At 73.0% G+C, this 454,907-nt stretch carries 382 protein-coding genes, 11 tRNA genes, 1 other RNA gene, 11 pseudogenes and 1 riboswitch (2 of these 406 cut by a window edge); of the genes and pseudogenes, 166 read left to right on the top strand and 239 right to left on the bottom strand.

What is annotated here, in order from left to right; all coding sequences use genetic code 11:
* Window positions 1–2,655, bottom strand: partial view of a pyruvate, phosphate dikinase gene (ppdK, locus tag SMD11_RS22940; protein WP_087928225.1) — the 5' portion only. The gene continues 60 nt to the left of window position 1, outside the view; only the first 2,655 of its 2,715 coding nucleotides appear in the window; it begins with the start codon at window positions 2,653–2,655; its stop codon lies off the left edge, out of view.
* A gap of 390 nt (window positions 2,656–3,045) precedes the next feature.
* Window positions 3,046–4,197 (bottom strand): tRNA dihydrouridine synthase DusB, encoded by a 1,152-nt coding sequence (gene dusB, locus SMD11_RS22935; RefSeq protein WP_087928224.1) that lies wholly within the window; start codon window positions 4,195–4,197, stop codon window positions 3,046–3,048.
* Window positions 4,198–4,283: 86 nt separating this feature from the next.
* Between dusB and SMD11_RS22930 the strand changes: the two are divergent.
* Window positions 4,284–5,728: pseudogene (locus tag SMD11_RS22930) on the top strand (MFS transporter).
* Entirely contained in the window at window positions 5,725–6,195 is a 471-nt protein-coding gene (locus SMD11_RS36855) for a MarR family winged helix-turn-helix transcriptional regulator (protein WP_087928223.1), read from the top strand. The pseudogene SMD11_RS22930 and the gene SMD11_RS36855 overlap by 4 nt, the downstream one beginning before the upstream one ends.
* 36 nt (window positions 6,196–6,231) lie before the next feature.
* On the opposite strand, the gene SMD11_RS22920 is transcribed toward SMD11_RS36855, so the two are convergent.
* A complete protein-coding gene (locus SMD11_RS22920) occupies window positions 6,232–7,143 on the bottom strand; it encodes a helix-turn-helix transcriptional regulator (protein ID WP_418952468.1) in 912 nt (303 codons plus the stop codon).
* 101 nt (window positions 7,144–7,244) lie between these two features.
* Between SMD11_RS22920 and SMD11_RS22915 the strand changes: the two genes are divergently transcribed.
* The 3 genes from SMD11_RS22915 (at window position 7,245) to SMD11_RS22905 (ending at window position 10,720) form a co-directional block, all read left to right on the top strand.
* Window positions 7,245–8,708 carry an MFS transporter gene (locus SMD11_RS22915; RefSeq protein ID WP_234366138.1) on the top strand — a complete coding sequence of 488 codons (1,464 nt, stop codon included), beginning with the start codon at window positions 7,245–7,247 and terminating at the stop codon, window positions 8,706–8,708.
* A 207-nt stretch (window positions 8,709–8,915) separates the two neighbouring features.
* Window positions 8,916–9,920 (top strand): aldo/keto reductase, encoded by a 1,005-nt coding sequence (locus SMD11_RS22910; protein ID WP_087930681.1) that lies wholly within the window; start codon window positions 8,916–8,918, stop codon window positions 9,918–9,920.
* Window positions 9,921–10,138: 218 nt separating this feature from the next.
* Window positions 10,139–10,720 carry a TetR family transcriptional regulator gene (locus tag SMD11_RS22905; RefSeq protein ID WP_087928221.1) on the top strand — a complete coding sequence of 194 codons (582 nt, stop codon included), beginning with the start codon at window positions 10,139–10,141 and terminating at the stop codon, window positions 10,718–10,720.
* 160 nt (window positions 10,721–10,880) lie between these two features.
* Here the strand turns inward: SMD11_RS22905 and SMD11_RS22900 are convergent, their stop codons facing one another.
* The 3 genes from SMD11_RS22900 to SMD11_RS22890 form a co-directional block, all read right to left on the bottom strand.
* On the bottom strand, window positions 10,881–11,525 hold the full coding sequence (locus SMD11_RS22900) for a response regulator transcription factor (RefSeq protein WP_087928220.1): 645 nt from the start codon (window positions 11,523–11,525) through the stop codon (window positions 10,881–10,883).
* Window positions 11,513–12,754 (bottom strand): sensor histidine kinase, encoded by a 1,242-nt coding sequence (locus SMD11_RS22895; protein WP_087928219.1) that lies wholly within the window; start codon window positions 12,752–12,754, stop codon window positions 11,513–11,515. The genes SMD11_RS22900 and SMD11_RS22895 overlap by 13 nt, the downstream gene beginning before the upstream one ends.
* A gap of 209 nt (window positions 12,755–12,963) precedes the next feature.
* Complete coding sequence (locus tag SMD11_RS22890) at window positions 12,964–14,346, bottom strand: glycine--tRNA ligase (RefSeq protein ID WP_087928218.1); 1,383 nt, start codon at window positions 14,344–14,346, stop codon at window positions 12,964–12,966.
* 187 nt (window positions 14,347–14,533) lie between these two features.
* Here SMD11_RS22890 and SMD11_RS22885 point away from each other — a divergent pair, with 187 nt between their 5' ends.
* The 4 genes from SMD11_RS22885 to SMD11_RS22870 all read left to right on the top strand — a co-directional run bounded on the left by SMD11_RS22885 (window position 14,534) and on the right by SMD11_RS22870 (window position 17,747).
* Window positions 14,534–15,517, top strand: a complete 984-nt coding sequence (locus SMD11_RS22885) for a metal ABC transporter substrate-binding protein (protein ID WP_087928217.1) — start codon at window positions 14,534–14,536, stop codon at window positions 15,515–15,517.
* 14 nt (window positions 15,518–15,531) lie between these two features.
* A complete protein-coding gene (locus tag SMD11_RS22880; protein ID WP_087930680.1) occupies window positions 15,532–16,350 on the top strand; it encodes a metal ABC transporter ATP-binding protein in 819 nt (272 codons plus the stop codon).
* Complete coding sequence (locus SMD11_RS22875) at window positions 16,350–17,240, top strand: metal ABC transporter permease (RefSeq protein WP_087928216.1); 891 nt, start codon at window positions 16,350–16,352, stop codon at window positions 17,238–17,240. The genes SMD11_RS22880 and SMD11_RS22875 overlap by 1 nt, the downstream gene beginning before the upstream one ends.
* Before the next feature lie 96 nt (window positions 17,241–17,336).
* Complete coding sequence (locus SMD11_RS22870; protein ID WP_087928215.1) at window positions 17,337–17,747, top strand: Fur family transcriptional regulator; 411 nt, start codon at window positions 17,337–17,339, stop codon at window positions 17,745–17,747.
* A gap of 73 nt (window positions 17,748–17,820) precedes the next feature.
* Here SMD11_RS22870 and SMD11_RS22865 read toward each other — a convergent pair whose 3' ends face one another.
* Complete coding sequence (locus SMD11_RS22865; protein ID WP_087928214.1) at window positions 17,821–18,654, bottom strand: isoprenyl transferase; 834 nt, start codon at window positions 18,652–18,654, stop codon at window positions 17,821–17,823.
* A 30-nt stretch (window positions 18,655–18,684) separates the two neighbouring features.
* Complete coding sequence (recO, locus tag SMD11_RS22860) at window positions 18,685–19,431, bottom strand: DNA repair protein RecO (RefSeq protein ID WP_087928213.1); 747 nt, start codon at window positions 19,429–19,431, stop codon at window positions 18,685–18,687.
* Between the two features lie 158 nt (window positions 19,432–19,589).
* On the opposite strand from recO, the gene SMD11_RS22855 reads away from it, so the two are divergent.
* A complete protein-coding gene (locus SMD11_RS22855) occupies window positions 19,590–20,339 on the top strand; it encodes a hypothetical protein (protein ID WP_087928212.1) in 750 nt (249 codons plus the stop codon).
* Between the two features lie 533 nt (window positions 20,340–20,872).
* On the top strand, window positions 20,873–21,457 hold the full coding sequence (locus SMD11_RS35525) for a hypothetical protein (RefSeq protein WP_159395347.1): 585 nt from the start codon (window positions 20,873–20,875) through the stop codon (window positions 21,455–21,457).
* A 339-nt stretch (window positions 21,458–21,796) separates the two neighbouring features.
* On the opposite strand, the gene SMD11_RS22845 is transcribed toward SMD11_RS35525, so the two are convergent.
* A complete protein-coding gene (locus SMD11_RS22845) occupies window positions 21,797–22,726 on the bottom strand; it encodes a zinc-binding dehydrogenase (protein WP_087928211.1) in 930 nt (309 codons plus the stop codon).
* A 96-nt stretch (window positions 22,727–22,822) separates the two neighbouring features.
* Here SMD11_RS22845 and SMD11_RS22840 point away from each other — a divergent pair, with 96 nt between their 5' ends.
* The gene (locus SMD11_RS22840; RefSeq protein WP_087928210.1) at window positions 22,823–23,482 is read left to right on the top strand and encodes a TetR family transcriptional regulator; all 660 of its coding nucleotides are present in this window, start codon (window positions 22,823–22,825) and stop codon (window positions 23,480–23,482) included.
* A gap of 61 nt (window positions 23,483–23,543) precedes the next feature.
* On the opposite strand, the gene SMD11_RS22835 is transcribed toward SMD11_RS22840, so the two are convergent.
* Window positions 23,544–23,996, bottom strand: coding sequence for an ATP-binding protein (locus SMD11_RS22835; protein WP_087928209.1), 453 nt, complete (start codon window positions 23,994–23,996; stop codon window positions 23,544–23,546).
* 248 nt (window positions 23,997–24,244) lie between these two features.
* Here SMD11_RS22835 and SMD11_RS22830 point away from each other — a divergent pair, with 248 nt between their 5' ends.
* Together SMD11_RS22830 and SMD11_RS22825 are read left to right on the top strand one after the other, a co-directional pair.
* Complete coding sequence (locus SMD11_RS22830) at window positions 24,245–25,096, top strand: helix-turn-helix domain-containing protein (protein ID WP_087928208.1); 852 nt, start codon at window positions 24,245–24,247, stop codon at window positions 25,094–25,096.
* 10 nt (window positions 25,097–25,106) lie between these two features.
* Window positions 25,107–25,286 (top strand): DUF397 domain-containing protein, encoded by a 180-nt coding sequence (locus tag SMD11_RS22825; protein ID WP_087928207.1) that lies wholly within the window; start codon window positions 25,107–25,109, stop codon window positions 25,284–25,286.
* Between the two features lie 9 nt (window positions 25,287–25,295).
* On the opposite strand, the gene SMD11_RS22820 is transcribed toward SMD11_RS22825, so the two are convergent.
* Together SMD11_RS22820 and leuA are read right to left on the bottom strand one after the other, a co-directional pair.
* A complete protein-coding gene (locus tag SMD11_RS22820; protein WP_087928206.1) occupies window positions 25,296–26,036 on the bottom strand; it encodes a TerB family tellurite resistance protein in 741 nt (246 codons plus the stop codon).
* A gap of 202 nt (window positions 26,037–26,238) precedes the next feature.
* The gene (gene leuA, locus SMD11_RS22815; RefSeq protein WP_087928205.1) at window positions 26,239–28,020 is read right to left on the bottom strand and encodes a 2-isopropylmalate synthase; all 1,782 of its coding nucleotides are present in this window, start codon (window positions 28,018–28,020) and stop codon (window positions 26,239–26,241) included.
* A gap of 377 nt (window positions 28,021–28,397) precedes the next feature.
* On the opposite strand from leuA, the gene SMD11_RS22810 reads away from it, so the two are divergent.
* Together SMD11_RS22810 and SMD11_RS22805 are read left to right on the top strand one after the other, a co-directional pair.
* The gene (locus tag SMD11_RS22810) at window positions 28,398–29,456 is read left to right on the top strand and encodes a M4 family metallopeptidase (protein ID WP_087928204.1); all 1,059 of its coding nucleotides are present in this window, start codon (window positions 28,398–28,400) and stop codon (window positions 29,454–29,456) included.
* A 29-nt stretch (window positions 29,457–29,485) separates the two neighbouring features.
* A complete protein-coding gene (locus SMD11_RS22805; RefSeq protein WP_087928203.1) occupies window positions 29,486–29,758 on the top strand; it encodes a protealysin inhibitor emfourin in 273 nt (90 codons plus the stop codon).
* 41 nt (window positions 29,759–29,799) lie between these two features.
* Here the strand turns inward: SMD11_RS22805 and era are convergent, their stop codons facing one another.
* From era to SMD11_RS22785, 4 genes are all read right to left on the bottom strand, one after another.
* Window positions 29,800–30,741 (bottom strand): GTPase Era, encoded by a 942-nt coding sequence (gene era, locus SMD11_RS22800; RefSeq protein ID WP_087928202.1) that lies wholly within the window; start codon window positions 30,739–30,741, stop codon window positions 29,800–29,802.
* A gap of 369 nt (window positions 30,742–31,110) precedes the next feature.
* The gene (locus SMD11_RS22795) at window positions 31,111–31,401 is read right to left on the bottom strand and encodes a hypothetical protein (protein ID WP_087928201.1); all 291 of its coding nucleotides are present in this window, start codon (window positions 31,399–31,401) and stop codon (window positions 31,111–31,113) included.
* A 145-nt stretch (window positions 31,402–31,546) separates the two neighbouring features.
* Window positions 31,547–31,897: a cytidine deaminase gene (locus tag SMD11_RS22790; RefSeq protein ID WP_087930679.1), complete on the bottom strand. Its 351-nt coding sequence runs from the start codon at window positions 31,895–31,897 to the stop codon at window positions 31,547–31,549.
* A 352-nt stretch (window positions 31,898–32,249) separates the two neighbouring features.
* Complete coding sequence (locus tag SMD11_RS22785) at window positions 32,250–33,071, bottom strand: helix-turn-helix transcriptional regulator (protein ID WP_234366137.1); 822 nt, start codon at window positions 33,069–33,071, stop codon at window positions 32,250–32,252.
* Between the two features lie 170 nt (window positions 33,072–33,241).
* On the opposite strand from SMD11_RS22785, the gene SMD11_RS22780 reads away from it, so the two are divergent.
* On the top strand, window positions 33,242–34,714 hold the full coding sequence (locus SMD11_RS22780; protein ID WP_087928199.1) for an MFS transporter: 1,473 nt from the start codon (window positions 33,242–33,244) through the stop codon (window positions 34,712–34,714).
* 286 nt (window positions 34,715–35,000) lie between these two features.
* Here SMD11_RS22780 and SMD11_RS22775 read toward each other — a convergent pair.
* From SMD11_RS22775 to SMD11_RS22760, 4 genes and pseudogenes are all read right to left on the bottom strand, one after another.
* Window positions 35,001–36,317: pseudogene (locus tag SMD11_RS22775) on the bottom strand (hemolysin family protein); the annotation flags it as partial.
* Window positions 36,314–36,811: an rRNA maturation RNase YbeY gene (gene ybeY / locus SMD11_RS22770; RefSeq protein ID WP_087928198.1), complete on the bottom strand. Its 498-nt coding sequence runs from the start codon at window positions 36,809–36,811 to the stop codon at window positions 36,314–36,316. The pseudogene SMD11_RS22775 and the gene ybeY, both read right to left, overlap by 4 nt.
* A gap of 30 nt (window positions 36,812–36,841) precedes the next feature.
* On the bottom strand, window positions 36,842–37,834 hold the full coding sequence (locus SMD11_RS22765; RefSeq protein ID WP_087928197.1) for a PhoH family protein: 993 nt from the start codon (window positions 37,832–37,834) through the stop codon (window positions 36,842–36,844).
* A 144-nt stretch (window positions 37,835–37,978) separates the two neighbouring features.
* Window positions 37,979–39,148: a carbohydrate kinase family protein gene (locus SMD11_RS22760; RefSeq protein ID WP_087928196.1), complete on the bottom strand. Its 1,170-nt coding sequence runs from the start codon at window positions 39,146–39,148 to the stop codon at window positions 37,979–37,981.
* 71 nt (window positions 39,149–39,219) lie between these two features.
* Between SMD11_RS22760 and SMD11_RS22755 the strand changes: the two genes are divergently transcribed.
* Both SMD11_RS22755 and SMD11_RS22750 read left to right on the top strand, forming a co-directional pair.
* Entirely contained in the window at window positions 39,220–40,557 is a 1,338-nt protein-coding gene (locus SMD11_RS22755) for a 6-phospho-beta-glucosidase (RefSeq protein WP_087928195.1), read from the top strand.
* A gap of 231 nt (window positions 40,558–40,788) precedes the next feature.
* Window positions 40,789–41,574 carry an HAD family acid phosphatase gene (locus tag SMD11_RS22750; RefSeq protein WP_087928194.1) on the top strand — a complete coding sequence of 262 codons (786 nt, stop codon included), beginning with the start codon at window positions 40,789–40,791 and terminating at the stop codon, window positions 41,572–41,574.
* 83 nt (window positions 41,575–41,657) lie between these two features.
* On the opposite strand, the gene SMD11_RS22745 is transcribed toward SMD11_RS22750, so the two are convergent.
* The 6 genes and pseudogenes from SMD11_RS22745 to SMD11_RS22725 all read right to left on the bottom strand — a co-directional run bounded on the left by SMD11_RS22745 (window position 41,658) and on the right by SMD11_RS22725 (window position 46,294).
* Complete coding sequence (locus SMD11_RS22745) at window positions 41,658–42,569, bottom strand: ribonuclease Z (RefSeq protein WP_087928193.1); 912 nt, start codon at window positions 42,567–42,569, stop codon at window positions 41,658–41,660.
* 4 nt (window positions 42,570–42,573) lie between these two features.
* Window positions 42,574–42,933: a histidine triad nucleotide-binding protein gene (locus tag SMD11_RS22740; RefSeq protein ID WP_087928192.1), complete on the bottom strand. Its 360-nt coding sequence runs from the start codon at window positions 42,931–42,933 to the stop codon at window positions 42,574–42,576.
* Between the two features lie 45 nt (window positions 42,934–42,978).
* Complete coding sequence (locus SMD11_RS22735) at window positions 42,979–44,070, bottom strand: tetratricopeptide repeat protein (RefSeq protein WP_087928191.1); 1,092 nt, start codon at window positions 44,068–44,070, stop codon at window positions 42,979–42,981.
* On the bottom strand, window positions 44,067–44,900 hold the full coding sequence (locus SMD11_RS37105) for an ATP-binding protein (protein WP_324614763.1): 834 nt from the start codon (window positions 44,898–44,900) through the stop codon (window positions 44,067–44,069). The genes SMD11_RS22735 and SMD11_RS37105 overlap by 4 nt, the downstream gene beginning before the upstream one ends.
* 410 nt (window positions 44,901–45,310) lie before the next feature.
* Window positions 45,311–45,442: pseudogene (locus tag SMD11_RS37100) on the bottom strand (tetratricopeptide repeat protein); the annotation flags it as partial.
* A gap of 306 nt (window positions 45,443–45,748) precedes the next feature.
* Window positions 45,749–46,294, bottom strand: coding sequence for a hypothetical protein (locus SMD11_RS22725; protein ID WP_159395346.1), 546 nt, complete (start codon window positions 46,292–46,294; stop codon window positions 45,749–45,751).
* A gap of 354 nt (window positions 46,295–46,648) precedes the next feature.
* Between SMD11_RS22725 and SMD11_RS22720 the strand changes: the two genes are divergently transcribed.
* The 7 genes from SMD11_RS22720 to SMD11_RS22690 all read left to right on the top strand — a co-directional run bounded on the left by SMD11_RS22720 (window position 46,649) and on the right by SMD11_RS22690 (window position 55,905).
* Window positions 46,649–47,905: a glycosyltransferase gene (locus tag SMD11_RS22720; RefSeq protein ID WP_087928189.1), complete on the top strand. Its 1,257-nt coding sequence runs from the start codon at window positions 46,649–46,651 to the stop codon at window positions 47,903–47,905.
* Window positions 47,902–49,542, top strand: a complete 1,641-nt coding sequence (locus SMD11_RS22715; protein WP_418952467.1) for an ArnT family glycosyltransferase — start codon at window positions 47,902–47,904, stop codon at window positions 49,540–49,542. Before SMD11_RS22720 ends, SMD11_RS22715 begins: the two co-directional genes overlap by 4 nt.
* Window positions 49,543–49,625: 83 nt before the next feature.
* Window positions 49,626–51,125 (top strand): glycosyltransferase, encoded by a 1,500-nt coding sequence (locus SMD11_RS22710; protein WP_087928188.1) that lies wholly within the window; start codon window positions 49,626–49,628, stop codon window positions 51,123–51,125.
* The gene (locus tag SMD11_RS22705; RefSeq protein ID WP_087928187.1) at window positions 51,113–53,602 is read left to right on the top strand and encodes a galactose oxidase early set domain-containing protein; all 2,490 of its coding nucleotides are present in this window, start codon (window positions 51,113–51,115) and stop codon (window positions 53,600–53,602) included. Before SMD11_RS22710 ends, SMD11_RS22705 begins: the two co-directional genes overlap by 13 nt.
* A 252-nt stretch (window positions 53,603–53,854) precedes the next feature.
* The gene (locus tag SMD11_RS22700; RefSeq protein ID WP_087928186.1) at window positions 53,855–55,060 is read left to right on the top strand and encodes a DUF1266 domain-containing protein; all 1,206 of its coding nucleotides are present in this window, start codon (window positions 53,855–53,857) and stop codon (window positions 55,058–55,060) included.
* Window positions 55,060–55,338: a hypothetical protein gene (locus tag SMD11_RS22695; RefSeq protein WP_234366135.1), complete on the top strand. Its 279-nt coding sequence runs from the start codon at window positions 55,060–55,062 to the stop codon at window positions 55,336–55,338. The genes SMD11_RS22700 and SMD11_RS22695 overlap by 1 nt, the downstream gene beginning before the upstream one ends.
* Before the next feature lie 132 nt (window positions 55,339–55,470).
* Window positions 55,471–55,905: a ribonuclease domain-containing protein gene (locus tag SMD11_RS22690; protein WP_234366134.1), complete on the top strand. Its 435-nt coding sequence runs from the start codon at window positions 55,471–55,473 to the stop codon at window positions 55,903–55,905.
* Window positions 55,906–55,945: 40 nt separating this feature from the next.
* On the opposite strand, the pseudogene SMD11_RS37350 reads toward SMD11_RS22690, so the two are convergent.
* Window positions 55,946–56,113: pseudogene (locus tag SMD11_RS37350) on the bottom strand (DUF6255 family natural product biosynthesis protein); the annotation flags it as partial.
* A gap of 20 nt (window positions 56,114–56,133) precedes the next feature.
* Window positions 56,134–56,748: an ATP-binding protein gene (locus SMD11_RS22685; protein WP_107421971.1), complete on the bottom strand. Its 615-nt coding sequence runs from the start codon at window positions 56,746–56,748 to the stop codon at window positions 56,134–56,136.
* 160 nt (window positions 56,749–56,908) lie between these two features.
* Between SMD11_RS22685 and SMD11_RS22680 the strand changes: the two genes are divergently transcribed.
* Both SMD11_RS22680 and SMD11_RS22675 read left to right on the top strand, forming a co-directional pair.
* Entirely contained in the window at window positions 56,909–57,760 is an 852-nt protein-coding gene (locus SMD11_RS22680) for a helix-turn-helix domain-containing protein (RefSeq protein ID WP_087928184.1), read from the top strand.
* Between the two features lie 11 nt (window positions 57,761–57,771).
* Window positions 57,772–57,969, top strand: coding sequence for a DUF397 domain-containing protein (locus SMD11_RS22675; protein WP_087928183.1), 198 nt, complete (start codon window positions 57,772–57,774; stop codon window positions 57,967–57,969).
* On the opposite strand, the gene SMD11_RS22670 is transcribed toward SMD11_RS22675, so the two are convergent.
* Window positions 57,960–58,304 (bottom strand): hypothetical protein, encoded by a 345-nt coding sequence (locus SMD11_RS22670; RefSeq protein ID WP_159395345.1) that lies wholly within the window; start codon window positions 58,302–58,304, stop codon window positions 57,960–57,962. The genes SMD11_RS22675 and SMD11_RS22670 overlap by 10 nt on opposite strands.
* A 230-nt stretch (window positions 58,305–58,534) precedes the next feature.
* Here SMD11_RS22670 and SMD11_RS22665 point away from each other — a divergent pair, with 230 nt between their 5' ends.
* Window positions 58,535–59,614, top strand: a complete 1,080-nt coding sequence (locus SMD11_RS22665; protein ID WP_087928181.1) for a hypothetical protein — start codon at window positions 58,535–58,537, stop codon at window positions 59,612–59,614.
* Between the two features lie 89 nt (window positions 59,615–59,703).
* Here the strand turns inward: SMD11_RS22665 and SMD11_RS22660 are convergent, their stop codons facing one another.
* From SMD11_RS22660 to hrcA, 9 genes are all read right to left on the bottom strand, one after another.
* The gene (locus SMD11_RS22660) at window positions 59,704–60,048 is read right to left on the bottom strand and encodes a hypothetical protein (protein ID WP_087928180.1); all 345 of its coding nucleotides are present in this window, start codon (window positions 60,046–60,048) and stop codon (window positions 59,704–59,706) included.
* Window positions 60,049–60,171: 123 nt separating this feature from the next.
* Window positions 60,172–60,651, bottom strand: coding sequence for a barstar family protein (locus SMD11_RS22655; protein ID WP_199843931.1), 480 nt, complete (start codon window positions 60,649–60,651; stop codon window positions 60,172–60,174).
* Window positions 60,648–64,937 (bottom strand): DUF6531 domain-containing protein, encoded by a 4,290-nt coding sequence (locus tag SMD11_RS22650; RefSeq protein ID WP_087928179.1) that lies wholly within the window; start codon window positions 64,935–64,937, stop codon window positions 60,648–60,650. Before SMD11_RS22650 ends, SMD11_RS22655 begins: the two co-directional genes overlap by 4 nt.
* Complete coding sequence (locus SMD11_RS22645; RefSeq protein ID WP_087928178.1) at window positions 64,934–65,287, bottom strand: hypothetical protein; 354 nt, start codon at window positions 65,285–65,287, stop codon at window positions 64,934–64,936. The genes SMD11_RS22650 and SMD11_RS22645 overlap by 4 nt, the downstream gene beginning before the upstream one ends.
* A gap of 297 nt (window positions 65,288–65,584) precedes the next feature.
* Window positions 65,585–66,409, bottom strand: a complete 825-nt coding sequence (locus tag SMD11_RS22640; protein ID WP_087928177.1) for a helix-turn-helix transcriptional regulator — start codon at window positions 66,407–66,409, stop codon at window positions 65,585–65,587.
* Window positions 66,410–66,519: 110 nt separating this feature from the next.
* Complete coding sequence (locus SMD11_RS22635) at window positions 66,520–67,272, bottom strand: 16S rRNA (uracil(1498)-N(3))-methyltransferase (protein WP_087928176.1); 753 nt, start codon at window positions 67,270–67,272, stop codon at window positions 66,520–66,522.
* On the bottom strand, window positions 67,269–68,468 hold the full coding sequence (locus SMD11_RS22630) for a nitronate monooxygenase (RefSeq protein ID WP_087928175.1): 1,200 nt from the start codon (window positions 68,466–68,468) through the stop codon (window positions 67,269–67,271). Before SMD11_RS22630 ends, SMD11_RS22635 begins: the two co-directional genes overlap by 4 nt.
* 206 nt (window positions 68,469–68,674) lie before the next feature.
* On the bottom strand, window positions 68,675–69,814 hold the full coding sequence (gene dnaJ / locus SMD11_RS22625; RefSeq protein ID WP_087928174.1) for a molecular chaperone DnaJ: 1,140 nt from the start codon (window positions 69,812–69,814) through the stop codon (window positions 68,675–68,677).
* A complete protein-coding gene (gene hrcA / locus SMD11_RS22620; RefSeq protein WP_087928173.1) occupies window positions 69,815–70,831 on the bottom strand; it encodes a heat-inducible transcriptional repressor HrcA in 1,017 nt (338 codons plus the stop codon).
* A 194-nt stretch (window positions 70,832–71,025) separates the two neighbouring features.
* On the opposite strand from hrcA, the gene SMD11_RS22615 reads away from it, so the two are divergent.
* Both SMD11_RS22615 and SMD11_RS22610 read left to right on the top strand, forming a co-directional pair.
* On the top strand, window positions 71,026–71,757 hold the full coding sequence (locus tag SMD11_RS22615; protein ID WP_087928172.1) for an MBL fold metallo-hydrolase: 732 nt from the start codon (window positions 71,026–71,028) through the stop codon (window positions 71,755–71,757).
* 118 nt (window positions 71,758–71,875) lie between these two features.
* Window positions 71,876–72,706: a DUF3097 domain-containing protein gene (locus SMD11_RS22610; RefSeq protein ID WP_087928171.1), complete on the top strand. Its 831-nt coding sequence runs from the start codon at window positions 71,876–71,878 to the stop codon at window positions 72,704–72,706.
* A gap of 260 nt (window positions 72,707–72,966) precedes the next feature.
* Here the strand turns inward: SMD11_RS22610 and hemW are convergent, their stop codons facing one another.
* The 3 genes from hemW to lepA form a co-directional block, all read right to left on the bottom strand.
* Window positions 72,967–74,199, bottom strand: a complete 1,233-nt coding sequence (gene hemW, locus SMD11_RS22605; protein WP_087928170.1) for a radical SAM family heme chaperone HemW — start codon at window positions 74,197–74,199, stop codon at window positions 72,967–72,969.
* Window positions 74,200–74,313: 114 nt separating this feature from the next.
* A complete protein-coding gene (locus tag SMD11_RS22600) occupies window positions 74,314–76,203 on the bottom strand; it encodes an AMP-dependent synthetase/ligase (RefSeq protein ID WP_087928169.1) in 1,890 nt (629 codons plus the stop codon).
* Window positions 76,204–76,487: 284 nt separating this feature from the next.
* Complete coding sequence (lepA, locus tag SMD11_RS22595) at window positions 76,488–78,350, bottom strand: translation elongation factor 4 (RefSeq protein WP_087928168.1); 1,863 nt, start codon at window positions 78,348–78,350, stop codon at window positions 76,488–76,490.
* Between the two features lie 207 nt (window positions 78,351–78,557).
* Here lepA and rpsT point away from each other — a divergent pair, with 207 nt between their 5' ends.
* Window positions 78,558–78,824, top strand: a complete 267-nt coding sequence (gene rpsT / locus SMD11_RS22590) for a 30S ribosomal protein S20 (protein WP_087928167.1) — start codon at window positions 78,558–78,560, stop codon at window positions 78,822–78,824.
* Window positions 78,825–79,131: 307 nt separating this feature from the next.
* Here the strand turns inward: rpsT and holA are convergent, their stop codons facing one another.
* Window positions 79,132–80,118, bottom strand: a complete 987-nt coding sequence (holA, locus tag SMD11_RS22585) for a DNA polymerase III subunit delta (protein WP_199843930.1) — start codon at window positions 80,116–80,118, stop codon at window positions 79,132–79,134.
* Between the two features lie 143 nt (window positions 80,119–80,261).
* On the opposite strand from holA, the gene SMD11_RS22580 reads away from it, so the two are divergent.
* Complete coding sequence (locus tag SMD11_RS22580; protein WP_087930675.1) at window positions 80,262–80,489, top strand: hypothetical protein; 228 nt, start codon at window positions 80,262–80,264, stop codon at window positions 80,487–80,489.
* 183 nt (window positions 80,490–80,672) lie between these two features.
* On the opposite strand, the gene SMD11_RS22575 is transcribed toward SMD11_RS22580, so the two are convergent.
* The 6 genes and pseudogenes from SMD11_RS22575 to SMD11_RS22550 form a co-directional block, all read right to left on the bottom strand.
* The gene (locus tag SMD11_RS22575) at window positions 80,673–81,464 is read right to left on the bottom strand and encodes an arylamine N-acetyltransferase family protein (RefSeq protein WP_087928165.1); all 792 of its coding nucleotides are present in this window, start codon (window positions 81,462–81,464) and stop codon (window positions 80,673–80,675) included.
* 52 nt (window positions 81,465–81,516) lie between these two features.
* Window positions 81,517–83,930: pseudogene (locus SMD11_RS22570) on the bottom strand (ComEC/Rec2 family competence protein).
* Window positions 83,931–84,571: 641 nt separating this feature from the next.
* Window positions 84,572–85,446, bottom strand: a pseudogene (locus tag SMD11_RS22565) (helix-hairpin-helix domain-containing protein).
* A gap of 98 nt (window positions 85,447–85,544) precedes the next feature.
* Complete coding sequence (locus tag SMD11_RS22560; protein ID WP_087928164.1) at window positions 85,545–86,390, bottom strand: DegV family protein; 846 nt, start codon at window positions 86,388–86,390, stop codon at window positions 85,545–85,547.
* 93 nt (window positions 86,391–86,483) lie between these two features.
* On the bottom strand, window positions 86,484–87,254 hold the full coding sequence (locus SMD11_RS22555) for a hypothetical protein (protein ID WP_087928163.1): 771 nt from the start codon (window positions 87,252–87,254) through the stop codon (window positions 86,484–86,486).
* A 223-nt stretch (window positions 87,255–87,477) separates the two neighbouring features.
* Window positions 87,478–90,366 carry a leucine--tRNA ligase gene (locus tag SMD11_RS22550; RefSeq protein WP_087928162.1) on the bottom strand — a complete coding sequence of 963 codons (2,889 nt, stop codon included), beginning with the start codon at window positions 90,364–90,366 and terminating at the stop codon, window positions 87,478–87,480.
* A 633-nt stretch (window positions 90,367–90,999) separates the two neighbouring features.
* Here SMD11_RS22550 and SMD11_RS22545 point away from each other — a divergent pair.
* Window positions 91,000–91,701, top strand: a complete 702-nt coding sequence (locus tag SMD11_RS22545; RefSeq protein WP_087928161.1) for a hypothetical protein — start codon at window positions 91,000–91,002, stop codon at window positions 91,699–91,701.
* Window positions 91,698–93,236: an NADH-quinone oxidoreductase subunit NuoF family protein gene (locus tag SMD11_RS22540; protein WP_087928160.1), complete on the top strand. Its 1,539-nt coding sequence runs from the start codon at window positions 91,698–91,700 to the stop codon at window positions 93,234–93,236. The genes SMD11_RS22545 and SMD11_RS22540 overlap by 4 nt, the downstream gene beginning before the upstream one ends.
* A gap of 64 nt (window positions 93,237–93,300) precedes the next feature.
* Here SMD11_RS22540 and SMD11_RS22535 read toward each other — a convergent pair.
* The 10 genes from SMD11_RS22535 to SMD11_RS35520 all read right to left on the bottom strand — a co-directional run bounded on the left by SMD11_RS22535 (window position 93,301) and on the right by SMD11_RS35520 (window position 100,120).
* A tRNA-Ala gene (locus SMD11_RS22535) sits at window positions 93,301–93,373 on the bottom strand.
* A gap of 170 nt (window positions 93,374–93,543) precedes the next feature.
* Entirely contained in the window at window positions 93,544–95,349 is a 1,806-nt protein-coding gene (gene phsA / locus SMD11_RS22530) for an O-aminophenol oxidase PhsA (protein ID WP_234366133.1), read from the bottom strand.
* A gap of 137 nt (window positions 95,350–95,486) precedes the next feature.
* Window positions 95,487–95,720: a hypothetical protein gene (locus SMD11_RS22525; protein WP_030366518.1), complete on the bottom strand. Its 234-nt coding sequence runs from the start codon at window positions 95,718–95,720 to the stop codon at window positions 95,487–95,489.
* Between the two features lie 124 nt (window positions 95,721–95,844).
* A tRNA-Ala gene (locus SMD11_RS22520) sits at window positions 95,845–95,917 on the bottom strand.
* Between the two features lie 136 nt (window positions 95,918–96,053).
* Window positions 96,054–96,695, bottom strand: a complete 642-nt coding sequence (locus tag SMD11_RS22515; RefSeq protein WP_087928158.1) for a histidine phosphatase family protein — start codon at window positions 96,693–96,695, stop codon at window positions 96,054–96,056.
* 32 nt (window positions 96,696–96,727) lie between these two features.
* Window positions 96,728–97,162: a ribosome silencing factor gene (rsfS, locus tag SMD11_RS22510; RefSeq protein WP_087928157.1), complete on the bottom strand. Its 435-nt coding sequence runs from the start codon at window positions 97,160–97,162 to the stop codon at window positions 96,728–96,730.
* 151 nt (window positions 97,163–97,313) lie between these two features.
* Window positions 97,314–98,957 carry an LCP family protein gene (locus tag SMD11_RS22505; protein WP_087928156.1) on the bottom strand — a complete coding sequence of 548 codons (1,644 nt, stop codon included), beginning with the start codon at window positions 98,955–98,957 and terminating at the stop codon, window positions 97,314–97,316.
* Between the two features lie 22 nt (window positions 98,958–98,979).
* A complete protein-coding gene (gene nadD, locus SMD11_RS22500) occupies window positions 98,980–99,585 on the bottom strand; it encodes a nicotinate-nucleotide adenylyltransferase (protein WP_087928155.1) in 606 nt (201 codons plus the stop codon).
* Between the two features lie 56 nt (window positions 99,586–99,641).
* Window positions 99,642–99,815, bottom strand: coding sequence for a hypothetical protein (locus tag SMD11_RS35950; protein WP_087928154.1), 174 nt, complete (start codon window positions 99,813–99,815; stop codon window positions 99,642–99,644).
* A gap of 134 nt (window positions 99,816–99,949) precedes the next feature.
* Window positions 99,950–100,120 (bottom strand): hypothetical protein, encoded by a 171-nt coding sequence (locus SMD11_RS35520; protein WP_159395344.1) that lies wholly within the window; start codon window positions 100,118–100,120, stop codon window positions 99,950–99,952.
* Between the two features lie 135 nt (window positions 100,121–100,255).
* Here SMD11_RS35520 and SMD11_RS22490 point away from each other — a divergent pair, with 135 nt between their 5' ends.
* Window positions 100,256–101,365 carry a M48 family metallopeptidase gene (locus SMD11_RS22490; RefSeq protein WP_087928153.1) on the top strand — a complete coding sequence of 370 codons (1,110 nt, stop codon included), beginning with the start codon at window positions 100,256–100,258 and terminating at the stop codon, window positions 101,363–101,365.
* A gap of 187 nt (window positions 101,366–101,552) precedes the next feature.
* Here the strand turns inward: SMD11_RS22490 and SMD11_RS22485 are convergent, their stop codons facing one another.
* The 5 genes from SMD11_RS22485 to proB form a co-directional block, all read right to left on the bottom strand.
* Complete coding sequence (locus SMD11_RS22485; protein ID WP_087928152.1) at window positions 101,553–102,644, bottom strand: hypothetical protein; 1,092 nt, start codon at window positions 102,642–102,644, stop codon at window positions 101,553–101,555.
* A gap of 109 nt (window positions 102,645–102,753) precedes the next feature.
* On the bottom strand, window positions 102,754–103,374 hold the full coding sequence (locus SMD11_RS22480; protein ID WP_087928151.1) for a hypothetical protein: 621 nt from the start codon (window positions 103,372–103,374) through the stop codon (window positions 102,754–102,756).
* A 50-nt stretch (window positions 103,375–103,424) separates the two neighbouring features.
* Window positions 103,425–104,744, bottom strand: coding sequence for a glutamate-5-semialdehyde dehydrogenase (locus SMD11_RS22475; protein ID WP_087928150.1), 1,320 nt, complete (start codon window positions 104,742–104,744; stop codon window positions 103,425–103,427).
* 213 nt (window positions 104,745–104,957) lie between these two features.
* On the bottom strand, window positions 104,958–105,479 hold the full coding sequence (locus tag SMD11_RS22470) for a hypothetical protein (RefSeq protein ID WP_199843929.1): 522 nt from the start codon (window positions 105,477–105,479) through the stop codon (window positions 104,958–104,960).
* A 155-nt stretch (window positions 105,480–105,634) separates the two neighbouring features.
* Window positions 105,635–106,744: a glutamate 5-kinase gene (gene proB / locus SMD11_RS22465; RefSeq protein WP_087928149.1), complete on the bottom strand. Its 1,110-nt coding sequence runs from the start codon at window positions 106,742–106,744 to the stop codon at window positions 105,635–105,637.
* Window positions 106,745–107,044: 300 nt separating this feature from the next.
* On the opposite strand from proB, the gene SMD11_RS22460 reads away from it, so the two are divergent.
* Entirely contained in the window at window positions 107,045–109,081 is a 2,037-nt protein-coding gene (locus SMD11_RS22460; protein WP_087928148.1) for a hypothetical protein, read from the top strand.
* Between the two features lie 168 nt (window positions 109,082–109,249).
* Here the strand turns inward: SMD11_RS22460 and obgE are convergent, their stop codons facing one another.
* From obgE to SMD11_RS22380, 16 genes are all read right to left on the bottom strand, one after another.
* Window positions 109,250–110,686 carry a GTPase ObgE gene (obgE, locus tag SMD11_RS22455; protein ID WP_087928147.1) on the bottom strand — a complete coding sequence of 479 codons (1,437 nt, stop codon included), beginning with the start codon at window positions 110,684–110,686 and terminating at the stop codon, window positions 109,250–109,252.
* A gap of 123 nt (window positions 110,687–110,809) precedes the next feature.
* Window positions 110,810–111,067: a 50S ribosomal protein L27 gene (gene rpmA / locus SMD11_RS22450; RefSeq protein ID WP_087928146.1), complete on the bottom strand. Its 258-nt coding sequence runs from the start codon at window positions 111,065–111,067 to the stop codon at window positions 110,810–110,812.
* An 11-nt stretch (window positions 111,068–111,078) separates the two neighbouring features.
* On the bottom strand, window positions 111,079–111,399 hold the full coding sequence (gene rplU / locus SMD11_RS22445; RefSeq protein WP_087928145.1) for a 50S ribosomal protein L21: 321 nt from the start codon (window positions 111,397–111,399) through the stop codon (window positions 111,079–111,081).
* A gap of 227 nt (window positions 111,400–111,626) precedes the next feature.
* A complete protein-coding gene (locus SMD11_RS22440; protein ID WP_087928144.1) occupies window positions 111,627–115,613 on the bottom strand; it encodes an Rne/Rng family ribonuclease in 3,987 nt (1,328 codons plus the stop codon).
* Between the two features lie 221 nt (window positions 115,614–115,834).
* Window positions 115,835–116,620 carry a TIGR03936 family radical SAM-associated protein gene (locus tag SMD11_RS22435; protein ID WP_087930673.1) on the bottom strand — a complete coding sequence of 262 codons (786 nt, stop codon included), beginning with the start codon at window positions 116,618–116,620 and terminating at the stop codon, window positions 115,835–115,837.
* A 247-nt stretch (window positions 116,621–116,867) separates the two neighbouring features.
* Entirely contained in the window at window positions 116,868–118,790 is a 1,923-nt protein-coding gene (locus tag SMD11_RS22430; protein WP_087930672.1) for a TIGR03960 family B12-binding radical SAM protein, read from the bottom strand.
* Between the two features lie 136 nt (window positions 118,791–118,926).
* Window positions 118,927–120,591: a CYTH and CHAD domain-containing protein gene (locus SMD11_RS22425; protein WP_087928143.1), complete on the bottom strand. Its 1,665-nt coding sequence runs from the start codon at window positions 120,589–120,591 to the stop codon at window positions 118,927–118,929.
* Between the two features lie 57 nt (window positions 120,592–120,648).
* Complete coding sequence (gene rodA, locus SMD11_RS22420) at window positions 120,649–121,848, bottom strand: rod shape-determining protein RodA (RefSeq protein ID WP_087928142.1); 1,200 nt, start codon at window positions 121,846–121,848, stop codon at window positions 120,649–120,651.
* Window positions 121,845–123,998: a penicillin-binding protein 2 gene (gene mrdA, locus SMD11_RS22415; RefSeq protein WP_087928141.1), complete on the bottom strand. Its 2,154-nt coding sequence runs from the start codon at window positions 123,996–123,998 to the stop codon at window positions 121,845–121,847. The genes rodA and mrdA overlap by 4 nt, the downstream gene beginning before the upstream one ends.
* A gap of 34 nt (window positions 123,999–124,032) precedes the next feature.
* On the bottom strand, window positions 124,033–124,701 hold the full coding sequence (gene mreD / locus SMD11_RS22410; RefSeq protein WP_087928140.1) for a rod shape-determining protein MreD: 669 nt from the start codon (window positions 124,699–124,701) through the stop codon (window positions 124,033–124,035).
* Window positions 124,702–124,704: 3 nt separating this feature from the next.
* Window positions 124,705–125,637 (bottom strand): rod shape-determining protein MreC, encoded by a 933-nt coding sequence (gene mreC / locus SMD11_RS22405; RefSeq protein ID WP_087928139.1) that lies wholly within the window; start codon window positions 125,635–125,637, stop codon window positions 124,705–124,707.
* Window positions 125,638–125,866: 229 nt separating this feature from the next.
* Window positions 125,867–126,886: a rod shape-determining protein gene (locus SMD11_RS22400; protein WP_004950903.1), complete on the bottom strand. Its 1,020-nt coding sequence runs from the start codon at window positions 126,884–126,886 to the stop codon at window positions 125,867–125,869.
* Between the two features lie 287 nt (window positions 126,887–127,173).
* Window positions 127,174–127,587 carry a nucleoside-diphosphate kinase gene (gene ndk, locus SMD11_RS22395; RefSeq protein ID WP_087928138.1) on the bottom strand — a complete coding sequence of 138 codons (414 nt, stop codon included), beginning with the start codon at window positions 127,585–127,587 and terminating at the stop codon, window positions 127,174–127,176.
* 78 nt (window positions 127,588–127,665) lie between these two features.
* A complete protein-coding gene (locus SMD11_RS22390) occupies window positions 127,666–128,031 on the bottom strand; it encodes a DUF4233 domain-containing protein (RefSeq protein WP_087928137.1) in 366 nt (121 codons plus the stop codon).
* Between the two features lies 1 nt (window position 128,032).
* Window positions 128,033–129,559: a bifunctional tetrahydrofolate synthase/dihydrofolate synthase gene (gene folC / locus SMD11_RS22385; protein ID WP_234366132.1), complete on the bottom strand. Its 1,527-nt coding sequence runs from the start codon at window positions 129,557–129,559 to the stop codon at window positions 128,033–128,035.
* Window positions 129,560–129,597: 38 nt separating this feature from the next.
* On the bottom strand, window positions 129,598–131,055 hold the full coding sequence (locus SMD11_RS22380; protein WP_087928135.1) for a peptidoglycan D,D-transpeptidase FtsI family protein: 1,458 nt from the start codon (window positions 131,053–131,055) through the stop codon (window positions 129,598–129,600).
* A gap of 109 nt (window positions 131,056–131,164) precedes the next feature.
* On the opposite strand from SMD11_RS22380, the gene SMD11_RS22375 reads away from it, so the two are divergent.
* The 5 genes from SMD11_RS22375 (at window position 131,165) to SMD11_RS22355 (ending at window position 137,404) form a co-directional block, all read left to right on the top strand.
* On the top strand, window positions 131,165–132,343 hold the full coding sequence (locus tag SMD11_RS22375) for a PAS domain-containing sensor histidine kinase (protein ID WP_087928134.1): 1,179 nt from the start codon (window positions 131,165–131,167) through the stop codon (window positions 132,341–132,343).
* Window positions 132,340–133,044 (top strand): response regulator transcription factor, encoded by a 705-nt coding sequence (locus SMD11_RS22370; RefSeq protein WP_087928133.1) that lies wholly within the window; start codon window positions 132,340–132,342, stop codon window positions 133,042–133,044. The genes SMD11_RS22375 and SMD11_RS22370 overlap by 4 nt, the downstream gene beginning before the upstream one ends.
* 431 nt (window positions 133,045–133,475) lie before the next feature.
* Window positions 133,476–134,624, top strand: a complete 1,149-nt coding sequence (gene wecB / locus SMD11_RS22365) for a non-hydrolyzing UDP-N-acetylglucosamine 2-epimerase (protein ID WP_234366131.1) — start codon at window positions 133,476–133,478, stop codon at window positions 134,622–134,624.
* Window positions 134,625–134,693: 69 nt separating this feature from the next.
* Entirely contained in the window at window positions 134,694–136,058 is a 1,365-nt protein-coding gene (locus tag SMD11_RS22360) for a glycosyltransferase family 2 protein (protein WP_087928132.1), read from the top strand.
* A gap of 173 nt (window positions 136,059–136,231) precedes the next feature.
* The gene (locus tag SMD11_RS22355; protein WP_087928131.1) at window positions 136,232–137,404 is read left to right on the top strand and encodes a hypothetical protein; all 1,173 of its coding nucleotides are present in this window, start codon (window positions 136,232–136,234) and stop codon (window positions 137,402–137,404) included.
* Window positions 137,405–137,565: 161 nt separating this feature from the next.
* Here the strand turns inward: SMD11_RS22355 and SMD11_RS22350 are convergent, their stop codons facing one another.
* Window positions 137,566–140,199 (bottom strand): valine--tRNA ligase, encoded by a 2,634-nt coding sequence (locus SMD11_RS22350; RefSeq protein ID WP_087928130.1) that lies wholly within the window; start codon window positions 140,197–140,199, stop codon window positions 137,566–137,568.
* Window positions 140,200–140,424: 225 nt separating this feature from the next.
* Between SMD11_RS22350 and SMD11_RS22345 the strand changes: the two genes are divergently transcribed.
* From SMD11_RS22345 to SMD11_RS22320, 6 genes are all read left to right on the top strand, one after another.
* On the top strand, window positions 140,425–141,375 hold the full coding sequence (locus SMD11_RS22345; RefSeq protein ID WP_087928129.1) for a hypothetical protein: 951 nt from the start codon (window positions 140,425–140,427) through the stop codon (window positions 141,373–141,375).
* Between the two features lie 65 nt (window positions 141,376–141,440).
* On the top strand, window positions 141,441–142,172 hold the full coding sequence (locus SMD11_RS22340) for a hypothetical protein (protein WP_087928128.1): 732 nt from the start codon (window positions 141,441–141,443) through the stop codon (window positions 142,170–142,172).
* A 24-nt stretch (window positions 142,173–142,196) separates the two neighbouring features.
* The gene (locus SMD11_RS22335) at window positions 142,197–143,219 is read left to right on the top strand and encodes a hypothetical protein (RefSeq protein ID WP_087928127.1); all 1,023 of its coding nucleotides are present in this window, start codon (window positions 142,197–142,199) and stop codon (window positions 143,217–143,219) included.
* 10 nt (window positions 143,220–143,229) lie between these two features.
* Window positions 143,230–144,093, top strand: a complete 864-nt coding sequence (locus SMD11_RS22330) for a hypothetical protein (RefSeq protein ID WP_087928126.1) — start codon at window positions 143,230–143,232, stop codon at window positions 144,091–144,093.
* Between the two features lie 31 nt (window positions 144,094–144,124).
* A complete protein-coding gene (locus tag SMD11_RS22325) occupies window positions 144,125–144,694 on the top strand; it encodes a hypothetical protein (RefSeq protein WP_087928125.1) in 570 nt (189 codons plus the stop codon).
* Window positions 144,695–144,761: 67 nt separating this feature from the next.
* A complete protein-coding gene (locus tag SMD11_RS22320; RefSeq protein WP_087928124.1) occupies window positions 144,762–145,298 on the top strand; it encodes a flavoprotein in 537 nt (178 codons plus the stop codon).
* A gap of 76 nt (window positions 145,299–145,374) precedes the next feature.
* Here the strand turns inward: SMD11_RS22320 and clpX are convergent, their stop codons facing one another.
* The 5 genes from clpX to SMD11_RS22295 all read right to left on the bottom strand — a co-directional run bounded on the left by clpX (window position 145,375) and on the right by SMD11_RS22295 (window position 150,089).
* On the bottom strand, window positions 145,375–146,652 hold the full coding sequence (gene clpX, locus SMD11_RS22315; RefSeq protein WP_087928123.1) for an ATP-dependent Clp protease ATP-binding subunit ClpX: 1,278 nt from the start codon (window positions 146,650–146,652) through the stop codon (window positions 145,375–145,377).
* 177 nt (window positions 146,653–146,829) lie between these two features.
* Window positions 146,830–147,504, bottom strand: a complete 675-nt coding sequence (locus SMD11_RS22310) for an ATP-dependent Clp protease proteolytic subunit (RefSeq protein WP_087930670.1) — start codon at window positions 147,502–147,504, stop codon at window positions 146,830–146,832.
* Between the two features lie 65 nt (window positions 147,505–147,569).
* The gene (locus SMD11_RS22305) at window positions 147,570–148,175 is read right to left on the bottom strand and encodes an ATP-dependent Clp protease proteolytic subunit (RefSeq protein ID WP_199844083.1); all 606 of its coding nucleotides are present in this window, start codon (window positions 148,173–148,175) and stop codon (window positions 147,570–147,572) included.
* Between the two features lie 314 nt (window positions 148,176–148,489).
* Window positions 148,490–149,881: a trigger factor gene (tig, locus tag SMD11_RS22300; protein WP_159395343.1), complete on the bottom strand. Its 1,392-nt coding sequence runs from the start codon at window positions 149,879–149,881 to the stop codon at window positions 148,490–148,492.
* 131 nt (window positions 149,882–150,012) lie between these two features.
* Window positions 150,013–150,089: transfer RNA gene (locus SMD11_RS22295), tRNA-Pro, on the bottom strand.
* A gap of 199 nt (window positions 150,090–150,288) precedes the next feature.
* Here SMD11_RS22295 and SMD11_RS22290 point away from each other — a divergent pair.
* Window positions 150,289–150,362: transfer RNA gene (locus SMD11_RS22290), tRNA-Gly, on the top strand.
* Window positions 150,363–150,467: 105 nt separating this feature from the next.
* Here the strand turns inward: SMD11_RS22290 and SMD11_RS22285 are convergent.
* Window positions 150,468–150,662 (bottom strand): hypothetical protein, encoded by a 195-nt coding sequence (locus tag SMD11_RS22285; RefSeq protein WP_087928121.1) that lies wholly within the window; start codon window positions 150,660–150,662, stop codon window positions 150,468–150,470.
* 300 nt (window positions 150,663–150,962) lie between these two features.
* Between SMD11_RS22285 and SMD11_RS22280 the strand changes: the two genes are divergently transcribed.
* Complete coding sequence (locus SMD11_RS22280; protein WP_234366130.1) at window positions 150,963–152,012, top strand: acyltransferase family protein; 1,050 nt, start codon at window positions 150,963–150,965, stop codon at window positions 152,010–152,012.
* 6 nt (window positions 152,013–152,018) lie between these two features.
* On the opposite strand, the gene SMD11_RS22275 is transcribed toward SMD11_RS22280, so the two are convergent.
* Entirely contained in the window at window positions 152,019–152,537 is a 519-nt protein-coding gene (locus SMD11_RS22275; protein WP_087928119.1) for an HD domain-containing protein, read from the bottom strand.
* A 29-nt stretch (window positions 152,538–152,566) separates the two neighbouring features.
* Window positions 152,567–153,706: a PP2C family protein-serine/threonine phosphatase gene (locus SMD11_RS22270; protein ID WP_087928118.1), complete on the bottom strand. Its 1,140-nt coding sequence runs from the start codon at window positions 153,704–153,706 to the stop codon at window positions 152,567–152,569.
* Window positions 153,707–153,854: 148 nt separating this feature from the next.
* Between SMD11_RS22270 and SMD11_RS22265 the strand changes: the two genes are divergently transcribed.
* Window positions 153,855–155,084, top strand: a complete 1,230-nt coding sequence (locus SMD11_RS22265; protein ID WP_087928117.1) for a GNAT family N-acetyltransferase — start codon at window positions 153,855–153,857, stop codon at window positions 155,082–155,084.
* 16 nt (window positions 155,085–155,100) lie between these two features.
* On the opposite strand, the gene SMD11_RS22260 is transcribed toward SMD11_RS22265, so the two are convergent.
* Window positions 155,101–155,910 carry an Fpg/Nei family DNA glycosylase gene (locus tag SMD11_RS22260; RefSeq protein ID WP_087928116.1) on the bottom strand — a complete coding sequence of 270 codons (810 nt, stop codon included), beginning with the start codon at window positions 155,908–155,910 and terminating at the stop codon, window positions 155,101–155,103.
* A gap of 151 nt (window positions 155,911–156,061) precedes the next feature.
* On the bottom strand, window positions 156,062–156,550 hold the full coding sequence (locus tag SMD11_RS22255) for a ribose-5-phosphate isomerase (protein WP_087928115.1): 489 nt from the start codon (window positions 156,548–156,550) through the stop codon (window positions 156,062–156,064).
* Window positions 156,551–156,746: 196 nt separating this feature from the next.
* Between SMD11_RS22255 and SMD11_RS22250 the strand changes: the two genes are divergently transcribed.
* Window positions 156,747–158,177, top strand: coding sequence for an amino acid permease (locus SMD11_RS22250; protein WP_234366129.1), 1,431 nt, complete (start codon window positions 156,747–156,749; stop codon window positions 158,175–158,177).
* A gap of 22 nt (window positions 158,178–158,199) precedes the next feature.
* On the opposite strand, the gene SMD11_RS22245 is transcribed toward SMD11_RS22250, so the two are convergent.
* Window positions 158,200–159,813 carry a serine/threonine-protein kinase gene (locus SMD11_RS22245; protein ID WP_087928113.1) on the bottom strand — a complete coding sequence of 538 codons (1,614 nt, stop codon included), beginning with the start codon at window positions 159,811–159,813 and terminating at the stop codon, window positions 158,200–158,202.
* Between the two features lie 125 nt (window positions 159,814–159,938).
* On the opposite strand from SMD11_RS22245, the gene SMD11_RS22240 reads away from it, so the two are divergent.
* Window positions 159,939–160,832 carry a hypothetical protein gene (locus SMD11_RS22240; RefSeq protein ID WP_087928112.1) on the top strand — a complete coding sequence of 298 codons (894 nt, stop codon included), beginning with the start codon at window positions 159,939–159,941 and terminating at the stop codon, window positions 160,830–160,832.
* A gap of 85 nt (window positions 160,833–160,917) precedes the next feature.
* Here SMD11_RS22240 and SMD11_RS22235 read toward each other — a convergent pair whose 3' ends face one another.
* Complete coding sequence (locus SMD11_RS22235; RefSeq protein WP_087928111.1) at window positions 160,918–161,520, bottom strand: biotin transporter BioY; 603 nt, start codon at window positions 161,518–161,520, stop codon at window positions 160,918–160,920.
* 244 nt (window positions 161,521–161,764) lie between these two features.
* On the opposite strand from SMD11_RS22235, the gene SMD11_RS22230 reads away from it, so the two are divergent.
* The 3 genes from SMD11_RS22230 (at window position 161,765) to SMD11_RS22220 (ending at window position 165,619) form a co-directional block, all read left to right on the top strand.
* Window positions 161,765–163,198, top strand: a complete 1,434-nt coding sequence (locus tag SMD11_RS22230) for an amino acid permease (RefSeq protein WP_418952466.1) — start codon at window positions 161,765–161,767, stop codon at window positions 163,196–163,198.
* A 178-nt stretch (window positions 163,199–163,376) separates the two neighbouring features.
* Entirely contained in the window at window positions 163,377–164,804 is a 1,428-nt protein-coding gene (locus SMD11_RS22225; RefSeq protein ID WP_087928109.1) for an amino acid permease, read from the top strand.
* A 176-nt stretch (window positions 164,805–164,980) separates the two neighbouring features.
* Entirely contained in the window at window positions 164,981–165,619 is a 639-nt protein-coding gene (locus tag SMD11_RS22220; RefSeq protein WP_087928108.1) for a superoxide dismutase, read from the top strand.
* Window positions 165,620–165,767: 148 nt separating this feature from the next.
* Here SMD11_RS22220 and SMD11_RS22215 read toward each other — a convergent pair whose 3' ends face one another.
* Window positions 165,768–166,403 (bottom strand): hypothetical protein, encoded by a 636-nt coding sequence (locus SMD11_RS22215; protein WP_087928107.1) that lies wholly within the window; start codon window positions 166,401–166,403, stop codon window positions 165,768–165,770.
* Window positions 166,404–166,463: 60 nt separating this feature from the next.
* A complete protein-coding gene (locus SMD11_RS22210; RefSeq protein ID WP_087928106.1) occupies window positions 166,464–167,102 on the bottom strand; it encodes a DsbA family protein in 639 nt (212 codons plus the stop codon).
* A gap of 107 nt (window positions 167,103–167,209) precedes the next feature.
* Between SMD11_RS22210 and pepN (SMD11_RS22205) the strand changes: the two genes are divergently transcribed.
* Window positions 167,210–169,807, top strand: a complete 2,598-nt coding sequence (gene pepN, locus SMD11_RS22205; protein ID WP_087928105.1) for an aminopeptidase N — start codon at window positions 167,210–167,212, stop codon at window positions 169,805–169,807.
* Window positions 169,808–170,032: 225 nt separating this feature from the next.
* The gene (locus SMD11_RS22200) at window positions 170,033–171,088 is read left to right on the top strand and encodes a hypothetical protein (RefSeq protein WP_087928104.1); all 1,056 of its coding nucleotides are present in this window, start codon (window positions 170,033–170,035) and stop codon (window positions 171,086–171,088) included.
* 28 nt (window positions 171,089–171,116) lie between these two features.
* Here SMD11_RS22200 and SMD11_RS22195 read toward each other — a convergent pair whose 3' ends face one another.
* Window positions 171,117–172,838 carry a TIGR03767 family metallophosphoesterase gene (locus tag SMD11_RS22195; RefSeq protein ID WP_087928103.1) on the bottom strand — a complete coding sequence of 574 codons (1,722 nt, stop codon included), beginning with the start codon at window positions 172,836–172,838 and terminating at the stop codon, window positions 171,117–171,119.
* 497 nt (window positions 172,839–173,335) lie between these two features.
* On the opposite strand from SMD11_RS22195, the pseudogene SMD11_RS22190 reads away from it, so the two are divergent.
* Window positions 173,336–176,023: pseudogene (locus tag SMD11_RS22190) on the top strand (S8 family serine peptidase); the annotation flags it as partial.
* Between the two features lie 219 nt (window positions 176,024–176,242).
* Window positions 176,243–177,271 (top strand): aspartate-semialdehyde dehydrogenase, encoded by a 1,029-nt coding sequence (locus tag SMD11_RS22185; protein ID WP_087928102.1) that lies wholly within the window; start codon window positions 176,243–176,245, stop codon window positions 177,269–177,271.
* 65 nt (window positions 177,272–177,336) lie between these two features.
* Here the strand turns inward: SMD11_RS22185 and SMD11_RS22180 are convergent, their stop codons facing one another.
* Window positions 177,337–177,924: a DUF1203 domain-containing protein gene (locus tag SMD11_RS22180; protein WP_087928101.1), complete on the bottom strand. Its 588-nt coding sequence runs from the start codon at window positions 177,922–177,924 to the stop codon at window positions 177,337–177,339.
* A gap of 81 nt (window positions 177,925–178,005) precedes the next feature.
* On the opposite strand from SMD11_RS22180, the gene SMD11_RS22175 reads away from it, so the two are divergent.
* Together SMD11_RS22175 and pepN (SMD11_RS22170) are read left to right on the top strand one after the other, a co-directional pair.
* Complete coding sequence (locus tag SMD11_RS22175) at window positions 178,006–179,178, top strand: TerD family protein (protein ID WP_087928100.1); 1,173 nt, start codon at window positions 178,006–178,008, stop codon at window positions 179,176–179,178.
* A gap of 81 nt (window positions 179,179–179,259) precedes the next feature.
* A complete protein-coding gene (gene pepN, locus SMD11_RS22170; RefSeq protein WP_087928099.1) occupies window positions 179,260–181,827 on the top strand; it encodes an aminopeptidase N in 2,568 nt (855 codons plus the stop codon).
* 77 nt (window positions 181,828–181,904) lie between these two features.
* Here pepN (SMD11_RS22170) and SMD11_RS22165 read toward each other — a convergent pair whose 3' ends face one another.
* The 5 genes from SMD11_RS22165 to SMD11_RS22145 all read right to left on the bottom strand — a co-directional run bounded on the left by SMD11_RS22165 (window position 181,905) and on the right by SMD11_RS22145 (window position 186,903).
* The gene (locus SMD11_RS22165; RefSeq protein ID WP_087928098.1) at window positions 181,905–182,879 is read right to left on the bottom strand and encodes an acyl-ACP desaturase; all 975 of its coding nucleotides are present in this window, start codon (window positions 182,877–182,879) and stop codon (window positions 181,905–181,907) included.
* A gap of 294 nt (window positions 182,880–183,173) precedes the next feature.
* Window positions 183,174–184,025 (bottom strand): DUF5753 domain-containing protein, encoded by an 852-nt coding sequence (locus SMD11_RS22160; RefSeq protein WP_087928097.1) that lies wholly within the window; start codon window positions 184,023–184,025, stop codon window positions 183,174–183,176.
* Between the two features lie 230 nt (window positions 184,026–184,255).
* Window positions 184,256–184,531, bottom strand: a complete 276-nt coding sequence (locus SMD11_RS22155) for a hypothetical protein (RefSeq protein ID WP_087928096.1) — start codon at window positions 184,529–184,531, stop codon at window positions 184,256–184,258.
* 47 nt (window positions 184,532–184,578) lie between these two features.
* Entirely contained in the window at window positions 184,579–186,699 is a 2,121-nt protein-coding gene (gene malQ, locus SMD11_RS22150) for a 4-alpha-glucanotransferase (RefSeq protein WP_087928095.1), read from the bottom strand.
* Window positions 186,700–186,903 (bottom strand): hypothetical protein, encoded by a 204-nt coding sequence (locus tag SMD11_RS22145; RefSeq protein ID WP_087928094.1) that lies wholly within the window; start codon window positions 186,901–186,903, stop codon window positions 186,700–186,702. It abuts the gene before it with no gap.
* 381 nt (window positions 186,904–187,284) lie between these two features.
* Here SMD11_RS22145 and SMD11_RS22140 point away from each other — a divergent pair, with 381 nt between their 5' ends.
* Window positions 187,285–190,398 carry a beta-N-acetylglucosaminidase domain-containing protein gene (locus tag SMD11_RS22140; protein ID WP_418952465.1) on the top strand — a complete coding sequence of 1,038 codons (3,114 nt, stop codon included), beginning with the start codon at window positions 187,285–187,287 and terminating at the stop codon, window positions 190,396–190,398.
* Window positions 190,399–190,533: 135 nt separating this feature from the next.
* Here the strand turns inward: SMD11_RS22140 and SMD11_RS22135 are convergent, their stop codons facing one another.
* Window positions 190,534–191,070 (bottom strand): HNH endonuclease, encoded by a 537-nt coding sequence (locus SMD11_RS22135; RefSeq protein WP_087928093.1) that lies wholly within the window; start codon window positions 191,068–191,070, stop codon window positions 190,534–190,536.
* 258 nt (window positions 191,071–191,328) lie between these two features.
* Here SMD11_RS22135 and SMD11_RS22130 point away from each other — a divergent pair, with 258 nt between their 5' ends.
* Window positions 191,329–192,411 carry a mechanosensitive ion channel family protein gene (locus SMD11_RS22130; protein ID WP_087928092.1) on the top strand — a complete coding sequence of 361 codons (1,083 nt, stop codon included), beginning with the start codon at window positions 191,329–191,331 and terminating at the stop codon, window positions 192,409–192,411.
* A gap of 33 nt (window positions 192,412–192,444) precedes the next feature.
* On the opposite strand, the gene SMD11_RS22125 is transcribed toward SMD11_RS22130, so the two are convergent.
* Window positions 192,445–192,963 (bottom strand): FBP domain-containing protein, encoded by a 519-nt coding sequence (locus SMD11_RS22125; RefSeq protein WP_087928091.1) that lies wholly within the window; start codon window positions 192,961–192,963, stop codon window positions 192,445–192,447.
* A 144-nt stretch (window positions 192,964–193,107) separates the two neighbouring features.
* Here SMD11_RS22125 and SMD11_RS22120 point away from each other — a divergent pair, with 144 nt between their 5' ends.
* The 15 genes from SMD11_RS22120 to SMD11_RS22050 all read left to right on the top strand — a co-directional run bounded on the left by SMD11_RS22120 (window position 193,108) and on the right by SMD11_RS22050 (window position 212,460).
* Window positions 193,108–194,343, top strand: coding sequence for an ROK family transcriptional regulator (locus SMD11_RS22120; RefSeq protein ID WP_234366128.1), 1,236 nt, complete (start codon window positions 193,108–193,110; stop codon window positions 194,341–194,343).
* A 79-nt stretch (window positions 194,344–194,422) separates the two neighbouring features.
* A complete protein-coding gene (locus SMD11_RS22115; RefSeq protein WP_087928090.1) occupies window positions 194,423–195,778 on the top strand; it encodes an ABC transporter substrate-binding protein in 1,356 nt (451 codons plus the stop codon).
* An 11-nt stretch (window positions 195,779–195,789) separates the two neighbouring features.
* Window positions 195,790–196,752: a carbohydrate ABC transporter permease gene (locus SMD11_RS22110; protein ID WP_087928089.1), complete on the top strand. Its 963-nt coding sequence runs from the start codon at window positions 195,790–195,792 to the stop codon at window positions 196,750–196,752.
* Window positions 196,753–196,756: 4 nt separating this feature from the next.
* Window positions 196,757–197,620, top strand: coding sequence for a carbohydrate ABC transporter permease (locus SMD11_RS22105; protein ID WP_087928088.1), 864 nt, complete (start codon window positions 196,757–196,759; stop codon window positions 197,618–197,620).
* 34 nt (window positions 197,621–197,654) lie between these two features.
* Window positions 197,655–198,938: a 6-phospho-beta-glucosidase gene (locus SMD11_RS22100; RefSeq protein ID WP_087928087.1), complete on the top strand. Its 1,284-nt coding sequence runs from the start codon at window positions 197,655–197,657 to the stop codon at window positions 198,936–198,938.
* Window positions 198,929–199,975: an N-acetylglucosamine kinase gene (locus SMD11_RS22095; RefSeq protein ID WP_234366127.1), complete on the top strand. Its 1,047-nt coding sequence runs from the start codon at window positions 198,929–198,931 to the stop codon at window positions 199,973–199,975. The genes SMD11_RS22100 and SMD11_RS22095 overlap by 10 nt, the downstream gene beginning before the upstream one ends.
* A 430-nt stretch (window positions 199,976–200,405) precedes the next feature.
* A complete protein-coding gene (gene melC1, locus SMD11_RS22090; RefSeq protein WP_087928086.1) occupies window positions 200,406–200,801 on the top strand; it encodes an apotyrosinase chaperone MelC1 in 396 nt (131 codons plus the stop codon).
* 49 nt (window positions 200,802–200,850) lie between these two features.
* Window positions 200,851–201,672: a tyrosinase MelC2 gene (gene melC2, locus SMD11_RS22085; protein ID WP_087928085.1), complete on the top strand. Its 822-nt coding sequence runs from the start codon at window positions 200,851–200,853 to the stop codon at window positions 201,670–201,672.
* 272 nt (window positions 201,673–201,944) lie between these two features.
* On the top strand, window positions 201,945–203,333 hold the full coding sequence (locus tag SMD11_RS22080; protein WP_418952464.1) for a hypothetical protein: 1,389 nt from the start codon (window positions 201,945–201,947) through the stop codon (window positions 203,331–203,333).
* 182 nt (window positions 203,334–203,515) lie between these two features.
* A complete protein-coding gene (locus SMD11_RS22075) occupies window positions 203,516–204,472 on the top strand; it encodes a glutamate ABC transporter substrate-binding protein (RefSeq protein ID WP_199844082.1) in 957 nt (318 codons plus the stop codon).
* A 119-nt stretch (window positions 204,473–204,591) separates the two neighbouring features.
* Window positions 204,592–205,926 carry a hypothetical protein gene (locus SMD11_RS22070; protein ID WP_087928083.1) on the top strand — a complete coding sequence of 445 codons (1,335 nt, stop codon included), beginning with the start codon at window positions 204,592–204,594 and terminating at the stop codon, window positions 205,924–205,926.
* Window positions 205,919–208,597 (top strand): serine/threonine-protein kinase, encoded by a 2,679-nt coding sequence (locus SMD11_RS22065; RefSeq protein WP_087928082.1) that lies wholly within the window; start codon window positions 205,919–205,921, stop codon window positions 208,595–208,597. Before SMD11_RS22070 ends, SMD11_RS22065 begins: the two co-directional genes overlap by 8 nt.
* A gap of 3 nt (window positions 208,598–208,600) precedes the next feature.
* Window positions 208,601–209,863 carry a protein phosphatase 2C domain-containing protein gene (locus tag SMD11_RS22060; protein ID WP_087928081.1) on the top strand — a complete coding sequence of 421 codons (1,263 nt, stop codon included), beginning with the start codon at window positions 208,601–208,603 and terminating at the stop codon, window positions 209,861–209,863.
* 138 nt (window positions 209,864–210,001) lie between these two features.
* Window positions 210,002–211,360: a vWA domain-containing protein gene (locus SMD11_RS22055; protein ID WP_087928080.1), complete on the top strand. Its 1,359-nt coding sequence runs from the start codon at window positions 210,002–210,004 to the stop codon at window positions 211,358–211,360.
* Between the two features lie 104 nt (window positions 211,361–211,464).
* Window positions 211,465–212,460 carry an FHA domain-containing protein gene (locus SMD11_RS22050; protein WP_087928079.1) on the top strand — a complete coding sequence of 332 codons (996 nt, stop codon included), beginning with the start codon at window positions 211,465–211,467 and terminating at the stop codon, window positions 212,458–212,460.
* A gap of 41 nt (window positions 212,461–212,501) precedes the next feature.
* Here the strand turns inward: SMD11_RS22050 and SMD11_RS22045 are convergent, their stop codons facing one another.
* On the bottom strand, window positions 212,502–213,467 hold the full coding sequence (locus SMD11_RS22045; RefSeq protein ID WP_087928078.1) for a methyltransferase domain-containing protein: 966 nt from the start codon (window positions 213,465–213,467) through the stop codon (window positions 212,502–212,504).
* 92 nt (window positions 213,468–213,559) lie between these two features.
* Here SMD11_RS22045 and SMD11_RS22040 point away from each other — a divergent pair, with 92 nt between their 5' ends.
* Window positions 213,560–213,964, top strand: a complete 405-nt coding sequence (locus SMD11_RS22040; protein ID WP_087928077.1) for a globin — start codon at window positions 213,560–213,562, stop codon at window positions 213,962–213,964.
* 129 nt (window positions 213,965–214,093) lie between these two features.
* Here the strand turns inward: SMD11_RS22040 and SMD11_RS22035 are convergent, their stop codons facing one another.
* From SMD11_RS22035 to SMD11_RS36500, 7 genes are all read right to left on the bottom strand, one after another.
* Entirely contained in the window at window positions 214,094–214,855 is a 762-nt protein-coding gene (locus SMD11_RS22035; protein ID WP_087928076.1) for a hypothetical protein, read from the bottom strand.
* Window positions 214,852–215,316, bottom strand: a complete 465-nt coding sequence (locus SMD11_RS22030) for an acyl-CoA thioesterase (protein ID WP_087928075.1) — start codon at window positions 215,314–215,316, stop codon at window positions 214,852–214,854. Before SMD11_RS22030 ends, SMD11_RS22035 begins: the two co-directional genes overlap by 4 nt.
* Window positions 215,317–215,318: 2 nt before the next feature.
* Window positions 215,319–216,983, bottom strand: coding sequence for an energy-dependent translational throttle protein EttA (gene ettA, locus SMD11_RS22025; protein WP_087928074.1), 1,665 nt, complete (start codon window positions 216,981–216,983; stop codon window positions 215,319–215,321).
* Between the two features lie 254 nt (window positions 216,984–217,237).
* Window positions 217,238–218,677, bottom strand: a complete 1,440-nt coding sequence (locus SMD11_RS22020; RefSeq protein WP_087928073.1) for a Cys-Gln thioester bond-forming surface protein — start codon at window positions 218,675–218,677, stop codon at window positions 217,238–217,240.
* Window positions 218,678–218,899: 222 nt separating this feature from the next.
* Window positions 218,900–219,451 carry a single-stranded DNA-binding protein gene (locus SMD11_RS22015; protein WP_087928072.1) on the bottom strand — a complete coding sequence of 184 codons (552 nt, stop codon included), beginning with the start codon at window positions 219,449–219,451 and terminating at the stop codon, window positions 218,900–218,902.
* A 156-nt stretch (window positions 219,452–219,607) separates the two neighbouring features.
* Complete coding sequence (locus SMD11_RS22010; RefSeq protein WP_324614762.1) at window positions 219,608–221,869, bottom strand: YfjP family GTPase; 2,262 nt, start codon at window positions 221,867–221,869, stop codon at window positions 219,608–219,610.
* Window positions 221,866–223,524 (bottom strand): dynamin family protein, encoded by a 1,659-nt coding sequence (locus tag SMD11_RS36500; protein ID WP_087930664.1) that lies wholly within the window; start codon window positions 223,522–223,524, stop codon window positions 221,866–221,868. Before SMD11_RS36500 ends, SMD11_RS22010 begins: the two co-directional genes overlap by 4 nt.
* A 305-nt stretch (window positions 223,525–223,829) precedes the next feature.
* Here SMD11_RS36500 and SMD11_RS22000 point away from each other — a divergent pair.
* From SMD11_RS22000 to SMD11_RS35945, 6 genes are all read left to right on the top strand, one after another.
* Window positions 223,830–223,902 (top strand) — tRNA-Arg (locus tag SMD11_RS22000).
* An 820-nt stretch (window positions 223,903–224,722) separates the two neighbouring features.
* Window positions 224,723–225,235, top strand: coding sequence for a hypothetical protein (locus tag SMD11_RS21995; protein WP_087928071.1), 513 nt, complete (start codon window positions 224,723–224,725; stop codon window positions 225,233–225,235).
* Window positions 225,236–225,315: 80 nt separating this feature from the next.
* Entirely contained in the window at window positions 225,316–226,158 is an 843-nt protein-coding gene (locus SMD11_RS21990; RefSeq protein WP_087928070.1) for a DUF4097 family beta strand repeat-containing protein, read from the top strand.
* A gap of 75 nt (window positions 226,159–226,233) precedes the next feature.
* Window positions 226,234–227,208: an ATP-binding cassette domain-containing protein gene (locus tag SMD11_RS21985; protein WP_087928069.1), complete on the top strand. Its 975-nt coding sequence runs from the start codon at window positions 226,234–226,236 to the stop codon at window positions 227,206–227,208.
* Window positions 227,205–227,993, top strand: a complete 789-nt coding sequence (locus tag SMD11_RS21980) for an ABC transporter permease (protein ID WP_087928068.1) — start codon at window positions 227,205–227,207, stop codon at window positions 227,991–227,993. Before SMD11_RS21985 ends, SMD11_RS21980 begins: the two co-directional genes overlap by 4 nt.
* Window positions 227,994–228,132: 139 nt before the next feature.
* A complete protein-coding gene (locus SMD11_RS35945) occupies window positions 228,133–230,037 on the top strand; it encodes a hypothetical protein (protein WP_087928067.1) in 1,905 nt (634 codons plus the stop codon).
* 818 nt (window positions 230,038–230,855) lie between these two features.
* Here the strand turns inward: SMD11_RS35945 and SMD11_RS21970 are convergent.
* From SMD11_RS21970 to SMD11_RS21960, 3 genes are all read right to left on the bottom strand, one after another.
* Complete coding sequence (locus SMD11_RS21970; RefSeq protein ID WP_234366125.1) at window positions 230,856–233,462, bottom strand: ATP-binding protein; 2,607 nt, start codon at window positions 233,460–233,462, stop codon at window positions 230,856–230,858.
* Window positions 233,463–233,753: 291 nt separating this feature from the next.
* Entirely contained in the window at window positions 233,754–233,993 is a 240-nt protein-coding gene (locus SMD11_RS21965; protein ID WP_087928066.1) for a chaplin, read from the bottom strand.
* A gap of 255 nt (window positions 233,994–234,248) precedes the next feature.
* A complete protein-coding gene (locus SMD11_RS21960; protein WP_234366124.1) occupies window positions 234,249–235,217 on the bottom strand; it encodes a polyprenyl synthetase family protein in 969 nt (322 codons plus the stop codon).
* Between the two features lie 1,100 nt (window positions 235,218–236,317).
* Here SMD11_RS21960 and SMD11_RS21955 point away from each other — a divergent pair.
* The 4 genes from SMD11_RS21955 to crcB (SMD11_RS21940) all read left to right on the top strand — a co-directional run bounded on the left by SMD11_RS21955 (window position 236,318) and on the right by crcB (SMD11_RS21940) (window position 239,146).
* The gene (locus SMD11_RS21955) at window positions 236,318–237,424 is read left to right on the top strand and encodes a styrene monooxygenase/indole monooxygenase family protein (protein WP_087928065.1); all 1,107 of its coding nucleotides are present in this window, start codon (window positions 236,318–236,320) and stop codon (window positions 237,422–237,424) included.
* A 254-nt stretch (window positions 237,425–237,678) separates the two neighbouring features.
* Complete coding sequence (gene crcB / locus SMD11_RS21950; protein WP_087928064.1) at window positions 237,679–238,149, top strand: fluoride efflux transporter CrcB; 471 nt, start codon at window positions 237,679–237,681, stop codon at window positions 238,147–238,149.
* A gap of 296 nt (window positions 238,150–238,445) precedes the next feature.
* Window positions 238,446–238,790, top strand: a complete 345-nt coding sequence (locus SMD11_RS21945) for a DUF190 domain-containing protein (protein ID WP_087930661.1) — start codon at window positions 238,446–238,448, stop codon at window positions 238,788–238,790.
* Entirely contained in the window at window positions 238,787–239,146 is a 360-nt protein-coding gene (gene crcB / locus SMD11_RS21940; protein WP_087928063.1) for a fluoride efflux transporter CrcB, read from the top strand. Before SMD11_RS21945 ends, crcB (SMD11_RS21940) begins: the two co-directional genes overlap by 4 nt.
* Before the next feature lie 7 nt (window positions 239,147–239,153).
* Here crcB (SMD11_RS21940) and SMD11_RS21935 read toward each other — a convergent pair whose 3' ends face one another.
* Window positions 239,154–240,077 carry a LysR family transcriptional regulator gene (locus tag SMD11_RS21935; protein WP_087928062.1) on the bottom strand — a complete coding sequence of 308 codons (924 nt, stop codon included), beginning with the start codon at window positions 240,075–240,077 and terminating at the stop codon, window positions 239,154–239,156.
* Between the two features lie 88 nt (window positions 240,078–240,165).
* Between SMD11_RS21935 and SMD11_RS21930 the strand changes: the two genes are divergently transcribed.
* From SMD11_RS21930 to SMD11_RS21920, 3 genes are read left to right on the top strand one after another with little or no spacing between them, the layout of a single operon-like run.
* Complete coding sequence (locus SMD11_RS21930) at window positions 240,166–240,870, top strand: succinate dehydrogenase cytochrome b subunit (protein WP_087928061.1); 705 nt, start codon at window positions 240,166–240,168, stop codon at window positions 240,868–240,870.
* 2 nt (window positions 240,871–240,872) lie between these two features.
* Window positions 240,873–242,819 carry a fumarate reductase/succinate dehydrogenase flavoprotein subunit gene (locus tag SMD11_RS21925; RefSeq protein WP_087928060.1) on the top strand — a complete coding sequence of 649 codons (1,947 nt, stop codon included), beginning with the start codon at window positions 240,873–240,875 and terminating at the stop codon, window positions 242,817–242,819.
* Entirely contained in the window at window positions 242,816–243,574 is a 759-nt protein-coding gene (locus tag SMD11_RS21920; protein ID WP_087928059.1) for a succinate dehydrogenase/fumarate reductase iron-sulfur subunit, read from the top strand. The genes SMD11_RS21925 and SMD11_RS21920 overlap by 4 nt, the downstream gene beginning before the upstream one ends.
* A gap of 294 nt (window positions 243,575–243,868) precedes the next feature.
* Here the strand turns inward: SMD11_RS21920 and SMD11_RS21915 are convergent, their stop codons facing one another.
* The 3 genes from SMD11_RS21915 to SMD11_RS21905 all read right to left on the bottom strand — a co-directional run bounded on the left by SMD11_RS21915 (window position 243,869) and on the right by SMD11_RS21905 (window position 247,672).
* On the bottom strand, window positions 243,869–245,554 hold the full coding sequence (locus tag SMD11_RS21915) for a sigma-70 family RNA polymerase sigma factor (RefSeq protein ID WP_087928058.1): 1,686 nt from the start codon (window positions 245,552–245,554) through the stop codon (window positions 243,869–243,871).
* Between the two features lie 67 nt (window positions 245,555–245,621).
* Window positions 245,622–247,148, bottom strand: coding sequence for a PH domain-containing protein (locus SMD11_RS21910; protein WP_087928057.1), 1,527 nt, complete (start codon window positions 247,146–247,148; stop codon window positions 245,622–245,624).
* Window positions 247,145–247,672 (bottom strand): PH domain-containing protein, encoded by a 528-nt coding sequence (locus tag SMD11_RS21905; RefSeq protein WP_087928056.1) that lies wholly within the window; start codon window positions 247,670–247,672, stop codon window positions 247,145–247,147. Before SMD11_RS21905 ends, SMD11_RS21910 begins: the two co-directional genes overlap by 4 nt.
* An 86-nt stretch (window positions 247,673–247,758) precedes the next feature.
* Here SMD11_RS21905 and SMD11_RS21900 point away from each other — a divergent pair, with 86 nt between their 5' ends.
* Window positions 247,759–248,361 (top strand): TetR/AcrR family transcriptional regulator, encoded by a 603-nt coding sequence (locus SMD11_RS21900; protein ID WP_087928055.1) that lies wholly within the window; start codon window positions 247,759–247,761, stop codon window positions 248,359–248,361.
* Between the two features lie 272 nt (window positions 248,362–248,633).
* Here the strand turns inward: SMD11_RS21900 and SMD11_RS21895 are convergent, their stop codons facing one another.
* Window positions 248,634–250,751, bottom strand: coding sequence for an FUSC family protein (locus SMD11_RS21895; protein ID WP_087928054.1), 2,118 nt, complete (start codon window positions 250,749–250,751; stop codon window positions 248,634–248,636).
* Window positions 250,752–250,922: 171 nt separating this feature from the next.
* On the opposite strand from SMD11_RS21895, the gene SMD11_RS21890 reads away from it, so the two are divergent.
* Complete coding sequence (locus SMD11_RS21890) at window positions 250,923–251,318, top strand: VOC family protein (RefSeq protein WP_087928053.1); 396 nt, start codon at window positions 250,923–250,925, stop codon at window positions 251,316–251,318.
* 29 nt (window positions 251,319–251,347) lie between these two features.
* On the opposite strand, the gene SMD11_RS21885 is transcribed toward SMD11_RS21890, so the two are convergent.
* From SMD11_RS21885 to SMD11_RS21870, 4 genes are all read right to left on the bottom strand, one after another.
* Window positions 251,348–251,554, bottom strand: coding sequence for a helix-turn-helix transcriptional regulator (locus tag SMD11_RS21885; protein ID WP_087928052.1), 207 nt, complete (start codon window positions 251,552–251,554; stop codon window positions 251,348–251,350).
* 250 nt (window positions 251,555–251,804) lie between these two features.
* Window positions 251,805–252,806 (bottom strand): Gfo/Idh/MocA family oxidoreductase, encoded by a 1,002-nt coding sequence (locus tag SMD11_RS21880; RefSeq protein ID WP_087930660.1) that lies wholly within the window; start codon window positions 252,804–252,806, stop codon window positions 251,805–251,807.
* Between the two features lie 17 nt (window positions 252,807–252,823).
* Window positions 252,824–253,846, bottom strand: a complete 1,023-nt coding sequence (locus tag SMD11_RS21875) for a Gfo/Idh/MocA family protein (protein ID WP_087928051.1) — start codon at window positions 253,844–253,846, stop codon at window positions 252,824–252,826.
* 46 nt (window positions 253,847–253,892) lie between these two features.
* Window positions 253,893–254,810, bottom strand: coding sequence for a sugar phosphate isomerase/epimerase family protein (locus tag SMD11_RS21870; RefSeq protein WP_087928050.1), 918 nt, complete (start codon window positions 254,808–254,810; stop codon window positions 253,893–253,895).
* Between the two features lie 182 nt (window positions 254,811–254,992).
* Between SMD11_RS21870 and iolC the strand changes: the two are divergent.
* From iolC to SMD11_RS21835, 7 genes and pseudogenes are all read left to right on the top strand, one after another.
* Window positions 254,993–255,982 (top strand): annotated as a pseudogene (iolC, locus tag SMD11_RS21865) (5-dehydro-2-deoxygluconokinase); the annotation flags it as partial.
* 431 nt (window positions 255,983–256,413) lie between these two features.
* Window positions 256,414–257,301 (top strand): Cgl0159 family (beta/alpha)8-fold protein, encoded by an 888-nt coding sequence (locus SMD11_RS21860; RefSeq protein WP_087928049.1) that lies wholly within the window; start codon window positions 256,414–256,416, stop codon window positions 257,299–257,301.
* 41 nt (window positions 257,302–257,342) lie between these two features.
* Window positions 257,343–258,224, top strand: a complete 882-nt coding sequence (gene iolB, locus SMD11_RS21855) for a 5-deoxy-glucuronate isomerase (protein ID WP_087928048.1) — start codon at window positions 257,343–257,345, stop codon at window positions 258,222–258,224.
* Complete coding sequence (gene iolD / locus SMD11_RS21850; protein WP_087928047.1) at window positions 258,221–260,116, top strand: 3D-(3,5/4)-trihydroxycyclohexane-1,2-dione acylhydrolase (decyclizing); 1,896 nt, start codon at window positions 258,221–258,223, stop codon at window positions 260,114–260,116. Before iolB ends, iolD begins: the two co-directional genes overlap by 4 nt.
* Window positions 260,117–260,134: 18 nt before the next feature.
* Window positions 260,135–261,628, top strand: coding sequence for a CoA-acylating methylmalonate-semialdehyde dehydrogenase (locus SMD11_RS21845; RefSeq protein ID WP_087928046.1), 1,494 nt, complete (start codon window positions 260,135–260,137; stop codon window positions 261,626–261,628).
* A 190-nt stretch (window positions 261,629–261,818) separates the two neighbouring features.
* Window positions 261,819–262,037, top strand: coding sequence for a heavy-metal-associated domain-containing protein (locus tag SMD11_RS21840; RefSeq protein ID WP_087928045.1), 219 nt, complete (start codon window positions 261,819–261,821; stop codon window positions 262,035–262,037).
* 44 nt (window positions 262,038–262,081) lie between these two features.
* Entirely contained in the window at window positions 262,082–264,346 is a 2,265-nt protein-coding gene (locus SMD11_RS21835) for a heavy metal translocating P-type ATPase (protein WP_087928044.1), read from the top strand.
* Between the two features lie 391 nt (window positions 264,347–264,737).
* On the opposite strand, the gene SMD11_RS21830 is transcribed toward SMD11_RS21835, so the two are convergent.
* From SMD11_RS21830 to SMD11_RS21810, 5 genes are all read right to left on the bottom strand, one after another.
* Window positions 264,738–266,024 (bottom strand): citrate synthase, encoded by a 1,287-nt coding sequence (locus SMD11_RS21830; protein WP_087928043.1) that lies wholly within the window; start codon window positions 266,022–266,024, stop codon window positions 264,738–264,740.
* A gap of 213 nt (window positions 266,025–266,237) precedes the next feature.
* Complete coding sequence (locus tag SMD11_RS21825) at window positions 266,238–268,445, bottom strand: ATP-dependent RecD-like DNA helicase (RefSeq protein WP_087928042.1); 2,208 nt, start codon at window positions 268,443–268,445, stop codon at window positions 266,238–266,240.
* 221 nt (window positions 268,446–268,666) lie between these two features.
* The gene (locus SMD11_RS21820; RefSeq protein WP_087928041.1) at window positions 268,667–269,569 is read right to left on the bottom strand and encodes a sugar phosphate isomerase/epimerase family protein; all 903 of its coding nucleotides are present in this window, start codon (window positions 269,567–269,569) and stop codon (window positions 268,667–268,669) included.
* A complete protein-coding gene (locus tag SMD11_RS21815; RefSeq protein WP_087928040.1) occupies window positions 269,566–270,723 on the bottom strand; it encodes a dihydrodipicolinate synthase family protein in 1,158 nt (385 codons plus the stop codon). Before SMD11_RS21815 ends, SMD11_RS21820 begins: the two co-directional genes overlap by 4 nt.
* Complete coding sequence (locus SMD11_RS21810) at window positions 270,720–271,877, bottom strand: Gfo/Idh/MocA family protein (RefSeq protein ID WP_087928039.1); 1,158 nt, start codon at window positions 271,875–271,877, stop codon at window positions 270,720–270,722. Before SMD11_RS21810 ends, SMD11_RS21815 begins: the two co-directional genes overlap by 4 nt.
* A gap of 63 nt (window positions 271,878–271,940) precedes the next feature.
* Here SMD11_RS21810 and SMD11_RS21805 point away from each other — a divergent pair, with 63 nt between their 5' ends.
* From SMD11_RS21805 to SMD11_RS21795, 3 genes are all read left to right on the top strand, one after another.
* Window positions 271,941–272,744 carry a sugar phosphate isomerase/epimerase family protein gene (locus tag SMD11_RS21805; protein ID WP_087928038.1) on the top strand — a complete coding sequence of 268 codons (804 nt, stop codon included), beginning with the start codon at window positions 271,941–271,943 and terminating at the stop codon, window positions 272,742–272,744.
* Between the two features lie 70 nt (window positions 272,745–272,814).
* On the top strand, window positions 272,815–273,438 hold the full coding sequence (locus SMD11_RS21800) for a TetR/AcrR family transcriptional regulator (RefSeq protein WP_087928037.1): 624 nt from the start codon (window positions 272,815–272,817) through the stop codon (window positions 273,436–273,438).
* 426 nt (window positions 273,439–273,864) lie between these two features.
* Window positions 273,865–274,509, top strand: coding sequence for a hypothetical protein (locus tag SMD11_RS21795; RefSeq protein ID WP_234366122.1), 645 nt, complete (start codon window positions 273,865–273,867; stop codon window positions 274,507–274,509).
* A gap of 72 nt (window positions 274,510–274,581) precedes the next feature.
* Here the strand turns inward: SMD11_RS21795 and SMD11_RS21790 are convergent, their stop codons facing one another.
* The 5 genes from SMD11_RS21790 to speB form a co-directional block, all read right to left on the bottom strand.
* Window positions 274,582–276,015, bottom strand: a complete 1,434-nt coding sequence (locus SMD11_RS21790) for a S28 family serine protease (protein ID WP_087928036.1) — start codon at window positions 276,013–276,015, stop codon at window positions 274,582–274,584.
* A gap of 178 nt (window positions 276,016–276,193) precedes the next feature.
* On the bottom strand, window positions 276,194–280,036 hold the full coding sequence (locus SMD11_RS21785; RefSeq protein WP_087928035.1) for an ABC transporter ATP-binding protein: 3,843 nt from the start codon (window positions 280,034–280,036) through the stop codon (window positions 276,194–276,196).
* A gap of 232 nt (window positions 280,037–280,268) precedes the next feature.
* A complete protein-coding gene (locus SMD11_RS21780) occupies window positions 280,269–281,312 on the bottom strand; it encodes an esterase-like activity of phytase family protein (RefSeq protein WP_087928034.1) in 1,044 nt (347 codons plus the stop codon).
* Between the two features lie 144 nt (window positions 281,313–281,456).
* Window positions 281,457–283,610 carry a potassium-transporting ATPase subunit KdpB gene (gene kdpB, locus SMD11_RS21775; protein ID WP_418952463.1) on the bottom strand — a complete coding sequence of 718 codons (2,154 nt, stop codon included), beginning with the start codon at window positions 283,608–283,610 and terminating at the stop codon, window positions 281,457–281,459.
* 183 nt (window positions 283,611–283,793) lie between these two features.
* Window positions 283,794–284,774: an agmatinase gene (speB, locus tag SMD11_RS21770; protein WP_087928033.1), complete on the bottom strand. Its 981-nt coding sequence runs from the start codon at window positions 284,772–284,774 to the stop codon at window positions 283,794–283,796.
* Window positions 284,775–284,953: 179 nt separating this feature from the next.
* Between speB and SMD11_RS21765 the strand changes: the two genes are divergently transcribed.
* Window positions 284,954–285,748: a phosphatase gene (locus SMD11_RS21765; protein WP_087928032.1), complete on the top strand. Its 795-nt coding sequence runs from the start codon at window positions 284,954–284,956 to the stop codon at window positions 285,746–285,748.
* Between the two features lie 37 nt (window positions 285,749–285,785).
* Here the strand turns inward: SMD11_RS21765 and SMD11_RS21760 are convergent, their stop codons facing one another.
* The 4 genes from SMD11_RS21760 to SMD11_RS21745 form a co-directional block, all read right to left on the bottom strand.
* Window positions 285,786–285,998, bottom strand: coding sequence for a hypothetical protein (locus SMD11_RS21760; protein WP_087928031.1), 213 nt, complete (start codon window positions 285,996–285,998; stop codon window positions 285,786–285,788).
* A gap of 141 nt (window positions 285,999–286,139) precedes the next feature.
* A complete protein-coding gene (tesB, locus tag SMD11_RS21755) occupies window positions 286,140–287,027 on the bottom strand; it encodes an acyl-CoA thioesterase II (protein ID WP_087928030.1) in 888 nt (295 codons plus the stop codon).
* A gap of 10 nt (window positions 287,028–287,037) precedes the next feature.
* Window positions 287,038–288,195 (bottom strand): acyl-CoA dehydrogenase family protein, encoded by a 1,158-nt coding sequence (locus SMD11_RS21750; protein ID WP_087928029.1) that lies wholly within the window; start codon window positions 288,193–288,195, stop codon window positions 287,038–287,040.
* A 109-nt stretch (window positions 288,196–288,304) separates the two neighbouring features.
* Complete coding sequence (locus tag SMD11_RS21745) at window positions 288,305–288,931, bottom strand: TetR/AcrR family transcriptional regulator (RefSeq protein ID WP_087928028.1); 627 nt, start codon at window positions 288,929–288,931, stop codon at window positions 288,305–288,307.
* An 88-nt stretch (window positions 288,932–289,019) separates the two neighbouring features.
* Here SMD11_RS21745 and SMD11_RS21740 point away from each other — a divergent pair, with 88 nt between their 5' ends.
* From SMD11_RS21740 to SMD11_RS21725, 4 genes are read left to right on the top strand one after another with little or no spacing between them, the layout of a single operon-like run.
* On the top strand, window positions 289,020–290,651 hold the full coding sequence (locus SMD11_RS21740) for a carboxyl transferase domain-containing protein (RefSeq protein ID WP_087928027.1): 1,632 nt from the start codon (window positions 289,020–289,022) through the stop codon (window positions 290,649–290,651).
* A gap of 13 nt (window positions 290,652–290,664) precedes the next feature.
* Complete coding sequence (locus SMD11_RS21735; RefSeq protein WP_087928026.1) at window positions 290,665–292,722, top strand: biotin carboxylase N-terminal domain-containing protein; 2,058 nt, start codon at window positions 290,665–290,667, stop codon at window positions 292,720–292,722.
* Window positions 292,719–293,657, top strand: a complete 939-nt coding sequence (locus SMD11_RS21730; RefSeq protein ID WP_087928025.1) for a hydroxymethylglutaryl-CoA lyase — start codon at window positions 292,719–292,721, stop codon at window positions 293,655–293,657. The genes SMD11_RS21735 and SMD11_RS21730 overlap by 4 nt, the downstream gene beginning before the upstream one ends.
* A 9-nt stretch (window positions 293,658–293,666) precedes the next feature.
* Complete coding sequence (locus SMD11_RS21725; RefSeq protein WP_087930657.1) at window positions 293,667–294,827, top strand: acyl-CoA dehydrogenase family protein; 1,161 nt, start codon at window positions 293,667–293,669, stop codon at window positions 294,825–294,827.
* Window positions 294,828–294,907: 80 nt separating this feature from the next.
* Here SMD11_RS21725 and SMD11_RS21720 read toward each other — a convergent pair whose 3' ends face one another.
* Complete coding sequence (locus SMD11_RS21720) at window positions 294,908–296,533, bottom strand: beta-N-acetylhexosaminidase (RefSeq protein ID WP_087928024.1); 1,626 nt, start codon at window positions 296,531–296,533, stop codon at window positions 294,908–294,910.
* Between the two features lie 197 nt (window positions 296,534–296,730).
* Between SMD11_RS21720 and SMD11_RS21715 the strand changes: the two genes are divergently transcribed.
* From SMD11_RS21715 to glmS, 3 genes are all read left to right on the top strand, one after another.
* Window positions 296,731–297,639, top strand: coding sequence for a DUF4429 domain-containing protein (locus SMD11_RS21715; RefSeq protein ID WP_087928023.1), 909 nt, complete (start codon window positions 296,731–296,733; stop codon window positions 297,637–297,639).
* Window positions 297,640–297,725: 86 nt separating this feature from the next.
* Window positions 297,726–298,001 (top strand): hypothetical protein, encoded by a 276-nt coding sequence (locus tag SMD11_RS21710; RefSeq protein WP_087928022.1) that lies wholly within the window; start codon window positions 297,726–297,728, stop codon window positions 297,999–298,001.
* A 60-nt stretch (window positions 298,002–298,061) separates the two neighbouring features.
* Window positions 298,062–299,882: a glutamine--fructose-6-phosphate transaminase (isomerizing) gene (glmS, locus tag SMD11_RS21705; protein ID WP_087928021.1), complete on the top strand. Its 1,821-nt coding sequence runs from the start codon at window positions 298,062–298,064 to the stop codon at window positions 299,880–299,882.
* Window positions 299,883–300,259: 377 nt separating this feature from the next.
* On the opposite strand, the gene SMD11_RS21700 is transcribed toward glmS, so the two are convergent.
* Complete coding sequence (locus tag SMD11_RS21700; RefSeq protein ID WP_087928020.1) at window positions 300,260–300,781, bottom strand: universal stress protein; 522 nt, start codon at window positions 300,779–300,781, stop codon at window positions 300,260–300,262.
* Between the two features lie 452 nt (window positions 300,782–301,233).
* Between SMD11_RS21700 and SMD11_RS21695 the strand changes: the two genes are divergently transcribed.
* The 8 genes from SMD11_RS21695 to SMD11_RS21660 all read left to right on the top strand — a co-directional run bounded on the left by SMD11_RS21695 (window position 301,234) and on the right by SMD11_RS21660 (window position 309,250).
* Window positions 301,234–301,590 carry a hypothetical protein gene (locus tag SMD11_RS21695; RefSeq protein ID WP_234366120.1) on the top strand — a complete coding sequence of 119 codons (357 nt, stop codon included), beginning with the start codon at window positions 301,234–301,236 and terminating at the stop codon, window positions 301,588–301,590.
* A gap of 368 nt (window positions 301,591–301,958) precedes the next feature.
* Window positions 301,959–303,338, top strand: coding sequence for a helix-turn-helix domain-containing protein (locus SMD11_RS21690; RefSeq protein WP_087928019.1), 1,380 nt, complete (start codon window positions 301,959–301,961; stop codon window positions 303,336–303,338).
* Between the two features lie 5 nt (window positions 303,339–303,343).
* Window positions 303,344–303,949 carry an oligoribonuclease gene (gene orn / locus SMD11_RS21685; RefSeq protein WP_087928018.1) on the top strand — a complete coding sequence of 202 codons (606 nt, stop codon included), beginning with the start codon at window positions 303,344–303,346 and terminating at the stop codon, window positions 303,947–303,949.
* Between the two features lie 101 nt (window positions 303,950–304,050).
* Window positions 304,051–304,123: transfer RNA gene (locus tag SMD11_RS21680), tRNA-His, on the top strand.
* Window positions 304,124–304,553: 430 nt separating this feature from the next.
* Window positions 304,554–305,882, top strand: a complete 1,329-nt coding sequence (locus tag SMD11_RS21675; protein WP_087928017.1) for an extracellular solute-binding protein — start codon at window positions 304,554–304,556, stop codon at window positions 305,880–305,882.
* On the top strand, window positions 305,879–306,871 hold the full coding sequence (locus SMD11_RS21670) for a carbohydrate ABC transporter permease (RefSeq protein WP_087928016.1): 993 nt from the start codon (window positions 305,879–305,881) through the stop codon (window positions 306,869–306,871). The genes SMD11_RS21675 and SMD11_RS21670 overlap by 4 nt, the downstream gene beginning before the upstream one ends.
* 129 nt (window positions 306,872–307,000) lie before the next feature.
* Complete coding sequence (locus SMD11_RS21665; protein WP_234366440.1) at window positions 307,001–307,813, top strand: carbohydrate ABC transporter permease; 813 nt, start codon at window positions 307,001–307,003, stop codon at window positions 307,811–307,813.
* Window positions 307,814–307,855: 42 nt separating this feature from the next.
* Window positions 307,856–309,250, top strand: coding sequence for a GH1 family beta-glucosidase (locus SMD11_RS21660; RefSeq protein ID WP_087928014.1), 1,395 nt, complete (start codon window positions 307,856–307,858; stop codon window positions 309,248–309,250).
* 22 nt (window positions 309,251–309,272) lie between these two features.
* On the opposite strand, the gene SMD11_RS21655 is transcribed toward SMD11_RS21660, so the two are convergent.
* On the bottom strand, window positions 309,273–310,142 hold the full coding sequence (locus tag SMD11_RS21655; RefSeq protein ID WP_087928013.1) for a spermidine synthase: 870 nt from the start codon (window positions 310,140–310,142) through the stop codon (window positions 309,273–309,275).
* A 65-nt stretch (window positions 310,143–310,207) separates the two neighbouring features.
* Entirely contained in the window at window positions 310,208–310,645 is a 438-nt protein-coding gene (locus SMD11_RS21650) for a hypothetical protein (RefSeq protein ID WP_234366119.1), read from the bottom strand.
* Window positions 310,646–310,950: 305 nt separating this feature from the next.
* Between SMD11_RS21650 and SMD11_RS21645 the strand changes: the two genes are divergently transcribed.
* Window positions 310,951–312,387 carry a transcriptional regulator gene (locus SMD11_RS21645; RefSeq protein WP_087928011.1) on the top strand — a complete coding sequence of 479 codons (1,437 nt, stop codon included), beginning with the start codon at window positions 310,951–310,953 and terminating at the stop codon, window positions 312,385–312,387.
* 24 nt (window positions 312,388–312,411) lie between these two features.
* On the opposite strand, the gene SMD11_RS21640 is transcribed toward SMD11_RS21645, so the two are convergent.
* The gene (locus tag SMD11_RS21640; protein WP_087928010.1) at window positions 312,412–313,014 is read right to left on the bottom strand and encodes a histidine phosphatase family protein; all 603 of its coding nucleotides are present in this window, start codon (window positions 313,012–313,014) and stop codon (window positions 312,412–312,414) included.
* 314 nt (window positions 313,015–313,328) lie between these two features.
* On the opposite strand from SMD11_RS21640, the gene SMD11_RS21635 reads away from it, so the two are divergent.
* From SMD11_RS21635 to SMD11_RS21605, 7 genes and pseudogenes are all read left to right on the top strand, one after another.
* Window positions 313,329–314,330 (top strand): phosphatase PAP2 family protein, encoded by a 1,002-nt coding sequence (locus SMD11_RS21635; RefSeq protein ID WP_087928009.1) that lies wholly within the window; start codon window positions 313,329–313,331, stop codon window positions 314,328–314,330.
* Window positions 314,236–315,471, top strand: coding sequence for a hypothetical protein (locus SMD11_RS36495; RefSeq protein WP_234366118.1), 1,236 nt, complete (start codon window positions 314,236–314,238; stop codon window positions 315,469–315,471). Before SMD11_RS21635 ends, SMD11_RS36495 begins: the two co-directional genes overlap by 95 nt.
* Window positions 315,354–315,884 (top strand): annotated as a pseudogene (locus SMD11_RS21625) (hypothetical protein); the annotation flags it as partial. The gene SMD11_RS36495 and the pseudogene SMD11_RS21625, both read left to right, overlap by 118 nt.
* Window positions 315,875–317,463: pseudogene (locus SMD11_RS21620) on the top strand (hypothetical protein). The pseudogenes SMD11_RS21625 and SMD11_RS21620, both read left to right, overlap by 10 nt.
* Window positions 317,464–317,566: 103 nt before the next feature.
* On the top strand, window positions 317,567–318,934 hold the full coding sequence (locus SMD11_RS21615; protein ID WP_087930655.1) for an AAA domain-containing protein: 1,368 nt from the start codon (window positions 317,567–317,569) through the stop codon (window positions 318,932–318,934).
* A gap of 116 nt (window positions 318,935–319,050) precedes the next feature.
* Window positions 319,051–319,713: a nucleoside/nucleotide kinase family protein gene (locus tag SMD11_RS21610; RefSeq protein WP_087928008.1), complete on the top strand. Its 663-nt coding sequence runs from the start codon at window positions 319,051–319,053 to the stop codon at window positions 319,711–319,713.
* 71 nt (window positions 319,714–319,784) lie between these two features.
* On the top strand, window positions 319,785–320,375 hold the full coding sequence (locus tag SMD11_RS21605; protein ID WP_087928007.1) for a lytic polysaccharide monooxygenase auxiliary activity family 9 protein: 591 nt from the start codon (window positions 319,785–319,787) through the stop codon (window positions 320,373–320,375).
* Window positions 320,376–320,464: 89 nt separating this feature from the next.
* On the opposite strand, the gene SMD11_RS21600 is transcribed toward SMD11_RS21605, so the two are convergent.
* From SMD11_RS21600 to SMD11_RS21575, 6 genes are all read right to left on the bottom strand, one after another.
* Window positions 320,465–321,331, bottom strand: a complete 867-nt coding sequence (locus tag SMD11_RS21600) for a cytochrome c biogenesis CcdA family protein (protein ID WP_087928006.1) — start codon at window positions 321,329–321,331, stop codon at window positions 320,465–320,467.
* A gap of 7 nt (window positions 321,332–321,338) precedes the next feature.
* Window positions 321,339–322,142, bottom strand: a complete 804-nt coding sequence (locus SMD11_RS21595) for a DsbA family protein (RefSeq protein WP_087928005.1) — start codon at window positions 322,140–322,142, stop codon at window positions 321,339–321,341.
* A 78-nt stretch (window positions 322,143–322,220) separates the two neighbouring features.
* On the bottom strand, window positions 322,221–322,637 hold the full coding sequence (locus SMD11_RS21590; protein ID WP_087928004.1) for a hypothetical protein: 417 nt from the start codon (window positions 322,635–322,637) through the stop codon (window positions 322,221–322,223).
* Between the two features lie 100 nt (window positions 322,638–322,737).
* A complete protein-coding gene (locus tag SMD11_RS21585) occupies window positions 322,738–323,241 on the bottom strand; it encodes a hypothetical protein (protein ID WP_234366117.1) in 504 nt (167 codons plus the stop codon).
* Between the two features lie 143 nt (window positions 323,242–323,384).
* Window positions 323,385–323,458, bottom strand: a tRNA-Lys gene (locus tag SMD11_RS21580).
* Window positions 323,459–323,525: 67 nt separating this feature from the next.
* Window positions 323,526–324,284, bottom strand: coding sequence for an IclR family transcriptional regulator (locus tag SMD11_RS21575; RefSeq protein WP_087928003.1), 759 nt, complete (start codon window positions 324,282–324,284; stop codon window positions 323,526–323,528).
* Window positions 324,285–324,656: 372 nt separating this feature from the next.
* Here SMD11_RS21575 and SMD11_RS21570 point away from each other — a divergent pair, with 372 nt between their 5' ends.
* On the top strand, window positions 324,657–325,754 hold the full coding sequence (locus tag SMD11_RS21570; protein WP_087928002.1) for an LLM class flavin-dependent oxidoreductase: 1,098 nt from the start codon (window positions 324,657–324,659) through the stop codon (window positions 325,752–325,754).
* 104 nt (window positions 325,755–325,858) lie between these two features.
* On the opposite strand, the gene SMD11_RS21565 is transcribed toward SMD11_RS21570, so the two are convergent.
* Window positions 325,859–327,589 (bottom strand): putative bifunctional diguanylate cyclase/phosphodiesterase, encoded by a 1,731-nt coding sequence (locus SMD11_RS21565; protein WP_087930653.1) that lies wholly within the window; start codon window positions 327,587–327,589, stop codon window positions 325,859–325,861.
* 436 nt (window positions 327,590–328,025) lie between these two features.
* On the opposite strand from SMD11_RS21565, the gene SMD11_RS21560 reads away from it, so the two are divergent.
* On the top strand, window positions 328,026–329,246 hold the full coding sequence (locus SMD11_RS21560) for a M6 family metalloprotease domain-containing protein (RefSeq protein WP_087928001.1): 1,221 nt from the start codon (window positions 328,026–328,028) through the stop codon (window positions 329,244–329,246).
* 54 nt (window positions 329,247–329,300) lie between these two features.
* On the opposite strand, the gene SMD11_RS21555 is transcribed toward SMD11_RS21560, so the two are convergent.
* From SMD11_RS21555 to SMD11_RS21540, 4 genes are all read right to left on the bottom strand, one after another.
* A tRNA-Lys gene (locus SMD11_RS21555) sits at window positions 329,301–329,374 on the bottom strand.
* A 56-nt stretch (window positions 329,375–329,430) separates the two neighbouring features.
* Window positions 329,431–330,090 carry a bifunctional DNA primase/polymerase gene (locus SMD11_RS21550; protein ID WP_199844080.1) on the bottom strand — a complete coding sequence of 220 codons (660 nt, stop codon included), beginning with the start codon at window positions 330,088–330,090 and terminating at the stop codon, window positions 329,431–329,433.
* Between the two features lie 422 nt (window positions 330,091–330,512).
* Window positions 330,513–330,878 carry a hypothetical protein gene (locus SMD11_RS21545; protein ID WP_087930651.1) on the bottom strand — a complete coding sequence of 122 codons (366 nt, stop codon included), beginning with the start codon at window positions 330,876–330,878 and terminating at the stop codon, window positions 330,513–330,515.
* A gap of 98 nt (window positions 330,879–330,976) precedes the next feature.
* The gene (locus tag SMD11_RS21540) at window positions 330,977–332,023 is read right to left on the bottom strand and encodes a C40 family peptidase (protein ID WP_159395340.1); all 1,047 of its coding nucleotides are present in this window, start codon (window positions 332,021–332,023) and stop codon (window positions 330,977–330,979) included.
* A 148-nt stretch (window positions 332,024–332,171) separates the two neighbouring features.
* Between SMD11_RS21540 and SMD11_RS21535 the strand changes: the two genes are divergently transcribed.
* The 3 genes from SMD11_RS21535 (at window position 332,172) to SMD11_RS21525 (ending at window position 336,470) form a co-directional block, all read left to right on the top strand.
* Window positions 332,172–332,245: transfer RNA gene (locus SMD11_RS21535), tRNA-Lys, on the top strand.
* Between the two features lie 323 nt (window positions 332,246–332,568).
* Complete coding sequence (locus tag SMD11_RS21530; protein WP_234366116.1) at window positions 332,569–334,449, top strand: glycosyltransferase; 1,881 nt, start codon at window positions 332,569–332,571, stop codon at window positions 334,447–334,449.
* Window positions 334,446–336,470, top strand: a complete 2,025-nt coding sequence (locus SMD11_RS21525) for a kelch motif-containing protein (RefSeq protein WP_087927999.1) — start codon at window positions 334,446–334,448, stop codon at window positions 336,468–336,470. The genes SMD11_RS21530 and SMD11_RS21525 overlap by 4 nt, the downstream gene beginning before the upstream one ends.
* A gap of 135 nt (window positions 336,471–336,605) precedes the next feature.
* On the opposite strand, the gene SMD11_RS21520 is transcribed toward SMD11_RS21525, so the two are convergent.
* The 13 genes from SMD11_RS21520 to SMD11_RS21460 all read right to left on the bottom strand — a co-directional run bounded on the left by SMD11_RS21520 (window position 336,606) and on the right by SMD11_RS21460 (window position 350,093).
* Window positions 336,606–337,655: a glycoside hydrolase family 6 protein gene (locus SMD11_RS21520; protein ID WP_087927998.1), complete on the bottom strand. Its 1,050-nt coding sequence runs from the start codon at window positions 337,653–337,655 to the stop codon at window positions 336,606–336,608.
* A gap of 194 nt (window positions 337,656–337,849) precedes the next feature.
* On the bottom strand, window positions 337,850–338,491 hold the full coding sequence (locus SMD11_RS21515; RefSeq protein ID WP_234366115.1) for a class F sortase: 642 nt from the start codon (window positions 338,489–338,491) through the stop codon (window positions 337,850–337,852).
* Window positions 338,492–338,674: 183 nt separating this feature from the next.
* Window positions 338,675–339,502, bottom strand: a complete 828-nt coding sequence (locus tag SMD11_RS21510; protein ID WP_087927996.1) for a hypothetical protein — start codon at window positions 339,500–339,502, stop codon at window positions 338,675–338,677.
* A gap of 136 nt (window positions 339,503–339,638) precedes the next feature.
* A complete protein-coding gene (locus SMD11_RS21505; protein WP_087927995.1) occupies window positions 339,639–340,418 on the bottom strand; it encodes an HAD-IIA family hydrolase in 780 nt (259 codons plus the stop codon).
* A 90-nt stretch (window positions 340,419–340,508) separates the two neighbouring features.
* Complete coding sequence (locus tag SMD11_RS21500; protein WP_087927994.1) at window positions 340,509–341,585, bottom strand: 2-aminoethylphosphonate ABC transporter substrate-binding protein; 1,077 nt, start codon at window positions 341,583–341,585, stop codon at window positions 340,509–340,511.
* 38 nt (window positions 341,586–341,623) lie between these two features.
* Window positions 341,624–342,421, bottom strand: coding sequence for an ABC transporter permease (locus tag SMD11_RS21495; protein WP_087927993.1), 798 nt, complete (start codon window positions 342,419–342,421; stop codon window positions 341,624–341,626).
* Window positions 342,408–343,343, bottom strand: a complete 936-nt coding sequence (locus tag SMD11_RS21490; protein ID WP_087927992.1) for a 2-aminoethylphosphonate ABC transporter permease subunit — start codon at window positions 343,341–343,343, stop codon at window positions 342,408–342,410. The genes SMD11_RS21495 and SMD11_RS21490 overlap by 14 nt, the downstream gene beginning before the upstream one ends.
* The gene (locus tag SMD11_RS21485) at window positions 343,321–344,460 is read right to left on the bottom strand and encodes an ABC transporter ATP-binding protein (protein ID WP_087930649.1); all 1,140 of its coding nucleotides are present in this window, start codon (window positions 344,458–344,460) and stop codon (window positions 343,321–343,323) included. Before SMD11_RS21485 ends, SMD11_RS21490 begins: the two co-directional genes overlap by 23 nt.
* Window positions 344,461–344,567: 107 nt before the next feature.
* Window positions 344,568–345,305 (bottom strand): phosphonatase-like hydrolase, encoded by a 738-nt coding sequence (locus tag SMD11_RS21480; RefSeq protein ID WP_087927991.1) that lies wholly within the window; start codon window positions 345,303–345,305, stop codon window positions 344,568–344,570.
* A 4-nt stretch (window positions 345,306–345,309) separates the two neighbouring features.
* A complete protein-coding gene (locus SMD11_RS21475) occupies window positions 345,310–346,431 on the bottom strand; it encodes a TIGR03364 family FAD-dependent oxidoreductase (protein ID WP_087927990.1) in 1,122 nt (373 codons plus the stop codon).
* Between the two features lie 177 nt (window positions 346,432–346,608).
* Window positions 346,609–347,418, bottom strand: a complete 810-nt coding sequence (locus tag SMD11_RS21470) for a GntR family transcriptional regulator (protein WP_087927989.1) — start codon at window positions 347,416–347,418, stop codon at window positions 346,609–346,611.
* A 142-nt stretch (window positions 347,419–347,560) separates the two neighbouring features.
* Window positions 347,561–348,352 carry a hypothetical protein gene (locus SMD11_RS21465; RefSeq protein WP_087927988.1) on the bottom strand — a complete coding sequence of 264 codons (792 nt, stop codon included), beginning with the start codon at window positions 348,350–348,352 and terminating at the stop codon, window positions 347,561–347,563.
* Window positions 348,353–348,647: 295 nt separating this feature from the next.
* The gene (locus SMD11_RS21460; RefSeq protein WP_087930648.1) at window positions 348,648–350,093 is read right to left on the bottom strand and encodes an ROK family protein; all 1,446 of its coding nucleotides are present in this window, start codon (window positions 350,091–350,093) and stop codon (window positions 348,648–348,650) included.
* Between the two features lie 104 nt (window positions 350,094–350,197).
* Here SMD11_RS21460 and SMD11_RS21455 point away from each other — a divergent pair, with 104 nt between their 5' ends.
* Entirely contained in the window at window positions 350,198–351,331 is a 1,134-nt protein-coding gene (locus SMD11_RS21455; RefSeq protein WP_087927987.1) for a Gfo/Idh/MocA family oxidoreductase, read from the top strand.
* Window positions 351,328–351,843, top strand: a complete 516-nt coding sequence (locus tag SMD11_RS21450) for a heme-degrading domain-containing protein (protein ID WP_087927986.1) — start codon at window positions 351,328–351,330, stop codon at window positions 351,841–351,843. The genes SMD11_RS21455 and SMD11_RS21450 overlap by 4 nt, the downstream gene beginning before the upstream one ends.
* 320 nt (window positions 351,844–352,163) lie before the next feature.
* On the opposite strand, the gene SMD11_RS21445 is transcribed toward SMD11_RS21450, so the two are convergent.
* On the bottom strand, window positions 352,164–353,159 hold the full coding sequence (locus tag SMD11_RS21445) for a MerR family DNA-binding transcriptional regulator (RefSeq protein ID WP_087927985.1): 996 nt from the start codon (window positions 353,157–353,159) through the stop codon (window positions 352,164–352,166).
* A 174-nt stretch (window positions 353,160–353,333) separates the two neighbouring features.
* Between SMD11_RS21445 and SMD11_RS21440 the strand changes: the two genes are divergently transcribed.
* Entirely contained in the window at window positions 353,334–353,636 is a 303-nt protein-coding gene (locus SMD11_RS21440; protein WP_087927984.1) for a hypothetical protein, read from the top strand.
* A gap of 60 nt (window positions 353,637–353,696) precedes the next feature.
* Here SMD11_RS21440 and SMD11_RS21435 read toward each other — a convergent pair whose 3' ends face one another.
* Window positions 353,697–355,241, bottom strand: coding sequence for an FAD-dependent monooxygenase (locus SMD11_RS21435; protein WP_199843924.1), 1,545 nt, complete (start codon window positions 355,239–355,241; stop codon window positions 353,697–353,699).
* A 115-nt stretch (window positions 355,242–355,356) separates the two neighbouring features.
* Window positions 355,357–355,989, bottom strand: coding sequence for an NAD(P)-dependent oxidoreductase (locus SMD11_RS21430; RefSeq protein WP_087927982.1), 633 nt, complete (start codon window positions 355,987–355,989; stop codon window positions 355,357–355,359).
* A 102-nt stretch (window positions 355,990–356,091) separates the two neighbouring features.
* On the opposite strand from SMD11_RS21430, the gene SMD11_RS21425 reads away from it, so the two are divergent.
* Complete coding sequence (locus tag SMD11_RS21425) at window positions 356,092–356,472, top strand: winged helix-turn-helix transcriptional regulator (RefSeq protein WP_087927981.1); 381 nt, start codon at window positions 356,092–356,094, stop codon at window positions 356,470–356,472.
* Between the two features lie 31 nt (window positions 356,473–356,503).
* On the opposite strand, the gene SMD11_RS37345 is transcribed toward SMD11_RS21425, so the two are convergent.
* Both SMD11_RS37345 and SMD11_RS21420 read right to left on the bottom strand, forming a co-directional pair.
* Window positions 356,504–356,758, bottom strand: coding sequence for a DUF6255 family natural product biosynthesis protein (locus SMD11_RS37345; RefSeq protein ID WP_418952462.1), 255 nt, complete (start codon window positions 356,756–356,758; stop codon window positions 356,504–356,506).
* Window positions 356,755–357,093, bottom strand: a complete 339-nt coding sequence (locus tag SMD11_RS21420; RefSeq protein ID WP_199843923.1) for a hypothetical protein — start codon at window positions 357,091–357,093, stop codon at window positions 356,755–356,757. Before SMD11_RS21420 ends, SMD11_RS37345 begins: the two co-directional genes overlap by 4 nt.
* 225 nt (window positions 357,094–357,318) lie before the next feature.
* On the opposite strand from SMD11_RS21420, the gene SMD11_RS21415 reads away from it, so the two are divergent.
* Window positions 357,319–358,185 (top strand): helix-turn-helix domain-containing protein, encoded by an 867-nt coding sequence (locus tag SMD11_RS21415; protein ID WP_159395339.1) that lies wholly within the window; start codon window positions 357,319–357,321, stop codon window positions 358,183–358,185.
* Window positions 358,186–358,195: 10 nt separating this feature from the next.
* Window positions 358,196–358,423 carry a DUF397 domain-containing protein gene (locus tag SMD11_RS21410; protein WP_087927978.1) on the top strand — a complete coding sequence of 76 codons (228 nt, stop codon included), beginning with the start codon at window positions 358,196–358,198 and terminating at the stop codon, window positions 358,421–358,423.
* On the opposite strand, the gene SMD11_RS21405 is transcribed toward SMD11_RS21410, so the two are convergent.
* From SMD11_RS21405 to SMD11_RS21390, 4 genes are all read right to left on the bottom strand, one after another.
* Window positions 358,402–358,731 (bottom strand): hypothetical protein, encoded by a 330-nt coding sequence (locus SMD11_RS21405; protein WP_159395338.1) that lies wholly within the window; start codon window positions 358,729–358,731, stop codon window positions 358,402–358,404. The genes SMD11_RS21410 and SMD11_RS21405 overlap by 22 nt on opposite strands.
* Before the next feature lie 64 nt (window positions 358,732–358,795).
* Window positions 358,796–359,665 carry a fumarylacetoacetate hydrolase family protein gene (locus tag SMD11_RS21400; protein WP_087927976.1) on the bottom strand — a complete coding sequence of 290 codons (870 nt, stop codon included), beginning with the start codon at window positions 359,663–359,665 and terminating at the stop codon, window positions 358,796–358,798.
* Window positions 359,666–359,802: 137 nt separating this feature from the next.
* A complete protein-coding gene (locus SMD11_RS21395; protein WP_087927975.1) occupies window positions 359,803–360,615 on the bottom strand; it encodes a YidC/Oxa1 family membrane protein insertase in 813 nt (270 codons plus the stop codon).
* Between the two features lie 126 nt (window positions 360,616–360,741).
* Window positions 360,742–361,077 carry a DUF6412 domain-containing protein gene (locus tag SMD11_RS21390; RefSeq protein ID WP_087927974.1) on the bottom strand — a complete coding sequence of 112 codons (336 nt, stop codon included), beginning with the start codon at window positions 361,075–361,077 and terminating at the stop codon, window positions 360,742–360,744.
* Between the two features lie 464 nt (window positions 361,078–361,541).
* Between SMD11_RS21390 and SMD11_RS21385 the strand changes: the two genes are divergently transcribed.
* Together SMD11_RS21385 and SMD11_RS21380 are read left to right on the top strand one after the other, a co-directional pair.
* Window positions 361,542–362,207 (top strand): hypothetical protein, encoded by a 666-nt coding sequence (locus SMD11_RS21385; RefSeq protein ID WP_159395337.1) that lies wholly within the window; start codon window positions 361,542–361,544, stop codon window positions 362,205–362,207.
* Window positions 362,207–362,623, top strand: a complete 417-nt coding sequence (locus SMD11_RS21380) for a hypothetical protein (protein WP_087927972.1) — start codon at window positions 362,207–362,209, stop codon at window positions 362,621–362,623. Before SMD11_RS21385 ends, SMD11_RS21380 begins: the two co-directional genes overlap by 1 nt.
* A gap of 25 nt (window positions 362,624–362,648) precedes the next feature.
* Here the strand turns inward: SMD11_RS21380 and SMD11_RS21375 are convergent, their stop codons facing one another.
* The 3 genes from SMD11_RS21375 to SMD11_RS21365 all read right to left on the bottom strand — a co-directional run bounded on the left by SMD11_RS21375 (window position 362,649) and on the right by SMD11_RS21365 (window position 365,805).
* Window positions 362,649–364,190, bottom strand: coding sequence for a sodium:solute symporter family protein (locus SMD11_RS21375; protein WP_087927971.1), 1,542 nt, complete (start codon window positions 364,188–364,190; stop codon window positions 362,649–362,651).
* Complete coding sequence (locus tag SMD11_RS21370) at window positions 364,187–364,384, bottom strand: DUF3311 domain-containing protein (RefSeq protein ID WP_234366114.1); 198 nt, start codon at window positions 364,382–364,384, stop codon at window positions 364,187–364,189. The genes SMD11_RS21375 and SMD11_RS21370 overlap by 4 nt, the downstream gene beginning before the upstream one ends.
* A gap of 95 nt (window positions 364,385–364,479) precedes the next feature.
* Window positions 364,480–365,805 carry a DUF445 domain-containing protein gene (locus SMD11_RS21365; RefSeq protein ID WP_087927970.1) on the bottom strand — a complete coding sequence of 442 codons (1,326 nt, stop codon included), beginning with the start codon at window positions 365,803–365,805 and terminating at the stop codon, window positions 364,480–364,482.
* Window positions 365,806–366,067: 262 nt separating this feature from the next.
* Between SMD11_RS21365 and SMD11_RS21360 the strand changes: the two genes are divergently transcribed.
* Window positions 366,068–367,393, top strand: coding sequence for an SGNH/GDSL hydrolase family protein (locus tag SMD11_RS21360; RefSeq protein WP_087927969.1), 1,326 nt, complete (start codon window positions 366,068–366,070; stop codon window positions 367,391–367,393).
* 196 nt (window positions 367,394–367,589) lie between these two features.
* On the opposite strand, the gene SMD11_RS21355 is transcribed toward SMD11_RS21360, so the two are convergent.
* The 3 genes from SMD11_RS21355 to SMD11_RS21345 all read right to left on the bottom strand — a co-directional run bounded on the left by SMD11_RS21355 (window position 367,590) and on the right by SMD11_RS21345 (window position 370,586).
* Window positions 367,590–368,303 (bottom strand): DUF1707 domain-containing protein, encoded by a 714-nt coding sequence (locus SMD11_RS21355; RefSeq protein WP_087927968.1) that lies wholly within the window; start codon window positions 368,301–368,303, stop codon window positions 367,590–367,592.
* 260 nt (window positions 368,304–368,563) lie between these two features.
* Window positions 368,564–369,283, bottom strand: coding sequence for a response regulator (locus SMD11_RS21350; protein ID WP_087930646.1), 720 nt, complete (start codon window positions 369,281–369,283; stop codon window positions 368,564–368,566).
* Between the two features lie 106 nt (window positions 369,284–369,389).
* On the bottom strand, window positions 369,390–370,586 hold the full coding sequence (locus SMD11_RS21345; protein ID WP_234366113.1) for a sensor histidine kinase: 1,197 nt from the start codon (window positions 370,584–370,586) through the stop codon (window positions 369,390–369,392).
* A gap of 272 nt (window positions 370,587–370,858) precedes the next feature.
* Here SMD11_RS21345 and SMD11_RS21340 point away from each other — a divergent pair, with 272 nt between their 5' ends.
* Window positions 370,859–373,066 (top strand): MMPL family transporter, encoded by a 2,208-nt coding sequence (locus SMD11_RS21340; RefSeq protein ID WP_087927967.1) that lies wholly within the window; start codon window positions 370,859–370,861, stop codon window positions 373,064–373,066.
* Window positions 373,067–373,138: 72 nt separating this feature from the next.
* Here the strand turns inward: SMD11_RS21340 and SMD11_RS21335 are convergent, their stop codons facing one another.
* The 3 genes from SMD11_RS21335 to SMD11_RS21325 all read right to left on the bottom strand — a co-directional run bounded on the left by SMD11_RS21335 (window position 373,139) and on the right by SMD11_RS21325 (window position 375,755).
* Window positions 373,139–374,110: an ABC transporter ATP-binding protein gene (locus tag SMD11_RS21335; RefSeq protein WP_087927966.1), complete on the bottom strand. Its 972-nt coding sequence runs from the start codon at window positions 374,108–374,110 to the stop codon at window positions 373,139–373,141.
* Window positions 374,111–374,128: 18 nt separating this feature from the next.
* Window positions 374,129–374,893 carry an ABC transporter permease gene (locus tag SMD11_RS21330; RefSeq protein WP_087930645.1) on the bottom strand — a complete coding sequence of 255 codons (765 nt, stop codon included), beginning with the start codon at window positions 374,891–374,893 and terminating at the stop codon, window positions 374,129–374,131.
* Between the two features lie 61 nt (window positions 374,894–374,954).
* Window positions 374,955–375,755 (bottom strand): ABC transporter permease, encoded by an 801-nt coding sequence (locus SMD11_RS21325; RefSeq protein WP_087927965.1) that lies wholly within the window; start codon window positions 375,753–375,755, stop codon window positions 374,955–374,957.
* 288 nt (window positions 375,756–376,043) lie between these two features.
* On the opposite strand from SMD11_RS21325, the gene SMD11_RS21320 reads away from it, so the two are divergent.
* On the top strand, window positions 376,044–378,347 hold the full coding sequence (locus tag SMD11_RS21320) for a transglycosylase domain-containing protein (RefSeq protein ID WP_087927964.1): 2,304 nt from the start codon (window positions 376,044–376,046) through the stop codon (window positions 378,345–378,347).
* A gap of 72 nt (window positions 378,348–378,419) precedes the next feature.
* Here SMD11_RS21320 and SMD11_RS21315 read toward each other — a convergent pair whose 3' ends face one another.
* From SMD11_RS21315 to SMD11_RS21305, 3 genes are all read right to left on the bottom strand, one after another.
* Window positions 378,420–378,740, bottom strand: coding sequence for a DMT family transporter (locus tag SMD11_RS21315; RefSeq protein WP_087927963.1), 321 nt, complete (start codon window positions 378,738–378,740; stop codon window positions 378,420–378,422).
* A 30-nt stretch (window positions 378,741–378,770) separates the two neighbouring features.
* Window positions 378,771–378,841: riboswitch (guanidine-III (ykkC-III) riboswitch) on the bottom strand.
* Window positions 378,842–378,915: 74 nt separating this feature from the next.
* Window positions 378,916–379,218: a GroES family chaperonin gene (locus SMD11_RS21310; RefSeq protein ID WP_087930644.1), complete on the bottom strand. Its 303-nt coding sequence runs from the start codon at window positions 379,216–379,218 to the stop codon at window positions 378,916–378,918.
* Window positions 379,219–379,374: 156 nt separating this feature from the next.
* Window positions 379,375–379,695: a DUF3618 domain-containing protein gene (locus SMD11_RS21305; protein ID WP_087927962.1), complete on the bottom strand. Its 321-nt coding sequence runs from the start codon at window positions 379,693–379,695 to the stop codon at window positions 379,375–379,377.
* Between the two features lie 165 nt (window positions 379,696–379,860).
* Here SMD11_RS21305 and bcp point away from each other — a divergent pair, with 165 nt between their 5' ends.
* Window positions 379,861–380,328, top strand: a complete 468-nt coding sequence (gene bcp / locus SMD11_RS21300) for a thioredoxin-dependent thiol peroxidase (protein ID WP_087927961.1) — start codon at window positions 379,861–379,863, stop codon at window positions 380,326–380,328.
* A gap of 51 nt (window positions 380,329–380,379) precedes the next feature.
* On the opposite strand, the gene SMD11_RS21295 is transcribed toward bcp, so the two are convergent.
* The gene (locus SMD11_RS21295) at window positions 380,380–381,621 is read right to left on the bottom strand and encodes a sensor histidine kinase (RefSeq protein WP_087927960.1); all 1,242 of its coding nucleotides are present in this window, start codon (window positions 381,619–381,621) and stop codon (window positions 380,380–380,382) included.
* Window positions 381,621–382,148, bottom strand: coding sequence for a hypothetical protein (locus SMD11_RS35505; RefSeq protein ID WP_087927959.1), 528 nt, complete (start codon window positions 382,146–382,148; stop codon window positions 381,621–381,623). Before SMD11_RS35505 ends, SMD11_RS21295 begins: the two co-directional genes overlap by 1 nt.
* 259 nt (window positions 382,149–382,407) lie before the next feature.
* On the opposite strand from SMD11_RS35505, the gene SMD11_RS21285 reads away from it, so the two are divergent.
* From SMD11_RS21285 to SMD11_RS21270, 4 genes are all read left to right on the top strand, one after another.
* Complete coding sequence (locus SMD11_RS21285) at window positions 382,408–383,910, top strand: MFS transporter (RefSeq protein WP_087927958.1); 1,503 nt, start codon at window positions 382,408–382,410, stop codon at window positions 383,908–383,910.
* Between the two features lie 172 nt (window positions 383,911–384,082).
* Window positions 384,083–384,706 (top strand): HNH endonuclease signature motif containing protein, encoded by a 624-nt coding sequence (locus tag SMD11_RS21280; protein ID WP_087927957.1) that lies wholly within the window; start codon window positions 384,083–384,085, stop codon window positions 384,704–384,706.
* 68 nt (window positions 384,707–384,774) lie between these two features.
* Window positions 384,775–385,626: an HNH endonuclease gene (locus tag SMD11_RS21275; protein WP_107422013.1), complete on the top strand. Its 852-nt coding sequence runs from the start codon at window positions 384,775–384,777 to the stop codon at window positions 385,624–385,626.
* Window positions 385,588–385,663 (top strand) — tRNA-Leu (locus SMD11_RS21270). Before SMD11_RS21275 ends, SMD11_RS21270 begins: the two co-directional genes overlap by 39 nt.
* A 46-nt stretch (window positions 385,664–385,709) precedes the next feature.
* Here the strand turns inward: SMD11_RS21270 and rdgB are convergent.
* The 4 genes from rdgB to SMD11_RS21250 all read right to left on the bottom strand — a co-directional run bounded on the left by rdgB (window position 385,710) and on the right by SMD11_RS21250 (window position 387,920).
* Window positions 385,710–386,312: an RdgB/HAM1 family non-canonical purine NTP pyrophosphatase gene (gene rdgB, locus SMD11_RS21265; protein WP_087927956.1), complete on the bottom strand. Its 603-nt coding sequence runs from the start codon at window positions 386,310–386,312 to the stop codon at window positions 385,710–385,712.
* Window positions 386,313–386,358: 46 nt separating this feature from the next.
* Window positions 386,359–386,748: a hypothetical protein gene (locus SMD11_RS21260; RefSeq protein ID WP_087927955.1), complete on the bottom strand. Its 390-nt coding sequence runs from the start codon at window positions 386,746–386,748 to the stop codon at window positions 386,359–386,361.
* A 110-nt stretch (window positions 386,749–386,858) separates the two neighbouring features.
* Window positions 386,859–387,590, bottom strand: a complete 732-nt coding sequence (gene rph, locus SMD11_RS21255; RefSeq protein WP_087927954.1) for a ribonuclease PH — start codon at window positions 387,588–387,590, stop codon at window positions 386,859–386,861.
* A 96-nt stretch (window positions 387,591–387,686) separates the two neighbouring features.
* On the bottom strand, window positions 387,687–387,920 hold the full coding sequence (locus SMD11_RS21250) for a glucose PTS transporter subunit EIIB (protein WP_087927953.1): 234 nt from the start codon (window positions 387,918–387,920) through the stop codon (window positions 387,687–387,689).
* Between the two features lie 238 nt (window positions 387,921–388,158).
* Here SMD11_RS21250 and SMD11_RS21245 point away from each other — a divergent pair, with 238 nt between their 5' ends.
* Window positions 388,159–389,472 (top strand): PTS transporter subunit EIIC, encoded by a 1,314-nt coding sequence (locus SMD11_RS21245; protein ID WP_087927952.1) that lies wholly within the window; start codon window positions 388,159–388,161, stop codon window positions 389,470–389,472.
* A 231-nt stretch (window positions 389,473–389,703) separates the two neighbouring features.
* Window positions 389,704–390,993 carry a PTS transporter subunit EIIC gene (locus SMD11_RS21240; RefSeq protein WP_087927951.1) on the top strand — a complete coding sequence of 430 codons (1,290 nt, stop codon included), beginning with the start codon at window positions 389,704–389,706 and terminating at the stop codon, window positions 390,991–390,993.
* A gap of 113 nt (window positions 390,994–391,106) precedes the next feature.
* On the opposite strand, the gene SMD11_RS21235 is transcribed toward SMD11_RS21240, so the two are convergent.
* The 7 genes from SMD11_RS21235 to clpS all read right to left on the bottom strand — a co-directional run bounded on the left by SMD11_RS21235 (window position 391,107) and on the right by clpS (window position 396,775).
* Window positions 391,107–391,859 carry an MBL fold metallo-hydrolase gene (locus SMD11_RS21235; protein WP_087927950.1) on the bottom strand — a complete coding sequence of 251 codons (753 nt, stop codon included), beginning with the start codon at window positions 391,857–391,859 and terminating at the stop codon, window positions 391,107–391,109.
* Between the two features lie 205 nt (window positions 391,860–392,064).
* Entirely contained in the window at window positions 392,065–393,015 is a 951-nt protein-coding gene (locus tag SMD11_RS21230; protein ID WP_087927949.1) for a PLP-dependent cysteine synthase family protein, read from the bottom strand.
* A gap of 5 nt (window positions 393,016–393,020) precedes the next feature.
* Entirely contained in the window at window positions 393,021–393,308 is a 288-nt protein-coding gene (locus tag SMD11_RS21225; RefSeq protein WP_087927948.1) for a MoaD/ThiS family protein, read from the bottom strand.
* A 161-nt stretch (window positions 393,309–393,469) separates the two neighbouring features.
* A complete protein-coding gene (locus tag SMD11_RS21220; protein WP_087927947.1) occupies window positions 393,470–393,892 on the bottom strand; it encodes a Mov34/MPN/PAD-1 family protein in 423 nt (140 codons plus the stop codon).
* Window positions 393,893–393,993: 101 nt separating this feature from the next.
* Window positions 393,994–395,499 (bottom strand): amino acid permease, encoded by a 1,506-nt coding sequence (locus tag SMD11_RS21215; RefSeq protein WP_087927946.1) that lies wholly within the window; start codon window positions 395,497–395,499, stop codon window positions 393,994–393,996.
* A 374-nt stretch (window positions 395,500–395,873) separates the two neighbouring features.
* On the bottom strand, window positions 395,874–396,464 hold the full coding sequence (locus SMD11_RS21210; protein ID WP_087927945.1) for a DUF2017 domain-containing protein: 591 nt from the start codon (window positions 396,462–396,464) through the stop codon (window positions 395,874–395,876).
* Complete coding sequence (clpS, locus tag SMD11_RS21205; protein WP_087930643.1) at window positions 396,464–396,775, bottom strand: ATP-dependent Clp protease adapter ClpS; 312 nt, start codon at window positions 396,773–396,775, stop codon at window positions 396,464–396,466. The genes SMD11_RS21210 and clpS overlap by 1 nt, the downstream gene beginning before the upstream one ends.
* Window positions 396,776–396,917: 142 nt before the next feature.
* On the opposite strand from clpS, the gene SMD11_RS21200 reads away from it, so the two are divergent.
* Together SMD11_RS21200 and SMD11_RS21195 are read left to right on the top strand one after the other, a co-directional pair.
* Window positions 396,918–398,246, top strand: a complete 1,329-nt coding sequence (locus SMD11_RS21200; protein WP_087927944.1) for a nicotinate phosphoribosyltransferase — start codon at window positions 396,918–396,920, stop codon at window positions 398,244–398,246.
* 177 nt (window positions 398,247–398,423) lie between these two features.
* Window positions 398,424–399,017 carry an isochorismatase family protein gene (locus tag SMD11_RS21195; RefSeq protein ID WP_087927943.1) on the top strand — a complete coding sequence of 198 codons (594 nt, stop codon included), beginning with the start codon at window positions 398,424–398,426 and terminating at the stop codon, window positions 399,015–399,017.
* 41 nt (window positions 399,018–399,058) lie between these two features.
* Here the strand turns inward: SMD11_RS21195 and SMD11_RS21190 are convergent, their stop codons facing one another.
* Window positions 399,059–399,400 carry a hypothetical protein gene (locus SMD11_RS21190; RefSeq protein WP_087927942.1) on the bottom strand — a complete coding sequence of 114 codons (342 nt, stop codon included), beginning with the start codon at window positions 399,398–399,400 and terminating at the stop codon, window positions 399,059–399,061.
* A 199-nt stretch (window positions 399,401–399,599) separates the two neighbouring features.
* Window positions 399,600–402,011 carry an immune inhibitor A domain-containing protein gene (locus tag SMD11_RS21185; protein WP_087927941.1) on the bottom strand — a complete coding sequence of 804 codons (2,412 nt, stop codon included), beginning with the start codon at window positions 402,009–402,011 and terminating at the stop codon, window positions 399,600–399,602.
* 318 nt (window positions 402,012–402,329) lie between these two features.
* Between SMD11_RS21185 and SMD11_RS21180 the strand changes: the two genes are divergently transcribed.
* Window positions 402,330–402,602, top strand: a complete 273-nt coding sequence (locus tag SMD11_RS21180) for a hypothetical protein (RefSeq protein WP_087927940.1) — start codon at window positions 402,330–402,332, stop codon at window positions 402,600–402,602.
* On the opposite strand, the gene SMD11_RS21175 is transcribed toward SMD11_RS21180, so the two are convergent.
* Both SMD11_RS21175 and SMD11_RS21170 read right to left on the bottom strand, forming a co-directional pair.
* Complete coding sequence (locus SMD11_RS21175; RefSeq protein WP_087927939.1) at window positions 402,588–403,331, bottom strand: RDD family protein; 744 nt, start codon at window positions 403,329–403,331, stop codon at window positions 402,588–402,590. The two genes, SMD11_RS21180 and SMD11_RS21175, sit on opposite strands and share 15 nt — an antisense overlap.
* A gap of 65 nt (window positions 403,332–403,396) precedes the next feature.
* On the bottom strand, window positions 403,397–404,524 hold the full coding sequence (locus tag SMD11_RS21170) for an RDD family protein (protein WP_324614807.1): 1,128 nt from the start codon (window positions 404,522–404,524) through the stop codon (window positions 403,397–403,399).
* Between SMD11_RS21170 and SMD11_RS37095 the strand changes: the two genes are divergently transcribed.
* Entirely contained in the window at window positions 404,523–404,810 is a 288-nt protein-coding gene (locus tag SMD11_RS37095; protein ID WP_324614809.1) for a hypothetical protein, read from the top strand. The two genes, SMD11_RS21170 and SMD11_RS37095, sit on opposite strands and share 2 nt — an antisense overlap.
* Here SMD11_RS37095 and SMD11_RS37090 read toward each other — a convergent pair.
* Window positions 404,789–404,884: pseudogene (locus SMD11_RS37090) on the bottom strand (DUF2510 domain-containing protein); the annotation flags it as partial. The gene SMD11_RS37095 and the pseudogene SMD11_RS37090 overlap by 22 nt on opposite strands.
* 378 nt (window positions 404,885–405,262) lie before the next feature.
* On the opposite strand from SMD11_RS37090, the gene SMD11_RS21165 reads away from it, so the two are divergent.
* Window positions 405,263–405,673, top strand: coding sequence for an SsgA family sporulation/cell division regulator (locus tag SMD11_RS21165; RefSeq protein WP_087927937.1), 411 nt, complete (start codon window positions 405,263–405,265; stop codon window positions 405,671–405,673).
* Window positions 405,674–405,731: 58 nt separating this feature from the next.
* Here the strand turns inward: SMD11_RS21165 and SMD11_RS21160 are convergent, their stop codons facing one another.
* A complete protein-coding gene (locus SMD11_RS21160) occupies window positions 405,732–407,099 on the bottom strand; it encodes an FAD-binding oxidoreductase (protein WP_087927936.1) in 1,368 nt (455 codons plus the stop codon).
* Window positions 407,100–407,304: 205 nt separating this feature from the next.
* Complete coding sequence (gene hppD, locus SMD11_RS21155) at window positions 407,305–408,447, bottom strand: 4-hydroxyphenylpyruvate dioxygenase (RefSeq protein WP_087927935.1); 1,143 nt, start codon at window positions 408,445–408,447, stop codon at window positions 407,305–407,307.
* 121 nt (window positions 408,448–408,568) lie between these two features.
* On the opposite strand from hppD, the gene SMD11_RS21150 reads away from it, so the two are divergent.
* From SMD11_RS21150 to SMD11_RS21130, 5 genes are all read left to right on the top strand, one after another.
* Complete coding sequence (locus tag SMD11_RS21150) at window positions 408,569–409,036, top strand: Lrp/AsnC family transcriptional regulator (RefSeq protein ID WP_087927934.1); 468 nt, start codon at window positions 408,569–408,571, stop codon at window positions 409,034–409,036.
* A gap of 65 nt (window positions 409,037–409,101) precedes the next feature.
* Window positions 409,102–409,749 carry an ABC transporter permease gene (locus SMD11_RS21145; protein WP_087927933.1) on the top strand — a complete coding sequence of 216 codons (648 nt, stop codon included), beginning with the start codon at window positions 409,102–409,104 and terminating at the stop codon, window positions 409,747–409,749.
* Entirely contained in the window at window positions 409,742–411,040 is a 1,299-nt protein-coding gene (locus tag SMD11_RS21140; RefSeq protein WP_418952461.1) for a betaine/proline/choline family ABC transporter ATP-binding protein, read from the top strand. The genes SMD11_RS21145 and SMD11_RS21140 overlap by 8 nt, the downstream gene beginning before the upstream one ends.
* Window positions 411,041–411,071: 31 nt before the next feature.
* On the top strand, window positions 411,072–411,992 hold the full coding sequence (locus SMD11_RS21135; protein WP_087927932.1) for an ABC transporter permease: 921 nt from the start codon (window positions 411,072–411,074) through the stop codon (window positions 411,990–411,992).
* On the top strand, window positions 411,989–412,972 hold the full coding sequence (locus SMD11_RS21130) for a glycine betaine ABC transporter substrate-binding protein (RefSeq protein ID WP_087927931.1): 984 nt from the start codon (window positions 411,989–411,991) through the stop codon (window positions 412,970–412,972). Before SMD11_RS21135 ends, SMD11_RS21130 begins: the two co-directional genes overlap by 4 nt.
* A gap of 164 nt (window positions 412,973–413,136) precedes the next feature.
* Here the strand turns inward: SMD11_RS21130 and SMD11_RS21125 are convergent, their stop codons facing one another.
* From SMD11_RS21125 to SMD11_RS21095, 7 genes are all read right to left on the bottom strand, one after another.
* Window positions 413,137–413,958: a PDZ domain-containing protein gene (locus SMD11_RS21125; protein ID WP_199843922.1), complete on the bottom strand. Its 822-nt coding sequence runs from the start codon at window positions 413,956–413,958 to the stop codon at window positions 413,137–413,139.
* A 90-nt stretch (window positions 413,959–414,048) separates the two neighbouring features.
* The gene (locus tag SMD11_RS21120; RefSeq protein ID WP_087927930.1) at window positions 414,049–414,690 is read right to left on the bottom strand and encodes an IclR family transcriptional regulator; all 642 of its coding nucleotides are present in this window, start codon (window positions 414,688–414,690) and stop codon (window positions 414,049–414,051) included.
* A 443-nt stretch (window positions 414,691–415,133) separates the two neighbouring features.
* On the bottom strand, window positions 415,134–416,924 hold the full coding sequence (locus SMD11_RS21115; RefSeq protein WP_087927929.1) for a DEAD/DEAH box helicase: 1,791 nt from the start codon (window positions 416,922–416,924) through the stop codon (window positions 415,134–415,136).
* A 127-nt stretch (window positions 416,925–417,051) separates the two neighbouring features.
* The gene (locus SMD11_RS21110; RefSeq protein ID WP_087927928.1) at window positions 417,052–418,497 is read right to left on the bottom strand and encodes an MFS transporter; all 1,446 of its coding nucleotides are present in this window, start codon (window positions 418,495–418,497) and stop codon (window positions 417,052–417,054) included.
* 239 nt (window positions 418,498–418,736) lie between these two features.
* Window positions 418,737–419,789: a YeiH family protein gene (locus tag SMD11_RS21105; RefSeq protein WP_087927927.1), complete on the bottom strand. Its 1,053-nt coding sequence runs from the start codon at window positions 419,787–419,789 to the stop codon at window positions 418,737–418,739.
* Window positions 419,789–420,343 carry a cysteine dioxygenase family protein gene (locus tag SMD11_RS21100; RefSeq protein ID WP_087927926.1) on the bottom strand — a complete coding sequence of 185 codons (555 nt, stop codon included), beginning with the start codon at window positions 420,341–420,343 and terminating at the stop codon, window positions 419,789–419,791. The genes SMD11_RS21105 and SMD11_RS21100 overlap by 1 nt, the downstream gene beginning before the upstream one ends.
* Window positions 420,344–420,618: 275 nt before the next feature.
* Complete coding sequence (locus SMD11_RS21095; RefSeq protein ID WP_087927925.1) at window positions 420,619–421,524, bottom strand: LysR family transcriptional regulator; 906 nt, start codon at window positions 421,522–421,524, stop codon at window positions 420,619–420,621.
* 104 nt (window positions 421,525–421,628) lie between these two features.
* Here SMD11_RS21095 and SMD11_RS21090 point away from each other — a divergent pair, with 104 nt between their 5' ends.
* Entirely contained in the window at window positions 421,629–422,504 is an 876-nt protein-coding gene (locus SMD11_RS21090) for an alpha/beta fold hydrolase (protein ID WP_234366112.1), read from the top strand.
* 111 nt (window positions 422,505–422,615) lie between these two features.
* Window positions 422,616–422,687, top strand: a tRNA-Cys gene (locus tag SMD11_RS21085).
* 140 nt (window positions 422,688–422,827) lie between these two features.
* Here the strand turns inward: SMD11_RS21085 and SMD11_RS21080 are convergent.
* The 13 genes from SMD11_RS21080 to SMD11_RS21020 form a co-directional block, all read right to left on the bottom strand.
* Window positions 422,828–423,259, bottom strand: a complete 432-nt coding sequence (locus tag SMD11_RS21080) for a hypothetical protein (RefSeq protein WP_087927923.1) — start codon at window positions 423,257–423,259, stop codon at window positions 422,828–422,830.
* A gap of 100 nt (window positions 423,260–423,359) precedes the next feature.
* The gene (gene mycP, locus SMD11_RS21075; protein ID WP_087927922.1) at window positions 423,360–424,583 is read right to left on the bottom strand and encodes a type VII secretion-associated serine protease mycosin; all 1,224 of its coding nucleotides are present in this window, start codon (window positions 424,581–424,583) and stop codon (window positions 423,360–423,362) included.
* 19 nt (window positions 424,584–424,602) lie between these two features.
* Entirely contained in the window at window positions 424,603–426,249 is a 1,647-nt protein-coding gene (locus SMD11_RS36850; RefSeq protein ID WP_087927921.1) for a WXG100 family type VII secretion target, read from the bottom strand.
* Between the two features lie 24 nt (window positions 426,250–426,273).
* On the bottom strand, window positions 426,274–426,777 hold the full coding sequence (locus tag SMD11_RS21065) for a hypothetical protein (RefSeq protein ID WP_087927920.1): 504 nt from the start codon (window positions 426,775–426,777) through the stop codon (window positions 426,274–426,276).
* Between the two features lie 107 nt (window positions 426,778–426,884).
* On the bottom strand, window positions 426,885–429,227 hold the full coding sequence (locus tag SMD11_RS21060) for a xanthine dehydrogenase family protein molybdopterin-binding subunit (RefSeq protein ID WP_234366437.1): 2,343 nt from the start codon (window positions 429,225–429,227) through the stop codon (window positions 426,885–426,887).
* A gap of 23 nt (window positions 429,228–429,250) precedes the next feature.
* Entirely contained in the window at window positions 429,251–431,434 is a 2,184-nt protein-coding gene (locus SMD11_RS21055) for a (2Fe-2S)-binding protein (RefSeq protein ID WP_234366109.1), read from the bottom strand.
* Window positions 431,431–432,330, bottom strand: a complete 900-nt coding sequence (locus SMD11_RS21050) for an FAD binding domain-containing protein (protein ID WP_087927919.1) — start codon at window positions 432,328–432,330, stop codon at window positions 431,431–431,433. The genes SMD11_RS21055 and SMD11_RS21050 overlap by 4 nt, the downstream gene beginning before the upstream one ends.
* Before the next feature lie 295 nt (window positions 432,331–432,625).
* Complete coding sequence (locus SMD11_RS21045; RefSeq protein ID WP_234366108.1) at window positions 432,626–434,317, bottom strand: beta-N-acetylhexosaminidase; 1,692 nt, start codon at window positions 434,315–434,317, stop codon at window positions 432,626–432,628.
* Between the two features lie 4 nt (window positions 434,318–434,321).
* Window positions 434,322–435,179, bottom strand: a complete 858-nt coding sequence (locus tag SMD11_RS21040) for a carbohydrate ABC transporter permease (protein WP_087927918.1) — start codon at window positions 435,177–435,179, stop codon at window positions 434,322–434,324.
* Complete coding sequence (locus SMD11_RS21035; RefSeq protein ID WP_087927917.1) at window positions 435,176–436,117, bottom strand: carbohydrate ABC transporter permease; 942 nt, start codon at window positions 436,115–436,117, stop codon at window positions 435,176–435,178. The genes SMD11_RS21040 and SMD11_RS21035 overlap by 4 nt, the downstream gene beginning before the upstream one ends.
* Window positions 436,114–437,508 carry an extracellular solute-binding protein gene (locus tag SMD11_RS21030; protein WP_234366107.1) on the bottom strand — a complete coding sequence of 465 codons (1,395 nt, stop codon included), beginning with the start codon at window positions 437,506–437,508 and terminating at the stop codon, window positions 436,114–436,116. The genes SMD11_RS21035 and SMD11_RS21030 overlap by 4 nt, the downstream gene beginning before the upstream one ends.
* Before the next feature lie 160 nt (window positions 437,509–437,668).
* Window positions 437,669–437,971: a DUF3039 domain-containing protein gene (locus tag SMD11_RS21025; protein WP_087927915.1), complete on the bottom strand. Its 303-nt coding sequence runs from the start codon at window positions 437,969–437,971 to the stop codon at window positions 437,669–437,671.
* Window positions 437,972–438,113: 142 nt separating this feature from the next.
* Entirely contained in the window at window positions 438,114–438,710 is a 597-nt protein-coding gene (locus SMD11_RS21020) for a YqgE/AlgH family protein (RefSeq protein WP_087927914.1), read from the bottom strand.
* 263 nt (window positions 438,711–438,973) lie between these two features.
* Here SMD11_RS21020 and murA point away from each other — a divergent pair, with 263 nt between their 5' ends.
* Window positions 438,974–440,314, top strand: coding sequence for a UDP-N-acetylglucosamine 1-carboxyvinyltransferase (gene murA / locus SMD11_RS21015; RefSeq protein WP_087927913.1), 1,341 nt, complete (start codon window positions 438,974–438,976; stop codon window positions 440,312–440,314).
* A 369-nt stretch (window positions 440,315–440,683) separates the two neighbouring features.
* Here the strand turns inward: murA and SMD11_RS21010 are convergent, their stop codons facing one another.
* The 7 genes from SMD11_RS21010 to SMD11_RS20975 form a co-directional block, all read right to left on the bottom strand.
* Window positions 440,684–440,965, bottom strand: a complete 282-nt coding sequence (locus SMD11_RS21010) for an HU family DNA-binding protein (RefSeq protein WP_004951951.1) — start codon at window positions 440,963–440,965, stop codon at window positions 440,684–440,686.
* A 273-nt stretch (window positions 440,966–441,238) separates the two neighbouring features.
* Window positions 441,239–442,672 (bottom strand): NAD-dependent malic enzyme, encoded by a 1,434-nt coding sequence (locus SMD11_RS21000; RefSeq protein ID WP_087927912.1) that lies wholly within the window; start codon window positions 442,670–442,672, stop codon window positions 441,239–441,241.
* A 499-nt stretch (window positions 442,673–443,171) separates the two neighbouring features.
* Window positions 443,172–445,589 (bottom strand): HelD family protein, encoded by a 2,418-nt coding sequence (locus tag SMD11_RS20995; RefSeq protein ID WP_199843921.1) that lies wholly within the window; start codon window positions 445,587–445,589, stop codon window positions 443,172–443,174.
* Between the two features lie 171 nt (window positions 445,590–445,760).
* Complete coding sequence (locus SMD11_RS20990) at window positions 445,761–446,507, bottom strand: anti-sigma factor family protein (RefSeq protein WP_087927911.1); 747 nt, start codon at window positions 446,505–446,507, stop codon at window positions 445,761–445,763.
* Window positions 446,504–447,043, bottom strand: coding sequence for a sigma-70 family RNA polymerase sigma factor (locus SMD11_RS20985; protein ID WP_087927910.1), 540 nt, complete (start codon window positions 447,041–447,043; stop codon window positions 446,504–446,506). The genes SMD11_RS20990 and SMD11_RS20985 overlap by 4 nt, the downstream gene beginning before the upstream one ends.
* Window positions 447,044–447,349: 306 nt before the next feature.
* Complete coding sequence (locus SMD11_RS20980) at window positions 447,350–447,946, bottom strand: CGNR zinc finger domain-containing protein (RefSeq protein ID WP_087927909.1); 597 nt, start codon at window positions 447,944–447,946, stop codon at window positions 447,350–447,352.
* Window positions 447,947–448,208: 262 nt separating this feature from the next.
* Window positions 448,209–449,168: a LysR family transcriptional regulator gene (locus SMD11_RS20975; RefSeq protein ID WP_087927908.1), complete on the bottom strand. Its 960-nt coding sequence runs from the start codon at window positions 449,166–449,168 to the stop codon at window positions 448,209–448,211.
* Between the two features lie 85 nt (window positions 449,169–449,253).
* On the opposite strand from SMD11_RS20975, the gene SMD11_RS20970 reads away from it, so the two are divergent.
* On the top strand, window positions 449,254–450,591 hold the full coding sequence (locus tag SMD11_RS20970) for an MFS transporter (protein WP_087927907.1): 1,338 nt from the start codon (window positions 449,254–449,256) through the stop codon (window positions 450,589–450,591).
* Here SMD11_RS20970 and SMD11_RS20965 read toward each other — a convergent pair.
* From SMD11_RS20965 to ftsX, 5 genes are all read right to left on the bottom strand, one after another.
* Window positions 450,530–451,720: a hypothetical protein gene (locus SMD11_RS20965; protein WP_087927906.1), complete on the bottom strand. Its 1,191-nt coding sequence runs from the start codon at window positions 451,718–451,720 to the stop codon at window positions 450,530–450,532. The two genes, SMD11_RS20970 and SMD11_RS20965, sit on opposite strands and share 62 nt — an antisense overlap.
* Window positions 451,721–451,848: 128 nt before the next feature.
* Window positions 451,849–452,218, bottom strand: a transfer-messenger RNA (tmRNA) gene (gene ssrA / locus SMD11_RS20960).
* A 112-nt stretch (window positions 452,219–452,330) separates the two neighbouring features.
* The gene (gene smpB, locus SMD11_RS20955; protein ID WP_087927905.1) at window positions 452,331–452,819 is read right to left on the bottom strand and encodes an SsrA-binding protein SmpB; all 489 of its coding nucleotides are present in this window, start codon (window positions 452,817–452,819) and stop codon (window positions 452,331–452,333) included.
* Window positions 452,820–452,837: 18 nt separating this feature from the next.
* Window positions 452,838–454,118 carry a S41 family peptidase gene (locus SMD11_RS20950; protein ID WP_087927904.1) on the bottom strand — a complete coding sequence of 427 codons (1,281 nt, stop codon included), beginning with the start codon at window positions 454,116–454,118 and terminating at the stop codon, window positions 452,838–452,840.
* Window positions 454,119–454,185: 67 nt separating this feature from the next.
* On the bottom strand, window positions 454,186–454,907 hold the 3' portion of the coding sequence (gene ftsX, locus SMD11_RS20945; RefSeq protein WP_087927903.1) for a permease-like cell division protein FtsX. The gene runs 193 nt beyond the window's last position; 722 of the gene's 915 nt are visible here — the last part of the coding sequence; its start codon lies off the right edge, out of view; the stop codon is at window positions 454,186–454,188.

Here is a 454,907-nt window from a genome sequence, read left to right as displayed (position 1 = left end):
CGGGATGCGGAACGGCGAGCAGGAGACGTAGTCCAGGCCCACCTCGTGGAAGAAGTGCACCGACTCCGGGTCGCCGCCGTGCTCGCCGCAGACGCCGAGCTTGAGGTCGGGGCGCGTGGCCCGGCCTGCCTGGACGGCCGAGCGGACGAGCGAGCCCACGCCGTCCCGGTCGATGGTCTCGAACGGGCTGACGCCGAAGATGCCCTTCTCCAGGTACGCCGTGAAGAAGCTCGCCTCGACGTCGTCGCGGGAGAAGCCCCACACGGTCTGGGTGAGGTCGTTCGTGCCGAAGGAGAAGAACTGCGCGGCCTCGGCGATCTGGCCCGCCGTCAGCGCGGCGCGCGGCAGCTCGATCATCGTGCCGATGGTCAGCTTGAGGCTGGTGCCGGTGGCGGCCTCGACCTCGGCGATGACCTGGTCGGCCTCCTCGCGGACGATCTCCAGCTCCTGGACCGTGCCCACCAGCGGGATCATGATCTCGGCGCGCGGGTCGCCCTTGGCGTTCTTGCGCTCGGCCGCGGCCTCGGCGATCGCCCGCACCTGCATGGCGAACAGACCGGGGATGACCAGGCCGAGGCGGACGCCGCGCAGGCCCAGCATCGGGTTCTGCTCGTGCAGCTTGTGCACGGCCTGGAGGAGACGCAGGTCGTTCTCGTTGGCGTCCTCGCGGGCCTCGGCGAGCGCGACCCGGACGGACAGCTCGGTGATGTCCGGGAGGAACTCGTGCAGCGGCGGGTCGAGCAGCCGCACGGTGACCGGCAGACCGTCCATGGCCTCGAAGAGCTCGACGAAGTCGGCCTTCTGGAGCGGCAGCAGGGCTCCGAGGGCCTCGTCGCGCTCGGCGTCGGTGTCGGCGAGGATGAGCCGCTCGACCATCTCGCGCCGCTCGCCGAGGAACATGTGCTCGGTGCGGCAGAGGCCGATGCCCTGGGCGCCGAAGCGGCGGGCCCGGGAGGCGTCCTCGGCGTTGTCGGCGTTGGCCCGCACCCGCAGCCGGCGCATCCGGTCGGCGTAGGCCATCACGCGGTGCACGGCCTGGACGAGCTCGTCGGCGTCGTCGGCGCCCGCGTGCATCCGGCCCTCGAAGTACTCGACGACCGGGGAGGGTACGACCGGTACCTCGCCGAGGTACACCTTGCCGGTGGAGCCGTCGATGGAGACGACGTCACCCTCCTCGATGACCACACCGCCGGGGGCGGTCATCCGGCGGCGCTTGGTGTCGACCTCCAGCTCCTCCGCGCCGCAGACACAGGTCTTGCCCATGCCGCGGGCGACGACGGCCGCGTGCGAGGTCTTGCCGCCGCGCGAGGTCAGGATGCCCTCGGCGGCGATCATTCCGTTGAGGTCGTCCGGGTTGGTCTCGCGGCGGATCAGGATGACCTTCTCGCCCGAGCGCGACCACTTCACGGCGGTGTAGGAGTCGAAGACGGCCTTGCCGACCGCGGCGCCCGGCGAGGCGGCGATGCCGCGCCCGAGCAGCTCGGTCTTGGCCTTCTCGTCGAAGCGCGGGAACATCAGCTGCGCGAGCTGGGCGCCCGTGACGCGCTGGAGCGCCTCGGCCTCGTCGATCAGGCCCTGGTCGACCAGCTGGGTGGCGATGCGGAAGGCCGCGCCGGCGGTGCGCTTGCCGATGCGGGTCTGGAGCATCCAGAGCTTGCCGCGCTCGATGGTGAACTCGATGTCGCACAGGTCGCGGTAGTGCGTCTCCAGCGTCTCCATGATCGAGATCAGCTGGTCGTACGAGGCCTTGTCGATCCGCTCCAGGTCGGCGAGCGGCACGGTGTTGCGGATGCCCGCGACGACGTCCTCGCCCTGGGCGTTCTGGAGGTAGTCGCCGTAGACGCCCTGGTGGCCGCTGGCGGGGTCGCGGGTGAAGGCGACGCCGGTGCCGGAGTCCGGGCCGAGGTTGCCGAAGACCATGGAACAGATGTTGACGGCGGTGCCGAGGTCGCCCGGGATGCGCTCCTGGCGGCGGTAGAGCTTGGCGCGCTCGCCGTTCCAGGAGTCGAAGACGGCCCTTATGGCGAGGTCCATCTGCTCGCGGGGCTCCTGCGGGAAGTCCCGGCCGGTCTCCTTGGCGACGATGCCCTTGAACTCCGCCACGAGACCGCGCAGGTCGGCGGCGTCGAGGTCGACGTCGGTGGTGACGCCCTTGGCCCGCTTGGCCTCCTCCAGCGCGTCCTCGAAGAGCTCGCCGTCGACGCCCAGCACGGTCTTGCCGAACATCTGGATGAGCCGCCGGTAGGAGTCCCACGCGAAGCGCTCGTCGCCGGCCTGGGCGGCGAGGCCGGTGACGGACTCGTCGGAGAGGCCGATGTTCAGGACCGTGTCCATCATGCCGGGCATGGAGAACTTGGCGCCGGAGCGGACGGAGACCAGCAGCGGGTCGTCGGCCTGGCCGAGCTTCTTGCCCATCCGCGCCTCAAGGGCGTCGAGGTGGGCCGTGACCTCGTCACGGAGTGCCGTGGGCTCGCTGCCGCTGGCGAGGTAGACCTTGCAGGCCTCGGTGGTGATCGTGAAGCCGGGGGGCACCGGGAGACCGAGGTTGGTCATCTCGGCGAGGTTGGCCCCCTTCCCACCGAGAAGGTCCTTGAGGTCCTTGTTGCCCTCGGTGAAGTCGTAGACGAACTTCTGGCGATCTGTGGTCTCCGGCACGGGACTCGACTCCTCACTGGGGTCCCCCCGTACTCAGGTGGGGGAGGGCGTGCTCAAACGGGCTGACGGCGGGGAGCGTACCCAGATCGAAGGATTCTGAGGAGGTCCACTCCACGGTCATAGGGCTGTAACCACCCGTCTGCCGTCAGATCGAAAGTCACGCTCCGGCAAAGGCGCCTTCAGCCCGTTCTTCGACATCTGAAGCCAGGATGACAAAGAGCACCCACGCAAGCACGCACCGTCGACAAAAACGACCATCTGTCATCAGGTGTCGCCAAGAAATGAAAGCAAGAAGGGTGGCACGCAGTGCCACCCTTCTGAAGATGCAGGCCGTCTTCAGCTGCTCATTTGAGCGCACCCCTGATCAGGGGTGGCGAGAATCACGCGCTCTCAGCCGCCCGAAGTGTCAAGTTCGGCGTCCGCGCTCACGGCCACACAGGCGTACGGATCGTCCAGCCAGCCCTCCGGGAGAACCACCCGGTCACGGCCGGACGTGCGGCCACGCGGGCCGTCCGCGCCGGCGGGCCACGGCTGGTCCAGATCGAGCTCGCTCAGAAGAGCGTCCAGTTCGTCCAGGGATGAGGCGATCGCGAGCTTCTTCCGCATGTCCGAGCCGACCGAGAAGCCCTTGGTGTACCAGGCGACGTGCTTGCGGAAGTCGATGACACCGCGCTCCTCGCTCTCCAGCCACTCCCCCAGCAGCCGTGCGTGGCGCACCATCACGGCGGCGACCTCGCGGAACGTGGGCGCCGTGGGCGCGCCGCCGTGCTCGAAGGCGGCCACCAGGTCGCCGAAGAGCCAGGGCCGGCCCAGGCAGCCGCGGCCGACGACCACGCCGTCGCAGCCGGTCTCGCGCACCATCCGCACGGCGTCCTCCGCCGACCAGATGTCGCCGTTCCCGAGCACCGGTATCTCCGGCACGGACTCCTTCAGCCGGGCGATGGAGTCCCAGTCGGCCGTGCCGCCGTAGTGCTGGGCGGCCGTCCGGCCGTGCAGCGCGATGGCCGTGACGCCCTCCTCGACGGCGATCCGGCCGGCCTCCAGGTAGGTCATGTGGTCGTCGTCGATGCCCTTGCGCATCTTCATGGTGACCGGCAGGGCGCCGGCGTTGCCGACCGCCTCGCGCAGGATCGCGCGCATGAGGTTGCGCTTGTAGGGCATCGCGGCGCCGCCGCCCTTGCGGGTGACCTTGGGCACGGGGCAGCCGAAGTTCAGGTCGATGTGGTCGGCCAGGTCCTCGTCCACGATCATGCGGACGGCCCGGCCGACGGTCTCCGGGTCCACGCCGTAGAGCTGGATCGAGCGCGGCTTCTCCGAGGCGTCGAAGTGGATCAGCCGCATCGTCTTGGCGTCCCGCTCGACGAGCGCCCGGGTGGTGATCATCTCGCTGACGAAGATGCCCTTGCCGCCCGAGAACTCCCTGCACAGGGTGCGGAACGGCGCGTTGGTGATGCCCGCCATGGGGGCCAGCACCACCGGCGGCCACAGGGTGTGCGGGCCGATGGAGAGCGGCGCGAACGGCGAGCCGGCGTCATTGGTCATGCCTCCCATTGTCCCGTACCGCTCCGGCTCCTTCGGCTGTAGGCTCAAATTAATTGGACTCGTACAACTAATTCTGGTGGTGCCGCATGACGGATCCCTCCGTACCGCTCGAACCGCCCGCCGGGCGGCTCTCCCGCCGCCGGCGCCTGCTGGTGCTGGGCATCTGCTGCACCAGCCTGCTGATCGTCAGCCTCGACAACACGATCCTCAACGTCGCCCTGCCGTCCATGCAGCGGGAGCTGCACACCTCGGTCTCCGGCCTCCAGTGGACCATCGACGCCTACACGCTCGTCCTCGCCTCGCTGCTGATGCTGGCCGGCTCGACCGCCGACCGGATAGGCCGCAGACGCGTGTTCCAGGCCGGGCTGGTGCTGTTCACGCTCGGCTCGCTGCTGTGCAGCCTGGCGCCGGGCCTGGGGTGGCTGGTCGTCTTCCGGATGGTCCAGGCCGTGGGCGGCTCGATGCTCAACCCCGTCGCCATGTCGATCATCACCAACACCTTCACGGACCCCCGGGAGCGGGCCCGCGCGATCGGGGTGTGGGGCGGTGTCGTCGGCATCAGCATGGCCGCCGGGCCGGTCGTGGGCGGCGTGCTCGTGGAGTCCGTCGGCTGGCGCTCCATCTTCTGGATCAACCTGCCGCTGGGCCTGGCGGCGCTGGTGATGACCGCCCGCTACGTCCCCGAGTCACGCGCCCCCAGGCCGCGCCGGGCGGACCCGGTCGGCCAGCTGCTGGTGATCGCGCTGCTCGGCTCGGTGACGTACGGGATCATCGAGGGCGCCGAGGCGGGGTGGACCTCGGCGCCGATCCTGGGCTGCTTCGCCGTCACCGCCGGCTCGCTCGCCGGGCTGCTGGTCTACGAGCGGCGGCGCGCGGAGCCCCTGATCGAGCTCGGCTTCTTCCGCAGCGCCCCGTTCAGCGGCGCCACGGTCATCGCGGTCAGCGCCTTCGCGGCGCTCGGCGGGTTCCTGTTCCTCAACACCCTCTATCTCCAGAACGAGCGCGGCCTCTCGGCGCTCGACGCCGGCCTGTACATGCTGCCGATGGCCGCCATGTGCATGGTCTGCGCGCCGGTCTCCGGCCGGCTGGTGGGCTCCCGCGGCCCCGGCTGTCGCTGCTGCTCGCCGGAGCGGCCATGACCGCCAGCGGGGTGATGTTCGCGGGCTTCGACGCGCGCTCCTCCGACCTCACGATGATCACCGCCTATGTGCTCTTCGGTATCGGCTTCGGCCTGGTCAACGCGCCGATAACGAACACGGCGGTCTCCGGCATGCCGCGCTCCCGGGCCGGGGTGGCCGCGGCGGTGGCGTCGACCAGCCGGCAGGTCGGCAGCTCGCTCGGGGTCGCCGTGATCGGCGCGGCGGTCGCCGCCGGCCTCCAGCTCACCGGCTGGTGGATCATCACGGGGTGCGGCGCGGCCGTCCTGCTGCTCGGTACCCTCACCACCGGCCGCTGGGCCGCCGGCACGGCCGAGCGGACGGCGGCCCGCCTCGACCCCGAACGGACCAGGATCCCGGTGACGACACCATGACCACGCACCCGCACCCGCACCCGCACTCGCCCCCGCCCCAGCGGTCCGCGGCCGCCGAGCGCGCCTGGGGCAACCTCCGGCAGATCGTCCTCGGCGGCAACGAACGCCGCAAGGAGGTCGTCGAGGCGCTCGGCATGAGCTTCTTCCGCGTCAAGGCGCTCCGCAGGATCGCCCGCGGCCCCGTCACCCTCCGCGAACTCGCGGACCAGCTGGTGACGGACCGCCCGTACACGACGCTCGTCGTGGCCGACCTCGCGGAGCGGGGCCTGGTCGAGCGCACGGCGAACCCGGCGGACCGGCGCTCGAAGATCGTCTCGGTGACGGCGGCGGGCAGGGCGGCGGCGGAGCGGGCGGAACGGATACTGGGGGCACCGCCGTCGGCGCTGCTGGCGCTGCCGGAGGAGGACCTGGCGGCGCTGGACCGCATCGCGGCGCGCCTGGTGGACCCGGGGCCGGAGCGGCCCTGACCTTCCGGCGGAGGGGCACCCCCGGCGGCGGCCCGCCTACCGCAGCTCCTCCAGCCGCACCCGCGTCTCCTCGTCCGCCGGCGTGAAGGTCACCAGCCGCGCCCCCAGCTGCGGTCCCAGCCACAGGCTCGTGTGGTTGAGCCGCAGCAGCCCGGCCCGGGGGTGCTGGAACACCCGGATGGGCCGCGCCGTCGGCGGCGCCACCTCATGGCGGGCCCAGAGCGCCCGGAACTCCGGCGAGGCGTCGAGGAGCCGCTTGAGCAGGCAGTTCCACGCCGGGTCCGCGATGTGCTCGGCCATGGACGCCCGGAACTTCGCGGCCATCGTCTGGATCACCTCCGCCCGGTCCACGAACGTGCCGCTGATCCGGGCGTTGGTGAAGGCGAGCCACATGCAGTTGTGCTCCTCGACCGGCAGGGAGTCGAGGTCGCACATCAGCCGGCCGTACGCGCGGTTGTAGGCGCGGATGTCGTAGCGGGCGTTCTGGACGCAGGCGGGGAAGGGCTCCAGGCGCTCCAGCATCATCCGGAGCTCCGCCGAGACGCCCAGGCAGGACGTGTCCGGCATCGGGTCGGCCGTCTCCGCGAGGGCGAAGAGGTGGCTGCGCTCGCTGCGGTCGAGCATCAGGGCACGGGCGATGGAGTCCAGGACCTGCGCCGAGACCTTGATGTCGCGCGCCTGCTCCAGCCACGTGTACCAGGTGACGCCGACGGCGGCGAGGTGGGCGACCTCCTCGCGGCGCAGCCCAGGGGTGCGGCGGCGGGGGCCGCGCGGCAGCCCGGCCTGCTCCGGGGTGACCCGCTCGCGGCGGCTGCGCAGGAAGGCGGCGAGCTCACCGCGGCGCGCGTCGTCGGCGCCGGGCGCGGTCCGCGGGGCGCGGTCGTCGGGCGGGCCGAGGGCGGGCCCGGGCGCGGGGAGGATCCGGGTCTCCTGCAACATCGTGGTCATGCCTCCAGCGTGCGGGGCGCGCGGTCCCGGTTCCAGGTAGTGCTTGTACCAGGATAAAGAGGCTCTGGTACCAGGCTGGGACCCCGGGCATCGTCCCTTTCGTGAGCGATACCCGGACAACCCCCCATGCCCCCGCGGCGGCCCGCGCCGCCGCCCCCGTACAGCGATCCGCCCCGAACCCGGCATCCGGCCTGAGCACGCTCGGCCTGATCACCGTGCTGACCGGCGCGGCGCTGCCGATGCTGGACTTCTTCATCGTCAACGTCGCGCTGCCCACCATCGACCACGACCTGAACGCGGGCCCGGCCATGCTGGAGATGGTCGTCGGCGGCTACGGCGTCGCGTACGCCGTGCTGCTCGTCCTCGGCGGGCGGCTGGGCGACATGGTGGGGCGCAAGCGGCTGTTCCTGTGGGGCACCGCGGCGTTCGGTGTGACGTCCGTGGCCTGTGGTCTGGCGCCGGACGCGTGGTCGCTGGTGGTGGCCCGGATCGCGCAGGGCGCCGCGTCGGCCCTGATGCTGCCTCAGGTGCTGGCGACGATCCAGGCGACGACCAGCGGCGCGCGCCGCACCAAGGCGCTGAGCCTGTACAGCTGCACGGCGGGGGTCGCGGCCTCGGTCGGCCAGGTGCTCGGCGGGGTGCTGGTCTCGGTGGACGTGCTGGGCACCGGCTGGCGCTCCATCTTCCTGGTGAACGCCCCGGTGGCCGTGGTGGCGCTGGTGCTGGCGGTACGGACGATCCCGGAGACGCGCTCGGAGCGGCCGACGGGCGTGGACGTGCGCGGGACCGTGCTGCTGTCGGTGGCGCTGGTCTCGCTGCTGGTGCCGCTGACGGAGGGCCGGGCGACGGGCTGGCCGGTGTGGTCGTGGGCGCTGCTGGCCGTGTTCCCGGTGTCGGCGGTCGCCTTCGCGGTGGTGGAGCGGCGCGAGGAGGCCGCCGGGCGGACGCCGCTGATACCGCCGTCGCTGCTGCGGATCCACTCGGTGCGCAGCGGCCTGACGCTGATCGTGCCGTTCTCCGTCGGCTGGGGCGGCTACATGTTCGTCGTCGCGGTGGCGCTCCAGGAGGGGCTGCGGCTGGGCCCGATGGCGGCGGGGCTGGCCCTGCTGCCGCTCTGCCTGACCTTCCTGGCCGGCTCGCTGGCCGGGCCGCGGCTCGCGGCGCGGTACGGGCGCGGCGTGGTGACCGCGGGGTCGCTGCTCCAGGGGGCCGGACTGGTGGGCCTGGCGGCGACCTTCTACTGGGGCTGGGACGGGCTGGGCGCCGTGGGCCCGGCACCGGCGCTGGCCGTGCAGGGGCTGGGCCAGGGGCTGCTGTTCCCGGTGGCAATCCGGGCGGTGCTGAGCGAGGTGCCGGTGGGGCAGGCGGGTGTGGGCGGCGGGGTGCTGACCACGACGCAGCAGGCGTTCATGGCGCTGGGCGTGGCCACGCTCGGTTCGCTCTTCCTGTCGCTCTCGGGGTCGATGGGGATGCGGGACGCGGTGGTGGTGACGCTCGGGGTGCAGCTGGTGGCGGTGGCGCTCACGGTGCTGCTGAGCCTGCGGCTGCCGCGAAAACTGGCCTGAAATCGCCGCCGGGCACCGGCCCGGTGCCCGGCGGCACCTCCTTCACGCACACACACGGAGACACGGGGAGACACGGGGAGACACACGGAGGCCCACACAGGGACATGGATGGAATGACAGATATTGAAATCTGTCATTCCATGTGTCACTCTTCCTGTGTACGCGTTCCGCCGTACGCACTTCCGCAGCCCCGTGAAGGAGTCCCCCGTGCTGCACCGCACCCTCGGCACCACCGGCCCCCAGGTTTCCGCTCTCGGTCTCGGCGCGATGGGCATGTCCGCCCTCTACGGCGAGGCCGACCGCGCCGAGTCGATCGCCACGATCCACGCCGCCCTCGACGCCGGCGTCACCCTGATCGACACCGGCGACTTCTACGGCATGGGCCACAACGAGCTGCTCATCAACGAAGCGCTGCGCACCGCGCCGGCGGGCGCCCGCGAGAAGGCCCTCACCAGCGTCAAGTTCGGCGCGCTGCGCACCGTCGAGGGCGGCTTCACCGGCGTCGACGGCAGCCCGAACGCCGTGAAGAACTTCGCCGCGTACTCCCTCCAGCGCCTCGGCACCGACCACATCGACGTCTACCGCCTCGCGCGGCTCGACCCGAACGTCCCGATCGAGGAGACCGTCGGCGCGATCGCCGAGCTGGTCGAGGCCGGTCACGTCCGGCACATCGGCCTCTCCGAGGTCAACGCCGAGACGATCCGGCGGGCCGCCGCCGTGGCCCCGATCGCCGACCTCCAGATCGAGTACTCCCTGATCTCGCGCGGCATCGAGAAGGAGATCCTGCCCACCGTCCGTGAGCTGGGCATCGGCGTCACCGCGTACGGCGTCCTCTCGCGCGGTCTGATCAGCGGCCACTTCACCCGGGACCGGCAGCTCGCCGCGAACGACTTCCGCGGCATGAGCCCGCGCTTCCAGGGCGAGAACCTCCAGCGCAACCTCGACCTGGTCGACGCGCTCCGCGAGGTCGCCGGGGCGAAGGGCGCGAGCGTCGCCCAGACCGCCATCGCCTGGGTCCTGGCCCAGGGCGAGGACATCGTCCCGCTGGTGGGCGCCCGCCGCCGCGACCGCCTCGCCGAGGCACTCGGCGCCCTGGACGTCCGGCTCGACGCCACGGACCTCGCCGCCATCGAACAGGCGATCCCCGCCGACGCGGCAGCAGGCGACCGCTACCCGACCGACCAGATGGCCCACCTCGACAGCGAGCGGTAAGAGATACGGGCAGGCGCTCCCAGGCGGTTGTGGGCAGGCGTTCCCAGGCGGTTGTGGGCAGGCGTTCCGCAAGGGCGGAACGGGTGGGCACAACCCGACCACCGGCCCGCACCCGGCAACGAGGCGGTCAGCCCACCCGGCCCCCGCCGCGCCCCAGCCGGGTACGGTCACTACCGGGCGCCCGCCACGCCCACCCGCCCGCCCCCGAAAGGCCCCCGATGCCCCCCGAGACGCTCACCCCCACCCGCATCCTGGAAGCCACCGAAGACGTCCTCCGCCGCTTCGGCCCCGCGAAGGCCACCGTCGTCGACGTGGCCCGGGCCCTGGGCGTCAGCCACGGCAGCGTCTACCGCCACTTCGGCAGCAAGGCCGCCCTCCGCGAGGCCGTGACGCAGCGCTGGCTGGACCAGTCGCACACCGCGCTCTCGGCCGTCGCCGACACGGAGGGCCCCGCGGGCCCGCGGCTGCGGGAGTGGCTGGCCGCGCTCTTCGCCGCGAAGCGGCGCAAGGCGGGCGACGACCCCGAGCTGTTCGCCACGTACATGGTCCTCGTCGGCGAGAACAGCGGCGTCGTCGAGCGGCACGTCGAGACGATGATCGAGCAGCTGGCCCGCATCGTGGGGAGCGGCGTCCGCGACGGCGAGTTCACGGCGGCGGACCCGGCGGCGACGGCACGCGCGCTGTGGGACGCGACGAACCGCTTCCACGACCCGGCGTACGCGGCGGAGTGGTCCCGCCCGGGGATCGACGAGGCGTTCGAGGCGGTGTGCGACCTGGTGCTACGGGGGCTGCGGGCATAAGCGCGGCACCCGGGACTCCGGGCCGGGCTGGAAGATCCAGCCCGGCCGGCGCTTGAGGACACCGCGCGGAGCGCGGAAAAGGGGGCCCGGGGGCGAAGCCCCCGGTTCCGGGAAGGGGCGGGTAGGGGAAAGGGCCCCGCGCAGCGGCACCCCGCACCCCCTACCCCACCCCCAAGAACCGCAGAACAGCCAGCACCCGCCGATGATCCGCGTCCGCCCGCGGCAGATCCAGCTTCGCCAGGATGCTGTTGATGTGCTTCGCCACGGCCGACTCGCTCACCACCAGCCGCTCCGCGATCCCCGCGTTCGACCGGCCGCTCGCCATGAGCTCCAGCACCTCGCGCTCGCGCCGGGTCAGCCGCTCCAGCGGATCCCGGTGGCGGCGCAGCAGCAGCTGGGAGACGACCTGCGGGTCGAGGGCCGTGCCGCCGGCCGCGACCCGGCGCAGGGCGTCGATGAACTCCTCGACGTCCGCGACGCGTTCCTTCAGCAGATAGCCGATGCCCCTCGTGTCGCCGGAGAGCAGATCCGCGGCGTAGCGCTCCTCCACGTACTGGGAGAGCAGCAGGACCGCCGTGTCCGGCCACTCGCGGCGGATGACGAGTGCGGCCCGTACGCCCTCGTCCGTGAAGCCGGGCGGCATGCGGACGTCGAGGACCACGAGGTCCGGCCGGTGTTCGGCCACGGCGGCCAGCGCCGCCTCCGCGTCGCCGGCTTCCGCGACCACCTCGAACCCGGCCGCCTCCAGGACCTTCACCAGGCCGATCCTGAGCAGGACGGAATCCTCGGCGATCACAGCGCGCACGGCAGCTCCACGGTCACAACGGTCGGGCCCCCGGGAGGGCTGCTGATCGAGAACGTGCCGTCGACCGACGCGACGCGCTTGGCGAGCCCCGCCAGGCCCGTACCGCCCGAGGAGGGGTCGGCGCCGCCCACGCCGTCGTCGGAGACGACGACGAGAAGTATCCCCCCGAACCTCTCGACCGTGACGTCGGCCCGGGAGGCCTGGGCGTGCTTGACGACGTTCGCGAGCGCCTCGGAGACGACGAAGTAGGCGACGGCCTCGATGGTCGGCGACGGCCGGGACGCCAGGTCCACCTTGAGCCGGACCGGGAGCGGCGCCCGGGCCGCGATGCCGGAGAGGGCCGCGTCCAGGCCCCGGTCCTCCAGGACGGCGGGGTGCAGGCCCCGTACGAGGCTGCTGAGTTCGGCGATCGCCTCCTTGGCCTCGCGGTGCGCCTCGTCGATGACCTTGCGGGCGTCGTCGGGCAGGTCCGTCAGCGTGACCTTCGCCAGGCCGAGGTTGACGGCCATCGACACCAGCCGCTGCTGCGCCCCGTCGTGCAGGTCCCGCTCGATGCGGCGCCGTTCGGCGTCCGCCGCGTCGACGACGTCCGCGCGCCGCTCGGTGAGGTCCTCGACGCGCCGGGCCAGCCGCTCCTCCCGGCTGGGGCCGAGCAGCCGCAGGGCGGTGCGCCCGTCGGCGCGGGCGAGCGCCCCGGTGAGCCAGGCCGTGGCGCCGAGCCCGGCGAGCCCGGCGGCGGTGACGTACGCGGCCTGGGTGGTGTACCCGGCCTGGGCGAGCCGCCACGACACCGGCAGCGCCCAGACCCAGACGTAGACGGTGGCCGCGCCGAGCGACACCAGCCCCAGCAGGAACGTCAGCGCGCCGCCGAGCGCGGCCAGCGGCCCGGCCAGCAGGTGGTAGACGGCCTGCCGCCGTCCGGCCCGGGTCCCGATCCCGCGCGGTCCGGCGCCCTCGGGGGTCCTGGGTATGTCCACCCGGGCCAGCGCCCGGAACCGCTCCCGCTGCACGGCGGTCAGCCAGGGCGTCGCGGCCGCGGCGACGGCGAACGGCGCGATCACGGCGGCGATGACGAGCAGCGGGTGCGACGGGTTCACGGTGAGCCACGGCGCGGCCAGCAGCACGCAGAAGGCGAGCTGGACGCCGATGCCGGCGGCCACGAGGGCGAAGGCGCGCCGGGCGTCGCGGAAGGGCCGGAGCGGGAGGCGCGGCGGGGTGGGGATTCGCATGTACCGAACGTTATGTGCGCAGGTCAGGAGGGGCGATGGTGCAGGTTTCCGAGTCGGGGGTGCACCTGGTGCCACCCTCCGCCCGGTACGGACCGGGCACGCACCCGGCACGGACCCCGGACAGACCGGAGGCCCCGGTTCCCACGTGGTGGGGAACCGGGGCCTCCGGTGGTCGGGCCGTACGGCCCGGAAAGGTCGGCCGAAAAAGATCAGCAGCCCAGCAGACGCGCGCCCAGGTAGGCCTGGATCTGGTCCAGCGACACGCGCTCCTGCTTCATCGTGTCGCGCTCGCGCACGGTCACGGCGTTGTCGTCGAGGGTGTCGAAGTCGACCGTGACGCAGAACGGCGTACCGATCTCGTCCTGGCGGCGGTAGCGGCGGCCGATGGCGCCCGCGTCGTCGAACTCGATGTTCCAGTTCTGCCGCAGGTCGGCCGCGAGGCCCTTGGCCTTCGGGGAGAGCTGCGGGTTGCGGGACAGCGGCAGCACGGCGACCTTGACCGGCGCGAGGCGCGGGTCGAGGCGCATGACGACGCGCTTCTCCATGACGCCCTTGGCGTTCGGGGCCTCGTCCTCGTTGTACGCGTCGAGCATGAAGGCGAGCATGGCGCGGTTGAGCCCGGCCGCCGGCTCGATGACGTACGGGAAGTAGCGCTCGCCGGCTTCCTGGTCGAAGTACGACAGGTCCTGGCCGGAGCCCTTGGAGTGCGCCTTCAGGTCGTAGTCGGTGCGGTTGGCCACACCCTCCAGCTCGGAGTACTCGGTGCCGCCGAAGTTGAAGCGGTACTCGATGTCGACGGTGCGCTTGGAGTAGTGGGAGAGCTTCTCAGCGGCGTGCTCGTACCACCGCATGTTCTCCTCGCGCATGCCGAGGCCGGTGTACCAGTTCCAGCGCTGCTGCATCCAGTACTCGTGCCACTGCTCGTCCTCGCCCGGCTTGACGAAGAACTCCATCTCCATCTGCTCGAACTCGCGGGTGCGGAAGATGAAGTTGCCCGGCGTGATCTCGTTGCGGAAGGACTTGCCCGTCTGGGCGATGCCGAACGGGGGCTTCTTGCGCGAGGTGGTCTGGACCTGGGCGAAGTTGGTGAAGATGCCCTGCGCGGTCTCGGGGCGCAGGTAGGTCACCGCGCCGGAGTCCTGGGTCGGGCCGAGGTGCGTGGACAGCAGGCCGGAGAACTGCTTGGGCTCGGTGAAGGCGCCCTTGTTGCCGCAGTGCGGGCAGTTGAGGTCGGCGAGGCCGTTCTCGGGGAGCTTGCCGTGCTTGGCCTCGTACGCCTCCTCCAGGTGGTCCGCGCGGAAGCGCTTGTGGCAGGAGGTGCACTCGGTCAGCGGGTCGGTGAAGGTGGCGACGTGACCGGACGCCTCCCACACCTCGCGGGCCAGGATGACCGACGAGTCGAGACCGACCACGTCGTCGCGCGAGGTGACCATGGAGCGCCACCACTGACGCTTGATGTTCTCCTTGAGCTCCACACCGAGCGGTCCGTAGTCCCAGGCGGCACGCTGGCCGCCATAGATCTCACTGCACGGATAGACAAAGCCACGGCGCTTGCTCAGGCTGACGATGGTGTCGATCTTGTCGGCGGCCACGGTGCTCTCTTCATTGCGACGACGAACAGCGAATGGTTCAGGTTACCGGCGCTGCCACCCCCCTAATCAAATCGGCTCTGGCCTTGGCTTGACCGGATCCCTCCGGAAGCGGCTCCGGAGGCTCCCGGGAGAGGTCCTGCGCACATGTTGTTGACAATCGTTTCCATTTTTGTTGAAAATGACTGTCATGAACGTAAGCCGCCCCCGCTCCCTCCGCGCCCCCCGAATAACCACGGCCGCCGTCGCCACGGCCGCAGCCCTCGGGCTGCTCACGCTGTCCGCGTGCTCCTCCGGCACCGCGGACGAGGCGGCGGACGGCAAGCTCAAGGTGGTGGCGTCGTTCTATCCGATGCAGTTCCTGGCCGAGCAGATCGGCGGCGACCACGTCAGCGTGACCAACCTGACCAAGCCGGGCCAGGAGCCGCACGACCTGGAGCTCAAGCCCCGGCAGACCGCCTCCCTCACCGACGCCGGCGCGATCGTCTACCTCAAGGGCCTCCAGCCCGCCGTGGACGAGGCCGTCAAGCAGTCCAAGAACAAGCACGTCGCCGACGCGGCCTCCCTGACCAGCATGGAGGAGCACGGCACCGAGGTCGACGGCCACGACCACACCTCCGGCGACAACCACTCGCACTCGCACTCCGAGGCCGGCGCCGACCCCCACATCTGGCTCGACCCCGTGAAGTACGCCGAGGTCGCCAAGGGCGTCGCCAAGACCCTCGGCGAGGCCGCGCCCGACCACAGGGCGGACTTCGAGAAGAACGCCGACGCGCTGGCCAAGCGGCTGGACGGGCTGAACAAGAAGTTCTCGGACGGCCTGAAGAACCGCGCCTCCGACACCTTCATCACCACCCACGCCGCCTTCGGCTACCTCGCCGACCGCTACAGCCTCACCGAGGAGGCCATCAGCGGCCTCGACCCGGAGTCCGAGCCCAGCGCCGCCCGGATCAAGGACCTCCAGAAGCTGGCGAAGGAGCACCACGTCTCCACGGTCTTCTTCGAGACCATCGCCAACCCGTCCACGGCCAAGACCCTCGCCAAGGATCTCGACCTGAAGACGGACGTCCTCGACCCGCTGGAAGGCATCAGCGACAAGTCCAAGGGCGACGACTACTTCGAGGTCATGGAAGCCAACCTCGCCGCCCTCCAGAAGGCGCTCGGCACCAAGTGACGGAGGTCAACACCATGGACGATCAGCCCGCCATAGAGCCCGTCACCGAGTCCGCCCCGGACACCGCCGGGGAGCCCGTCATAGCCCTGCGCGGCGCGACGGCGACTCTCGGCTCGCGCCCGGTGCTGCGCGGCGTCGACCTGACCGTGCGGCGCGGCGAGGTCGTGGCGCTGCTCGGCGCCAACGGCTCCGGCAAGTCCACGGCCGTCCGCGCCGTCGTCGGCCAGGTGCCGCTCACCGGCGGCGAGCTGGAGCTGTTCGGCCGCCCCCGGCGCCGCTTCCGCGACTGGGCACGCGTCGGCTACGTCCCGCAGCGCACCACCGCCGCCGGCGGCGTGCCCGCCACCGTGGGCGAGGTCGTCGCCTCCGGGCGGCTGGCCCGCACCCGCTTCGGCGTCCTGCGCAAGGCCGACCGCGAGGCCGTCGTACGGGCCCTGGAGCTCGTCGGCATGGCAGACCGGATCAAGGACTCCGTCGACGCCCTCTCCGGCGGCCAGCACCAGCGGGTGCTGATCGCCCGCGCGCTGGCCGGCGAACCCGAGCTGCTGATCATGGACGAGCCGATGGCCGGCGTGGACCTGGCCAGCCAGGAGGTCCTCGCGGACGCCCTGCGCGCCCAGGTCGCCCGGGGCGCCACCGTGCTCGTCGTGCTGCACGAGCTCGGCCCCCTGGAGCCCCTCATCGACCGCGCGGTCGTCCTCCGCGACGGCTGCGTCGTCCACGACGGGCCGCCGCCCGAGGCCGTGGGCCAGCACGCGCTGCCCGGCCACGACCATGTACACCCGCACGCCGGCCCGGTGGCGGAACCGATTCGAACGGGGCTGCTGACCTGATGGACATCCTCGAACCCGCATTCATGCAGCGGGCCCTGCTCGCCGCCCTGCTCGTCGGCATCACGGCCCCCGCCATCGGCACCTTCCTCGTCCAGCGCCGCCAGGCGCTGATGGGCGACGGCATCGGCCACGTCGCCCTCACCGGCGTCGGCCTGGGTTTCCTGCTCAACGCCAGCCCGGTCTGGATCGCCACCGCCGTCTGCGTCGCCGGCGCCGTGGTGATGGAGCTGATCCGCTCCTACGGCAAGGCCCGCGGCGACATCGCCCTCGCCATGCTCTTCTACGGCGGCATGGCCGGCGGCGTGATGCTGACGAGCCTCTCCGACGCCGGCTCCAACGCCAACCTCGTCTCGTACCTCTTCGGCTCGATCACGACCGTCTCCGAGGACGACATGGTCGCGATCTGCGTCCTGGCCGCCTTCGTGATCCTGGTCACCATCGGCCTGCGGCGGCAGCTCTTCGCGATCTGCCAGGACGAGGAGTTCGCCCGCGTCACCGGTCTGCCGGTGCGGCTGCTCAACCTGCTGGTCGCGATCACCGCCGCGGTGACCGTCACCGTCGCGATGCGCGTCGTCGGCCTGCTGCTCGTCAGCGCCCTGATGGTCATCCCGGTGGCCGCCTCCCAGCAGATCGCCCGCAGCTTCGCCATGACCTTCGGCCTGGCCATGGGCATCGGCGTGCTGGTCGCCGTCTCCGGCACCGCCACCTCGTACTACGTGGACGTGCCGTCCGGCGCGACCATCGTGCTCCTCGCGATCGGCGTCTTCGTCGCCCTGACCGCCCTCGCCGCACCCCTGGCGAGGCGGCGCGCACGGCGCACCGAGGCCGCCGAGGGCTGCACGCTCCAGGTGCCCGAGGCGCGCACCGCCACGGACGACGTGCGGGTCTGAGCCGGGCGCGGACTTGGCCACCCGGTCGCGGAGGCTGGCACAATTGGCGGCGCGACATGTGCGGATGGGTGTTCAGGCGAGCTTTTGGAGGCAACTGTGGCGACCGCGGGTCCCCCGGTACGCGGCCGGTCCACCAAGCAGCGGGCGGCGGTCGCGGCCGCGCTCGACGAGGTGGACGAGTTCCGGAGCGCACAGGAGCTCCATGACATGCTCAAGCACCAGGGCGCCTCGGTCGGCCTGACCACCGTGTACCGCACGCTCCAGTCCCTCGCCGACGCCGGCGAGGTCGACGTGCTCCGCACCAGCGAGGGCGAGGCGGTCTACCGCCGCTGCTCCAGCGGGCACCACCACCACCTGGTGTGCCGGGAGTGCGGCAAGGCCGTCGAGGTCGAGGGCCCGGCCGTGGAGAAGTGGGCCGACTCCATCGCCGCCGAGCACGGCTTCGTGGACGTCGCGCACACCATCGAGATCTTCGGTACGTGCGGGGAGTGCGCGGCGAAGCGCTGACGCCACCGGTACGTACGCCGAGGGGCCCCGGGCATCGCCCGGGGCCCCTCGGCGTACGCTCGTGAGGTTCACCTCACGCGGTGCCCTGCTCCTCCGCCTGCTGCTGCTCGTTGGGGATCGCCCCGCCGAACCGGCGGTCCCGGGAGGCGTATTCCAGGCAGGCACGCCACAGGTCGCGGCGGTCGAAGTCCGGCCACAGGACGTCCTGGAAGACCATCTCGGCGTAAGCGCTCTGCCAGATCAGGTAGTTGGACGTGCGCTGCTCGCCGGAGGGCCGCAGGAAGAGGTCCACGTCCGGCATGTCCGGGTAGTAGAGGTACTTCGCGAAGGTCTTCTCGGAGACCTTCGACGGGTCGAGGCGGCCCGCCTTCACGTCCTCCGCCAGCGCCTGCGCCGCGTCCGCGATCTCCGCGCGCCCGCCGTAGTTCATGCAGAAGTACAGCGTGAGCTTGTCGTTGCCCTTGGTCTGCTCCTGGGCGATCTGGAGCTCCTTGGCGACCGACCGCCACAGCTTGGGCATGCGGCCCACCCAGCGCACCCGGATGCCGAGCTCGTCGAGCTGGTCGCGGGTCTTGCGGATGAAGTCGCGGTTGAAGTTCATCAGGAAGCGCACCTCGTCGGGCGAGCGCCGCCAGTTCTCGGTGGAGAAGGCGTACAGGGAGATGCTCCCGACGCCCATCTCGATCGCGCCCTGGAGCACGTCCAGCACGCGCTCGGCGCCGACCTTGTGGCCCTCGGTGCGCGGCAGGCCGCGGTCCTTGGCCCAGCGGCCGTTGCCGTCCATGACGATCGCCACGTGCTCGGGGACCAGCTCGCCGGGGATCTTCGGCGGCCGCGCCCCGGACGGGTGCGGGTCGGGTGTGCGGTACTCGCGTCGGGAACGGCCCAGAATCCCGCGTCGTGCCATGCGTGCCACTACTCCTTGGTCCCTGTTTCCCTATTTCTCGACATACCGGAGCGAACGGAGGCCCCGCTCCAGGTGCCAGTGCAGATACGCCGCGACCAGGCCGCTGCCCTCTCTGACGTGGCGTGGCTCGCAGGCGTCCGCCGTCGCCCAGTCGCCCGTCAGCAGCGCACCGAGCAGCCTGATCGCCTCCGAGGAGGGTACGACGCTTCCGGCGACCCGGCACTCCCCGCAGACCACGCCACCGGCGGCCACCGAGAAGAACCGGTTGGGGCCGGGCATACCGCACTTCGCGCAGGCGTCGAAGCTGGGCGCGTAGCCGTTGACGGCCAGGGAGCGCAGCAGGAAGGCGTCCAGGATCAGGTGCGGGGCGTGCTCGCCCGCGGCGAGCGTCCGCAGGCCGCCGACGAGCAGCAAGTACTGCTGCACGGCGGGCTCGCCCTCGTGGTCGGTGAACCGCTCGGCGGTCTCCAGCATGGCGGTGCCGGCGGTGTAGCGCGCGTAGTCGGTGACGATGGCGCCACCGTACGCGGCGATGGTCTCGCTCTGCGTGCAGAGCGGCAGCCCGCGCCCGACCAGCTCGCCCCCGCGCGCGAAGAACTGCACGTCCACGTGGGAGAAGGGCTCCAGCCGGGCCCCGAACTTCGACTTCGTGCGCCGCACTCCACGAGCGACGGCCCGGACCCGGCCGTGGCCCCGGGTGAGCAGAGTGATGATCCGGTCCGCCTCGCCCAGCTTCTGAGTGCGCAGCACGATGCCGTCGTCGCGGAACAGACTCATGGAGCCATTGTCCCGTACGGGCGGGGTGGCCCGGACCGGGGCGGTCCGGGCCCGTCGCGAAAGGCGGGGGAAGAACGGACGGAGGCACTCCGAACCGCAGGCAGAATGTGCGCCATGTTGATCTCCCCCTCGATCTCCTCACCACCCGGGAGCACCCGTTGAGTACGGCCCGTCCGCGTCGCCGGAAGCGGCCGCCGGCGATACCCGCGGCTCTTCTCGGCGCGGCCCTCGCCCTGATCGCGGCGTTCGTCCTGTTCGTCACCGTGCCGGACAAGCGCGCCGACGGCCGCGCCTTCGCGACGGCCTCGGCCTGCCTCCAGGCCGACCCGTCCACGGAGTGCCGGCGGCCCGACGCGGCCACGGTCCGGGACACCGCGACCGTGGGCGAGGGCAGGTCGGCGCACCACTGGCTGACGGTCACCGAGAAGGACGGGCCCTCCCACCGCCTGGACATGATCGGCACGCCGAAGGTGTTCGGCGCGGTCCGGGCCGGCGACCCGGTGACGATCACTTCCTGGCGGAGCAAGGTCCGCTTCGTCGAGTTCAAGGGCGTCCGGCAGTACACGGCCGACCAGCCGAAGGACGGCTACCGCCTCCCGCTCTCCTGCGGCCTGGCCCTGCTCGCCCTGAGCGGCACCCTCCTCCGCCTCACCTTCCGCTGGACCCGCCGCCCGGCGACGGCCCCCGCGTTCGGCTACCGCGAACTGATCCTCCCCGCGGTAGCGGGCACCTGGCTCACGGCCGCCGCCTTCATGGCCCCCCTCGTCACGGACTCGGCCCAGACGGGCCTGCTCCTGGCGGCGGCGGGGGGTGGGGGGCCGGTGCTGGTGGTGATGCTGTGGCGTGCGCGAGTGCGGCGGCGGCCGTCGCGGCGGGCGCGGGCAGCGGCGGAGCCGCTGGCGCAGTGACGGGGTTCTCCCCTACCCGCCCCCTCAGCGCCTCCCCCGCCCTCCAGACCGCGGCCGCAGCAACAACGCCGCCAACACCGCCGGCGCCGTCACCAGCAACGTCATCGTCACCAACGTCAGCCCCCGCTGCATCTTCTTCCCCGAAGCCCCCTCCGACTGCCGGTAGTTCGGCCGCGAGGGAAACTTCGGCGGAACGGCCGCCGGCGGCGGAGCCGTACGGAACGGCGGCGGCCTCTCCGCCGACGGCGCGTCAGGAGCCGCGGGCACGTCCCCGATGGGCACGGGCCCGGGGGCGGGCGGCGCGGCAGGAGCGGCGGGAGCGGGCGGTACGGGCGCACCGGGACCGGGCGCGGGCTCGTCAGGGGAATCCGGGGGGACGGGGGCCGGTGGCACGGGCGGCGGCACGGGAGCCGGAGGCGCGGGCACCGGCGGGACCGGAGGCACGGGCGGGACAGGCGGGACAGGAGCAGGCGGTACGGGCGCGGGCGCCGGAGGCGGCGCCGGGGCGGGAGCCTCGGCGGCAGGCGGGGCGGGTGGGGCAGGCGCGGGGACCTCGGCTGCGGGCGGAACAGGAGCGGGCGCGGGCGGTGCCGGAGCGGGCGGCGCGGGCACGGGCGGAACGGGCGCCGGAGGAGCAGGCGCGGGCGGAACGGGCACAGGCGCCGGAGGAGCGGGAGCCGGCGGCTCCGCAGCGGGCGGGGCCGGAGCCGGCGGCGCAGGCGCAGGTGGTGCCGGCGCAGGTGGTGCCGGCGCGGGAGGAGCAGGAGCGGGAGGAGCAGGAGCCGGAGGCGCAGGCGCAGGAGGAGCAGGTTCCGCAGGCCCCGGAGCCGGCGGGGCAGGCGCGGGAGGCGCCGGCGCAGGAGGGGCAGGAGCAGGAGGGGCAGGAGCAGGAGGCGCCGGCGCAGGAGGGGCAGGAGCAGGAGGCGCCGGCGCAGGAGGGGCAGGAGCAGGAGGCGCAGGAGCAGGTGGCGCAGGAGCAGGTGGCGCAGGAGCAGGAGGGGCAGGAGCAGGTGGCGCAGGAGCAGGTGGCGCAGGAGCCGGAGGAGCCGGCTCCTCCGGCGCCGAACCCCGGCACTTCAGCCAAGCGTTCGCATCCACCCCCACCACCCGCGCCGTGACATCCAGACACCCCTGCCCGTTGTCCACCAGGTCGGCTCTGACCGCCCCGCCGAGCAGATCCGCGTTCACCCGCGACGGCGGATGCGGAGGCACCAGATCCGGCAGATCGGTGACCAACGCGTCCACCACCGGCGCGCCCCCCACCCCGACATTCGCCCCCGCGTCCACCGCCGCCGCCTCACCCGCGCACACGAGCACCGCGGTGATGGCCAGACCCGCCGCATACCTTGCCCTCAGGCGTCCCCTCACGCGGAACAGGCTGCGCGTCCGCGCGGGTTTCCAATCACCGTTCGCCCCGGAGTTCATCCGATGGACGGAACATCCACTCAACCGTGCGATCAGACGATGTCCAGGACCGCCTTCCCGTGCAGCCGCCGCTGAAGAAGCGCGTCCACGGCCTCACCGGCGACGTCCCAGCCACCCCGCCACGAGATCTGCGGCTCCAGCTCCCCCGCGGCGACCCGGTGGGCGAGCCAGGTCAGGTCGGACGAGAGGCCCGCGCACTCGGGCAGGGAGAAGGTGACGATCGAGCGGTCGTGCCGCCCGTTGTCGGCGAAGAGCGCGCCGAAGGGGAAGTTCTCGCCCTGGTGCGCGGAGTGCCCGACCGCGACCAGCGTGCCACCCTGGACCAGCAGCCCGTACGCGTCGACGAGTTGCTGCCCGCCCACCATGTCCACGACGCCGTGCACCGGCTCCCCCACCTCGTGCGGCCCGGCCACCACCTCGTGCGCCCCGGCGGCCCGCAAGCTGTCGCCGTGCTTGTCCGGGTCCCCGGTGGACGTGATGACGTGCGCTCCCCCGAGGCGGGCGAGCCGCACCGCGTACCGGCCGGTGCCGCCCGTCGCACCCGTGACCAGTATTCGCCTGCCCAGGATCGGGCCGACCCGGTGCAGGGCGCGCAGCGCGCTCGCCCCCGCGACGGGCACCGTACTGACCGCCCCCGGATCCGCCCCGGCCGGGACCGTACCGATCCAGTCGGTGTCCACGGCGCGGAGTTCGGCCCACGCCCCGGCCACGCCGAGCGTGACGACGGGCGTACCGGCCGCCGGCCCGGACTCGTCGGCGGCGGCCCGCTCCACCACCCCCGCCGCGTCCCAGCCGAGAACGGCCCCGTCCGGCACCTCTTGCAGCATGAACCGCACCTCGCCGTAGTTGAGGGACGTCGCCGTCACCCGGATCAGCGCCTGGTGCGGCGCCGGTTCGGGATCGGGCGCCTGTCCGAGGCGCAGTCCTGAGGGGGCGGAACGGTCGACGAGCAGAGCACGCATGGCGGTGCACCCTTCATTGAGGATCAAGAAACCCAGTTATGCCACTCGGTGGCATAAGCGTGCAAGTGGCGCTTGCCCCTCGGATACGATCACCCCATGACCGCTGAGCCCCCGCCGTCCGGCGACGCCCGCCTCCCCCTGCGCGAGCGCAAGAAGCTGCGCACCCGGCAGGCGCTGATCGACACCGCCCTGGAGCTGTTCACCGCCCGGGGCTTCGGCGGGGTGACCCTCGACGAGCTCTGCGACGCGGTGGAGATCTCCAAGCGCACGTTCTTCCGCAACTTCGCGGGCAAGGAAGACGTCGCCATGGCGCCCACGCAGGATCTGTGGCGCACGTTCCTCGACGACCTGGAGACCCGCGAGCCGGGCGACCGCCCGGTGGCGGAGATGCTCCAGGAGGCCCTGTACGCCTCGCTTGAACGCATGACCGAGGACGGCTGGGCCCACCGCGTCCTGCTCAGCCGGCGGCTGGCGGCGAAGACCCCGTCCATGGACGCGCACGGCCTGCACTTCTGCCACGGGACGAGCCGTGCGGCTCTCGACATCCTGCACCGCCGGTTCCACTTCGCCGGCCCGGACGACCTGCGGCCGCGCCTCGCCCTGGACCTCCTGATCGCCGCCTCCCACTGCGCGATCGAGCAGTGGACGAACCGGCCGGGCACCCCCACCCGCGACGACCTCGCGACGGACCTGCGCGCCGCGTTCGCCGCACTGCCGGGCAGCCTGACGCTGACGGCGGCCGTACGGGCGGAGTAGGCGAGCCGGGCGGCGGCCGGGCGGCAGAGCCGCCGCTTGACCACCGCCCCTCCCCCCCCACTCACCCCACGGCCGAATCCCGCAGCTCGAACCACACCCGCTTACCCACGAGCGTCAGCCCGTCCCACTCCCACGCCACCCCGAACGCCTCCGACAGCCGCTGCACGAGCATCAGCCCCCGCCCGCCCTCCGAGTCGGCCGCGACCTTCCGCCGCCACGGGATCCGACCGGGGTCGGTGTCGCTCACCCCCACGACCACGTGGTCGTGGTGCACGGCCACCTCGACGGCGAGGCTGGTCACGCGCGCGTGCCGCACGACGTTGGAGACGACGTCGGACACGCAGACGCAGGCGTTCTCGGCGAGGGCGTCGCGCCCGGTCGCGACGAGTGCTGCCGCGACGAACTCGCGTGCGACGCGGGCGGTTCCCGGCCAGGCCGGGGCCGTGAACCGGTAGACGGATTCGGGTTCGGCGTCTTCGGAGGGGCGGGGACGGTCGAGCGTTGCCATACGCATGGGATCTCCCTTGAGGCTGATGGCGATCTCCCGCGTCTCGCCGACACCCGTGGCCCGGCCACCCTGAATCCCCAACAGGCATGCAGGAAGCTGCACTTCGAGCGTTCGCCAGCGGCGTCGCGCGGTGTGAGCCAGACCATAGGGCACATGTATGTAACCTCTCAAGCGCAGGCCAACGCCTGTGCTCCGTCGGTGGACCCGCAAGACTGTGCGCTGCACACTTGGCACGCAGACCAGAGAGGGAGCCCATGCCACCCCGGAGCAGCCCAACCGCGAGGCAAGCACGGCTCGGTGCCGAGCTCCGCAAGCTGCGTGAGTCCACCGGACTGCTCACGCGAGCGGCCGGAGAGCTGCTGGGCGGAAACCAGGCACAGATCAGCCACATCGAGTCCGGGCGCTGGGGCGTCAGCTCCGAACGAGTTCGACGATTCGCCGCCATCTATTCGGTCACCGATGCCAAGCTGATCGCCGCTCTCTGCGCCATGGCGGATGAACGCGGCAAGGGTTGGTGGGAGAGCTACCGAACGGCCCTGCCGGTGGGGTTCCTCGACATCGCGGAGCTCGAACATCATGCGCAGTACTTGCGGGCCTTCCAGACGCTCACAGTCCCGGGCATCTTCCAGACCGAGGATTACGCACGCACGATCTTCAGTGGCCGCACTCCTGCGCTGCCCGCCGCCCAACTCGACATCAGGGTCGAACACCGCATGCGTCGACGCGCCATCTTCGAACGGCCCGCCCCGCCACCCTTCGAGGCGATCATCCACGAGGCCGCCCTGCACGCGCTCTACGGCGGCCGGAACGTAGCCCGCGAACAGCTGCGTTACTTGCTGGAGGTCTCCGAATGGCCCACCGTGGAGGTGCGGGTCATCCCGTTCACCACCGAAGAGTTCATCGGCTCCGCCCAGAGCATGCTGTACGCGGGCGGCGTCGTCCCGCAGCTGGACACGGTGCAGCTGGACTCCGCCTACGGTTCGGTCCTCCTGGACACCCCGTCGCAGCTTGCCGGCTACCGGGCCACGTACGACGCGCTCGAACGCGTATCCCTAGGAGTCGGCGAGTCCCAAGACGTCATTTCCCGTATCGCAAAGGAACTGTGAGCGGCACGCGATGAGTGGATCCATAACGTGGCAGAAGTCCTCGTTCTCCGAGGCCGAGGGCAGCTGCGTAGAGCTGAGACGCGACGACGGGCACGTCGGCATCCGGGAGAGCGACTATCCCGACGTCGTCATCTCCACCACCCCGGCCACCGCCCGCGCCTTCCTGACCCGCGTCAGGAGACTCCCGTAGGCGGACGGATCAAGACGCCGCCGGCCGCGCCCCCGCCAGCAACCGATCCGTATCCTCCGGACACAACAGCAACGCCCGCCCCACCGTCGCCAGAACCTCCCGCTCGGCCGGCCGGTACGGCCCGTCCGCCAGGGCGATCCGCGCCCCCTGGAGCAGGATCGTCTCGCGGCCGGCCGGGGCGAGGTGCGGAGCCAGCGGCTCCAGGGCCTCGTGGAGCTCGATGGCGAGCGCCGTGCCCCGGGGGTCGAAGCCGTCGCGGCACGGCGTGCCGTCGCCGAGGCCGCCGCCGCCCGCGTACATGCCGGGGAGCCGCCCCGTGTCCGCCGCGAGGGCCTCGATGAGGGTGATCAGCTGTTCCTCGCTGCAATCGACGAACCCCGCGGCCCGGACCGCGCCGACCGCCGCGCGGCGGACCGTACGGGCCTCCGTGCCGCCCGCGGCGAGGACGGCGAGGGCGACGGTGTGCACCGCGTCGCGGAGCATCGCGGAGAAGCGGGTGGTGGTGGGGTGGTCGAGGACGTCCATGCCGTAGCGGGTGCGGCAGGCGGTGCACTCGACGATCGGGCCGGCCGGGCCGCGCGGGAGCAGCGGGACGCCGAACGCGACGAGGCGGCGGCGGCCGGTGCGGCGGCGGTAGTTGCGGTCGCCTCCGCATCCGGGGCAGTAGAACTCGCCGTCACCGACGGTCCGCCATACGGTGCGCACGCCCACCACGCACCGGTCCGGACCGGATCGGCCTCGCGCGTACATCACGGCGCACCTCCATAACGCCACGACCCCATGGCCGCGTTGACGTGATGTTAGCCACATCGATGATGTGGCGTCAGTACCCCGTGCGCAGAGTCCGGGCGCCAGTTGGCCGGATACACCACCGGGCCACCGGATACGGTGGATTCGGTGACGGCCGCTTGACGCCCGGACGGAACTCGCGTGGGGAAGGGACCGCGGCGGGTCAGCCCCGGTGCGCGCGGTTGACCGCCGAGACGACGGCCTTGATCGAGGCGCGCGTGGTGTTGGGGTCGATGCCGATGCCCCAGAGGACCTTGCCGTCGATCACGCACTCGATGTACGAGGCGGCCTGGGCGCTGGCGCCCTCGCTCATGGTGTGCTCGGTGTAGTCGAGCAGGCGGGCGTCGACGCCGAGGCCGGCGAGGGCGTCGAAGAAGGCGGAGATCGGACCGTTGCCCGTGCCGGTCAGGACCGTGTCGGCGCCGTCCACGACGGCGTCGACGGTGAGGACGTCGGTGTTCTCGCCGGCGGTGGTGGTCTGGTGGGAGCGGAGGGCGATCCGGCCCCAGGGGTCGGCGGGCGTGGGCAGGTACTCGTCCTGGAAGACGGACCAGATCTCCTGCGGGGTGACCTCGCCGCCCTCGGCGTCGGTCTTGTTCTGGATGATCTTCGAGAACTCGATCTGCATCCGGCGGGGCAGTTCCAGCTTGTGGTCGTTCTTGAGGACGTACGCGATGCCGCCCTTGCCGGACTGCGAGTTGACGCGGATGACGGCCTCGTACGAACGGCCGACGTCCTTGGGGTCGATGGGCAGGTAGGGGACGGCCCACTCGATGTCGTCGACGGTCTTGCCGGCGGCGGCCGCCTCGGCCTCCATGGCCTCGAAGCCCTTCTTGATGGCGTCCTGGTGGGAGCCGGAGAAGGCGGTGTAGACCAGGTCGCCCGCGTAGGGGTGGCGCGGGTGGACCTCCATCTGGGTGCAGTACTCGGCGGTGCGGCGGACCTCGTCGATCTGGGAGAAGTCGATCTGCGGGTCGACGCCCTGGGAGAAGAGGTTCATGCCCAGGGTCACCAGGTCCACGTTGCCCGTGCGCTCGCCCTGGCCGAACAGGCAGCCCTCGATCCGGTCGGCGCCGGCCATGATCGCCAGCTCGGCGGCGGCGACGGCGGTGCCGCGGTCGTTGTGCGGGTGCACGGAGAGGCAGATGTGCTCGCGCCGGGAGAGGTTGCGGGACATCCACTCGAAGCGGTCGGCGTGCGTGCTGGGCGTGGATCGCTCCACCGTGGCGGGCAGGTTGAGGATGATCTCGCGGCCGGCCTCGGGCTGCCAGACGTCCATGACGCCTTCGCAGACCTCCAGGGCGAAGTCCAGCTCGGTGTCGGTGAAGATCTCCGGGGAGTACTGGTAGCCGAAGATCGTGTCGTCGCCCAGGATCTTGTCGGCGTACTCGGTGACCAGGCGGGTGCCGTCGACGGCGATCTGCTTGACCTGCTCGCGGGAGCCGCGGAAGACGACGCGGCGGAACACGGGGGCCGTGGCGTTGTAGAGGTGGACCGTGGCGCGGTGGGCGCCGCGCAGGGACTCGACGGTCCGCTCGATCAGCTCCTCGCGCGCCTGGGTGAGGACGGAGATCGTCACGTCCTCGGGGATCGCGCCCTCTTCGATGATCGACCGCACGAAGGCGAAGTCGGTGGCGCCGGAGGAGGGGAAGCCGACCTCGATCTCCTTGTAGCCCATCCGGACGAGGAGGTCGAACATCTCGCGCTTGCGGGCCGGGGACATCGGGTCGATCAGGGCCTGGTTGCCGTCGCGCAGGTCGGTGGAGAGCCAGCGGGGGGCGGCGGTGACGCGCCGGTCGGGCCAGGTGCGGTCGGGGATGTCGACGGCCTCGTACTGTCCGTACTTGTGGACCGGCATTCCGGAGGGCCGCTGGGTGACGGTGGCGGCGGTGACGGGCGTGGGGCGGCCGACGGCCACGATCTCGGAAGTGCGGGGCTCGGGCATCTGCGTGGGGCTCCTCGGGTGTCCGCGTGGACGGCCGACGGGGGCTGGTCACCGGGCGGGTGAACCGCAGCACCGAACTCCGCGGGGAGGGGGTCGGCCTACGACTACAGGCCCTCACCGCGGCAGCTAAGGAGAAGCAGCCCGTAACGCATGATGTCCAGCACGCTAACCGAGGCGGCCGCCATGCGGAAGGCCCGTATCAGCATGCGGGACGCGGCCCGGTCGCGGCGGTGGCGTCGATGGCACGCGCGCTCCCGGCGGCACCGCGGAGAGGAATTGCGGAATCGCTGTCCTGCAAATGATAGCCAACCACTCGATTTAATTAAGCTCGACGGCAAGCAGTGACAAGCCGGAGGCGCGGTGCCACATTGCACGCCATGAAACGCGCTATCCATCCGGTCTTCTGCACGATCGTGCCTCCGCACGTCCTCGACAAACTCGCCCGGTCGGAGGACCCGGCGGTCTCCGAGCCCGCGCGGCGCACCCTGGAGCACGACTCCCTCCAGCGCACCCGGCGCCGGATCACCACCCTCCGGGCCGCCGCCGCGCCCGCGGGCACCCCGTCCGACAAGCCGCTGCGCACCATCTACGACGCCGAGCACCGCGAGGTCGCACCCGGCCGCAAGGTGCACGCGGAGGGCGACGCCCCGTCCAAGGACGCCACCGTCAACCGCGCCCACGCCGGTCTCGGCGCCACGTTCGACCTGTACCTGAAGGTGTACGGGCGGCGCTCCATCGACGATTCCGGGCTGCCGCTGGATGCCACCGTCCACTACGGCGAGAATTACGACAACGCGTTCTGGGACGGCTCCCAGATGGTCTTCGGTGACGGGGACAACGACCTCTTCCTGGATTTCACCATTCCGGTGGACGTCATCGGCCATGAGCTCACCCACGGCGTCGTCCAGCACACGGCCAATCTGGAGTACTACGGCCAGTCGGGCGCGCTGAACGAATCCGTCGCGGACGTCTTCGGCTCGCTGATCAAGCAGTACGCGCTGGGGCAGTCCGCCGATCAGGCCGACTGGCTGATCGGGGCCGGGCTGCTGGGCCCGAACGTGGACCGCGGCGTGGCCCTGCGCTCGATGAAGGAGCCGGGCACGGCCTACGACGACGACGTGCTGGGCAAGGACCCGCAGCCGGCGACGATGGACGACTACGTGAGGACCTCGCGGGACAACGGCGGGGTGCACATCAATTCCGGCATCCCCAACCACGCCTTCTACCTGCTGGCCACCGACCTCGGGGGCAACGCCTGGGAGCGGGCCGGGAAGATCTGGTACGCCACGCTGACCGGCGGCGAGCTGGCGTCGGACGCCGACTTCGCGGACTTCGCGCGGCTCACGGCGGCGTCGGCCCGGGGGCTCTTCGGCGACGGCGACGAGATCCAGGCCGTGCTCAAGGCGTGGTCCTCGGTGGGGGTGCCCGTCTCGTAGAGCCGGGCGAACGGGGTAAGGATGGCGTCATGCGGATTGCCATCACCCGTACCGGCGGTTTCGCCGGTATCGAGCGGCGGGCCGAGCTGGACACCACCGGCCGGCCCGACGCGACCCACGTACAGGCCCTGGCGCACCGGGCGCTCGCCTCGGCCGCCGAGGAGGGCACGGCGGTGACCGGGGTGCCGGACGGCTTCCGGTACGAGATCAGCGTGGACGGCCGTACGATCCACTGCGCCGACCCGCACCTCACCCATGAGCAGCGGGAACTGATCCGGTTCGTGCTGAAGGAGGGCGCCTGACGCGGATCCGCGTCAGGCGCCTTCGGCAGCGGCGGCGGTGCTCAGAAGCCGAGCTTGCGCAGCTGCTTCGGGTCGCGCTGCCAGTCCTTGGCGACCTTCACGTGCAGGTCGAGGAAGACCGGGGTACCGAGGAGCGCCTCGATGTGCTTGCGGGACTTCATGCCGACCTCCTTCAGCCGGGAGCCCTTGGGGCCGATGATGATGCCCTTCTGGCTGGGGCGCTCGATGTAGACGTTGGCGTGGATGTCCAGCAGCGGCTTGTTGGCCGGGCGGTCCTCGCGCGGCAGCATCTCCTCGACCACGACGGCGATGGAGTGCGGCAGCTCGTCGCGCACGCCCTCCAGGGCGGCCTCGCGGATCAGCTCCGCGACCATGACCTGCTCGGGCTCGTCGGTGAGGTCGCCCTCGGGGTAGAGCGGCGGGCTCTCCGGCAGCAGCGGGGCGATCAGATCGGCCAGCAGCGAGACCTGCTTGTCGCCGACGGCCGAGACCGGGACGATCTGCGCCCACTGGATGCCCAGCTCGTCACCCAGCTGCTGGATGGCGATGAGCTGCTCGGCGAGCTGCTTGGAGTCGACCAGGTCCGTCTTGGTGACGATCGCGATCTTCGGGGTCTTCTTGATCCCCGCGAGTTCCTTGGCGATGAACTTGTCACCCGGACCGAGCTTCTGGTCGGCGGGCAGGCAGAAGCCGATCACGTCGACCTCGGCCCAGGTGGTCCGCACGACGTCGTTGAGCCGCTCGCCCAGCAGGGTGCGCGGCTTGTGCAGACCGGGGGTGTCCACCAGCACGAGCTGGGCGTCCGGGCGGTGCACGATGCCGCGCACGGTGTGCCGGGTGGTCTGCGGCCGGTTGGAGGTGATCGCGACCTTCGTCCCCACCAGTGCGTTGGTCAGGGTCGACTTGCCCGCGTTGGGGCGGCCGACGAAGCACGCGAAGCCCGCGCGGTGAGGGGCCTGGGAGGGGGAGGCAGCACTGTCCATACGGGGTATTCTCCCCGATCCGTCGGCGGGTGCCGACCAGTGGTGCGGGTGGGTGGGGTCGGGGTGTGGCGGGGGCGGTCCGGGGTGCGCCTGCGGCGGGCCTTTCCCCAGCCCCGCCCCTTCCCGAACCGGGGCTCCGCCCCGGACCCCGGTCCTCAAACGCCGGACGGGCTGAATCGTTGCCCGGAACCGGGCGGGAAAGCCGCCACTGGTACAGCGGAGAGCCGGCCGCGGGCAGGGGGCAAATCAAGCCCGGCCGGCGATTGAGGCCACCGCGCGTCAGCGCGGAACCAGGGGGCCTGGGGGCGAAGCCCCCAGTTCCGGGAAGGGGCGGGGCTGGGGAAAAAGCCGCCCGCAGGGCCGCACCCCTCAGCGCCGCCGCCTCGCCAGCACACTCCCCAGCAGGAACACCCCCGCCACCGGCAACACCAGCGCGGCGACGAACACGAGCCAGTCCGTACCTTCCCCCCGGCGCCAGCCGATGATCAAGGACGCCCACAGCAGGAGCGTCGCCGCCAGCGGCGTCCACATCCCCACCGCCTCCGCCCGAGCCGCCGCCCGAGCCCGCCCCCGTGTCAGCAGCAGCTGCCGGATCCCATGCGGCCACAGGACGAGCAGCCAGGCGGAAGTCGCCCAGTCGAAGCCCTCCCCCGCACCCACTCGACGAGGACACCCGCCGTGAGGATCGCCCCCGCGACCACCAGCACGGTGCTCATGACGTTCGACCGGCGCTCGGCGGAGGCCCGCGCCGCAGCCCGCGCCGGGGCCGGGGCCGTCTCCGGCCCCGTCGGCTCCTCCACGGCGCTCAGCCCGCCGGGAGCGTGGTGCGCACGGTGCCGTCGGGGCCCGCGAGCAGGACGGGCGTGGCGGGGCCGCCGAGGTCCCGTACGGCGGCGCGGTCCTCGTCCGGCAGGGTCTCCGCCTCGGAGACGACGGCGGCGGCCTCCAGGGACTTCGCGCCGCTGGCCACGGCCATGGCGACGGCCGTGCGGAGGGCGGAGAGGTGGAGGGAGTCGAGAGCGACGGTCCCGGCGACGTACGTCCGGCCCGTCTCGTCACGCACGGCGGCGCCCTCGGGGACGCCGTTGCGGGCCCGCGTGGAACGGGCCAGCGTGATGATCTTGCGGTCTTCGGGGTCCAGTGTCGTCTCCGTCATAGCGGCGAGCATATGCAGCGCCGCCGCGCGCGGGGAGGGAGGGTTATCGGGAGGTGGAGAGCGCCCGCCCGGCCCGCAGCGCCGCCGCGGGCGGGGAGGGAGGGGCGGTGGCGGCGGTGCTCCGGGCAGGCGCCCCGGGAGAAGCCGCCCGAGCGTTCTCCACGGGCCACGGCGGCCACGGACGGCCTCAGCCCGTGAAGGTGCTCCGGGCGGGCCCCCACGGGGCCTCCCAACCGTTCTCCACGGGCCCAGGTGGCCGCAGATGGCCTCAGCCCGTGGAGGTGCTCCAGGCGGCCACCCCCACGGAGGCCTCCCAACCCTTCTCCACGGGCCCAGACGCCCGCGAACGGCCTCAGCCCGCCACCGAGAGCATCCCGCCCCGCCGCCCCTCCGGCGAGTTCAGCCACGCCACCTTCGCCGCCGTGCCCGACTCCGGCACCGGGTTGTGCAGCACGATCACCAGGTCCGGCCGGGCCGGTACGCGCAGCTGGGTGCTCTCCAGGTAGAGCGTGCCGACGAGCGGGTGGTCGAACTCCTTCACGAGCTGGCCGGCGGGCTGGACGTCGCCGCGCGCCCACATCTCGACGAACTCGGGGCTCCCGGCCGACACCTCCGCCACGACCTCCTGGAAGCCCTCGTCGTCGGGGCGCTCCGAGCAGGCGGCGCGGTACTGCGCGACGAGGCGCCGGGCGTTCTCGTCCCAGTTGGTGGCGCGGGCGCGGTAGACGGGGTCGGTGAAGAAGTTGACCAGGCAGTTCTGCTTCACGTCCGGGCGGAAGCCGAGCACCAGACCGGCCGACTCGTTCTGGGCGACCAGGTTCCAGTACGGATCCATGATGTGCGCCGGGTTGGGCATCCAGCCGTCGATGAGCCGGTGCAGCCCCTCGCACAGGTACTCCGGGTCCTCCGCGGACTCCGGCTGCGGTGGGTTCAGCCCGGCCAGCACGTACAGGTGGCGGCGCTCCGGGCCGTCCATCCGCAGCACGCGCGCGACCGCGTCGAGGACCTGCGGGGAGACGGTGATGTCACGCCCCTGCTCCAGCCACTGGTACCAGGAGGCGCCCACACCGGCCAGGACCGCGACCTCCTCGCGGCGCAGGCCCGGGGTGCGGCGGCGGGCGCCGCCGTCCGGCAGCCCGGCCTCGCCGGGGCTCACCCGCGCCCGACGGCTCATCAGGAACTCCCTGAGCTCCTGACGACGGCGCGACTTCCCGCCGCGCGGCTCCGGCACCGCCCGCTCTTCGGTCCGGCTGACACTCAACGGCTCCCCCTCGCCTGGTGGTACGGGCACCACCATAAGCACTGTCTCCCCATGCGTATTCCGGGCGTCCGAGGGTGGTGACCATGGCGATCGACACCTCCCCTGCCTCAGCTCCCCTTGTTCCCCCTGTTTCCTCCTCCTCGTCTCCCGTTGCCGCCGAAGCGGCCGGGATGTCCGGCCGCGAGAAGCTGATCCTGCTGGTGCTGTGCGCCGCGCAGTTCATCGTCGCGCTCGACTTCTCGATCCTGAACGTCGCGCTGCCCGTCCTCGGTGACGACCTCGGCATGGGCCAGGCCGACCTCCAGTGGGCCGTGACCGCGTTCGCGCTGCCCTCCGGCGGCTTCCTGCTGCTCTTCGGCCGGATCGCCGACCTCCACGGGCGCCGCCGGCTCTTCCTCTCCGGGCTCGCCCTGTTCACCGTGGCCTCCGTGCTCGCCACGCTCGCCTGGAACCCGGCCGTCTTCCTCGCGGGCCGCGCCCTCCAGGGGCTGGGCGCCGCCGCCATCGTGCCGACGGGCATGTCCCTGCTGACCACGACCTTCACCGAAGGCCCCCGGCGCGAGCGGGCGCTCGGCATCAGCGGCACCCTGCTCTCCCTGGGCTTCACCATCGGCATGGTGCTCGGCGGCGTCATGACCGACTCCCTCGGCTGGCGCTCCACGATGGGCCTGCTGGCCGTGGCGGGCGTCGCCATCCTGGCCGTCGCGCCGGGCCTGCTGACCGAGTCCCGGCACCCCGGGCGGCCCCGGGTCGACGTCCCCGGCGCCGTGACCGTCACCGGTGGCCTGCTGGCCCTGATCTACGCCCTGTCGACGGCGGCCCAGCGCGGCTTCGGCGGCGTGGACGTCCTCTGCACGCTCGTCGCCGGCGTCGGGCTGCTCGTCGCCTTCGTGGTCGTGGAGTCCCGGACCGCCGAGCCCCTCGTCTCCCTGCCGATGCTGCGCCGGCGCCCGGTCGCCTGGGGGAACCTGGCCGGTCTGACCACGTTCGCGATGATGAGCACGGTCGTCTTCCTGCTCACCCTCTACCTCCAGGAGGTGCTGGAGCTCTCGGCCTTCCGCACCGGTCTGGTCTTCGGCGTCCAGGGCGTCTTCGCCGCCGTCGCCGGCCTCACCGCACCCAAGGTCATCGCCCGCGTCGGCGCCCGCAACACGCTCGTCGCCGGACTGGCCGTCCAGGCCGTCTTCACCGCCGCGCTCCTCGGCATCGGCCTCGGCTCCGGCGGCGCGTGGCTGGCCATGACCGCCGCCACGCTGGCCTGCGTGGGCCACCTGTGGGCGATCGTGTCCTACGGCGTCACCGCCACGTCGGGTCTGCCCGACGGGGAACAGGGGCTGGCGACGGGTCTGGTGACCAGCTCTCAGCAGATCGGGATCACGGTGGGGATTCCGCTGCTGAGCGCGGTGTCGTCGGCGCGGGTTTCCGCGCTGCGGGACGGGGGGTCCTCGTTCGCGTCGGCGACGCTGGGTGGGGTGCGGTTGGGGCTCGGGGTGGATGCGGTGGTGGTGGCGGTGGTTGCCGTGGCCGTCGCGGCGGGGTTGCGGCGGCGGGCCTGAGCGGCGGGGTTCTTTCCCCGGCCCCGCCCCTTCCCGCCGCATCCGATGTGCGGCTCCGCCGCGTGCGGGGCTCCGCCCCGGACCCCGGTCCTCGAACTCCCCCGGCTACCGCTGGGAGGTGCCCCCGGACGGGCTGAATCGTTGCCCGGAACCGGGCGAAATTCAGCCCGTCCGGCGTTTGAGGGCACCGCACGGAGCGCGGAAAAGGGGGCCCGGGGGCTTGCCCCCGGTCCGGGAAGGGGCGGGGCGGGGACAAAGCCGCCCGCAGGGCCCACCCCCTACGCCGGTCCGCCCCCGCGCCCGCCGACTCCGTCGGCAACGGCTCCACCAGCACCGTCACAATCCGGTTCCGACGCCCCGCCGCCGACTCCGCCGTGAGCCGCAATCCCGAAAGCACCGCGTCCGCCAGCCCGTACGCCGCCAGATCCACCGTCGCCGTGGCCCCCGCGATCGGGACCCGGCCGAGCGACTTGGCCAGCAGGCCGCCGACGGTCTCGACGTCCTCGTCGTCGAACTCCTCCAGGCCGTACAACTGGCCCAGGTCGCCGATGTCGAGGCGGGCCGTGACGCGGTAGCGGCCGTCGCCGAGCTCCTCGACGGGGGGCAGTTCGCGGTCGTACTCGTCCGTGATCTCGCCGACGATCTCCTCGAGGATGTCCTCGATCGTGACGATGCCGGCCGTGCCGCCGTACTCGTCGATGACGACCGCGCAGTGGGTGCGCTGCTGCTGCATCTCGCGCAGCAGGTCGCCCGCGTTCTTGGTGTCCGGCACGAAGACCGCGGGCCGCATCGCCGTCGAGACCAGCTCGGACTCGGCGCCACGGCTGATGTGGGTCTTCCGGACCAGGTCCTTCAGATAGACGATGCCGACGATGTCGTCCTCGCTCTCGCCGGTCACCGGGATGCGGGAGAAGCCGGAGCGCAGCGCCAGCGTCAGCGCCTGCCGGATCGTCTTGCCCCGCTCGATGACCACGAGGTCGGTGCGGGGCACCATCACCTCGCGTACGAGCGTGTCGCCGAGCTCGAAGACGGAGTGCACCATGCGGCGCTCGTCGTCCTCGATCAGCGACTCCTTCTCGGCCAGGTCGACCATGGCCCGCAGCTCCGCCTCGGAGGCGAAGGGGCCCTTGCGGAAGCCCTTGCCGGGGGTGAGGGCGTTGCCGATGAGGATCAGCAGCTGCGGCACCGGGCCCATGATCCGGGCCAGGGGCAGCAGGACGTACGCCGCGGCGGTCGCGGTGTTCAGCGGGTGCTGGCGGCCGATGGTGCGCGGGGAGACCCCGACGGCCACATAGCTGACGAGGACCATCACCGCGATGGCGACGGTCAGCGCCTGCCAGGTGGTGTCGAACTCGCGCAGGCAGACGTAGGTGACGACGACTCCGGCCGCCATCTCGCAGGCGACGCGCACGAGCAGCGCGACATTGAGATAGCGGGTCGGGTCGGCCGCGACGGCCATCAGCTTGGCGCTGCCGCGCCGCCCGGACCGCACGGCCTCCTCGGCCCGGAAGCGGGTGGTCCGGGCGAGGCCCGTCTCGGCGCAGGCGGCGAGCCAGGCGACGACGAGCAGCAGGACCGCTACGGCGATGAGCTGCCCGGTCACGTGATCGTGGGAGCCGGGGAGGGCCCCTCGATCCCGCGCTCGGCGCGCCAGCCGTCGACGATCGCGGCCTGGAGGCCGAACATCTCGGCCTTCTCGTCGGGCTCCTCGTGGTCGTAGCCGAGCAGGTGGAGGATGCCGTGGACGGTGAGGAGCTGGAGCTCCTCGTCCATGGAGTGGCCCGTGGGGGCCTCCTCGCCCTGCTTCTTCGCGACCTCCGGGCACAGGACGATGTCACCGAGCAGGCCCTGCGGCGGCTCGTCGTCGTCCTTGGCCGGCGGGCGCAGCTCGTCCATGGGGAAGGACATCACGTCGGTCGGACCGGGGAGGTCCATCCACTGGATGTGGAGCTGCTCCATGGCCTCCTCGTCGACCACGATGACCGAGAGTTCGGAGAGGGGGTGGATGCGCATCCGGGCCAGGGCGTAGCGGGCGACGTCGAGGACCGCCTGCTCGTCGATGTCCGTGCCGGATTCGTTGTTGACGTCGATGGCCATGGTTCGCGGGTCTTCTCGCTTCTGGGGGGACTACAGCCCTTCGCGGCTGTCGAACTGCTCGTACGCGTCGACAATACGGCCGACCAGCTTGTGCCGGACAACGTCGGTGCTGGTGAGCCGCGCGAAGTGGACGTCCTCCACGCCGTCCAGGATCTGCTGGACCTGGCGCAGTCCGCTCTTCGTACCGCCGGGGAGGTCGATCTGGGTGATGTCACCCGTGACGACGATCTTGGAGTCGAAGCCGAGCCGGGTGAGGAACATCTTCATCTGCTCGGCGCTGGTGTTCTGCGCCTCGTCGAGGATGATGAAGGCGTCGTTGAGCGTGCGGCCGCGCATGTAGGCCAGCGGGGCGACCTCGATCGTCCCCGCCGCCATCAGCCGGGGGATCGAGTCGGGGTCGAGCATGTCGTGCAGGGCGTCGTAGAGCGGCCGCAGATAGGGGTCGATCTTCTCGTAGAGCGTGCCGGGCAGGAAGCCGAGCCGCTCGCCCGCCTCGACGGCCGGCCGGGTCAGGATGATGCGGTTGACCTGCTTGGACTGGAGGGCCTGGACGGCCTTGGCCATGGCCAGGTAGGTCTTGCCGGTGCCGGCGGGGCCGATGCCGAAGACGACCGTGTGCTTGTCGATGGCGTCGACGTAGCGCTTCTGGTTGAGCGTCTTGGGGCGGATCGTGCGGCCCCGGTTGGAGAGGATGTTCTGGGTGAGGACCTCCGCGGGGGTCTCGCCGCCCTCGCTCTCGTCGCGCAACATCGCGATCGACCGTTCCACCGCGTCCTCCGTCATCGGCTGTCCGGTGCGGAGCACCAGCATCATCTCGTCGAACAGGCGCTGCACGAGGGCGACGTCCCCTGGGGCCCCGGTGGCGCTGACCTCATTGCCCCGGACGTGTATGTCCGTGCCGGGGAAGGCCTTCTCGATCACGCGCAGGAGGCTGTCGCCGGAGCCCAGGACCGTCACCATGGGGTGCTTGGCCGGGACCGTGAAGCGGGCCGTCGCCTGCGGTTGTGTGGGTGTCGAAGTCATGGGCCGGCTCTGGGGCCTGCTCATCCCTCTTTCCGTGTCTCACTGCGTCCGGTTCTCGGTCCGGCCCGTGTCGCCGGGCCGCAATCTCGTCCGCTGACCTTGCACGTCAAGGGTACGACGGTCCGCCGCCGGGCCCGAGGGGTTTTACGGCTGGCGGAAGCCCAGCGTGGGCACGGCGCGGCGCAGCGGCCAGGGCCGGGCGGCGGCGGGCAGCAGGCCGTCGAGGAAGCCGTAGCGGCGCAGCGTGGCCGGGGCCTGGTCGTCGTAGGACCGCACGTGCTTCCACCAGGCGGCGACCTCCACCCAGCCGGGTGCGGAGAGTGACCCCCCGAACTCCTGCACGGACAGGGCGGCGGTGAGTCCCGCGAAGGCGAGCCGGTCGGCGAGCGGCCACCCGGCGAGGGTGCCGGTGACGAAGCCCGCGACGAAGACGTCGCCGGCGCCGGTGGGATCGAGCGCCTCGACGCCGATGGCGGGCACCTCGGCGCTCTCGCCGGTGCGGCTGTCGACGGCGAAGGCGCCCTTCTCGCCCATGGTGACGACGGCGAGCGGCACCTTCTCGGCCAGGGCGCGGGCGGCGGCGCGCGGGCAGTCCGTGCGGGTGTAGCGCATGGCCTCCTCGGCGTTGGGCAGGAAGGCCTCGCAGTGCTCCAGGTCGGCGAGGTCGGCGGGGTCCCAGCGGCCGGTCTCGTCCCAGCCGACGTCGGCGAAGACCCGGCTGCCCCGGCGGGCGGCGGTGGCGATCCACTCCTCCTCGCGGCCGGGCACGAGCAGGGCCACGCAGGCGCGGGCCGGGGGCGGGCACTCGGGGGCCGGCTCCTCGGGGGGCGGGGCCTCGTGGCCGTGGGAGACCATCGTGCGCTCGCCCTCGTAGGCCATGGAGACGGTGACCGGGGAGTGCCAGCCGGGGACGGTGCGGGAGAGGCCGAGGTCGATGCCCTCGCCGCGCGAGAGGGCGTCCCAGCAGTACTCGCCGTACATGTCGTCGCCGAAGGCGGCGGCGAGCGAGGTGCGCAGGCCGAGGCGGGCGAGGGCGGTGGCCATGTTGGCGACGCCGCCGGGGCTGGAGCCCATGCCGCGGGCCCAGGACTCGGTGCCGCGCACGGGGGCGGAGTCCAGGCCGGTGAAGATGATGTCGAGGAAGACGGTGCCGGTCAGATAGACGTCGGTCTCCGGGTCACCCTCCCTGCGGACCTCGGCGAGGGGGTCGAGGACGGGCGCCGGGCCGGAGCGGCCCTCGGGGTCCGCGGGCCCCGGGAAGCGCTCTCCTCGGAAGGCCGACGGCGGCACCGCATGAGGCGAATAGATCGTCATGCTCGCTCGCTGCTCCTCTCAGGGGATGCGGGTCCGGACAGTCTGCCCGATGCTGCGATACGTTCCGTTCCATGAGGCTGACGATTCTCGGCGGTGGCGGATTCCGGGTTCCTCTTGTGCATCGGGCCCTGTTGGACGACGCGCGGCGCGACGCGCCGGGCCGGTGCACCGAGCTCGTCCTGTACGACACCGACCCCATCCGGCTGAAGGTGATCGAGTCCGTGCTGTCCGCGCAGGCGGCCGGCGTGCCCGGCGCGCCGGTCGTGCGGGTCGCGAGAGACCTGGACGAGGCGCTGCGCGGCGCCGACTTCGTGTTCTCCGCGATCCGGGTGGGCGGCACGGCGGGACGCGTGCGCGATGAAAGGATTCCGCTGGGCGAGCGGGTCCTGGGCCAGGAGACGGTGGGCGCGGGCGGGGTGCTCTACGGGCTGCGGACGATCCCGGTGGCGGTGGACATCGCCCGGCGGGTCGCGGCACTCGCCCCGGACGCCTGGGTCATCAACTTCACCAACCCCGCGGGGATGGTGACGGAGGCCATGGAGACCGTCCTGGGTGAACGGGTGATCGGCATCTGCGATTCACCCGTGGGGCTGGTGAGGCGCGCGGCACGGGCGGTGCACGCCGATCCGGACGAGGTGCGCTTCGACTACGTGGGCCTCAACCACCTCGGGTGGCTGCGGTCGTTGACGCTCGACGGCCGGGAGCTGCTGCCGGGGCTGCTGGGCGACGAGAAGGCGCTGCTCTCCTTCGAGGAGGGCAAGCTCTTCGGCCCGGAGTGGCTCCAGGCGCTGGGCGCCCTGCCCAACGAGTACCTGCACTACTACTACTTCCGCCGGGAGACCCTGCGCTCCGTGCTGGACTCGGTGGAGACCCGGGGCGAGTTCCTCGACCAGCAGCAGGGCCAGTTCTTCACGACGGCCGCCGCCGCGCTCGACAAGGCGTACGAGCTGTGGGAGCGGACCCGGCGCCGCCGCGAGGAGACGTACATGGCCGAGAGCCGGGCGGCGAGCGGCGGCTGGCAGCGGGACTCCTGCGACCTGGACGGCGGCGGCTACGAGCGGGTGGCGCTCGCCCTGATGCGGGCGATCTCGGGGGACGAGCGGACCCGGCTCGTCCTGAACGTCCCCAACGGCACGACGGTGCCCGCGCTGGACTCCAAGGCGATCATCGAGACGGTGTGCGAGGTGAGCGCCAAGGGCGCCCGGCCGCTGCCGTGCGCGCCGCTGCGGGAGGACCAGCTCGGGCTGATGCTCCAGCTCAAGGCGGTCGAGCGGGCGGCCATCGACGCGGCCGTGCTGGGCGACCGGAGCGCGGCGCTGCGGGCGCTGGCGCTGCACCCGCTGGTCGACTCCCCCGCGGTGGCGGCCCGGATCCTGGCACGGTCCGAGGCGTATCCGCTCCCGGTGTAGCGGGCCGGGGGCCGCGCGGGACCGTGCGACGCCACGGGTGCGGGCCCCCGCGCGGCGCGGGCGAAGGCGCAGGCTGCGGCCCCGCCCAGGGGGCGTGACCTGCGCCGACCCTTCCCACCTGCGGTTTTCTTGACCTACTCATGGGGCGCCGCTGTGACGTCCGTCGTTGACCGGGCAGGTCCGGCCCTTCTAGCTTCGCGCTGCACCCGTCGTGTGACCCAGGAGTTTGACGTGCCCTCGAAGCGCAACCGCATCCGTATCGCCGCCGTGACCGCGGCCCTCGCCGCCGGCGCCGGCCTCTACGCGGCGGGTGCGGCCTCGGCCGACCACTCCGCGCCGCGCACGGACAAGGAGATCCCGAACCTCGCGCAGGTCCAGGAGAAGATCAAGGCCTACTACGGCGACACCGTCGACAAGGCGGGCCAGCACTACGCCTCGCCGGACAGCAACTACGCCAAGCAGGTCGCGGGCATCGAGAAGAAGGCCAAGGCCCAGATCGACCGGGCGGTGCGCAACAGCAAGCACACCAAGACCAAGCCCGCCATCGTCCTCGACCTGGACGACACCACGCTGCTCACCTACCACTACGAGCTCCAGCAGGGCTTCCACTTCACGCCCGAGTCGCAGGACGCCTATCTGAAGTCCACCGACATGGCGGCGGTCTTCGGCATGCCCGAGCTGGTCAACTGGGCCCAGTCCAAGGGTGTGACGGTCTTCTACGTGACCGGGCGCGGCGAGCACCAGCGCGACTGGAGCGTGCGCAACCTCAAGAACGTCGGCTACAAGCCGGCCGCCGACCCCGCGCACTTCTTCCTGAAGAACAAGAAGACCCCGCCGGCCTACCTGCCGTGCGGTGCCACCTGCACGACGGTCGAGTACAAGGCGGGCACCCGCAAGCACATCGAGTCCCAGGGCTACGACATCGTGGCCAACTTCGGCGACCAGTACAGCGACCTCCAGGGCGGCTACGCCGACCGGACGTACAAGCTGCCGAACCCGATGTACTACCTGCCGTAAGGAGCCGTGAGGCCCCCTGAGACGGCCGCCGTAAGGACGACACCGGCACTTTGGTTCCTGCCGGTGTCGTCCTTACGGACCGCTCAGCGCCCCCTCTTGGGGACCGGGACGCGCAGCAGGTCGCGGGCGACGGTCAGCTCGCCCGTGAAGCCCGCCGCCCGTGCCTGCCGCTCGAAGACGGCGGGGTCGTCGTAGCGCTGCGAGAAGTGCGTGAGCACCAGGTGGCGCACGCCGGCCGCGGCGGCGACCCGGGCGGCCTGGCCCGCCGTCAGGTGCCCGTGCTCGACGGCCAGCGACTCGTCCTCGTCCAGGAACGTGGACTCGATGACGAGCATGTCGCAGCCCTCCGCCAGGGCCTCCACGCCCTCGCACAGCCGGGTGTCCATCACGAAGGCGAACCGCTGCCCGCGGCGCACCTCGCTGACGTCGTCCAGGGTGACGTCGCCGAGCGCGCCCTCCCGCTGGAGGCGCCCCACGTCCGGGCCCGCGATGCCGGCCGCCTTCAGCCGCTCGGGCAGCATCCGGCGCCCGTCGGGCTCCGTCAGGCGGTAGCCGTAGGACTCGACGGGGTGCGAGAGGCGCCGCGCCTCCAGGACGTACGACGGGGTGCGCGCGAGCACCGCGCCGGTGCCCGTCACCGGCTCCTGGGCCAGGTCCACCGTCTCGCGGTAGGCCGTGGCGTACCGCAGCCGGTCGAAGAAGCGCTGCCCGCTCCTCGGGTAGTGCGCGGTGACCGGGTGCGGGACCCGGTCGAGGTTGATGCGCTGGATGACGCCCGCGAGCCCGAGGGAGTGGTCACCATGGAAGTGGGTGACGCAGATCCGGTTCAGGTCGTGGGCAGCCACCCCGGCGCGCAGCATCTGCCGCTGGGTGCCCTCGCCGGGGTCGAAGAGGATGCCCTCGCCGTCCCAGAGCAGGACGTAGCCGTTGTGGTTGCGATGGCGCGTCGGCACCTGGCTGGCGGTGCCGAGGACGACCAGTTCCCGTACGGACAAGGGTCTAGCCGGGGGGCCAGTTGAGGCCGCGTCCGCCGAGCACGTGGGCGTGCGCGTGGAAGACGGTCTGTCCGGCGCCGCTGCCCGTGTTGAAGACGATGCGGAAGCCCGAGGCGTCCACACCCTCCGCCGCGGCGACGTGGCCGGCCTCGCGCAGTATGTCCGCGGCGATCTGCGGCTCGGCGGCCGCGAGGGTCGCGGCGTCCGGGTGGTGCACCTTGGGGATCACCAGGACGTGCGTGGGCGCCTGCGGGTTGATGTCGCGGAACGCGACGGTCGTGTCGGTCTCCCGGACGACGGTCGCGGGCACCTCCCCCGCGACGATCTTGCAGAACAGGCAGTCGGCCTGCGGTTCTCCCGCCACCGGTGGCTCCTCGGGGTCGTCGGCTCGTACGGTCCGGTCCGGATGTTACCCGCGCGTCCTGAGGCGCTTGGACCTGGCGCTGTAGATCATGCACCCCGCCAGTCCCACCCAGCCGGAATTGAGGAACACGCCCACGAACCACTGCGGGCCGTAGGGGAAGGTCAGCAGCAGCACCGCGCACAGCACGCACCAGAGGACGCCGCCGGCCATCACCTTCAGCGCGGGGACCCGCCGGGGCAGCCGCAGCAGGTAGCCGCGGACGGACCGGGGGAGCTTGCGGAGCGTCAGCAGGACGCACCAGGCCCACATCGCCACGATGGCGCCGAGGCCCACGGCCTGCGCCCCGAGCGGGATGGACGGGCCCAGCCCCTGCCCTTCGGGCGCGGTGTCGCCGGCCACCGCCGTCGCCATCGCGATGACCAGGGAGGCCAGCGCCGGCCAGCGCGCCTGCTTCAGCAGCTTCCGCGCGACCACATCGAGGTTGTGCCGGGCGTGCCAGGAGTCGGGCTGGACGGTCAGGGCCGCCGCGAGGTCCTCGGTGGCGGCGAACAGGTCGCCGTTCGGGTCCTCCGTGCGCAGGGCCGCGAGGTTGGTGCGGGCGGCGGCGTTGCCGGGGTCGAAGGAGAGGACCTGGTCCATGGCCTGGGCCGCGAGGTCCTTGCGGCCCATGTCGTAGGCGGCGAAGTAGAGCGCGAAGTGCGCGCCCACGCGCTCCGGGTCCAGGCGTATCGCCTCCAGGGCGGTGTCGTACGCCTCCTGGAGCCCCTCCTGCTCCGGGAGCTTCCGCAGGGCGTGCGACAGGACCACTCTGGGGGCCGGGTCCTCGGGCAGCAGCCGGACGCCCTCGCGGGCCGCCTCGACCGCCTGCTTGGTCCAGCCGCAGACGCGGAAGGCCTCGCTGCGGCGCAGGTGCGCGTCGACGAACTCGGGGCTCAGCCGCAGGGCCTCGTCCGCCGCCCGCACCGCCCCCGTCCAGTCCCGCGCCTCGAAACGGCAGACCGAGAGCCGCTCCCAGGCCCGGGCGTCGTCCGGGAACGTCGCCAGATGGCCCGAGAGGATCTCCTGGGCCTGGGTGCAGCGGTCGACGTCGATGAGCGCCATGGCACGGGCGACGACCGGGTTGACCGTCTCGCTCACAGCATCTTCTTCCGCTTCAGGTACGCGAGCAGTTCGTCGTACGCGCCGCCGTCGTTGGCGAACTGCGCCACGTTGCGGGCCGAGGCGAACCACGGGCCGGTGGAGGGCCGCAGCTGGTCGAGAGCGCCGAGCAGGTCGGACATCTCGATCATGCGGGCGCGGCCGGTGCGCACCGAGTCCAGGAGCGCCCGCTCGGCGGCCGACTCGCACAGGTGCCGCAGGTCCGCGCCGGAGAACCCCTCGGTCCGCTTGGCCAGCTTGGCCAGGTCGATGCCGGCGACGGGCCGGTCCTTGAGGTGGTGGTGGATGATCCCCTCGCGGGCGGTCCGGTCGGGCGGCAGCACGAGCAGCATCCGGTCGAGGCGGCCCGGGCGGCGCAGCGCGGTGTCGACGTCCCAGGGGTGGTTGGTGGCGGCCAGGACGAAGACGCCGTCGTTGGCGCTGCCGTCGACGCCGTCCAGCTCCGTGAGCAGCTGGTTGACGGTGTTGCGCATGCCGGTGTTGCGGATCTGGCTGCGCTTGGCGCCGAGGGCGTCCAGCTCGTCGAGGAAGAGGACGCAGGGGGCGTTGCGGCGGGCGGTCTCGAAGAGCTGGCGGAGGTTCCGCTCGGAGTTGCCGATCCACATGTCGAGGACGTCGCTGATGCTGACGGACATGAAGCGGGCGCCGAGCTCGCCGGCGACGGCGCGGGCGATGTACGTCTTGCCGCAGCCGGGCGGACCGTACAGCAGCAGGCCGCCGCGGAGGCTCTTGCCGTAGAGCTTGCGCAGCTCGGGGTTGCGCATGGGGGCGAGGAAGGCGGCCTCCAGCCGGTCCTTGACCTCGTGCATGCCGCCGACGTCGGCGAGCGTGATGTCGCCCGGCTGGACCTCCCAGAGGGAGGAGTCGTCGGCGGTACCGGATCCGTCGACGGTGAGCGGGGCCTCGGGGAGCTCCGGCTCCTGGGGCGCGGCGTCCGGGGCCGGCTGCTGGACGAAGCGGGGCGGGACGACGTCCGCGAGCTCGTTCTCGGCGCGCTTCCAGTCGTACGGGTCGCCGGTCGTGGCCGGGGCGGGCGCTCCGGCGGCCGCGGCGGGGTCGGCAACGGGAGGCGCGTCGAGTCGCGCGGGGGCGCTCGGGGCGGGGGCGCGACGGGGGGTATGGGCGTGGCGGGTGCGACGGGCGCCACGGGCGCCACGGCGCGGGCCATGAGCATCTGGGCGTCGGTGTTGCCCGGTTCCCGCTGGAGCGCTCCGGCGGCCTGGGCGATGGCGTCCTGGACGTGTCCCGCGTCGAGCAGGAGCTGGGCGAGGTGAAGGCGCAGGGGTACGTCGTCGGGGGCGGCGTCCACGGCGGTGCGCAGGCTCTTGATGAGGGGGGACTCGTCGGGCATGCCCCCAGCCTAAGCGGGGGCTCGCGGCGGGTGGAGCGGGGTTGTGGGGCGGGGGTGGGGAGGGGCCGGTGGGTGCCGCTGCGCGGGGCTTTGTCCCCGCCCCGCCCCTTCCCGAATGTCCTCAAGCTCCCCCAGCTACCGCTGGGAGGTGCCCCCGGACGGGCTGATTTCAGCCCGTCCGGCGCTTGAGGACACCGCGCGGAGCGCGGAAAAGGGGGCCCGGGGGCTCGCCCCCGCCACGCGGCGGAGCCGCGCATCGGATGCGGCGGGAAGGGGCGGGGCCGGGGAAAGAGCCCCGCGCGGCGGCTACTTCCCCTTCGGCTTCCCGTGCTCATCCGTACAGTCCGGCGACGGCCCCTGCCCACCCGGCTTCCCACCCGGCTTCTCCGGCTGGACATCCGGCCTCCCCGACCCGCTCCCACTCCCCTCGCACTCCCCCAGCACCCCCGCCGTGAACGCCGTCTTCCCGTCCACCTTGCCCGTCAGCCGCCCCCGCACACAGGTCTCGCCGTGGATCCCCGTGACCCGGCCGTAGACGATGATCTTCTGGCCGCCGCCCGTCCGGCCCTCGCAGTCGACCCCCACGGCCGACACCGGGCGCGGCGAGCCCTTGTCCGTGGAGCCGCCCGCCTCGGCCGTGCCGATGCAGGACAGCCACTGCACCGGATAGCCGTCGTGCTGGAGCCGGCCGGTGGCCCGTTTGTCGGTGGTGACGGCGACGGCCACCGAGTTGAGACCGCCCGCTTCCGCCGGTTCGCAGCCGACGAGCGACAGGGCGGCCGGGCCCACGAGGGCGGCCACCCCCGCGGCGTACAGCACCTGTCGGGCCCGTAGGCGCCTCAATGCACCCATAGAGGACAGCTTCCCACCGCCCGGACCGGCACGGAAGGGCGGCCCCGGCCAGGCCCGCGGGCGCCCCCGGGGCGCGCCCCTATGGCGTTTTCACCACCCAACTGCCCCTGTTCGACCGTAAGTTCGGAAACACGGGATTTATCAATTAAGCACCTGCGTTTCATCTTCCCCCCTTACTCTCTCCAGCGAAGGGGAGACACACGCGCACTGGGGAGTCGCGTGAGGGGGCATGCCACACAGCGGCGGCCGGGGGGCTCGACGGCCGTGCGACCGACAGCCGGCTTCGCACTGCCGTAGCGCGCCGTCTCGCGCCCTGTCGCGCGTCCTGATCCGTGGGTCCTAGGGGGGACTTCTTTGCTCACGTCCGTATTGGTCTGCGTCGTTTCGCTGACGCTCTTCTGGATGGCCGCCTTCACGCTCTGGTGGCAGATGCACGCCTGGCGGACGCCCGAGACGCTCGCGGCCACCCGCTTCGAGCGCCCGAGCGGCCACGGCACGCTGTCCTTCTCGCTGCTGGTGCCGGCCCGCCACGAGCAGGCCGTACTCGAACACACCGTCAGGCGCCTGCTGCGCTCCACCCACGCCCGCTTCGAGATCCTCGTCGTCGTCGGCCACGACGACCCGGGCACGGCCGAGGTCGCCGAGCGCGTCGCGGCCTCCGCGCCCAACCGGGTGCGGGTGATCACCGACACGCACGCCGCGAAGAACAAGCCGAAGGCCCTGAACACCGCCCTCCCGCACTGCCTGGGCGACGTCGTCGGGGTCTTCGACGCCGAGGACCAGGTGCACCCGGCCCTGCTCACCCACGTCGACCACGCCTTCCGCAGCACCGGCGCCGACGTGGTGCAGGGCGGCGTCCAGCTGATCAACTTCCACTCCAGCTGGTACAGCCTGCGCAACTGCCTGGAGTACTTCTTCTGGTTCCGCAGCCGGCTGCACCTGCACGCCGCGAAGGGCTTCATCCCGCTCGGCGGCAACACCGTCTTCGTCCGCACCGACGTGCTGCGCGAGGCCGGCGGCTGGGACCCCGACTGCCTGGCCGAGGACTGCGACCTGGGCGTACGGCTGTCCAGCAGGGGCAAGCGCGTCGTCGTCGCGTACGACGCGGAGATGGTGACCCGCGAGGAGACGCCCGGCTCCCTGATGAGCCTGCTCAAGCAGCGCACCCGCTGGAACCAGGGCTTCATCCAGGTCTACCGCAAGCGCGACTGGCACCGGCTGCCGACCGTGGGACAGCGGATGCTCGCCCGCTACACCCTGATGACCCCGTTCTTCCAGGCCTTCACCGGGCTCGTCATCCCGCTCAACGTCCTGGTGACGCTCCTGCTGCACGTCCCCGTCCACATCGCCGTGCTGACGTTCCTGCCGGCCGTGACGGCCTTCATCACCTTCGTCTTCGAGGTCGTCGGTCTGCACGACTTCGGCAAGCAGTACGGGTTCCGGGTGCGCCTGGTCCACTACCTCAAGCTCATCGCCGGCGGCCCGTTCTACCAGTTCCTTCTCGCCGGGGCCGCTGTCCGCGCGGTCTGGCGGGAGCAGCGGGGCCGCAACGAGTGGGAGCTCACCCAGCACGTCGGCGCGCACCTCACCCGAGAGGACGTCACGTCGTGACCGCGACCCTCCCCACCGCCCAGGCCCGGCCCGACACCCTCTACCGCCCGGCCGCGGCCGGCCCCCCGGTCCCGCTCCGGCCCGTGCTGCGGCTGCGCCGCTCCCGCCCCGACCTGGCGCTCTGCGGGCTGCTGCTGATCGCGATCCTGCTGGTCCAGGGCTGGAACATCACCGGCTACCCCAACCTCAGCGACGACGAGGGCACGTACCTCGCCCAGGCGTGGGCCGTCCAGCAGGGCAAGGGCCTGGCCCACTACACCTATTGGTACGACCACCCGCCCCTGGGCTGGCTCCAGATCGCCGCCCTCACCTGGCTCCCCTCGGTCCTCGCGCCCGACCTCCTCACGGTCGCCCCCATGCGCGCCGCGATGCTGGTGGTGACGGCGGTGAGCGCGGTGCTGGTGTACGCGCTGGGGCGGCGGCTCGGGCTGCCGCTCTGGGCGGCGGGACTCGGCACGGCCCTGTTCGGGCTGTCCCCGCTGTCGGTCGTCCTCCAGCGGGAGATCTTCCTCGACAACATCGCCGTGATGTGGACGCTGCTGGCCTTCTGCCTGGCCGCGTCCCCGCGGCGGCACCTGTGGCACCACTTCGGGGCCGGCGTCGCGGCCGCCGTGGCCGTGCTGTCGAAGGAGACCATGCTGGTCGTCCTGCCGGCGCTGCTGGTGACGATGTGGCGCCACACCCACCGCGACACCCGCAAGTTCGCGGTGACGGGCGCGGTGACCGTCTGCGTGCTGATCGGCCTGTCCTATCCGCTGCTCGCGCTCCTCAACCACGAGCTGTTCCCCGGCCCCGGCCATGTCTCGCTCGTCGACGGCGTCACGTACCAGATGAGCCGGGCCGGCTCGGGCTTCCTCCTCGACCCCGGCTCAGCCGCCCACCAAGTGCTGAGCGCCTGGCTGTACTACGACCGGGTGCTGCCGGTCGGCGGGCTGGCCGCCGCGCTCGCGCTCATGGCCCTCACCCGCCGCTCCGTGACGGCCCGGGCGATGGCCGGTCCCGCGATCGCCGCGCTGATCCTCGCGGTCGTCGCGCTGCGCCCCTCCGGCTATCTGCCGGCGATGTACATCATCCAGGCGCTGCCCTTCCTGGCCCTCTCCCTGGCCGGGCTCGCCGCGGCCGTCACCGGGAAGACGCTGCGCACCCGCCCGGGCTTCCGGCGCCGCTGGTACCCCGCGCGCTGGACCGCGGTCGTCCTGCTCACCGGGGCGGCGGCCGCGTACACGGTGCCGCGCTGGTACGACGGCGACCGCGCCGCCGTCACCACCGACGTCAACGCCCCGTACCGCGCCGCGACGTCCTGGCTGCGGGACCGGGACAGGGTCGCGGACCCGGCCCGTACGCGCGTCCTCGCCGACGACGCGATCTGGCTCGACCTCGTGCACGCCGGCTACACCCCGGGGACGGGCGCCATCTGGTTCTACAAGGCCGACCTGGACCCGGCCGTCGCCCGCAGCCTGCCCGGCGGCTGGCGCGACCTGGACTACGTGGTCGCCTCGCCCACGGTGCGGCGCGACGCGGCCCATCTGCCGGTCGTCCAGGGGGCGCTGGAGCACTCCCGGACCGTCGCGGTCTTCGGGCGCGGCGCGGACCGCATCGAGATCCGCCGGATCACGGGGACGGGGGCGGCGCGATGACGCTCTCCCGTCCCCGGGGCCGGCGCGTGGGACCGCCGGAGGCGGGGGTGCCGGGCGCGACCGAAGGGCCGGCAGGCACGAGGATGCCTACGGAGGCGTGCCACCCGGCCGGCACGGGCTTCCCGCCGGATTCCGGTTCCGCCCCGGGATCCGGCTTCCCGGACGGTTCCGGATTCGCCGCGGGCGCCGGTTTCCCGGACGGCTCAGGATTCGCCGCGGGGTCCGGCTTCCCCGACGATTCGGGATTCGCACCGGGCCCCGGCCTTCCGGCCGCGCTCCCCGCCCCCTCCCCCTCCTCCACGCCCGCGCCGCCCTCCGCCGCCGTCCCCCGGGCCGCCACGGTCACCGTCATCGTGCCGACCTTCAACGAGTCGGGGAACGTCCGCGAGCTGCTCCGGCGCCTCACCGAGGCACTGCCCTCCCGCTTCCCCTGCGACGTCCTCTTCGTCGACGACAGCACGGACGACACCGTGGAGGCCGTCCGGGAGGCGGCGCGCTCGTGCCCGTACCCCGTCTCCGTCATCCACCGCCGGGAGCCCGTCGGCGGGCTCGGCGGCGCGGTCGTCGAGGGCATGCGGGGCGGGCTGCGCGGGGGCGCGCCGGAGCCCGGCTGGTTCGTGGTGATGGACGCCGACCTCCAGCACCCGCCCGCGCTCGTCCCCGAGCTGGTCGAGGCGGGCCTCCGGGAGGGCGCCGATCTGGTCGTCGCCAGCCGCTACCGCCCCGGTGGCAGCCGCGCCGGGCTGGCGGGCGGCTACCGCGTCGCGGTCTCGCGCGCCGCGACCTGGCTGGCCAAGGGCGCCTTCCCGCGCCTGCTGAAGGGCGTCAGCGACCCGATGAGCGGCTTCTTCGCGATCCGCCGCGAGGCCGTCGCGGCGGCAGACGCCGACGCGCTCCGGCCGCTGGGCTACAAGGTCCTGCTGGAGCTGGCCGTACGCTGCCGGCCTGCGGCCGTCACCGAGCTGCCGTTCGCGTTCCAGGACCGCTTCGCGGGCGAGTCGAAGTCCACGGCCCGCGAGGGCCTGCGCTTCCTCGGCCACCTGACCACGCTGCGCACGGCGTCCTCCGTGGCCCGGATGCTCCTCTTCGGTCTCATCGGCCTCACCGGCTTCCTGCCGAACCTCCTGGGGCTCCATCTGCTGACCACCGCCGGGCTGCACTACCTCCCGGCGGAGATCGTCGCCAACCAGTTCGGCGTGCTGTGGAACTTCCTGCTCATCGAGGTGCTGCTGTTCCGCGACCGGCGGCGGCACCGCCACTGGGCGGACCGGGTCGGCCGCTTCGCGCTGCTGGCCAACGCCGATCTGCTGCTGCGCATCCCCCTGATCGCCTTCCTCGTGGGCTCCCTCCGCCTCGGGGTGCTGACCGCCACGGTGATCGCTCTGCTCACCACCTTCGTGCTGCGCTTCGCGGCCACGGAGGCCCTCGTCTACCTGCCCCGTAAGAGCAAGACGGCGCCGCCCGGCAAGAGCGGCGCCGGCGCCGGGAACAACAAGCACCGCAAGCACCGCCACGGGACCGTACGGCGCCGGGGCGCCGGCACCGGGGACCGTGGGGAAGGGACCCGTACATGCCACCACTGACACCCTCGGCGCCCGCCGAGCCGCCCTCACCGCCACCGCCCCCACCGCTCACCGGCGGGCGGCGGACGGCCCGCGGCCGGCGGGCCAGGAGGGCCCGGCTCGCCGCGGCGACGCTCCTCGCCTCCTCCGCCTCCTTCGGCCTGCTGCTGTCCGCGCCGGTCCCGGCCGAGGCCGGTTCGAATCTCGTCGTCAACCCCGGTTTCGAGGCTTTACGGTCGAACGGGGAGCCGACCTGCTGGCAGAAGTCCGGCTGGGGCGACAACGACTTCACGTACGCGACGACGGGCGACGCGCACAGCGGGAAGAGGGCCATGTCCGTCACCCTGACCCGGCGGGTGAGCGGTGACCGGAAGGCGCTGATGCTGGAGGACACCTCCTGCGCGCCCAATGTGACGTCGTCCCATCAGTACGACCTGTCGCTCTGGTATAAGAGCACCACTCCGGACGCTTCCGTCACGGTCTTCCGGCACGACGTGAAGGACGGCTGGCAGTACTGGACGGACCTCAAGACGCTGCCGGTCAGCTCCGGCTACACCCGCGCGGAGGTCCGTACGCCCGTCGTGCCGCCCGGCACGGACCAGATCACCTGGGGCGTCTCGGTCTACGGCACGGGCACGGTCACCACCGACGACTTCGCCATGGAGGACGCCACGCAGCCGGCGCCCGGCGACGTCTGCACGGCGGGCGAGGCGTGCGCCAAGGGCAGTTGGGCGGTGATGCCGTTCAAGAACCCGGTGCGCAGCATGCACTCGGTCGTCCTCCACAACGGCAAGGTGCTGCTCGTCGCGGGCTCCGGCAACGACCCCGAGCTCTTCAAGGCGGGCACCTTCACCTCGGCGGTGTACGACCCGAAGACGGGCGGGATGAAGACGATCCCGACCCCCGTCGACATGTTCTGCGCGGGCCATGTCCAGTTGTCCGACGGCCGCGTGCTGATCATGAGCGGCAACAAGGCGTACCCGGCGGCGGACGGCAGCCACGGCTACGAGGGCTTCAAGGACAGCTACCTCTTCGACCCGTCGAGCGAGACGTACACCAGGACCAACGACCTCAACGACGGCCACTGGTACCCCTCCGCCACACTCCTCGGCAACGGCGACGTGATCACCTTCGGCGGCCTGCGCGAGGACTCGACGGGCAGCGTGACGGCCGAGCGGTTCAGCCAGGCGCAGCAGAAGTGGCTGCCGATGAACCAGGTGAACCAGACCTGGTCGTACTGGGGCCTCTACCCGTCCATGATCCTCATGCAGGACGGGCGGCTCTTCTACTCCGGCAGCCATGTCTTCGGCAACGGCACCCCGGGCACGGGCGCGTCGGTCTACGACTACGACCGGAACACCGTCACGGACGTCCCCGGCCTCCAGGACAAGGACCACCGCGACCAGTCGGCGAGCGTGCTGCTGCCGCCGGCGCAGGACCAGCGCGTGCTGACCATGGGCGGCGGTAACGTCAACACCAACCCCGAGGCCAACCGCTTCACCGACATCATCGACCTCAAGAAGCCCACTCCGCGGTATGCGCCGGGGCCGCTGATCCCCCAGGGCACCGTGGACCAGGGCCAGGGGAGGAAGCCGCAGACGGGCGCGCAGGGCAAGATGTACGTGTCGGCGGTGCTGATGCCCGACGGCAAGGTGCTGGAGACCGGGGGCGGGCTGCACGACCGGGCGGATCCGGTGTTCGAGGCGTCGATGTTCAACCCGGCGGCGAACACCTTCCAGTCCGGCCTGGCCACGGACCCGATCCCGCGCACGTACCACTCGTCCGCGTTCCTGCTGCCGGACGGCAGGGTGATGGCGGTCGGCGACAACCCCGGCAACGGCTCGTTCGACGACCACGTCTCGATCTACACCCCGCCGTACCTCTACAAGGGCGCGCGGCCGCAGATCACGTCCGTGGCCACGGACAAGTGGCAGTACGCGAGCACGCAGCGCGTCACGGTGGACCGGCCGATCGTCAAGGCCGAGCTGATCCGCCCGGCGGCCGTGACCCACTCCTCCGACCCCAACCAGCGCTTCGTCGACCTGCCGATGACGGTCGGCGCGGACGGCACCACCATCGACCTCAACGTCACCAGCAACCCCAACCTGGCGCCGCCCGGCTGGTACATGCTGTACGCGGTCGACGCGGCCGGTGTCCCGTCGGTGGCCACCTGGGTCCGCCTGGGCGGCCCGGAGGCCATGGCTCCGGCGGCCGCGCCGATGGTCCACGACTTCGCGTCCAAGATGCCGGCTTCGGCGGCCAAGAAGCCGCAGGAGAAGCACACGTCGAAGACGGTCGACACCCAGATCGCCGGCTGCGACCGCCACTACGGCACGGAGAACGTGTGCGTGCCGACGAAGTTCCCGAAGTCGGTGCCGTCGACGACGGCGGGGCGTTGCGCGTGGCTGACCTCGCACGGCTACAAGGATCTGAAGGTCAACGGGAAGGACGATCCGCTGGGGCTGGATCCCGACAGGAACGGGAGGGCGTGCGGCTGAGGGAGGGGCGTACGGCCGGCCTCGCGTAAGGAACGGTCGTGCGGCCGGCCTCGCGCAAGGGACGGTCGTTCGACCGGCTTCGCGCAAGGGACGGTCGTTCGGCCGACTCCGCGCAAGGGACGGTCGCGCGGCCGACTCCGCACAGGCGAACGATCGCGACGCACGGCCACCCGACCTCGCACGGGTACCCCCGGCCCCCGGACCCCCGGACCTCCTCGGAGGCCGGGGGTGCCCGCGTCCTAGGGTGTCCCGGTGACATCGACATCCCCGAGAACACGCGCGCTGGCGGCCCGCCGGCCCTGGCAGCCCCCGACCGAGGTCGAGCGACGACTGCGGGACGCCGCGCTCGCCGGTGACGAGAAGGGCTATCTGCGCGTCCTCGCGGAGACCGATCTGTACCTGTACCTGGCGAAGGACCAGGTCGACGCGGGCGGCGCCCGGTCCTGGCGGACCACGGAGGACGAGCTGGGCAACTGGTGCGTCGCCGTCCGCACCCCCGGGGAACGGCTGCCCCGCCACGCGGGGTCGGTGGCCTCGTGCCGGACGCTGGAGGACCTGGCCGAGCACTGGCCGGACGCCCGCTTCTCCCTCTACGTGAATCCGGGCTCCCCGTCCGGGATGCGGCTGCGGGCCCGCCCGTGGGACCGCCGCCGCTGGAAGAAGGCGGCACGGGCGGCGGGCACGGACCGTCCCACGACCCTGCTCACCAAGCTGACGGGCCCGCGGTCGGGACCGCTCGCCCACGCTCTGGCCTGCGGGGCTCATCTGTCGGTGACCAACGGCGTGCTGTGGAACGAGATCGGTGACGTCTACCGCGACTACGAGCGGGACGTCCACCTGCTCCGGGACATCTGGGGAACCGGGACGCCCCAGGAGTGGCAGCTCCAGATGAACGCCCTGCTGGCCGCCCGCAACAGCCCTCCGGAACCCGAACTCGCGCTCCGGGTCCGGCGCGAGCTCTCCCGGGACGCCGCCACTCTAGGCGCGGACGCCTGGCGCCGCGCCTGCGCCGCCGCCCTCGACGAGCTGGAGATCCCGGAGGCGGACGCCGCCGTCCAGGACGTCATCGGCCGCATCCTCCGCTACGAGGCCCGCTTCCGCGCGGACGGCCTCCTCGCGCCCGACGGCTACGTCCGCAGCGCGGTCGGCTACGACTACGGCCGCGCGGTCGGCTTCGCCCGCTGGGGGCTGAGCGCCAGACTCTGCCCGGCGGAGGCGGCCGAGGGCGCGATCCTCCGCGCCGGCGGGGCGTGCCGCGAGGCGTACGACTCCTGGGAGGACTTCTCGGCGGGGTACGCCCTGGGGCGCGTACTCCGCTTCGACACGGAGGAGTTCGGGGAGTGGTACACAGCGGTGCTGGAACCGCACCGGCTCCTGACGACGGACCCGGGGAGCCCTTGGCGGACGGTGGGGTGGGACGAGGCGCAGGGCGGGAACCCAGGGGCTAGGATCCGCTGATGCCTTCCTTGATCGAGATGGTCTTCCTCCTGTTCGGCGTGGCCGCGGTGGCGTTCGGCGTCGTGATCGCCTTCAACGTGCGGGGTGTGACGACCCGCCGGGTGGAGCGGACGTACAGGAAGCTCGAACTCATGCATCAGGCGAGCGGCCGCCTGGGGCCGGTGTCCGTGCCGCTTTTCGGGACGGCGGGATATCTGCGGTTCCTGGGGGCGGTGATGATTCCGTTCGGCCTGATCATGATCGTGGCGTCGGTCGCGCTGATGTCGCTGCCCGGTTAGCCGTACGCATGGGGCGCGGGGTGGGGCCGTACGTGTGAGGGAACGTGTCGCGGAATGCTCACTGGCTGTTGTCCATACGTGAAAGCTTTCCTGAGATCGAAACCCGTGGCCCGCGCCTCCTTCTTCGTATCGGTGGCGGGAATCCCCCTCCTGACGGCGACGGGAATTCCCGCACCGTCACCGGCGAGCGCCGTCTCCCCGGCACCGGGGGCCGCCGCCCGGCCGGCGGACGTCTACGACCCGCCGTGGCCGGTGGAGAGGTTCCCGGCCCAGGTGAAGAAGGCGTGCGCCATCTGGAAGGGCCTGGGCTGGCCGAAGGCCCCCCGCGCCCAGGACTACCAGGTGCCGATGTCCCGTCCCCTGGTCATCCGCGGCAGCAACGTCTACCGCAACCTCAGCCGCGACCTGCCGACGGACGGGGCCTACCGGGAGTACGACGTCAATCCGCGAAGGCCCGGGCAGCACCGGGACGCGGAACGGATCGTGCGGGACGAGGGCGCGCACGCTGTCTGGTACACGGGCGATCACTACTCGAATTTCCGGAAGATCGAGTCGGGCTGCGAGTAGGGGTGGGACGGTCGGCGACGGTGAGCAGCCTGTGGGCTGCCGCACGATCGACGGCGTGGCGCTCGGAGGCACTCAAGGTAACGACCTGAGGGGCTTCAGGCATCCGGAGCGCCGCGTAATCGCTGAACCGTCGCGTGTCGCACCGTTCACATCGCGACTCACCTCCGGCGGTGCGTGCCCACCCGAACGGGTGGACACAACTGCGCACGATCCGCTGGCTGACAGCGATCACCAGACCGCGCCCTTCGGGAGGAGGTGGGCGCTCCGGAAGTGCCGGCGTACGGCGATCCCGGCGTCGACGGCCTTCTCCCCGCTGCCGCAGGCCGCGAGCCGCCGCCGCTCGGCTTCCAGGTGGGCGCACTCACGGCACCCGAGGGGCGAGGCGGAGGGGCCGAACGACTCCCGCCCCTCCCGCGCCGACTCCGAGAGCTCGAACCAAAGGATCTTCCCCCCGGCGGCCCCGAACCGCCCGAGGTCGAAGCGGTAACTCCCCCACGTACTGGCGCACCGCCGCAGGAGCAGCAGCCCCCGCCCGGATTCCGCCCGCACCGCGGCCTTGGCCTCCCCGAAGAAGGCCGGCACATCGGGGCTCGCGTCCCACACACTCACCCGCAACCGCCGCTCCGCCAGCCCTCGCAGCCGCAGCGAGGAGGGCCCGTCGGTGTGCTGATACGCGTTGGTGACGAGCTCGGAGACCAACAGTTCGGCGGTGTCGGAGAGTTCCCTCATCCCGTGCCCGCCGAGGACGGCCCGCAGGGTGGCCCGGGCGATCCCGGGTGCGCGGGGGTCGTGCGGCAGTTCGAGGGTGTACGTCCAGGGCGGCGGCGCGGATACGGTGGCCATGAAGTCTCCTGGCGATGCGGTGAGTTGAGCCACATCCAGTGGCGTGCGCCACACCGTATCGCCAGCCGTATAAGTTATTCGCCGAATGGGGCGTATAACTCACTTGAGTACTCGTTCGGGCGACAAGTGCTCACTGTGTACGAACAAGGAGTGGCCGCCGATGCCCGTCAGGAACAGCTCAACCGCTCGCCAACTCCGTCTCGGCGCGGAGCTGCGCAAGCTGCGCGAGGCGGCGGGGATCTCCTCGACCGAAGCGGGTCGGCTGCTCGGCACCAGCCAGGCCCAGATCAGCAACATCGAGACCGGTCGCGTAGGTGTCAGCGCCAACCGGGTACGCATGCTGGCCATCAACTACCGCTGCACGGATCAGGCGCTCATCGAGGCGTTGACCACCATGGCGGAGGAACGACGACGCGGCTGGTGGGACCACTACCAGGACGTGCTCCCCACCGGCCTCCTCGACCTCGCGGAAACCGAGCATCACGCGACCGCGCTGCGCGTGGCCCAGGCCATCACCATTCCGGGACTCCTCCAGACGCCCGAACACGCACGCGCGATCTTTCGCGAGTTCGTCCCCGCGCTCAAGCCTCACGAGGTGGAGCACCGGGTCTCCCATCGCGTGAAACGGCAAGAGATCCTGTTCCGCGACAAGCCGACCAGCTACACCGCGATCATCCACGAGGCCGCACTACGCATGCAGTTCGGCGGACCGGAGACGGCGAGAGCCCAGCTCGCACATGTCATTTCCATGACCGAGCGGGAGAACATCGCGATCGCGGTGATCCCTTTCAACGTCACGTCGTTCCCGATCTCCGGGCACGGAGTCGACTACTGCTACGGCCCGGTCCCGCACTTGGACACGGTCCACCTGGATGCGGCGCACGGCGGTCAGCTGGTCGACGCGGCGGCCAGCCTCCGGAGGTACCGCCTCATGCTGGACCGCATGCAGCAGGTGGCCCTGGACGTCATCGCCTCACGCGAGCTCATGCATCACATCGCCAAATCCACCTGACGGGATGAGCCATGACCGAACTGACCTGGCAAAGGTCTTCCTACTGCGAGGCAGGTTCCACCTGCATCCACGTCGCGACGGCCGCCACGGGCACAATCCACTTCCGCGAAAGCGAAACCCCGGAAACGATCCTCACCACGACCCCGGACAGACTCCGCCCCCTCATATCCCGCATAAAATCCGACACGCTCACCCGCAGTCAGGGCTGACCCGGAAACGCCGCGAGAAGCCCGACAACCGGTGGCCCCTCCCGGTACTCCCACGCGGACGAGAGTCGAAGCAAAGCCTCAAGCGCCTCTCCCGTGACACGCTCCCCACCCTCATGGGCCGGCCACGCGTCGCCGCGATAGACGTGCACACTTCCGGCCTTGTCCAAGCGCTCGACGATCTGAGCGAAGACGGGCACGAGAGCAGTCCACTCCCCCTCGTCCTCGCTACCCGTCCAGTCGGCCAGAACGGACCACAGGGGCGACATCTCCCGGGCGTTGACGAGCACGCACTCCTCTTCGTCCCCGGGGAGCCAGCCCATAGCGCCATCTGTCACTTCTCGAACTCCATGAAGTCCTCCAGGGCCGCACGCAACCAGGCGTTAGGTCCGTCATCGGTCTCCACCATCCGGGCTCGACCGCCGCTCGGGATACGGGTGGGCCCGTCCCGAGGCGCCAACGCACCCGCACCGTCCGCCCAGCCGATCTCGCTGTCAGCGCCCTGTGTCATTATGCGGACGCGTCCCCGGCGAGTGGCCCGCGGACGACTGATTGCCGGGGGTTGGGGATGGGCGCGGGTACGGAGCCGGACGGCTCGTCCAGGTCCGACGAGGAGTGGGAGCGGTTTCTGCGCGAGTCGGTGGCGGGTACCGCCGACGCGCCCAAGGAGCCCTCGGCGCGGGCCCGCGACGTGGCGAAGCGGCTGAGCACGGAGCCCGCGCGCGAACCGGAGAGCTGGCGCGGCTACACGCCCGCGCGGCCCGAGCGGCGCACGAGCTGGTACGTGGTCGGGTTGCTGGCCTCGCTGGTGCTGCTGGTGGTGGCGCTCGTGCCGGGGCGAATAGTGGACCTGTTCGGCGGCGCCGACTCCCCGCCGGAGGCCCGCCCGAGCCAGGCGGCCCCGGCAGCCTCCCAACGCCCCACAATGGACCAGCCGTTCCGCGGATCGCCGGCGGCGGGCTGGGCGAGCGGAACGGCGGGGATCACCGTGCCGAAGGCCGGGGCGGTCGGCTGGATGAGCGCGGCCGAGGTCGAGCGGGCCCTCGCCCGCAGCCGGGACTTCCTCGTCGCGTCCAGCCTGGACCCCGGGGTGCTGCGGGGCGGGAGCCCCGAGAAGGCGATCGCGCTGATCAACCCGCACCAGAAGGACGTCCAGGACCTTCTGGCCTCCGCGTTCCGCACCCCGAGCGAGAAGAACGACCCTCTCCTCCTCTTCAGCCGCTTCCAGCCCTCCCGTACCCGTCTGGTCGGCGACGTCGTGAAGACGCAGGGCCAACTCACGTACCGGGAGGGCGAGCGCGGCGCGCTCCAGGTGACCGCCGACGTCACCTTCGTCTACCCGGTCACCCGCGCGGACGCGGGCGGCGACGACGAGATCGTACGCACGATCGTCCGCCGCGAGCTGGTCCTGAACTGGGACGACCCTGGCAAGGTGGTCACCGAACCGGGCACGTTCTCGATCGTCTCGTACAAGTACGACATGACCAACGGCGGCTGCGGAGCCCCCACGGGCTACTTCACCCCGCCCTTCGGCACGGACCGCCGGGCGGACGAGGCCGGCACGGAGGTCGACCCGTACGACCGCGGCACGCCGGTCGGGCGGGGCGAGTCCTCCGGGGACGGGTGCGCGAGGGCGACGCGGTCCTAGCGGGCGCCACTCGGTGACGGCCGTCCCGAACCCCCGGCGATGAGCGTCCAGCCGCCGATCCACTGCTCCCGGCATCGGCAGCACCAGCACTAAGCCGGAACCTGATGGAATACGACGGTCGGCCCGTCGTCGGTCTCCACCACCCTGACCTCGAACCGCCGCTCCGGAAACGCGCGGGCCAAGGCCGCCTCCCATGAATAGGCGACCGCCCGGGCGACATCCCCGAGCGCCGCCTCGTCCTCGGCGCTGTCGCCGCACTCGATCTCGTAGCCCGGCACGAAGCGGTTGAGCACGGACTCGATGCGGCGGACGTCCCCACCGAGCTTCCGGTGCCATTCCTCGAAGCGGTCCGGGTGGTACGAACGCCGCCGGATGACGGCGCCGCGGACCTCGACGAACTCCGGGTTCATCATGTGGGAGAAGGCCAGCCACATGCCGAGGGTGCAGTTCGCGGAGAGAAAATCGACGTGGTCAACTCCTCCGGGAAACCCGTCAGCCCATCGTCTAATTTCCGCATATTCGTCCACTCTCGATCCCAACGGCTCAATATTCACCGTCTAGACGTCGGCCACCATCACCGAAACTCGCTCTCGCACTTCCGCTACTTCCTCCGGATCACACACGAGGAGCACATTGAACGGAATTCCAACTCCGGCGGGCTTTTCATGCGGGTTTGCCCAATGCGCCGAGGCGCGATGCAATGTTCCGAGGAACGTCTCCCAATCATCCGGGGTTCCATCGAGAACTGATCCAGCGTTCTCGATCACGACGAGATACCGATCCGCCTTGATCCACTGGAGGTCCCGAAGGCAGTCAGACAGGGCAGGCCAGTTCCAGCCGAAGTAATCAGGGAACCGAAACTGGTTCCAAAATTGCTCAAAGACGCCGTCACTATCGCCCATCCTCGCCCCGTCCAGTCGCCCGGTGAACGTAATTCCGGGCGGCGGCACGAGATCGACCGCCATCGCCGTCACGTCTCGCGTCTGGACATGCAGCCACGCACCTTCCGTGGACCAAAGATCGAGCGTATCCGTCATCTCCCGGCCTCCATCACGATGTAGGTCTGATAGTGCGTCGGAGTGTAGTAGGCCGATCCGTCCGAACCGGTGATGACTCGCTCTCCACCCCATTTTGGATTGTCGACGGATTGGACCGTCCCCCATTCAAGGTATCGGATGGGTTTACCGGAACTATCGAACTCCGGAAGCTTGAAGGCCCCGTTCTTCCCAGTGTTTTCAAACCGTACCGGAACGGAAGGTCCCATGCGCTGAGGACCTGCACCCTGAGCCTCAACGCCGGATTCCCGAATATCCCTGAGGACGGCTTTCGACTCTTCGGGAACTACCGTGGGAATCCAGCCCTTGAGCCTGGAGGTGTCCCCGAGAGTCTCACCCACCTTGCAAGGAGTGAGACCCAGCGGGTCAGCCCATACATGCGGCGCATGCACATATGCGCTCGGATTCGGTGCCGGCCCGAGACCCAAGGGATCTTGCGTGCAGTAACGCGCCACTTCCGGGTCGTAATAACGGAAATAATTATAGTTCAGGCCGAGTTCCAGATCGTGGTATTGACCTGGAAATCGGAGAGGGCAGTCGATCTCTACGTCCACCGGCGCCGGCAGCCGGGTGCCCCACAATGCCGTGCGGTGCTGCCACGCCAGAGTCCCGTCGGGCGTCAGCAGCTCCGTCGGGGTGCCGACCGCGTCCGTGACGACGGCGTGGAACCGGGGCACGCACCCGTCACCCGCGCTCTCGGCGAAGCCCTCGATCAGCGACTTGCCCGACGCGCGGACCAGCGGCCGGTGGTTCGTCTGTGTCAGCGGCCGGTGGGTGCCCGGAGCGTAGTCCCAGGTCGTGACAGCGCCGTCCCGATCCGTCTCGGCGACCCTCGTGTCGTCCCAGGAGAAGTCCGTACGGTCCGTGGACGCGTCGCCGTCCAGGGCGACGCGCTCCTTGGATATGCGGCGCCCGAGCGGGTCGTACGCGTACCGCCACCGCTCGCCCTCCGGGGTCACCGCCTCCGTCAGGCGGTCGTCCGCGTCCCAGGCGTAGGTCCACGTGTGCTTCTTGCCGTTGAGGAGCTTGCGGACCTTACGGGTCAGCCGGCCCTGGGCGTCGTGCTCGTACGTGGTCCGGCCCGCGCGGCGGATCAGCGTTCCTTCGAAGGTCCGCTCGCCGGGCGCGGTGTGTGCCGGTGCCACCGCCCGTGTGAGGTTGCCCGCCGCGTCGTACGCGTACCTCTCGGTCCAGCCATGGGCCCTGACCGTCGTGACGCGGCCGACGGGGTCGAGGTCGAAGCGGCGGGTTCCGGAGGTGAGTTCGCGGATCTCCCGCAGGTAGCCGTCCTCGCGGTACGCGTACGCGCGGTGCTGGAGGAGCTGGGCACCGGCCCGCACCACCTGGGTGGTGAGGCGGTTGTTCGCGTCCCATTCCTGGGTGAGGGCGACGCCCTCGCCCAGCCCGCGCTCCGTCTCGCGGCCGGCCGCGTCGTAGGCGAAGGTCAGCGTCCCGGCGTCGGCGCGCAGCTCCGTCGGCCGGCCGACCGCGTCGTACTCCCATTCCGAGGTGAGGCCGGACGGAGTGACCCGCCCGGTCCGGCGGCCCAGCGCGTCGTACGTGAAGGCCGTCCTGCGCCCGTTGACCGCCTCCGACAGGACCCGCCCGAGTGCGTCCCGCTCGTAGACGATCTCGGCGTCCGGGTTCGCCGCGCGGACCAGGCTGCCCGACGCGTCGTACTCGAAGGTCGTCTCCCTGTCCGTCTCATCGCTCTGCGCCGTCGTGCGTCCCAGCAGGTCGCGCGTGAAACGTACCGTCTGGCCCGCGCCGTTCGTCCGCGCGACGAGGCCGCCGGCCGCGTCGAGGGAGTAGGTGAGCGTACGGCCGTTGAAGTCCGTCTCGGAGGTGAGCCGCCCCGCCGCGTCGTACTCGTACGACCAGGTCAGCCCCTGCGGGTTCGTGACCTGGGTAAGGCGGAGCCCCGTGTCGTAGCCGAAGAGGTAGGTCGCCCCGTCGGGGTCGGTGCGGGACGACGGGAGGTCGAAGTGGCCCGGCGTGTGCGTGGTGGTGTTGCCCGCGGGGTCCGTGTGCGAGAGGAGGTTGCCCTCGCCGTCCCAGACCCAGCTCTCGCTCGTGCCGTCGGGGTGTTCCCGGCGGCTCGGCCTGCCCTCGGGGGTCCAGGTCATCAGCGTCGTGCGGCCGAGCGGATCGGTCGCCTCCGCGATCCGGCCGAAGGCGTCGCGGCGGACCGTCGTGCGGTGGCCCAGCGGGTCCGTGAGGACCAGAGGCAGCCCGGCGGGGTCGCAGGCGACCTGCTGGATTTGGCCGAGCGCGTCGGTGACCGAGGCCAGATGCCCCAGTTCGTCATAGCCGTAGCGGGTTTCCGCCCCGGCGGGGTCCGTGGTGGTGAGCGGATTGCCCCGCTCGTCGTACGTGTGCCGCCAGACCGCCCCACCCGGTTCGGTGACCTCGACGGGTCGGCACAGGTCGTTGTGGACCGCCGTGCCCACGCTGCCGTCGGGGAGGACGACCTGGACGAGGTTTCCGGACTCGTCGTAGGCGTAGCGGGTCGTACGCCCGAGCGGGTCGGTCACGGAGAGCCGGTTCTCGCCGCGCTCGTCCCACTCCGTCAGCGTGGCGTTGCCGAGCGCGTCGGTCTCCTCGACGACGAGACCATCCGGGTTGTACCGGTACGTCTGCCCGTTCCCCAGCGCGTCGGTGACCTTCGTCGTGCCGGTCTCGTCGTCGTACTCCAGGCTGCCGGAGAGGAACCCGTCGCTTCCTTCGGTACGGACGACACGCCCGCGCTCGTCGTAGAAGTAGGCGTACGAGGAGGCGTTGCGGTCGGCCCAGGACGTTATTCGGCCATCGGCGTCATAGGTGAAGGACAGCGGTTTGCCACTGGAGTTGGTGACGTCCGTAAGGTTTCCGTCGGCGTCGTAGCCATAGGTGACCAGGGCCCTCCCCCGGCCCGCCGGTGCCGTCGGGTCGTACAGCGACGGCGCCTCGTCCAGGAGGCGCAGGCCGGTGATCCGGGTGCCCTGTGTCTCGATGGCGACGTAGTACCCGCCGGAATGACGGATGCCGAAAGGGACGCCCTTCGCCGTGCGTTCGATGTCGATGCGCGCGTCGTTGCGGTCGTGCAGGCTGTCCAGGGGGAGCTGGATCGCACCGGGCACATCCGTGGGGGCCGGGTTGCCGAAGGTACGGACGACTCCGGTGAACGGGTCGGTGACGGTCATCAGGCCGTCGGGGCGGCCGTCCCACTCCAGGGGCCAGCGGGGGCCCTTGACCGGCAGGACGGGGACGCCCGGCCTCGGCACCGGATAGACCAGGCGCATGCCGTCGGCCGCGACGAAGACCACGCCTTCGGCGTCCAGTTGCACGCGCTCGTCGAGCGTCGAGGCCCACGTCGGGCCGAACCAGCCGCCCGCCCGGTACGAGGAGAGGTGGCTGCGTTCGACGACCAGCGGCAGGGCGCCGGGCAGCGTGACGTCCGTCTGGGACAGCATCATCGCGCCGGTCGCGACGTCGATCGGGTCCAGGCACCCCTTGACGTTCGCCTTGGGACGGCCGACCGTTCCCACGTCCAGGAGGTTGGGGCGCGCGCCCCTGAGCAGCGGGCCCAGGCCGCCGACCTGGACGCTGTTCTTCGCCAGGGAGCCGAAGCCGCCGAAGCCGCCGCCGTAGATCATGCCGTTCTTGGCCGCGGCGTTGATGTCGTCCAGGCTCACGCCGTCCTGGAGGCCGGTGCTGATCTTGAGGGTCTGGGCGACGGCCAGCTCGACGGTGACGGCCTCCACCCCGCCGAACGCGGCCGCGACCAGCGTCGTCGCGGCGACCTCGGCGACCACGGTGGAGATGGCGACGCCCACGGTGGTGCCCAGCTCGATGATCGCCGCGGCGGCGGTCGCCGAGGCAGCGGTCGAGAGACCGGCGGTGAAGAAGGCCAGTCCGACGCCCGCCACGATGACGCCGGCGTCGATCCAGATCTGGGTCCACAGCCTGTCGGTCGCGTCGTCGATGGCGTCCGCGACCTTCTCCAGGGCCTTGGCCATCTGGCGGGCCGCCTTCGGGACGTCGTACAGCCATCCCTTGTCGCCGTTGGCGTAGCGGTTCCAGAAGGTCTCGAACGCCTCGATCGCCTCACCCTTGTTGTTGTGGATGAGGGAGCGCGCCGTGGTGTTGACGGGCGTACGCACCTTTTCGACGCTGTCGGCGAAGGTGTTCCAGGCGGTGGCGGCCTTGCGCAGCTTGCCCGGGTCGCCGTCGGGCCAGTCGAGCCCCAGCTTCTCGAGGATGTTCTTGGCCTCGTCGGCGATGCTCACTTGCCGTCCTTGCCCTTGTTCTTCTCCTTGGTGAACATCCCGGCGATGAGTGCCTCGTTGTCGACGTGACCGTCCGACATGTCGACCATCGCCTGATGGATGCTGACCAGGCCCAGGACGAGGGTCCCGGTCGCCTTCTCGATGGCGGTCTGCTGCTTGGGGTACTCGGCCGCGAACTCCTTGACGGCGTCGTCCTTGCCCCAGGGCTTGCCCAGCCCGTCCAGGGTGGTGACGAGCTTGGTGAGCGCCTCGCTCAGTTTCTGGCCCTGCTCGTGGAAGACCGGCGCCGAGGACTTCAGGTCCGCCGTCTTGATGTCCAGTACCTTGCCGTCGCCAGGGCTGTCGCCCATCGCCGTCTCCCCCGCCGAGGTCTCACGTCCGTCACGTCGAGTGACACCCGTTACCGAGCGACACCGACGCCACATAATCGCACGTCAATTCGGTGGAGTTTCCCGGGACACGCCACGCCCGGAGGGAGGCGGGAAAAGGGAGGGGCGCCGACGCCCACTCCCCCGTGGTCGGCGCCGGCGCCCTGCCTCTTCTTCCAGCATCAGGGGGACCGCCGTCCGGCCGCCATAGGAAGAACTGCCCATCCGGAGTGCCCGGCTCCGAACCACGCGGACGCCCCGGACGCTCCGCCCCCGCTGCTACGGCACCAGCCCCACCCGTCTCGCCTGCACCACCGTCGACACCCGGTTGTTCGTGCCGAGCTTGCGGTAGATCTTCTCCAGATGGCGGTTGACCGTGTGCGGCGAGATCGTGAGGCGGCGGCCGATCACCTCCGCCGTCAGACCCTGGGCGACCAGGCCCAGGACCGTCCGCTCACGGGGCGTCAGGCCGTGCTCGGCGGCGGGTGCCAAGCCGCCGACGCCACCGACGACCGCCTCTCGGACGCCCCCGCTCCCACCCCCGCCACCCTGCGCCGCCGCCCGCCGCAGCCGTCCCAGTTCCTGGATGTGGTTCTCCGCGCCCAGCAGCAGCGGCTGGATCCGTGCCGCGAAGGCGAGCTCCCGCGCACTGAAGTCCCGCCCCTTGCGCCCCAGGGACACCGCACGCATCACGGTTCCATCGCCCGGAAGGGGGATGCCCAGCTGACGCGTCGTACCGAAGTCGTGACGGGCCTCGCTGTAGCAGCGGGTGTTGCGCCAGCCGTCGCAGATCCGGTCCATGGTCACCGGCCGGCGCCCGCCCGCGGCGAGGTAGCCGACCAGGGGGTGCCGCTGGCGCGCCCGGCGCAGGACGAGGGCGTCCACGGCGGGGCCGATCGACGTGGGTGCCCAGCCGTCGGCCCCGCTGCCCCTGCCCACCGGGCTCGTCACGTCGAATTTCGCGAGGATCACCGTGCCGCAGCCGAAGGTTTCGAGCAGGTGCGCCGCCACCAGGTGCTGGAGCGCTTCGGGCTCGTGGCTTTCGAGTACGGCGACGGCGAGGTCGAGCATGCGCTCGTAGTCCCGGGAACGAAGGTGCGACATGAACAGTCCATCCCCAGAAACGGCGGTCCGGAGCCCCTATGTGGCCAGGCCCACGGCTTCCTGCCGCGTACGCCGCCCCACCAGGGGGCGCGGCCCGGCCGGCGGCGTCCCTACGACCAGCGGCCCGTCCGGCCCAGCAGCAGCGCCGTCGCCGCCGTGCCCGCCGTCGAGGTCCGCAGGACGCTCGGGCCCAGGCGGTACGGCTTCGCGCCCGCCTCCGCGAAGGCCGCGAGCTCCTCGGGCGAGACGCCGCCCTCGGGGCCGACGACGAGGACGATGTTCCCCGTCGCGGGAAGCTCCGCCGTGGCGAGCGGGGCGCTGGAGCCCTCCTCGTGCAGGACGGCGGCGAACGCGGCGTCCGCCAGCAGCGTGGCGACCTGCTTGGTCGTCAATTGCTCGGAGACCGGCGGGAACCTCAGTCTCCGCGACTGCTTGCCCGCCTCACGGGCCGTCGCCCGCCACTTGCCCAGCGACTTGGCCGCCCGCTCGCCCTTCCACTGCGTGATGCAGCGCGACGCCGCCCACGGGACGATCGCGTCGACGCCCGTCTCCGTCATCGTCTCCACCGCGAGCTCACCGCGGTCGCCCTTCGGCAGCGCCTGGACGACCGTGATGTGCGGCTCCGGCAGCGGCTCGGCGCGGACGGAGGTCACCGCGACGTCCAGCCGGTCCTTGCCCTCGACCGCGGCCACGGTGCCGAACGCGCCCGTGCCCTCGCCGTCCGTCAGGACGATCTCCTCGCCGACGCGCAGCCGGCGGACCGACACGGCGTGCCGGCCCTCGGGGCCGGAGAGCGGGAAGACGGTACCGGGGAAGACGCCCGTGAGGGCACCCTCCTCGACCAGGAACACCGGCGCTGTCATGACTCGCTCCCTCGCTTCGCACTGCTCTGCCCGCCCTGCCCGGCGACCCCGTACCCTCCGGTTCCGGACCCGGCGACCCCGTACCCTCCGGTTCCGGACTCCTCGCCCCGGGCCGACGGCCCGCGCGCCGCCTCCAGTTCGGCGGCGAGCACCTCCACCAGCCGCGCCGCCGGGAGTTCCCGGGACAGCCGGTGGCCCTGGCCCGCCCAGAGGTTCATCCCCTGCGGGTCGCCCGCCGCCGCGGCCGCCTTGCGCAGGCCGGAGGTGAGGTAGTGGACCTGAGGGTACGCCGCGGGGGCGTACGGGCCGTGCTCCCGGAGGAAACGGTTCACCAGGCCACGGGCCGGGCGGCCCGAGAAGGCGCGGGTCAGTTCGGTGCCGGTGAAGACCGGTTCGGGGTCGGTCAGGGCGCGCTTGTGCAGGGCGTGCGCGCCCGACTCGGGGCAGGGCACGAAGGCCGTGCCGAGCTGCGCCGCGACGGCGCCCGCCGCGAGTACGGCCGCGATCTGGGCACCCCGCATCAGACCGCCCGCGGCGATCATGGGGAGGTCCACGGACTCGCCGATCTCGGCCAGCAGGGTCAGCAGGCCGACGCCCGCGCCGGTGCCGTCCAGGCGCGGGTCGTCGCGGTGGGTGCCCTGGTGGCCGCCGGCCTCCGTGCCCTGGACGCACAGGGCGTCGGCGCCCGCCGCGTGCGCGGCGCGCGCCTCGGCGACGGAGGTGACGGTCACGACCGTCACCGTGCCGACGCGGGCCAGCGACTCGACCACCGCCCGGTCCGGGCAGCCGAAGGTGAAGGAGACCAGGGGCACGGGATCGTCGAGGAGGATCGCCAGCTTGGCGTCGTAGGCGTCGTCGCACGGCAGATCGGTGTCGCCGAGGGGCGTGCCGTACCAGGCGGCCTCGCCGGCCAGCTGCTCGGCGTAGACCTCCACGGCGGCCGGGTCGGCGGCGGGGGTGTGCGGCATGAAGAGGTTCACGCCGAAGGGGGCGGCGGTACGGGCCCGGAGCTGCTTGATCTCCTCGTACATCGCCGCGGGGGTCTTGTAGCCGGCCGCCAGGCTGCCGAGGCCGCCGGCCTCGGAGACGGCCGCCGCGAGCGCCGGGCAGGAGGGGCCGCCGGCCATGGGGGCCTGCACGATCGGGTGCCGGTACAGACCGGTCAGCGCGGTGGCTCCCCTGGATTCAAAGGCCATGACCACATCGTGTCACGCCTGGCCGGGCACGCCGACCCCGGCCGGGAAGGAGACCTGGGGAAACCCGCCGCCCCGGCGGGAGCCGGGGAACGCGCCGGCCCCGGTCCGGCAGGAGACCTGCCGGACCGGGGCCGGACGTGGGACCGGGCCGGAGCCCGGTCGCCTGAACCTCACGGGGACGTCGGGACGACGTCACCCACTACCGCCTAGCGGCCGTTGAACGCGTCCTTCAGACGCGAGAACAGGCCCTGCTGCCCCGGCTTGAACTCGCCCATCGGGCGCTCCTCGCCGCGCAGCTTCGCGAGCTGGCGCAGCAGGTCCTCCTGCTGCGGGTCCAGCTTGCTGGGGGTGATCACCTCGACGTGCACGATGAGGTCACCGCGCCCGCCGCCGCGCAGGTGCGTGACGCCGCGCTGGTGCAGCGGGATCGACTGGCCGGACTGGGTGCCCGGGCGGATGTCGATCTCCTCGACGCCGTCCAGGGTCTCCAGCGGCACCTTGGTGCCGAGGGCCGCGGCCGTCATCGGGATGGTGACCGTGCAGTGCAGGTCGTCGCCGCGCCGCTGGAAGGTGGGGTGCGGGGTCTCGTGGATCTCGACGTAGAGATCGCCGGCGGGGCCGCCGCCGGGGCCGACCTCGCCCTCGCCCGCGAGCTGGATGCGGGTGCCGTTGTCGACACCGGCGGGGATCTTGACCGTCAGGGTGCGGCGCGAGCGGACGCGGCCGTCGCCGGCGCACTCCGGGCACGGGGTCGGCACCACGGTGCCGAAGCCCTGGCACTGCGGGCACGGCCGGGAGGTCATGACCTGGCCGAGGAAGGAGCGGGTGACCTGCGAGACCTCACCGCGGCCGCGGCACATGTCACAGGTCTGCGCGGAGGTGCCGGGGGCCGCGCCCTCGCCGCTGCACGTGGTGCAGACGACGGCGGTGTCGACCTGGATCTCCTTGGTCGTCCCGAACGTCGCGTCGTTGAGGCTGATCTCCAGGCGGATCATGGCGTCCTGGCCGCGGCGGGTGCGCGAGCGCGGTCCGCGCTGCGAGGCCTGGCCGAAGAAGGCGTCCATGATGTCGGAGAAGTTGCCGAAGCCCGCGCCGAAGCCACCGGCCCCGCCGCCGGCGCCGCCGGAGGCCGAGAGCGGGTCGCCGCCGAGGTCGTAGACCTGCTTCTTCTGCGGGTCCGAGAGCACCTCGTAAGCGGCGTTGATCTCCTTGAACCGCTCCTGGGTCTTCGGGTCCGGATTGACGTCCGGGTGCAGCTCACGGGCGAGCCGGCGGAAGGCCTTCTTGATCTCGTCCTGCGAGGCATCGCGCCGTACGCCCAGGACCGCGTAGTAATCCGTGGCCACTTACGACTCCGCCAGGATCTGTCCGACGTAACGTGCCACTGCGCGTACCGCTCCCATCGTTCCGGGGTAGTCCATGCGGGTCGGTCCGACCACGCCGAGTTTGGCGACTGCCTCGTCGCCCGAACCGTAGCCGACGGCGACGACCGATGTGGAGTTCAGTCCCTCATGAGCGTTCTCATGACCGATTCGCACCGTCATGCCCGAGTCCTTGGCCTCGCCGAGCAGCTTGAGCAGCACGACCTGCTCCTCCAACGCCTCCAGCACGGGCCGGATCATCAGGGGGAAGTCATGGCCGAAGCGGGTGAGATTGGCGGTGCCGCCGATCATCAGCCGTTCCTCGGTCTCCTCGACCAGGGTCTCCAGCAGGGTCGCGAGGACTGTGGAAACGGTTCCGCGATCTTCCTGCTCGAAGGACTCGGTGAGGTCCTGCACCAGCTGCGGCACATCCGCGAACCGCCGTCCGACGACGCGGCTGTTCAGCCGCGCCCGCAGGTCCGCGAGAGACGTCTCGCCGATCGGCGCCGGGCAGTCGACCATGCGCTGCTCGACCCGGCCGGTGTCCGTGATCAGTACGAGCATGACGCGGGCGGGAGCGAGCGAGAGCAGCTCCACATGGCGCACCGTCGAGCGGGTCAGCGACGGATACTGCACCACCGCCACCTGCCGGGTCAGCTGCGCGAGCAGCCGCACCGTGCGGCCCACGACATCGTCGAGATCGACGGCGCCGTCGAGGAAGTTGTGAATGGCCCGCCGCTCCGGCGTCGACAGGGGCTTGACGCCCGCCAGTTTGTCGACGAAGAGGCGGTAGCCCTTGTCGGTCGGGATGCGGCCCGCGCTCGTGTGGGGCTGGGCGATGAAGCCCTCGTCCTCCAGCGCGGCCATGTCGTTGCGCACCGTCGCCGGGGAGACGCCCAGGCGGTGCCGCTCGGTGAGGGCCTTGGAGCCCACGGGCTCCTCGGTGCCCACATAGTCCTGGACGATGGCGCGCAACACCTCGAGCCTGCGTTCGCTCAGCACCGCGCACCTCCAGTCCAGCCGTCCTACGGATTCTGTCCCTGGCACTCAATGGTCACGAGTGCCAGATACCTCCAGCCAGTGTACGGCCGTCCACCACGGCCAGGGCAAGAGCCGTCTCCGCCGGGCGCCCGCCGCACACCTGCCGTATGCCCGCCGGGCGGGCAACCGTACCGCGCTCCGGATAGCGTCCGGGTATGGAGAGCGATGAGGCGACCGCGCGTTGGGAGAGGCTCGCGCCAGGGGTCGCGCGCCGCAGAATGCCCGGGTGGGACGCGACGATCGGCGTGGTCGCGGGGGCGGACGGCATGCTGCTCGTGGACACCGGCGCGACCGTCCTGGAGGGCGCCGAGGTGCGCCGGGACGTGCGCGAGATCTTCGGGCGCGCAGTGACGCATATCGCTCTGACCCACCCCCATTTCGATCATGTCTTCGGGACGGCCGCGTTCTCCGGGGCCGAGGTGTACGGGGCGGTGGGGCTCGCCGATCTGCTGGAGCGTGAGCGCGAGGAGCTCCGCCGGGACGCGGTGCGGCACGGCGTGGAGCCGGAGGCCGCGGCGGGCGCCGCCGAGCTGCTCGTACGCCCCCACCACCAGGTCTCCGGCGAGCTCACCCTCGACCTGGGCGGCGGCCGGCAGGTGCTGCTGGCCAACATCGGCCCGGGACACACGGCGCACGACCTGGCCGTCTTCGTCGCGGGCGCGGGCGGGGCGCCCGAGGTCGTCTTCTGCGGCGACCTGGTCGAGGAGTCCGGCGAACCGCAGGCCGGGCCGGACGCGCTGCCCCGCCAGTGGCCGGCCGCCCTGGACCGGCTGCTGGCGCTGGGCGGCGAGGACGCGGTCTACGTGCCGGGGCACGGGGCCGTCGTGGACGCCCGGTTCGTCCGCGCGCAACGGGACGCGCTGGCGGAGCGGTTCGGCGTGTCGTGACGGGAGGGGCGGGGCGTACGTCGTGTGCGGTGGCGTGCGACCCGCCCGGCTCACCTGAAGGAGGGCGGGGCGCGCAGCAAGATCCCGTCCGCCCGGTTCACCCCGCAGAATGGCACCCATGCGCAGCAGACAATACGGACCGGACCTCACCCCTCCGTGGAAGCGTCAGCAGCCCGCGCCCGAGGTGCCGGCGGATCCCGGCCTGGTCGTCGAGGAGGTGTCCACGGGCTTCTGCGGAGCGGTGATCCGCTGCGAGAAGACGGCCCAGGGCCTCACGGTGACCCTGGAGGACCGCTTCGGCAAGCACCGGGTCTTCCCGCTGGAGCCGCGCGGCTTCCTGCTGGAGGGGCGTGTCGTCACGCTCGTACGCCCCACCGCCGCGCGGGCGCCCCAAGGACCTGTGCGGACGGCGTCCGGTTCGCTCGCCGTACCGGGGGCGCGTGCGCGTGTCGCGCGCGCCGGGCGCATCTACGTAGAGGGACGGCACGACGCGGAGCTCGTGGAGCGGGTCTGGGGCGACGACCTGCGCATCGAGGGCGTGGTCGTCGAGTACCTGGAGGGCGTCGACGACCTGCCCGCCGTCGTCCGCTCCTTCTCCCCCGGCCCGGACGCCCGCCTCGGCGTCCTGGTCGACCACCTCGTACCGGGCTCGAAGGAGTCACGGATCGCGGCGGAGGTGACCGGGGAGCACGTGCTGGTGGTGGGGCACCCCTACATCGATGTGTGGGAAGCGGTGAAGCCGTCGTCGGTGGGCATCCCGGAGTGGCCCCGGGTGCCGCGGGGCGAGGACTGGAAGACGGGGGTGTGCGCGGCGCTGGGGTGGCCGTCGAACACGGGGGCCGCGTGGCAGCGGATCCTGTCGGCGGTGGGGTCTTACAAGGATCTGGAGCCGGCGTTGCTGGGGCGGGTGGAGGAGTTGATCGACTTCGTGACGGTGCCGGTGGGGTGAGCGGGGGGCTTTGTCCCCTACCCGCCCCTTCCTGAACCGGGGGCAAGCCCCCGGGCCCCCCGGCCGCGCTGACGCGCGGTGGCCTCACACTCCCCCGGCTACCGCTGGGAGGTGCCCCCAGCCGGGCTGAATTTGCCCGGTTCCGGGCGACAATTCAGCCCGTCCGGCGTTTGAGGACCGGGGTCCGGGGCGGAGCCCCGCACGCGGCGGAGCCGCACATCGGATGCAGCGGGAAGGGGCGGGGTGGGGAAAGAAACCGCCTAATCCACCAGGTCCCTGACCACCGCGTCCGCCAGCAACCGCCCCTGGAGCGTCAGGACGGCCCGGCCGGCCTCATACGGCCCCGGCTGGAGCAGCCCGTCCGCCAGCGCCCGCGCGGCAGCCGCCGCCCCGGCCGGCCGCAGCAGCGACAACGGGCACCCGTCGATCAGCCGCAGCTCCAGCAGAATCCGCTCCACCCTCCGGTCCTCGTCCGGCAGGACCTCGCGGCCCGCGCCCGGGGAGCGGCCCTCGGACAGGGCCTGGGCGTACGCCCCGGGGTGCTTGACGTTCCACCACCGCACGCCCCCGACGTGGGAGTGCGCCCCGGGGCCCGCGCCCCACCAGTCCGCGCCGCGCCAGTAGAGCTCGTTGTGGCGGCAGCGGCCGGCCTCGGTGGTCGCCCAGTTGGAGACCTCGTACCAGCCGAAGCCGGCGGCGGTGAGCATCTCCTCGGCGATGAGGTAGCGGTCGGCGTGGACGTCGTCGTCGGTCATGGGGACCTCGCCGCGGCGGATGCGGCGGGCGAGCTGGGTGCCCTCCTCGACGATCAGCGCGTAGGCGGAGACGTGGTCGGGGCCCGCGCCGATCGCGGCGGCCAGGGAGGCCCGCCAGTCGTCGTCCGTCTCGCCCGGCGTGCCGTAGATCAGGTCGAGGTTGACGTGCTCGAAGCCGGCGGCCCGTGCCTCGGCGACGCAGGCCTCCGGGCGGCCCGGGGTGTGCGTACGGTCGAGGATCTTCAGGACGTGCTGCCGGGCGCTCTGCATGCCGAAGGAGATCCGGTTGAAGCCGCCCGCCCGCAGCTCGGCCAGGTAGGCCGGGTCCACGGACTCGGGGTTGGCCTCGGTGGTGATCTCCGCGCCGTCGGCGAGGCCGAACTCGTCGCGGATCGCGGCCAGCATCCGTACGAGGTCGGCGGCGGGCAGCAGGGTGGGCGTGCCGCCGCCGACGAAGACGGTCTCCACCGGGCGCGGGTCGTCGCCCAGGACCTTCCGCGCGAGGCGGATCTCCTCGGCGACCGTCTCCGCGTAGTTGTCCCGGGACGCGAGGGCGCCGCCGGAACCGCGCAGCTCACTCGCGGTGTAGGTGTTGAAGTCGCAGTACCCGCAGCGTGTCGCGCAGTACGGCACGTGCAGGTAGAACCCGAGGGGCCGCTGCCCGGCGCCCCGCAGGGCGTGGAGGGGCAGCGCCCCGTCCTCGGGCATGGGTTCGCCGTCAGGCAGTACGGAAGGCATGGGTCCATTGTCCGGCATCGGGCGGAGTCGCCCGGCGCCGACCGGACCGGGCGGCTCCGGGCGCCTCCGTGCCCGGACCTCCCGGCCCTCCCGGGCGGCTCCGCCCGGGCCCGCTCAGCTCTCCCGGGTGCCCGAGTACATCTCCTCGATCAGGTCCTTGTAGAGCCGCTCGACGACCGGCCGCTTGAGCTTGAGGCTGGGCGTGAGCTCGCCGTGCTCGACGTCCAGGTCGCGCGGGAGCAGCCGGAACTTCTTGATCGTCTGCCAGCGCTGGAGGCCGTCGTTGACCTGCTTCACATAGCCGTCGATGAGCTCCACGGTCTCCGGGGCGGCGACCACCTCGGCGTAGCTCTTCCCGCCCATGCCCCGCTCCTCGGCCCAGGTCATGAGCGTGGGCTCGTCCAGGGCGATGAGGGCGGTGCAGTAATTGCGGTCGGCGCCGTGCACGAGGACGTTGGAGACGAACGGGCAGACGACCTTGAACTGGCCCTCGACCTCGGCGGGTGCGACGTACTTGCCGCCCGAGGTCTTGATCAGGTCCTTCTTGCGGTCGGTGATGCGCAGATAGCCGTCGGCGGAGAGCTCGCCGATGTCGCCGGTGTGGAACCAGCCGTCGGGCTCCAGGACCTCCGTGGTCTTCTCGGGCAGGCCGTGGTACCCGGTCATGATCGCGGGGCCGCGCAGCAGGACCTCGCCGTCGTCCGCGATCCGCACCTCGGTGCCGGGCAGCGGCTTGCCGACGGTGCCGGTGCGGTACGCCTCGCCGGGGTTGACGAAGCTGGCGGCGCTGGTCTCGGTGAGGCCGTAGCCCTCCAGGATGTGGATGCCCGCGCCGGAGAAGAAGTAGCCGATGTCGGGGGCGAGGGCGGAGGCGCCGGAGACACAGGCGCGCAGCTGCCCGCCGAAGGCATCGCGGATCTTGGAGTAGACGAGCGCGTCGGCGACCTTGTGCTTGGCGGACAGCCCGAACGGCGCGGTGCGGCTGCCGGTGCGGTGGTAGTTGTCCTGGGAGACCTTGGCGTACTCGCGGGCCACCTCGGCCGCCCACTGGAAGATCTTGAGCTTGGCCCCGCCGGCCTCGCGGGCCTTGGCCGCGACGCCGTTGTAGACCTTCTCGAAGATGCGTGGGACGGCGGCCATGTAGGTGGGCCGGACGACCGGGAGATTTTCTATGATCTTGTCGACCCGGCCGTCGACGGCCGTGATGTGCCCGGTGCTGAGGTGGCTGACGGTGAGCACCTTGCCGAAGACGTGGGCCAGGGGCAGCCACAGGTACTGCACGTCGGTGGAGAGGACCAGCCCGGACGCCAGGATGGCGCGGGCCATGTAGGACCAGGCGTCGTGGGGCAGCAGGACGCCCTTGGGGCGGCCGGTGGTGCCCGAGGTGTAGATGAGGGTGGCGAGCTGGTCGGAGCGCAGGGCGCCGATCCGGTCCGTGACGGCGTCCGGGTCTGCCTTGAGACGCTCGGCGCCGCGCCGCTCCAGCTCGGCGAGCGAGAGCACCCAGCCCTCGGGGTCGCCGGGGGCGGGGACGGCGTCCGCCTCCTCCAGCACGACGACGTGGGCGAGCTCGGGCAGCTCGGCGCGGTGCTCACGGGCCTTGGCCAGCTGGGTGGCGTCCTCGGCGATCAGCACCCGGCTCTCGGAGTCGGAGAGGATGAAGGCCGTCTCGTCGGAGTTGGTGCTGGGGTAGATCGTGGTGGTGGCGCCGCCGCAGCAGAGCACGCCGAAGTCCGCGAGGATCCACTCGATCCGGGTGGAGGCGGCGAGGGAGATCCGCTCCTCCGGCCGCACCCCGAGGTCGATCAGGCCGGCGGCGATCGCGAAGACGCGGTCGGCGGACTGGCGCCAGGTGAGCGAGGCCCAGTCGTCGGGCCCCTTGCCGGAAGCCGCGGGCACCGGGTAGCGGTAGGCCTCCGCGTCGGGTGTCAGCTCGACGCGTTCGAGAAAGATCGACGCCACCGAGGGCGGCCGGTTCTCGATCAAAGCCTGTGTCTCGGTCACGGCGTCCCTCCGGTCCGATTTCCTACTGGTGACTCACGAGTAACCTGCAAGCAGTGATCAGAGTAGAACGCACAGGGCCCCCGCGTAAGAGCCTTTCAAAGGCTTGTCGAAGCTGTGACCGGGAGATAGCTGTGGAGTGCAGGTTTCCGGCCGGAGGCGGGCCCCCGGAGCGCGCACGCAGCGCGTACGGACCGGTACGCGAAGCGCCCGCCCCCTGGTGAAGGGGACGGGCGCCGCGTTCCGGGCCGAGGCCGGCTCCGGCTGCCGCCTCTCGGCGGCTCCGGCTACTTCTTCTTCTCGCCGCCTTCGCTGTCCGAGGACAGGACCGCGATGAAGGCCTCCTGCGGAACCTCGACGTTTCCGACCATCTTCATCCGCTTCTTGCCCTCCTTCTGCTTCTCCAGCAGCTTGCGCTTACGCGAGATGTCACCGCCGTAGCACTTGGCGAGGACGTCCTTGCGGATGGCGCGGACGGTCTCACGGGCGATGACCCGCGAGCCGATGGCGGCCTGGATCGGCACCTCGAAGTTCTGCCGCGGGATGAGCTCGCGCAGCTTGGCGACGAGCCGCACGCCGTACGCGTACGCCTTGTCCTTGTGCGTGATCGCGGAGAAGGCGTCGACCTTGTCGCCGTGCAGCAGGATGTCGACCTTGACCAGGCTGGCCTGCTGCTCGCCGGTGGGCTCGTAGTCCAGCGAGGCGTAGCCGCGGGTCTTGGACTTCAGCTGGTCGAAGAAGTCGAAGACGATCTCGGCGAGCGGGAGGGTGTAGCGCAGCTCGACACGGTCCTCGGAGAGGTAGTCCATGCCCAGCAGCGAGCCGCGGCGGGACTGGCAGAGCTCCATGATCGCGCCGACGAACTCGTTCGGCGCGAGCACGGTGGCCTTGACGACCGGCTCGTGCACCTCCGCGATCTTCCCCTCGGGGAACTCGCTCGGGTTGGTGACGGTGTGCTCGGCGCCGTCCTCCATCTTGACCCGGTAGACCACGTTGGGCGCGGTGGCGATCAGGTCGAGACCGAACTCGCGCTCCAGGCGCTCGCGGATCACGTCCAGGTGGAGCAGGCCGAGGAAGCCGACGCGGAAGCCGAAGCCGAGCGCCGCCGAGGTCTCCGGCTCGTAGACCAGCGCGGCGTCGTTGAGCTGGAGCTTGTCCAGGGCCTCGCGGAGCTCCGGGTAGTCCGAGCCGTCCAGCGGGTAGAGGCCGGAGAACACCATCGGCTTGGGGTCCTTGTAGCCGCCCAGGGCCTCGGTGGCGCCGTTCTGCTGGGAGGTGATCGTGTCACCGACCTTGGACTGCCGGACGTCCTTCACACCGGTGATGATGTAGCCCACCTCGCCGACGCCGAGGCCGTCGGAGGGCGTCATCTCGGGCGAGGAGACGCCGATCTCCAGCAGCTCGTGCGTGGCGCCGGTCGACATCATCTTGATGCGCTCGCGCTTCTTCAGCTCGCCGTCGACGACTCGGACGTAGGTGACCACGCCGCGGTAGGAGTCGTAGACCGAGTCGAAGATCATCGCGCGGGCGGGCGCGTCCTTGACGCCGACCGGGGCCGGGACCTCGGCGATGACCTTGTCGAGCAGCGCGTCCACGCCGACGCCGGTCTTCGCGGAGACCTTGAGCACGTCGGAGGGGTCGCAGCCGATCAGGTGCGCCAGCTCGGCGGCGAACTTCTCGGGCTGCGCGGCCGGCAGGTCGATCTTGTTGAGGACCGGGATGATCGTGAGGTCGTTCTCCATCGCCAGGTACAGGTTGGCGAGGGTCTGGGCCTCGATGCCCTGGGCGGCGTCCACCAGGAGGATGCAGCCCTCGCACGCGGCGAGGGAGCGGGAGACCTCGTAGGTGAAGTCGACGTGGCCCGGGGTGTCGATCATGTTGAGGATGTGGGTGTTGCCCTTGTCCTCGGTGGGTGCCCAGGGCAGCCGGACCGCCTGGGACTTGATCGTGATGCCGCGCTCACGCTCGATGTCCATCCGGTCGAGGTACTGCGCACGCATCTGCCGCGAGTCGACCACACCGGTCAGCTGGAGCATCCGGTCGGCGAGCGTCGACTTGCCATGGTCGATGTGCGCGATGATGCAGAAGTTACGGATGAGAGCCGGGTCGGTACGGCTCGGCTCCGGCACATGGGTAGGGGTCGCGGGCACGCAAGGTCCATTCGGTGACTTCGGCGTTTGAACGCGGTCTCGTCGGGAGTCGCGGGTGATACGTCACCCCATCGTCCCATGAGTAGCGGCCTCGGTCCGGTTTGGGAGGCCGGAGCGCCTGCTGGTAACCTGGTCCACTGTGCTTTGTACGCCTTCTGTCGTACGGGGCACTCATCGAAATCCAACGAACCTGTAAAGGCTCTTTTCGTGGCGAACATCAAGTCCCAGATCAAGCGGAACAAGACCAACGAGAAGGCGCGCCTGCGTAACAAGGCCGTCAAGTCCTCGGTCAAGACCGCTGTGCGCGCTGCCCGCGAGGCCCTGCTCGCCGGCGACGTCGAGAAGGCCACCGCCGCCGTCGCCGCGGCCGGCAAGAAGCTCGACAAGGCCGCCAGCAAGGGTGTCCTGCACAAGAACGCCGCCGCCAACAAGAAGTCGGCGCTGGCCAAGCAGGCTGCCGCTCTCAAGGCCTGAAGCCTCACCGGGGCATGAGCCCCACCCCGTCGGCACGGATCCAGCGGCCCCTCTACCGCTCCGCGCCGGCACCCCGCCGCCCCCGGTCGTTCGCCACGCGGGCGCGGCATGAGCCCTCCGGGGCTCGCTGAACGATCCGAAGGCCCGGTGCCTGCCCTTCCCCAGGGCGGCACCGGGCCTTCGGGCCTTTCCGGGGCTCCAAGACTTTCGGGGCTTCCGATCCGTGGAAACGCCGGGCGGGCTGATGCCTCAGCCCGCCCGGCGTTTCTACGGGCGCGTGGGAAGGGGCCGACCGGGTGGCTCCCCCTCAGCCTCGGCTGCGTGCCGCCCGCGCCACCGCGACGACCGCCTTCTCCAGGGCGTACTCCGGGTCGTCCCCGCCGCCCTTCACCCCCGCGTCCGCCTGGGCCACGGCCCGCAGCGCCGTCGCGACGCCGTCCGCCGACCAGCCGCGCATCTGCTGCCGCACCCGGTCGATCTTCCAGGGCGGCATCCCGAGGTCACGGGCGAGGTCGCCGGGGCGGGCGCCGCGCGGGGCGGAGGCGAGCTTCCCGATGGCGCGGACGGCCTGGGCGAGGGCACTGGTGATCAGCACGGGGGCGACGCCCGTGGACATCGACCAGCGCAGCGCCTCCAGCGCCTCGGCGGCCCGGCCCTCCACGGCCCGGTCGGCGACGGTGAAGCTGGAGGCCTCGGCGCGGCCCGTGTAGTAGCGGGCGACGACGGACTCGTCGATCGTGCCCTCGACGTCGGCGACGAGCTGGGTGCAGGCGCTGGCCAGCTCCCGCAGATCGCTGCCGATGGCGTCGACCAGGGCCTGGCAGGCCTCCGGGGTCGCGGAGCGGCCGGTCGCCCGGAACTCCGAGCGGACGAACGCCAGGCGGTCGGCCGGCTTGGTCATCTTCGGGCAGGCGACCTCCCGGGCCCCCGCCTTGCGGGCGGCGTCCAGCAGGCCCTTGCCCTTGGCACCGCCGGCGTGCAGCAGGACGAGAGTGATCTCCTCGGCGGGCGCGCCGAGATAGGCCTTGACGTCCTTGATCGTGTCGGCGGACAGGTCGTGGGCGTTGCGCACGATCACGACCTTGCGCTCCGCGAAGAGCGACGGGCTGGTCAGCTCGGCGAGCGTGCCGGGCTGGAGCGCGTCGGAGCTGAGGTCGCGCACATCGGTGTCGGCGTCGGCGGCGCGGGCGGCCTTGACCACCTCCCGCACCGCGCGGTCGAGCAGGAGATCCTCCTGTCCCACGGCGAGCGTGACGGGGGCGAGTAGGTCGTCGTTTGCAGTCTTCCTGGCCATCGCGTCCAGCATCCCACGCCCCGCTGACACTCCCGCCGCGCGTCCGTGCGCGCGTATCGCACAATGATCGGGTGAGCAGCGCTTCCCCTTACCCCGCTTCCTCCCCGTCCCCGGCCTTCGACGCCGCCGACGCCGTACGGCACCTGCTGGTGCTCCCCGACCGCGACGCCGCCGACGAGGTGGCCGAGGAGGCCGGGCAGCGCTTCCCGCTGGAGGAGACACCCCAGATCGTGCGCGAGGCCCTCGCCGGTGAGGACGACGCCGAGGACGCGCAGTGGCTGGTGGTCGTCGAGGACCCGCGCGGCACCCTGGACCCGGAGGCGCTGCGCGAGCTGGCCGAGGAGTACGAGGGCTGGCTGGAGTCGGAGTGAACCGGCGGGCGGGCGGTTGCCACGCCTGACCGGAGCAGGCTGCCGGGGCCGGTGAGCCGGGCGCAGGGCCCCGGGCCCACCGCGGCCCTGCGCGCCCCGCACCGGTCCGGCCCCTGCCCCTGCCCCTGCCCCGGTCGGGCCCGGCTTCGGCACCGCCCGACCGGAGGTCACAGGGCCGGGTCGTCAGGCCGCCGCGCCGCCCTGCGCCCGTACCTCCGGTTCGCCGCCCAGCTCGATGCCGAAGTGCGTCCGGTACGCGGGCAGGACCTCCTCGCCGTTCAGCCGCCGCTCCTGACGGCCCGTCGCGTCGGTGGTCACGAACGTCCGGCCGCTGAGGGTGACGCGGCCGGACGGTGTGAGGCGGGAACAGATCAGGGACTGGGTGAAGAAGGACTTCGGTGACGTGCTGTTCCACCAGCAGCCGCTCACGAAGTCGGACAGCTCCCTCGGGCGCTGCTCCAGCCGGTACTGCACCTTGCCGTCGCGGAACACCTCCAGGTCGCCGTCCGCCGTCTCGGCGATCCGGAAGACGCCGCCGGGGTCGGCCTGGTCACCCCGCTCGTCGAAGCGGAGCGGGTGGTGGCTGTTCTGGCCGAAGCCGACGTCCACCAGCCAGGGCTCCGGCGTGTCGACCCGCAGCGCCAGATGGTCGAACGGCACCCCGAACTCACCCGTCGGCCCCATCACCCGCCCGGCGAGCAGCGTCACCCGGAAGCCGAGGGCGGTCAGCAGCGTGGCGAAGGCGCCGTTGAGTTCGTAGCAGAAGCCGCCCCGCCCGCGCTCGACGATCTTCCGGACGAGGGCCTCGCCGTCCAGCACGATCTCCTCTCCGAGGTGGATGGACAGGTTCTCGAACGGCACGGCGCGCAGATGACGGAGCTGGAGCTCGCGCAGGGCGGCCTCGTCGGGCGCGGCCGGGCGGTCGGCGTCGATACGGCGCAGATAGGCAGCAACATCGATCTTGGTGTTGGTCATGGATCAGTTATCCCTCTCTCCGGTGGCCGGGGCACAGCGACTGAGGCCGGGATCACGGACGGTCCGGGAAGGCCGTGCCGTCCCCGGTCACGGCGACGGCCCCGTCGGTGTCGGTGCGCAGGACGGCCGCGCCCCCGGACCTGAGCGCGTCGACCGTGCGCGGCGACGGGTGCCCGTACGGATTTCCGGCACCGACCGGAACAACAGCCAGCCGCGGCCGGAGCTTCCGTATCAGGTCGGGATCCTGGTGGGAGGAGCCGTGGTGGGCGACCTTGAGCACGTCCACCGGGGGCAGTGCGGGGTGAGCCTCCAGCAGGGCGCGCTGCGCGGGCGGTTCGAGGTCGCCGGGGAGCAGGAGGGTGAGGCCGGCGGTGCGGACGAGGAGGGTCAGGCTGGCGTCGTTGGGCCCGTCCTCGGCCACGGAGGGGGTTCCCACCGGCGGGGGCCACAGCACCTCCCAGGACAGCTCGCCGAGGCTCCGCCGCTCCCCCGGCACGGATTCCACGACCGGGATACCGGCCCGCTCCGCCAGACGGCGTACGAACGCGGCCTGGCCCGGCGGCCGGGCGTACGGCGTCGCCTCGATGGCCCCGACGGCACGGCCCCGGAGGACGCCGGGCAGTCCGTCGACGTGGTCCGCGTGGTAGTGACTGAGGATCAGGAGCGGTACGCGGTCGACGCCCAGGGCGCGCAGGCACCCGTCGACGGCGCGCGGGTCGGGGCCGGTGTCCACGACCACGGCGGCGCCGTCGCCCGCGGCCAGTGCCAGCGCGTCGCCCTGGCCCACCGCGCACACGGCGAGCCTCCAGCCGGGCGGCGGCCAGCCGGTGACCGCCCTCGTCAGCGGCGCCGGGCGGACGAGCGCGACCAGCAGGAGCAGGGCGCAGGCGGCGCACACCCATGGGCGGCGGAGGATCCTCCGGGCGGCGAGCCCGGCCGCGGCGAGCGTCGCGGCCAGGAGGAGGGCGCCCGGTGTGCCGCCCGGCCATTCCAGCTCGGCCCCGGGCAGGCCGGCTCCGGTGCGGGCCACGGCCGCCGTCCAGGACGTGGGCCAGCCGGCGAGCCAGGCGAGGGCCTCCGCGACGGGCGGGGCGAGCGGGGCGGCGGCGAGCGCGGCGAAGCCGAGCACGGTGGCGGGGGCCACGGCCGCCTCGGCGAGGAGGTTGCACGGCACGGCCACCAGGCTCACCCGCGCCGCGATCACGACGATCACGGGGGCGCACACGGCCTGCGCGGCCGCCGCGGCGGCGAGCCCCTCCGCGAGCCTGGGCGGGACCCCGCGGCGGCGCAGGGCCGCGCTCCAGCGGGGAGCGAGGGTCAGCAGGGCGCCGGTGGCCAGGACGGACAGCAGGAAGCCGTAGGAGCGCGCGAGCCAGGGGTCGTAGAGCACGAGCAGGAGGACGGCCGCCGCGAGCGCCGGGAGCAGGCTGCGGCGCCGGCCGGTGCCGAGGGCCAGCAGCGTGACGAGCCCGCACGCGGCGGCCCGCAGCACGCTCGGCTCCGGGCGGCACACGACCACGAACCCCAGCGCGAGCCCCGCGCCCAGCAGTGCCGTCAGCCGCAGCGGGATGCCCAGCCGGGCGGCCAGGCCGCGGCGCTCGGCACGCCCCGCGAGGTGGGGCGGGCCGATCAGCACGGCGATGAGGATCGCGAGGTTGCTGCCGGACACGGCCAGCAGGTGCGTCAGATCCGTGGCCCGGAAGGCGTCTTCGAGGTCCGGCGGGACACGGGAGGTGTCGCCGACGACCAGTCCGGGGAGGAGCGCCCGCGCGTCCGGGTCCAGACCGTCCGTGGCCGCCCGCAGTCCCGCGCGGAGCCGGCCGGCGGCGCGCTGGAGCGTGGTGGGCCGCTCGACGATCCGGGGCGGTCCCTGGCCCGCGGCCCGTACGACGGCGGCGGCGCGGTCGCCCTCGCGGGAGGGCGGGGCGAGCCTTCCCTCCACCCGGACCCGGGTGGAGGGAGCAGCCCCAGCCAGGACGGATCCGCGATCACCAGGACGGGGGTGCGGACGCGGGCCGCGCCCCGTGAGGTGACCACGCGGGTGGCCTCCGCCTCGACCAGGGCGGCGGGCGCGGCGCGCGCCGCGCCTCGGACGTGGGGGCGGGCGGCCCGGGGGTCGGCGGTCACCGTGAGGTCGACGGTGGCCTCCCCGTACTGCCGCGCCAGCTCGGGGAGGGGGCCGCGACGGGTGTCGGCGGCCCGCAGCGTGCCGGCCACCGCCCCGGCCACGGCACACAGCAGCACGGCGGCCAGCGCGACGGCCGCACCGGCCCGACCGGACCCGGCCGGCGACGCCCCTTCCACCGGCCGCCTGCTCCACCACGCCCGGAGGACCAGCCCGCAGGCCCCGACCACGGCCACCGCCGCCAGGGTGAGGACGATCCGCTCACCCGCCGTCAGCGCCCAGGCGGCGGCCGCCCACGCCGCGGCGGCGGGCACCGCCAGCCGAAGATCGACCGGCGGCACCCCGGCCGGGGCCGCTACGCGCCCTTCGTCCTCGTCGACCACCCCGGCGCGGGCACCCACCGGCTCCTCCGCCGCCGACCGCGGATCGACCCCCTGCCCGCCCTCCCCCGCAGCTGCCCGCCCCTCCTCCTCACCGGCGGCCCCGGCACCGGGACCCACCGGATCCACGCCCGCCACCGGCGGGAAACCGCGTTGTCGCCCACCTTCCCCCACGGCCGCTCGCCCCTCGCCGACCACCCCGGCGCGAGGACCCGTAGCCCAACCCTTAGCCCCCGCGTCCGCCGCCGGCCGCGAATCGAGCACCTGCCTTCCCTCCGCCGGAGCCGTCCGCCCCTCGCCCGCGCCGACCACCCCCGCACCGGAACCCACCGGCCCCGCACCCGCCACCGACCGAGCGCCCAGCGCCTGCCCGGCCCCACCGGCCGGCCCGGTGAGGGAGCGTGCCCGCCTCCACCGGGCGGCGAGCACCTCGGCCTCCTCTCCCCCGCGCGCCGGGCGACGCGCCTCACCCCCGTCCGGACCCGCAGCCCCGGCCGCCCCGCCGGACGCCACCCGCACCCGGCGGACGCGCCCTGTCCCACCGGACCGGGACGGCCGTGGCGCGCCCCCAGGCCGCCGCGAGGTTCCTCCGACCGGCCGTCTCACGGTCGTACCAAGGGGCGGAGGTCGGTGAGGCGGCGGGTGCCGATGCCGTTGACGTGACGGAGGTCGTCGACCGAGCGGAAGCCGCCGTGCTGGGCGCGGTAGTCGAGGATGTGCCGGGCGAGGACCGGGCCGACGCCCGGGAGGGCGTCCAACTGCTCGGCCGTGGCGGTGTTGAGGCTGATCGGCCCGGCGGGAGGCGTACCCGGTGCGCCGGGTGGGGCCGGGCCGCCCGGTGGTGGGGAACGGGCGGGGAGGCGCCCACCACGATCTGTTCGCCGTCGGTGAGGACCCGCGCCCGGTTGAGACCCGTCGTGTCCGTCCCCGGCCGGGCTCCCCCGGCCGCCTCCAGCGCGTCCGCGACCCGCGACCCCGTGGGCAGGCGCTGGAGCCCCGGCCGCAGCACCTTGCCCGCCACGTCCACGACCAGGCCCGCGCTCCGGGACGGCCCGTCCGTACGAGCCGCCGTCGGCGCGCCCGTCGGATCCGCGGAAGCCGCCCCCGCCGCCGGCACCGCCGGCAGCCGCCGGTCCGGCGGGCGTACGGGCTCGGGGCGGCCCGCCCAGAAGTGGTGGACGGCGAACGCGCACGCCGCGACCAGCACGACCGTCAGTGCGGCCAGCGTCCGCGGTTCGATGCCGCACCGCAGCCGCACCCACAGCGGCAGCCGCTCCCCCAGCGCCGACCGCCAACCGGCCCTGCCCCGGCCCGGATCGGGGCCGTACGCGTCGCCGCCCGGCGGGCTCGGGCCGTCGCGCACGGGCGCGGGCACCCCCGGGAACAGCGTCGCCGCGCGTTCACGCGGCGAGCCGCCGGAGAGGGCGGGCACAGGCGCCGGTCCGTCGAAGTGATCAGTCGCGAGGCGATCGGTCATGACGACGACCGTAGGCGCGTTCCCGCATCCCCGCTCAAGCGCCCCGAAAACCGTGGAAAACCCGGGAGTTGGGGATAACCACGCCACCCGAACGGGGCCTACCGCGGTGCGATCACCACGCCCAGCAGCCCCGGCCCCGTGTGCGCCCCGATGACCGCCCCCACCTCGCTGACGTGCAGCTCCACCAGCCCCGGCACCCGCTCCCGAAGCCGCTCCGCGAGGAGCGCCGCCCGCTCGGGCGCCGCCAGGTGGTGGACGGCGATGTCGACGGGCGCGGCGGCGGCCCGTTCGACCGCGATCTCCTCCAGGCGAGCGATGGCCTTGGACGCCGTGCGGACCTTCTCGCGCAGCTCGATGCGGCCGCCGTCGAGCTGGAGCAGCGGCTTGACGGCGAGCGCCGAGCCCAGGAGCGCCTGCGCCGCGCCGATGCGGCCGCCGCGCCGCAGGTAGTCGAGCGTGTCGACGTAGAAGAACGCCGCGGTGCCCTGCGCCCGCTTCTCGGCGGCGGCGACGGCCTCGTCGAGCGTGCCGCCCGCCTCCACCGTCTCCGCGGCGGCCAGCGCGCAGAACCCCAGGGCCATGGCGACCATCCCGGTGTCCACGACGCGCACCGGCACGGGGGCCTCGCGCGCCGCGAGGACCGCCGCGTCGTACGTGCCGGAGAACTCGGAGGAGAGGTGCAGGGAGACGATGCCCTCGGCGCCCGCCTCGGCCGCCGCGCGGTACGTGGCCGCGAAGACCTCGGGGGCGGGCCGCGACGTGGTCACCGGCCTGCGCTTCTGGAGGGCCTGCGCGACGCACCGGGCGGAGATCTCGGTGCCCTCCTCCAGCGCCTCGTCGCCCAGGACGACCGTCAGCGGCACGGCGGTGATGCCGTGTCTCCGCATCGCCTGCTGCGGCAGATAGGCCGTGGAATCGGTGACGACAGCGACGTGGCGGGACATGTTCCGGAGGTTACCCGCCGGGGCGCTCCGACGGCAGTACGGGCCCCGTACGCGTGATCATCCGGCCGGACGGCCGGACAGCGGGCGGTGCCGTCAGGTAGTGCTCTCGGGGCGGCGGGCCTTCTGCCAGGAGTAGCCGGGCTGCCACGCCTCGGCGCCGCCGGTGATCGCGGGACGCTCGCCGGCCGCCTGCTCGGCCGCGGGCCCGGTCTCCGGACGGGCGGCGCGGTCGGCGCCCCGGTCGGCGGCGGGGCCCGCGGCCGGACCGGAAGAGGCGGACTCCGGCCGGCCGGCCGCCGGGGCCGTGCCCTCCGGCTCCTCCACCGTCCAGTGCCGCAGCGCCCCCGCCTCCATCCGGATCTGGCCGCTCAGCGCCTCCAGGTCGTCCTCGGCGAAGCGCCGGGCGCGGTCCTGGGCCGCCCACCGCAGGGAATCGGCCGACTCCCGGACGCGCTCCGTGCGCTCGCGCAGCTCGGGCAGGCAGGCGGCGATCCGCTCCCGGTCCGGCTCGGCCTCCAGGCGCCGCAGCTCCTCGTCGAGCTCGTGGCCGTGGGCGCTGAGCCGCTCGAAGAGCTGGAGCGCCTCGGAGAGCGAGGCGTCCTCGGGGGCGGCCAGGCGCAGCGCCTCCTGGGTGGCGCGCATCGACGTGCGGAGCGAGAGGCGCAGCTGGGCGACCTCACCGGCCGCGCCGGGCTGGACGTACTGTCTCGCCTTCAGGCGGGTGTCCTCGACGGTCCGGCGGGCCTGCGTGACGGTCCGGTCGACCCCGCGCTTGACCGCGCGCACGGTCTTGACCGTGGCGATCACGCCGAGTGCCACGAGGACCGCGAAGATCAGCGCGACGATCACGGCCACGGCTTCCATGAACGCTCCTCAGCGATTCGGCGGGGTTCGGCGGGATGCGGCGGGTTCGCCCGGGCCGACGGGGGTCGTGCGTACCTCTCCACCGTAAACGGAAAGGGCAGGCCGGGGGTTCCAGCGGAACCCCCAACCTGCCCGTAGGGACAAACCCTCACCCCGTGGGGCGCGGCCGTCCCACGCCTCCGTCAGGCGGGACCGGCGCGGCCCTCACCCGGGCCGCAGGCCGTCACGCGGGGACGATGTTCACCAGCTTCGGCGCCCGGACGATCACCTTGCGGATGCCCGCGCCGCCCAGCGCCGCGACGACCGCCGGGTCGGCCAGGGCGGCCTTCTCCAGCTCCTCGTCGGAGATGGACGGCGGCACCTCCAGACGCGCCTTGACCTTGCCCTTGATCTGGACGACGCAGGTCACGGCCTCGTCGACCAGGTAGGCGGGGTCGGCGACGGGGAACTCCTGGTGGACGACCGAGCCGGTGCGGCCCAGCTTGCGCCACAGCTCCTCGGCGATGTGCGGGGCCAGCGGCGCGACGAGCAGGACCATGCGCTCGGCGACGGACCGGGGGACCTCGCTCAGCTTGGTCACGAAGTTGTTCAGCTCGGTGACCTTGGCGATGGCGGTGTTGAAGCGCAGGTTCGCCATGTCCTGGGCGACGCCGTCCACGGCCTTGTGCAGGGCGCGCAGGGTGGCGTCGTCGGGCTCGGCGTCGACGACCGTGACCTCGCCGGTGGCCTCGTCGACCACGTTGCGCCACAGGCGCTGGAGCAGGCGGTACTGGCCGACGACGGCGCGGGTGTCCCAGGGGCGGGAGACGTCCAGCGGGCCCATGGCCATCTCGTACAGGCGCAGGGTGTCCGCGCCGTACTCGGCGCAGATCTCGTCCGGCGTGACGGCGTTCTTCAGGGACTTGCCCATCTTGCCGAGCAGCCGGCTGACCTTCTCGCCCTGGTAGTAGAAGGCGCCGTCGCGCTCCTCCACCTCGGTGGCGGGCACCGGGATGCCGCGGGCGTCGCGGTAGACGTACGCCTGGATCATGCCCTGGTTGTAGAGCTTGTGGAACGGCTCGGCCGAGGAGACGTGCCCCAGGTCGAAGAGGACCTTGGACCAGAAGCGGGCGTACAGCAGGTGCAGGACGGCGTGCTCGGCACCGCCGACGTACAGGTCGACGCCGCCGTGCGGCCGGCCCTCGCCCGGGCCCATCCAGTACTGCTCGGCGTCGGCGGCGACCAGGCGCTCGCTGTTGTGCGGGTCCAGGTAGCGCAGCTCGTACCAGCAGGAGCCGGCCCAGTTGGGCATGGTGTTGGTCTCGCGGCGGTAGCGCTTGACGCCGTCGCCCAGGTCCAGCTCCACGTTGACCCAGTCCTCGTTGCGGGACAGGGGGGTCTCGGGGGAGGTGTCGGCGTCGTCCGGGTCGAAGGTGCGCGGCGAGTAGTCCTCGACCTCGGGCAGCTCCAGCGGCAGCATCGACTCGGGCAGCGGGTGGGCGACGCCGGCCTCGTCGTAGACGATCGGGAAGGGCTCGCCCCAGTAGCGCTGGCGGCTGAACAGCCAGTCGCGCAGGCGGAAGTTGACGGTCGCCTCGCCGATGCCCTGCTCGGTCAGCCACGCGGCCATCCGGTCCTTCGCCTCGGGCACGGCCAGGCCGTCCAGGGAGACGTCCGGGCCGGCCGAGTCGATGATCTCGGCGTCGTAGGAGTCGAAGGACTCGGTCCAGGTGGCCGGGTCGGTGCCGCGGTCGTCGGCCGGCCGGACGACGCAGCGCATCGGCAGGTCGAAGGCGCGGGCGAAGGCGAAGTCGCGGCTGTCGTGCGCCGGGACGGCCATGATCGCGCCGGTGCCGTAGCCCATCAGGACGTAGTCGGCGGTGAAGACGGGCAGCCGGGCGCCGCTGACCGGGTTGATCGCGTACGCGCCGGTGAAGACGCCGGTCTTCTCCTTGGCGTCGGCCTGCCGCTCGACGTCGGACTTGGCGGCGGCCTCCTTACGGTAGGCCGCGACGGCGTCGGCCGGGGTGGCGTGGCCGCCGGTCCAGTCCTCGTGCGTGCCCTCGGGCCACGCGGCCGGGACGATCCCGCCGTTCTCCCCGTCGGAGACGACCAGCTGGTGCTCCGGGGCGACGACCAGGTAGGTGGCGCCGAAGAGGGTGTCCTGGCGGGTGGTGAAGACGGTGACCTTGGCGTCCGGGTGGCCCTCGACGGGGAAGTCGACGCGGGCGCCGACGCTGCGGCCGATCCAGTTGCGCTGCTGGAGCTTGATGGCCTCGGGCCAGTCCAGGGCGTCCAGGTCGTCCAGCAGGCGGTCCGCGTAGGCGGTGATCCGCATGTTCCACTGGCGCAGCTTGGACTTGAAGACGGGGAAGTTGCCGCGCTCGGAGCGGCCGTCGGCGGTGACCTCCTCGTTGGCCAGGACGGTGCCCAGGCCGGGGCACCAGTTGACCGGCGCGTCGGAGGCGTAGGCCAGGCGGTACCGGCCCAGGACCTCGGAGCGCTCGGCGGCGCTCAGCTCGCTCCAGGGGCGCTCGCCGTCGACGGCGCGCTCACCGCTCTCGAACTGAGCCACCAGCTCGGCGATCGGCCGGGCCTTCCCGGCGTCCTCGTCGTACCAGGAGTTGAAGATCTGGAGGAAGATCCACTGGGTCCACTTGTAGTACTCCGGGTCGATCGTCTCGAACGACCGGCGCTTGTCGTGGCCCAGGCCCAGCCGCCGCAGCTGTGCCTTCATGTTCTCGATGTTGGCCTCGGTGGAGACCCGCGGGTGGGTGCCGGTCTGCACGGCGTACTGCTCGGCGGGCAGGCCGAAGGCGTCGAAGCCGAGGGTGTGCAGGACGTTGTGGCCCGTCATGCGGTGGTAGCGGGCGTAGACGTCCGTGGCGATGTAGCCGAGCGGGTGGCCGACGTGCAGGCCCGCGCCCGAGGGGTACGGGAACATGTCCATGATGAACTTCTTGGGCCGGGCGACGACCGCCGGGTCGCCCGCCAGGTCACCGCTGGGGTTGGGCGCCTCGTAGGTGCCGTCGGCGTCCCAGAAGTCCTGCCAGCGTGCCTCGATGTCAGCGGCCAGCGCGGCCGTGTAGCGGTGCGGGGCAGCCACCTCGGCGGCGGTGTTGGTCTCGCTCATCGTCCTCAAAGCTCCATCGATCGTCGTCTCTACCTGCGGGCATCCGCGGAAATGAAAAAGCCCCTCGCACAGGAGGGGACGCCGCGCCGATGCCGACCGGATCTCACCGGCCGGTACTGATCAGCGCGGCCCGCTAAGCAGAAGGCGTACGGCACGCATGGGGTCAGGTTACCGCAGGGGCCGAAGGGCCCGCACGGAGGTGAGGGGCACGGGCCCCGCGGGCCTTGGCCGGAAGGCACCCGCCGCCCCGGCCGGCGCACGGCCCCTCGGGCCACCGGAGCCGCTTCCGGCCCTCCCCCGCCGGTGCGGCGCTGTCGCCGGACGCGGCCGGTGACGCCCTCCGAGGGCACCCGGACAGGCCCCCGGCGGGGCGGACACGCCTCACGTCATCCTTACGGACAGCCGTTCACTCCAGGGGCACACGTTCGCCCGGGGCGGGACCGGGGACGGACCGGCGGAATCCGGATCAACGTCCGTGAAACCCGGGCGCGTTGGCGCGCCGACGGCCGGTGGAGTTGTCCGAGTGGCGGAAGTTCCGCAGAACGAACCGACGTTAGCAGCGCGAGCGCCCACCGCACCGGGCTTGCGGGAAGCGGACCCGGCGCCCCCGCGCGCTGCCTAGCGTGCGGGGGCATGAACCGCTTCCTCGACCACACCGGTGGAGTCCTCACCCTGGTCTCGCTCACCGCCACCGTCGCCTGGGGGCTCCTCGCCACCGACCGGCTGCTCCTCACCCCCCGTGCCCGGCTGCTCGCCCAGGCCGTCCACCGGGCGACGGCGGCCGGCGCGCTCGGCTTCCTGCTCACGCACATCGGCGTCAAGGTCGCGGAGAACCACGCCCCGCCCGGCGCCCTGCTGCCCTTCTCGGCCGGCCTGCGAGGGCAGGGCGGGCTGATCGGCCTGGGCGCGCTCGCGGCCTGCCTGATGGTGCTCGCCGGGGCGACCGGCGCCCTGCGGCGCGTCTTCGCGGGGAAGAGGCGGACCGCCCACCTCTGGCGCGCCCTGCACGCCTGCGCCTACCCGGCCTGGTGCGCCGCCCTCCTGCACGGCCTCAAGGCCGGACGGACGCCGTCCCCCTGGGTGACGGCCTGCTACGCGCTGTGCCTCGCGGCGGTGGCCTGCGCCTTGGTCCTCCGGCTGCTGCGCGCCCGCCGCACCGTCCCGGAGGGGCCCCGCCCCTCCGGGACGCCCAGGACGGCCGGGACGGCACCCTCCGGCGTCCCTGCCCCGGGCGCCCGTACGCCCCGCCACGGGCTCCCCCGCGCCCGGTCCGGTCCCCCACGCCCGGCCGCGCCCGCGCACGCCGCGCACGGTGCCACGGGCCGCGCGCGGTGAACGCCCCCCTTCCCGGGCTGCCGCCCGTCCTCGCCCTCGGGCAGCCGCGCCTGACGGCCGGCTTCGACCTGGCCGCCCGCCTGGACCGCCGGTCCCACCTCGCCGTGCACGGCCCGCCGGCCCAGCTCACCGAGACGGAGCTCACCACCCTCGCGGAAACGGTCACCCTGCGCGGCAGGGGCGGCGCGGGCTTCCCCCTCGCCCGGAAGCTACGGGCGGTGGGCCTCGCCGCACGGCGCCGCGGCATCCGCCCGGCCGTGGTCGTCAACGGCTGCGAGGGCGAACCGGCCTGCCGTAAGGACGCCGTGCTGCTCGCCCGCGCCCCGCACCTGGTGCTCGACGGCGCCCTGCTGGCCGCCGAGGCCCTCGACGCGGCCACCCTGGTCGTCGGGGTGACCCGGCGGACGGCCGAGGAGTCCGTCCTGGAGGCCCTGGCGGAGCGCGGCCTCACGGACCGGCGCGGCCGCACCCTGCGCGCGCGGGTGGTGCGGCTGCCCGAGCGGCTGGTCTCCGGCGAGTCCTCCGCGCTGCTGCGGGCCGCCGACGGCGGACCGCCGCTGCCGCCCGGCAGACACGCCCACGCCTCCGAGGAGGGCCTCGGCGGCGCCCCGACGCTGCTGTCCAACACGGAGACCTTCGCCCAACTCGCGCTCGCCGCCCACCTCGGCGCCGACCACTACGCCTCCTCGGGCACCGCGGCCGAACCCGGCACCCTGCTGCTGACCGTCTCCGGCGCGGTGCCGGACCCCAGGGTCGTCGAGGCGCCCAGCGGAGTGCCCCTCGCGCACGTCCTGCGGTCCTGCGGCGCCGGACCGGACCTCCAGGCCGTGCTGACCGGCGGCTACCACGGCGCCTGGCTGGACGCGCCGACCGCGTACGCGGCGGCCGTCTCCCGGGAGGGCCTCGCCTCCTGCGGCGGCTCCCTCGGCGCGGGCGCCCTGCTGCCACTGCCCGCCGGCACCTGCCCGCTGGGCGAGGCGGTCCGGGTGGCGCACTGGCTGGCCGCCGAGTCCGCCGGGCAGTGCGGGCCCTGCCGCCTCGGCCTGCCGTCGGTGGCCGGGGCCCTGGCCGACGTGGTCTCCGGGGGCGGCCGGAGCGCCCTGGAGACCGTGCGCCAGGCGGCCGGCGCCGTCCGGGGGCGCGGCGCCTGCGCCCACCCGGACGGCGCGGCCCGCTTCACCCTTACCGCGCTGTCGGCGTTCACCGACGACCTGGCCGCGCACGTGCTGGGCGGCGGCTGCGGGCGGCCCACCCTCGGGGCGCTGCCGCTGCCCCTCGCCGCCGGTGCCACCGAGGGGAGCCCGGAGAGCGGCGAGCGGCTGGCGGTGGACTGGACGCTGTGCGAGGGGCACGGGCTGTGCGCGGGACTGCTGCCCGAGCTCGTACGCCTCGGGCCGGACGGCTACCCGGCGCTCGCGGAGGCGGGCGTGCCGACGCACCTGCGCGGCCGGGCCCTGCGAGCCGTCCGCCGCTGTCCGGCACTCGCCCTCCGCCTCGACCGCGAGCTCGGCCGGGAGGCCGGCCAGGGGAACTGACCGCGCGCACCCGGACAAGACGAAGAGAGGGCCGCCCGTTTCCGGACGACCCTCTCATTCACTGTGGAGCTAAGGAGAATTGAACTCCTGACCTCCTGCATGCCATGCAGGCGCTCTACCAACTGAGCTATAGCCCCTTGTTTTGTTTTCCGCCCGGTTTCCCTGGCGACACGGATTACATTACACGGAGGTCCCCCCCATCTGCCAAATCGCTTCCCGGCCGGCGTCCGGGACGGGCCGGGGAGCGGGTCGTAGCGACCCCTCCCCCGGCCCGCGGCCGCCGTAAGGAGCACGGCCGGAGGAGCGCTCAGGGCCCGTCGTGATGACCGCCGTGGTGGCCGCCCGGCTCCCCGTGGTGGAACTTCAGCACCTCGCCCGGCATCACCACGAAGGGCCGCATCATCCCCATGTCCTCGTGCTCCAGCAGATGGCAGTGGTACATGAAGCGGCCCTTGGCGCCCTGGAAGCGGCCGATGACGTTGACCATCTGCCCGGCGGGCACCTGGACCACGTCCTTCCATCCGGCGTCGCCCGCGGACACCGGCACCCGCCCGCCGAACTCCAGCGGCGCGCGCGTGCCGCCCAGGGCGGTGTCGAAGGGGCTGCCCGCCCCGGCCGGGTACACATCGCGGCTGAGCACCTGAAAGTCGATCAGGTGAATGTGCATCGGGTGGGTGGGCCCGCCCAGGTTGAGGAAACTCCACTGCTCCCACGCGCCGTGGGTGACCATGAAGCCGAGCGCGTCGTCGAAGGTGCGGGCGATCCTGCGGTACGTCCGCACCGTGCCGTCCGCGCCCTTGACCTGGATCACCCCCTCGCCGGGCACCGGCACCTCGCCCGGCTTCACCGGCCGCATCTCCCAGAGCCCCGGGTGGGCGTCCCCCGCGGTACCGGGCGGCGTCAGGACGACCAGGCGGTGGCCGTGGCCGGGCGCCGTGTCGTGGGTGATGCGCCGGAACGAGCTGGAGATGACCTGCGGCAGCACGAAGGGGTCGCGCACCGGCCGGGAGTCCACCCGGAACTGCATCACCCGCGGGTGCGCCACCCCGGGCGCGACGTTGTCCAGCCGGATCCGGCGCCCCCGCAGCCGGCCGAAGTCGACCAGCACGTCCATGCGCTCGGCGGGCGCCACGGGCAGCGGCCCGTCCAGCGGCACCGGGCGCGGCAGCAGCCCACCGTCCGTGCCGATCTGCCAGGCCGCGCCGGTGACGGGCTCGCCGGTCTCGTCGTCGACCAGCCGGAGCCGGAAGACGCGGGCGTTGGCGCCGTTGAGCAGCCGGAAGCGGTACCACCGGGCGGAGACGTCCAGATACGGCCAGATGACGCCGTTGACGAGGGTGTACGGGCCGGTGAACGCGGCGGTGACGTTCTTGCCGTGGGCGTCCTTGCCGACGACGACGGTCTTGTGGAGCAGCCGACCGGTCAGCCGGCCGTCCTCGTCCTGGTCGAGGTTGCGGTCCTGGAGGATCAGCGGTACCTCGTGCTCGCCGTGCGGCAGCCGCAGCGCGTCCTCCTCCTCGTCGCGGACGAGGTACATGCCGGCGAGGCCCGCGAAGACGTTCCAGCGGGTGATGTCCATGGCGTGGTCGTGGTACCACCAGGCCACCGCACGGTGGTCGTTGGGGTATTCGGAGAGCTGGCTGTCGCCGGGCGAGACGGCGTTCTCGGACCAGCCGTCGTTGCCGCCGCCGGTGGGCGCGCCGTGCAGGTGGGTCACCGTCCAGGGCGGCAGGGCGGCCACGTCGGCGAGCGGCGGGGCGGCGCCCCGGCCGGGCACGTCACCGGGCGGCGGGGCGCCCGGCACGGGCGTGGCCTCCACGGCGGTCACCGGGTGGGTTCCGGTGAGGCGGTTGTTCCAGGAGATCCTCAGCCGCCGGTTGCGGCGGATCTCGATCGTCGGCCCCGGGAAGTGGCCGTCGTAGGCCCATACGCGGGTGGGCGGCAGCTGTGAGTGCAGCCTGACCCAGGTGGCCGTCAGATCGATGTCGATGCCGGCGAGGGCCTCCGTGCGGCCCGGCCGCAGCACCGGCGGTACGCGCAGGGCGTCGAGAAAGGGTGTGAGTCCGGCCGACGCCTCGCCGTCGCGGACAGGGCTGATCGCTGTCTCGGTCACCAGGTGACCTCCATCGCTTCCCCCGTGCCACCGGCCGTTGCCGGCGGCAGCTTCACCCCTCAGGACGCGCCCGCGCTCGGGGGCGGTTGCCCCGGCGGCGGCCGTCGGGCGGGAAACACGCGGAAGTCAGGAGGGGGTCAAGCGGTGGCGAAGGAGTAGAAGCGCTTCAACGCGCAGTGTTCGTCGAGGAGGCGGCCGTAGATGGGCTCGCCCTCCAGCTCGCGGTAGGTCTCGATCGGGTCGCCTTTTATGATCAGCGCCCGCGCGCACTCCACGCACCAGTACTGGTAAGCGGAGTTGAGCGGTTCCATGTCGCGCACGATCGGCGTCCCGCTGCCGCACCAGTCGCACTTCCGGCTGTGTGCACCCATGGATCAGCCTGTTCCCTCCCCTTCGGACCCGTCCGCTCCCGGCCGTCCGATTCTGCCACGGGACCGCGTCCGAACAGCAACAATCCCGCCTCCCTGTGAGTGGGAGACGGGATTGTCCGGGTTGTGGAGCTAAGGAGAATTGAACTCCTGACCTCCTGCATGCCATGCAGGCGCTCTACCAACTGAGCTATAGCCCCGCTGTTCTCGGTTCCCCCGGAGGTTTCCCTCCGCGTTCCCCGCGAACAAGAAGAACTTTAGCCTGTGACCTGCCCAGATGTGAAATCGGGCCGATCGGGGCCGCCGGTGGGCCGCCGTCAGGCCGTCGGCGGGCCGTCAGTCGTCGTCACCCAGGACGGGTTCGGGCAGCGTTCCGGCGTTGTGCTCCAGCAGCCGCCAGCCGCGGGCGCCCTCGCCCAGCACCGACCAGCAGCAGTTGGTGAGGCCGCCGAGCGCCTCCCAGGAGGCCGACTCCAGGCCGAGCAGCCGGCCGATGGTGGTGCGGATGGTGCCGCCGTGGCTGACGACGACGAGGATGCCGCCGTCGGGCAGCTTGTCGGCCTGGGCCAGGACGACCGGGGCGGCCCGGTCGGCGACCTCGGTCTCCAGCTCGCCGCCACCGCGCCGCACGGGCTCGCCGCGCTTCCACGCCGCGTACTCCGCGCCGTGCCGCTCGATGATCTCGTCGTGCGTGAGGCCCTGCCACACGCCCGCGTAGGTCTCCCGCAGCGCCGCGTCGCTCTCCACCGGCAGGCCGGTGAGGGCCGCCAGCTCGGCGGCCGTGGTCCTGGCCCGGCTGAGGTCGGAGGAGACGATCGCGTCCGGCCGCAGCGCCGCCAGCAGCCGGGCGGCCCGGCGTGCCTGCGCGACGCCGGTGGGGGTCAGCTCGATGTCCGTGGAGCCCTGGAAACGGCGCTCCAGGTTCCATGAGGTCTGGCCGTGCCGCCAGAGGACGATGCGCCGCCCCCTGCCGGCCACGGCGCCCGTACCGGTGCCGCGCTCGCCGCCGCTCAGCTCAGCTCACCGTCCAGGTCGGCGGCCTGCGCCTCGGCGTGCTCGGCGGCCTTGCCGCGGGTGGCGACGGCGTCGGCGGGCAGCTCGATCTCGGGGCAGTCCTTCCACAGCCGCTCCAGGGCGTAGAAGACGCGCTCCTCGCTGTGCTGGACGTGGACGACGATGTCGACGTAGTCGAGCAGCACCCAGCGGGCGTCGCGGTCGCCCTCACGGCGCACCGGCTTGGCGCCGAGCTCCTTGTTGAGGACCTCCTCGATCTCGTCGACGATCGACTTGACCTGGCGGTCGTTGGGGGCCGAGGCGAGCAGGAAGGCGTCGGTGATCGACAGCACGTCACTGACGTCGTAGGCGATGATGTCGTGCGCGAGCTTGTCCGCAGCCGCCTGGGCGGCGGCCTTGATGAGCTCGATGGAGCGGTCCGTGGCGGTCACAAGCCATGCTTTCGCTAAAAAGGGTCAGTACCCGTCAAGGGTCTCACGAGCCGCCGACACCCTTCCTGGGCATTTCGGCCCGCGTCTCCCGCGCCCCTTACGGATCACACCCCCGCGCCCCGGCCCGGTGCCGGGCGGCACCCGGCCCCGGTCAGCTCTTGTAGTCCTTGCCCAGGACCACGGTGACGTCCGCGTTGGACGCCCCCTTCGCCTGCTTCACCGCCGACGCGGGCAGCCCCAGCGTCTTGGCGACCTCCTTGGCCTCGGCCGCCCGCTGGTCGTCGGCGTAGGTGACCGAGGACACCGCCCCGGCCGGGCCCGCCGTGCCGCCGTCGACAGCGGTGTAGCCGCCGTTGACGAGCGTGACGAGGGCGGAACCGGTGGCTCCCTTGTTCCCTGTGGCGTTCTTCACGCTGACCCGGGGCGCGGCGTTCTTGTCGGTGTTCTTCACCGTGCCGCCCAGGACGTCCTTCACGACGCCCTCGGTCGCCTTGTCGCCGAGCGTCCCGTCGGGCTGCACGGGCAGCAGGGCGGTGTCGTACGAGCCCTTCCTGGCCAGCGCGGCGAGCTGGGCCAGCGAGGCGCCGAGCTGTTCCACGGAGAGCGAGGGGTCGGGGATCTGGGCGAGCGACTCCACGGTCCGGGTGGTCGCGCCGGTGTCGGCGGAGAGCTTCTTCAGCACCGCCTGCATGACCTGCCCGAAGCGCGCCAGCTGCTTGTCCGGCGCCTCCCCGGGCGCCCGGTAGGTGGCGTAGGCGACGGCCATCTGCCCGCTGAGGTCCTGGCCGGCGCCCTTACGGACGACGGGGCTCTCCCCGGCCTTGGCGCCGGCCACGTCGGTGTCGGTGTCCACGGCGATCCCGCCGACGAGCTCGACGAGGTTCTCCAGGTAGGGGGTGTCCAGCCGCCAGCTGCCCTTGATGTCGGCGCCGAGCAGGGTGTTCAGGGCGTCCCGGGTCGCGCCGGTGCCGTCGTCCTGCACGGACTTGCCGAGCGTGGTGGAGCCGCCGCCCTCCCTGGCGACGGCCAGGGAGTTGGGCAGCAGGATCGTGGTGCCCTTACGGGTGGTCTCGTTGTCGACCAGCAGGGCCGTGGAGCTGCCGCCGCCCTGGGTCTGCCGCAGATGGACGACGATCACGTCGCGCTTCTGCGCGCCGCCGGCGGCCACCGGGCCCTTCTCGTCGCCGGAACCGGCGAACCACAGATAGCCGGCCACTCCGGCGACCGCCAGGACGGCGACCACGACGAGGGCGACGACGCGGTTGCGGCCCTTGCGCTTGCGCTCGTCGCGCCGCTCGGTGCGGCTCTCGCTGAACTTGAGCCAGTCGATGACGTCCTCGGAGTCCTCGTCCGGCTCCTCGATGAAGGAGAACTGCTCGGTGCGGTACTCCGGGGCGGGAACGGGACGCGGCTCCGGCCCGGGGCCCGTCGCGTGGCCCGCCTCCGGGCCCGGGCCGGGGTGGGCCTCCTCCGGAGCGGGCGGGCCGGCCTGGCGCGGGATCCACTCCTGCCGGGTCCGCGGCCCGCCCTGGTCCGGGCCGCCGTGGCTCTCCGGCCGCGGATCGGCGTACGGGGCGGCGTAGCCGTCGTGGTGACCGCCGTAGGCGTGGCCCTGCGCCTCGACAGGCTGCTGCGCGGGCTGCTGGAGCGACTGCTGGACCGGCTGACCGTAAGGGTCGTACACGCGCTCCGGGGCGTCCGGCCGGTACACCGGCTGACCGTAGGCGTCGTAGCCGTACAGCTGCGGCTGCTGTCCGTACGGGTCCTGCGCGTACGGATCCTGTCGGTCGTTCACCAGTGCGCCCCTCAGTGCCCTGTCAGTCGCGGTAGAGCTTGCGCTTGTCGATGTAGCGCACCACGCCGTCCGGCACCAGGTACCAGACCGGGTCGCCCTTCGCCACACGGGCACGGCAGTCGGAGGAGGAGATGGCGAGCGCCGGTACCTCGACGAGCGAGACGCCGCCCTCGGGCAGCCCCGGATTGGCCAGTATGTGGCCGGGCCGGGTCACGCCGATGAAGTGGGCCAGCGAGAAGAGCTCCTCGGTGTCCCGCCAGGTGAGGATCTGGGCCAGCGCGTCGGCGCCGGTGATGAAGAACAGGTCCGCGTCGTCGTTGAGGGCGCGCAGGTCGCGGAGCGTGTCCGTGGTGTACGTCGGCCCGCCGCGGTCGATGTCGATGCGGCTGACCGAGAACTGTGGGTTGGACGCGGTGGCGATCACCGTCATCAGATAGCGGTCCTCGGCCGGCGACACCACCTTGTGGCTCTTCTGCCACGGCTGTCCCGTCGGTACGAAGACCACCTCGTCCAGGTGGAACTGCGCGGCCACCTCGCTCGCGGCGACCAGGTGGCCGTGGTGGACCGGGTCGAATGTCCCGCCCATCACGCCGAGCCGCCGCTTCACGGGCCCTGTCTGCTCTCCCATGCGTGCAGACCCTACTGGGCGTGGCGGAGCACCGGACCCGCAGGGACCGGGTGAGCTCAGCGGTCGCGGTTGAAGCGGGTGGTGATCCAGACCAGGAGCAGCAGGATGACCAGGGCGGCACCGCCGGTCATGTACGGGCTGATGCTCGGGTGGTTGTCCACGTGCTCACCCTCGGAGGCGAGGCTGACCAGGGCGGTGTGGGCTGAGGCGAAGCCAGAGGAGGCAGTCATCGTCGGCAGGACCTATCCGGGACGGTATCGGGCGGAGATTTCTGCCACATCGTATGCGGGGGCCGCCCACAACATCACCCCGACTCCACCTGTCGGGGCTCCGCGCCCCCTCGCGGGGCCCTCCGGGTGCCCGCTCAGTCCTTCTTGCCGTATCCGCGCAGCAGGAACCAGGCGAGGAAGACGACGCCGACGACGCCGACCACCAGGACCGTGCGGAGCACCGCGCCGGGCCCCTGGTCCCCCTTGTCGACGGCGAGGAACTCGGTGAACGCGGGGTGCGTGGTGAAAGCGTTGATGTCGGGCATGTCTCCACGGTAGCCATAGCCGTGGCAGCGCTTACTGTGGGGTCGGCGACCCGGGGGACGGGCCATGACGCGGATACGACACGAACATGACGTGGTCATGACTTAAGCCGACAGACACCGATCGAGGGGGTCTTCATGAGCGACAGCACCGGCGGCAGCGCGGCGGGGAACGGTCCGGACGAGGGGCGGGAGCGGGTGCCCGGCCGGCAGCGGAAGCGCTTCCCGGACATCTCCTCCCGCGCCTACGAGCACCCGGCGGACCGCTCCGCCCTGGTGGCCCTGCGCAAGCTGAGCGGCTTCGACACCGTCTTCAAGGCGCTGAGCGGGCTGCTGCCCGAGCGCAGCCTGCGGCTGCTGTACCTCTCGGACTCGGTGCGGGTGGGCGAGGAGCAGTTCCCCCATCTGCACACGATGCTGCTGGACGCCTGTTACATCCTGGACCTGCCGAAGGTCCCGCCGATGTACGTCACCCAGGACCCGCAGCCCAACGCCATGTGCATCGGCCTGGACGAGCCGATCATCGTGGTGACCACGGGCCTCGTCGAGCTGCTGGACGAGGAGGAGATGCGGGCGGTCGTGGGCCACGAGGTGGGCCACGCCCTGTCGGGCCACTCGGTCTACCGCACGATCCTGCTGTTCCTGACGAACTTCGCCCTGAAGGTGGCCTGGATCCCGCTGGGCAACCTCGCCGTGATGGCGATCGTCACGGCGCTCCGCGAGTGGTTCCGCAAGTCGGAGCTGTCGGCGGACCGGGCGGGGCTGCTGGTGGGCCAGGACCTCACGGCCTCGATGCGCGGCCTGATGAAGATCGCGGGCGGCAACCACCTGCACGAGATGAACGTGGACGCGTTCCTCGCCCAGGCGGAGGAGTACGAGGCCGGCGGCGACCTGCGCGACTCCGTACTGAAGATCATGAACGTGCTGCCGCGCTCGCACCCCTTCACGACCGTGCGGGCGGCGGAGCTCAGGAAGTGGGCCGGCAGCCGCGAGCACCAGCGGATCCTGGACGGGCACTACCCCCGGCGCTCGGAGGACAAGGACACGTCCGTCAGCGACTCGTTCCGGGAGTCCGCGAACCACTACGCGGAGTCGGTGCGCGCGAGCAAGGACCCGCTGCTGGGGCTGGTGCGGGATCTGGCGTCCGGGGCCGGTGGGCTGGGCGGGCGGCTGCGGGATTCTTTCAAGGGCGGGTCCACGCCGCCGAAGGGGCCTGACGGGCCCGGGGAGGGGTCCGGGCGGCCGTAGGGGCGACCGGGGGCTGCCGGGGGCCGGGGCGCGCGCTGAGGGCCCTGCGGGCGGCCTTTCCCAGCCCCGCCCCTTCCCGCTGCATCCGATGTGCGGCTCCGCCGTGTGGCGGGGGCGAGCCCCCGGGCCCCCTTTTCCGCGCTCCGCGCGGTGTCCTCGAGCGCCGGACGGACTGGATCCCGGCCCGTCACCGCCGTGGCGTCGGCTGCGCCCCGCCCGCCAGCGTGCCGCACAGGGCCGCCGTCACCTGGCCCGTCGCGTACGGGTCCGTGCCCGCCGGGCCGTCGCCCGTGGGGCGCTGGCCCGCCAGGAGGGGGCGCAGATAGACCTCGTCGTCCGCGGCGCAGGACTCCGGGCCCGCCTGGAGCTGGCTCTGGACGACGGTCAGGTGGTGGTCCTGGAGGCCCTCGCGGTCGAAGCGGAACTTCATCGCCCGGCGCACGGTGAACAGCGACGCCTCGTCCGTGGCCGCCTTGTGCTCGCTGCCCGCCTTCGCGGGGCGCAGGGCGTAGACGAAGGTGTGGTCGGAGGAGACCTCCAGGGTGGAGGAGCCCGTCTCGGTGACGGTGAAGACACCTTGTGTCCGTACGGGGGTGTCGACGAGGGCGACCTGCGCCGGGTCGAAGCGGATCAGCCAGGCGGTGGCCGCGTGCCGCCCGTCGTCGGCGGGGTGGTCGAAGCTGCGGTCGAACTGGTCGAGCTGCTGGGGATCCAGCAGCAGCCGCACGCTGCGCTGAGCGCCGCCGGTGAGCACGGCCGGGTCCAGGGCGGACTTCACGGTGTACTCCTTGGCGGCGGCGAGCGCGGCCATGATCTGGCTCTCGGAGAAGTGCTGGGTGCTGCGCGCCGCCGGAAGGGTGACGCCCTCCTGGCCGAGCCGGAACTGGGCGGCCGGGCTGTGGTCGAAGAGCTCGGTGGCCGGGCCGCCGGGCACGGGGTCGCGGGGCGCCAGCGGGATCAGGGTGGAGCGCATCGGCTCGGCCACGGGGGCGGCCGGGTCCTTGTAGGGGTGGCGCAGGCCCATGTAGACGGCCGTGCCGAAGGCGAGGGCGATCAGGATCACCAGGACGACGACCTGGCGCGAGGTGCTGACGCGCGTCCACACGTGGCGGTTACGGACAGCGAGGGCGTGGTCGCCCATGCGCTCCTGGGCCGAGTACTCCTGGAGGCGGGCAGCCCGGACAAACGATTCGTCGAAGACGACGGATCGGTACTCGTCCTCCCCGCCTCCAGGGGCGCCTTCCGGCGTCCCTTCAGGAGGGTCTCCAGGCCCGTCCATACCTCAAGAGTAGGTCCGCCGGGCCTTCGGTAAACGCGCTGGTACACGACAAGTTGTGAGGAAAAATCCGACTGGTGGATGCACACATGTCGTCACCGGCCGGAGGGGGCTAGCGGCGGGGCGCCGCGGAGGCCACGGGGGGCTCGGAATCGGCCGAGACGGAGGGCAGGGGACCGGGCCGCTCGGCCGCCGGGGCGTCCACCCCGGTCGTCGCGGGCGGGGGATCGGAGCTGGGCCGCCCGCCGGAGGAGGCGCTGCGGTACACGGCGGCGAAGGCCAGGGCCACCACGCCGATGCCCATCAGCACGGCGAGCACCCACGCCACCGGGCGGTGCCAGCGGGGATGGCCGCGGTAGGGGCGGCGGGCGGAGCCGTAGCGGCCGTACGGGCCGTAGGCGTCGTCGGGGTCGAGGTCGTGGGCCAGGGCGTACCAGCCGTCCGCGCGGGTCGCGGAGCGGCCGGCCGCCGGGCCGGTGGTGTCCTCGGGGAAGTCGTCGAGATCGAAGTCGTCGTCGGCGGTGCCGCCGCCCGCCCGGGCCCGGGAGGACTCCGCCTCCGCGCGGGCCTGGGCGGCGGCGAGCATCCGCTCGACCGCTGAGGGTTCGTGGACCGCGGCGGACCGCACGAACTCCTCGTCGAAGACCACGGAGGCGAACTCGTCGTCCCCGCTGCGGTTGCTGTCGGGCTCCTCGCCGTCCGGGAACGGCTGGCCCCCCACGTCGTCCGGCACCCGTCCAGCGTAGCCCCGAACTGGTCAATCCGTGCGTCCGGTACGGGAATTCAGCCCGCGGCGGGCCCGCCTCCGCGCACATGGCCGTCGCCCGTGACGATGTACTTGGTCGAGGTGAGCTCCGGCAGGCCCATCGGGCCGCGCGCGTGCAGCTTCTGGGTGGAGATGCCGATCTCGGCGCCGAAGCCGAACTGGCTGCCGTCCGTGAACCGCGTCGAGGCGTTGACCGCGACCGTCGTGGAGTCCACCAGCTGGGTGAAGCGGCGGGCGGCGGCCTGCGAGGTCGTGACGATGGCCTCGGTGTGGCCGGAGGTCCACAGCCGGATGTGCCGGACGGCGGCGTCCAGGGAGTCCACGACGGCGGCGGCGATGTCGTACGAGAGGTACTCGGTCTCCCAGTCCTCGACGGTCGCGGGCACCACGGTGGCCGGGCCGCCCTCGGCCAGGGCGAGGACCCGCTCGTCGCCGTGCACGGTGACGCCGGCCTCGGCCAGCGCCGCCAGCGCGCGGGGCAGGAAGTCCACGGCGATGTCCTGGTGGACCAGGAGGGTCTCGGCGGCGTTGCAGACGCTGGGCCGCTGGGCCTTGGAGTTGATCAGGATGTCCACGGCCATGTCGAGGTCGGCCTCGGCGTCGACGTAGACGTGGCAGTTGCCGGTGCCCGTCTCGATCACGGGGACGGTGGACTCCTCGACGACCGTGCGGATCAGCGAGGCGCCGCCGCGCGGGATCAGCACGTCGACCATGCCGCGGGCGCGCATCAGCTCCCGCACGGAGTCCCGGCTCTCGCCCGGGACCAGCTGCACCGCGTCCGCGGGCAGCCCGGCGCCGCCGACGGCGTCGCGCAGGACCCGCACCAGGGCGGTGTTGGAGGAGTACGCGGAGGACGAGCCGCGCAGCAGGACGGCGTTGCCGGACTTCAGGCACAGGGCGGCGGCGTCCACGGTCACATTGGGCCGGGCCTCGTAGATGATTCCGACCACGCCGAGCGGCACCCGCACCTGGCGCAGGTCGATGCCGTTGGGGAGGGTCGAGCCGCGGACGACCTCGCCGACCGGGTCGGGGAGGGCGACGACGTCGCGGACGTCCTTGGCGATGGCCCGCACCCGCTCGGGGGTGAGGGTCAGCCGGTCGATGACGGTCTCGCTGGTGCCGGCGGCCCGGGCGCGCTCGACGTCCTCGGCGTTGGCCTCGACGATCTCCTTGGTCCGGACCTCGAGGGCGTCGGCGATCGCCAGCAGCGCCTCGTCCTTCACCGAGCGCGGCAGTGGCGCCAGCTCGGCGGCCGCGGCGCGGGCACGGTAGGCCGCGCGCAGCACCGGGGACTGCGGCATCGGGTCGGCGAGGGGGGAGGGGAAAACGCTGCTCATGGGCCGCAGCGTAGTCGGGCGGGGCCGGGGGCCACCACGCGTTCCGGACTGTGGACGCGGAGGGACCGCCCCGTGGAGGGGCGGGCGCCGCCGCCCCGGAGGGGCCGGAGCGGAGCCGCCGGGCCCGGCGCCCGGCAGGTCCTGGGCCCGTCCGGGACCGCCGGACCGCTCGAAGGGCCCCGAGGGGGCCCGAAGGGACGGGCACCCCGCCGCTCAGAACGGGTGCACCCCCACCGGAGTGGCCGGCAGCGGTCCGTACCCCTCGGCGACGCGCTGGTGGTACGTCTCCCGGTCGATGACCTCCAGGCCGACGATCTCCCACGGCGGGAGTCTGGCTGTGGAGCGGTGCTCGCCCCACAGCCGCAGGGCCACCGCCGCCGCGTCGTGCAGGTCGCGCGCCTCCTCCCAGTACCGGATCTCGGCGTGGTCGTCGGCGTAGCGGCTCGTCAGCAGAAAGGGGTGGTCGTGGGCCAGCTGTTCGAGGCCCCGGCGGACCTCCGCGAGCGGGGCCTCGGCGCCGGAGACGCTCAGGGTGATGTGCCACAGCCGGGACACCTCGCCCCTGGCCTCCACGGCCGTGGCCGCGGCGCCCTCCGGCTCCCCGCCGTCCGCGCTCTCCCCTCGGTCCCGGCCCGCTCCCACGCTGGTCAGTGTGCGTTCCTCCCCCACGGCCCTGCGGGCGTGGGCGGGAGTGCCCCCACCTCGGGGCAGCGCCCCTGGGCGCGCTCGTCTCACCGGCGGCCTCCTGTTGCTCGGTGCTCGGGGCCGCCTGCCCGTGACGGCCCCCCGCATCAAAGTTGACCAGCCTCCGGGCGGCCGCGTGACGGTTTTCCGGAAGGTCCCCATGGAAAGGCTGGACTTACTTCACTCTCGCCCGCGGCTGACGTCCGTCAGCGGTGCAGCACGACCAGGTCGTCCCGGTGCACGACCTCGCGCTCGTAGCCGGGGCCCAGGTCCCGGGCGAGATCCCGGGTGGAGCGGCCGAGCAGCTGCGGGATCTCCCCCGCGTCGAAGGCGACGAGCCCGCGCGCCACGGCCCGGCCGGCCTGGTCCCGCAGCTCGACGGGGTCGCCCGCGGAGAACTCCCCCTCGACCGACGCGATGCCCGCCGGCAGCAGCGAGGCGCCGCCCTCGATCACGGCCCGCACGGCCCCCTCGTCCAGCGTCAGGGCGCCGCGCGGGGTGGAGGCGTGCGCGAGCCACAGCAGCCGGTCGGCCGAGCGGCGGCCGGTGCGGTGGAAGAACGTGCCGGTCGGGCGGCCCGCGAGGGCGTCGGCGGCCTGGCTGGCGGAGGTGAGGACGACGGGGACGCCCGCCGCGGCCGCGATCCGGGCCGCCTCGACCTTGGTGACCATGCCGCCGGTGCCCACGCCCGCCTTGCCGGCGCTGCCGATGGAGATGCCCTCCAGGTCGGCCGGGCCCGCGACCTCGGCGATCCGCGAGGTGCCCGGGGTGCTGGGGTCGCCGTCGTACAGACCGTCGACGTCCGACAGCAGGACCAGCAGGTCGGCCCGGACCAGGTGGGCGACCAGCGCCGCCAGCCGGTCGTTGTCGCCGAACCGGATCTCGTCCGTGGCGACCGTGTCGTTCTCGTTGACGACCGGCACCGCGCCCATGGCCAGCAGCTGCTCCAGGGTCCGGAAGGCGTTGCGGTAGTGCGCGCGCCGGCTGGTGTCGTCCGTGGTCAGCAGCACCTGGCCGACGCGGCGGCCGTAGCGCGCGAAGGACGCGGTGTAGCGGGCGACCAGCAGCCCCTGGCCCACACTGGCGGCGGCCTGCTGGCGGGCCAGGTCGCGCGGCCGGCGCGCCAGGCCCAGTGGCGCCAGGCCCGCGGCGATGGCCCCGGAGGAGACCAGCACGATCTCCTTCTCCCCCGCCGCGCCGCCGGCCTTGGCCAGCGTGTCGACGAGCGCGTCAACGCGGTCGGCGTCCAGCCCCCCGCCCGCGGTGGTGAGTGAGGAGGATCCCACCTTGACCACGATCCTGCGGGCGCCCGTCACCTCCGCCCGCGCCGTCGCCGCTGCCCCTGTATCCGCCCCTGCCCCAGTCACGTACGCACACCTCAAGTGATCGCCGGTCGTCTGCCTGCTCCGGCCCGCAAATCTACCGCGCGGACGATTGTGGTCGTTCGGCCCTATTTTGTAATGATTACCGTCGCGGAAGATTGCTCCCGGACCAGCCGTCGTCATACGGTCGGTAGCTGACCACTGTCCGGCGCCGTCCGATCGCCGCCCGGCCGCGGTCCCCCACCCCAGCTCGACCCGCCCTATCCCCCCGTTCTCCTGCCAGGAGCCCGCCCAGTGCCTTCTGCCGGAACAGCCTCCCGCCGAGCCGTACAGCTCGCGGCGCTGCTCGCGATGCTGGTGTTCTTCGCCACCCAGCTCGTGGGAGCCCTGCTGCCCAACGTGCCGCTTTTGATCGCCGCCTCGGCGGCGGGCCTCGCGCTCGATCTCTACCTCCAGCACCGGGACCCCGGTCTGGTCGCCGTGCTCGGCAAGATCCGCTTCGATGTCATGGTGCGGCAGCTGCTGCGCGACATGCTGCTCCTGGTCGGGCTGCTGCGCCTGCACGGCGACGGCTCGCTGCGCGACTACGCACCGGTGTTCGTCGGACTGGTCCTCTTCTACGGCTCGCACCTGGCCTGCCAGGCCACCGCGATCATGGTCCGCCGCAGCCGCACGCTCCCCTTCCTCACCCGCAACATCGACACCACCGGCCTGCGCCTGTCCGCCGCGCCGCCGCGCCTGCTCGGCCGCCAGCACGGCCGCCGGCTGCTGCGCTTCGCGGTCCCGGCCACCGCGGGCCTCCTGGTCACCGCGGGCACCGAGCGGGTCCTGTGGGCCGAGATCGGCATGGGCCTCGCGGTCCTGCTCGGCCTCGGCGGCACCGCCTACCTCGCCACCTGGCTGCGCCCCAAGAAGCGCATCGCCAACGACCAGCAGGCCCTGGAGTGGCTGGACCGCTGGCTGGCCGACTACCGGCCGACCGTCGGCATGTACTTCTCCGGCGGCACCAGCTCGGCCTACCAGGCCAACATGTGGCTCTCCACCCTCGCCGCGCTCGACGGCAACCCCGTCATCGTGCTGCGCGAGCGGTTCATGGTGCAGAAGATCGACGCCACCGACGTGCCGATCGTGTGCATCCCCAAGGTCGTGAACCTGATGGCGCTGGAGAAGTCCTCGCTGAAGATGATGCTGCACCCGGCGAACTCCGGTAAGACCTCGCAGGTCCTGCGCATGCCGTCGATCAAGCACGCCTTCACCAACCACGGCGAGAGCGACAAGCTCTCCAGCTGCAACCCGTACTCCAAGGCGTACGACGAGATCTGGGTCGCCGGCCCCGCCGCCCGCGAGCGCTACCAGCTGGCCGACATCGGTGTCGACGACCGCGACGTCGTCGAGGTGGGCCGCCCGCAGCTCGCGCCCATCCAGCCCTACACGGGCGTCCCGACCGACGAGTACACCACCGTCCTCTACGCGCCGACGTGGGAGGGCTGGGACGGCAACCCCGGCAACACCTCGGTCATGCTCGCCGGCGAGAACATCGTCCGCGCGCTGCTCGCCGACCCCAAGGTCCGGCTGCTCTACAAGCCGCACCCGATGACCGGCTCCGTCGACCCCCGCGCGGGCCGCGCCAACGAGCGCATCCAGGCCATGATCCGCGAGGCCAACACCCGCCGCGGCGGCCCCCGCCCCGGCCCCGAGGCCGCCGCCGAGCTGGCGCGCCGCACCGCCGAGCTGGACCAGCTCACCACCAGCTCCTTCCGGAGCAGCGCCGACGAGATCGAGCGGATGCTCCTCCAGGGCACCCCGGAGAAGGGCCGCTCGGCGCACGTCGAGGCCGCCACCGTGGCCTGGGAGACCGCCTACTGGGCCTCGCTGCCGGTCTGGGAGCACCAGATCATCACCTCGGCCCGCCCGGCCCTCTTCACCTGCTTCAACCAGTCCGACCTGCTGATCAGCGACGTCTCCAGCGTCGTCTCGGACTACCTGATCAGCGAGAAGCCGTACGCGGTGGCCAACACCAGCGGCATGGCCGAGGACGAGTTCCGGGCGGTCTTCCCGACCGTCAGCGCCGCCACGATCCTCACCCCCGAGGCGGAGGGCGTACCGGCGCTCCTCGCGGCCGTCCGCGCGCCCGGCCGGGACGCCCTCGCGGCTGCCCGCGCCGAGCTCAAGGTCCAGTTGCTCGGCCCGTCCGACCCGCCGTCGCTGGTCCGCTTCAACCAGGCCGCGCTGGCGCTGGCCGCGAAGGCGGACGAGCGTCGCGAGCGGATGGAGGCCCGCGCCTCGGAGATCCCGACGCAGCGCGAGGCGGACGAGACGGCGACCGTCTGAGCCCGTCCGGGCCACGGCCGTCCGCACCGGACGTGACATGGGGAAGGCCCCCGGGAGGATCTCCTCCCGGGGGCCTTCCCCATGTGCGCTCCGGACCACCCGCGGGTACGGCGAAGCCCCCGGGTGCGGGGCACCCGGGGGCTTCGGGGGAGCAGACCCTCACACGCCTCAGAACGGCTTGAAGTCGTCGAACTCGCGCTGCGCCTCGTCCCGCTCCGCCTCGCGCTCGCGACGGCGCGTCGCGGCCGGGCGCGGGGCCTCCAGACGGTGGTCCTCGCCACGGCGGCCGAGCATCTCCGCGCCCGCCATCATGGTGGGCTCCCAGTCGAAGACGACCGCGTTGTCCTCGGCGCCGATGGCCACGCCGTCGCCCGCGCGGGCACCGGCCTTCATCAGCGCGTCCTCGACACCGAGGCGGTTGAGACGGTCGGCCAGGTAACCCACGGCCTCGTCGTTGTTGAAGTCGGTCTGGCGCACCCAGCGCTCCGGCTTCTCGCCGCGCACCCGGTAGATGCCGTCGTCCTCCAGCGTGACCGTGAAGCCCGTGTCGTCCACGGCCTTCGGACGGATGACGATGCGGGTCGCCTCCTCCTTCGGCTTGGCCGCGCGCGCCTCGGCGATGATGCCCGCCAGCGCGAAGGAGAGCTCCTTCAGGCCCGTACGGGCCACGGCGGACACCTCGAAGACCTGGTAGCCGCGCGCCTCCAGATCCGGGCGGATCATGTCGGCGAGGTCCTGGCCGTCCGGGATGTCGATCTTGTTGAGGACGACGATGCGCGGACGGTCGTCGAGACCGCCGTACTGCGTCAGCTCCGCCTCGATGACGTCCAGGTCGGAGACCGGGTCACGGTCGGACTCCAGGGTCGCCGTGTCCAGCACGTGCACCAGCACCGAGCAGCGCTCGACGTGCCGCAGGAACTCCAGGCCGAGGCCCTTGCCCTGGCTGGCGCCCGGGATCAGGCCCGGGACGTCCGCGATGGTGTAGACGGTCGAGCCGGCCGTGACGACGCCCAGGTTCGGGACCAGCGTCGTGAAGGGGTAGTCCGCGATCTTCGGCTTGGCGGCGGAGAGCACCGAGATCAGCGAGGACTTGCCCGCGCTCGGGTAGCCGACCAGCGCCACGTCGGCGACGGTCTTGAGCTCCATGACGATGTCACGGGACTCGCCCGGCTCACCGAGCAGCGCGAAGCCGGGGGCCTTGCGGCGCGCCGAGGAGAGCGCGGCGTTGCCGAGGCCGCCACGGCCGCCCTGGCCGGCGACGAAGGTCGTGCCCTCGCCCACCAGGTCGGCGAGGACGTTGCCCTGCTTGTCCAGGACCACGGTGCCGTCCGGCACGGGCAGGACGAGGTCCTGGCCGTCCTTGCCGGAGCGGTTGTCGCCCGCGCCCGGAGCGCCGTTGGTGGCCTTGCGGTGCGGGTTGTGGTGGTACTCGAGGAGCGTGGTGACCGACTGGTCGACGACCAGGGTCACATCGCCGCCACGGCCGCCGTTGCCGCCGTCGGGGCCGCCCAGGGGCTTGAACTTCTCACGGTGGACGGAGGCGCAGCCATGGCCTCCGTTACCCGCGGCGACGTGCAGCTCGACGCGGTCCACGAAGGTGGTCATTGCGGTTGCCTCCAGATACTTACGGGAATGTCTCTGTACTAACACGCCGAGGGCGGACCGGCTTCCCCGTCAGGAAAAGCGGCCCGCCCTCGGAAAGGTGCTTATGTCGTACCGAAAAGCTGATTACTCAGCGATCGGGACGATGTTCACGACCTTGCGGCCACGGTGCGTGCCGAACTCGACCGCACCGGCCTGCAGGGCGAACAGGGTGTCGTCGCCACCGCGACCGACGCCCGCGCCCGGGTGGAAGTGGGTGCCGCGCTGGCGGACCAGGATCTCACCGGCGTTGACGGCCTGGCCGCCGAAGCGCTTGACGCCGAGCCGCTGAGCGTTGGAATCGCGACCGTTCCGAGTGGACGATGCGCCCTTCTTGTGTGCCATGTCTCAGTCCCTTACTTCGCAGCCGTGGGGATGCCGGTGACCTTGATCGCCGTGTACTGCTGGCGGTGACCAATGCGCTTGCGGTAGCCGGTCTTGTTCTTGTACTTCAGGATGTCGATCTTGGCACCCTTGTGGTGGTCCACGATCTCGGCCTGGACCTTGATCCCGGCCAGCACCCACGGGTCGCTGGTGACGGACTCGCCGTCGACCACGAGCAGCGTGGAGAGCTCGACAGAGTCGCCCACCTTGCCGTCGGAAATCTTGTCAACCTCGACGATGTCGCCGACAGCAACCTTGTGCTGGCGACCACCGCTACGCACGATTGCGTACACGCGGATCTCACTCTCTCGCTGATAATCGGGACCTCTGATGCCAGCCGCTCACGCACGGGCGCAGCCCGTGAACATCCGAGTGGACGAGCGGCCTCTCCCTGCCGGAGCGGGGAGGGATTTGCTCAGGGGTTTGGCGTACAGACGCCGATGGACAAGGTTACGGGGCCCGGCCCATGGGGTCAAACCGGAGGTCCGGGCCCCAAACGGGACCCGGACCCCGGTGTCGCTCAGTCCTCCGAGGAGGACGCGGCGGCCGCTTCCGCGGTCTTCTTCGTCGCCCGCTTGGCCGGAGCCTTCTTGGCCGCCGTCTTGGTGGCGGCCTTCTTCGCGGTCGTCGTCTTCTTGGCCGTCGTCTTCTTCGCGGCCGTCTTCTTGGCGGCGGCCTTCTTCGCCGGGGCCTTCTTGGCGGTCTTGGCGGCCGTCTTGCGCGCGGTCTTCTTGGCCGGCGCGGCCTCCTCGGCGGCCTCGGCGGCCTCCGCCTGCTCGACCAGCTCCACGACCGCCTCGGTGACCTCCTCGGCCGTCGTGGGCTCCGCCGGGGCCTCCTCGGCCTCCGGACGGGCCGCGGACTCCACGACCACCACGGCGGCCTCGGCGTCCGCCGGCGAACCCGCGGGCGCGGAGACCCGGCGGGTGGCCCGGCGGCGGGTACGGGCCGGAGCGGCCGGAGCCGGCTCCTCCGCGGCCACCGGCGCGGCCGGAGCCTCGACAGCCGCCTCGGCGGGCGCCTCGGCCACGGGCTCGGCCACGGGCTCGGCCACGGGGACGGCCTCCGGCTCCGCGGCGCGCGGCTCCGGCTCGGCCTCGGCCACCGGCGCGGCCGGGGCCACGACGGTCTCCGGCTCGCGCTCCGCCCGCGGGGCACCGGCCGGGGCCGTCGCCTTACGGGTCGCACGACGACGCGTACGGCCACCGCGCTTCGCGGCGCTCTCCGCCTCGGCCGGGCTGCCGAACCACTCCTCGTCACCGCCGACCGACGGCTGGAGGTCGGCCTCGGCGACCGCGACGGGCTCCAGCTCGGGGGCCTCGGCCTCCTCCGCGGACTCCACGGCCTCCGCCGTCTCCGTCACGTGCTCGTGGTCGTGCTCGTGCGCCGGAGCGGCCTTGCCCTTCTTCTTGCCGCGCTTGCCGCCACCGCCGCCACCGACGGTCGTCGGCTGGTCCATGTGGACGATCACGCCGCGGCCGTTGCAGTGCACGCAGGGCTCGGAGAAGGACTCCAGCAGGCCCTGACCGACCCGCTTACGGGTCATCTGGACCAGACCCAGCGAGGTCACCTCGGCGACCTGGTGCTTCGTACGGTCCCGGCCCAGGCACTCCAGCAGGCGCCGCAGCACGAGGTCGCGGTTGGCCTCCAGCACCATGTCGATGAAGTCGATCACCACGATGCCACCGAGGTCGCGCAGCCGCAGCTGACGCACGATCTCCTCGGCCGCCTCGAGGTTGTTCTTGGTGACCGTCTCCTCCAGGTTGCCGCCCTGGCCGGTGAACTTGCCGGTGTTGACGTCGACGACGACCATCGCCTCGGTCCGGTCGATCACCAGCGAGCCGCCGCTCGGCAGCCAGACCTTGCGGTCCAGCGCCTTCATCAGCTGCTCGTCGATCCGGTACGTGGCGAAGACGTCGACGTCCGACGTCCACTTCTGGAGCCGGTCCGTGAGGTCCGGGGCGACGTGCGAGACGTAGCCGTGGATGGTCTCCCACGCGGTGTCACCGCTGACGATGACCTTGGAGAAGTCCTCGTTGAAGATGTCGCGCACGACGCGGACGGTCATGTCCGGCTCGCCGTACAGCAGGGTCGGGGCGTTGCCGCTCTTCGCCTTCTTCTGGATCTCTTCCCACTGCGCCTGGAGACGCTGCACGTCACGGGCCAGCTCGTCCTCGCTCGCGCCCTCCGCGGCGGTACGGACGATGACGCCCGCGTCCTCGGGGACGATCTTCTTGAGGATCTGCTTCAGACGGGCGCGCTCGGTGTCGGGCAGCTTCCGGCTGATACCGGTCATCGAGCCCTCGGGCACGTAGACCAGGTAGCGGCCGGGCAGCGAGACCTGGCTGGTCAGGCGGGCGCCCTTGTGACCGATCGGGTCCTTGGTGACCTGCACGAGCACGGACTGGCCGGACTTCAGCGCGGTCTCGATGCGGCGCGGGCCGTTGCCCATGCCGAGCGCCTCGAAGTTGACCTCACCGGCGTACAGGACCGCGTTGCGGCCCTTGCCGATGTCGACGAAGGCGGCCTCCATCGACGGCAGCACGTTCTGGACCTTGCCCAGGTAGACGTTGCCGACGTAGCTGGTGGCCTGCTCCTTGTTGACGTAGTGCTCGACGAGGACGTTGTCCTCCAGCACGCCGATCTGGGTGCGCTCACCGCTCTGCCGGACGACCATCACACGCTCGACGGCCTCACGGCGGGCCAGGAACTCGGCCTCCGTGATGATCGGCACGCGGCGGCGGCCCTGCTCGCGGCCCTCACGGCGGCGCTGCTTCTTCGCCTCCATGCGGGTCGAGCCCTTGATGGACTGCACCTCGTCGAAGCCCGTGCCCGGCTCGCGCTCCTCGCGCTTGCGGGGCTCGCGGACCTTGACGACGGTCCGCTCCGGGTCGTCGCTGCCGGTCTCGGCCTCGGCGCCGTCACCACTGCGGCGACGGCGACGGCGACGCCGGCGGCTGCTGGCGGAACCCGCGCCGGACTCCTCGTCCAGCGCCTCCTCCTGCTCCTCCTCGGCGGCCTCGTCCTGCTCGGCTTCCTGCTGCTCGTCCTCGGACAGCTCACCCTCGGCGTCACCGGACTCACCGCGGCGACGGCGACGGCCACCGCGACGGCGACGGCGCGACGGGCGGTCGCCCTCGTCCTCCTGCGCGGCCTCGGTCTCCTCGGCGCCCTCGGCCTCCTCGCCCTCCTCGTCCTGCTGGACGGCGGGGGCGGCGACGGCCTGCTCGGCGGCCTCGGCGGGCTCGCCACGGCGGCGCCGGCGACGACGGCCGGCGGGCTGCGCCTGCTCGGCGACGGGCTCGGCCGCCTCCTCCTCGGGCTCCTCCTCGACCGGGCCCGCGGCGGCGGCAGCGGCGGCGGTCTCCGGCGTCTGGAACATCGGCTCGGTGAAGACCGGCGCCTGGAAGACGGCGGTCGGCGGGCGCACGGCGCGGCGGCGGCCGCGCGCGGGAGCGGCGGTCTCCTCGGCGGGCGCGGCCTCGGCCTCGCTCACCACGGGGCCACGGGCGCGGCTCGCCTCCTTGGCGGCCTCCAGCGCGGCGGCGGCGGCCTCGGCGTCACCGGCGGCGACACGGCGGCGCGTACGGCCCTTGGCCGGGGCCTCGGCGGCCTCGGCGGGCTGCTCGGCGTCGCCACCGGTGGCCCGGCGGCGGGTACGGCGGCCACGCGGCTCGGCGGCGGGGGCCTCCTCCGCCACCGGAGCGGCGGCCTCGGGCTCCTCGGCGACGGCCTCGGCCTCGGCCTCGGCCTCGGCGGCCTGCGGGGCACCTGCCGGAGCGGTGGCCTTACGGACGGCACGACGGCGCGTACGGGCCGGCTTGGCCTCAGGGGTCTCGGCGGCCTCGGCGACGGCCTCTTCGGGCGCCTCGGTCACGGCCGGGGCCGGCTCGGCCACGGGCTCGACGACCGTCTCGGCGGCCTGCGGGGCACCGGCCGGGGCCGTGGCCTTACGGACGGCGCGACGGCGGGTACGGGCGGGGGCGGCGGCCGGGGTCTCGACCGGGGCCTCGGCCGGGGCCTCCTCGGCGGCGGGCTCCTCGGCGGCGGCCGGGGCCTCCGGCGCGGCCGGAGCGGTCTCGGCGGCCTGCGGGGCACCTGCCGGAGCGGTGGCCTTGCGCACGGCGCGACGGCGCGTACGGGCCGGCTTGGCCTCGGCGGCCTCAGCGACCTCGGGGGCGGGCTCGGCGACGGCCTCGGCGGGCGCCTCGGCGGCCTGCTCACCCTTACGGGGAGCGCCGGCCGGGGCGGTGGCCTTACGGGTCGCGCGGCGGCGCGGGCGGGCCGGGGTGGCCGGCGCCTCGGCGGCGGCCGGGGTCTCCTCGGCGGGGGCGGCTGCGGGCGCCTCCGTGCTCGCGGGGGCGGTCGTCTCGACCGTCACGGCGGCCTCGGTACCCGCCGACGGCGGGCCGGCGGGGCGGGACGCCGCACGGCGGCGGCGACGCGGCGGCAGTGTGTCGCCGGGTCCGCTGTCGGGGTTGTTGGTGGGCTCAGTGGGTTCGAGCATGCGGGCGGTTCTCCCGTCACGCTCCCGGGCGCCGGGCCTTGATCCGGCCGCGGCACCGCGCGATGCGCGGATACCGCCGTCCGGGGCGTGGGCGCCGCACGGGAGCTGTCGTCTCGCTCGCCGGGGCCGAAGTGGTGGGCACCGGCGAAAGTCTCCTGGTCAATGCGCCTGCCGGACCTGGGTGGCTCCCTGGCGGCGCGGCGGCGCGGCGACGGCCGTCCTTACGCGGGACCTTCCGGCACCTGCGCGGCACCGGCGCTCGGTCCGGCGGCCGTGGTGGTTGTTGCGGCCGGGGAAGCGTCGCGGTCGGGCGCGAGCGGGTCGGTCACCGTGCCGGACTCCTCATCGAGCAGCCCCTGCGCCAGCCTGGTCACCGCAGCGGGGACCGGCGGCGCCAGGTCGGCCGTGGCGCGGAGACCGGACAGGACGTCGTCGGGTCGAACGGCAGGTGTCAAGTGCCGAACAACCAGCCGCAGTATCGCACAGGCACCGACGCCGGGCCTATCGGCCGGACCGTCGAGCGCCTCGAGTCGGGCCACCGCCGCACGCGCGTCGAAGGTGCGCAACCCGTTTTTCGTCCGGCGCTGCACCTCCACGGTCTCCGCGGCGAGGAACGCCGCGACGGCGCGCTCGGCGTCCGCCACCTCGACGCCGTCCAGCCGCATCTCCCAGAGGGAGGCCTGGAGCCGGTCGGCGAAGGAGGAGGTGTGGGCCTCCACCGCGTCCGTGATGTCGAGTCCGTCGGGCAGCGACTCGTCGAGCAGCTTGCGCAGCTCCTGCGGGTCGCGGACCTCGGCGAGCTGGATCTCCAGGAACTCGGCCTCACTGCCCGTGCCGGTGGGTGCGGCATTGGCGTACGACACCTTGGGGTGCGGGGTGAAGCCGGCCGAGTACGCCATGGGCACCTCGGCGCGGCGCAGGGCCCGCTCGAAGGCGCGCTGGAAATCGCGGTGGCTGGTGAACCGGAGGCGGCCGCGCTTGGTGTAGCGCAGGCGGATGCGCTGCACCACGGGTGCGGGCGGCGGACCTTCGGGCTGGCGCTTACCCAGTGTTCTTGTCCTTCGTGAGTGCGGTCGTACTGCTACCTAGAGTACGTGTCCGGCGGAGGGGTACGTCCCGGAGGGCGCGCGAAAGCCCCGCCGGAGTGCGGCGGGGCTTCGGCACGGTGGAACTACTTGACCACGGACAGTGGCAGCAGCGGCTCACCCCCGCGCTCGCGGGGAAGTCTCGCGGTCAGCGCATCGCCACCCTAGGTTATTTCACCGTGAGCGGCAGCAGCTTCTTGCCCGTGGGGCCGATCTGGATGCTCGTGTCCATCTGCGGGCAGACTCCGCAGTCGAAGCACGGCGTCCAGCGGCAGTCCTCGACCTCGGTCTCGTCGAGGGCGTCCTGCCAGTCCTCCCAGAGCCAGTCCTTGTCGAGACCGGAGTCCAGGTGGTCCCAGGGCAGGACCTCTTCGTAGGTGCGCTCGCGCGTGGTGTACCAGGCGACGTCGACGCCCTGCTCGGGCAGCGTGCGCTCGGCGCACTTCATCCACAGGTCGTAGCTGAAGTGCTCGCGCCAGCCGTCGAAGCGGCCACCCGACGCGTAGACCTCGCGGATCACGGCGCCGACGCGGCGGTCACCGCGCGAGAGCAGGCCCTCGATGATGCCGGGCTTGCCGTCGTGGTAGCGGAAGCCGATCGAGCGGCCGTACTTCTTGTCGCCGCGGATCTTGTCGCGCAGCTTCTCCAGGCGGGCGTCGGTCTCCTCGGCGGAGAGCTGCGGCGCCCACTGGAAGGGGGTGTGCGGCTTGGGCACGAAGCCGCCGATGGAGACCGTGCAGCGGATGTCGTTCTGGCCGGAGACCTTGCGGCCCTCGGCGATGACGTTGACCGCCATGTCGCCGATCTGGAGGACGTCCTCGTCGGTCTCGGTCGGCAGGCCGCACATGAAGTACAGCTTCACCTGGCGCCAGCCGTTGCCGTACGCGGTGGAGACCGTGCGGATCAGGTCCTCCTCCGAGACCATCTTGTTGATGACCTTGCGCATGCGCTCGGAGCCGCCCTCGGGGGCGAAGGTGAGGCCGGACCGGCGGCCGTTGCGCGTCAGCTCGTTCGCGAGGTCGACGTTGAAGGCGTCCACGCGGGTCGACGGCAGGGAAAGGCCGATCTTGTCCTCGGTGTACCGGTCGGCCAGGCCCTTGGCGATGTCACCGATCTCGGTGTGGTCGGCCGAGGACAGCGACAGCAGGCCGACCTCCTCGAAGCCGGTCGCCTTGAGTCCCTTCTCCACCATCTCGCCGATGCCGGTGATGCTTCGCTCCCGCACGGGGCGCGTGATCATGCCGGCCTGGCAGAAACGGCAGCCGCGGGTGCAGCCGCGGAAGATCTCGACGGACATCCGCTCGTGGACGGTCTCGGCGAGCGGGACGAGCGGCTGCTTGGGGTAGGGCCACTCGTCGAGGTCCATGACGGTGTGCTTGGACACGCGCCACGGCACGCCGGAGCGGTTGGGCACGACACGGGCGATCCGGCCGTCCTCCAGGTACTCCACGTCGTAGAAGCCCGGGACGTACACGCCGCCCGTCTTGGACAGGCGGAGCAGCAGCTCCTCGCGGCCACCGGGGCGGCCCTCGGCCTTCCAGGCCCGGATGATGTCGGTGATCTCCAGGACGGCCTGCTCGCCGTCGCCGATCACGGCGCAGTCGATGAAGTCCGCGATGGGCTCGGGGTTGAACGCCGCGTGGCCGCCCGCGAGGACGATCGGGTCATCGATCGTGCGGTCCTTGGACTCCAGCGGGATGCCCGCGAGGTCCAGGGCGGTGAGCATGTTGGTGTAGCCGAGCTCGGTGGAGAAGCTCAGGCCGAAGACGTCGAAGGCCTTGACGGGCCGGTGCGCGTCGACGGTGAACTGCGGAACCTTGTGCTCGCGCATCAGCGCCTCGAGGTCCGGCCAGACGCTGTACGTGCGCTCGGCGAGGACGCCCTCGCGCTCGTTGAGCACCTCGTAAAGGATCATGACGCCCTGGTTGGGCAGCCCGACCTCGTAGGCGTCGGGGTACATCAAGCACCAGCGGACGTCACAGGACTCCCAGGGCTTGACCGTGGAGTTGAGCTCTCCGCCGACGTACTGGATCGGCTTCTGCACATGCGGGAGCAGCGCTTCGAGCTGTGGGAAGACGGACTCGACAGACATCTCGACCTTCGGGAGCTGGCAGGGGGCGACTCTCAAGCGTAACCCGGCGGGCGTCACTCCTCTCCCGGCGATCCCGGCCGCCGCGGCACCGCCGGTGGGCCGTGCGCGGTGTGCAACGACCGGGCGATCCGGCCCGTCACGCCCCCAGCGCCTCCCGGTACCGCTTCCGGGACGCCTTGCGCCACAGCTTCGGCAGCTTCGCCTCGTACGCGGCGGACAGCCGCTCCTCGTGCCCGTGCAGCAGGCCGAGGGTGAAGGTGCTCTCCCCCGCCGTGTGGGCGCGGCCGGCGATCTCGCGGAGGGCGCCGCGCGCCATGACGCTGTCCTGGTGATCGCCCAGCAGGGTCTGGACGGACTTCATGCGGGTGGCGAAGCGCTTGGCGGGCTTGCCGAGGGCGGGGGTCGCCGCCTCCGCGGCGTAGCGGGCGCGCTTGGCGGCCTTGCGGGCGTCGTGGAGGACGGTGTCGCGGTCCGGGCCGGGTTCGGTGGCGAGGGCGTGTTCGACGCGGGCGGCGAGCCGTCCGTAGTCGCGCAGGACGGCCTTGGCCAGCACGGTTCCGGCCGGGCGGGCGGCGGCCGGGCGCAGGGGCGGGTCGTCGAGGAGGGCGTCGAGGGTGTCGAGGAGGGCGAGGTAGCGGTCGCCGTCGAGGACGGTGGCGAGGCGCTTGCGGGAGCCCTTGCGGCGGCCCGCGGCCCAGATGCGCAGCCGGGCGCGCACGGGGCCGAGGACGAGTGCCGTGTCCAGTTCGGCCAGCCGCTCGCGGAGGCGTTCGGCGAGGACCTCGCGGTCGCGGTCGACGCCCAGCTCGGCGGCGAGCCATTTGAGCTCGTCGGCGACGGGGTCGGTGGCCCGCCGGTCGAGGACCTTGCCGTAGGTGCGGAAGGCGCTGCGCAGGCGGCGGGTGGCGACGCGCATCTGGTGGACGGAGTCCTCGGCGTCGCGGCGGACGGCGGGGTCGAGGGCCACGACGGCCTCGACCTGCTCGCGGAGGTAGGCGAGGACGTGGTCGCCGGCGGTGCGGGGGGTGTCGCTCTTACGGGTCCGCTCCTTCTTGGACGGCTTCTTCCCGTCCTTGGCCGGCTTCCTCTCGCCCTTCGACAGCTTCCCCTCGTCCTTGAGCGGCTTCCTCCCGTTCCTGAGCGGCTTCGTCCCGTTCTCCGGCGGCTTCCTCCCGCTCTTCGGCGCCGGCCGGGTCTCGGCGAGCGCGCGGGCGAGCTTGGAGGGTGCGTCGGAGGGGCGCAGGCCGGCCTCGCGGAGGTGGGGTTCGACGGTGTCGAGGAAGCCGGGGTCGCCGTCGGGGGCGAGCTCGATCTCGTACTCGGTCCAGTGGGCCGTGCGGCCGCCGGGCGTGAGGAGGTCCGCGGTGACGGTGTCGGCGCTGGCCTCGGCGAGGAGGGTGCCGTCGGCGTCGAGGAGGTGTCGGACGTCGCGGCGGGAGCGGATGCGGACGAGCGGCTGGAGTCCGCTGTGCCGGATCCGGGAGCGCACGAGGTCGGTGAGGGCGCGCGGGACGTCCGGGGACAGCGGGGCGCGGATCTCGTCGCGCACCCCGGGGGCCACGGGGAGTTTGAGGTGCCAGCCGGCGTCCTGGCCGCCGGTGCGGCGGCGCAGGGTGATGCCCGCCGCGGCCAGGCGGCGGTCGGTCGTGTCGTAGTAGACGGCGTCGAGCTCGGCCGTCCCCCGGTCGGTGACGGCCGCGACGCCCGGGACCCCGCCGAGGTCGGGCGGCAGGGCCGGGCCGGCGCCGTTTTCGTCACCGGTTTCGTACTTCCGCTCGATCTCTCGCACGGTGTCCGCCATGTGCTCGAATCTAGTGCCCGGAGGGCTTTCGCGGCAGTCCCCGGACGGACAGGTGCGTCAGGCGGAGACCGGTCGCTGCACCTTGATCGACTGGAGCAGCCCGATCGCGATCCAGGCGGCGAACATGGAGGAGCCGCCGTAGGAGACGAAGGGCAGGGGCAGTCCGGTGACGGGCATGATGCCGAGGGTCATGCCGATGTTCTCGAAGGACTGGAAGGCGAACCAGGCGATGATCCCGGCGGCGACGACCGTGCCGTAGAGCTCGGTGGTCTCGCGGGCGATCCGGCAGGCGCGCCACAGCACCACGCCGACGAGGAAGACGATCGCGCCGGCGCCGACGAAGCCGAGCTCCTCGCCGGCGACGGTGAAGATGAAGTCGGTCTGCTGCTCGGGGACGAACTGGCCGGTGGTCTGGCTGCCGTGGAAGAGGCCGGAGCCGGTGAGGCCGCCGGAGCCGATGGCGATGCGGGCCTGGTTGGTGTTGTAGCCGACGCCGGAGGGGTCGAGGGCGGGGTTGGCGAAGGCGGCGAAGCGGTTGATCTGGTATTCGTCGAGGACGCCGAGCTGCCAGATGAGGACGCAGCCGAGGACGCCGGCGCCGAGCAGGCCGGCGATCCAGCGGTGGGAGGCGCCGGAGGCGAGCAGCACGGCGAGGACGATGACGACCAGCACCATGACGGAGCCGAGGTCGGGCATCAGCAGGATGATGACGATCGGGAGGGCGGCGAGGCCGAGTGCCTCCATGACGGTGCGGTGGTCGGGGTGCTGCCGGTCGCCGGCGTCGACCTTCGCGGCCAGCAGCATCGCCATCCCCAGGGTGATGGTGATCTTGGTGAACTCGGAGGGCTGGATGGAGAAGCCGGCGCCGAGCTGGATCCAGGAGCGGGCGCCGTTGATGGTCGCGCCGAGCGGGGTGAGCACGGCGGCGGTGAGCAGCACGGAGATCGCGTAGAGGATGGGGACGCCGCCGCGCAGGGCGCGGTGGCCGACCCAGACGGCGGCGATGGCGAGGCCGAGTCCGATGCCGGTGTTGAGGATGTTGCGGAGCAGGAAGTAGTACGGGTCGCCCTGGTTGAGCTCGGTGCGGTTGCGGGTGGCGGAGTAGACGAGCAGGGTGCCGATGCCGGAGAGGGCGAGGGCGGCGAAGAGCATGACCCAGTCGAGGCGGCGGACGACGGAGTCGCGGGCGGTGAGCCGGCCCCAGGTGGAGCGCTCGGGGGTGTAGCGGCGGACGTTGTAGCCGTCGGTGGCGCTCATTCGTCCTTCTCCTCCTTCCGGGCGGCGTCGCTCTCCTTGGGGGTGGGGGCGGGCGGCTCGATCTTCTGGGCCTCGATCGTGCCGTCCTTCTCGATGGTGGGGAGCTTCTCCTGGGGGTGCGGGAGGAGCGCCTTCTTCGGGTCGATCTTGCCCTTGTCGTCGACGCCGTAGATGCCGTTGTAGATCTTGCGTACGGCCGGGCCGGAGGCGCCGGAGCCGGTGCCGCCCTGGGAGATCGTCATGACGATCGTGTAGTCCTGGGTGTAGGTGGCGAACCAGGAGGTCGTCTGCTTGCCGTAGACCTCGGCGGTGCCGGTCTTGGCGTGCATCGGGATCTCCTTCTGCGGCCAGCCCTCGAACCGCCAGGCGGCGCTGCCCTGGGTGGCGACGCCGGCCAGGGCGGCGTCGAGCTGGTTGCGGGTGCGGGTGTCGAAGGGGAGCCTGCCGTGGGCGGTGGGCCGGATCTCGTGGACGGTCTTCCCGTCGGGGCTGACGACGGCCTTGCCGACGGTGGGGTTGTAGAGGGTGCCGCCGTTGCTGATGCCGGCGTAGATGGTGGCCATCTGGACGGGGGTGACGAGGGTGTCGCCCTGGCCGATGGAGTAGTTGACGGAGTCACCGGCGCGCATGCGCATGCCGGACTCGCAGTTCTCCTTGGCGATCTTGGCGGCGTAGTCCTCGGCGTTGCCGCTCTGCTTGCACCAGGTGTCCTTGTTGGCCTCCCAGTAGCGCTTCTTCCACTCGCGGTCGGGGACGCGGCCCTTGACCTCGTTGGGGAGGTCGATGCCGGTCTCCTTGCCGAGGCCGAACTGGTGGGCGGTGCGGTAGAACCAGTCCTTGGGGTGCTTGGGGTTGTTCCCGCCGTCCTTCTGCCACTGGCGGTAGGCCAGGTCGTAGAAGACGGTGTCGCAGGAGACCTCCAGGGCGCGGCCGAGGTTGATGGGGCCGTATCCCTTGGACTCGAAGTTCTTGAAGACCTGGCTGCCGATGCTGTAGGAGCTGGAGCAGTTGTAGTTGTCGGTGAAGGAGTAGCCGGCGTTGACCGCGGCGGTCGCGGAGATGACCTTGAAGACCGAGCCGGGGGCGGCCTGGCCCTGGATGGCGCGGTTGAGCAGCGGGTAGTCGGAGTCCTTGCCGGTGAGCTGCTGGTAGTCCTTGGCGCTGATGCCGCCGACCCAGGCGTTGGGGTCGTAGGTGGGGTTGGAGGCCATGGCGACGACGCGGCCGGTCCTGGACTCCATCACGACGACGGCGCCGGCGTCGGCCTTGTAGTTGACGCCGGTGTTCCGGTCGAGCTCCTTGCGGGCGTCCTTCATGGCCTGGTCGAGCTCGCGTTCCGCTATGGCCTGCACGCGGGCGTCGATGCTGGTGATGACGTTGGCGCCGGGGACGGCCTTGTCGCTCTTGGCCTTGCCGATGACGCGGCCGAGGTTGTCGACCTCGTAGCGGGTGACGCCGGCCTTGCCGCGCAGCTCGGCGTCGTACTGCCGCTCCAGGCCGGAGCGGCCGACCTGGTCGGAGCGGAGCAGCGGGGGGCGGCCGGCGGCCTTGGCCTTGATGATCTCGTCGTCGGAGACGGGTGAGAGGTAGCCGAGTACCTGGGCGGTGTTGGAGCCGCCGGGGCCGGCGTAGCGGCGTACTGCGGTGGGTTCGGCGGTGATGCCGGGGAAGTCCTCGGCGCGCTCGCGGATCTGGAGGGCCTGCTGGGTGGTGGCCTCGTCGGTGATGGGGATGGGCTGGTAGGGCGAGCCGGCCCAGCAGGGCTTGGGGGTCTTGGCGTCGCACAGCCGGACCTTGGCGGCGACCTCGTCGGCGGGGAGGCCGAGGACACCGGCGAGGCGGGTGAGGACGGTCTTGCCGCGGTCCTTCATCTTCATCAGGTCGGTGCGGCTGGCGGAGACGACGAGGCGGGTCTCGTTGTCGGCGAGGGGGATGCCGCGGGCGTCCAGTATCGAGCCCCGGGTGGCGGGGGCGACGACCTGCTGGATGTGGTTGTCGGCGGCCTCGGCGGTGTACTGGTCGCCGTTGCGGATCTGGAGGTACCAGAGGCGGCCGCCGAGGGTGAGCAGGAGCGAGAAGACCAGGATCTGGATGACGACGAGCCGGATGGTGACGCGGGAGTCCCGCCCGGTCTCGGGGAGGTTGCTCATCGGGCCTCCCGTCGGGTGTCGGAAGCAGGCGGTCTCACAGGCGCTTGGCTCCCTTCATGCGGCCCGGGCGGTTGCGTGACGACTTGCCGAGGAGGCCGGTGCGCTGGCCGCCGATGCGGCTGCCGCGGCCGCCGCCGCCGAGCCAGCCGTAGGCGCCCTCGCCGCCGCCCATGGTGCTGGGTCCCTCGCCGGCGAGCGGGTCGTTCTCGGTGCGGCGGGCGAGGGTCATGATCAGGGGGACGGTGAAGGGGGCGAGCAGCAGGTCGTAGAGGGCGGCGCTGAAGAGGAGTCCGGTCAGGCCGACGTGGCGGGCGGAGGTGTCGCCGACGAGGGAGCCGACGCCCGCGTAGAGCAGGGTGGAGCCGATGGCGGCGACGACCACGACGATCATGGGCACGGTCGCGGAGCGGAGTCGTCCGTTCTCCGGGCGGACGAGGCCGACGGCGTAGCCGACGAGGCAGAGCACGAGGGCGTAGCGGCCGGTGGCGTGGTCGGCGGGGGGCGCGAGGTCGGCGAGCAGGCCGGCGCAGAAGCCGAGGAGGGCGCCGCTGGTATGGCCGTAGACGAGCGCGAGGCCGATGACGACGAGGAGGAGCAGGTCGGGGACGGCGCCGGGGAGGTGGAGCCGGGCGAGCACGGTGACCTGGACGACGAGGGCGACCACCACGAGCGCGGTCGAGAGCAGGATCCGGTTGAGGCGCATCGGTCAGTCCTCGGGTTTGGCGCTCGGGGTGGGGGTGACGGTGACGGTCACGGTGGGGGTGGGTTTGGGGCCCTCGGGCTTGGGCGGCAGGACCGTGTCGCGGGGGTCGGTGCGCGGGGGCTGGACGACGACGCCGACGATGTCGAGCTTGCTGTAGCCGACGTAGGGGCGGACCTGGAGGGTGCGGGTGAGGCCGCCGCCGGAGGGGTCGACGCGGGTGACCTCGCCGACGGGGACGCCGGGGACGAAGGGCTTGTCGCGGCTGGAGCCGAAGGTGACGAGGCGGTCGCCCTCGCGGACGACGGCCTTGCCGTTGAGCAGCTCGACGCGCAGGGAGCGGTCGCCCTGGCCGTTGGCGAAGCCGAGTTCGCCGGTCTTCTCCATGCGGGTGCCGACGGTGAACTTGGGGTCGTTGGCGAGCAGCACGGTGGCGGTGGAGCGGGCCACGGTGGTGACGCGGCCGACGAGGCCGTCGCCGTTGAGCACGGTCATGTCGCGCCGGATGCCGTCGTTGCTGCCGGCGTCGATGGTGACGGTCCAGGAGAAGCCCTGGGCGGCTCCTATGGCGATGACCTGGGCGCCCTTGATGCCGTACTGGCCGGCTCCGGCGGTCTTGAGCATGGCGTCGAGTTCGCGGGCGCGGCCGCGGTTGCGGTCGTCGCTGCCGAGGCGCTGCTTGAGGGAGGCGTTCTCGCGCTCCAGCTCGCTGATGCGGTCGTGCCGCTCACCGGAGTCCCGGACGGCCGCGACGGCGTTGCCGACGGGGTCGACGGCGGCGGCGACGCCCTTCTCGACCGGGCCGAAGACCGAGGCGGCGGCGTGCCGGACGCCGTCGAGCGGGGACTGCTCGCCGCCGCGGATGTCGACCGTGATCAGCGCGAACGCGACGGCGACCAGCAGCACCAGCAGCAGCCGGCTCTCTCGTGTGTCCCTCACGTGCGGCGGCGTGCCCTTCTCGTCGGACCGGTCCGCTGCGGGCGCGGGCCGGTCATCGGGAGCGTTCTGCCTGTATATCAGGTTGTTTCCCGGCGTCGGGTGTGCCGGGCGCCGCCCTCGCGCGCCGGTCCGCGCCCCCCGGGTGCGGGGGCGGCACGGAGCGGCCGCGAGGGCCGTGGGGCGGCTTCCGGCCGGGTCCCCGCGGCCCCGGAAGCGGCACCGCCGCGGGTCAGCGGCGGGGCTGGGCGTCCAGGACCTGCTGGAGGGCCTCGAACTCCTCGACGCACTTGCCGGAGCCGAGGGCCACGGAGTCCAGCGGGTCCTCGGCGATGTGGATCGGCATGCCGGTCTCCCGGCGCAGCCGCTCGTCGAGGCCGCGGAGCAGGGCACCGCCCCCGGTGAGAACGATGCCGCGGTCCATGACGTCACCCGAGAGCTCGGGCGGGCACTTGTCGAGGGTGGTCTTGACGGCGTCCACGATGGAGTTGACCGGCTCCTCGATGGCCTTGCGGACCTCGGCGGCGGAGATGACCACGGTCTTGGGCAGGCCGCTGACCAGGTCGCGGCCGCGGATCTCGGTGTGCTCGTCCTGTTCGAGGTCGTAGGCCGAGCCGATGGTGATCTTGATCTGCTCGGCGGTGCGCTCACCGAGGAGGAGGCTGTACTCCTTCTTGATGTGCTGGATGATCGCATTGTCCAGCTCGTCGCCTGCGACGCGGATGGACTGCGCGGTGACGATCCCGCCGAGGGAGATCACGGCGACCTCGGTGGTGCCGCCGCCGATGTCGACGACCATGTTGCCGGTGGCCTCGTGGACGGGCAGGCCGGATCCGATGGCGGCGGCCATCGGCTCCTCGATGATGTGCACCTGGCGGGCGCCGGCCTGGGTGGACGCCTCGATGACGGCACGGCGCTCGACGCCGGTGATGCCGGAGGGCACGCAGACGACGACCCGGGGGCGGGCCATCCAGCGGCGCTTGTGGATCTTGAGAATGAAGTAGCGGAGCATCCGCTCGGTGATCTCGAAGTCGGCGATCACGCCGTCCTTCAGGGGGCGGACCGCGACGATGTTGCCCGGGGTTCGGCCGATCATCTTCTTCGCCTCGGCCCCGACCGCGAGGATCCCGCCGGTGTTGGTATTGATGGCGACGACGGATGGCTCGTTGAGGACGATTCCGCGACCTCTGACGTACACCAGCGTGTTGGCGGTCCCGAGGTCGACAGCCATGTCACGGCCGATGAACGACATGTTGTTCCCCATGAGGATACGTCTGGCCTTCCCAGCTGGAGCGATTGCTTACTTGAGGTCGGCAGGTGTGCGGTGCGCTGCGGGGCGCGGAAGCTTCATCGTAGTCTCGACGACTCGAACGCGGTGCGAGGGTTCCTCCGCCATTGTCGGCGGAACAGGAGCTCCCCCCAGTAATGGTGACGTCGTGTCGGAGTGAGAGGTTCCCGCGTACGCCCCGCATATGCCAGGGGGCGACCGAAAAGAAATCGGTCGCCCCTGATCAGAATGGGTGCGCGGCTGATGCGCTATCAGGCCAGGCCGGGAAAGAAAATCTTGATTTCCCGCTGCGCGGACTCCTCGGAGTCCGAGGCGTGGATGAGGTTCTCGCGCGTGATGGTGCCGAAGTCACCACGGATGGAACCGGGAGCGGCCGAGATGGGGTCGGTCGGGCCGGCGAGCGCCCGGACGCCCTCGATCACACGCTCCCCCTCGACCACGAGCGCCACGACGGGCCCGGAGGACATGAACCGCATCAGGGGCTCGTAGAAGTCACGGCCGACGTGCTCCGCGTAGTGCTGCTCCAGGGTCGCCCGGTCGAGGGTGCGCAGCTCCAGCGCGCCGATCGTCCAGTTCGCCTTGCGCTCGATGCGGCCGACGATCTCACCGATCAGGCCACGTCGTACGGCGTCGGGCTTGAGGAGGACGAGGGTGCGCTGGCTCATAGTGTGCGGCTCCTTGCAGGCAGGCAGGTGTTGCGGCAGAGGCTACAGGGGTACGGGCCGGCTCCGGTACGGGCCCTGTCAGGCGGTGCCCGCCCCCGGCTCCGCCGCGCCGGCCGCCTGTGCCGCGAAGCGGGCCTTCGCCTCGTCGATCTTGCCGCCGAAGTGGACCGACGCCCACCACAGGCCGCCGAAGACCACGCCCAGGATGAACATCATCGGGACGATGAAGCCGCTCAGGACCAGGCCGATCTGGAGCAGCCAGCCCAGCTGTACGCCGCCGGGCCGGGTGATCATCCCGCAGAGCAGGACGCTCAGCACCATGGCCGTGCCGCTGACGGCCCAGACCGTGCCGGACGACAGGTCCGAGGTCTGCATGGCGACCAGGCCGGCGAATCCGATGATGAAGAATTCACCGATCAGAGTGCTGGCGCACAGCATTCGCATGTCAGTTCCTTCCCAGGAGCAGCCGGGCCTCGCCGACCGTGATCACGGAGCCGGTCACCAGCACACCCGCGCCGGCGAACTCGCCTTCTTCCTCCGCGAGGGTGATGGCCGCTTCGAGGGCGTCGTCAAGACGGGGCTCGACCTGGACCCGGTCGGCGCCGAAGACCTCGACCGCGACGCCGGCCAGGGCGTCGGCGTCCATGGCGCGGTCGGTGGAGTTCCTGGTGACCACGACCTCGGCGAAGATCGGCTCGAAGGCCTCCAGCAGGCCGCGGACGTCCTTGTCGCCGCTGGCGCCGACGACGCCGATGAGCCGGCTGAAGCCGAACGCCTCGGTGACGGCCTCGGCCGCCGCCGCGGCACCGGCGGGGTTGTGCGCGGCGTCCAGCACCACGGTGGGGCTGCGGCGCACGACCTCCAGGCGGCCGGGCGAGGTGACGGCGGCGAAGGCGCGGCGGACGGTGTCGAGGTCGAGCGTGCGGGCGTGCTGCGAGCCGATGCCGAAGAACGCCTCGACGGCGGCCAGCGCGACGGCGGCGTTGTGCGCCTGGTGGGCGCCGTAGAGCGGCAGGAAGACCTCGGGGTACTCGCCGCCCAGGCCGCGCAGCGTCAGCAGCTGGCCGCCGACGGCGACCTCGCGGGAGACGACGCCGAACTCCATGCCCTCGCGGGCGACGGTGGCGTCCTTCTCGACGGCGCGCTTGAGGAGCACCTGCGCGGCGTCCACGGGCTGCTGGGCGAGGACGACGGTGGCGTCGGGCTTGACGATGCCGGCCTTCTCCCCGGCGATCTCGCCGGGGGTGGTGCCGAGCCGGTCGGTGTGGTCGAGCGAGATGGGGGTGACCACGGCGACGGTGCCGTCGACGACGTTGGTGGCGTCCCAGGTGCCGCCCATGCCGACCTCGACGACGGCCACGTCGACCGGGGCGTCCGCGAAGGCGGCGTAGGCCATGGCGGTGAGCACCTCGAAGAAGGAGAGGCGGTGCTCCTCGCGGTCGTCGACCATCTCGACGTACGGCTGGATGTCGCGGTAGGTCTCGATGAACCGCTCGGCCGCGATGGGCGCGCCGTCGAGGCTGATGCGCTCGGTGACGGACTGGACGTGCGGGCTGGTGTAGCGGCCGGTGCGCAGGTCGAAGGCGCCCAGCAGGGCCTCGATCATGCGGGCGGTGCTGGTCTTGCCGTTGGTCCCGGTGATGTGGATCGCGGGGTAGGCGCGCTGCGGCTGGCCCAGGATGTCCATCAGCGCCTCGATGCGCACCAGCGAGGGGTCGAGCTTGGTCTCGCCCCAGCGCCCGGCGAGCTCGGTCTCGACCTCGCGCAGCGCCCGGTCGACCTCGGGGTCGGCCGGGCGGGCGGGGACGTCGCTCTGCGGGGGCGCGGACTGGGCGCGCAGGGTGCGGCTGCCGGCCTCGATCACGGCAAGGTCGGGGTCGCGGTCGGTCTCGGCATCGACAATCTCGGCGAATCGGTCGTCCTCGCCGGTGCCGGTGTCGCCGTTGTCGTCGTTCAGGGGGCGCTCGCTCACGCCGACCAGTCTACGGAGGGGCACCGACACCGCGGGCATCAGGCGCCCGGGGCCAGCCCGGCGCGCATGATCGCTTCGGCGACGGGCGCGGCGAGGCCGTTGCCGCTGACCTCCGAGCGGGCGGCGTCGCTGTCGGCGATCACGACGGCTACGGCGATCTGCTTGCCCTGGGCGTTCTGGGCGTACGACACGAACCAGGCATAAGGCGTACCGCTGTTGTCGACGCCGTGCTGAGCGGTGCCGGTCTTGCCGCCGACGGTGAGCCCGTCGATCCGGGCGTTGGTGCCGGTGCCCTTCTCCACGACCGTCCGCATGGCCGACTGGAGCTGGCGGGCCGTGTCGGCCGACATCGCCCGGCCGTACTCCTTCGGGTCGCTCTTCTCCAGGACGCCGGAGGTGCCGTCGGTGACGCGGTCGACGAGGCGGGGCTTCATCAGCAGGCCGTCGTGGGCGATGGCCGAGGAGACCATGGCCATCTGGAGCGGGGTGGCCCGGACGTCGAACTGGCCGATGCCGGAGAGCGCGGTCTGCGCCTTGTCCATGCCGGTCGGGTAGAGGCTCTCGGCGGCGCGTACGGGCGTGTCGAGCTTGCCGTCGCCGAAGCCGAGCTTCTCGGCCTGCTCGGCGACCTTCTGCTGCCCGAGCCGCTCGGCCAGGTGGCCGAAGACGTTGTTGCAGGAGTACTGGAGCGCGGTGCGGATCGAGGCGTTCGTACAGGGTGCGGCGCTGTTCTCGTTGCGCAGGTAGGTGGTGGTGCCGGGCAGGAGGTAGGGGTCGGGGCTGTCGGTGGCCTGGTCGACGGAGGTGTAGAGGCCGTTCTCCAGCGCGGCCGCGGCGACGACGAGCTTGAAGGTGGAGCCCGGCGGATAGGTCTGGCGCAGCGCGCGGTTGAGCATCGGCTGGCTCTTGTCCTTCTGGAGCGCCTCCCAGGCCTTCCGGTCGGCCGAGCCGCTCCCGGCGAAGCGCCCGGGGTCGTACGAGGGGGTGCTGGCCATCCCGAGGATCGCGCCGGTGGCGGGGTCGAGGGCGACGGCGGCGCCGGTCTTGTCGCCGAGCGCCTCGTAGGCGGCCTTCTGCACCGCCGGGTCGAGGGTGGTCAGGACGTCGCCGGGGGTGGGCTCCTTGCCGGTGAGGGCGTCGGACGGGCTGCTCAGCCGGCTGTCGCGGCCGTCGAGGACGGAGGCGTAGAGGCTCTCCAGCTGGGTGCTCCCGTAGGCCTGGGAGAGGTAGCCGGTGACCGGGGCGTACATCGCGCCGTCGGTGTAGGTGCGCTTGTATTTCAGCTCGCCGTCGGTCTCGGCGGAGCCGGTGACGGGCTTGCCGCCGACGAGGATGTTCCCGAGCGGCCGGGAGTGGGCGGCGATGGTCTGGCGGCGGTTGTGGGGGTTGTCGTCGAGCGCCCCGGCCTCCGCGGCCTGGACCCAGGTGGCCCGGACGAGCACGGCGAGGACGAGCAGCAGGGCGAAGACGGCCACGTGCCGGAGCGGTCGGTTCATCGGGGGCGCGGTCCCTGTCTTTGGCTTACGGTTCGGTCGTACAGATGTCCCGAAAACTCCCGTAAGGGGCGTCGGGGTTCCCCGCCTCGATGAGAGCTGGGTGAGAAAAATGCCGTCCGAGGACCGGGACCGGCTCCAGGCGGTCCTGGAGGCGCTGCCCGCGGGCGCCGTGCTCCAGAGCCCGGCCGACGAGGTGCTGGCGGTCAACGCGAAGTTCGTCGGCATGTTCGACCTGGCGGGCCGGGTGGACCTCTCCCCCGGTTCCCCCATGCGGGCGGTCGTCCCCCTCGTACGGGCCTTCTTCGCCGGCACCGGCCCCGGCGCCGCGGACGGGCTCCAGACCCGCGGCCACGTCCACCGGACGGCCGAGATCCCGCTCGCCGACGGCCGCGTCATCCGCCGCGAGGTGGAGCCGCTGCGCCACGGCGGCGTCTCGCTGGGCGCCCTGTGGGTCTTCCAGGACATCACCGAGCGCAAGCGGCGCGAGCACGACCTGGAGCGCGACAACCGCGCCCTGACCGAGCTCGCCCGGCAGCGCAACGCCTTCACCGCGGCGGCCTCGCACGAGCTGCGCACCCCGCTCACGTCGATCCTCAGCTTCTGCGAGCTGCTCGCCGACCCCGCCTTCGGCGCGCTCACCGCGGACCAGCGCTCCTTCCTCGACGCCGTCCACCGCAACGCGGACCGCATGCAGCGGGTGATCGCCGACCTGCTGCTGACCACCCGGATGCGGGCGGCGGCCCTGGAGCTGGAGTTCGGCGCGGTGGACGTGCCCGGGATGCTCCAGGAGGCCGTCCTGGACCGGCTGGCCGCGGCGAAGGATCCGGGCGTCTTCACGGTCCTGGACTGCGCGCCGGGCCCCGCGCTCCGGGGCGACCGGCACCGGCTCCAGCACGTACTGGCCAACCTTCTGGAGAACGCCGCGAAATTCACCCCGCCAGGCGGCCGGATCACGGTGACGGCCGCGCCCCGGGACGCGCACTGGGAGATCGAGGTCGCCGACACGGGGATCGGGATCCCCGAGAAGTACCGGGAGGAGATCTTCACGGGCTTCGTCCGGGCGCCCAACGCGGAGGGCGGCGGCTACCCCGGCACCGGCCTCGGGCTGGCCATCAGCCGCACCGTCGTCCAGCTGCACGGCGGCACGCTGACCGCCGGGGGCACGGAGGGCGAGGGCGCGGCGTTCCTGATCCGGCTGCCGGTCGACGGGCCGGCGGAGGGGGCGGGCGGCGAGGGCGGGGACGCCTGGGCCGAGGGGCCCGGCGGGGCGGAAGGAGTGCCCCTATGAGCCGCGTCCTGGTCGTCGAGGACGACGCCGACCTGGCCCTCGCCCTCCGCACGCTCCTCACCCGCGCGGGCTACGAGGTCCTGCACGCCGACAACGGCCGCGAAGGACTGCGGCTGCTCTTCGCCGAGCGGCCCGCGCTCATGCTCCTGGACATCGGGCTGCCCGAGCTCAACGGCTGGGAGGTGCTGGAGCGCACCCGGGACCTCAGCGACCTGCCCGTCCTGCTGCTCACCGCCCGGGGCGCCGAGACCGACCGGGTGCGCGGCCTGCGCGCCGGTGCCGACGACTACCTCCCCAAGCCCTTCGGCAACGACGAGCTGCTCGCCCGCGTCGAGGCGCTGCTGCGCCGCACGGACCCCACCCGCTGGGCGGGCGACTCCTTCGACGACGGGCTGCGGCTGGTGCCCGAGCGCCGCTCGGCGGTCTGGCAGGGCCAGGAGGCACGGCTCAGCGACATCGAGTACCGGCTGCTCCAGGTGCTCGTACGCAACCGGGGCCGGGTGATCACCACCGACCAGCTGCTCGACCGGGTCTGGGACGACCCCGAGGGGACGGGCCGGGAACGCGTGAAGTTCGCGGTCCTGAGACTGCGCCGGAAGCTGCGCCAGGCGGCGGGCGACGAGGCGGCGGACCCGCTGGAGGCGGTACGGGGGCTGGGGTACCGCTACCGGACGAACGGGGAGGGCTCCGGCTCGGGCTGATCCAGCCCGCCCGGCGCTTGAGGACACCGCCCGGAGGGAAACCCAGCCCGCCCGGCGCTCGAACACCGCCCGGAGAGAAATCCAGCCCGTCCGGCGCTTGAGGACACCGCGCGGAGCGCGGAAAGGGGGCCCGGGGGCTTGCCCCCGGTTCCGGGAAGGGGCGGGGCCGGGGAAAGGCCCCGCGCAGCGGCACCCAGCACCCCGCACCCCCAGCACCCGCACCCGCACCCGCACCCGCACCCGCACCCGGCGTCCAAGCCCGCACCCAAGCCCGCACAGGACCAAAGTCCCACCCCCCACCAGGCCCAAAGCCCCCACAACCCCGCCCCACAAGATCGCAACCGTCCGGCAACCCAACCCCATCCCACCCCGCAACCGACACCCCACAGGCTCTGGAGCTGTCACCCCCGGCCAGCCCCAGGAGTCACCCCGTGTCGCACAGCTCGTCGAACAGCGCCCTGCCCGCCCGTAGCGTCGCCGTCGTCCTCGGTACCCGCCCCGAGCTCGTCAAGCTCACCGACCTCGTCCGCCTCCTCGGCCCCGCCGCCCACCTGGTGCACACCGGTCAGCACTACGACGAGGAGCTCTCCGGCCGCTTCCTGGCCGAGCTGGGCCTGCCGGAGCCGACCTTCCTGACGGGCATCGGCGGGCAGCCGCGCGCCGTGCAGATCTCCGCCGCGCTCGCGCAGCTCGACGAGCTGTTCACCGCCGAGCCGCCGCTGGCCGTCGTCGTCCAGGGCGACACCAACGCCGCCCTCGCCGGCGCGCTCGCCGCCAACGCCCGGGGCATCCCGCTGCTGCACGTCGAGGCCGGGCTGCGCAGCCACGACCGCAACATGCCGGAGGAGCACAACCGCGTCCTCATCGACCGCATCGCCGACGTGCTGTGCGCCGCCACCGAGGACAACCGCGCCAACCTCCTCGCCGAGGGCGTGGCGGACTCCCGCGTCGTCGTCACCGGCAACACCGTGGTGGAGGCCGTGCACGGCCAGCTGCCGGACGCCGCCGCCCGCGCGGAGCTGCTGGCGCGGCACGGGCTGACCCCGGACTCGTACGTCCTGGCCACGGTCCACCGCCCCGAGAACACCGACTCCCCCGAGGCGCTGCGGGCGATCTTCACCGAGCTCGCCGCGCTCGTGGCCGACGGCCGGCCGGTCGTCCTGCCGCTGCACCCCCGCACCCGGGCCCGGATCGAGGCCGCCGGCCTGGAGCACCTGCTGGCCGGCCTGACCGTGACCCGCCCGCTCGGCTACGGCGAGTTCCTGGCCCTGGCCCGCCACGCGGCGCTGCTGGTCTCCGACTCCGGCGGCATCCAGGAGGAGTGCACGGTGCTGGGCCGCCCGCTGGTGGTCGTGCGCCGCTCCACGGAGCGGCCGGAGGCCATGGCGGACTTCGCGGACCTGGTGGAGCCGGGCGCGGAGATCGGGCACGCGGCCCGTCGCCGCCTCGCGGAGGGGCCGGAGGGCCTGGCCCGCCTGTCGTCGCTCCCGAGCCCCTTCGGCGACGGCCTGGCGTCGGACCGGATCGTGACCCTGCTGGCCGCGATCGCGGCGCCGGCGGAGCTCGCGGCGGCCGCGTAGGGGTTCCCCTCCCCCGCCCGCCCCTTCCGTCGCAGACGGCCGCCACCACGACCCGCCCAGGAGCACCGCATGTTCTCCAGCCCCTTCCTGCTCGCCTTCCCCTTCCTCCTCCTGATCTGCTTCCTGCTCTACTGGGCGGGGGCCCGGAACGCCTACCTGCGCCGCCCCGCCGTCGAGGACGGCGACCCGGCGTCCCACGAGTGGCACTTCTTCGTGCCCTGCCGGGACGAGGAGGCGGTCGTCGGCACCACCGTGGAGCGGCTGCGCGCCGACCACCCGGGCGCCCACGTCTGGGTGATCGACGACGACAGCGAGGACCGCACCGGCGCGATCGTGGCCGAGCGCGCCGAGACCGACCGCCGTGTGCACCTCGTCAGCCGCCGCCGGCCCGAGGCCCGGCAGGGCAAGGGCGCGGCCCTCAACGCCGCGTACGACGAGCTGAACCAGTTCCTGTCGGAGGACACCGACCGCGAGAAGGTCGTCGTGTGCGTCATCGACGCCGACGGCCAGCTCGACCCGCGGGCCCTGGCCCGCGTCAGCGGCCCCGCCGGCTTCGGCGACCCGGAGATCGGCGGCATCCAGGTCAGCGTGCACATGCGCAACGCCGAGGACCCGCGTCCGCTGGCCGACCGCGGCCGGGTCCGCAACGCCTTCGCCCGCCTCCTGGTCCGGATGCAGGACATGGAGTTCTCCGTCTCCAACGCCGGCATGCAGCTGCTGCGCGGCCGCACGGGCTCCGTCGGCCTCGGCGGCAACGGCCAGTTCACCCGGCTCGCCGCCCTGGACCGCATCGCGGCCGCCGAGCGCCGCCCGTGGAAGCGCGGCGCGCTCCTGGAGGACTACGAGCTGGGGCTGCACATGATCCTCAACGGTGACCGGATAGCCCACATAGCCGACACCTGGGTCTCTCAGGAGGGGCTGCCGCACGGCCGCCGCTTCCTCACCCAGCGCACCCGCTGGGCCCAGGGCAACCTCCAGTGCGTCCGCTACGCGCCGCGCATCGTCTCGTCCCGCCACTACGGCGGCAAGGGCGTCCTGGAGACGCTGTACACCTTCCTCCAGCCCGTCGCCCACCTGGTGACCCTCGCGCTGTGCGCCGTGATGTTCGCCGTGCTCGGCCTGACCGTCGCCGAGGAGGGCTTCGGCGAGGCGTTCGGCGGCATGCTGGCCCTGTGGCCGCTGGTGATCGCCCTGGCCGTGGTCTCTGTCCTGCCGTTCGTCCTGTGGGGCCCGGTCTACCGCCGGGACCGCGCGCCCGGCAGCTCGCTGCTCGTCTCCCTGCTGTGGGGCCTGGCCCTGTGGGTGTACGCGTACCACCTCTTCCCGGCGTCCGCGCGCGGCTTCGTCCGGATGCTGCGGGGCCGCAACGGCTGGGCCAAGACCCGCCGCAACGCCGAGGTCGTCACCTCCGGCCCGGTGGCCGTCGAAAGCTGACCCTCCGGCCTTCTGCGGCCCCCCGCGCGCAAACCATGAAGTGGGTCACAGAATCGGCCCATGGAGCAACCTCCACTCCCGTTACGCCATCTGACCCCCGGTGACTCATGTCCCGGAGCGGTTCCGGGTGGCGGAACGGGAGTGTTGTGCGGGTACCGGAAATCAGCACGCGGATGCACCTGCTGCTGCTCACGGCGTGGACGGTGCTGTGGTTCGCGGTCGTGGAGCCCAGCGGCGGCTTCTCCTGGCACTATCTGCGGACCGGCGGCGAGCTGATCTACCAGGGCGCGGACGGCGACGGCACCGGCGGGCTCAACCTCTACGCCCACCACCCCGAGCTCCAGATGGGGCCCATCAGCTTCCTGGTCGCGGGGCTGTTCAACCCCTTCTCGGAACACATGGGCCAGTTCCTCGCGGCGGCGTTCATGTCCGCCCTGGGCCTGGTCATCGTGGTCCTCGCGGGCCGCAGCGCCGCCATCCACTTCCTGGGCACCGGCACCAACCACCAGCGGCTGCGGCAGCGCGTCCTCATCGCCGGGCTGGCCTTCATCCCCATGTGGATCGAGGTCTCGGTGCGCTTCGGGCACCTCGACGACGTGCTCGCGCTGTTCTTCACCGCGCTGGCCGTCTGGTTCCTGACCCGCTGCAACCCGGCCGCCGTGGGCATCTGCCTGGCGCTGGCGATGGATTCGAAGCCGACCGCGCTCGCGTTCGTCCCGCTGATCCTCGCCCTCCCCCGGGACCGGTGGCTGCGGGCGGTCCTCTGGTGCGGGGCCCTGCTGGCCGTCGCCTGGCTGCCGTTCTTCGTCGCGGCCCCGGACTCCTTCGCCGCGGCGAAGTTCACCATCCCCAACAACCCCGCGTCCGCGCTGCGCTGGCTCGGCGGCAACACCCCCGTCACCCCCGACTGGGCCCGCCCCGCACAGGCCGCGCTCGGCCTCGCGCTCGGCGCGATCGCCGTGTGGCGCGGCCGCTGGGCCGGCGTGGTGCTGCTGGGCGCGAACGCCCGCATCCTCCTCGACCCCAGCGTCTACACCTACTACACCGCCTCCGTGCTGCTCGGCACCCTCCTGTGGGACGTGTGCGGGCAGCGGCGCCTGGTGCCGTGGTGGAGCTGGATCGCGCTGATCGTGCTCTACGGCAGCGTCTTCGCCGTCCCCGACGAGGCGGCCAAGGGCCTGATCCGGCTGTGCTTCGTGGCGGTGTCGACGGCGTACGTGCTGTTCTGGCCGCAGCACCGCCGCGGTCGGCGCGGGCCGCTGCCGGAGGAGGGCGACGCCCTCGTGGAGGGCCCGTGGGGGCCGATGTGGGATCCGAACCGATCGAGGCCGTGGGCGGCGCGTTAGACACTCCGCCGGAAGCGCGACGGAGTGCTGCGCCCCGTCAGGGGCGCGGGGAACTGCGCGACAAGCCCCCACCGGCCCGCAGGGACAGGGCCGGTCGAGACCTGCAAACGGCCCCCGTACCCATGGGTACGGGGGCCGTTTCAGAACCCGGCGGCGCCGACTCAGCCCTTCGGCAGCCCCGCCAGCTGCGCGCTGATCCGCTCGATGTCCGCGTCGGCCGTCTCCAGCCGCTTGCGGATCTTCTCCACGGCGACCTCGGCGGCCTTGGCGAGGAACGCCTCGTTGCCGAGCTTGGCCGTGGACTGCGCCTTGTCCTTCTCGGCGGCGGCCAGCGCCTTGGTCAGACGCTTGCGCTCGGCCTCGACGTCGATCGTGCCGGACAGGTCGAGGGCGACGGTGGCGCCGGCGACGGGCAGCGAGGCGGTGGCGGCGAAACCCTCACCGGCCGGCTGGAGGCGCAGCAGCGAACGCATCGCGTCCTCGTGGGCGGCGAGCGCCGTGCCGGTCAGGTCCAGCTGGGCCGGGACCTTCTGGCCGGGCTGGAGGCCCTGGTCGGAGCGGAAGCGGCGGACCTCGGTGACGACCTGCTGGACCGTCGCGATCTCCTGCTCGGCGGCCGCGTCACGGAAACCGCTGTCCTTCGGCCAGTCGGCGATGACGACGGACTCCTTGCCGGTGAGCGTGGTCCACAGCGTCTCGGTGACGAAGGGCACGACCGGGTGCAGGAGCTTGAGGGTGACGTCGAGGACCTCGCCCAGGACGCGGCGCGAGACCTCGGCCTCGGCACCGCCCTTCTGGAAGGTGGTCTTGGACAGCTCGACGTACCAGTCGAAGACCTCGTCCCACGCGAAGTGGAACAGCGCGTCGGAGAGCTTCGCGAACTGGTAGTCGTCGTAGAGCGCGTCCACCTCGGCGACGACGGCGTTGAGGCGCGAGAGGATCCAGCGGTCGGTGGCCGACATCTGCTCGACGGGCGGCAGGTCGCCCTCGACCGTGGCGCCGTTCATCATCGCGAACCGGGTCGCGTTCCAGATCTTGTTCGCGAAGTTGCGCGAACCCTGGACCCAGTCCTCGCCGATCGGCACGTCGACGCCGGGGTTGGCGCCGCGGGCGAGGGTGAAGCGGACGGCGTCGGAGCCGTACTTGTCCATCCAGTCGAGCGGGTTGACCGCGTTGCCGAAGGACTTCGACATCTTCTTGCCGAACTGGTCGCGGACCATGCCGTGCAGGGCGATGGTGTGGAACGGCGGCTTGCCGTCCATCGCGTACATGCCGAACATCATCATCCGGACGACCCAGAAGAAGAGGATGTCGTAGCCGGTGACCAGGACGGAGTTCGGGTAGAACTTCTCGACGCTCTCGGTCTTCTCGGGCCAGCCGAGCGTGGAGAAGGGCCACAGGCCGGAGGAGAACCAGGTGTCCAGGACGTCCGTCTCCTGGTGCCAGCCCTCGCCCGTGGGCGCCTCGTCGTCCGGTCCGACGCAGACCATCTCGCCGTTCGGGCCGTACCAGACCGGGATGCGGTGGCCCCACCACAGCTGGCGCGAGATGCACCAGTCGTGGAGGTTGTCGACCCAGCCGAAGTAGCGGGACTCCATCTCCTTCGGGTGGATGGCGACGTCGCCGTCCCGGACCGCCTTGCTGGCCGACTCGGCCAGCGGGCCGACCTTGACCCACCACTGCATCGACAGCCGGGGCTCGATGGTCGTCTTGCAGCGCGAGCAGTGGCCGACGGAGTGCTCGTACGGGCGCTTCTCGGCGACGATGCGGCCCTCGGCGCGCAGGGCCGCGACGATGGCGCTGCGCGCCTCCATGCGGTCCAGGCCCTGGAAGGGGCCGTGCGCGGTGATCACCGCGCGCTCGTCCAGGACGGTGAGCGACGGCAGGTCGTGCCGCTGGCCGATCTCGAAGTCGTTCGGGTCGTGGGCCGGGGTGACCTTGACGGCGCCCGTGCCGAACTCCGGGTCGACGTGCTCGTCGGCGACGACGGGGATGCGGCGGCCGGTGAGCGGCAGCTCGATCTCGGTGCCGACCAGGTGCTTGTAGCGCTCGTCCTCGGGGTGGACGGCGACGGCGGTGTCGCCGAGCATCGTCTCGGCGCGGGTCGTGGCGACGACGATGGAGGCGTCACCCTCGCCGTAGCGGATCGAGACGAGCTCGCCCTCGTCGTTCTGGTACTCCACCTCGATGTCCGAGATGGCGGTCAGGCAGCGCGGGCACCAGTTGATGATGCGCTCGGCGCGGTAGATCAGCTCGTCGTCGTAGAGCTTCTTGAAGATCGTCTGGACGGCCTTGGAGAGGCCCTCGTCCATGGTGAAGCGCTCGCGCGACCAGGCAACACCGTCACCGAGGCGGCGCATCTGCCCCGAGATCTGGCCGCCCGACTCGGCCTTCCACTGCCACACGCGCTCGACGAACGCCTCGCGGCCGAGGTCGTGCCGGGACTTGCCCTCCTTGGCCAGCTCACGCTCGACCACGTTCTGTGTGGCGATGCCGGCGTGGTCCATGCCGGGCTGCCACAGGACCTCGAAGCCCTGCATGCGCTTGCGACGCGTGAGGGCGTCGATCAGCGTGTGCTCGAAGGCGTGGCCCAGGTGGAGCGAGCCCGTGACGTTCGGCGGCGGGATGACGATGGTGTACGGCTCTTTGTCGCTCTTCGCGTCGGCCTCGAAGTAGCCCCGCTCTACCCAGCGCTCGTACAGCGGCCCCTCTACATCGGCCGGCGCGTACTGGGTCGGCAGTTCGGGGTTGCTGTCGTTCGGCCCGCTGTCGGGGCGCTGAGTGTTCTCGGTCACGGGAGAAGTCTACGGGGGCGTGCGCGGGGGTTACGAATCCATTCGGGGCGGCGTGCGCGGGGTGCGGGCGGGGCGCGCGGGCCGTGGGGTGCGGCTCTTGCCGGGCAACTGTTCCGAAACCGTTGCCACCTCGTGGTAAAGCCCGCGTAAGAGATCAGGAAGGATGATCGGACTGTCACGAGACTCTGCCACTCCCCCCACGGATTCGAAGAGAGACACGACGCGATGAGCTACAACCAGCCGGGCCCCTACGGCCAGCAGCCGCCCCAGCAGCCCGGCCCGTACGGCCAGGGCGGCGCCCCCGGCCAGCCCGGCTACGGTTACCCCCAGCAGGCCCCGCCGCCCCCGCCGCCGTACGCGGGCCAGCCCCAGGCCCCCTACGGCGCGCCGCAGCCCCCTTACGGCGCCCCCCAGCAGCCGGGCCCGTACGGCCAGCAGCCTTACGGCCAGCAGCCGGGCATGCCGGGCCAGTACCCGCCGCCGGTGCCGCCGCAGGGCGGGGGCAAGGGGAAGGCCATCGGCATCACGATCGGCGCCCTGGTGGTCGTGGGCGCGCTCGTGGGCGGTGCCGTGTACTTCATGGGCGGGAGTGACGGGGAGGTGGCGCCTTACACGATGGTGATGCCGGAGACCCTGCTGGACGGGAAGTACACGAAGGCTTCCGCCTCCACCCCGGACAAGGCCCCCAAGAGCGTGGCCGACGACAAGGACGCCAAGCAGTACGGCATCGAGAACGGCACGGTCGTCTCCGAGGCGTACACCAACGCCGAGAAGCAGAGCCTGGGGGTCAGCGGCGTCTACGGCACGATCGCGGACCCGAAGAAGACCGCCGACGCGATGATCGCCAAGTCGGAGGAGAACCAGAGGAAGATGCAGGGTCTGACCAAGAGCCAGACCGAGACGGTCACGCCCTTCACGGCGTTCACGCCCAGCGGCTTCGACGGCGCGGTCCTGAAGTGCAAGTCCGAGAAGACCACCGCCACCTACGGCACCATCTCGTCGTCCTCCGAGACCTCCATCTGCTTCTGGAGCGACACCAGCGCGGTCGGCGTGGTCCAGCACCGGGTCTCGAAGAGCTCGATGGGCACCTCGGGTGCCACCGGCAACGTGATGTCCGCCAAGGACCTCGCCGAGGCCACCGCCAAGATCCGCAACGAAGTCCGCAAGAACAAGTAGCCCCCCAAATAGCAACCCTCCCCACACGCGACAGCACAGCGCACCGAGCCCCGAGGAACCCCCACATGAACGACAACCAGCCGGGGCAGGCCCAGCCGCCCTCCGCCGCGAAGAGCAAGGGCAAGGGCAAGGCCATCGGCATCGGGGCCGGCGCGCTCGTGGTGGTGGGCGCCCTCGTCGCGGGGGGCGTCTACCTCCTCGGCGGTGACGAGAGCGAGGACGCGGCCTCGTACACGATCGTGATGCCGGACACCCTCGTGGACGGCAAGTTCAAGAAGGACTCCTCGGACGGCGACGACAAGCCGGAGCCGCCGAGCGACTCGGACACCGAGGAGATGAAGGCGTTCGGCATCGAGAACGCGGACGGCGCCGACGGCTCGTACACGAACGCCGAGAAGCAGAGCCTCCGCGTCATCGGCGTGCACGGGGACATCCCGGATCCCGCGAAGAGCGTGGAGACGATGCTCGCCAAGATGGAGAAGGAACAGAAGGACGAGCAGAAGGTCCCCGGGGCCAAGACGGAGACGACCCCGTACAAGGACTACCGTCCGGCCGGCTTCAAGGGCGCGGTGCTGAAGTGCACCGATTCGAAGACCACGTACACCTTCGACGGGGGCGCGCCCATGGGCGGCGCGCTGGAGACCAGCACCTGCGTGTGGGGTGACAAGGGCGTCCTCGGCATGGTCACGGCCGACAACATGCAGGGCGTCGCGGAAGGCAAGACCAAGGGGCTGTCCGCCAAGGAGCTGTCCGAGGTCACGGCCAAGGTCCGCACCGAGATACGCAAGAAGAAGTAGCACGAACCCTAGGGGGACCCCCACATGAGCCAGCACCAGCCAGGACCGCCGCTGCCCCAGCAGCCGCCGCAGCCGCCGGCGCAACCGCCGTCGTCGAACCCGTACGGGCAGCCGGCCCAGCCCGGTCCCGGCCAGGGGTACCCCCCGCCGCCCGCGTACGGGGCTCCCCAGCAGCCGGGCCCGTACGGAGCGGCTCCGCAGCCCCCGAACCCGTACGGGCAGCCGTACGGGGGTCCGGGCGCGCCCGGGCAGTACCCGCCGCCGATACCCCCGCAGGGCGGCGGCAAGGGCAAGATGATCGGCATCGCGGCCGGCGCGGTCGTGCTCGTCGCGGCGATCGTGGCGGGCGTCGTCCTCGTGGCCGGGGGCGACAAGAGCGACGACAAGGCCGACAAGGCCGACGGCAAGAACTCGGCGAGCCCCGCTCCCAGCGCCTCCTCCGCGTCGCCCGCTCCGGCGAAGCGGTACAAGCTCGTCGCGCCCGACGTGGTCCTGGGCGACTACAAGAAGGACGCCGGGGACTCCACGGGCGGCTTCGACTCCAAGGACCTGAACACCCTCAGGCTGCTGGGCGTCGTCAACCCGCAGAACGTCACGGGCGCCTACAAGTCCGGTGAGGACAAGCGCGCCCAGAAGCTGCTGCGGTTCACGGGCGCCTGGGCCGACGACGTCCGGGACCCCGAGGCGGTCGTGGACGGCCTGTTCAAGGACATCGCGAACAGCGCCGCCAAGGACAAGGACAAGGACTCGAAGACCGAGTTCGAAGGCAGCCCGCAGCGGATGTCCCCGGCGGGGCTGGGCGACGCGGTGCTGAAGTGCCAGGTGAGCAAGTGGAGCAAGCCGAACTCGCCCGGTTCCAAGGAGCTCCGGATGCCGCTGTGCATCTGGGCCGACAAGTCCACGGTCGGCACGGTCTTCGCCCTGGACGCCTCCCTGATCGTGCAGGGCCTGGACCTCGGGATCGAGGAGGCCGCGAACCGGACGGCCAAGCTGCGGCAGGAGGTTCGCGTGGAGACCACGGAGGAAGCCGGGAGCCGGGCCAGCTGAGAGGGACGCCATGAGCCACCACCAGCCAGGGCCGTACGGCGCGCCGGGGTCCCCGCGGCAGCCGTCGCAACCGAACCCGTACGGAGGGGCGCCGCAGCAGCCTTACGGTCAGCCCTACGCCCAGCAGCCCTTCGGTCAGCCTTACGGTCAGCCGCCGTACGCGCAGCAGCCTTATGGTCAACAGCCGTACGGCCCGCCGCCGGTGCCACCGCGGGGCGGCGGTAAAGGCAAGGCGATCGGCGTCGCGGTGGGCGCGCTCGTGCTCGTCGGGGCGATCGTCGGAGGCGTCGTCCTGCTGGCGGACGGCCGGGACGGCGCCCCGGACGACGGCAGGCGCTATCAGCTCACCACGCCTCAGACGGTGGCCGGCGTCTACCAGAAGGACGCGCGGGAGTCGGACAAGGCGGGCTTCGACGCGGCCGAGCTGGACGACCTCAGGAAGCTGGGGGTGTCGGACGCGCAGGACGTCGGCGCCGTCTACGAGACCGGCACCGGGAACGCGCGCAGGATGCTGCGGCTCAACGGCGCCTGGGGCAGGGTGAAGGACCCCGGGAAGGTCGTGGACGGGATCTTCGCGCTGATCGCGCGGGACAGGGAGAAGTCGTCCAAGAAGACGAAGTTCGAGGGCAGTCCGCGGAAAGTCACCCCTGAGGGACTCGACGCCGCCATCATGAAATGCCAGTACGGCAGGTACGAGCTACCGAGCGGGAGTTTCACGATGCCGGTCTGCGTCTGGGCCGACCGCAGCACGGTGGGCCTCACGGTCCTCTCCGACCAGGGGGCGGCCCTCGCCGGCAAGGACATCCCCATGGACGAGGCGGCGTCCCTCGCGGCGCGGCTCCGGGCCGAGGCCCGCGTCGAGATCGCGAAGTGACGCGCTGAACAGGGCCGCGCTCGTCACGTCGGTGGCCGGGGCCGCGGTGGCCGTGGCCGGCGCCCTGCTCCTGCTGGGCGGTGGGGGCGACGAGGGCGGCCCGGCCACCCGGCTCGTCACCCCACCCACCGTCGCGGACGGCGCGTACCGGCTGGTGGCGGACACCGCGGCGCTGGAGAAGGAGGGCATCAGCGTCCAGCCGGGCATGCCGGAGGGCACGGTCTCGGTGCTGGCCCGCTACGCGCGCGCGGACGACCCGAAGGCCACCTTGTCGCTGTCCGGCGCGTACGGCGGCGTGGGCGACCCGCAGGCCGTCCTGGACGGCATGCTGAAGGGCTTCGAGGAGGGCCCGGGCTCCCCCGCCGTGGTCTCGGCCCGCCACGTCCTCACCCCGGACGGCCCCGGGGGCCCGGCCCTCACCTGCGAGGTCGTCCGCCTGGACGGCCGTACGTACGCCCCGGCCTGCGCCTGGGCGGAGGAGTCGGACGCCGCCCTGCTGATCGGCTTCGACCCGCGCAAGACCTCGGCGACGGCAGTGGACGAGGCGGCCTTCGCGAAGGTCACGGCCGCGGTCTACCGGGACGTCCGCGAAACGGGCTGAGCCCCCCGCCCGGGCGCCCGCCCGGGAACGGTTGCGCCTCCGGGCCGGGCCGGTGTGGACTGCGCGCATGACTGCCACCCGTGTGCTGTACCTGATCGCGTGTGCCGCCTCGCCCACGCAGCATGTCCGTACCGGCGTCGAGAAGGCCCAGGCCGCCGGGTGGGAGGTGTGCCTGGTCGTGACGCCCTCCGCGCTGCGGTGGATCGAGCGGGACGTGCCCGGGCTGGAACGGCTCACCGGGCATGTGGTGCGCAGCGCCCACAAGCTGCCGGGCGAGCCGGACGTGCTGCCGCCGGCTGACGCCATGGTCGTCGCGCCCGCCACGTTCAACACGGTCAACAAGTGGGCGGCGGGCATCAGCGACGCCCTCGCGCTCAGTCTCGTCAACGAGGCCGTCGGCCTGCGGCTGCCGCTCGTCGCGCTGCCGCACCTGAGCCCCGCCCAGGCGGCCCACCCGGCCTTCGGCCGCAGCGTGGCGCTCCTGCGGGAGTACGGCGTGAAGGTGCTGCTCGGGGAGGACGGGGGCGGCCTCACCGCGCCCGGGGCCGACCCGGCCGCCTTCCCCTGGGACGCGGCCCTGGCGGCCCTCCCCACGGCCTTCTAGCGCCCGCTCCGGGCCACGAAGAGGGGCGCCCGGCCGATTCCCCGGCCGGGCGCCCCTCAGAGGTGTGTGGCGTGCGCTACGCGCTCTTCTCGTGCCGCTCGTCCTTCGGGACGATGCGCGGCACCAGCGTCGGGTTGACGTTGGAGTGCACGACGTCCGCGGTGATGACCACGCGGGCCACGTCCTTGCGGGACGGGACCTCGTACATCACCGACATCAGGACCTCTTCCATGATGGCGCGCAGACCGCGCGCGCCCGTGCCGCGCAGGATCGCCTGGTCGGCGATGGCCTCCAGCGCCGGGCGGTCGAACTCCAGCTCGACACCGTCGAGTTCGAAAAGCCTTTGGTACTGCTTCACCAGGGCGTTGCGCGGCTCGACCAGGATCTGGAGGAGGGCCTCGCGGTCCAGGTTGTGGACGGAGGTGATGACCGGGAGGCGGCCGATGAACTCGGGGATCATGCCGAACTTCACCAGGTCCTCGGGCATGACCTCCTGGAACTGGTCGCTCGCCTCGATCTCGCGCTTGGAGCGGATCGTGGCGCCGAAGCCGATGCCCTTGGCGCCCGCGCGGGACTCGATGATCTTCTCCAGGCCGGAGAAGGCGCCGCCCACGATGAACAGGACGTTCGTCGTGTCGATCTGGATGAATTCCTGGTGCGGGTGCTTGCGGCCGCCCTGGGGCGGGACCGAGGCGGTGGTGCCTTCGAGGATCTTGAGGAGGGCCTGCTGGACACCCTCGCCGGAGACGTCTCGTGTGATCGACGGATTTTCGCTCTTACGGGCGACCTTGTCGATCTCGTCGATGTAGATGATGCCGGTCTCGGCCTTCTTGACGTCGTAGTCAGCGGCCTGGATCAGCTTCAGCAGGATGTTCTCGACGTCCTCGCCGACATAGCCGGCCTCCGTGAGGGCCGTGGCGTCGGCGATGGCGAAGGGCACGTTCAGCATCCGGGCCAGGGTCTGGGCCAGCAGCGTCTTGCCGGAGCCCGTGGGGCCCAGCAGCAGGATGTTGGACTTCGCCAGCTCGATGCCGTCGTCGCGGTGGCCGCCGTTCTCACCGGCCTGGACGCGCTTGTAGTGGTTGTAGACGGCCACGGAGAGGGCCTTCTTGGCCGCTTCCTGGCCGACGACGTAGCCCTCGAGGAACTCGTAGATCTCGCGGGGCTTGGGAAGCTCCTCCCAGCGCACCTCCGAGGTCTCCGCGAGCTCTTCCTCGATGATCTCGTTGCAGAGGTCGATGCACTCGTCGCAGATGTACACACCAGGACCCGCGATGAGCTTCTTCACCTGCTTCTGGCTCTTGCCGCAGAACGAGCACTTGAGCAGGTCGCCGCCGTCACCGATGCGTGCCACGAGGTGCTTCCCCTTCGCCTGGGATCCGCCTTGCTCTGCGAACCCGGGTGCTTGCCTATCGACGGTACCTTGCCGGGCCCCCCGAGCGGGCCCCCCTTGGACCTACTCGGTCCAAGGGGGCGGCCGGCGGCACGGTGGTCCGGACGGACTTCCGGACGGAAGTCCCACCGGAAACGGTCAGGCCGTAACGGACGTCTTGCGCGTCGAGACGATCTGGTCGACCAGACCGTACGCGAGCAGCTCGTCAGCGGTGAGGATCTTGTCGCGCTCGATGTCCTCGCGGATCTTCTCGATCGGCGTGGTCGAGTGCTTGGCCAGCATGTCCTCGAGCTGGGCGCGCATCCGCAGGATCTCGTTGGCCGCGATCTCCAGGTCGGAGACCTGACCCCGGCCCGTCTCGCTGTACGGCTGGTGGATCAGGACGCGGGCGTTCGGCAGCGCCATCCGCTTGCCGGGGGTACCGGCGGCGAGCAGCACGGCCGCGGCGGAGGCCGCCTGGCCCATGCAGACCGTCTGGATGTCGGGCTTGACGAACTGCATCGTGTCGTAGATCGCCGTGAGCGCGGTGAAGGAGCCGCCCGGGCTGTTGATGTAGATCGAGATGTCGCGGTCCGGGTCCATCGACTCCAGGCACAGCAGCTGCGCCATGACGTCGTTGGCCGAGGCGTCGTCGATCTGCACGCCCAGGAAGATCACCCGCTCCTCGAAGAGCTTGGCGTACGGGTCGTACTCGCGCACACCCTGCGAGGTGCGCTCGACGAAGCGCGGGACGATGTAGCGGGACTCGGCGCGCGGGCCGGTCGACTGCGACTGGGGGCCGGTGTAGAGGCCGCTGCCGGCGTAGTTGTTCATCTGCTTCTTCACCATCCTGATGGCGTTCGGTGGGGCGGGGTTTCGCTGCGTGGGCGTGCCGGGGCTCAGGCCCCGGTGCCGCCCCCGCCCGGAACGCCTGCGGCGGTCTTCATGACCTCGTCGATGAGACCGTAGTCCTTGGCCTCCTCGGCGGAGAACCAGCGGTCGCGGTCGGAGTCGTGCGTGACCTGCTCGACGGTCTGACCGGTGTGGAGGGCGGTCAGCTCCGCCATCCGCTTCTTGGTGTACAGCAGCCGCTCGGCGTGGATCTTGATGTCCGAGGCGGAGCCCGCCAGGCCCGCGGAGGGCTGGTGGATCAGGATCTCGGCGTTCGGCAGGGCGAAGCGCTTGCCGGGCGTACCGGCGCTCAGCAGGAACTGCCCCATCGAGGCGGCGAGGCCCATGGCGATGGTCACCACGTCGTTCTTGATGTACTGCATGGTGTCGTAGATCGCCATGCCGGCCGTGATCGAGCCGCCCGGGCTGTTGATGTAGAGGTAGATGTCCTTGTCCGGGTCCGCGGCAAGGAGGAGCAGCTGCGCCGTGATCTTGTTGGCGATGTCGTCGTCGACCGGCTGGCCGAGGAAGATGATCCGTTCCCCGAGCAGTCGGTTGTAGACCTGGTCGCCGAGGCCACCGAAGCTCGGCTCGCCGGCGGCGGCGGAAGGCATCAGATTCGTCACGTATCCACCTGCTCGTTGTTCGACGGCCGCGAGCCGTCTCAGCGTCTTCTTCACGGGGCGGGGTGCGGGCGCGTCGTCCGGGCATCCGCGTCGCGCCACGGGACTCCCCTGCCCCCGTATCTACGGACCCTAACGCGCTGGTAGGCGGGCGCCATCCCGCATCAGGAACTGTTCGCTCTGAGCGCAGGTTCCCCGGCGGCCCGGAGACCACGGCGGGCCCGGCCGCGACACCCCGGTGGGGTGTCGCGGCCGGGCCCGTTTCCGTCACCGGTCGCGCGGACCGGTCACGAGGTGGGCGAGGCTCAGGCCTCGGTCTTGTCCTCGGTGCCCTCGGCGGCCTCGACGACCTCGGTGGCGGCCTCGACCGTCTCGGCGGTCTCGTCCTCGTCGTCCAGGTCGACGACCTCACCGTTGGTGTCCAGGACCTTGGCGACCTCGACGACGGACGCCAGGGCCTTGCCGCGGGCGACCTCGCCGACGAGCATCGGCACCTGGCCACCCTCGACGACGGCCTGGGCGAACTGGTCGGGGCTCATGCCGGAGGACTGGGCACGGCGCATGAGGTGCTCGGTGAGCTCCTCCTGGCCGACCGACAGCTTCTCCTTGTTGACGATCTCGTCAAGGATGAACTGGGTCTTGATGCCCTTCTCGGCCTGCTCCTTGAGCTCGGCGTCGAACTCCTCGGCGGACTTGCCCTGGATCTCCAGGTACTTCGCCAGGTCCAGGCCCATCTGGCCCAGCTGGTGGTGCTCGAGGTTGTGCTTGCGGGTGTTGACCTCGTCCTCGAGCAGCTTCTCGGGCATCGGGACCTCGACCAGCTTGATCAGCTCGTCGAGGACCTTCTCCTGGGCCTGGGTGGCCTGGTCGTACTTCTTCATGCGGGCGAGGCGCTTGGCGCTGTCCGCGCGCAGCTCCTCCAGGGTGTCGAACTCGCTCGCCAGCTGGGCGAACTCGTCGTCCAGGGCGGGCAGTTCGCGGGCCTTGACGGCGGTGACGTCGACCTTGACCTCGGCCTCCTTGCCCTCGGCGGAACCGCCCTTGAGCTCGGAGGTGAAGGTGGCGGTGGCGCCGGCCTCGAGACCGGTCACGGCCTCGTCGATGCCCTCGAGCAGCTGGCCCGAGCCGATGGTGTAGTCGATGCCCTTGGCGACGCCGTCCTCCAGGACCTCGCCGTCGACCTTGGCCTCCAGGTCGACGGTGACGATGTCACCCTCGGCGGCGGCGCGCTCGACCGGGGAGGTGGTGGCGAAGCGGTCGCGGAGCTGCTCCAGCGACTTCTCGATGTCCTCGTCGGTCACCTCGGCGGCGTCGACGGTGACCTCGATGCCGGAGTAGTCCGGGATCTCCAGGGTCGGGCGGATGTCGACCTCGGCGGTGAAGGAGAGCAGCTCGCCGTCCTTCAGCTCCGTGATGTCGACCTCGGGCTGGCCCAGCGGGTTGAGGTCGGCCTCGTTGACCGCCTCGGTGTAGAACTTCGGGAGCGCGTCGTTGACGGCCTCTTCGAGGACCGCACCGCGGCCGAACCGCTGGTCGATGACGCGGGCCGGGATCTTGCCCTGACGGAAGCCCTTCACCGTGACCTGCTGGTTGATCTTCTTGTACGCCGCGTCGAGGCTGGCCTTGAGCTCCTCGAAGGGCACCTCGACAGTGAGCCGAACCCGAGTCGGGTTCAGGGTCTCCACGGCGCTCTTCACGGTTCGGTCTCCTTGGGGCTGACTTCTGGGATTCCGCTGAGGTTCAGCGAGTCGCGCCCGGCACACAGACACACGGGCACGCAGCTTGCATAGTAACCGCAAGCAGGATGGGCCCCACAATGTGATCTTGATGGTCGGGGTGGCCGGATTCGAACCGACGACCTTCCGCTCCCAAAGCGGACGCGCTACCAAGCTGCGCCACACCCCGTCGGTGCGAGACGTAGGGTACATGCCCCCAGGGCCTCCGGACGCCGACTTTCCCGGGCGGTCGCGCGGATGACGGGCGGACGGCGGGCGGCGGACGGGCCGGCCGGTCGCGTACGGGGAGAGCGGGGTGTGCGGCGCACGGCCGGGACCCGCTACGATGCATCGCAGAGCCGTACGGCCCCCGGGCCGTCGCGGTGTGCGCGGGCGTAGCTCAATGGTAGAGCCCCAGTCTTCCAAACTGGCTACGCGGGTTCGATTCCCGTCGCCCGCTCCAGATGACGCCTCCGGCCCCTGGCCGGAGGCGTTTTTCGTGCTCCCGACCACACCCGGCACCGCGCCCGATCAGCTCGGCGAAGGACATCGCCGCACGTCGGAGCCGTCAGAACTTGATGCCGTTTATCGTCTCGGCCAGCGAGTTCAGGAAGCGCTGGATCGACGGGGCCATGCCCGTCGACGCGAGGAAGAAACCGAAGAGGATCGCCACGATCGCCGGCCCGCCCTTGATATTGCCGGCGCGGATCATCACCACCAGCACGATCGCCAGGAGCAGCACCACTGACAGCGAAATGGCCACAACTGATCACACCCTCGGTCGGAACACCTGGTCGGCCCCGGAAGACATGCTGCCCCGCAGCCCCCACACATCAATCATCGTGCCACCAACTTGCCCTCTACAGGGGCAGTGTGACGTTTCGTCGGTAGCTCGTCGAGAATCGTCCGGAAAGCTGCGGGAGATGATATCGGGCGACTTGACTGGGACAAGACCGGTTCGGGGTGAATAAGCAAATAAACGGAACAGGGTTTTACCGCTTCCGATTCCGCCGCTAAGGTGCCTCGAATGCCTCCCGCTGTCACCCCTCCCACACGATCGGCGGTGCCCGCACCGCGGCTTCCGGGGCTCCCCGGAGCATCCCCCGCCGGAGCGGGGCGCGATCCGTTCTTCGACAACGCCAAATACCTGGCGATCGTCCTCGTGGCCCTCGGGCACGCCTGGGAGCCGCTCACCCACACCAGCCGCGCGGCGCTGGCGCTCTACCTCACCGTCTACGCCTTCCACATGCCGGCGTTCATCCTGATCTCGGGCTACTTCTCCCGTGGCTTCGACCTGAGCCCCGCCAAGGTCAAACGGCTGGTCACCGGGGTCGTCGTGCCGTACCTGATCTTCGAGGTCGCGTACACCTTCTTCCAGCACCGGGCGGAGGACGCCCCGCCGGAGCCGATCACGCTGCTCAACCCCTGGTACCTGAACTGGTTCCTGGCCGCGCTGTTCGTCTGGCGGCTGACCACGCCGATCTGGCAGAACCTGCGCTGGGCCGTTCCCGTGTCGTTCGCGATCGCGATCCTCGCGGCGCTCTCACCCGAGGTCGGCAACGATCTCGATCTTCAGCGGGTTCTTCAGTTCCTGCCGTTCTTCGTCATCGGTCTCCACATGGAGCCGCACCACTTCCGGCTCGTACAGCGCCGGTGGCTGCGCATCGCCGCCGTACCGGTGTTCGCCACCGCGATCGCGGTGGCCTACTGGGCGTCGCCGCGGATGAACAGCTCGTGGTTCTACCACAACGACAGCGTCCAGGAGCTGGCCGCGCCCCTGTGGGCCGCGCCGGTGATGCAGCTGGCGATGTTCGGCTGCGCCGCGGTGCTGATCGTGTGCTTCCTCGCCTGGGTCCCGCGCCGCACCGTGTGGTTCACGGCGCTGGGCGCGGGCACCCTCTACGGCTTCCTGCTGCACGGCTTCCTGATCAAGCTCTCGCGCTGGTGGGAGTGGTACGACGCCTACGCCTGGATCCGCGAGCCGGTCGGCGGCGTGGTGGTGACGGTGCTGGCGGCCGGGATGATGACCGCGCTGTGCACCCCGCCGGTGAGACGGGTCTTCCGCTTCGCCGTGGAGCCGAGGATGGAGTGGGCCTTCCGCAAGCGGCCCTGAGGGGCCTCAAAACGGCTCAGCCGGCCCGGACGGCCTGGACGACCGGACGCTTCGGACCGCGAAGTCGTCCAGGCCGAGCAGTTCACCCATACGGGCGTACTTGCGTCGCAGCCTCTCGCGGGTGTCCGGGTCGAGGGCGGCGGCCCGGGCCGGGTCCGCGTTGTGCGCGAGGTCCGCGGCCTTGACCGTGAGCGCGCCCGGCGTGGCGAGGATCCGCGCCGCGTACGCCTCGGGGGCCTCCCCGGGCCTCTTGGTCACCGCGAGCACGATGTCCTTGGTCTCCCGGGGCAGCTCCGCCCCCGCCAGCCACTCCTCGGTGACGGCGCCGTCCTCGACCGCGTCGTGCAGCCAGGCGGCGGCGATCTGCGCCTCGCTGCCGCCCCGCGCCCGTACGCCCTCGGCGACCGCGGCCAGGTGCTCGCTGTACGGGCGCCCGGCCTTGTCCGTCTGCGTGGCGTGCGCCCTGCGGGCGAGGGCCTCCACGGCGGCGAGGTCCAGCGGCGCGGGTGCGGGGTGGTGCGGCATGCGGCTCCTCGGGGGACGTGGGCGGCCGGTCAGTGGCGGCAGATGAGCAGCAGGGCACGGTCGTCGTTGACGTCCTTGGCGACCGCCTCGATGAGGTGCCAGGCCGCGCCCTGGAAGCCGCCGGAGACATAGCGGTCCGCCTCGCCGGTGAGCCGGTCCATGCCCTCGGTGAGATCCCGCTCGGCCGTCTCGACCAGGCCGTCGGTGAAGAGCATCAGGACGTCGCCGGCGCCCAGCGTCCCCTTTATCGGGTCGAACTGGGCGCCGTCGTAGACGCCCAGGAGGGGGCCTTCGGCGGCCTTCTCCTCCCAGCGGCCCGTGCCGGCGCTGAGCTGGAGGCCGGGCAGGTGCCCGGCGGAGAACATCTCGTAGTCGCCGCTGTCGAGGTCGAGGACGAGATGGACGGAGGTGGCGAAGCCCTCGTCCCAGTCCTGGCGGAGCAGATAGCCGTTGGCGGCGGGCAGGAAGGCGTGCGGCGGCAGCGAGCCCAGCAGGCCGCCGAAGGCCCCGGAGAGCAGCAGGGCGCGCGAGGCGGCGTCCATGCCCTTGCCGGAGACGTCGGTGAGGACGACCTCCAGGGTGCGCCCGCCGTTGGTCCGGGCGGCGACGACGAAGTCGCCGGAGAAGGACTGGCCGCCGGCCGGGCGCAGCGCCATCTCCCGGTGCCAGCCGCGCGGCAGTTTGGGCAGCTTGCTCTGGACGCGGATGCGTTCGCGCAGGTCGAAGAGCATGGTGCCGCCGCGCCGCCAGGGCACGCCGACGCGGCTGCGGAACTGGGCGATGAGCAGGCCGAGGAAGCCGACGGCCGCGACGACGAGGATGGTGCCGGGGGTGACCCGGTCGGCGCCGCCGTGCCCGCCCGTGTCCAGGGCGGCGGCCTCCACGATCAGGGCGGCGGCGGAGGCTGCGTAGAGGGCCAGCAGGCTGGCGGGGCGCAGCAGCAGTCCGCCGGCGACGATGGGCAGGACGAGCGCCGAGGGCGCGCACCACTCGGGCAGAGCCACGGTGCCGAGCGCGAGGGCGGGTACGCAGAGCAGCAGGGCGCCCAGGGCGATCCAGTCGGAGCCGTCGCCGCGGAAGTAGTCGACACCGGCTTTGCGCACGCTCGTGCGAGCCCGGTGCAGTGCTTTGCGCATCCGGGCCGTCGGGGTCTCCGCACCGCCAGTCATTGCATCGTGACCTTATCCACCCATTCGGCGGTGCGTCGACTCACGCCGCGCCGACACGTCGACCTGGGGCAGGGCGCAAAGAAGCACGGAGAGCCACCATATGCGAAATTCGTTCGCCCGGAAGGGAATCCGCTGCTGTCATGAGGGCATGACGACGGAGTTACGAGTACTTCGCCAGGCCGACTGGGACGCCTGGTACGGCACGCTGGAGCTGGCCTTCGGCGGGGTCGCGGAGGCTCCCGAGGAGGCCGCGCTGTGGCGGGAGCTGGCCCGGTTCGACCGTTCGATCGGCGCCTGGGACGGCCCCGAAGTCGTGGGCACGACCGGGGCGTTCGCCTTCCGGATCACGGTCCCGGGCGGCGCGGTGGTGCCCGCCGCCGGGGTGACGATGGTGGGCGTGCGGCCGACGCACCGCAGGCGCGGCGTGCTGCGCGCGATGATGCGGCGTCAATTGGACGACGTACGGGCCTGGGGTGAGCCGATAGCGGTGCTGACGGCTTCCGAGCCGGGGATCTACGGCCGGTTCGGCTACGGCACCGCGACCCACTCCCTGCGCGTGACCGTCGACACGACGCGGGTGCGTCTCGCCGTCCCGGACGGCACGGACGAGGTGCGGTTGCGCTTGTCGAAGCCCGAGGAAGCACGGGACGCCTGCGAGGCGGTCTACGCGCGCCGGGTAGCCGCCCGCCCCGGGATGCTGGAGCGGCAGCCCGGCTGGGAGGCGCAGCCGCTGCTGGACCCCGCCGATCAGCGCGCGGGGGCCTCGCCGTTGCAGTGCGTGCTGGCCGAGGCCGGCGGCGAGGTGGTGGGGTACGCGCGGTACGCGGTGAACGTGGAGTGGACGCAGGCGGGGCCGAACGGCACGGTGCGGCTGCGCGATGCCGAGGCCCTGACGCCGGCGGCGTACGCGGCGCTGTGGCGCTATCTGTGCGGGATCGACCTGACGTCGCGGGTCACGTGCTTCAGCCTGCCGGTCGACGATCCGCTGCTGCACCTGGTGGGTGACGCACGGCGGTGCGAGCCTGCGGTGCGGGACCAGTTGCACCTCCGGCTGGTCGACGTGGGCGCGGCGCTGGCCGCGCGGACGTACCGGACGCCGCTGGACGTGGTGTTCGAGGTGGCCGACGACTTCTGTCCGTGGAACGCGGGGCGCTGGCGGCTCACGGGGGACCCGAAGGGGGCCTCCTGCGAGCGTACCGAGGACGCCGCGGACCTGGTGCTGTCCGTGCGGGAGCTGGGCGCCGCCTATCTGGGCGGGGTGTCGCTGGCGGCGCTGGCGGCGGCCGGGCGGGTGACGGAGGTGCGGGAGGGCGCGCTGGAGGAGGCGGCGACGGCGTTCGGCGGCTCGGTCGCGCCGTGGCTGCCGCACGGCTTCTGAGCCCGCCGGCCGCCCGTCAGCGGTGCTGGCAGGCGGGGCACCAGAAGAGGTTGCGGGCGGCGAGACCGGCGGTGCGGATCTCGCCGCCACAGATGTGGCAGGGCTGCTGGGCCCGGCGGTACACGTACACCTCGCCGCCGTGGTCGTCCACGCGCGGTGGGCGGCCCATGGCCTCCGGGGTGTGCTCGGGGCGCACGGTGTCGATTCTGTTGTTCCGGACGCCTTCGCGCATCAGCTCCGCCAGATCCGACCACATCGCGTCCCACTCCGGCCGGGTGAGGTCACGGCCGAGGCGGTACGGGTCGATTCCGTGCCGGAAAAGGACCTCGGCGCGGTAGACGTTGCCGACGCCGGCGATGACCTTCTGGTCCATGAGGAGCGCGGCGACGGTGGTGCGGCTGCGGGAGATCCGCTGCCACGCCTTGTCCGGGTCGTCGCCGGGGCGCAGCGGGTCCGGGCCGAGCCGGTCGTGTATCGCCTGCTTCTCGGCGTCGGTGATCAGGGCGCAGGTGGTGGGCCCGCGCAGGTCGGCGAAGGCCGACGGGGTGGCCAGGCGCAGCCGCACGGTGTCGGTGGCGGGCGGGGCCGGGCGGTCGCCGAGGGCGTACTTGCCGAAGAGGCCGAGGTGGATGTGGATCCAGTCGCCGGCGCCGAAGCCGAGGAAGAGGTGCTTGCCGTGGGCCTCGGCGGTCTCCAGGACCTGGCCGTCCAGCAGCGCCGCGCTGTCCGAGAACTTGCCCTGGGGGCTGGTCACGCGGACGGTTCGGCCCGCGAACATGGCGCGGTGGTCCGCCGCGAGGCGGTGGATCGTATGCCCTTCGGGCAAGGCGGTGCCTCCTGTGCGCTTCCTTCTGCGGGCAGGCCTCTTTCTCCCCTGCCCCGCCCCTTCCCGCCGCATCCGCTGTGCGGCTCCGCGCGGCGCCCTCGAACGCCGGGCGGGCTGGAATCCAGCTCGCCCGGCGCCCGGGATGGAAGGGTCAGTCCTGCTGCGGGTGGTGGGCCGGGATCGCCGGGAGCTCGCCCGTCGTCTCGTAGCGGCTCAGCATCTCGATGCGGCGGGTGTGCCGCTCCTCGCCGGAGTACGGCGTGGCCAGGAAGATCTCGACGAACTTCGTCGCCTCCTCCTGGGTGTGCATCCGGCCGCCGATGCTGATCACGTTGGCGTCGTTGTGCTCACGGCCGAGGGCAGCGGTCTGCTCGCTCCAGGCGAGGGCCGCCCGGACGCCCTTGACCTTGTTCGCGGCGATCTGCTCGCCGTTGCCGGAGCCGCCGATGACGATGCCGAGGCTGTCCTTGTCCGCGGCGGTCCGCTCCGCGGCACGGAGACAGAACGGCGGGTAGTCGTCCTGGGCGTCATAGATGTGCGGGCCGCAGTCGACCGGCTCATGGCCCTGGGCCGTGAGCCACTCGACGAGGTGGTTCTTGAGTTCGTAGCCGGCATGGTCGGAGCCGAGATACACGCGCATGCGGACGAGTGTGGCACGAGTCCGGACCCGGATCCGCCGCAGGGCGCCCCCAAGTCCAGGTGAACGTCAGGCAACGTCAGGCGATCACAACGATACGGATTCGGACCTTCCTAAACACGCCTTCGAAAAGTTCTAATGCGGGGGCTCGTAACCCGAGAACCTAAGGAACGTGCACATGGGCGCGACACCGCCGACTATGACAAAGGCGTCGACCTCCGGCGACCCCGGGCAGGCCACCGCCGCGTCTGCCCAGGACGGCCTCAAGGCCGGGCTCAAGAACCGCCACCTGTCCATGATCGCCATCGGCGGTGTGATCGGTGCCGGTCTCTTCGTGGGTTCCAAGAGCGGCATCGCCGCCGCCGGCCCCGCCATCCTCGTCTCTTACGCACTCGTCGGCGCGATGGTCGTCTTCGTCATGCGGATGCTCGGCGAGATGGCCGCCGCCAACCCGACCTCCGGCTCCTTCTCCGCCTACGCGGACCGGGCGCTGGGCCGCTGGGCCGGTTTCACCATCGGCTGGCTGTACTGGTTCTTCTGGGTCGTCGTGCTGGCGGTCGAGGCGACCGCGGGCGCGGAGATCCTCGAAGGCTGGATACCGGCCGTGCCGCAGTGGGCCTGGGCCCTGATCGTCATGGTGGTCCTCACGATCACCAACCTGGGCTCGGTGAGCTCCTACGGCGAGTTCGAGTTCTGGTTCGCGGGCATCAAGGTCGTCGCCATCTCGGCGTTCGTCGTGATCGGCGGGCTGGCCATGTTCGGCCTGCTGCCGGGCTCGGACAACCCGGGCGCGGGCCTGGACAACCTGACCGCGCACGGCGGGTTCCTGCCCAACGGGCCGGGGGCGATCCTCGCCGGTGTGCTGATGGTCGTCTTCTCCTTCATGGGCAGCGAGATCGTCACCCTGGCCGCCGGTGAGTCCGAGGACCCGCAGCGCGCGGTCACCAAGGCCACCAACAGCGTGATCTGGCGCATCGGCGTCTTCTACCTGGGCTCGATCCTCGTCGTGGTCTCCCTGCTCCCGTGGGACTCCAAGGAGATCGCCGAGAAGGGCAGCTACGTCGCCGCCCTCGACTCGATCGGCATCCCGCACGCCGGCCAGATCATGAACGTCATCGTGCTGACCGCCGTGCTCTCCTGCCTGAACTCGGGCCTCTACACCGCCTCCCGCATGGCCTTCTCGCTCGGCCAGCGCGGCGACGCGCCGAAGGCCTTCGCCCGCGCCAACAAGAAGGGCGTCCCGCAGGCCGCCATCCTCGGCTCGGTCGTCTTCGGCTTCCTGTCGGTGTTCTTCAACTACATGTGGCCGGACACGGTCTTCAAGTTCCTGCTGAACGCCTCGGGCGCCGTCGCCCTCTTCGTCTGGCTGGTGATCTGCTTCACGCAGCTGCGGATGCGCGGCATCATCCAGCGCGAGATGCCGGAGCGGCACGTCGTGAAGATGTGGCTCTTCCCGTACCTGACCTGGGCCACCATCGGCATGATCACCTTCGTGCTGGGCTACATGGTCTACGACGGCGGCGACAACCGTCAGCAGGTCCTGCTGTCGACGCTGCTGGGCGCGATCGTCCTGGTCGTCGGCCTGGTCCTGGACCGCCGCCGGCGCGCGCAGGGCGCCGCTCAGCGGTAGGCACCTCCTTCCGGCGGGCGCGTCACGAGGTCTCGAAGGACTTCTTGGCGCGCCCGTACACCGTGAGGGCGGTGGACTCGGCGGAGTCGGCGTACCAGACACTCACCTGGTACGTCCGGCCTCCCTTCTCGAAGCCGAGCTGCCGCCCCTGGCGGGGCTTCCCGCCCTGGAGGAACGCGTACTCCCAGACCACCGCCGGATCCCCGGAGAAGGTGGTCCTCTCCAGTTTCAGCTTCCGGTAGCCCGGCGTGCCGTGGAAGCCGCGCTCGAACCGCTCCCAGTGCGTCAGCAGGTCCTCCGTCGTGCGGCCCTGCTTGGCGGAGAGCTCGATCGCGCCGTCCTTCGAGGTGTAGGTCACGTCGCTGGGCGTCTGCTGCGTGCGGTTCCAGTCGGCCGGCGGCACCCAGCTGAAGCCGTCCTCGGTCCGGCGCTCCCCCTCCGCGGCCCCGCCGGACCCCTTCTCCTTCTCTCCCGGCTTCCCGCCCGGCGCCGTGGTGGCCGGTGCCGAGCTGCCGGGCGGCCTGTCCGTGCCGCCCGCCGGGGTGTCCCCTCCCTCCGCTCCCCCGGGGCCGCGTGCCACCAGGACGATCCCCACGGCCACCGCCGACACGGTCACGACCGCGCCGGCGGCCAGCAGCGCGACCCTGCGGCGCGGCGGACCGCCACCCCGCCTGTCCCGTGTGTCCGGCGAGGGCTCCGGGGGCGGTACGGGCACGGGCGCGGGGCCCGGCGGCGGTACGGGCGCCACGGGCGGCGGCTGTTCGGAGAGGACCGTCGGCGGGTGCGGGCCCGGCTCGGCGAGGGCGGTCAGGGCGCCCTCCACCTCGTCGAGGGACGGCCGCCGCCCCGCTTCCTTGAGCAGCAGCCCGGCCAGCAGCTCCCGCAGCGGCCCCGCGGCGGGCGGGATCTCCGGCTGTTCGTAGAGGACGGCGTGCAGCGTCGCCAGGGTGGTCGCCCGGGTGAAGGGCGACCTGCCCTCGACCGCCGCGCACAGGGTCGCGCCGAGCGACCACAGGTCGGACGGCGGGCCCTGCTGCCTGCCCTCGATCCGCTCCGGGGCCATGTACTCCGGCGAGCCGACCAGGGTGCCCGCCATGGTCAGCGCCGCGGCGTCCTGCATGGCGGCGATCCCGAAGTCGGTGAGGACGATCCGGCCGCCCTCGGTCAGCAGGACGTTGCCCGGCTTGATGTCGCGGTGCAGCACGCCGACGGCGTGCACCGCGCGCAGGGCGCGCACCAGGCCCAGCCCGATCCGGGCGGCCTCGCGCGGGGCGACGGGCCCGTCACGGCCCAGCGCCTGTTCCAGGGAGCGGCCGTCGACGAGCTCCATCACGATCCACAGCCGGTCGTCCTCCTCGGCCACGTCGTAGACCCGCACGACGTTCGGGTGGTCGATCCGGGCGGTGGCACGGGCCTCGCGCAGACTGCGCTCCCGCTGGACGGTGCTGGCCTCCCCGACGAGCCCGTCGATACGGATCTCCTTGGCGGCCACGAGCCGGCCGAGTATCCGGTCGTCCGCCCGCCACACCCGGCCCATTCCGCCGCGCCCGATCAATTCCAGCAGCCGGTAGCGCCCCACCACCAGCCGCTGCCCCCGCACCTCGTCGCTCGAATTCCCCACCAGGCCCGCCCCCATTGCGGAATTATCGTTCCGCAGCCTCGGACATTGGAATCTTGTGGTACCTATTCAAATACCTCTGCACGGAGCGGAGATAGGGGGGAGCGAAAATGTTCCGAAGTATTCGACGGAGGCGTCGTCCGGTGTCACCGGCGCTGCCCGTCACGGTGGCCCTGGCCGCTTCGGCGTCCTTGGCCGCGGCACTGCTGGTGCCGTCCGTGGCTGTCGCCTCTCAGAGTGCCGCCGAGCCCACGCCCGGCAGCGGCCAGGGCGGGAGCCCCGGCCCGAGCGTGCCGGCGGGGTACAAGGTCACGACCGGTCTGCCGGGCAAGATAACCGTGGGCAAAAAGACGGGGAACACCAGTCTGAATGCCACCATCCGTAATGGCGAGGCCAAGGAACTCGGGGCGGTCCGGCTGAAGGTGGTGGGGTTCGAGGGAATGCAGATCAAGGCGGTCGAGGGGTGCTCCGCCATCCCGGCCGGAGAGCTTCCCGAGGGTTCGAACAGTGGTTTCTCCTGCGCCGTCGACAAACTGGCCGCGGGCCAGAGCCGGGAATACCGGGTGACGGCACGCTTCGACCTGGGGAAGACGGGCCGGATCTGCCTTCCCGTCACCTTGGGCGACACGAAGACCCTGCTGTGGCAGCAGGGCCCGGTCCACTTCGGGACCACCGACACCAGCTCCGACGCGCCGGACACCCCGCTGCTGCTCGGCACCAAGAACGTGCCGTCCGGCGGGGCGGCCACCCCGAGCGGGGGCACGGCGAGCGCGCCGACGGCGGCCGGGAAGTCCGGCGGCCCGAGCGGCGGCACGGTGAGCGCCTCGCCGTCGACGGGCACGGGCAAGGACGGCAAGGAAGCAGCCCCGTCCCGGAGCGCGGGCGGCGCGGCCCCCTCCACGAGCGAGTCGCCGGCCGAGCTGCCCCGTACGGGCTCGCCGTCGGCGCTGCCGCTGGCGGGCGCGCTGGCCGGCGCGCTGCTGGTCGCGGGCGCGGTCGGGATCTGGGTGACCACCCGCAGGCGGGGCCGCCACTGAGCTCCGGCGGCCGTCCTGGACGCGGACCGGGCCCGCACCCCTGGCGTCAGGGGTGCGGGCCCGGCTCGTGCGGCGCGGGGCGGCGTCAGCCGCGGCGGCCCAGCAGCTTCCAGGCGGCGGGCAGGGCGCCCATGGCCAGGGCGGCCTTCAGGGCGTCGCCGATGAGAAAGGGCGTCAGGCCCGCCGCGACCGCCTCGGTCAGGGAGATGTGGGCGTACAGCGCGAGGTAGGGGACGCCGACCGCGTAGATGATCGCGGAACCGAGCGCCATGGTGCCCGCGGTGCGCAGGACGGAGCGGTCGGCACCGCGGCGGGCGAGCGCGCCGACGACGGTGGTGGCCAGCAGCATGCCGAGGACGTAGCCGAAGGAGGCGAAGGCCGTGCCGGTGCGGCCCTCGGCGAACCACGGCACGCCGGCCATGCCGACCACCGCGTAGAGGGCGAGGGAGAGGAAGCCGCGGCGGGCGCCGAGGGCGGTGCCGACCAGGAGGGCGGCGAAGGTCTGGCCACTGACCGGGACCGGGGAGCCGGGGACCGGGATCGCGATCTGGGCGGTCAGGCCGGTCAGCGCGGCACCGCCGAGGATCAGGGCGGCGTCGCGGACGCGGGCGCGCCCGGCGGAGGTGGCGGGGAGCAGATCGGCGAGGACCGTACCGGTCCGGGTGACAGAAGCAGCGGCGGTGGCCATCGGTACTCCGCGAGATAGAGGTATAGGACAAGTAAGTAAGGGACCAGGGCGACGTTAGCCGAGCGTCGCCGTCCGGGCACCGGGTGGCGATGACAAAGGCGGGGCGTTCCGCTTGGAGGCTTCCCAGCGTGGGCAGAATGGCGCGTGATGCTCGTCACTGGAGAGCGGCGAGGCTTGGCTCAGACGACTCCGCCGGGAGAATGTGGAGTCACCTATACCTCTTCGCGCCCCGTGCGCACCCCCCATGCGCCTCGCGCGCAGATCCGGAAGTACGAGCCCCATGCACGACGCACCGCCAGCCGCTGACACCCTCACCGGCGAGAAAGAACCGCTGTCGGCCGGGCTCAAGCAGCGGCATCTGACGATGCTGGGGCTGGGCGGCGTGATCGGCGCCGGCCTGTTCGTGGGCTCGGGTGCCGGTATCGCCGTGGCCGGCCCGGGGATCATCGTGTCCTACCTGATCGCGGGCGCGCTCGCGATGCTGGTGATGCGGATGCTCGGCGAGATGTCCTCGGCGATGCCCGCGTCGGGCGCGTTCTCCGTGCACGCGGAGCGGGCCCTGGGCCGGTGGGCGGGCTTCACGGTGGGCTGGCTCTACTGGTTCCTGCTGGTGGTCGTGCTGGCCGTGGAGGCGACGGGCGCGGCCCAGATCGCGAACGGCTGGGTGCCGTCGGTGCCCCAGTGGGGCTGGGTGCTGATCTTCATGGTGGTCTTCACGGCCGCCAACCTCGCGGCGGTGAAGAACTTCGGCGAGTTCGAGTTCTGGTTCGCCACCCTCAAGGTCGGCGCGATCGTCCTGTTCCTGGGGCTCAGCCTGCTGGCGATCTTCGGGGTGCTGCCGGACACCAGCGCGGTGGGCCTGTCCAACCTCACCGGCCAGGGCGGCTTCCTGCCGCACGGCTGGAGCGGCGTGGTCTCCGGCGTCCTGGCGGTCGTCTTCGCCTTCGGCGGCCTGGAGGTCGTCACCATCGCGGCCGCCGAATCCGACGACCCGGCACGCGCCGTGGGCCGGGCGGTGCGCAGCGCCGTGTGGCGGATCCTCTTCTTCTACGTGGGCTCGATGCTGGTCATCGTGACCCTGCTGCCGTGGTCGTCCATGCAGCCGGGCAAGAGCCCCTACGTGGCGGTGCTGGACCACATCGGGGTGCCCGGGGCCGGGCAGATCATGAACATCGTGGTCTTCGTGGCACTGCTGTCCGCCCTGAACGCCAACCTCTACGGCTCGTCACGGATGGTCTTCTCGCTGGCCGAGCGGGGCGAGGCGCCGCGCTCGCTGCTCAAGGTGTCGGGCGGCGGCGTGCCGCGCCGGGCCGTGCTCGCCTCGGTCGCCTTCGGTTTCGCCTCGGTGATACTGAATCTGAAGTGGCCGGATTCGATCTTCCACTACTTGCTGAACGCCGTGGGTGCGGTACTGCTCTTCGTCTGGGGCCTGATCGCCGCCTCGCAGCTGCGGCTGCGGCGCCGGATCGAGCGCGAGATGCCGGACCGGCTGACGCTGCGGATGTGGGGCTTCCCCTATCTGACCTGGGTCGCTCTGGCCGCGATGGGCGCCGTGCTGGTGCTGATGCTCACCGACGAGGGCGCGCGGCCGCAGCTGATGTGGTCCGCCGCGGCGACGGGCGCGGTGCTCCTGGTCGCCGGTCTGCGGGAGCTCCGGCTCCGTCGTAACCCCCGGTAAGCCTTCTCGGGCGCCGCTGAAACCGCGGATTCGCATCGGTTCTGGCGAGACGTCAGGCACGTACAGTCACACTCTCGTCTGAATATCGGACAGGCGTGTCACAGGTGTTGTCCTGAGCGAACATGAACCCCACACTGAGGCCACTTTTCCGCTCTCACCCCACGGGACACACACGATCATGACTCGGACACCTGCGACCTCCGCGCCCTCGCGCGACGGGGTCACCCCCCAGGAGCCGGGCGGCACGGATCTGTCGCACGGCCTCAAGCAGCGCCATCTGTCGATGATCGCCCTCGGCGGTGTGATCGGCGCCGGTCTGTTCGTCGGCTCGGGCGCCGGTATCGCCGCCGCCGGTCCCGCCATCGTCCTCGCCTACGCGGTCTCCGGGCTTCTGGTGATGCTCGTGATGCGCATGCTGGGCGAGATGTCGGCGGCCAACCCGGCCTCGGGAACCTTCTCCGTCCACGCCAACCGGGCGATCGGCCCCTGGGCGGGGTTCGCCGCCGGCTGGATGTTCTGGGTGGAGCTCTGTGTGGGCATCGCCGCCGAGGCGATCGGCGCCGCGGCGATCATGCAGTCGTGGTTCCCGTCGACGGACTCCTGGATGTGGGTCCTCCTCTTCATGGCGCTCTTCTGCGGCACGAACCTGGCGGCGGTCGGCAACTTCGGTGAGTTCGAGTTCTGGTTCGCGGCGCTCAAGGTCGGCGCGATCGCCATCTTCCTGGTCCTGGGCGTGCTGGCCATCCTCGGCGTGCTGCCGGGCACCGAGGCGCCGGGCAGCTCCAACCTCAGCGGTCACGGCGGCTTCATACCCAACGGCGCCAACGGCCTGGTCGTCGGCCTGCTGGCCTCGGTCTTCGCCTACGGCGGCCTGGAGACGGTGACGATCGCCGCGGCCGAGTCCGAGCACCCGGTCAAGGGCGTCGCCCAGGCGGTCCGCACGGCGATGTGGCGCATCGCCCTCTTCTACGTCGGCTCGATGCTCGTGATCGTCACGGTGATCCCGTGGAACGACGAGTCGATCACCGCCCACGGTCCGTACGTGGCCGTCCTGAAGTACCTCGACATCCCGGCCGCCGGGCAGATCATGAACGTGATCGTGCTGATCGCTCTGCTCTCCGCGATGAACGCCAACATCTACGGCGCCTCCCGGATGTCGTACTCCCTGGTGATGCGCGGCCAGGGCCCCCGCTTCCTGGCCCGGACCAGCGGCGGCGTGCCCCGTCTGACGGTGCTGGCCTCCTCCGCCTTCGGCTTCTTCGCGGTGCTGCTGAGCTACTGGTGGCCCGACACCGTCTTCAAGTGGCTGCTGTACGTGACCGGCGCGGCGGTGCTGGTGGTGTGGCTGTTCATCGCCGTCACCCAGCTGGCCCTGCGGCGGAAGCTGGAGCGCGAGGAGCCGGAGAAGCTGGTCGTGCGGATGTGGGCCTACCCCACCCTGACGTGGGTGGCCATCGCCGCGATCCTCGCGGTCCTCGGCCTGATGCTGCGGCAGGAGGAGACCCGGATCCAGCTCTTCGCCACGGCCGGCCTCACCGTCGCCCTCTGTCTCGTCGGCTACCTGCGCCAGCGCGCGGTGGCAGCCAAGGAGTCCGTCCGGAACTGACGCTCCACCATCACACCCCCCACAGAGGCGGGGTAGGTCCTGATCTCCTGGACCTACCCCGCCTCGGTCTTTGGTCCGAGACTCGTCAAATAGGGCACCCTTAACCGCGCGTCGCAGGCTGTTACTGGTAGCGTCTACCTGCAAGTTAATTGCAATAAGCAGTCGGAGGGCTCGGCATGGCCATCTACACACTTCCTGAACTCCCCTACGATTACGCGGCGCTTCAGCCGGTCATCGATGCGAAGATCATCGAGCTGCACCACGACAAGCACCACGCCGCGTACGTCAAGGGCGCGAACGACACGCTGGAGCAGCTCGCCGAGGCCCGCGACAAGGACCAGTGGGGCGCCATCAACGGCCTCGAGAAGAACCTGGCCTTCCACCTGTCCGGCCACATCCTGCACAGCATCTACTGGCAGAACATGACCGGCGACGGCGGCGGCGAGCCCCTGGACAAGGACGGCGTGGGCGAGCTGGCGGACGCCATCGCCGAGTCGTTCGGCTCCTTCGCGAAGTTCAAGGCCCAGCTGACCAAGGCCTCCGCGACCACCCAGGGCTCCGGCTGGGGCGTCCTCGCCTACGAGCCGATCAGCGGCAAGCTGATCGTCGAGCAGGTCTACGACCACCAGGGCAACGTCGGCCAGGGCTCGGTCCCGATCCTGGTCTTCGACGCCTGGGAGCACGCCTTCTACCTTCAGTACAAGAACCAGAAGGTCGACTTCATCGACGCCATGTGGGCCGTCGTCAACTGGCAGGACGTGGCCAAGCGCTACACGGCCGCCAAGGAGCGCGGCAACCTGCTGCTGGTTCCGTAACACCCCGGTACGCCCTGCTCGTGATCGTCTTCTCAACCTTCACGGGACAGGTGCCCGAGAGGCCCCCGCGCGGTCGATTCGCGCGGGGGCCTCTCCCTGTCTACCAGAGCTGTCGGCGCCTCAGGGTCCCACTGCCGTAACGCTCTTCTCAGACGTGTCCGAACGCCTCGCCGGTGACCGTGAATTCCCGCGCGAGACCCGTCTCGTGAAGACGCGCGAACACGGCGAACGGAATCCCGTATTCGGATTCCGCGCGTTCCCCGCGCGCGAAGTTCCCGTTCTTGCACACGGCAAAGCGATAGTCGACGTTCGTCGCGCCGTCGGCGGCCACCCGGACCGTGCCCGTCAGCCGGAATTCGACGCCGCGCAGGGCGAGCCACCAGTCCGTGCTCCCCCGCCGGGTCAGCCGCACCCCGCGCCACCCGCTGTCGGCGGGGTAGGCGGCCGGGGTACGCGGCCCTCGCCGCCAGCGGTTCTGCGCCTCGGCGCGCCAGCGGGCCAGCTGCTCCTCGGCGGCGGACCGGACGGCCGGCAGGGCGAGCAGCTCCGCGGCGTCCACCCGGTAGGCCGCGCCGGTGCCGCGCAGATAGTGCCGCAGGACGGCCGCCGCCCGGCGCATGCCGAGCAGCGACCACAGCACCGCCACGACCCGGCAAGCGATCTTGAGCAGCAGGTCGTACGGGCGCACGGGCAGCTCGGCGTAGCGGGCGCCGGCGTCCGACGGCCGCTCGTCGGCCCGGCCGCCGTCGCGGCCGAGCGGACGGGAGAGGTCGGTGCGGCCCATACCGGGACATTAAGGGACCTTGCCCCGTGGCGCCCGTCGAACCGCACCGACCGGTGCGGGCTAGTCGAAGACCGGGCCCTGCGTGCGGGTGCGCTTGATCTCGTAGAACCCCGGCGTGGAGGCGACCAGCAGGGTGCCGTCCCACAGTCTGGCCGCCGCCTCGCCCTTGGGCGCGGGGGTGACGACCGGGCCGAAGAAGGCGATCTGCTCGCCGTCGGCGCCCGGCACCGCGATGACCGGCGTGCCGACGTCCTGGCCGACCTTGTCGATGCCCTCCTGGTGCGAGGCGCGCAGCTCCGCGTCGAAGGCGTCGCTGTGCGCGGCGTCCGCCAGCTCCACGGGGAGGCCCACCTCCGCCAGGGCGGCGGCGATGGTCTCGCGGTCGCGCGGCAGACCCTGGAGGTGGAAGCGGTTGCCGAGCGCGGTGTAGAGCGGGCCGAGGACCTCCGGGCCGTGCTTGAGCTCCGCGGCGATGCAGACCCGCACCGGGCCCCAGGCCTCGGTGCGCAGCACCTCGCGGATCTCCTCGGGCACCTCGTCCAGCTTGTTCTCGTTCAGCACGGCCAGGCTCATCACGTGCCAGCGCACCTCGACGGGGCGCACCTTCTCGACCTCCAGCATCCAGCGGGACGTCATCCACGCCCAGGGGCAGAGCGGGTCGAACCAGAAGTCCGCGACGGTCTTCTCGGCAGCGGTCACAGGAATCTCCTCAAACGAGCTGATCACTGGACGCCTCAACAACGACACCCCGTGCCATGATTCCTGATGTGTCCGAAATACGAGACGAAGCCGAGGGAGCCCGCGTCGTGCCCGGTGAGAACCTGACCCGTGAGGAGGCCCGCGAGCGGGCCCGGCTGCTGGCCGTGGACGCCTATGACGTGGCGCTCGACCTGCGGTCCGCGGTGGGAGCGGGGCCGGAGCCCCGGACGTTCCGGTCGGTGACGACGATCCGGTTCCGGTGCGCCGAACCGGGTGCCGCCACCTTCGCGGACCTGATCGCCCCGTCGGTGACCGCCGTCACGCTCAACGGCAGGGAGCTCGACCCGGCGGCCGTCTTCGACGGCGCGCGCCTCGCGCTCGACGCGCTGGAGGCCGAGAACGTCCTGGTGGTCGACGCCCACTGCGCCTACAGCCGGACCGGCGAGGGGATGCACCGCTTCGTCGACCCCGAGGACGGCGAGGTCTACCTCTACACGCAGTACGAGCCGGCCGACGCCCGCCGGGTCTTCGCCGACTTCGAGCAGCCGGACCTGAAGGCGCCCTTCACCTTCACCGTGACGGCCCCCGACGGCTGGACGGTGCTCGGCAACGGCGAGCGCACCGGCGAGCCCGAGCCCGCCGAGGGCGGCGGCGCCACCTGGCGGTTCGTCCCCACCCTGCCGATCTCCACCTACATCACGGCCGTCGTCGCCGGCCCCTACCACGTCGTCCGCGACCACTACAGCCGCACGTTCGCCGACGGCACGGTCCTGGAGATCCCGCTGGGCGCGCTCTGCCGCAAGGGCCTGGCCCGGCACTTCGACGCCGACGACATCTTCGCCGTCACCAAGCAGGGCCTGGACTTCTTCCACGACAACTTCGACTACCCCTACCCGTTCGGCAAGTACGACCAGGCGTTCGTCCCCGAGTACAACCTCGGCGCGATGGAGAACCCGGGGTGCGTCACCTTCCGGGAGGAGTTCGTCTTCCGCGGCAAGGTCACGCAGTCGTCGTACGAGCGGCGGGCCAACGTCATCATGCACGAGATGGCGCACATGTGGTTCGGCGACCTGGTGACCATGGAGTGGTGGGACGACCTGTGGCTCAAGGAGTCGTTCGCCGACTTCATGGGCTCCTTCGCGACGGTCGAGGCGACCCGCTTCGAGAACGCCTGGATCACCTTCGCCAACCAGCGCAAGTCCTGGGCCTACCGCGCCGACCAGCTGCCGTCCACCCACCCGGTCACCGCCGACATCCGGGACCTGGAGGACGCCAAGCTCAACTTCGACGGCATCACCTACGCCAAGGGCGCCTCCGTCCTCAAGCAGCTCGTCGCCTACGTGGGCCGGGACGCCTTCCTGGAGGGCGCCCGCCGCTACTTCAAGCGCCACGCCTACGGCAACACCCGCCTCGGCGACCTGCTGTCGGTGCTGGAGGAGACCTCCGGCCGCGACATGAAGGCCTGGTCCGCCGCCTGGCTCCAGACCGCGGGCGTCAACGCGCTCACGCCGCTGGTGACGTACGACGCGAGCGACCGGATCACCGAGCTGGCGATCCTCCAGGAGGCCGCGGACTCCCACCCGCGGCTGCGCCCGCACCGGGTGGCCGTGGGCCTCTACCGCCGCTCCGAGGCCGACGGGGCGCTGGTGCGCTACGCCCGCGCCGAGGTCGACGTCGACGGCGCCCGTACGGTCGTCGCGGAGCTCGCCGGGGCCGAGCGGCCCGAGCTGGTCCTGGTCAACGACGAGGACCTCACGTACTGCAAGATCCGCTTCGACGAGGGCTCGCTGGCCACCCTGCGCAAGCACCTGGGTGACCTCACCGACCCGCTCGCGCGGGCCCTGTGCTGGTCGGCGCTGTGGAACCTCACCCGTGACGGGCTGATGCCCGCCCGTGACTTCCTGGACCTCGTGGAGCGCTTCGCCGGCGCCGAGACCGAGATCGGCGTCCTCCAGATGGTGCAGACGTGGGCGCAGACCGCCCTCGTCCACTACGCGGCGCCCGACTCGCGCGCCCGGGCCGGCCGGTCGCTGGCCGGCGCCGCGCTGCGCGAGCTGCGGCTGGCCGAGCCGGGCGGCGGCCACCAGCTGGCGTGGGCGCGGTTCTTCGCCCAGCTCGCCGGCACCGACGCCGACCTCCAGCTGCTGCGCGGGCTGCTGGACGGCTCCGGGAAGATCGACGGGCTGGAGGTCGACCAGGAGCTGCGCTGGGCGTTCCTGGCGACGCTCGCGGCCCGGGGCGCGGCCGACGAGTCGGCGATCACCGCCGAGCTGGGCCGGGACAACACCGCCTCCGGCAAGCGGCACCAGGTGCGCTGCCTGGCCTCACGGCCGTCCGCCGAGGTCAAGGCGGAGGCGTGGGCGGCGGTCGTGGAGTCCGACACGCTCTCCAACGCGCTGGCCGAGGCGACCATCGCGGGCTTCGACCAGCCGGGGCAGCGGGAGCTGCTGGCGCCGTACGCGCGGCCCTACTTCGAGGTGATCGAGCGCGTGTGGCGCGAGCGGTCCATCGAGATCGGCATGTCCGTGGTCCGGGGCCTGTACCCGGCGCTCCAGGACGACACGCGGACGCTGGACGCGACGGACGCCTGGCTGGCGGAGCACGAGGACGCCGCTCCGGCGCTGCGGCGCCTGGTGCTGGAGGCCCGGGACGACCTGGCGCGTGCGCTGCGGGCGCAGGCCTGTGACGTGGCGGCCGCGGGCTGACCGCCGCTCACCCCGGCGGGTGCCTCCACCGGCGGGCGGGCGTGAAGGCCCGCCCGGCGGGGCACCCTCCGGCGGGTGGCCGGGGTGACGGGCCCCCGGGATCCGGGCCGCCGGGGCCGCCCCTCGGCCGCTCAACCCTCCGGCTTTAGAGCGAAGTTGTCCGGATTTGCCTACGGGCCTGTAACAGCGGTTAGGGGGCGGGCGCGGGGCGGGAATGGGGCGGGCATGAACCCCGACACCCCGCTCTCGCCGCGCCCCCTGCACCACCTCTCCGACGTCCGGACCCGGGTACTGACCTCCCGTCAACTGCGGGAACACGGTGTGCCGGGGGCGGCCGTGACCGAGCGCTGCCGCCCGGGAGGGCCCTGGCAGCAGCTCCTCCCCGGCGTCTTCCTGCTCCGCACCGGCCCGGCCACCAGCGAGGAGCGGCTGCACGCCGCGCTGCTGTACACCGTGCCGCGCACCCAGGGCCCGCCCGCCCAGGCCGGGCCGGGCACGGCCACCGCCGCCGCGCGGGCGGCGGCCGGCGACCCGTACGGCGAGGCGATGATCACCGGACCGGCCGCGCTGGCCCTGCACCGCTTCACCTCCGTGCCGCCGCTGCTCTCGCTCGACCGCATCGACGTACTGGTCCCGCGCACCCGCCGGCTGCGCACGACCGGCTTCGTACGGCTGGTGCGAGCCCCCGCCCTGCCGCAGGCCAGAAGGCTGACGGGGGTCCCGGTCGCGCCCGTGCCGCGCGCGGTCGCCGACACCGTGGCCCTGCTGACCGAGGCCGCCGCGGTGCGCCGGGTGCTGACCGAGGCGGTGCGCGGCGGGCACTGCGAAGCCGCCGCCGTGGTACGGGAGTTGACGCGCGCCCGGCTGCTGGGGCGGGCGCATGTGACGGAGGCCGTGGACGCGCTGCTGACCGAGAGCCGGGCGGTGGCCGAGGGCCGGCTGTACGACCTGGTGCGCGAGCACCGGCTGCCGGCGCCGCTGTGGAACGTGGACCTGCGGCTGCCCGGCGGCCCGCACCTCGGCCGGGTGGACGCCTTCTGGCCGGAGCACAGCGTGGCGCTGGAGATCGACTCACGGGCGCCGCAGGAGGACGACGAGACGCTGTGGTCGGAGCAGTACCGCAAGCGGGAGCACCTGGAGCGGCTGGGCATCACGGTCGTGCACGTCACGCCCAGGAAGCTGCGCGACACCCCCGAGCAGCAGGCCGCGGTGGTCCGGACCGCCCTGATGGCGTCGGCCGACCGCGACCCGGCCGCGTATCTCGTCGTCCTGCCCAGGTGAGCGCCGGGCGGCGGGGTGTCCGCGCCCGTCAGCGCCTGGGGAGCAGCAGCTCGGTGTTGCGGTCGCCGGCGGCTCCGGCGAGGGAGCCGTCGGCGCCCGGGGCGTTGAAGGCCAGCTCCCGGTAGAGGGAGGCGAGTCCGGTCTGGGAGAGGTCGCCGAAGTCGGTGCGGTAGGGGGCGGCGGACTCGATGAGGGTGGTGAAGAGCGAGACCGTGCCGTCGTGGTTGTCGGCGACCTCGATGACGCGGGCCAGCTGCGGGTAGTCCACGTGGGAGGCGGTGGCGATCTCCCAGAAGGTGCCGCGCGGCCTGATGCGGTTGCGGTGGCTGTGGCCGTTGATCCAGGCCAGGACGTTGTTGTGGTTCTGGAGGACGGAGATCAGCTCGTTGCCGTCGTGCCGGTCCTCGCCGGGGCGGGCGGGGTCGGGGGTGAGGTTGTCCATGCTCCAGCTGGGGTGGTGGCTGAAGACGAGCGCGTACTTGTCCTCGTAGCGCTTCAGGGTCCGCTCCAGCCAGCGGATCTGGCCGGTGCCGAGGGAGCCCTGGTAGTGGCCGCCGGGGTCGGTCGAGTCGAGGCTGATGCCGACGACGCGGTCGGAGATCCGGAAGGAGTAGTAGAGGCTGCCCGTGTCGAGGTTGTCGCGGGTGTAACCGTGGCCGAGGGGGCCGCGGCCCTTGTGGCGCGGGTCGAGGTGGGCGGAGATGTACTGGCGGGCGGTGACCGGGGCGCGCGCCGGGTCGGGGGTGACGGTGCGCATCTCCTTGCGGTGCGCGCGGAGCATCTCCCGGATCCGCTCGCCCCTGGGGTCGACGCCCTTGGCCTCGCCCTCCATCAGCCATTTCGCCTCGGCGGCGGGGATCGTCTGGAGCTTCTTGTTCCCCACGGCGACGTCGTGGAGGAAGGTTCCGGCGGCGGGGTAGCAGCCGCCGGAGAGCAGGTCGTGGTTGCCGAAGGTGGAGTACCAGGGGATGTTGAGGCCGGGGCTGTTGACGCGGCGGCAGGCGGCGTCGAGGTAGCCGTCGATGCGCGGGAAGCCGAGCTGTTTGTCGTCGTCGCGCAGGGCGGTGTCGGGGTGCCAGTAGAGCTTGAGGCCGCTGTTCTGCACGCCCTCGTAGTGGCGCGGGTCACCGGTGTTGGGGTTCATCCGGCCGCCGCTGAGGGCGGTGAGGTACCACTCGACCTCGATCCGGGCGTTCTCGTCGCCGTTGTCGCCGGTGGTGATGACGAAGCCCAGCGGGGCGCCGGTGGCGGGGCCGCGGCGCAGCTTGTTGACGCGCTCGACGAGGGAGACGACACCGGGCAGGGTGAGCGCCTCGTGCGGCCGCCAGGCGCCGGGCTCGCCGGCGCGGAAGAACTCGTAGCGCAGCGGGTGCTGGACGTCGGTCAGGTGGATGTCGGTGAACTGCACGAAGGAGGCCAGGGCGGTGCGCCGGTCCTGGCGGCCGTCGCGGGCGGCGGCCAGCTCGGAGCGGACGAGCCGGGGCCAGCCGGGGCCGTCGCCGAGCCGCCGGTAGCCGCCGGTGCCCCGGGGGGCGGCGACGGAGGCGAGGGTGGTGCCGGCGGGGGACGGGGCGCCCGCGGCGGCCGCGGCCTTCGCGGCGGCGACGTCCTCCGGGCCGGCGGCGGTGGCCGGCCGGTCCGGGCCGAGCGCCATCCCGATGCCGGTGGCGGTGGTCACGGCACCCGCCGCGGCGAGGAACGTACGGCGGTCGAGGCCGGAGGCGACGGATCTGTCAGATCTGCGATTCATGCGGTCTCCCCGAGTGCGAACGCGAAGGGCGAGCGGGCAGCTGTGGTGCGGTGCGGTCCGTGCCGGCAGTGCTTCTGTCACTGAGGATCGTTGGCAGGACGGATGACCTGGGCGTGAACACGGCCGCAACGGCCGCCGCCGATCACCTCACATCGATCTTGGCGATTGCGAACGGACATACAGCACTCGTCCCCTGGCGGGCTGACGCTCACTCAGCGTTCACTCTCGGGGGGAACCCCCGGCCGGTCCTGGGGCCGCTGCTGTAGTCCGTTTGCTCTACACCCTCTGAGCTGCGGGAACGCCCCTGACCGCTTCACGCCCTTCGGCACGCTTCCTCCCGAGTGGCGGATGGCGGGTTTACGCCATCCTTACTTTCCCTCTCCGACAACTCTCCCCAAACCCCCGTCACTTCCATAAAAGTGATCGGTCATCCGGCTCCGATTTCCGGACGCCCGCAGTTCAGCGGGGCTTTCACGTCAATCCAGCTAGGGATGTTCATGACCCCCGAATCCCCCAACGCGCCGTTCGGCGGCGGCAGACGCGCCGTCCGAATAGCCGTCGCGGCCGGTCTGGTGGCCGCGCTCACCGCCGCGGGCGCCGCGCCCGCCCTCGCCGACGGACCCACCCCCGCCCCGGGCTCCGTCCCGCCGCCCAACTCGGCGGCCACCAAGCTCGGTTCGCAGGACGCCTCCCTCCTCGCCGACGCCAAGGCCGACGGCGACAAGACCGTCACGATGATGATCGCGACGGCCCCGGGCCGCACCGGTCAGGTGACCGAGAAGCTGGAGGCCGTCAAGGGCGCCTCCATCGGCCAGGCCTACGACAAGCTCGGCTACGTCCGGGCCACCGTGCCGACCGCCAAGGCCGACGCCGCGATCGCCGAGGCGCAGAAGCTCGACTCCGTGCACGGCATCGACCTCAAGCAGGAGATCCGGCTCCCGGACCCGACGCCGCGGGCCGACTCCGTCCCCGGCGCGCGGGGCGCGAAGGCGGGCTCCTACCCCGCCCCGGGCAAGGGCACCCCGGCGAAGAACCCGTACCAGCCGGCCTTCGAGACCGGCGCCGTCGACTTCGTCGAGGACCACCCCGAGGCCGACGGCCGCGGCGTGACCATCGGCATCCTCGACTCGGGCATCGACCTCGGGCACCCGGCGCTCCAGAAGACCACCACCGGCGAGCGCAAGATCGTCGACTGGGTCACCGCGACCGACCCGCTCGCGGACAAGGACGGCACCTGGCTGCCGATGACCACCGACGCGGCCGGCCCGTCCTTCTCCTTCAACGGCCGCGCCTACACCGCGCCCACCGGCTCGTACCAGGTCTCCCTCTTCCGCGAGAACGAGACCGCCGGCGGCGACATGAAGGGCGACCTCAACCGCGACGGCGACACCACCGACAGCTGGGCGGTCCTCTACGACAAGGCCCGCGGCACCGTCCGCGTCGACCTCGACGACGACGGGAACTTCGGCAACGACGAGGAGCTGAAGCCCTACAAGGACGGCTTCCAGGTCGCCTACTTCGGCAAGGACGACCCGGACACCCCGATCGCCGAGCGCATCCCCTTCGTCGTGCAGATCCGCAAGGACGTGCCGATGGACCCGAAGGGCGGCGACTGGGTCGGCAAGAAGGCCGACTTCGTCAGCATCGGCGTCATCGAGTCCGAGCACGGCACCCACGTCGCCGGCATCACCGCCGCCAACGGCCTGTTCGGCGGGAAGATGAACGGCGCGGCGCCCGGCGCCAAGCTCGTCTCCTCGCGCGCCTGCACCTGGACCGGCGGCTGCACCAACGTCGCGCTCACCGAGGGCATGATCGACCTCGTGGTCAACCGCGGCGTCGACATCGTCAACATGTCGATCGGCGGCCTGCCGGCGCTCAACGACGGCAACAACGCCCGCTCCGAGCTCTACACCCGCCTGATCGACACCTACGGCGTCCAGCTGGTGATATCCGCCGGCAACAGCGGCCCCGGCGTCAACACCATCGGCGACCCCGCCCTGGCCGACAAGGTCGTCAGCGTGGGCGCGTCCATCTCCAAGGACACCTGGGCCGCGAACTACGGCTCCGAGGTGAAGACCACGTACGCGATGATGCCGTTCTCCTCCCGCGGCCCGCGCGAGGACGGCGGCTTCACCCCGACGATCACCGCCCCCGGCGCGTCGGTCAACACCACGCCGACCTGGGAGCCGGGCGCGCCCGTCAAGGAGTCCGGCTACGACCTGCCGCCCGGCTACGGCATGCTCCAGGGCACCTCGATGGCCTCCCCGCAGGCCACCGGCGCCTCCGCGCTGCTGATCTCCGCCGCCAAGCAGAAGCGTATGAAGCTCACCCCGGCCGACCTGCGGACGGCGCTGACCAGCACCGCCAAGCAGATCAAGGGCGCACAGGCGTACGAGCAGGGCGCCGGCCTGATCAACATCGAGGACGCCTGGGACGCGCTGCGCGACCGCGCGACCGCGCACGAGTACGCCGTCGAGGCCCCCGTCTCCACCATGCTCTCGGGCCGGCTCAAGAAGCCCGGCTTCGGCACCGGCCTCTACGACCGCGAGGGCGGCCTGAAGGCCGGCGAGACCCGGACGTACGACGTCACGGTCACCCGTACCTCCGGCCCGGACAAGGCCGTGTGGCACGAGCTGAAGTGGAAGAACAACGACGGCACCTTCAAGCTCGCCGGTGACGACGAGGTGAAGCTGCCGCTGAACAAGCCCGTGACCGTCAAGGTCAAGGCCAAGGCGAGGACGGGCGGCCTGCACAGCGCGGTCCTCACCGTCGACGACGACCGCACCGAGGGCGTCGACAAGCAGATCCTCACCACCGTGGTGGTCGCCGAGCCGCTCACCGGCCCCTCGTACGTGATCGAGAAGTCCGGCAAGGCGACGCGCAACGCGACGACCTCGTACTTCGTGACCGTGCCCAAGGGCGCGAAGTCGCTGGAGCTCGCCATGGGCGGCCTCACGGCGGGCAGCCAGACCCGCTTCATCGCCATCAGCCCCTACGGCGTCCCGGCCGACCCGACCTCCACCGTCAACTGCTACCCGAACTACCCGAACCCGGACAACACGTGCCGCCCCGACCTGCGCACGTACAAGAACCCGCTGCCGGGCGTCTGGGAGATCGAGGTGGAGTCGCGGCGCACCTCGCCGCTGCTGGAGAACCCGTACACCCTGAAGATCAAGGCGGACGGCGTCACCGGCTGATCACCTGCTGATCAGGGCTGACACCCCGCTGCCGACGGGCGGGGCGGGCACACGGTATGGGCGCCCGCCCCGCCCCTCGGCGTCCCGCACCGCGGACAATGGATTGGACTTTTGGTGCGGGTAGCACCACATGATGGAACTGTGCGGTCAGGTGACCCCGTCCCTGGCAGTGACATATGTGGTGTACATGAGCAGTAGGGAGTCCCCGTGAGGATCGGAATCGTCGGAGCCACCGGCCAGGTCGGCGGAGTAGTGCGCAAGATCCTCGCGGAGCGCGAGTTCCCGGTCACGGAGCTGCGGCTGTTCGCCTCCGCGCGCTCCGCCGGTTCCACGCTGCCGTGGGCCGGCGCGGAGGTCACCGTCGAGGACGCCTCCACCGCCGACTACACCGGCCTGGACATAGTGATCTTCTCGGCCGGCGGCGCCACCTCCCGCGCGCTCGCGGAGAAGGTCGCCGGCCAGGGCGCCGTCGTGATCGACAACTCCTCCGCCTGGCGGATGGACCCCGAGGTCCCGCTGGTCGTCTCAGAGGTGAACCCGCACGCGGTCGCCGACCGCCCCAAGGGCATCATCGCCAACCCGAACTGCACCACCATGGCCGCCATGCCCGTGCTGCGCCCGCTGCACGAGGAGGCCGGCCTCACCGCCCTCGTCGCCACCACCTACCAGGCCGTCTCCGGCTCCGGCGTGGCCGGCGTCGCCGAGCTCGACGGCCAGGTCCGCGCGGTCGCCGACCGGGCCACCGAGCTCACCCACGACGGCGAGGCCGTCGACTTCCCCGAGCCCGGCGTCTACAAGCGCGCCATCGCCTTCAACGTCCTGCCGATGGCCGGCAGCATCGTCGACGACGGCAGCTTCGAGACCGACGAGGAGCAGAAGCTCCGCAACGAGTCCCGCAAGATCCTGGAGATCCCGGAGCTCAAGGTCTCCGGCACCTGCGTCCGCGTGCCGGTCTTCTCCGGCCACTCCCTCCAGGTCAACGCCCGCTTCGCGCGCCCGATCGGCGTCGAGCGCGCCTACGAGCTGCTGAAGGGCGCCCCGGGCGTCGAGCTGTCCGAGATCCCGACCCCGCTCCAGGCGGCCGGCAAGGACGCCTCGTACGTCGGCCGCATCCGCGTCGACGAGACCGTCGAGCACGGCCTCTCCCTGTTCCTCTCCAACGACAACCTCCGCAAGGGCGCGGCGCTCAACGCCGTCCAGATCGCGGAGCTGGTCGCGGCCGAGCTGCGCGGCTGACCCCCGGCGTCGTACGAGCGGGCCGGGCACCCCTGGGGTGCCCGGCCCGTTCGCGTCCGCCCGCCCTACCGGCCCTCCGGCCCGCGCACCTCGTAGTGGAAGCAGCCGTACTCCACGGCCCGGACGTGGACGAGCACGACCGCGGGATCCGCGAACGCCTCGTCGAGGGCCCTGCCGACCGCCTCGTCGGCCGCCTCCGGGAGCTCCAGGAGACGGCCGCCGTGGATGCGGCCCGCCGCGTCGTAGAAGCGCACGTTCCGCAGCGCGCCCGGCCGCGCGAAGGGGTAGCCCGCGCCCTCCGCCGGGCCCTCGCACGCCTCGCCGTGGACGAAGACGGGCCCCTGCTCCTCGTAGGCCCCCGGCCGGGCGCCCGTCGCGGCCGCCCAGCGGCGCAGCGGGGCGTACGAGACCAGGGCGATCCGTTCCCCGGCCCGGCTCAGGCGCAGGCAGCAGCGGAGCGGCGCGCCGCCCTCCGGATCGGTGTACGGCTCGGCGGGGCGGCCGGCGTCGTCGCGGCGGCGGAGCTCCTCCAGCACGGCCGGGTCGATGGCCCGGACCGCGTACCGGGCGGCCGGAACCTTCCCGTCCGCGGCGTGCGCCGCCCCCGCCCGTGCCGTGTCCCGTCCCGCTGTGTCCCGCGCGTGTGTGGTCATGTGCGGCAGCCTGTCCGGAACCGCTGTTTTCTGCTGGCGGAATCCGGTCATCGTGCTCCATTTCGATGGCAGAGTTCGATCATGACCCGGATAGCGAAGGGCGCCAATCTGCCCGTCCCCGTCGAGCCCCTGCACATCGCCGTCGGCTGGCGCGCCGACGCCGGGGTGCCCGACGTGGATCTCTCCGCACTGCTCCTCGACGCGACCGGCAAGGTCCGCGGCGACGCCGACCTCGTCTTCTACAACCAGCCCGCGCACCCGTCGGGCGCGGTGCGCCACCTGGGCAAGTCGGACGGCACGGCCGGCGTCCGGGCCGACCGGCTGGCCCTGGACCCGGCCCTGGTGGAGCCCGGCGTCGAGCGGATCGTCGTCGCGGCCTCGGCGGACGGCGGCACCTTCGGGCGGGTGCCCGGCCTGGACATCCGGGTCGCGACCGCAGCCGGCGCCGCGGTCGCCCACTTCCCCGTCGGGGACGCGACCACCGAGACGGCCTTCGTCTTCGGCGAGTTCTACCGGCGCGCGGGCGGCTGGAAGTTCCGGGCGGTCGGGCAGGGCTACGCCTCCGGGCTGGCCGGGCTCGCGACGGACTTCGGCATCGTCGTGGACGGCGACGAGCCGCGGGACGCCGTGCCGCGGCCGCCCGCCGCGCCGCCCGTGCCCCAGCACCTCCCGAGCTTCGCGCCGCCCGTCGCCGAGGCGCCGCGCTACCCGTCCTTCGCGCCCGTGGTGCGCCACGGCCGCGGCAACGAGACCGTCACCTTCGACCGGACGCTGCCGGCGGGCACGGTCCTCCTCCAGATGGAGACGCGCGACAACGTCACCGTAGGCGTCTCGGACTGCGACACCTACGGCCGCACCGACAACTCCCTGCTCTTCTACTACGGCGACGCCCCTCTCCGCGGCCGCACCCTCGCCCAGGTCCCCGAGGACCGGCCGCTGACCCTGCGGATCGAGGCCGAGCGGGCCTGGACCCTCGCCGTGCTCCCCGTCGACGCCGCCCGGCAGCTGACCACCACCCCCGTCGAGGGCCACGGCCCCGATGTCCTGGTCCACCACGGCGGCGAGGGCGTCGGCTCCTTCGCCCACCGCGGCGAGAGCAACTTCGCGGTCGAACACCTCCCGCACGACCCGGACGGCTGGGGCGACCTGCTCGTCAACGAGATCGGCCGGATCGAGGTCGGCGCCCCGCTGCCCGGCCCCGGCCTGCTCAAGATCGAAGCGGACGGTCCCTGGACGTGTGCGCTCCGCCGCTGATCCCCGCCACCCGTTGATCCACACCCGTCCGGCCGCCGTGGAAGGATGGCCGGAAAGTCACGATGTCAAGGAGATGCCCAGGTGCCTGGAACGAACCTGACCCGCGAAGAGGCGCAGCGGCGCGCGCGCCTGCTCACCGTCGACTCCTACGAGATCGACCTCGATCTCTCCGGCGCCCAGAAGGGCGGCACGTACCGCTCCGAGACCGTGGTGCGGTTCGAGGCGGCCGAGGCGGCCGAGTCCTTCATCGACCTGGTGGCGCCCACCGTGCACGAGGTCGTGCTGAACGGCACCGCCCTGGACGCCGCCGAGGTGTTCCAGGACAGCCGCATCACGCTGCCCGGTCTGCTGCCCGGACGCAACGAACTGAGGGTCGTCGCGGACTGCGCGTACACCAATACGGGTGAGGGTCTGCACCGCTTCGTCGACCCGGTCGACCAGCAGGCCTACCTCTACACGCAGTTCGAGGTGCCGGACGCGCGGCGCGTCTTCGCCTCGTTCGAGCAGCCCGACCTGAAGGCGACGTTCCGGTTCACCGTGAAGGCGCCGGAGGGCTGGACGGTCATCTCCAACTCGCCCACGCCCGAGCGCCCGGCCGACAACGTCTGGCGCTTCGAGCCGACCCAGCGCATCTCCACCTACATCACCGCGCTGATCGCCGGCCCCTACCACAGCGTGCACAGCTCTTACGAGAAGGACGGCCGCAGCATCCCGCTGGGCATCTACTGCCGCCCCTCGCTGGCGGAGTTCCTCGACGCCGACGCGATCTTCGAGGTGACGCGGCAGGGCTTCGAGTGGTTCGAGGAGAAGTTCGCCTACGACTACCCCTTCCCCAAGTACGACCAGCTGTTCGTGCCGGAGTTCAACGCGGGCGCGATGGAGAACGCCGGCGCGGTCACCATCCGCGACCAGTACGTCTTCCGGTCGAAGGTGACGGACGCGGCCTACGAGACGCGGGCCGAGACCATCCTCCACGAGCTGGCCCACATGTGGTTCGGCGACCTGGTCACCATGGAGTGGTGGAACGACCTGTGGCTGAACGAGTCGTTCGCCACCTACACCTCCATCGCCTGCCAGGCGGCGGCCCCGGGTTCGAAGTGGCCCCACTCCTGGACCACCTTCGCCAACTCCATGAAGACCTGGGCCTACCGGCAGGACCAGCTGCCGTCGACCCACCCGATCATGGCGGAGATCCGCGACCTCGACGACGTGCTCGTCAACTTCGACGGCATCACCTACGCCAAGGGCGCGTCGGTCCTCAAGCAGCTCGTCGCCTACGTGGGCGAGGAGGCCTTCTTCCGGGGCGTCCAGACCTACTTCAAGGCGCACGCCTTCGGCAACACCCGCCTGACCGACCTGCTGGGCGCGCTGGAGGACACCTCCGGTCGCGACCTGAAGACCTGGTCGAAGGCGTGGCTGGAGACGGCCGGCATCAACATCCTGCGCCCGGAGATCGAGGTCGACGCGGAGGGCGTCATCACGTCCTTCGCCGTCAAGCAGGAGGCCCCGGCGCTGCCCGCCGGCGCCAAGGGCGAGCCGACGCTGCGCCCGCACCGCATCGCCGTCGGCCTCTACGAGCTCCAGGACGGCAAGCTCGTCCGCACGGACCGCGTCGAGCTGGACGTCGACGGCGAGCTGACGGCCGTCGAGGAGCTCGTCGGCCGCAAGCGCCCGGCGGTCGTCCTGCTCAACGACGACGACCTGTCGTACGCCAAGGTGCGCCTGGACGAGGAGTCGCTGCGGGTCGTCACCGCGCACCTGGGTGACTTCGAGGCGTCGCTGCCGCGCGCCCTGTGCTGGGCCTCGGCCTGGGACATGACCCGCGACGGCGAGCTGGCCACCCGCGACTACCTCGCGCTCGTCCTCTCGGGCGTCGCCAAGGAGTCGGACATCGGCGTCGTGCAGTCCCTCCAGCGGCAGGCGAAGCTCGCCCTGGACCTCTACGCGGCCCCCGACTGGCGCGAGACCGGTCTCGCGCGGTGGACCGAGGCGACGCTCGCGCAGCTGCGCGCGGCCGAGCCGGGCAGCGACCACCAGCTGGCCTGGGCGCGCGCCTTCGCGGCCACGGCCCGCACGGAGGAGCAGCTCGACCTGCTGGCGGCGCTCCTCGACGGCACGGAGACGGTCGAGGGCCTGGCCGTGGACACCGACCTGCGCTGGTCGCTGCTGGCCCGCCTCGCGGCGACCGGCCGCGCGGACGAGGCGGCCGTCGCGGCCGAGCTGGAGCGCGACAAGACCTCCGCGGGCGAGCGGTACGCCGCCTCCGCGCGGGCCGCGCGGCCGACCGCCGACGCCAAGGCCGAGGCGTGGAAGGCCGTCGTCGAGTCCGGTGACCTGCCGAACGCGGTGCAGGAGGCCGTCATCGGCGGCTTCGTCCAGGCCGACCAGCGCGAGCTGCTCGCCCCGTACGCGGAGAAGTACTTCGCCGTCGTGAAGTCGATCTGGGAGTCCCGCAGCCACGAGATCGCCCAGCAGGTCGCGGTGGGCCTCTACCCGTCGCTGCTGGTCTCCCAGGAGACGCTGGACGCCACGGACGCCTGGCTGGCCTCGGCCGAGCCGAACGCGGCCCTGCGCCGGCTGGTGACGGAGGCCCGCGCGGGCGTGGAGCGCGCTCTGAAGGCCCAGGCGGCGGACGCGGCCGCGGCCTGACGCCCCTCCTGACACAACGGGGGTGCCCCCGGCCGTTCCCACGGCCGGGGGCACCCCTGTCTTCCGTCCCGGGTGGGTCAGGCCTTCCCGGCCCGCGCCCGGCGGCGGGCCAGCAGGGCCTCGCGGCGCTCGTCGAACCGGGTCGCCTCGCCGTCCAGGCCGTTCATGAACAGGCCGAGCTCCTCCTGGGCGCGCAGGCCGTCCGGGCCCAGACCGGTGATCTCCAGGACCTTGAGGAAGCGGAGGACGGGCTGGAGCACGTCGTCGTGGTGGATGCGGAGGTTGTAGATCCCGCCGATGGCCATCTGGGCCGCGGCCCGCTCGAAGCCGGGGATGCCGTGGCCGGGCATCCGGAAGCCGACGACGACGTCGCGCACCGCGGTCATGGTCTGGTCGGGCGCCAGCTCGAAGGCCTTCCCCAGCAGATTGCGGTAGAAGACCATGTGCAGGTTCTCGTCCGTGGCGATCCGGGCGAGCATGCGCTCGCAGACCGGGTCGCCGGAGTGCTTGCCGGTGTTCCGGTGCGAGATCCGGGTGGCCAGCTCCTGGAAGGCCACGTAGGCGACCGAGTGCAGCATGCTGTGCCGGTTGTCGGACTCGAAGCCCTCGGACATGTGCTGCATCCGGAACCGCTCCAGCGCCACCGGGTCCACGGCGCGCGACGTCAGCAGGTAGTCCCGCATGACGATGCCGTGCCGGCCCTCCTCCGCCGTCCAGCGGTGCACCCAGGTGCCCCAGGCGCCGTCGCGCCCGAAGAGGGACGCGATCTCGTGGTGGTAGCTGGGGAGGTTGTCCTCGGTCAGCAGGTTGACGACGAGGGCGGTGCGCCCGATGTCGGTCACCTTGGACTGCTCCGGCGCCCAGGCCTCGCCGCCCATCACCCCGTCGAAGTCGCGCCCGTCGCTCCAGGGCACGTACTCGTGCGGCATCCACTCCTTGGCGATCTTGAGGTGCCGGTTGAGCTCTTCCTCGACGACCTCTTCCAGCGCGTACAGCAGGCGGCTGTCGCTCCATACGGCCCGAGCGTGGTGACGGAGGGGGGCGATGGTCACAGACAGCTCCTGATGGGGGGACGATCTTACTTACGGCTCCGTAGGTTACGACACCGTAGGTTAAGCGGACCGTAAACGCCAAACATCCCTGGTCACAGCCGGTGCCACGCGGCCCCCGCACCCGCGCGCGGCGGGCCCGGGGGCCGGGGGTTCACCCGTTCGGGCGAGGTGGCCGCTCACCGAGCGGAGTCGGCGGCCGTATGTGCGCGGCCGTATATATAAGGACAAGGGACGTGATACGGAACTTTCCCGTCCGCTGGGCTTCCCGCGCCTGAGGCGCACAGCCCCTGAGGCTCACAACTCCTGGGTGACGCGGTGGATCAGCTTCCGCGACTCCTCCGGCCGCAGGGCACTCCGCGCCAGGGAGTCGAACAGCTCGCGGTACATGGTCACCAGGGCGTACGCGTCGACGAACCCGCCGCCGAAGGCGCTGTCGATCTGCACGGTGTCCAACTGCGGTACGGGGCCCACCGCGTACAGCATCGACTGGGCGGTGCCGATGAGGTCGTCCATGTCGAAGGGGAGGACCCGCAGGGTGACGTGCGGCCACCGCGCGGCCTCCATGAGGAACTCCAGCTGCTCCCGCTGGACGGCGCGGCCGCCGTAGCGCATCCGCAGGGCGGCCTCGTGGACCACCACCTCCGTCTCCGGCGCCGGGGTCCGCGCGAACACCCGCCGGCGGCCGACGCGGTGCGCGACGCGGGCGCGCAACTCCCGTTCCGGAAGCCTCGGCCGCGCGCTGGCGAAGACCACCCGGGCGTAACCCTCCGTCTGGAGGATGCCCGGCACATGGGTGACCTGCATCAGCCGCAGGGCGGTGGCGTGGTGCTCCAGCTCCGAGACGTCGAGGAAGCCGGGCGACAGGACGCCCCGGAACTCCTCCCACCAGCCGCGCCCGCGCTCCTCGGCCATCCCGCACAACTCGCCGACCAGCCGTTCGTCGCCCGCCTTGTAGTGCGCGGCGAGGCGGCGCACCCGCTCGGCGCTCACGCCCCAGCGCCCGGCCTCGATGTGGCCGATGCCCGCCGCGCCGCCGCCGAGCAGGGCGCCGGCCTCCCCCGCGGACATCCCGGCCGCCTCCCGCAGCTTCCGCAGCTCGGCGCCTAATCGGGCCTGGCGCGCGGTCGGGTTGCTTCTCGGTGGCATGGGTACGGCCCTCCGCTTCGACGCCCATGGGGTCTCCCCGGCCACCCTCCCACAGGAGCGCGCGCCCGGAGGCGGGCGCGGAGAGGACACCGCACAGGTGTGTGGTGCGGGGCGGGCCGGCGGCGCCGGGTACCCGGCGGCGGCCGCCGGAAACAGCGCCGCCCGGCGCCCCTGGTCCTTACGGATCGAGGGGGCCGGGCGGAAAGGCTTTGTGTCAGCGGCGAACGGTGTCAGCGCGTGCGCGGGTGGTGGGTGTTGTGTGCGTGCGTGGCGGGGTTGTCCGAGCCACGCGCGGCCACCATGGTGATGCCCGTGATGACCAGGAACAGCACGATCGGCGCGGCGACGTAGAGGCCGAGCGTGTTGATCACGCTCATGCCCGGGCCCGGGTCGTCGCCGTCGTCGCGGGTGAGCGCGAACGCGGGGGACGACATCAGCAGCATCAGCATCGTGCCGGTGGCGATGGCACCGGCACGCACGGCGTTCTTGTTGACCTTATTGCTCACGGGCTCAACGTATCGGACAGCCGCGCGCACCGCGCGCCCGGGGTGGCCTATCGGCGCCCCGCGGGCGGCCCGCCGGCGTCCCGGCCGCGGCCTCGGACCGCCTCCATCAGCGCGTGCAGCCGCGGCGAGACGGTCAGCTCCTCCAGGGAGACGGGCCGCCCCGAGGCGTCGGCGATGGGCAGCCGCCAGTTCGGGTACTGGTCCCAGGTGCCCGGCAGGTTCTGCGGGCGGCGGTCCCCGACCGTGTCGGGGAGCCAGACGCCGGTCATCCGGGCGGGGGTCATCAGGAGGTAGCGGTGGACGGCCCGGACCGCGGCCTCCTCGTCGTACGGCCCCTCGGGGAGCAGGCCCAGCCGGCCGAAGAGGGCGAGCCACTCCGCGACCTCCCGGGCGTCCTCGCGCTGCTCCTCGGCGAGCGGGCGGCCGAGCAGGCCCAGCCGGTGGCGCAGCTCCACGTGGTCGCCGGTGAGCCGGGCGGCGGTGCTCGGCAGGTCGTGGGTGGTGGCGGTGGCCAGGCACTCGGCGCGCCAGCGGGCGGGCTCCAGGGGCTCGGCCGGGCCGCCGTCCGCCCGTCCGTAGTCCCGCTCGAACCACAGGACGGAGGTGCCGAGCACACCGCGCTCGGCGAGCGCCTCGCGGACGCCGGGCCCGACCGTGCCGAGGTCCTCGCCGACCACGGCCGCGTTCGCCCGGTGGGCCTCCAGGGCGAGGACGCCGAGCATGGCCTCCGGGTCGTAGCGGACATAGGTGCCCTCGGCCGGCTCCCTGCCCTGCGGCACCCACCACAGCCGGAAGAGGCCCATCACGTGGTCGACACGCAGGGCGCCCGCGTGCCGCAGCAGGGCGCGCAGGAGGTCGCGGTACGGGCCGTAGCCGGTGGCCTCCAGGGCGTCGGGGCGCCAGGGCGGCAGGCCCCAGTCCTGGCCCCGGGAGTTGAAGGCGTCGGGGGGCGCGCCGACGGACATGCCGGCGGCGAAGGCGTCCTGCTGGGCCCAGGCGTCGGCGCCCGAGGGGTGCACGCCGACGGCCAGGTCGTGGACGAGGCCGACGCGCATGCCCGCCTCCCGGGCGGCCCGCTGGGCGGCGGCCAGCTGCTGGTCGGTGAGCCAGGCGAGCCAGCAGTGGAAGTCGACGCGGTCGAGGAGCTCGCCGCGGGCCTGGGCGGTGCGGGCGGAGCGGGGGTCCTTCAGGCCGCCGGGCCAGGACCGCCAGTCGGGGCCGTGCACCTCGGCGAGGGCGCACCAGGTGGAGTGGTCGTCGAGCGCCTGGCCCTGGCCGGTGAGGAAGGCGTCGTAGGCCGCCCGCCGGCCGGGGGCCATGGGGACGGCGCGGACGAGCTCCAGGGCGCGGCGCTTGAGGGCCCAGACGGCGTCCCGGTCGATGAGCTCGCCTTTGGTCAGGACGGCGTCGCGCAGGGCGGCGGCCCGGGTCAGGAGCTGGTCGGCGCGGTCCCGGTGGGCCCCGGTCAGGTAGGCGAACTCGGTGACGTCCTCGACGCGCAGGTGCACGGGGTCGGGGAAGCGCCGGGAGGAGGGCCGGTAGGGCGAGGGGTCGGTGGGGGCGCGGCCGCTGCCCGGCACGGCCGCGTGCAGCGGGTTGACCTGCACGAAGTCGGAGCCGAAGGCGCGGCCGGACCAGGCGGCGAGCTCCGCCAGGTCGCCGAGGTCGCCCATGCCCCAGGAGCGGGCGGACAGCAGGGAGTACAGCTGCACGAGGAAGCCGTGACCGCGCTCGGGAGGCGCGGGCAGCCGCCGGGGCGCGACGATCAGGGAGGCGGTGGCCGTGCGGCCGTCGGGGGCGTGGGCGCACAGCAGGTGGCGGCCGAGCGGGAGCGCGGGGGCGGCGTCGCCGTGCGTCCAGGGGAGGCTGTCGCCGTCCTCCGTGTCGACGCGCAGGGCGGTGCCTTCGGGGAGCGCGCGCGGCGCGGGCGCGGGTGCCGTGCCGGGGGGCTCCGACCGGAGCACCACCGTGGCCGGCAGCAGCCGGCTCCGCTCCGCCCGGGCGTGGGCCTCCAGGGCGTCCCGGACGGACCGGGGGGTGGAGGCGTCGACGCCGAGGGCGGCGAGGACCGCGACGACGGTGTCCTCGGGCACCGGCACGCCGTCACCGGGCGAGGGTTCGTAGGAGGTGGCGACGCCGTGCAGGGCGGCGAGTCGCGCTCGGCCCATTCAGACCTCCGTGTGCTCCGTACCGGATGCCGCGACCACGGCCGGTTCGCTGGTGAGGGGCGGTTCGGTGGTGAGCGGGGGCTCGCTGGTGAGCGGGGTGGCGTCGGCGAGGGGCGGCTCGCTCGTCAGCGGGGCGTCCGCCGGGCCGGGCAGACCGGCGGCCCCGGTGAGGCCGGAGAGCAGGAGTTGTGCGGACGCGGCCACGGGGGCCTCCTGGGATGACGGCAGTGGGTCACGTCTGCCCTACCCACTCACGGCGGGCCCAGACGTACGGATCCCGAGAAGCGGATTTTGGGGCGGAAGTCCAGGTGACACCCCATCTTTGACCCTTTCCGCACCCTTCGAAACTACGTCCACACGACGACGCGCCGGGCAATACAGGCACTTCGGTCACGTCCGTTGACACGTTCATCCGCTGGTGATGGGCTCGACCTTCGAATGAGCTCGACGGACCCGGCGGAGCGGGACGGAGCTCGGCGAGGAGCCCTACGAGGGCTCCGGCGAGGGCCCGGCTTCGGGCCCGCCCCGCACCAGGCGGAACGCCGGTGACGGGGCAGCGGGACATCCGAGGGCAAGGAGACGGCCGTGCACTTCCGGGGCGACGACACCTCTCCCGCCGCTTCCTCCTCCGGCCCCGCCGCGCCCCGTTCCGGCCCGGGGTCCGGTGCGGCGTCCGGCTTCGGCGCCTCCCTCCCCCACCCCCGGCGCGCCGGCGTCACCGTGCTGGCCGCCGCGCTCCTCGGCGGGCTGCTCGGCGGCTCCCCCGACGCCCTCGCCGCGCCCCGCCCGGACGGCGCCGCGACGGCCGCGCCGGACCGCGAGGGCGACACCGCCCTGCCCCCGGTCTGGCCGCGCCCGCAGAGCGCGCGGGCCCGGGGCCCGTACGCCCGGATCGGCGACGAGGTCACCGTGATGGCCGACCCCGGCACCGACCCCTACGCCGTCGAGGCCCTCCGCGGCATCCTGCGCGGCCTCGGCGCCCGCACCGTCGTCGACGCCGCGCCGGGCGGCACCCCGCCGCCCAGCGGGCTCATCGTCTACGCGGGCGGACAGGCCGCCGAGAACGCCCTGCGGGCCCTCGGCGCGCCCGCCGCCGGCGATCTGCCCCGGGGCGGCTACCGCCTGGCGACCGGACAGGTCGACGGCCGCCCCACGGCGGCCCTGGCCGGCACCGGCGAGGACGGGCTGTTCCACGCCGCGCAGACGCTGCGGCAGCTCGCCGTGGACACCGGGGAGGCGGGCGGCGGCCGCGCGTTCGCCGGCGCCGTGGTGCGGGACTGGCCCGGCGCCGCCGTGCGCGGACTGACCGAGGGCTTCTACGGCACGCCCTGGTCGCAGGAACAGCGGCTGGCACAGCTGGACTTCATGGGCCGCACCAAGCAGAACCGCTATCTGTACGCGCCGGGTGAGGACCCGTACCGCCAGGCCCGCTGGCGCGCCCCCTACCCCGCCGAGGCCCGCGCCGACTTCCGCGCCCTGGCCGAGCGCGCCCGCCGCAACCACGTGACCCTCGGCTGGGCGGTCGCGCCGGGGCAGTCGATGTGCTTCTCGTCCGCCGAGGACCTGCGGGACCTCAAGCGGAAGGTCGACGGGATGTGGGCGCTGGGCGTCCGCGCCTTCCAGCTCCAGTTCCAGGACGTGAGCTACAGCGAGTGGCACTGCGACGCGGACGCCGAGGAGTTCGGGCGCGGGCCCAGGGCGGCGGCGAAGGCCCAGGCGAAGGTCGCGGGCGCGCTGGCCGCCCATCTGGCGGCCAAGGGACCCGGCACCGCCCCGCTGTCGCTGCTGCCGACCGAGTACTACCAGGACGGGGGGACGGCCTTCCGGCGGGCGCTGGCGGACGCGCTGGACCCCCGCGTGGAGGTGGCCTGGACCGGCGTCGGGGTGGTGCCGAAGACCATCACCGGCGGCGAACTGGCCGACGCCCGCGCCGCCTTCGGGCACCCGCTGGTGACCATGGACAACTACCCGGTCAACGACTTCGCGCAGGACCGTATCTTCCTCGGGCCCTACACCGGCCGGGAGCCGGCCGTGGCGACCGGCTCCGCGGCCCTGCTGGCCAACGCCTCCGCGCAGCCGACCGCGGCCCGGATCCCCCTGTTCACCGCCGCCGACTACGCCTGGAACCCCCGCGGTTACCGGCCCCAGGAGTCCTGGCGGGCGGCCGTCGACGACCTGGCGGGCCCGGACGCCCCGGCCCGCGAGGCGCTGCTGGCGCTGGCGGGCAACGACGCGTCGTCGGTGCTCGGCAGTGACGAGTCGGCGTACCTGCGGCCGCTGCTGGACGGTTTCCTGGAGGCGCTGTCGGGCACGGACCAGGGCCGGGTCACCGAGGCGGCCGACCGGCTGCGCGCCGCGTTCCGCACCATGCGGGAGGCGCCCGCGCGGCTGGCGCGGACGCTGGACGGCTTCGAGGACGAGGTGGGCCCCTGGCTGGAGCAGCTGGCGCTGCACGGCGAGGCGGGCGGCCGGGCGGTGGACATGCTGACCGCCCAGGCGCGCGGCGACGGCGGGACGGCCTGGCGGGCCCAGCTCGACGTGCAGCGGCTGCGCGAGCGGATCGTGGCCGGCCGGGCGACGGTCGGCAAGGGCGTCCTGACCCCCTTCCTGGACCAGGCGCTGGCCCGCGCGAACGGCTGGACGGGCGTGGACCGGCCGGTGCGCGGCGCGGGGCTGTCCACCGACGGCGACCCGGCCACGTCGGTGGCGCCCGCGCCGGGCGGCCCGCTGACCGTAAGGCTGACGCGGGCCCGCCCGCTGACGGCCGTCACGGTGCTGACCGCGCCCGCCGCCGGGGTGCGCGGCCGGGTCGAGGCGCACGACCCGGCCCGGGGCTGGCAGCCGCTGGGCACGGTGTCGGACAGCGGCTGGACGCAGTCGCCGGGCAAGGGGCTGCGGGCGGACGCGCTGCGGCTGGTGTGGACCGGCGGCGGCACGCCGCCCGACGTGCACGAGATCACCCCGTGGTTCGCGGACACGCCCTCGGCCGACTTCGAACTCACGCACCAGGACGCGGACGCGGAGATCGGTGGCGGCCCGACGGCCGTGGCCGCCCGGATGATCAACCGGCGGCCGGAGCCGGTCCGCGAGAAGCTGACCGTAAGGGCGCCGGCCGGGGTCACGGTGAAGGCGCCGGCGGAGCTGACGGTGGCGCGCGGCGGCGTGGCCACGGCCCGGATCGAGCTGTCGGTGCCGGCCGGGGGCGCGGCCCGGACGTTCACGGTGCCGGTGCGGCTGGGCGACCAGGAGCGGACGCTGACCGTAAGGGCGTACCCGGCGACGGACGGGCCGGACCTCGCGCGCGAGGGGCGGGCGAGCTCCTCCGGCGACGAGGGGGCGCGCTTCCCGGCCTCGGCGGCCGTCGACGGCGACCCCCGGACGCGCTGGTCCTCACGGCCGGTGGACGACGCCTGGTGGCAGCTGGAGCTGGCGCGCCCGGTACGGCTGGGGCGGCTGGTGCTGCACTGGCAGGACGCGCACCCCTCCCGCTACCGGGTGCAGGTCTCGCCGGACGGGCGCACCTGGCGGGACGCGGCGGTGGTGGCCAAGGGCCGGGGCGGTACGGAGACGGTCCGGATGGACGCCCCGGGCACCCGGTTCGTCCGGGTCCAGGGCGAGCGGCGGGCGACGGAGTTCGGTTACTCGCTGTGGTCGGTGGAGGCGTACGCGGTGCGGGACGCGGGCGCGGCGAAGCCCTGAGACCGGGCCGGGGCGGCCCGGGTGGGGCGGGAGCGGAGGGGAGCGAGGTCCGGGGACGGCCGGAGGCGGCCCGGGACCGGGCCGTCGCCGCATCCGCGCGCCTCCGCGCCCCGATACGACGACGGCCCGGTCGACTCAGGCGGAAATGCCGTCGATCCGGGCCATCGCGTCCTCCGCGCCGAATGCCTCCAGATAAGGCAGCCAGCGCGGATCCCTATGCCCCGTGCCGATGATGCGCCACGCCAGGCCGGACGGTGGCGCCGGCTGATGGCGCAGCCGCCAGCCCAGCTCGGCGACGTGCCGGTCGGCCTTGACGTGATTGCAGCGGCGGCATGCCGCCACCACGTTCTCCCAGGCGTGCTGTCCGCCGCGGCTGCGCGGGACGACGTGATCGACGCTGGTTGCGACGCCACCGCAGTACGCGCAGCGTCCGCCGTCACGGGCGAACAGGGCGCGGCGGGTGAGCGGAACGGGCCCCCGAAAGGGCACCCGCACGAAGCGCTTCAGCCGGACGACGCTGGGTGCGGGGACGGTGCAGGTCGCGCTGTGCATATAGGCGCCGGAGTCCTCGAGGCTGATCGCCTTTTCGTTGAGGACGAGTATGAGCGCGCGGCGGAGCGGTACGACGCCGAGCGGCTCGTACGACGCATTGAGGACCAGGACATGCGGCACGGGTGCCTCCTTGTACGCCGGCGGCGCGTGGCTCGCGCCGGGACGATCTCCTGCAAGTGTCCCCCGGCCCCTGGTCGGAGCGCCACCATCACCAGGTAACGGGCCACGGGTGTTTTGGAACACACCGTGTTCATCCCCCGCCCAAGACCTGTCGCATCTCGAACAGAACAACGGAGGATCTTCGCTGCCCCGTTAGTGTGGTGAGTCTGCCCGCGCCACCCCTCGCCGCGGGCGTGTCTTCCACGAAGGGTTCCCGCTGTGTTCTGGTCCGCTGCTCTGGCCGCCGACTCGACGCCCCGCCCCACCTCGCTCGACGAGGCACAACGGACGGCGAACGACGCCGCGGGCTGGGTGGAGGAGAACTGGTCCGTCTGGCTCAGCAACGGTCTCCGCATGATCCTGATCGTGGTGATCGCGGTCGTGATGCGCTCGCTGATCCGCCGGGCCATCACCAAGCTGATAGCGCGGATGAACCGCACCGCGCAGGCCGTCGACGGCACGGCGCTGGGTGGACTCCTCGTCAACGCCGAACGACGCCGGCAGCGCTCCGAGGCCATCGGCTCGGTGCTGCGCAGCGTCGCCTCGTTCCTGATCATGGGTACGGCGGCGCTCACCGTGCTGTCCGTGCTCCAGATCAATCTGGCGCCGCTGCTGGCGAGCGCGGGTGTGGCGGGTGTGGCCATCGGTTTCGGCGCCCGCAATCTGGTGACGGACTTCCTGTCCGGCGTGTTCATGATCCTGGAGGACCAGTACGGCGTCGGTGACGAGGTCGACGCCGGGGTCGCCACCGGCACGGTCATCGAGGTCGGGCTGCGCGTGACCAAGCTGCGCGGCGCCAACGGCGCCATCTGGTACGTGCGCAACGGCGAGGTCAAGCGCATCGGCAACCTCAGCCAGGGCTGGGCCACGGCCGGCGTCGACATCCAGGTCCGCTCGGACGAGGACCTGGACCGGGTGCGCGGGGTCATCGAGCGCGTCGGCGAGGAGATGCACAAGGAAGAGCCGTGGAACGAGCGGCTGTGGGAGCCGGTCGAGGTCCTCGGCCTGGACGCGGTCTACCTCGACTCGGTGGTCATCCGGGTGTCGGCGAAGACCATGCCGGGCGTGGCGCTCGGCGTGGAGCGCGAGCTGCGCTGGCGGATCAAGCGGGCGCTGGACGCGGAAGGCATCCGCATCGTGGGCCGCCCGGCGGAGGCGGAGCTGGAGACGGAGTCCCCCACCGACGCGTCGGCCGCCGTCGCGGCCCCGTCCGCGCTGGCGAACCCGACGTCCCCGCAGTCGCAGGCGACGACCCCGATAGCGCCCGTGCAGACGGTGCCGGGGCCGGCGCTCGGCAAGTAAGGCTGCCCGGCGGGCGGGCCCGCCGGGCAGGCCTCAGGCCGCCGGGACGCCCGCCGTCCGGAACACCTTGTCCAGGAAGTCGTCGAGGTTCACGGCCATCCGCGTGAGCCGCTCCTCCTCGGTGAGCGACTCCTGGTACCGGGCCGTGAGCAGCGGCTTCCGCTTGCCCCGTACGTAGAGCGGGCAGGCGAGGTCCGCGCACATGTAGGCGCCGACGGTGTTGCCGTCGCGGCCCGCGGCGCCGATCTTGCGGGCGGCCAGCAGGGACACGCCCGAGGCCACGTGCCCGGTCAGGCAGATCGAGCAGATCGACGACTTCATCATGGACCGGGGCCCGCTCTGCGGGACGCGCAGCGTGATGCCGACGAGCTTCCCGGCCCGCTCGGCGACGATGTAGCCCCGGTCGGGGGCGCCCGGGTCCCGCCAGCCCAGGAAGTCCAGGTCCGCCCAGGGCAGCTCGGCCAGGCCCCGGGGCAGGGAGATCCTGCTCGCCTCGCCCTTCGAGCAGTTCACGAAGGAGGCGCGGATCTCTTTGTCACTCAGCGGTTCCATGGGTCATGAAGCTAACAGCGGGACAAGCCGGACGTCGCATGATTTTCCTGTGCGCGGAGCATTGACGCCCGCGTTGACCTGCCCTTACGGTCCTGTTCGGCAATAGGAAAGTTTCCTAACAGACGTCGACAGGCAGGCGGAGTCATGGCCGGAACCCCGGGGACCCCGCGCGTGCTGCGGGCCATGAACGACCGCGCCGCGCTCGATCTGCTCCTCGCCCACGGGCCCCTCACCCGCACCCGCCTGGGCGAGCTGACCGGGCTGTCCAAGCCCACCGCCTCCCAGCTCCTCGGCCGCCTGGAGAGCGCGGGCCTGGTGCGGACGACCGGGAACGTCACCGGCCGGCCCGGCCCCAGCGCCCAGCTGTACGAGGTGGACCCGGGCGCCGCCCATGTCGCCGCCCTCACTGTGGACCCCGAGGGGATCACCGCGGCCGTCGCCGACATCACCGGCCGCGTCCTGGGCGAGCACCGCCTCGCGGCCGTGGCCACCGCCGAGGACGTCCGGGACCGCACCGCCGAGCTGGTCGGCCGGGCCGTGGACGGCGCCCTCGCCGCGGCGGGGCTCCGCCCCGGCGCCCTCCACCGCACCGTCATCGGCACCCCCGGCGCCCTCGACCCGCACACCGGTGCCCTGCGCTACGCCCCGCACCTGCCGGGCTGGCACTCCCGCACGCTCCGCGACGAGCTCGCCGAGGCGCTCGGCACCCCCGTCGCCGTCGAGAACGACGTCAACCTCGCCGCGCTCGCCGAGCGGCACGACGGCACCGCGCGGGGCGTCGAGAACTTCGTCCACGTCTGGGCGGACGAGGGCGTGGGCGCCGCCGTCGTCATCGGCGGCACCCTGCTGCGCGGCGCCACCGGCGGCGCCGGCGAGATCGGCTACATGCCGGTGCCCGGGGCGCCGCTCACCCGCGGCGGCGGCCCGCGCGACGCCGGTGGCTTCCAGCGGCTCGTCGGCGCCCCCGCCGTCCTCGGCCTCGCCCGCGCCCACGGCCTCGACGCGGCCACGGCCGGGGAGGCGCTGCGCCTCGCGGCCGGCACGCCGGGCGCCGGTGACGCGGTCCTCGCCGAGCTGGGCCGGCGGCTCGCCGTGGGCCTCGCGGCGATCGTCGCCGTCGTCGATCCCGAGCTGGTCGTGCTCTCCGGAGAGGTGTGCCGGGCCGGCGGCGAACGGCTGCGGGAGCTGGTCGAGGAGGGGCTGACCGGGCTGGCCCTGCCCCGCCCGCGGCTCCGGCTGAGCACGGTCGAGGGCTCCCCGATCCTGGCCGGCGCCCTCCACACGGCACTGGCGGCCACCCGGGACACGGTCTTCGACACGACCATCGCGCGGGCGGGCCGGGCCCGGACGGCCACGCCATCCGACCCGGGCGGCTCCTGAGGACCCGGAAGGGGCGGGCAGGGGAGCACCCGCCGCTCTCCCCCTACCTCCGCACCCCACCCGCCGCGAAGGAGGCCCCATGCCCCGCCCGCGCACCAGACCCCGCCTCACCCGCCGCACGCTCCTCCCCCTCCTCGCCACCACCGCGTTACTCCTGAGCGGCTGCGCCAACCCCTCCACCGGCAGCGCCGACGACGACCCCACCGCCCCCGTCACCCTCGCGTTCTGGCACGGCTGGTCGGAGAAGCACGAGGTCAAGGCGGTCGACGACTCGATCGCCCGGTTCCGGAGGCTGCACCCCCACATCCGGGTGAAGACCACCGGGAACGTCAGCGACGCCACCGTCAACCAGGCCCTGCGGGCGGGCGGCGGCAACGCCCCCGACGTGGTGTCGTCCTTCACCACCGACAACGTCGGGCAGTACTGCTCCTCGGGCATGTGGGCCGACCTCGACCCCTTCCTCAAGAAGTCCGGCATGGTGAAGGAGCGGATATTCCCCGAGGTCCTGCTGGACTACACCCGCTACCGAGGCAAGCAGTGCGCGCTCCCGCTGCTCGCGGACGCCTTCGGGATGTACTACAACAAGGACGCCTTCGAGAAGGCCGGCATCACCCGCCCGCCCCGCACGATGTCCGAGTTCCGGCGCGCGGCCGTGAAGCTCACCGAGCGGACCGCCGGCGGCTCGTACCGGCAGCTCGGGTTCATGCCCGACTTCCGGCTCTACCAGAACAGCCCGGACCGCCTCTTCGCCCAGTGGGCGCCCACCTACTTCGACGAGGAGGGGAAGTCCCGGCTCGCCCGCGGCGGGGCGGCGGAGGACTTCTTCACCACCCAGCGCCGGATGGTCACCGAACTCGGCGGCTACAGCGCGCTGGAGAAGTTCCGCACCACCTTCGGCGACGAGATGTCCTCGCAGAACGCCTTCCTCACCGGCAAGCTCGCCATGCACATGGACGGCGAATGGCGCGGCCTGATGCTCGACGCCGCGAAGCCCCGCTTCCGCTGGGGCACCGCCCCCATGCCCGTCCCCGACGACCAGGCCGACGCGTACGGGCGCGGCTATCTCACCGGCACCGTCGCGGGCATCGCGCACAGCAGCAGGCACCAGAACGCCGCGTGGGAGCTGGTGCGGTTCCTGACCGCCGACACCTCTCAGGTGGTCGCCTTCGCCAACGCCATCCACAACGTGCCCTCGACCAAGGCCGCGCTCGCCTCACCGGAGCTGGCGCGCGACCCCGCCTTCCGCACCTTCCTCGGCATCGCGCGGCACCCGCGCAGCGTCAGCATGCCCCCGTCCGTCAACGGCGGGAGGTACGTCCTCTCGCTCCGCGACTTCGCCTTCAGAGCGGAGGCGGGCCGGGTGCCCGACCTGAAGAAGGGCCTGCGCCGTCTCGACCGGCAGATAGACGAAGACAACCTCCAGTCCCGGAACTGACGGAGTACGCCATGGCGACACCCCTGGCCCACCGGCCGGCACCCGAACGACGCCGCGGACGCACCCGCGAGCGGCTGCGCGTCCTCGGCTTCCTCTCGCCGTGGCTGATCGGCTTCACCGTCTTCTTCGGCTATCCCCTGCTCGCCACCGTCTACTTCTCCTTCATGCACTACAACCAGATCCAGGCGCCGACCTTCGTCGGCCTGCGGAACTGGGCCTATGTGCTGGGCCGGATGCCGCTGTTCGGCCCCGCGCTGTGGAACACCCTCTGGCTCGTCGTGGTGATGGTCGCCCTGCGGGTGGTCTTCGGCCTGGGCATCGGCCTGCTCGTCACCAAGGTGAAGACGGGCGCCGGGTTCTTCCGCACCGCCTTCTACCTGCCCTACCTGGCCCCGCCCGTGGCCGCGACCGTGGCCTTCGTCTTCCTCCTCAACCCCGGCACGGGCCCGGTCAACGAGGCCCTCGGCGCCCTGGGGATCCCCGCGCCGAACTGGTTCAACGACCCGGCCTGGGCCAAGCCCTCCCTGGTGCTGCTCTCGCTGTGGGGCATCGGCGACCTGATGGTCATCTTCATGGCCGCCCTGCTGGACGTGCCCAAGGAGCAGTACGAGGCCGCCGAGCTGGACGGCGCGGGCGCCCTCGCACGGTTCCGGTACGTCACCTGGCCGTCGATCACCCCGATCGTGACGTTCGCGGTGGTGACGGGCGTCGTGCAGACCATGCAGTACTACACGCAGGCGCTGGTCGCCGGGAAGCTCGCCTCGGGCGTCAGCGTCGGGCCGGGCACGGTGATCCAGCCCGGTTACCCCGACGGCTCGACGCTCACCGTGCCGCAGCTCGTCTACTCGCTCGGCTTCCAGAACTTCGACACCGGTGCCGCGTGCGCGCTCTCGCTCGTCCTCTTCGCGATCGCCATGGCCGTCACCTCCCTGCTGATGCGCGGCCGCGCCGGCCTGCTGAGCGCGGAGGACTGAGGCCGTGACCCCCACGACAGCCACCGGCCCGGCGGGGCACCGCGCCCGCTCCGCCCTGCGCTGGATAGCGGTCCACACCACCGCCGTGGCCGCCGCCCTGTTCTTCGTCCTCCCCTTCGTCTTCGTCCTGCTGACCTCCGTGATGAGCGACGAGCAGGCGATGAGCGGCGAGCTGTGGCCGCACGAGTGGCACTGGTCGAACTACGCGGAGGTCTTCCGCACCCCGGGCTTCCTCACCTGGTGGCGCAACTCCCTGCTCTACGCGGGGCTCGGCACCCTCTTCACGGTGTGCTCCTCGGTCCCGGTGGCCTACGCGCTGGCCAGGTTCCGCTTCCGTGGCCGGCGGCCCGCGATGATGCTCGTGATCGCCACGATGATGCTGCCGCCCCAGGTGATCGTCATTCCGATGTACCTGGTGTGGGCGCAGCAGCTGCACCTCTCGGGGTCGCTGTGGCCGCTGATCGTGCCGATGGCGTTCGGCGACGCCTACGCCGTATTCCTGCTGCGGCAGTTCCTGCTCACGATCCCCCGGGAGTACCTGGAGTCGGCGAAGGTGGACGGATGCGGGGAGCTGCGCACCCTGGTGCGGATCGTGGTGCCGATGGCGAAGCCCGGGATCGCCGCGGTCGCGCTGTTCCAGTTCTTCTTCTGCTGGAACGACTACTTCGGGCCGCAGATCTACGCGGCGCAGAACCCGGGCGCCTGGACGCTCAGTTACGGGCTGGAGTCCTTCAAGAGCGCGCACAGCGTCGACTGGAACCTGACCATGGCGGCGACGCTGCTGGTCATGGCCCCGGTCGTGCTCGTCTTCTTCTTCGCACAGAAGGCCTTCGTCGAAGGCGTCACCCTCACCGGCGTGAAGGGCTGAACCCCCATGAGGCCCCTATGGAACTGAGGTCCGCATGAAACTCACCGTGGTCGGCGGAGGCTCGACCTACACCCCCGAACTCGTCGACGGATTCGCCCGGCTGCGCGGGACGCTGCCGGTGACGGAGCTGGTCCTCGTCGACCCGGCGGCCGACCGGCTGGAGCTGGTGGGCGGCCTGGCCCGGCGGATCTTCGCCCGGCAGGGCCACCCCGGCCGGATCACCTGGACCGCGGATCTGGACGCGGCCGTGGACGGCGCCGACGCCGTCCTGCTCCAGCTGCGCGTGGGCGGCCAGGCGGCCCGGCAGCAGGACGAGACCTGGCCGCTGACCTGCGGCTGCGTCGGACAGGAGACCACCGGCGCGGGCGGCCTCGCCAAGGCGCTGCGCACGGTCCCGGTCGTGCTGGACATCGCGGAGCGGGTGCGACGGCGCAACCCCGCCGCGTGGATCGTGGACTTCACCAACCCGGTGGGGATCGTGACCCGGGCGCTGCTCACCGCCGGGCACCGGGCCGTCGGGCTGTGCAACGTCGCGATCGGCTTCCAGCGGAAGTTCGCCCGGCTGCTGGGGGTGGAGCCGGAGGCGGTCGCCCTGGAGCACGTCGGGCTCAACCACCTGACCTGGGAGCGGGCGGTGACGGTCGGCGGCCGGGACGTGCTGCCGGAGCTGCTCGCCGAGCACGGCGCGGCCGTGGCCGAGGACCTGCGGATGCCGCGAGCGCTGCTGGACCGGCTCGGCGTGGTGCCCTCGTACTACCTGCGCTACTTCTACCAGCACGACGAGGTCGTGCGGGAGCTGCGGACCAAGCCCTCGCGGGCCGCCGAGGTGGCGGAGATGGAGCGGCGGCTGCTGGAGATGTACGGCGACCCGGCGCTGGACGAGAAGCCGGAGCTGCTGGGGAAGCGGGGCGGCGCCTTCTACTCGGAGGCGGCGGTGGCGCTGACGGCCTCGCTGCTGCGTCCCGAGGGCGCCCGGGGAGCCGTGCCGGACGCACGGCCGGACGTACAGGTGGTCAATGCGTTCAACAACGGGACGCTGCCCTTCCTCCCCGACGACGCGGTGATCGAGGTGCCGGCCGAGGTGGACGCGCGCGGCGCCCGCCCGCTGCCGGTGCGGCCGCTGGAGCCGCTGTTCGCCGGGCTGGTCGCGAACGTGACGGCCTACGAGCGGCTGGCCCTGGAGGCGGCGCTCCTGGGGGGCCGCGAGCGGGTGTTCGCCGCGCTGCTCGCGCATCCGCTGATCGGGCAGACCGAGCGGGCGGACCGGCTGACCGACGAGCTGCTGGCGCACAACCGGGAGCACCTGGCGTGGGCGTGACCGGTGCGTCGCTCGCCGTCGACGCGGGCAACAGCAAGACCGACGTGGCGCTGGTGGGCCCCGACGGCGCCGTGCTGGGGCAGGCGCGGGGCGGGGGCTTCCGGCCGGCGGTGACGGGCGCCGGGGCGGCCGTCGCGGGCCTCGCGCCGCTCGTCGCGGAGGCGGCGGCGCGGGCCGGGCTCGCGGCGCCGCCGGTGGTGGAGCACGTCCAGGCCTGTCTGGCCAACGCCGATCTGCCGGTGGAGGAGCGGGCGCTGGCCGCGGAGATCGGGGCCCGGGGCTGGGGCCGCTCGGTCACGGTCGTCAACGACACCTTCGCCCTGCTGCGGGCGGGCCTGCCCGACGACGGGTCGGTGGCGGGCGTGGCCGTGGTGTGCGGGGCGGGCATCAACTGCGCGGGCGTGGCGCCGGACGGGCGGACCGCGCGTTTCCCGGCGATCGGGCGGATCTCGGGCGACTGGGGCGGCGGCGGGTTCCTGGCGGAGGAGGCGCTGTGGTGGGCGGCGCGCGCGGACGACGGCCGGGGCGAGCCGAGCGAGCTGGCCCGGGCGGTGCCCGCGCACTTCGGGCTGTCCGGGATGCCGGAGGTCATCGAGGCGCTGCACCTGGGCCGGGTGGCGCGGAGCCGGTGCCACGAGCTGGCGCCGCTGCTGTTCGCGGTGGCCGCCGGGGGTGACCCGGTCGCGCGGGCGGTCGTCGCCCGGCAGGCGGAGGAGGTCGTCACGATGGCCGTCGTGGCGCTGGGCCGGCTGGGGCTGCTGGCCACGCGGGTGCCGGTGGTCCTGGGCGGCGGGGTGCTGGCGGCCCGTCACCCCTTGCTGCACGACCGGGTGGTGGAGCTGCTGGCCGAGCGGGCGCCCGAGGCCGTGCCCCGGGTGGTCACGGCCCCGCCGGTGCTGGGCGCGGGGCTGCTGGCGCTGGATCGCGCGAGGGCTTCGGAGAGGGCGTCGGAGGGGGCGCCGCGGGAAGCGCGTCGGGAGGCAGACCGGGAGGCACGTCGGGAAGCACACACGCGGTTGCGCGCGCACTTCGCGTAGGTCTCCGCGGGTGGCGGTCCCGCCTCTTCCGGGACCGCCTCGGCCCTTTACGACCAAGGCCGTCCCACCTGGCTGGATTCCACGGAACCACCGCACTCTTCACGTCATGTTCACATCGTGAGAGGCGTCACCCCGGACCAGGATATTCCGCAAAATCTCCTTACGAGATCCCGTCCGGGCGCGGATTTTCCTGACACTGCGTCAATACGGTCATTCGCCAGAAATTCCTCCCCTGGCATTTGTTGACCTTTCATGTACCGAATGTCCGTAAAGCAGCCAACCATTTCGCGCCCTCCTCGGCGGCGTGCAAGCATCCGGGCCGCACGGATTGATCACGAAATACGGGAAGCAACCGCCATCAAAAGGGATTTGCGGGGGCATTCGCGATCAATTCCTGCTCCTGATCATCCTTCCGAGGGGGGTACGACCCATGTCGTCCAACGTCACCCGACGCCTTGTGCTCAGAGGAACCGCCGTGGCCGTCGCCGGCGCCGCGCTCGCCGCGCCGACCGCCATGGCCGCGACCCGTACGGCCACGGCCGCCATGACCGACCACTCCGGCCACGGCGGCCACGGCGGACCCGCGGCGTTCGACGAGGTCTACCAGGGGCGCCGCATCGTCGGTAAGCCCGCGACCGGCGAGCACGCCGCGCACGGCGGCTTCACCGCCTCGATCGACGGCAAGGAACTGCACCTGATGCAGAACGCCGACGGCACCTGGATCAGCGTCGTGAACCACTACGAGACGTTCGCGACCCCGCTCGCCGTGACCCGCGCCGCCGTCGACAAGCTCCGCGGCGCCACGCTCGTCCCGATCGCCACCTGAGTCACCGCTCTGCCGTTCCACCGACCCGACCCGAGAGGACAGAACCCCCATGGCAGTGCGTAAGAACCAGGCGACGCTGAGCGCCACCGAGAAGCGCAACTTCGTCAACGCCTTGCTGGAGCTCAAGCGCACCGGCGTCTACGACGGATTCGTGCGGACGCACAACGAGTTCATCATGAGCGACACGGACAACGGCGACCGCGTCGGCCACCGTTCCCCCTCGTTCCTCCCCTGGCACCGCCGCTTCCTGATCCAGTTCGAGCAGGAGCTCCAGAAGATAGACGCCTCGGTCACCCTCCCGTACTGGGACTGGACCGTCGACCGCTCGACCACGTCCTCGATCTGGGGCGCCGACTTCCTCGGCGGCAACGGCCGCAGCCGTGACTCCCAGGTGACCACCGGCCCGTTCGCGTACTCCACGGGCAAGTGGAACATCAACGTCAGCGTCGACAACCGCTCGTACCTCCAGCGTGAGCTGGGTGCCAGCGGCCAGCTGCCCACGCGCGCCCAGGTCGACGCCGTGCTCGCCATGACCACGTACGACATGGCTCCCTGGAACAGCGCCTCGGACGGCTTCCGCAACAACCTGGAGGGCTGGCGCGGCCAGGGCCGCGTCCACAACAGCGTCCACGTGTGGATCGGCGGCCAGATGGCCACCGGCGTCTCCCCCAACGACCCCGCCTTCTGGCTGCACCACTGCTTCATCGACAAGCTGTGGGCCGACTGGCAGCGCATGCACCCGACGTCGCCCTACCTGCCGGCCGCCGGCACCGCGAACGTCGTGGACCTCAACGACACCATGCGCCCCTGGAACAACGTGACCCCGGCCGACATGCTGGACCACACGAAGTTCTACACCTACGACCGCTGACGGCCGGTCCGGCCCCGCGCAGCGTGACGGTGCCCCACGGGCCCGTCCGGTTCCCCGCCCACCCGCGCGGGAACCGGACGGGCCCGTCGCGCGTGGTGGGTACGGAGGCCGGTGCGGGCCCCGGTGCGGATCGCGATCAGAACAAGATCGGGCCGGTACCGGTGTGTTTGTCAGCTCCTGCGGCCATACTGCTGGCCGGGGCTGCTGTTCGTCCGGGGCCGGCCCGGCCGGCCGGGGGAACGGGCGTCCACAGCGACCGAGGGGGAGGTCCCGTGTCATACCCGCAGCCGGCCGGTGGCGCCGCGCCGCCACCGCCCACGCCCGCCCTGCCCGCCGCCTGGCGGGAAGCGGCCGACCGCCTGCGGGCCGTGGCCACGACCGAGCCGGGCCGGCTGCGCGCCATCGGCGCCCTCCTGGCCCTGCTGCTCGTCGCGTTCGGCGCGGTGACCGCCTGGCAGGTCGCGGACCGGGCCTCGGCCGCCGACGCCGTGGTGGGCAGCAGCCAGCCGCTCAGCGCCGACGCCGCCGACGTCTACCGCTCCCTGGCCGACGCCGACACCACGGCCGCCAGCGGCTTCCTCGCCGGCTCCCGGGAGACCCCCGCCGTCCGGCAGCGGTACGAGAAGGACATCGCGCTGGCGGCCGGCCTGCTGGTGAAGGCCGCGGCCAACGCCGAGGGCTCCGACACCGCCCGCCGGCAGATCTCGCGGCTGAACGAACTCCTCCCGCGCTACACCGGCCTCGTGGAGTCCGCCCGCGCCAACAACCGGCAGGGCCTCCCGCTGGGCGGCGCCTATCTGCGCACCGCCGGCGACCTGATGCGCGACGACCTGCTGCCCGCCGCCCGCGAGCTCTACGAGACCGAGACCGGACGGCTCGGCTCCGACTACTCCGACGCCAAGGCCTGGCCCTGGGCCTCGCTGGTCCTCGGCCTGGCCGCCCTCGGCGCGCTCGGCTGGGCGCAGCGGCGCACCTACCTCCGCACCCACCGCGTCTTCAACCACGGGATGCTGGCCGCCACCGCGACGGCCGTGGTGGTGCTGCTCTGGCTGACCGTCGGGCACGCCCTGGCCCGCTCGGACCTGGAGGGCTCCTCGGCCCAGGGCGCCCGGTCGCTCCAGGTGCTCAACGAGGCCCGCATCGGCTCGCTCCAGGCGCGCGGCGACGAGAACCTCACGCTGGTCGCGCGCGGCGCGGTGCTCACGGAGAACAAGGACGACGCGTACGAGGCGAGCTACCGCGAGGGCATGCGCAAGCTCGTCGGCGACGGCCGCGGCGCCGCCGCGCCGGGCACGCTGCTGGCGCGGGCGCGGGCACTCGCCGAGGACTCCGAGGGCCGGGCGGCGGTCGACGCCGCCGTCAGGGACGTCCGCGAGTGGCAGGTGCGGCACGCCGAGGCGCGCGCGGCGGACGACAGCGGGGACTACGACCGGGCGCTGCCGAAGGTGATCGGCGAGAAGGGCAGCACGGGCGAGTCCTTCGACCGGGTGGACGAGCAACTCCGCCGGGCCCTGGCCCATGAGCAGCGCGACTTCCGGGCGGCGGCGGACGACGGGCGCGGAGCCCTGGCCGGGCTGGCGGCGGGGGCCGTGGTGCTGGCGGTGCTCGGCGCGGCGGGCGCGGTGCTGGGGATCGGGCGCAGACTGTCGGAGTACCGGTGACGGGGGGAGGCGGGCACGTGACGGGGCAGGAGCACGGGCGGGCACACGGGCAGCCGGGGCGAACGGGCCGGTTGGTACGGGCGATACGGGCGCGGCGGGCGGGACAGCAGGTGCTGGCGCGACCGGAGGTGCCACCGGAACCGAAGGCCACCCAGGGGCCGAAGTCACCGGACGTCCCGAGGATTTCGCGCGGCCGGTCGCTCGCCCTGGCCACGGCTGCGGCCGGGTGCGCGCTCGCGGCCACGGCCGCCGCGCTGGTGCCGGCCGGCACGGCGGAGCACCGCGTCACCACCGTGGCCGACCGGGCGGACCGAGCCGCCGCGGCGCCCGCGACCTGCACCGACCCCGAGGCGAGCCTGCGCCCGGGGGACGGCGCGGACGGCCCGGCGGTGCGCCGGATCAAGAGCCGTGGGCGGCTGATCGCGGGCGTCGACCAGGACAGCTTCCGCTGGGGCTACCGCAATCCGTCCACCGGCGAGCTCAGCGGCTTCGACATCGACCTGACGCGCGCGATCGCCAAGGACATCCTGGGCGACGCCGACAAGGTGACCTTCCTGGCGATCCCCACCAGCCAGCGCATCCCCGCCCTGGAAAAGGGCAAGGTCGATCTCATCGCGCGCACCATGTCCATCACCTGCGACCGGATCCGACAAGTCGCCTTCTCCACCGCATACTTCGTCGCCGGCCAGCAGATACTTGCCCCGAGGGGGTCTTCCGTCACCGCGTTCGACGACTCCCTGAAGGGGAAGAAGGTCTGTGCGGCCAAGGGGGCCACAGCGGAGTCGAAGATGAGGGAACAGCCGCACGGCGCGCGCCTGGTCACCGTGCCCAACCAGCTGGACTGCCTGGTCCGGCTCCAACTCGGCCAGGTGGACGCGGTGCTCACGGACAACGCCCTGGGGGCCGGTCTGGCCGCCCAGGACCCGTCCGTGGAGCTCGTCGGAAAGCCGTTCACCACCGACCCGTACGGCGTGGCGATGAACCTCCGGGACGAGGACCTGGTACGCCGGGTCAACAAGGTGCTGGACGACTACCGCAGCGGCGGCGGCGACAGCCCGTGGATGCGGGCGTACACCAAGTGGCTGGCGGCCGACCTCAAGGGCTACACCGCGCCGCCGGCGCCCAAGTACCGGGACTAGCACGACACCGGGAGGGCGCCGGGGCGGCACGGAAACGGTCCGGCGGCACCGGCACGGGACGACGGGCACCACCGTTACGGACACGTCCGCGGCACGGCCGCGGACAGGAGAGGGGATCGATGGCGGTCGCGGGATCCACCGGACCGGCCCTTAGCCGCGAGGAGGTGGACCGTGCGCTGGCGAGGCTCGGCGCGGAGCACGAGGCCGTGGAGTCCTCGCTGCTCGCCCTCCAGGACCACGCCGGCCGTCGCCTCCTGGAGGGCGCGGAACTCACCGGCGCGACCAGGAGCCGGTGGGCCGTCGCCGAACAGCTCATCACCCGGCTGTGGGCGTACTTCGACGCGTACACCTCCGCCCTGACCGCGGCGCGGGCGCTGCGCGGCAGACGCCGCTGGCCCACCCAGGGTGAGCTGTCCGAGCTCACCGAGCTGCTGCGCGGCAGCGGCGTCACGCTGGCCGGCGCGGGACACCTGCCCACCGCGGCCGGGGGCTCCCCGGCGGGCCCGGCCGCCCGGCTCAGCGAGCGGCTCAGCCTCCAGGAGCTCCTCGAACGGATGAACGGCTGGTACGCCGAGGCGCTCGACGTGGTCGTCACCGCCGACGCCGTCTGGTCGGCGCTGCCCGCCCGGATCGACCTGCTCGCCGCCGAGCTCCAGCGCACCCGCTCGCTCGCCCACTCGGTGGGCGTGCGCCCCGGTGAGCACCCCTCAGGGGACGACCTGGAGCGCATCACCGAGGAACTGACGGCGCTGCGCACCGAGGTGATATCCGATCCGCTCGCCTTCTGGGCAGGCGCCTCGCCCAGCTCCGCGCCGGGCGGCGGCCGCCCCGACACCGGCCGCTACGACCGCGCCGCCCGCGCCCTGGAGGACGTCCGCCGCGAGGTCGAGGCCGTCCTGGACGTCCGGCAGGACGCCGAGCAGCGGCTGATGCGGGTGCGCGACGTCCTCTCCCGCGCGGACCGCACGCTCAACGAGGCCCGCCAGGCGCGGACCGAGGTCCTCTCCAAGATCGCCGCATCGGTGGTGCCGGCCGTCTCCGGCCCGCCGACCGAGCTCTACGAACAGCTGTCGGCCGCGGCGGACCACCGCAGACACGCCCGGTGGCACCGGCTCTCGCCGCTCCTGGAGGACCTGGAGCGGCGCGCCGAGGAGGAGTTGCTGCGCGCCCGTGACTCGCTGACGGCCGTCACGGCGCCGCTGGCCGTCCGGGCCGAGCTGCGCGGCCGGCTGGACGCGTACCGCGCGAAGGCCTCCCGGCACGGCTTCGCGGAGGACACCTTCCTCGTCGAGCGCCACGACGTGGCGCGCCGCATGCTGTGGAGCGCGCCGTGCGACCTGATGGCCGCCGAGCAGGCCGTCCTGCGCTATCAGCAGGCGCTGGCGGAGGCACTCGCCCCGCCGTCCGCGACCGGGCCCTCGGTGCCCGTCGACCGTAGGGGGAACCATGAGTGAGGCGGCCTGCCAGCGGCAGGGCTGCGGCGGCACGTACGAGGACGTCGGGGGCGGCGAGCTGTACTGCGACACCTGCGGGCTCGCGCCCGTGGTGTCGCCGGGCGGGATGCTGTCCTCGCCGGCCACGGGCGTCGCGGCCTCCGCCCGGACCCGCGTGTCGGGGGGTACGTACGCGCCCGCCGCGGCGCCCCCGCCCGCCCCGTCACCCCGGCCGGCCCCGGCGAGCCCGGCGCCTTCGGGATCGGGCTCCGCGGGATCGGGGTCCTCGGGGTCCGCGGGGTCCTCGGGGTCCGCAGGGTCCTCCTCCCGCTCGTCGGGCTCCTCGTCCCGGCCGTCGTCCCGGTCCTCGTCCTCGCGCCGGTCGGTGTCGGGGCGGCTGTCGGCCGGCGGCGCGGGCTCCACGGGCCCGGGGTCCCGCTCGGTGTCGGTGCGCAGCTCGCACTCGACGTCCGCGCCCTCCTCCGGGCGCGGCCGGCTGGGCGCCGGACTGGTCTCGGTGCCGGAGGTGCCGCGCCCCGACCCGCGCGCGGCGGTGCTGGAGAACCCCGAGGTGCCCGAGCGGAAGCGATTCTGTAGCAAGGGCGACTGCGGCGCCCCGGTGGGCAGGGCGCGCGGCGACCGGCCGGGGCGCACGGAAGGCTTCTGCACCAAGTGCGGGCACCCGTACTCCTTCGTGCCCAAGCTGCGCCGGGGCGACGTGGTGCACGGGCAGTACGAGGTGGCGGGCTGTCTCGCGCACGGCGGCCTCGGCTGGATCTATCTGGCCGTCGACCGCGCCGTGTCCGACCGCTGGGTGGTCCTCAAGGGCCTGCTGGACACCGGTGACGAGGACGCGCTGGCGGTCGCCGTCTCCGAGCGGCGCTTCCTCGCCGAGATCGAGCACTCCAACATCGTCCGCATCTACAACTTCGTCGAGCACCTCGACCAGCGGACCGGCAGCCTCGACGGCTACATCGTGATGGAGTACGTCGGCGGCAAGTCCCTCAAGGAGATCGCCAATGAACGGCGGCTCCCGGACGGCCGGCGGGACCCGCTGCCGGTCGAGCAGGCGTGCGCCTACGGCATCGAGGCCCTGGAGGCCCTCGGCCACCTGCACAGCCGCAATCTGCTGTACTGCGACTTCAAGGTCGACAACGCCATCCAGCAGCACGACCAGCTCAAGCTCATCGACATGGGCGCGGTCCGGCGGATGGACGACGACGAGAGCGCGATCTACGGCACGGTCGGCTACCAGGCCCCCGAGGTCGCGGACATCGGCCCGTCCGTCGCCTCCGACCTCTACACCGTGGCCCGCACGCTCGCCGTGCTCACCTTCGACTTCCAGGGCTACACCAACGTCTTCGCGACCGGGCTCCCGGAGCCGGAGCACGTCGAGGTCTTCACGCGGTACGAGTCCTTCTACCGCTTCCTGGTGCGGGCCACGGACCCGGACCCGGGCCGGCGGTTCGCGTCCGCGCAGGAGATGGCGGAGCAGCTGACGGGGGTGCTGCGGGAGGTCGTGGCGCTCCAGACGGGCCGGCCGCGGCCCGCGCTGTCCACGCTGTTCGGCCCGGAGCTGCGGGTCGTCGACAGCAAGCTGTTCGCGGAGACGGGCGGCGAGCCGTCCGCGCCGGGCGGCGGAGCGGGCTCCCGCAAGGCGCTGCCGGCGGCGCGGGCGGCGGTGCCCGCCCAGCTGCCCCGGGGCGGCGCGGCGACGGCCCCACTCACCCGGCCGGGGCGTACGGGCCCGGCCGTCGCCGCGCTCGACACCCCCGCCACGGCCCTCGCCCTGCCCGTGCCGCTCGTCGACCCGGCCGACCCCAACGCGGGCTTCCTCGCGGGCCTGCTCGCCTCCCGGCCCGCCGAGGTGTACGCGGCGCTCCAGGGGGCACCCGCCGAATCGCTGGAGCTGCGGCTGCGCCGGATACGGGCGCAGCTGGAACTGGGCGAGGAGGTCCAGGCGTCCAAGGCGATAGAGAGCCTGGAGGCCGCGCACCCGGACGACTGGCGGATCGTCTGGTACCGCGGTCTGTACGCCCTGGCCTCCGGTGACCACGGGACCGCCGCCCTCGCCTTCGACGCCGTCTACGACGCGTTCCCGGGCGAGCCCGCGCCGAAGCTGGCGCTGGGCGTGTGCGCCGAGGTGCTGGGCCAGCTCGACAACGCCGCCGACTACTACCACCTGGTGTGGGCGACGGACCCGAGCTATGTGAGCGCCGCGTTCGGGCTGGCCCGGGTGCGGCTGGCGGCCGGCGACCGCACGGGGGCGGTCGAGGCCCTGGAGTCCGTACCGGAGGCGTCCATCCACTACACGGCGGCGCGGGTCGCGGCGGTACGGGCGAGGCTGCGGCAGCGCTCGCCGGAGGAGCCGCTGCTGGCCGACCTGCTGGCCGCCGCCGGCCAGGTGGAGCGGCTCACGGAGTTCGGACTGGACGCGGTGCGCCGGGAGCGGCTGTCGACGGAGGTGCTGGGATGCGCGCTGGACTGGGTGCTCTCGGGCGCGCGGGGCGCGGCCGGGCCGCCGGGCACGGCGGCCGCTGCCACACTGCTCGGCAGCGGCCTGGAGGAGCGCGGGCTGCGCTTCGGGCTGGAGCGCTCGTACCGCGTGCTGGCACGGCTCGCCCAGCGCGGCGAGGAACGGATCGAACTGGTGGAGCGGGCCAACCGTTTCCGCCCCAGGACATGGGTGTGATCGATGTCGCAACTGCCGCGACCCCCACAGCTGACGGCCTGTCCCGTCTGCCACGAGCCGCTGGAGCCGGGTGACAATTTCTGCGGCGGCTGCGGCGCCGACCTTTCGGCGCCCCGGCCCGGCGAGCGGTTCCCGGCGCCCTCCGGCACACCGGCGGCGGCGCCCCGCCCGCCGCGCGGCCCGGCCGCCGCCGGGCCGCCGCCGGGCACCGACGCCTCCGGCACCCCCGACCCGCGCGACCCCCGCGCGTTCGGCGGGGTGCCCGCGCAGTCGGCGCACGGCGCCCTGGGGGACCGGCCGCGGCCGGACGGCGGTCACCCCGTGGTGAACGGCACCGGCCGCACCTGCGGGGCGTGCCGATCCGGCATGATCGACAAAGACGGGTACTGCGAACACTGCGGACATGCACAACCGCGCGAACGGGATCACATGGAGCACCAGTTGCCAGGCGTCGCGGCGGTCAGCGACCGCGGACTGCGCCACCACCGGAACGAGGACGCCTACGCGGTGTCCACCGTGCCTCTCGCGGACGGTGGCCCGGCCACCGTCGCCGTCGTCAGTGACGGCGTGTCCTCCGCGACCCGGCCCGACGAGGCCTCGGCCGCCGCCTGCGCCGCCGCGCGCGAGACGCTGGTGACGGCGCTCCCGCGGGGCACGGACCCGCGGCAGGCCACGCACGACGCGATCGTCCGGGCCGCGGAGGCCGTCACCTCGCTCGCGACGCCGCCGGCGCCCGCGAACGAGCCGCGCCAGCACGAGACGCACCGCCAGGAGAACGCCCCGGCCTGCACCATCGTGACGGCCGTCGTCACCGGCGACCTGCTGACGGTCGGCTGGATCGGCGACAGCCGCGCCTACTGGGTGCCGGAGGACCGCGCCACCCAGCCCGCCCGGCTCACCGAGGACGACTCCTGGGCCGCCCAGATGGTCGCGGCGGGCCTGCTGTCGGAGGCCGAGGCGTACGCGGACGAGCGCGCCCACGCGATCACGGGCTGGCTGGGCGCGGACGCGTACGAGGTCGACCCGCACACCGCGTCGTTCCACCCCGACCGCAAGGGCGTGGTCATCGTCTGCACCGACGGGCTGTGGAACTACGCCGAGTCCGCCGAGCGGATGGCCGAGATCACTCCGCCGGACGCCCGCTCCCGCCCTCTGGAATGCGCACGGCAGTTGCTGGCCCACGCCCTGGACGGCGGGGGCCACGACAACGTAACAGTGGCCGTACTGCCGTTCCCCCTGCCGCCCGAGGGGGCAGGATCGGCCTGACGGCCGCCGTCCGGGCGCGCCGACGGGGGGATACACGGGTGTCACGCTCGGCACCACGTGCTCTTCCGCCCTGTCCGGCCGCCCGGGCGCGCCTCGTACGCCCCAGTGCCCGACGACAGTCACCGAGGAGCCGAACAGATGGCCAACTTCGCCAAGCCGAGCGTGCCCCGCTTCGCGGTCGAGGTGTACCAGAACGCGCACCTGCCCGAGGGCGGCCGTGAGGTGAACGCGATCGTGACGGTCACCGCCACCGGCGGCGGCACCACCGGGGAGACGCCCCTGGTGCCCCACCAGTCCACGGCGGGCGGCGGGCGGCCCGCCGCGCCGGACGCGGCCGTGGTCGTCATGGTCGACTGCTCGGGCTCGATGGAGTATCCGCCCACCAAGATGCGCAACGCCCGGGACGCCACGGCGGCCGCCATCGACACCCTGCGCGACGGCGTGGCCTTCGCGGTGGTGGCCGGCACCCACCAGGCCAAGGAGGCCTATCCGGGCGGCGGCCGGCTGGCGGTCGCCGACGCCACCACCCGGCACCAGGCCAAGGAGGCGCTGCGCAAGCTCACCCCGGGCGGCGGCACCGCCATCGGCACCTGGCTGCGCCTGGCCGACCGGCTGTTCGCCTCCTCGGACGTGTCGATACGGCACGGGATCCTGCTGACCGACGGCCGCAACGAGCACGAGGAGCCGGAGGCGCTGCGGACCACGCTGAACGCCTGCGCGGGCCGGTTCACCTGTGACGCCCGGGGCGTGGGGACGGACTGGGAGGTCAAGGAGGTCACCGGCATCGCCTCGGCGCTGCTGGGCACCGCCGACATCGTCGCCGATCCGGCCGGGCTGGCCGCGGACTTCACCCGGATGATGGAGTCCACGATGGGCAAGGAGGTCGCGGACGTGGCGCTGCGGCTGTGGACCCCGCAGGGCGCCGAGGTGCGGTACGTCAAGCAGGTCGCGCCGTCCATGGAGGAACTGACCGGCCGGCGGGTGGAGTCGGGGCCGCGCACGGGCGACTACCCCACGGGCTCGTGGGGCGACGAGTCGCGCGACTACCACGTGTGCGTGCGGGTGCCGGGCGCCGCGGTGGGCGAGGAGATGCTGGCCGCCCGGGTCTCGCTGGTCCTGCCCGCGCCGGACGGCGGCCCGCCGCAGGTGCTCTCGCAGGGGCTGGTCCGGGCGGTGTGGACGGACGACCTGGCCGCGTCGACGTCCATCAACCCCCAGGTCGCCCACTACACCGGGCAGGCCGAGCTGGCCCAGGTCATCCAGCAGGGCCTGGACCTGCGCAGGTCGGGGGACGTGGACGGGGCGACGGCGAAGCTGGGGCGGGCCGTGCAGCTGGCGAACCGCTCCGGCAACGAGGACACCGCGAAACTCCTCGCCAAGGTGGTGGACGTGGTGGACGCCGCGACCGGTACTGTGCGGCTGAAGGCGAAGGTCTCCGCGGAGGCGCAGATGACGCTCGAAACGCGTTCGACGAAGACCGTGCGCGTGAAGAAGTAGCTCCATCGCTCCACCGCCGCTCCACCGCTCCACGACCGGAAGACTTCGCGGTACCTGCGGCGCGAGCCCGACGACGAACGGCACACGAGGGGGAATCAACCGACATGCCGACCTGCCCGAACGGCCACCAGTCGGCGGCCGACGACTGGTGCGAGGTGTGCGGCCACCGGATGTCGGCGACCGCCCCGGGCGCCGTCCCCCCGCCGCCCCCGCCCGCCGGCCCGCCGCTGAGCACGCCCGGCGGCTACGGCTTCGGCGACCCGACCGTCCAGGCCGAGCTGTGCCCGCGGTGCCGCACGCCCCGCGAGGCGCAGGCGCCCTTCTGCGAGGAGTGCCGCCACAATTTCGCGGCCCCGCCGGGTGGTTCCTTCGGGCCGCCCCCGGTGTCGCAGCCGCAGGGCCTCCAGTCGGCGCCGCCGCCCCCGCCGCAGCACACCCAGCCGCCGCAGTCGTACGAGTACTACGGCTCGCGGCCGTCCCGGATCAACCGGCCGGCCGAGCCGCTCACCCCGCAGACCCACCCGCCGTCGCCGTCCTACGGCGACGACGCCGGGGACGACTGGCTGCTGTCCCCGCCGAGCGCCGGCCAGGCGCCGCCCCCGCCCCCGTCCGCGCCGCAGTACCCGTACGAGCCGCACACGGCGGAGGGCGTGCCCTCGGGCGTGCCGCCGCAGGCCGCGCCGCCCGTCCAGCCGGCCGGCTGGGTCGCGGTGATCGCGCCGGACCGTGAGTACTTCATGGCGATGATGAACCGCAGCGGCCCCGAGGCCGCCGGGCTCAACCTCCCGGCGTACTCCCCCGAGCTGCAACTGCCGCTCGCCGGCCACCAGGTGACCGTGGGCCGCCGCCGGCACAGCACGGGCGAGTCCCCGGACATCGACCTGTCCCGGCCGCCGGAGGACCCGGGCGTCTCGCACCAGCACGCCATGTTCGTCCAGCAGCCGGACGGCAGCTGGGCGGTCGTGGACCAGGACTCCACCAACGGCACCACGATCAACGGCTCGGAGGACCCGATCCAGCCGTATGTGCCGGTGCCGCTGAGCGAGGGCGACCGGGTGCACGTGGGCGCCTGGACGACGATCACCCTGCGCCGAGGCTGACCGAGGAGGGCGGCCCGTATGGCGGCGCCCCCCGCACCCGGTCAGTCGGCGGGCCCGTCCAGCGGCCAGCGCCAGGGGCTGCGCGGGGTGTCCAGCCAGGCCCACTGGCGCCCGTCGGCCACGGTCACGCCGAAGCGCTCGCGCGGCGGGCGGCCCTCGTCGCGCCAGAAGGCGAGGGCGTCGGCCGGGTCCAGCCGCCCGGCGGTCAGCGCCAGCAGGAACCGGAATCGATCATTCCGGAGCAGTCCGCAGGGGATGCCGCCGGTGCCGTACGAAGGCGGCGCCGGTGCCGGGACACCGCCCCGCAGCGGTACGAAGTAGGCGGGCGTCCGCAGGAACCGGCCCTCCGCGTGCGTGGCGTCCCTGACCCGCAGCGCGATCAGACCGGTGGCGAGCGGGGCGAGGATCAGCGCGTTCGGGCTGCTCTGCGCGAGCCAGGAGGGCGGTACGGACGGGAGGGCGCACGTCGCCATCGTCCGGTCGAAGGGGGCGCGGGAGGGACAGCCGAGCGCCCCGTCGCCGGTGACGACCGTGGGGTGGAAGCCGGCCTCCGCGAGATGGGCGCGGGCGGCGTCGGTGATCTCCGCGTCGAGGTCCACGGTGGTGACGGCGTCGTCGCCGAGCCGGTGCGCGAGCAGCGCCGCGTTGTAGCCGGTGCCGGCGCCGATCTCCAGGACCCGGTGGCCGTCGTGGACGTCCAGGGCCGCCAGCATCATGGCCATCAGGGACGGCTGACTGCTGGAGGAGATCAGCTCCCCGTCCCGGAGGTGGGTGGCCAGCGGCTCGTCCGCGTAGGCCCCGGTCAGCCAGGCGGCACGGCCGCGGGGGTCGGGGTCGTCGCGCGAGAGCCGCCGGTAGCCGCCGGGGATCCCCGCGTAATAGGCGGGGACGAACAGCTCCCTCGGCACCTCCGCGAAGGCGGCCCGCCACCGGGGGTCGCCGAGCTCCCCCTCGGCCTGGAGTCTTTCGACCAGCCGCTCCCGCAGGTCCGCGCTCAGCTCGCCCATGACTCCACTGTGCGCCGCCGCGGCGCGTCGCGCGAAGTACCGGAGGTCCTGGACCGCCGGTCCTCGGCCGGTCGGTCTGAGACCATGGAAGGGTGAACAAGATTCCGCGCGGCACGCTTCAGGAGCAGACCTTCTACGAGCAGGTCGGCGGCGAGGAGACCTTCCGGCGCCTGGTCCACCGCTTCTACCAGGGGGTCGCCGAGGATCCCCTGCTGCGGCCGATGTACCCGGAGGAGGACCTCGGCCCCGCCGAGGAGCGCCTGGTGCTCTTCCTCATGCAGTACTGGGGCGGCCCCCGCACCTACAGCGACAACCGCGGCCACCCCCGGCTGCGGATGCGGCACGCGCCGTTCACGGTGGACCGGGCCGCGCACGACGCGTGGCTGCGGCACATGAAGGTGGCGGTCGACGAGCTGGAGCTGGCTCCGGCGCACGCGGAGCAGCTGTGGAACTACCTGACGTACGCGGCGGCGTCGATGGTGAACACACCGGGCTGAGCGGTATCGACCGGGCCGGCGGAAAATCCAGCCCGTCCGGCGCTTGAGGACCGGGGTCCGGGGCGGAGCCCCGGTTTCGGGAAGGGGCGGGGCTGGGGAAAGGGCCCCGCAGGGCGGTACCCGCCCGAGTCAGGCCGGCGTGACCGTAAGCCCCGTGACCCCACCCACACGCACCGCCACCGACCCGTACGGCGTGCGCAACCGCAGCCATCCCCCCGCCGCGAACAGCGTCAGCGGCTCGGGGGCCAGCGCGACGCCCCCGCCGGCCCGGGCCGCCTGCCGGACGACCGTGCCCGAGGGCAGCGGCCGCAGGAAGCCCAGCGACTGCGCCGCGTGCACCGCGCGCAGCGGCAGGCCCGTCTCCCCCAGCGTGCGGGACCAGATCTCGCGGCCGATGCGGTCGCGCTCACCGCGCGTGCGGTGCTGCTCGGGCAGTGCCTCGTCCCGCGCGCGGAACTCCGCCACGGCGGCGGCGACGGCGCCCCGCGCGGCGGTCACGTCGGGCAGGCCCTCGACGCGCTGCCAACCGCCGCGCGGCGGCAGCACTCCGGCCCAGGGCGGGCCGGTGACGGCGTCGGGGACGGTGATCTCCAGCCCACCGGAGGCCGTGCGGCCCGCGGTGTCCAGGGCGTCGGCGAGCTGACCCGCCGAGACCGTGGTGTCGAACGGTGTGTCCCCGGCGTCCCCGGCCAGCCGCGCGGTGCGGATGGCGAGGACCTCGAAGGACGGCGGGCGGCCGAAGACGGCGAGCACACCGCCGCCGGCCTGGAGCCGGACGGCGGCGGCACGGTCGTAGTGGATCAGCCGGGCCAGGAAGGCGACCAGGTCGGCCGCCTCCCCGGCGTCGGCGAAACCCAGCCGCTGCCCGTACGGAGCCCGGTGCGCCGTCATGCGGCGACGGCCCCCTTCGCGGGCGTGCCCGGCTCCTCCTGGCCTTCCCGGCCGGCGTCGTCCTGGAAGTCCGCCAGGAACATCCGCTCCTCGGCGGTGATCCGGCGGGGCCGGCCGGCCTCGAAGTCGTAGGGCACGACGACGGTGGAGGCCCGGACGTAGATCTGCTCCTCGTCCTTCACCTCGTAGGCGACGGTCAGGGAGGCCGCGCCCACCTTCGTCACCCACGTCTCCACGGTCACCGGCGCATGCCGGTGGACCAGGGGGCGCAGATAGTCGATCTCGTGCCGGGCCACGACGGACCCGCCCTGGAACGACGTGCTGCCCTCCCCCGGCGCCAGCCGGAACATGAAGTCGATCCGCGCCTCTTCGAGGTACCGGATGAAGACCGCGTTGTTCACATGGCCGAAGGCGTCCATGTCCGACCAGCGCAGGGGGCAGGAGTAGAGGTGGCGCGCCACGGTCAGCCCCGGGTGAGCTTCTTGTACGTGGCGCGGTGCGGACGGGAGGCGTCCGGGCCGAGGCGCTCGATCTTGTTCTTCTCGTAGGACTCGAAGTTGCCCTCGAACCAGAACCACTTGGAGTCGCCCTCGTAGGCCAGGATGTGCGTGGCCACCCGGTCCAGGAACCAGCGGTCGTGGGAGACGACCACAGCGGCACCGGGGAAGTCGAGCAGGGCGTTCTCGAGGGAGGACAGGGTCTCGACGTCGAGGTCGTTGGTCGGCTCGTCGAGGAGGAGCAGGTTGCCGCCCTGCTTGAGGGTGAGCGCGAGGTTCAGGCGGTTGCGCTCACCACCGGAGAGGACCCCGGCCGGCTTCTGCTGGTCCGGGCCCTTGAAGCCGAACGCGGAGACGTAGGCGCGGGACGGCATCTCGACGTGGCCGACGTTGATGTAGTCCAGCTCGTCGGAGACGACGGCCCACAGCGTCTTCTTGGGGTCGATGTTGGCGCGGCTCTGGTCGACGTACGAGATCTTGACGGTCTCGCCGACCTTGATCGAACCGCCGTCCGGGGTCTCCAGACCCTGGATCATCTTGAACAGCGTGGTCTTGCCGGCGCCGTTCGGGCCGATGACGCCCACGATGCCGTTGCGCGGCAGGGTGAAGGACAGGTCGTCGATCAGGACCTTCTCGCCGAAGGCCTTGGAGAGGTTGTTGACCTCGACGACGATGGAGCCCAGGCGCGGGCCCGGCGGGATCTGGATCTCCTCGAAGTCCAGCTTCCGCATCTTGTCGGCCTCGGCGGCCATCTCCTCGTAGCGAGCGAGACGGGCCTTGGACTTGGCCTGACGGCCCTTGGCGTTGGAGCGGACCCACTCCAGCTCTTCCTTGAGCCGCTTGGCGCGCTTGGCGTCCTTCTGGCCCTCGACCTTCAGACGGGCCTGCTTGCTCTCCAGGTACGTGGAGTAGTTGCCCTCGTAGGCGAGCGCGCGGCCGCGGTCGAGCTCCAGGATCCACTCGGCGACGTTGTCGAGGAAGTAGCGGTCGTGGGTGATCGCCACGACGGTGCCCGCGTACTTCGAGAGGTGCTGCTCCAGCCAGTTGACCGACTCGGCGTCGAGGTGGTTGGTGGGCTCGTCGAGCAGCAGCAGGTCGGGGGCCTCCAGCAGCAGCTTGCAGAGCGCGACACGGCGCTTCTCGCCACCGGAGAGGTTGTTGACCGGCCAGTCGCCGGGCGGGCAGCCCAGGGCGTCCATGGCCTGCTCCAGCTGGGCGTCGAGGTCCCAGGCGTTGGCGTGGTCCAGCTCCTCCTGGAGCTTGCCCATCTCGTCGAGCAGGGCGTCGGAGTAGTCCGTCGCCATCAGCTCGGCGATCTCGTTGAAGCGGTTGAGCTTCCCCTTGATCTCCGCGACGCCGTCCTCGACGTTCTCCAGGACGGTCTTGGACTCGTCGAGCTTCGGCTCCTGCATGAGGATGCCGACGGTGTAGCCCGGCGACAGGAACGCGTCACCGTTCGACGGCTGCTCCAGACCGGCCATGATCTTGAGGACGGTGGACTTACCGGCACCGTTGGGGCCGACCACACCGATCTTCGCACCGGGCAGGAAGCTCAGCGTCACGTCATCGAGGATGACCTTGTCGCCGTGCGCCTTGCGCGTCTTGCGCATGGTGTAGATGTACTCAGCCAAGAGAAACCGTCCGGCAATCGAGAAGGGCCAATGTGCGGCTCCGCCGCGTGAGGGCAGATACACCCCATCTTGCCGCACCGGTACCCCTTGACGGAAACGGGTTGGCCGACGATCTCGCTCCGGTCCGGGCCCCGCGGCCGCCTGTCCGGGGCGGCTCGCGGTGACCGGAGGCGGCCGGGGGGCGGCCGGAGACGGCGGCCGCGAGCCGGTGATCAGCGGATTCGATCACCGGCCCCGCCCGAGGACGCCCGGGGTCACTCCCCGGAGGCCGCCTTCTCCCGGCGCAGGAGGTAGACCGCGCCGCTGCCGACGACGATCAGGGCGATCGCTATTCCGGTGAACGTGGGGTTGGCGTTGCCACCGCCCGTGACCGCGAGGTCACCGTCCACGGAGGCGTTGACGGTGCCCTTGCCCGTGCCGCCCGTCGAGGCCGGGCTCATCCGGGAGGCGAGGGTGGCCTTGGTGCCGGCCCCGCCGCCGTCGGTGGTGGCGGCCGCGCCGGTCTCCGCCGTCGCGCAGTCCAGGATCCCGGAGAAGGTCCGGGCGAGCCCGTGCGGTCCCCTGATCGTGAACTTGTAGGCCTGGTCCTCGGCCACCTTCACGAAGATCGTCTCCGTCCGGCCGGCCGGGACGGTGTGCTTCGCTCCGTCGAGCTCGAAGGTGTAGGGGGCGTCGCCCTGGTTGTCGGCGGTGACCTCCACGCCGCCCTTGGCGCAGTTCTTCCGGGCGGAGAGGGCCGGGATGGCGCCCTTCGTCGCCCAGGTGGCCGTGGCGGAGGCCGAGACCGTGCTCTCGCTGGAGCCGGCCAGGATCTGGGTCTGCGTCGTGGTGTGGTCGCCGATGAAGACCCGGCCGACCGGGACCTTGGTGGCGGCCATGGCCCGCAGGGCCAGGGAGCCGTCGCGGACGCCCGGCCGCACGTCGAAGAAGAGCTCGCCGCCGTCGCGCGTGGAGGTGACCGGCTTGCCGTCCTTGTCGACGATCCGCACGCCCTTGGCGGCGGCCTCACCGGAGGGGCTGACGGTGACGCTGCTCGCGTTGGTGTGGACGGTGACCGGGCCGAGCTTCTGGCCGGACCGCCCGGAGACCGCCGGCGGGGTCAGCCTGAGCGACGCCTCGGGCTCGTCGGTGTCGCGGGCGTTCTTGTAGAGGTAGTCGGCGAGCTTCTCGGCGGCGGGGTCCTTGGCGTCGACCTCGACGCCGTCGGAGTAGCGCCAGATGGCGACCTGGGTGCCGGCGGCGGCCGTATCGGCGTTCAGCGCGCCCGTGTCGGCGTCCTTGGCGAGCGCGGCGAGGTCGTTCACCTGGGGGTAGGAGTGCTGGAGGATCCAGCGGATCTTCCCGGCGTTCTTGTTGGCGTGCAGGGACGACTCGCCCCAGCCCACCTCCTTGTACCGCGCGCCGTCCACCGTGTTGGTGAGTATGTCGACGCAGTAGGTCTGGAGCGAGCCGCCGCCGTCGACCTTCATCTCGAACAGACCGGCCGTCATCTCCCCGGTCTTGCGCCGGTCGTGCACGACGGCGCCGGATCCCGCGGTGATCCTGCCGAGCGTGGCGGTGACCCCGCCGGGGCTCTGCGGCGCGTCGTCCGCCACCGCCGGTCCCCCCGCGGCTATCGTGCCTACCGCGGCCAGGCCCGACACCAGCGCCGCTGCGGCACAGCGGACAGCCCTCCGCCTCATGACAGAAATCATCGATTTCCTTCCGGGCGATCGCAGAACCATGTCGATGCGCCTCGCCAGCGAACTCAAAACTCAGACGCCCCCGTTGCCACGTGCTGCGAACGTGATCTTAAAGAGCGAGCTGGTGATCATCCCCACTCAGGGCACTGCTCAACCGATCCGAATCGGAATCGTTACCCTCACACGCCACCTGACCTGGCATTATCGATAAATCACTGGGGCAAATCCCCCATTTCAAGCCGGTTCGACGACCGGTTCCGAGGCCGGTCGCGGGGCTCGTTCCGGGGGCGGCTCTACGTCCTGTTCCGGGGGCCGCCGCGATGCGCGTTCCGCCGCTCCTGCCGACGCCGTGGCGGTCACGCGCTCCGGTACTCGCTCCGGCACCGCCGCCACCATCCGCACCGGTTCGATCGGCAGCGGCCTGGACGGCGACACCCTGCGGAAGGCCGAGGTGCCCCGGGCGAGGTCATGGCCGATCGACGCGGCGTCGATGTCCGCCGACAGCCACCGCCGGTCCCCGTCCTCCCGCTCCTGGATCCGCAACTTCCCGCGCACGATGACCGGTTCGCCGATGCCGACGGACGCCACCACGTTCTCCGCGAGCGCCCGCCAGGCCCACACCGTGTAGAAGCTGGTGTAGGCGTCCGCCCACTCCTCCTTGCCGCGGTCCCAGCGGCGCACCGTCGCCGCCAGCCGGAACCGTGAGACGGCCGAGCCGTTCGCCGCCTCCCTGAAGTCGGGCTGCGTCGCGACGTTTCCCACGACCGTCACCACTGTCTCGTTCATTCCGGACCGCCTCCCCCGCTGCTCCGCGCCACGCGCCGCCGCGCTGACGTGAGCTCATGCTGCCTTCCTCGCCGGGAGTTCGCCGGGCCCTGTGGACGCGCGGGCGGTTGTGGACAACGCGGCCCCCCACAGGGGTCTCACCCACCGCCCCTCGGCTCAGGCCCCGCCCGCCGCGATCACGAACTGGGCCCGTACCTCCCGGTACCGCAGGAGCTCCGCCGCGACCGGCTCCAGCACCCGCTCCCGCCCGCAGCCGGCCGCCACGCTCCGCAGCCGGCGCTCCGTCTCCAGCCCGTGCCGCCGCGCCGGCCCGCGCGCCACCACCCGGCACCCCCACTCCAGCGCGGGGCCGCCCGCCCCGCCGCCCGTGAGGACCAGCCCGGCGATCCACCACTCCCCGGCGCACATCCCGAACAGGGTCCCCAGCAACCACGCGGTCCCCAGCAGTTGCAGCGCCGAGAGCACCCACTGGGCGGTCGCGGCCACGGCCCACCAGCCCGGCCGCACCACCCGGGGCGCCCCACCGCCCCGGGTGCGCCACACGCCCGTACGCCCGGAGCCCGTGCCTCCAGGGCCGCCGCGCGCCGCGGACGCACGTGCTCCGCGGCCCCGTCCCACCGCGGCCGAACCGCCCGCCATCAGGGCTCCCGCCGCCGCGTCGAGCGCGTCGGCCAGCCCTTCCGCACCGCGCCCGGCCGCCTCGCGCACGGCCCGCGCCCAGGGGTCGGGCAGCCCGGCGGAGGCCTCGTACGCGAGGGTCCGTACGGCCTGCTCCACGAGCGGGCGGGAGACGGTGCGGCGCGAGGACGGCTCATGGCTGAGGACCGGCGCGGCGGGCCGGGGGACGGGGGTCTCCCGCCCGGCGACGGGGTCCGGGAAGGTGTCGGGCAAGGGCCCGGCGGCGTGCCCCGGGCCCGTACGCGCCCCGGTGCCCGCGTCCGTACGGGCCTCCGTGCCCGTACCCGTCGCGGGGCCGCCCGACGGGCCGCCGCCCCAGGCCGCCCGCCGCCGCCCGTACCAGCGCAGCGCCACCGTCCACGGCGTCCCGCAGGCCCGTCCGGCGTCCCGCAGCCACGCGCGTTCCGCCGCCAGGCCGGTCGCCTGGGCGCCGACGGCCTCGGCCAGCCGGTCCTCGAACTCCTGGCGCGCGCGGTCCGTCAGGCCGGGCCGCCCGTCGGCCACGTACGCGGGCCGCAGCCGCGCCGAGACGCCGTCGACGTCGGCGATCAGCCGCCGCTCCGCGACCGACCTGGCGGCGGTGAACTGCGCGAGCGTCTCGCGGAGTTCACCGAGGCCCTTGCCGGTCAGGGCGGACAGGGCGAGCACGGTGGCGCCCGGCTCGCCGTGCTCGCCGAGCGCCAGGCCGTCCTCGTCGAGCAGTCTCCGCAGGTCGTCCAGCACCTGGTCGGCGGCGTCCTCCGACAGCCGGTCGATCTGGTTGAGGACGACGAAGGTCACCTCGGCGTACCCGGCGAGCGGCCGCAGGTAGCGCTCGTGGAGCACCGCGTCCGCGTACTTCTCCGGGTCCACCACCCAGATCACGGCGTCCACCAGGGCCAGCAGCCGGTCGACCTGTTCGCGGTGGCCGGCCGACGCCGAGTCGTGGTCGGGCAGGTCGAGCAGGACGAGCCCGTGCAGCCCCGGGTCGTACGGGCGGACGGGCTGTCTCCGCGACCTGGGCGGGATGCCGAGCCGGTCCAGGAGCCCGTCGGCCCGGTCGGCCCGGTCCGTCCAGGCGCAGGCGATCGGGGCGGACGTGGTCGGCCTGCGCACACCGGTGTCGGAGAGCTGGGTGCGCGCGAGGGCGTTGAACAGGGTGGACTTGCCGCTGCCCGTGGCACCCGCGAGCGCGACGACCGTAAGGTCGAGCGAAAGCCGCTGACGTGCGGCGGCCTCCTCCAGGACACGGCCGGCCTCGGCGAGCGTCCGCCGGTCCAGACGGGCTCCGGAGAGCCCTACGAGCTCGCGCAGGGCGTCCAGGCGCGGCCGCAGGACGGTGCCGAGACGGGGGCCCGCGGAGCGGGGGTCGAAGGCGGCCTGCGGGCGCGGGGGCGCGCTCACCGGGGGCTGTGCCTCCGCCTGCCGGGGCGGGCGTTCCGGGCGGGCGCGGCGGGCGATCAGCCCGTCGTCCCAGGCGCGGTGGAGGGCTTCGGCGTCGAGGCCGGGGCGGCGGTCCTCGGCTCCTCCGGGCTCGGCGGGGTGCTCACGCGGGCGGCGGGGTTCCTCGGCGGCCCGGCGCTCGGACCGGCCGCCGGGGCCGTCGTCCCCATGGCCGTCGGCACGGTCGCCGGTCCGGCCGTCGGCGTGGGCGGCGGCACGGGTGCCGGCACCGCCGTCGGCGGGACCGGCCGCGGATCCGGCCGTGCGGCTGTCGGCTACGTCCACGTCGTGGCTGTCGGCCTGGGGCACGGTGGTCACCTCTCCCTCTGAAATACGGACAGGGCGGCGATGAGGTCGACCTGATGATCGGGGGTGACGTCGAAGGCTTCGAGGGGCGCGGCGCGGCGGTCCCGTTCGGCGTCGAGGACGTGCTCGACGCAGTCGGCGAGGAGCCGTCGGCCGCGGTCGCGGAGCCGCAGGACGCCCTGGGCGCCGAGGGCTTCGGCGAGGCCCTCGCCGGCCTCGCCGCGGGCCCGGCGGCCGCCGAGGAGGGAGACGGCGAGCAGCGCGCCGATCCGGTCGGGGTCGACGCCCGCGCCCCGCTCGGCCGCCCGCACCTCCTCCTCCGCGATCTCCTCCAGGCAGCGCCGCCAGCGCCGTACGGCCACGCCGATCCGGCCGGCGGCGCCGTCCGGGTCGCGCGGGGCGAGCACGGTCCCGGCGGCCGGGTCCCCGGCGGAGCAGGTCGCGATGTCCTCGTCGGCGGCGGCGACCGCGCAGCTCAGCAGGGCCGCGAGGGAGCCGGTGAGCGCGGTGAGCAGCTCGTCCGCGGTGCTGTCGTGCGGGTGGCCGCGCCAGTGGGTGAGGGCGTCGCCGGCCAGCACCTCGCCCGCGGTGATCTCCCGCCCCACGCGGTCGGAGGCGCGCCCGTACGCGTCCTCGACGCGCTGGAGCAGCCTTACGGAGGCGGCGTGCTGCATCGCCGCGGCGGCGGCCAGGGCGGGCAGGCGGGAGCGGAGCGAGGCGAGGAGCCCGGCGACCGTACGGGCGGAGGCGACGGTGCGGGCTGCGGGGTCCTGGGCGCGCTGGTCGAGCCAGGCGCGCAGCCCCGCGACGGCGGTGGCGGGCAGCAGTCCGCTGCCGCCGCCCGCGGACTCGGGGAGTTCGGGGATGGTGAAGCTCGGCACGTCGTCGAGGCCCGCGGCCGCGAGCAGCGCCGCGTAGTGCCGGGACACCTCCAGGGCGACCTGGTGCGGGACCCGGTCGAGGACGGTGACGAGGGTGACGTCGTACTCCTTGGCGGTGCGCAGCAGGTGCCAGGGCACCGCATCGGCGTACCGGGTGGCGGTGGTGACGAGTACCCAGATGTCGGCGGCGCAGATCAGCTCGGCCGCGAGCTCGCGGTTGCGCGCGACGAGGGAGTCGACGTCGGGGGCGTCGAGGAGGGCGAGTCCGCGCGGGAGGGTGCGGTCGGTCTCGATGCGCAGCGCGGGGAGTTCGCCGCCCGCGTCGTCCGTGTCCGCGTCGAGGTCCGTGTCGAGGCCGTTCCCCTCACCGCCGTCGGCCTCCCCGGCCGCGTGCGGCTCGGGGACCGTCTCCTGGACGGGCACCCAGACCCTGCGGAGCTCGGGCAGCACCCGGGTGCCGGCGAACCAGTGGTGGTCGTCGGGGTGGCAGACCAGCACTGGCGTACGGGTCGTCGGCCGTAGGACCCCCGCCTCAGTGACCCGCCGGCCCACCAGGGAGTTCACCAAGGTGGACTTGCCGGCTCCGGTGGAGCCCCCGACCACCGCGAGCAGTGGGGCTTCGGGGGCGCACAACCGGGGCACCAAGTAGTCATCGAGTTGCGCCAGGAGTTCGGCGCGGTTTCGCCGGGCGCGGGCGGCGCCGGGAAGGGGGAGCGGGAAGCGCGCGGCTTCGACACGATCACGCAGTGCGGTCAGCGCGTCGAGCAGCCGGGGCCGTACGTCCAAGGTCGCCACAGGTGCAGAATGCCCAATTCTGTGGTGATTTTGAAGCGTATGCCCCGTGGCGCGCGAGGCGTGGCGAATGTTGCTCAGGCATAACGAGTACACAACACCCGTCGCCTGATGCGTAAAAAACGATGCAAGATTCGTACCTGCCTGCGATTATCAGGACCGCTTCACCAAACCTCCACATCGTGGCACGGAGGTGAAGCAACCGGGACGAGGTGAGCGGAGCCCTATCCTTGTCCCCGGCAAGGTCACGGCACCACCGAGCCCGGGGCTTCAGCCGTCCGCGACCGCCGCACGTACCGGCCCCCGTAGCTCAGTGGATAGAGCAGGCGCCTTCTAAGCGCTTGGCCGCAGGTTCGAGTCCTGCCGGGGGCGCTCGCTCCGCACCGCACGCCCCTCCCTGCCGGGAGGGGCGTTTTCGCGTGGCCCTTCCAGGTCGGGCGCCATGGCGGGCGGCTTCCGTCTCGCACCCGTCCATGCCGGCCGCACCCCGAGTGGACGGCTCGGTCGCTGCCCGCGACACGGGCCGGCCGTCATGGCGTCAACCTCTGCGCATGAGGCAGAAGTTGCCGCTACCGGTCGATGCAGAGCTCGCGCACCAGGCGGAGGGCCCAGTACACGCCTGTGGCGAGAGAAGCCCACAGTCGAGCCGCCTGATGCACATTCCGGCCGTACCGGCGCGGAGACCTCCGACGATGACACCTCATTTGCGCCCCCTTCTCAGGGGTTTCCCCAGGGACTTCCTGGGACCCCGTCGACGAGGGCCCAGACAGATCAGGCTTCGGACGAATGAGGCCCGGCCCTCAAGGGTCTGACACATCAGATTAGACTGTAGAAAATCCCTTTTGGTCGGAAAAGACACGCAAACGCACCGTTCAGTACGCTGAGTTGGCGCAACCCACCAGGAAGTCTTCCAGCCCGCAGAGCTCCGGAAGCCGGCCGGCATGCGCGACGAGGCGGGGCGGAGCAAGGGGGCCGACACCCCTCCGCACCACCACATGGCACCACATGACACCAGGTGGTGCCATGTGATGCCAGCCGGCACCCCCAGCGCCCCGTGAGCACACACGACGCCATCTCCATCCAGGTGGCCCCACGCACGTTTTCGCAGGTAGAGCGAGTTTCTGCCCGTCCGCCCCGCCCAAGGCTCCTCCGGGGTTTGCGCATGGCGCCATAGTGGTGCCATGATGACGTCATGGACCTCACCCCGTATGTCGACACCCTCCGCCGTGAACTCGCGGTGGCCGCCGAGGCAGGCGGCGACGAAGCGCGCGAGCTGGCCGAGCGGCTCCTCGCTCCTCTGGAGTCGGCGACCCGGCTGACCATGCTCAACGTGCTCTCCGCCGCGATGGACGAGATCACCCGTGAACTCGCCCCCGGCTCGGTCGACGTACGGCTGCGCGGGCTGGACCCCGACTTCGTGGTGACGCCACCGCCCACCGACGGTGGTGCCACCACGGAGCCGGTCGCGCCCGCCGAACCGCTCAAGGCCCCGGCCGACGGCGACGAGGGCGGCACCGCCCGCGTCAATCTGCGGCTGCCGGCCCACCTCAAGACCCGCGCCGAGGAGGCCGCGAGCCGTGAGGGGTTGTCGGTCAACGCGTGGCTGGTACGCGCCGTTTCGGCCGCGGTCGACGGCGGCAACCGGCCGCGTGCGGCGGAGAAGGCCCGGACCGTCGGACAGAGCTTCACGGGCTGGGTGCGCTAGCGCCACCCCGCCCGCACCACTTCACCCACACACGTCCCACCAGCGGGGACGCCCCAAGGACTCACGAGGACGGGACAGCCATGCCTTCTTTCGACACCCCCGAACCGATCTCGGCCACGGCGCGCGTGGAGGCCGGTTCCCTCCAGTTCATCGCGGGTGACCGACTCGACACCGTCGTCGAGGTCCGGCCCCGCGACCCGGAGAAGGACCGGGATGTGCGGACGGCCGGCCAGACCGAGGTCGGCTTCGCGAGCGGCGTACTGACCGTCAGGACGCCCAAGTCCGGGCCCTTCGGCCGCACCGGCATCGTCGACGTGACGGTCGAACTGCCCACCGGCTCGCGCGTCGACATGACCGGCGCCTGGACCCAGGTGCTCGGCGCGGGCCGGCTCGGCGAGACCAGCGTGAAGACCTCGTCCGGCGACGTCCGCCTCGACACCACCGGCCCGCTGAAGCTGACCGCCTCCCACGGCTCGATCACCGTGGACCGGGTCGAGGGCGCGGCCGAGATCACCACCAGCTCCGGCAGCCTGCGCGTCGGCCTCGTCCACGGCCCCGCCGTGCTGAAGAACTCGCACGGCAGCACGACCGTCGGCGCCGCGACCGGCGAACTGCGGGTGAGCGGGGCCAACGGCGACATCGACATCGCCCGCGCGGAGGAATCGGTCGCCGCCACCACCGCCCACGGGACCCTGCGGGTGGGCGAGGTGGTCCGCGGCACCGTCCAGCTGGAGACCGCCTACGGTGCCATCGAGGTCGGCATCCGCGAGGGCACCGCCGCCTGGCTCGACGTCAACTCGGGCTCCGGGCAGGTGCGCAACACGCTCACCGCGTCCGAGGCCCCGGAGACGGCCGAGGACACCGTCAGGATCCGCGCCCGTACCCGGCACGGCAACATCGACATCCGCCGCGCCAAGGCCTGAGCACCGCACCCCCGACCGGCCCCGCCCCCACCTCACCTCAGCCTTCGAACGGAGGGCCCCATGCCTTCTTTTGTCATGCCCACATCCAGGTTGGGCGACGGCCACCCGGCCCCGGCCGCCGTCTCCACCGTCGGCCTGCGCAAGTCCTACGGTGACAAGACCGTCCTCGACGGCATCGACCTGCGCATCCCGGCCGGCTCGATATTCGCGCTGCTCGGACCCAACGGCGCCGGCAAGACCACCGTCGTGAAGATCCTGTCCACGCTCATCACCGCCGACGGCGGGCAGGCCCAGGTCGCGGGGCACGACATCGCCACGTCACCGCACGGGGTGCGCGCCGCGATCGGCGTCACCGGGCAGTTCTCCGCCGTCGACGGGCTGATCACCGGCGAGGAGAACATGCTCCTCATGGCGGACCTGCACCACCTGTCCCGGCGCGAGGGGCGGCGGGTCACGGCCGGACTGCTGGAACGCTTCGACCTGGTGGCGGCGGCGAAGAAGCCCGCCTCGACCTACTCCGGCGGCATGAAGCGCCGCCTCGACATCGCCATGACCCTGGTCGGCGGCCCGCGGATCATCTTCCTCGACGAGCCGACCACCGGCCTCGACCCGCGCTCCCGCCACAACATGTGGAGCATCATCCGCGAGCTGGTCTCCGACGGCGTGACGGTCTTCCTCACCACCCAGTACCTGGAGGAGGCCGACGAACTCGCCGACCGCATCGCGGTGCTGAACGGCGGCCGGATCGCGGCCGAGGGCACCGCCGAGGAGCTGAAGCGGCTCGTCCCGGGCGGCCATGTGCGGCTGCGGTTCTCCGACCCGGTCGCGTACCAGGCCGCCGCCTCCGCGCTGCGCGAGGTCACCAGGAACGACGAGGCCCTGTCGCTCCAGATCCCCAGCGACGGCAGCCAGCGCGAACTGCGCGCCATCCTCGACTGGCTCGACTCGGTCGGCATCGAGGCGGACGAGCTGACCGTGCACACCCCCGACCTCGACGACGTCTTCTTCGCCCTCACCACCTCCAACCAGCCGAAGGAGGCTGTCCGATGAGCTCCTCCCTCTCCCTCGCCCTCCGCGACTCGTCCACGATGCTGCGCCGCAACCTCCTGCACGCGCGGCGCTACCCGTCCCTCACCCTGAACCTGCTGCTCACGCCGATCGTCCTGCTGCTGCTCTTCGTCTACATCTTCGGCGACGTGATGAGCGCGGGCATGGGCGGCGGCGACCGCTCCGAGTACATCGCCTATGTCGTGCCGGGCATCCTGATGATGACGATCGGAGGCACCGTGGTCGGCACCGCGGTGTCCGTCTCCAACGACATGACCGAGGGCATCATCGCCCGCTTCCGCACGATGGCGATCCACCGCGGGTCCGTGCTCATCGGGCACGTCATCGGCAGCGTGCTCCAGTCGGTCGCCAGCGTGGTCCTGGTCGGCGCCGTCGCCGTGGCGATCGGCTTCCGGTCCACGGGCGCCACGGCCCTGGAGTGGCTGGCGGCGTTCGGGCTGATGGCCCTGGTCGCCCTGGCGCTCACCTGGATCGCGGTCGGGATGGGCATGGTCAGCCCGAACGCCGAGGCGGCCAGCAACAACGCGCTGCCGCTGATCATCCTCCCGCTCATCTCGAGCGCCTTCGTCCCCATCGACGCGATGCCGGGCTGGTTCCGGCCGATCGCCGAGTACCAGCCGTTCACACCGACCATCGAGACCCTGCGCGGCCTGCTGCTCGGCACGGAGATCGGGCACAACGGGTGGCTCGCGGTCGGCTGGTGCCTGGCGCTCACCGTGCTCGGCTACTTCTGGTCGAAGTCCGTCTTCGACCGCGACCCGAGGTAGCGGAGCGGCCGGGACGGCCGCTCCCCTCGACTCGTCCCGCCCGAGGGCGGCGTCCTCCGACCTCCCGTCGGCGTACGCCGCCCCGTCCGCGTTCCCCGGCACCCGCGCGGCATAGGGTCGCGTGCGGAGAGGGGGGCCGATGGCCGACGGTGGGTGGGTGCGGGTACCCGTGGGGGACGACGCCGGGCGGTGGGTCACCCGGGCGGCGTGCCGGCGGGTGCTGTTCGTCGTGCACAACGTCACCTCGGCGACCCGGCTGCTCGACGTGCTCCCGCTGTTCGACGCCGATCCCCGGGTGCAGCTGCTGGTGACGTGCACCGGGTCGTCGCCGTTCCTCGCGGGGGTCCCGGAGCTGATGGCGGAGGCCGGGCTGCCGGTGCTGCCGTGGGAGCAGGCCAAGGCCACGCCCGTGGACCTCGCGGTCTCGGCCAGTTACGGCGGTGAACTGGAGTGCATCCAGGGCGATTTGGCCATACTTTCGCACGGTATTGGATACAATAAGAGATTGGCGACGCCGGACGCCGGACGCCGGACGCCGGACGCCGGACGCCGGACGCCGGACGCCGGACGCCGGACGCCGGACGCCGGACGCCGGACGCCGGACGCCGGACGCCGGACGCCGGACGCCCCTGCCTCTGCCTCTGCCCCCGCTCCCGTCTTCGGGCTCGCCCCCGAGTGGCTGTTGCACGACGGCCGTCCCCTCGCCGCCGCGACGGTGCTGTCCCACCCCGAGCAGCTCGACCGCCTGCGGGCCGCCTGCCCGGAGGCCGCCGCGACCGCCGTCCTCGCCGGTGACCCGTGTTTCGACCGCATCCTCGACGCCCTGCCCTACCGGGAGCGGTTCCGGCGGGCGCTCGGGGTCGGGCCGGGGCAGCGGCTGGTCGTGGTCAACTCCACCTGGTCGCCGGGGGCGCTCTTCGGCGACGGCGACCCGTCGGCGGGCGGTGCCGGCGGTGACCTGCTGCCCTCCCTCCTCCCCCGGCTCGCGGCCGAGCTGCCCGCCGACGAGTACCGGACGGCCGCCGTCCTCCACCCCAACATCTGGCACGGCCACGGCCCCGGCCAGGTGCGGGCCTGGCTGGACCGGGCGTGCCGGGCCGGGCTGACGCCCGTACCGCCGCTGGAAGGGTGGCGGCAGGCGCTGATAGCCGCCGACTGCGTGCTCGGCGACCACGGGTCCGTCACCTTCTACGCCGCCGCCATCGGCACGCCCGTCCTCCTCGGCGCCTTCCCCGACGGCGCCCTCGACCCCGGTTCGCCCGTCGCCGCCCTCGGCCGGACCGCGCCGCGCCTGCGGCCGTACGACGGGCTGCGGGCACAGCTCGACCACGTCGTCGACACCCACGACCCCGCCCGCTACCGCGACCTGGCCGCCCAGGTCACCTCCGACCCGGGCCGGTCCGCGGAGCTCCTCCGCCGGGCCTTCTACGAGCTGATCGGCCTGCCCGAGCCGGCCGGCCGGCCCGCGCTGTTGCACCGGCTGCCGCTGCCCGCGTACGAGCCCGCCGAGCGGACCGCGCCCGTCCGCGTACTCACCCGGGTGACCGGCACCGGCCCGCCGGAGGTCGCCGTGGTCCGGTACGCGGACGCGCGCGACGACGACCTCGGCGACTCCCACGACCCTGACGACCGCTTCGGGTGGGACGCGCACACCGCCGTGCACGAGGACACCCCCGACACCGGCCGGCTGCGGCTCGCCGACGTCATCCTGCGCTACGGCCCGGCCGACGACCCGCGCCTCGGGCCCCCTCCGGCCTGGGCCGCCGAGGTCCTCGGCCGGCACCCGGGGTGCGGCATGGCCGTGTACGTGACGGGGCCGGGGCGGTGCGTGGTGCGGACCCGCGCGGGGGACGTGCTGCGGCTGGTCGCGGAGTGCGACGGGGACGGGCGGGTGGATCTGTGCGATCCGGCGGCGTACGCGGCGGGGCTCTACGGGTGGCTCGGGGGGAAGGGGATCGAGGAGGCGGTGGGGGAAGGGGTTGTGGTGGTGACGGGTGGGGGACGGCGGTGGGTGGGGGTGGAACGGGTGGAGGTGGGCGGGTGAGGGTGGCGCGGCCGCGGGCTCTTTCCCCAACCCGCCCCTTCCCTCATCCGGGGCTCCGCCCCGGCCCCCGGGTGGGCGGTGGCCGGTAAGCGGACGGACCGGATTGCCGGCCCGTCCGGCCACCGAGGGCGCAGGGGGTAGCGCGGGGCGCGGCCCTCCTGGTCGCCCAGGGCACCGGACGGTCCGCCGCCGAGGTCGTCGAGGGTGCCGCGCCGGAGGCCGGCCGCCGAGCCGGGGATCCCCGGGGCGCCACCCCCGCCCGTTTCGGGAGGGGGCGGGGCCGGGGCGACACCCGCGCGCCTACCGACCCCGGCGCCCGCCGCCGAAGTCGCCGAGGTCTCCGAGGGTGCCGGCCCGGAGGCCGGCCGCCGGGCCGGGCATCCCCGGAGCGCCGCCCCCACCGGTCCCGGAAGAAGCGGGGCCAGGGCAACGCCCACGCACCCACCGCCGAAGTCACCGAGGGTGTCGCGCCGGAAACCGACCGCCGAGCCGGGCATCCCCGGAGCGCCGCCCCCGCCGGTCCCGGGAAGGGGTAGGGCCGGGGCGACATCCACGCGCCCACCGACCCCGGCACCCGCCACCGAAGTCGCCGAAGTCACCGAGAGTGCCGCGCCGGAGAACTGCCGCCGAGCCGGGCATCCCCGGAGCACCGCCCCCACCGGTCCCGGGAGAAGCGGGGCCAGGGCAACAACCACGCACCCACCGCCGAAGTCACCGAGGGTGTCGCGCCGGAAACCGACCGCCGAGCCGGGCATCCCCGGAGCACCGCCCCCGCCGGTCCCGGGAAGGGGCGAGGCTTCCGGGGAGGACCCGTGCCCCTACCGGCCCCTGCCCGCCTCGCCCAGGCGCGCGGTCACCCGCTCCACCCCGCCCGCGTCCCCCGCCCGCTCGTACAGCCTCCGGGCCTTCTCCAGGAAGCGCGTCTCCTCCGCCCGGTCCGTCCCGCAGCGCGCCCGGAGTTCCGTCGCGTCCGCCTCGTGGAGGAGGGCTCCTTCCGCTTCCAGCACGGCCAGGGCCTCGTCCAGCGGGGCGCGGGCGCCCGTGGGGTCGCCGGCGGCGAGGAAGGTCTCGGCGAGGCTGGTGCGGACGCGGGCCTCGTTGTAGCGGTCGCGCAGGGGGAGGGCCTCGAAGAGGGCCAGCGCGGAGCGCAGGCGGTCCACGGACCCGGCGAAGTCGCCCTGGCCGCGCAGGGCCCGGCCGAGGTGGTGCTCCAGCAGGGCGAGCGCGCGCGGTACGTCCGCCTCGCCGTCCTCGCCCGGGGCGATGCCGGAGAGGATCGACCGCGCCTGGCGGAAGTGCCGCCCCGCGTCCTCGTAGCGCCACTGCCGCAGGCACAGCAGGCCGAGGGACTCCACGGCGGTGGCCTGGCCGCGCCGGTGGCCCGCGCGCTGGTCGGCCGCCGCGGCGGCGGTCAGCTCGTCCTCGGCGTCGGACGGCCGGGCCAGGCCCATGTAGGCGAAGGCGAGCTGGGTGCGCATCCGGCCCTCAGCCCGGGGGTCCCCGAACGCGGCGGCGGCGCGGCGGGCCGCCGCCACGCCCCGCAGATGGGTGGCGATCCACTGCTCGTGGAAGCCCAGGCGCAGATGGAGGCCCCACATCGCCTCGCACAGCTGCCAGGCCAGCTCGTCGAAGCCGTACTCCTCGGCGGCCCGTACGGCCTCGGCGAGGTTCTCGCGCTCGCGCCGCAGCTCCGCGAGGGCGGCCCGGGCGGCCTCCGGGGCCCGGTCCGCCGCCTGCCGGGGCAACCGGTCGTACGCGGGGCCCAGGTGCCAGCGGCCGGGGATGACACGGGCGTCGGCCCCGGCCGCGAAGCGCAGGTACCAGGTGACCGTCCGGCGCACGGCCGCCGCCGTGCCCGTGCGGCCGTCCTCGGCGTGGGCGCGCCGCTCGGCGTGCCGCCGCACCGCGTCGTGGAAGCGGTAGCGCTCCTCGCCGACCTCCTCCAGGAGGTGCACCCCGGCCAGGCCGTCGAGCAGCGCGCGGGCCTCGGCCTCGGGGACGTCCGCGGCGGCCGCCGCCGCGCCGACGGAGATCTCCGGCCAGGGGCAGAGGCCCAGCAGCCGGTAGAGGCGGGCCGCCTCGGGGGCGAGGTCGCGGTAGGAGAGGTCCGTGGTCAGCTGGACGGGATCCGGCGGGCTCACCCGCGGTCCGTCGCCCGCGCCGTCACCCCGGCGGTCCGGCATCCCCGCTCCCGCCGCCGCGAATTCCCGTTCCAGGGTCTCCCAGCTCAGGTGCTCCCGCACCGCCACCCGGGCGCCCGTCTCGCACAGCGCCAGCGGTATCCCGCCGCACCGCGCCGTCACCGCCTCGGCGCGCGTCCGCTGCGCGGCGAAGCGCTCCCGGCCCACGAGGCGGGTGAGCAGTCGCACGGAGTCGGCGCCGGAGAGCGGGCCGAGCCGGATCGGCCGGGCGCCGTGGTCGCGGACGAGCTCGGGCAGCCGGTGACGGCTCGTCACGAGGACGAGCGAGCCCGGCGAGGCCGTCAGCAGCGGGGCGACCTGGGCGGCCGAGTGGGCGTTGTCGAGCACGACCACCATCCGCCGCCCCGCGGTCCGGTCGCGGTAGAGGTCGGTCTGCTCCCGCTCGTCGGCCGGCACCAGCCCGGGCGGCACGCCGAGGCCGTGCAGGAAGCGTACGAGCGCCCCGGAGGGCGCGGCGGCACCGGACGCGGTCGCTCCGCGCAGGTCGGCGTACAGCTCCCCGTCGGGGAAGCGGCCGGACAGCGCGCGGGCGCAGTGCACGGCGGTGGCGGTCTTGCCGATGCCGCCCGGGCCGGTGAGCAGGACGACGCGCGGGGCGCCTACGGGCCCGTAGGCGTCACCGGCGTGCGCGCCGGAGGCCGACGGGTCTTGGCCGGGCCCGGAGCTCCCGGGCCCGGAACTCCCGTGCGCGGCCCGCCCGTACACGTCCGGCTCCTCCTCCGTACCGTCCAGCAGCTCCATGACGGCGGTCAGGACGTGCTCGCGGTCGGTGAAGGCCGCCGTTCCCGGCGGGAGGAGTCTCGGGCGGGACGGTGCCGCAGGTACGGCCGCCCGCGTGGCACGCGCGGTGTCGCCGACCAGCGCGGCCTCGCGCAGCCACGCCTCCAGGTCGCGGGCGAACACGGGCTCGCGGCGGGCCTGTTCGATCAGCAGGGCGGCCAGGGCACGGCGCTCGCCGGCGTCGGTCGGCACCGCCGGGGCTCCCGTCGTCCCCGCCGCGCCGGGCGGCCGTCCCTCGCCGTCCCCGGTCGTCGCGTCGGGCGCGGGGTCCGCGGGGCTCGCGGGATCGCCGCCCGGGTCATCGCCACGGCGCCACATCCGCCGCACGAGGCCCGCCAGCCCCTCCGTGGTGCGGCGGCCCATCTCCCCCGCCGCGCCGGACAGCGCCCCCGAGGTCGCCGTCTCGACGGCCGTCAGCACCGCCGCCATCGTGAACGGATCCACCCGTCCCCTCCCCCACTCGCGCCCCACCCACCGATCCGGTCACGCTATCGGGAGGATCAAGACCGTGGGCCGTTTCCCGCCGGGCGGCAACTTCCCCCGTGGCGGTACGGGATGGGCCGGATCCGGAGCGGCCGGGAGACCTGGGAAGCCGGGGAGACCTGGGGAAGCCGGGGAACTGGCATGGCGCCCGCGAAGGATCGAGGGCGCCACACGGGTGCGGTCCTGGACGGGGCGCCCGGGACCGCCGGCTGCTCGCACATCACCCGCGGGTCGTCGCCCCGCAGGCCGGCGTCACGCGTTGATGCAGGTGTTGCCGGACGCCGCGTTCAGCAGGCCGATGATGTCGATGGTGTTGCCGCACAGGTTGATCGGAACGTGGATCGGGACCTGGATGACGTTCCCGGAGATGACGCCCGGCGAAGCGGCGGCCACGCCGTTGGCGCCGGCGTCGGCCACGGCGCTGCCGGTCAGGCCCGCGAGCGTGGCGCCGACGGTGGCGGTCAGAACTGCTGTTTTGGCGATACGTGACATGCGGAGACACCTTTGCTCGGTCGTTCTGGAGGGCACCCGGCCGGTGACGGTCGGGGCCCGGATCAACGCCGATCGCTCGCAAAGGTTTCGTACATGGCGCGGACGGGTGATTCCTGATTTCGCCCGTGCATTACGGTCATTTCTCCGGGCAGGAGGGAGAGTGGGACCGGTGGCCCCGGGGGCGGGCCGTGGCGCCGCCGTGACAGCACCTCACACCGTGGCAACGCCCGCCTTTCCCTCGCCCCGCCCCGCCGCCTACGCGGGCTCCGCCGCCATCCGCACCGCGAACGCCTCCAGCTCCTCCCGCCACCCGGCCGCCAGCCGCGACGCCGCCGCCGTGCGCGAGGCGCGGTCGACCAGCTCCCGGATGAGGCGCTCCGCGATGCCCCGCTCCTCCCGCTCCAGGAGGATCTCCCGCAGCAGCTCCGCGTCCCAGTCGTACTCGGGGCCGCCGTCGAGGAAGCCGCGCAGCCGCCAGGCCGCGTGCAGGGAGCGGGCGTAGGCGTCGTACGGGACCTCCAGGTCGGGGCGGTCGGCGAGGGCGGCGCCCAGCCGCAGCGGGTGCCGGACGGCGTACCAGCCGGCGCCGCAGCCGCGGTCGCATCCCGATATGCACCGCCCCGGCCACGGGTCGTCGAGATACTCGGCGGCCATGGCCTCGTGGGCGTACGTGCCGACGGCCCGCTCCACGCGCATGTCGTCCCAGAGCTGCCAGGCGGTGCCGGGCAGCCGCGCCGCGAGCCGGTCGGCGAGGGAGAGCGCGAGGTCGCCGGCGAGGGTGGCGGTGGACTCGCCGAAGCGCCGGGCCTCGCCCGCCCAGCCGTTCCGCTCGTGCTCGGCGGCCCGGCTGACGTGGAGGGCGGGGATGCCCCGGCGCAGGGCCGCGTTGTCCCGGACGTCACCGCGGATGAGGGTGCAGGTGTCGAGGAGTTCGAGCGCGGCCGCGGCGTCCACGGCCTCGGGCGCCTCGGGGTCGCCGCCGGCCGCGAGGTACCCGGTGACGAGGATGAGCGGACGGACCCGGTCGACACCCACGGCGACGAGCTCGGCGAGGGACTCGATCAGCCCCGCGCCCCGGGTGTCGGCGGTCCGCCAGCGCCGGTGTTCGTCGTTGAGGAGCCCGCGCAGGCGCTCCTCGACCCGGTCGAGCATCCCGGCGCGCTGGAGCTGGGGCGCCATCTCCTGGGGCGCCACCGCGCGCGGCAGCCTGGGTTGCGTCGTCATCGTGTGCCTCCCTGGATCGGCTTCGGCCCTGCGACCGACCCTGCCGGGCGGATGCTCCGCTCGCATCGGCGGAGCGTGACCGGCCGTAAGACTTCCCATCGCAGCGCGCGGGAAGCGACGGTTTCCTGCCATACCGGAATGGGTCATGCCTGGGGCGCGCCGAGGGGCCGCAGGGCCTTTATGCGGGCGCCCCCCGTGTCTCCTGGTGCGCCCGTTGCGCGCTCTTGTCCCGCGAGGGGGGTTCCTGCCCCGGCGGGCGGGGGTCGGGCGCACGTGAATGTGGCTCATATTCGGCTGTTGCGCAGATGCGCGAAATCGGTCCGGCCGTGACCGGGGCGGGCGGTGGGTGTGCCGGGGCGCGCGCCACCGCACGTCACGGTCGTACGGGCCTTCGACCGGGGTCCGGTGGCCGGGTGCCCGGCGCCGACCCCGGCCGCCGGGGTCGGTGTCCCTGGCACACATCAGGCCAATTCCCGGGGCCCCGGGCGAGGGAGGGCCGGAGGGCGAGGGCGATGGCGGGGCGTAGGCAGGGGCGAGGGCGGGGGCGGGGCCGGCCGTGGCACCCACGCGGCGTCTGTACACCGGGCGCCGGACGCCGCTACAACGGATGAGGACCCGGCTTTCCGACCATGGACACGGCCCCGGACGAGGACCCCGGGCCGTCGGATTCGGACCACGCGGCGGTCACGCGGCGGGCGACCCCCGGGCCCGGTGGAGGCGGCGGTGCGCAGGATCGCGATTGTCGGCGCGGGGCAGGCGGGGCTCCAGCTGGCCCTGGGGCTGCTGGCCGGGCGCGCCGGGGAGGGTCCGGGGAACGCCGGGACCACCGGGGCGGCGGGGACAGCGGAGGCGGCCGGGGCGGTGGGGACAGCAGAGCTGCCGGCGACACCGGAGGTGTCAGGGACACCGGAGGCACCGGCACCGCCCAGGACGCCGGAAGCGCCCAGAACACCGGGGGCTCCCGGGACACCCCCGACGCCGGCGGCCCCGGCAGCTCGGGCGGCCCCGGCGCCCCCGGCAGCCCCGCCTACGAAGTCACCGTCCACGCCGCCCGTACCCCCGAGCGGCTCCGGACCGGCCGCGTCCTCTCCACCCAGGTCATGTTCGGCCCCGCCCTCGCCCTGGAGCGCGCCGCCGGCCTGGACCTGTGGGAGGCGGAGGCACCCCCGCTCACCGGCCTGCGGCTGGCCGCCGCCGACCCGCCCGGCACCCTGTCCGCCCGGCTGAGCGCGACGCTCGACGAGCCGGCGCGGTCGGTCGACCAGCGGGTGAAGACGGCCCGCTGGCTGGAGCTGGTGGAGGAGCGCGGCGGCCGGGTGGAGTACGGCGCGGTCGAGCCCGGTCAGCTGGAACGGATCGCCGCCGCGCACGATCTGACGGTCGTCGCCACCGGGCACGGCCCGCTCTCGGAGATCTTCGGCCGCGACGCGCGGCACAGCCCGTACGACCGTCCCCGGCGGCACCTGGCCGCCCTCTACGCGCACGGCGTGGCCCGGGACCCGCGGGCCCCCGGCGCGCAGGTGCGGACCAACCCCGTGGCGGACCTCGGGGAGTTCTTCGCCATGGAGGGCACGACCGTGTCCGGGCCGTGCGCGATGCTGATGTGGACGGCCCGGCCGGGCGGCCCCTTCGACTGCTGGCAGGACCGCCCCGGGCCGGACGCGACGGCCGCGCGGACGCTGGAGCTGCTGCGGACCCACCTGCCGTGGGAGTACGAGCTGTGCGCGGGGCTGGAGCCGACGGACGCGGGCGCGGCGCTCACCGGCGCCGTCACCCCCGTCGTCCGGCACCCGGTGGCGCGGGTCGCGGAGGACCGTCACGTCCTCGGCATGGCGGACGCGGTGGTCCTCAACGACCCGGTGTCGGGCCAGGGCGCCAACAGCGCGGCCCGCTGCGCCGACACCTACCTCCGGGCCGTCCTGGCCCACGGCGACCGGCCGTTCGACCGCACGTGGATGCTGCGGACGTTCGCCGCGTACTGGGAGCACGCCCGCCATGTGACGGCCTTCTCCAACATGCTGCTGGAGCCGCTGCCCGGGCACGCCGCGCGGATCCTGGAGGCGGCGGCCGGCCACCCCGAGGTGGCGCACCGGTACTTCAACGGCTACGCGGACCCGGCGAGCCTCCAGGACTGGTTCATGGACGCCGACCGGGCCGACGCCTATCTGACGGCCGTGACGGGGCGGGCCCCGGCGGGCAGCGCCTGAGCCCGGCCCGTCGCCGGGGGCGCCGGCGGCCCCTCGCGCCGTCCCGGTGCCCCGCCGGTAGCCTGGAATCCGGTGGCGGCCGTGCCGGTCACCCGCCTGTTCCCGGCCGTACGGCCCCGGATCCGGCGGCCTCGGACGGGCCGCCGCGCGGCGGTGGGGCCCGCCGTACCCGAACCGCGGCGCGGACGCCGCCGACGGTCCCTACTTGCGTACGACCGCGCCTCCGCGAGGGGGTCTGCGAGTAGGAGGCGGAGATGGGCCCGTCACGGGCAGTGGCAGACAGCGGCCCCGGGCTGCGCGCGCCCGGCCGCGCCCGGCCCCGGCGGGACGGGCAGGGGGCGGTGGTCTGCGCCGTGTCGCTCGGCGGCGGCCTGGGCGCGGCCGCCCGCTACGGCGCGGGCCTGCTGTGGCCGACGGCGGGCGGGGCCTTCCCCTGGACCACGTTCCTGGTCAACACCGCCGGGTGCGCCCTGATCGGCGTCCTCCTTACGGTCATCGCCGGGCTTCCGGCACCCCACCGGCTGCTGCGGCCGTTCCTCGGCACCGGGGTCCTCGGCGGCTTCACGACGTTCTCCACGTACGCGGTGGACGTCCGGCGGCTGGCCGAGGACGGGCGGCTGCCGACGGCGGTCGCGTACTGCGTGGGCACGCCGGTCGCGGCGCTGGCGGCGGTGTGGGCGGCGGCGGCCGCGACCCGGCGCCTCACGGAAGGGAGGACGGGATGAACGCGAAGCTTCCGAACGGGACGAACGGTCCGAACGGGACGCCCGGGGGCGGCACGCCCGCCGACGGCGCGTCCCGGAACGGTTCGTCGAACGGCACGTCCCCCAACGGTTCGTCGCCGAACGGCAGGCCGAGCCCCGGCGGGGCCCCCGACGGCTCGTCCCCGGACGGCCGGCCCGGACACGGCGCGGCCCCCGGCGGCGCGAGCCCGAAGGGCGCGCCCCCGGACGGCACGACCGATCCCGGCGCGCCCCCTGAGGACTCGTCCCCGAACGGCACACCCGCCCCCACCACTCCCCTGGGCCGCCCCGCCCTCCGGCTCACGGTCTACCTCGGCGATTCCGACACCTGGCACCACCGCCCCCTCCACACCGAGATCGTGCACCGCGCCCACGCCGCGGGGCTGGCGGGCGCGAGCGTCTTCCACGGCGTCGAGGGCTTCGGCGCCTCCTCGGTCGTGCACACCGCCCGGCTGCTGTCCCTCAGCGAGGACCTGCCGGTGGCCGTCGTGATCGTCGACACCGAGGAGCGCGTACGGGCGTTCCTGCCCGTCCTGGACGAGCTCCTGGGCGCGGACCGGCTGGTCGTCCTCGACGAGGTGGAGGTCGTCCGCCGGCCCGGCGGCGGGGGGCGCCCCGCGTGAACTGGCTGCTCGTCGTCGGCGGTGCCATGGCCGGCGCCCCGCTGCGCTATCTCACCGACCGGGCCGTGCAGGCCCGGCACGACTCCGTGCTCCCCTGGGGCACGTTCACGGTGAACGTCGTGGGCTGCCTGGTCCTCGGCGTCCTCACCGCCGCCGCCCCGGACCACCTCCGGCTGCTCCTGGGCACGGGCTTCTGCGGCGCGCTCACCACGTACTCCACCTTCTCCTACGAGACCCTGAACCTGGCCGCCACCGGCGCCCGCGGCTACGCGGCGGCGAACGTGCTCGGGAGCGTGGCGGCCGGCCTGGGCGCGGCGTGGGCGGGGGTCGCGCTGGGCGGGGCGCTGTGGGGGTGACGGCCGGTCAGCCGAGGTGAGGGTCGCCCGCCGGGCCCCCGCCCTCCCGTACCCCCAGGTGCTCCAGCAGCACCGCCCGCAGCTCCCGTGCCGCTCTCGGCGGCGCGACGTCCTTACGGTGGGCCACCGCGATCGTGCGCCGCATCCGGGTGCCCTCGAAGGGCGTGACGCGCAGCCCTGAGCGGGCCGCGACCATACCGGGGACGACGGCGAGGCCGAGCCCGGCGCGGACGAAGCCGAGGACCGCGTCCATCTCGCCGCCCTCGACGGTGAACACCGGCTCGAAGCCCGCCGCCCGGCAGGCCGCCGTGGTGATCTCGCGGAGGTCGTAGCCGCGCCGGAACATCACCATCGGCAGGCCCTCCAGGTCCGCCACGCGCAGCGCGCGGCGCCGGGTGGGCGGGGGCGCGGTGGGGGCGGAGACGACGACCAGGTCCTCGCGCAGGAGCTCGGTGGCGGCCAGGGCGGGGGCGCCGACCGCGAGCGGCGTGATGATCAGGGCCAGGTCGAGGCCGCCCGCCGCGAGGGTGCGGACCAGGTCCTGCGAGCCGCCCTCGTCGACGACGAGCTCGATGCCGGGGTAGCGGGCGTGGTAGGCGCGCAGCACGTCGGGGACCAGGCTCGCGCACAGGCTCGGCGGGGCGCCGAGCCGGACCCGTCCGCGCCGCAGCTGGACGACCTCCTCGACCTCGCGGCGCGCGGTCTCGGTGTCGGCGAGGATCTGCCGGGCCAGCGGCAGCAGCGCCTCGCCCGCGTCCGTCAGCGTGATGTTGCCCCGGGCGCGGTGGAAGAGGGCGGCGCCCAGCTCCCGTTCGAGGGCGCGGATCTGCTGCGAGAGCGAGGGCTGCGCGACGTGCAGCGCCTCCGCCGCGTGGGTGAAGTGACGGACTTCGGCAAGAGTCGCGAAGTAGCGGAGCTGCTGAAACTGCACCCGAGCATCGTATATAGGCATCTCCTATCGAAACCAGCTCCACCATGTCTTGGACGGATCGAACATCCCGGTCCTAGCGTCGGGTCCCATGGCACTGGCGACCCGGACGGAACGGACTCCGTCCCTCATCGGCTCCGTGTGGCGCTCGACCGTGGGCAAGAAGGCGGTCATGGCGGTCACCGGCGTGATCATGCTGGCGTACCTGGTCGCCCACATGCTGGGCAATCTGAAGGTGTTCTTCGGGGCCGGGGAGTTCAACCACTACGGGGCCTGGATCCGCACCGTGGGCGAGCCCTTCCTGCACCACGCGTGGTTCCTGTGGATCGCCCGGGTGGTGCTGGGCACGGCGGTGGTGCTGCACGGCGTGGCCGCGTTCCAGCTCAGCCGCCGCGACCTGGCCGCGCGGCCGAGCAAGTACGCGCACACCCGGCGCCGGGCGAGCTACGCGACGCGCACGATGCGCTGGGGCGGGGTGATCCTCGGGCTCTTCATCGTCTGGCACATCCTCGACCTGACCACCCTCACGGTGAACCCCAACGCCGAGGAGGGCCGCCCGTACGAGAACCTCGTCGCCTCCTTCGACCGGCCGCCCGTCACCGCCCTCTACATCGTGGCGATGCTGGCCCTCGGGCTGCACATCCGCCACGGGTTCTGGAGCGCCGCGCAGACCCTGGGCGCGAACTCGCCGCGCCGGGACCGGCTGTTCAAGACCCTGGCCAACGCGCTGGCGCTGGTGCTGACCTGCGGCTTCATCGCCGTGCCCGTGGGAGTCATGACTGGAGTCGTGAGCTGAGCATGTCCGACTACACGCACTACACGACCGGCGAGCCGGTCACCGACACCGCCGCCCCCGGCGGCCCGATCGCCGAGCGCTGGGACCGGCGCCGCTTCGAGGCCAAGCTGGTCAACCCCGCGAACCGCCGCAAGCAGACCGTCATCGTCGTCGGCACCGGCCTCGCGGGCGGCGCGGCCGGCGCGACCCTCGCCGAGCAGGGCTACCACGTCGTCCAGTTCTGCTACCAGGACTCGCCGCGCCGCGCCCACTCCATCGCCGCGCAGGGCGGCATCAACGCCGCGAAGAACTACCGCAACGACGGCGACTCCGTGCACCGGCTCTTCTACGACACCGTCAAGGGCGGCGACTTCCGCGCCCGTGAGTCCAACGTGCACCGGCTCGCCCAGGTCTCGGTGGAGATCATCGACCAGTGCGTGGCCCAGGGCGTGCCCTTCGCCCGTGAGTACGGCGGCCTCCTCGACACCCGTTCCTTCGGCGGCGTGCAGGTCTCGCGCACCTTCTACGCCCGGGGCCAGACGGGCCAGCAGCTGCTCCTCGGCGCCTACCAGGCGCTGAGCCGGCAGATCGACGCGGGCAATGTCGAGATGCACGCCCGCACGGAGATGCTCGACCTGATCGTGGTGGACGGGCGGGCCCGCGGGATCGTCGCCCGCGACCTGATCACGGGCGACGTCGGCACGTACATGGCCGACGCGGTCGTCCTCGCCTCCGGCGGCTACGGCAACGTCTTCTACCTCTCCACCAACGCCAAGAACTCCAACGCCACCGCGATCTGGCGGGCCCACCGCCGCGGCGCCCACTTCGCCAACCCCTGCTTCACGCAGATCCACCCCACCTGCATCCCGCGCTCCGGCGACCACCAGTCCAAGCTGACGCTGATGAGCGAGTCGCTGCGCAACGACGGCCGCATCTGGGTGCCCAGGGCCAAGGGCGACACCCGCCCGCCCGCCTCGATCCCCGAGGACGAGCGCGACTACTACCTGGAGCGGATCTACCCCTCCTTCGGCAACCTCGTCCCGCGCGACATCGCCTCCCGGGCCGCGAAGAACGTCTGCGACGAGGGCCGCGGCGTCGGCCCCGGCGGCCAGGGCGTCTACCTCGACTTCGCCGACGCGATCACCCGCATGGGCCGCAAGGCCGTCGAGGCGAAGTACGGCAACCTCTTCGAGATGTACGAGCGGATCACGGCGGAGAACCCGTACGAGGTCCCCATGCGGATCTACCCGGCAATCCACTACACCATGGGCGGCCTGTGGGTGGACTACGACCTCCAGACCACGGTCCCCGGCCTCTTCGCGATCGGCGAGGCCAACTTCTCCGACCACGGTGCCAACCGGCTGGGCGCGTCCGCGCTGATGCAGGGGCTGGCCGACGGCTACTTCGTCCTGCCCGCCACCATCAACGACTACCTGGCCCGCCACCCGCACACCCCCGTCGACCCGGCCCACCCGGCCGTCACCGAGGCGGTCGAGGGCGTCACCGCCCGGCTCGCCCGGCTGCTCGCCGTCGACGGCGACCGCACCCCCGACTCCTTCCACCGCGAGCTCGGCGAGCTGCTGTGGGACGAGTGCGGCATGGCCCGCACCGACACCGGGCTGCGCAAGGCGCTGGGCCGCATCCCCGCCCTGCGGGAGGAGTTCTGGCGGCGCGTCAAGGTGCCGGGTACGGGCGAGGAGCTCAACCAGTCGCTGGAGAAGGCCAACCGGATCTTCGACTACCTGGAACTCGCCGAGCTGATGTGCCTGGACGCCCTGCACCGCACGGAGTCCTGCGGCGGCCACTTCCGCGAGGAGAGCCGCACGCCGGAGGGCGAGGCCGCCCGTAAGGACGACACGTTCTCGTATGCGGCGGCCTGGGAGTTCACGGGGACGGGCCGCGCTCCGGTCCTCCACAAGGAAGAGCTGACCTTCGAATACGTCCACCCCACCCAGCGGAGTTACGCGTGAACCTCACCCTGCGCATCTGGCGCCAGCGCACCGCCGACGCGGCGGGCGCCATGACCTCCTACGAGGTCTCCGGCATCAGCGAGGACATGTCCTTCCTGGAGATGCTCGACCACCTCAACGAGGAGCTGATCCTCGCCGGCGACGAGCCCGTCGCCTTCGACCACGACTGCCGCGAGGGCATCTGCGGCGCCTGCGGCATGGTCATCAACGGCCAGGCGCACGGCCCCGAGCGGACCACCACCTGCCAGCTGCACATGCGGCACTTCACCGACGGCGACACCGTCGACGTCGAGCCGTGGCGGGCGGCGGCCTTCCCCGTCGTGAAGGACCTGGTCGTGGACCGGTCCGCGTTCGACCGCGTCATCGGCTCCGGCGGCTACGTCTCCGTCCCCACGGGCTCCGCGCCCGAGGCCCACGCCACGCCCGTGCCCAAGCCCGTGGCCGACCTGGCCTTCGAGCACGCCGAGTGCATCGGGTGCGGGGCGTGCGTGGCGGCCTGCCCGAACGGGTCGGCGATGCTCTTCACGTCGGCGAAGGTCGTGCACCTGAACGTGCTGCCGCAGGGCGGACCGGAGCGGGGGTCGCGGGTGCTGGACATGGTGGGGGCGATGGACGCGGAGGGGTTCGGGGGGTGCACGAACACGGGGGAGTGTGCGACGGCTTGCCCGAAGGGGATTCCTTTGCAGTCGATCGCGACGATGAACCGGGAGTTCTTGCGGGCGTCGCTGCGGGGCGGGGCACGGCGGGGCGGGTAGGGGTTGCCGCTGCGCGGGGCTTCTTCCCCAGCCCCGCCCCTTCCCGAAACCGGGGGCAAGCCCCCGGACCCCCGTTCCGCGCTGACGCGCGGTGGCCTCAAGCGCCGGCCGGGCTGGTTTTTGCCCCTGTCCGAAGTCGGCTTTCCCCTGTGTCAGGGACGGCTTTCTCGCCCGGTTCCGGGCGAGAACTCAGCCCGCCCGGCGCTTGAGGACCGGGGTCCGGGGCGGAGCCCCGGTTCCGGGAAGGGGCGGGGTGGGGAAAGGCCCGCCGCAGGCGCACCCCCACCCCCGGACTCACCGCGCCCCGAACACCTGCGTCCACCGCGGCCCACCCGCCGCGTGGTTCACCCCCACCCCGATCTCCTTGAACGAGCAGTTCAGGATGTTCTTCCGGTGCCCGTCACTGTTCATCCAGGAATCCATCACCGACGCCGCACTCCGCTGCCCGCGAGCGATGTTCTCCCCGTACGTGCTCCAGCGGTACCCCGCCGCCGTCACCCGCTCCCCCGGCCCCGCCCCGTCCGGGTTGGTGTGGTCGAAGAACCCGCGGGCGGCCATGTCGTCGGAGTGGCCCTGCGCGGCTGCGTCGAGGAGGCTGTTCTGAGTGAGGGGGCCGCAGCCGGCCTTGGCGCGTTCGGTGTTGACGAGGGCCGTGACCTGCTGGGCGAGGCCGCCGCCCGTGACGCCGGACGGGGCCTTGGACTTCTTCGGCTTGGCGGCCTCCGTCGTGGCGCCGGCCTTCGGCGACGGGGAGTCCGCACCGCCGCTCGGGGACGCGCTCGCCGGGGCGGAGGCAGAGGCGGACGCGGAAGCGCTCGCCTTCGGGGAGGCGCTCGCACCGGCGGAGGCACTGGCCGAGGCGGACGGCGAGGACGGCCGCGCGGAGCCCTCCGCGCCCAGCGGCCTGACCTGGCCGGGCAGCTCCTCGCCGGCCTTCACCGGCCGGTCCTCGCGGTCGGGGGAGCCGGTGAAGAGCTCCATGCCGCCCACCACGCCGCCGGTCAGGAGGGCCAGCGCGGCCGCGCCGACCGCGACCCGCTTGGCGGTGCGCGGCCGCCGCGCGCGGTGGCCGCCGCCACGGGTCCCGCCGTCGCCGGCGCCCGTACGGTGGCGCCCCGCACCCGTCACGGACGGCATGGCCGTCGTGGCGGCGGTGGGGGCCATGGCGTCCGTGCCGACCACGGCGCCGCCGCCCCACCAGCCCAGCAGCGCCCCGGCGACCGGCACCAGGCCGAGGCCGACGAGGAGTCCCTCCGCGGGCACCAGCGCCGACCAGGCCCCGCCGCAGGCGGCACAGCCGCGCGCGTGGCGGGCGATGCGCTTGCGCCACAGGGCGGACGGGACGCCGTCCCAGGGGGCGGTGAGCTCGGCGAGCTCCCGGCAGCGCGGGGCGGCGGCGAGGGCCCGTACGATCCCGCGCGCCGTGTCGAGCTGCTCCTTGGTGCGCTGCACGCGGACGGCCGTGTGCGCGGCGGACAGCTCCAGGGCGGCGGCGACCTCGGCGCGGGTGAGCTCGCCGGCGGCCTCCAGCCACCACAGGGACAGGACGGTCTGCTCGCCCTCGTCGAGCCAGCGGGTGGCCTCGGCGACCTCCCTGCGCTGCCCCTGGAGGCCGAGGCGGACGATGGTCAGGTCGACGAAGTCCGCGCGGGGGTCGGGTACTTCGGCGGCTTCCTGAAGACCACTGACGGGTGCCTCGGGGCGGTCCCGCCAGTGGCTGCGTATCTGGTTGGTGGTGACGGCCACGAGCCAGGAGCGGAAGCACGCGGGGTCGCGCAGCTCCTCCAGGCCGTTGATGACGCGGAGCATGGTTTCCTGCACCACGTCGTCGACGTCGGCGTGGCCGTTCAGCGCCCGTCCGACGATGTTGTAGACGAGTGGCAGGTAGGCGGCGACGAGCTGGTCCTGTGCCGCCGGGTCCCCGGCTCGCGCCGCCTCGACCACGGCCACGCTCTCACTCTTCACGCTCCGCCACCTCATTCCGTTCGGTCCGACACATGGGAGACGCGAGAGGGTACGCGGGATAACGAAAAGTGGGAAAAAAACTTCAGCGTACGGACGAAGGTGCGAGAAATTCCGCCAGGATGCCCGGAGTTGCGGCGTCCGCGAAGAGTGCCGCGTCATCCGCCGACATATCCCGAATGCGGTATCCGTCCTCTCCCCCGGCGACGGCCGCCGTCGCGGTGACGAGCCCGTTCCGGCGGCCGGACGGGGTGTCCGTGAACGTCCACGCCTGGACGGCCCGGCGCTCCAGGACGGTCGTCTCCCGCCCGAAGGTGCCCGACCGTACGACCAGGTGGCGGCCCCGCACCCCGTGCCCGAGGCCGCGGTAGGCGTCCCGCGCCAGGGCGTACGCGAGCGGCGCCGCCAGCAGCGCGTAGCCCGCCGCGCAGTACAGCAGGACGGGCGCGAACAGCCACCCGGTCACGGCGAGGGCCGCGGTGGGCAGCGGGACCGCCCAGGCGAGGGCGCGTACGACCCGGCGGCGGAGGGCGGCGCGCGGGTGCGGCCGCAGCCCGCCCCCGTCCACGGCCTCGCCGGACAGGGCGGACGCACCGGCCCCGCCCGCCCCGTCCGCCCCGTCCGCCCCGCCGAGCACGCCCGCGCACACCCGCAGCGCCTCCGCGCGCGGGGCGGGCGGCAGGACGACGCTCCGCCGGCGGTTCTCCTCCCGGTCGCCGAGACCGCCCGCCACCGCCCGTACGGAGGCGCCGCCGCCGGCGCGCAGCAGCAGCGGCTCGCGCAGGGTCACCCCGCGCAGCCGGGCGCGTTCGACGGAGACGGAGCGGGTGGTGAACAGGCCCCGGCGGACGCGCAGGGTGTCGGCGTCGGTCCACTCCAGGCGGTAGTTCCACCAGTTCTCGGCGTACAGCGCCACGGCACCGACGACGCCGAGGAGGGTGACGGCCAGGAGGGCGAGCGGGACGGTGAGCCAGAGGGCGCTGTGCCCGAACTCCTGGAAGGCCCGGCGGACGACGCCGATCCGCCAGGGTTCGACGCCGATGCCGTCGAGGACCCGCCAGAGCGCGCCGGCGGTGACGAAGACGCCGCCGAAGACCCAGAACGTGAGGGGGGCGTAGCGCAGCCGGCGCGGATCGGCGGTGGCGAGGACGGGGTCGGCGGCCTCGCGGGCCCCGGCGCGGGCGAGGAGCTCGGCCCGCAGCCGTACCGCCTCGGGGCGGGCGAGGGCGTCCAGGGACAGCTCCCCGCCGTGGCCGCCGGTGCCGGCGCGCAGCACGGCGAGGCCGAGCACGCGCTGGACGGGGTTGGCGGTGAGGTCGACGTTGCGCACGCGGCGCAGGGGTATCGCGCGCGTGCGGCGGGTGAACAGGCCGGTGCGGAGCTCGAAGGAGTCGGCGGTGACGCGGTAGCGGGTGCGCCGCCAGGTGATCAGGCCCGCGGTGGTGAGGCACGCGAAGACCGCGCCGACGACGCCGAGGGTGATCCAGGCGCGGGCGTCGAGGCGGCCACCGGTGGCGAGGGCGGTGAGGCCGAGCGAGCCGAGCGGCGCGCCCAGCCAGGCGCAGTGGACGAGGACGGTCCGCGGGTCGAGGGTGCGCCAGGGCGTGCTCACGAGGCGTCCTCCGGGACCAGGCGGGCCGCGTCGGCGACGCGCTCGGCCAGCAGCCGGGCGTCGGCGTCGGACAGGCCGTGGATCTTCACGGCGCCGGCCGTGGAGGCGGTGGTGACGGTGACCGTGGCGAGGCCGAAGGCCCGCTGGAGGGGGCCGCGGGTGGTGTCGACCGTCTGGACGCGGGAGAGCGGGGCGATGCGGCGCCGGTGCCGGTACCAGCCGCTCGCCGCGTAGACCGCGGACTCGCCCAGCTCCCAGGCGTGGACGCGGTACCGCAGGCGCGGCATGGCCAGGAGGTAGCCGAGGGCGGGCAGCACGAGGACGACGAGCAGCAGGGGGCCGAGCCAGGGCAGGGCGCCGGGGAAGAAGAGCAGGGACAGGACGAGCAGCGCGACGGCGGTGAGCAGCAGGGGGCCGCTGAGGGTGAGCAGCGCCTGCACCGTCCACCAGCGGCGGGCGCGCGGGTCGGCCGCGTGGCGCGGCGGGCGGAGCCCGGCCTGTGGGTGGTGCCGGTGTGCGGCCATCACTGCCCCCGATTCTTTCCAAGTCAGTTGTATTGGCGGCGCTAAGCTATAGCAATACAAACGACTTGTGAAATGGAGGGACCGGCGTGCCGAAGCGCGTGGACCACGAGGAGCGCCGCGCCCGGATCGCGGAGGCGCTCTGGCGGATCGCCTGTGCGCGGGGGCTCGACGGCGCGAGCCTGCGGGACGTCGCGGCGGAGGCCGGCATCTCGCTGGGCCAGCTCCAGCACTACTTCGCCAGCAAGGACGAGATGCTCGTCTTCGCCCTGGAGCACATCAGCGACCTCGCCGCGCGGCGCGTCGGTGAACGCCTGCGGACCCTCTCCGGGGAGCCGTCGCCGCGCGACGTCCTGCTGGGGTCGGCGCGGGAGATGCTCCCGCTGGACGACAAGAGCCGTACGGGCCACCTCGTACAGATCGCGTACTTCGTCCGGGCCGTCCACGACGAGCGGCTGCGCCGCCACGCGAAGGAGGGGATCCCCGGGCTGCGGGCGTTCTTCGCGGCGCGGGTGCGGGAGGGGCAGGCGCGCGGGGAGGTGGCGGCGGACCGGGATCCGGAGGTGGAGGCGGCGCTGCTGATCGCGCTGGTGGACGGGCTGGCGAGTTACGCGGTGCTGGAGGTCTGGTCGGCGGAGGAGGCGCTGGGGTTGGTGTCGGGGCATCTGGATCGGTTGTTCGGGGGGCGGTGAGGGGCGGTGGGGGTGCGGCGGGGTGCGGGGTGGGGGTGCCGCTGCGCGGGGCCTTTCCCCAGCCCCGCCCCTTCCCGAAACCGGGGCTCCGCCCCGGACCCCGGTCCTCAAGCGCCGGACGGGCTGATTTCAGCCCGTCCGGCGCTTGAGGACACCGCGCGTCAGCGCGGAAAGGGGGCCCGGGGGCTTGCCCCCGGTTCCGGGAAGGGGCGGGGTGGGGAAAAGGCCCGCCGCAGGCGCACCCCCGCACCACACCCGCCACCACACCCCCGCTACACCCGCCGCGCCGCCCGGTTCCGCCCGCCCGGCCCCGGCGACAGCGCCGTCGCCAGTTCCTCCAGCGCCTCCATCAGCAGCTCCGCCCCCCGCACCGCCACCCCCGTGTCGCCCGCCTCCGCGCGCCACGCGTCGAGGGCCGCGCGCGGGGCCGACCAGTCCAGTTCGCGGCGTTCGCGGACGGCCGCGGCGGTGTCGGGGAGGGCGGCGCGGAGGGCCTCGGCGAAGGCGGCGGCGCCCTTGGACGGGTCGGTGGAGCGGTCCGGGAGGTGGGCCTCCATCAGCATCGTCGCCCGGCCCATCGTCGCCAGCGCGGACTCCGCCGCCCGCTCGGCGGTGCGGGAGATGCCGCGGTGGCGCACGGGCTCGGTGAGGGCGCGGGCGGCCGCGTCCTCCCAGGCCGTGCGCGCCGCCCGGGAGTCGAGCAGCGCCTCGCGCACCCGCCGCGGCTTGGCCTCGGCGGGCTCGGCGAACGCGCCGAGCACGGCGAGGGAGTAGCGGCCGTTGGCCTCCAGCCAGTCGCCCAGCCGGTCCCGCAGCCGGGGCGTCTCCCAGGTGGGGAACAGGGCGTACGCGGCCATCGCGAGCAGCCCGCCGAGCAGGGTGAGGGCCACGCGCGCCTGCACGGTCTGCGACCAGCCCTCGCCCGCGATGCCGAGCAGGAAGACGACGTACCCGGCGATGCAGGCCGACGCCACGCTGTAGCCCGTGCCCATCAGCAGGTACATCAGCCCGATGCAGAGCACCGCGAGCGCCGCGCACACCCAGGTGCCGGGGTGGAAGGCGGCCATCAGAGCACCGGCGATCAGCACGCCTACCACGGTGCCCACGAAGCGGCCGACGCCGCGCGAGTACGTCTGCCCGAAGTCGGGCCGCATCACCATCACCGAGGTCAGCGGCACCCAGTAGCCGTGCCCCAGCGGGAGGGCGCTGCCGAGCGCGTAGCCGATCAGCGCGACCACCGTTATGCGTACGCCGTGCCGGCCGATCGGCGAGGACCAGCGCGCCTCGCGGCGCAGCGCGCGCAGGGCGACCGGGACCAGCCGGGGCACGGAGGGCCGCAGCAGGTGCCGGTGTTCCTTGCCGGGCTCCCGCTTCGGGTCCCCGTTCTGCGGGGCGGTGGTGCGGACGGGCTCGTCGGTGGCCTCGACCGCGTCGCCGAGCAGGGCGATGAGCCGGAGCGCGGAGCGCCGCGCGGCGCCGTCGAGTATGGGCCCGGACTCGGGCACCTCCAGTGTGTCCACCGCCTCGGGCGAGAGCCGCACGGGCCTGCCCCAGCGGATGGCGCGCGCCACCGAGTCGAGGACGGAGCCCGCGGCGCCCAGCAGGTCGCGCGCCCGGTCGCGCTCGGGGCCCTCGGCGGGCGCGCCCAGGACGGGGTCGGCGAGCGAGGCGAGCACCGGCCGGATCCGCTCGGCGACGCCGCGCGGCCCGCCCAGCTGCCGCGGCCGGCTGCGGGCCTGGCGCGGCGTCAGCTCGGCGGCCTCGCGGGCGTCCATGAGCGGCTGCGGGTCGAAGCGTGCCACCGGGTCGTGGCGGAGCCGGCGGGCGTAGTCCGCCTCCGCGGCCAGCGCGTCGGCGAGCGCGTCCCGCTGGAGGCCCCAGGGTCTGATGGGCAGCAGCACGATGAGCGCGGCCTGGACGAGCCCGCCGAAGGCGATCAGCCCGGCGTGGTGCAGGGCGCCGGCCACGGAGGTCGGCAGGGTGACGGTGACCAGCATGACGGCGATGGTCTGGGTCGCGACCAGGCCCGACACCGGGCCGATGGCCCACGCCATGCCCGCCAGCAGCGTCCAGACGCCCAGCAGCACGGCGAAGGCGAGGTGGTCGGCGGCGGCGACGTAGCCGAGGAAGGTGCTGACGGCGAGGCCGACCGCCACCGCGAGGGCCAGCACGGGCCGGGGCCGCCAGCTGCGCTGGAAGGTGGCCACGCCCGCGGCGAAGGCGCCGAACGCGGACGACACCGCGAGCTTGGGCGTCCCGAGCCACAGCATCAGCCCGATCACGATCGCGACCCCGAGGGTGCCGCGCAGGGCGAGGAGCGGCGTGAGGGGGGTCCGCTCGACCGTGAGGCCGGCCCGAACGGACTTCCGTAGCGCACTCGACCAGGTCATGCCCCCGAGCTTACGATCCCGCCCGCACCGGACCGGACTCCCGGGCTCCGGCGGCGGGCGCGTCGGGGCCGCGAATACGTGTGATAGGAAACCGTCATGGCATCGCACGCTGCCACCGCCACGGTGGAGCGCGGAGGTGTCTGTGAGATGCCCGTTGGAGGCATTCCACCCATGTCAGTCGAGCTGAACCACACCATCGTCCACTCCCGCGACCGCGAGGCCGCCGCCGCCTTCCTGGCCGGGATCCTGGGACTGGAGGTCGGCGAGCCGGCCGGCCCGTTCCTGCCCGTCGTCACCGGCAACGGCGTCGCCCTGGACTACGCCACCGTCGACCCCGGGAGCATCACCCCCCAGCACTACGCGTTCCTGGTGCCCGAGGCGGAGTTCCCCGCCATGTTCGACCGGATCAAGGCCACCGGCACCGCGTTCTTCGCCGACCCCGCCGGGCGGAGGCCCGGCGAGATCAACCGCAACGACGGCGGCTACGGCGTGTACTTCCTGGACCCGTCCGGCCACTACATGGAGCTCCTCACCCGCCCGTACGGAAGCGGCGGCTCGGAGGCGTAGGACCGGCCGGGTCCGGTTCTCCGGGCCGGTCAGCCCTTCTGGTCGCGGCGGGAGCGGTTGCCGGGCCGTTCGGCGACCCAGGCGCGGATCGTGTCCGCGAACCAGTAGGGCTTGCCGCCCTCCGTGAGGTCGGGGGCGGGAAGCATGCCGTGCTTGCGATAGGTCCGGACGGTGTCGGTCTGCACACCGATGTGCGCCGCGATCTCCTTGTAGGACCAGAGTCGACGGTCGGTCATCTCTCGCGCCTCTCCGCCGTACCGCGGCGACGGAGGGGGATCCGTGGGGGAGCCGCGGGTCGGCTGTCTCGATCACTTGAGCCTGCGCCCGGGGAACGACGCAGAGTGACCAGGCGGGGACGCCTGTCGGACTCCTGTGACGCAAGGCTCGCGGAAACGTGACGCTCGTAACCGGAGGATGACGGCACGGGGGAGGCGGCGCGTGCGCGGTTCGGATACGGCCCGGGTACGTCTCAGGCCCGGGGGCGGCTCACGCCGCCTCCGGCAGCCGCACCGGCCGCCCCTCCCGCCGGGACGTCTCGCAGGCCACGGCGATCCGCAGCGCGCGCAGCCCCTCCTCGCCGGGGCAGGGGTTGGGCGCCTCGCCCCGCGCGGCGCGGACGAAGGCCGCCAGCTCCGCGCGGTACGCGTCCGCGAAGCGCTCCAGGAAGTCCGCCCACGGCCGCTCCGGCGGTGTGGAGCGGCCCGGTTCGGCGGAGGTCACGGGCGTACGGGCGGCCAGCCCGGCCACCCACTGGTCCCGCTCGCCGGACAGCTCCGTGCGGACGTCGTAGCCCGCGCCGTTGCAGCGGGTCGCGGTGGCCGTGACGAGCGTGCCGTCGTCGAGGGTGAGGAGGGCGCAGGCCGTGTCGACGTCCCCCGCCTCGCGGTAGAGGGCTCCCCCGGCGTCCGAGCCGCGGGCGTACACCTCCACCACCTCACGGCCCGTCAGCCACCGTACGGCGTCGAAGTCGTGGATCATGCAGTCGTGGATCAGCCCGCCGGACCGGGCGAGGAAGTCGGCGGGCGGCGGCGCCGCGTCCGAGGTGACGCAGCGGATGGTGTGCACGCGCCCCAGCGCCCCGCTCCGCAGGGCCTCGCGGGCCGCCAGGAACCCGGCGTCGAAGCGCCGCTGGAAGCCGATCTGGAGCAGGGTGCCCGCCGCCGCGGCCGCGCGCAGGGTGGCTTCCGTGCCCGCGACGTCCGGTGCGAGGGGCTTCTCGCAGAACACGGGGAGCCCGGCCCGCGCGGCCCGGCCGACCAGCCCGGCGTGCGTGGCGGTCGGGGTGGCGACGACCACCGCGTCGACGCCTGCCGTGGTGAACACCTCGTCCACCGAGCGCGCGGGCCGGGCGCCGGTCTCCCGGGCCACGGCCGCCGCCCGGTCCGGGTCGGCGTCCGCGACCACCAGCCCGGCGACGCCGTCCGTCCCGGCCAGGGACGCCGCGTGGCGGGCGCCGATGCGCCCCGCGCCGAGCAGGCCGACGCGCATCCCGGTGCCCATCCCGCTCAGCCTCCGTACAGCGCGGGCCGCGCCGCCAGTTCCACCGTGACCCGGGCGCCCGTCGCCTGGGCCCGTACGCCCGCCTCGCACACGGCCGCCGCCGCGTAGCCGTCCCAGACACTCGGACCCTCGGTCTCCCCGCGCCGGGTGGCGTCGACCCAGCGCTGCACCTGGCGGTCGTAGGCGTCCTCGAAGCGGACCACGTAGTCCTGCGCGATCTCGCCGCCCCAGCGGCCGGCCGCGGTCACGTACAGCCCGTGGTCGTCGCCGAGCCGGGCGGCGCCGCGCTCGCCGACGGCCTCGCAGCTCACCTGGTAGCCGAAGCCGCAGTTGACGAAGACCTCCACGTCGACGACCGCGCCGCCGGCGGTCTCCAGAAGGACGAGCTGGGGGTCGCCCAGGCCCTCGGGCGCGCCCGCCGAGGGGCGGGGCCGCAGGACGGTGACGGCGGTGATCTCCTGGCCGAGCAGCCAGCGGGCCGCGTCGATCTCGTGCACCACCGAGTCGTTGATCATCATCTGCTCGGTGAAGCCGGGCGGCGTGCCGACGTTGCGGTGCCGGCAGTGCAGCATCAGCGGCCGGCCCAGCCCGCCGCCGTCCAGCAGGGCCTTGAGCCGCAGGTACTCGGCGTCGTACCGGCGCATGAAGCCGACCTGTACGCGCCGGTGGCCGAGCCGGGTCTCGGCCTCCATCACCCGCAGCGCCGCCGCGGCGTCCGGCGTGAGCGGCTTCTCGCACAGCACCGGCAGGTCGTGCGCGAACGCGGCCAGCAGCGCCGCCTCGTGGGCCGGTCCGGGCGAGGCGATCAGCACGGCGTCCACGTCGGGCGCGGCCATGGCGGCGGCCGCGTCGGTGTAGGCCGTGCAGCCCGCGAGGCCGCGGGCTGTGCCTTTGGCCCGGTCGCCGTCGATGTCGACCACGGCCGTCACCCGCGCGCCGCTGACGACCGCGTCGAGCCGCCGGACGTGGTCGGCGCCCATCCGCCCGGTGCCGACGACGGCGACGCCCAGCGTGCTGTGCTGCGTCATGGTGTGACTCCTGACTCGTACAGGGTTCGTACCGGCCCGCCGGGGCTCAGACGCCGCAGCCGCGCAGGAAGCGCCGGGTGCGGCGGGCGATGGGCAGCGGGCGGTCCGGCGGGCACGGGTACATGTCCTGTTCCACGATGGCGAACAGCTCCGCGTCGAGCTTCGCGGCGGCGGCCAGGACGGGCTCCAGCGCCGGTACGCCGCCCGGCGGTTCGCACATCACGCCCTGGCGCACGGCGGGCCCGAACGGCGTGCCCTTGGCACGGACGTCCGCGAGCACCCCGGGGTCGACCTGCTTGAGGTGGAGGTAGCCGATCCGCTCGCCGTAGGTCTCGATGAGCTTGACGCTGTCGCCGCCGCAGTACGCGTAGTGCCCGGTGTCCAGGCAGAGGTTGACGAGCCCGGGGTCCGTGGCGTCCAGGAAGCGCTCGACGTGCGCCTCGCTGTCGATGTGGGTGTCGGCGTGCGGGTGGACGACGATGTCGAGCCCGTACGTCTCGCGGACCTCGCGGGCCAGCCGCTCCGTTCCCGTGGTCAGCTCCCGCCACTGATCCGCCGTCAGCTCGGGGTCCTCGATCCGCTCGGCCGTCCGGTCGTCGCGCCAGAAGGCGGGGATGACGACCAGATGGCGGGCGCCCGTCGCGCGCGTCAGCTCCGCGACCCGGCCGACGTGCTCCCACGTCGCGTCCCAGACCGCCGGGCCGCGGTGCAGCGCCGTGAAGACCGTGCCCGCGGAGACCGTGAGCCCGCGCCGCCCGGTCTCGTCGCGCAGCCGGGCCGGGTCGGTGGGCAGATAGCCGTACGGGCCCAGCTCGATCCACGCGTAGCCCGCGTCGGCGACCTCGTCGAGGAAGCGCCGCCAGGGGACCTGCGCGGGGTCGTCGGCGAACCAGACGCCCCAGGAGTCCGGGGCGGATCCGACGCGGATGCGGGACGCGGGTGCGGGCGGGGGGCTGGCGGACATGGGGCGGGTCTCCTCGGTCCTCGGGCCGCGGGGCGGTTTCGTCCGTAGCTTCCCCGCGGGGTGGGGAGGTGTCAAGGGTTCGTCCGGACATACGGACGTAACGTCAAGTCACCCCGAGAGTACGTCTATATGTAAGGACAATTCCTTGACATGGTCGTGCGGGCCCGGCTAGACCTGACCCCATGACCGAGCCGAGACCGTACGACCTGCTCGCGATGGGCAGGGTCGGGGTGGACCTCTATCCCCTCAGGACCGGTGTGCCGCTCGCGCGGGTCGACACCTTCGGCCGGTTCCTGGGCGGGTCGGCGGCCAATGTCGCGGTCGCCGCGGCCCGGCTCGGCCGCCGCGCGGCGCTCGTCAGCCGCACCGGCGACGATCCCTTCGGCGCGTACGTCCACGAGGCGCTGCGGGACTTCGGGGTGGACGACCGGTGGGTGACCCCCGTCCCCGGCCTCCCCACGCCCGTCACGTTCTGCGAGATGTTCCCGCCCGACGACTTCCCGCTGTACTTCTACCGCCGGCCCAAGGCGCCCGACCTGGAGATCCGCACCGCCGAGCTGGACCTGGACGCGCTGCGCGCCGCCCGGATCCTCTGGGTGACGGGCACGGGGCTGTGCGAGGAGCCGAGCCGGGCGGCGACGCTGGCCGCGCTCGCGGCCCGCGCCAAGCGCGGCACGACGGTCTTCGACCTGGACTGGCGGCCGCTGTTCTGGGGCGGGGCGGGCGGCGCCTCGACGGACGGCGGCGCCTCGGGCGCCGCCGCGATGGCCGCGGCCCGGCCGTTCTACGCGGCGGCCCTCGCCCACACCACGGTCGCCGTCGGCAACGCCGACGAGTGCGAGGTCGCCACGGGCGAGCGCGATCCGTACGCGGCCGCGTGGTCCCTGCTGGACGCCGGCGTCGAGCTCGCCGTCGTGAAACAGGGCCCGAAGGGCGTCCTCGCCGTCCACCGCGACGGCACGACGGTCGAGGTGCCGCCGGTGCCCGTCGAGGTCGTCAACGGCCTCGGCGCGGGCGACGCGTTCGGCGGCGCGCTCTGCCACGGCCTGCTGGCCGGCTGGGACCTGGAGCGCGTGGTGCGCTACGCGAACGCGGCGGGCGCGCTGGTCGCCACGCGGATCGCCTGCTCGTCGGCGATGCCGTCACCGGAGGAGGTGGAGGCCCTGCTGGCGACACCGCCGGGCGGCGGGGGGAGCGGCGGCCCCGGGCCCGGGGGAACGGGCGGGGGCGGCACCGGCACTCCCGCGGGGACCGCCACCGGCGCCCCGGCGGACGCCGGTACGGACGAGGCGCCCGCGGCCGGCAGCGGCGCCCCGGCCGAGGGGCGGATCGGCCACCCGGCCGGGGCAGATACGACCGACCACGCCTCGGCCGGCACCGGCGGCCCGGCCGAGGCCGGTCCCGGCCCCGCCCACCCCGCCACCGCCGACCCGTCCGGCGCCCCCGGCACCCCACCCGAAGGACCCCCACCTCCCGAAAGCGGCACCGACGACCCCCCGAAGGCGCCCGCTCCCCCGCCGCAGGCGCGGCGGGGGGCCCGGGCCCGGCCCAAGGCCGCCCGGCGTGGCAAGCCGCCCCGCCCCGGACAGGAGGCGCCCCGCTCGTGACCGTCGCCCTCGCCGATCTCGCCCGGGTGCGGGCCCGGCACCCCGAAGCCGTCGCCGAGGCCGCCGCCCGGCGGGCCCGGCGGCCGCTCGTCGGGGACAGCGGGCGGCTGATGATCATCGCCGCCGACCACCCGGCGCGCGGTGCCCTCGCCGTCGGCGACCGCCCGCTCGCCATGGCCGACCGCGCCGGCCTCCTGGAGCGGCTCTGCCTCGCCCTCTCCCGGCCCGGCGTCGACGGGGTCCTCGGCTCCGCCGACGTCCTCGACGACCTGCTGCTGCTCGGCGCCCTGGAGCACAAGGTCGTCATCGGGTCCATGAACCGCGGCGGACTCGCCGGCGCCGCCTTCGAGATGGACGACCGCTTCACCGGCCACCGCCCCGAGGACCTGGCCGGGCTCGGCTTCGACGCGGGCAAGCTGCTGCTGCGCATCGACCACGACGACCCCGGCTCGCTGCGCACCCTGCACTCGGCCGCCCGTGCCGTCGATGCCATGGCCGCCCTCCGGCTGCCCGTCTTCGTCGAGCCGTTCGTCTCCCGGCGGGTGGCCGGGCGGGTGGTCAACGACCTGGGCGCGGAGGCCGTCGTCAGGTCCATCGCCATCGCCTCGGGGCTCGCCGGCACCTCCGCGTACACCTGGCTGAAGGTGCCGGTCACGGACGACCCGGCCGACATGGCCCGGGTGATGGCGACCTCCACGCTCCCGGCCGTGCTGCTGGGCGGGGACCTCGCGGACGGCCCCGGGGGCCAGGACGCGGCGTTCGGGAGATGGCGTGCCGCGCTGCGGCTGCCGACCGTGCAAGGACTCGTCGCCGGCCGCTCGCTGCTCTACCCCGCCGACGGGGACGTGGCGGGTGCCGTCGACACCGCCGTAGGACTGCTGTGACGCCCGTGCCCGACGCGGCGTCAGGAGAGACGAGAGACCGGATGACCTTCGCGACCCCCCACCTCCCGGCCGGCAGCGCCGCCGACGGAGGCCCGTACACCCTGGACATCCGCCCGGAGCAGGCCGGCTGGGAGTACTCCTCGCTGCGCGTCCTGGTCCTGGCGCCCGGCTCCACGCACACCTTCTCCTCGGGCGACAGCGAGTGGATCGTGCTGCCGCTGGCCGGCGGCTGCACGGTGACCGTGGACGGGCAGCCCTTCGAACTGGACGGCCGGAAGAGCGTCTTCGCGGGGGTCACCGACTTCGCCTACGTGCCACGGACGGCCCATGTGACCCTCGGGTCCCGGACGGGCGGGCGGTTCGCGCTGGCCGGGGCGCGCTGCGAGCGCCGGCTGCCCGCGCGCTACGGGCCGGCCGAGGGCGTCCCCGTGGAGCTGCGCGGCACCGGCAACTGCTCCCGCCAGGTCAACAACTTCGCCGCGGCGGGCGCCTTCGAGTGCGACCGGCTGATCGCGGTCGAGGTCGTGACGCCCGGCGGCAACTGGTCCTCGTACCCGCCGCACAAGCACGACGAGCACCGGGCCGGCCAGGAGTCCGAGCTGGAGGAGATCTACTACTTCGAGATCGACGGCGACGCGGGCCTCGGCTACCACCGCGTCACCCCGTCCCGGCGCGGTGGCACGGACGTCCTCGCGGAGGTCCGCGACGGCGACGCGGTACTGGTCCCGGACGGCTGGCACGGCCCGTCGATCGCCGCGCCCGGGCACGACATGTACTACCTCAACGTGATGGCGGGGCCCGGCGCCGAGCGGGAGTGGCTGATCCGCGACCACCCGGACCACGCCTGGATCCGCGCCACCTGGCCGGAGCAGCCGCTGGACCCGCGGCTGCCGTTCTATCTCGCGCCCGGGGAGATGACATGACCGTTCCGCACGCCCGGCGGCCGGGCCGCCGGCTGACCACGGCGCAGGCCCTGGTGGAGTTCCTCGCCCACCAGTACACCGAGCGCGACGGCCGGCGGCAGCGCCTGGTCGCCGCCTGCTGGGGCATCTTCGGCCACGGCAACGTGGCGGGCGTCGGCCAGGCCCTGCTGGAGGCCGAGGGCGCGCTGCCGTTCCTCCAGGGCCGCAACGAGCAGGCCATGGTGCACGCCGCCGTCGGCTACGCCCGGCAGAGCGACCGGCTCTCCGCCCACGCCGTCACCACCTCGATCGGCCCGGGGGCGACCAACCTCGTCACGGGCGCGGCCCTCGCCACGATCAACCGGCTGCCGGTCCTGCTGCTGCCCGGCGACACCTTCGCCACCCGGCCCGCCGACCCGGTGCTCCAGCAGCTCGAACACCCCGGCGCGGGCGACGTCTCCGTCAACGACTGCCTGCGGCCGGTGTCGCGGTACTTCGACCGGATCACCCGGCCCGAGGCGCTGGTCCCGGCCGCCCTCCAGGCGATGCGGGTCCTGGCCGACCCGGTCGAGACCGGCGCCGTCACCCTCGCGCTGCCGCAGGACGTGCAGGCCGAGGCGTACGACTGGCCGGAGGAGTTCTTCGCCGACCGCGTCTGGCACGTCCGCCGCCCGGCCCCCGCCGCCGACGCCCTGGAGGAGGCGGTGCGGGCGGTACGGGCGGCCCGGCGGCCGCTGGTCGTCGCGGGCGGCGGGGTGGCCCACAGCGGCGCCGAGGACGCGCTGCGGGCGCTGGCCGACGCCACGGGCGTGCCGGTCGCGTCCACCCAGGCCGGCAAGGGGTCGCTGCACCACAGCCACCCGGCGGACGTCGGCGGGCTCGGCCACACCGGCACCGCCGTCGCCGACGCGCTCGCCCGCGACGCCGATCTCGTGCTCGGCGTCGGCACCCGCTACACCGACTTCACCACGGCGTCCGCGACCCTGTTCGCCGCCCCGGACGTCCGCTTCGTCAACCTCAACATCTCGGCCGCGGACGCCCACAAGATGGCGGGGCTCGCGGTCGTCGCCGACGCCCGGGCCGGCCTGGCCGCCCTGGCGGAGGGGCTGGCCGGGTACCGGGTCCCGGCCGCCTACGAGCGGGAGTACGCGGCGGGCAAGGCCGAGTGGGAGGCCGCCGTGCAGCGGGCGTACTCCTGGCAGGACGCCGGCGCGCGGCCCACCCAGGCCCAGGTGCTCGGCGCGCTGGACTCCGTCGTCGGCGACGAGGACGTGATCGTCAACGCGGCCGGCTCGCTCCCCGGCGATCTGCACAAGCTGTGGCGCTCCCGCTCCCGCCGCCAGTACCACCTGGAGTACGGCTACTCCTGCATGGGTTACGAGATCCCCGCCGCGATCGGCGTGCGGCTGGCCGCGCCGGACCGGCCGGTGTGGGCGCTGGTCGGGGACGGCACGTATCTGATGATGCCGACGGAGCTGGTCACGGCGGTGCAGGAGGGCATCCCCATCAAGGTGGTGCTGGTCCAGAACCACGGCTACGCCTCCATCGGCGGCCTCTCGGAGCAGGTGGGCGCCGAGCGCTTCGGCACGGCCTACCGGTTCCGGGCGGCCGACGGGACGTACACGGGCGGGCCGCTGCCGGTCGACCTGGGGGCCAACGCCGCGTCCCTGGGGATGGCCGTGCTCCGGCCGCGCACGGTCGGCGCGCTGCGGGAGGCGCTGGCCGAGGCACGCGCCGCCGAGCGCCCCACATGTGTCTATGTGGAGACCGGAACAGCCGACACAGTGCCGGGCGCGCCCCCCGCCCAGGCGTGGTGGGATGTGCCTGTCGCCCAGGCCGCGACCCGCCCGGCCGCCCTGCGGGCCCGGGAGGAGTACGAGCGCCGCGCGTCGGCCCGCCGCCGGTACCTTTGATGTGAGAGAGGCCGCAGCATGAAGACCGTCAACCACTGGATCGGCGGCAAGGCCGTCGAGGGCGCCTCCGGGACGTACGGGCCGGTGACCGACCCGGCGACGGGGGTGGAGACCACCCGTGTCGCGTTCGCCTCGGCCGACGAGGTGGACGCCGCCGTCGCCGCGGCCAAGGCCGCGTTCGCGACCTGGGGCGGCTCCTCGCTGGCGGCCCGCACGGCCGTGCTGTTCCGCTACCGCGCCCTGCTCGACGCCCACCGCGACGAGCTGGCCCGTCTGATCACCGCCGAGCACGGCAAGGTGCACGCCGACGCCCTCGGCGAGGTCGCCCGCGGTCTGGAGATCGTCGAGCTGGCCTGCGGGATCACCACCCAGCTCAAGGGCGAGCTGTCCACCCAGGTGTCGGGCGGCGTGGACGTGGCCGCGATCCGGCAGCCGCTCGGGGTGGTCGCGGGCATCACACCCTTCAACTTCCCGGCCATGGTGCCGATGTGGATGTTCCCGCTGGCCGTCGCCTGCGGCAACACCTTCGTGCTGAAGCCGAGCGAGAAGGACCCGTCGGCCGCGTTCCGGCTCGCCGAGCTGGCCGCCGAGGCGGGCCTGCCGGACGGGGTGCTCAACATCGTCAACGGCGACCGGACGGCCGTCGACCGCCTGCTGGAGCACCCGGACGTCGCGGCGGTGAGCTTCGTCGGCTCCACCCCGATCGCCCGTCACATCTTCACCACCGGCACCGCGAACGGGAAGCGGGTCCAGGCCCTGGGCGGCGCCAAGAACCACATGCTGGTGCTGCCCGACGCCGACCTCGACGCCGCGGCGGACGCGGCCGTCTCGGCGGCGTACGGCTCGGCCGGCGAGCGCTGCATGGCGGTCTCGGCGGTCGTCGCGGTGGGCGACACCGGGGACGAGCTGGTCGCGAAGATCCGGGACCGCGCCGGGAAGATCCGGATCGGGCCGGGCGACGACCCCGCGTCCGAGATGGGCCCCCTGATCACCAAGGCGCACCGCGACAAGGTCGCGTCCTATGTGGCGGGCGCCGCCGCCCAGGGCGCGGAGGTCGTCCTCGACGGCACCGGCCACACGGTCGAGGGCTACGAGGGTGGCCACTGGATCGGTCTGTCCCTGCTGGACAAGGTGCCCACCGACGCGGACGCCTACCGCGACGAGATCTTCGGCCCGGTGCTGTGCGTGCTGCGCGCGGAGACCTACGAGGAGGGCCTGGCCCTGATCAACGGCTCGCCGTGGGGCAACGGCACCGCGATCTTCACCCGCGACGGCGGCGCGGCCCGCCGCTTCCAGCTGGAGGTCGAGGCGGGCATGGTGGGCGTCAACGTCCCCATCCCGGTGCCGGTGGGCTACCACTCCTTCGGCGGCTGGAAGGACTCCCTCTTCGGCGCCCACCACATCTACGGGAACGACGGCGTCCACTTCTACACCCGGGGCAAGGTCGTCACGACCCGCTGGCCCGACCCGGCGGAGAGCTCGGTCGACCTGGGCTTCCCCAGCCACCGCTGACCCCTGTCCGTGGCACGGCCGCGGACGGACGACGAACCCCTGCGGGCCCTCGGCCCGCAGGGGTTCCCCCGTTCCCGGGCAGTCCCCGCGGGTATCGGGGAAACCTCCCGCGGGAATACCCCCTGGGGGTAAGGTGTTCTCACTGTTGTACGACGTGCACAAGTCCCGAGACCAGTCGAGGAGACCCCCCATGAGCGCCACCACCACCGTCTACAAGGTCACCGGCATGACGTGCGGCCACTGCGAGTCGGCCGTCACCGAAGAGCTCTCCGCGCTCGACGGCGTCACCGCCGTGAAGGCCGTCGCCACCACCGGCGAGGTCACCGTCACCACCGCGGCCCCGCTGGACGACGAGGCCGTGCGCGCCGCCGTCGACGAGGCGGGCTACGAACTCGTCGGCCGCGCCTGACGGACAGCCGGCCCTCCCCCACCCCCACCCCCCGGGAACACGCCATGAACAGCACGGCTCCCCACCGGACGGCCCCGCACCGGGCCGAGGTCGAGCTCGCCGTCGGCGGCATGACCTGCGCCTCGTGCGCCGCCCGCGTCGAGAAGAAGCTCAACCGGATGGACGGCGTCGAAGCCACCGTCAACTTCGCCACGGAGAAGGCGCGGATCGCCTTCGGCGAGGGGGTGGAGGTCGCCGACCTCATCGCGACCGTGGAGCGGACGGGGTACACCGCCGAGGTGCCCCGGCCCCCGGAGCCCGACCCCGGGTCCGGCCGGGAGGCCGGGCGCGGGCCGGGTGACGGCGAGGCCCGGGGGCTGCGGCAGCGGCTCCTGGTGTCGCTGGTCCTGTCGGTGCCCGTGGTGCTGATGTCGATGGTCCCCGCGCTCCAGTTCGACAACTGGCAGTGGCTGTCGCTGACCCTGGCCGCCCCCGTCGTGGTCTGGGGGGCGCTGCCCTTCCACCGGGCGGCGTGGACCAATGCCCGGCACGGCGCCGCCACGATGGACACGCTGGTCTCCATAGGCACCCTCGCGGCCCTCGGCTGGTCGCTGTGGGCGCTGTTCCTCGGGACGGCGGGGATGCCGCACATGCGGCACTCCTTCGAGTTCACCGTCTCGCGCACGGACGGCTCGTCGGCCATCTACCTGGAGGCCGCGGCCGGGGTGACGACGTTCATCCTGGCCGGGCGCTGGCTGGAGGCACGGTCCAAGCGGAAGGCGGGGGCCGCACTGCGGGCGCTGCTGGAGCTGGGCGCGAAGGACGTGACCGTGCTGCGCGGCGGGCGCGAGGAGCGGGTGCCGGTCTCCCGGCTGGCCGTCGGCGACCGCTTCGTCGTGCGCCCCGGGGAGAAGATCGCCACGGACGGCGTGGTCACCGAGGGCTCCTCGGCGGTCGACGCCTCGATGCTGACCGGCGAGTCGGCTCCGGTGGAGGTCGCCGTGGGCGACGCCGTGGCCGGCGCGACGGTGAACGCCGCGGGCCGGCTGGTGGTCGAGGCCACCCGGGTGGGCGCGGACACCCAGCTCGCCCGGATGGCCCGGCTGGTGGAGGCCGCGCAGAACGGCAAGGCCGAGGTCCAGCGGCTCGCCGACCGGATCTCCGCCGTGTTCGTGCCCGTGGTGCTGGTGATCGCCCTCGGCACGCTGGCCGGCTGGCTGCTGGCCACGGGCGACGTGACGGCCGCGTTCACGGCCGCCGTGGCCGTGCTGATCATCGCCTGCCCGTGCGCCCTGGGCCTCGCCACCCCGACGGCGCTGATGGTCGGCACGGGCCGGGGCGCGCAGCTCGGCATCCTCATCAAGGGGCCCGAGGTCCTGGAGTCCACCCGGCGGGTGGACACCGTCGTCCTGGACAAGACCGGCACCGTGACGACCGGCCGGATGGCACTGCGGGACGTGGTCACCGCGCCCGGCGTGGCGGAGCGCGACCTGCTGCGGTTCGCGGGGGCGGTGGAGCACGCCTCCGAGCACCCGGTGGCGCGGGCCGTGGCGGCCGGCGCCGAGGAGCGGACCGGCGCGCTGCCGGCCGTCGGGCACTTCGGGAACGTCGCCGGGCTGGGCGTGCGGGGTCTCGTCGAGGGGCGTGAGGTCCTGGTGGGCCGGGAGGCGCTGCTGGCCGGGGCGGGCGTCGAGCTGCCGGACTCCCTGGCGGAGGCGCTGGCCGCCGCGCGGGCCGAGGGGCGCACGGCGGTGGCGGTGGCCTGGGACAAGGAGGCACGCGGTGCCCTCTCGGTCGCGGACACCGTCAAGGACTCCAGCGCACGGGCCGTGGCGGAGCTGCGCGCCCTGGGGCTCCGGCCGGTGCTGCTCACCGGCGACAACCGTGCCGTGGCCGAGTCGGTGGCCCGCGAGGTGGGGATCGGCGAGGTGATCGCCGAGGTGCTGCCGCAGGACAAGGTGGCGGTGGTCGAGCGGCTGCGGGCCGAGGGCCGTACGGTCGCGATGGTCGGCGACGGCGTCAACGACGCGGCCGCCCTGGCCACGGCCGATCTGGGACTGGCCATGGGCACGGGCACGGACGCGGCCATCGAGGCGGGTGACCTCACGCTCGTCCGCGGCGACCTGCGGGTGGCCGCCGACGCCATCCGGCTGGCGCGCCGGACGCTCACCACCATCAAGGGCAACCTCTTCTGGGCCTTCGGCTACAACGTGGCCGCATTGCCCCTTGCGGCGGCGGGCCTGCTCAACCCCATGATCGCGGGAGCGGCGATGGCCTTCTCGTCGGTGTTCGTGGTGTCCAACAGCCTGCGGCTACGAACCTTCACGTAGCCCACAAAAGAGACACAACACCCACACATTCACCCCTTGCCCTCGTACGTCCCTTATGGCAGGAGACCTAGATCACAGCCTTTGGGAGGTAACCATTGAGGGGGGTCGGGGGTCTAACCGGGCAGTGCTGGATCGTCTTGGGGGACGGTACCGGCCACGCGTGGCCGGGGCACGTACCCGGGGAGCTTTGAGCGGCCCTCCCGTACGTACGCGTCCCGGCAGATCGCGTCGGCACCGCGGCACCGCGGCTCCCGGCCGGATCCCGTGGGGGGAATCCGTACCGGGGTAAGGAAAGCGCCCCGCTCCGACCCGTGGGGGATCGGCAGCGGGGCGCTTTTCTCTGCGCTGTTTTCTCTGCGCTACGGGCGGCCCGGCCGCCCGTGGGCACGGCTCAGTCGCGGGTGAGCGGGAGGTCGCGCTCGACGACGCCGGTGTAGATCTGGCGCGGGCGGCCGATGCGGGAACCCGGCTCCTTGATCATCTCGTGCCACTGGGCGATCCAGCCGGGGAGCCGGCCGAGCGCGAAGAGCACGGTGAACATCTCGGTGGGGAAGCCCATCGCCCGGTAGATCAGACCGGTGTAGAAGTCCACGTTCGGGTAGAGGTTGCGCGAGACGAAGTAGTCGTCGGAGAGCGCGTGCTCCTCCAGCTTGAGCGCGATGTCCAGCAGCTCGTCGGACTTGCCGAGCGCCGAGAGGACGTCGTGCGCGGCAGCCTTGATGATCTTCGCGCGCGGGTCGAAGGACTTGTACACCCGGTGGCCGAAGCCCATCAGGCGGACGCCGTCCTCCTTGTTCTTCACCTTGCGGATGAAGGAGTCGACGTCGCCGCCGTTGGCCTTGATGCCTTCCAGCATCTCCAGGACCGACTGGTTGGCGCCACCGTGCAGCGGGCCCCACAGGGCGCTGATGCCGGCGGAGATCGAGGCGAACATGTTCGCCTGCGAGGAGCCGACCAGGCGCACGGTGGAGGTCGAACAGTTCTGCTCGTGGTCCGCGTGCAGGATCAGCAGCTTGTCGAGGGCGTTGACGACGACCGGATCCAGGTCGAACTCGGCGGCGGGCACCGAGAAGGTCATGCGCAGGAAGTTCTCGACGTAGCCCAGGTCGTTGCGCGGGTAGACCACCGGGTGGCCGACCGACTTCTTGTAGGCGTACGCGGCGATCGTCGGCAGCTTGGCGAGCAGCCGGATCGTGGAGAGGTGGCGCTGCTGCTCGTCGAACGGGTTGTGGCTGTCCTGGTAGAACGTCGACAGCGCGCTGACCACGGACGACAGCATGGCCATCGGGTGGGCGTCCCGCGGGAAGCCGTCATAGAAGCGCTTGACGTCCTCGTGCAGCAGCGTGTGCTGGGTGATCTCACCCTTGAAGGAGGCCAGCTCGTCCACGCTGGGGAGCTCGCCGTTGATCAGCAGGAACGCCGTCTCCAGGAACGTGCTGCGCTCGGCGAGCTGCTCGATCGGGTAACCCCGGTAGCGCAGGATGCCCTGCTCACCATCGAGGTAGGTGATCGCGGACTTGTACGCGGCGGTGTTGCCGTAACCGGAGTCCAGGGTCACCAGACCGGTCTGGGCGCGGAGCTTGCCGATATCGAAGCCCTTGTCGCCGACGGTGCTGTCGACCACCGGGTAGGTGTATTCGCCGTCCCCGTACCGCAGTACTACAGAGTTGTCGCTCACGTCATCCCTCACCGACGTTGTGCCTCTTCTTCGAGGTGCCCTGACTACCCCTACCTTCCCCCATTTGGACGATGCACGTGCACTCGGGGTCGGCCATAGGGCCTAAAGGCGGCACTCAGTGCCGCCCAGCCTGGCCATACTGCCCCGTTCGCCCCGGTTGGTAAACCGTCTAGAGACGAATCCCACCTCCGGGCGCCCCCGGGAGACACCTCCTCACCCTCCCGCGAGCCGGTGGTCCAGGGCCGTGCAGCGGCGCCCCGCGGAGACCGTGCGCACCGCCTGACCCAGAGCCTTACGGGACCCTACGAGCACTACGAGCTGTTTTGCCCGAGTCACTGCGGTATAGAGGAGATTGCGCTGGAGCATCATCCAGGCGCCGGTGGTGACGGGGATCACCACGGCGGGGTACTCGCTGCCCTGCGAGCGGTGGATGGTCACGGCGTACGCGTGGGCCAGCTCATCGAGTTCGTCGAAGTCGTAGCCGACCTCCTCGTCCTCGTCGGTGCGGACGGTCAGCCGCTGCTCCACCGTGTCCAGGGCGGTGACCACGCCCACCGTGCCGTTGAAGACGCCGTTCTCGCCCTTCTCGTAGTTGTTGCGGATCTGGGTGACCTTGTCCCCGACGCGGAAGACGCGGCCGCCGAAGCGCCGCTCCGGCAAGTCGGGGCGGGCGGGGGTGACGGCCTGCTGGAGCAGGCCGTTGAGGGTGCCGGCGCCGGCCGGGCCGCGGTGCATGGGGGCCAGCACCTGGATGTCGCGGCGCGGATCGAGGCCGAACTTCGCGGGGATCCGGCGCGCCGCCACGTCCACGGTGAGGCGGCCCGCCTCCTCGGTGTCCTCCTCGACGAAGAAGAAGAAATCCGTCATCCCTTGAGTGAGGGGCGGCGTACCGGAGTTGATGCGGTGCGCATTGGTCACCACTCCGGACTCCTGCGCCTGCCGGAAGATCCGGGTGAGGCGCACGGCCGGGACGGGGCTGCCGGGGGCGAGGAGGTCGCGCAGGACCTCGCCGGCGCCGACGGACGGCAGCTGGTCGACGTCGCCGACGAGCAGCAGATGGGCCCCGGGCGGCACGGCCTTGACGAGCTTGTTGGCCAGCAGGAGATCGAGCATGGACGCCTCGTCGACCACCACCAGGTCGGCGTCCAGCGGCCGGTCCTTGTCGTAGGCGGCGTCGCCGCCGGGCTTGAGCTCCAGGAGCCGGTGCACGGTGGACGCCTCGGCACCGGTGAGCTCGGCGAGCCGCTTGGCGGCCCGGCCGGTGGGCGCGGCCAGCACGACCTTGGCCTTCTTGGCGCGGGCCAGTTCGACGACGGACCGCACGGTGAAGGACTTGCCGCAGCCGGGGCCGCCGGTGAGCACGGCGACCTTGCTGGAGAGCGCGAGCCGCACGGCCTCCCGCTGCTCGGGGGCCAGCTCGGCGCCCGTGCGGCCGGCGAGCCAGGCCAGGGCCTTGTCCCACCGGACGTCCTGGAAGGCGGCGAGCCGGTCCTCCCCGGTCCGCAGCAGCCGGCCCAGCTGGGCGGCGAGGGAGATCTCGGCCCGGTGGAAGGGGACGAGGTAGACGGCGGTGACGGGCTCGCCGCCGTCCGGGCCGGGCACGGTCTCGCGGACCACGCCCTCCTCCTCGGCGGCCAGTTCGGCGAGGCAGTCGATGACGAGGCCGGTGTCGACCTGGAGGAGCTTGACCGCGTCGGCGATCAGCCGCTCCTCGGGGAGGAAGCAGTGCCCCTGGTCGGTGGACTGGGAAAGGGCGTACTGAAGACCCGCCTTGACGCGGTCGGGGCTGTCGTGCGGGATGCCGACGGCCTGGGCGATGCGGTCGGCGGTGAGGAAGCCGATGCCCCAGACGTCGGCGGCCAGCCGGTAGGGCTGGTTGCGGGTGACGGAGATGGAGGAGTCGCCGTACTTCTTGTAGATGCGGACGGCGATGGAGGTGGAGACGCCGACACCCTGGAGGAAGACCATGACCTCCTTGATGGCCTTCTGTTCCTCCCAGGCGGCGCCGATCATCTTCGTCCGCTTGGGGCCGAGTCCGGGCACCTCGATCAGGCGCTTCGGCTCCCGCTCGATGACGTCCAGGGTGTCCGTGCCGAAGTGTTCGGTGATGCGGTCGGCGATGCGCGGGCCGATGCCCTTGATCAGGCCGGAGCCCAGATAGCGGCGGATGCCCTGGATGGTGGCGGGCAGGAGCGTCGTGTAGTTCTCGACGGTGAACTGGCGGCCGTACTGCGGGTGGGAGCCCCAGCGGCCCTCCATCCGCAGGGACTCGCCCGGCTGCGCGCCGAGCAGGGAGCCGACGACCGTGAGGAGGTCGCCGCCGCCGCGCCCGGTGTCGACGCGGGCCACGGTGTAGCCGCTCTCCTCATTGGCATACGTGATCCGCTCCAGGACCCCTTCGACCACAGCCATCTGCGCCATGCCCCGACGGTACAGCCGGGGTCCGACAGGAGTTCGGGCCTGTGGACAACGCGGGGACCGCGAGGGAGGGGGAAAGGCCGAGGGGCCCGGTCCGACGACCGGGCCCCTCGGTTACCCCCCAAAACCGGCTTCCTCCGAATCCCCCCGGATCCCTCCCCCAGGAAGCCCGATGCCCAGTACGACCTGTCATCGCGGCAAAGGGTTGCACCGCATTCAAGGAGTTATCGTTCCGTTACCGAAGGTGGGATCGAAGGGGTTTCGGTTACCGCGGGTATTCCGGCGGCGTACCGGTGGTAGCGGTCCAGGACCTCCGCGAGTACCTCGGTGCCGTCGCGCGCCCAGAGCGCGGGGCTGAAGATCTCGGTCTCCACGGGTCCCCGGTAGCCCGCCGCGTCGACCCGCTCGCGGAACCACCGCAGGTCCACGCACCCGTCGCCGAGCTGCCCCCGGCCCAGCAACACCCCCTCGGGCAGCGGGGTGACCCAGTCGGCGAGCTGGAAGGCAGCGATCCGGCCGCCCTCCCCGGCCCGTACGAGCTGCTCGGCCACCGTGTCGTCCCACCACAGGTGGTAGGTGTCCACCACGACGCCCACCTGGCCGGCCGGGAAGCGCTCGGCGAGGTCGAGGGCCTGCCGGAGGGTGGAGACGACCGAGCGGTCGGAGGCGTACATCGGGTGCAGCGGCTCGACCGCGAGCCGCACGCCGTAGCCGGCGGCGTAGGGCCCGAGTTCGGCCAGCGCGTCGGCCACCCGCCCGCGGGCGCCGGCGAGGTCGCGGTCGCCCTCCGGCAGGCCGCCGGGGACGAGGACGAGCGTGCGGGTGCCGAGCTCCGCCGCCTCCGCCACGGCGGCCCGGTTGTCGGCGACCGCGGCCCGCCACCGGTCCGGGTCGGCGGCGGTCAGGAAGCCGCCCCGGCAGAGGCTGCTGACGGCCAGTCCGGCGCCGCGCGCCAGCCGGGCGGCGGCCGCGGGCCCGTACTCCCGCACGGGCCCGCGCCAGAGCCCCACATGGCGCACCCCGGCCGCCGCGCAGCCGGCGGCCAGCTCGGGGAGGGTCCACTGCCGCACGGTCTGCTGGTTGAGGCTGAACCGGGGGTCGGGGAGCGCCCGGGCACCGCCCGTCACCGGTCGACCCCGTGCACGGCCAGCAGCCGGGCCATCCGGTCCTGGGCGAGCGGCGGGTCCGGGAAGAGCCCGAGGCCGTCGGCCAGTTCGTAGGCCCGCGCCAGGTGCGGCAGGGTGCGCGCGGAGTGCTGCCCGCCGGCCATCGCGAAGTGCCGCTGGTGCCCGGCGAGCCAGGCCAGCAGCACGACGCCCGTCCGGTAGCAGTGGGTGGGCGGCTCGAAGAGGTGCCGGGCGAGTGCCACGGTGGGGTCCAGGAGCGCCCGGAAGCGGTGCCGGTCGCCCGCGTCGAGCAGCCGCGTGGCGTGGGCGGCGAGCGGGCCCAGCGGATCGAAGACGCCGAGCAGGGCGTCGCTGTGGCCGTGCGCGTCGCCCTCGATCAGCTCGGGGTAGTGGAAGTCGTCGCCGGTGTAGCAGCGCACTCCGTCGGGCAGGCGCCGGCGCAGGGCGCGCTCGCGCTCCTTGTCCAGGAGCGAGACCTTCACGCCGTGGACCTCCGCCGGGTGGTCCGCGACGATCCCGAGGAAGGTCTCCATGGCCTCGTCCGGGTCGCGGCTGCCCCAGTAGCCCTCCAGGGCAGGGTCGAACATGGGGCCGAGCCAGTGCAGGATGACGGGCCGGTCCGTCTGCCGCAGCAGCTGTCCGTAGACCGCGCGGTAGTCGTCGGGTCCGGTGGCGACGGCCGCGAGGGCCCGGGAGGCCAGCACGACGGCCTGTGCGCCCTCCCCGTCGACCAGGGCGAGCTGCTCCTCGTAGGCGGCGGTGACGTCCGCCAGGGTGCCGTAGGGGGGCGTGAGCTGGTCCGTGCCGGCCCCGCAGACGACGCGGCCGCCGACGGCCCGCGCCTCGGCGGCCGAGCGGCGGATCAGCCGGGCGGCGGCCGGCCAGTCCAGGCCCGCGCCGCGCTGCGCGGTGTCCATGGCCTCGGCCACCCCCAGGCCGTGCGCCCACAGGTGGCGGCGGAAGGCCAGGGTGGCCTCCCAGTCGAGCGCTGCGGGGCCGTAGGGCGTGGTGTTGCCGAAGGGGTCGGCGACGACGTGGGCGGCGGCGAGGACCCGCCGGGAGGTGGGCGGGGTGCCCTGGGCGCTGAGCTCCAGGGGCAGGCACCGGGGCTCGTACCGGCGCAGGGCGCCGGAGGCGTCGGGCAGCCGGATCATGGCCCGCTCACCCGCAGCGGCAGCCTGCGGCCCTCCCGGGCGGACGTCCGGGCCAGCAGGGCGAGCCGTACGCCCTGCGCGCCCGTGAGGAGGTCGTGCCGCCAGGGGCCGCCGAGCGCCACATGGCGGAGGAAGAGCTCCCACTGCGCCTTGAAGGCGTTCTCGAACGGCTCGTTGTCGGGGACCTCCTGCCATTGGGCGCGGAAGTCGTCGGCGGCCGGCGCGTCGGGGTTCCAGACGGGCCGGGGGGTGGCCGCGCGGTGCTGGACCCGGCAGTGCCGGAGCCCGGCGACGGCCGAGCCCTCCGTGCCGTCGACCTGGAACTCCAGCAGCTCGTCGCGGTGGACGCGCACCGCCCAGGAGGAGTTGAGCTGGGCGACGGCGCCGCTCTCCAGCTCCAGGACGGCGTAGACCGCGTCGTCGGCCCGGGCCTCGTAGGGCTTGCCGTGTTCGTCCCAGCGGCGCGGGATGTGGGTGGCCGTGTGCGCCTGTACGGACCTTATGGGCCCGAAGAGCTCGCGCAGGACGTACTCCCAGTGCGGGAACATGTCGGAGGTGATGCCGTCGTCCTCCCCGCGGTAGTTCCAGGACGGACGCTGGGCGGGCTGCCAGTCGCCCTCGAAGACCCAGTAGCCGAACTCGCCCCGGACGGACAGGATCCGGCCGAAGAAGCCGCCGTCGACGAGCCTCTTGAGCTTGCGGATGCCGGGGAGGAAGAGCTTGTCCTGGACGACGCCGTGCCGGACGCCGGCCGCACGGGCACGCTGGTAGAGGTCGATCGCGCCGCCGGTGTCGAGGGCGGTGGGCTTCTCGCAGTAGACGTGCTTGCCGGCGGCGATGGCCTTACGGAGGGCGGTTTCGCGGGCGGCGGTGATCTGGGCGTCGAAGTAGACGCCGACGGCGGGGTCGGAGAGGGCGCCGTCGAGATCGGTCGTCCAGTGCTCCAGGCCGTACCGCCCGGCGAGCGCGCGGAGCCGGCCGGCGTCCCGCCCCACGAGCAGGGGCTCCGGCCACAGCCGGGTGCCGTCGCCGAGGTCGAGGCCGCCCTGCTCCCGGAGGGCGAGGACGGAGCGGACGAGGTGCTGGTGGTGGCCCATGCGGCCGGTGACGCCGTTCATGGCGATCCGCAAGGTTCTGGTGTCGGTGGCGGTCATCCCTGGACCCCCTTCTGCCGTACAAGGAGCATTTCCCGCCCGCACCCGGGGAACCCGGTCCCCATGAAACTGGCTTTCTCCACCCTCGGTGTCCCCGGCCTCCCCCTCCCCGACGTGGCGCGGCTCGCCCGCGCGCACGGCTACGACGGCGTCGAACTGCGCGCGCACCCGGAGGAACCGGTGCACTCGGGCACGGGCCCGCGGGAGCGGGCGGCGGCGGTCGCGGAGTTCGCCGGGGCGGGCGTCGGGATCCTGGCGGTGGCCGGGTACGTCCGGGTCGCCTCGCCGGAGCCGGACGACACCGTTCTCGGGGAGCTGTCCGCGCTGGTCCGGCTCGCCGGCGACCTCGGCGCCCGGTACGCCCGGGTGTTCCCCGGCGGCGGGGAGTCGCCGGCGGCGGAGGCCGACGCGACCGCCGCGCGGCGGCTGGGCGCCGTCGCGCCGCTCGCCGCCGACCTGGGCGTCCACGTCCTGCTGGAGACCCACGACTCGCACCGCAGGGCCCAGGACGTGGCGAGGATCCTGGGCCCGGTCGGTCACCCGAACGTCGGAGCGCTCTGGGACGTCCTGCACACCTGGCTCGGCGGGGAGACGCCCGTGCTGAGCTTCCCGCCGCTCTCCCCGCACCTGGGCTATGTCCAGGTGAAGGACGTCGCCTCGGCGGAGGACACCGCTCCGCTGCCCCTGGGGTCGGGGGCGCTGCCGCTGCCCGACTGCGTGCGGGTGCTCGGCCGCGCGGGCTGGGACGGCTGGCTGTGCTGGGAGTACGAGAAGCGCTGGTACCCGCAGGCGGCGGAGTTCCAGCAGCTGGCGGGGCCCGGCCGGGAGTACCTGCTGGGCCTCGTCGACGGCGCGCGGGCCGCCTGAGCCCCGCCCTCTCCGCCCGGCCCGGCGGTGGCCCGAACCGTATGATCGACAGGGCGAGAGGGCTGCACACATGTCGGTGGACACCAAGGAACGGCTGATCAGCGCGGCGGGGACCGTCCTGCGGACCCAGGGGTACGCCAAGTCCAGCGCGCGGACGATCGCCAAGGAGGCCGGGGTCAACTCCGCCCTGGTCTTCTACCATTTCGGCGGCGTCGACCCGCTCCTGTTCGCCGCCCTGGACCGGTCCTCCGCCGAACGGATGGCGGTGCTCGCCGACGCCGTCGCCGGCTGCCGGACGCTGGAGGACCTCACCGAGGCCGCCACCCGGATCTACCGCCACGACATCGCGGAGGGGCACCTCACGCTCTTCTCCGAGCTGGTCGCCGCCGCCGTGGCCAAGCCGGAGCTGCGGGAGGAGATCCGGGTGCGGGCCGAGCCGTGGATCGCCTTCGTCGAGGAGACCCTGGAGCGGGTGATCGGCGGCACCCCGCTGGCCCGGCTGACCCCGCCGCGCGACCTGGCCAACGCGGCCATCACCTTCTACCTCGGCGTGAACCTCTTCACGGTCCTGGACGCGGACCGCTCGCGTACGGACTCGGTGTTCGCGATGGCCCGGCGGCTGGCCCCGCGGGCCCGGCTGCTGACCCGCCGGCTGCCCGCCCGGCTCGTCATCAAGCGGCGCGCGCACGGCTGACGCCCGCCCCGCGCGGAACCGCTCCGGGGCGGCGCCCGTCCAAGGTGCGTGCTGTCGTCGAACGGCCGCCGGGCGGTGTCGGCGTGCGCCCCTGGCCGCGTCGCTGACCTCCCTCTCCGCCGCCCGCGGCCGGCAGCGCACCGCCGCCGGCGCACCCCCTTCCACCCGCGCCGGTGGCGGCTCCCCGGGGCGCTCCGGCGCGTCCCGGCGTGCGGTCCCGGCGGCGCGCCCCGCACACACCCTGTTCCGCCCGGCCCGGCCGCCCCGACGCGCCCCGCACGTCTGGCGTGCGCCGGGCCCGGGGAGCCACGCTGAACCGGAAGGGCACGGCGCGGAAGGCGCGAGGGACGAAGGGCGCGGGAGGCGCGGGGGCCGCGAGGAACGTACGGGGACCATGTGGGGGACGCACGGGAACGGGGGGACACCATGCGGCGTCGCGCGCCGCGGGCCGCGCTGCTCGCGCTCGTCCTGTTCGCGGCACCGGCGGTGACGGCCTCGCTGGCGGGCTGCCAGGCGCCGGTCCGGGCCGCCGGGGACGACCGGAGGGCGGTCGCCGCCCCGCTGCCGCCCGCGCCGGCCCCGCCGGAGCCCGGGGCCACGTTCCTGGCCCGGAGCGCCTGCGCGGGCGGTGGAGGGGCCTCCTTCACGGAGGTCTCGTGCGCGAGTGAGCGGGCCGTCGCCCGGGTCCTGGCCCGCTTCAACGGCCCGCGGGCGGACGGCCCGCGCTGCCCGGCCGCCACGGACTTCGTGCTGCACGTCACCGCCGTCGACCGCGGCACGTCGGAGGAGGACAGCGCGCCGGAGGGCTACGCCTGCATGCGCAACCTCCAGGCGCCGCACCCCGGTGACCCGGGCCGGGGCGGCGGTCCGCTGACGGTGCCGGGCGACTGCGTGTACGCCGAGCGGCGGGGCGTGGTGAAGGAGACGGCCTGCGACGGGTCGGGCCGGCACGCGCCGGAGTACCGGGTCACGCGTGAGGTCGGCGCGCGGCCCGACTGCCCGGCCTCGACCGACCTGTACGTACACGTGGGCGGCGGGACACCCATAGGGTGCGCCCGCCGCCTGGTGTGAACTCAGGGGCCCGCCTTACGGACTCGCGTGGAGCCCCGCGGCCTTACGGCCGTCCTCGCGGCCCCGGCGTCCTTACGGACGGAGGCTGTTCTGCCGGTCGACGACCGGACGGTCGAGCTTCGCGTCGAACGGGGCCAGCGGCTTGGCGTGCGTGGCGTCCTTACGGACGGCCGCGGGCGCGACGCCGGCCCACTCCAGGACCTCGGCCGTGGCCTTGGCCCGGTCGTCGGCGACGAGCTGCGCGATGTTCGCGCCGTGGTTGCCGCCGGGGGCGTAGAAGCGGTAGTCGTCCCGCGCGGCCGCGTTCCGGCCGAGGTTGAACGGCTCGCCGCTCCACGGGTCGTTCTGCCCGTAGACGAAGAGCATCCGCCGGCTGTCGTTGCGCACCCAGCGGTCGATGTCGGCCATCGCCTTGGGCTTGAACTTCATCGGGATGTCACGCGCCACGTAGTTGCGCGGGCTGTAGATCCCGGGGTAGCGCAGCAGGCCCTTCAGGTGCGGGGTCCTGAAGCTCGGCGCGCCGAGCTCGGTGCCCGCCTGGTAGTAGTACGGCGTGAACCGCTCCAGGCCCTGGTCGGTGTAGCCGTCGAAGCCCGAGATGGTGTCGATGAACTTGTAGAGGTCGTCCGTGGAGGCGTTGGTCGCGGGCACGGTCGCGCACTCGCTCTGGAGGTGGTACTGCCAGAACGCCCAGACCAGGTCCATCACGACGTTCTCGTACGCCTTGTCGGCGCTGCCGACGACCTTGAAGGTCTTGCCGTTGGCGTCGGCCCACTTCTGGTAGCGGTCGACGATCTCGTCGCGGCGGACGAGCGCCTGCTTCTGCACGGAGTTGAGCTGGGTGCGGCAGGCCTGGTCGCCGACGTTCGCGAAGAACTTGTCGTAGGCCGAGTCCTCGTTGTTGTTCACGTCGTTGGGCGCGACGTAGGCGACGGTGCCGTTCATGTCGTCCGGGAAGAAGCGGCGGTAGTACGTCGCCGTCATGCCGCCCTTGCTGCCGCCGGTGGCCAGCCAGTTCTTGTTGTAGACGGGCTTGAGCGCCTGGTAGAGGCGGTGCTGGTCGCTGGCGGCCTGCCAGATGTCCAGCTTCGACCAGTCGGCGGGCTGGGGCCGGGACGGGGTGAAGTAGCGGTACTCCATCGACACCTGGTTGCCGTCGACGATCCGGGTGGGCTCGCTGCGGCTGGGGTTGGTGCTGACGTTGTAACCGGAGGTGAAGAAGACCGTCGGCCGGTCGGTGGACTTGTTCAGCAGCGTGAAGCGCTGCTTGAAGGTCCCCTTGGCCGGGTTCCGGTGGTCGACCGGCTGGTCGTAGGTGAGGACGAGGTAGCGGTAGCCCTCGTAGGGCTTCTCCTCCACGAAACTCATCCCCGGGATCGCGAGGACGCGTTCCTTGATGTCCGGCTCGGTGGTGGCCGCGGCCGCCGTTCCCGCCGTGGCACCGCCGACACCGACGGTGCCCGTGAGCACCGCCAGCGCCAGCAGCCCTCTGAGCGCCTTGCGCATTCGCCCTCCCCTGGGTTCACAAAGTCCGCCGTGAACCTATCGGGGTGGACATCGGCTGCACCAGACCCTCAGGCATATCAACTGACCAGCCGACCGGTCGAATACCGGTCGGCTGGTCTCTTTCTCCTGATCTGTCGGCCACCGCCCCGCGCTCCGCCGGGCGGCCGGCCACCGCCCGCTACGCCGCGATCGCCTCGCCCGTGAACGTCCGCCACAGCACGGCGTACCGCCCGTCCAGGGCCAGCAGTTCGTCGTGCGTGCCGTCCTCCACCACCCGGCCGCGGTCCAGGACCACGACGCGGTCCGCGCGGGCCGCGGTCGTCAGCCGGTGCGCGACGACCAGCGTGGTGCGCCGGCCCGCCAGCTTCTCGGTGGCCTGGTTGACCAGCGCCTCGGTGGCCAGGTCCAGGGCCGCCGTGGCCTCGTCGAGCAGCAGGACGTCCGGGTCGACCAGCTCGGCGCGGGCCAGCGCGATCAACTGCCGCTGCCCGGCCGAGAGGTTGCGGCCCCGCTCGGCGACGGTGTGCAGATAGCCGCCGTCGAGAGTGGCGATCATGTCGTGCGCGCCGACCGCCCGCGCCGCGGCCTCGACCTCGGCGTCGGAGGCGTCCGGCCGCCCGTAGGCGATGGCGTCGCGGACCGTGCCGGGGAAGAGGTAGGGCTCCTGCGGGACCACGCCCAGCCGGTGCCGGTAGGCCGTGGCGTCCAGCTCCCGCAGGTCGTGCCCGTCGACGCGGACGGTGCCCGACGTCGGGTCGTAGAACCGCGCCACCAGCTTGACCAGCGTGGACTTCCCCGCGCCCGTCTCGCCGACGAAGGCCACGGTCTGCCCGGCCGGGACGGTGAGGTCGATGCCCGCGAGGGCCCGCTCGCCGTCCCCGTAGTGGAAGTGGACGTCCTCGAAGGCCACCGCGCCGCGGAGCTCCGTCACCGCGCGCGGCCGCGTCGCGGGCGGGGTGGTCGTCGGCTCGCGCAGCAGGTCCCGGATCCGGCCGAGGGAGACGGTCGCCTGCTGGTAGCCGTCGAAGACCTGCGAGAGCTGCTGGACGGGCGCGAAGAACAGGTCGATGTAGAGCAGGTACGCCACCAGGGCGCCCGCCGTCAGGGTGCCGGCGCCCACCCGGTCCGCGCCGACGATGAGCACCGCGGCCGCCGCCACGGACGACAGCAGCTGCACGAACGGGAAGTACACCGAGATCAGCCACTGGCCGCGCACCCGCGCCCGCCGGTAGGCGTCGCTGCGCTCGGCGAACCGCCGCCCGTCGGCCGCCTCGCGGCGGAAGGCCTGCACGATGCGGAGGCCGGCGACGCTCTCCTGGAGGTCGGCGTTGACGAGGCCGACACGCTCGCGGGCGAGCTCGTAGGCCTTGACGCTCTGCCGGCGGAAGACGACGGTGCCGATCACGAGCAGCGGCAGGGTCGCGAAGACGACGAGGGCCAGGCCGACGTCGATGACCAGCAGGGCGACGAGTATGCCGAAGAAGGTGAGGACGGAGACGACGGCGGTCACGAGCCCGGTCTGGAGGAACGAGGACAGGGCGTCCACGTCCGTCGTCATCCGGGTCATGATCTTGCCGGTGAGCTCGCGCTCGTAGTAGTCGAGGCCCAGCCGCTGGAGCTGGGCGAAGATCTTCACCCGCAGGGCGTAGAGCACGCGCTCGCCGGTGCGGCCGGTGAGCCGGGTCTCCGCGACCTGCGCGGCCCACTGGCCGACCACGACCAGCAGGGCGAGGCCGGAGGCCACCCACACCGCGCCGAGCGCCAGGCGCTGGACGCCCTGGTCGATGCCGTGCCGGATGAGGACCGGCAGCAGCAACCCCGCGACCGCGTCCAGGGCCACCAGCAGCAGGCTCAGGGCGAGGGGGCCGCCGAAGCCGCGCAGCAGCTGCCGCAGCCCGAACTCCTTCTCGGGCCGGGCGGCGCGCTCCTCGTCGACGTCGGGCGTGTCGGTCGCGGGCGGCAGCGCGGCCACCTTGGCGAGCAGCTCGGGCGTGGCCGGCATCCCGGCGAGGTCGGCGGGCGCGCCGTCCCCGGTACGGACCCACAGGGACGGGGTGACGCCGTCGACCACGGTGCGCTTGCGGGGGCGCGGCGCGGACGCGGGGGCGTCGTCCGGGACCCCGGTCTCCTCCAGGGGCTCCGCGACGAGCGTCCCGCCGATCGCGGACTCCCCGCCGAAGGACCCCGCGAGCGCCTGGCCCGCGGGGTCCTTGCGCACCCCGGCCAGCTCCTCCGGGTCGGTCAGCAGTCTGCGGTAGAGCTCGCTGCGCTCCTCCAGCTCCTCCGCCGTGCCGAGGTCGGCCAGCCGCCCGTTGTCGAGGACGGCGATCCGGTCGGCCAGGGCCAGCGTCGAGGCCCGGTGGGCGATGAGCAGCGTCGTGCGGTCCGCGGTGACCGCGCGCAGCGTCTCGTGGATCTCGTGCTCGACCCGGGCGTCGACCGCGGACGTCGCGTCGTCGAGGAGGAGCAGCCGGGGGTCGGTGAGGATGGCGCGGGCGAGCGCGATGCGCTGGCGCTGGCCGCCGGAGAGGGAGAGGCCCTGCTCGCCGACCTCGGTGTCGTAGCCGTCGGGCAGCCGGGAGATGAAGCCGTCGGCCTGGGCGGCCCGGGCGGCGGCCTGGATCTGCTCGGCGGTGGCCTCGGGGTGCCCGTAGGCGATGTTGTCGGCGATGCTCGCGGAGAACAGGAAGCTGTCCTCGGGCACCAGCCCGATCGCGGCCCGCAGCGAGGGCAGCGTCAGGTCGCGCACGTCGTGGCCGCCGACCCGGACGGCGCCGCCGGTGGCGTCGTAGAAGCGCGGCAGGAGCAGCGCGACGGTCGACTTGCCGCTGCCGGACGCGCCGACGACGGCGACGGTCTCCCCGGGCTCGATGCGCAGCGAGAAGCCGTCGAGGACGGGCCGGCCGGGGTCGTAGCCGAAGGTGACGTCGTCGAACTCGACGGTGGCGGGCGCGTCGTCGGGCAGCGCGTGGGCGCCCGGCCGCTCCTCGACGACCGGCTCGGTGTCGATCAGCTCGAAGACCCGCTCCACGCCGGCGCGGGCCTGCTGGCCGACGGTCAGCATCATCGTGAGCATCCGCACCGGACCGACGAGCTGCGCCAGATAGGTGGAGAAGGCGACGAAGGTGCCGAGGGTGATCTGCCCGCGCGTGGCCATCCAGCCGCCGACCGCCAGCATGGCGACCTGGCCGAGGGAGGGCACGGCCTGGAGGGCCGGGGTGTAGCGGGAGTTGAGCCGGACGGTGCGCAGCCGGCCCGCGAAGAGGCGGCGGCTCACCACGCGGAGCTTGCCGGCCTCCTGCTCCTCCTGGCCGAAGCCCTTCACGACGCGGACACCGGTGACGGCCCCGTCCACGACGCCCGCGACGGCCGCCGCCTGCCCCTGGGCGTACCAGGTGGCGGGGAAGAGCGTGGTGCGGCTGCGCTGGGCGAGGAACCACAGGGCGGGTGCCACGGCGAGGGCGATGACCGTGAGCAGCGGGGAGAGGCTCACCATGACGATCAGTGAGATCACGAACAGCAGGACGTTGCCGATCATCATCGGCAGCATGAAGAGGAGGCTCTGCACCAGCTGGAGGTCGCTGGTGCCCCGGCCGACGACCTGGCCGGTGGAGAGGTCGTCCTGGCGCCGGCCGTCGAGGCGGGCGATCGAGGCGTACATCTCGGTCCGCAGGTCGTGCTGGACGTCGAGGGCGAGGCGGCCGCCGTAGTAGCGGCGGAGGTAGGTCAGGCCGTAGACGACGACCGCGGCGGCTATGAGGAGCGTCGCCCAGGGGGCGAGGGGGCGGTCGCCGGCGCCGATGACGTCGTCGATGATCAGCTTGGGTATGAGCGGGACCAGGGCCATGACGGCCATGCCGCCCAGTGAGGAGCCGAGGGCGAGCAGCACGGTGCGGCGGTAGCGCCAGCAGTACCGTGCGAGTCGCCTGGCCCAGCCTTGTCGGATCGGTTCCGTCGCCTTGCGGGGGTTTCCGCTGTCCTCTGCCACGGACGGCCCAACGCCGTGGGCTGCGGATTTCATCCCGCGGCAACAAAGTGGGGGCGGGCGTGGAGGGACTTTCCCCAGCCCCGCCCCTTCCCGTAACCGGGGGCAAGCCCCCGGACCCCCTTTCCGCGCTCCGCGCGGTGTCCTCAAGCGCCGGACGGGCTGAAATCAGCCCGTCCGGCGCTTGAGGACCGGGGTCCGGGGCGGAGCCCCGGTATCGGGAAGGGGCGGGGCTGGGGAAAAGCCCCGCGCAGCGGCGCCCCGAACGTCACGGCAGCCGCACCCTCAGCCCGTACAACCGCGTCGTCTGCCGCACACTCCCGTTGTCGTCACTGACAAGAAGCAGCCGCGGACCCCCCGGCCCCCACCCCAGCACCGCCACCCCCTCCACGTTGTCCAGGAGCGGATTCCGCTGCGGCTGCTTCGCCGGCGCGCCCAGCGAAGGGCACTCCCCCAGATCCGCCAGCAGCCGCTTGCCGACCGGCCGGGTGCCGGGCCCGCCCGGCAGCGTCTCCACGCCGGACGTGTCGCTCGCGCCGCGCGCGTCCGCGAGGTACAGCCGCACCGTGTTCCCCACCCCGGCCGTGAACCCGCGCTCCAGGACCAGCAGCCGGCCGTCGCCCGCCTCCGCGACCTCGGAGACGCCGAGGCCGGGGTCGACGGGGTAGCCGTACTGCGGGCCGAGCCGGAATTCCGGGGCGCCCGGGCCCGTACGGGGCCGCTGCCACGTCTGGAACCGGACCATCCGCCCGTCCCCGGCCAGCGGCCCCTCCATCGCGGCGAGCAGGGTCCGGCCGCCGGGCCGGAGGGTGAGGCCCTCGAAGGTCTGGTTGGGCAGGGCCCGGCCGGCCGGGGCGGGCCGCAGCGCGCCGGGGACGGGCAGCCGCCCGAGGAGGGTCCCGTCGCGGGTGTGGCGGCGGACGGACGGCTCGGTCTCGGAGGCGATCAGCCGGGTGCCGTCGCGGTCGACGGCGAGGGCCTCGGCGTCGAGCTCGCCGCCCTGCTCGTCGGCGAGCGCCAGGGCGCGTACGGGCCGGGCGGCGGTGGGCCCCCGCCGGACGTCCAGGGCGAAGAGCCGGGAGCGGTCGGAGAGGGCGGCGACCGTGCCGTCGGTGTCGGTGGCGAGGCCGGAGAGGTTGCCCACGTAGGAGCCCTCGAACGTGGTCTTGTCGAGGCCGTCGCCGTAGCCGTCGATCCGGACGTACGGGGAGCAGGCGCGCGAGGGCGGCGCGGCGGCGGCCGGGCCGGCCGCCTGGGCGGCCGCCAGCAGCGCGCCGGCGGTGACGGTGACGAGCGCGGGTCGGATGCGCACGGCTGCCCCTCCTGTGTACGGCCCTGAACCGGCTGCGGCCGACGGTAGGGGTCCGGCGGAGGGGCCGGAAGGACTCCCGGCGGAGTGACGGAGACGTCCGTGCGAATTTCCGGTGCGCGCCCGTACGCCCCCGGCCCGGCGGCGTCAGATCCCGGGGAGGTACTGGATCAGCAGGTCGATGAGCTTGATGCCGATGAAGGGCGCGACGAGCCCGCCGAGCCCGTACACCCCGAGGTTGCGCCGCAGCAGCGCGTGCGCCCCGGCGGGGGCGTAGCGGACGCCGCGGAGGGCGAGCGGGATCAGGGCGACGATGACGAGCGCGTTGAAGATGATCGCGGAGGCGATGGCCGAGGTGGAGCTGTGCAGGCCCATGACGTTGAGCTTCTCCAGGCCCTCGTAGCCGGCCACGCCGCCGAACATGGCGGGGACGATCGCGAAGTACTTGGCGACGTCGTTGCAGATGGAGAAGGTGGTGAGCGCGCCACGGGTGATCAGGAGCTGCTTGCCGACCTCGACGATCTGGATGAGCTTGGCGGGGTCGGAGTCGAGGTCGACCATGTTGCCGGCCTCCTTGGCGGCGGAGGTGCCGGAGTTCATGGCGACGCCGACGTCGGCCTGGGCGAGGGCGGGGGCGTCGTTGGTGCCGTCGCCGGTCATGGCGACGAGGTTGCCGCCCGCCTGCTCCTCGCGGATCCGGGCCAGCTTCTGCTCGGGGGTGGCCTCGGCGAGGTAGTCGTCGACGCCCGCCTCGGCGGCGATGGCCCGGGCGGTGAGCGGGTTGTCGCCGGTGACCATGACGGTCCTGATGCCCATGCCGCGCAGTTCGGCGAAGCGCTCCGCGATGCCGGGCTTGACGATGTCCTTGAGGTGGACGGCGCCCAGGACCCGGGCGCCCGCCCGGTCCTCGACGGCGACGAGCAGCGGGGTGCCGCCGCCCGCGGCGATGGAGTCGACGATCCAGCCGGCCTCGGTGGGGACCTGGCCGCCGCGCCGGGCGACCCACGCGGTGACGGCGCTCCCCGCGCCCTTGCGGATGCGGAGGAACTCGCCCTCGTAGGCGAAGTCGGCGCCGCTCATCCGGGTCTGCGCGGAGAACGGCACGAAGCGGCCGTGGGCGAAGTCGGCGGCGTCGTGGTCGATGCCGTGGCTGCGGGCGAGGCCGACGATCGAGCGGCCCTCGGGGGTCTCGTCGGCGAGGGAGGCGAGCTGGGCGGCGTCGGCCAGCAGCTCGTGCGGCACGCCCCGGACGGGCACGAAGGAGGTGGCCCGCCGGTTGCCGAGGGTGATGGTGCCGGTCTTGTCGAGGAGCAGGGTGTTGACGTCACCGGCGGCCTCGACCGCCCGGCCGGACAGGGCGAGGACGTTGCGCTGGACGAGCCGGTCCATGCCGGCGATGCCGATGGCGGAGAGCAGCGCGCCGATCGTGGTGGGGATCAGCGTCACCAGCAGGGCGACCAGCACGGTGATCGTCTGCGGGGCGCCGGCCCAGGCGGCCATGGGCTGGAGCGAGACCACGGCGAGGATGAAGATCACGGTGAGGCAGGCGAGCAGGATGTTCAGGGCCAGCTCGTTGGGGGTCTTCTGCCGGGTGGTGCCCTCGACCAGGGAGATCATGCGGTCGAGGAAGGTGTGGCCGGGGCGGGAGGTGACGCGGACGACGATGCCGTCGGAGAGCACCTTCGTCCCGCCCGTCACACCCGAGCGGTCACCGCCCGCCTCGCGGATGACGGGGGCGGACTCCCCGGTGACGGCGGACTCGTCGACGGACGCGACGCCGTCGACGACCTCCCCGTCGCCGGGGACGGTCTCACCGGCGGTGACGACCACGAAGTCCTGCGGGGCGAGCTCCGTGGCGGGTACCCTCTCCTCCTCCCAGTCGCGCCGGTCCATGCCGACCCGCCAGCGCCGCAGCCGCCGGGCGACGGTGCCGGAGCGGGTCCGGCGCAGCGTCTCCGCCTGCGCCTTGCCGCGGCCCTCGGCGACGGCCTCGGCGAGGTTGGCGAAGACGACGGTGAGCCAGAGCCAGGCGCTGATCAGCCAGGCGAAGACGGAAGGGGCGAGCAGCGCGGAGAGCGTGGTGAGCACGGAGCCCACCTCGACGACGAACATCACCGGGTTCCTGACCATCACCCGGGGCCGCAGCTTGCGGACCGCGTCCGGCAGGGACGCGATGAGCAGCTTGGGGTCGAGCGCCCCGCCGGCCACCTGGCGGTGGCGTCGCCGGGCCCGGCCGGGCGGGGGCGGGGCGGCCGGGCGCGGCGGGGTGACGTCCTGGTCGGGGAGCAGGTGCAGGGGCACGGCGTGGCCTTCGACGGAGGTGGGTGATCACCTCAGCCAACCGCCCGGACACGGTGGGTTTCCGGGTCCTTACGGGGCCTTGTCGCCGGGCGGCCCGGGCCTGACGGGCCCTTGACGCACGGCATGCCGGAGCGCCGGAAGGGCCGGGCGCGGCCCCTTCCGGCGCTCGACGAGCGTGGCGGGTCAGCCGCGCGACGCCGCGATCTGCCGCGACATGATCGTCGTCAGCTCGTACGCCGCGTGGGACGCGGCCACGGACGTGATCTCGGCGTGGTCGTAGGCCGGGGCGACCTCGACCAGGTCGGCGGAGACCAGGTTGCAGGAGGACAGGCCGCGGATGATCTCCAGCAGCTCGCGGGAGGTCAGGCCGCCCGCCTCCGGCGTGCCGGTGCCGGGCGCGTGGGCCGGGTCCAGGACGTCGATGTCGATGGAGATGTACAGCGGGCGGTCGCCGACGCGCTGGCGCAGCTGGTCGGCGATCTCGTCGACGCCCCGGCGCATCACGTCGGCCGAGGTGACGATGCCGAAGCCCATCTTCTCGTCGTCGGTGAGGTCCTTCTTGCCGTATAGCGGGCCACGCGTGCCGACGTGGGAGAGCGCCTCGGTGTCGAGGATGCCCTCCTCGACGGCCCGGCGGAACGGCGTGCCGTGGGTGTACTCGGCGCCGAAGTAGGTGTCCCAGGTGTCCAGGTGCGCGTCGAAGTGCAGCAGGGCGACGGGGCCGTGCTTCTTGGCGACCGAGCGCAGCAGCGGCAGGGCGATGGTGTGGTCGCCGCCGAGGGTCATCATGCGGGCGCCGGTGCCGAGCAGGTCGTCGGCCGCGGCCTCGATCGTCTCGACGGCCTCGTCGATGTTGAACGGGTTGGCGGCGATGTCACCGGCGTCGGCGACCTGCGCGAGGGCGAAGGGCGAGGCGTCCTGGGCCGGGTTGTACGGGCGCAGCAGGCGCGAGGCCTCGCGGATGGCGTTGCCGCCGAAGCGGGCGCCGGGGCGGTAGGAGACGCCGGTGTCGAACGGCACGCCGACGACGGCGACGTCGGTGGTGCCGACCTCGTCCAGGCGCGGCAGCCGGGCGAAGGTGGCGGGGCCGGCGTAGCGCGGGATGCGGGAGGAGTCGACCGGGCCGCGCGGTTCACGGGGGGCGGAGCCGTTCTGGGGGGTCATGCGAAAACCTCTCGAAATCACGGACGCGTTACGGTCGTACCAACGCGGGCCCGGCCGCGCTGGACGTACCCGAGGGTAGGCAGGGCGGCGGATTCCGCACATGTACGTATCCGTGAGTCCGGCCCCGCCATATGGACACCACGTCCAGCGAAGCGCTCTCGGGGGAGACAATGAGCCGCATGCCGATACCGAGCCACGCACCCAGCCGCGCCGAACTGATCGACCACCTCGTCCGGACCCGTATCGCGGGCGCCGTGGCGACCCCCCGGGAGAACAACCTCGATCACTACCGCCGGCTCGCGAACGGTGACCGCCGGTACTGGCTGGGCCTGGAGCTGGGCGACCGCTGGGCGGACGAGCAGGACGTGCTGGCGGTGATGGCGGAGCGCTGCGGCGTGAGCGACGACCTCGACCACCGGGCCGGGCAGGACACCATCGACCCGGAGCTGACCGTCGACGCGCTGGACCGGATGGCGAACGTCCTGCGCAAGGCGGCGGAGGGCCGGCGGCGGGTGCTGTTCGCCACCGGACACCCGGGCGCGCTGCTGGACGTGCACCGGATGACGGCCGGGGCGCTGCGCGCGGCCGGCTGCGAGGTCGTGCGGATCCCGGGCGGGCTGCGGGCGGACGACGGCTGCGTCGTGCAGTTCGCGGACGTCGCGGTCTACGAGGGCGGGGCGACGCTCTGGCACACCCACTCCCCGCACCCGATGACGGCGATCCTCGACGGGCTGCTGCGGGAGGGCCGCCCGCTGCCGGAGCTGGTCGTCGCCGACCACGGCTGGGCGGGCTGCGCGGCCCAGCGCGGCATCGACGCCGTCGGCTACGCGGACTGCAACGACCCGGCGCTCTTCCTCGCGGAGGCGGAGGGCACGCTCCAGGTGGCGGTGCCGATGGACGACCACGTCGTCGACCCGCGGTACTACGAGCCGATGACGGCGTACCTGCTGGACGCGGCGGGTCTCACGGCGTAGCGGGCGGGGCCGGCCGGGCCGTCCCGCCCGGCCCGCCTCAGTCCATCCGCCCGTTCCAGCCCCGCACCGCGCACCACGCGCCGGCCGAGAGCAGGGCGAATTCGCCGAGGCGCAGGGCGAGGCCGCTCAGCAGCCGGGCGGTGCCGACCATGTCCAGGATCCTGCCGTGCAGGAGGAACCCCAGGACGACGGCGGTGACGATCAGCAGCGCGCCGCCGACGAGCAGCAGGGCCCGGAAGGCTCCCGCCATGGGTGTTCCCGTCGTGCCGGCCATCGCGCGCCCCCTCGTTCCCGCCACCCCGTGTGACAACCCGCCGATGTTACCCGGCAGATGGCGGACGCGGCCCCGGAAAAACCGTCCGGGGCCGTCCGGGAGGGGAAACGTGGCCGGTCAGGACCCCGTCCGGGGGCGCGGCACCCGCACCACGCCCTCCTGGATGACGGAGACGGCCAACTGCCCGCCCTCGGTGAAGATCCGGCCCCTGGCGAGGCCCCGGCCGCCCTGCGCGGTGGGGCTCTCCTGGTCGTACAGCAGCCACTCGTCGGCGCGGAACGGCCGGTGGAACCACATCGCGTGGTCCAGGCTCGCGCCGACGACGTCGCCGACCGTCCAGCCGCCGCGCCCGTGGGCGAGCAGCACGGAGTCCAGGAGCGTCATGTCGGAGACATAGGTGACCAGGCAGACGTGCAGCAGCGGGTCGTCCGCCAGTTTGCCGTTGGTCCGGAACCACACCTGCGACTTGGGCTCGCGGGGCTCGCCCACGCTGGCGAACGGCGGCTCGTCGGCGTAGCGCAGGTCGACGGCCGCCCGCGCGTCCGACAGCCGTTCCGCGACCTGCGGGTCGACGAAGCGGTGGGCGTGGCGGGGCAGCATCTCGGCGGCGGTGGGCAGCGAGAGCGGGTCCGGCGCGGGCGGCATCGGCTCCTGGTGCTCCAGCCCCTCCTCGTACGCCTGGAAGGACGCGGAGAGGTGGAAGATCGGCTGCCCGTGCTGGACGGCCACCACCCGGCGGGTGGTGAAGGAGCGCCCGTCGCGGATCCGGTCGACGGTGTAGACGATGGGCGCGCCGGGGTCGCCGGGCCGCAGGAAGTAGGCGTGCAGCGAGTGCGGCAGCCGCTCCGCGGGGACGGTGCGGCCGGCGGCGACCAGGGCCTGGGCGGCGACCTGGCCGCCGAAGACGCGCGGCACGACGGAGGGGCGGCTGGTGCCGCGGAAGATGTCCCGCTCGATCCGTTCGAGGTCGAGGAGGTCGAGCAGGTCCTGGAGGGATTCGTTCATCGCACGCCGTCTACAGACCCATCGACTTGGCGATGATGGAGCGCATGACCTCACTGGTGCCGCCGTAGATGCGGCTGACGCGGGTGTCCGCGTAGAGCCGGGCTATCGGGTACTCCATCATGTAACCGTAACCGCCGTGCAACTGGAGGCACTTGTCGATGACGACGGCGGCCCGCTCGGTGGTGAAGAGCTTGGCGGAGGCGGCGTCGGCGGCGGTCAGCTCGCCCGCGTCGTGCGCGTCCAGGGCGCGGTCGACGACCGCCTGCATCGCGTCGACCTCGGCCTTGCAGTCGGCGAGCACGAACTTGGTGTTCTGGAAGGCGGCGACGGACTGCCCGAAGACGGTGCGGTCCCGGCAGTACGCCTTGGCGAACTCGACGGCCGCCGCGGACTGGGCGTACGCGCCGACGGCGATGTAGAGGCGCTCCTGCGGGAGGTTGTGGCCGAGGTAGCCGAAGGCCTTGCCCTCCTCGCCGAGGAGGTCCTCGACGGGCACCTTGACGTCGGTGAAGGAGAGTTCGGCGGTGTCCGAGGAGTGCAGGCCGAGCTTCTCCAGCTTGCGGCCGACGGCGTAGCCCTCGGAGGCGGTGTCGACGACGAGGATGGAGATGCCGGAGCGGCGGTCCTCGGGGGTGGGCGGCGCGGTGCGGGCGCAGACCAGGACGCGGTCGGCGTGGACGCCGCCGGTGATGAAGGTCTTGGCGCCGTTGAGGACGTAGTGCGTGCCGTCCTCGGAGAGCTTGGCCGTGGTCTTCATGCCGGCCAGGTCGGAGCCGGTGCCGGGCTCGGTCATGGCGATGGCGGTCATCATGTCGCCGGAGACGAAGGGCGGCAGCCAGCGCCGCTTCTGCTCCTCGGTGCCGTACGTGAGGAGGTAGGGCAGGCAGAGCGCGGTGTGCACGCTGCTGCCGCCGAAGCTGACGCCGGCGCGGGCGCACTCCTCGGCGACGACGGCCTGGAACTTGAAGCTGCTCTCGCCGGCGCCGCCGTACTCCTCGGGCACCTCGATGCCGAAGACGCCCAGCTCGCCGAGCTTCTTGTAGAAGTCGCGGGGCGCGGCGCCGGCCTCGCGCCACTCGTCGTAGACGGGCACGACCTCCGCGGCGACGAAGTCGCGGATCGTCTCCCGGAACGCCTCGTGGTCCTCGTTGTACACCGTCCGACGCATCCTGCCCCCTCGTCGCGCATGCCCGTCCGGACATGTCTAAGCGCTCGCTCAGGCGGCAAGTTACCCGGGGGTCACCTCGGCTGTCCAGAGTCGGCGGATCACCGGCGGCTCACTCCTCCGCGCCTCCGGTGAGGCTCGCGAGCGCCCCCAGCGCCAGCCTGCGCAGCAGGGCCGCGGTGGCGTCGCGGCCGGGGAGGGCGCCGGGGCGGCCGAGGTGCGGGGTGGAGTTGAGCAGGCCGAAGACGGCGTGGACGGCGGCCCGGACCTCCGCCTCGGCCGCGCCGGGGTGCAGGGCGCGCACGACCTCGACCCACAGCTCGACGTACTGGCGCTGGAGGGAGCGGACCAGCTTGCGGTCGCTGTCCCTCAGCTGGCCCAGCTCACGGTCGTGGAGGGTGATCAGGGCGCGGTCGTCGAGGGCGAAGTCGATATGCCCGTCGACGAGCGAGTCCAGCACGGCCGCCGGGCCGCCGCCGTCGCCGGTGGCGGCCGCCACCCGCTCCCGGCCACCCGCGAGGAGCCGCTCGCTGATGCCCACCAGGAGCTCGGAGAGCATCGCGTCCTTGCCGGCGAAGTGGCGGTAGAGGCCGGGGCCGCTGATGCCGACCGCCGCCCCTATCTCGTCCACGCCCACGCCGTGGAAGCCGCGCTCGGCGAAGAGCCGCGCGGCCTCCTGGAGGATCCGCTCCCGGCGGGTGGGGGCGGCGGTCGGGGTGCGGGTCGCTACGTCATTCACGAAAGTGATTCTAGACAGCGGCGTTAGTGGTCGTTAACCTGAAGGAAACGTGTTAACGCTCATTAACCGAGCAAGGGAGCTCGAGTACATGCAGCAGGCACCGGCGCTGGGGAGCGCCGCCGATCCGGCGTCCGACGCCTGGCGGGCCAACGAGGCCGCACACCGCGAGCTGTCCGCGGGGCTGCGGGAGCGGCTCGCCGCGGCCCGGCTGGGCGGGGGCGAGAGGGCGCGGGCGAAGCACACCGCGCGCGGCAAACTGCTGCCGCGCGAGCGGGTGGACACCCTGCTGGACCCGGGCTCGCCGTTCCTGGAGCTGGCCCCGCTGGCGGCCGAGGGGATGTACGGCGGCGCCGCGCCGGCCGCCGGGGTGATCGCCGGGATCGGCCGGGTCTCGGGCCGCGAGACGGTGATCGTCGCCAACGACGCCACGGTCAAGGGCGGCACGTATTACCCGATAACCGTCAAGAAGCACCTGCGCGCACAGGAGGTGGCCCTGGAGAACCGGCTGCCGTGCCTGTACCTGGTGGACTCCGGCGGCGCCTTCCTGCCGATGCAGGACGAGGTCTTCCCCGACCGCGAGCACTTCGGCCGGATCTTCTACAACCAGGCCCGGATGTCCGGCGCGGGCATCCCGCAGATCGCCGCGGTGCTGGGCTCCTGCACGGCCGGCGGCGCCTACGTCCCCGCGATGAGCGACGAGGCCGTGATCGTGCGGAACCAGGGCACGATCTTCCTGGGCGGCCCGCCGCTGGTGAAGGCCGCCACGGGCGAGGTCGTCACGGCGGAGGAGCTGGGCGGCGGCGAGGTCCACTCCAGGGTCTCCGGCGTCACCGACCACCTCGCCGAGGACGACGCGCACGCCCTGCGGATCGTCCGCACCATCGTCTCGACGCTCCCCGGCCGCGCCGCGCCGCCCTGGCCGGTGGAGCCGGTGGAGGAGCCCGCCGTGGACCCCGCGGGGCTCTACGGCGCGGTGCCCGTCGACCCCCGCACGCCGTACGACGCGCGGGAGATCATCGCGCGGCTGGTGGACGGCTCGCGGTTCGCCGAGTTCAAGTCCGAGTTCGGGCAGACCCTGGTGACGGGCTTCGCCCGGATCCACGGCCACCCCGTCGGCATCGTCGCCAACAACGGCATCCTCTTCGCCGAGTCCGCGCAGAAGGGCGCCCACTTCATCGAGCTGTGCGACCAGCGCGGCATCCCCCTGCTCTTCCTCCAGAACATCTCCGGCTTCATGGTCGGCCGGCAGTACGAGGCGGGCGGCATCGCCAAGCACGGCGCCAAGATGGTGACGGCGGTGGCCTGCACCCGCGTCCCCAAGCTCACGGTCGTCGTCGGCGGCTCCTACGGCGCGGGCAACTACTCGATGTGCGGGCGCGCCTATTCGCCGCGCTTCCTGTGGATGTGGCCCAACGCCAAGATCTCGGTGATGGGCGGCGAGCAGGCCGCCTCGGTGCTCGCGACCGTCAAGCGCGACCAGATGGAGGCCCGCGGCGAGAAGTGGGCCACCGAGGAGGAGGACGCCTTCCGCGCCCCGATCCGGGAGCAGTACGAGACGCAGGGCAGCGCCTATTACGCCACCGCGCGGCTGTGGGACGACGGGGTCATCGACCCGCTGGAGACCCGGACCGTGCTCGGTCTCGCCCTTACGGCGTGCGCGAACGCGCCGCTGCCCGCCAAGGACCCCATGGCGCCCGGCTACGGCGTCTTCCGGATGTAGGGGGATGCACACAGTGTTCGACACCGTCCTGGTCGCCAACCGCGGCGAGATCGCGGTCCGGGTGATCCGCACGCTCCGGAAGCTCGGCATCCGCTCGGTCGCCGTCTTCAGCGACGCCGACGCGGACGCCCGGCACGTCCGGGAGGCCGATACCGCCGTCCGGATCGGCCCGGCGGCCGCCGCCGAGAGCTACCTCTCGGTGGACCGGCTCCTCGACGCCGCCGCCCGCACGGGTGCGCGGGCCGTGCACCCCGGCTACGGCTTCCTCGCCGAGAACGCCGCCTTCGCCCGCGCCTGCGAGGCCGCGGGGCTCGTCTTCATCGGCCCGCCCGCCGGGGCGATCGAGCTGATGGGCGACAAGATCCGCGCCAAGGAGACGGTGCGCGCGGCGGGCGTGCCCGTCGTGCCGGGCTCCACGGGCAGCGGTCTGACGGACGCCCAGCTCATCGACGCCGCCCGGGAGATCGGTGTGCCCGTCCTGCTCAAGCCCTCGGCGGGCGGCGGCGGCAAGGGCATGCGGCTCGTCCGGGACGAGGCCCTGCTGGGCGAGGAGATCGCCGCCGCCCGGCGGGAGGCGCGCGGCTCCTTCGGCGACGACACCCTGCTGGTGGAGCGCTGGATCGACCGCCCGCGCCACATCGAGATCCAGGTGCTGGCCGACGGCCACGGCGGCGTCCTCCACCTCGGCGAGCGCGAGTGCTCGCTCCAGCGCCGCCACCAGAAGATCGTCGAGGAGGCGCCCAGCGTCCTCCTGGACGAGGCCACCCGCGCCGCGATGGGCGAGGCGGCCGCGCAGGCGGCGCGCTCCTGCGGCTACACGGGCGCGGGCACGGTGGAGTTCATCGTCCCCGGCGAGGACCCCTCCGCGTACTACTTCATGGAGATGAACACCCGCCTCCAGGTGGAGCACCCGGTGACGGAGCTCGTCACCGGCCTGGACCTGGTCGAGTGGCAGCTGCGGGTCGCCGCCGGCGAGCGGCTGGGCCTCGCCCAGGAGGACGTCACGCTCACCGGGCACGCCGTCGAGGCGCGCGTCTGCGCGGAGACGGCCCGGGTCACCGGCGAGCGGGTCGACTTCCTGCCGTCGGCGGGCGCCGTGCGGCTGCTGCGCGAGCCCGCGGGCGAGGGCGTCCGCGTCGACTCGGGCCTCTCCGAGGGCACCGAGGTCGGCACCTCCTACGACCCGATGCTCGCCAAGGTCATCGCCTACGGCCCGGACCGCCCCACCGCGCTGCGCAGGCTGCGGGCGGCGCTCGCCGAGACGGTCGTCCTGGGCGTCGACACCAACGTGGGCTTCCTGCGGCGGCTGCTGGCGCACCCGTCCGTCGTCTCCGGCGCCCTGGACACGGGGCTCGTCGACCGCGACGCGGCGTCGCTGGTGCGGACGTCCGTCCCGGACGAGGTGTACGCGGCGGCGGCCCTGCTCCGGCAGGCGGGGCTGGCACCGGCGGCCTCCCCGGCCGGCGGCCCGGCGGCCTGGGTGGACCCCTTCTCCGTCCCGACGGGCTGGCGCCTGGGCGGCGAGCCCGCGTGGACCCCGCACCACGTGCGCGCGCCGGGCCGGGACCCGGTGACGGTGCGCGTGCGCGGCACGGGCCCCGGCACGAAGGTCGCCCTGCCGGCGGCCCCGGAAGGCTCCGGGGAACCCGGCCCCGGCGCGGTGTCCGCCGCCCGGATCGTCCAGCTCACGCCCACCACCCTCACCGTCGAGCTGGGCGGCCTCACCCATACCTTCACCCACGCCCGCGGCCCGGCCGGCACCTGGCTCGGCCGGGACGGCGACGCCTGGCACCTCCAGGACCACGACCCCGTCGAGGCCCTCGGCGGGACCGGCGCCGCGCACGCCGGTGCGCTCACCGCGCCCATGCCCGGCACCGTCACCGTCGTCAAGGCCGCCGTCGGCGACACCGTGACCGCGGGCCAGAGCCTCCTCGTCGTCGAGGCGATGAAGATGGAGCACGTCATCTCCGCGCCGCACGACGGCACCGTCACCGAGCTGGACGTCACCGCCGGCACCACGGTCGCCATGGACCAGGTCCTGGCCGTCGTCACCCCGCAGGAGGAGTCATGACCGACGGACTGCCGATGCCCGTGCCGGAGCCCGGCCTCCCGGCCCGCGTCCGGATCCACGAGGTCGGCCCGCGCGACGGTCTCCAGAACGAGAAGACGGTCGTGCCGGTCGAGGTGAAGGCGGAGTTCATCCGCCGGCTCGCCGACGCCGGCCTCGGCACCGTCGAGGCGACGAGCTTCGTGCACCCGAAGTGGGTGCCCCAGCTCGCCGACGCCGAGCAGCTGTTCCCGATGCTCGACGGCGTCGCGGCCCGCCTGCCGGTCCTGGTGCCGAACGAGCGCGGCCTGGAGCGCGCCCTGGCCCTGGGCGCCCGGGAGGTCGCCGTCTTCGGCAGCGCGACGGAGTCCTTCGCCAAGGCCAACCTCAACCGCACGGTCGACGAGTCGCTGGAGATGTTCGCCCCGGTCGTGGCCAGGGCGAAGGAGGCCGGCGCCGGAGTGCGCGGCTATCTCTCCATGTGCTTCGGCGACCCCTGGGAGGGCCCCGTCCCCGTCGAGCGGGTCGTGCGGGTCGCCCGCCGTCTGATGGACCTCGGCTGCGACGAACTGAGCCTCGGCGACACCATCGGCGTCGCCACCCCCGGCCACGTCGGCGCCCTGCTGACCGCGCTCGACGCGGCGGGCATGCCGGCCGGCCGGCTCGCCGTGCACTTCCACGACACGTACGGCCAGGCACTGGCCAACACCCTCGCCGCGCTCCGGCACGGCGTGTCGACCGTCGACGCCTCCGCGGGCGGCCTCGGCGGCTGCCCCTACGCGAAGAGCGCCACGGGCAACCTCGCCACCGAGGACCTGGTGTGGATGCTCGACGGACTCGGCATCGACACCGGCGTCGACCTCCGCCGGCTCACCGCCACCAGCGTGTGGATGGCCGACCGGCTCGGCCGCCCCAGCCCGTCCCGCACCGTGCGTGCCCTCGCCCCCCAGGAGAACTGAGCCATGTCGCTGGACCACCGACTGACCCCCGAGCACGAGGAACTCCGCCGGACGGTGGAGGAGTTCGCCCACGACGTGGTCGCACCGAAGATCGGCGGATTCTACGAGCGCCACGAGTTCCCGTACGAGATCGTGCGCGAGATGGGCCGGATGGGCCTCTTCGGGCTGCCCTTCCCCGAGGAGTACGGCGGGATGGGCGGCGACTACCTCGCCCTCGGCCTCGCCCTGGAGGAGCTCGCCCGGGTGGACTCCTCCGTGGCGATCACCCTGGAGGCGGGCGTGTCCCTCGGCGCCATGCCCGTCTTCCGCTTCGGCACGGAGGAGCAGAAGCGGGAGTGGCTGCCCAGGCTGTGCTCCGGCGAGATGCTCGGCGCCTTCGGCCTGACCGAGCCGGAGTGCGGTTCGGACGCGGGCGGCACCCGCACCACCGCCCGGCTGGACGAGGCCACGGGCGAATGGGTGATCAACGGCACCAAGTGCTTCATCACCAACTCCGGCACGGACATCACGGGCCTGGTCACGGTCACCGCCGTCACCGGCCGCACCGCCGACGGCAAGCCGCTGATCTCCTCGATCATCGTGCCCTCCGGCACCCCCGGCTTCACCGTCGCGGCCCCGTACTCCAAGGTCGGCTGGAACGCCTCGGACACCCGTGAGCTCAGCTTCGCGGACGTCCGGGTCCCGGCCGCCAACCTGCTGGGCGAGCCGGGCCGCGGGTACGCCCAGTTCCTCCAGATCCTGGACGAGGGCCGGATCGCGATCTCGGCGCTGGCGACCGGCCTCGCGCAGGGCTGCGTCGACGAGTCCGTGGCGTACGCGCGGACCCGCGAGGCGTTCGGCCGGCCGATCGGCGCCAACCAGGCGATCCAGTTCAAGCTGGCGGACATGGAGATGAAGGCCCACACCGCCCGCGTCTCCTGGCGCGACGCCGCGTCCCGGCTGGTGCTCGGCGAGCCCTTCAAGAAGCAGGCGGCGATCGCCAAGCTCTACTCCTCCACGGTCGCGGTCGACAACGCCCGCGAGGCCACCCAGATCCACGGCGGCTACGGCTTCATGAACGAGTACCCGGTGGCCCGGATGTGGCGCGACTCCAAGATCCTGGAGATCGGCGAGGGCACGAGCGAGGTGCAGCGCATGCTGATCGCCCGCGAGCTGGGCTTCGCGAGCTAGCCCGACGGGTCCTCAGGCGCCGGAAGATCAGCCCGTCCGGCGCTTGAGGACATCCGGGAAGGGGCGGGCAGGGGAAACCCTCACCCCTCCCACGGCACCTGCGGCGACCGGTAGTACGCGATACCCATCGCGTCCCACCGAGCCCCCTGCGCACCCAGCCGCACCCGGTACCCGTCCCACCCGTGCGTGGAGCGGGGCGACCACCCCAGCTCCGCGATCCCCGGCAGCCGGGGGAACGTCATGTACTCGCGCTGCGCGCCCGTCGAGAGCGTCTCCGTCCACAGCGGCGCCTCCACCCCCGCGACGGCGCCCTCCGGCACGCCCGGCAGGTAGCTGCCCGGGTCCCAGTCGTAGGACCTCCGCACCTCGACGAGACCGGCCCAGTCCAGGCCCAGCGGGGTGTCCTTGGTGTACTTCATGTCGAGGTACGCCCGGTCCGCGGGTGAGAGGACCAGCCCTGCGCCCGCGCGGGCCGCGGCCACGACCTGGGCCCGTTCGGCGGCGCCGGTGCGGTCGTAGCCCCAGTACTGGAGGAGCGCGCCGGGCACGGGGCGGGCGCCGGCCAGCTGGTGCCAGCCGATCACCCGCTTGCCGTGCCGGGCGACGGCCCGCTGCGCCTTCTCCATGAAGGCCACGTAGTCGGCGTGGCTCGTGGAGTGCGCCTCGTCGCCGCCGATGTGCAGGGCGGGCCCGGGGGTCAGCTCCGCCAGCTCGCCGAGGACGTCGTCCACGAACTCGTCCGTGCCGGGCTTGCCCACGCACAGCGAGCTGAAGCCGACGGACGTGCCCGTATAGAGGGGAGGGGCGACGCCGTCGCAGTTCAGCCGGGCGTACGAGGCGAGCGCCGCGTTCGTGTGGCCGGGCATGTCGATCTCGGGCACGACGGTCACGTAGCGGCTCGCGGCGTAGCGGACGATCTCGCGGTAGTCGTCCTTGCTGTAGGAGCCGCCGGGGCCGCCGCCCACCTGGGTGCTGCCGCCGTACGTGGCCAGCCGGGGCCAGGAGTCGATCGCGAGGCGCCAGCCCTGGTCGTCGGAGAGGTGCAGGTGCAGCGTGTTCATCTTGTAGAGCGCGAGCTGGTCGACGGTGCGCTTCACCTGCTCGACCGGGAAGAAGTGGCGGGCGACGTCGAGCATGGCGCCCCGGTGGGCGTAGCGCGGCGCGTCGGTGAGGGTGCCGCCGGCGACGGTCCAGGGGCCGGGCTGCCGGTGGTCGCGCTCCACACGCGGGGGCAGCAGCTGGCGCAGGGTCTGCACGCCGTGGAAGAGCCCGGCGGGCTCCCGGGCGGCGAGGGTCACGGAGCGGCGGGTCACCGTGAGGCGGTACCCCTCGGTGCCGAGCGCCGGGTCCCGGTCGCCGAGGAGCAGCCGGATGCCGTCGTCGCCGCCCCGGCCACCGGCGGTGGTGACGGGCAGGGGGTGTCCGGTGGAGGGGCGCAGCAGCGCCGCGAGCTGTCCGGCGATCCGGCGCGCCTCGGGTGAGCCGTGGGGCACCTGGATGCGGGTGCGCGCGGTGATCTCGTAGGGGTCGCCACCGGCTTGTACGGACGCGGGTGCCGGGATGACGTGGGTGAGCGGGACGGGACCGGCGGGGCCGGGGGTGCCGTCCGCCGCGCGGGCCTGCGCGGTGCCGGCGAGGGCGGCGGCGGCCAGCAGCAGGGCGGACAGCAGACGGGGCGGGCGGGCCGGGCGGGGGCGTCGTCTCACGAGGGTCCCTTCGGTGAGCTGCTCGGAGGAGGATCTCGGGCGGAAGGCTCAGGGGGATCGGCGGAAATCGCGCGCGTGGACGACCACTTGGCTACCGCCCGCCCCGCCCGGCGTCAAGCCTCCCTGCCGTGCGGAGGGGCCGGCGGCAGGCGCGCCGCGCCCCCGTCCGCCGGGTGCCCGCCTGCGAGAATTCCCCCATGGCTGAGATCCTTCAGAAGGACGGCATGTGGACGTTCGACGGCGACACGATACGCATCGTGCCGGGCCGCGAGCGGGGCGTGCACGTGATGCGGCAGACGGTCGGGGAGCTGGCCGTGCCGCTGGTGGCGGTGGCGGGCATCGCCTTCGAACCGGGCCGTAAGAGCGGGCGGCTGCGACTGCGGCTGCGGGACGGCGCCGACCCGCTGTCGCAGGTGACCCGGGGCAGGCTGGCGGACGTCGCGGACCCGTACCAGCTGGTGGTGGAGTCCGACCGCTCGGGCGTCGCGGAGTACTTCGTGGACGAGGTCCGCAACGCGCTGCTGCTGGAGCAGGTGCCGGCGGGCCCCACGGACCGCTATCTGCTGCCGGGCCCGGCGGTGCCGCTGTCGGTGGGCGCCGGGGACGGCACGGTCGCCTTCGACGGGGAGCGGGTCCGCCTGGAGTGGAACTGGACGACGGAGGAGAGCAAGAGCTCGGCGGGCCCCCAGGAGCTGCCGCTCGCGCAGATCGCCTCCGTGGAGTGGCTGCCGTCCGCCGGGCTGGAGAACGGCTATCTGCGGTTCACGGTGACAGGCGCGCAGCCCAAGCTGTCGCCGAAGCACGATCCGTACGCCGTGGAGCTCTTCGGCTTCAAGAAGGACCCGCTGATGGCGCTGGCCGCATCAGCGGTCACGGTCCGGATGCCGCATCCGTACGCGCCGGTGGCCCCGGTCGCGGAGCCGGCCGCGCCGGCGCTCGCCCCGGGCGGGAAGGAGGCGGCGGCGCCCGTTCCGGCCGGGAACCAGGACGCCGATCATGACGCCCTGCTGCGCCGGCTGCGCGAGCTGGGTGAGCTGCACCACGCCGGTGTGCTCACGGAGGAGGAGTTCAGCGCGGCGAAACAGGCCGTTTTGAAGCGTTTCTAGTCACTCATCCCCCTGTTTTCATGGATCCCTGCCCGATATCGGGCAGGATTCTTGCCAATGGCCCCGTTTCCCATCAATATCAACGGGTGCTCGAACGCCGTATGACCCATGACGACCTGGTGGACCACCTGGTGCGCAGCACGCCGCTTCAGCGCGGCGAGGCCGCCCGGGTGGTCCTGGACGTCCTGGCGTACTTCGACGAGACGACCGAGACCTTTGTGCGCCGCCGGCACCGTGAGCTCCAGTCGGGCGGTCTGCACAACGCGGAGATCTTCGAGCGGATCGCGGCAGAGCTGCCGCACCGCGCGGTGGCTCCGCCGGAGCTCTCGCTGCGGCAGCTGCGCCGCATCGTCTACGGCTGAGAACGGCGGCTCCTGCCGCCGCCGAGCATCACTGATCGTTTGCCTGGGAGGGTCAACACCATGTGCGGAATCGTCGGATATATCGGTAAGCGCGATGTCGCGCCGCTGCTGCTGGAGGGCCTCCAGCGCCTGGAGTACCGCGGCTACGACTCCGCCGGTATCGCCCTGCACGCCAGTGGCAAGGCCGGCGGCCTGAAGACCGCCAAGGCCAAGGGCCGCGTCCGCGAGCTGGAGGCCCGCCTCCCCAAGCGCTTCGCGGGCACCACCGGCATCGCGCACACCCGCTGGGCCACCCACGGCGCGCCGAACGACATCAACGCCCACCCGCACATGGACAACGACGAGAAGGTCGCCGTCGTCCACAACGGCATCATCGACAACGCCTCCGAGCTGCGCGCCCGGCTGACCGCCGAGGGCGTCACCTTCCTCTCCGACACGGACACCGAGGTCCTCGCGCACCTCATCGGCCGTTCCCAGGCCGAGACCCTGGAGGAGAAGGTCCGCGAGGCCGTCCGCCACATCGAGGGCACCTACGGCCTCGCCGTGCTGCACGCCGACTTCCCGGACCGCATCGTCGTGGCCCGCAACGGCTCGCCCGTCGTCCTCGGCATAGGCGAGAAGGAGATGTTCGTCTCCTCCGACGTCGCCGCCCTGGTCAGCCACACCCGCCAGGTCGTCACCCTTGAGGACGGCGAGATGGCCACCCTCAAGGCCGACGACTACCGCACGTACACCACCGAGGGCTCCCGCACCTCGGCCCAGCCGACCACCGTCGAGTGGGAGGCCGAGTCGTACGACATGGGCGGCCACGACACGTACATGCACAAGGAGATCTACGAGCAGGCCGACGCCGTGGACCGCGCCCTGCGCGGCCGCATCGACGACCGCTTCTCCACCGTGCACCTGGGCGGTCTGAACCTCGACGCCCGTGACGCCCGCGCCGTGCGCCGGGTGAAGATCCTGGGCTGCGGCACCTCGTACCACGCGGGCCAGATCGGCGCGCAGATGATCGAGGAGCTCGCCCGCATCCCCGCGGACGCCGAGCCGGCCTCCGAGTTCCGCTACCGCAACCCGGTCGTGGACCCCGACACCCTCTACATCGCCGTCTCCCAGTCCGGTGAGACCTACGACGTGCTCGCCGCCGTCCAGGAGCTCAAGCGCAAGGGCGCCCGCGTCCTCGGCCTGGTGAACGTGGTCGGCTCCGCGATCGCCCGCGAGACCGACGGCGGCATCTACGTCCACGCCGGCCCCGAGGTCTGCGTCGTCTCCACCAAGTGCTTCACCAACATGGTGGTCTCCTTCGGCCTGCTCGCCCTGCACCTGGGCCGCACGCGCGACCTGTCCGTCGCCGACGGCAAGCGGATCATCGAGGGCCTGCGCAAGCTGCCCGCGCAGATCTCCGAGATCCTGGCGAACGAGGGCGAGATCGAGAAGCTGGCCGCGGAGTACGCCGACGCCAAGTCGATGCTGTTCATCGGCCGCGTGCGGGGTTACCCGGTGGCCCGCGAGGCCTCGCTGAAGCTCAAGGAGGTCTCGTACATCCACGCCGAGGCCTACCCCGCCTCCGAGCTCAAGCACGGCCCGCTGGCGCTGATCGAGCCGGCCATGCCGACCGTGGCGATCGTCCCGGACGACGAGCTGCTGGAGAAGAACCGCGCCGCGCTGGAGGAGATCAAGGCCCGCAGCGGCCGCATCCTCGCCGTCGCGCACCAGGTGCAGGAGAAGGCCGACCACACCATCGTGGTGCCGAAGAACGAGCACGAGCTCGACGCCATCCTGATGGGCATCCCGCTCCAGCTCTTCGCCTACCACACGGCCAAGGCCATGGGCCGTGACATCGACAAGCCGCGCAACCTGGCGAAGTCCGTCACGGTCGAGTAGGACCGGCCGCCGCCGGGCCGGACCACCGTCCGCCCGGCGCGCCACCCGGCCCCGCGAACGGGGCCCGCACGACCCGGATCCGCTCACCTGTCTGCGGCGGGTCCGTACAGGACAGCCCTCCCCACGCGTACCACCCGGCGCGCGGGGAGGGCTGTTCCCCTTGCCGGCGTCGCCCTCCCGCCGGCGGTGATGCCGCCGGTTCCGGGAACCGTCACCTCCCGTCCGGCAGCACGTCGCCCGAGCGGTACCTACCCGTCACCGGGGCGCTCCCCACCTTCTACGCGCGGGTAGATTCCACAGGTATATTCAGGGGCCGTCAAAAGCGCCGTGCGCGATCATCACCCGCACAAGGTGCCGAAGTTGACGCGCCGGACCGGCTAGGGGATGACCACGACGGGCCGCTGGGCACGCCGCGCCAGCCGCCCCGCCACCGAGCCGAAGATCCGGCCGACCAGGCCGTGCGTGGAGCCGACGACGATGGCGTCCGCCGAGTACTCCCGCCCGACTTCCTCCAGTTCGTGGCAGATGTCCCCGCCGCGCTCGACGAGGATCCACGGCACCTCCGACAGGTGGTCCGCGCAGGCCAGTTCCAGGCCGAGGACCTCGGTGCGGTGGTCGGGGACGTCCACGAAGACCGGCGGCTCACAGCCCGCCCACACGGTCGTCGGCAGCCGGTTGGCCACATGGACGATGATCAGGCCCGAGCCGGAGCGCCGGGCCATCCCGATTGCATACGCAAGCGCTCGCTCGCTGGACGTGGAACCGTCGAAGCCCACCACGACACCGTGCTGGAACGCCGGATCGCAGGAATGGCGTGTTTCTTCCGCCGCTTCGGGGTGCGCCGCGTGATCGGCGACCCGCTTGCGGTCCGCGGGTTCGGAGAATTCGTGACCGGCCATCGGTGTCTCGGCGAAGGGAGTCCTCGTGCGGAGGGGAAGGGCGGTGGGCTGGTTGGAGTTGTCAGGGGCTGTCGGGCGAGGTCGGAGGGACGCCGCCCAGGTGGATCAAGGACGGAAAATCCGTCCGGGATTCATCTTTTCAAGCACTTACCCATAAGGGTACGGCGACACTCATCGCCTGCCCAGGGCCCGCCGGGCAGGCGGAGCCGCCAGGGCGTTCCCCGGAGCATGCACGAGCCCGGGCCGTAGCGCAATGGCCCCGGAGCGTCCCATCCGTACCTTCCCGGCACCGCCCCGGCGCCCCGGCCGCGCCTCCGCCGGACCCCCGCGGCGGCCCCGGCACGGCCCCTCCCGGCCCACCGCCGCGTCCCCCCGATGCCTCTCCCGCAGTGACCCAGGCGGCCGGCCGGGCGTTGTACCACCGTCAGCCGCCGTCAGCAGGGAGCCGCTCCGTGCCCGGAACCCGTGATCACCACCGTGCCGACGACACCGGGGCAGACTCCCCCGATCCGGTGAGCGACGTGGTCCGCTGGGCGGCGTTCAGCTGCGTCCTCGTCCCCGTCGTCCTGCTGATGTGCGGTCAGTCCTTCGGCGGCGCCGCGGGCACGGCCGCCGGACTGGTCGCCCTCACCTGCGCCTGCCGGGCCCTCCTGCGCCAGTCCGAGCGCACCGCCGCACGGCTGTCTGCGGAACAAAGCGTTCCGCACCGGGGCCGGCACGGCCGCACGGGCGGCGGCGCACACCGCGGCGGACGCCATCAGGGCGCCTCCGGACCGGGTGATACGCCCGGTAGTACGTCCGGTGAATGACGTCTTCGTACGCATGGACCCGTTGCTTTTCAGCCAACTTCAGGCCGAACCCCTCACCTTGGCCTGAGCAGCCCCCAACAGCCGGTCGACCAGCAAGGAAAGGACCACGGGGGGCGGTTGCACCCTACGGGGATTGGGCATGGGCGAGAGGCGTACTTTTCACCGAGCCCTGCAAGTGCAACGCTTCGTGATCGAACGCTTCGCGCCAAGTTGTCATGTCGACATAGAGCCGGGTGGTGAACTGGTCACCGCGACTCCATGCGACGCAGTAGATTCGATCTTGGCCATGACCGGCGGGGGAACCGTTCAGGACCGAGGGGAAACGTGCAGGACCGAGAGGACTCGACCGCCGAGGGGGGCTTAGCGCCATGAGCCAGGACTCCACGACCGTACCGGAGACCACGCGCAAGCTCTCCGGACGCCGCCGCCGGGAGATCGTCGCTGTGCTGCTTTTCAGCGGCGGACCCATCTTCGAAAGCTCCATTCCGCTCTCAGTGTTCGGTATCGACCGACAGGACGCTGGAGTCCCCCGCTACCGCTTGCTGGTGTGCGCGGGCGAAGATGTGCCATTGCGAACAACCGGCGGCCTGGAATTGACCGCACCGTACGGCCTGGAGGCACTCTCCAGGGCCGGCACCGTCGTCGTACCGGCCTGGCGGTCGATCACCCAGCCGCCACCGACCGCCGCACTCGACGCGCTGCGCCGCGCCCATGAGGAGGGCGCCCGCATCGTGGGCTTGTGCACCGGTGCCTTCGTACTGGCTGCCGCGGGACTGCTCGACGGCAGGCCCGCCACCACCCATTGGATGTACGCGCCGACACTCGCCAAGCGCTATCCGTCGGTCCATGTGGACCCGCGGGAGCTCTTCGTCGACGACGGTGACGTACTGACGTCCGCGGGCACCGCGGCAGGCATCGACCTGTGCCTGCACATCGTCCGCACCGACCACGGCGCCGACGCCGCGGGGGCCCTGGCCCGCCGGCTCGTCGTGCCGCCACGCCGAAGCGGCGGACAGGAGCGCTACCTCGACAGGTCTTTACCGGAGGAGATCGGCGCCGACCCGCTCGCCGAGGTCGTCGCCTGGGCGCTGGAGCACCTCCACGAGCAGTTCGACGTGGAGACCCTGGCCGCCCGTGCCTATATGAGCCGTCGCACCTTCGACCGGCGGTTCCGTTCGCTCACCGGCAGCGCGCCGCTCCAGTGGCTGATCACCCAGCGGGTGCTCCAGGCACAGCGGCTCCTGGAGACCTCGGACTATTCCGTGGACGAGGTCGCCGGGCGCTGCGGCTTCCGCTCGCCGGTGGCGTTGCGCGGCCACTTCCGCAGGCAGCTGGGGTCCTCCCCGGCCGCCTACCGGGCCGCGTACCGCGCGCGCCGGCCGCAGAACGGCTCGGCCGAGCGGCCGGAGCGGGGTGAACGGCCGGACCGTACGGACCGGACCGAGCGCCACGACCGGTTCGACCGGCCGGACCCGGTGGAGCAGCGGAGCGGGGAGGCCTCGGTGATGGGGCTGCGCAGGGCGGCCCTGGCCACCACGGCGCACGCCGTCACCGGAGCCGCCATGTCCGTACCGCCACCCCATACCGGGCACGGCGGACACGGCGGGCACGGCGGGCACCCCGCCGGGCACGGCGGGCACGGTGGCGGACACGCCGGGAACACTCCCGGCGGTCCGGATCCGGGCAAGCCGGAGTCCGACCTCTACAGCCCACGCCTGCCCGGCCAGCGGGAACGCCCCGTAGGGTGAGACGCATGAACGATCGCATGGTGTGGATCGACTGCGAGATGACCGGGCTCTCGCTGTCGGACGACGCGCTCATCGAGGTGGCCGCCCTGGTCACCGACTCTGAGCTGAACATCCTCGGCGACGGTGTGGACATCGTCGTCCGCCCGCCCGCCGAGGCCCTCGTCACCATGCCCGAGGTGGTGCGCCAGATGCACACGGCCTCCGGGCTGCTCGCGGAGCTGGACAAGGGCACGACGCTGGAGGACGCGGAGGCCCAGGTCCTGGCGTACGTCCGTGAGCACGTCCCGGAGCCGGGCAAGGCCCCGCTGTGCGGAAACTCGGTCGGCACCGACCGCGGTTTCCTCACGCGGGACATGCCGGCGCTGGAGAGCTATCTGCACTACCGGATCGTCGATGTGTCGTCGGTGAAGGAGCTGGCCCGCCGCTGGTATCCGCGGGCCTACTTCAACAGTCCCAAGAAGAGCGGCAACCACCGGGCGCTCGCCGACATCCGCGAGTCGATCGCCGAGCTCCGCTACTACCGCGAGGCGATCTTCGTGCCGCAGCCCGGCCCGGATTCGGACGCGGCGAAGGCCATCGCGGCCAAGCACGTCCTGCCCGTTCAGGCGTAGTGACGCAGCTCGCTCCCAGGACGCGGGTCACCTGGGAGCGAGCACCCCTGAAAACCCTGTACACTTTTTCTCGGCCGGTGGGAAACGCACCGGACGACATGGTGGGTATAGCTCAGCTGGCAGAGCACCTGGTTGTGGTCCAGGATGTCGCGGGTTCAAGTCCCGTTACTCACCCTGATCGGAGGCCCCGGTCCGCGGAAGCGGACCGGGGCCTCTGTCGTACGCGGCCCGCCATCGCCCCGCCCGCACAGGGGGCGTGGGCCCGCGCGTGAGCCGTACGGGCGGCGCGGGGCGGCTGTGACCCGCGTCATATTTCGCGGCGCGCGGGTGGCATCGCGCGACGCGCCAGGGCTTCCTTGACTCTCCGCCGGGATCCGACGACTCTTCATCACATCGGCCCGGGGCTCCTCCCTCTCCGTCCCCCGGCACCCGCCCGGCCCTCTACTCCGTATGCCGTATGCCGTGTTCCGCCGGACGGGCGGCACGCCCGACGAAGGCCCCTCGCCACTCCGAGCCCCACGAGTCCGTACGCCGAGTCCCCACGTCGAGTCCGTACGCCGAGTCCGTACGCCGGTCCCGTACGCCGAGGCACCAGGAGACGCCCATGCGCCGACGCTTCCGCACGCCCCCGCGCCGGGTGACGGCCGTCACCGCCGTCGCGGCCCTCGGTATGGGGCTGTTCGGGGCGTGCGCCCGGGACGTCGGGAGCGCGGGCGAGGGGCCCGGGGGCGGCGGCGGGCGGAGGACCACCGTCACCATCGGCACCTTCGGCGTCTTCGGTTACAAGCAGGCGGGGCTCTACGAGGAGTACGAGCGGCTGCACCCCGGCATCACGATCAAGGAGAGCGTGATCGAGCGGAACGACGCCTACTACCCCCAGCTGCTGACCCACCTCGCGGCCGGCGGCGGCCTGTCCGACATCCAGGCCGTCGAGGTGGGCAACATCCACGACGTCGCCACCACCCAGGCCGACCGGTTCGTGGACCTGTCCCGGGCCGCCGGCGTCCGCGCGGACACCTGGCTGGACTGGAAGTGGGCGCAGGCGACCTCGCCGGACGGCCGGACCATCGGCCTCGGCACGGACATCGGGCCGATCGCCGTGTGCTACCGGAAGGACCTCTTCGCCAAGGCCGGGCTGCCCACCGACCGGGCGGGCGTCGGCCGGCTCTGGGCCGGCGACTGGCGGAAGTACCTGGAGACCGGCCGGGCCTACCGGAGGCGCGCCCCGGCGGGCACGGTCTTCACGGACTCGGCGGCCGGGATCTACAACGCCGCGATCCACGGCTACGCCGAGCGCTACTACGACCGCCGGGGCCACCGCGTCGTCGGGCGGAGCCCCGCGGTCCGGGAGTCCTGGAACCTGGCGGTGCGGGCCGCGCGCGACGGCCTGACCGCCCGCCTCAAACAGTTCGAGAAGCCCTGGGACCAGGCGTACGCCAACGGCCGCTTCGCCACCGTCGCCTGCCCGCCCTGGATGCTCGGCTACATCAAGGAGAAGGCGGGCCCGGCCGGCGAGGACAAGTGGGACATCGCCCCCGCGCCCCGGCCCGCCAACTGGGGCGGCTCCTTCATCACCGTGCCGAAGGCGGCCCGGCACCGGAAAGCGGCCGTCGCGCTCGCGGTCTGGCTGACGGCGCCGGAGCAGCAGGCCAGGCTCTTCGACCGGCAGGCGAGCATCCCCTCCACCCCCGCCTCGTACGCCATGCCCCAGGTCAGGGACGCGCGGAACCCGTACTTCGGCGACGCGCCCACCGGGCGGATCTTCTCGGCGGCGGCCCGGTCGGTGCCCAAGCTGGTGATCGGCCCCCGGGAGCAGCAGATCGGCACCGCCTTCACCGATGTGGGGATCCCACAGGTGGAGCAGCAGGGCCGGTCCCCCGCGGCGGCCTGGAAGGCTGCGCAGAAGGAGATCCACAACGCGGTGGACGAATGACGGCCGCGACCGAGGCGGTGGGCGACCGGCCGGCACCGCCGCCCGAGGACCTCGACCGCCCGCCGCGCAGCGGGCCACGCCCGTGGCGCAGCCGCCTCTACCGCTGGGACGTGCGCTACAGCCCGTACGTCTTCGTCGCCCCGTTCTTCCTCTTCTTCTCGGCGTTCGGCATCTTCCCCCTGCTCTACACGGGCTGGGCCTCGCTGCACCGGGTGGAGCTGTACGCCCCGGACCAGCTGGAGTGGGTGGGGCTGCACAACTACGCGCGGCTGCTGGGGGACGACTTCTTCTGGAACGCCCTGCGCAACACCTTCACCATCGGTGTCCTCTCCACCGTCCCCCAGCTGCTGATGGCGCTGGGCCTCGCCCATCTGCTGCACTACCGGCTGCGCGCGGCGTCCTTCTGGCGGGTCGCGCTGCTGACGCCGTACGCCACCTCGGTCGCGGCCGCGACGCTCGTCTTCGTGCTGCTCTACGGGCGCGACTATGGCATGGTCAACTGGGCGCTGGAGGCGGTGGGCGCCGGCCCGGTGGACTGGCAGAGCTCCACGTGGTCCTCGCAGATCGCGGTCTCCTCGATCGTGATCTGGCGGTGGACGGGCTACAACGCGCTGATCTACCTGGCCGCGATGCAGGCGGTGCCGGACGAGCTGTACGAGTCGGCGGCGCTGGACGGGGCCTCGCGCGCGCAGCAGTTCCGCCACGTCACGGTGCCGGCGCTGCGGCCGACGATCCTCTTCACGGTGGTCGTCTCGACGATCGGGGCGACCCAGCTCTTCGGGGAGCCGCTGCTGTTCGGCGGGGCGGGCGGGCAGAAGGGCGGGGCCTCGCACCAGTTCCAGACGCTGGGGCTCTACCTCTACGAGCAGGGGTGGTTCAACTTCCACCTCGGGCGCGCCTCCGCCGTCGCCTGGACGATGTTCCTGATCCTGCTGCTGATCGGCGCGGTCAATCTCCTGATCGCGCGAGGGATGCGGAAGAGCCGGTGAGGGGCTGATGTGACGACGACCACCGGACGGCCCGCCGACCGGACGAAGGGCCCGCCGACGGGGCCCGCGAAGGGGAGGGAAGGGGCGAGGGGCCCGGCGAAGGCCAGGGGCGGCGGCGCGGGAAGGCAGCTGCGCGCCGGGCCGGTCACCTACGCCGTGCTGGCGCTGTTCACCGCCGGCTCGCTGTTCCCGCTGGTCTGGACGGCGGTCACCGCGTCGCGGGACAACGCCCGGCTCGCCCGGACCCCGCCGCCGTTCCGGTTCGGCGACAGGCTGCTGACCAACCTGGGCACGGCCTGGAGCGAGGCCCACATGGGCCTGGCGCTGTTCAACACGGTGCTGGTGGCCGGGGCGGTCGCGCTTGGCACCGTCCTCTTCGCCACGACGGCGGGCTTCGCCTTCGCCAAGCTGCGGTTCCGGTTCCGGACCGCCCTGCTGCTGACGACGGTCGGCACGATGATGGTGCCGCCGCAGCTGAGCGTCGTCCCCCTCTTCATGGTCGTCGCCGAGCTGCACTGGACGAACCAGCTCCAGTCGGTGGTACTGCCCACCCTCGTCAGCGCCTTCGGCGTGTTCTTCATGCGCCAGTACCTGGTGGAGGCGCTCCCCACCGAGCTGGTCGAGGCGGCCCGCGTCGACGGCGCGAGCAGCCTGCGCGTGCTGTGGCACGTGGTGTTCCCCGTGGCCCGGCCGGCCATGGCCGTGCTGGGGATGCTCTCCTTCGTCCAGGCGTGGAACGACTTCTTCTGGCCGATCATCGCGCTGACCCAGGAGAACCCGACCGTCCAGGTCGCCCTCACCGGCCTCGGCCGGGGCTATGTGCCCGACCAGGCCGTGATCATGGCCGGCGCGCTGCTCGGCACCCTGCCGCTGCTGCTCGCCTTCACCCTCTTCGGCAGACAGATCGTCGGCGGCATCATGCAGGGCGCCGTCAAGGGCTGACTCCCCTCCTTCTCGTCCCTCCCCCACACCGAGAGCGCATCCATGACCGTGAACTTCCCGCCCGGCTTCCTCTGGGGCGCCGCGACCGCCGCGTACCAGATCGAGGGCGCGGCGCAGCAGGACGGCCGCACCCCCTCCATCTGGGACACCTTCTCCCACACCCCCGGCAAGGTCCTCGGCGGCGACACCGGGGACGTCGCCGCCGACCACTACCACCGCCGCGCCGAGGACGTGCGCCTGATGGCGGACCTGGGCCTGGGCGCGTACCGCTTCTCCGTCTCCTGGCCGCGCGTCCAGCCCGGCGGGCGCGGCCCGGCCTGCCAGGCGGGCCTCGACTTCTACCGCGCGCTCGTCGACGACCTCCTCGCCCACGGCATCCAGCCGGTGCTGACCCTCTACCACTGGGACCTGCCCCAGGAGCTGGAGTCGGCGGGCGGCTGGCCGGAGCGCGGCACCGCGCACCGCTTCGCGGACTACGCGCATCTGGTCGCCGAGGCGCTCGGGGACCGGGTGGAGCTGTGGACGACCCTCAACGAGCCCTGGTGCAGCGCCTTCCTCGGCTACGGCTCCGGGGTGCACGCGCCCGGCCGGGCGGACGACGTGGCGGCCCTGCGCGCGGCCCACCACCTCAACCTGGCACACGGCCTCGGCGCCCAGGCGCTGCGCGCCGCGCTGCCCTCCCGGGCGGCCGTCTCGGTCACCCTCAACCCCGGTGCGGTGCGCGCCCTCACGGACTCTCCGGCCGACCTCGACGCCCGGCGACGCATCGACGCGCTGGCCACCCGGATCTTCACCGGGCCCATGCTGCACGGGGAGTACCCGGCGGACCTGATCGCCGACACGGCGGGCATCACGGACTGGTCCTTCGTCCACGGCGGCGACGCGGCGGCTGTCCACCACCCCCTGGACTCGCTGGGCGTCAACTACTACGCGCCCTTCCTGGTGTCGGGGCCGGCCCCCGGCACCCCTGCGGGCGGGGCGGCCGGAGGCGAGCCCTCGCCGTGGCCCGGCGCCGGGGGCGTCGTCTTCCACCGCCCGCCCGGCAAGCGGACCGCGATGGACTGGTCGGTCGACCCCACCGGCCTCCACGACCTGCTGACGCGCTTCACCCGGGAGGTCCCCGGGCTGCCGCTGGTGGTCACCGAGAACGGCGCGGCGTACGACGACAAGCCGGACGGCGAGGGCGCGGTGCACGACCCGGAACGGATCGCCTATCTGCACGCCCACCTCGACGCGGTGCACCGGGCGATCGGCGACGGCGCGGACGTGTGCGGCTACTTCCTCTGGTCACTGCTGGACAACTTCGAATGGGCGTACGGCTACAGCAAGCGCTTCGGCGCGGTGTACGTCGACTACGCCACCCAGGTCCGCACGCCCAAGTCCAGCGCCCGCTGGTACGCCCAGGTCGCCCGGACGGGCCAGCTCCCGCCGTACTGAGCCGGGGCCGGTGACCCGGGTCTCACTCGAAGACGGACGGCGGCGGGGCCGGCGAGGGGCGGGCGGCCGCGTCGGTGACGGGCGCCGCGCCGCCGGTGAAGTCGTCGAGGGCGCGCCCGTGTTCGACCCGGCCCTGGTTCGGGTCGGTCGCGGCGCGCCGGGTCAGCTCGGCGACCGGCAGCTCGCGGTCGGAGGCGAGCAGCACGGCGTTGCCGAAGCGGCGGCCGCGCAGCACGGCGGGGTCGGCGGTCAGGCACAGCTCGGGGAAGACGGTCCGTACGGTCGCGATCTGCGCCTTGACGTAGGCGAGGGGCGGGCCGTCGGCGAGGTTCGCGGCGTAGAAGCCGCCCGGGCGCAGCGCGCGCCGCACCTCGCCGGCGAATTCGACGCTGGTGAGGTGGGCGGGGGTGCGGGCGCCGGCGAAGACGTCGGCGATGATCAGGTCGGCCCACCCGTCGGGCACCTTGGCCAGCCCCTCCCGGGCGTCGCCGCCCCGCACCCGGATCCGCCAGCCGGCGTCCAGGGGGAGCTCGCGGCGGACGAACTGGACGAGCGGGGCGTCGATCTCCACGATCTGCTGGGTGGAGCGGGGCCGGGTGGCGGCGACGTAGCGGGCGAGGGTGAAGGCCCCGCCGCCCAGGTGCAGGGCCTGGACGGGCTTGCCGGGCGCGGCGACGAGGTCGGCGATGTGGCCGAGGCGCCGCTGGTAGGCGAAGTCGAGGTAGGCGGGGTCGTCGAGGTCCACATGGGACTGCGGTGCGCCGTCGATCAGCAGCGTGAAGCCACGGGGGCGGTCACGGTCGGGCCGCAGCTCGGCGACACCGCCTCCGACCTGCTCGGACACCGCCTCGGCGGCGCGCCCGCGCCCTTGCTTCTGCTTGCCTTTAGCCACATGGCAAGTATCGCCTGCCGTGGCCGGGGCCCTGGAAAGGCGGCCGGGGAACAGGCGGGAGACCCCTAGCGGCAGCGGTCCACGGCCTCGATCGTCCGGGCCGCCTCGCCCAGCGCGGCGCGCAGCACCGCCGGGTCCGTCGCCTCCGAGAACGCCGCCTCCGGCGCGACCAGCCACCCCGTCCCCAGGAGCGGGGGCTCCGCGAGGCCCGCCTGCTCGCCCTGGCCGAACGTCTGGGTGCAGGCGCTGCCCGGCACGTCCCAGGCGTCGGCCGTGCCGGGGGGCACGAGGAAGCCGAGGGTGTCGCACTCGCCGTCGTGCAGCACGGGGCCGACGCCGTCGCGCAGCCGCAGGATGTCGACGGCCTCCAGGCCCTGCCGGGCGGGGACGGTGACGAGGTCGCACGGGCCCGCGTCCAGGGTCACCTGGGGGACGCGGGGGGACGGGCTGTGGTCCTGACGCGGCTGGTGCAGGGCCGTCGTCCGCGAGCTGCTGATGTCCACTCCGGCCTCCACCAAGGGAAACCCCTCCTCCGCCGTGCCACTCCGCGTCGAGCGCGCTCCAAGGAGTTCAACGCTCGGGAGCGTCAACGGCTACGGTGCCATGCCGTCACAAAGGATGGCAGTTCATGGCGGATCACGGGTGAGATATCCCGTTTGTAGCCAAACAGGGTGTAGTGGGACCCCGTCAGCCGGTACGGTCTTCTCCGCCGACACGGCAGCCGACAGGCAGCACAGAGGCCAGCACAGCCGCACGCCACGCGCGCACCCGCGCGAAGGCGCGCGCTCGCCAGGGAGAGGGTCCGGCCATGGCGTCGTCCCAAGCGCACCACCCGAACACGGCCTTCCGGCAGCTCCGCGGAGCGCGGTCGCCGGGCGAGTTCGCGGCGGCCGTCCGGCGGGCGGCCCGCGAGATCGGTGAGCAGGTCTCGTGCGACGCGCGCTACATCGGGCGGGTCGAATCGGGGGAGATCCGCTGCCCCAACTACGCCTACGAGCGAGTGTTCAGGCATATGTTCCCCGGTCGCGAACCGGCGGACATGGGTTTCGTTCCGCGAGACGTGGTACGCGGTCGGGGGGCGCGGGAGAACGCCGACGCGTCGCCGACGCCCGGCGGCCCGTCCGCCGGATCCGCCGGTGGCCCCGCGGACAGCTCCGCCCCCGGTTCCGCCCGCACTCCCGCCCGTACTCCCGACCGTCACAAGGAGAGCGACGTGTTGCGTCGCGCGTTCATGACCGGCGGCACGGCCGCGGTGGCGACCGCCTCACTGGGCGCCTCGCTGGGCGCCTCGTTCGGCACCGCGTGGGCCGCCCCCGCGGCGGCCGCCCGCGACCGGCGCCGCGCCGGCGAGGCCGAGGCCGTCGCCGTGGAACAGGCCGTACGCCGGATCCGGCTGCTCGACGACCGCCACGGCGCCGACGGCATCTACCGGCGCGCCGCCCGCCCACTGCGGGTGGCCTACGAGCTGCTCGACGCGGACACCCGCCGGCAGTCGGTCGCGGACCGCCTGTACACGGGCGCGGGCGAGCTCTCCCTGTCCGTCGGCTGGCTGGCCCACGACTCGGGCCGCTTCGCCGACGCCCGCTCGCACTACGCGGAGGCGCTGGCCACGGCGCGGGTGGCCGGGGACGCGGCGCTGGAGGCGCACGCCTTCTGCAACACCGCCTTCCTCGCCCGCGACGCCGGGCGGCCCCGGGAAGCCGTGCGGGCCGCGCAGGCCGCGCAGCGGGCGGCCCGCAGGCTGCCGTCGCCCCGGCTGATGTCGCTGCTGACCCTGCGCGAGGCGGGCGGCTGGGCCGGGCTCGGCGACCGGGCGGCCTGCGAGACGGCGCTGCTGCGGGCCCGCGACCTCTTCGAGCGCGGGCCGGGCCCGGCCGACCCGGAGTGGATGTCGTTCTTCGGCCCGGCCGAGCTGGAGGGGCTGGAGGCGCAGTGCTGGTCGGCGCTGGGCGAGTGGGCGCGCGCGGCCGGGCACGCCCGGCACGCGGTGGATCTCCAGGACCCGCACTTCGCCCGGAACACCGCGCTGTTCACCACCCAGCTCGCGGGCGACCTGGCGCGCGGCGGGGCACCCGACGCGGCGGCGGCCCAGGGCGAGCGCGCCCTGGACCTGCTGGCGGAGGTCCGGTCGACCCGGGTCCGCACGATGCTGGCGGCGACGGCCCGGCTGCTGCGCCGCTACCGCGCGGACTCGGTGGTCGCGTCGTTCCTGGACCGGCACCAGGGGGCCGCGGCCGGCGCCTGAGGGTCCGGCGCGGCCCTGCCGGGCTCAGGCGAGGTGGCCGGTGTCGTTCCAGCGTTCGAGGGCCGGCGCGCCGTAGGCCCAGCCGAGGATGGACAGCGACGTGGGGTCGAGGCGGATCCGGGAGGCGAAGGAGATGTCCAGGCCGAGCCAGCGGGCGCCGATCGTGCGCAGGATGTGGCCGTGGGCGAAGATCAGCACGTCGCGGTCGGCCGAGCGGGCCCACTCCACGACCTGGTCCGCGCGGGCGGCGACCTCGGTGAGGCTCTCGCCCTCGGGGACGCCGTCGCGCCAGATGAGCCAGTCGGGGCGGCCCGCCTTGATCTCGGCCGGGGTCATCCCCTCGTACGCGCCGTAGTCCCACTCCATCAGGGCGTCCCAGTCGGCCGCCCGGTCGCCGAAGCCGGCCAGCTCGCAGGTCTCCTTGGCGCGCACCAGCGGGCTCGTACGGACCTCGACGTCCGGCAGCCCGTCCCAGGGGGCGCGGTGCAGGCGCTCGCCGAGCAGCTTGGCGCCGCGGCGGCCCTCGTCCAGAAGGGGGATGTCGGTGCGGCCGGTGTGCTTGCCGGAGAGCGACCACTCCGTCTGTCCGTGCCGGGCCAGCAGGATGCGCGAGGTCGTCGAAGCCATGGAGGACCCAGACCCTTCAGAAGATTTCGGTGATTTTCACTACAGATCGCCATGCGCACCGGCAAGGCACCGGCGGCGACGATCTGTTCGCTTTTCCATCATCGCTCACACCGGTATCAGGCAACCCGCAGGTCAATCCGGACGTCTCCCCTCCTGTCCCGCCTCATCCGTCCCTCGCGCCTAGCGGCTATGACGGAACGGGGGACGAACTCGGGGTTTCCGGTAAGCCGCGGGGCGGTGTGCGAGCAATGTGGCGTACGCCGTACGGTTGCATGCGCGCTTGTTGGCCGCCTGAACACATGGAGAGCGTCCCGATGTACCGCACACCACTGGGGAAGCGGCCGCGCTGGTGGACCGAGCTGCCGCTGATAGCCGTGGTGTACGCGGTGTACTCGGCCGGCAGGCTGCTGGTCCGCGGCAACGTGCAGCCGGCGATCGACCACGGTCTGGCGATCCTCGATCTTGAGAAGACCTTCCGAATAAATTTCGAACACCCGCTCAACCGGCTGTTCACGGAGCACGCGTCCCTCGGCATACCCGCCGACTTCGCCTACGCCTCCCTGCACTACATCCTGACGCCCGCGATCCTCGTCTGGGCCTTCCGGCGCCGCCCGCGCGACTACCGCTTCCTGCGCAGCTGGCTGATGATCTCCACCCTCATCGGCCTCATCGGCTTCACCCTGCTGCCCACCTGCCCGCCCCGGCTGCTGGACGACACGTACGGCTTCGTCGACACGATGGCCCAGTACGGCTCCTACGGCTGGTGGGGCGGCGAGGCCAGCGCCCCGCGCGGCCTCGGCGGCATGACCAACCAGTACGCCGCGATGCCGAGCCTGCACGTCGGCTGGGCCCTGTGGTGCGGCGTCGTGATGTGGCGCTACGGGCGCACGACCTGGGCGAAGATCGCCGGTGTGGTCTACCCGGCGGCGATCACGCTGATCGTGATGGGCACCGCCAACCACTACTTCCTGGACGCCGTGGCCGGCGCCGCCGTCATGGGCGTCGGACTGCTGCTGGCCAAGCCGGCGGTGCGGCTGGCCGACCGCGTACGGGAACGTTTCGCCAGCGCCTCCCGTCAGGAAACGGCCGGGACCCCCGCGAATGTCGGTGCCGGATGCGAGACTTCGGCGGGTACAGCGCTTTCCCGGGCGGCGGCCTCCGGTTCCGGGGCCGGAGCCGGCCGGCCGGGGGCGCCGGAGACATCTCGCGAGGCGGGCGCCGGTGACCACATTCCCCGAGAGCACATCCCCCGACAGCAGGCACGCGACGGCGCGGGCGACAGCCGGGCCGACGACGCTGCGGCGGCGGCTCGCTGAGCTGCGCGGCCCCGCCGCCGCGCCGCGTCCGCTCGACGCGCGCGCCCTGGCGGCCCTGGCCGCCAACCCCGGCTGCCGCCGCCGGGTCCTGCTCGACGGCGCCGGGGTGGACAAGGGCGCGCTGGCCCGCGCCCTCGGCGCCCCGGCCACGCACGGGCAGTCGCAGTTCGCCATAGCGCGGGGCAACGTCTTCGAGGCACGGGTCAAGGCGGACGGCGGCGAGGCCCTGGTCCGCCTGCTCCACGACCGCCTGCGCGACGACTCCCCCGCGCCCGGCCCCGCGTTCCCGCCGGCCACCCCCGACCTGTCGGCGGCCGGCCCCGAGGGCCGCACGGCCCGCACGGCCCTGGCCCTCCGCGAGGCCACCGCCGCCGGCCGCTGGACGGTCCTGGACCACCCCTTGCTGACCCTGGAGGTCGCGGGCACCCCCGCCTACCTGGAGCCGGACGCGATCGTCGTCCACCCGGACGGCGACTGGACGATCGTGGAGATCAAGTCCTTCCCGATGATCGACGGCGCGGCGGACCCGGGAAAGGTCGGCGCGGCGGCCCGGCAGGCGGCGGTGTACGCGCTCGCCCTGGAGGGGGTGGCGGGGCGGCTGGGCGGAGGGCCGGGGGCGGCCGGGGACGGGGCGGCGATGCCGCCGGGGACTTCCGGGGACGCCACGCCCACGTCACCGGCCACCGCAGGGGCGGTGCCGGCGGCCCGCGTCCCGGGCGACGCGGGCGGTACGGCGCGCCTGTCGCCCGCCCCGGATGCCGGCCACGCGGCGGAGGCCGCGGCCGCGCGGGATACGGACGCCGCTCCCCGGGCGGATGCGGGGGCGGTTCCGACCCGCACCCCGCACGACGAGGGCAGTGCCGCCCCTCGGGACGGCAGCCACGCGGCGGAGGCCCCGGCCACGCCGCGGGCCGACGGCGCTTCCCCGGCCGGGGACGGGCCCGGAACCGCGCTCCCGGCCCGCGCCCCGGGTGCCGGCCATGTCCCCGGCCCGGCCGCGCCCGGGGCCTCCCCGCCCTCCCCCGGGTGCGGGACCGCGTGCTGCTCGTCTGCCCCAAGGACTTCTCCAATCTCCCCGACGCCGAGCTCGTCGACGTGCGCAAGCAGCTCGCCACCACGCGGCGCCAGCTCGCCCGGCTGACGCGCGTCGAGGACATCGCCGCCGCGCTCCCCGAGGGCACCACCTTCGACCTCCGGCTCGCCGACGACGGGCGGACGGCGACCCGGCCCGTGGCGGAGCTGGCGGCCGCGGTCGAGGCGGCCCCGGCGGCGTATGCCCCGGAGTGCCTCGCGGCGTGCGAGCTGGCCTTCCACTGCCGGGCCCGGGCACGGGCGGCGGACGTGGTGGAGACGCTGGGCCGCGGCGTGCGCGGTGAGCTGGGCGGGCTGGCCACGGTCGGGGCCGTGCTCGCCGCCGCCCGGGGCGAGGAGGGCGATCCGGCGGATCCCGCCGTCGCCGCCCTGCGCCGCGCGGCGGCCCTGCGCGCGGAGGCGCTGGCGGCACCGCCCGGGTCCGGGACCCGGACGTCCGAAGGGAGGGGCCCGTGTCTCTGATCACCGCACTCGCCCGGATGGAGGCCGTCCGGGAGGGCCGGGCGCGGCCCCTGGCGACCGTGCGCCACCGGCATCTGGCCGAGCGGCCGATGGTCTTCGTGCCGCTGACCACCGCCGGTGAGGCCGGCGCCCCGCTGGGCGCGCTGGTCGGGACGGAGCGGGACGCCCCGCGGCTGCTGGTCGTGGCGCAGCCGCGCGACCGGGACCTGCGGTTCGCCTTCCTCGCGGAGCTGGCCGACGCCGTGCTGCCGTACGTCGAGGGGTTCGCCGGGGACGTGGAGCGGGAGCAGCGCAAGGAGACCGACCCGGAGACGGGGAAGAAGGTCCCGGTCGAGGTCGAGCTGTGCGCCGACGCCCCGCAGCTGCTGGTGCCGAGCGTGGCCGGTGTGGAGTACGTCCGGCTGCTCGGGCGGTCCATGCGGTTCCGGCGGACGGCCGAGCAGGACCCCGGGACCCCTTACCCGGCGCCGCCGCGCGTCCCCCTGCTGGGCCGCTGGCTGACGCACTTCGGGGAGCGGGCCCGGCTGCCCGGCTCGTCGCTGCTGCTGCCGATGACGCAGGTGCTCGCCCGCCACTGGGCGACGGGCCAGAGCGGCGCGGAGGACCAGCACCTGGGGGCGCTGCTCGGCTGGCTCGCGCCGCCGCCGGGCATGACGGGCGCGGAGGCGGCCCTCCGCGCGGAGCTGGCGCGCGACGCGGAGGGCCTGCTGCTGTGCCCGCCGGCGGGCCCGGCCACGGACCCGGTGTTCGACAACAGGCGGCTGGCCCCGGCGACCGCCCGCTACGACCGCGCCCGCGCCGAGGCGGCGGGCTCCCCGAAGGACCCGCAGGCCGCGCGGGCCGCACTGCGCCGCGCCGAGCGGGAGATCAGGGATCTCCTGGAGTCGCAGCTCCGCCCGGCGTGGGACGCCGTGTGGCAGGGCGTCGACCTGCTGCGCGCGCTCCCGGAGGGCGAGCGCGTGGCCGAGCGGTGGAAGCGCGACCGCTGGTCGTACACCTCGCACCGGGACAAGGTGGCGGCCGGCGAGCCGCCGCAGCCCCGGCGGGACGACGCGGTGACCGCGGCCCGCAAGCTCGCGGCGCGCGAGACGGCGCACGCCCGGCTGGAGGCGCAGGAGGCGCTGGACGACCCGCTGGTCATGGCGGGCCGGCGGCTGGCCGGCGAGGCGTTCGCGGGGAGGTCACCGAGGTGGTGATGGAGTACTCGGAGGCGAAGGTGCCGCGCCCGCGCCCGCTGGTGACGGTGCTCACGGACGACGGCCCGCTGCTGACGGAGGGCGTGAAGGTGCACCGGGTGCTGCCGGACGGCAGGGCGCAGACGGCGGAGTTCGTCGGCCATGTCCCGGAGGGCGGCGGCGCGCTGACGGTCCGGCTGACGGGCGGCATGGGACGCGGCAAGGTGCCCGACGGGGGCTCCGTGCCGGAGAAGGGCGACCGCGTCTGCTGGACGCTCTTCGAGCACGCGCCGCGCGGTGGCCCCGAGCTGCCCGAGCCCGAGCGGACGCCCTGGACCCACGGCGGCCCGCCGGACGGGACCGCCGACGCCCCCGACCCGCTGACCGCGGAGGACCTGCTGTGAACACGACCGGATCCACCACGGGGCCCACGGGCGGAGCGGCCGCCGCCGTGAGCCCGCGCGAGGCACGGCCGCGCGACGCACGGCCGTACGGGGCGCGGCCGTGATCGTCCGCGCGCCGGGCACCCGCGCCTCCAACGCCTTCGACCCGTCCGCCGCGGCCGCCGCCGCGACGGACGCGATCCTCCGCGACACCCTGCGCGGCCCGCACCGCGGCGTCGTCGTCGACTCCCCGCCGGGCGCGGGCAAGTCGACGCTCGTGGTCCGGGCCGCGCGGGAGCTGGCCGCCGCGGGCCGCCCGCTGATGGTCGTCGCGCAGACCAACGCCCAGGTCGACGACCTGGTGCTGCGGCTGGCCGCGAAGGACCCGGAGCTGCCGGTCGGCCGGCTGCACAGCAGCGAGGCGCGCCCGTACGACCGCGCGCTGGACGCGCTGCCGTCGGTGGTCACGTCCGCGAAGGCCGCGGACCTCGCGGGGCTCGACGTCGTGGTCTCCACGGCGGCGAAGTGGGCGCACACCAAGGTCACCGAGCCGTGGGGCCACGCGATCGTCGACGAGGCGTACCAGATGCGGTCGGACGCCCTGCTTGCCGTGGCGGGGCTGTTCGAGCGGGCGCTGTTCGTGGGCGACCCGGGGCAGCTCGACCCGTTCAGCGTGGTGGGGCCCGACGGCGCGGCGCAGTGGGCCGGCCTGTCGTACGACCCGTCGGCGAGCGCCGTCAGCACCCTGCTCGCGCACAACCCGGAACTGCCGCAGCACCGGCTGCCCGTCTCCTGGCGGCTGCCCGCGTCCGCCGCGCCGCTGGTGTCGGCGGCCTTCTACCCGTACACCCCGTTCCGCAGCGGCACGGGCCACGGCGACCGGCGGCTGGCCTTCGGCGTGCCGTCCGACGGCTCGGGCCCGGACCGGGTGCTGGACGAGGCGGCCGCGTCGGGCTGGGGCCTGCTGGAGCTGCCCGCCCGCCGGACGCCGCGCACGGACCCGGAGGCGATACGAGCGGTGGCCGTCGTCGTCCGGCGCATGCTGGACCGGGGCGGGGCCGCCACCAGCGAGCTCTCCCCGGACCCGGTGCCGCTCACGGCGGAGCGCATCGCGGTCGGCACGGCCCACCGCGACCAGGCGGCGGCCGTACGGGCGGCCCTGGCCGGGCTCGGCGTGGACGGCGTCACGGTCGACACGGCCAACCGCCTCCAGGGCCGGGAGTTCGACGTCACGGTCGTGCTCCACCCGCTGTCCGGCCGCCCGGACGCGACGGCCTTCCACCTGGAGACGGGCCGGCTGTGCGTGCTGGCGTCGCGCCACCGGCACGCGTGCGTGGTGGTGTGCCGGGCGGGCGTCGAGGAGCTGCTGGACGAACACCCGTCGACGGACCCGGTGCGGCTGGGGGTGACGGTGAAGTTCCCGGACGGGTGGGAGGCCAATCATGCGGTGCTGGCGCATCTGAAGGAGCATCGGGTGGCGTGGCGGCCGTGAGCGGTGGGGCCGGATGCCGCCGGAGCCGAAGGCGCGTGGAGGCACGCGGCGGTGCCGCGGGACCCCGGCCCCGGCCCGGGAAGGAAGGCCGTCACCGGTCCCCCTAAGGTGCGCCCATGGGGATCACCGAACTCGCCGCCGACGCCTGGCGGCTCACCGCCGCCCGCCCCCGCGCCGCCCTGGGCATCGCGGGTCCGCCCGGCGCCGGCAAGTCCACCCTCGCCGGGGCGCTCGTCGCCGAGGTCGACGCCCGGCACGGCCCCGGCTCGGCGGCCTATCTGCCGCTCGACGGCTTCCACCTGTCCAACGCCCAGCTCGCGCGCCTGGGGCTGACCGACCGCAAGGGCTCCGCCCCGAGCTTCGACGTGTGGGGTTACGTCGAGCTGCTGCGCCGGGTCCTCGCGGAAGCGACGACCGGGCGCGACGTGTACGTGCCGGACTACGACCGCACCCTGCACGAGCCGGTCGCCGCGCGGCACGTCGTGCCGGCCACGGCCCGGCTGGTGGTGACGGAGGGGAACTATCTGGCCTGCGACGAGCCGGGCTGGCGGGACGCCCGCGGGCTGCTGGCCGAGGTCTGGTACCTGGAGACACCTGACGAAGTACGTCAAGGACGCCTGCTTGAAAGACAAAGGACCGGAGGGCGGGACGAGGCCGCCGCACGGGCGTGGGTGCAGGGCAACGACCACCCGAACGGCGAGCGGGTGAAGGTCTCGCGACCGAACTGCGACCGGATTCTTCCCACCGTTGGCCTGGACATGACTAACGGCCGGTACTAGCCTCCGACTTGGTCTAGACCGCACTTCACTCGGCTCACAGAACCCCCCACGTTCTTCCGAGGAGCGACAGCATGCGCAAAAAGATCAGTGCGGCGGTCATCGGCATAGGCATCGTCGCCGCCTCCGCCCTCTCCACCGGCGGCGCGAGCGGCCACGGCTACACCGACTCCCCCACCAGCAGGCAGGTGTACTGCGCCAACGGCACGGTGAAGAACTGCGGCGAGATCCAGTGGGAGCCGCAGAGCGTCGAGGGCGCCAAGGGCTTCCCGGCCCGCGGCCCCGCCGACGGCACCATCTGCGCGGGAGGCAACACCCGCTTCCGCGAGCTCGACGACCCGCGCGCGGGCCAGTGGCCCGCCACCAAGGTCACGGCGGGCCAGAGCCTCGGCTTCCGGTGGAAGCTCACCGCCCGGCACGCGACCACGGACTTCCGCTACTACCTGACCAAGAGCGGCTACGACCCCCGTAAACCCCTGACCAGGGCCGACCTGGAGACCCAGCCCTTCCTGACCGTCCCCTACGGCGGACGGGTGCCCGACGCCACCGTCACCCACCAGGGCACCCTCCCCGCCGGCCGGACCGGCAAGCAGCTCGTCCTCGCCGTCTGGACGATCGCCGACACGGGCAACGCCTTCTACGCCTGTTCCGACGTCCAGTTCTGACGGCGGCCGCCGGCCGGCGGCGCTTGCCGGCCCAGGGCCTTCCCGGCCCCCACCCGGGGAGGCCCGCCGGCCTTCCCGGGCGCGGGGGCTCAGCCCTTCGCGGCGTCCTCCCCGGCGTCCCCCGCGCCCTCCTCCCCGCGCTCCTCCGGCCGGAGCGCGATCCGGGCCAGCACCCCGGCCACGACCAGCGCGACCACCGCCAGCAGGGCGTAGTCCGGCACGGCGTCGCCCACCGCCGAGGCGAGCTCCTCCAGGCGCGACTCCTGGTCGGCGTCCAGGAGGCCGGGCAGGCCCGTCGTGCCGTCGTAGGCGAGGAACAGCAGGCCGATGCCGATGAAGAACAGGCCGGACAGCAGCGAGGTGGTGTGCAGCCGCAGCCGGCCCAGACGCAGCTCCCGCCCGCGCAGCCAGCGCCTGCCGCCGAGCCGGAAGCGGTCCCAGCACAGGGCCAGGACGAACAGCGGCAGCGCCATGCCCAGCGCGTAGACCGCGAGCAGCGAGCCGCCGAGGAAGGGGTTGCCGCCGACCGCGCTCATGGTCAGCACCGCGCCCAGGATCGGCCCGGCGCAGAATCCGGCCAGTCCGTAGACGCAGCCCAGCAGGAAGGTCGACGCGGCCGAGCGCGGGGTGATCCGGCCGGCCGCGGCCTGGGCCCGCTTGGAGGCGAAGCCGAGGCCGAGGATCTGCGCGGCGCCCATCGCGATCACCGTCCAGCCGCCGATGGTGATCAGCAGCTCGCGGTGGCCGTTGAAGAGCCTGCTGGCCGCGCTGGAGGCGACGCCGAGCGGGACGAGCGTCGTGGCGAGCCCCAGGTAGAAGACGCAGGTCCGGGCCAGGAGCCTGCCCGGGCTCGTCAGCGAGTAGGCGAAGAAGGCCGGCAGCAGCAGCGCGCTGCACGGGCTGACCAGGGCGAGGACGCCACCGAGGAAGGCGGCGAGGTAACCGATGTCGGCCACGGCGCGGTCACTTCCCGCTCTGCTTCGCGGCCTTGGCCCGCGCGATCGCCGACTCGAACACGTCGAGGGGCTGGGCTCCCGCGACGGGCTGCCCGCCCACCAGGAACGACGGGGTGGACTTCACGCCGATGGAGTAGCCCTCCTCCTGGTCCTTCTTCACGGCGGCCGCGGACTCCGGGCCGTTCAGGTCCGCGCGGAACCGGTCGAGGTCGGCGACCCCGGCGGTGCGGGCCATGTCGGTGAGCTTGTCCTCGGCGAGCGCGTCGCCCTTGCGGGTCTTGGCGTAGACCTCGTCGTGGAACTGCCAGAACTTCCCCTGCCGGCCGGCGGCCCAGGAGGCGCGGGCGGCCCGCTCGGAGTCCTTGCCGAAGATCGGGAAGTTGCGGAACTCGATGCGCAGCACGCCCTCGTCCACATACTTCTTGATCAGCTCGGGCTGGCTGTCGCGGGTGAACTTGCCGCAGTACGAGCACTGGTAGTCGGCGTACTCGACGAGCACGACGGGCGCGTCGGCCTTGCCGACGGCGAGGGCGTCGCCGTCCTGGCGGCGGGCGGCGGCCCGGTCCAGCTCCGTGTAGAGCTTCTGCTGCGGGTCGGCGGCGGGCGCGGCGCCGTCGGAGGCGGAGGCGTGGCGGGTGCCGGAACCCGTGTTCTCGCCGATGGCGATGCCGGCGGCGACGAGCGCGACGACGAGGGCGAGGACCGCGCCGGCGGCCGCGAGGCGGCGGGGCGTGAGGGCCGACCGCTTGGACGGCTGCCCGGACGGGCGCTCGGCGGGGCCGGACGAGGGGCGGGAAGGCGTACGGGACATGGGTGAAGGAGCTCCTGGGGCGAACGGACGCATGGCATGCCGAAGCGCGGCCCGGTGCGCGGGCCGTGCGGGGCGGACCTAGATCCGTAGGACGGGGAGGAGCTCGGCGCAGCCGGCGACCGGTACGGGCGGGGCCCGGGGCGCGCCCGGCCGGGGCGCCGGGGCGGGGGTCAGCGTGGTGCGGGAGGTGCCCGGGGCGGTGAGCGGATCGGCGTGGCTGCCGGGCGCGACGGCCTCGGCGCCCTTGAGCGGGACGTCCTGCGGGCGGCAGCTGCCGCCGGTGTCACCGGATCCGGCCGCGGGCCGGGCCTCGGGGACGCGCTCGCCCCGCTCGCCGGCCGGAACGGCGGAGGCCGCCGCGGCGGGCCGCGCGGCCCGCGCGGCGCCCGTCGCCATGGGTGAGGCGGTGGCCGCCACCGCCAGGGACGGGCCGAGGACCACCGAGAGGAGGAGCAGCAGCGCGGCGACGGCCGTCGGGCGACGGTGCGACGTCATGTGCTCTCTCCTTTCGTGGGCGGGTGACCGGGCTCCCGGACGGGTCCGGGCCGCGCGCGGCCGGTCCCCCATGCTACGGGCCGGGCCGGCGTCTCCCCCGCTACGCCGTCCGTGCCGCGTCGGCCGCGACCGCCCGCAGCGCGGTCCGCTGGACGAACCAGAGGAGGGTGACGGTCGTGACGCCCATCACGGCCGCGAAGGCGAGGTGGCCCGCGGTCGAGACCACTCCCAGGCCCACCGCGGCCAGCGCCGAGTGGCAGGCGATGCGGAGCGCCACCAGGCCGAGGGCGAGCTTGCGGGTCCTCTTGCCGCGCCACAGCCGCTTGGCCAGCCGGACCCGGGAGCGGAGCACCGTCAGGGAGACGACGAGATTGACCAGGCCGGCGGCGACGATCAGCCCCAGGGCCTGCGGGTAGGCCCGGTAGAGGTCGAAGGCGGCGGACATCAGGCCCTCGAAGGCGAAGAACCACACGGGGAGCGGCTTGATCCCGCCGAGATCCGGAGCGGCGGCGTCGGCACGGGCGCCGGTCCCGGCGTCGGTACGGGTGCCGGCCGGAGCCTGGGAGGTGGCCTTCGGGGCGGGGGCGAGCGTCGCGGTGTCCATGGCAAGAAGTCTGTCGGCGGCGCGGGCCCGCGGGCAGATCCGCCGATCACCGGTCGGCGATGACTTATGTCATCGGTCCGGCGCCCCGGCGCCCGGGAACGACGAAGGCCCCTCACCATCGGTGAGAGGCCTTCGTCTGTCTGTGCGCCGCCAGGGACTCGAACCCCGGACCCGCTGATTAAGAGTCAGCTGCTCTAACCAACTGAGCTAGCGGCGCCTGCTGACAGAGATAAATATACCTGGTCCGGAGGGGTGCCCGTGACCACCCGCCGCCGGAGGCGTGATCAGAGCGCCATCGACAGCACCAGGGGAGCGGCCCGCCGGTTCAGCGTGGCGGCGGCGTGGCGCAGCCGGTGGGCGTGCGCGAGCGGGAGGGAGAGCGCGACGCAGCCCACCGCGAGTCCGGCCGTGACCGGGACGGCCGCGCAGACCGTGCCCACCGCGTACTCCTGGAGGTCGAGCACGGGGACCGTCGCGGGCTGGGCGTCGAGCTTGCGGAAGAGGATCTGCTCGTTGGTGATCGTCCGGGAGGTGAGCCGGGCGGTCTTGTGGCGCGCGAGGTGGTCGCGGCGGTCGTCGTGGTCGAGCTGGGTGAGCAGGCACTTGCCGATCGCGCTGGCGTGGGCGGCCGAGCGGAAGTCGACCCATTCGTTGACCTTCGGGGTGTGCGGGCTGTCCGCGTACTGCGTGATCCGGACCTCGCCGTCGATGTAGCGGCTGAGGTAGACGGCCGCGCCGAGGGAGTCGCGCAGCGCCGTCAGGGACTGCTGGAGCTTGCGCTGGAGCGCCTTCTGCCGGTCGCCGCCGGAGCCGAGCAGGACCAGGGCGTCACCGATCACATAGGCGCCGTCGCTCACCCGCTCCACATAGTCCTCGCGGCGGAGCATGAGCAGCAGATGGGCGAGGTGGGCGGCGGGCAGGCCGGTCTCGCGCGCGATCTGGGTTTCGGTCACACCGCCGGTGTGCTTGACGACCGTCTCCAATACGCGCAGTGCGTACTGCACCGAATGGAACGGCGCGGTCGGGTCGGGCTTGAGCGCCACGGTTTCCCCCTTGCGGGCTTTCCAGCGAGTGTCCCGCTCACCACGATAACGGCGAAAGTGTCGCTAAGGAGAGGGTGTTGAAGAGAACGGCGCCGACCTGTGAGCCGTTGTCCTGCACCGCGCCACCTTGGCATATGTCCATGTCATAGGGGGTGCGGCGGTGTGGCCGGAAAGAGCTGGCCGGAAAAGCGGAGGGAGCGGCTTGAGCGTGGGCCGGGAATAACCGGAGAGGTGCTCCGGTTGGCTTGGGGTGATCGGGGAGGCGGAGCCCGGAGACCGAGGTCCGCGCGCCCCCGAACGCTCCCGAGCGCCCCCCTTGGGCGGCGCCGCGCGACCGCGAACGAGCCGAAGAACGAGGAAGGCGGACCCACCGTGGCCGAGGTACAGGACGACACCATCCGGGGCACGGCCCTGGGCAGCGCCCCCGTGCCGCTGTCCGTGCTGGACCTGGCGACCGTCGGCAGCGGCCGGACCGCCCGGCAGGCGCTCGGCACCACCGTGGAGCTCGCCCGGCTCGCCGAGCGCAGGGGCTACCACCGCTTCTGGGTCGCCGAGCACCACTCCATGCCCGGCATCGCCAGCTCCTCCCCCGCCGTGGTCCTGGCCCACCTCGCCGCCCACACCGACCGGATCCGGCTCGGCTCGGGCGGGGTGATGCTGCCCAACCACGCGCCGCTGGTCATCGCCGAGCAGTTCGGCACCCTGGAGGCGCTCGCGCCCCGGCGCGTCGACCTCGGGCTCGGCCGCGCGCCGGGCACGGACGGCGCCACCGCCGCGGCCCTGCGCCGGACCGACCGGCTCCACGAGGGGGCCGACGAATTCCCGCAGCAGCTCGCCGAGCTCACCCGCTTCCTGGACGACGACTTCCCCGACGGCCACCCCTACGCCCGTATCCACGCCGTGCCCGGCCCCGTCCAGGGCCGCGTCCCCGGCGGCGTCCAGCGGGCCGACCGCCCGTCCGTCTGGCTGCTGGGCTCCTCCGGCTTCAGCGCGCGGCTCGCCGGCGCGCTCGGCCTCCCCTTCTCCTTCGCGCACCACTTCTCGGCGGCCAACACCGTCCCCGCGCTCCAGCTCTACCGCGACTCCTTCCGGCCCTCCGAGGTCCTCGACCGCCCGTACGCCAAGATCGGCGTGCAGGCCTTCGCGGCCGACGACGCCGAGGAGGCCCGCCGCCAGGTCCTCACCGGCGCGCTCGCGATGCTGCGGCTGCGCCGCGGCCGGCCGGGCCTGGTCCCGACGCCCGAGGAGGCCGCGGCCCACGAGTACGGCCCCGCCGAGCGGGACTTCGTCGACGAGTGGCTGGGCAACGTCGTCCACGGCACGCCCGACGAGGTGCGCGGCGGACTGGACGCGCTGGTGAAGCGGACGGGCGCCGACGAACTGATGATCACGACCAACGCGCACGACCCCGCGGCGCGGCTGCGCAGCTACGGGCTCATCGCCGACACGTACGGGCTGCCGGACGCCTGACGGCGGCGGCCCGGCCGTCTCCGCCGGTTCCTACGGGGGTGGGGCCGGCGGGTCCCGCCGCCCCCCTTCTTTCCACCGGGGGCGGCGGGACGTCCCTCAGGGCCTCAGGGCCGCACGCCCGGCGCGCCGAGCAGGGCGGAGATCGTGTCGGGGGGCACCGGGCGGGAGTAGAACCAGCCCTGGCCGGTGTCGCAGCCGATCCGGCCCAGCCGCTCCGCCTGCTCCGCGCTCTCCACGCACTCGGCCGTGACCTTGATGCCGAGCCGGTGCGCGAGCTGGACGAGCGCCTCGACGATCGTCTCGTCCGCCGGGTTCGGCGGCTCCTCCGAGTGGAAGCCCCGGACGAAGGAGCCGTCGAGCTTCAGGGTGGAGACCGGCAGCCGGCTGAGGTAGGCGAGGTTGGAGTAGCCGGTGCCGAAGTCGTCGATGGCGATGGCCACGCCCATGTCGCTGAGCTGCTGGAGCTGCTGGAGCGGCCGGCCGGCCGAGCCCATCACGGCCGACTCGGTGAGCTCCAGCTGGAGCAGGCGCGGCGGCAGACCGGTCTCGGTGAGGATCGCCGCCACGTCCGCGACCAGGTCGGAGTCCCACACCTGCCGCACGGCCACATTGACACTGACCACGATCGGCTCGGCGGGGTGGGACAGCTGCCAGCGCCGCGCCTGGCGGCAGGCCGTGGCCAGCACCCAGCGGCCGAGCGGGACGATCGCGCCGGTCTCCTCGGCCAGCCCGATGAACCGGTTCGGCGCCAGCATCCCGAACTGCGGGTGGTGCCAGCGCACCAGCGCCTCCACGCCCCGCACGACGCCGTCGCCCAGGCCCACCAGCGGCTGGTACTGAAGGACGAACTCGTTCCGCTCGACCGCCGGCCGCAGCGTGCTGGACAGGGCCTGACGGGTCATCCGGTGGGCGTTGCGCTCGGGGTCGAAGAGCGTCCAGCGGGCCTTGCCGTCCGCCTTCGCCCAGTACAGCGTGGTGTCGGCGGCCTGCATCAGCTCGGTGGCGTGGGTGCCGGCGGCCGGGCGCTCGACGACGCCGATGCTCGCCGACACCGCCAGCCGGTGGCCCGCCACGTCGAACGGCCGCTGGAGCGCGGCCTGGACGCAGCCGGCGAGGTCGACGAGCTGCTGGGTGCCGGTGGAGTTCTCGACCAGCAGCGCGAACTCGTCGCCGCCCAGCCGGGCGACCAGGTGGCCGCCGGGCGCCGCGCACTCGGAGAGCCGTCTGGCCACCGCCCCCAGCAGCCGGTCGCCGGCCCGGTGGCCGAGGGTGTCGTTGATGGCCTTGAAGCCGTCGAGGTCCAGATAGCAGAGGCCGATCCGGCCGCTGCCCCGGCCCTCGGCCGCCGTGGTCAGCGCCGTGGTCAGCCGCTCGAAGAACAGGCTGCGGTTGGGCAGCCGGGTCACGGGGTCGTGCATCCGCAGATGCCGCAGCCGGGCCCGCAGATCGCGCCGGTCGCTGATGTCGGCGACCGACAGGAGGGTGTCGCAGCTGTCCGGCAGCGGGGTGACGATCACCTCCGCCCAGACGCCCTGGCGGCCGCCGCGCCGCTTCAGCCGCCGGGTGCAGTGCAGCCGCTCCCGGCGGCCGAGCAGCACCTCGCGGTACGCGGTCCAGGTGCGCGGGTCCTCGCGCAGCCCGGTGAAGTCGGCGGCCGGGGCGTCGGCGAGCCGGGCCGGATCGGTGCCCAGCAGCTCGCCGAGCGCGTGGTTGGCGCTACGCACCAGGCCGTCGCGGCCCACCACGGCCATGGCGAGCTGGGCGGCGTTGAAGGCGGCACGGAAATCACTTGATTCGTTACGTTGCGTGACCACAGTAGGCGTCGAGCCGGGCATGCCGCCCTGGCCGTCGAGGGTTCCGCTCACCGCTCGCTCCCGCATGGCATTCGTTCCGCACTGGCTTCGTAAGGGTCTCGTGGATCTCGTACGCGTGGCCGGACGGGGGCGTACGGCCACCTGCCCGGGGAATCCGTGCTGGAAATGTGGCGATCATAGGGCGCTGCTGCGGACCGTTCCAGCGGCCCGGCCCGCAGCACCCCGGTCGCCTTCTCCCGTTTGTCCATTTCTGCACGACCGTGCGCGCCCCTGGCTGAGCCTGTTGTGTGGCGCCATGTCGATTGACCATCAGTGACTGAGTGTGATGTACCCAGAAGTCGGCTTAGTCACTCGACCGGGGTAACGGAACAGGGCATATCACCACAGAACCACTGAGGGTGGATGAGGTGTCCCGAATCCGTCCCGGGAGGTCGACGTGGTGCGTCCGCAGACACCCATGGGAGTGGACCGGTCACGGCTGCGCCGCTTCGGCGCCGTGGTGACCTCTCTCTGCGCGATCGCCACGACCGTCGTCGCGGTCCCCGCGCGGGCCGCCGGGCCGGGCGGCCCCTGCGCGCTGCCGCGCAGCCAGGCCCACCACTCCGAGGGGCTCGACAGCTGGAACCCCGCCTATCCACGGCCCGCCGGCCGGCTCGACGCCGTGATGATCTTCCTGTCCTTCCCGGACGCCCGCCCCCAGGTGGAGCCCGACCGGCTCGCGGCCGACCACTTCCCCGGCACCACCCGCTTCTTCGACCGGGCCTCCTACGGGCGCTTCGCCCTGCACGCCCACCCCCAGAAGCGCTGGCTGCGGATGCCCCGCTCGGCCGCCTCGTACCGCATACAGCGCGACTGGGACAGCGAGCAGCGCTCCCAGTACCTGCGGGACGCCATCGCCGCGGCCGACGCCGAGGTGGACTTCAGCCGCTACGACCTCGTCTATCTGGTCGCCGACCCGGACGCCCCGGGCGTGGACTCCGACGCGACCAAGGTCGTCAACCTCGACCGCCCGCTGATGGCCGACGGCACGGCGCTGCGCCGCGTCGTCACCGTCTTCGAGCGGCACCCGCCCGACCGCAACGTCCTCGCCCACGAGACCGGGCACGTCATGGACCTGCCCGACCTCTACCACCGGCCCACGGACGGAAAGGGCGACTGGGACACCCATGTCGGGGACTGGGACCTCATGGGCAGCCAGTTCGGGCTGGCCTCGGACCCCTTCGGCTGGCACAAGTGGAAGCTGGGCTGGCTCTCCTCCGCCCAGGTCGCCTGCGTCCGCGAGCCCGGCAGCAGTCTGCACACCCTCCAGCCGCTGGAGACGCCGATGCTGCCGGGCGGCGACGCCCGTACCCGGATGGTGGTGGTCCGTACGGGCCCGGAGAGCGCCGTCGCCATCGAGGCCCGCGCGGCGTACGGCAACGACTCCGCCACCTGCACCGAGGGCGTGCTGGTCTACCGGGTGCTGAGCGACACGCCCTCCGGCGGCGGGCCGGTCCAGGTGCTGGACGGGCACCCGGGGCGGCAGGCCTGCTGGGGCGAGTCGGTCTACCCGGCGCTGGCGGACGCCCCGCTGGGCGTCGGGGAGTCCCTGACCTCGGAGGAGGACAAGGTCCGGGTGACGGTGCGGGGCCGGACGGCGGGCGGCTCCTGGACGGTCGGGGTGACCCGGCGCCGCTAGAAGCAGAACGACCGAGGGCCTCCCACCATTGGTGGGAGGCCCTCGGTCTGTCTGTGCGCCGCCAGGGACTCGAACCCCGGACCCGCTGATTAAGAGTCAGCTGCTCTAACCAACTGAGCTAGCGGCGCCTGCTGACGTGGAAGACTTTAGCACCCTGATCCGGTGGAACGAAAATCCATACGTTTCAGCGGGGCGAAAGCGGGCTCGTGCTGGTCACAGGGGTGGGGGTGGGTGACTGGGCGGCCGGACGGTCGAGCGGCCGGGCGCCCGGGGCGGGGGGCTCGGGCACCGCCGGGGCGGCCTCGGCGGCCGTGCGGGCGACCCGCACACAGGCCCACAGCAGTACCTCGGCGTCGGGCAGCCAGGGGTGGCGGACCTCCGGAGCGACCAGCCAGCGGGAGGCGGGCGGCACCGGCTCGTCCTCGCCCTGCGGGTAGAGCGGGGGGAGGGTCACCGCGTCGCCCGTGCCGTGGCACAGCAGCGGGGGCATCGCGCGCGCCCACTCCTCCCAGCCGAGCAGCGCGGGCAGCCGCTGGGCGGTGCCGGGGGCGGCGAAGAGCAGCAGCCGGCCGCGCTGCACGGCGACCGGGCCGGAGCCGGGGCCGTCGGCCCATAACCGGTCGAGCACCCGGCGGCCGAAGAGCGCGGGGACGCCGACGACGTCGAAGACGGTGCCGCAGGGCAGCACGATCGGCGCGGCGGGGTTGTCGGCCCACAGGGCGTGCACGCTGCGCGGGAACCGGCTGGCGGACGCGAGCCAGTCGGCGCCGGCGAGGGTGACGTACGCGGCGGCGGGCGGCTGCGTACGGGGTCCGGGCGGGCCGGAACGGCGCTGGGCGGGGATCCTGGGCCGCTGCGGCAGGGCGGCCCGGGTGGGGAGGTCGGGGGCGAAGGGGTGCGCGGTGGGAAAGGAGCGCGAGGCGGGGAAGGGGGCGACGGGCGCGACAGGGGCGGCGGGAAGAGGCGGGGAGGGGAGGGCGGCGGTGGGGAGGGAGGGGCGCGGATCGTGCGGCCAGGAGCTCATGACCACCATGTTCCGGGGCGGCACCCCGCCCGCTCGCGGTAGTTACCGGAATTCGGGACACGGGCGCCGGTGGTGCGCTATCTTCCGCCGCGCATATGCCAAAGGCCCATGGTCGGAGGTCCTCACTCCGGGCGCTCCGGGCTCCCCGGGGCCTCCCGGGCCCCTCTTTTCCCTCCCGGCCCTCCCCCGGGCCGTCCGCGGCCACCCCGGGCGCCCTCCCCGGCCCACGGCCCCGTCCGGCCTCACTCCACCGTGCGGCTGCCCCGCAGCAGGTCACGGCCGAATTCGACCATCTTCTTCGTGTAGTCCTCGCTCCACTCGGCACGCTCCGCGATCACGGCGGTCGGCAGCCGGTCGAAGCGCCGGGGGTCGGCGAGCTGTGCGGCGGCCACCGCCTGGAACTCGGTCGCCCGGTCGGCCGCGGCACGGAAGGCCAGCGCCAGCTCGGTGGAGCGGGCCAGCAGCTCACGCGGGTCCTCGATGGACTCCAGGTCGAAGAAGTGCTCGGGATCGGCGACGGCCTCGGGCGGCTCGAAGAGCAGCTGCGCGGGCTTCAGGCGGCGCGGACCACTGTCGCGCGCGCCGGGAGCCGGCTTCGGCTCGCACATGTACATACCTCCAGGATCGTCTGCACCGCCCTCCATTGTCCTGCTCCCCGCAAGGGCGCCCACGGGGCGGGGGGCGGGTGCCCGGGGGTGCGCCCCGGTCAGCGGACGCGGCCGTACAGGTTCGGGTTGTAGTACGAGAACGTCGAGATGCGGACCTTGCGGCCGGGCCGCGGCGCCTCGATGTAGCGACCGCCGCCCAGATAGATCGCGGCGTGGTGGATCCCGGAGATCCGGCCGTTGTTCGTCCAGAACACCAGGTCCCCGCGGCGCAGCGCGCTCCGGGTGATCCGGACGGTGGCGCGGTACTGGTCCGCCGCGATCCGCGGCAGCCGGACGCCGGCCCGGCGGTAGGCCTGCTGGATGAGCCCGGAGCAGTCCCAGCGGCGCGGGCCGGTGCCGCCGAGGACGTACGGGTCGCCGATGTGGGCCAGCGCGAAGCTGATCGCGGCCTCCAGGTCGTGGCCACGGGTGACCGGCGGCCTCGGGGCGGGCTTCCCCGGCCCCTGCGGCTTCGGCGTCGCGCCGTCCGGCGGCTTCGGCGTCAGGGCGTCCGCCGGCCGGGTGGGCTGGCGCGCTTCCTCGGTCCCCCGGCCGGCGACCGGCGGGAGCTTGAGCGAGGGGTCCTTCAGGGCCGGGTCCTCCAGGACCACGTCCGGGTCCCGGCCGGGCGTCTCGGGCGCCACGCCCGGGATGACCGGCGTGGCCGGCACGGCGTTCTGGTCCGGGCCGATGAAGCTGCCGGACTGCTCCAGGGCGACCGAGGTCACGCCCCCGCCCGTGCCGCTGCCCGTGCCACTGCCCGTGCCATCGGCCGGGGTCCCCGTCGCGGTGCCGGCCGGGACGGCCACCGCACCGGCCGCTTCGCCGGTCCCGGTGGCGGCGGGCGTGGCGGCCGCCGTCCCCTCACCGCCGCCGGGCCCGGTCTGCGCCTGCTGGGTCTGCTGCCCCTGGGCCGCGGGCCCGGGGTCCAGGCCGGGCCCGGGGTCGCGGGGCCGCGCTCCCGCGGGCACCGCCCCCGCCGGTACGGGCCCCACCGGCCCGAACCCGGCCAGCACCAGGGCGCCCACCGCGGCCATGACCAGGCCCCGGACGGCACACCGGCGGCGACCGCCGGGCACCCCCTCGGTGGATCCCGTAGTCCGCACGGCGCAGCTGCCTCCCCTCGGGGTCGGGGCACAGCTTCTCAACCGCGCGTACCAGCTTCATGTCATGAAATGCACTTTTTGCACGATTCAGCCGAGTGGATGGTCAGGAGCACCCGCCAGGATCAGGTAGAGTTTTCTCTGTCAGCAGGCGCCGCTAGCTCAGTTGGTTAGAGCAGCTGACTCTTAATCAGCGGGTCCGGGGTTCGAGTCCCTGGCGGCGCACAGACAGAGTGAAGACCCTCTCACCACTGGTGAGGGGGTCTTCCTCGTTCTTACGGCACACGCGAACACTTCACCCCCATTCGTACGCCTCTCCGACCAGCGCACCGCTTTGCCCGGTAAACACCTTGTTTCACCCTTGCGATCATGAGCCGCGGTCGGAGATCCTGAACCGGGAGCGATCGCCCAACGTCATTCTGTGAGCAATGAGTTGGGGTGGCGCCGGGGGGGGCCGGTGCCCTTGGGTCCGTACGGCCGAGGGGGGCCGCCAGGACTCATGGACCGACTGACACACGCGGTCAGTATGTGTGCGGGGGGAATGACTCATGACGTCCACGCCTGCCGGCGCCCGGCGGCAGTCCGCTCAGAAACCTGCGGTGCCGGCACCGCCGCGCCCGCCGGGCCTGCCCGGCGGCGTGCCGCTCCAGCCCGGCCCCGGCCGGGCCTCCACGCCGCCCCGGCCGTCACAGCCGCCCCTGCCGCCACCGCCGTCACAGCCGCCCGGCAGAGAGCGCCCCCGGTTCGACTACGAGCACTACAGCCGGCTGGCCGGCCCGCTGACCGAGCCGGATCCCGACCGCCCCTACCGGGTGCGCTACCGCAGCCTGCTGGCGGACGAGACGCACCGCGTCCTCGGCGCCCTGCTGCTCGGGGCCGCCCCCGTCGTCTCGCTGGGGCTGCTGGTGTGGCTGATGCAGCCCGCCCACTGGACCCACCGCGATCACGCCACCACGCTGATGCGGGTGCTGGACGGCGTGATGCTGGTGTCGATCGGGCTGATCGAGCTCTTCCGCACGCTGAACGTCACGTCCAACGCCCATGCGACGCTCGTCGCGCGCGATCCGGTCCCGGTCGTCCCGGAGACCGGCACCAAGGTCGCCTTCCTCACCTCGTTCGTGCCCGGCAAGGAGCCGATCGAGATGGTCACCCGCACCCTGGAGGCGGCCGTCCGGCTGCGCCACCGCGGCCCGCTGCACGTCTGGCTGCTCGACGAGGGCGACGACCCCGAGGTCAAGGAGGTCTGCCGGCGGCTCGGCGTCCACCACTTCTCCCGCAAGGGCGTCGAGAAGTGGAACCAGCCGAAGGGCCCGCACCGGGCCCGCACCAAACACGGCAACTACAACGCCTGGCTCGACGCACACGGCGACGACTACGACTTCTTCGCCTCCGTCGACACCGACCACGTGCCGCTGCCCAACTTCCTGGAGCGGATGCTCGGATACTTCCGTGACCCCGATATCGCGTTTGTCGTTGGACCACAGGTGTACGGGAACTACGATGCGGCCGTGACCAAGGCCGCCGAAAGCCAGCAGTTCCTTTTCCACGCCCTGATCCAACGCGCCGGGAACCGCTATGGCGCACCCATGTTCGTCGGCACCAACAACGCCGTCCGCATCCGCGCCCTGAAGAGCATCGGCGGCCTCTACGACTCCATCACCGAGGACATGGCCACCGGCTTCGAGCTGCACCGGCACCGCAATCCCGCCACCGGTCACAAATGGCGCTCGGTCTACACCCCGGACGTCCTCGCGGTCGGCGAGGGTCCCAACGCCTGGACCGACTTCTTCACCCAGCAGCTGCGTTGGTCGCGCGGCACGTACGAAACCATTATCAAGCAGTTCTGGAAAGGCCCCTTCACCCTCACCCCGGGCAAATTCCTCAACTACAGCCTGATGGTCATCTATTATCCGATGACCGCACTCAACTGGATGCTGGGCGCCTTGAGCTGCGCGCTTTTCCTGGGGCTCGGCGCCTCCGGGATCCAGATCAATTCCGAGATCTGGATGATGCTCTACAGCGATGCCGCCGCCCTCCAGATCGGCCTCTACATCTGGAACCGCCGGCACAATGTCTCGCCGCACGAACCGGAGGGCTCGGGCGGGCTGGCCGGCATGGTGATGTCCGCACTGTCCGCGCCGATCTACGCCCGCTCGCTGCTCGACGCGGTGCTCCGGCGCAAGAGCGGCTTCGTGGTCACACCCAAGGGCGACTCGGCCAGCCCCGACACCCTCTTCGGCACCTTCCGCATCCACCTGTTCTTCCTGCTGGTGTTCGGCGGCTCGCTCGTGGCCTCCTTCTGGCTCGGCCACACCCACGTCGCGATGCGCACCTGGGCGTCACTGGCCCTCGTGATCACCCTGGCGCCGATCCTCGCGTGGTGCTGGACGCTGCGCCGTCCCGAGCAAGCCGTGGAGGCCCGCCGATGAACTACCGGCGCTACCGTGTCAGCCGCCGCACCCGCCGCATGGCGGTCGGGTCGGCGGTCGTGCTCGTCCTGGCGGGGATGAACGGGCCGGCGATCTGGGGCTACGCCTCCGACCAGTACCACGAGTACAAGATCAATCAGCCGGGGTACAAGGAGAAGAACGGCCACTGGACCGTCGTCGACGTCCCCGAGGAATACCGGATCAACACGATCCACGCGGCCCTGCTGCACACCGGCAAGATCCTGCTGATCGCCGGCTCCGGGAACAACGCCGCCAACTTCAAGGCCAAGTCCTTCCGCACGGTCCTCTGGGACCCGGTGAAGAACAGCTTCAAGAACGTCCCCACCCCCAAGGACCTCTTCTGCGCCGGCCACACCCAGCTGCCCGACGGCAAGCTCCTGGTCGCCGGCGGCACCCAGCGCTACGAGAAGCTGGGCGGCGACGTCACCAAGGCCGGCGGCCTGATGGTCGTCCACAACGAGGACCCCGACAAGCCGATGACCCTGCCCGCGGGCACCCGGTTCACCGGCAAGAAGAACGGCAAGACGTTCGAGTCCAAGGACCCCGTGCTCGTCCCCCGCGCCAAGAAGACGCAGGACGAGGAGACCCGCAAGGTGACCGTCACGGTCAGCACCGCGCGCGTCTATGTGGAAGCCCTGGGCAAGGGCCATGAGTACGAGACCGGGCTCACGGACAACTACAGCGTCCGCGGCCTCAAGGGCACCGACGCCCGGAACATCTACGGCATCGCCAACAAACTCTCCTTCGACAAGAAGGACTTCCAGGGCATCAAGGACTCCTACGAGTTCGACCCGGTCGCCGAGCGCTACGTCACGGTCGACCCGATGAACGAGGCCCGCTGGTACCCCACGCTGACCACCCTCCAGGACGGCAGGGTGCTGTCCGTCTCCGGCCTCGACGAGATCGGCCAGGTCGTCCCGGGCAAGAACGAGATCTACGACCCGAAGACCAAGAAGTGGACGTACCTCCCCAAGGAGCGGTTCTTCCCGACCTACCCGGCCCTCTTCCTCACCGACAAGGGCCGGATCTTCTACACCGGCTCCAACGCGGGCTACGGCCCGGCCGACAAGGGCCGCGTCCCGGGCGTCTGGGATCTGACGAGCAACGACTTCACCGAGGTGCCGGGCATGAGCGACCCGGACGTCCTGGAGACCTCGATGTCGGTCCTGCTCCCGCCCGCCCAGGACCAGCGGTACATGGTCCTCGGCGGCGGCGGCGTGGGCGAGGACAAGAAGTCCACGGCGAAGACCCGCATCGTCGACCTGCGCGCCGCGCAGCCGCGCTTCCGCGACGGCCCCGACCTCTACGCCAAGGCCCGCTACCCCAGCAGCGTCATCCTCCCCGACGACACCGTGCTCACCACCAACGGCTCGGGCGACTACCGCGGGCGCAGCGACTCCAACGTCCTCCGGGCCGAGATCTACGACCCGGGGAAGAACCGCGGGCACGCGGTCGCCGACCCGCTGGTCGGCCGCAACTACCACTCCGGCGCGCTGCTGCTGCCCGACGGCAGGGTGATGACCTTCGGCTCCGACTCCCTCTTCGGGGACAAGGCCAACAGCAAGCCCGCCACGTTCGAGCAGCAGATCGACCTCTACACCCCGCCCTACCTCCACCAGGGCGGCAAGCGCCCCGAGATCAAGGACACCGCGCCGCGGACGGTGGAGCTGGGCGGGAAGACGAAGCTCCGCACGGTGCAGAAGCGGCCGCTGGCGAAGGTGCGGCTGATCCGGCCGGGGTCGTTCACGCACGTCACCAACATCGAACAGCGTTCCATCGCGCTGGACTTCACGCGTGAGGCGGACGGGGTGTCGGTGACGCTGCCGAAGGACTCCTCGCTGGTGCCGCCGGGGTGGTACATGCTGACGGTCGTGGACGACCGGGGGGTGCCGGCGGAGGCGGTGTGGGTGCGGGTGCCGAAGGCCGAGGGGGAGGCCGCGGCGAAGACGGACGGGAAGGGGGCGGGCGAGGAGTCCGAGGAGGAGTCGGAGGAGGAGTAAGCGGGCCCTGCGGGCGGCTTTTCCCCAGCCCCGCCCCTTCCCGATACCGGGGGCGAGCCCCCGGACCCCGGCCGCGCTGACGCGCGGTGTCCTCAAGCGCCGGACGGGCTGAACGACTGCCCGGAACGACCCGCCTCAGCGGGAATTGCGGGCCAGGTCCAGCGCGTACGACTCCCACCACTGGCCCGCGCCGGGGCCGCCCTTGCAGGTGCCGTCGGATTCGCCGGGGCGCTTGACCCAGAGGTACGCGTCGACCAGGCGGTCGCCCGTGCGGGTCGTCGGGGGTTCGCCGAGGGCGCGGCCGGAGGGGTTGCACCAGGCCTTCTCGTGGTCGGCGCCGTTGAGGGGGCCGTTGCCGTTGCGGCTGGTGTCGATGACGAAGTGCTTGCCGTCCAGCAGGTGGGAGAGCCTGCGGCCGTATTCCTTGTTGGACCGGGTGGTCTGGAAGTTGGAGACGTTGAGCGCGAAGCCGTCGGCGCGGTCGATGCCGGCGCGGCGCAGCGGGCCGGCCATCCGGTCGGCGGGCGTCACCCAGCTGGGGTTGCCCGCGTCGAGGTAGACCTTGGTGCGCGGCAGCTGCTTGAGCTTGTCGACGGCTTCCTTCAGGAGGGCGAAGCGCTCCTCGTGGAACTGCTGGGGCGTGCAGCCGTCCTCGATGTGCGGCAGGGCGTCGGGCTCCAGGATGACCGTCGCGCCGCGGTCGCCGATGCCCCGGGCGGCCTGGTCCAGCCACTGCCGGTAGGCGTTGCCGTCGGAGGCGCCGCCCTGGGAGTACTGGCCGCAGTCGCGGTGCGGGATGTTGTAGAGGACCAGCACGGCGACCCGGTCGGCCTTGGCGGCCGCCTCGGTGTAGCCGCGGGTCTGGCCCTCGGGGTCGTCCGGGCCGATCCACTCCGCGACCGGCTGGGCGGCGATCTTGCGGAGCAGCTCGGCCTTCCCGCTCTTGCCGCCCTTGCGGAGCTCGCCGGACCGCTTGGCCGCGGTGGACTCCGGATTCACCCAGAAGGGTGCACGCGCCTTGGGCTGCTGGGCGGGTGCCTGGGGTGGTGGCGCGCCCTTCGGCGGAGCCGCCGACGACGAGGAGGACGAACAGCCGGCGAGGACCAGGAGGCCTCCCGCCGCGGCTCCTGCCACGGCCAGGGCCGCGCGGGCCCCGCGTGTGCGGCCGGTGTAGCTGCCGTACATCCACTCCCCCTCGGGTGTACTTCCATTAGGGGTTCTGCCCATGCCCCATCGGGACATGACCGGTCCCTTCAATGCTTGCACAGAGAGCCGGGCCGCGGAGTGCGGTACGCCGACGACCGGGTGTCAAGTCGCCCCGATGGAGCAGCTGATGGGCCGCGGGAGGTACGCGGGGACCGCGAGGACGGCGCCATGTTTCAGGAGTGCCCGGCTCCGGTCAGGTAGGCGGAGACGACGACGTTCGCGCTGTACGCGTGGCGGGCGCGGTCGTAGTCGCCGTCGCAGGCGATGAGGCGCAGCTCGGCGCGGTCGCGTTCGCGGGGGCCGTAGACCTTGCGGGCGTCGAAGTGGTCCTTGGTGTAGACGGAGACGTCCTCGACGGTGAACTCGGCGGTGGTGCCGTCCGCACGGGTGACGGTGATCCCCTCGCCGGGTTCGAGGGCGGTGAGGTCGTGGAGGGCGGCGGGGGCGGGCGCGTGACCCGTGCCGCCGCGTCCGGGGTGCCCGACGAGGACGGCCGCGCCGGGGGCGCCGGGCTGGGGGCCGGCGCGGTACCAGCCGACGGCGCCGGCCCGGCCGTGGGGCGGCGGGCCGAGGTCGCCGAGGGGGGCCGGGCCGCGGTCCTCGATGGGGGCCCGGACGCCGACGGCCTCGATGGCGAGGCGCTGCGGGCGGGCCCCGGGCAGCGGGGCGTGGGCGGGTGGCAGCGGGTGGTCGGCGGGGCGGCCCGCGGCGGCGACGTCACCGGCCGTGGGGGTGGCGGCCCCGTGCCCGTCGGTGGCCTGCCGCCCCCACAGCCACAGGGCCAGCAGGAGGAGGGCCCAGGCGACGCCGGTCACCAGGCGGCCGCGGCCTCCGGTGCGCGGGGGAAAGGGGCGTGGCGGGGAGGCAGGTGGCGAGGGGGTACGTGGCGGGGACGTACGCGGTGGGGATGTGCGCGATTCGGACATGACATCGGCCGCCTTTCCGTCACCCGACACCGCTGCCCGCCCTGCCCGCTCCGGTCGCCCCGGTCGCCCGCCTCACTGGTCGTCCTCCGAGCGCCGGCGGGCCGCCGCGTCGTTGCGGCGGCGGTGCCAGATCAGCCCGGCGGCGATCAGGGCGGTGGTGCCCGCGAGGACGAGGCCCGGGGTGCCGGGCTCGTCGGAGGCGAGGGTGGCGCCGCCACCGCCGGCGGGCACCGCGGAGACAGGTGGGACGGGGGAAACGGGTGCGTCGTGGGAGGTGCGCCGGTCGGTCCCGTCGCCCGGCTCGCCCTGGGGCGGGTGGGCGGGCCCGTCGGGGTGCTCGGCGCGGCCGGTGCGGTCGCTGTAGGCGGTCCCGGTCCCGGCTCCGGTCCCCGTCCCGGTGTTCAGGGTGCGGTTGTCGGGCCGTGGCAGGGGTTCGTTCGCGTCGACGATCGTCAGCCGGCCCTCGGCGACGGCGTCGTGGCCGTCGCAGTGCACCCGGACGGCGTAGGTGCCGGGCGCGACGGTCGAGCGGACGGTCGCCTCGGCGAACAGGCCGGCGGAGTCCCTGTTCAGCCGGGTGTCGGCCACGAACGCCTCGGAGGTGGCGATGCCCCGGTCGCCGCCGCAGCCGCCGAGGCGCAGCTGGACCTGGGCGCCGGGGTGGCTGGTGACCGGGGTCATCTCGATCGTCCCGGACATGGTGACGGGCCCGTAGTCGGCGCCGGTGCGGTCCGGGAAGGGGGCGGAGGGGTAGCCGGAAGGGTGGGCGTGCGCGGGTGTGACGCACACGGCGACGGCCGTCAGGGCCCCGCAGAGGGCCACGCGGACGGAGAGCGCGGGGCGGCGGCGGTACGGGCGGTCGGGGGCCGTTCGGGACGGGACCGTTCGGGAATGGGCCACGGTGAACCTCCTGGTACACCAGAAGGTTCACCCGGGCGGCCCGGCGGGCGCATCCGCTCCGTGGCGGCATTGCTCCATCCGGTGCCGGAACGGCCGCGGCGCGCCGGGGCGCCCGGTGCCGGGGAGCCCCGCGCCGTCAGACGAGGTCGACGAGGTCCGCGATGGAGTCGACGACACGGGAGGGGCGGAAGGGGTGCAGGTCGACCTCCTCGGCGCGGGTCAGCCCGGTGAGGACGAGGAAGGTCTCCATCCCGGCCTCCAGGCCGGCCAGCACGTCGGTGTCCATCCGGTCGCCGATCATGGCGCTGGTCTCGGAGTGGGCGCCGATGGCGTTGAGCCCGGCCCGCATCATCAGCGGGTTCGGCTTGCCGACGAAGTAGGGCTCGCGGCCGGTCGCCTTGGTGATCAGGGCGGCGACGGAGCCGGTGGCGGGCAGGGCGCCCTCGGCCGAGGGGCCCGTCTCGTCGGGGTTGGTGGCGATGAAGCGGGCACCGGCGTTGATCAGCCGGATGGCCTTGGTGAGCGCCTCGAAGGAGTACGTCCGGGTCTCGCCGAGGACCACGTAGTCGGGGTCGTGGTCGGTGAGGACGTAGCCGATGTCGTGCAGGGCGGTGGTGAGCCCGGCCTCGCCGATGACGTACGCGGTGCCGCCGGGCCGCTGGTCGTCCAGGAACTTGGCGGTGGCCAGGGCGGACGTCCAGATGTTCTCGACCGGCACGTCGAGCCCGATGCGCGCGAGGCGGGCGTGCAGGTCGCGCGGGGTGTAGATCGAGTTGTTGGTGAGCACCAGGAAGGGCTTGCCGGAGTCCCGGAGCTTCTTGATGAAGGCGTCGGCCCCGGGCACCGGGATGCCCTCGTGCATCAGCACACCGTCCATGTCGGTGAGCCAGGATTCGATCGGCTTGCGCTCTGCCACGGTGGGACTCCTGCCGTATGCGCCCCTCGCTGGGGCTGGGGACACCGGGGCGGCACCGCTCGTGCGCCGTCCCGGCACCCCCCAGCCTAATCAGCTGCCGGTGGCGGCCTTCCACGCGGCGACGTAGGAGCCGAGGTTCTCGTCGATGTCGGCCCAGTCGGGCCGGAAGACCTCGACCCCGCGCAGGAGGCCGGCGAGCGCGCGGGCGGACGGGTCACCCGCCTTCACGTCCGTACGGGCCGCGAAGCCGCCGCCGACGGCCGAGACGTCGCGCTGCACGCCCTCGGTGAGGAGGAAGTCGAGGAACTTCCTGGCGTTCGCGGCGTGCGGGGCGCCCTTGACGAGGCCGGCCGCGTAGGGGAGGGCGAAGGTGGTGGGCTTTCCGTCGTCACCGGCGGGGAAGAAGATGCCCTGGTGGGGCATGGACCTCATGTTGGCGAAGTTCATCTGGACGTCGCCGTTGGCCACCAGGAGTTCCCCCTTGTCCACCTTGGGGGCGAGCTGGCCGGTGGAGCGCGAGGGGCCGACGTTGTTCCGCTGGAGCTCCTTGAGGTAGGCCATGGCGGGCTCCTTGCCGCCGAGGTCGTGCATGGCCTTGATCAGTACGGCCGTGCCGTCGCCCGCGACGCCGGGGGTGGAGTACTGGAGCCTGCCCTTGAACCTCGGGTCGAGGAGGTCCTTCCAGGTCCTCGGCGGGGCGTCCTTGAGCTTGTCCGTGTTGTAGACGAAGCAGAAGTAGTTGTCGGCGATCGACGTCCACTTGCCGCCGGGGTCCTTGTCGCCGTCCGCGACCTTCTCGGCGCCCTTGGGCCTGTAGGTGTCGAGCAGCTTCTTGCCGTCGGCCTGCTGGATGAACGGCGGCAGGGTGACGACCACGTCGGCCTTGGTGCGGGACCGCTCCCGGGCCAGGCGCTGCACGAGTTCGCCGGAGCCGCCCTCGACGTATTTGACCTTGATGCCGGTGCCGCGTTCGAAGTCCTTGAAGACCTTGTCGTAGAACCCGGCGCCGTCCTCGGACTTGAGGCCGTCGGCGCTGTAGAGGGTGATCTCCTCGGCGTCGCCGCCGGCGGAGGCGCCGCAGCCGGTCAGGGCGGTGGCGCCGAGGGCCAGGGCCGCCAGGGCGGCGGCCGGCCGGAGGGGACGACGGGAGCGGTGCGTGACGGGCATGACGGGGCAGCCTTCTTCGGGAGGGACCGGTCGGGGGCTCATCGGTAGGTGGCCTTCGTACGGATCCGGGCGACGGCGGACAGCACGAGGAGCGTGGTGGCCATCAGGACGACGGCGAGCGCCGCGCCGGAGAAGAGCGCGCCGCGGTCGGTGGCCGCGAAGACCTTCACGGGCAGGGGCAGCCAGTCCGGCGGGTAGAGCATCATCGTGGCGCTCAGCTCCCCCATGGACAGGGCGAAGCAGAGCCCGGCGGCGGCCGAGAGGGAGGGCAGCAGCAGGGGCAGCCGCACGCGCCAGAGCACATGGGCCGGGCTCGCGCCGAGGCTCGCGGCGGCCTGCTCGTACGCCGGGTCGAGGCGGGCGGCCGCGGCCGTCACGGACTGGTGGGCGAAGGCGGTCACCAGGACCGTGTGCGCGAGGACGACGATCGCGGGGGTGCCGTTGAGCAGCACGGGTGGCCGCGAGAAGGCCACGAGGAGCGACAGTCCGACGACCACGGACGGCACGGCCACCGGCAGCATGAACAGCACGTCCATCACCCGGCGGGCGCGCCCGCGCAGGGCGTGGGCGGAGAGCGCGGCCCAGGTGCCGAGGGCGAGGGCGAGGGCGCTCGCCATGACGGCGGTCAGCAGGCTGGTGACGAGGGCGTCGAGCGCGTCGCCCCGGACGACGTCCCGGTAGTGGCCGAGCGTCGGACCGGAGGGGAGCGCGCCGCTCCAGCCGGTGGCGAAGGACGCGGCCACGATCACCAGGAAGGGCAGCGCGAAGACGGGGAGGAAGACCACGAGGAAGGCGGCCCACACGCACGCGTGGGCGCGGCGGCTATGCACGAGCACGGCGGACTCCGTCCGTACGGGAGGAACGGGAGGGGTGTGAGGAGCGGGAGGGGCGTGAGGAGCGGGAGGAAAGGACGCGGTAGAGGCTGTAGAGCGCCACGGAGAGCGCGATGTCGACGACGGCGACGACGCAGGCCCCCGTGTAGTCGCCGTCGAGGATCGCCTTGCCGTAGACGAGCGTCGGCAGCGTCGTCACGCCCTTGGCGCCGGTGAAGAGGACGATCCCGAATTCGTTGAGGCCCATGACGAGGACGAGCGAGCCGCCCGCCGCGAGGGCCGGCAGCGCCTCGGGCAGGATCACCCGCCGCACGATCCGCGGGGCCTTGGCGCCGAGCGAGGCGGCGACCTCCAGCTGTGCGGTCTCCACCTGCGAGAACGCGGCGAGGAGCGGCCGCATCACGAAGGGCGTGAAGTAGGTGACCTCGGCGAGGAGCACGCCCCAGGGCGTGTGCAGGAAGTCGAACGGGCCCTCGGCGGCGCCGGTCGCCCCGGTCCACAGGCCGTTGGCCATGCCGGCCGTCCCGTAGACGAAGAGGAGGGCGAGGGTGATGAGGAAGGAGGGGAAGGAGAGGAAGACGTCGATGAACCGGCTCAGCGCCTTCCCGCCCGGGAACGGGACGAAGGCGACGACCAGCGCGAGCGCGAAGCCGAGCAGCAACGCGCCGGCGGTGGCCCCGACGGCGAGGAGCACGGTGTTCCGCAGCGCGTCACGGAAGGCGGCCTCGGCGAAGACGTCCCCGTAGGCGGCGACCGAGTGGCCGCCCCCGTCGGGCGAGACGGACTGCCGGACGACGAGCGCGAGCGGATAGAGGAAGACGAGCCCGAGCGCGAACAGGGGCGGAAGAGCGAAGGCCCATCCGGGGAGGGGGCGCCGGGTCCGAGCGTGGGACCGGGACCCGCTAGCCCATCTGGCTCCGGTCATCCGCCGCACCCCCTTCGTCCAGGTCGCCCAGGTCGCTCAGGTCGCTCAGGTCGTCCCTGCCATCCGTGCCGTCCGTCCCGCCCGGCAGCAGCACCGCGTCCCGCGCGGCGAAGTGGAGGGACACCTCCGTGCCCAGCGGCGGCGTCTCGCGGAGCTCGCGTACGTCCGCCTTCACACGGTGGCCGCCCACGTCGGCGTACAGGCGGTGCGTCGCGCCGCGCCACTGCACCTCCGTGAGCGTGCCGCGCAGGGTGTTCGGTCCGTCGCCGAGCCCGACCAGGTGCGGGCGTACGCACAGCGTGGCCGACGCCCCGGGCACGGCGGCGGTGGCGCCGTCGGGCACGGGCACGTCCAGCACCGTCCCGGCGAACTCCACGCCCCCGCCCGCCGCGACCGTCACCGGCAGAAGGTTCGCGTCGCCGACGAACGAGGCCGTGAAGGACGTGCGCGGGCGCCGGTAGAGGTCGTGCGGGGTGCCGCAGTCCTGGAGGCGGGCCCGGTCCATGACGGCGACGCGGTCGGCGAGGGTCAGCGCCTCGACCTGGTCGTGGGTGACGTACAGCATGGAGACGCCGGGCAGTTCGCGGTGCAGGCGGGCGAGTTCGGCGAGCATCCCGGAGCGCAGCCGGGCGTCGAGCGCGGACAGCGGCTCGTCGAGGAGGAGGACGTCCGGGCGGACGGCCAGCGCCCGCGCGATGGCGACGCGCTGCTGCTGTCCGCCGGAGAGCTCGCGCGGGTACCGCCGGGCGTACGCGGCCATGCCGGTCGTCTCCAGGGCCTCGGCGACCCGCGCGGCGGTCTCGGCGCGCGGGGTCCGCCGCGCCTTCAGCCCGAAGGCGACGTTGGCGTCGACCCGCATGTGCGGGAAGAGCGCGTACTGCTGCACCACCATGCCGACGCCGCGCCGGTGCGGCGGCAGCGCGGTGACGTCCCGGTCGCCGAGGAGGACCCGCCCGGCGTCGGGTCGGACGAAGCCGGCGACCGCCCGCAGCGCGGTGGTCTTGCCGGAGCCGGAGGGGCCGAGGAGGGCCATGAACTCGCCGGGCCCGACGGTGAGGTCGAGGGAGTCGAGCACGACGTTCCCGCCGTAGGAGACGGTGACGCCTTCGAGGCGGATCCCGGTGGCGGTACGGCCGCCGGGCGCCGCGCCGGTGCGACGGGCCGCGCCCGGCCCGGTGTCCGCGACGGCGGCCGGACCCGTACGGGCCTCCGCGCCGGCCCGCCTCACGACCCGTCCTCCACCCGCGCGAGCACCCCGGGCAGCTCCGCGACCGAGGCGAGGACGTGGGTCGCGCCCGAGGCGCGCAGCGCGGCCTCGTCGTGGGCCCCGGTCAGGACGCCCGCGACCACGGCCGCGCCCGCCCGGCGCCCGGAGAGCACGTCGTACGAGGTGTCGCCCGCCACCGCGACCCGCCGGACGGAGTCCACGGCCCGGGTGCGCAGCAGCGCCGTGAGCACCATGTCCGGGTACGGGCGGCCGCGCCCGCCGGCGTCGGCCGGGCAGAGCGTGAGGTCCGCCAGGTCCGTCCAGCCGAGCGCGGCGAGGATCGCGTCCTGGGTGACCCGGGCGAAGCCCGTGGTGAGGACGACGGCGCGGCCGTCGGCGCGCAGCCGCTCGATCGCCTCCCGGGCGCCCGGCAGGGGCACGCAGCGGCCGGCGGCGACCGAGTCCCCGTAGGCGGCCTCGAAGGCCGCGTTGGCGCGCCGGGCCCGTTCCTCGTCACCGCCGGCGAGGTGCCGGAAGACGGAGATCTTGGACTCGCCCATCGTGGCGCGGACGTAGGCGAGTTGCCGGGCGTGCTCCGGGGTCCCGGGCCCGGCGCCGAGGACGTGCGCGGCGGCGGCGAAGGCCTGCTCGACGAGGCCGTCGTCGGCGACGGTCGTACCGGCCATGTCGAGCACGACGAGGCCGATGGGGCCGCCGGAGCCGGCACTCGCCGTACCGAAGTCGTGGTCGGTCATGCCCTCACCAGCCCAGCTCGTCGGCGGTCCGCTCGGCGATCGCCGGGGAGCAGGTCATGCCGCGCCCGCCGGGCCCGGTGACCAGCCAGACGTCGTCGCGCACCCGCTCGCGGTGCACGACGCGGGAGGTGTCCCGGCACTGCGCGTACACCCCGGCCCAGCGCCGTTCGGTCTTGGGCAGGGGGCGGCCGAGGAGCGCCTCGGCGGTGGCGGTCAGGTGCTCGTACGGGTCCTCCGTGACGTCGAAGGAGAAGGGTTCCGCGTATTCGTGGGTGTCGCCGATCGTCAGGCCACCGTCCGCGCGCTGGACCATGAGCAGCTGCATCTTGTGCGCGGCGGCCACCGGCGGCTGGGGCCGGGCGGCGGCCATCGCGTCGAGGGCGGCGCCGCCGTACGCGGGGTAGTAGCGGAAGCTGTCGGCGTCGGCGACGGAGGTGGTGAGCGTCTCGCCCAGGGGCGCGGTCTGCATCATCTGCAACCGGACGCGCCGTACGGGGAGTTCGGGGGCGAGCTCGCGGACCAGGCCGCCGAGCCAGGCGCCCGTGCACAGCACGACGGAGTCGCCGGTGTGGGTGGTGCCGTGGTCGTCGCGGACGGCGTCGCCGCCGACGACGTCGCGGACCTCGCGGCCGCCGAGGTAGGTGTAGCGGCCGGAGGCGAGCAGGGCGTCCTTGAGCGCGCGCTGGGCGGTGCGGGGTTCGACGGCGGCGTCGCGGGCGCACCGGAGGGCGCCGGCGAACTCGCCGCGCAGGGCGGGGTTGAGGGCGCGGACGTCGTCCGGCGCGAGGAGCTCGAAGCCGCGGGCCGCCGCGTCGGGCCGGGCCAGGGCGGCACGGGCGACGGCCAGTTCGGCCTCGTCGGTGACGAGCGTCAGGGAGCCGTTGGCGCGGAAGCCGAGTCCGGGGACGCGGGCCGCGATCTCCTCCCACAGCTCGCGGGCGCGCAGCGCGGTCTCCAGCTCCTCGCCGCCCGCCCGGCCGCCGACCCAGACCAGGCCGAAGTTACGGACGGACGCGCCCCGGGCCTCCGGCTCGCGCTCGATGTGGACCACCTCGTGGCCGCGTTGGACTGCCTGCCAGGCGTGCATCGTTCCCAGGACGCCGGCTCCGACGACTATGACTCGCATGCCTGGAACGGTCGTGGGGGCGGGTGTCGGGGAGGAGGCGGGGCGGCGACGGGGTGGTGAACCGGCACCCAAAGTTGGACTAGACCCGTTATCTTTCTGTTACCAAATCGCCGGAGGGCGGGCGGGGGGAACCCGGCGGGGACCAGGGCCGTGGTCCCCGCCGGACCACGGCCGGGATCAGGAACCGCCCGAGGAGTCCCCCTCGCCCCCCTCGCCCCGCAGATGCGTCGTGAACGAGAACCGGTCCCCCCGGTACAGCGACCGCACCCGCTCCAGCGGGCGCCCCTCCGTGTCCCGCGAGACACGGTGGATGAGCAGCATCGGGAGCGCGGGAGGAGTCCCGATGAGCAGCGCCTCGCGGGGGGTGGCGAGGACGGTCTCCAGCCGTTCGTCCGCGTCGCCGAAGCGGATGCCGAGGCGCTCACGCAGATAGCCGTAGAAGGACGAGTCGGGCGCGAAGTCGGCGGCCAGCCGTGGCGCGCGCTCCACCGCGACGTAGGTGCTCTCCAGGCCGACCCGCTCGTCGTCGGCGAGCAGTACCCGCTCCATGTGCCAGACGGACGCGCCCGGTTCGACGCCGAGGTCGGGGGCGAGGCCCGCCGGGCAGGCGAACCGGTCCAGCCCGATGAGGTCACGGCCGGGGCGGCGGCCCTGGCGGCGTACGCCCTCGGTGTAGCTGGCGAGCGCGAGCGGCTGTTCGAGCTTCGGCCCCGCGACGACCGTGCCGCGCCCCATCCGGCGCAGCCGGCCCTCCAGCAACAGCTCACGCAGGGCCTGCCGCAGGGTCTCGCGGGACACCTCGAAGCGCGCCGCCAGCTCCCGCTCGGCGGGCAGCGGGCCGCCTTCGCCCAGCTCGTCGAGGAGGGCGGCGATCCGCGTCTTGACGGCGTAGTACTTGGGGATCCGGCCGTGCTCGGGGATGCCGGCGCGGATGGGGGCGCCGGGGGGTTGATCGTGCGGGGGGCCAGGGTGGTCCGTGACGTTCACGGCGCGATCCTCGCACTTGGGCGGGGCGAGGGGTTTTCCCCTGCCCGCCTCTCCCCGCTGTATCCGATATGCGGGAAGGGGCGGGGCTGGGGAAAGGCCCCGCGCAGCGGCACCCCCACCCCTCAACCCCACCCCGCCCCCGTCACCGCTTCCGCGACCCGAACAGCAACGACCCCCCGGCCAGAATCAGCGCGAACGCCGCCGCCCCGATCGCGAACAACGGCCGCTGCGACCCCGTGTCCGCGAGCGTCCGCGACGCATCCTCACCACGCCCCGCCCCGGCGGACGGCACCGCCTCCCGCGCAGCCGACCGCTCCACCCCGAAGGTGTAGTCCTCCGACTCCCCCACCCAGTCCCCGTCCCCCGCCCGCCGCTGCACAGCGGTGACGTTGAGCGTGACCGGGCCCTCGGGGGCGCGGCCCGTGAAGCCGAGCCGTACGCGCACGGGGACCGAGCGGTGCGCGGGCACGGCGAAGCCCGCGAAGTCGGGTGAACGGCCTTCGAAGACGCCGACGTTCTCGGCCTCGTCGGTGCGCTCCAGCGTCACGGGCCGCCAGCGCGCGGCGGCGTCGTCGTAGAAGTCGAGGCGGACGTCGGACGGCTGGAGCAGGCGGCCGCGGTCGGCGAGGACGGCGACGGGGTGCACGCCCCGGCAGTCGACGCCGGTGGTGTTGCGGAGCTCCAGCTGCCAGGTGTGCGGGGCGCCGCCGCGCTCGTACGCGTCGGGGCCGCCGCTCAGCCGCGCGGCGATCGGGAACGCGGAGCTGCCGGGGGCGGCGCAGCCGGGTTCGACGGGGGCGCGGTCCCGGGGGCGGCCGGGGGCCGCGGCGGCGTCCGGAGGGCGGTCGTCGGGGTGCACGGGGGACGCGGGTGCCGCCGTCGTGAAGACCGCGAGCGCGGCGGCGCCGACGACGAGCGCGCGGGGCAGGGACATCACAGGGCCTTTACGGGTGGGGCGACGGGGGCAAGGGGGATCCGGGAGGATCCGCGGTGGGGCTCGGGGCGTGCGGACGGGGTGCCAGAACTCCGGCGTGTCCGGACTCCGGAGCCTGAAGAACGCGACGGACTCCGGCCCTTCCGGACTCCCGAACTCCGAACCTTCCGAACTTCTGGACTTCCGAACTTCTGGACTTCCGGACCCTTCCACCGCGGGACGGCCCGCCACGGCGCGGCGCGGCCCGCTGACGCCGACTGGCCGTCACATACCACCTGATGTGACTATTTTCGTTTCATACGGACGGCGGGACGGAAGGTCCGCCGTCCCGCGACGTGAAGGCCGTGGCGCCGGGCGCCCCCGCCCGCCCGAACAGGGGCGCCAGCACCAGCTCGGCCGCGCCCTCGACGACGGTCCGGTCGCCGCTCGGGGTGACGCCGACCGGCACCGCGCCGGCCAGGACGGCCCGTACCCCCGCCACGTACGGGCCGGGGTCGGCCAGCACGGTGCGGCCGCCGAGGAGCACGAGGTCGATGTCCAGGAGCCGTACGAGATTGGCGGCGCCGATGCCGAGGAGGCGGGCGGCGCGGGCGGTGTCGCCGGCGGCGACGGCGGCCAGGCACAGCACCTCGGCGCAGCCGTGACCGCCGCAGGGGCACGGGGGCCCGTCGACCTGGATCACCTGGTGGCCGAACTCCCCCGCGTCCGTGCGCGCGCCCCGGTGCAGGTTCCGGCCGAGCACGAGGCCGGCGCCCAGGCCCGTACCGAGGTGGAGATAGGCGAAGGAGTCCGCGGCGCGGGGGGCGAGGCCGAGGGCGGCGGCGTTGGTGTCCTTGTCGACGACGACGGGCACGCCGAGCCGTTCGGCGAGGGCGTCACGCAGCGGGAAGCCGTCCCACTGCGGGAAGCCGGTGACCTTGCGCAGCACGCCGGCGCGGTGGTCGAGGGGGCCGGGGACGGCGACGCCGATGCCGAGGAGGGCGGGGGCGGTGCCGGAACCCGGACCGCCGCACGGACCAGAGGTGGCGCCGAGCCCGCCCGGCGCGCCGTCCGAGCCAGGACCGGCACCGAGTCCCGGCACGGCGGCCGGACCGGAGGCGGTGCCGGAACCCGGACCGCCGCACGGACCGGAGGCGGCGCCGAGCCCGCCCGGCGCGCCGTCCGAGCCAGGACCGGCGCCAAGATCCGGGCCACCCTCCGAGCCAGGGCCGGAGCCCGCGCGCGACGCCCCGCCGGGAACCGCACCGGAGGCGCCACCCGCACCCGCGCCGGCGCCCGCCGCCCCCGCCTCCACCAGCAGCGCCCGGACCTCCCCCGTCACCACTTCCAGCACCGCCTCCGCGCCCGCCCCGAACGCGAGCGGAGCCGTGCGCGTGGCGATCCCGGCGCCGGTGAGGTCGACGAGGGTCGCCGTCAGGGAGTCCCGGTCGAGGTGCAGGCCGACGGCGTGGGCGGCGCCCGGGACCAGGCGCAGGACCACGGGCGGCTTGCCGCCGGTGGAGGCGCGGCGCCCGGCGTCGGCGGCCAGTCCGGCGGCCCGCAGCCGTGCGGTGATCTTGCTGACGGCCTGCGGGGTCAGGCCCGTCCCCGCGGCCAGCTCGGCGCGGCTGGCGCCCTCCGCGCCGGCGTCGCGCAGCAGGCCGAGCACGACGGCGGTGTTGTGATCACGCAGGGCGGTGAGGTTGGCGCCGGGCGCGGGAAGGGCGGCAGAGGCGGTACGGGCAGGACGAGCGGGCCCGATGGGCCGTGTGGGAACGGTGCGGGAAGCGGGAAGGGGAGGCCTGTTCACCACCCCATTGTCGCCACCGCTTGCACTATCGCAACAGCGTTGCCAAAGTGGCAGGCATGGATGGCACCCCTGACACCGACGGCACCCCCGACACCCCCCGTACGCCCCTCCGGGTCGGCCTCATCGGCTACGGCCTGGCGGGCTCCGTCTTCCACGCCCCGCTGATCGCCGGCACCGAGGGCCTCGTCCTCGACACGGTCGTCACCGCGAACCCCGACCGGCAGCGCCAGGCCGCGGCCGAGCACCCCGGGGTGCGGACGGTCCCGGACACGGACGCGCTGTTCGCCCGCGCGGCCGAACTCGACCTGATCGTCATCGCCTCGCCCAACCGCACCCACGTCGCGCTGGCCCGCACGGCCCTCGAAGCGGGGCTGCCGGTCGTCGTCGACAAGCCGCTCGCGGCGAGGGCCGCCGAGGCGGAGGAGCTCGCGGAGCTGGCCGAGGAGCGCGGGCTGCTGCTCAGCGCCTTCCAGAACCGCCGCTGGGACAACGACTTCCGCACCGTCCAGCGGCTCGTCCGGGACGGTGCGCTCGGCGAGGTGTACCGCTTCGAGTCCCGGTTCGAGCGCTGGCGGCCGCGGCCGAAGGGCGGCTGGCGGGAGTCGGGCGACCCGGCCGAGATCGGCGGCCTGCTCTACGACCTGGGCAGCCACGTCGTCGACCAGGCACTGGCCCTGTTCGGCCCGGCTGCCACGGTCTACGCGGAGACGGACGTGCGCAGGCCGGGGGCCGAGGCCGACGACGACACGTTCATCGCCATCACCCACACGAGCGGCGTCCGTTCCCACCTGTGGGTCAGCGCCACGACCGCCCAGCTCGGGCCGCGGTTCCGGGTCCTCGGCAGCGTGGCCGGCTATGTGAAGTACGGGCTGGACCCGCAGGAGGCGGCGCTGCGGGAGGGCAGGCGCCCGGCGGACGACCGCGCGGCGTGGGGCGTGGAGCCCGAGTGCGCGTGGGGCCGGCTGGGCTCCGGGGAGTCGCCCCTGACGGGCGGCGGCGACCCGGTGCGGACCCTGCCCGGCGACTACCCGGCCTACTACGCGGCGATCGCCGAGGCCCTGCGCACGGGCGGCGAGCCGCCGGTGACGGCGCGGGAGGCGGCGGAGGCGCTGCGGGTGCTGGAGGCGGCGCGGGTGTCGGCGACGGAGGGCCGCACGGTCCGGGTGCGGGAGGAGGTGAGCGCGGTATGAGTGCGGAGGTGTCCCGCGTGGAGAACGAGGCCCCCGGAGTGGAGGACCCTGGCGCGGAGGACGAGATCTCCCGCCTGGAGGCGGACGAACAGCGGCTGGTCTTCGACCACTTCGGCAACGACGACGCCTGGGAGCTGGGCTCCCTCCTCGTCGGCCTGGCGCGCGAGCGCGGCGCGCCCGTCACGGTCGGCATCCGGCGCGGCCCCCAGCGCCTCTTCCACTGCGCCCTCCCCGGCACGTCGGCCGACAACGACGCCTGGATCGACCGCAAGTCCCGCGTCGTCGAGCGCTACGCGGAGTCGTCGTACCTGGTAGGAGCCCGCTTCCGCGCGAAGGGCCGCACGTTCGAGGAGTCGTCGCGGCTGGATCCGGACCGGTACGCGGCGCACGGCGGGGCGTTCCCGGTGCGGGTGCGGGGGACCGGGGTGGTGGGGGTTGTGGCGGTGTCGGGTCTGCGGCAGGGGGATGACCACGCGTTGGTGGTGGAGGGGTTGGGGCGGTTCCTGGGGTAAGGGGGGCGGGGGTGGGGGCCGACCCTGCGGGCGGCTTGTTCCCCACCCCGCCCCTACCCGAACCGGGGGCGGGCCCCCGGCCCCCGTTCCGCGCTGCCGCGCGGTGTCCTCAAACTCCCCCGGCTACCGCTGGGAGGTGCCCCCAGCCGGGCTGGATCTCGCCCGGTTCCGGGCAACGAATCAGCCCGTCCGGCGTTTGAGGACCGGGGTCCGGGGCGGAGCCCCGCACGCGGCGGAGCCGCACATCGGATGCAGCGGGAAGGGGCGGGGTGGGGAAAAGGCCCGCCGCAGGCGCACCCCCGCACCCCCACCCGCCCCGCTCAGCCACGCCCCCGCAACCACTCCACCACCTGACCCGCATGCTCATCCGGCGGAAACACCGGATAAAACACATGCTCCACCCGCCCACCCCGAACAACCATCGTCAACCGCCGGAACAACTCCACCCCACCCGCAGAAAATGTCGGCACCCCCAACGCCCCCGCCACCCCCAACCCCGGATCCGAAAGCATCGAGAACGGCAGCCCCAGCCGCGCCACCACCTCCCCCTGATACGCACTGTCCTGGCTCGACAGCCCGAACACCCGCTCCGCCCCCGCCTCCAGCAGCTCCTGGTGGTGGTCGCGGAAGCCGCACGCCTCCGGCGTGCAGCCCCGGGCCCCGGGGATGGCGTCCCAGCCCTCGGGGAGGTCGACGTCCGGGCGGCCGGTCAGCGGGTAGAGGTAGAGGACGGTGCGGCCGGGGCCGAGGCGGTCGAGGCGGACCGTCGACCCGTCCGTGGCGGCCAGTTCGAGCGGGGGCAGGACCAGACCCGGCAGGTGGTCGGCCGCGCCGTCGTCCTCGGGCACGGGCAGCCCGGCCGGAAGCCGCTCGTGGGCGCCGTTCACGCCGTGCCCACCGTTCACGCCGTTCACACCGTTCGTACGGTCCATAGGTCCTCCTCCGTCACAAGTGGCGATGCTGTTGCGATAGGCGGACGTCCGCAGCTGCGCCACCAGCGCCTCCCGCCGAGCCGCGAGCCCGTCGATCCGCCGCGTCAGGTCGTCGATGGCCTCGCGGTATCCGGCCATCGACGACGGGCAGTCGTCGCCGTGCTCGCCCCCGGCGGCCAGGCACTCCAGGAACGGACGCGTCCGCTCGACCGGGATCCCCAGCTGCCCGAGGTTCCTGATCTCGCGTACGAGCCGGACGTCGCCCTCGGCGTAGTCCCGGTACCCGTTGGCCAGCCGGCCCGGCGTGATCAGCCCCAGCGATTCGTAGTACCGCACCGCCTTGGTGGTCACACCGGCCCGGCGCGCCAGGTCGCCGATCCTCATGCCGCCCGCCTCTCGCCTCGCTTCTCCACCGACGCTAAACCTTGCCCTTGAGGGCAAGGTCAAGCGCACGGACGGGCACCCGCAACACCCCGGGCCCGACGGGCCCTTGCCGCGCCGACGCCGCCCCCGCAACCGTGAAAACATGCTGACATGACCCGATATGGGCGGTGAATCATGGCCGACAGGACCAGCGTTCGGGTCCCGTGCCCGGGGAACGGCGCCAACTTCGTGCGGCTCACCAATGAGGTGACGACCCCCGGCGGCGTGGGCCATCCGGCCAACACCGGGGACTGCGAGCTCTATCTCCACGGTGTGGACCGCAACGGCTTCCCGATCCATCAGGGTCTGGTCTCCCTCGATCCCGGCCAGGCCATGAGCTGGTACCACGCACCACCCGGGGCGGTCGCGATCGCCGCCCAGTGCTCGGTGGAGTGCGACATGCGGGGCGAGCTGACGTACGACACACCGAACACGTAGGGAGTCGCCCGGACTCCGGGGACGGAGGCGGCAGCCCCCGCCTCCGACCCCCGGGCCGGATCAGCCCGCCACCACCACCCTCTCCGGCACCCCGAACCACTCCCCCAGCGCCTCCGCCAGCCCCGAAGCCCCCGCGTCCGACGCCCAGGCCGTGAAGCCGTCCGGCCGGACGAGGATCCCCGCCAGTTCCGGACGGGACGGGCAGCGGGCCGTCACGATGTCGACACGGCCGGCGTATCCGGCGGCGCGGGCCCGGAGCTCCGGGTCGTCGGTGAGGTCGAGCAGCAGCGCCCGGCCGCCGTGGAGGTGGTCCGCGAGGCGGCTGCCGTCCGCGAGTCCGAGGTCAGGGGCGCTGCGGCCGGTCAGCGGGTGCTCGCCCGGCAGTTCGTACCGCACCACGGCGCCGGCGAGCCGCGCGGCGAGGTACGTGGTGCCCGTGACCGTCTCCGCCAGGTCGCTGACGATCTTGCGCAGGGCCCGCGACTGCGGGTCCGGGCGCATGGCCGCGATCTGGGACCGGGTCCAGTCCAGGACCCCCGCGCCGACCGGGTGCCGCTCGGCGGTGTACGTGTCCAGCAGCCCCTCAGGCGCCCGGCCGGCGACCACGGCCGCGAGCTTCCAGCCGAGGTTCATCGCGTCCCCGACGCCCAGACTCAGCCCCTGGCTGCCGAACGCCGAGTGCACGTGCGCCGCGTCGCCCGCCAGCAGCACCCGGCCCTTGCGGTACTCGGTGACCTGACGGGCGTGGTCGGTGAAGCGGGTCGCGGTCCGCACCTCGGTGATCGTGACGTCCACGCCCGAGACGCGACGCAGCCTCTCCTGGAGGTCCTCGGCGGTGACCGGCGCGTTCCGGTCGGCGGGCGGCCCGTCGAGCTCCACGGTGACGATGCGGCCCGGCATCGGCCCGTGGGCGTACACCCCGGTGTCCGTGGCGGTCCAGCCGACCGTCAGGTCCTCGGCGCCCGTCATCTCCACGACCGCCTGGTGACAGGTGATCTCCGGGTCCGTACCCGGGAATTCGAATCCCGCGAGCTTGCGGACCGTGCTGCGGCCGCCGTCGCAGCCCACGAGCCAGCCCGCGCGTATCGCTCCACCGCTCGTCCGCACGGTGACGCCCTCGTCGTCCGTGTCGAAGCCCGTCAGCTCCACCCCCCGGCGCACCTCCACACCGAGCTGGTCCGCCCGCTCCCCGAGGATCCGCTCGATCTCCTGCTGCGACACGAGGATGATGTCGGCGGCGGGCCCGGCGTCACCGAAGTCCGGCCCCGTACGGTCGACCAGGTCGGCCCGCAGCATGATCCCGGCGAAGTGACCGACGTACCCCAGCCCTTGGCCGGGGGCCTCGCCCCCGCCCCCGTCGCTCCTCTCCCGCATGAACGCCCGGAAGCGTTCCATCGACTGCCGCTGCACCTCGGCCAGCGCGGGCAGCATGCCCCGCCGGTAGAGCGCCTCGGCGCTGGGCGTGGTGATCGCCCCGCCCTTGACCGTCTGGTCCACCTCGGTGAGCCGCTCCAGAACGGCCACCCGCGCACCCCCGAGCCGCAGCTCGCACGCCAGCATCAGTCCGACCGGGCCGCCCCCGGACACCACTACGTCATAGTTCATGGCGCCCACTATGAGGGAGGCCAAAAACCCCTCCAACACCGCCCTGACCAGCCACAATGCACCCCTGGACGTCAAGGGCCCAGCCCACGTGAGACCCGTCATGGGGGCACAGCCGTCACGCCTTCCGCACGGTGACCGTCTCCCGGTGGCGGCTCGGCGCCTCGGCCTCGTCGACCAGCGCCGGCGCGAAGTCCGCGTAGGTGATCCGGCTGCCCGGGTCGCCGTGCTCCGCGAACCGGTAGCCGCCGACGGGCCCGCCCTCGTGGTCGAAGTCGCCCGCCGGGGCCACGTACGCCCAGTCCAGGTCGCCGGTCCGCAGCTCGTCGAGGCCCGCCGCGTGGCCGAGGTAGAATGAGCGGTACTCGTTCGGGTAGCCCGGCTCGTCCATCAGCGGCACGCCGGACGCCCCGGGCAGGATCGACGCCAGCCCCACGACCACCAGGCGCCCCACCCCCGCCTCCGCCAGTCCTGCGGTCAGCGCGCGGGACGCGGCCGTGAAGAACTCCCCCGGCCGTGCCGTCAGATCCACGGCCGCGCTGATCGCGGCGTCGTGCCCCACCGCCACCCGCTCGACGTCCGCCGCGTCTGTGACGTCGCCCGCCACCACCCGCACACCGGTCAGCCCGGCCAGCCCGGCGTGAGCCCCGGGATCGCGCACCACGGCGGTGACCCGGTGCCCGCGCCGCCGCGCCTCGGCCACGGCCTGCCGTCCGGCCCGGCCGCCCGCGCCGAAGATCACTATGTTCATGACGAACCGCCTCTCACCAGGGCCGGAGCCGTGCGCCCGACCGGTACCCCGGACGTTATCCACGGCCCCGGTTACCTCCCGGATACCGGCTATCGTGAGGCCATGAAGGAGCCGCTGCCCGCCGATATGTTCGACGCCGAACTGTGCCCGTCGACGCTCAACCCGATCCGGTTCGGCGACAAGTGGGCCGCGCTCGTCATCCGCTGCCTGGAGCAAGGCCCGCGCCGCTTCTCCGAACTGCGCGTGCCCCTGGCCCGCGTCACGCCCAAGGTCCTCACCCAGTCCCTCCGCTCCCTCGAACGCGACGGCCTGGTCAAGCGCACCGTCTTCGACGAGGCCACCCCCCACGTCGAGTACGAGCTGACCCCGCTCGGCCGCAGCATGCTCCAGCCCATGGCCGCGGCCTGCGCCTGGGCCGAGGAGCACTGGGACGAACTCCTCGACGCCCGCGAGTCGTACGAGGCCGGCGCGGGCGCCGGCTGAAGCCGCACGGGTACGGTACGGTTCGCCGCCGTCAGGCCGTCTGTAGCGCCCACGTCGGCGTCGGCGTGACGACGCTCCACCACTCCCTGCGTCTCGGCATCCTCGCCACCCATAGCGCTGCCGCGACGTCCGTTCTTCTTGCCCGCGCCGGGTCCGGCTTGACGGCGTCCGGCGGTTCCGGCAGCCGCAGCGGCCCGTAGTCCGTGAAACGGACCGTTCCGCACTCCTCGCACCGTGACTCGCCTGCGCGGTGGGTCCACCGGCCCCTGTGTTCGCACTTCCTCACGCCATCCCTCCCGTCGACGCCACGTTTCCCGTCCTCATGTGCGCCCGCCAGTGCCTACGCTGCGCTACGAGCGCGTCTCCCGCTTTGACCTCGTCCCCACCGGCGTTGGCCTCCCGCCAAGCGGCCATCAGTTCCGGGCAGGTGGGGCATCCATAGAGCGCGCCGACCGGTTCCGGCGGCCAGAGCCCTGCGGCCTGACGTTCCTCGCGCGTCGCCAACCGCAGGTCGGCGAAGGGGACTTCCCATTCCATTCCTCCACCCGGCCGGCGCACGTTGACGCGCTTCCCCACACCGTCGATCACCTGCGCGAGCCGCCCCTCACGGGTGTCCACCACGAATGCACCGTTCCTGTACATCACTGTTCGCCTTCCCCCAACCCGTCGGGTCGTCACGCACCGTGTCCGCCCTCCCACAATGCCCCTGCCCGTTCACCAACCGCAACCAATTCCACTGCACAGGGGAGTAGTTCACCCCTGTGAGTGACGACCACATCCGTGCTCGAACCACCCGGCACCCCTGCACCAAACTGGGCAGCGCACAGTCGGCAAGGGAGGATGGACATGGGGTATTCAGCACGCCGCACAGCCCGCCGTCGGAAGCTGGGCGCCGAGCTGAGAGCCCTCCGCGAAGCGGCCAGCGTCTCGATCGAAGAGGCGGCGAGAGCCATCCACGGGGAGCGCACGAAGATCAGCCGCCAGGAGACCGGGCGGCACCGGGTGACCCGGCTTGAGCTTGAGACCCTGTTCACCCTCTACGGGGCCGAGGACGAAAAGCTTCGTCAATGGCTCATCGCGCTCTCCGCCGAAGGCACCGGGCGCAATTGGTGGCGCCAGCACGGCGATACGTTCACCGACGACTTCAAGGAAGCGCTGACCTTGGAGTCCGACGCGGCGAGAATCGCGGTGTTCCAGTCGCGAGTGATCCCCGGGCTGCTTCAGACCCAGGAATATGCAACCGCCGTAATCGCGGGCAGCTCACCGGAGTTGTCCGCACAGAGGCTCAATTTCCATGTTGACATCCGGATGAGTCGACAGAGCATCTTCCTCAGAGGGAACCCACCGCGCTACACGGCAGTCATGACGGAAGGCGTCATCCGACAGCAGATCGGCGGCCCCAAGGTATTGATCGAGCAGCTCAGGCACCTGCTGACGCTGGGCGAGACCCCGGACGTCACGATCCAGATCATCCCCTACTCCCAGAGCGAGTTCACGAGCGCAGGCGGGTCCTTCGTCCTGTACTCCTACCCCGACCCATTGGACTTCGATGTTGTGCAGGTGGCCTACCTTCATGGCGACCTGTACTCGGAGGAGGATGAGACGGCGGCGAAGTACAGGAAGGCGTTCGAACGACTGCAAGCTTCCGCACTGTCGCCTCGGAAGTCCGCCGAGCTAATCGCCTCGGTCTCACACGAACTGGAACGGGAGTGAGGTAGGTCCTGTGGCAGTCCACAATCTTCCCCACTGCGGGTGGCGCAAGTCCTCGTACAGCATCGACGAGGGTGACAATTGCGTCGAGGCACAGCTGATCGCCAACGACCTCGTCGCCATAGGCGACAGCAAAGACCGCCTCCGAGGCGCGTTCGTCTTCACACCCCACGCCTGGGCAACCTTCCTGCACTCCATACGCACCGGAGCCCTCCGGGCTCAATCGTCCCGGCGCGCCTGATACAACCCCAGCGCCCCCACCGCCGCCCCCAGAACCACCAGCACCCCGCCCACCATCATGTGCCGCCCCATCGGCGGGCCACTGTGCGGCATGCCGGGCAGGCGTGCCTGCACAGGCTCCGGCTCCGGCGCCGGGTCCGAGACCAGGGCCGGCATAGGAATCCGCACCACGACCGGTTCGGGCGCCCGCACCCGCCCCGGCATGGTGAACGCGCAGAACAAGAACGTGGCCGCGACGGCCACCAGTACCGCGGCGGCCGGACCGACGCGGCAGGGCCGGCGGCGGTGGCGGCGGGGCGTTGCTCTCACGCTCCTATGCATATCCGGCTATATGCCGATTTGGAGACAATTCAGAACGCGGCGCACGCCCCATTCACTCGCCCGGACGCGCGTCCTTCAGCTCCTGCCGCTGGCGGCCGAGGCCCTCGACCTCCAGCTCCACCACGTCCCCGGCCCTCAGGAACGGCTTGGGTTCGGGGCGGCCGACGGCGGAGCCGGCCGGGGTGCCGGTGGTGATGACGTCGCCGGGGTACAGGGTCATGAACCGGCTGACGTACCGGACGACGTGGGCGACGGGGAAGATCTGGTCGGCGGTGGTGCCGTCCTGCATGAGCGTGTCGTTGACCCACAGGCGCAGGGAGAGGGCCTGCGGGTCGGGTATCTCGTCGGGGGTGACGAGCCAGGGGCCGAGCGGGGTGAAGGTCTCGCAGTTCTTGCCCTTGTCCCAGCTGCCGCCGCGCTCGAACTGGAAGGCGCGCTCCGTGACGTCGTGGACGACGGTGTAGCCGGCGACGGCGGCGAGGGCTTCCTCGTCGGTGTCCAGGAGGCGGGCCGTGCGGCCGATGACGACGGCCAGTTCCACTTCCCAGTCCGTCTTCTCGCTGCCGTAAGGGACGAGCACGGTGTCGTCCGGGCCGACGACCGTGTCGGGGGCCTTCAGGAAGAGCACGGGCTCCGCGGGTATGGGGACGCGCGTCTCGGCGGCGAGGTCGCGGTAGTTCACGCCCACCCCGACGATCTTGCCGATACGGGCGACGGGCGGGCCGGTCCGCAGGCCGACGGGGTCGAGGACGGGGAGTATCCGGGCGCCGACGGAGGCCCGTACGCGCTCCAGCGCGGCCCGGTCGGCCAGCAGCCGGCCGTCCACGTCGGGCACGACGGACGACAGGTCGCGCAGCGTCCCGTCGTCCTCCAGCAGCGCCGGGCGTTCGCCGCCCGCGGGTCCCACACGCAGCAGCTTCATGGTGACGTCTCCCGAGGTCGTAGGGTCGGCCCGGACAGGCCCGTCCGGGCCGGCCGATGGGGACGGCCATCGAGCGACCGCTTGATCGTGCAAGAACGGAGGAGCTCTCCGCAAGAGCCCTTTCGGCCTGTGGACGGTTACGTGGCGGAACCGTGACGGCGTCCCCGGCCCCCGGCGGGCGCTGTCGCGTCCGGTGTGCGCAGCTTGCGCAGGAAGGCCCGCTCGGCCGCGGTCCAGGTGCTGCTGGTCACCAGGTAGAGCCCGGCGGCGAGCGGCACCAGGGCCACCGTGACGAGCATGCCGAAGGACAGCAGCGGGGCCACCTTGGCGAACCCGGCCATGCCCGGCAGGGCGTCCGGCCCGGCACCGGCATCCGCTCCGGCGCCGGCCTTCGCCGCCGCGCGCGCCGTCCGGTACGTCCAGGTGGCCACGGCCGCGACCAGCGCGAACAGCCCCACGTACACCAGGCCCTGCGCCCCGAACGGCCCGCCGGCCCCGAGGGCGTCCGCCCAGCGGCCGCCCAGCCGGGTGCCGAGCAGCGTGCGGTCCAGCAGTTCCGCACCGCCGGAGCCGGTGGAGAACAGGTGGAACATCGCGAACAGCACCGGCGCCTGCGCGAGCACCGGCCCGATGCCCGCGAACTGGGAGACGCCCGCCTTCGCGTGGAGTTCGCGCACCGCCCGCATCATCCGCTCGGGGTCACGGGCGTGCTTCCGGCGGAGTTCGGCGACGCGAGGGGCGAGTTCGGCCCGCGCCCGGTCACCACGGGCCGCGGACCGGGCCAGCGGGTGCAGGGCGAGCCGCACGAGGAGGGTGAGCAGGACGACCGCCGCCGCCGTGCCGGAGGCGCCGAAGAGCGGAGCGAGCTCCTCACCCACCTTCAGGAGCAGCGAACCGAGCGAGGAGAAGAGCGTGGGAAAAAGCGAAACGGAAAAGGTGAACGCGGACATGGAGAGCCCTCCGGGGGTCTCGTCGTGTCGGGAAAAGTGAATTCGTCGACATGACGAGCCGTAGGGGCCGGCGCTTCGTCGTGGCACCGACAGGAGCGGAACCGGAGTGGATCCGGAATCGCCCGGTCAGTAGCAGAGCGCGCCCGTACGGCCCGTCCGGAGGGGACGGCCGGGCGCGCGGGGCCTGCGGCGGCCCCTGGCATCGGGGTCGCGCTGGGCGAGGAACGCCGTGCGCAGCTCGCGGTCCCGCATCGTCGTGCGTATGCGCGTCGGCGTGAGGGGGCCGCCCGTGCGGGCGGCGGCGACCGCGGCGTAGAGCAGGAGCGCGGAGACGGCGGAGACCGCGACGGCGCTCGCGGTGAGTGCGACGGCTACGGCGCCCATCAGGCCGCTCTGGCCGAGCAGGAGCTCCGCCAGCAGGAAGAGGAGCACGCCGGCGTGCGCACGGACCGCAGCGCTCACCAGGACCCCCTCCCTCTTGTCACATGACTTCACGTCACTCCACACACTCGTCCCGATGTTAGACCACCGCACTGACAAGCGACCGACTCGGCCGTCGCCCGCACCGGACGCCCGTCAGCGGCCTGCCGGGCGCCCACCCAGTACCCCTCCGCCGCCCCTCCCCCTCACCTCGCACCCCCGCGACCCACCCACCACACCCCGAACATTCGAGCGGAAAATCGATCCGCGACATGAGAAGAATCGTTCCGCCGGGAACGGAAGAACTCCTTACGGTCGAGTAATCCCTAAGCTCAACCGGAACGCCTCCCATACACGTACTACAGGCTTCGACAGACCTTTCCACATAGGTTCACCGAAGGTTGACGATCTGCTACGTTGGGTAGGCTCAAGATACCTCTGGGGGCACCATGCGGAGAAAAGAATTCGCCTTAGGCGTGCTCAGCGTTCTCGATCCACCGGGCCGGATGAATTCCGACCGGGAGGGCTCTCGAATAACGCGGGCGCGAAGCTTCGACGAAGGGGCCGCCGCACTGCTGGCCGCCCTGCGGGAAGAAGAAGGAAAGCAGATCGCCGAGGCCGCGAGCGCGCGGCGGCGCGATGACGCCGAAAGAAATCCCGACCTCACCAGGCTCCGTCTGGTGGCGGTGGCCGGCAGCTTCCTCTCGGCGGTCTCGACCCTGGGATTCTGCTCGCTGGCCTTCGCGAGCGACGCCAAGTGGCCGCTGATCGGGGTGTGCACGGTCTCGGCCGCCGCCACCGCGGCCATCCTCATCTTCTACGCCGCGCTCCGGCGGTCCGTGGCCCGGCGGGCACTCCGGCTCCAGACCGCCCCGCCGATGAAGGACACCCTGCGCGGCATGGCCGCCGAGCACGTGTCGAACCTGGAGGCCGCGCGCCTCCTGCGGTGCAGTGAGCGCGATCCCCAGCTCGCCGACGCCATCCTCGTGGAGATCGTCCGCGAGTACACCGACGCCGAGCGGTCGCGCACGTCTCCCCCCGCCGAGGTGCAGCCGGAGAGACAGCGCACCTTCTCCAGCCTGGTGGGCAACGCCGCGAAACCCGCCCATCAGAACCATTTAATAACCCGCACCCTCCGCAGGATCGCCTCGGATGTGAGCGGGACGAGCTGATGGCCAGAAACGGGGGAGCCATCAGCGTAAAGGTCGACACAGCCCAGATCATCGAGCTGTCGAAGAACCTGGAGAACGTCAATCAGCGGACCCTGAGGAGGGCGATACGCGCCATCACCCTCGACGCCCGGCTGCATTTCCGGGGTGTCGTGCTGGGAAATGCCGTCATGGCGCTGAGCCATTTCATTTCCGGCGGCCTGGTCCTGGCCTATCTCTGGGTCGGGTACCAGATGGTCCTGAGGGACCAGGCGGGATGGTGCGTGGTGCTGTGCGGACTGCCCGTGACCTCCGTGGCCTCGATCTTCATGCTCAAGAAGGTGCCGGCGACCCACGCCCTGGGCGCGCTGGGCCGCCGCGTCATCGGGCTGCTGGGCCAGGGGCAGGGTCCCCCCGGCCAGGGCGGCGGCGCCCCCTGACGGCGGCCGCCGCCCTCGACGGCACCTAGACCGTCACCCGGCCCGGGACCGACTCCTCCGGTCCCGGGTCCTTCGCGAGTACCTCCTCGTCCGGCCGCGCGTCGGCCGGCGCCGGGACGAGCCAGGACACCGCCAGCGCCACCGCGACGTTCGCGACCAGCGCCACGGCCCCCGCGTTCACGCCCCACACCGGATCGTTCTCGGTGAAGACCAGCACGCACACCAGCGTCCCGCCCACGGCGAGACCGCTCAGCGCGCCCCACAGATTCAGCTTCCGCCACAGCAGCCCCAGCAGGATCATGGGGACGAGCTGGGCCATGCCCTCGTAGGAGATGAGGGAGAGGCGTACGAGAGTGTTGGGCGTGGCATAGGTGAGGATCAGGGCGAGGACGCCCGCGACCACCACGACGACCTGCGCGGCGAGCCGCTGCCGGTCCGGGCGGCCGGCCAGCCGCGGGATCGCACCGAGCACGCTCTTCCCCCACATCGTGCCGATGACCAGCATGAACACCGCCATCGGCACGATCGACGAGAGCGCCGCGGCGACCCCGATCACGCCGACCGTCCAGGCCGGCAGCGAGTCCACCACCAGCTTGAACAGCGCCAGGTTGGAGGACGGACCGGTGAGCCCCGGCACCACGAAGATCGCCGCCATGCCGAGCAGCATCGGCACGAACAGCAGGACGTTGTAGAAGGGCAGCAGCACCGCGTTGCGGCGCAGGGCGTCGGCGTTGCGGGCGCCGAGGTAGCCGGCGACGGTCGTCGGGAAGATGACGACCGTCAGGGAGTTGAGGAAGCTCGTCGTCACGAACCAGCTGCCGCCCAGGCCGCTGCCGCCGTGGCCGGTGAACGTCAGCCAGTCCGGCTTCTCCGCCACCACCCGGTCCAGGAAGGGGCCGTAGCCGTCGAAGTAGTGCAGCGGCACATAGACGGCGAGGAAGCCCAGCGTCCCGATGACCAGGACGTCCTTGAGAACGGACACCCAGGCGCTGCCGCGCAGGCCGCTCACCACGACGAAGCCCGTCGTCACGGCGAAGGCGATGAAGTACGCCCAGTTCAGGCTGATCGCGCCGTAGGAGATCGTGGAGACGACCACGCCCATGCCGGTGATCTGGAGCTGGATGTACGGCAGCAGGCAGACCGTCGCCAGGACCGCGACCAGCGTGCCCAGCCACGGCCGGTTGTAGCGGTGGGCCACCATGTCGGTGATGGTGACGAGGCCGTGCTCGCGCGCGTACGACCAGAGGGTGGGGCCGACGACGTAGCCGAGCGCGTAGCCGCAGGACATGTACGCGATGACGTACAGCACGGGCGCGCCGTGGTTGTAGCCCCAGCCGGCCGCGCCGAGGTAGCTGAAGCTGGTGTAGCCCTCGCCCGCCATCAGCACCCAGATGAAGACCGTGCCCATGCTGCGGCCGCCCACGGACCACTCGGCGAGGCCGCCGCCCGCGCCCCGGCCGCGGACGGCCAGCAGGCCGAGCGCGACGGTGAGCAGCATGAAGACGACGAAGACGGTGGTGGCGACGGTGGTGTCGGTCGCGCTCGCGCTCAGGACGACGCTGTTCATACGCGGCCTCGTCGCTTGTCGCCCCGCCAGGCGAGGTAGACGGCGAGGGGGGTGAGGAGGGTGGCGAGGAGCAGCCAGAAGAAGAGGAAGGGGAGACCGAGGACGGTGGGGTGAATGCGATTAGTGAGGGGGAGTGTGGCGAGGTAGAGGACGTAAGGGGCGAGCAGCCATAGCAAGGTGGGACGTTTCAGCACGGGTCGACACTAGGTCGTGACCGGAGGTATTTCCCTCACACCGCCCCGCCGCGTGCGGGGCTCCGCCCCCGGCCACCCGCCCCCGGACGCCGGCGCTACGCCCCCATCAGCCTCGACGCCGTGTAGATGCACAGCCCGGCCAGCGCGCCCACCACCGTGCCGTTGATCCTGATGAACTGGAGGTCCCGGCCGATGTGGGCCTCGATCTTGCGGGACGTGTGCTCCGCGTCCCAGCTCGCCACCGTGTCCGTGATCAGGGCCGTGATCTCGTCGCGGTACGTCGTCACGACGTACACCGCCGCGTCCTCCAGCCAGCGGTCGGCCTTCGCGCGCAGGTGCTCGTCGGCCGTCATGCGCTCCCCGAGGGACAGCAGGCCGGCCCGGACGCGGAGGCGGAGCTCGCTGCGCTCGTCCTCGGCGGCGGCGACGATCATGGCGCGGACCGAGGCCCAGGCGGAGGCGATGAGGTCCTGGACCTCACCCCGGCCGAGCACCTCGGACTTCAGGCGCTCGACGCGCGCCCGGGTGTCCGTGTCGGACTGGAGGTCGCCCGCGAAGTCGGACAGGAAGCGGTCGACGGCCCCGCGCGCCGGGTGGTCCGGCATGTCCCGCATCTCCGTGACGAAGCGGAGCAGCTCCTTGTAGACCCGCTCGCCGACCTTGCGGTCCACGAAGCGGGGCGTCCAGCCGGGCGCGCCGCCCGTGACCGCGCCCATCACCGAGTCGCCGTGCGTCACCAGCCAGTCGTGGGCCCGCACGCACACCAGGTCCACGACGCGGTGGTGGCCGCCGTCCGCGACGATCTTCTCCAGCATCGTGCCGATGCCGGGGGCGATCTCCTGGGCGTCGGCGCGCCGGGTGATGGCCTCCCCGACGACCGCCTGGACGTCGGAGTCCCGCAGCACGGTGAGCGCGCCGCGCAGGGCCGTGGCCAGCTCGGCCGTCACCCGGTCGGCGTGCGCCGGGTCGGCCAGCCAGGCGCCCAGGCGGGAGGAGATGCCGACGGCGCGCAGCCGGACCCGGACCACGTCGCCGGAGAGGAAGTTCTCGCCGACGAACTCGCCGAGGCTCTGTCCCAGCTGGTCCTTCTTGGTCGGGATGATCGCGGTGTGCGGGATGGGCAGGCCCATCGGGCGCCGGAAGAGCGCGGTGACCGCGAACCAGTCGGCCAGCGCGCCGACCATGCCGGCCTCCGCGGCCGCGGCGACATAGCCGGACCAGGCGCCCGCGCCCGAGGACTGCCCCCATTTCGCAAGGGCGTAGACGAGCGCGACGAGGAGCAGAAGGCCCGTCGCGAGGGTCTTCATCCGGCGCACTCCGCGGCGTTTCTCCTCATCTGCGGCGCTATAGGTGAGACCGCCCACCGCAGTGGGCATCACCCTTTCGGCGGCTGCCGAATCGTCACCTGGGGACCGTTCCATCCGCACCACCCGTTCCAGCCGTCCTCACGTGCATTGTCCCTACTCGACGTACTCCGGGAACGCACCGGGAGTTCCCGGCGTCTGACAAGTCGCATGTGACACGTTGCGTGATCCCATCGGCCGACAGGCGTGCCCCGAAGCCATCGTGGGATCATGGAACGGCGATCGGACCGCGAGGGCGCTGTTGCTGATCAGTCGCTGTTCTCGTCCCCGGTTCCGCACCCGGAGCTCACCGCTCCGCCATTCCCAGGAGACTCCCGCCATGAACAGGCCACCCCTGCCCCGCGGCGCGGCGTACGCCGTCCTCGCCGCGCTGGCGGCCGTGGTGATACTCGTCTCGACCGCGATATTCATCGGGGTCGGTGGCCATGACGGACAGGCCACGACGAGCACGCGCGACAACCATGGCACGGCCGAGCCGGCCGCGTCCGGCGAGTGGATCGGCTCCTGGGCCACCTCCCCGTCGGCGGCGGAGCCGAACACCTCCAAGGGCTACGCGGGCCAGTCCATCCGCAATGTGGTGCACACCAGCATCGGCGGCACCGGCGCCCGCATCCAGCTCTCCAACCTCTACGGGGCGCAGCCGCTGGCCGTCACCCACGCCTCGCTGGCCCTCGCGGCGGCCCCCGGCTCCCCCGCCGCGGCCCCGGGCAGCATGCGCCGGCTCACCTTCGGCGGGCAGCCCACGGTGACCATCCCGGCCGGCCGCTCGCTGCTCAGCGACCCCGTCCGGCTCCTCGTCCCGGCCGCGGCCGATCTGCTCGTCACCACGTACTCGCCCACCCCGTCGGGCCCGGTGACGTACCACCCGCACGCCCGTCAGCTCTCCTTCATGGCGCGCGGCGACCGGACGGAGGACACCCAGGGCCTCGGCTTCGCCGCGAAGGGCCCCTACTGGCGGTACCTCACCGCCGTCGACGTCTGGACCCAGGAGTCGCACGGCGCGGTCGTCGCCATCGGCGACTCGATCACGGACGGCGTGACCTCCACCCTCGGCGCCAACCGCCGCTGGACGGACTTCCTGGCCGCCCGGCTGCGCACGGAGGCCGGGGCGCCCCGCTACGGCGTCCTCAACGAGGGCATCAGCGGCAACCGCGTCCTGCTCGGCAACTCCGGGCCGGCCCCGGTGAACAACCCCAGCGGCATCGACCGCTTCGACCGCGACGTCCTCTCCCGCACGGGCGCGCGCGTCGTGGTCATGGAGCTCGGCATCAACGACATACTCCGCCGCCCGCAGCAGAAGGACCCGCAGCAGATCGTCAACGGCCTCCGGCAGCTCGTGGCGCGCGCGCACGCGCGCGGCATGCGGGTGGTCGGCTCCACGCTGATGCCCTTCGAGGGGCACAAGGGCGCGGTGCCCGGCCAGGAGGTCACCCGGCAGGGCGTGAACGCGATGATCCGGGCGGGCGGCGTCTTCGACGACGTCGTCGACTTCGACGCGGCACTGCGCGACCCGGAGAACCCGGGGCAGCTGCTCCCGGCGTACGACTCCGGGGACCACCTGCACCCGAGCGACGCGGGGTACGCGGCGATGGCGCGGGCCCTGAACCTGGAGACGCTGAAGGGGCAGGCGGCGGCGCGGCTCTGAGGGGGCTGTGGCCGTGGCGGGGGTCGCAGGGCGGCCGGATGGCCGGGGGTGAGGGCCGCGGCGGGCGGGTTACGGCAGGGCCGCCAGGCCCGCTGGGGGGCAGTTCCTGCGGCCTTCCGCCCACGGGCGCGCGCGGCCCGGCCGGGGCGCCCTCCCGGGCGGCTCCCACCGGGCCCGTTCCGGTCCCGCCCCGGTCCTACTCCAGCGACTTGCGGCGCTCCTCGCGGTCCAGGCGGCGCTGCTCGCGGCGGTCCTCGCGGCTCAGCCTGCGCTCCTCGCGGTCGGCCTGCTGGAGTCGCTTGCTCTCCTCCTTCTCCGCCTTCGTCAGCTTCCGCTCCACGGAGACGCCGCCCCAGACGGCCAGGCCGGTGACCCGCACGCGCGGGGAGCCCGGGGTGCCGGGGCCGGTCGCCTGGTCGCCGAAGCCGCCCATGATGCCGACGCCGCTGACCTGGACGTCCAGGTCCTTGGGCACGACCACGCTCATGCCGCCCATGAGGGCGAAGCACCGGATGACGATCTCGCCGTCCTCGAAGCGGGCCTCCCGCAGGTCGATCTCACCGCCGCCCCACATCGCGAAGGCGGTGAACTTCCGCGGCACCGTCCAGCCGCCCTTGCGGTGGAAGCCGCCCCAAATGCCGATCGCACCCTTGGAAGTGCCCGTTCCGCCGATCCGGTCCCGCCAGGTGCCCGTGACCGGGGCGACGGAAGGGGCCACGGAGCCGGGTACGGGGAGGTCCCTCACGAGCGGCTCCAGCTCGCCGCGCGTACGGGCCTTGTACGCCGCGTCGAGGCGCTGCTCGAACTCCTCCATGTCGAGCCGCCCCTCGGCGACGGCCTCGCGCAGGGCTTCGGTGATTCGCTCTCGCTCGGCGTCGGAGGCCCGCATGTCAGGAAGTTCGCTCATCATGCGGAACAGAGTAGGTCGTGGGGGTGGGGTACGGCTTCTCGGGCGGCTCGGTGAACGGTGGGTGCGTGGGAGGTTGTTCCCCGGCCCCGCCCCTTCCCGCTGTATCCGATGTGCGGCTCCGCCGCGTGGCGGGGGCAAGCCCCCGGGCCCCGGTTCCGGGCAACAGATCAGCCCGTCCGGCGATTGAGGGCCGGGGTCCGGGGCGGAGCCCCGGTTCGGGAAGGGGCGGGGCCGGGGAAAGGCCCGCCGCAGGCGCACCCCTACCCACCCCCACCCACCGCCACCACCCCCGCCTCGTACGCCGCGATCACCGCCTGCGCCCGATCCCGCACCCCCAGCTTCCCGAACACCCCCGTGATGTGGTTCTTCACCGTCGACACACTGATGTCCATCGCCCCCGCGATCCCCGCGTTGTCGAGCCCCGTCGCCATCAGCCGCCACACCTCCCGCTCACGCGGCGTGAGCCCCGCCGGGTCCGCCACCGGCGCGGGGCGCTGCGGGGTCCTGACGTACGTGGAGATCAGACGGGTCATCAGCCGGGGGGCCACCGCCGCCTCGCCGGTGTGCACCACGCGGACCGCGGCGACCAGTTCCTCCGGTGAGATGTCCTTGGGCAGGAACCCGTAGGCGCCCGCGCGCAGGGCCGCCACCACGTACTCGTCCATGTCGAAGGTGCTCAGCGCCAGCACCCGGGACCCGGGCACCTCGCGCGCGAGCCGCCCGGTCGCGGCGACGCCGTCCAGCACCGGCATGCGGATGTCCATCACGACGACGTCGGGCCGCAGCCGGTGCGCGAGGGCCACCGCCTCCTCGCCGTCGCCCGCCTCGCCCACGACCTCGAAGGCCGGGTCGGGCGAGAGGATCAGGGCCAGCCCGCGCCGGACCAGCGGCTGGTCGTCCGCGATCAGGACCCTGATCGGCCGCCCGGCGGCCGCGCCGCCCGTCCCCTCGTCCGTCAAGCCGTCCACCAAGCCGTCCATCGACCCACCCGTCAGCTCGCCCGCCGGCCCGCCCGCCGGCCCGCCCGTCAGCTCGTCCGTCCGCCCGTCCCTCGGCCCGCTCATCGCAGCGCCCCCTCCCCCGCCTTCAGCGGCAGCCGGGCCGACACCCGGAATCCGCCCTCGTCCCCGGGCCCGCCTCCAGCGTCCCGCCGTGCAGCACGACCCGCTCCCGCATCCCGACCAGGCCGTAGCCGGACCCCGGGGCGGACCCCGGACCGGGCCTGCCGAAGCCGTCGGGCGGGCCCGCGCCGTCGTCCGACACCTCCACCGTCACCCCGTCCCCCGCATACGTCAGGCGTACGGTCGCCCGCGCCCCGCCCGCGTACTTGCGGGCGTTCGTCAGCGCCTCCTGCGCGATCCGGAACACCGTCAGGCCCACGCTCGGCGGCAGCGGGCGCTCCTCGCCCCGGGCGTCGAGCGTGGTGGGCAGCCCGGCCCGGCAGGACTCGGCGACGAGCCGCTCCAGGTCCCCGACCCCGGGCTGCGGGGCGGCGGGCGCCCCCTCCGTACCGCCCGGACCGTCCGCTCCGTCCGCCTCGTCCCCGGCCCGCAGCACGTCCAGCAGCTGCCGCATCTCGCGCAACGCGATCCGCCCCGAGCCCTCCAGGGTGACCAGCGCCTCCCTGGCCACCTCCGGGCGGGCGAGGTTGGCCCGCGCGCCCCCGGCCATCAGCTGCATGGTGGTGATGTGGTGCGCCACGATGTCGTGCAACTCGCGGGCGATGCGCCTCCGTTCGTCGGCCACCGCGCGGTCGGCCAGCAGCCGGCGCTTGGCCTCGGCGTCCCGCTGCCAGTGGTTCACGGCGGCCGCGGCGCCGACCACGAGCAGCCCGGAGGCCGCGCTGCCCACGATCTCGACGAGCCTCGGCTCCGGCCACGACGCCAGCCCCACCAGCGGCACCGCCACGGCCGCGAGCGCCGCCGGTGCCGCCACGGCCGGGCCCCGGGACCGTACGACCGTGTAGAGCCCGACCACGACCACGGCGTTGAAGTGCTGCTCGATCGGCACGCTGAAGTTCAGCACCAGGCCGAGCAGCAGGACGGCCACGAGGGTCGTCACGGGGGCGCGGCGCCGGGCCAGCAGCGGCAGCGCGGACACCACCAGCAGCACGTACCCGGCCGCCGGTACGTGTCCCCGGTCGGCCTGGCTGGTGAGCGTGAAGCCGATCAGGTCCACGACCGCAGCCCCGACCGCGACCAGCGCGTCGTTCCGCGTCCACAGCAGCCCGTCGCCTCCCGGCGGTGCCCCGTGGGCCCCGGGTGCGGGGCGCGTCGTCGGCATCTGTGGTCCTCCCCCGTCAGCCGCCCGCCCACCGGCCGTTGCCGGCGCGCCACGGCGGTCCTCCGGTGATCCATTCTCGCAGCGCCGCACGGACCCGCCCCCGGCCCCGGAGCCGATCCCGACCCGGGACCACGGTCCTGGGCCGGGGCCGCGCCCGGCCCCCGCTCCCAGGCCGCATCTCGTCCCGCGCTCGGACGATCCGCGCGTTCCGCGCTGATGAGCTGGACGAGGCCCGGGAGCACCCGGCGCTCCACCCACTGCCGGAGGACGACGTGATCCGCGCCCTGACCGGGTACTCCACCCGCAACCCATGGAAGGTCATCGCCCTCTGGGCGGTGCTGGGCATCTTCCTGACCGGGCTCAGCCAGGCGCTGGTCTACCGCGTCACCCAGACCCAGAGCGGCGACTTCCTGCCGGCGACGTACGACTCGGCCGCCGCGCTGAAGATCGCCGAGGAGCGGTTCGGGACCAAGCCCGACGCCAACGCGGTGACGGTGCTCGTCGCCCGCGCCGACGGCGCGCCGCTCACGGAGCCCGACCGCCGCCGCGTCGCCGGCGTCGCGGGCGAGCTGGGCGGCCGGCGCGTGCAGATGCCCAGACCCAAGGACGACCCCCCGGCCTTCCTGGTCCAGGACCACTCGCAGACGCCCAAGGTCAGCCCCGGCGTCCTCGCGCCGGACCGCGCCTTCGAGCTGCTCTCCGTCCAGCTGGCAGGCAACTCCACGGACCCGGGCATGCACGACCTCTACCGCGCGTTCCGCGACCGGGCGAAGGACGAGTTCGCCGAGGCCGGGATGCGCACCGGCTTCACCGGCGGGCTGGCCGACCTCGTGGACACCGCCGACGCCGAGGAGACCACCCAGAAGGTCGTCGGCGGGCTCATGGTCGGTCTGATCGTGCTGGTCAACGTCCTGGTGTTCCGCAGCGCGCTGGCCGCCTTCGTGCCCCTGCTCGCGGTGGTCCTCGTCGGCGGCGCGGCGGCGGGAGCGGTCGTCGGCGGCGCGAAGCTCACGGGCGTCATGCTCGACCCCTCCACCCCGAGCATGATCGGCGTGGTGCTGATCGGCATCGGCGTCGACTACTTCCTCTTCCTCCTCTTCCGCTTCCGCGAACAGCTGCGGGCCCGCCCCGACCTGCCCGCGCGCGCCGTGGCGGCCGACGTCGCCGCCCGGGTCGGCACCGCGATCACCTCGGCCGCGCTCACCATCGTGGCCGCGTTCGCCACCCTCGGGATCGCGACCTTCGGGCAGTTCCAGGTGCTCGGCCCGGCCATCGCCGTCTCGGTGCTCGTCATGCTGCTCGCCAGCCTCACCTTCATGCCCGCGCTGCTCGCGGTCACCGGCCGCAAGATGTTCTGGCCCTCCCGCGCCCTGAAGCACGAGCCGCGCCCCGGCGCGGCCGGGCGGATCGGCGACCTGGTGGCCCGCCGCCCGGTCGCCCTCGTCCTGGCCTCCGTCGCCCTGCTCGGCGCGCTGGCCGCCGGGCTGTCCGGCATCCGCATGGACTTCGGCCAGGGCTCCGGCAGCCGGGACACCCCGGCCGCCGTCACCGCCGCCGAGATCTCCCGCGCGCTGCCCGCCGGGGTGTCCGACCCGGCGGCCGTCTACGTCACCGCCAAGGGCGGCCGCACCCTCGCGGCGGGCGAGCTCGGCGCCCTGTCGAAGGCCCTCGCCGGGGTCGAGGGCGTCGGCCAGGTCGGCCGGACCACCCTCAACGGCGACCGCACCGCCGCCCGCCTCGACCTCTACCTCACCGCCGGCTCCCAGACCCAGCGGGCCCGCGACCTCGTCTCCGGACCCGTCCGCGACACCGTCGCCCGGCACACCCCCGCCGGCCTGGAGGCCCACGTCGGCGGCACCGCCGCGGTCTTCGCGGACATCTCCGACGCCGTCGGCCACGACCTCCGGATCGTCTTCCCCGTCGCCGCCGTGCTGATCGCCCTCATCCTGCTCGTCCTGCTGCGCAGCCTGCTCGCCCCGGCCGTCCTCATGGTCGCCGTCGGCCTCGGCTTCGCCGCCACGCTGGGCGCCTCCGCGCTCTTCTTCCAGCACCTCCTCGACAAGCCGGGCGTCAACTTCGTGCTCCCACTGGTGCTCTTCCTCTTCGTCGTCGCCCTCGGCACGGACTACAACATCCTGATCAGCGACCGCATCCGCGAGGAGATGGCCCGCCCCGGCCCGGCCCGCGCCGCCGTCGCCCGCGCCGTGCGCCACACGGCGCCCGCGATCGCGACGGCGGGGATCGTCCTCGCCGCGTCGTTCGGCAGCCTCGCGGTCAACGCGGAGCCGTCCACGCAGCAGATCGGCTTCGCGACGGCCCTGGGGATCCTGCTCTCGGCGTTCGTCCTCTCGATCGTGCTGGTCCCGGCGCTCGCCGCCCTGCTCGGGCGGGGGATCTGGTGGCCGGTGCGGCCCGGCGGCCGGCACTCCGGGGAGCGGGCGCCGCGGCCGTCGGACGAGCGGGTGTCCGTCCACCACTGACGGGCGCGCCGCACGGGGCTCCGGTCCTCGAGCGCCGGGCAGTCCGGCGCTCAAGGACCCCGCCCACCCCGGCTACAACCCCCGCCCGCCCGCGTACATCCGCGCGATCACGTCCTCGATGTCCGGCTCCCGCACCGACAGGTCCACCAGCGGATACCGCTCCGCCACCACCGCCACGATCGGCGCCGCGCTCTGCCCCGTCCCGAACGCCAGCCACTGCCGCGGCCCCTCCACCCTGACCGGGCGCGCGCCGGGCACGTCCTCGATCGGCGGGAGTTCGCGCTCCAGGTCGACGACGAGCGTGCGCTCGCTCTCCCCGGCCGCGTGCAGCTCGGCCAGGCCGCCGTCGTGGACCAGCCGGCCGTGGTCGATGACCATCACGCGCTTGCACAGTTGCTCGATGTCGGTGAGGTCGTGCGTGGTCAGCAGGACCGTCGTGCCCCGCTCGGCGTTGACCTCGCGCAGGAAGCCGCGGACCTTGGCCTTGCTGACCACGTCCAGGCCGATGGTCGGCTCGTCGAGGTAGAGCACCTCGGGGTCGTGCAGCAGGGCGGCGGCGATGTCCCCGCGCATCCGCTGGCCGAGGGAGAGCTGGCGCACCGGCACGTCGAGGAGGGCGCCCAGGTCCAGGAGCTCCACGCAGCGCTCCAGGTTGGCGCGGTAGCGGGCCTCGGGGACCCGGTACATGCGGCGCACCAGGCCGTACGAGTCGCGCAGCGGCAGGTCCCACCAGAGGGTGGTGCGCTGCCCGAAGACCACGCCGATCCGGTGCGCGAGCCTGGTGCGGTCGCGCGAGGGGTCGATGCCCGCGACGCGCAGCCGGCCCGCGCTGGGTGTCAGGATGCCCGTGAGCATCTTGATGGTGGTGGACTTCCCGGCGCCGTTGGGGCCGATGTAGCCGACCATCTCGCCGCGCCCGACGCGGAAGCCGATGCCGTCCACGGCCCGCACCCGGTGCCGCTCGCGGCGCAGGAAGCCCGCCTTGCGACGGACGTCGAAGACCTTCTCGACACCGTCCAGTTCGATGAACCCGTCCTCGGACAACGCGTCCCCAGCCACCTCTCAGCTTCCCGTGCTCCGGTAGTTCCTCAGCCCCACCCGCCACAGCAGTCCCGACACCGCGAGCATCGCGAGCGCCACCGCCGGCCCGCAGAAGTCCACCCAGCCCGGCAGGCCCAGCGGGTCGTCCCGGCCCAGCAGGCGCAGCACCGGGATCCAGTTGACGAAGGCGAGCGGCACCACGAAGGTCGCCCCGCGCACCAGTTCCCGGGCGAAGACCGCCGGCGGGTACTGGAGCATCGTCGAGCCGCCGTAGGTGAAGGAGTTCTGCACCTCGGAGGCGTCGGCCGCCCAGAACTGGAAGGCGGCGCCGGCGATGAAGACGGCGGCGAAGATCGCGGCCCCGGCGACCACCGTCACCACCGCGAAGAGGGCCTTCGCCGGGGTCCAGGCGAGGTCCGTGCGCGCCACGCCCCAGCCGAGGACGAGCAGGCCCTGGCAGACCCGGCCGAGGCGGCGCAGCGCGAAGCGGTCGGCGGCTACCTGGACGACGACGGGCGCGGGGCGGACCAGCAGGGTGTCGAGGGTGCCGTCGCGGACGCGCTGCCCGACCCGGTCCATGTTGCCGAGGGCGAGGTCCGCGAGGCCCAGGGAGGTGCTCGTCGCCCCGTACAGCAACGCGATCTCGGGGAGGGTGAAGCCGCCGAGCCGGTCGATGTGCGAGAACATGATCATGATGGCGACGAAGTCGAGGACACTGGCCGCGAAGTTGCCGGCCGTCGTCATCAGGAAGGACGCCCGGTAGGCCATCGTCGAGCGCACCCACATCGCGACGATCAGGCCGTAGGCGCGCAGTCCCGCGGGGACGCCCCGGACCCGGGAGAGGGCGTCAGCCACCCTGCACCACCACCTTCCTGGTCGCCAGGGACTGGAGCGCCCGCCCGGTGCCCAGCAGCAGCGCCGCCCACAGGGCCTGGAAGCCCAGCGCGCGGGCGAGGCCGGGCCCGGCGTGCATGCCGAGCAGCACGTCCACGGGCACCTGGAGCATGGCCGCCCAGGGCAGCAGCCGGGCGACCTCGCCGAAGAGGCCGGGGAAGACGGTCAGCGGCAACAGCATTCCCGAGAAGAACATGCACATCAGTGCGCTGATCATGTTGACGCCGGCGCCGTCGAGCAGCCAGAAGGCGCACAGGGCCACCAGGAAGCGCAGCGCGAAGCCCACCACGACGCCGAGCAGCACCGAGAGCAGGAAGGCGAGCCAGCGCAGCGGGTCGGCGGGCAGCGTCAGGTCGAAGACGAGCGCGCCGACCGCGAGCGGGACGGCGCCCCGGCCCAGCAGGTGGAAGACGGCCCGGCCGAGGTCGGCGGAGAGCCACCACAGCTGGAGGTCGGCGGGGCGGTAGAGGTCGACGGCGATGTCCCCGGAGCGGATGCGCTCCTGGAGCTCCTCCTGGAAGCCGCCGCCGAGCAGGGCCGCGGCGGCCAGCAGCCCCTGGCTCACCCAGACGAAGGTGAGGGCCTGCGACTGGTCGTAGCCGCCGAGGTGGGGACGCTCGTCCCAGAGCGCGAGGAAGGTGTAGGCGATGATGAAGCCGAACACCGTATTGGTGAAGACGCCCGCGGCCGTCGCGACGCGATACGTGGCATACCGCCGGAAACCACTCACGGCCACGGCCGCGTAGAGCCGCATCCCGGGGCACCTCCCGTCGTTGAACCTCGATAGTCCGCCGCCTCCGGAGCCCAGGGAGCTTAGCGGCCCTGTTCAGCCGCCGACCACGGCTTTTTCACCCCAAGGAGTGGTCGGCCTGACCCGGACGGCCCTTACCGGGCCGTCGCAGGTGCGCTACGCCCCCTTGGCGCGGAACGCATGATGCGAAAGTGTTTTACGGGGCGTAAGCCGCACGGCGGACCGCCCGACACAACACCGCCCTCACCGCGGTCGCACAACCCCGGTGGCGGCCGAGGAGTCCCAACAGACATGAGCGACGAGCAGTCACAGCAGCGGCCGGCCGGCGGTGACCACACCCGGCCGGCGGGCTGGTCGCCGAAGGACGGCACCGGGCCCGGCCGCAGAGGAAGACCCGGCCGCCCCAAGCGCACCGGATGGCGCCGCCTCCTGCCGACCTGGCGCATGGTGCTCGGCGGCTTCCTGCTGATCGTCCTGCTCATCGCCGGCGCCCTCGTCGCCGGCTACATGCTGGTGCACATCCCCGCGGCCAACCGGGCCGCCGTCGCCGAGAGCAACGTCTACCTCTACTCCGACGGCTCCCAGCTCGCCCGCGACGGCGAGGTCAACCGCGAGAGCGTCTCCCTGAGCAAGGTCCCCCGGGACGTCCAGCACGCGGTCCTCGCCGCCGAGGACCGCGACTTCTACTCCGAGTCGGCCGTCAACCCCGAGGCCATGCTCCGCGCCGCCTGGAACACCGCCACCGGCAAGGGCAAGCAGTCCGGCTCCACCATCACCCAGCAGTACGTCAAGAACTACTACCTGGGCCAGGAGCAGACCGTCACCCGCAAGGTGAAGGAGTTCTTCATCGCGATCAAGCTCGACCGCGAGCAGAGCAAGGACGAGATCCTCGAGGGCTATCTCAACACCAGCTACTTCGGCCGGAACGCCTACGGCATCCAGGCCGCCGCCCAGGCCTACTACGGCAAGGACTCCGACCGGCTGAACGCCGCGGAGGGCGCCTACCTGGCCACCCTCCTCAACGCCCCCAGCGCCTACGACGTCGGCGCCCACCCGGAGAACAAGCCGCGCGCCACGGCCCGCTGGAACTACGTCCTCGACGGCATGGTCAAGAAGAAGTGGCTCACCCCCGAGGACCGGGCGAAGATGAGCTTCCCGGCGCCCGGGAAGTCCAAGCCGCGCGTCGGCATGTCCGGGCAGCGCGGCTATCTCGTCGAGGCCGTCAAGGACCACCTCACCAACAACAAGCTCGTCGACGAGCAGACCCTGGCCCGCGGCGGCTACCGCATCACCACCACCATCGACCGCAAGAAGCAGGACGCCTTCGTCGACGCCGTGCAGAAGCGGCTGATGGACGAGCTGAGCGAGGGCCGCACGGTCGACCGGTACGTCAGGGCCGGCGGCGCCTCCATCGACCCCAGGACGGGCCGGGTCGTCGCCCTCTACGGCGGCATCGACTACACCAAGCAGTACGTCAACAACGCCACCCGCCGCGACTACCAGGTCGGCTCCACCTTCAAGCCCTTCGTCTTCACCTCGGCCGTGGAGAACGACTCCACCACCCAGGACGGCCGCGCGATCACCCCCAACACCGTCTACGACGGCACCAACAAGCGCCCCGTGCGCGGGCCCGGCGGACCGGTCGGCTTCGCCCCGGCCAACGAGGACGACCGCTCCTACGGCCGGATCACCGTCACCAAGGCCACCGACCTGTCCGTCAACGCCGTCTACGCCCAGATGGCCCAGGACGTCGGCCCCGCCAAGGTCAAGAACACCGCCGTCGCCCTCGGCATCCCCGAGAAGACGCCCGAGCTGATCGCCACCCCGTCCATCGCCCTCGGCGTCGCCACCGCCAGCGTCCTCGACATGACCCAGGCCTACGCGACCCTCGCCAACCACGGCAGGCACGGCGCCTACACCCTGGTCGACAAGGTCACCAAGGGCGGCGAGAGCGTCTCCCTGCCCGGCAAGGACACCAAGCAGGCCGTCTCCCGCGAGGCCGCCGACACCACCACCGCGATCCTCCAGAGCGTCGTCGACAACGGCACGGGCGCCGCCGCCCAGGCCGCCGGGCGCCCCGCCGCCGGCAAGACCGGCACCGCCGAGGAGGACAAGGCCGCCTGGTTCGCCGGCTACACCCCGGACCTCGCCACCGTCGTCGCCGTCATGGGCCAGGACTCCGACACCGGCGACCAGAAGCCGCTCTACGGGGCGACCGGGCTCGACCGCATCAACGGCGGCGGCTACCCCGCCGAGATCTGGGGGGCGTACACCGCCGCCGCCCTGTCCGGCACCCCCGTCAAGGACTTCGACCTGGACACCGCGAGCGGCGGCACCGTCCCGCCGCTGGAGCCGCCCGCCACCTCGGAGCCCCCGGAGTCGCCCAGCGCCCCGCCGCCCACCACCGCGCCGCCGACGGTCCCGCCGCGCACCTCCGCGCCGCCGGTGCCGCCCACCGGGCCGCCGACGTTCCCGGGCCCGCCGACTCCCCCGACGATCCCGCCGATCTTCACCTTCGAGCCGGGCGAGCCCCGGGGCGGCCTGAGCGGGAAGCACGGCATCGACAAGGGCGACCTGCTGGGCTACGACTACTGAGACACGCGGAGGGGCGGCCCGGAACCGAGGTTCCGGGCCGCCCCTCCGTATCTATACGGGCTCCGCCGGGCGTCAGTGGCCCGAGGTGGCCTTCAGGCCCACCACCGCCACCAGCAGCAGCACGACGAAGAAGATCCGCGCGGCGGTCGCCGGCTCGCCCAGCACCACCATGCCCAGCACCGCGGCGCCGGCCGCGCCGATGCCCACCCACACGCCGTAGGCGGTGCCGATGGGGAGCGACTTCGCGGCCTGCGACAGCAGCAGCATGCTGGCGGCGATACCCGCGACGGTGAACACGGTCGGCCACAGCCGCGTGAACCCGTCGGTGAACTTCATGCCGATCGACCAGCCGACCTCGAGCAGACCGGCGACGGCGAGCAGGACCCATGCCATGACGGCACCTCCGTGGAATCTACCTACAGGGGTGCGTCGTCTTGTCCTGACCCGGTACGGCGCGTCTCGTCGGGCTCTTACGACCGTATCAAAAAGGACGAAACGCGGGTAGCGGGGACGTGCCCGGATCCATGGGACGTCAAGGAGTCACAGTCGCCGGAGGCCGCCGGAGGCGTCAGAGGTAGAGACCCGTGGAGTCGTCCGACCCCTCCAGCCGCTCCGCCGCCACCGCGTGCAGATCCCGCTCGCGCATCAGGACGTACGCGACACCGCGCACCTCCACCTCGGCGCGGTCCTCCGGGTCGTACAGCACCCGGTCGCCCGGCTCCACCGTGCGCACGCTCTGCCCGACCGCCACGACCTCGGCCCAGGCCAGCCGGCGGCCCACCGCCGCCGTCGCCGGAATGACGATGCCGCCGGTGGACCGGCGCTCGCCCTCGGGAATGTCGGTCCGGACCAGCACGCGATCGTGCAGCATCCGGATGGGCAGCTTGTCGTGGGTGGTATGGGTACTCACGCCCCTGACCGTACCTGGCCGCGCCCGCCCCCCGAGGCCTCAGGCCGGGATCCGCCAGGATCCGCCGGGATCCTCCCGGTTACGCCCGGTACCCGAAGGCACCCGGGGGTACCGGCACTACGCCTTGTGACGACGCGAGGAGACCGTCAGCAGCCCGATCACACCCACGGCCACCATCGCCACCGGCACGATCCGGTCCAGCCGCGGCGCGCCCTCCTCCGTCACGAACCGCGCCCGCACGTCCGACACCAGCCGGTTCGCCGCCACGTAAGCACGGCCCGCGGTGGCGTCCACCTTCGCGGCCACCTTGGCCTTCGCATCGCCCACGATCGTGCTCGGGTGCATCCGCATCCCGATCTCGTCGAGCGTCACGGCGAGCTCTTCCCGCCTGCGGGCGATGTCCGCCTCGATCTGCGCAGGGGTCCTGGCTTCCGACACCGCGCTGCCTCCGTCGTCTCGATAAGAGTGATGATGAGTGATGACGACAGTCTGTCAGCTCGCCGGACGCCGTGCCCCGCGGCACCCCCGATCCACGCGGTGGCTAGTCTCGGGGAGCGGCGCCCGTCACCACGGCGCCGCCCCCAGGTCACGACGAGGAGAGTCATGAGCGAGCGACTTCAGCCCGGCGACACCGCCCCCGCCTTCACCCTGCCCGACGCGGACGGCAAGCAGGTCTCGCTCGCCGACCGCAAGGGCCGCAAGGTCATCGTCTACTTCTACCCGGCCGCCCTCACCCCGGGCTGCACCAAGCAGGCCTGCGACTTCACGGACAACCTCGACTTCCTCGCCGGCCACGGCTACGACGTGATCGGCGTCTCCCCCGACAAGCCGGAGAAGCTCGCGAAGTTCCGCGAGAAGGAGGAGCTCGCGGTCACCCTCGTCGGGGACCCGGAGAAGAAGGTGCTGGAGGCCTACGGCGCCTTCGGCGAGAAGAAGCTGTACGGGAAGACCGTCACGGGCGTCATCCGGTCGACGATCATCGTCGACGAGGAGGGCAAGGTCGAGCGCGCCCTCTACAACGTGAAGGCCACCGGCCACGTCGCGAAGATCATCAAGGACCTGGGCCTGTAGCCGCCCGGTCCCCCGCACGCCGTGCGGGCCGGCTTCCCCCGGCCCGTACGGCTACCGGCCCTCCGCCGGCGCCTCCGCCTCCGGAAGGTCCAGCACCGCCTGCGCGCCGCCGCCCTCCGCCGAGCCGAACTCCAGCCGCGCCCCCAGCACCACCGCCTGGCCCACCGCGATCGTCAGCCCCAGGCCGTGCCCGGTGCCACGCTCCGGCGCCGCCGTGCGGAACCGCCGCGGCCCCTGGTCCACCAGCTCCGGCGGATAGCCGTCACCGTGGTCGCGCACCGTGATCCGGGTGCCCTCCACCAGCACCTCGATCGGCGGCTTCCCGTGCTTCGCCGCGTTGCCCAGGATGTTCACCAGGATCCGCTCCACCCGGCGGGCGTCCGTCGCCACGATCCGGCCCTCGCCGGCCACCTCGACCGACACCTCGTCGACCCCACGCTGACCCTGCGCGCGCTTCACGATCCCGCGCACCAGCGACGGCAGTTCCACCTCGTCGAGCTGCGCCCGCTCCCGGCCGGCGTCCAGCCGCGACACCTCCAGCAGATCCTCGACCAGCACCCGCATCGTCTGCGCCCGCTCCCGGACCATCTCCACCGCCCGCGGGTGCGGCAGCAGCTCCGCCGAGGCCACCAGGCCGGCCACCGGCGTCCGCAGCTCGTGCGCCACGTCCGCGGTGAACTCGCGCTCCGCCTCCACCCGCGCCGCCAGCGACGCCGCCATGTGGTGCACCGACCGGCCCAGTTCCGCGACCTCGTCCCGGCCGCCGGCCGCCAGCGCCTCCGGGTCCGGCGGCTCCCCCGCCGCGATCCGGCGCGCCGCCGCCGCGCTGTGCCGCAGCCGCCGCGACAGGCTCTGCGCCACGAACCACGCGACCACCGCCATCAGCGCCACCGTGGCCGCGCCGGCCACCACCAGCGCCTTGTCCAGCGCCCGCTGGAGCGGGTCACGGTCCGGGTAGGGCGCCGACACCGACAGCACCTTGCCGCCGTCGACCTCCGTCGCCGCCCACACCCGGGGGTCGCCGCCACCGCTGATGTACGTACCGGAACGGCCCTCGCGGACCGCCTCCATCAGCACCGGCGGCAGCGTGGAGTCGTCGAGCTGCGCGCCGAGCGCGAGCAGGCTGTCCCGCTGGTAGACCTGGAGCGCCGAGCTGAGCAGGCTGTCCTGGTACGACTGCGCCTGCCCGGCGCGCTCCACGGCCGAGATGTGGTGGACGGCGAGGCCGAGGAGGACGACGGCGAGTGCGGTGACGAAGGAGATCGCGAGCGCGATCCGGCCACGGATTCCCATCACGCGATCGAGTACGTTTCCCGCGACTCACCGAGGGGCGTGGCCCCCGTGTAGTCGACCTCCAGGCCGGTGAACGCCATCTTCCCGTCGACGTTCTTCGCGCCGTAGAGCCGGAAACGCGCCGGGAAGGACGTCACACCCGCCCCGTTCGCACCTCGTGACACCTGCACCACACCATTGCCCTCGGCGCCGTCCAGCGCGTAGTGCGCCCAGGTGATCCCGCTCGCCACCATCCCGGCGTCCGCGCACGTCAGTGTGATGATCTCCGGCTCCACGACCGGCTCGCCCAGCCCGCACTCGCGCACCCCCGGGGTCTTCGCCGGCGCGGCGTCGACCTTCGCCTCGCCCACCCCGCGCGGCGCCTTCGACTTCTGGGCCGCCGCCGTCTTCGGGGCGTCGGACACCGCGCTCGCACGGTCCTGCGCCTGGCTGAACCACACGCCACCGAACGCCACGGCGGTCACCGCCGCGAAGACCGCCACGACGGTACGCGGTCTGGCCCGGCGAGACTCGGCACGGTCGGCCATCGGCCTCTCTTCCTGGGTGGGGACGTGCTGATGAGGGGGTGCTGCCCGCCCTCAGCTCTGAGGACGGTGAATTCGGGCGACGCGTTCCCTTCATGCCTATATCAGGTTCCCTCCCGCCCTGCCTCGCCCGAGTGACCTATCTCCCTCACCCCCACCCCACCGGTTTGAGCCGTCGCACAGCGCGCAGACGCATCACGCCCACCCGTACGAGCACTGTCGGCGCACCACGCGGCCGAGCCGAACGAGAGGAAGCCGAGCCGTGTCCACCGGCAGCAGCCCCGAGGCGGAGACCGAGACGACGACCGACCCGGCGGCGGTCAGACGCCACCCCGCCCTGTTCCGGGCCGTCGCCCGGCGCCGCAACCCCCCGCTGCGGCGCACCGACATCACCGTCACGGACGAGGCGACCGTCCGCCGCGCGGTGAAGGCGGCGGCCCTCGGCAACGCGATGGAGTGGTTCGACTTCGGCATCTACAGCTACCTGGCCGTGACCCTCGGGGACGTCTTCTTCCCCTCCGGGAACGACACCGTCCGGCTGCTGTCCTCGCTGGCCACCTTCGCCGTGGCGTTCCTCGTCCGGCCCCTGGGCGGCCTGTTCTTCGGCCCGCTCGGCGACCGCGTCGGCCGCAAGCGCGTACTGGCCCTGACCATGATCCTGATGGCCTCCGGCACCTTCGCGATCGGCCTGATCCCCTCCTACGCGACCATCGGCTTCTGGTCACCGGTCCTGCTGATCTGCTTCCGGATGCTCCAGGGCTTCTCCACCGGCGGCGAGTACGGCGGCGCGTCCACCTTCATAGCCGAGTACGCGCCCGACAAGCGGCGCGGCTTCTTCGCCAGCTTCCTCGAAGTCGGCACCCTCGCGGGCTACATCGGCGCGGCCGGCCTCGTCACCCTCATGAGCACGACGCTCGGCTCGGCGGCCATGGCCGACTGGGGCTGGCGGGTGCCCTTCCTGGTCGCCGGCCCGCTCGGCCTCGTCGGCCTCTACCTCCGGCTGAGGCTGGAGGACACCCCGGCCTACCAGAAGCTGGAGGAGGAGAGCGGGAGCCCGGCCGGGGAGCCGCTCAGCAGCGAGAGCGCCGAGCTGAAGCAGATCTTCGTCACCCAGTGGTCGCGGCTGCTGCTGTGCGTCGTGCTGGCCGGCGCGTACGGCATCACGGACTACATGCTGCTGTCCTACATGCCGACGTACCTCACCGACGAGCTCGGCTACGACGACGCCCACGGCCTGGTGATCCTGATCGTCACGATGGTCCTGCTGATGCTGCTGATGACCTTCGTCGGCCGGCTCAACGACCGCCTCGGCCGCAAGCCGCTCCTGATGGCGGGCATGGGCGGCTTCTTCCTGCTGTCGGTCCCGGCGTTCCTCCTCCTCAAGCAGGGCGGCCTGGTGGCGGTCTCCGGCGGCATGCTGATGCTCGGCCTCCCCCTGGTCTGCCTCCTCGGCACGATGTCCTCCGCCCTGCCCGCCCTCTTCCCCACCCCGGTCCGCTACGGCTCGCTGTCCATCGGCTACAACCTCTCGACGTCCCTCTTCGGCGGCACGACCCCACTGGCGGTCACGGGCCTGATCCACGCCACGGGCAGCGACATGGCCCCGGCCTTCTACGCGATGGCCGCGGCGCTGGTCGGCATGGTCGCGGTGGCCTGCATGCGCGAGACGGCCCGCCAGCCGCTGGAGGGCTCCCCGCCGTCGGTCTCCACGAAGGAGGAGGCGGCGGAAATAGTGACGTCCCGGGCGCCGGACCCGAAGTTCTGACACGTCCAGCCTTCGGCGTAACTGTCCGATGATCCCTTCGTTGAGGAGTTCGAGGCCGCGAACGTGTGGACGCGGCCGTGCCCAGGACTCTGAAGCCATTACCGGTGAGTGAGGGTTCCCGGACGCGGCCGCGGGTCCGGGAACCCTCCGCCGGTCCGTACGGAGGGGAACCATGCCGGTCAGGTACACATGCGAGATGCTCGTCGAGGTCGCACGCGCCTCGGCGTCGTACGACGAGGCGGTGCGCCGGTGCGGTGGCACGTCGACACCGGGCAGCCGGACGTACATCCGGGCCAGGATGGCCGAGCTCGGGGTGGACACCTCGCACTTCACGACGAGCCGGGTCCGCCACACAGAGGCGACGCTGCGGGAGCTGGTCGCTCTTTCGGGAAGCGTCGTGGAGGTGGTGCGGCGACTCGGCATCAGCCCGGTGGGCGGGAACCAGGCTCATATCGGGCGGCGAATCGCGGCGCTCGGCATCGACACCTCTCACTTCTCGGCGGCTCGCACCGGGCCGAAGCGGGCTTCCAGGAGCCTGCTCACGATGGGCTCACCGTCGGACGGACGCGTCTCGGGCCAGAGACTGCGCCGGGCACTGCTGAAGACCGGTGCGGACGAATCGTGCGCCGAGTGCGGGAACGGCACTGTATGGAACGGCGAACCCCTCCGGCTGGAGGTGGACCACCTCAACGGTGACTGGTGGGACAACCGGCCGGAGAACCTCCGCTTCCTCTGCCCCAACTGCCATGCGGTGACCGATACCTACCGCGGCCGGAAGCGAAGGAACCCAGCGTGACACAGCGCGCCTCGTACACCGAGGACCGGCTGACCAGGACGGCCGCTACGTCCACCAGCCTCATCGACATGCTGCGCAGACTCGATGCCCCTCTCGGCAGTGGGCCGCTCAGATACCTCCGCAGTCGTCTCGACCACTACGGCATAGCCACCGGGCACTTCGTCGAGGAACCTCTCCCCCCACGTGCGCGGCGCAGCTACTCCAAGGAACTACTGGAGGAGGCGGCCACCCGTTGTCACAGCATCCGGGAGATGCTCGAGTACATGGGCGTTCCGCCGTATGACAGCGCGTACAGCCACCTCGGCAGGAAGCTTGAGCGCTACGGTATCGACACCTCGCACTTCACAGGCAGGCGGGGAAACCGTGGGGCGACGCTGATTCCGGAGATCGAGCTACGGAAAGCGGTCGCCGAGTCCTACAGTCTGGCCGGGGTGATGCGGACGCTGGGGCGGCCCAACGGTGGAGCGGGCCGCGCACTGGCCAAGCGGAGCATCGCGACGTACGGGATCTCCACATCGCACTTCGTCGGGCAGGGGCATCAACGCGGACGGCCCTCGCACAACCGGAAGAACGCCTCGGAGATCCTCCGGAGACTGCCGCCAGGTTCGCCTCGGACAAAGACCGTTCTCCTCCGGCGGTCGCTCGACGAGCTCGGCGTCCCTCACGTCTGTGGCGCATGCGGTATCAGCGGCACCTGGCAAGGCAAGCGACTCGTCCTGGAGATCGACCACATCAACGGCGACCGCCTGGACAACCGCACCGAGAATCTGCGGTATCTGTGCCCGTCCTGCCACAGCCAGACCCGCACGTTCTCGAACAGGTCATCCCGTACAACAGTCCCTTCGCGGGCGTGTGGCGAGGCACAGTACAGTGGGCGCCACGGGTCCGTACCCCAGCTGGCCAAGAGGGCGCCGGTTTAGGTCCGGTGTGTCGTGGGTTCGAGTCCCACCGGGCCCACTTCGGAAGTGCGCGGCGCCGATCGGTGCCGCGCACTTCGCGTTCATCACCCCAGCAGCTCCCGGACCACCGGCACCAGGCCCCGGAACGCCTTCCCCCGGTGGCTGATCGCGTTCTTCTCCGCCGGGGTCAGTTCCGCGCAGGTGCGGGTCTCGCCCAGGGGCTGGAGGACCGGGTCGTAGCCGAAGCCGCCGGTGCCCGACGGCTCGTGGCGCAGGGTGCCCTCCAGACGGCCTTCGACCACGCGCTCCGTGCCGTCCGGGAGGGCGAGGGCCGCGGCGCAGGCGAAGTGCGCGGCGCGGTGTTCGTCGGCAATGTCGCCGAGCTGGGCGAGGAGGAGGTCGAGGTTGGCCTTGTCGTCGCCGTGGGTGCCGGCCCAGCGGGCCGAGAAGATGCCGGGGGCGCCGTTGAGGACGTCGACACAGAGGCCGGAGTCGTCGGCGACGGCCGGGAAGCCGGTGGCGCGGGCCAGGGCGTGGGCCTTGAGGAGGGCGTTCTCGGCGAAGGTGACGCCGGTCTCCTTGACGTCCGGGATCTCGGGGTAGGCGTCGGCGCCGACGAGCTCGACGTCGAGGCCCGCCTCCTCCAGGATGGCGCGGAGCTCGGTGACCTTGTTGGCGTTGCGGGTGGCGAGGATCAGGCGCTTCATGGGTGGGATTATCCCGGGTGCTCCGGCCGTGTCCCCCGGGGCCCGCTCACTTCGACGTGCAGACCTTCGCCAGTTCGCCGGCCGCGTCCTTGACCGGTGTCAGGTCGGGCGCCTTGTTCTGCCGCTCGGCCTCGCGGACGTTGGCCACGGCCGTCTGGAGGTGGTCGAGGGCCTTGCTCACATCCGTGTCGTCCGTCTTGTCCTTGAGCTTCCTGGTGTCCTTGTCGAGGGTGTCCAGGATCTTGTCGGCCTTGCCGGGGTCCTGGGCGGCGTCCGTCACGGCCCGCTGGAGGTCGTCGACGTCGTTGGTGATCTCGACGCCGAGGCGGGCGCAGTCGACGGCCTTCTGGGCGGCGGAGCAGCCGGCGGCCAGCGGCAGGGCGAGCGCGGCGGCGGCCAGGACGACGGCGGCCCTGGTGCGGTGGCGTGCGGGCATGGCGGTTCCCTTCCGGTGCGTGGCCACGGGCGTACGGCCGCGGCGCTTCGCGGTCGTACGCCCGTGTCTGTATCCCTAGGAACGCTCGTACAGGGCCTTACGGTTGCCCGTCAGAGGGTGCGGGCGAGGGCCTCGCGCTGGGCGGCGTCGAGCTGTCCGCAGCCCGCGACGGCGAGGTCGAGGAGGGCGTCGAGCTCGGCGCGGGCGAAGGGCTGGGCCTCGGCGGTGCCCTGGACCTCGACGAAGCGGCCGTCGCCGGTGCAGACGACGTTCATGTCGGTCTCGGCGCGGACGTCCTCCTCGTAGCAGAGGTCGAGGAGGGGGGTGCCGTCGACGATGCCGACGCTCACGGCGCTGACGGTGCCGGTCAGCGGCTGCCGGCCGTGCTTGATCAGCTTCTTGCCCTGGGCCCAGGTGACGGCGTCGGCGAGGGCGACGTAGGCGCCGGTGATGGCGGCGGTGCGGGTGCCGCCGTCGGCCTGGAGGACGTCGCAGTCGAGGACGATCGTGTTCTCGCCGAGGGCCTTGTAGTCGATCACGGCGCGCAGGGAGCGGCCGATGAGGCGGGAGATCTCGTGGGTGCGGCCGCCGATCTTGCCGCGGACGGACTCGCGGTCGCCGCGGGTGTTGGTGGCGCGGGGCAGCATCGAGTACTCGGCGGTGACCCAGCCCTCGCCGGAGCCCTTGCGCCAGCGGGGGACGCCCTCGCTGACGCTGGCGGTGCAGAAGACCTTGGTGTCGCCGAAGGAGACGAGGACGGATCCTTCGGCGTGCTTGCTCCAGCCACGCTGGATGGTCACGGGGCGGAGCTGGTCTGGGGTGCGGCCGTCGATGCGAGACATGGTGATGAGCCTATCGGCACCGCGGCATTGCGAAGGGCCCCGCTCCGGTTCATTGCGGCGAACCGGGCGCGGGGCCCTCGGCGGGAGCTCAGTGGCTCACATCATGTCTTCGATCTCGCCGGCGATCGGGTCGGCGTCGGTGCCGATGACGACCTGGATGGCGGTGCCCATCTTCACGACGCCGTGCGCGCCGGCGGCCTTGAGGGCGGCCTCATCGACGAGTTCCGGGTCGGCGACCTCGGTGCGGAGGCGGGTGATGCAGCCCTCGACCTCTTCGATGTTGTCGATGCCGCCGAGCCCGGCGACGATCTTCTCAGCCTTGGTGGCCATGTCCACTCCTGGTTGTCTCGGCCCTTCGGCGATCCCGCCGACCGGCTTTCACACGGTAACCCACGTTCAGCCCAACTACGCGGGCGTATGTCCGCCATCTGACGAAAGATGGCGTCCACAATGGCGATCACCCGGCGCTGCGCTCCGGGGGCCGGACAACACACCGCAAGTGGTCTACACCAGTATGCGGCAAAGCACCGAGTGACTGTCGCCGGGGCGGCAGGCCGGGAGGACGCAGATGAGTTCGAACGCCGCGGCGGTGCCCCGGGGGAAGAAGTGGACGCAGGTCCTCTTCCAGAACCTCCAGAAGATGGGGCGCAGCCTCCAGCTGCCGATCGCGGTGCTGCCGGCGGCGGGCATCCTCAACCGGCTCGGGCAGCCGGACGTGTTCGGCAAGGACGGCCTGGGTTGGACGGACGTGGCGAAGGTCTTCGCGGGTGCGGGCGGCGCGCTGCTGGACTCGGGGCTGGGGCTGCCGCTGCTGTTCTGCGTGGGCGTGGCCATCGGGATGGCGAAGAAGTCGGACGGTTCGACGGCGCTGGCCGCGGTCGTGGGCTTCCTCGTCTACTTCTCGGTGCTGCACCAGTTCCCCGAGGACTGCCCGCGCGAGACGGTGTTCGGCGGGGCGGGGCTGTGGAGCGGGGTGTGCGTCTCGACGGGCGGCACGGCGGCCCCGGCGAGCTTCCAGAACCCGGGGGTGTTCGGCGGCATCGTGATCGGGCTGCTGAGCGCCTGGTTCTGGATGCGGTTCCACCGGGTGCGGCTGGTGGACTGGCTGGGCTTCTTCAACGGGCGGCGGCTGGTGCCGATCCTGATGTCGTTCGTGGCGCTGGTGTTCGCGGTGCTCTGTCTGTTCGTGTGGCCGCCGGTGGGCGACGCGCTCACGGACTTCAGCGAGTGGCTGTCGGACCTGGGCTCGGCGGGCGCCGGTGTCTTCGGCGTGGCGAACCGGGCGCTGCTGGTGGTGGGGCTGCACCAGTTCCTGAACACGTTCATGTGGTTCCAGTTCGGCGACTACACGAAGCCGGACGGGACGGTCGTGCACGGTGACATCAACCGGTTCCTGGCGGGTGACCCGGACGCGGGGCAGTTCACCACCGGGTTCTTCCCGATCATGATGTTCGCGCTGCCGGCGGCGGCGTTGGCGATCGCGCATTGTGCGAAGCCGCACCGCCGGAAGGTGGTGGGCGGCATGATGCTCTCGGTGGGCCTGACGTCGTTCGTCACGGGCATCACGGAGCCGGTGGAGTACTCCTTCCTCTTCATCGCTCCGGTGCTGTACGCGATCCATGCCGTGCTCACGGGTGTGTCGATGGCGGTGACCTGGGGCTTCGGGGTGCACGACGGTTTCAGCTTCTCGGCCGGCCTGATCGACTATGTGATCAACTGGGGGCTGGCGACGAAGCCGTGGCTGATCATTCCGATCGGGCTGTGCTTCGCCGTCCTCTACTATGCGATTTTCCGCTTCGCGATTACGAAGTTCGATCTGCCGACGCCGGGCCGGGAACCGGAAGAGGTGGCGGAGGAGATCGAACAGGAGAACGTGAAGTAAGGGGTCAGTGACGCTGCGCCGGGATTCGCTTCCCGGCGCGACGGCCCCCGAGCCTTGGGCTCGGGGGCCGTTTCCGCTGCGCGGCTCCTGTGGGCGAGACCACGGGGAACTACGGATTCCTTTATCCCGGACTCACGTGCTACAACAGGTCTAAACCACTGAGTGGTGTAGACCAGATTGCGGGCCGTCCCCCCTTACCCCCCGAGCGCCCGCCTCACCTGGAGGAATCCGATGAGTAAGAGCGCCAAGGCGGCGAAGACGGCGCCTGTCGCCGCCGAGCCGGAGAAGAAGAAGTTCGGCGCCGGCGCGATGGCGATCGCCCAGCGCATCGGCCGCAGCCTGATGCTGCCCGTCGCGGTGCTTCCCGCCGCCGCGCTGATGGTCCGCCTGGGCCAGGGCGACATGCTGGGCAAGGAGTCCTTCCCGGCGTTCCTGAACAAGATCGCCGAGTTCATGTCCGCCGGTGGTGGCGCGATCCTCGACAACATGGCGCTGCTGTTCGCCGTGGGTGTCGCGATCGGCTTCGCCAAGAAGTCGGACGGCTCGACGGCGCTGGCCGCCGTCGCCGGTTACCTGGTCTTCTCGAAGGTGCTGGCCACCTTCACCGACGGCAGCCTCCCGAAGAAGGCGGCCGTGGTCGACGGCAAGGTCGCCATGGTGGAGCAGGCGGTCGACGCCAAGGTGCTCGGCGGTGTCGTGATGGGCATCGTGGTCGCGCTGATCTACCAGCGCTTCTACCGCACCAAGCTGCCCGACTGGGCGGGCTTCTTCGGCGGCCGCCGCCTGGTGCCGATCCTGTCGTCCTTCGCGGGTCTGCTGCTCGGTGTCGTCTTCGGTTACATCTGGCCGGTCCTCGGCACGGGTCTGCACAGCTTCGGTGAGTGGCTGGTCGGCTCCGGCGCGATCGGCGCGGGCATCTTCGGTGTCGCCAACCGCGGTCTGATCCCGGTCGGCATGCACCACCTGCTGAACTCCTTCCCGTGGCTCCAGGCCGGTTCGTACGACGGCCCCAAGGGCACCGTGAACGGCGACATCGCCCGCTTCCTCGCCGGTGACCCGAACGCCGGCCAGTTCATGACCGGCTTCTTCCCGATCATGATGTTCGCGCTCCCCGCGGCCTGCCTGGCGATCACCCACTGCGCCCGCCCGGAGAACCGCAAGGTCGTCGGCGGCATGATGTTCTCGCTCGCGCTCACCGCGTTCGTCACCGGTGTGACCGAGCCGATCGAGTTCACCTTCATGTTCGTCGCGCCGGTGCTGTACGCGATCCACGCGGTGCTGACCGGTGTCTCCATGGCTCTGACCTGGGCACTCGGCATGAAGGACGGCTTCGGCTTCTCGGCCGGCGCGATCGACTTCCTGCTGAACCTGGGTATCGCGTCCAAGCCGTGGCTGCTCGCCCTGGTGGGTCTGTGCTTCGCCGCGATCTACTATGTCGTCTTCCGCTTCGCGATCCTCAAGTTCAACTTGAAGACGCCGGGCCGTGAGTCGGAGGAGGAGTCCGCCGAACTCAAGGCGTGACCCCAGGACGCGGTTCTGAACCGTAAATGAAGAAATGCCCCCGGAATCCCTTGGATTCCGGGGGCATTTCCGTTGCACACCTTTAATGGCGGCCATAACGGCCCAGCGAACAACTAAATTTCATACACCGCGCCCGTACGCGCAAGTTCCGTCGGACCGTCGAAGACATCCCGCGCGTCACGCAGGTTGGTCAGCGGATCGGTCCACGGCGGGATATGCGTGAGCACCAGCCGGCCGACCCCGGCGCGGGCCGCGTGCTCCCCCGCCTCACGGCCGTTGAGATGGAGATCGGGGATGTCCTCCTTGCCGTAGGTGAACGACGCCTCGCAGAGCAGCAGGTCCGTGCCGAGCGCGAGCGTGTGCAGCGCCTCGCAGGGGCCGGTGTCGCCGGAGTACACGAGCGAGCGGCCGTCGTGCTCGACGCGGAAGGCGAACGCCTCGACGGGGTGGCGGACCCGGTCGGTGCGGACCGTGAGCGGGCCGAGGGCGAAGGCGCCGGGCGTGAGGGTGCGGAAGTCGAAGACCTCCCCCATGGAGCGCTCGTCGGGTACGTCGCCGTAGGCCGTGGCCAGCCGGTGCTCGGTGCCCTCGGGCCCGTACACGGGCAGGGGGCCGGCGCGGCCGCCCTCGTGCCGGTAGTAGCGGGCGACGAAGTACCCGCACATGTCGATGCAGTGGTCGGGATGCAGGTGGGACAGCAGGATGGCGTCGAGGTCGTAGAGACCGATGTGGCGTTGCAGCTCGCCCAGGGCTCCATTGCCCATGTCGAGCAGCAACCGGAAGCCGTCGGCCTCTACGAGGTAGCTCGAACAGGCCGATCCCTCGGACGGGAACGACCCCGAGCATCCGACGACGGTGAGCTTCATACGGGCCTGAACCTCCGTGGGCCGGGTACGGGGGGCCATGCGGTCCGTCGAGAGTAAGGCGCGGATCCGGCGGTCGCTCCTCCACGAGCTGGGGTTGTGGTTGAAGTCACCGGTACGGCGGCACGGCCGGGCGGCCCCGCCCGGCCCGCGCGCCCCCCGGCCGGGGGCGGAGGGGGCCATGAGGCGGGACGGCGTACGGGCGCGGTCAGGCCCAGAGCTGCCCGTGCAGCGTCTCGACCGCTTCCTCGTCCGTGGCGGCGGTGTAGACGCCCGTGGACAGGTACTTCCAGCCGCCGTCGGCGACGATGAAGGCGATGTCGGCGCGCTCCCCGGCCCGTTCGGCCTTGCGGGCCACGCCGAGGGCGGCGTGCAGGACGGCGCCGGTGGAGACGCCCGCGAAGATGCCCTCCCGCGCGAGGAGTTCACGGGTGCGGCGGACGGCGTCCTCGGAGCCCACGGAGTAGCGGGTGGTGAGGACGGACGCGTCGTAGAGCTCGGGCACGAAGCCCTCGTCGAGGTTGCGCAGGCCGTAGACGACGTCGTCGTAGCGCGGCTCGGCGGCGACGATCGACACGCCGGGCACGTGCTCGCGCAGATAGCGGCCGACGCCCATGAGGGTGCCGGTGGTGCCGAGGCCGGCCACGAAGTGGGTGATCTCGGGGAGGTCGGCGAGGATCTCGGGGCCGGTGGTGGCGTAGTGCGCGCCGGCGTTGTCGGGGTTGCCGTACTGGTAGAGCATCACCCAGTCGGGGTTGCGCTGCGCCAGCTCCTTGGCCCGGCGCACGGCCGTGTTGGAGCCGCCGGCGGCGGGCGAGGGGATGATCTCCGCGCCCCACATGGCGAGCAGCGCGCGGCGCTCCTCGCTGGTGTTCTCCGGCATGACGCACACCATGCGGTAGCCCTTGAGCTTGGCCGCCATGGCGAGGGAGATGCCGGTGTTGCCGGAGGTGGGCTCCAGGATGGTGCAGCCGGGGGTGAGCCGGCCGTCCTTCTCCGCCTGCTCGATCATGTGCAGGGCGGGGCGGTCCTTGACCGAGCCGGTGGGGTTGCGGTCCTCCAGCTTGGCCCAGACCCGGACCGTGCCGGACGGGGAGAGGCGCGGCAGGCGGACGAGCGGGGTGTTGCCCACCGCGGCCAGGGGGCTGTCGTAGCGCACGGCGCTCAGACCATGCCGCCGGCCACGGCCGGGAGGATGGTGACGCTGTCGCCGTCGGTGAGCTCGGTGGTGATGCCGGCCAGGAAGCGGACGTCCTCGTCATTGAGGTAGACGTTGACGAAGCGGCGCAGCTCGCCGCCGGCGGCCTCGTCGACGAGGCGCTCGCGGATGCCCGCGTGGCGGGTCTCCAGGTCCTTGAAGAGCTCGTCGATCGTGGCGCCGCTGCCCTCGACGGCCTTCTTGCCGTCGGTGTAGGTGCGGAGGATGGTCGGGATGCGGACCTCGATGGCCATGGCTGTGCTCCTGTCGGAGTGCGGGGTCGAATCGCGCGGGACGCGGGGGCTCACATCGTGAGAACCATGGGCGCATCGTATCGATTCCTTGTGCGCGCCCCGGAAGTTCGTCCCGCGATGCGGACCCTCCCGTCTCAGGACGTGGCACCCGGTGAGCGGCCTCAGTAGCTGTCGACGATCTTCACGTCCTCCTCCGTCACCACGCCGTCGACGATGCGGTACGAGCGGAACTGGAAGGGTCCGGCGTCATCGGTGTCGGCGGTGGAGACGAGGACGTAGTGGGCGCCCGGCTCGTTGGCGTAGGTGAGGTCCGTGCGGGAGGGGTAGGCCTCGGTGGCGGTGTGCGAGTGGTAGATGATCACGGGCTCCTCGTCGCGGTCGTCCATCTCGCGGTAGAGCCTGAGCAGGTCGGTGGAGTCGAACTCGTAGAACGTGGGCGACCGGGCGGCGTTGAGCATGGGGACGAAGCGCTCGGGGCGGTCGGTGCCGGCCGGGCCGGCGACCACGCCGCAGGCCTCGTCGGGGTGGTCGGCGCGGGCGTGCGCGACGATCTGGTCGTACAGGGCCTGGGTGAGGGTCAGCATGCCCGACAGGATAAGCAGAGGGCCCGTCCGTACCGAGGGGGGTGGTACGGGCGGGCCCGGTGCTGCGGGTACTGCGGGATGCTGCCGTGACGCGGGGTGCGTCAGGCGGCGTGCTCGGCCTCGGCGCGCGCGTCGGCGGCCAGCTTCGCGTAGTGCTCCGTGGACTTGCGCTCGAAGGCCGCGGGGTTGCGGCGCTTGAGGACGAGGTAGGAGACGCCCATGATCAGGCCCCAGAGGGGGGCGCAGTACAGGGAGACCCGCGAGCCCTCGTCGATGCCCATCAGCACGATCACCATCAGGATGAAGGCGAGTGCGAAGTAGCTGGTCCAGGGTGCGCCCGGGGCCCGGAACTCGGACTGCGGGAGCTCACCGCGGTCGGCCTTGCGACGGTAGCGGAGCTGGGCCACGAGGATCATGATCCAGGCCCACATGCCGGAGATGGTCGCGAAGGAGACGACGTAGTTGAACGCCTCGCCCGGCCACTGGTAGTTGATCCACACACCGACGAGCATGAGCACGGCGGAGAAGGTGGTGCCGCGCAGCGGCAGGCCGGACTTGGTCAGCTGTCCGAAGAACTTCGGGCCCTGGCCGTTGAGCGCGAGGTCGCGCAGCATGCGGCCGGTGGAGTACATGCCGGAGTTGCAGGAGGACAGCGCCGCGGTGAGGACGACGAAGTTGACGATGCCGGCGCCGGCCGGGAGGCCGATGCGGGCGAAGGCCTCGACGAAGGGGCTCTTGCCGGCCTCGAACGCGGTCCACGGGACCACGGACAGGATGATGATCAGCGCACCGATGTAGAAGACGGCGATCCGCCACGGGACGGTGTTGATCGCCTTGGGCAGGGTCTTCTTCGGGTCCTTGGCCTCGCCCGCCGTGACGCCGACGAGCTCGACGGCGAGGAAGGCGAACATCACGATCTGGAGCGTCATCAGCATGCTGGTGATGCCGTCGTCGCCGGCGAAGAAGCCGCCGTGGGACCAGAGGTTGCTGACGGAGGCGGTGTCCCCGGCGTCGGAGAAGCCGAGGGTGAGGACGCCGATGCCGATCAGGATCATGCCGATGATGGCGGTGACCTTGACCATGGAGAACCAGAACTCCAGCTCACCGAAGAGCTTCACGGAGATCAGGTTGGCGAGGTAGAGGACGACGGTGAAGATGAGCGCCGACACCCATTGCGGGATTGATTTGTCCCAGTAGTGCACATAGGTGGCCGCCGCGGTCACCTCGGTGATCCCGGTGACGACCCAGAAGAGCCAGTACGTCCATCCGGTCACATAGCCGAAGAACGGGCCGAGGAACTCCCGTGCGTACTCCGAGAAGGAGCCCGACACCGGTCGGTACATGAGCAGCTCACCGAGAGCGCGCATGATGAAGAAGATGACCAGGCCCGCGAGGGCGTAGGCCAGGATGAGGCTGGGTCCGGCCTTGGATATGGCCTTGCCCGCGCCGAGGAACAAGCCGGTGCCGATGGCGCCACCAATGGCGATCATCTGGATCTGTCGGTTGCCCAGTCCCCGCTGGTAACCCTCGGAAGCGCCATGTCCGCTTCCGTTCTGCCGTGCGGCCGCCGCGCTGGCGGTACGGTCCGCGACCTTCTCAGAGGTCATGGTGGTGCGCCTTTCTCCATACCGATCCGGCCATTGCGGATCGGGTCCAGATCCCCCCGGAAATGGAGTCCTGCATGCCGACGGTCGGTCGGCGGAGCGCTCCCGCCGTGACATGGGTGGCGTCACGGAGGCAGGTCGTGAAGATTTATCACGAGTGACACGGAGATCGTCCGGGCGGGTGTGAGGCACACCACAAGCGAAGTAGGACAAAAGTAAAAGTGGCGGCCATAGGCCGCCACCACAGTGACGCGATCGTTATCCGAAAATGAGCGTTCGCTGAGCGGACACTCATGTCATGTTCATGAAAATTGCCCTATGAATTCATGACATAGGGGTCCGCCGGGGGCTCGCGCCGCCCCTCGGGGGACCCGCCCCTACCCCGTCATCGCCTCGATCAACGTCTCTTGCAAGCCACCGAGCCAGAGATAGGCCATCACCATCGGCTTGCGCGGGTCCTCGTCCGGCAGCCGGAACAGCTCCTCGGTGTCGTCGTCCTCCCGGACCTCCAGCCGGGTGCCGATGGCGAGGCGCAGGTCGTTCAGCGCGCCGAGCCAGCGCCGGCACTCCTCCGGCGACAGCCGCAGCACGGCGCCGCCCTCGGCCAGGGACAGGGCGTCCAGCGAGCCGACGACGCCCAGGGCGTCCTCGCGCTTGCGGGCGCGCAGGTCGTTCTCGGTGTAGCGGCGGAACTCGGAGGCGTACGCGCGCTCGCGCTGGTCCTGCTCGCTGCCGGGGTCGCCGTAGGCGTCCGGGAAGAGGCGGGCCAGCGCGGGGTCGGCGGGCGGCTCGCTCGGGCCCTCGGCGAACAGCCGGGCCAGCGGATCGGCCTCGTCCGGGCCCTGGCTCTCGCCCGGCCCGATCAGCTCCAGGAGCTGCACGGCCAGGCTGCGCAGGATGGAGATCTCGACCTCGTCCAGGGCGACGGCGGCCCCGCCGCCGGGCAGCGGCTCGAAGTGCCCGGCCATCAACGGTCCTGCGACAGGGTCGCCCACAGCCCGTAGCCGTGCATCGCCTGCACGTCACGCTCCATTTCCTCGCGGCTGCCGCTGGAGACGGTGGCGCGGCCCTTGTGATGGACGTCGAGCATCAGCTTGTGCGCCTTGTCCTTGGAGTAGCCGAAGTAGGCCTGGAACACATACGTCACATAACTCATGAGGTTGACGGGATCGTTGTGGACCAGGGTCACCCAAGGGACATCGGGTTCGGCCACGGCGAAGGGGGATTCGCCCGTCTCGGGTCGCTCGATCTCGACCGGTGCAACACTCACGCTTCCCATGCTGCCACTCACGGCCGCGCGATGCACAAAGGGGTCCCCACCCGGCACCGTGTCCGGCGCCGGGCCCGTCCCCGCCGGGCTCCCCGTCATGTCGATCACAGAAATCGTCACTCTGACGAGTATTGGGGGTAGCATCTGGACCATGAACGCTGCGGACTTGAGGCTGCCGGTGGACGTGCCGTCGACGGCCCTTTTCACGGACCGGTACGAGCTCACGATGCTCCAGGCCGCGCTGCGGGCCGGCACCGCCGACCGGCGCTCGGTCTTCGAGGTCTTCACCCGCCGGCTGCCCGAGGGCCGCCGCTACGGCGTCGTCGGGGGCACCGGCCGGGTGCTGGACGCCGTCGAGAACTTCCGCTTCGACAGCGGGGTGCTGGACTTCCTCGCCGACCGGCGGATCGTGGACGAGCCGACGCTCGCGTGGCTCGCCGACTACCGCTTCCGCGGGGACATCTGGGGCTACCCCGAGGGCGAGGTCTACTTCCCCGGCTCCCCCGTCCTGCGGGTCGAGGGCACCTTCGCCGAGGCGGTCCTCCTGGAGACCGTCATCCTGTCGATCCTCAACCACGACTCGGCCGTCGCCGCCGCGGCCTCCCGGATGGCCGTCGCCGCCGGCGACCGGCCGCTGATCGAGATGGGCGCCCGGCGCACGCACGAGCTGGCGGCCGTCGCCGCCGCGCGCGCCGCCTATGTCGGCGGCTTCGCCTCGACGTCCGACCTCGCGGCCGGCTTCCGATACAACATTCCGACCGTCGGCACCAGTGCGCACGCCTTCACACTGCTGCACGACAGCGAGCGGGACGCCTTCCGCGCACAGGTCGACTCCCTCGGCGGAAGCACGACCCTGCTCGTCGACACCTACGACGTGACCGAGGCCGTCCGGATGGCCGTGGAGATCGCCGGGACGGAGCTCGGCGCCGTCCGGATCGACTCGGGCGACCTGCTGCTGCTGGCCCACCGGGTGCGCCAGCAGCTCGACGAGCTCGGGGCGGTCAAGACGAAGATCGTCGTCACCAGCGACCTGGACGAGTACGCCATCGCCTCGCTGGCCGCCGCGCCCGTGGACGCGTACGGCGTCGGCACCCAGCTGGTGACCGGCAGCGGCCACCCCACCTGCTCGATGGTCTACAAGCTCGTGGCCCGCGCGGACGCGGCCGGCCCGGACGCCCCGCTGCGGCCGGTGGCGAAGAAGTCCATGGGCGGCAAGACCTCCATCGGCGGCCGCAAGTGGGCGGCCCGCCGGCCGGACGCCGACGGCGTGGCCGAGGCCGAGGTCGTGGGCACCGGCCCGGTGCCCGCGGAGCTCGCGGACCGGCAGCTGCTCGTCCAGCTCGTCCGGGGCGGCGAGACCGTCGCCCGGGAGCCCCTGGACGCGGCGCGGGACCGGCACCGGGCGGCGCTGGCGGGGCTGCCGATGTCGGCGATACAGCTCTCGCGCGGCGAGGCCGTGCTGCCGACGGAATACCTCTGAGCCCCCGCCCCTGACGGACGCCGGAACGACGCCCGGGGCGACCATGGGAGAGGGGGCCGTGCGCCCCCGGTGCGCCGGACACCCTCTCCCATTACGCCGGAGGAGTCACTACCCTCGGTCACACAGCGACTTGATCCGCACTGTCGGCCGAGGGCCCTTCCCTTAAGGATCCGCACTATGCAGCGTGCACTGATCGTCGTCGACGTGCAGAACGACTTCTGCGAGGGCGGCAGCCTCGCGGTCGCCGGCGGCGCCGACGTCGCCGCGGCCATCACCGACCTGGTCGGCGAGGCCTCCGCGGGCTACCGCCATGTGGTCGCCACCCGCGACCACCACATAGACCCCGGTGATCATTTCTCCGACCACCCGGACTTCGAGCACTCCTGGCCCGCGCACTGCGTGGCCGGCACGGAGGGCAGCGGCTTCCACCCCAACTTCGCCCCGGTGATCGCCTCCGGCGCCATAGACGCCGTCTTCGACAAGGGCGCCTACACCGCGGCCTACAGCGGCTTCGAGGGCACCGACGAGAACGGCGTCTCCCTCGCCGACTGGCTGCGGGAGCGGGGCGTGACCGAGGTCGACGTGGTGGGCATCGCCACGGACCACTGCGTACGGGCCACGGCGCTGGACGCCCGCCGGGAGGGCTTCGCGACGCAGGTCCTGCTGGACCTCACGGCCGGGGTGGCCCCCCGGACCACGGAGCGGGCCCTGGAGGAGCTCCGGGACGCGGGCGTGGAGCTGAGCGGCAAGCCGGTCGTCCAGGGCGGCTGAGCCGGGCCCTGAGCCCCGCGCGACCGCGGCCGGTACGGCCGTCAGCCCCCGGAGGCGCCGGAACCGGCGGGCCTCCGCAGCAGGCTCCGTATCGGATGCCAGGACTCCGTGTCGTCGTCCGGGGCCGCGCGCCAGACCAGGCCGTCCGGGTGGTGCAGGACCGCCGTTATCTCGTCCGGAGTGGGCGGCTCGGTGTTGCCCCGCAGGTAGACCGCGCGCAGGCCGAGGTTGCGGAGCCGGGTGAGGGCCCGCTGGCGGTTCGCGGCGTGCACCAGGACCCGGACCCGCCCGCCGGGCGCCCCGCTGCCGCCGGGCGGGCTGGGCAGCGACAGGGCGACGACCACGCTGCCGCCCGGGAGCTTGGCGAATCCGCCTCCGGCCACCCGCGCCACCTCTTCCCCTCGTCGTCCCGGTGCCGGTCAGGACCGGTCAGGGGCCGCTCACGCCCCGCCGGAAACCGGCTCCCGGGCGGGAGTGTCAATAACGGCCCCCCGCCGGTCATCTAAACGCGATCGGCCGCCGCCCGCTAGAGGGCGACGGCCGATACGTCTCTGACCTGCGATGACGCCGATTACTCGGGGATCACTTGCCGGAGGGGCCCACCTGGAGGGTCATCGTGGAGCCGCTCGGCGCCTCCGTGAGGATCTTGATCCGGGTGTTGGTGTCAGTAAGCTGCACGCCGCCGGTCGGGTTCGTCCTGTCGAAGTACGAGCCCTTGCGGTCGTCGAAGACCGGCGTGCCCAGCTTGCCCTTGACCCGGGCGGCGACGCCGTCCCGGTGCAGGGTGAAGCCGTCGGTCGGGAACCAGCTGAAGGTCGAGTCGTACGCCTGGATGCCGTTCTTCATCAGCGAGCCGTCGGCCCACTTCTCGGCCTTCGCGTGCGCGTCGACGGGCAGGATACGGCCGACACCGGGGTGCGCGCTGACGTTGTTGTCGATCTGGGAGGTGTCCCACTTCCAGATCAACAGGCCGTTCTGGTACGGGAAGTGCTCCACCCAGGACGGACGGTCCTTGCGCCAGCCGAAGTTGTACGGGCCGACCTTGAGGGTCTTGTCGTACGACACGTACTGACGGTTCTCGGCGATGTAGTACTGCGCGTACTCCTTGGTGAAGGACTCACCGATGCGCGAGAAGCCCTTGGCCGTCCAGCCGTTGTCGTCGCCCTCGGCGCCGTCCGTGAACAGCGGGGCGCCGTCGGCGGTGAGGGTGATGGCGTCGGCGGTGAAGCCCTTGCCCGAGGTGCCGCCGTCCGTCAGGTAGCGCAGACGCAGGTCGAACTTCTTGCCCGCGTAGGCGTCCAGCGGGTAGGCGAGCTTCTTGTACGCGCCGGAGACACCCGTCAGGGCCGGCTTGTCGGCGCCGTCGCGCGGGATGGACCTGCCGTCGGCGGTGCCGTCGAGCGGGGTCCAGTTGGTGCCGTCCGTGGAGGCCTCGACGTAGAGGTAGTCGTAGTTGGCCTCGATGTCCCACCAGCCGGAGAGGTCCAGCTGCGCCTTGGACTTGCCCGTGAGGTCGACGGAGCGGGTGAGGGTGTTCTTCAGGTCGTCGCCCTGACCGCCCCACCACTGCTTGCCGCCCTCGGCCGGCTTCACGACGTCCGTCTTCACGGCCTTCGCGGGCAGGTCGACGACGAGCGCCTGCTTGTCCTTGGTGTTGTACTCGGCCACGCCCAGCTTGTGCGTCGACTTCGTCGCCGCCTTCGCCTTGGCGTAGTTGAGCCAGCCGAGCTGGAGCTTGTCCCAGGCGCTCATGTCACCGGGGAGGTCGCCGATGGAGTCCTTGCCGTTGCCCAGCCAGGAGCCGGAGGACATCAGCGACCAGTAGGCGACCGAGGACTCGCCCTTGCCGGAGGTGTCGTACTCGTCGGGCAGGCCCAGGTCGTGCGCGTACTCGTGGGCGAAGACGCCGAGGCCGCCGTTCTCCGGCTGCATGGTGTAGTCGCCGACCCAGATGCCGGTGTCACCGATCTGGGTGCCGCCCGCCTTGTTGCCCGAGGGGCCGGTGCGGCCGGTGTCGGCGCCGTAGGCGTACCAGCGGTGGGCCCAGATGGCGTCGGTCTTCTGCGCGCCGCCGCCGGCGGACTCGTCCTCGCCGGCGTGGACGATCTGGAAGTGGTCGATGTAGCCGTCGGGCTCGTTGAAGTTGCCGTCGCCGTCGAAGTCGTTGCGGTCCCACTGGTCGTACTTGGCCAGCTCCGCCTTGATCTCGGCGTCGGAGCGGCCGGCGGCCTTCTGGTCCGCGGCCCACTGGTTGACGCCGTCGCGCACCAGGTCCCAGGCGCTCGGGCAGTTGGTGGAGCCGCAGTAGTTGGAGCCGTAGCGGGCCTCGTTGAAGGGGACCTTGACCCAGTCGGTCACCTGGCCCTCGACCGAGTAGCGGCCCGAGGACTGCTTCTCGTAGTACTTGGCGAGGGACTCCTTGCTCTTGTCCTTCGAGAAGTACAGGTCCTGGAAGTGCTGCCGGTTGTAGTCCTTCTGCCAGGCCGTGCTGTTGTCCTTCGCACGGTCCGGCTGGTCTATCCGGTTGTGGGCGGGGCCGGGTGCGCCGCCGAACTTCTTGACGGGCGGCTTGGGCCCGTCGGGGCCGTCCGGGTCGTACATCGTGGTGTCGTCGACCTTGTCGCCGAACTCGACCAGGACGGTGAAGATGCGGTCGGTCTTCTCGCGGGCGAGCTCGACGTACTTGCCCTTGCCGAGCTGGACGACCTTCGAACCACCGCGCTGCTCGGTGCGGGCGTCACCGGCTATCACCTTGTCGAGCGCGGCCTTGCGCTCCGCCTCGCGCTTCTTGGTGAACGGGCCCTTGAGGTCGTGCTCGACGCCGCGCCCGGCCTGCTCCGGGTCGCTGCGGACGACGCCGGCGGGGTGGTCGGTCCCGCTGTCGCCCGTGGCACCGGCCGCCTGAGCGAATCCGGCCGAAAGGGTCGTAGCGCCCAGCACGACGGCCGTGGCCACGGCCGCGGATCTGGCGACCCTCCGTTGGCTGCTTTTCACTTGTGTCTGTCCTCCCCAGTAACAACTGTGGAGGTATTTGACCGGAGAGGCTCCGGAAAAGACAGACCTTGACTGAAGCCGCTAGAGCAAGTACGTTATCCGACCTTTAAGTTGCGGATTTCGGACATCAACCGGCGCGTTGATCTCACCAGTTGGACGGCGCGATGCCGCCGTGCGCCCCCCGTGCTCCGGTACCGTGGGTTAGGTCACGCTTACCGGGAGTTCCGCTCGGGCAGACAGGACCGTAGAGTCGTTTTGCTGTACGTACCAGCCGACTCCGCTACCCCCCTGTTCATAGCCCCGAGGACGGATCCCGCCATGCCGCGTCCGACTCCCGCACAGATAGCCTATGGATCGGCCACCGTCGTCTTCTCCGCCCTCGCCATGCTGCTGTTCGCGCAGCCCGGCGCCGGGTTCGGGACGGCCCTCATCGCCCTTGTCTCGCTCGCGCTCGGACTCCTCGTCGCCCTCACGGTGCCGGTGTCACGCCCGACCGGCCGCGTCCCCCGTGGGGAAGCGGCCGGCGCGCGTGCGCGGCGTGCGCCGCAGCCCGCGGAGTCCAGGGTGGGAGAGCACTCACTGCACCGTTGACACCACCACGGTCTTGGCGGCCTTGTCGTGGATGCACTGGTGATACGGGTCGTCCCAGGTGCACCACAGCACATTGATCAGCCAGAAGACGAAGCCACAGCACGGGACGACCTCGGGCAGGGAGTAGACGGCGGCGCGCGTCCAGCCCGGCCGCCCCTCGGGAACCGCCCCGTTGTCGAGCATCGCCACCCGGATCTGCATGGCCATCTTGCCGACCGTCTGCCCGCGCTTGGTGAGCATCAGGCCTTCGTAGACGAAGTAGACGACCGCGATGATGATGGACAGCCCGGTGGACTTGCCGCTGTCGTCCCAGGGGTCCCAGCCCCAGGTCGCGGCCGAGAAGACGGCGCTCACCGGGATGGCCACCAGCAGGCCGTCGATGATCCGCGCGACCAGCCGCTTCCAGCGGCTGGCCAGCGGCGGCATGCCCGCGAGCGGGTCGGCCGCGCCGAAGCTGTTGCCGTAAGGATTGCCCGTACCACCGCCCGGGCCGCTGCCGGGGGCACCGGGGTAGGAGGCGGGACCACCGCCGGGACCGCCACCGGGGGCGCCCGGATAGGGGCCCGGCCCACCGCCCGTACCACCGGTGCCGCCCGTACCGCCGGGGTACGGGGCACCGGCGCCCTGCCCGCCTCCGGGTGAGGCGCCTCCGCCGGCGCCGCCGTAGGGCGGCGGCTCGGAGGGCCGCTTCTGGAACGGGTCGTCGTCGCGCGGCTGGTCGGTGCTCATGGCCCGAGTAGAACCCAGGCTTCCGGTGACCGCATCCGGCCGTATGCCGTTCGAGTTGCCCGCGGTCAGCCGCTCTTCGCGGCGACGAACGTACGGGCCGCCTTGTCGTGCCAGCACTGCCGCCAGGGCCGGTCGAACAGGCACCACAGGACGCCCAGCACCCCGGCGCCCAGGACGCCCAGCACCCCGTACACCAGCCAGCGGCGGAGCGCCGCCCCGAAGCCGGGGGTGTCGTGCGACTCGATGTCGAGGACCCGCACGCCGCACAGCTTCTTGCCCAGGGTGCGGCCCCACCTGGCGGTGGGCAGCGCCTCCAGGACCACTCCCGCCACGAGGAGCACGGCCAGCACGATGCCGAGGTAGGTGCCGGTGGTGCCGTCGAGCAGCCAGACGGTGACGGTCCGGCCGGACTGCTTGGCCTGCTCGACCTTGGTGTCGATGTGCTCGGTGGCCTTGGCCCACAGGGGCACGGCCGCGGCGGAGACCACGGCGCCCAGGACGGCGGAGTCGACGAGGCGCGCGGCGAGCCGCCGGCCGAGCCCTGCGGGCCGGCCCTGCTCCTGCGCGGCCCGCAGGAAGGGGTCGTCCTTCGGCGGCTTCCACGGGGCGGCGGCGTCGCCGCCCTGGGGCTGCTGGCGGGCGAGCTGCTGCACCTGCTGCGCCCAGCCGCCGGCCGGCGCGCCGGAGCGGTCGGAGCCGGGCCGGTCGGACACCGGGCGGTCGGGGGCCGAGCGGTCCGTGGCGGGCTTCGGGGAGGCGGGCAGGGCCTGGCGCTCCGGGGCGGCGGGCAGCGGTGCGGGGCCGGCCTCCCGGGCCCGGGCGTCGGGCCACACCTGCGGGGCGGGCGCGGCGGCGGCCGGCTGGGCCTGCTGGGGCTGCGCGGCCGTGCGCAGCTGGATGGTGCCCCGGCCGGAGGTGGCGGGGGCGGAGCGGGCGGAGGGCGCCGAGGGGACGACGGGCCGCTCCGGACGGATCGTCAGGGTGCCGTCGGCACGCGCGGGTCGCGGGCCCTCGGGGGCCGCGCCGTCCGGGGCGCCGCCGGGCGCGGTCCCGTCCTGGCGGGGGTCGCGGGCGGCCGGGACGGCGGGCTCGGCCCAGCCGCCGCGGCGGTCGGGCGGACCGCCGAACCCGGCGCGCGGATCCGCCGCTTCCGCGCGGGCGTCGCGCAGCGCGGGCTCCTCGTCCAGGAACATGGGCCCGGTCTCCTCGGCCGACTGCCGGGCCGGGGGCATGGCCGCGGACGGGCCCGAGGCTCCCGGCGTCTCCGCGGGAGCGGAGGAAGGGGAGGAAGAAGAGGAAGAAGAGGGGGACGAGGAGGAAGGGGACGACGAGCGCCTGGGCGTGGGCGGTACGGGCGCGGCGAGCGCGGGGGCGGCGGGGGCGACTCCGGGCGGCGGCGCGGGCATCGGCTCGCCCTCGGCGGGCGCGGGCCGGCTCGTACCGGGCACCCAGGCGGTGCCGCTCCAGTACCGGATATAGCCAGGAATGGACGGATCCGGGTAGAAACCTTCGACGGGGCTGCTGTCGGCGGATCCTGAGGTAGGAGCGCTCATCGTGTCCGGTGTCCCGTATCTGCTCGGCCGTACTGGGTGTCATGTCGGGGCGGGCGGCTGGCACTGAGCAGTCTGCCGCACGCGCGCGTGCATCCTGTGCGCGGCTCCGGTCCTCCGTGACCTCAATGCACAAAAGGCAACCCGGGGCGCTCCAGACAGGTCTACCAGACGGCTCTCCACTCTGCGGCCGTCCCGCGGGCGGGACCACTCACACGTGCGACCGGTGGCACGGCGTCAGCGCGCCGTACCCGCCGCTGAAAAGTTCGGATCGATCGGGCGAAGTCGCGTAATGGTGTGGGGGTCGGTGCGCTCCCTCCGGTGCGGGCCCGTTTCGCGAGGTGCCACGCAGCGAGAGAAGCAGAGCAGAGAGGGCGCATCATGCACACCGTGGTGGAACGAGAGCTGGAGCTCAATCTGGTGCTGTCGCCGGACCGCAGCATCCCCGTCCCGGCCCGGCTCAGCTACCGGTCGGCCGATCCGTACGCCGTCCACATCTCCTTCCACGTCACCTCGGACTCGCCGGTGAACTGGACCTTCGCCCGGGAGCTGCTGGTGGAGGGGGTGTTCCGGCCGTCCGGGCACGGGGACGTGCGGGTGTGGCCGACGCATGCCGACGGGCGCAGCCTGGTGTGCATGGCGCTGTCGTCGCCGGACGGCGAGGCGCTGCTGGAGGCGCCCGCGTCGCCGGTGGCGGCGTGGCTGGAGCGGACGCTGCGGGCGGTGGCGCCGGGGTCGGAGCCGGAGCGGCTCGCGCTGGACGAGGCGCTGCGCGAGCTGCTGGGGGCGTGAGGGCCGGGGTTCCTGTGGTACGGGCGTCCGGGGTGGCCCGGGGGCAAGTCCCGGTCGTTCAGAAGAGCTTGCCGGGGTTGAGGAGGCCCAGGGGGTCGAAGACCTGCTTGAGCGAGCGCTGGAGCTCCAGCGCGACCGGGCCCAGCTCGCGGGCCAGCCAGTCCTTCTTCAGCACGCCGACGCCGTGTTCGCCGGTGATCGTGCCGCCCAGTTCCAGGCCGAGGGCCATGATCTCGTCGAAGGACTCGCGGGCGCGGCGGGCCTCGTCGGCGTCGGCGGGGTCGAAGCAGACGACGGGGTGGGTGTTGCCGTCGCCGGCGTGTGCGCAGACGCCGATGAGCAGCCCGTACTTGTCGGCGATCGCGGCGGTGCCGTCGAGCATGGCGGCGAGCCGGGAGCGGGGCACGCAGACGTCGTCGATCATCGTGGCGGACTTCAGGGACTCCAGGGCGGGGAGGGTCATCCGGCGGGCCTGGAGGAGGAGGTCGGACTCGGCGGCCGTGTCGGCGGGCACGACCTCGGTGGCACCGGCGGCGGTGCACAGCTCGGCGACGGCGGCGAGGTCGGCGGCGGGGTCCGGGGTGTCGAAGGCGGCGAGGAGGAGGGCGGCGGTGCTCTCCGGGAGGCCCATGTGGCCCATGGCGTTGACGGCCTGGACGGAGGTGCGGTCCATCAGCTCCAGCAGGGAGGGCGCGTGGCCGCGCGCCATGATCTCGCAGACGGCCTCGCAGGCGGCGGCTACGGAGGGGAACTCCGCGGCCAGGGCGAGGTGTTCGGGCGGCGCGGGCTTGAGGGCGAGGACGGCCCGTACGACGACGCCGAGGCTGCCCTCGGAGCCGACGAAGAGGCGGGTGAGGTCGTAGCCGGCGACGCCCTTGGCGGTGCGGCGGCCGGTGGTGAGCAGCCGCCCGTCGGCGAGGACGACGTCGAGGCCGAGGACGTATTCGGCGGTGACCCCGTACTTCACGCAGCACAGGCCGCCGGAGGCGGTGCCGATGTTGCCCCCGATGGTGCACTGTTCCCAACTGGAGGGATCGGGCGGATAGTAGAGACCTTGTGCGGCGACGGCCCGGGAGAGCTCGGCGTTGACGACGCCCGGCTCGACCACGGCGATCCGGTCGACGGGATTGATCTCGATGATGCGGTCCATCTTGACGAGCGAGAGGACGACGCAGCCGTCGGTGGCGTTGGCCGCGCCGGACAGCCCGGTGCGGGCCCCCTGCGGGACGACGGGGACGCGCAGGGCGGTGGCGGTGCGCATGACGTGCCGCACGTGTTCGACGGTGCGCGGGAGGACGACGGCGGCCGCGGTGCCGGCGTCGCAGAAGCTGGCCATGTCCTTGGCGTACGCGCGTATGACGTCGGGGTCGGTGAGGACGGCCTCGTCGGGGAGGCCTTCGCGGAGCAGCTTGATCAGATCGCCCATGGGGGTTCTCTTCCCCTGCCCGCCCCTCCCCGTAACCGGGGCTCCGTCCCGGACCCCGGCCCGCGAAGGCCGGACGGACTGGATCCCGCCCGGACCTTCCGGGAAAGGCCGGCCTCGGCGGAATCCAGCCCGTCCGGCGTTTGAGGACAGCTCGGAGGCCCGCCCCCGCCCGGGGGCACCTGCCTTTACGGGCCCCGTGAACCGGCTAGAGGTTCCCCCTCTTCTCCTGCTCGCGCTCGATGGCCTCGAAGAGCGCCTTGAAGTTGCCCTTGCCGAAGCCCATGGAGCCATGGCGTTCGATCATCTCGAAGAAGACCGTCGGCCGGTCCTGGACCGGCTTGGTGAAGATCTGGAGCAGGTAGCCGTCCTCGTCGCGGTCGACGAGGATCTTCAGCTCGCGGAGCGTGTCGACGGGGACGCGGGTCTCGCCGGCCCAGTCGCCGAGGGTGTCGTAGTACGAGTCGGGGGTGTCCAGGAACTGCACGCCGGCGTCGCGCATGGCCCGGACGGTGGCGACGATGTCGTTGGTGGCGAGGGCGATGTGCTGGACGCCCGGGCCGTTGTAGAACTCCAGGTACTCGTCGATCTGGGACTTCTTCTTGGCGATGGCCGGCTCGTTGAGCGGGAACTTCACCTTGCGGGTGCCGTCCGCGACGACCTTCGACATGAGCGCGGAGTACTCGGTGGCGATGTCGTCGCCCACGAACTCCTTCATGTTGGTGAAGCCCATGACGTTGTTGTAGAAGCTCACCCACTCGTCCATCTTGCCGAGCTCGACGTTGCCCACGCAGTGGTCGATGGCCTGGAAGCGGCGGGGTCCGGGCGTGACGACCGGCTCGGCGGCCTCGAAGCCGGGGAGGTACGGGCCGGTGTAGCCGGTGCGCTCGACCAGGGTGTGGACCGTCTGTCCGTAGGTGGCGATGGTGGCGAGCACCACGGTGCCGTGCTCGTCGGTGAGCTCGTGGGGCTCCGTTATGCCCGTGGCGCCGTGCTCGACGGCGTAGGCGTAGGCGGCGCGCGCGTCCGGCACCTCGATGGCCAGGTCGATGACGCCGTCACCGTGCTCGGCGACGTGCTCGGCGAGGAAGCGGCCGCGGTCCGTGGCGGCCTTGATGACGGAGGTGAAGACGAAGCGGGCGCTGCCCGACTCCAGGACGTAACTGGCCGTCTCGCGGCTGCCGTTCTCCGGCCCGGAGTAGGCGACGCGCTTCATGCCGAAGGCGAGGGAGTAGTAGTGCGCGGCCTGCTTGGCGTTTCCGACGGCGAAGACCACCGCGTCCATCCCCTTGACCGGGAAGGGGTCGGCCTGCCGTGCGGTGTGAAGGGTGTGATCCGTGGTCTGTGTCATGGCCGCAGCGTCCCGCCGATCCACAAGGTGCGCAATAGTTTGCGAATTCCCTGGGCATGTTGCATAGCGTACGTACGGTTACCCCGGACGTTCTGTACATGATGACTATGGGGAGACGGGTATGGCGATCGATCGTTTGGACGGCAGGCTGATCGAGCTGCTCGCGGAGGAGCCGCGGATCGGGGTGCTGGAGGCCTCGCGCCGGCTGGGCGTGGCACGCGGCACTGTGCAGGCGCGACTCGACCGGCTCCAGGCGCAGGGGGTGATCCGCGGCTTCGGGCCGGAGGTGGACCCGGCGGCGCTGGGCTATCCGGTGACCGCGTTCGCCACGCTGGAGATCAAGCAGGGGCAGGGTGCGGACGTGCGGACGCACCTGGCGACCGTGCCGGAGGTGCTGGAGCTGCACACCACCACCGGGCACGGCGACATGCTCTGCCGACTGGTCGCCCGCTCGAACGCCGACCTCCAGCGTGTGATCGACCGGGTTGTGGGTTTTGATGGCATCGTGCGGGCCTCCACGGCGATCGTGATGGAGAACGCGGTGCCGCTGAGGATCATCCCGCTGGTGAAGCAGGCGTCGGAGGACTGACCGAGGGCCGACGGCCCCTTTCCGGGGCCGGGAGCCGAGGACCGACAACGGCGGGAGTGTGCCGGGTGACCTTCTGGGAGTACGTCGGCAGCCGGCACGAGCAGCTGCTGGCGGACACGTACCAGCACGCCAGCGCCGTCTTCCAGTGCATGGTCGTGGCCACGCTGATCGGGGTGGCGATCGGGGTGCTCACCTACCGCAGCGAGTGGGCGGGCAACCTCGCGGTCACCGCGACCGCGACGGTCCTCACCATCCCCTCCCTGGCCCTGATCGGTCTGCTGATCCCGGTCACCGGCCTGGGCGTGGCCCCGACGGTGACGGCGCTGGTGCTCTACGGACTGCTGCCGATCGTCCGGAACGCGATCGTCGGGCTGCGCGGCGTGGACCCCTCGCTGGTGGACGCCGCGACGGGCATCGGCATGTCGCGGTTCGCCCGGCTGTTCCGGGTGGAGCTGCCGCTCGCCTGGCCGCCGATCCTCACCGGGATCCGGGTCGCCACCCAGATGCTGATGGGCATCGCGGCGATCGCGGCGTACGCCTCCGGGCCGGGGCTCGGCAACGAGATCTTCCGCGGCATCTCGTCCCTGGGCAGCGCCAACGCGCTCAACCAGGTGCTCGCCGGGACGCTCGGCATCATCGTGCTCGCCCTGCTCTTCGACGCCGCGTACGTCCTGATCGGACGGCTGACCATCCCGAGGGGGATCCGTGCCTGAGTCCGCGCCCGCGCCCGCGCCCGACGACGTGCCCGGGGCCGCGCCCGCCGCCGGGAAGCCCTCCGGCGCCACGATCGAGCTGGAGAACCTCACCAAGCGCTACCCCGGCAACCCCACGCCCGCCGTCGACTGCGTCAACATGGAGATCAAGGCGGGTGAGCTGGTGGTCTTCGTGGGCCCGTCCGGCTGCGGCAAGACCACCACCATGAAGATGATCAACAGGCTGATCGAGCCGACGTCCGGCCGGATCCGGATCGACGACGAGGACGTCACCGACATGGACCCGGTGAAGCTGCGCCGCAAGATCGGCTACGCGATCCAGTCCTCGGGGCTCTTCCCCCATATGACCGTCGCGCAGAACATCGCGCTCGTACCGCGGATGACCGGCTGGTCGAAGGGGCGGATCGACACCCGGGTGGAGGAGATGCTCGACCTGGTGGGGCTGGACCCCGGCGAGTTCCGGGGCCGCTATCCGCGGCAGCTGTCCGGCGGGCAGCAGCAGCGCGTCGGGGTCGCCCGCGCGCTCGCCGCCGACCCGCCCGTCCTCCTGATGGACGAGCCCTTCGGCGCGGTCGACCCGATCACCCGGGACCACCTCCAGGACGAGCTGATCCGGCTCCAGCACGAGCTGCACAAGACGATCGTCTTCGTCACCCACGACTTCGACGAGGCCATCAAGCTCGGCGACCGGATCGCGGTGCTCCGCGAGCGTTCGCACATCGCCCAGTTCGACACCCCCGAGGCGATCCTCACCAACCCCGCCGACGACTTCGTCTCCGGCTTCGTCGGCGCGGGCGCGGCGCTCAAACGGCTCAACCTCACCCGGGTGCGGGACGTGGAGATCGTGGACGTGCCGACGGCCACCGTCGACGACCCGCTCCAGTCCATCTTCGACAAGCTGCGCGCCGGCACCACCAACGAGGTGCTGCTCCTGGACCGCCACCGCCGCCCGTACAAATGGCTGCGGCGGGGCGACCTGATGCGCGCCCGGGGCTCGCTGGCGCGGGCGGGCACCCTCGTGCACGACACGGTCACCCGCGACGCGACGCTCCGCGACGCCCTGGAGGCGGTGCTCACCGACAACGCCGGGCGGGTCGCGGTGACGGGACGGCGCGGCGAGTACGAGGGCGTGGTCGACATGGAGACGCTGATGAACTCGGTGCACGAGCTGCTGGAGGAGGACCGGCTCGACGCGGTCGAGCACCAGCACCGGCTGGAGGAGCAGCGCGCCCAGCAGACCCGGCAGGAGCAGGAGGGGACGTCCTCGGCCGGACCGGAGGACGGGGCGTGAGGCGCGCGGCCCCGGCGCGGGAGGTCCGCGCATGAGGCGGCGTGGCGACGAGCGGCCGCCGCGGGAGCGTAGGCCCGCCGGGGAGCACGAGGTGCGGGGCATCGCCTTCCGCGACCCCGGGGAGGCCGTGGAACCGGAGCCGGCCGACGAGCCGGGACCGCCCGCCGGGGAACTCGCCGGCCCCGGCCGGCGGATCACCTGGCAGCGGCTCGTCGTCCTGCCCGCCGTCGTCGCCGCCGTCCTGCTGGCCACCTGGCTGTGGTTCCGCGGCGCCGAACTCGACTCCATCGCCGAGAACTCCCTGGCGAACGGCAACGTCTGGCTGCGGCTGCGCCAGCACATCTCGCTGACCGTGATCTCGACCTTCTTCGTCCTGATCATCGCGATCCCGCTGGGCGTCCTGCTCACCCGCCGCCGGCTGCGGCCCGCCGCTCCCCTGGTGATGGCCCTCGCCAACATCGGCCAGGCCACCCCCGCGATCGGCCTGCTGGCACTCCTGGTGATCTGGCTGGGCATCGGGACCCGGGCCGCGCTGATCGGCATCGTCGTCTACGCGGTGCTGCCCGTCCTCTCCAACACCGTCGCCGGGCTGCGGGCCATCGACCCGACGCTGGTGGAGGCCGCGCGCGGGATCGGCATGTCGGCCGCCGGGGTGCTGCGCAAGGTCGAACTGCCGCTGGCCGTGCCGCTGATCCTCGCCGGGGTGCGCACCGCGCTCGTCCTCAACGTGGGCACGGCGACGCTCGCCTACTTCGGCGGGGGCGGCGGGCTCGGCGACCTGATCGCCTCCGGCATCACCAACCAGCGGATGTCCGTGCTGGTGCTGGGGTCGGTGCTGACCGTGGCGCTGGCGCTGCTGGTGGACTGGCTGGCGTCGCTGGCGGAGGTGCTGCTGCGGCCGCGCGGGCTGGAACCGGGCGGGACGGGACGACCGAAGGGAGGCCGGGGATGAGATGGCGCACGGCCGCGGCGGCGGCCTTCGTGGGCATGCTGCTCTCCCCGCTGGTGCTCGCCGGCTGCGGGCTGACCAGCGGTTCACCGATGGTCGACGACGTCCGGCCCGGCTCCGTCGGCCAGGGCCTGCCGCTCAAGGGCGCCGACCTGACCGTCACCTCCAAGAACTTCAGCGAGAACATCGTGCTGGGCCAGATCATGGGCCTGGCCTTCGAGGCCGCCGGCGCGAACGTCCTCGACCGGACCAACATCCAGGGCTCGATCGGCGCCCGCGAGGCGATCCGGTCCGGCGGCGCGGACGCCATGTACGAGTACACCGGCACCGCCTGGATCACCTATCTGGGTCACGACAAGCCGATCGCCGACCCCCAGGAGCAGTGGCGGGCCGTGGCCGACGCGGACGTCCGCAACGGCATCGTCTGGCTGCCGCCCGCCAGGCTCGACAACACGTACGCGCTGGCGCTGAACCGGGCGAACGAGAAGAAGTACGGCACGCGGACGCTCTCGGACGTCGCCCGGCTGTCCCGGACCGACCCCGGGGCGGTGTCGCTGTGCGTGGAGAGCGAGTTCGCGGCCCGCAACGACGGGCTGCCGGGCATGGCGAAGAAGTACGGCATGCGCGTCCCGGCGTCGAGCGTGCAGAAGATGGACGGCGGGATCGTCTACACCCAGGTCTCCGGGGGCTCCTCCTGCACCTTCGGCGAGGTCTTCACCACCGACGGCCGGATCAAGGCGATGAACCTCGTGGTGATGCGGGACGACAAGCACTTCTTCCCCAACTACAACGCCGCTCCCGAGATCAACGCCAAGACGATGCGGAAGTATCCGGCGATCCAGGGGGTGCTGGACCCGATCACGGCGAAGCTGACCGACGACGTGGCGCGGGAGCTCAACGCGAAGGTGGATGTGGAGGGCGAGGACCCGCACACGGTGGCGAAGGACTGGCTGGTGCGGGAGGGGTTCATCCGCGAGGGGTGAGCGCGGGTGCCGTGAGGGCCCCGGCGAGGGCCGGGACCTCCGGTCCGCCCGCGGAGGCCGGGCGCGCGTGCCGTCGCGGGCCGGGGCAGGCCGTCGCGGCCCGGGGCAGCCCGGGGCGGGCCGGGGCGTGTCCCGGCCGGGTTCCCTCCCCCGCGGGCGGGCGCCTAGCAGGCCGGGACCTTGTCCTCCTGGCCCGACGCCAGGGCCCGCAGGGACGTCACCGCGTCGTCCAGCTTCTTCACGGGGACCAGCCGCAGCCCCTTCGGGAGGTTGGCCCGCGCGTCCGAGCACTCGTCCTTCGGCACCAGGAAGACGGTGGCGCCGTCGCGCCGGGCCGCCTGGGTCTTCAGCGGCACGCCGCCGACCGCGCCCACCGTGCCGTCCGGCTCGATCGTGCCCGTACCCGCGATCGTCCGGCCGCCGGTGAGGTCGCCGCCGCGGCCGTCGCCGTCGACCTTGTCGATGATCCCGAGGGTGAAGAGCAGCCCCGCGCTGGGCCCGCCGATGTCGGCGAGGCTGAGCCCGACCTTCACGTCCTTCGGGGACTTCCGCAGATAGCGCAGGGCGGCCTGGGAGGCGGCGTCCTGCGACTGCTTCATCTCGGCGGCGTTGTGCTCCGAGACCTCCTGGTCGGAGTCGCCCACGGGGTAGACGGAGTCGCGCGGCATCACGGCGCGGTCGGAGCGGAACCAGCCGCGCACGACGTCGGCCAGGCTGACGTCCACGTGCGGCCCGGTCGCCACGATCGTGGTCATGCGCAGCTCACCGCTGGTCGGGCGGGTGCCCGCGCCGTCGACGGTGATCACCGGCTTGCCCTTGTCCGCCCCCAGGACGTTCACGGTCGAGCCCGGCTGGGCGAGCGAGAACGGCAGGGGGACGAGCGCGGCCACCGCGAACAGGGCGACGACGGGCGCGGCACAGACCGCGAGGGTCCGGGCGCGCCCCGACGGGCGGGAGAACCGGGCGGTCAGAGTCTGAGCTGGCATGCAAGCGAATCTAGTTCACTCCAGCCCCTGCCGTGACAGGCAACCCACGCGGTACGGGCGGGCCGGGACGTGCCCCGGCCCGCCCGGCGCTCACCGTAGCGCGTCGGCCACCTCCTTGGCCGCCTCCATCACCCGCGGGCCCACGCGGTCCGGGATGGAGTCGCAGAGCATGACGACGCCCACGCTGCCCTCGATGCCCAGGACGCCGAGCAGGGGCGCCGCCGCCCCGCTGGCCCCGGCCTCCAGTTCGCCGTGGGTGAGGGCGTACCCGGGGTTGTCGGTCTCACCCCGGCGGGCCGCGAGTATGGCCCGGCCGGCCGCCCCCCGGTCCAGCGGATGGCGGAACCCGGCCCGGTAGGCCACGTGGTAGTCCGTCCACGTCGGCTCGACGACGGCCACCGCGAGCGCCTCGGTGCCGTCGACGAGCGTGAGGTGGGCGGTCGCCCCGATGTCCTCGGCCAGGGACCGCAAGGCGGGCAGGGCCGCCTCCCTGACCAGCGGGTGCACCTGGCGGCCGAGCCGCAGCACCCCCAGCCCGACCCTGGCCCGACCGCCGATGTCGCGGCGCACGAGCGCGTGCTGTTCCAGGGTGGCGAGCAGTCGGTAGACCACCGTCCGGTTGACCCCGAGCTTGGTGGACAGCTCGGTGACGGTCAGCCCGTGATCGGTGTCGGCGAGCAGTTTGAGGACACGCAGTCCCCGGTCGAGTGTCTGCGAGGTCTCCGCGGTCACGGCGCCCCTCCTCCGATGAGTGGCGGCCCTTCGTCGCGGTGGGGTGCGCCGCCGGTCCCGTTCCGGCAGCGCGCGAGGAGAGGCCGCCGGCCGCTTTTCGCTTGGCACCGGCTGCGCTCCGCGGCGGCGCTGCCACGGGGCGTGTGCGTGACCGGCACCGTAGCGCCGCCGGTCCGCTCAGCGGAAGAGTCTGCCCGCGATCCGGGCGCGGCGCGGGGTTTTGGCGATTATCGGGGGCGGGATTTCACTATGCGGACGCCAGGGAGGCCGAGGCCGTCGCGGACCGGGGGCGGACCGCCGTGGGCCGGGCGCGAGGCTGTCATGGACCGGGCGCGCCCGCGGCGGCGCGCCCCGGACGCGGACCGGGCCGGACCCCCGCCGCGGGTCGGTGACCCTGTGCGGCGGAATTCCGGCCCGGCCGGCGATCGCGGTCGCGGTGCGCCCTACTTCATCCGGGTCGCCCATTCGCGGACCTTGCGGATGCGCTCGTTCAGCTGGCCCGCCGTCGCCTCCGCGCTCGGTGGGCCGCCGCACGTCCGGCGCAGCTCGTTGTGGATCACACCGTGCGGCTTGCCGCTCTGGTGGACGTAGGCCCCGACCAGGGTGTTCAGCTGCTTGCGCAGCTCCAGGAGCTCCTTGTGGGTGACCACCGGGCGGCGCTCGGCGGGCAGTTCGAGGAGGTCCGCCTCCGCGTCCGGCCGCTTGCGGCTGTGCGCGATCTGGCGGGCCTGCCGCTTCTGGAGCAGCATCTGCACCTGGTCCGGCTCCAGCAGCCCGGGGATGCCGAGGTAGTCCTGCTCCTCCTCGCTGCCCGCGTGCGCCTGCATGCCGAACTCGGCGTTGTTGTAGAGCACCCGGTCGAAGACCGCGTCGGACTCCAGCGCCTCGAAGGAGAGCTGGTCGTCCGTGCCGGTGTCCTCGTCCTGCTGCCGCTCCGCCTCGGCGAGGAGCTTGTCCTCCTCCGCGTACGGGTCCTCCTCGCCGTCGCCCTTCTTCGGCTTGTCGAGGACGTGGTCGCGCTCGACCTCCATCTCGTTGGCGAAGGTCAGCAGGTCGGGGACGGTCGGCAGGAAGACGGACGCCGTCTCGCCGCGCCGCCGGGACCGCACGAAGCGGCCGACCGCCTGGGCGAAGAACAGCGGGGTGGAGATCGTCGTCGCGTAGACCCCGACGGCGAGGCGGGGCACGTCGACGCCCTCGGACACCATGCGGACGGCGACCATCCAGCGGGAGTCGGACCCGGCGTAGTCGTCGATGCGCTGCGAGGCGCCGGAGTCGTCGGACAGCACGACCGTCGCGCCCTCGCCGGTGATCTCGCGGATCAGCTTGGCGTAGGCGCGGGCGGACTCCTGGTCGGCGGCGATCACCAGGGCGCCGGCGTCCGGGATGGCCTTGCGGACCTCGGTCAGCCGGCGGTCGGCGGCGCGCAGGACGTTCGGCATCCAGTCGCCGCGCGGGTCCAGGGCGGTGCGCCAGGCCTGCGAGACGGCGTCCTTGGTCATGGGCTCGCCGAGGCGGGCCTCGATCTCGTCGCCGGCCTTGGTGCGCCAGCGCATGTTGCCGCTGTAGGACAGGAATATGACCGGGCGGACGACGCCGTCGGCGAGGGCGTTGCCGTATCCGTACGTGTAGTCGGCGGCGGAGCGGCGGATGCCGTCGTTGCCCTCCTCGTACGTGACGAAGGGGATGGGGTTGGTGTCGGAGCGGAAGGGCGTGCCCGTCAGCGCGAGGCGCCGGGTCGCGGGCTCGAACGCCTCCAGGCATGCCTCGCCCCACGACTTGGAGTCACCGGCGTGGTGGATCTCGTCGAGGATGACGAGCGTCTTGCGCTGCTCGCAGCGGTTGCGGTGGAGCATCGGGCGGACGCCCACACCGGCGTAGGTCACGGCGACGCCGTGGTACTCGCGGCCGAGGGGGCCGGCGCTGTACTCGGGGTCGAGCTTGATCCCGACCCGGGCCGCGGCCTCGGCCCACTGCTTCTTCAGGTGCTCGGTGGGCGCGACCACGGTGACCTGCTGGACGACGTGGTGGTGCAGCAGCCAGGAGGCGAGGGTCAGGGCGAAGGTGGTCTTTCCGGCGCCGGGGGTCGCCACGGCGAGGAAGTCGCGCGGCTGCTCCTGGATGTACTTCCCCATCGCGCCCTCCTGCCAGGCGCGCAGCTTGTTCGCGGTACCCCAAGGGGCCCGGCCGGGGAAGGCGGGCGAGAGATGGTGGCTTGTGGTGGTGGTAGTCACGGTCTCCGTCGGCTGGTTCGGCGATCGGCAACCGCGCAAGCCTACCTGCGGCGGGGTCCGCTCCCCCGGCTTACGCCCCGGGGACACCCGGGGTGGGACCGACGTCACACACCCCCGGGCGGCCCGGTCAGGCGTCGCGCGGCGTGAGCCTCGTGGCGACGTACGCGCCCACCAGCGCGAACGCCGCCGCGAGGGCGAAGACCGCGACGAAGGCGGCCGGCGGGGCCGCCGAGCCGTGCCCCCCGGCGGTCGCCGAGCCGCCGCCGAAGGAGGCGAAGAGCACACCGGCGAGGCCGACCAGGGTGATGCTGCCGAGCGCGTCGGAGACCTGGAGGGAGGCCGAGTTCGCGCCCTCCTCGCCCGGCTTCGAGAGCCTGAGCAGCAGCACCGAGCCGCTGGAGATCGTCAGGCCCATCCCGTAGCCGCCGACGACCCAGGACAGGGCCGCCGTCCACACCGGCACCCCGTCGGCCAGGACCGTCGCCATCAGCGCGATGGCGAGCGCCATCAGCCCCATGCCGAGGCTCATCAGCCGCTCGCGGTACGGCTCGGCGCGGGTGCGGCTCTGGGTGTACGAGCCGAGGGCCCAGGTCAGGCCGCCGCCGGTGAGGGAGAGCCCGGCCAGCGTGGCGGAGAGACCGCGCTCGGTGACGAGCATCAGCGGGACGAAGCTCTCGGCGGCCAGGAAGGAACCCTGGGCGAGGCCGCGCAGCAGGACGACGGCGGGCAGGCCGCGGCCTGCCAGGAAGGTGCCGCGGGGCAGCAGCAGCCGGACGCAGGGGACGAGGAGGGCGAGCCCGAGGGCCGCGGGCAGCAGGGAGACGGGCGCGATGTCCTGCCCCGCGTACTGGAGCAGCCCCGCGCCCGCCGCGACGGCGAGCGCCAGCAGGATGCGTCGGCCGTCCATCGTCCCCGCGCGCTCGGCGGGCGGGAGGGCGCGCAGCGCGGGCAGCATCACCACGAGCGGCAGCAGGATCAGCACGGGGATCGCCAGGAACACCCAGCGCCAGCCGAGCTGCTCGGTGACGGTGCCGGCCACCAGCGGGCCGACGATCACGGGGACCACCCAGGCCGCCGAGAAGGAGGCCATCACCGCCGGGCGCAGCTGCTCGGGGTAGGCCCGGCCCACCACGACGTAGAGCGCGACGATGACCAGTCCGCTGCCGATGCCCTGGACGCCGCGCGCGGCCACGAACATCCACATCTGCTGTGCGGAGCCGGCCAGGACCAGGCCGGTGCCGAACGCGGCGATGCCGGTGAAGAGGGGGGTGAGCGGGCCCGCCCGGTCGCACCACTCGCCGGAGAGCGCCATGGTGAACAGGCTGGCGGTGAAGAAGGCGGAGAACGAGAAGGCGTACAGCTCGATCCCGTCGAGCGCGCGGGCCGCCACCGGCATCGCCGTGTTGACCGCGCTCGCCTCGAAGGCGATGAGGGAGACGACGGAGATGATGCCGAGGGTGAGGGCGCGGTAGCGGCGGCCGAGGACGCCTTCGCCGGGGGCGGGGGCGGATATGGGGACGGGGGCGGATACGGCGAGTTCGGCGCCGTCGGCGCCGGCGTCGGGAGCGGTCATGGGTGTCAGGGTAGGGAGGGAGGGGGGTGTGCGGCGCCTGCCGAGCGACCGGAATCTCGTCATCCGTGAGCCCTAGGCCGAAGGCCCTCCCGGGCCGGGTCGGGAATCAGCCTGTCCGGCGTCTGAGGACCGGGGCCCGGGGCGGAGCCCCGGTCGGGAAGGGGCGGGGCTGGGGAAGGGCCGCCCGCAGGACACGCACCGGGCCGAAGTGATCGTCCGGCGCCGCACAGCCCGCCGCCTCACGTCGTCAGCAGCACCCCGCCGTACGACGCCCCCGCGATCACCACCCACGAGCACAGCCCCAGCGCCGCCACCCGCCCACCCGTCCGCGCCAGCGACGGCAGGTGCACGGCGCTGCCCAGGCCGAAGAGGGCCGCGGCCAGCAGCAGCTCCTGGGCGTGCCCGGCGAGGTCGAGGGCACCGCCCGGCAGCCATCCGGTGGTGCGGACGGCGACCATGGCGAGGAAGCCGAGGACGAAGAGCGGGACGAGCGGAGGCCGCTTGCCGGACGCCTTCGCAGGCCCTCGCCGCCGGTTGCGGACCGAGACGGCGACGGCCGCGACGAGCGGGGCCAGCAGGGCCACCCGCATCAGCTTGACCAGCACGGCGTCGGTGAGCGCGGCCGGCCCGGCGGTCTGCGCGGTGGCCACGACCTGGCCGACGTCGTGGACGCCCGCGCCGACCCAGCGGCCGAACTGGGCGTCGTCGAGGCCGAGGGGGTGGTGCAGGAGCGGCAGGACGGCGATGGCGAGGGTGCCGCAGAGCGTCACCAGGGCCACGGACGTCGCGACGTCCTCCTCGTCGCTGCCGGACACCTCGCTGACCGCGCCGATCGCGGAGGCGCCGCAGATGGAGTAGCCGGTGGCGATCAGCAGCGGCTGGTCGCCGCGCAGCCCCAGCCGGCGGCCGAGCCGGAGCGTCCCCCAGAAGGTGGCCGCGACCACGGCGACCACCATGGCGACGGTGGCCCAGCCGAGGCCGAGCACGTCGTCGAGACTCAGCTTGAGGCCGAGCAGGACGACGCCGATCCGCATGAGCCGCTTGCCGGCCAGGGTCAGTCCGGGCCGGGCCGCCCCGCGCACCGCGGCCCGCACGCCGGGCAGGTGGGCGGACGCGATGCCGAGCACGACGGCGGCGGTCAGCATCGGCACGGCCGGTACGAGCTCGTGGACGGCCCAGGCGACGGCGACGCCGCCGCCGGCCATGGCCAGGCCGGGGAGCTTGCCGGGGCCGGGCCCGCGCCCGGTGGCGGGGGCCGGGCGGTGGCCGGTCCGCGCGGTGAGGAGGGCCATCAGAGTTCGTCGGCCGGGAGGTCGTAGACGCGCCGGACGCTGGAGCCGAGGCGGGCGATGTCGGCGCCGTAGATGTGGAGGGAGATGGCGGTGGTGGAACAGGCGTTGCGCACCCGGTGGATGTCGCCGGGCGGCGCGAAGCCGCAGATGTCGCCCTGGTGGTTGACGACGTCCTCGGTGGCGACGAGCCGGGCGGTGGTGCCGTCGGGGACGAGGCGGTAGCGGCGCTCGCTCTCGGTGCCCTCGTGAACTCCTGTGACGCACCAGGAGACATGGTCGTGGACGCTGGTCTGCTGGCCGGGCATCCAGACGAGGGCGACGACGGAGAAGCTGCCGTCGGACTCGGCGTGCAGGATGTGCTGCCGGTAGCGGTCGGGGTGGCCCTCGCGCTGTTCCGGGGTGAGGAGGTCGGCGGCGCCGAGGTGCGCGGCGAGCCGCTCGCCGACGAGGTATGCCGTCGTGTCGGGCGGCAGGCCGCGGCCTACGGCCTCGCGCACGTCGTCGACGAGCTGGCCGAGGCGCGCGGTCGTGGGGGCTGCGGTGGGAGTGGTCATACGAGCAGCGTCGAGGTGGCCTGATCCATCGGTCCAACGACAGTCTGTTGGCGGGGGGCCAACGCCGGCTTATGGATGGGGCGGGGTGTCCGGGCAGGGGTGTCCGGGCGGGGCCGTCCGGGGTGCGGCGCCGGGCCCTCCGGGGCAGGGGTCCGGGGCCGTATATTTACGGGCCCGGAGCCCGGAACCGCGAGGGAACCCCCTCCTGGGGCCCGCAAATACACGTCAGCGCCCCGGACCCCTGCCCCTGCGGTCCCGTCGCCTCCCGTGGTCGTTCAGCAGCCCACCCGCCGCGCGGCGACGGCGCGCAGCTCGTCGAGGACGAGGGCCGTGGCGGGTACGCGGAGGTGCTCGCGGAGGACGTAGGCGGAGACCTGCCGGCGGCTCGCGGGGTCCAGGGCCCGGCCGGTGATCTTCTCGTGGCGGAGGAAGGACAGCACGAGCCCCGGCATCATCGCGACGCCGAGCCCCTCGGCGACGAGCGACTGCACGACGAGGTTGTCGTCCGTGGTGAAGGCGATGTCGGGGGCGAAGCCCAGCTCGGCGCACTCGTGCAGGAAGTTGGTGCGGCAGCGCAGACAGCCCGCGATCCAGCGCTCCTCGGTGAGGTCGGCCAGCTGGACGGCGCGGCGGCGGGCGAGCGGGTGCCCGGTGGGCATCAGGATGGTGAGCTGATCCTCCATCAGCCTGGTCTCGACCACCTCGTCCGGGACCTGTTCGCGCAGGCCGGGGTAGGTGAAGGCGAGGGTGATGTCGCACTCGCCGCGCACCAGGCGGTGTATGGAGTCGGGGGGCTCGCCCTCCAGCAGTTCGACCCGTACGCCGGGGTGGGCGGCGGCGAGGCCCGCGAGGGCCTCCGGCACCAGGGTGGCGCTGGCGCTCGGGAAGGCACAGACGCGGACCCGGCCGGAGCGGAGCCTGGTGAGGGAGCTCATCTGCTGCTGGGCGGTGCTGAGGCTGTCCAGGATCGTCTCCGCGTGCCGGGAGAGCGCCTCGCCGGCCTCGGTGAGCCGCATCCGGCGGCCGACGCGGATGAAGAGCGGGGTGCCCACCGACCGTTCGAGGGCCTTCATCTGCTGGGTGATCGCGGGTTGGGTGTACCCCAGGGCGCGGGCGGCCGCCGAGTACGAACCGGCCGTGACCACCGCGTGGAACGTCTTGATGTGCCGCGAGTCGAACACGCCGGAATCATAAGCGGAATTTGGGATAGGAGGGGAGAGGGCGGGGGGTCGCTTCTGGATCAACGGATTTCTGGGGCAGGCTGGGACTTATGCCGCACAACGCAATGAATCACTCGTCGCGTGACCCCGCGTACTACGTCTCGTACGACACGGCGGAGCTCGCCTACCGGGAGTCGGGGCCACCGGACGCGCCGCCCCTGGTCTGCCTGGCCGGCGGGCCGGGCCGGGACGCCGCGTACCTCGGCGACCTCGGCGGCCTGGACGCGCACCGCCGCCTGGTGATCCCGGACAGCCGCGGCACGGGCGCCTCCCCGCCCGCCCCGGACCCGGCCGGCTACGCCTTCCCCGCCCTCGCGGAGGACCTGGAGGCGCTCCGCCGCCACCTGGGCCTGGAGCGCTTCGCCCTCCTCGCCCACGACGCGGCGTGCGCGACGGCCCAGGCGTACGCGGCGACGCACGGCGAGCACCTGACCCACCTGGTACTGGTCGCCCCCGGCTCCCGCCTCCAGGGCGAACTCCCCACGGACGCCGAGGAGATCTTCGAGTCCCGCGCGACGGAGGACTGGTGGGTGGACGCGTACGTCGCCGTCCACACCCTCCCCACGACCACGGACCTCACGGAGGTACGCGCCCTGCTCGCCCGCGCGGCCCCCATGGCCTACGGCCGCTGGGAAGCCCCCCAGCAGGCCCACGCCGCCACCGAACCCGACCAGCTCGGCCCGGTCCCCCGCGCCGGCTTCTGGCAGGGCGTCGACGAACCGTCCCGCCTCGCCCTCCTCGACCGCCTCCGCCACGTCGCGTGCCCGTCCCTGGTCGTCACGGGCGACCGCGACGCCCTCTCCGGCATGCGCGCGGGCGAACTCGTCGCGGCCTCCCTGCCGAACGCCACCCTCAGGCCCCTGCACGAGGTCGGCCACTACCCATGGGTGGACGAACCGGAGCTGTTCCGCCCGCTGGTGGAGGAGTTCCTGAGCTCGTGAGCCCCTCAAGTGGCGGGTCGTGAACGGGATATGTCGGTCGCATGGCGGCCGGGGCGTACCCGTTGAACAGGCCGCCGGCGGGCCCTACTGTCGGTGGGGAAGGCACGACATGGCCGTGTGCCCGAGTGGTTGAGGGACTCGCCTGCAAAGCGAGTTACGCCGGTTCGATTCCGGTCACGGCCTCCGACGCCCGGCTGACGACGCCGGCGGACCGCGACGGGAGAACAATCCCGGAAAAGGGGCCCTGGCCCGTGAGCCAGGGCCTCTCGCGCGTCCGCCGACATCTCGCACACGGGATCGCCGTGCGGTCGCCCGGGCAGCCGCTAGCCTGCCGAGCAGAGGCCGTCCTCCGGGCAGAACATCGCCCACGTGAAGTTGTAACCGGCCCGCACGGTCACGGGATTCGGCGTGGGGTGGAAGTTGACGTAGGACCCTGGGTCGGGCGTGGCGGTGAAGGTGACCGTCGTGCCGATCTCGAAGCTCGCGGTGCAGATGCCGGCCGGGTTCCACGGCGGTTCCTCGGACCCGTAGGGGTCCCACGCCGTCGTGTGACAGTTGATCCCGGCGGGCTGGCTGGTGACGGTTCCGCCACCCCAGCCGTCGGTGATCCAGGCGGACAGCTCAGCCGTGACCCGAGCCGGGACCGGAGCGGTGGCCTGAGCCTGGACCGGGGCTACGGAGGCGATCGCGGCGGCCGTGGCGAGTGCGGTGACGATCCCCGTCGCGCGCCAGGCGCGGTGTGCGTTCTTCCTCATGGAAGGCTCCTCGGATCGAACCATTTCGACCCCTGTGACCAGCCTATTCGCCCCTTCGGTCAGCTGCCACGGGAGCGGGCGCCCGGCCACGGCCCGGCACTCAGGACGCCTCCGCCGCCTTGCGCCGCCGGGCGAGCACCACCGGCACGGCGACAGCCGCCGCCACGAGGAGCGCGGCTCCGGCGCCTATGGCGATCCAGGTGGTGGAGTTGGAGTCATCGCTTTCGGTGGCGGGTTGTTTCTGCTGCGGCAGGGCGTCGGCCGCGGTCTTGGAGTCCGCCGAGCCCTCCGGCCCGCTCGCCGCCGCTGAGGGCGTAGCCGCCGGGCCCGGCAGCGGGTTCACATCGGCGGGGCCGGGATCGCCCGGGTCCTTGAGGGCGATGCGCGGTCGTACGCCTCCGTAGCCGACGTAGTCGTCGCGCTTCTCCTTGCCGGACGTGCCACCGGCTGTATTGATGAGGACGCGCGTGACCTGGTTGGCGGTCCAGTCCGGGTGGACGGACCAGATGAGCGCGGCGGAGGCGGCGGCGAGGGCGGAGGCGTCACTGGTTCCATTGCTCCGGCAGACCCCGGTGCCGCCAGGACAGGCCGTGACGATGTCCGCTCCTGGTGCCGAGAGATCGACCTGAGGACCGTGCTGCGACCACTTGGCGGCGGCACCACCCTGGTCGAGACCGGCCACGCCGATGACACCCGGGTAAGCGGCGGGATATCCGACCGCGTTCTGCTTGTCTCCCGAGTTGCCCGCTGAGGCGAAGACCATCTTCCCTTTGCTCAGGGCGTAGGTGACAGCGCTCTCTTCGACATCGCTGCGCCCCGAGCTGCCCATCGAGATATTGATGATCTTCGCGTCGGAATCCGCTGCGTATCGCAGGGCCGCTGCCGTCATCCTGGAGCTCTCCTCGAAGTTCTTCCCTCGCGCGCGGAGAGGAAGGATCTTCGATCCAGGAGCCAGGCCGTACGAGCCGATCGTGCTTCCCGCCTTGCCGGTGCCGGCGATGAGGGCGGCCATTTTCGTGCCGTGCCCTTCGGGGTCCGTACGTGCGTCTCCTGGATTGTCCGAGAAGTTCTTCCCTTCGAGTACCTGACCCCGCAGATCGGGCAGAGTCGCGTCCACGCCGGAGTCGATGACCGCCACCGTGATCCCGGCGCCGGTGCTCGTCTCCCACATCTCCTCCGCGTGCATGGCGTCCAGGTGCCACTGACGGGAGCGGATGGTGTCGGCGTGCGCGGGCGTGGCCGAGGCCACGGCCACGGCCAGCGAGGCGAGAACGGCGACGGCCGTTCCCGCCCATGTCCCGCGTACGGCACGGGCACTGCGCATGTGGATGTCCTCTGCTCGGCTACTCGATGACCGGAGGCACGACGGGCTTGCTCTGTGCCCAGGTCTCCTCGTCCTCGACCAGGTAGTCGGGACGACGGCCACCGCCACCTCGCCGCTCCGGCGTGGCGCCGCCCAGACCCGCGCCGGGCATCATTCCGGCCGGCATGCCGTTCCTGGCCGCCGTGGTGCCGGTGCCTTCACCCGCGCCACGGACCAGGCCCGTGCCACCCGGGGTGAAGGGCGTGCCCCCACCGCCGGGGCGCTGGCCCGGGCGGCCTCCGACGATCCCGCCGGGGTCGGTGGCCATGTGCCGGCCCGCGCCGGTACCCGGGCGGCCCGCCGGAGGGCCGGACACGCCGGGGAAGCCCCCGCCCGCGCCTACGGGGCCCATGGGCGGCCGGGTCTGACCCTGTCGCTGCGTCGGCTCCGTACCGAAGACGTTGCTCCGGCCCGGGTTCTGCGTGGGCCCGGACGTACCGCCGCGCGGCCCGGGCTGCCCGCCGACGATCCCGTCGTGCGGCGGGTTCGGCAGCCGGCCGCCCGGCCGGGGCACGGGGCCAGGAGCGGGCTGGGGCAGCCGGGTGTCCGGGCGCGGCACGGGGCCGGGCCCCGGGAGGCCCGGGCCCGGGATCCTCGGTGCCGGCCGCCGGCCCTGGTCGGGAAGCCGGCCTCCCGGCCTGCTCGGGTCGGGGCGCCGGTCGGGACCCGGCCAGTTCGGCACGGGTGGAGGCGGCACGGGGATGTGCGGCCTGCCGGCGTCCGGCGGGGTGACCGGAGGCCTGTCCGGCAGGGGGATGCGAGGCCGGGGAGGCGCGTCGGCGCCGCCGGAGAGATCCAGGTCCGGGCGGCTGCCAGGCCGTTCGCCCGGCCCGGACGGGCCCGCTGTCCCCATACCGCCACCACCGGACGACCCACCGCCGAACGCCCCTGGCGCCCCGCCTCCACCGCCTCCGGACGACGCACCGGGCCCACCCGGCAGCGGCTCGTATTCGCCCCCGTCCTGCAAGTCCGCGTTCGGCATGATCATCCCGGGCATCGGCGGAAAGTTCGGCCTCTGCACCGCGAAGATCTGTGTGCCCGTCTGGTGGTACGACTCCGCCAGCTTCTTCATCAGCGCCGCCGCGTGGTGGTGATCGTCGGCGATCCGCTTCTGCGCGTCGTAAGCGGCCTTCTGGCTCGTGCCGCCCAGGTTGAGCCCCTTGTCCACAAGGTTGATCAGGGGGTTGGGCACCCCGCCGAAGACGTAGGGGTGCGCCTTGACCCAGGAGTCGACAAGAGCCTTGTCCGAGGCGGAGTACTTCGGCATCTTCGTGGCCTCGCGGAGGTTCGAGGCCGCGTCCGCCATGGTCTCGCCGGCAGTCTTGGCGTACTCGCTCAGACGGGCCGACTCGTTGCTCATGGACGCGCCCCACCTGCGGAAGGCCTCGCCCGCGTCGCTGTCCCAGACGACGCCGTCCACATGCTTCTTGAGATCATCGCCGAGCGTCTTGATGGCCTTGGCCGCGCCCTTGAGGGTTTTGGCGATCTCGGAGACCCGCTCGTGGTCGGCCCCCTCGACCATCTCGCACAGCTTCTGGTGCGGGATGGTGAAGAAGTCCTGTTCCTCGTACGCCTGCGGCTTGCGCGGGTCCTTGGCGCTCCTCGGGAGCGGTGCTCGGTCAGCCATGGGTGATCTGAGTCCTTCCCTCGTCTAGAGCTTGGTCCGCGGGCGCGATCCGCCGGCGTCGGGGGTCGTGGCGTGCAGCTCCTTGCGTTCGCCGGTCCGTGACGTCGACGTAGGCTGCTGGTCCCCGTGCGGATCCAGCTTCGGGTCGTACTGACGCCGCATCCGGTCGTGGATCGCCCAGAGCTTGTCGCGCTCCTCCGCGTCCGTGTGGGCGTACCCGCCGTGCGCGTCCAGGACCGCCGAACTCAGGGCGTCGATCTGGTCGTTGAGGAGCTTGGCGAGCGTCGACAGGTCGGTGTGGACGTCCTGGTAGACCTTGTACAGGGCACCGGCCGCGTTGAAGCCCTTGCCGAGGGCGGCCTCGGAGAGGCCGGTGTCGGCGACCTTCGTCGGCGCGCCGTCCGACTCACCGAGCTTCGTCAAGAGGTCGTCGATCCGGCCCTTGAACTTCTTGAGGGAGGCCAACTCGGCGGCCATGCCGCCCTTCGGCTCGTCCCCCGGTGCCCCGGGCTTCGCGTGCTCGGCCACGTCCGTTCTCTGCCTTCCCCCATTCACCCGCCGTCGCAGGTGACTTCACGCTACACACTAATACCGAGCGGTGACACGCACCTAAGTACGGATACTCAACGGGCCGCTCAGCCCGACGTCACCACGGCCGCCTGCGGCCGGATCGGCAGCCGGTTGACCGGGCGGCCCGTCGCGGCGCGTACGGCGGAGGCGACCGCCGCCGGGGAGGTGACGACCGGGACGGCGCTGATGGCCTTCGCGCCGAAGGGGGCGACGACGTCGCGTTCCTCGACCAGCTTGACGATGCGGATGTCGGGGGTGTCCAGCGCGGTCGGCAGGGCGTAGCCGGTGAGGTCGGGGCGGCGGACCTGGCCGGCGGAGGTGCGGAGGTTCTCGGTGAGGGCGGCGCCGACGCCCTGGGTGATGCCGGCCTCGATGCGGGCCCGGGCCTGGGCGGGGTTGAGGACGCGGCCGACGTCCTGGGCGACGGCCATCTCCACCACACGCACGGAGCCCAGCTCGACGTCGACGTCGACGACGGCGCGGACGGCGCAGAAGGCGAGGCCGACGAAGGCGTCACCCTGGCCGGTCTCGTCCAGGGGCTCGGTCGGGTGGGGGCGGCACTGGGCGGTGGCCCAGAGTTCCTTCCCGTCCAGGGCCTCGCCCACCGTCGTGCTCAGCACGCCGTCGTACGAGGTGATCTTGCCGTCGGCGATGGTCAGCAGCTCCGTGGACATCCCGAACTGGGCGGCCAGGGGCTGGAGGAGCTGGGTGCGCACCATGCGGGCCGCGCGCTCCACCGCGCCGCCCGAGACCCAGGTGTGGCGGCTGCGCGCGCCGGGGCCGGAGGGGGGCTGGTCGGTGTCGACGGGGGCGACGTGGACCTCTTCGAGGCCGAGGACGTCCTGGACGATCTGCCGGGCGAGGGTGGTGAAGCCCTGGCCGGTCTCGACGGCCGCGCAGATGACCGTGGCGACCGAGCCCGTGACCTTGACCGTGGCCGTGGACACCTCGTCCGCGCCCTCCGCGCCCAGCATGTGGATCATGCCGAGGCCGTAGCCGACGCCGCGCCGGACCGCGCCCGGCTCGCCGGCGCCGTCCGGGCCGCCGGGCAGCAGCCAGTCCTGCTCGGGGTCGTCCTGCGGGAGGGCGGGCAGCGGGTAGTCGCGTACGGCGCGGAGGAGTTCGGCCACCGGGGCCGGGCAGGTGACCGTCTGGCCGGTGGGCAGCAGGTCGCCCGTGGCCATGACGTTGCGCAGCCGCAGCTCGGCCGGGTCCATGCCGAGCCGGGCGGCGAGCTTGTCCATCTGGCCCTCGTAGGCGGCGCACACCTGCATGGCGCCCTCGCCGCGGACGTGGCCGGAGGGCGGGTTGTTCGTACGGACCGCCCAGCCCTCGACGAAGGCGTGCGGGACGACGTACGGGCCGCAGGCGAAGGAGACGGCCGCGGCCAGGGCCTCGCCCGAGGAGTCGGCGTACGCGCCCGCGTCCAGCAGGATCTGCGCCTCGACCTTCACCAGCTTGCCCTCGGCGTCCGCGTGGTGGCGGTAGCGGAGCAGCGTGGGGTGGCGGTGCGGGTGGCTGAGGAAGGACTCCTCGCGGGTCGCGGCGAGCTTGACCGGGTGGCCGGTGCGCAGGGCCAGCAGGCCGAGCGGGAGCTGCATGCCCGGGTCCTCGCGGTCGCCCATCGCGCCGGGGACGCCGGTGACGACGACCTTGACGCGCTCCGGGGCCAGGCCGAAGCAGGCGGCGGCCAGGTCGCGGTCGGCGTGCGGGTCGGTCGAGGCGGTGTAGATCTCCACGCCGCCGTCGGGGCGCGGCACGGCGAGGCCCGCCTCGGCGCCGATGGGCGCGGGGTCCTGGCGGCCGATGCGGTAGAGGCCCTCGACGACGACCTCGCCGGTCACCTCGGGGTCGCCGAAGCGCAGCGGGATGTGGCGGATGAGATTGCCGTCGGGGTGCAGCGGCTCGGCGGAGAAGGCCTGCTCGGGGTCGGTGACCGGCTCCAGCACCTCGTACTCGACGGCGATGGCCGCGGCGGCGAGGCGGGCGGTGTCGGGGTGGTCGGCGGCGACGGCGGCGATCGGCTCGCCGTGGTGGCGGACGATCTCGGAGGCGAAGACGGGCCGGTCGGCGATGCGGCGGCCGTGCGCGGTGTCGCCGGGGACGTCGGCGTGGGTGACGACGGCCCGGACGCCCGGCATCCGGGCGGCCTCGGTGGTGTCGACGGAGAGGATGCGGGCGTGGGGGTGCGGCGAGCGCAGCACCGCGGCCCACAGCAGGCCCTCGGCCCACAGGTCCGCCGCGTAGGGGTAGATGCCCTGGGTCTTGGCGGCCGCGTCGGCGGCGGGGAGGGAGACGCCGAGGCCGTGCGGCGGCGGCTCGGCGGGGCCGGCGAGGGCCGGCGAGGTGACGGGGGCCGTGGTCACGGCGCCGTCGGCCGTGCCCGCCGCGCCCGCCGTTCCCGTCATGCCGCCCATGCCGCCCGTTCCCGTCATTCCATTGCCCTTCCGCTTCCGCCGCCGTGCGGGCCCGCCTGGTGCGGGATCCGTGCCTGGTCCGCGTCCGGCTGCGGCTCTTCCGGTGCCGCCGCCGTCTCCGCGCGCTCCTCGACGACCTGGCGCACCGCGTCGAGCACGCCCCGGTAGCCGGAGCAGCGGCAGAGGTTGCCGCAGATGGCCTGGCGGGTCTCCAGCTCCGTCGGGGCGTGGTTGCCCTCGAGCAGGTCGTGCATGGTCATGGCCATACCCGGCACGCAGAATCCGCACTGCACGGCGCCGCAGTCGGCGAGCGCCCGCTGGACGTCCGAGGGGCGGCCGCCGGTGGCGAGCCCCTCGACCGTGCGCACCTCGGCGCCGGCGGCCGTCGCCGCGGGCACCAGGCAGGAGGCGACGAGCCGGCCGTCGACCTGGACGGAACAGGCGCCGCACTCGCCCTGCGAGCAGCCGTCCTTGGCCCCGGCGAGGCCGAGGCGCTCGCGCAGGACGTAGAGCAGCGACTCGCCGATCCAGGCGTCGGTCACGGGCCGGTCGGTGCCGTTGACCCGCAGGACGTACGAGGCGCAGGGGTGTTCCGTGTGCGGCGGGAGCTGCGGGGCGGGGTCGGCCTCGGGGGCCGGCTCCGGAGCCGCGCCGGGGGCGGTTTCGAAGCCCGCGCCGAGGTCCGGTCCGGCGCCGTCGCCCGGGTGCGCGGGCTCGGCGGCCGCGCCGGGGGCCGTGGGTACGCCGGGTGCCGCGGAGGCGTCCCCGGGCTGCTCCGGGTGGGCGTCCGCCGGTGTCTCCGGCCGCTCCTGCGCGGAGGCTGCGGGGGCCGCGGGGGCTTCCGGCTGTGTCTCCGGCGCCGTCCCGCCGTCGGCCACGGGCTCCGGCCCGTCGGGCGCCGGCTCCCCGGTGGCCGGGGCCTCGGCCACCGGCTGGGGAGCGACGGGCGGTACGGGTTCGGTCTCCGGCTCGGGCGCGGCGGCCGGCACCGGGCCGGACGACGTCCACACGTTGGTCGGATGATCGCCCGTACCGGTGACACCGGTCGGGTGCGCGGAACTGCCCGGAACCGGTCCCGCAGCCGGTTCGGCGGGCGGGACGGAAGCGGAGGGGAAGGCTGCGGCCATGGCTGCGGGCGGGCCCGGGACCGGCCCGGGGGCCGCATCCGCAAAGGCGTCCAGGGCGTACTCCCCGGACTCCTCCGGCGTGTCGCCGGACGCCACGGGGATCGTCCACTGGCCGCTCGCGCCGGTGTCCCCGCCCGGCACGGCGCCCAGGGGGCCGCCGACGGACGCGGTCACGGGGGCGGCCGCCACCTGCTGTTCCCAGGCGCCGGGGGTGCCGAGGGCGCCGTCGGGCAGCGGCGCGGCCTCCGGGGCGGGTGCCGCCCAGTGCGTGCCGTGGCCGTCGGTGCCGTGCGGGTCCGGGGGGAGGTGGTGGTCGGTACGGGCGTGCGGGTCGCCGTGGACGTGCGGCTGCGGGGCGGTGCGGCCGTGCAGCAGGTACTCGCCGGACTCGTCCACCGGGTCGTCACCGGCGGCCGGCACGCTCCAGTGCGCGTGGCCCGGGACCTGCCCGTAGTCGTGCGCCTGGGCCTGCTGCCCGAAGGCCTGGGCCGGGTCGTGCGCCTGACTCTGGAGCCGGTCCTGAAGCCGGTCCTGGAGCTGGTCCCGGAGCCGGCCGTGGATCCGGCCCTGACCCTGGCTCAGCCCCGTCTCCGTCGCGTGCCGTCCGTCCGCGCCGTCACCGGCGGCGAAGGGCATCGCCCACTCGGCCGTGGCGTGCGGGTCGGCACCGGCGGGCTCCGCGGCCGCGTGCGGGTGCTCGTAGGGCGCGGGAGCCGGAGCGCCCCACTCCCCCGCCCACTGCTGACCGGGCGCCTGGACGGGCTCAGGGGCGCTCTGCGGCGCCGGGTGGTCCCCGCCGGGCCGCTGTGCCTCCGGCTGCTCCGGATGCTGCTGTACGGGCGCCTGGGGCTGCTGCCAGGGCTCGCCGACGGGCGGGGTGTAGCCGCCTCCGCCGGTGGCCGCGAGCGGGTCCCAGCCGCCACCGCCGGACAGCCCCGCGCCCGGGTGGGCGAGGAGCTCCGGCGGCAGTTGCAGGAAGGTGGTGCCCTCGTCGAACTCCCCGCCGCGCGGGATCGGCTGCCAGCCGCCGGGTCCGGCGGCCTGGGCGTGTCGCTGCTGTTCGTCACTCACGCGAGTGCCCTCCCCAGTGCTCGGCGGGCCAGAGTCGCCACCGTACGCCGCAGGTGCAGCGCCGCGGGCGGCAGGGTGCCCGGCTCGCCGCCTTCGAGGGGGGCGGGCGCGGGGTCGGGAATGCAGGCGGCGGCGACGTAGTCGCCGAAGGCGGCGCAGGCCTCGGGCGCGAGGGTGCGCTCGCCGTCCCAGTCGATGAGCGAGGCGACCCAGTGCTCGGCGTCGAGCGGGCGCAGCGGCATGGGCGCGACCGCGCCCACCGCGCACCGGACGTTGCGCCGGGCCGGGTCGAGCACGACGGCCACGGAGGCGACGGCGCGCCCCGGGCCGGTGCGGCCGGTGGCCTTGAGGAAGGCCTGCGGGGCGTGCAGCAGCGGCACCCGGACGTAGCCGATCAGCTCGCCGGGGCGCAGCATGTCGAAGCCGGTCAGCAGATGTCCGACGGGGATCTCGCGGCGGCCGCCGCCGGGGCCCGCGATGATCAGGGTGGCCTCCAGGGCGGCGAGCACGGGCAGCGCGTCGCCGGTGGGGGCCGCGGAGGCGATGTTGCCGCCGAGGGTGCCCGCGTTGCGGATCTGGGGCGGCCCGGCCGTGCGGGCGGCGGCGGCGAGCGCCGGGATGAGCGCGGCGAAGTCCGGCCGGCCCATCCGGGCGTGGGTGAGTCCGGCGCCGAGCAGGGCGTGGCCGTCCTGGTACTGCCAGCCGCGGATCTCGTTGATGCGGCCGAGGCCGACGAGGGCGGCGGGCCGGAGCAGCCCCGAGTTGACGGCGGCCATGAGATCGGTGCCGCCCGCGACGGGCACGGCGGCGGGCATGGCGGAGAGTGCCGCCACGGCCTCGTCGAGCGAGCCCGGCAACGTCACCGTGTGCGCCGCCTGCGGTGCGTGCGTGGTCAACCCAGCTGCCCCTTCCCCGGTGGTCCCGACTGTTCCGCCTGATCCCGCCGTACGGTACGTGCTGTCGGCCCGGACGTGGCAACTCTGGCACATCTTCCGAGCCCGCCGTCGCGAGGGTCCACGAACCGCCGGTCCGTCCCCGGCCTGGCGAATGGTCCGCTTTTCAGCAGTGTTGCCAGTCTGTACGGATTGCCATGATTAGGGGACTATCAGGGCCCCTTGTACGACTTACGGTGTGTGTGGAGGAACCACCGTGCCAGGGGGCCGGCGCGGGGACGGGGCGGTTCGGGACGGCTCACACGATCGGGGGCTCGCCGTCGAGCGGGCGTCCGAGGAGACCGGGCCGACGCTGCCAGGGACGGGGGCCGCCCGGTGGCCGGTAGTCGACGCCGAGGGCGTCGAGGCGGGCGTAATGGGCCGTCATGCGGCGCTCGAAACCGCGGTAGTCGCGCTCGGCGGGGGCGGGCAGCGCGGACCAGACGGCCTCGGCGAAGGCGGCCAGGCGGGGGAACGCCTGGTAGTCGACGCGCTGCTGGGTCTCCGTCACCTCGGTCCAGAGGTTGGCCTGGGCGCCGAGGACACGCGCGGCCTCCTCCCCCGTGAGCTCGGGCGGCACGGGCTCGAAGCGGTAGACATCCTCCAGGGTGCGGACGTAGCCGATCGGCACGGGCTCGTCCGGCCCGTCGGCCTGCCGGTGGTCCAGGTAGACCCGCTGCTCGGGGCACATCACCACGTCGTGCCCGGCCTTCGCCGCGGCGACGCCGCCCGCGTAACCCCGCCACGAGGAGACGGTGGCGCCGGGCGCCAGGCCCCCTTCCAGGATCTCGTCCCAGCCGACGAGCCGCCGGCCGCGCTCGGCGAGCCACCGGTCGAAGTGCCGGATGAACCAGCTCTGGAGCCCGTCCTCGTCGCCCAGCCCCTCCGCCTCGATCCGGGCGTGGGCGGCCGGGGACGCCTTCCACTGGTCCTTGGGGCACTCGTCGCCGCCGAGGTGGACGAAGGGCGAGGGGAAGAGTTCGAGGACCTCGGTGAGGACGTTCTCGTAGAAGGCGAGGGTGTGGTCGGCGGGGGCGAGGACGTTCGGGCTGACGCCCCAGGTGTCCCAGACGGACAGCGCGGCGGTGTCGACGACGTCGGTGTTGCCCAGTTCCGGGTACGCGGCGATGGCGGCCTGCGAGTGGCCCGGCACGTCGATCTCGGGGACGACGGTGATGTGCCGCTCGGCGGCGTACGCGACGATCTCGCGGATGTCGTCCTTCGTGTAGAAGCCGCCGTGCGGCCGCTCGTCCCACAGCGGTGATGCCCGGTGGCCGAGCTTGGTCCGCGCCCGCCAGGCGCCGACCTCCGTCAGCCGCGGGTAGCGCTCGATCTCCAGGCGCCAGCCCTGGTCGTCCGTCAGGTGGAGGTGGAGGACGTTGAGCTTGTGCGCGGCGAGCAGGTCGAGGAAGCGCAGCACGCCGTCCTTGGGCGTGAAGTGGCGGGCGACGTCGAGGAGGACGCCGCGCCAGCCGAACCGGGGCGCGTCCTCGACGACGACGGGCGGCAGCTCCCACTCCCGCTTCCCCGTCACCGGCGCCCGGCGGAAGGCGGCCGGGCCGAGCATCTGACGGAAGGTCTGCGCGCCCCGGAACACACCGGCCGCGCTCGCGCCGGAGATCTCGACGTGGTGGCCGTCGACGGCCAGCCGGTACGCCTCCGGGCCGCCGCCCCCGCCCTCACCCTCGCTGTCACCGAGCTCGGGCAGGATCCGCAGCAGGACGCGGCTCCGGCCGCCGCGGTGCGGCGCCAGCGGCAGCCCGGTGGCGGCGCCGACGGTCGCCCGCAGCCAGCGGGCGACGTGCTCGGTGCCGGGCCGGGCGTCCATCCCCGTGTCCTCGCCGAGGGTGTGGCCCCTCCCCTCCGGCTGCCCGGGTTCCCCGGGCGCGGGCCGGACGCTCCGGGGCGCCGGGATCAGGTCCATGTCGTCGTACGTGCCGAAGTCACTCATGTCCTCAGTCCTTGACCGCTCCGCCGAGGCCCGACACGAGCCTCCGCTGTACGAGTACGAAGAAGACCAGCACGGGCACCGTCATGACGGTCGACGCCGCCATGATGCCGCCCCAGTCGTTGCCCTCGTCCTTGAAGAAGACGAGGAGCGCCATCGGCAGGGTGGAGTTCTCGGTGGCGCTGATGATGAAGGACTTCGCGAAGAGGAAGTCGTTCCAGGTCGAGATGAAGGAGAAGACGCTCGTCGCCATCAGGCCGGGGAGCACGAGCGGGAAGAGGATCTGCCACAGGAAGCGCGCCCGGCTCGCCCCGTCGAGGTACGCGGCCTCCTCCAGCGCCTCGGGGACGGCCCGGACGAAGCCGCGCAGCATCCAGATGGCGAAGGGCAGGGAGAAGGCGAGGTGCGGCAGGATCAGCGAGCCGAGGGTGTTGAGCCCGATGCCCGGCACCGCGTCGCCCACGTCCCGCATCAGGAAGAACAGCGGGATGGTCAGGGCCTCGACCGGCACCATCTGGGCCACCAGGAACATCACCAGCAGCGTCGTCCGGAAGCGGAACCGGAAGCGGGTCACCGCGGTGGCGGCGAGGAAGGCGACGAGCCCGGAGGCGACGACCACGGCCGCCGCGACGAGCAGGCTGTTGAGGAAGTAGCGGCCGAAGTCCTGCTGGTCGAAGACGCGCCGGAAGGCGTCGAGCGAGGGCCGCAGGGTCCAGGGGCGCGGCTCGGCCGACTGCACCTCGTCCGCGGGCTTGAAGGCGGCGAGGACCATCCAGTACAGCGGGAAGGCCACCACGGCGGCCACGAGCAGGGCCGCGGCCTCCGCGGCGAGCCGCCACGGGCGGCGGATCCGGAGGGCGCTCATATCTCCTCCCCCTGACGGCGCAGCAGCCTCAGGTAGCCGAGGGTGACGGCCAGCAGGATCAGCAGCATGACGACGCCGATCGCCGAGCCGAGGCTGTACTGCGAGGAGGCGAAGGCCTTCTGGTAGGCGTAGACGTTGAGGGTGAGGTTCTGCCCGGCGATGCCGCCGCCGTTGGTCATCACATAGATCTGGGTGAAGACCTTGAAGTCCCAGATGACGGACTGGACGGTGACGACGACGAGGATCGGCCGGAGCATCGGCGCCATGACCCCGCGCCAGATCCGCCACTGCGAGGCGCCGTCGAGGGCGGCGGCCTCCAGCACCTCGGTGGGGATGGCCCGGATGCCCGCGTAGACGGTCACCATCACGAAGGGGAACGAGCACCAGACGACTTCGAGGAGGACGAGCCCGAAGGCGCTGTAGCGGTCGTACGTCCAGGAGTGGCCCTCGAAGCCGGAGAGGCCGAGCGCGCTCAGGGCGGCGTCGACGGGCCCGAGGCCGGGGTCGAAGAGGAAGAGCCACACCGTGGAGCCGGTGACGGCCGGGGTGGCCCAGGCGCCGAGGGCGGCGAGCATCAGCGCGAGGCGCGGCAGGGCCCGTACCCGGGTGAGGAGGACGGCCAGCGCGCAGCCGACGGCGAGCGTGGCGAGGACGCAGGCGGCGGCGAAGACGACCGTCGCGAGGAGCACCTGCCGGAACTGGGGGTCGCCGAAGAGCTCGGTGTAGTTGCCGAGCCCCTGGAAGGAGGTGGGTTCGCCGCCGCTGACCTGGGCCTGGGTGTATTCGAGGAAGGAGATGAGGCCGAGCTGGTAGAGGGGGTAGACCAGCAGGCCGCCGATGAGGACGAGCGCGGGGGCGAGGTAGAGCCAGGGCGTCCAGGCGCCGGCCCGGCGGCCGGGGCGGGAGGCGCGGGACACGCGCGTGCCGGTGGCCGTCATCCGCGGAACGCCGCGTTCATCTTCTTGGCGGCGCTCGCCGCGGCGGCGTCCAGGCTCCGGCGGCCGCTGACGATCTCCTGGAACATGACGGGCAGCACCTGCGCGGCGTCGACGGCCGCCCAGCCGGGCGTCGCGGGGACGGACCGGGCGCCGGCGTCGAGCGTGTCCACGAAGGGCCGGACGAAGGGCTGCCGGCGGGCCGCCGCGGCGCGGACGTCGGTGAAGGTGGGCAGGAAGCCCATGGCGTCGAAGAGGTCGGCCTGGGCGCGCTTCCCGGCCAGCGTCTTCATCAGGTCCACGGCGAGGGTGCGGTGGGAACTGCTCTTGAGGACGCCCAGGTTGTTCCCGCCGGCGAAGGCCGGGGCGATGTCGCCCTCCGCCGCACCGGGCAGCGGTACGACCGCGTAGGCGCCCTTGACCTTGCCGTTCTCCACAGCGCGGTGGCTGAAGTCGCCCCCGATGGCCATGGCCGCCTTGCCGGACGCGAAGGACTCGACGGTGGCGTTGCCGCCCATCTGCGCGCAGCTGCTCCGCGGGCAGTTGTGGTCGCCGAAGAGGTCCGTCCAGGCGGCGATGCCCTTCTTGGCCCGCTCGTCCGTGAGCGTGGAGACGTAGCCGCGGCCCTTCTTCTCCGCGATGCCGCCGCCGTGCGCCCACAGGAACGGCAGCGCGCCGTAGGTGTACGCGCCGCCGACGGCCAGGCCGTGGAGGCCGGGCCGCTCCCGGTGCGCGCGGCGTGCGGTGGCGGCGAGCTCGCCGAGGGTGCGCGGCGGGCGCAGGCCGAGCTCCGCGAAGACGTCGGTGCGGTAGTACAGCGCCCGGACGCCGACGAACAGGGGCGCCCCGTAGGCCTTGCCGTCCACGGTCACCGACCGGCGGGCCGCCGGGTCGGTGTCCTTCGCCTCGGCCCAGGCGGCGAGATCGGCCGTGACGTCGGCCAGGCCGCCGTCCTTCACATAGCCGGCGGTGTCGGTGTTGCCGTACTCGATGAGGTCGGGGGCGCTGCGCGGGTCGTTGAAGGCGGCCTTCACCCGCTGGGCGCGGGTCTCGACCGGGATGTAGGCGACGTCGACCCGCACCCCGGGGTGGTCCTTGGTGAAAGCGGCGACGGCCCGGTCGACGACGGCCGCCTTGGGGGCGTTGTCGACCTCCCGGAAGAGCCAGACCCGCAAGGTGCCGGTCCCCTTGTCGCCCCGGCCGCCGGGGACGGCGGTCGAGGGCGCGCAGGCGGCCGCCGCGGTGAGTGCCGCGACCACGAGGCCGAGCGCCCGCGCGGCCCGGTTCCTGCGGGCCGTCCGGGCCGTACGGGCGGCCCGTCTGCCGGGTCCCGGGGCGGGTGGTGGTGACAGCGACGCCATGGGCTCCCCTCCCACGTCGAGGCGTTGCAGCATGCGCAACGCACGTTTCGCAGTGCACAACTGAGAGGAGGCTAGGGGCGTCCGACCCGCCGGACAAGAGCAAACGGCCCCCGGAGCGCGATCACGCGCTCCGGGGGCCGTGGGAATCCTGGGGAAAAGGCCCGGACGGGAGAGGCCCGGGGAGGAACTCCGGCTACTTCTTGTCGCCGCCCTTGCCGCCCTTGCCGCCCTTGTCCTTGTCCCCGCCGGCACCCATGCCGTCGAAGATCTCCTTGCACATCGGGCAGACCGGGTACTTCTTCGGGTCGCGACCGGGGACCCAGACCTTGCCGCACAGTGCCACCACAGGCGATCCGGAGAGGGCGCTCTCCATGATCTTGTCCTTCTGGACGTAATGGGCGTAGCGCTCGTGGTCGCCGTCGCCGTGCGACACCTGCGGCGTCGGCTCTACGAGGGTGCCGGTCCCTGCCCCGCGCTCGGGCTCAAGAGTGCTCATGGTTTCCAAGAGTACTGGGGGCCGGGGCCCGGGGCCGTTCCCTGGGCAGGCCTGTCACCGCCCGGCACGGGACCCGCCGCCCGCCGGGCCGCCGGGGGCCGGGCGGGGCCGCGCCGGAGGCGCCCGCTCCGGGGCGGCCGGGTCAGTTCAGGCTCGGGTCGTCCGGGTACGTGGCGACCATCGCCAGCTCGTTGCGCTGGCGCCGCAGCACCGCCCGCCACAGCTGTCCGGGCTCGGGCGAGGAGACGTCGCCCGGCTCGGACTCCACGACGTACCAGGCGCCCTCGACCAGCTCCTCCTCCAGCTGGCCGGGCCCCCAGCCAGCGTACCCGGCGAAGATCCGCAGCGAGCCCAGGGCCGCCGCCAGCAGCTCCGGCGGGGCCTCCAGGTCGACGAGGCCGATGGCGCCGTGCACCCGGCGCCAGCCGAGCGGGCCGTCCCCGGTGGTGGCGCCCTTCTCGCCCTTCTCGTGCCCCTCCCCCGGCACCACGCCCACGCCCAGCGCGGAGTCCAGCGAGACGGGGCCGCCCTGGAAGACCACGCCGGGCTCGCCCGTGAGGGACGCCCACGACTCCAGGATGTCGGCCACGCCGACCGGCGTCGGGCGGTTGAGGATCACACCGAGGGAGCCCTCCTCGTCGTGGTCGAGGAGCAGCACCACCGCACGGTCGAAGTTCGGGTCAGCGAGCGCCGGTGTCGCGACAAGCAGCCGTCCTGTGAGCGAGGACACCTCGGACATGGGCACATGATCCCGCATTTCGGGCCGTTGCGGAGGGTGGACGACCACTCCGAAGGGACATGGGACGCCGGAAACGGGGCAGGGGGGACCGGGAGAGGGAAAAGCAAGGCCACGGAGATAACCGGTAGCGACCATTCCATTAACGCAGCGTGTTGTTGCGAAGCCATGACATACCCGGAGCCCCCTTACGCACGCAGGAGGGCCCTCCGGTCGCATTACCCTTTCTTCTTGCCCCCCTGCCCAACTCCAGGAACGCGAGATCCATGACCGGCCCTGACGATGTACTGCTTGTCCACGGCGGCACCCCGCTCGAGGGCGAGATCCGTGTCCGCGGCGCGAAGAACCTCGTGCCGAAGGCCATGGTCGCCGCGCTGCTCGGCAGCGGACCGAGCCGGCTGCGCAATGTCCCCGACATCCGCGACGTGCGGGTGGTCCGCGGTCTGCTCCAGCTGCACGGTGTGACGGTCCGCCCGGGCGACGAGCCCGGCGAGCTGATCATGGACCCCTCCCATGTGGAGAGCGCCAACGTCGCCGACATCGACGCGCACGCCGGCTCCTCGCGCATCCCGATCCTGTTCTGCGGCCCGCTGCTGCACCGGCTGGGCCACGCGTTCATCCCGGGCCTGGGCGGCTGCGACATCGGCGGCCGGCCGATCGACTTCCACTTCGAGGTGCTCCGCCAGTTCGGCGCGACCATCGAGAAGCGCGAGGGCGGCCAGTACCTGGAGGCCCCGCAGCGGCTGCGCGGCTGCAAGATCCGCCTGCCCTACCCCTCGGTCGGCTCGACCGAGCAGGTGCTGCTGACCGCCGTCCTGGCGGAGGGCGTCACGGAGCTGTCCAACGCGGCCGTCGAGCCGGAGATCGAGGACCTCATCTGCGTATTGCAGAAGATGGGCGCGATCATCTCCATGGACACCGACCGCACCATCCGGATCACCGGTGTGGACTCGCTCACGGGCTACAACCACCGCGCCCTCCCGGACCGCCTGGAGGCGGCCTCCTGGGCGTCCGCGGCGCTGGCCACCGAGGGCAACATCTACGTCCGCGGCGCGCAGCAGCGGTCGATGATGACCTTCCTCAACACCTACCGCAAGGTCGGCGGCGCCTTCGAGGTCGACGACGAGGGCATCCGCTTCTGGCACCCGGGCGGCTCGCTCAACGCCATCGCGCTGGAGACCGACGTCCACCCCGGCTTCCAGACGGACTGGCAGCAGCCGCTGGTCGTGGCCCTGACGCAGGCCTCGGGCCTGTCGATCGTCCACGAGACGGTGTATGAGTCCCGCCTCGGCTTCACCTCCGCGCTCAACCAGATGGGCGCGCACATCCAGCTCTACCGCGAGTGCCTGGGCGGCTCGGCCTGCCGCTTCGGCCAGCGCAACTTCCTGCACTCGGCGGTCGTCTCCGGCCCGACCAAGCTCCAGGGCGCCGACCTGGTCATCCCCGACCTCCGCGGCGGCTTCTCGTACCTGATCGCGGCCCTGGCCGCCCAGGGCACGTCCCGGGTGCACGGCATCGACCTGATCAACCGCGGCTACGAGAACTTCATGGAGAAGCTCAAGGAGCTGGGTGCCAACGTCGAGCTGCCCGGCGGCACGGAAGCCTGACGGCCGCCACCCCCACCGGGCCCGCCCCGGCTGGGGGTCCGGGGGTCATCCCCCGGGCCAGCACAGCATGGAGAAGCTCAAGGAGCCGGGTGCCGACGTCGAGCTGCCCGGCGGCACGGAAGCCTGACCCGCTGCCGCATCCGGTCCGCGTCCGAGCCCGCGGCCGTACCTGAGTCCACGACAGCTCTGAGCTGGGAAGCTCTGGCGCGGCCCTGACGGCCCGTAAGCGCCTGTACCGACCACGAAGGTCGGTGCGGGCGCTTTCGCGCGTCTACGGCCCCTTACAGGCCCGTAAGGGGCCCGTCCAGGCCATGGCAAGCCAAAAGGGCGGCCACCCCCGTGGGGTGGCCGCCCTTCGCGCTGAGGGACTTACTTGCCCTTGGCGGCTTCCTTGAGCTTGGAGCCCGCGGAGACCTTCACGCTGTAACCGGCGGCGATCTGGATCGGCTCGCCCGTCTGCGGGTTACGAGCGGTGCGAGCGGCACGGTGGGTGCGCTCGAAGGTCAGGAAGCCGGGGATGGTGACCTTCTCGTCGCCCTTGGCGACGACCTCACCGACGGTCTCGGCGAGCGCGGCCAGGACGGCGTCGGCGTCCTTGCGGGTCACCTCGGCGCGGTCGGCCAGCGCGGCCACCAGCTCACTGCGGTTCATGTTGTACTCCCGTGTTCTTCTTGCCAATGAGGCGTGAGATCGAAGCCGATGCTGCCAGGGCCCTCGGACAGTCCCCGGACCCGGGTCTGTTGCCAGACCCTCGCGCCCGGTTACGCATCCTGCCCCCACCAGTGGCGGGAAAGCCAATCCGGCACCCTGGAGAGTCACACGGAAAGCGGCACAGCCTCGGATACAGCCGCATTTCCGCGGCCTGATTTCTGCCCGTCACCTTATGGGCAGGTCGCGGGCCCCGAGGCCCGCGACGCGCCGTCGTCAGACGGTCGTGGTGCCTGTCACAGCCGCGCCGGCGGCCTTCGCGGCCTCCCGGACGGCACCCGCGACAGCACCCGCCACCTTGTCGTTGAAGACGCTGGGGATGATGTAGTTCGCGTTGAGTTCGTCCTCGGCGACGACGTTGGCGAGGGCGCGGGCGGCGGCGAGCATCATGTCGGTGTTGACGGTGCGGGACTGGGCGTCCAGCAGGCCGCGGAAGACTCCCGGGAAGACCAGCACGTTGTTGATCTGGTTGGGGAAGTCGGAGCGGCCGGTGGCGACGACGGCGGCGGTCTGGCGGGCGATGCCGGGCTCGACCTCGGGGTCGGGGTTGGCCAGCGCGAAGACGATCGCGCCGTCGGCCATCGCGGCGACGTCCTCGCCGCCCAGGACGTTGGGGGCGGAGACGCCGATGAAGACGTCCGCGTCGCGGACGGCTTCCTTCAGGGTGCCGGTGATGCCTTCGGGGTTGGTGTTGTCGGCGATCCAGCGCAGGGCGGTCTCGGGGCCGGCGTCGACGAGGTCGGGGCGGGCGGCGTGGACGACGCCGTGGATGTCGGCGACGACGGCGTGCTTGACGCCGGCGGCGATGAGGAGCTTGAGGATGGCGGTGCCGGCGGCGCCGGCGCCGGACATGACGACCCGTACGTCGCCGATGGACTTCTCCACCACGCGCAGGGCGTTGGTGAGGGCGGCGAGGACGACGATGGCGGTGCCGTGCTGGTCGTCGTGGAAGACGGGGATGTCGAGGGCTTCGCGCAGGCGGGCCTCGATCTCGAAGCAGCGGGGTGCGGAGATGTCTTCGAGGTTGATGCCGGCGAAGCCGGGGGCGATGGCCTTGACGATCTCGACGATGGCGTCGGTGTCCTGGGTGTCCAGGCACAGGGGCCAGGCGTCGATGCCGGCGAAGCGTTTGAAGAGGGCGGCCTTGCCCTCCATGACGGGGAGGGCGGCCTTGGGGCCGATGTTGCCCAGGCCCAGGACGGCGGAGCCGTCGGTGACGACGGCGACGCTGTTGCGCTTGATGGTCAGGCGGCGGGCGTCCTCGGGGTTCTCGGCGATGGCCATGCACACGCGGGCGACGCCGGGGGTGTAGACCATGGAGAGGTCGTCGCGGTTGCGGATGGGGTGCTTGGAGGCCATTTCGATCTTGCCGCCGAGGTGCATCAGGAAGGTGCGGTCGGAGACCTTGCCGAGGTGGACGCCCTCGATGCCGCGGAGTTTCTCGACGATCTCGTCGGCGTGGGCCGTGGAGGTCGCGGCGACGGTGACGTCGATCCGCAGCTTCTCGTGGCCGGAGGCGGTGACGTCCAGGCCGGTCACCGATCCGCCGGAGGACTCCACGGCCGTGGTGATCTGACCGACCGACGTCCCGCTCGCGGGGACCTCCAGCCGGACCGTCATCGAGTACGAGACGCTTGGCGCCGTTGCCATGGCCGACTTCCTCTGCTTTCCCTTGTTCCACTTCGTACGCCCGCTCGGGGTTCGCCCAGGGCGTGAGCAACGATGGTCGCACCTACCAGCCGGTAGGGGGTAACCAGCCCCGTATTCCGGAAGTAAATTTCCAGGATCCGGGAGCGGAGGAGACGGCCGGGGCGGGTGGGGAATCAGAGACCGCACACGCTCCGAAAACGCCCCGGAAACGCTCCCCGAACCACTCCGGAAGCACTCCCGAAAAGCCGACGGGCGCCCTTCCCCTGGGAGGAAGGACGCCCGTCAGGAACGTCTTGGGTGGCACCGGCCCGCCATGCTCGCCTCGCGGCAAGTGGTCGCTCGAAGCGACTAAGGTTGGGCCCGGGGGCTTGGATCGAGCCGGTGCCACACCCAGGCTAACAAACCCTCCCGGGAAGTCATTCCAGGAGCGGAAGTTCGGCCCCGAGAAGGCCGGATCCCCTGCGGGACGACCCCCTCGGCGCACTCCCCCGACCCGCCGTCAGTCCCGGAGCAGGTCCGGCACCCCGTCCGCGTCCGGGTCGTCCCGCTCGCCGGAGAGCACCGTCAGCCGCTGGGTGGCCCGGGTCAGCGCCACGTACAGCACCCGCAGCCCGGCCGGCGACTCGTCCGCGATCTCGGCGGGCGTGACCACGACCGTCGCGTCGTACTCCAGGCCCTTCGCCTCCAGGCTGCCCAGCACCACGACCCGGTCGCCGAGCCCGGCCAGCCAGCCCCGCGCCTGCGCGCGGCGCCCCATCGGCACGACCACGCCGACCGTGCCCTCGACGTCGGCCAGCAGGTGCCGCGCCTCGGCCCGCACCGCGGCGGCCAGGTCGTCGCCCGCCACCGCGAACCTCGGCTCGACGCCCGTGGAACGCACGGCCGCCGGCGACTCCATGCCCGGCATCGCCAGCGCCAGCACCTTGGCGGCCAGCTCGGCGATCTCCGCGGGGTTGCGGTAGTTCACGGTGAGCCGGAAGCGGGTGCGCCGGCGGGCGCCCAGCGCCTCGTCCCGCGCGGCCGCCGCCTCGTCCGGGTCGGACCAGGAGGACTGCGCCGCGTCGCCGACGATCGTCCAGGTGGCGGTGCGGCCCCTGCGGCCCACCATCCGCCACTGCATGGGCGTCAGGTCCTGCGCCTCGTCGACGATGACATGCGCGTAGTCCCGGCGCTCCTCCGCGAGCCGCTCGGCGCGCTCCCGGCGCGACTCCGAGCGCTGCGGCATCAGCTCCTCCAGCCCCGTCAGATGGGCCAGCGGGTCCACCTCGCGCGGCTGCCGGGGCCGGGCCGGGGCGCCGAGCAGCGTCTCCAGCTCGTCCAGCAGCGCCACGTCGTGCACGGACAGCGGGCCGCGGCCCGCCGCGTCCAGGCGCTTGAGCGAACGGGCCAGCTGCCGCACCTCGCGCGGGTTGAGCACCCGGCGCGACCAGCGGGAGAGCCGGCGCTCGTCGGCCATCGCGGCGAGCACCCCGCGCGGGGTGAGCTCGGGCCACCAGGCGGCGAGGAAGCCCAGGAAGTCGTCCTCGGTCGAGACGTCCTCGTCGAACGCGCGCCGGGCCTCGGCGGCGAGCTCCGGGTCGGTGTAGCGCTTGGGGCCGCCGGCCCGCGACCACAGGGCGTCGAGGATCAGCCGGCGGGCGCGCGGGCGCAGCAGGTTCACCGGCGCGGTGCCGCCCAGGGCGGCGTTGCGGATCCGCTTGAGCTCCTCCGCGCCCAGCTCCACGCGGGCCCCGAAGGCGACCACGCGCAGCCGGTCCGGTGGGCCCTGCGGCGCGCCGCCGTCGGCGGGACGGTCCAGGCCGTCCAGCGGCAGCTGCCCGTCGCGGTTCCCCCGCGCGGCGGCCGGTGCCCCCGCCGAACTGCCCTCAAGTGCCCCCCGCACCGCCTTGCGCAGCACCTTGAGCATCCGCGACGAGCCCTTGATCCGGGCGACGGCGGGCTCGTCGTACGTGTCGGCCTCGGCGCCGTCGACCAGGGAGCCGACGGCGCGGATCGCCACCTGTCCCTCCTCGCCCAGCGAGGGCAGCACGCCCTCGGTGTAGGCGACGAGCAGCGGGGTCGGCGAGACGACGAGGATGCCGCCCGCGTAGCGCCGGCGGTCCTGGTAGAGGAGGTAGGCGGCGCGGTGCAGGGCCACGGCGGTCTTGCCGGTGCCGGGGCCGCCCTCGACCTCGGTCACCGACGCGGCGGGCGCCCGGATGACCATGTCCTGCTCGGCCTGGATGGAGGAGACGATGTCCCGCATGGTGTGGCTGCGGGCCTGGCCCAGCGCGGCCATCAGCGCGCCGTCGCCGACGACCGGCAGCGCGGCGCCGGCCAGGGTGGCGGTCAGCTCCGGGCGCAGCAGGTCGTCCTCGACGCCGAGGACCTTGCGGCCCTTGGAGCGGATGACGCGGCGGCGGACGACCCGGCCGGGCGCGACGGGCGTCGCGCGGTAGAAGGGCGCCGCGGCGGGCGCCCGCCAGTCGATGACGAGCGGGGAGTAGTCGGAGTCCAGGACGCCGATGCGGCCGATGTGCAGCGTCTCGGCGATCTCGGCCCGGTCGTCGCTGACGGCGTCGTCCGCGGGCTCGACGGAGGTGTAGGCCCCGTCGGGGCCCTTCTTCCCGTCCTTGCCGAGGAGCAGGTCGATGCGGCCGAAGAGGAAGTCCTCGAACTCGCTGTTGAGCCGGTTGAGGTGCACCCCGGCGCGGAACACCTGGGCGTCCCGCTCGGCGAGCGCGCCGGGCGTGCCGACCTGCCCGCGCTTGGCGGCGTCGTCCATGAGGAACTCGGCCTCGTGGATCTTCTCCTCCAGGCGTCGGTACACCCGGTCGAGATGCTGTTGTTCGGTACCGATCTCCCGGTCGCGGACCCCGTCGGGCTCCGTCTCCGGTCCGGTCGCCACGTGTGCGTGCGTGGCGTTCTGCGCGGCCACCCAAGCCCCCTTCTGCTGTGCCTAGGGCAGCCGTCAACCGTACGCGAACAGGGGTACTGAGCGCACCTGTCAGGACATGACGGAATTAGTCGGGTTCGGGATCGGTTTGATCGGGGTTCCGGATGGGCTCCCCAGCGCTCTCGAACGGCGGCACGGCCGGCGGCCGGCCCGTCAGAGCCTGACCGTGGCCAGCAGCGCGCCGTCGAGCGTGCGGACCTCGAAGCGGGAGATGTCCTCCCGGTTCAGCGCGGCGCCCCCGTGGGTGTACAGCGGCGCCCTTCCCCACTTCTCCCCCTTGTCCCCCTCGGCTTCGTCGTTCCCGCCGACGCCGTAGCCGCCCGGCGGCACCGCCCAGGTGGTGACCGTCTGCCGCTCGCCGTTCTTCCCCACGGCGACGAGGTCGCAGGTCCGCGGCCCCTCGACGTGGCCGAGCCGGAGGGCCACATGGGTGCCCCAGGGCTTCGGCTGGAGCGAGACCGTGGCCTCCACCTTGGTCGCGGGGTCGACCGTGCCGATCTTCTCGCCGTCCTCGTACATCTGCTTGGCCGCGCTCACCGAGCTGTGGTCCGGCGCGTCCCGCTGGACGAGGGCCGCGCCGGCCAGCGGCCCGGCGACGATCAGGGCCGCCGCCGCGGCCGCGAGGCACAGCCGGCGGGTACGGCGCGCCCGCCGGGCGGCGGCGACCTCGCCGAGCAGCCCGTCGAGGAGCGCGGGGCCCGGCCGCGCGGTGAGCGCCCCGGGGTCCGGCGTGGCCTCCTTGAGGTCGGCGAGGAGCGGGGTCAGGCCCATGAGGCCGTCCAGCTCGGCGGCGCACCGGTGGCAGTCGGCCAGGTGCTCCTCGAAGCGGCCGGCGTCCGCGTCGTCGAGCACGCCCAGCGCGTAGGCGCCCACGTCCATGTGCCCTGCCGGCCCGGTCATGCCGTCACTCCCCGTTCCTCCAGCGAGAGCTTCATGGAGCGCAGGGCGTAGAAGACCCGGGACCGCACGGTCCCGGCCGGTACGCCCAGCGCCTCGGCGGCCTCGCTCACCGTACGTCCCTTGAAATAGGTCTCTATCAACGCCTCCCGGTGGGCCTCGGAGAGGTCGCCCAGCGCGTCGGAGATGGTCATCAGGCGCAGGGCCCGGTCGATCTCGTCGGCCGCCGGGATCAGCTCCAGCGGGGCGGGGTCGACCTCGCGGGGCCGGGCCTGCCGGCTGCGGTGCCCGTCGATGACGATGCGCCGGGCGACGGTCACCAGCCAGGGCCGTACGGAGCCCGGGGTGCCGCGCAGCCGGTCGGCGTTGCGCCAGGCGCGCACCAGGGTCTCCTGGACGACGTCCTCCGCCCGCTGGCGGTCGCCGGCCACCTGCCGGAGCACGAACGCGAGGAGCGGGCCGGCGTGCTCCTCGTAGAGCGCCCGCATCAGCTCCTCGTCGGGACTCGTCCTGTCAGCCACGACGGCATCCTTGCGCACGGCGTTCCCCCGGGTCGATAGCGCGAGTCGGTCACCGCTGCCCTTCCGTACGGGCGGCACCGGCGTACGACTCAGCGCCCGGCGGAAATTCCGCCGGCGGACGCGCGAACCCCCGCGCGTACGGCCCCGGCACGCGCCGCGTTCAGCCCGACTCCCGTGACACAGGCGACACTTCACGACTGAACCCGGGCCGTGCCGGGGCCGTACGACATGCCGAGCGCACGGCTCGCGGTGCGGCCGCCTCCACGGCCCGGCCCCACCGCCTCCCGGCCCGCCACCGGCGAACCCCCGGCGGCAACCCGACGGTCACCCCCGGCCGTTGACCACCCGCCGCCGGTGGCGGGCCACCCGCTCGCGGTTGCCGCACACCTCGCTGGAGCACCAGCGGCGCCGGTGCCCCCGCGAGGTGTCCAGATAGATCAGCGAGCACGTCTCGCCCTCGCACTGCCGCAGCCGGCCGCGCGCCGCCGGGTCGGTGAGCAGCTCCACCGCGTCCCGGGCGATCCGGCCGACGAGCTCCTCGCAGTCCGGGGCGCCGTCCACCGCGCGGACCAGGGTGCCGTCGGCCGCGCGCACGGCTCGGGGCGCGGGCGGCGCGGTGGCCGCCAGGGCGTTGACGCGCTCCAGGTCCGGGTCGGCGGCCCGGCCGGCCACCTCGGCGTGGACGACGCGGTGCAGCAGGTCGCGGGCCGCGCGGAAGCGCGCGAGCCAGGAGGGGTCCACCGCGTCGAGCGGGGTGCCGGCCGGCACCACCCCCGCGCCGACGAGCCAGGCCCTCAGCCGCGCGGGGCTGTCGAGCCGCTCGACCGGTTCCTCGCTGAACCGGCCGCCGACCGTCGCCACCAGGTCCAGGCAGAGCCGCCCGGCGTCGAATCGCAGGTCATAGGGGGCCGTCGCCACCATGCGCCTGTCACCTTTTCCTTGTTTCCCTGTACGCCTGTCCGCCGTGTCCGTCGCGCACGTCGTGCCGGGCCACGGCGTTCCTTCGCAGGTCGTACGTCCTCACGTGCCGTCGTCTGTCCGCCGCGGTCGGCTTCAGTCCCCCGGACCGCGCCTTCCCGGGCTCCTCTTCTCCGGTCCCCCTCCAGGGTGCCCCGCGGGACACGCCCCTGTAACCCCCGGGCCTCGCGCCCGTGCGCCCGTCGGGCGCCCCCCTTGTCCGCCGTCAGCGCCCCGCCATCACGGCCGCGTCCTCCTCCGGCAGCCACGCGCCCTCCGGACGCGTCAACCAGCCGTGCCGCGCGGCCAGTTCGCGGGCCGCCGCGCGCAGCGCGTCCAGGCCCGGGTGGCGCAGCCCACGCCGCCAGACCATCGAGACGGGCGACAGCGGCACGGGGTCCGTCAGCGGGCGCAGCACCATGCCGGGCACGTCCAGGAACTCCACGCTCGCCAGCACCGACCAGCCGCGCTTGCGGACGACGCGGACGAACTCCCCGTCGCCCTCGATCTCCGGGAAGGGCGCGGCGATGCCGATGCCGCGCCCGTCGAAGAGCCGCTCGGCGAGGTCCGTCCACTCCGCCGTGGCCTCGTTGCCCGCCGCCGCGTAGAGGGTCTCGCCGGCCAGCGCCGCCAGCGGCACCTCGGGCAGGGCGGCGAGCCGGTGGTCCTCCGGCAGCAGGACGGCCATGGGCTCGTACCGTACGGGCAGGTGGTCGAGGCGGGCCCGGACGGCGGGGCCGAGGCCGGCGAGCCGGCCGAAGGAGACGTCCAGCCGGCCGGCCAGGATCTCCCGGGCGGCGCCGGTGAGCCCGCTGTGGAAGCGGGCCACCAGCTCGCGGTCGGGGGCGGCCAGCCGGGCGGCCTCCAGCACCCGGCCCGTGACGCCGACCGTCGCGCTGTCCACGATCAGGGGCCGCTCCTCGTGGGCGAACGCGGCGGCCAGCTCGTCGTGGGCGGCGAGCACCCGGCGGGCGTACGGCAGCAGCCGGGCACCCTCCGCGGTGAGGGTGACCTGCCGGGTCGTCCGGGCGAACAGCTCGGCGCCCAGGCGCTGTTCGAGGCGGCGGATGTCGCGGCTGAGCGCCTGCTGGGCGACGAACAGCCGGGCGGCGGCGCGGGTGAAGTGGAGCTCTTCGGCGGTGGCGGCGAAGGCGCGCAGCAGGCGCGGCTCGATGTCGTACGGCACCCGCGGCAGTCAACAACAGATGTGCGTGAATGGCCACCGATCAGGTGTTGGACCGGGCCCCGGGGGCGCGGCGAAGGTGGACGGCATGCCCCCGCGCCCCTCCTCCCCGGCCCCCGCTCCCCTGCTCGCCGTCACCGGCGGCACGCTCGTCGCCGCGCCCCGGTGGCCCTCGGCGCCCGCCGGCCGCGCGCGCCGGAGCACCGCGCCGCGCGGCCCGTACGCCCGGCTCCTCGCCGTCCCCGGCGCCCGCGCGTTCACCGTCTGGAACCTGCTGGCCCGGCTGCCCATGGGCATGTTCGGGGTGAGCGCCGTCCTCATGATCTCGGCCGAGCGCGGCTCGTACGCGCTGGCCGGCGCCGTCACCGCGACCGGGCTCGGCGCGACCGCCGTCGTCGGCCCGTGGACGGCGCGGCTGGTGGACCGCCACGGGCAGGCCAAGGTGGCCGTGCCCGCCGCGGCGTGCGCCACCCTGGGCTCGCTGGCCCTGGTGCTGTGCGTGCTCCTCGACGCGCCCGCGTGGACGCTGTTCGCCGCGTACGCCGCGACCGCGACGACGCCCAACACCGGCGGCATGTCGCGCGCCCGCTGGGCCCACCTGCTCCGGGGCGACCCGGCGGCCCTGCACACCGCGAACTCCTTCGAACAGGCCGCGGACGAGGCGTGCTTCATGCTCGGCCCGGTCGTCGCCACGCTGCTGTGCACGGCCGTCCCCGGCTTCCCCGAGCTGGGCACCCTGGTCGCGGCCGCCTGCTTCCTGACCGGCGTCACGCTCTTCGCCGCCCAGCGCCGCACCGAGCCGCCCGCGTCGGGCGCGGTGCGCTCCGGGCGGTCGCCGGTGCGCGGCAACCCGGCCCTCGCCGGGGTGCTGGCCGTCTTCCTGTGCACCGGGGCGGTCTTCGGGTCGCTGGAGGTGGTGACGGTGGCGTTCGCGGACGGGCTCGGCCACCGGCCGGCGGCGGGTGCCGTGCTCGGCCTCCAGGCGGCCGGCTCCTGCGCGGCCGGGCTGCTGTACGGGCTGACCCGGCCCACGGGCCCGGTGGACCGCCGGTTCCGGCGCCACCTCGCGGCCATGGCCGCGGCGGCACTCCTGCCCCTGCTCGCCGGGACCCTGGGCAGCCTGCTCGCGCTGGCCGGGGCGCTGCTGATCGCGGGCACGGCGACGGCGCCCACCATGGTCACCGGCATGCGCCTGGTTCAGGGCCTGACGCCCGCGGGGCGGCTCAACGAGGGCATGACGCTGGCCGTGACCGGGCTGCTCGGCGGGGTCGCGGCGGGCTCGGCGGCGGGCGGCTGGTGCGCCGAGCACCTGGGGGCGGGCGCCGCCTACGGGGTGCCCGCCGGGGCCGCCGCGCTGGCCTGGCTCACCGCGGTGGCCGGGCGGTCGCGCGGGCCGTCCGGCGGCGGAGCAGCAGCGCGCCGGTGACCACCACCACGGTCGCCGCGGCCGCCCCGGCCAGGACGGCGGGCGAGGGCGCGTCCACCGAAGCGGAGGTACCGGATCCGGTGACCGTGATCCGGCCGGTCCGCTTCACCCGGCCATGGTGGCTGACGACGGTGACGGGATAGCGGCCCGGCTCCAGGTCCGCCCGCACCCGGGCGGGCCCGAGGTAGCGCGGGTCCCGCCCGTCCCCGGCCTTGCTGTCGTCACGCCGCAGCGCCGCCGGGCGGACGAAGGCCGGTGAGGTGGCGCGGAGCCGCTCCTCCTCCCCCGCGTCGGGCGCCTCGTCCTGCCAGAGCACGTGGACGGTCCCGCCGGCCGCGACCGTGTGGCCGTAGGAGCGGGCCGCGTCCGGCGCCGGGGCGTCGGGGCCGCCGAAGAGGGCGGGGCCGCGCGCCCGGCCCAGGTAGTCCCGGTCGCCGGGCCGGGCGGCGCGCACGGTCAGCGGCCGCTCGTCGACCGCGCGGCCGCCGGGGCCGGTCAGCACCACCCGGTACGTGCCGTCCGCGAGGCCGGGCGGCAGCTCGGCGCTCCCGGCGAAGAGCCGGGGGTTGTGCCAGTCCGGGCCGCTGGGGTCGTGGGTCAGCGGGACGGACGCGCGGAAGGCCGAGGAGCGCGCGGAGAAGGCCGAGCCGGTCTCGCCGGGGTACAGGTCGTCGTAGGACATCCACAGCCGCTCCCCCGGGCGCAGCGTCCCGCCCGGCGACGCCACCGTGAACCGCGGCCGCCGCGACGGGGCGACCTCCACCCGGTCCTCGGCGACGACGCGGCCGCCGGCCTCGACGGTGAGCGGATGGCTGCCGGGCCGGGCGCCCGCCGCGACGGCGGCGCGGACGTGGTGCCCGCGCCCCTCGCCGGGCCCGCGGGGCTCGTAGGGGGTCAGCTCGACGGGCCGGCCGAAGGCGGGCGAGACGACCTTGACGGTGACCCGCTCGCGGACGCCCCGGACATCGATGTCGACCAGCTCGCCGGGCCGGCTGCCGAAGGCGCCGTTGAGCAGCAGCCGCACCTCGCCGTCGCCGCGGCCCCCGCCGCCGTCCTGCCCCGCCGCCACGCCCGCCGGCCCCAGCACCCCGGCCACCGCCAGGGCCAGCACCCTCAGGATCCGCTTCACCGCACCCCCTCCTCGATCGGCGGCGCCGCCCGGCGGCCACGCGTCCGGGACCACCATGGGGGAACCACCCCTGGAAACGACAGAGGCCCCACCGCTTGGAGCGGTGGGGCCTCTGCCTCACATGGGATGAGTGGAGATGGCGGGAATCGAACCCGCGTCCAACGGTGCGGAATCAGGGCTTCTCCGTGTGCAGTTCGCTGCGATTTTCTCGGCCCCGGAGATCACGCGAACAAGTCTCCGACAGGCCCAGCCGCTGTTTGGTTTCCCACCAGGCCCCGCGGCCGGGCCTGGTGGTTTAGTTCCCTAGCTGATGCCAGGATCCGGGTCGGGAACAGCCCCGGGCTGACACTTCGCAAGTCGCTACTTAGGCAGCGAGGGCGAAGGAATCGCGCTTGGTGTTGGCGATTATTGGTTGCGACATATGGTTTACGAGATCATTGCCGCTTCCTCGACACGCTTCCCCTGCTTCGACATCCGCTGTCGAAACCGATCATCCCCATGTTGTTTTTTCAAAGTGCGCCCCTTGCGGGGTGCGTGCGCCCCTCTCGGGGTGCGCTGCCCATCGTACGTGACGGGCGGAGGGCCGTGCCAGCGTATTTACCCGCGTGGGCTACCGGCCGGACGCCCGCTGCCGGCGGCGGGCCGCCGCGATGGCGCGGTTCGACTCGCGGGTGTCCTGCTTCTCGCGCAGGGTCTGCCGCTTGTCGTACTCCTTCTTGCCCTTCGCGAGGGCGATCTCGACCTTGGCCCGGCCGTCCTTGAAGTACAGGGCCAGCGGCACGATGGTGTGCCCGGTCTCCTGCGTCTTGGACGCCAGCTTGTCGATCTCCGCGCGGTGGAGCAGGAGCTTGCGCTTGCGGCGGGCGCTGTGGTTCGTCCACGTGCCCTGGTTGTACTCGGGGACGTGGACGTTGTGCAGCCACGCCTCCCCGCCGTCGATCTGCACAAAGCCGTCGGCCAGCGAGGCCTTGCCCTGACGCAGCGACTTGACCTCGGTGCCGGTCAGCACCAGGCCGCACTCGTAGGTGGTCAGAAGGTGGTAGTCATGTCGCGCCTTCTTGTTCTGCGCGACCAGTTTGCGACCCGTCTCTTTAGCCATAGCGCGGCCATTCTCGCACTACGACCCACCCCCGAGGCCACTCAATACTGTGCGGGCCCGCCGCTCGGCGTCGCCGCGGACGACCAGGTCGGGCGCGATGCCCCGGCCGTCGACCGTCCGCCCGCCGGGTGTGCGGTAGTGGCCGACGGTCAGCTCGGCGACCGAGCCGTCCGCGAGCCGGGTGGGCATCTGCACCGAGCCCTTGCCGAAGGTCGGGGAGCCGACGACGACGGCCCGGCCGCGGTCCTGGAGGGCGCCGGTCAGCAGCTCGGCGGCGCTCATGGTGCCGCCGTCGACGAGCACGACCAGCGGCGGCCGGGTGGCGCCGCCGGGCCGGGCCTCCAGGGCGCGCTGGCTGCCCCGGACGTCGTAGGTGGCGACGAGGCCGCCGTCGAGGAAGGCGGAGGCGGCGGTGACGGCCTCGGTCACCAGACCGCCGCTGTTGCCCCGCAGGTCCAGCAGGATGCCCTCGGCGGGCCCGGCGGCGCGCACGGCCCGGCCGACCCGCTCGCCGGTGCCCCGCGTGAACGACTCGACCTTGATGCGGGTGGCCCGAGCCCCCGAGCCCTCGTCCTGGAGCCGCTCCACGGCGACGCTCTCGGTGACCAGCCGCGCCCGGCGCAGCGTGCGGTCCCAGAGCCGGTCGCCGCGCTGGAGCCCGAGCGTCACGGGCGTACCGGGCACGCCCACGGCGGCCGGCGGACCGTACCCCTCGCCGCCCTCGCCCCACCGGCCGGGCGCCGCCGCGTCGCCGCGCAGCCGGGCGACGACCTCGGTGACGGGGAAGCCGTCGACGTCCTGCCCGTCGACGCTGCGGATCCGGTCGCCGGGCCGGAGGCCGGCGCGCGCGGCGGGGCTGCCGGGGCGGACGCTGTCGACCTCCGTGCGGCCCTCGGCGGACCGGCGGGCGGACAGGCCGACGCCGACGTAGCCGCCGTCGAGGGAGCGCGCGAACCCCTCGTACTCGCGGGCGCTGTAGACGGCGGACCAGCGGTCGCCGCTGCGGGTGACGACCTCCGTGGCGGCCTCCGAGCCCGACTTGCCGTCCTGCGCGGCCTGCGCGGCGGCGGCCTCGACGGCGCGGTGGTCCACGGGAGGCGCCGGAGCCCGGTCCTCGGCGCCCGGCGCCGCGGCCGGGTGGGCGAAGGTGCGGGTCCAGGCCCGCTCCCGGCCCTCCTGCGCGTCCGCGCTCCAGGAGCCGGCCGCGGCACCCGTCGCCAGTACGCCCGCGAAGACCAGTGTCAGCGCGGCGGCGCGGCGGGCGCGGCGCCGCGGGACGAACATCGACGGGCCGGGCATGCGCGTGAGTCTAGGACACGGAAGGGCGCCGTACGGGGAGTTGACCGCACGGCGCCCTTCGCGCTCGTCAGACCTTGAGGTACTTCCGCAGGGCGGCGAACGCCGCCAGGGCGGGCATCAGCAGCCCCATCGCCAGCACCAGCGGCAGCTTGGCCAGCACCGCGTCCCACCCGATGAAGGTGATGACGTCGATGTGGTTCACGAGCCAGTTGTTCACGAGGAAGTACTGGCCGCTGACCAGCAGCACGCAGGCCAGACCCGCGCCCAGGAGACCGGCGAAGGCGGCCTCCATGACGAAGGGGATCTGGATGTAGAAGCTGGACGCGCCGACCAGACGCATGATGCCGGTCTCCCGCCGACGGCTGAACGCGGATACCCGGACCGTGTTGACGATCAGCATCAGCGCGACGACCAGCATCAGGCACATCACGCCGAGGGCCGCGAAGTTCATGCCGTTGAGGAGGTTGAACAGATCGGACAGGACGTCCTTCTGGTCCTGCACCATCTGCACGCCGGGGCGCTCCGAGAAGGCGGTGGAGATGACCTTGAACTTGGTGGGGTCCTTCAGCTTGATCCGGAAGGACTCCTGCATCTGGTCCGGGGTCACCGAGGCGGCGATCGGGGAGTTCTTCCCGAACTGCTCCTTGTAGTGCTTGTACGCCTCGTCGGACGTCTCGAACTGCACCTTCTGGACGACCGCCATCTTCTCCAGGTCGGCGCGGATCTCCTTCTTCTGGTCCTCGGTCGCCGCTCCCTTGGCGCAGGCCGGGAAGGACTGCGCGTCGGTCT

The organism is Streptomyces albireticuli, from assembly GCF_002192455.1.
GTDB classification, from domain to species: Bacteria; Actinomycetota; Actinomycetes; order Streptomycetales; family Streptomycetaceae; genus Streptomyces; species Streptomyces albireticuli_B.
The sequence above is the reverse complement of the archived record's forward strand: the minus strand, read 5'-3'. Positions and strand labels throughout refer to the sequence as shown.

What these genes read in the sequence shown, in the direction of transcription:
- dusB (WP_087928224.1), bottom strand. Translation starts at nt 4,197, where the DNA reads ATGACCAATGACGCCGGCTCGCCGTTCGCGCCGCTCTCCATCGGCCCG.
- SMD11_RS36855 (WP_087928223.1), top strand. Translation starts at nt 5,725, where the DNA reads ATGACCACGCACCCGCACCCGCACCCGCACTCGCCCCCGCCCCAGCGG.
- SMD11_RS22920 (WP_418952468.1), bottom strand. Translation starts at nt 7,143, where the DNA reads ATGACCACGATGTTGCAGGAGACCCGGATCCTCCCCGCGCCCGGGCCC.
- SMD11_RS22905 (WP_087928221.1), top strand. Translation starts at nt 10,139, where the DNA reads ATGCCCCCCGAGACGCTCACCCCCACCCGCATCCTGGAAGCCACCGAA.
- SMD11_RS22895 (WP_087928219.1), bottom strand. Translation starts at nt 12,754, where the DNA reads ATGCGAATCCCCACCCCGCCGCGCCTCCCGCTCCGGCCCTTCCGCGAC.
- SMD11_RS22885 (WP_087928217.1), top strand. Translation starts at nt 14,534, where the DNA reads ATGAACGTAAGCCGCCCCCGCTCCCTCCGCGCCCCCCGAATAACCACG.
- SMD11_RS22880 (WP_087930680.1), top strand. Translation starts at nt 15,532, where the DNA reads ATGGACGATCAGCCCGCCATAGAGCCCGTCACCGAGTCCGCCCCGGAC.
- SMD11_RS22875 (WP_087928216.1), top strand. Translation starts at nt 16,350, where the DNA reads ATGGACATCCTCGAACCCGCATTCATGCAGCGGGCCCTGCTCGCCGCC.
- SMD11_RS22865 (WP_087928214.1), bottom strand. Translation starts at nt 18,654, where the DNA reads ATGGCACGACGCGGGATTCTGGGCCGTTCCCGACGCGAGTACCGCACA.
- recO (WP_087928213.1), bottom strand. Translation starts at nt 19,431, where the DNA reads ATGAGTCTGTTCCGCGACGACGGCATCGTGCTGCGCACTCAGAAGCTG.
- SMD11_RS22845 (WP_087928211.1), bottom strand. Translation starts at nt 22,726, where the DNA reads ATGCGTGCTCTGCTCGTCGACCGTTCCGCCCCCTCAGGACTGCGCCTC.
- SMD11_RS22840 (WP_087928210.1), top strand. Translation starts at nt 22,823, where the DNA reads ATGACCGCTGAGCCCCCGCCGTCCGGCGACGCCCGCCTCCCCCTGCGC.
- SMD11_RS22835 (WP_087928209.1), bottom strand. Translation starts at nt 23,996, where the DNA reads ATGCGTATGGCAACGCTCGACCGTCCCCGCCCCTCCGAAGACGCCGAA.
- SMD11_RS22830 (WP_087928208.1), top strand. Translation starts at nt 24,245, where the DNA reads ATGCCACCCCGGAGCAGCCCAACCGCGAGGCAAGCACGGCTCGGTGCC.
- SMD11_RS22825 (WP_087928207.1), top strand. Translation starts at nt 25,107, where the DNA reads ATGAGTGGATCCATAACGTGGCAGAAGTCCTCGTTCTCCGAGGCCGAG.
- SMD11_RS22820 (WP_087928206.1), bottom strand. Translation starts at nt 26,036, where the DNA reads ATGTACGCGCGAGGCCGATCCGGTCCGGACCGGTGCGTGGTGGGCGTG.
- leuA (WP_087928205.1), bottom strand. Translation starts at nt 28,020, where the DNA reads ATGCCCGAGCCCCGCACTTCCGAGATCGTGGCCGTCGGCCGCCCCACG.
- SMD11_RS22810 (WP_087928204.1), top strand. Translation starts at nt 28,398, where the DNA reads ATGAAACGCGCTATCCATCCGGTCTTCTGCACGATCGTGCCTCCGCAC.
- SMD11_RS22805 (WP_087928203.1), top strand. Translation starts at nt 29,486, where the DNA reads ATGCGGATTGCCATCACCCGTACCGGCGGTTTCGCCGGTATCGAGCGG.
- era (WP_087928202.1), bottom strand. Translation starts at nt 30,741, where the DNA reads ATGGACAGTGCTGCCTCCCCCTCCCAGGCCCCTCACCGCGCGGGCTTC.
- SMD11_RS22790 (WP_087930679.1), bottom strand. Translation starts at nt 31,897, where the DNA reads ATGACGGAGACGACACTGGACCCCGAAGACCGCAAGATCATCACGCTG.
- SMD11_RS22785 (WP_234366137.1), bottom strand. Translation starts at nt 33,071, where the DNA reads ATGAGCCGTCGGGCGCGGGTGAGCCCCGGCGAGGCCGGGCTGCCGGAC.
- SMD11_RS22780 (WP_087928199.1), top strand. Translation starts at nt 33,242, where the DNA reads ATGGCGATCGACACCTCCCCTGCCTCAGCTCCCCTTGTTCCCCCTGTT.
- ybeY (WP_087928198.1), bottom strand. Translation starts at nt 36,811, where the DNA reads ATGGCCATCGACGTCAACAACGAATCCGGCACGGACATCGACGAGCAG.
- SMD11_RS22765 (WP_087928197.1), bottom strand. Translation starts at nt 37,834, where the DNA reads ATGACTTCGACACCCACACAACCGCAGGCGACGGCCCGCTTCACGGTC.
- SMD11_RS22760 (WP_087928196.1), bottom strand. Translation starts at nt 39,148, where the DNA reads ATGACGATCTATTCGCCTCATGCGGTGCCGCCGTCGGCCTTCCGAGGA.
- SMD11_RS22755 (WP_087928195.1), top strand. Translation starts at nt 39,220, where the DNA reads ATGAGGCTGACGATTCTCGGCGGTGGCGGATTCCGGGTTCCTCTTGTG.
- SMD11_RS37105 (WP_324614763.1), bottom strand. Translation starts at nt 44,900, where the DNA reads ATGCACGAGGTCAAGGACCGGCTGGAGGCCGCCTTCCTCGCCCCCATG.
- SMD11_RS22725 (WP_159395346.1), bottom strand. Translation starts at nt 46,294, where the DNA reads ATGGGTGCATTGAGGCGCCTACGGGCCCGACAGGTGCTGTACGCCGCG.
- SMD11_RS22710 (WP_087928188.1), top strand. Translation starts at nt 49,626, where the DNA reads ATGCCTACGGAGGCGTGCCACCCGGCCGGCACGGGCTTCCCGCCGGAT.
- SMD11_RS22705 (WP_087928187.1), top strand. Translation starts at nt 51,113, where the DNA reads ATGCCACCACTGACACCCTCGGCGCCCGCCGAGCCGCCCTCACCGCCA.
- SMD11_RS22695 (WP_234366135.1), top strand. Translation starts at nt 55,060, where the DNA reads ATGCCTTCCTTGATCGAGATGGTCTTCCTCCTGTTCGGCGTGGCCGCG.
- SMD11_RS22685 (WP_107421971.1), bottom strand. Translation starts at nt 56,748, where the DNA reads ATGGCCACCGTATCCGCGCCGCCGCCCTGGACGTACACCCTCGAACTG.
- SMD11_RS22680 (WP_087928184.1), top strand. Translation starts at nt 56,909, where the DNA reads ATGCCCGTCAGGAACAGCTCAACCGCTCGCCAACTCCGTCTCGGCGCG.
- SMD11_RS22675 (WP_087928183.1), top strand. Translation starts at nt 57,772, where the DNA reads ATGACCGAACTGACCTGGCAAAGGTCTTCCTACTGCGAGGCAGGTTCC.
- SMD11_RS22665 (WP_087928181.1), top strand. Translation starts at nt 58,535, where the DNA reads ATGGGCGCGGGTACGGAGCCGGACGGCTCGTCCAGGTCCGACGAGGAG.
- SMD11_RS22660 (WP_087928180.1), bottom strand. Translation starts at nt 60,048, where the DNA reads ATGTGGCTGGCCTTCTCCCACATGATGAACCCGGAGTTCGTCGAGGTC.
- SMD11_RS22655 (WP_199843931.1), bottom strand. Translation starts at nt 60,651, where the DNA reads ATGACGGATACGCTCGATCTTTGGTCCACGGAAGGTGCGTGGCTGCAT.
- SMD11_RS22645 (WP_087928178.1), bottom strand. Translation starts at nt 65,287, where the DNA reads ATGGGCGACAGCCCTGGCGACGGCAAGGTACTGGACATCAAGACGGCG.
- SMD11_RS22640 (WP_087928177.1), bottom strand. Translation starts at nt 66,409, where the DNA reads ATGTCGCACCTTCGTTCCCGGGACTACGAGCGCATGCTCGACCTCGCC.
- SMD11_RS22635 (WP_087928176.1), bottom strand. Translation starts at nt 67,272, where the DNA reads ATGACAGCGCCGGTGTTCCTGGTCGAGGAGGGTGCCCTCACGGGCGTC.
- SMD11_RS22630 (WP_087928175.1), bottom strand. Translation starts at nt 68,468, where the DNA reads ATGGCCTTTGAATCCAGGGGAGCCACCGCGCTGACCGGTCTGTACCGG.
- SMD11_RS22615 (WP_087928172.1), top strand. Translation starts at nt 71,026, where the DNA reads ATGGAGAGCGATGAGGCGACCGCGCGTTGGGAGAGGCTCGCGCCAGGG.
- SMD11_RS22610 (WP_087928171.1), top strand. Translation starts at nt 71,876, where the DNA reads ATGCGCAGCAGACAATACGGACCGGACCTCACCCCTCCGTGGAAGCGT.
- hemW (WP_087928170.1), bottom strand. Translation starts at nt 74,199, where the DNA reads ATGCCTTCCGTACTGCCTGACGGCGAACCCATGCCCGAGGACGGGGCG.
- holA (WP_199843930.1), bottom strand. Translation starts at nt 80,118, where the DNA reads ATGGCCAGGAAGACTGCAAACGACGACCTACTCGCCCCCGTCACGCTC.
- SMD11_RS22575 (WP_087928165.1), bottom strand. Translation starts at nt 81,464, where the DNA reads ATGACCAACACCAAGATCGATGTTGCTGCCTATCTGCGCCGTATCGAC.
- SMD11_RS22560 (WP_087928164.1), bottom strand. Translation starts at nt 86,390, where the DNA reads ATGTCCCGCCACGTCGCTGTCGTCACCGATTCCACGGCCTATCTGCCG.
- SMD11_RS22555 (WP_087928163.1), bottom strand. Translation starts at nt 87,254, where the DNA reads ATGGAAGCCGTGGCCGTGATCGTCGCGCTGATCTTCGCGGTCCTCGTG.
- SMD11_RS22550 (WP_087928162.1), bottom strand. Translation starts at nt 90,366, where the DNA reads ATGAGCGAGACCAACACCGCCGCCGAGGTGGCTGCCCCGCACCGCTAC.
- SMD11_RS22545 (WP_087928161.1), top strand. Translation starts at nt 91,000, where the DNA reads ATGAACCGCTTCCTCGACCACACCGGTGGAGTCCTCACCCTGGTCTCG.
- SMD11_RS22525 (WP_030366518.1), bottom strand. Translation starts at nt 95,720, where the DNA reads ATGGGTGCACACAGCCGGAAGTGCGACTGGTGCGGCAGCGGGACGCCG.
- nadD (WP_087928155.1), bottom strand. Translation starts at nt 99,585, where the DNA reads ATGGGAGAGCAGACAGGGCCCGTGAAGCGGCGGCTCGGCGTGATGGGC.
- SMD11_RS35950 (WP_087928154.1), bottom strand. Translation starts at nt 99,815, where the DNA reads ATGACTGCCTCCTCTGGCTTCGCCTCAGCCCACACCGCCCTGGTCAGC.
- SMD11_RS35520 (WP_159395344.1), bottom strand. Translation starts at nt 100,120, where the DNA reads ATGCCCGACATCAACGCTTTCACCACGCACCCCGCGTTCACCGAGTTC.
- SMD11_RS22490 (WP_087928153.1), top strand. Translation starts at nt 100,256, where the DNA reads ATGAGCGACAGCACCGGCGGCAGCGCGGCGGGGAACGGTCCGGACGAG.
- SMD11_RS22485 (WP_087928152.1), bottom strand. Translation starts at nt 102,644, where the DNA reads ATGGACGGGCCTGGAGACCCTCCTGAAGGGACGCCGGAAGGCGCCCCT.
- SMD11_RS22475 (WP_087928150.1), bottom strand. Translation starts at nt 104,744, where the DNA reads ATGAGCAGCGTTTTCCCCTCCCCCCTCGCCGACCCGATGCCGCAGTCC.
- obgE (WP_087928147.1), bottom strand. Translation starts at nt 110,686, where the DNA reads ATGACCACCTTCGTGGACCGCGTCGAGCTGCACGTCGCCGCGGGTAAC.
- rpmA (WP_087928146.1), bottom strand. Translation starts at nt 111,067, where the DNA reads ATGGCACACAAGAAGGGCGCATCGTCCACTCGGAACGGTCGCGATTCC.
- SMD11_RS22440 (WP_087928144.1), bottom strand. Translation starts at nt 115,613, where the DNA reads ATGCTCGAACCCACTGAGCCCACCAACAACCCCGACAGCGGACCCGGC.
- SMD11_RS22430 (WP_087930672.1), bottom strand. Translation starts at nt 118,790, where the DNA reads ATGTCTGTCGAGTCCGTCTTCCCACAGCTCGAAGCGCTGCTCCCGCAT.
- SMD11_RS22425 (WP_087928143.1), bottom strand. Translation starts at nt 120,591, where the DNA reads ATGGCGGACACCGTGCGAGAGATCGAGCGGAAGTACGAAACCGGTGAC.
- rodA (WP_087928142.1), bottom strand. Translation starts at nt 121,848, where the DNA reads ATGAGCGCCACCGACGGCTACAACGTCCGCCGCTACACCCCCGAGCGC.
- mrdA (WP_087928141.1), bottom strand. Translation starts at nt 123,998, where the DNA reads ATGAGCAACCTCCCCGAGACCGGGCGGGACTCCCGCGTCACCATCCGG.
- mreD (WP_087928140.1), bottom strand. Translation starts at nt 124,701, where the DNA reads ATGCGCCTCAACCGGATCCTGCTCTCGACCGCGCTCGTGGTGGTCGCC.
- SMD11_RS22400 (WP_004950903.1), bottom strand. Translation starts at nt 126,886, where the DNA reads ATGTCGTTCATCGGCCGTGACATGGCTGTCGACCTCGGGACCGCCAAC.
- ndk (WP_087928138.1), bottom strand. Translation starts at nt 127,587, where the DNA reads ATGAGCCAGCGCACCCTCGTCCTCCTCAAGCCCGACGCCGTACGACGT.
- SMD11_RS22390 (WP_087928137.1), bottom strand. Translation starts at nt 128,031, where the DNA reads ATGCGAATGCTGTGCGCCAGCACTCTGATCGGTGAATTCTTCATCATC.
- SMD11_RS22380 (WP_087928135.1), bottom strand. Translation starts at nt 131,055, where the DNA reads ATGAACCGACCGCTCCGGCACGTGGCCGTCTTCGCCCTGCTGCTCGTC.
- SMD11_RS22375 (WP_087928134.1), top strand. Translation starts at nt 131,165, where the DNA reads ATGCCGTCCGAGGACCGGGACCGGCTCCAGGCGGTCCTGGAGGCGCTG.
- SMD11_RS22370 (WP_087928133.1), top strand. Translation starts at nt 132,340, where the DNA reads ATGAGCCGCGTCCTGGTCGTCGAGGACGACGCCGACCTGGCCCTCGCC.
- SMD11_RS22360 (WP_087928132.1), top strand. Translation starts at nt 134,694, where the DNA reads ATGTTCTCCAGCCCCTTCCTGCTCGCCTTCCCCTTCCTCCTCCTGATC.
- SMD11_RS22355 (WP_087928131.1), top strand. Translation starts at nt 136,232, where the DNA reads ATGCACCTGCTGCTGCTCACGGCGTGGACGGTGCTGTGGTTCGCGGTC.
- SMD11_RS22345 (WP_087928129.1), top strand. Translation starts at nt 140,425, where the DNA reads ATGAGCTACAACCAGCCGGGCCCCTACGGCCAGCAGCCGCCCCAGCAG.
- SMD11_RS22340 (WP_087928128.1), top strand. Translation starts at nt 141,441, where the DNA reads ATGAACGACAACCAGCCGGGGCAGGCCCAGCCGCCCTCCGCCGCGAAG.
- SMD11_RS22335 (WP_087928127.1), top strand. Translation starts at nt 142,197, where the DNA reads ATGAGCCAGCACCAGCCAGGACCGCCGCTGCCCCAGCAGCCGCCGCAG.
- SMD11_RS22330 (WP_087928126.1), top strand. Translation starts at nt 143,230, where the DNA reads ATGAGCCACCACCAGCCAGGGCCGTACGGCGCGCCGGGGTCCCCGCGG.
- SMD11_RS22320 (WP_087928124.1), top strand. Translation starts at nt 144,762, where the DNA reads ATGACTGCCACCCGTGTGCTGTACCTGATCGCGTGTGCCGCCTCGCCC.
- SMD11_RS22310 (WP_087930670.1), bottom strand. Translation starts at nt 147,504, where the DNA reads ATGAACAACTACGCCGGCAGCGGCCTCTACACCGGCCCCCAGTCGCAG.
- SMD11_RS22305 (WP_199844083.1), bottom strand. Translation starts at nt 148,175, where the DNA reads ATGCCTTCCGCCGCCGCCGGCGAGCCGAGCTTCGGTGGCCTCGGCGAC.
- SMD11_RS22275 (WP_087928119.1), bottom strand. Translation starts at nt 152,537, where the DNA reads ATGCCGCACCACCCCGCACCCGCGCCGCTGGACCTCGCCGCCGTGGAG.
- SMD11_RS22270 (WP_087928118.1), bottom strand. Translation starts at nt 153,706, where the DNA reads ATGACTGGCGGTGCGGAGACCCCGACGGCCCGGATGCGCAAAGCACTG.
- SMD11_RS22265 (WP_087928117.1), top strand. Translation starts at nt 153,855, where the DNA reads ATGACGACGGAGTTACGAGTACTTCGCCAGGCCGACTGGGACGCCTGG.
- SMD11_RS22255 (WP_087928115.1), bottom strand. Translation starts at nt 156,550, where the DNA reads ATGCGCGTGTATCTCGGCTCCGACCATGCCGGCTACGAACTCAAGAAC.
- SMD11_RS22250 (WP_234366129.1), top strand. Translation starts at nt 156,747, where the DNA reads ATGACAAAGGCGTCGACCTCCGGCGACCCCGGGCAGGCCACCGCCGCG.
- SMD11_RS22245 (WP_087928113.1), bottom strand. Translation starts at nt 159,813, where the DNA reads ATGGGGGCGGGCCTGGTGGGGAATTCGAGCGACGAGGTGCGGGGGCAG.
- SMD11_RS22235 (WP_087928111.1), bottom strand. Translation starts at nt 161,520, where the DNA reads ATGGCCACCGCCGCTGCTTCTGTCACCCGGACCGGTACGGTCCTCGCC.
- SMD11_RS22230 (WP_418952466.1), top strand. Translation starts at nt 161,765, where the DNA reads ATGCGCCTCGCGCGCAGATCCGGAAGTACGAGCCCCATGCACGACGCA.
- SMD11_RS22225 (WP_087928109.1), top strand. Translation starts at nt 163,377, where the DNA reads ATGACTCGGACACCTGCGACCTCCGCGCCCTCGCGCGACGGGGTCACC.
- SMD11_RS22220 (WP_087928108.1), top strand. Translation starts at nt 164,981, where the DNA reads ATGGCCATCTACACACTTCCTGAACTCCCCTACGATTACGCGGCGCTT.
- SMD11_RS22215 (WP_087928107.1), bottom strand. Translation starts at nt 166,403, where the DNA reads ATGGGCCGCACCGACCTCTCCCGTCCGCTCGGCCGCGACGGCGGCCGG.
- SMD11_RS22200 (WP_087928104.1), top strand. Translation starts at nt 170,033, where the DNA reads ATGAACCCCGACACCCCGCTCTCGCCGCGCCCCCTGCACCACCTCTCC.
- SMD11_RS22195 (WP_087928103.1), bottom strand. Translation starts at nt 172,838, where the DNA reads ATGAATCGCAGATCTGACAGATCCGTCGCCTCCGGCCTCGACCGCCGT.
- SMD11_RS22180 (WP_087928101.1), bottom strand. Translation starts at nt 177,924, where the DNA reads ATGACCACACACGCGCGGGACACAGCGGGACGGGACACGGCACGGGCG.
- SMD11_RS22175 (WP_087928100.1), top strand. Translation starts at nt 178,006, where the DNA reads ATGACCCGGATAGCGAAGGGCGCCAATCTGCCCGTCCCCGTCGAGCCC.
- SMD11_RS22160 (WP_087928097.1), bottom strand. Translation starts at nt 184,025, where the DNA reads ATGCCACCGAGAAGCAACCCGACCGCGCGCCAGGCCCGATTAGGCGCC.
- malQ (WP_087928095.1), bottom strand. Translation starts at nt 186,699, where the DNA reads ATGGGCCGAGCGCGACTCGCCGCCCTGCACGGCGTCGCCACCTCCTAC.
- SMD11_RS22125 (WP_087928091.1), bottom strand. Translation starts at nt 192,963, where the DNA reads ATGGAACCGCTGAGTGACAAAGAGATCCGCGCCTCCTTCGTGAACTGC.
- SMD11_RS22120 (WP_234366128.1), top strand. Translation starts at nt 193,108, where the DNA reads ATGGCCGGAACCCCGGGGACCCCGCGCGTGCTGCGGGCCATGAACGAC.
- SMD11_RS22115 (WP_087928090.1), top strand. Translation starts at nt 194,423, where the DNA reads ATGCCCCGCCCGCGCACCAGACCCCGCCTCACCCGCCGCACGCTCCTC.
- SMD11_RS22110 (WP_087928089.1), top strand. Translation starts at nt 195,790, where the DNA reads ATGGCGACACCCCTGGCCCACCGGCCGGCACCCGAACGACGCCGCGGA.
- SMD11_RS22100 (WP_087928087.1), top strand. Translation starts at nt 197,655, where the DNA reads ATGAAACTCACCGTGGTCGGCGGAGGCTCGACCTACACCCCCGAACTC.
- melC1 (WP_087928086.1), top strand. Translation starts at nt 200,406, where the DNA reads ATGTCGTCCAACGTCACCCGACGCCTTGTGCTCAGAGGAACCGCCGTG.
- melC2 (WP_087928085.1), top strand. Translation starts at nt 200,851, where the DNA reads ATGGCAGTGCGTAAGAACCAGGCGACGCTGAGCGCCACCGAGAAGCGC.
- SMD11_RS22070 (WP_087928083.1), top strand. Translation starts at nt 204,592, where the DNA reads ATGGCGGTCGCGGGATCCACCGGACCGGCCCTTAGCCGCGAGGAGGTG.
- SMD11_RS22065 (WP_087928082.1), top strand. Translation starts at nt 205,919, where the DNA reads ATGAGTGAGGCGGCCTGCCAGCGGCAGGGCTGCGGCGGCACGTACGAG.
- SMD11_RS22060 (WP_087928081.1), top strand. Translation starts at nt 208,601, where the DNA reads ATGTCGCAACTGCCGCGACCCCCACAGCTGACGGCCTGTCCCGTCTGC.
- SMD11_RS22055 (WP_087928080.1), top strand. Translation starts at nt 210,002, where the DNA reads ATGGCCAACTTCGCCAAGCCGAGCGTGCCCCGCTTCGCGGTCGAGGTG.
- SMD11_RS22050 (WP_087928079.1), top strand. Translation starts at nt 211,465, where the DNA reads ATGCCGACCTGCCCGAACGGCCACCAGTCGGCGGCCGACGACTGGTGC.
- SMD11_RS22045 (WP_087928078.1), bottom strand. Translation starts at nt 213,467, where the DNA reads ATGGGCGAGCTGAGCGCGGACCTGCGGGAGCGGCTGGTCGAAAGACTC.
- SMD11_RS22035 (WP_087928076.1), bottom strand. Translation starts at nt 214,855, where the DNA reads ATGACGGCGCACCGGGCTCCGTACGGGCAGCGGCTGGGTTTCGCCGAC.
- SMD11_RS22020 (WP_087928073.1), bottom strand. Translation starts at nt 218,677, where the DNA reads ATGATTTCTGTCATGAGGCGGAGGGCTGTCCGCTGTGCCGCAGCGGCG.
- SMD11_RS22015 (WP_087928072.1), bottom strand. Translation starts at nt 219,451, where the DNA reads ATGAACGAGACAGTGGTGACGGTCGTGGGAAACGTCGCGACGCAGCCC.
- SMD11_RS21995 (WP_087928071.1), top strand. Translation starts at nt 224,723, where the DNA reads ATGGACCTCACCCCGTATGTCGACACCCTCCGCCGTGAACTCGCGGTG.
- SMD11_RS21990 (WP_087928070.1), top strand. Translation starts at nt 225,316, where the DNA reads ATGCCTTCTTTCGACACCCCCGAACCGATCTCGGCCACGGCGCGCGTG.
- SMD11_RS21985 (WP_087928069.1), top strand. Translation starts at nt 226,234, where the DNA reads ATGCCCACATCCAGGTTGGGCGACGGCCACCCGGCCCCGGCCGCCGTC.
- SMD11_RS21980 (WP_087928068.1), top strand. Translation starts at nt 227,205, where the DNA reads ATGAGCTCCTCCCTCTCCCTCGCCCTCCGCGACTCGTCCACGATGCTG.
- SMD11_RS35945 (WP_087928067.1), top strand. Translation starts at nt 228,133, where the DNA reads ATGGCCGACGGTGGGTGGGTGCGGGTACCCGTGGGGGACGACGCCGGG.
- SMD11_RS21965 (WP_087928066.1), bottom strand. Translation starts at nt 233,993, where the DNA reads ATGTCACGTATCGCCAAAACAGCAGTTCTGACCGCCACCGTCGGCGCC.
- SMD11_RS21960 (WP_234366124.1), bottom strand. Translation starts at nt 235,217, where the DNA reads ATGACGACGCAACCCAGGCTGCCGCGCGCGGTGGCGCCCCAGGAGATG.
- SMD11_RS21955 (WP_087928065.1), top strand. Translation starts at nt 236,318, where the DNA reads ATGTTCGGCCCCGCCCTCGCCCTGGAGCGCGCCGCCGGCCTGGACCTG.
- crcB (WP_087928064.1), top strand. Translation starts at nt 237,679, where the DNA reads ATGGGCCCGTCACGGGCAGTGGCAGACAGCGGCCCCGGGCTGCGCGCG.
- SMD11_RS21930 (WP_087928061.1), top strand. Translation starts at nt 240,166, where the DNA reads ATGGCACTGGCGACCCGGACGGAACGGACTCCGTCCCTCATCGGCTCC.
- SMD11_RS21925 (WP_087928060.1), top strand. Translation starts at nt 240,873, where the DNA reads ATGTCCGACTACACGCACTACACGACCGGCGAGCCGGTCACCGACACC.
- SMD11_RS21915 (WP_087928058.1), bottom strand. Translation starts at nt 245,554, where the DNA reads ATGAGGTGGCGGAGCGTGAAGAGTGAGAGCGTGGCCGTGGTCGAGGCG.
- SMD11_RS21905 (WP_087928056.1), bottom strand. Translation starts at nt 247,672, where the DNA reads ATGGCCGCACACCGGCACCACCCACAGGCCGGGCTCCGCCCGCCGCGC.
- SMD11_RS21895 (WP_087928054.1), bottom strand. Translation starts at nt 250,751, where the DNA reads ATGACCTGGTCGAGTGCGCTACGGAAGTCCGTTCGGGCCGGCCTCACG.
- SMD11_RS21890 (WP_087928053.1), top strand. Translation starts at nt 250,923, where the DNA reads ATGTCAGTCGAGCTGAACCACACCATCGTCCACTCCCGCGACCGCGAG.
- SMD11_RS21885 (WP_087928052.1), bottom strand. Translation starts at nt 251,554, where the DNA reads ATGACCGACCGTCGACTCTGGTCCTACAAGGAGATCGCGGCGCACATC.
- SMD11_RS21880 (WP_087930660.1), bottom strand. Translation starts at nt 252,806, where the DNA reads ATGCGCGTCGGCCTGCTCGGCGCGGGGCGCATCGGCGCCCGCCACGCG.
- SMD11_RS21875 (WP_087928051.1), bottom strand. Translation starts at nt 253,846, where the DNA reads ATGACGCAGCACAGCACGCTGGGCGTCGCCGTCGTCGGCACCGGGCGG.
- SMD11_RS21870 (WP_087928050.1), bottom strand. Translation starts at nt 254,810, where the DNA reads ATGTCCGCCAGCCCCCCGCCCGCACCCGCGTCCCGCATCCGCGTCGGA.
- iolB (WP_087928048.1), top strand. Translation starts at nt 257,343, where the DNA reads ATGACCTTCGCGACCCCCCACCTCCCGGCCGGCAGCGCCGCCGACGGA.
- iolD (WP_087928047.1), top strand. Translation starts at nt 258,221, where the DNA reads ATGACCGTTCCGCACGCCCGGCGGCCGGGCCGCCGGCTGACCACGGCG.
- SMD11_RS21845 (WP_087928046.1), top strand. Translation starts at nt 260,135, where the DNA reads ATGAAGACCGTCAACCACTGGATCGGCGGCAAGGCCGTCGAGGGCGCC.
- SMD11_RS21840 (WP_087928045.1), top strand. Translation starts at nt 261,819, where the DNA reads ATGAGCGCCACCACCACCGTCTACAAGGTCACCGGCATGACGTGCGGC.
- SMD11_RS21835 (WP_087928044.1), top strand. Translation starts at nt 262,082, where the DNA reads ATGAACAGCACGGCTCCCCACCGGACGGCCCCGCACCGGGCCGAGGTC.
- SMD11_RS21825 (WP_087928042.1), bottom strand. Translation starts at nt 268,445, where the DNA reads ATGGCGCAGATGGCTGTGGTCGAAGGGGTCCTGGAGCGGATCACGTAT.
- SMD11_RS21815 (WP_087928040.1), bottom strand. Translation starts at nt 270,723, where the DNA reads ATGATCCGGCTGCCCGACGCCTCCGGCGCCCTGCGCCGGTACGAGCCC.
- SMD11_RS21810 (WP_087928039.1), bottom strand. Translation starts at nt 271,877, where the DNA reads ATGACCGCCACCGACACCAGAACCTTGCGGATCGCCATGAACGGCGTC.
- SMD11_RS21805 (WP_087928038.1), top strand. Translation starts at nt 271,941, where the DNA reads ATGAAACTGGCTTTCTCCACCCTCGGTGTCCCCGGCCTCCCCCTCCCC.
- SMD11_RS21800 (WP_087928037.1), top strand. Translation starts at nt 272,815, where the DNA reads ATGTCGGTGGACACCAAGGAACGGCTGATCAGCGCGGCGGGGACCGTC.
- SMD11_RS21795 (WP_234366122.1), top strand. Translation starts at nt 273,865, where the DNA reads ATGCGGCGTCGCGCGCCGCGGGCCGCGCTGCTCGCGCTCGTCCTGTTC.
- SMD11_RS21790 (WP_087928036.1), bottom strand. Translation starts at nt 276,015, where the DNA reads ATGCGCAAGGCGCTCAGAGGGCTGCTGGCGCTGGCGGTGCTCACGGGC.
- SMD11_RS21785 (WP_087928035.1), bottom strand. Translation starts at nt 280,036, where the DNA reads ATGAAATCCGCAGCCCACGGCGTTGGGCCGTCCGTGGCAGAGGACAGC.
- speB (WP_087928033.1), bottom strand. Translation starts at nt 284,774, where the DNA reads ATGACCCCCCAGAACGGCTCCGCCCCCCGTGAACCGCGCGGCCCGGTC.
- SMD11_RS21765 (WP_087928032.1), top strand. Translation starts at nt 284,954, where the DNA reads ATGCCGATACCGAGCCACGCACCCAGCCGCGCCGAACTGATCGACCAC.
- SMD11_RS21760 (WP_087928031.1), bottom strand. Translation starts at nt 285,998, where the DNA reads ATGGCGGGAGCCTTCCGGGCCCTGCTGCTCGTCGGCGGCGCGCTGCTG.
- tesB (WP_087928030.1), bottom strand. Translation starts at nt 287,027, where the DNA reads ATGAACGAATCCCTCCAGGACCTGCTCGACCTCCTCGACCTCGAACGG.
- SMD11_RS21750 (WP_087928029.1), bottom strand. Translation starts at nt 288,195, where the DNA reads ATGCGTCGGACGGTGTACAACGAGGACCACGAGGCGTTCCGGGAGACG.
- SMD11_RS21740 (WP_087928027.1), top strand. Translation starts at nt 289,020, where the DNA reads ATGCAGCAGGCACCGGCGCTGGGGAGCGCCGCCGATCCGGCGTCCGAC.
- SMD11_RS21730 (WP_087928025.1), top strand. Translation starts at nt 292,719, where the DNA reads ATGACCGACGGACTGCCGATGCCCGTGCCGGAGCCCGGCCTCCCGGCC.
- SMD11_RS21715 (WP_087928023.1), top strand. Translation starts at nt 296,731, where the DNA reads ATGGCTGAGATCCTTCAGAAGGACGGCATGTGGACGTTCGACGGCGAC.
- glmS (WP_087928021.1), top strand. Translation starts at nt 298,062, where the DNA reads ATGTGCGGAATCGTCGGATATATCGGTAAGCGCGATGTCGCGCCGCTG.
- SMD11_RS21700 (WP_087928020.1), bottom strand. Translation starts at nt 300,781, where the DNA reads ATGGCCGGTCACGAATTCTCCGAACCCGCGGACCGCAAGCGGGTCGCC.
- SMD11_RS21690 (WP_087928019.1), top strand. Translation starts at nt 301,959, where the DNA reads ATGAGCCAGGACTCCACGACCGTACCGGAGACCACGCGCAAGCTCTCC.
- orn (WP_087928018.1), top strand. Translation starts at nt 303,344, where the DNA reads ATGAACGATCGCATGGTGTGGATCGACTGCGAGATGACCGGGCTCTCG.
- SMD11_RS21675 (WP_087928017.1), top strand. Translation starts at nt 304,554, where the DNA reads ATGCGCCGACGCTTCCGCACGCCCCCGCGCCGGGTGACGGCCGTCACC.
- SMD11_RS21670 (WP_087928016.1), top strand. Translation starts at nt 305,879, where the DNA reads ATGACGGCCGCGACCGAGGCGGTGGGCGACCGGCCGGCACCGCCGCCC.
- SMD11_RS21660 (WP_087928014.1), top strand. Translation starts at nt 307,856, where the DNA reads ATGACCGTGAACTTCCCGCCCGGCTTCCTCTGGGGCGCCGCGACCGCC.
- SMD11_RS21645 (WP_087928011.1), top strand. Translation starts at nt 310,951, where the DNA reads ATGGCGTCGTCCCAAGCGCACCACCCGAACACGGCCTTCCGGCAGCTC.
- SMD11_RS21640 (WP_087928010.1), bottom strand. Translation starts at nt 313,014, where the DNA reads ATGGCTTCGACGACCTCGCGCATCCTGCTGGCCCGGCACGGACAGACG.
- SMD11_RS21635 (WP_087928009.1), top strand. Translation starts at nt 313,329, where the DNA reads ATGTACCGCACACCACTGGGGAAGCGGCCGCGCTGGTGGACCGAGCTG.
- SMD11_RS21610 (WP_087928008.1), top strand. Translation starts at nt 319,051, where the DNA reads ATGGGGATCACCGAACTCGCCGCCGACGCCTGGCGGCTCACCGCCGCC.
- SMD11_RS21605 (WP_087928007.1), top strand. Translation starts at nt 319,785, where the DNA reads ATGCGCAAAAAGATCAGTGCGGCGGTCATCGGCATAGGCATCGTCGCC.
- SMD11_RS21595 (WP_087928005.1), bottom strand. Translation starts at nt 322,142, where the DNA reads ATGTCCCGTACGCCTTCCCGCCCCTCGTCCGGCCCCGCCGAGCGCCCG.
- SMD11_RS21590 (WP_087928004.1), bottom strand. Translation starts at nt 322,637, where the DNA reads ATGACGTCGCACCGTCGCCCGACGGCCGTCGCCGCGCTGCTGCTCCTC.
- SMD11_RS21585 (WP_234366117.1), bottom strand. Translation starts at nt 323,241, where the DNA reads ATGGACACCGCGACGCTCGCCCCCGCCCCGAAGGCCACCTCCCAGGCT.
- SMD11_RS21565 (WP_087930653.1), bottom strand. Translation starts at nt 327,589, where the DNA reads ATGCCCGGCTCGACGCCTACTGTGGTCACGCAACGTAACGAATCAAGT.
- SMD11_RS21560 (WP_087928001.1), top strand. Translation starts at nt 328,026, where the DNA reads ATGGGAGTGGACCGGTCACGGCTGCGCCGCTTCGGCGCCGTGGTGACC.
- SMD11_RS21545 (WP_087930651.1), bottom strand. Translation starts at nt 330,878, where the DNA reads ATGTGCGAGCCGAAGCCGGCTCCCGGCGCGCGCGACAGTGGTCCGCGC.
- SMD11_RS21530 (WP_234366116.1), top strand. Translation starts at nt 332,569, where the DNA reads ATGACGTCCACGCCTGCCGGCGCCCGGCGGCAGTCCGCTCAGAAACCT.
- SMD11_RS21525 (WP_087927999.1), top strand. Translation starts at nt 334,446, where the DNA reads ATGAACTACCGGCGCTACCGTGTCAGCCGCCGCACCCGCCGCATGGCG.
- SMD11_RS21520 (WP_087927998.1), bottom strand. Translation starts at nt 337,655, where the DNA reads ATGTACGGCAGCTACACCGGCCGCACACGCGGGGCCCGCGCGGCCCTG.
- SMD11_RS21500 (WP_087927994.1), bottom strand. Translation starts at nt 341,585, where the DNA reads ATGCCCGTCACGCACCGCTCCCGTCGTCCCCTCCGGCCGGCCGCCGCC.
- SMD11_RS21490 (WP_087927992.1), bottom strand. Translation starts at nt 343,343, where the DNA reads ATGACCGGAGCCAGATGGGCTAGCGGGTCCCGGTCCCACGCTCGGACC.
- SMD11_RS21480 (WP_087927991.1), bottom strand. Translation starts at nt 345,305, where the DNA reads ATGACCGACCACGACTTCGGTACGGCGAGTGCCGGCTCCGGCGGCCCC.
- SMD11_RS21475 (WP_087927990.1), bottom strand. Translation starts at nt 346,431, where the DNA reads ATGCGAGTCATAGTCGTCGGAGCCGGCGTCCTGGGAACGATGCACGCC.
- SMD11_RS21465 (WP_087927988.1), bottom strand. Translation starts at nt 348,352, where the DNA reads ATGTCCCTGCCCCGCGCGCTCGTCGTCGGCGCCGCCGCGCTCGCGGTC.
- SMD11_RS21455 (WP_087927987.1), top strand. Translation starts at nt 350,198, where the DNA reads ATGGATGGCACCCCTGACACCGACGGCACCCCCGACACCCCCCGTACG.
- SMD11_RS21450 (WP_087927986.1), top strand. Translation starts at nt 351,328, where the DNA reads ATGAGTGCGGAGGTGTCCCGCGTGGAGAACGAGGCCCCCGGAGTGGAG.
- SMD11_RS21445 (WP_087927985.1), bottom strand. Translation starts at nt 353,159, where the DNA reads ATGAGGATCGGCGACCTGGCGCGCCGGGCCGGTGTGACCACCAAGGCG.
- SMD11_RS21440 (WP_087927984.1), top strand. Translation starts at nt 353,334, where the DNA reads ATGGCCGACAGGACCAGCGTTCGGGTCCCGTGCCCGGGGAACGGCGCC.
- SMD11_RS21435 (WP_199843924.1), bottom strand. Translation starts at nt 355,241, where the DNA reads ATGAACTATGACGTAGTGGTGTCCGGGGGCGGCCCGGTCGGACTGATG.
- SMD11_RS21430 (WP_087927982.1), bottom strand. Translation starts at nt 355,989, where the DNA reads ATGAACATAGTGATCTTCGGCGCGGGCGGCCGGGCCGGACGGCAGGCC.
- SMD11_RS21425 (WP_087927981.1), top strand. Translation starts at nt 356,092, where the DNA reads ATGAAGGAGCCGCTGCCCGCCGATATGTTCGACGCCGAACTGTGCCCG.
- SMD11_RS21415 (WP_159395339.1), top strand. Translation starts at nt 357,319, where the DNA reads ATGGGGTATTCAGCACGCCGCACAGCCCGCCGTCGGAAGCTGGGCGCC.
- SMD11_RS21400 (WP_087927976.1), bottom strand. Translation starts at nt 359,665, where the DNA reads ATGAAGCTGCTGCGTGTGGGACCCGCGGGCGGCGAACGCCCGGCGCTG.
- SMD11_RS21395 (WP_087927975.1), bottom strand. Translation starts at nt 360,615, where the DNA reads ATGTCCGCGTTCACCTTTTCCGTTTCGCTTTTTCCCACGCTCTTCTCC.
- SMD11_RS21385 (WP_159395337.1), top strand. Translation starts at nt 361,542, where the DNA reads ATGAATTCCGACCGGGAGGGCTCTCGAATAACGCGGGCGCGAAGCTTC.
- SMD11_RS21380 (WP_087927972.1), top strand. Translation starts at nt 362,207, where the DNA reads ATGGCCAGAAACGGGGGAGCCATCAGCGTAAAGGTCGACACAGCCCAG.
- SMD11_RS21375 (WP_087927971.1), bottom strand. Translation starts at nt 364,190, where the DNA reads ATGAACAGCGTCGTCCTGAGCGCGAGCGCGACCGACACCACCGTCGCC.
- SMD11_RS21365 (WP_087927970.1), bottom strand. Translation starts at nt 365,805, where the DNA reads ATGGAACGGTCCCCAGGTGACGATTCGGCAGCCGCCGAAAGGGTGATG.
- SMD11_RS21360 (WP_087927969.1), top strand. Translation starts at nt 366,068, where the DNA reads ATGAACAGGCCACCCCTGCCCCGCGGCGCGGCGTACGCCGTCCTCGCC.
- SMD11_RS21355 (WP_087927968.1), bottom strand. Translation starts at nt 368,303, where the DNA reads ATGATGAGCGAACTTCCTGACATGCGGGCCTCCGACGCCGAGCGAGAG.
- SMD11_RS21350 (WP_087930646.1), bottom strand. Translation starts at nt 369,283, where the DNA reads ATGGACGGCTTGGTGGACGGCTTGACGGACGAGGGGACGGGCGGCGCG.
- SMD11_RS21345 (WP_234366113.1), bottom strand. Translation starts at nt 370,586, where the DNA reads ATGCCGACGACGCGCCCCGCACCCGGGGCCCACGGGGCACCGCCGGGA.
- SMD11_RS21330 (WP_087930645.1), bottom strand. Translation starts at nt 374,893, where the DNA reads ATGTGGGTGCGCTCGACGATGGCCTACCGGGCGTCCTTCCTGATGACG.
- SMD11_RS21325 (WP_087927965.1), bottom strand. Translation starts at nt 375,755, where the DNA reads ATGCGGCTCTACGCGGCCGTGGCCGTGAGTGGTTTCCGGCGGTATGCC.
- SMD11_RS21320 (WP_087927964.1), top strand. Translation starts at nt 376,044, where the DNA reads ATGAGCGACGAGCAGTCACAGCAGCGGCCGGCCGGCGGTGACCACACC.
- SMD11_RS21315 (WP_087927963.1), bottom strand. Translation starts at nt 378,740, where the DNA reads ATGGCATGGGTCCTGCTCGCCGTCGCCGGTCTGCTCGAGGTCGGCTGG.
- SMD11_RS21310 (WP_087930644.1), bottom strand. Translation starts at nt 379,218, where the DNA reads ATGCTGCACGATCGCGTGCTGGTCCGGACCGACATTCCCGAGGGCGAG.
- bcp (WP_087927961.1), top strand. Translation starts at nt 379,861, where the DNA reads ATGAGCGAGCGACTTCAGCCCGGCGACACCGCCCCCGCCTTCACCCTG.
- SMD11_RS21295 (WP_087927960.1), bottom strand. Translation starts at nt 381,621, where the DNA reads ATGGGAATCCGTGGCCGGATCGCGCTCGCGATCTCCTTCGTCACCGCA.
- SMD11_RS35505 (WP_087927959.1), bottom strand. Translation starts at nt 382,148, where the DNA reads ATGGCCGACCGTGCCGAGTCTCGCCGGGCCAGACCGCGTACCGTCGTG.
- SMD11_RS21280 (WP_087927957.1), top strand. Translation starts at nt 384,083, where the DNA reads ATGCCGGTCAGGTACACATGCGAGATGCTCGTCGAGGTCGCACGCGCC.
- SMD11_RS21275 (WP_107422013.1), top strand. Translation starts at nt 384,775, where the DNA reads ATGCTGCGCAGACTCGATGCCCCTCTCGGCAGTGGGCCGCTCAGATAC.
- rdgB (WP_087927956.1), bottom strand. Translation starts at nt 386,312, where the DNA reads ATGAAGCGCCTGATCCTCGCCACCCGCAACGCCAACAAGGTCACCGAG.
- SMD11_RS21260 (WP_087927955.1), bottom strand. Translation starts at nt 386,748, where the DNA reads ATGCCCGCACGCCACCGCACCAGGGCCGCCGTCGTCCTGGCCGCCGCC.
- rph (WP_087927954.1), bottom strand. Translation starts at nt 387,590, where the DNA reads ATGTCTCGCATCGACGGCCGCACCCCAGACCAGCTCCGCCCCGTGACC.
- SMD11_RS21250 (WP_087927953.1), bottom strand. Translation starts at nt 387,920, where the DNA reads ATGGCCACCAAGGCTGAGAAGATCGTCGCCGGGCTCGGCGGCATCGAC.
- SMD11_RS21245 (WP_087927952.1), top strand. Translation starts at nt 388,159, where the DNA reads ATGAGTTCGAACGCCGCGGCGGTGCCCCGGGGGAAGAAGTGGACGCAG.
- SMD11_RS21240 (WP_087927951.1), top strand. Translation starts at nt 389,704, where the DNA reads ATGAGTAAGAGCGCCAAGGCGGCGAAGACGGCGCCTGTCGCCGCCGAG.
- SMD11_RS21235 (WP_087927950.1), bottom strand. Translation starts at nt 391,859, where the DNA reads ATGAAGCTCACCGTCGTCGGATGCTCGGGGTCGTTCCCGTCCGAGGGA.
- SMD11_RS21225 (WP_087927948.1), bottom strand. Translation starts at nt 393,308, where the DNA reads ATGGCCATCGAGGTCCGCATCCCGACCATCCTCCGCACCTACACCGAC.
- SMD11_RS21220 (WP_087927947.1), bottom strand. Translation starts at nt 393,892, where the DNA reads ATGCTGACCCTCACCCAGGCCCTGTACGACCAGATCGTCGCGCACGCC.
- SMD11_RS21215 (WP_087927946.1), bottom strand. Translation starts at nt 395,499, where the DNA reads ATGACCTCTGAGAAGGTCGCGGACCGTACCGCCAGCGCGGCGGCCGCA.
- SMD11_RS21210 (WP_087927945.1), bottom strand. Translation starts at nt 396,464, where the DNA reads ATGGCCGGGCACTTCGAGCCGCTGCCCGGCGGCGGGGCCGCCGTCGCC.
- clpS (WP_087930643.1), bottom strand. Translation starts at nt 396,775, where the DNA reads ATGGGAAGCGTGAGTGTTGCACCGGTCGAGATCGAGCGACCCGAGACG.
- SMD11_RS21200 (WP_087927944.1), top strand. Translation starts at nt 396,918, where the DNA reads ATGAACGCTGCGGACTTGAGGCTGCCGGTGGACGTGCCGTCGACGGCC.
- SMD11_RS21195 (WP_087927943.1), top strand. Translation starts at nt 398,424, where the DNA reads ATGCAGCGTGCACTGATCGTCGTCGACGTGCAGAACGACTTCTGCGAG.
- SMD11_RS21180 (WP_087927940.1), top strand. Translation starts at nt 402,330, where the DNA reads ATGCCGCGTCCGACTCCCGCACAGATAGCCTATGGATCGGCCACCGTC.
- SMD11_RS21175 (WP_087927939.1), bottom strand. Translation starts at nt 403,331, where the DNA reads ATGAGCACCGACCAGCCGCGCGACGACGACCCGTTCCAGAAGCGGCCC.
- SMD11_RS37095 (WP_324614809.1), top strand. Translation starts at nt 404,523, where the DNA reads ATGGGCCCGGTCTCCTCGGCCGACTGCCGGGCCGGGGGCATGGCCGCG.
- SMD11_RS21170 (WP_324614807.1), bottom strand. Translation starts at nt 404,524, where the DNA reads ATGTTCCTGGACGAGGAGCCCGCGCTGCGCGACGCCCGCGCGGAAGCG.
- SMD11_RS21165 (WP_087927937.1), top strand. Translation starts at nt 405,263, where the DNA reads ATGCACACCGTGGTGGAACGAGAGCTGGAGCTCAATCTGGTGCTGTCG.
- SMD11_RS21160 (WP_087927936.1), bottom strand. Translation starts at nt 407,099, where the DNA reads ATGGGCGATCTGATCAAGCTGCTCCGCGAAGGCCTCCCCGACGAGGCC.
- hppD (WP_087927935.1), bottom strand. Translation starts at nt 408,447, where the DNA reads ATGACACAGACCACGGATCACACCCTTCACACCGCACGGCAGGCCGAC.
- SMD11_RS21150 (WP_087927934.1), top strand. Translation starts at nt 408,569, where the DNA reads ATGGCGATCGATCGTTTGGACGGCAGGCTGATCGAGCTGCTCGCGGAG.
- SMD11_RS21135 (WP_087927932.1), top strand. Translation starts at nt 411,072, where the DNA reads ATGAGGCGGCGTGGCGACGAGCGGCCGCCGCGGGAGCGTAGGCCCGCC.
- SMD11_RS21130 (WP_087927931.1), top strand. Translation starts at nt 411,989, where the DNA reads ATGAGATGGCGCACGGCCGCGGCGGCGGCCTTCGTGGGCATGCTGCTC.
- SMD11_RS21125 (WP_199843922.1), bottom strand. Translation starts at nt 413,958, where the DNA reads ATGCCAGCTCAGACTCTGACCGCCCGGTTCTCCCGCCCGTCGGGGCGC.
- SMD11_RS21110 (WP_087927928.1), bottom strand. Translation starts at nt 418,497, where the DNA reads ATGACCGCTCCCGACGCCGGCGCCGACGGCGCCGAACTCGCCGTATCC.
- SMD11_RS21105 (WP_087927927.1), bottom strand. Translation starts at nt 419,789, where the DNA reads ATGGCCCTCCTCACCGCGCGGACCGGCCACCGCCCGGCCCCCGCCACC.
- SMD11_RS21100 (WP_087927926.1), bottom strand. Translation starts at nt 420,343, where the DNA reads ATGACCACTCCCACCGCAGCCCCCACGACCGCGCGCCTCGGCCAGCTC.
- SMD11_RS21090 (WP_234366112.1), top strand. Translation starts at nt 421,629, where the DNA reads ATGAATCACTCGTCGCGTGACCCCGCGTACTACGTCTCGTACGACACG.
- SMD11_RS21080 (WP_087927923.1), bottom strand. Translation starts at nt 423,259, where the DNA reads ATGAGGAAGAACGCACACCGCGCCTGGCGCGCGACGGGGATCGTCACC.
- mycP (WP_087927922.1), bottom strand. Translation starts at nt 424,583, where the DNA reads ATGCGCAGTGCCCGTGCCGTACGCGGGACATGGGCGGGAACGGCCGTC.
- SMD11_RS36850 (WP_087927921.1), bottom strand. Translation starts at nt 426,249, where the DNA reads ATGGCTGACCGAGCACCGCTCCCGAGGAGCGCCAAGGACCCGCGCAAG.
- SMD11_RS21060 (WP_234366437.1), bottom strand. Translation starts at nt 429,227, where the DNA reads ATGACGGGAACGGCGGGCGCGGCGGGCACGGCCGACGGCGCCGTGACC.
- SMD11_RS21045 (WP_234366108.1), bottom strand. Translation starts at nt 434,317, where the DNA reads ATGAGTGACTTCGGCACGTACGACGACATGGACCTGATCCCGGCGCCC.
- SMD11_RS21040 (WP_087927918.1), bottom strand. Translation starts at nt 435,179, where the DNA reads ATGAGCGCCCTCCGGATCCGCCGCCCGTGGCGGCTCGCCGCGGAGGCC.
- SMD11_RS21035 (WP_087927917.1), bottom strand. Translation starts at nt 436,117, where the DNA reads ATGACGGCCACCGGCACGCGCGTGTCCCGCGCCTCCCGCCCCGGCCGC.
- SMD11_RS21030 (WP_234366107.1), bottom strand. Translation starts at nt 437,508, where the DNA reads ATGCTGCAACGCCTCGACGTGGGAGGGGAGCCCATGGCGTCGCTGTCA.
- SMD11_RS21025 (WP_087927915.1), bottom strand. Translation starts at nt 437,971, where the DNA reads ATGAGCACTCTTGAGCCCGAGCGCGGGGCAGGGACCGGCACCCTCGTA.
- SMD11_RS21020 (WP_087927914.1), bottom strand. Translation starts at nt 438,710, where the DNA reads ATGTCCGAGGTGTCCTCGCTCACAGGACGGCTGCTTGTCGCGACACCG.
- murA (WP_087927913.1), top strand. Translation starts at nt 438,974, where the DNA reads ATGACCGGCCCTGACGATGTACTGCTTGTCCACGGCGGCACCCCGCTC.
- SMD11_RS21010 (WP_004951951.1), bottom strand. Translation starts at nt 440,965, where the DNA reads ATGAACCGCAGTGAGCTGGTGGCCGCGCTGGCCGACCGCGCCGAGGTG.
- SMD11_RS21000 (WP_087927912.1), bottom strand. Translation starts at nt 442,672, where the DNA reads ATGGCAACGGCGCCAAGCGTCTCGTACTCGATGACGGTCCGGCTGGAG.
- SMD11_RS20990 (WP_087927911.1), bottom strand. Translation starts at nt 446,507, where the DNA reads ATGACCGGGCCGGCAGGGCACATGGACGTGGGCGCCTACGCGCTGGGC.
- SMD11_RS20980 (WP_087927909.1), bottom strand. Translation starts at nt 447,946, where the DNA reads ATGGTGGCGACGGCCCCCTATGACCTGCGATTCGACGCCGGGCGGCTC.
- SMD11_RS20970 (WP_087927907.1), top strand. Translation starts at nt 449,254, where the DNA reads ATGCCCCCGCGCCCCTCCTCCCCGGCCCCCGCTCCCCTGCTCGCCGTC.
- smpB (WP_087927905.1), bottom strand. Translation starts at nt 452,819, where the DNA reads ATGGCTAAAGAGACGGGTCGCAAACTGGTCGCGCAGAACAAGAAGGCG.
- SMD11_RS20950 (WP_087927904.1), bottom strand. Translation starts at nt 454,118, where the DNA reads ATGCCCGGCCCGTCGATGTTCGTCCCGCGGCGCCGCGCCCGCCGCGCC.